Annotated in this window: 355 protein-coding genes, 7 tRNA genes, 3 pseudogenes, 3 riboswitches and 1 other annotated feature (2 of these 369 running past the window's edge); of the genes and pseudogenes, 256 read left to right on the top strand and 109 right to left on the bottom strand. The window is 48.0% G+C overall.

Annotated elements, in window-relative coordinates:
• The 7 genes from FN001_RS03115 to dnaA form a co-directional block, all read right to left on the bottom strand.
• Nucleotides 1-944, bottom strand: the 5' portion of a protein-coding gene (locus FN001_RS03115; RefSeq protein WP_142410758.1) for a M20 family metallopeptidase. The gene continues 517 nt to the left of window position 1, outside the view; the window shows 944 of its 1,461 coding nt (coding positions 1-944); the start codon lies at nt 942-944; its stop codon lies beyond the left edge, outside the window.
• 154 nt (nt 945-1,098) lie between these two features.
• Nucleotides 1,099-3,609 (bottom strand): DNA gyrase subunit A, encoded by a 2,511-nt coding sequence (gene gyrA / locus FN001_RS03110; RefSeq protein WP_142410757.1) that lies wholly within the window; start codon nt 3,607-3,609, stop codon nt 1,099-1,101.
• Nucleotides 3,610-3,713: 104 nt separating this feature from the next.
• Entirely contained in the window at nt 3,714-5,624 is a 1,911-nt protein-coding gene (gene gyrB / locus FN001_RS03105) for a DNA topoisomerase (ATP-hydrolyzing) subunit B (RefSeq protein WP_118322277.1), read from the bottom strand.
• Nucleotides 5,625-5,636: 12 nt separating this feature from the next.
• Nucleotides 5,637-6,722: a DNA replication/repair protein RecF gene (gene recF, locus FN001_RS03100; RefSeq protein WP_118651702.1), complete on the bottom strand. Its 1,086-nt coding sequence runs from the start codon at nt 6,720-6,722 to the stop codon at nt 5,637-5,639.
• Between the two features lie 10 nt (nt 6,723-6,732).
• The gene (locus FN001_RS03095) at nt 6,733-6,942 is read right to left on the bottom strand and encodes an RNA-binding S4 domain-containing protein (protein WP_118297697.1); all 210 of its coding nucleotides are present in this window, start codon (nt 6,940-6,942) and stop codon (nt 6,733-6,735) included.
• Between the two features lie 86 nt (nt 6,943-7,028).
• Nucleotides 7,029-8,147: a DNA polymerase III subunit beta gene (dnaN, locus tag FN001_RS03090; RefSeq protein ID WP_118297696.1), complete on the bottom strand. Its 1,119-nt coding sequence runs from the start codon at nt 8,145-8,147 to the stop codon at nt 7,029-7,031.
• A gap of 305 nt (nt 8,148-8,452) precedes the next feature.
• Nucleotides 8,453-9,817: a chromosomal replication initiator protein DnaA gene (gene dnaA, locus FN001_RS03085; protein WP_118297695.1), complete on the bottom strand. Its 1,365-nt coding sequence runs from the start codon at nt 9,815-9,817 to the stop codon at nt 8,453-8,455.
• 529 nt (nt 9,818-10,346) lie between these two features.
• Here dnaA and FN001_RS03080 point away from each other — a divergent pair.
• The 9 genes from FN001_RS03080 (at nt 10,347) to rsmG (ending at nt 18,495) form a co-directional block, all read left to right on the top strand.
• A complete protein-coding gene (locus FN001_RS03080) occupies nt 10,347-10,985 on the top strand; it encodes an ECF transporter S component (protein ID WP_142410756.1) in 639 nt (212 codons plus the stop codon).
• A 381-nt stretch (nt 10,986-11,366) separates the two neighbouring features.
• Nucleotides 11,367-11,501 carry a 50S ribosomal protein L34 gene (gene rpmH / locus FN001_RS03075; RefSeq protein WP_015552758.1) on the top strand — a complete coding sequence of 45 codons (135 nt, stop codon included), beginning with the start codon at nt 11,367-11,369 and terminating at the stop codon, nt 11,499-11,501.
• A 72-nt stretch (nt 11,502-11,573) separates the two neighbouring features.
• On the top strand, nt 11,574-11,918 hold the full coding sequence (gene rnpA / locus FN001_RS03070) for a ribonuclease P protein component (protein ID WP_118297693.1): 345 nt from the start codon (nt 11,574-11,576) through the stop codon (nt 11,916-11,918).
• Between the two features lie 7 nt (nt 11,919-11,925).
• The gene (yidD, locus tag FN001_RS03065) at nt 11,926-12,135 is read left to right on the top strand and encodes a membrane protein insertion efficiency factor YidD (protein WP_021904729.1); all 210 of its coding nucleotides are present in this window, start codon (nt 11,926-11,928) and stop codon (nt 12,133-12,135) included.
• A 19-nt stretch (nt 12,136-12,154) separates the two neighbouring features.
• On the top strand, nt 12,155-13,405 hold the full coding sequence (locus FN001_RS03060; protein ID WP_117471081.1) for a YidC/Oxa1 family membrane protein insertase: 1,251 nt from the start codon (nt 12,155-12,157) through the stop codon (nt 13,403-13,405).
• A 15-nt stretch (nt 13,406-13,420) separates the two neighbouring features.
• The gene (jag, locus tag FN001_RS03055) at nt 13,421-14,137 is read left to right on the top strand and encodes an RNA-binding cell elongation regulator Jag/EloR (protein WP_142410755.1); all 717 of its coding nucleotides are present in this window, start codon (nt 13,421-13,423) and stop codon (nt 14,135-14,137) included.
• A 259-nt stretch (nt 14,138-14,396) separates the two neighbouring features.
• Nucleotides 14,397-15,773 (top strand): tRNA uridine-5-carboxymethylaminomethyl(34) synthesis GTPase MnmE, encoded by a 1,377-nt coding sequence (gene mnmE / locus FN001_RS03050; RefSeq protein ID WP_142410754.1) that lies wholly within the window; start codon nt 14,397-14,399, stop codon nt 15,771-15,773.
• A 15-nt stretch (nt 15,774-15,788) separates the two neighbouring features.
• Complete coding sequence (mnmG, locus tag FN001_RS03045; RefSeq protein WP_142410753.1) at nt 15,789-17,744, top strand: tRNA uridine-5-carboxymethylaminomethyl(34) synthesis enzyme MnmG; 1,956 nt, start codon at nt 15,789-15,791, stop codon at nt 17,742-17,744.
• A gap of 4 nt (nt 17,745-17,748) precedes the next feature.
• Complete coding sequence (gene rsmG / locus FN001_RS03040) at nt 17,749-18,495, top strand: 16S rRNA (guanine(527)-N(7))-methyltransferase RsmG (protein WP_118322274.1); 747 nt, start codon at nt 17,749-17,751, stop codon at nt 18,493-18,495.
• 116 nt (nt 18,496-18,611) lie between these two features.
• On the opposite strand, the gene FN001_RS03035 is transcribed toward rsmG, so the two are convergent.
• Nucleotides 18,612-19,562 (bottom strand): alpha/beta fold hydrolase, encoded by a 951-nt coding sequence (locus FN001_RS03035; protein WP_118533359.1) that lies wholly within the window; start codon nt 19,560-19,562, stop codon nt 18,612-18,614.
• A gap of 1,109 nt (nt 19,563-20,671) precedes the next feature.
• On the opposite strand from FN001_RS03035, the gene FN001_RS03030 reads away from it, so the two are divergent.
• The 11 genes from FN001_RS03030 to FN001_RS02980 all read left to right on the top strand — a co-directional run bounded on the left by FN001_RS03030 (nt 20,672) and on the right by FN001_RS02980 (nt 32,333).
• A complete protein-coding gene (locus FN001_RS03030; RefSeq protein WP_142410752.1) occupies nt 20,672-21,442 on the top strand; it encodes a ParA family protein in 771 nt (256 codons plus the stop codon).
• Nucleotides 21,442-22,689 (top strand): ParB/RepB/Spo0J family partition protein, encoded by a 1,248-nt coding sequence (locus FN001_RS03025; RefSeq protein ID WP_486463468.1) that lies wholly within the window; start codon nt 21,442-21,444, stop codon nt 22,687-22,689. The genes FN001_RS03030 and FN001_RS03025 overlap by 1 nt, the downstream gene beginning before the upstream one ends.
• Before the next feature lie 36 nt (nt 22,690-22,725).
• Complete coding sequence (locus tag FN001_RS18665; protein ID WP_142410751.1) at nt 22,726-23,529, top strand: DUF4446 family protein; 804 nt, start codon at nt 22,726-22,728, stop codon at nt 23,527-23,529.
• Nucleotides 23,530-23,534: 5 nt separating this feature from the next.
• On the top strand, nt 23,535-24,440 hold the full coding sequence (locus FN001_RS03015; protein ID WP_118533355.1) for a DUF3881 family protein: 906 nt from the start codon (nt 23,535-23,537) through the stop codon (nt 24,438-24,440).
• Between the two features lie 648 nt (nt 24,441-25,088).
• Nucleotides 25,089-25,160 (top strand) — tRNA-Arg (locus FN001_RS03010).
• A 156-nt stretch (nt 25,161-25,316) separates the two neighbouring features.
• Nucleotides 25,317-26,294: a choloylglycine hydrolase gene (bsh, locus tag FN001_RS03005; RefSeq protein WP_142410750.1), complete on the top strand. Its 978-nt coding sequence runs from the start codon at nt 25,317-25,319 to the stop codon at nt 26,292-26,294.
• Nucleotides 26,295-26,339: 45 nt separating this feature from the next.
• A complete protein-coding gene (gene cls / locus FN001_RS03000) occupies nt 26,340-27,899 on the top strand; it encodes a cardiolipin synthase (protein WP_142410749.1) in 1,560 nt (519 codons plus the stop codon).
• A 172-nt stretch (nt 27,900-28,071) separates the two neighbouring features.
• A complete protein-coding gene (locus tag FN001_RS02995; protein ID WP_142410748.1) occupies nt 28,072-29,505 on the top strand; it encodes a phospholipase D family protein in 1,434 nt (477 codons plus the stop codon).
• On the top strand, nt 29,484-30,194 hold the full coding sequence (locus FN001_RS02990; protein WP_117485576.1) for a response regulator transcription factor: 711 nt from the start codon (nt 29,484-29,486) through the stop codon (nt 30,192-30,194). The genes FN001_RS02995 and FN001_RS02990 overlap by 22 nt, the downstream gene beginning before the upstream one ends.
• Nucleotides 30,194-31,237: a sensor histidine kinase gene (locus FN001_RS02985; protein WP_142410747.1), complete on the top strand. Its 1,044-nt coding sequence runs from the start codon at nt 30,194-30,196 to the stop codon at nt 31,235-31,237. The genes FN001_RS02990 and FN001_RS02985 overlap by 1 nt, the downstream gene beginning before the upstream one ends.
• A gap of 31 nt (nt 31,238-31,268) precedes the next feature.
• Nucleotides 31,269-32,333 carry an FUSC family protein gene (locus FN001_RS02980; protein ID WP_117471136.1) on the top strand — a complete coding sequence of 355 codons (1,065 nt, stop codon included), beginning with the start codon at nt 31,269-31,271 and terminating at the stop codon, nt 32,331-32,333.
• A gap of 519 nt (nt 32,334-32,852) precedes the next feature.
• Here the strand turns inward: FN001_RS02980 and rd are convergent.
• Nucleotides 32,853-33,017 (bottom strand): rubredoxin, encoded by a 165-nt coding sequence (rd, locus tag FN001_RS02975; RefSeq protein ID WP_005608410.1) that lies wholly within the window; start codon nt 33,015-33,017, stop codon nt 32,853-32,855.
• Nucleotides 33,018-33,243: 226 nt separating this feature from the next.
• On the opposite strand from rd, the gene FN001_RS02970 reads away from it, so the two are divergent.
• The 13 genes and pseudogenes from FN001_RS02970 to yaaA all read left to right on the top strand — a co-directional run bounded on the left by FN001_RS02970 (nt 33,244) and on the right by yaaA (nt 43,812).
• Nucleotides 33,244-33,513 (top strand): DUF3801 domain-containing protein, encoded by a 270-nt coding sequence (locus tag FN001_RS02970; RefSeq protein ID WP_279230949.1) that lies wholly within the window; start codon nt 33,244-33,246, stop codon nt 33,511-33,513.
• Nucleotides 33,510-34,043: pseudogene (locus FN001_RS02965) on the top strand (type IV secretory system conjugative DNA transfer family protein); the annotation flags it as partial. The gene FN001_RS02970 and the pseudogene FN001_RS02965, both read left to right, overlap by 4 nt.
• A gap of 93 nt (nt 34,044-34,136) precedes the next feature.
• Nucleotides 34,137-35,621 (top strand): recombinase family protein, encoded by a 1,485-nt coding sequence (locus FN001_RS02960; RefSeq protein WP_142410745.1) that lies wholly within the window; start codon nt 34,137-34,139, stop codon nt 35,619-35,621.
• Nucleotides 35,622-35,842: 221 nt separating this feature from the next.
• A complete protein-coding gene (locus FN001_RS02955; protein ID WP_142410744.1) occupies nt 35,843-36,592 on the top strand; it encodes a class I SAM-dependent methyltransferase in 750 nt (249 codons plus the stop codon).
• Nucleotides 36,593-36,611: 19 nt separating this feature from the next.
• Nucleotides 36,612-36,803 carry a DUF6440 family protein gene (locus FN001_RS02950; protein ID WP_142410866.1) on the top strand — a complete coding sequence of 64 codons (192 nt, stop codon included), beginning with the start codon at nt 36,612-36,614 and terminating at the stop codon, nt 36,801-36,803.
• A gap of 80 nt (nt 36,804-36,883) precedes the next feature.
• The gene (locus FN001_RS02945) at nt 36,884-37,294 is read left to right on the top strand and encodes a DUF2500 family protein (protein ID WP_142410743.1); all 411 of its coding nucleotides are present in this window, start codon (nt 36,884-36,886) and stop codon (nt 37,292-37,294) included.
• Nucleotides 37,295-37,385: 91 nt separating this feature from the next.
• On the top strand, nt 37,386-37,616 hold the full coding sequence (locus tag FN001_RS18660) for a hypothetical protein (protein ID WP_486463467.1): 231 nt from the start codon (nt 37,386-37,388) through the stop codon (nt 37,614-37,616).
• Nucleotides 37,617-37,775: 159 nt separating this feature from the next.
• On the top strand, nt 37,776-39,569 hold the full coding sequence (locus FN001_RS02935) for an ABC transporter ATP-binding protein (protein ID WP_142410742.1): 1,794 nt from the start codon (nt 37,776-37,778) through the stop codon (nt 39,567-39,569).
• Nucleotides 39,566-41,368 (top strand): ABC transporter ATP-binding protein, encoded by a 1,803-nt coding sequence (locus tag FN001_RS02930; RefSeq protein ID WP_117503895.1) that lies wholly within the window; start codon nt 39,566-39,568, stop codon nt 41,366-41,368. The genes FN001_RS02935 and FN001_RS02930 overlap by 4 nt, the downstream gene beginning before the upstream one ends.
• A gap of 186 nt (nt 41,369-41,554) precedes the next feature.
• Nucleotides 41,555-42,328: a DUF134 domain-containing protein gene (locus FN001_RS02925; protein WP_142410741.1), complete on the top strand. Its 774-nt coding sequence runs from the start codon at nt 41,555-41,557 to the stop codon at nt 42,326-42,328.
• Nucleotides 42,329-42,511: 183 nt separating this feature from the next.
• The gene (locus FN001_RS18330; protein ID WP_486463476.1) at nt 42,512-42,601 is read left to right on the top strand and encodes a DUF6219 family protein; all 90 of its coding nucleotides are present in this window, start codon (nt 42,512-42,514) and stop codon (nt 42,599-42,601) included.
• A gap of 3 nt (nt 42,602-42,604) precedes the next feature.
• Complete coding sequence (gene bcp / locus FN001_RS02920) at nt 42,605-43,060, top strand: thioredoxin-dependent thiol peroxidase (RefSeq protein WP_118531187.1); 456 nt, start codon at nt 42,605-42,607, stop codon at nt 43,058-43,060.
• Nucleotides 43,060-43,812 carry a peroxide stress protein YaaA gene (gene yaaA / locus FN001_RS02915; protein WP_142410740.1) on the top strand — a complete coding sequence of 251 codons (753 nt, stop codon included), beginning with the start codon at nt 43,060-43,062 and terminating at the stop codon, nt 43,810-43,812. The genes bcp and yaaA overlap by 1 nt, the downstream gene beginning before the upstream one ends.
• Nucleotides 43,813-43,975: 163 nt before the next feature.
• On the opposite strand, the gene FN001_RS02910 is transcribed toward yaaA, so the two are convergent.
• Nucleotides 43,976-44,899, bottom strand: a complete 924-nt coding sequence (locus FN001_RS02910) for a LysR family transcriptional regulator (RefSeq protein ID WP_142410739.1) — start codon at nt 44,897-44,899, stop codon at nt 43,976-43,978.
• 174 nt (nt 44,900-45,073) lie between these two features.
• On the opposite strand from FN001_RS02910, the gene FN001_RS02905 reads away from it, so the two are divergent.
• The 10 genes from FN001_RS02905 to FN001_RS02860 all read left to right on the top strand — a co-directional run bounded on the left by FN001_RS02905 (nt 45,074) and on the right by FN001_RS02860 (nt 54,339).
• Nucleotides 45,074-45,907 (top strand): ABC transporter permease, encoded by an 834-nt coding sequence (locus tag FN001_RS02905; RefSeq protein ID WP_118531193.1) that lies wholly within the window; start codon nt 45,074-45,076, stop codon nt 45,905-45,907.
• On the top strand, nt 45,900-46,682 hold the full coding sequence (locus FN001_RS02900; protein ID WP_021904003.1) for an ABC transporter permease: 783 nt from the start codon (nt 45,900-45,902) through the stop codon (nt 46,680-46,682). Before FN001_RS02905 ends, FN001_RS02900 begins: the two co-directional genes overlap by 8 nt.
• Nucleotides 46,683-46,695: 13 nt before the next feature.
• Complete coding sequence (locus tag FN001_RS02895) at nt 46,696-47,736, top strand: ABC transporter ATP-binding protein (RefSeq protein ID WP_142410738.1); 1,041 nt, start codon at nt 46,696-46,698, stop codon at nt 47,734-47,736.
• An 88-nt stretch (nt 47,737-47,824) separates the two neighbouring features.
• Nucleotides 47,825-48,937, top strand: coding sequence for an ABC transporter substrate-binding protein (locus tag FN001_RS02890; protein WP_142410737.1), 1,113 nt, complete (start codon nt 47,825-47,827; stop codon nt 48,935-48,937).
• A 16-nt stretch (nt 48,938-48,953) separates the two neighbouring features.
• Nucleotides 48,954-50,672 carry an adenine deaminase C-terminal domain-containing protein gene (locus tag FN001_RS02885; RefSeq protein WP_142410736.1) on the top strand — a complete coding sequence of 573 codons (1,719 nt, stop codon included), beginning with the start codon at nt 48,954-48,956 and terminating at the stop codon, nt 50,670-50,672.
• Nucleotides 50,673-50,754: 82 nt separating this feature from the next.
• The gene (locus FN001_RS02880) at nt 50,755-52,110 is read left to right on the top strand and encodes an amidohydrolase (protein ID WP_142410735.1); all 1,356 of its coding nucleotides are present in this window, start codon (nt 50,755-50,757) and stop codon (nt 52,108-52,110) included.
• 174 nt (nt 52,111-52,284) lie between these two features.
• Nucleotides 52,285-53,139 carry a DUF3990 domain-containing protein gene (locus FN001_RS02875; protein WP_142410734.1) on the top strand — a complete coding sequence of 285 codons (855 nt, stop codon included), beginning with the start codon at nt 52,285-52,287 and terminating at the stop codon, nt 53,137-53,139.
• Between the two features lie 14 nt (nt 53,140-53,153).
• Nucleotides 53,154-53,660 carry an antitoxin gene (locus FN001_RS02870; RefSeq protein ID WP_185911823.1) on the top strand — a complete coding sequence of 169 codons (507 nt, stop codon included), beginning with the start codon at nt 53,154-53,156 and terminating at the stop codon, nt 53,658-53,660.
• A 71-nt stretch (nt 53,661-53,731) separates the two neighbouring features.
• Complete coding sequence (locus tag FN001_RS18325; protein ID WP_142410733.1) at nt 53,732-53,890, top strand: acyl-CoA dehydrogenase family protein; 159 nt, start codon at nt 53,732-53,734, stop codon at nt 53,888-53,890.
• 86 nt (nt 53,891-53,976) lie between these two features.
• Nucleotides 53,977-54,339 (top strand): hypothetical protein, encoded by a 363-nt coding sequence (locus FN001_RS02860; protein ID WP_142410732.1) that lies wholly within the window; start codon nt 53,977-53,979, stop codon nt 54,337-54,339.
• 40 nt (nt 54,340-54,379) lie between these two features.
• On the opposite strand, the gene FN001_RS02855 is transcribed toward FN001_RS02860, so the two are convergent.
• Together FN001_RS02855 and FN001_RS02850 are read right to left on the bottom strand one after the other, a co-directional pair.
• A complete protein-coding gene (locus FN001_RS02855) occupies nt 54,380-55,711 on the bottom strand; it encodes an MATE family efflux transporter (RefSeq protein WP_142410731.1) in 1,332 nt (443 codons plus the stop codon).
• Between the two features lie 5 nt (nt 55,712-55,716).
• On the bottom strand, nt 55,717-56,148 hold the full coding sequence (locus FN001_RS02850; protein ID WP_142410730.1) for a MarR family winged helix-turn-helix transcriptional regulator: 432 nt from the start codon (nt 56,146-56,148) through the stop codon (nt 55,717-55,719).
• Nucleotides 56,149-56,423: 275 nt separating this feature from the next.
• Between FN001_RS02850 and FN001_RS02845 the strand changes: the two genes are divergently transcribed.
• Nucleotides 56,424-58,049: an IS1182 family transposase gene (locus tag FN001_RS02845; protein WP_142410637.1), complete on the top strand. Its 1,626-nt coding sequence runs from the start codon at nt 56,424-56,426 to the stop codon at nt 58,047-58,049.
• Nucleotides 58,050-58,245: 196 nt separating this feature from the next.
• Here the strand turns inward: FN001_RS02845 and FN001_RS02840 are convergent, their stop codons facing one another.
• The 3 genes from FN001_RS02840 to FN001_RS02830 form a co-directional block, all read right to left on the bottom strand.
• A complete protein-coding gene (locus FN001_RS02840; RefSeq protein WP_142410729.1) occupies nt 58,246-58,905 on the bottom strand; it encodes a helix-turn-helix domain-containing protein in 660 nt (219 codons plus the stop codon).
• Nucleotides 58,886-59,563: a DUF3990 domain-containing protein gene (locus FN001_RS02835; RefSeq protein WP_185911822.1), complete on the bottom strand. Its 678-nt coding sequence runs from the start codon at nt 59,561-59,563 to the stop codon at nt 58,886-58,888. The genes FN001_RS02840 and FN001_RS02835 overlap by 20 nt, the downstream gene beginning before the upstream one ends.
• 67 nt (nt 59,564-59,630) lie before the next feature.
• On the bottom strand, nt 59,631-60,620 hold the full coding sequence (locus FN001_RS02830) for a nucleotidyltransferase family protein (RefSeq protein ID WP_142410728.1): 990 nt from the start codon (nt 60,618-60,620) through the stop codon (nt 59,631-59,633).
• A gap of 245 nt (nt 60,621-60,865) precedes the next feature.
• Here FN001_RS02830 and FN001_RS02825 point away from each other — a divergent pair, with 245 nt between their 5' ends.
• From FN001_RS02825 to FN001_RS02795, 7 genes are all read left to right on the top strand, one after another.
• Nucleotides 60,866-61,774, top strand: a complete 909-nt coding sequence (locus FN001_RS02825; protein ID WP_185911821.1) for a LysR family transcriptional regulator — start codon at nt 60,866-60,868, stop codon at nt 61,772-61,774.
• Between the two features lie 379 nt (nt 61,775-62,153).
• The gene (gene nikA / locus FN001_RS02820) at nt 62,154-63,788 is read left to right on the top strand and encodes a nickel ABC transporter substrate-binding protein (protein ID WP_142410726.1); all 1,635 of its coding nucleotides are present in this window, start codon (nt 62,154-62,156) and stop codon (nt 63,786-63,788) included.
• Between the two features lie 216 nt (nt 63,789-64,004).
• The gene (gene opp1B / locus FN001_RS02815; protein ID WP_142410725.1) at nt 64,005-64,946 is read left to right on the top strand and encodes a nickel/cobalt ABC transporter permease; all 942 of its coding nucleotides are present in this window, start codon (nt 64,005-64,007) and stop codon (nt 64,944-64,946) included.
• On the top strand, nt 64,946-65,770 hold the full coding sequence (gene opp1C, locus FN001_RS02810; RefSeq protein ID WP_117471011.1) for a nickel/cobalt ABC transporter permease: 825 nt from the start codon (nt 64,946-64,948) through the stop codon (nt 65,768-65,770). The genes opp1B and opp1C overlap by 1 nt, the downstream gene beginning before the upstream one ends.
• Complete coding sequence (locus tag FN001_RS02805; RefSeq protein WP_142410724.1) at nt 65,767-66,600, top strand: ABC transporter ATP-binding protein; 834 nt, start codon at nt 65,767-65,769, stop codon at nt 66,598-66,600. Before opp1C ends, FN001_RS02805 begins: the two co-directional genes overlap by 4 nt.
• Entirely contained in the window at nt 66,597-67,424 is an 828-nt protein-coding gene (locus FN001_RS02800; RefSeq protein ID WP_142410723.1) for an ABC transporter ATP-binding protein, read from the top strand. Before FN001_RS02805 ends, FN001_RS02800 begins: the two co-directional genes overlap by 4 nt.
• Before the next feature lie 65 nt (nt 67,425-67,489).
• The gene (locus tag FN001_RS02795) at nt 67,490-68,440 is read left to right on the top strand and encodes a M14 family metallopeptidase (RefSeq protein WP_142410722.1); all 951 of its coding nucleotides are present in this window, start codon (nt 67,490-67,492) and stop codon (nt 68,438-68,440) included.
• 299 nt (nt 68,441-68,739) lie between these two features.
• Here the strand turns inward: FN001_RS02795 and FN001_RS02790 are convergent, their stop codons facing one another.
• Complete coding sequence (locus FN001_RS02790; protein ID WP_015552841.1) at nt 68,740-69,387, bottom strand: potassium channel family protein; 648 nt, start codon at nt 69,385-69,387, stop codon at nt 68,740-68,742.
• 26 nt (nt 69,388-69,413) lie between these two features.
• Nucleotides 69,414-70,751 carry a TrkH family potassium uptake protein gene (locus FN001_RS02785; protein WP_142410721.1) on the bottom strand — a complete coding sequence of 446 codons (1,338 nt, stop codon included), beginning with the start codon at nt 70,749-70,751 and terminating at the stop codon, nt 69,414-69,416.
• Between the two features lie 427 nt (nt 70,752-71,178).
• Here FN001_RS02785 and hcp point away from each other — a divergent pair, with 427 nt between their 5' ends.
• The gene (hcp, locus tag FN001_RS02780) at nt 71,179-72,816 is read left to right on the top strand and encodes a hydroxylamine reductase (protein ID WP_142410720.1); all 1,638 of its coding nucleotides are present in this window, start codon (nt 71,179-71,181) and stop codon (nt 72,814-72,816) included.
• Between the two features lie 126 nt (nt 72,817-72,942).
• Here hcp and FN001_RS02775 read toward each other — a convergent pair whose 3' ends face one another.
• Entirely contained in the window at nt 72,943-73,347 is a 405-nt protein-coding gene (locus FN001_RS02775) for a VOC family protein (protein WP_142410719.1), read from the bottom strand.
• 253 nt (nt 73,348-73,600) lie between these two features.
• On the opposite strand from FN001_RS02775, the gene FN001_RS02770 reads away from it, so the two are divergent.
• A complete protein-coding gene (locus tag FN001_RS02770; protein WP_021904014.1) occupies nt 73,601-74,575 on the top strand; it encodes a 3'-5' exonuclease in 975 nt (324 codons plus the stop codon).
• Between the two features lie 135 nt (nt 74,576-74,710).
• Here FN001_RS02770 and FN001_RS02765 read toward each other — a convergent pair whose 3' ends face one another.
• From FN001_RS02765 to FN001_RS02715, 11 genes are all read right to left on the bottom strand, one after another.
• Entirely contained in the window at nt 74,711-76,255 is a 1,545-nt protein-coding gene (locus tag FN001_RS02765) for a D-alanyl-D-alanine carboxypeptidase family protein (protein ID WP_142410718.1), read from the bottom strand.
• Nucleotides 76,256-76,458: 203 nt separating this feature from the next.
• Nucleotides 76,459-77,178: a TIGR01906 family membrane protein gene (locus tag FN001_RS02760; RefSeq protein WP_142410717.1), complete on the bottom strand. Its 720-nt coding sequence runs from the start codon at nt 77,176-77,178 to the stop codon at nt 76,459-76,461.
• Nucleotides 77,175-77,795 carry a V-type ATP synthase subunit D gene (locus FN001_RS02755; RefSeq protein WP_117471000.1) on the bottom strand — a complete coding sequence of 207 codons (621 nt, stop codon included), beginning with the start codon at nt 77,793-77,795 and terminating at the stop codon, nt 77,175-77,177. Before FN001_RS02755 ends, FN001_RS02760 begins: the two co-directional genes overlap by 4 nt.
• A gap of 12 nt (nt 77,796-77,807) precedes the next feature.
• On the bottom strand, nt 77,808-79,205 hold the full coding sequence (locus tag FN001_RS02750; protein WP_142410716.1) for a V-type ATP synthase subunit B: 1,398 nt from the start codon (nt 79,203-79,205) through the stop codon (nt 77,808-77,810).
• 14 nt (nt 79,206-79,219) lie between these two features.
• On the bottom strand, nt 79,220-80,986 hold the full coding sequence (locus FN001_RS02745; RefSeq protein WP_142410715.1) for a V-type ATP synthase subunit A: 1,767 nt from the start codon (nt 80,984-80,986) through the stop codon (nt 79,220-79,222).
• An 87-nt stretch (nt 80,987-81,073) separates the two neighbouring features.
• A complete protein-coding gene (locus FN001_RS02740; RefSeq protein WP_486463475.1) occupies nt 81,074-81,655 on the bottom strand; it encodes a V-type ATP synthase subunit E in 582 nt (193 codons plus the stop codon).
• A 73-nt stretch (nt 81,656-81,728) separates the two neighbouring features.
• Nucleotides 81,729-82,037, bottom strand: a complete 309-nt coding sequence (locus FN001_RS02735; RefSeq protein WP_117470998.1) for a V-type ATP synthase subunit F — start codon at nt 82,035-82,037, stop codon at nt 81,729-81,731.
• Nucleotides 82,038-82,082: 45 nt separating this feature from the next.
• A complete protein-coding gene (locus FN001_RS02730) occupies nt 82,083-82,514 on the bottom strand; it encodes an ATP synthase subunit C (protein ID WP_015552854.1) in 432 nt (143 codons plus the stop codon).
• A gap of 180 nt (nt 82,515-82,694) precedes the next feature.
• Entirely contained in the window at nt 82,695-84,623 is a 1,929-nt protein-coding gene (locus FN001_RS02725; protein WP_142410714.1) for a V-type ATP synthase subunit I, read from the bottom strand.
• A 17-nt stretch (nt 84,624-84,640) separates the two neighbouring features.
• Complete coding sequence (locus tag FN001_RS02720; protein ID WP_142410713.1) at nt 84,641-85,696, bottom strand: V0D/AC39 family V-type ATPase subunit; 1,056 nt, start codon at nt 85,694-85,696, stop codon at nt 84,641-84,643.
• A 3-nt stretch (nt 85,697-85,699) separates the two neighbouring features.
• Nucleotides 85,700-86,011 (bottom strand): ATPase, encoded by a 312-nt coding sequence (locus FN001_RS02715; protein ID WP_117483838.1) that lies wholly within the window; start codon nt 86,009-86,011, stop codon nt 85,700-85,702.
• Between the two features lie 274 nt (nt 86,012-86,285).
• Between FN001_RS02715 and FN001_RS02710 the strand changes: the two genes are divergently transcribed.
• Entirely contained in the window at nt 86,286-87,200 is a 915-nt protein-coding gene (locus FN001_RS02710; RefSeq protein ID WP_142410712.1) for a LysR family transcriptional regulator, read from the top strand.
• A 116-nt stretch (nt 87,201-87,316) separates the two neighbouring features.
• Here the strand turns inward: FN001_RS02710 and FN001_RS02705 are convergent, their stop codons facing one another.
• Entirely contained in the window at nt 87,317-88,126 is an 810-nt protein-coding gene (locus tag FN001_RS02705; RefSeq protein ID WP_015552858.1) for an SH3 domain-containing protein, read from the bottom strand.
• Nucleotides 88,127-88,446: 320 nt separating this feature from the next.
• Here FN001_RS02705 and trmB point away from each other — a divergent pair, with 320 nt between their 5' ends.
• The 5 genes from trmB to FN001_RS02685 all read left to right on the top strand — a co-directional run bounded on the left by trmB (nt 88,447) and on the right by FN001_RS02685 (nt 91,030).
• On the top strand, nt 88,447-89,112 hold the full coding sequence (gene trmB, locus FN001_RS02700; protein ID WP_021904025.1) for a tRNA (guanosine(46)-N7)-methyltransferase TrmB: 666 nt from the start codon (nt 88,447-88,449) through the stop codon (nt 89,110-89,112).
• Nucleotides 89,113-89,166: 54 nt separating this feature from the next.
• On the top strand, nt 89,167-89,304 hold the full coding sequence (locus FN001_RS17955) for a hypothetical protein (RefSeq protein WP_166462232.1): 138 nt from the start codon (nt 89,167-89,169) through the stop codon (nt 89,302-89,304).
• Between the two features lie 16 nt (nt 89,305-89,320).
• Complete coding sequence (gene trxA / locus FN001_RS02695; RefSeq protein ID WP_117513504.1) at nt 89,321-89,638, top strand: thioredoxin; 318 nt, start codon at nt 89,321-89,323, stop codon at nt 89,636-89,638.
• Nucleotides 89,639-89,831: 193 nt separating this feature from the next.
• Nucleotides 89,832-89,904 (top strand) — tRNA-Lys (locus tag FN001_RS02690).
• 157 nt (nt 89,905-90,061) lie between these two features.
• Nucleotides 90,062-91,030: a P1 family peptidase gene (locus FN001_RS02685; RefSeq protein ID WP_142410711.1), complete on the top strand. Its 969-nt coding sequence runs from the start codon at nt 90,062-90,064 to the stop codon at nt 91,028-91,030.
• 67 nt (nt 91,031-91,097) lie between these two features.
• Here FN001_RS02685 and FN001_RS02680 read toward each other — a convergent pair whose 3' ends face one another.
• The gene (locus FN001_RS02680; RefSeq protein WP_142410710.1) at nt 91,098-92,273 is read right to left on the bottom strand and encodes a M20 metallopeptidase family protein; all 1,176 of its coding nucleotides are present in this window, start codon (nt 92,271-92,273) and stop codon (nt 91,098-91,100) included.
• Between the two features lie 60 nt (nt 92,274-92,333).
• Nucleotides 92,334-93,548 carry a metallophosphoesterase gene (locus FN001_RS02675; protein ID WP_185911820.1) on the bottom strand — a complete coding sequence of 405 codons (1,215 nt, stop codon included), beginning with the start codon at nt 93,546-93,548 and terminating at the stop codon, nt 92,334-92,336.
• Between the two features lie 121 nt (nt 93,549-93,669).
• Between FN001_RS02675 and FN001_RS02670 the strand changes: the two genes are divergently transcribed.
• Nucleotides 93,670-93,924, top strand: coding sequence for a hypothetical protein (locus FN001_RS02670; protein WP_142410708.1), 255 nt, complete (start codon nt 93,670-93,672; stop codon nt 93,922-93,924).
• 171 nt (nt 93,925-94,095) lie between these two features.
• On the opposite strand, the gene larE is transcribed toward FN001_RS02670, so the two are convergent.
• The gene (gene larE, locus FN001_RS02665; RefSeq protein ID WP_142410707.1) at nt 94,096-94,926 is read right to left on the bottom strand and encodes an ATP-dependent sacrificial sulfur transferase LarE; all 831 of its coding nucleotides are present in this window, start codon (nt 94,924-94,926) and stop codon (nt 94,096-94,098) included.
• Between the two features lie 331 nt (nt 94,927-95,257).
• Here larE and FN001_RS02660 point away from each other — a divergent pair, with 331 nt between their 5' ends.
• The 3 genes from FN001_RS02660 to FN001_RS02650 are packed head-to-tail and all read left to right on the top strand — an operon-like array spanning nt 95,258 to nt 98,958.
• Complete coding sequence (locus tag FN001_RS02660) at nt 95,258-96,424, top strand: M20 family metallopeptidase (RefSeq protein WP_142410706.1); 1,167 nt, start codon at nt 95,258-95,260, stop codon at nt 96,422-96,424.
• A 32-nt stretch (nt 96,425-96,456) separates the two neighbouring features.
• Nucleotides 96,457-97,785 carry an MATE family efflux transporter gene (locus tag FN001_RS02655; protein ID WP_243121920.1) on the top strand — a complete coding sequence of 443 codons (1,329 nt, stop codon included), beginning with the start codon at nt 96,457-96,459 and terminating at the stop codon, nt 97,783-97,785.
• A gap of 48 nt (nt 97,786-97,833) precedes the next feature.
• A complete protein-coding gene (locus FN001_RS02650) occupies nt 97,834-98,958 on the top strand; it encodes a M20 family metallopeptidase (protein ID WP_142410704.1) in 1,125 nt (374 codons plus the stop codon).
• Nucleotides 98,959-99,037: 79 nt separating this feature from the next.
• Here FN001_RS02650 and FN001_RS02645 read toward each other — a convergent pair whose 3' ends face one another.
• Together FN001_RS02645 and FN001_RS02640 are read right to left on the bottom strand one after the other, a co-directional pair.
• Nucleotides 99,038-101,332 carry a HAMP domain-containing sensor histidine kinase gene (locus tag FN001_RS02645; protein ID WP_142410703.1) on the bottom strand — a complete coding sequence of 765 codons (2,295 nt, stop codon included), beginning with the start codon at nt 101,330-101,332 and terminating at the stop codon, nt 99,038-99,040.
• Nucleotides 101,333-101,343: 11 nt separating this feature from the next.
• Nucleotides 101,344-102,039, bottom strand: coding sequence for a response regulator transcription factor (locus tag FN001_RS02640; protein WP_015552872.1), 696 nt, complete (start codon nt 102,037-102,039; stop codon nt 101,344-101,346).
• Nucleotides 102,040-102,564: 525 nt separating this feature from the next.
• Here FN001_RS02640 and FN001_RS02635 point away from each other — a divergent pair.
• The 6 genes from FN001_RS02635 to FN001_RS02610 all read left to right on the top strand — a co-directional run bounded on the left by FN001_RS02635 (nt 102,565) and on the right by FN001_RS02610 (nt 108,921).
• Nucleotides 102,565-103,134: a glycerol-3-phosphate responsive antiterminator gene (locus FN001_RS02635; protein ID WP_142410702.1), complete on the top strand. Its 570-nt coding sequence runs from the start codon at nt 102,565-102,567 to the stop codon at nt 103,132-103,134.
• Nucleotides 103,135-103,222: 88 nt separating this feature from the next.
• Nucleotides 103,223-104,719, top strand: a complete 1,497-nt coding sequence (glpK, locus tag FN001_RS02630) for a glycerol kinase GlpK (RefSeq protein WP_142410701.1) — start codon at nt 103,223-103,225, stop codon at nt 104,717-104,719.
• Nucleotides 104,720-104,907: 188 nt separating this feature from the next.
• Nucleotides 104,908-105,621 (top strand): MIP/aquaporin family protein, encoded by a 714-nt coding sequence (locus FN001_RS02625; RefSeq protein ID WP_142410700.1) that lies wholly within the window; start codon nt 104,908-104,910, stop codon nt 105,619-105,621.
• A 214-nt stretch (nt 105,622-105,835) separates the two neighbouring features.
• A complete protein-coding gene (locus FN001_RS02620) occupies nt 105,836-107,272 on the top strand; it encodes an NAD(P)/FAD-dependent oxidoreductase (protein WP_142410699.1) in 1,437 nt (478 codons plus the stop codon).
• 17 nt (nt 107,273-107,289) lie between these two features.
• Nucleotides 107,290-108,558: an NAD(P)/FAD-dependent oxidoreductase gene (locus tag FN001_RS02615; RefSeq protein WP_142410698.1), complete on the top strand. Its 1,269-nt coding sequence runs from the start codon at nt 107,290-107,292 to the stop codon at nt 108,556-108,558.
• Nucleotides 108,559-108,561: 3 nt separating this feature from the next.
• The gene (locus FN001_RS02610) at nt 108,562-108,921 is read left to right on the top strand and encodes a DUF1667 domain-containing protein (RefSeq protein WP_118297605.1); all 360 of its coding nucleotides are present in this window, start codon (nt 108,562-108,564) and stop codon (nt 108,919-108,921) included.
• 186 nt (nt 108,922-109,107) lie between these two features.
• On the opposite strand, the gene glgB is transcribed toward FN001_RS02610, so the two are convergent.
• The 4 genes from glgB to FN001_RS02590 all read right to left on the bottom strand — a co-directional run bounded on the left by glgB (nt 109,108) and on the right by FN001_RS02590 (nt 113,132).
• Nucleotides 109,108-111,045: a 1,4-alpha-glucan branching protein GlgB gene (glgB, locus tag FN001_RS02605; RefSeq protein WP_142410697.1), complete on the bottom strand. Its 1,938-nt coding sequence runs from the start codon at nt 111,043-111,045 to the stop codon at nt 109,108-109,110.
• 3 nt (nt 111,046-111,048) lie between these two features.
• The gene (locus tag FN001_RS02600) at nt 111,049-112,386 is read right to left on the bottom strand and encodes an alpha-amylase family glycosyl hydrolase (protein WP_142410696.1); all 1,338 of its coding nucleotides are present in this window, start codon (nt 112,384-112,386) and stop codon (nt 111,049-111,051) included.
• A 5-nt stretch (nt 112,387-112,391) separates the two neighbouring features.
• Nucleotides 112,392-112,622 carry a YaaL family protein gene (locus FN001_RS02595; protein WP_118297602.1) on the bottom strand — a complete coding sequence of 77 codons (231 nt, stop codon included), beginning with the start codon at nt 112,620-112,622 and terminating at the stop codon, nt 112,392-112,394.
• A 174-nt stretch (nt 112,623-112,796) separates the two neighbouring features.
• Complete coding sequence (locus FN001_RS02590) at nt 112,797-113,132, bottom strand: ArsR/SmtB family transcription factor (protein WP_118531285.1); 336 nt, start codon at nt 113,130-113,132, stop codon at nt 112,797-112,799.
• A 671-nt stretch (nt 113,133-113,803) separates the two neighbouring features.
• Between FN001_RS02590 and FN001_RS02585 the strand changes: the two genes are divergently transcribed.
• The 7 genes from FN001_RS02585 to FN001_RS02555 all read left to right on the top strand — a co-directional run bounded on the left by FN001_RS02585 (nt 113,804) and on the right by FN001_RS02555 (nt 120,389).
• Nucleotides 113,804-114,070: a hypothetical protein gene (locus tag FN001_RS02585; RefSeq protein ID WP_142410695.1), complete on the top strand. Its 267-nt coding sequence runs from the start codon at nt 113,804-113,806 to the stop codon at nt 114,068-114,070.
• A gap of 86 nt (nt 114,071-114,156) precedes the next feature.
• Nucleotides 114,157-115,173 carry a P-loop NTPase family protein gene (locus FN001_RS02580; RefSeq protein ID WP_142410694.1) on the top strand — a complete coding sequence of 339 codons (1,017 nt, stop codon included), beginning with the start codon at nt 114,157-114,159 and terminating at the stop codon, nt 115,171-115,173.
• Nucleotides 115,161-116,399 (top strand): TadA family conjugal transfer-associated ATPase, encoded by a 1,239-nt coding sequence (locus tag FN001_RS02575; protein WP_142410693.1) that lies wholly within the window; start codon nt 115,161-115,163, stop codon nt 116,397-116,399. Before FN001_RS02580 ends, FN001_RS02575 begins: the two co-directional genes overlap by 13 nt.
• Before the next feature lie 10 nt (nt 116,400-116,409).
• Nucleotides 116,410-117,126, top strand: coding sequence for a type II secretion system F family protein (locus tag FN001_RS02570; protein ID WP_185911819.1), 717 nt, complete (start codon nt 116,410-116,412; stop codon nt 117,124-117,126).
• On the top strand, nt 117,123-118,349 hold the full coding sequence (locus FN001_RS02565; protein ID WP_142410691.1) for a hypothetical protein: 1,227 nt from the start codon (nt 117,123-117,125) through the stop codon (nt 118,347-118,349). Before FN001_RS02570 ends, FN001_RS02565 begins: the two co-directional genes overlap by 4 nt.
• 21 nt (nt 118,350-118,370) lie before the next feature.
• The gene (locus FN001_RS02560) at nt 118,371-118,538 is read left to right on the top strand and encodes a Flp1 family type IVb pilin (protein ID WP_118297595.1); all 168 of its coding nucleotides are present in this window, start codon (nt 118,371-118,373) and stop codon (nt 118,536-118,538) included.
• The gene (locus FN001_RS02555) at nt 118,539-120,389 is read left to right on the top strand and encodes a DUF5702 domain-containing protein (RefSeq protein ID WP_142410690.1); all 1,851 of its coding nucleotides are present in this window, start codon (nt 118,539-118,541) and stop codon (nt 120,387-120,389) included.
• On the opposite strand, the gene FN001_RS17950 is transcribed toward FN001_RS02555, so the two are convergent.
• Nucleotides 120,381-120,554 (bottom strand): hypothetical protein, encoded by a 174-nt coding sequence (locus FN001_RS17950; protein WP_185911818.1) that lies wholly within the window; start codon nt 120,552-120,554, stop codon nt 120,381-120,383. The two genes, FN001_RS02555 and FN001_RS17950, sit on opposite strands and share 9 nt — an antisense overlap.
• An 87-nt stretch (nt 120,555-120,641) precedes the next feature.
• On the opposite strand from FN001_RS17950, the gene FN001_RS02550 reads away from it, so the two are divergent.
• The 8 genes from FN001_RS02550 to FN001_RS02515 all read left to right on the top strand — a co-directional run bounded on the left by FN001_RS02550 (nt 120,642) and on the right by FN001_RS02515 (nt 126,661).
• Nucleotides 120,642-121,418, top strand: a complete 777-nt coding sequence (locus FN001_RS02550; protein ID WP_142410689.1) for a hypothetical protein — start codon at nt 120,642-120,644, stop codon at nt 121,416-121,418.
• Nucleotides 121,415-121,849 (top strand): prepilin peptidase, encoded by a 435-nt coding sequence (locus tag FN001_RS02545; protein WP_185911817.1) that lies wholly within the window; start codon nt 121,415-121,417, stop codon nt 121,847-121,849. Before FN001_RS02550 ends, FN001_RS02545 begins: the two co-directional genes overlap by 4 nt.
• Nucleotides 121,846-122,259 carry a hypothetical protein gene (locus tag FN001_RS02540; RefSeq protein ID WP_142410687.1) on the top strand — a complete coding sequence of 138 codons (414 nt, stop codon included), beginning with the start codon at nt 121,846-121,848 and terminating at the stop codon, nt 122,257-122,259. Before FN001_RS02545 ends, FN001_RS02540 begins: the two co-directional genes overlap by 4 nt.
• Complete coding sequence (locus FN001_RS02535) at nt 122,259-123,731, top strand: DUF6382 domain-containing protein (RefSeq protein ID WP_142410686.1); 1,473 nt, start codon at nt 122,259-122,261, stop codon at nt 123,729-123,731. Before FN001_RS02540 ends, FN001_RS02535 begins: the two co-directional genes overlap by 1 nt.
• Before the next feature lie 192 nt (nt 123,732-123,923).
• Nucleotides 123,924-125,027 (top strand): putative NPN-dependent ornithine cyclodeaminase, encoded by a 1,104-nt coding sequence (locus FN001_RS02530; RefSeq protein WP_142410685.1) that lies wholly within the window; start codon nt 123,924-123,926, stop codon nt 125,025-125,027.
• 22 nt (nt 125,028-125,049) lie between these two features.
• Entirely contained in the window at nt 125,050-125,667 is a 618-nt protein-coding gene (locus tag FN001_RS02525; protein ID WP_142410684.1) for a rhomboid family intramembrane serine protease, read from the top strand.
• Nucleotides 125,667-126,083: an HIT family protein gene (locus FN001_RS02520; protein WP_118321469.1), complete on the top strand. Its 417-nt coding sequence runs from the start codon at nt 125,667-125,669 to the stop codon at nt 126,081-126,083. The genes FN001_RS02525 and FN001_RS02520 overlap by 1 nt, the downstream gene beginning before the upstream one ends.
• Nucleotides 126,084-126,115: 32 nt before the next feature.
• Nucleotides 126,116-126,661: an RNA polymerase sigma factor gene (locus tag FN001_RS02515; RefSeq protein ID WP_118531421.1), complete on the top strand. Its 546-nt coding sequence runs from the start codon at nt 126,116-126,118 to the stop codon at nt 126,659-126,661.
• On the opposite strand, the gene FN001_RS02510 is transcribed toward FN001_RS02515, so the two are convergent.
• Nucleotides 126,652-127,722: an undecaprenyldiphospho-muramoylpentapeptide beta-N-acetylglucosaminyltransferase gene (locus FN001_RS02510; protein ID WP_142410683.1), complete on the bottom strand. Its 1,071-nt coding sequence runs from the start codon at nt 127,720-127,722 to the stop codon at nt 126,652-126,654. The genes FN001_RS02515 and FN001_RS02510 overlap by 10 nt on opposite strands.
• Before the next feature lie 179 nt (nt 127,723-127,901).
• Here FN001_RS02510 and FN001_RS02505 point away from each other — a divergent pair, with 179 nt between their 5' ends.
• Entirely contained in the window at nt 127,902-128,816 is a 915-nt protein-coding gene (locus tag FN001_RS02505; RefSeq protein WP_142410682.1) for a DUF4367 domain-containing protein, read from the top strand.
• Nucleotides 128,817-128,882: 66 nt separating this feature from the next.
• Nucleotides 128,883-129,419: a DUF6147 family protein gene (locus tag FN001_RS02500; RefSeq protein WP_118321466.1), complete on the top strand. Its 537-nt coding sequence runs from the start codon at nt 128,883-128,885 to the stop codon at nt 129,417-129,419.
• 315 nt (nt 129,420-129,734) lie between these two features.
• Here FN001_RS02500 and FN001_RS02495 read toward each other — a convergent pair whose 3' ends face one another.
• Nucleotides 129,735-129,983 (bottom strand): TIGR03905 family TSCPD domain-containing protein, encoded by a 249-nt coding sequence (locus tag FN001_RS02495; RefSeq protein ID WP_118297582.1) that lies wholly within the window; start codon nt 129,981-129,983, stop codon nt 129,735-129,737.
• A gap of 416 nt (nt 129,984-130,399) precedes the next feature.
• On the opposite strand from FN001_RS02495, the gene FN001_RS02490 reads away from it, so the two are divergent.
• The 3 genes from FN001_RS02490 (at nt 130,400) to FN001_RS02480 (ending at nt 133,786) form a co-directional block, all read left to right on the top strand.
• Nucleotides 130,400-131,092: a 5'-methylthioadenosine/adenosylhomocysteine nucleosidase gene (locus tag FN001_RS02490; protein WP_142410681.1), complete on the top strand. Its 693-nt coding sequence runs from the start codon at nt 130,400-130,402 to the stop codon at nt 131,090-131,092.
• A gap of 142 nt (nt 131,093-131,234) precedes the next feature.
• On the top strand, nt 131,235-132,350 hold the full coding sequence (locus FN001_RS02485; RefSeq protein ID WP_142410680.1) for a hypothetical protein: 1,116 nt from the start codon (nt 131,235-131,237) through the stop codon (nt 132,348-132,350).
• Nucleotides 132,351-132,436: 86 nt separating this feature from the next.
• Entirely contained in the window at nt 132,437-133,786 is a 1,350-nt protein-coding gene (locus FN001_RS02480) for a glucose-6-phosphate isomerase (RefSeq protein ID WP_142410679.1), read from the top strand.
• Between the two features lie 130 nt (nt 133,787-133,916).
• On the opposite strand, the gene FN001_RS02475 is transcribed toward FN001_RS02480, so the two are convergent.
• The gene (locus FN001_RS02475; protein WP_142410678.1) at nt 133,917-134,183 is read right to left on the bottom strand and encodes a hypothetical protein; all 267 of its coding nucleotides are present in this window, start codon (nt 134,181-134,183) and stop codon (nt 133,917-133,919) included.
• A 250-nt stretch (nt 134,184-134,433) separates the two neighbouring features.
• Here FN001_RS02475 and FN001_RS02470 point away from each other — a divergent pair, with 250 nt between their 5' ends.
• From FN001_RS02470 to FN001_RS02425, 10 genes are all read left to right on the top strand, one after another.
• Nucleotides 134,434-135,534: a hypothetical protein gene (locus FN001_RS02470; RefSeq protein ID WP_142410677.1), complete on the top strand. Its 1,101-nt coding sequence runs from the start codon at nt 134,434-134,436 to the stop codon at nt 135,532-135,534.
• An 87-nt stretch (nt 135,535-135,621) separates the two neighbouring features.
• The gene (locus FN001_RS02465) at nt 135,622-136,581 is read left to right on the top strand and encodes a M15 family metallopeptidase (RefSeq protein WP_207663278.1); all 960 of its coding nucleotides are present in this window, start codon (nt 135,622-135,624) and stop codon (nt 136,579-136,581) included.
• Nucleotides 136,582-136,707: 126 nt separating this feature from the next.
• Nucleotides 136,708-137,310 (top strand): spore protease YyaC, encoded by a 603-nt coding sequence (gene yyaC, locus FN001_RS02460; RefSeq protein ID WP_118297576.1) that lies wholly within the window; start codon nt 136,708-136,710, stop codon nt 137,308-137,310.
• A 135-nt stretch (nt 137,311-137,445) separates the two neighbouring features.
• Nucleotides 137,446-138,834 carry a LysM peptidoglycan-binding domain-containing protein gene (locus FN001_RS02455; RefSeq protein ID WP_142410676.1) on the top strand — a complete coding sequence of 463 codons (1,389 nt, stop codon included), beginning with the start codon at nt 137,446-137,448 and terminating at the stop codon, nt 138,832-138,834.
• Nucleotides 138,835-138,950: 116 nt separating this feature from the next.
• Nucleotides 138,951-140,375: a DUF5711 family protein gene (locus FN001_RS02450; protein WP_118513648.1), complete on the top strand. Its 1,425-nt coding sequence runs from the start codon at nt 138,951-138,953 to the stop codon at nt 140,373-140,375.
• Between the two features lie 60 nt (nt 140,376-140,435).
• Nucleotides 140,436-142,418: a transketolase gene (tkt, locus tag FN001_RS02445; protein WP_118297573.1), complete on the top strand. Its 1,983-nt coding sequence runs from the start codon at nt 140,436-140,438 to the stop codon at nt 142,416-142,418.
• A gap of 142 nt (nt 142,419-142,560) precedes the next feature.
• Nucleotides 142,561-143,502, top strand: a complete 942-nt coding sequence (locus tag FN001_RS02440) for an ROK family glucokinase (RefSeq protein ID WP_142410675.1) — start codon at nt 142,561-142,563, stop codon at nt 143,500-143,502.
• Between the two features lie 421 nt (nt 143,503-143,923).
• Nucleotides 143,924-145,600, top strand: a complete 1,677-nt coding sequence (locus tag FN001_RS02435; protein WP_142410674.1) for a putative manganese-dependent inorganic diphosphatase — start codon at nt 143,924-143,926, stop codon at nt 145,598-145,600.
• A gap of 26 nt (nt 145,601-145,626) precedes the next feature.
• Complete coding sequence (locus tag FN001_RS02430; protein ID WP_142410673.1) at nt 145,627-146,418, top strand: flavin reductase family protein; 792 nt, start codon at nt 145,627-145,629, stop codon at nt 146,416-146,418.
• A gap of 74 nt (nt 146,419-146,492) precedes the next feature.
• Nucleotides 146,493-147,005 (top strand): shikimate kinase, encoded by a 513-nt coding sequence (locus tag FN001_RS02425; protein ID WP_142410672.1) that lies wholly within the window; start codon nt 146,493-146,495, stop codon nt 147,003-147,005.
• 262 nt (nt 147,006-147,267) lie between these two features.
• Here the strand turns inward: FN001_RS02425 and hydF are convergent, their stop codons facing one another.
• The 9 genes from hydF to FN001_RS02380 all read right to left on the bottom strand — a co-directional run bounded on the left by hydF (nt 147,268) and on the right by FN001_RS02380 (nt 158,129).
• Nucleotides 147,268-148,551: a [FeFe] hydrogenase H-cluster maturation GTPase HydF gene (gene hydF, locus FN001_RS02420; protein ID WP_142410671.1), complete on the bottom strand. Its 1,284-nt coding sequence runs from the start codon at nt 148,549-148,551 to the stop codon at nt 147,268-147,270.
• Nucleotides 148,552-148,608: 57 nt separating this feature from the next.
• On the bottom strand, nt 148,609-149,757 hold the full coding sequence (hydE, locus tag FN001_RS02415) for a [FeFe] hydrogenase H-cluster radical SAM maturase HydE (RefSeq protein WP_243121919.1): 1,149 nt from the start codon (nt 149,755-149,757) through the stop codon (nt 148,609-148,611).
• Nucleotides 149,758-150,252: 495 nt separating this feature from the next.
• Nucleotides 150,253-150,921, bottom strand: coding sequence for a cytidylate kinase-like family protein (locus FN001_RS02410; RefSeq protein ID WP_118297570.1), 669 nt, complete (start codon nt 150,919-150,921; stop codon nt 150,253-150,255).
• A gap of 44 nt (nt 150,922-150,965) precedes the next feature.
• A complete protein-coding gene (locus FN001_RS02405; RefSeq protein WP_142410670.1) occupies nt 150,966-152,324 on the bottom strand; it encodes an amidohydrolase in 1,359 nt (452 codons plus the stop codon).
• A gap of 67 nt (nt 152,325-152,391) precedes the next feature.
• Nucleotides 152,392-153,366 carry an ABC transporter ATP-binding protein gene (locus tag FN001_RS02400; RefSeq protein ID WP_118297569.1) on the bottom strand — a complete coding sequence of 325 codons (975 nt, stop codon included), beginning with the start codon at nt 153,364-153,366 and terminating at the stop codon, nt 152,392-152,394.
• Nucleotides 153,351-154,379 (bottom strand): ABC transporter ATP-binding protein, encoded by a 1,029-nt coding sequence (locus FN001_RS02395; protein ID WP_142410669.1) that lies wholly within the window; start codon nt 154,377-154,379, stop codon nt 153,351-153,353. Before FN001_RS02395 ends, FN001_RS02400 begins: the two co-directional genes overlap by 16 nt.
• A 12-nt stretch (nt 154,380-154,391) precedes the next feature.
• Nucleotides 154,392-155,330, bottom strand: a complete 939-nt coding sequence (locus tag FN001_RS02390) for an ABC transporter permease (protein ID WP_243121918.1) — start codon at nt 155,328-155,330, stop codon at nt 154,392-154,394.
• Between the two features lie 6 nt (nt 155,331-155,336).
• The gene (locus FN001_RS02385) at nt 155,337-156,287 is read right to left on the bottom strand and encodes an ABC transporter permease (RefSeq protein ID WP_118297567.1); all 951 of its coding nucleotides are present in this window, start codon (nt 156,285-156,287) and stop codon (nt 155,337-155,339) included.
• 141 nt (nt 156,288-156,428) lie between these two features.
• Nucleotides 156,429-158,129 carry an ABC transporter substrate-binding protein gene (locus FN001_RS02380; RefSeq protein WP_142410668.1) on the bottom strand — a complete coding sequence of 567 codons (1,701 nt, stop codon included), beginning with the start codon at nt 158,127-158,129 and terminating at the stop codon, nt 156,429-156,431.
• Between the two features lie 336 nt (nt 158,130-158,465).
• Here FN001_RS02380 and FN001_RS02375 point away from each other — a divergent pair, with 336 nt between their 5' ends.
• From FN001_RS02375 to FN001_RS02360, 4 genes are all read left to right on the top strand, one after another.
• Nucleotides 158,466-158,801, top strand: a complete 336-nt coding sequence (locus FN001_RS02375) for an acetate and sugar kinases/Hsc70/actin family protein (RefSeq protein ID WP_185911816.1) — start codon at nt 158,466-158,468, stop codon at nt 158,799-158,801.
• Nucleotides 158,802-158,870: 69 nt separating this feature from the next.
• Complete coding sequence (gene trpB, locus FN001_RS02370; RefSeq protein WP_142410667.1) at nt 158,871-160,055, top strand: tryptophan synthase subunit beta; 1,185 nt, start codon at nt 158,871-158,873, stop codon at nt 160,053-160,055.
• Nucleotides 160,048-160,830 (top strand): tryptophan synthase subunit alpha, encoded by a 783-nt coding sequence (gene trpA / locus FN001_RS02365; RefSeq protein WP_142410666.1) that lies wholly within the window; start codon nt 160,048-160,050, stop codon nt 160,828-160,830. Before trpB ends, trpA begins: the two co-directional genes overlap by 8 nt.
• 260 nt (nt 160,831-161,090) lie before the next feature.
• On the top strand, nt 161,091-161,819 hold the full coding sequence (locus FN001_RS02360; RefSeq protein WP_142410665.1) for a DUF554 domain-containing protein: 729 nt from the start codon (nt 161,091-161,093) through the stop codon (nt 161,817-161,819).
• A 127-nt stretch (nt 161,820-161,946) separates the two neighbouring features.
• Here FN001_RS02360 and FN001_RS02355 read toward each other — a convergent pair whose 3' ends face one another.
• Nucleotides 161,947-162,927 (bottom strand): LacI family DNA-binding transcriptional regulator, encoded by a 981-nt coding sequence (locus FN001_RS02355; protein WP_185911815.1) that lies wholly within the window; start codon nt 162,925-162,927, stop codon nt 161,947-161,949.
• Between the two features lie 291 nt (nt 162,928-163,218).
• Between FN001_RS02355 and FN001_RS02350 the strand changes: the two genes are divergently transcribed.
• The 9 genes from FN001_RS02350 to FN001_RS02310 all read left to right on the top strand — a co-directional run bounded on the left by FN001_RS02350 (nt 163,219) and on the right by FN001_RS02310 (nt 174,153).
• Nucleotides 163,219-164,871 (top strand): ABC transporter substrate-binding protein, encoded by a 1,653-nt coding sequence (locus FN001_RS02350; RefSeq protein ID WP_185911814.1) that lies wholly within the window; start codon nt 163,219-163,221, stop codon nt 164,869-164,871.
• A gap of 137 nt (nt 164,872-165,008) precedes the next feature.
• Complete coding sequence (locus tag FN001_RS02345; RefSeq protein ID WP_117515180.1) at nt 165,009-165,977, top strand: ABC transporter permease; 969 nt, start codon at nt 165,009-165,011, stop codon at nt 165,975-165,977.
• On the top strand, nt 165,977-166,843 hold the full coding sequence (locus FN001_RS02340) for an ABC transporter permease (protein WP_117515182.1): 867 nt from the start codon (nt 165,977-165,979) through the stop codon (nt 166,841-166,843). The genes FN001_RS02345 and FN001_RS02340 overlap by 1 nt, the downstream gene beginning before the upstream one ends.
• Before the next feature lie 15 nt (nt 166,844-166,858).
• Complete coding sequence (locus tag FN001_RS02335) at nt 166,859-167,839, top strand: ABC transporter ATP-binding protein (RefSeq protein WP_117515185.1); 981 nt, start codon at nt 166,859-166,861, stop codon at nt 167,837-167,839.
• Nucleotide 167,840: 1 nt separating this feature from the next.
• The gene (locus FN001_RS02330) at nt 167,841-168,794 is read left to right on the top strand and encodes an ABC transporter ATP-binding protein (protein ID WP_117551933.1); all 954 of its coding nucleotides are present in this window, start codon (nt 167,841-167,843) and stop codon (nt 168,792-168,794) included.
• A gap of 33 nt (nt 168,795-168,827) precedes the next feature.
• The gene (locus tag FN001_RS02325) at nt 168,828-170,609 is read left to right on the top strand and encodes a CE1 family esterase (protein ID WP_142410661.1); all 1,782 of its coding nucleotides are present in this window, start codon (nt 168,828-168,830) and stop codon (nt 170,607-170,609) included.
• Between the two features lie 32 nt (nt 170,610-170,641).
• Complete coding sequence (locus FN001_RS02320) at nt 170,642-172,423, top strand: CE1 family esterase (RefSeq protein ID WP_185911813.1); 1,782 nt, start codon at nt 170,642-170,644, stop codon at nt 172,421-172,423.
• Nucleotides 172,424-172,615: 192 nt separating this feature from the next.
• Nucleotides 172,616-173,209, top strand: coding sequence for a VOC family protein (locus tag FN001_RS02315; RefSeq protein WP_185911812.1), 594 nt, complete (start codon nt 172,616-172,618; stop codon nt 173,207-173,209).
• On the top strand, nt 173,197-174,153 hold the full coding sequence (locus FN001_RS02310; protein WP_142410658.1) for a carbohydrate kinase family protein: 957 nt from the start codon (nt 173,197-173,199) through the stop codon (nt 174,151-174,153). Before FN001_RS02315 ends, FN001_RS02310 begins: the two co-directional genes overlap by 13 nt.
• Before the next feature lie 106 nt (nt 174,154-174,259).
• Here the strand turns inward: FN001_RS02310 and FN001_RS02305 are convergent, their stop codons facing one another.
• The 6 genes from FN001_RS02305 to FN001_RS02280 all read right to left on the bottom strand — a co-directional run bounded on the left by FN001_RS02305 (nt 174,260) and on the right by FN001_RS02280 (nt 179,845).
• Entirely contained in the window at nt 174,260-174,796 is a 537-nt protein-coding gene (locus FN001_RS02305) for a VanZ family protein (RefSeq protein ID WP_185911811.1), read from the bottom strand.
• 134 nt (nt 174,797-174,930) lie between these two features.
• Entirely contained in the window at nt 174,931-176,211 is a 1,281-nt protein-coding gene (locus FN001_RS02300) for a DUF1576 domain-containing protein (RefSeq protein WP_142410656.1), read from the bottom strand.
• Nucleotides 176,212-176,502: 291 nt separating this feature from the next.
• Nucleotides 176,503-177,522 (bottom strand): ABC transporter substrate-binding protein, encoded by a 1,020-nt coding sequence (locus FN001_RS02295; RefSeq protein WP_142410655.1) that lies wholly within the window; start codon nt 177,520-177,522, stop codon nt 176,503-176,505.
• A gap of 250 nt (nt 177,523-177,772) precedes the next feature.
• Nucleotides 177,773-178,489 (bottom strand): ABC transporter ATP-binding protein, encoded by a 717-nt coding sequence (locus FN001_RS02290; RefSeq protein ID WP_118597555.1) that lies wholly within the window; start codon nt 178,487-178,489, stop codon nt 177,773-177,775.
• Nucleotides 178,476-179,246: an ABC transporter permease gene (locus FN001_RS02285; RefSeq protein ID WP_118297552.1), complete on the bottom strand. Its 771-nt coding sequence runs from the start codon at nt 179,244-179,246 to the stop codon at nt 178,476-178,478. Before FN001_RS02285 ends, FN001_RS02290 begins: the two co-directional genes overlap by 14 nt.
• Nucleotides 179,243-179,845, bottom strand: coding sequence for a hypothetical protein (locus tag FN001_RS02280; protein WP_142410654.1), 603 nt, complete (start codon nt 179,843-179,845; stop codon nt 179,243-179,245). The genes FN001_RS02285 and FN001_RS02280 overlap by 4 nt, the downstream gene beginning before the upstream one ends.
• 185 nt (nt 179,846-180,030) lie before the next feature.
• On the opposite strand from FN001_RS02280, the gene FN001_RS02275 reads away from it, so the two are divergent.
• From FN001_RS02275 to FN001_RS02265, 3 genes are all read left to right on the top strand, one after another.
• Entirely contained in the window at nt 180,031-180,372 is a 342-nt protein-coding gene (locus FN001_RS02275) for a nucleotidyltransferase domain-containing protein (RefSeq protein ID WP_118297550.1), read from the top strand.
• A complete protein-coding gene (locus FN001_RS02270; RefSeq protein WP_118297549.1) occupies nt 180,359-180,781 on the top strand; it encodes a HEPN domain-containing protein in 423 nt (140 codons plus the stop codon). Before FN001_RS02275 ends, FN001_RS02270 begins: the two co-directional genes overlap by 14 nt.
• 266 nt (nt 180,782-181,047) lie before the next feature.
• A complete protein-coding gene (locus tag FN001_RS02265; RefSeq protein WP_142410653.1) occupies nt 181,048-181,551 on the top strand; it encodes a QueT transporter family protein in 504 nt (167 codons plus the stop codon).
• A gap of 462 nt (nt 181,552-182,013) precedes the next feature.
• Here FN001_RS02265 and FN001_RS02260 read toward each other — a convergent pair whose 3' ends face one another.
• A complete protein-coding gene (locus FN001_RS02260) occupies nt 182,014-182,943 on the bottom strand; it encodes a LysR family transcriptional regulator (protein WP_142410652.1) in 930 nt (309 codons plus the stop codon).
• 330 nt (nt 182,944-183,273) lie between these two features.
• Between FN001_RS02260 and FN001_RS02255 the strand changes: the two genes are divergently transcribed.
• From FN001_RS02255 to FN001_RS02210, 10 genes are all read left to right on the top strand, one after another.
• A complete protein-coding gene (locus FN001_RS02255) occupies nt 183,274-184,905 on the top strand; it encodes an ABC transporter substrate-binding protein (protein WP_142410651.1) in 1,632 nt (543 codons plus the stop codon).
• A 104-nt stretch (nt 184,906-185,009) separates the two neighbouring features.
• Nucleotides 185,010-185,936, top strand: a complete 927-nt coding sequence (locus FN001_RS02250; protein ID WP_142410650.1) for an ABC transporter permease — start codon at nt 185,010-185,012, stop codon at nt 185,934-185,936.
• Nucleotides 185,937-185,947: 11 nt separating this feature from the next.
• Nucleotides 185,948-186,841: an ABC transporter permease gene (locus FN001_RS02245; protein ID WP_142410649.1), complete on the top strand. Its 894-nt coding sequence runs from the start codon at nt 185,948-185,950 to the stop codon at nt 186,839-186,841.
• Between the two features lie 13 nt (nt 186,842-186,854).
• Complete coding sequence (locus tag FN001_RS02240) at nt 186,855-187,829, top strand: ABC transporter ATP-binding protein (protein WP_142410648.1); 975 nt, start codon at nt 186,855-186,857, stop codon at nt 187,827-187,829.
• A gap of 3 nt (nt 187,830-187,832) precedes the next feature.
• Nucleotides 187,833-188,789 (top strand): ABC transporter ATP-binding protein, encoded by a 957-nt coding sequence (locus tag FN001_RS02235; protein ID WP_142410647.1) that lies wholly within the window; start codon nt 187,833-187,835, stop codon nt 188,787-188,789.
• Nucleotides 188,790-188,816: 27 nt separating this feature from the next.
• Nucleotides 188,817-189,758 carry a serine hydrolase domain-containing protein gene (locus tag FN001_RS02230; RefSeq protein ID WP_142410646.1) on the top strand — a complete coding sequence of 314 codons (942 nt, stop codon included), beginning with the start codon at nt 188,817-188,819 and terminating at the stop codon, nt 189,756-189,758.
• Between the two features lie 351 nt (nt 189,759-190,109).
• Nucleotides 190,110-191,492, top strand: a complete 1,383-nt coding sequence (gene murC / locus FN001_RS02225) for a UDP-N-acetylmuramate--L-alanine ligase (RefSeq protein WP_142410645.1) — start codon at nt 190,110-190,112, stop codon at nt 191,490-191,492.
• A 427-nt stretch (nt 191,493-191,919) separates the two neighbouring features.
• The gene (locus tag FN001_RS02220; protein WP_142410644.1) at nt 191,920-193,050 is read left to right on the top strand and encodes a DnaD domain protein; all 1,131 of its coding nucleotides are present in this window, start codon (nt 191,920-191,922) and stop codon (nt 193,048-193,050) included.
• A gap of 105 nt (nt 193,051-193,155) precedes the next feature.
• A complete protein-coding gene (locus tag FN001_RS02215; RefSeq protein WP_142410643.1) occupies nt 193,156-194,154 on the top strand; it encodes an ATP-binding protein in 999 nt (332 codons plus the stop codon).
• A gap of 303 nt (nt 194,155-194,457) precedes the next feature.
• On the top strand, nt 194,458-195,636 hold the full coding sequence (locus FN001_RS02210) for a ribose-phosphate pyrophosphokinase (RefSeq protein WP_142410642.1): 1,179 nt from the start codon (nt 194,458-194,460) through the stop codon (nt 195,634-195,636).
• A gap of 298 nt (nt 195,637-195,934) precedes the next feature.
• Here FN001_RS02210 and FN001_RS02205 read toward each other — a convergent pair whose 3' ends face one another.
• Nucleotides 195,935-196,597 (bottom strand): AroM family protein, encoded by a 663-nt coding sequence (locus FN001_RS02205; protein ID WP_142410641.1) that lies wholly within the window; start codon nt 196,595-196,597, stop codon nt 195,935-195,937.
• A gap of 136 nt (nt 196,598-196,733) precedes the next feature.
• Entirely contained in the window at nt 196,734-196,883 is a 150-nt protein-coding gene (locus FN001_RS02200; protein ID WP_279230953.1) for a helix-turn-helix domain-containing protein, read from the bottom strand.
• A 75-nt stretch (nt 196,884-196,958) separates the two neighbouring features.
• Here FN001_RS02200 and FN001_RS18575 point away from each other — a divergent pair, with 75 nt between their 5' ends.
• The 6 genes from FN001_RS18575 to tnpA (FN001_RS02175) all read left to right on the top strand — a co-directional run bounded on the left by FN001_RS18575 (nt 196,959) and on the right by tnpA (FN001_RS02175) (nt 202,806).
• The gene (locus FN001_RS18575) at nt 196,959-197,081 is read left to right on the top strand and encodes a hypothetical protein (RefSeq protein ID WP_279230948.1); all 123 of its coding nucleotides are present in this window, start codon (nt 196,959-196,961) and stop codon (nt 197,079-197,081) included.
• A gap of 156 nt (nt 197,082-197,237) precedes the next feature.
• Nucleotides 197,238-197,876, top strand: a complete 639-nt coding sequence (locus tag FN001_RS02195; protein WP_142410639.1) for a hypothetical protein — start codon at nt 197,238-197,240, stop codon at nt 197,874-197,876.
• 176 nt (nt 197,877-198,052) lie between these two features.
• Nucleotides 198,053-198,547: a nitroreductase family protein gene (locus FN001_RS02190; RefSeq protein ID WP_142410638.1), complete on the top strand. Its 495-nt coding sequence runs from the start codon at nt 198,053-198,055 to the stop codon at nt 198,545-198,547.
• Between the two features lie 250 nt (nt 198,548-198,797).
• Complete coding sequence (locus tag FN001_RS02185; protein WP_142410637.1) at nt 198,798-200,423, top strand: IS1182 family transposase; 1,626 nt, start codon at nt 198,798-198,800, stop codon at nt 200,421-200,423.
• Nucleotides 200,424-200,742: 319 nt separating this feature from the next.
• Entirely contained in the window at nt 200,743-202,125 is a 1,383-nt protein-coding gene (locus tag FN001_RS02180; protein WP_185911810.1) for a M20/M25/M40 family metallo-hydrolase, read from the top strand.
• A gap of 225 nt (nt 202,126-202,350) precedes the next feature.
• Nucleotides 202,351-202,806: an IS200/IS605 family transposase gene (gene tnpA, locus FN001_RS02175; RefSeq protein ID WP_142410635.1), complete on the top strand. Its 456-nt coding sequence runs from the start codon at nt 202,351-202,353 to the stop codon at nt 202,804-202,806.
• 218 nt (nt 202,807-203,024) lie between these two features.
• Here the strand turns inward: tnpA (FN001_RS02175) and FN001_RS02170 are convergent, their stop codons facing one another.
• Nucleotides 203,025-203,690 carry a Crp/Fnr family transcriptional regulator gene (locus FN001_RS02170; RefSeq protein WP_181967959.1) on the bottom strand — a complete coding sequence of 222 codons (666 nt, stop codon included), beginning with the start codon at nt 203,688-203,690 and terminating at the stop codon, nt 203,025-203,027.
• Nucleotides 203,691-203,962: 272 nt separating this feature from the next.
• On the opposite strand from FN001_RS02170, the gene FN001_RS02165 reads away from it, so the two are divergent.
• From FN001_RS02165 to FN001_RS02155, 3 genes are all read left to right on the top strand, one after another.
• Nucleotides 203,963-205,363, top strand: coding sequence for a YfcC family protein (locus tag FN001_RS02165; RefSeq protein WP_142410634.1), 1,401 nt, complete (start codon nt 203,963-203,965; stop codon nt 205,361-205,363).
• Nucleotides 205,364-205,381: 18 nt separating this feature from the next.
• On the top strand, nt 205,382-207,064 hold the full coding sequence (locus FN001_RS02160) for a M28 family peptidase (RefSeq protein WP_142410633.1): 1,683 nt from the start codon (nt 205,382-205,384) through the stop codon (nt 207,062-207,064).
• A gap of 101 nt (nt 207,065-207,165) precedes the next feature.
• Nucleotides 207,166-208,254 carry a mandelate racemase/muconate lactonizing enzyme family protein gene (locus tag FN001_RS02155; RefSeq protein WP_142410632.1) on the top strand — a complete coding sequence of 363 codons (1,089 nt, stop codon included), beginning with the start codon at nt 207,166-207,168 and terminating at the stop codon, nt 208,252-208,254.
• A 662-nt stretch (nt 208,255-208,916) separates the two neighbouring features.
• Here the strand turns inward: FN001_RS02155 and FN001_RS02150 are convergent.
• Nucleotides 208,917-209,861 (bottom strand): dipeptidase, encoded by a 945-nt coding sequence (locus tag FN001_RS02150; RefSeq protein ID WP_142410631.1) that lies wholly within the window; start codon nt 209,859-209,861, stop codon nt 208,917-208,919.
• 62 nt (nt 209,862-209,923) lie between these two features.
• Nucleotides 209,924-210,898, bottom strand: a complete 975-nt coding sequence (gene bsh, locus FN001_RS02145; RefSeq protein ID WP_142410630.1) for a choloylglycine hydrolase — start codon at nt 210,896-210,898, stop codon at nt 209,924-209,926.
• A 348-nt stretch (nt 210,899-211,246) separates the two neighbouring features.
• Between bsh (FN001_RS02145) and FN001_RS02140 the strand changes: the two genes are divergently transcribed.
• The 10 genes from FN001_RS02140 (at nt 211,247) to FN001_RS02095 (ending at nt 223,214) form a co-directional block, all read left to right on the top strand.
• Nucleotides 211,247-212,110 (top strand): amino acid ABC transporter substrate-binding protein, encoded by an 864-nt coding sequence (locus tag FN001_RS02140; RefSeq protein ID WP_142410862.1) that lies wholly within the window; start codon nt 211,247-211,249, stop codon nt 212,108-212,110.
• Between the two features lie 256 nt (nt 212,111-212,366).
• Nucleotides 212,367-213,026: an amino acid ABC transporter permease gene (locus FN001_RS02135; RefSeq protein WP_118297336.1), complete on the top strand. Its 660-nt coding sequence runs from the start codon at nt 212,367-212,369 to the stop codon at nt 213,024-213,026.
• 18 nt (nt 213,027-213,044) lie between these two features.
• Entirely contained in the window at nt 213,045-213,809 is a 765-nt protein-coding gene (locus FN001_RS02130; RefSeq protein ID WP_118297335.1) for an amino acid ABC transporter ATP-binding protein, read from the top strand.
• 91 nt (nt 213,810-213,900) lie between these two features.
• Nucleotides 213,901-213,974, top strand: a riboswitch (Fluoride riboswitch).
• Between the two features lie 274 nt (nt 213,975-214,248).
• Nucleotides 214,249-215,448, top strand: a complete 1,200-nt coding sequence (locus FN001_RS02125) for a cation:proton antiporter (protein ID WP_142410629.1) — start codon at nt 214,249-214,251, stop codon at nt 215,446-215,448.
• Between the two features lie 112 nt (nt 215,449-215,560).
• Nucleotides 215,561-216,073: a nitroreductase family protein gene (locus tag FN001_RS02120; RefSeq protein ID WP_142410628.1), complete on the top strand. Its 513-nt coding sequence runs from the start codon at nt 215,561-215,563 to the stop codon at nt 216,071-216,073.
• 242 nt (nt 216,074-216,315) lie between these two features.
• A complete protein-coding gene (locus FN001_RS02115) occupies nt 216,316-217,566 on the top strand; it encodes a M20/M25/M40 family metallo-hydrolase (RefSeq protein WP_118297332.1) in 1,251 nt (416 codons plus the stop codon).
• 471 nt (nt 217,567-218,037) lie between these two features.
• Complete coding sequence (locus FN001_RS02110) at nt 218,038-219,420, top strand: L,D-transpeptidase family protein (protein WP_142410626.1); 1,383 nt, start codon at nt 218,038-218,040, stop codon at nt 219,418-219,420.
• Between the two features lie 136 nt (nt 219,421-219,556).
• A complete protein-coding gene (locus tag FN001_RS02105; protein ID WP_142410625.1) occupies nt 219,557-220,432 on the top strand; it encodes an SseB family protein in 876 nt (291 codons plus the stop codon).
• Nucleotides 220,433-220,545: 113 nt separating this feature from the next.
• Nucleotides 220,546-222,576 carry a M28 family peptidase gene (locus tag FN001_RS02100; protein ID WP_243121917.1) on the top strand — a complete coding sequence of 677 codons (2,031 nt, stop codon included), beginning with the start codon at nt 220,546-220,548 and terminating at the stop codon, nt 222,574-222,576.
• Between the two features lie 2 nt (nt 222,577-222,578).
• Nucleotides 222,579-223,214 carry a GNAT family N-acetyltransferase gene (locus FN001_RS02095; protein ID WP_117468983.1) on the top strand — a complete coding sequence of 212 codons (636 nt, stop codon included), beginning with the start codon at nt 222,579-222,581 and terminating at the stop codon, nt 223,212-223,214.
• Nucleotides 223,215-223,437: 223 nt separating this feature from the next.
• Here the strand turns inward: FN001_RS02095 and FN001_RS02090 are convergent, their stop codons facing one another.
• Nucleotides 223,438-224,463: a sugar kinase gene (locus FN001_RS02090; protein WP_021905128.1), complete on the bottom strand. Its 1,026-nt coding sequence runs from the start codon at nt 224,461-224,463 to the stop codon at nt 223,438-223,440.
• A gap of 120 nt (nt 224,464-224,583) precedes the next feature.
• Entirely contained in the window at nt 224,584-225,543 is a 960-nt protein-coding gene (locus FN001_RS02085; protein WP_118531547.1) for a bifunctional 4-hydroxy-2-oxoglutarate aldolase/2-dehydro-3-deoxy-phosphogluconate aldolase, read from the bottom strand.
• Nucleotides 225,544-225,897: 354 nt separating this feature from the next.
• On the opposite strand from FN001_RS02085, the gene FN001_RS02080 reads away from it, so the two are divergent.
• The 10 genes from FN001_RS02080 to FN001_RS02035 all read left to right on the top strand — a co-directional run bounded on the left by FN001_RS02080 (nt 225,898) and on the right by FN001_RS02035 (nt 233,966).
• Nucleotides 225,898-226,827: a DUF2156 domain-containing protein gene (locus FN001_RS02080; protein WP_118321860.1), complete on the top strand. Its 930-nt coding sequence runs from the start codon at nt 225,898-225,900 to the stop codon at nt 226,825-226,827.
• 3 nt (nt 226,828-226,830) lie between these two features.
• On the top strand, nt 226,831-227,856 hold the full coding sequence (locus FN001_RS02075; protein WP_118531551.1) for a GNAT family N-acetyltransferase: 1,026 nt from the start codon (nt 226,831-226,833) through the stop codon (nt 227,854-227,856).
• 104 nt (nt 227,857-227,960) lie between these two features.
• Nucleotides 227,961-228,683 carry an NAD-dependent protein deacylase gene (locus FN001_RS02070; RefSeq protein ID WP_118297326.1) on the top strand — a complete coding sequence of 241 codons (723 nt, stop codon included), beginning with the start codon at nt 227,961-227,963 and terminating at the stop codon, nt 228,681-228,683.
• A gap of 149 nt (nt 228,684-228,832) precedes the next feature.
• Nucleotides 228,833-229,822, top strand: coding sequence for an L-glyceraldehyde 3-phosphate reductase (gene mgrA / locus FN001_RS02065; RefSeq protein WP_142410861.1), 990 nt, complete (start codon nt 228,833-228,835; stop codon nt 229,820-229,822).
• A 100-nt stretch (nt 229,823-229,922) separates the two neighbouring features.
• The gene (locus tag FN001_RS02060; RefSeq protein WP_015552966.1) at nt 229,923-230,120 is read left to right on the top strand and encodes a DUF951 domain-containing protein; all 198 of its coding nucleotides are present in this window, start codon (nt 229,923-229,925) and stop codon (nt 230,118-230,120) included.
• On the top strand, nt 230,121-230,837 hold the full coding sequence (locus FN001_RS02055; protein ID WP_118297323.1) for a GntR family transcriptional regulator: 717 nt from the start codon (nt 230,121-230,123) through the stop codon (nt 230,835-230,837). It begins immediately after the preceding gene.
• A gap of 216 nt (nt 230,838-231,053) precedes the next feature.
• Nucleotides 231,054-231,398: a UxaA family hydrolase gene (locus FN001_RS02050; RefSeq protein WP_486463466.1), complete on the top strand. Its 345-nt coding sequence runs from the start codon at nt 231,054-231,056 to the stop codon at nt 231,396-231,398.
• Nucleotides 231,399-231,410: 12 nt separating this feature from the next.
• Nucleotides 231,411-232,634 carry a UxaA family hydrolase gene (locus tag FN001_RS02045; protein ID WP_142410623.1) on the top strand — a complete coding sequence of 408 codons (1,224 nt, stop codon included), beginning with the start codon at nt 231,411-231,413 and terminating at the stop codon, nt 232,632-232,634.
• 17 nt (nt 232,635-232,651) lie between these two features.
• Entirely contained in the window at nt 232,652-233,452 is an 801-nt protein-coding gene (locus FN001_RS02040) for an SDR family NAD(P)-dependent oxidoreductase (RefSeq protein ID WP_118297321.1), read from the top strand.
• A 265-nt stretch (nt 233,453-233,717) separates the two neighbouring features.
• The gene (locus FN001_RS02035; protein WP_142410859.1) at nt 233,718-233,966 is read left to right on the top strand and encodes an alcohol dehydrogenase catalytic domain-containing protein; all 249 of its coding nucleotides are present in this window, start codon (nt 233,718-233,720) and stop codon (nt 233,964-233,966) included.
• Here FN001_RS02035 and FN001_RS02030 read toward each other — a convergent pair.
• Together FN001_RS02030 and FN001_RS02025 are read right to left on the bottom strand one after the other, a co-directional pair.
• Nucleotides 233,882-234,388 (bottom strand): shikimate kinase, encoded by a 507-nt coding sequence (locus FN001_RS02030; RefSeq protein ID WP_142410622.1) that lies wholly within the window; start codon nt 234,386-234,388, stop codon nt 233,882-233,884. The genes FN001_RS02035 and FN001_RS02030 overlap by 85 nt on opposite strands.
• A 159-nt stretch (nt 234,389-234,547) precedes the next feature.
• Entirely contained in the window at nt 234,548-235,453 is a 906-nt protein-coding gene (locus FN001_RS02025; protein WP_118531563.1) for a LysR family transcriptional regulator, read from the bottom strand.
• A gap of 275 nt (nt 235,454-235,728) precedes the next feature.
• Between FN001_RS02025 and FN001_RS02020 the strand changes: the two genes are divergently transcribed.
• The 8 genes from FN001_RS02020 to FN001_RS01985 all read left to right on the top strand — a co-directional run bounded on the left by FN001_RS02020 (nt 235,729) and on the right by FN001_RS01985 (nt 243,751).
• Complete coding sequence (locus FN001_RS02020) at nt 235,729-237,087, top strand: sodium-dependent transporter (protein ID WP_142410621.1); 1,359 nt, start codon at nt 235,729-235,731, stop codon at nt 237,085-237,087.
• 243 nt (nt 237,088-237,330) lie between these two features.
• Nucleotides 237,331-238,467, top strand: a complete 1,137-nt coding sequence (locus tag FN001_RS02015) for a Bug family tripartite tricarboxylate transporter substrate binding protein (protein ID WP_142410620.1) — start codon at nt 237,331-237,333, stop codon at nt 238,465-238,467.
• A gap of 3 nt (nt 238,468-238,470) precedes the next feature.
• Nucleotides 238,471-238,998: a tripartite tricarboxylate transporter TctB family protein gene (locus FN001_RS02010; RefSeq protein WP_142410619.1), complete on the top strand. Its 528-nt coding sequence runs from the start codon at nt 238,471-238,473 to the stop codon at nt 238,996-238,998.
• 16 nt (nt 238,999-239,014) lie between these two features.
• On the top strand, nt 239,015-240,517 hold the full coding sequence (locus FN001_RS02005; protein WP_142410618.1) for a tripartite tricarboxylate transporter permease: 1,503 nt from the start codon (nt 239,015-239,017) through the stop codon (nt 240,515-240,517).
• A 240-nt stretch (nt 240,518-240,757) separates the two neighbouring features.
• Nucleotides 240,758-241,045 (top strand): 30S ribosomal protein S6, encoded by a 288-nt coding sequence (rpsF, locus tag FN001_RS02000; protein ID WP_117551872.1) that lies wholly within the window; start codon nt 240,758-240,760, stop codon nt 241,043-241,045.
• 18 nt (nt 241,046-241,063) lie between these two features.
• Nucleotides 241,064-241,558, top strand: a complete 495-nt coding sequence (locus FN001_RS01995) for a single-stranded DNA-binding protein (RefSeq protein WP_142410617.1) — start codon at nt 241,064-241,066, stop codon at nt 241,556-241,558.
• Nucleotides 241,559-241,679: 121 nt separating this feature from the next.
• On the top strand, nt 241,680-241,946 hold the full coding sequence (gene rpsR, locus FN001_RS01990) for a 30S ribosomal protein S18 (RefSeq protein WP_015552975.1): 267 nt from the start codon (nt 241,680-241,682) through the stop codon (nt 241,944-241,946).
• Nucleotides 241,947-242,575: 629 nt separating this feature from the next.
• Nucleotides 242,576-243,751: a DUF819 family protein gene (locus FN001_RS01985; RefSeq protein ID WP_142410616.1), complete on the top strand. Its 1,176-nt coding sequence runs from the start codon at nt 242,576-242,578 to the stop codon at nt 243,749-243,751.
• 61 nt (nt 243,752-243,812) lie between these two features.
• Here the strand turns inward: FN001_RS01985 and FN001_RS01980 are convergent, their stop codons facing one another.
• Nucleotides 243,813-244,625, bottom strand: a complete 813-nt coding sequence (locus FN001_RS01980) for an MBL fold metallo-hydrolase (protein ID WP_142410615.1) — start codon at nt 244,623-244,625, stop codon at nt 243,813-243,815.
• 422 nt (nt 244,626-245,047) lie between these two features.
• Between FN001_RS01980 and FN001_RS01975 the strand changes: the two genes are divergently transcribed.
• The 4 genes from FN001_RS01975 (at nt 245,048) to FN001_RS01960 (ending at nt 249,804) form a co-directional block, all read left to right on the top strand.
• Nucleotides 245,048-247,087: a DHH family phosphoesterase gene (locus FN001_RS01975; protein ID WP_142410614.1), complete on the top strand. Its 2,040-nt coding sequence runs from the start codon at nt 245,048-245,050 to the stop codon at nt 247,085-247,087.
• A gap of 1 nt (nt 247,088) precedes the next feature.
• Entirely contained in the window at nt 247,089-247,535 is a 447-nt protein-coding gene (rplI, locus tag FN001_RS01970; protein ID WP_118297309.1) for a 50S ribosomal protein L9, read from the top strand.
• Between the two features lie 6 nt (nt 247,536-247,541).
• Nucleotides 247,542-248,882 (top strand): replicative DNA helicase, encoded by a 1,341-nt coding sequence (gene dnaB / locus FN001_RS01965; RefSeq protein ID WP_142410613.1) that lies wholly within the window; start codon nt 247,542-247,544, stop codon nt 248,880-248,882.
• A gap of 256 nt (nt 248,883-249,138) precedes the next feature.
• Nucleotides 249,139-249,804 (top strand): helix-turn-helix domain-containing protein, encoded by a 666-nt coding sequence (locus tag FN001_RS01960; RefSeq protein WP_118297307.1) that lies wholly within the window; start codon nt 249,139-249,141, stop codon nt 249,802-249,804.
• 79 nt (nt 249,805-249,883) lie between these two features.
• Here FN001_RS01960 and FN001_RS01955 read toward each other — a convergent pair whose 3' ends face one another.
• Nucleotides 249,884-250,054: a DUF362 domain-containing protein gene (locus FN001_RS01955; RefSeq protein ID WP_021905155.1), complete on the bottom strand. Its 171-nt coding sequence runs from the start codon at nt 250,052-250,054 to the stop codon at nt 249,884-249,886.
• Nucleotides 250,055-250,336: 282 nt separating this feature from the next.
• Between FN001_RS01955 and FN001_RS01950 the strand changes: the two genes are divergently transcribed.
• Nucleotides 250,337-250,543: a DUF1858 domain-containing protein gene (locus FN001_RS01950; RefSeq protein ID WP_015552988.1), complete on the top strand. Its 207-nt coding sequence runs from the start codon at nt 250,337-250,339 to the stop codon at nt 250,541-250,543.
• Nucleotides 250,544-250,751: 208 nt separating this feature from the next.
• On the opposite strand, the gene FN001_RS01945 is transcribed toward FN001_RS01950, so the two are convergent.
• Nucleotides 250,752-251,516, bottom strand: a complete 765-nt coding sequence (locus tag FN001_RS01945; RefSeq protein ID WP_142410612.1) for an adaptor protein MecA — start codon at nt 251,514-251,516, stop codon at nt 250,752-250,754.
• 273 nt (nt 251,517-251,789) lie between these two features.
• Here FN001_RS01945 and FN001_RS01940 point away from each other — a divergent pair, with 273 nt between their 5' ends.
• The 4 genes from FN001_RS01940 (at nt 251,790) to FN001_RS01925 (ending at nt 256,334) form a co-directional block, all read left to right on the top strand.
• The gene (locus FN001_RS01940) at nt 251,790-253,142 is read left to right on the top strand and encodes a serine/threonine protein kinase (protein ID WP_486463465.1); all 1,353 of its coding nucleotides are present in this window, start codon (nt 251,790-251,792) and stop codon (nt 253,140-253,142) included.
• Entirely contained in the window at nt 253,139-253,693 is a 555-nt protein-coding gene (locus FN001_RS01935) for a hypothetical protein (protein WP_118297304.1), read from the top strand. The genes FN001_RS01940 and FN001_RS01935 overlap by 4 nt, the downstream gene beginning before the upstream one ends.
• 349 nt (nt 253,694-254,042) lie before the next feature.
• Nucleotides 254,043-254,354 carry a hypothetical protein gene (locus FN001_RS01930; protein ID WP_346011282.1) on the top strand — a complete coding sequence of 104 codons (312 nt, stop codon included), beginning with the start codon at nt 254,043-254,045 and terminating at the stop codon, nt 254,352-254,354.
• A 330-nt stretch (nt 254,355-254,684) separates the two neighbouring features.
• Nucleotides 254,685-256,334: a glycosyl hydrolase family 18 protein gene (locus FN001_RS01925; protein WP_142410609.1), complete on the top strand. Its 1,650-nt coding sequence runs from the start codon at nt 254,685-254,687 to the stop codon at nt 256,332-256,334.
• A 26-nt stretch (nt 256,335-256,360) separates the two neighbouring features.
• Here FN001_RS01925 and FN001_RS01920 read toward each other — a convergent pair whose 3' ends face one another.
• The 4 genes from FN001_RS01920 to FN001_RS01905 all read right to left on the bottom strand — a co-directional run bounded on the left by FN001_RS01920 (nt 256,361) and on the right by FN001_RS01905 (nt 261,037).
• Nucleotides 256,361-257,152: a tyrosine-type recombinase/integrase gene (locus FN001_RS01920; protein ID WP_486463464.1), complete on the bottom strand. Its 792-nt coding sequence runs from the start codon at nt 257,150-257,152 to the stop codon at nt 256,361-256,363.
• 97 nt (nt 257,153-257,249) lie between these two features.
• Nucleotides 257,250-258,104: a tyrosine-type recombinase/integrase gene (locus tag FN001_RS01915; protein WP_142410607.1), complete on the bottom strand. Its 855-nt coding sequence runs from the start codon at nt 258,102-258,104 to the stop codon at nt 257,250-257,252.
• Between the two features lie 345 nt (nt 258,105-258,449).
• Nucleotides 258,450-259,835 carry an amidohydrolase gene (locus tag FN001_RS01910; RefSeq protein WP_118606282.1) on the bottom strand — a complete coding sequence of 462 codons (1,386 nt, stop codon included), beginning with the start codon at nt 259,833-259,835 and terminating at the stop codon, nt 258,450-258,452.
• Nucleotides 259,836-259,984: 149 nt separating this feature from the next.
• Nucleotides 259,985-261,037 carry a threonine aldolase family protein gene (locus FN001_RS01905; protein WP_142410606.1) on the bottom strand — a complete coding sequence of 351 codons (1,053 nt, stop codon included), beginning with the start codon at nt 261,035-261,037 and terminating at the stop codon, nt 259,985-259,987.
• A gap of 143 nt (nt 261,038-261,180) precedes the next feature.
• Between FN001_RS01905 and FN001_RS01900 the strand changes: the two genes are divergently transcribed.
• Complete coding sequence (locus tag FN001_RS01900) at nt 261,181-261,909, top strand: N-acetylmuramoyl-L-alanine amidase (RefSeq protein WP_346011283.1); 729 nt, start codon at nt 261,181-261,183, stop codon at nt 261,907-261,909.
• 138 nt (nt 261,910-262,047) lie between these two features.
• On the opposite strand, the gene FN001_RS01895 is transcribed toward FN001_RS01900, so the two are convergent.
• Entirely contained in the window at nt 262,048-263,358 is a 1,311-nt protein-coding gene (locus FN001_RS01895; protein ID WP_118297297.1) for a M18 family aminopeptidase, read from the bottom strand.
• 332 nt (nt 263,359-263,690) lie between these two features.
• On the opposite strand from FN001_RS01895, the gene FN001_RS01890 reads away from it, so the two are divergent.
• The 13 genes from FN001_RS01890 (at nt 263,691) to FN001_RS01830 (ending at nt 277,998) form a co-directional block, all read left to right on the top strand.
• The gene (locus FN001_RS01890) at nt 263,691-264,854 is read left to right on the top strand and encodes a polysaccharide deacetylase family protein (RefSeq protein ID WP_142410605.1); all 1,164 of its coding nucleotides are present in this window, start codon (nt 263,691-263,693) and stop codon (nt 264,852-264,854) included.
• A gap of 74 nt (nt 264,855-264,928) precedes the next feature.
• Nucleotides 264,929-265,047, top strand: a riboswitch (FMN riboswitch).
• 186 nt (nt 265,048-265,233) lie between these two features.
• Entirely contained in the window at nt 265,234-265,869 is a 636-nt protein-coding gene (locus FN001_RS01885) for an ECF transporter S component (RefSeq protein ID WP_142410604.1), read from the top strand.
• A 67-nt stretch (nt 265,870-265,936) separates the two neighbouring features.
• The gene (locus FN001_RS01880) at nt 265,937-266,731 is read left to right on the top strand and encodes a creatininase family protein (protein WP_118514197.1); all 795 of its coding nucleotides are present in this window, start codon (nt 265,937-265,939) and stop codon (nt 266,729-266,731) included.
• Between the two features lie 234 nt (nt 266,732-266,965).
• On the top strand, nt 266,966-268,033 hold the full coding sequence (locus FN001_RS01875; protein ID WP_142410603.1) for an L-threonylcarbamoyladenylate synthase: 1,068 nt from the start codon (nt 266,966-266,968) through the stop codon (nt 268,031-268,033).
• Between the two features lie 63 nt (nt 268,034-268,096).
• Nucleotides 268,097-268,585 carry a deoxycytidylate deaminase gene (locus FN001_RS01870; protein WP_118297292.1) on the top strand — a complete coding sequence of 163 codons (489 nt, stop codon included), beginning with the start codon at nt 268,097-268,099 and terminating at the stop codon, nt 268,583-268,585.
• Between the two features lie 11 nt (nt 268,586-268,596).
• Nucleotides 268,597-270,510 carry a B12-binding domain-containing radical SAM protein gene (locus FN001_RS01865; protein WP_142410602.1) on the top strand — a complete coding sequence of 638 codons (1,914 nt, stop codon included), beginning with the start codon at nt 268,597-268,599 and terminating at the stop codon, nt 270,508-270,510.
• Entirely contained in the window at nt 270,495-271,238 is a 744-nt protein-coding gene (locus FN001_RS01860) for an exonuclease domain-containing protein (protein WP_346011284.1), read from the top strand. Before FN001_RS01865 ends, FN001_RS01860 begins: the two co-directional genes overlap by 16 nt.
• A 485-nt stretch (nt 271,239-271,723) precedes the next feature.
• Complete coding sequence (locus FN001_RS01855) at nt 271,724-273,244, top strand: VanW family protein (protein ID WP_142410601.1); 1,521 nt, start codon at nt 271,724-271,726, stop codon at nt 273,242-273,244.
• A gap of 25 nt (nt 273,245-273,269) precedes the next feature.
• Complete coding sequence (locus FN001_RS01850) at nt 273,270-273,851, top strand: AIR synthase-related protein (protein WP_142410600.1); 582 nt, start codon at nt 273,270-273,272, stop codon at nt 273,849-273,851.
• Nucleotides 273,852-274,020: 169 nt separating this feature from the next.
• Complete coding sequence (locus FN001_RS01845; protein ID WP_118533419.1) at nt 274,021-274,503, top strand: Lrp/AsnC family transcriptional regulator; 483 nt, start codon at nt 274,021-274,023, stop codon at nt 274,501-274,503.
• A complete protein-coding gene (locus FN001_RS01840; protein ID WP_118533421.1) occupies nt 274,500-275,672 on the top strand; it encodes an aminotransferase class I/II-fold pyridoxal phosphate-dependent enzyme in 1,173 nt (390 codons plus the stop codon). Before FN001_RS01845 ends, FN001_RS01840 begins: the two co-directional genes overlap by 4 nt.
• Nucleotides 275,673-275,878: 206 nt before the next feature.
• A complete protein-coding gene (trmL, locus tag FN001_RS01835) occupies nt 275,879-276,373 on the top strand; it encodes a tRNA (uridine(34)/cytosine(34)/5-carboxymethylaminomethyluridine(34)-2'-O)-methyltransferase TrmL (protein WP_118297287.1) in 495 nt (164 codons plus the stop codon).
• 86 nt (nt 276,374-276,459) lie between these two features.
• On the top strand, nt 276,460-277,998 hold the full coding sequence (locus tag FN001_RS01830; protein ID WP_142410599.1) for a nitrite/sulfite reductase: 1,539 nt from the start codon (nt 276,460-276,462) through the stop codon (nt 277,996-277,998).
• A gap of 149 nt (nt 277,999-278,147) precedes the next feature.
• On the opposite strand, the gene FN001_RS01825 is transcribed toward FN001_RS01830, so the two are convergent.
• The 5 genes from FN001_RS01825 to FN001_RS01805 form a co-directional block, all read right to left on the bottom strand.
• A complete protein-coding gene (locus tag FN001_RS01825) occupies nt 278,148-279,992 on the bottom strand; it encodes an ATP-binding protein (RefSeq protein ID WP_142410598.1) in 1,845 nt (614 codons plus the stop codon).
• Nucleotides 279,989-281,065, bottom strand: coding sequence for a metallophosphoesterase family protein (locus FN001_RS01820; RefSeq protein ID WP_118728441.1), 1,077 nt, complete (start codon nt 281,063-281,065; stop codon nt 279,989-279,991). Before FN001_RS01820 ends, FN001_RS01825 begins: the two co-directional genes overlap by 4 nt.
• A 215-nt stretch (nt 281,066-281,280) precedes the next feature.
• Nucleotides 281,281-282,672: an asparagine--tRNA ligase gene (gene asnS / locus FN001_RS01815; RefSeq protein WP_142410597.1), complete on the bottom strand. Its 1,392-nt coding sequence runs from the start codon at nt 282,670-282,672 to the stop codon at nt 281,281-281,283.
• Nucleotides 282,673-282,998: 326 nt separating this feature from the next.
• Nucleotides 282,999-283,838, bottom strand: a complete 840-nt coding sequence (locus tag FN001_RS01810) for an MBL fold metallo-hydrolase (RefSeq protein ID WP_142410596.1) — start codon at nt 283,836-283,838, stop codon at nt 282,999-283,001.
• 28 nt (nt 283,839-283,866) lie between these two features.
• Entirely contained in the window at nt 283,867-285,171 is a 1,305-nt protein-coding gene (locus tag FN001_RS01805) for an SLC13 family permease (protein WP_185911808.1), read from the bottom strand.
• Between the two features lie 241 nt (nt 285,172-285,412).
• Here FN001_RS01805 and FN001_RS01800 point away from each other — a divergent pair, with 241 nt between their 5' ends.
• Nucleotides 285,413-286,321: a LysR family transcriptional regulator gene (locus FN001_RS01800; protein ID WP_142410594.1), complete on the top strand. Its 909-nt coding sequence runs from the start codon at nt 285,413-285,415 to the stop codon at nt 286,319-286,321.
• A gap of 97 nt (nt 286,322-286,418) precedes the next feature.
• Nucleotides 286,419-287,729: an amidohydrolase gene (locus tag FN001_RS01795; RefSeq protein WP_142410593.1), complete on the top strand. Its 1,311-nt coding sequence runs from the start codon at nt 286,419-286,421 to the stop codon at nt 287,727-287,729.
• Nucleotides 287,730-287,820: 91 nt separating this feature from the next.
• Here the strand turns inward: FN001_RS01795 and fucO are convergent, their stop codons facing one another.
• The 3 genes from fucO to yfcC form a co-directional block, all read right to left on the bottom strand.
• The gene (gene fucO, locus FN001_RS01790; RefSeq protein ID WP_142410592.1) at nt 287,821-288,969 is read right to left on the bottom strand and encodes a lactaldehyde reductase; all 1,149 of its coding nucleotides are present in this window, start codon (nt 288,967-288,969) and stop codon (nt 287,821-287,823) included.
• A 178-nt stretch (nt 288,970-289,147) separates the two neighbouring features.
• Entirely contained in the window at nt 289,148-289,729 is a 582-nt protein-coding gene (locus FN001_RS01785) for a TetR/AcrR family transcriptional regulator C-terminal domain-containing protein (protein ID WP_142410591.1), read from the bottom strand.
• 234 nt (nt 289,730-289,963) lie between these two features.
• Nucleotides 289,964-291,475: a putative basic amino acid antiporter YfcC gene (yfcC, locus tag FN001_RS01780; RefSeq protein WP_117483516.1), complete on the bottom strand. Its 1,512-nt coding sequence runs from the start codon at nt 291,473-291,475 to the stop codon at nt 289,964-289,966.
• A gap of 348 nt (nt 291,476-291,823) precedes the next feature.
• On the opposite strand from yfcC, the gene FN001_RS01775 reads away from it, so the two are divergent.
• From FN001_RS01775 to spoVG, 3 genes are all read left to right on the top strand, one after another.
• Nucleotides 291,824-293,098, top strand: coding sequence for a glucose-1-phosphate adenylyltransferase (locus FN001_RS01775; RefSeq protein WP_015553021.1), 1,275 nt, complete (start codon nt 291,824-291,826; stop codon nt 293,096-293,098).
• Entirely contained in the window at nt 293,095-294,216 is a 1,122-nt protein-coding gene (gene glgD, locus FN001_RS01770; RefSeq protein WP_142410590.1) for a glucose-1-phosphate adenylyltransferase subunit GlgD, read from the top strand. The genes FN001_RS01775 and glgD overlap by 4 nt, the downstream gene beginning before the upstream one ends.
• A gap of 129 nt (nt 294,217-294,345) precedes the next feature.
• Nucleotides 294,346-294,621: a septation regulator SpoVG gene (spoVG, locus tag FN001_RS01765; RefSeq protein WP_015553023.1), complete on the top strand. Its 276-nt coding sequence runs from the start codon at nt 294,346-294,348 to the stop codon at nt 294,619-294,621.
• Nucleotides 294,622-294,886: 265 nt separating this feature from the next.
• On the opposite strand, the gene FN001_RS01760 is transcribed toward spoVG, so the two are convergent.
• From FN001_RS01760 to FN001_RS01750, 3 genes are all read right to left on the bottom strand, one after another.
• Entirely contained in the window at nt 294,887-296,146 is a 1,260-nt protein-coding gene (locus FN001_RS01760; protein WP_118599288.1) for a TRAP transporter large permease, read from the bottom strand.
• A 1-nt stretch (nt 296,147) separates the two neighbouring features.
• Nucleotides 296,148-296,636 (bottom strand): TRAP transporter small permease, encoded by a 489-nt coding sequence (locus FN001_RS01755; RefSeq protein ID WP_142410589.1) that lies wholly within the window; start codon nt 296,634-296,636, stop codon nt 296,148-296,150.
• 265 nt (nt 296,637-296,901) lie between these two features.
• A complete protein-coding gene (locus FN001_RS01750) occupies nt 296,902-297,981 on the bottom strand; it encodes a TRAP transporter substrate-binding protein (protein ID WP_142410588.1) in 1,080 nt (359 codons plus the stop codon).
• 102 nt (nt 297,982-298,083) lie between these two features.
• Nucleotides 298,084-298,344: a binding site (T-box leader), on the bottom strand.
• 163 nt (nt 298,345-298,507) lie between these two features.
• On the opposite strand from FN001_RS01750, the gene FN001_RS01745 reads away from it, so the two are divergent.
• Together FN001_RS01745 and FN001_RS01740 are read left to right on the top strand one after the other, a co-directional pair.
• Nucleotides 298,508-299,833, top strand: a complete 1,326-nt coding sequence (locus FN001_RS01745) for a glycosyltransferase (RefSeq protein ID WP_142410587.1) — start codon at nt 298,508-298,510, stop codon at nt 299,831-299,833.
• A gap of 94 nt (nt 299,834-299,927) precedes the next feature.
• Nucleotides 299,928-300,743 carry a Cof-type HAD-IIB family hydrolase gene (locus tag FN001_RS01740; protein ID WP_185911807.1) on the top strand — a complete coding sequence of 272 codons (816 nt, stop codon included), beginning with the start codon at nt 299,928-299,930 and terminating at the stop codon, nt 300,741-300,743.
• Between the two features lie 279 nt (nt 300,744-301,022).
• Here FN001_RS01740 and FN001_RS01735 read toward each other — a convergent pair whose 3' ends face one another.
• The 5 genes from FN001_RS01735 to FN001_RS01715 form a co-directional block, all read right to left on the bottom strand.
• The gene (locus FN001_RS01735; protein WP_142410585.1) at nt 301,023-302,423 is read right to left on the bottom strand and encodes an ADP-ribosylglycohydrolase family protein; all 1,401 of its coding nucleotides are present in this window, start codon (nt 302,421-302,423) and stop codon (nt 301,023-301,025) included.
• A 154-nt stretch (nt 302,424-302,577) separates the two neighbouring features.
• A complete protein-coding gene (locus FN001_RS01730; RefSeq protein WP_182429436.1) occupies nt 302,578-303,489 on the bottom strand; it encodes an ABC transporter permease in 912 nt (303 codons plus the stop codon).
• Nucleotides 303,486-304,574: an ABC transporter permease gene (locus FN001_RS01725; RefSeq protein WP_142410584.1), complete on the bottom strand. Its 1,089-nt coding sequence runs from the start codon at nt 304,572-304,574 to the stop codon at nt 303,486-303,488. The genes FN001_RS01730 and FN001_RS01725 overlap by 4 nt, the downstream gene beginning before the upstream one ends.
• Nucleotides 304,571-306,106, bottom strand: coding sequence for an ABC transporter ATP-binding protein (locus FN001_RS01720; protein WP_117551843.1), 1,536 nt, complete (start codon nt 306,104-306,106; stop codon nt 304,571-304,573). Before FN001_RS01720 ends, FN001_RS01725 begins: the two co-directional genes overlap by 4 nt.
• A gap of 153 nt (nt 306,107-306,259) precedes the next feature.
• A complete protein-coding gene (locus tag FN001_RS01715; protein ID WP_142410583.1) occupies nt 306,260-307,423 on the bottom strand; it encodes a BMP family ABC transporter substrate-binding protein in 1,164 nt (387 codons plus the stop codon).
• A 248-nt stretch (nt 307,424-307,671) separates the two neighbouring features.
• On the opposite strand from FN001_RS01715, the gene FN001_RS01710 reads away from it, so the two are divergent.
• The gene (locus FN001_RS01710) at nt 307,672-308,280 is read left to right on the top strand and encodes a sortase (protein ID WP_185911806.1); all 609 of its coding nucleotides are present in this window, start codon (nt 307,672-307,674) and stop codon (nt 308,278-308,280) included.
• 150 nt (nt 308,281-308,430) lie between these two features.
• On the opposite strand, the gene FN001_RS01705 is transcribed toward FN001_RS01710, so the two are convergent.
• Together FN001_RS01705 and FN001_RS01700 are read right to left on the bottom strand one after the other, a co-directional pair.
• Nucleotides 308,431-309,432 (bottom strand): SH3 domain-containing protein, encoded by a 1,002-nt coding sequence (locus FN001_RS01705; RefSeq protein ID WP_142410581.1) that lies wholly within the window; start codon nt 309,430-309,432, stop codon nt 308,431-308,433.
• Nucleotides 309,433-309,662: 230 nt separating this feature from the next.
• A complete protein-coding gene (locus tag FN001_RS01700; protein WP_118321902.1) occupies nt 309,663-310,580 on the bottom strand; it encodes a LysR family transcriptional regulator in 918 nt (305 codons plus the stop codon).
• Between the two features lie 157 nt (nt 310,581-310,737).
• Between FN001_RS01700 and FN001_RS01695 the strand changes: the two genes are divergently transcribed.
• Both FN001_RS01695 and FN001_RS01690 read left to right on the top strand, forming a co-directional pair.
• Nucleotides 310,738-311,688, top strand: a complete 951-nt coding sequence (locus FN001_RS01695) for a serine hydrolase domain-containing protein (protein WP_142410580.1) — start codon at nt 310,738-310,740, stop codon at nt 311,686-311,688.
• A gap of 55 nt (nt 311,689-311,743) precedes the next feature.
• A complete protein-coding gene (locus FN001_RS01690) occupies nt 311,744-313,138 on the top strand; it encodes a YfcC family protein (RefSeq protein ID WP_118321904.1) in 1,395 nt (464 codons plus the stop codon).
• 162 nt (nt 313,139-313,300) lie between these two features.
• On the opposite strand, the gene FN001_RS01685 is transcribed toward FN001_RS01690, so the two are convergent.
• The 4 genes from FN001_RS01685 to FN001_RS01670 all read right to left on the bottom strand — a co-directional run bounded on the left by FN001_RS01685 (nt 313,301) and on the right by FN001_RS01670 (nt 316,340).
• Nucleotides 313,301-313,615: an MGMT family protein gene (locus tag FN001_RS01685; protein ID WP_142410579.1), complete on the bottom strand. Its 315-nt coding sequence runs from the start codon at nt 313,613-313,615 to the stop codon at nt 313,301-313,303.
• A gap of 1 nt (nt 313,616) precedes the next feature.
• Nucleotides 313,617-314,762 (bottom strand): DUF4317 domain-containing protein, encoded by a 1,146-nt coding sequence (locus FN001_RS01680; RefSeq protein WP_142410578.1) that lies wholly within the window; start codon nt 314,760-314,762, stop codon nt 313,617-313,619.
• Between the two features lie 205 nt (nt 314,763-314,967).
• The gene (locus tag FN001_RS01675; protein ID WP_118531118.1) at nt 314,968-315,516 is read right to left on the bottom strand and encodes an NUDIX hydrolase; all 549 of its coding nucleotides are present in this window, start codon (nt 315,514-315,516) and stop codon (nt 314,968-314,970) included.
• A gap of 14 nt (nt 315,517-315,530) precedes the next feature.
• The gene (locus FN001_RS01670) at nt 315,531-316,340 is read right to left on the bottom strand and encodes an MBL fold metallo-hydrolase (RefSeq protein ID WP_118297270.1); all 810 of its coding nucleotides are present in this window, start codon (nt 316,338-316,340) and stop codon (nt 315,531-315,533) included.
• A 398-nt stretch (nt 316,341-316,738) separates the two neighbouring features.
• On the opposite strand from FN001_RS01670, the gene FN001_RS01665 reads away from it, so the two are divergent.
• The 3 genes from FN001_RS01665 to FN001_RS01655 all read left to right on the top strand — a co-directional run bounded on the left by FN001_RS01665 (nt 316,739) and on the right by FN001_RS01655 (nt 320,202).
• Entirely contained in the window at nt 316,739-318,676 is a 1,938-nt protein-coding gene (locus tag FN001_RS01665) for a fructose-1,6-bisphosphatase (RefSeq protein ID WP_142410577.1), read from the top strand.
• A 6-nt stretch (nt 318,677-318,682) separates the two neighbouring features.
• A complete protein-coding gene (locus FN001_RS01660; RefSeq protein WP_142410576.1) occupies nt 318,683-319,177 on the top strand; it encodes a DUF1700 domain-containing protein in 495 nt (164 codons plus the stop codon).
• A gap of 317 nt (nt 319,178-319,494) precedes the next feature.
• Nucleotides 319,495-320,202 carry a C40 family peptidase gene (locus tag FN001_RS01655; RefSeq protein ID WP_142410575.1) on the top strand — a complete coding sequence of 236 codons (708 nt, stop codon included), beginning with the start codon at nt 319,495-319,497 and terminating at the stop codon, nt 320,200-320,202.
• Nucleotides 320,203-320,305: 103 nt separating this feature from the next.
• Here the strand turns inward: FN001_RS01655 and FN001_RS01650 are convergent, their stop codons facing one another.
• On the bottom strand, nt 320,306-320,887 hold the full coding sequence (locus FN001_RS01650) for a folate family ECF transporter S component (RefSeq protein ID WP_142410574.1): 582 nt from the start codon (nt 320,885-320,887) through the stop codon (nt 320,306-320,308).
• A gap of 91 nt (nt 320,888-320,978) precedes the next feature.
• Nucleotides 320,979-321,076: riboswitch (THF riboswitch) on the bottom strand.
• 219 nt (nt 321,077-321,295) lie between these two features.
• Nucleotides 321,296-322,549 (bottom strand): enolase C-terminal domain-like protein, encoded by a 1,254-nt coding sequence (locus FN001_RS01645; RefSeq protein WP_142410573.1) that lies wholly within the window; start codon nt 322,547-322,549, stop codon nt 321,296-321,298.
• Nucleotides 322,550-322,831: 282 nt separating this feature from the next.
• Here FN001_RS01645 and FN001_RS01640 point away from each other — a divergent pair, with 282 nt between their 5' ends.
• The 20 genes and pseudogenes from FN001_RS01640 to FN001_RS01560 all read left to right on the top strand — a co-directional run bounded on the left by FN001_RS01640 (nt 322,832) and on the right by FN001_RS01560 (nt 338,516).
• Nucleotides 322,832-323,938, top strand: a complete 1,107-nt coding sequence (locus FN001_RS01640; RefSeq protein ID WP_185911805.1) for a TRAP transporter substrate-binding protein — start codon at nt 322,832-322,834, stop codon at nt 323,936-323,938.
• A 136-nt stretch (nt 323,939-324,074) separates the two neighbouring features.
• Nucleotides 324,075-324,539: a TRAP transporter small permease gene (locus tag FN001_RS01635; protein WP_142410571.1), complete on the top strand. Its 465-nt coding sequence runs from the start codon at nt 324,075-324,077 to the stop codon at nt 324,537-324,539.
• 2 nt (nt 324,540-324,541) lie between these two features.
• The gene (locus FN001_RS01630) at nt 324,542-325,822 is read left to right on the top strand and encodes a TRAP transporter large permease (protein ID WP_142410570.1); all 1,281 of its coding nucleotides are present in this window, start codon (nt 324,542-324,544) and stop codon (nt 325,820-325,822) included.
• 79 nt (nt 325,823-325,901) lie between these two features.
• Entirely contained in the window at nt 325,902-326,612 is a 711-nt protein-coding gene (locus tag FN001_RS01625) for a FadR/GntR family transcriptional regulator (protein ID WP_142410569.1), read from the top strand.
• A 382-nt stretch (nt 326,613-326,994) separates the two neighbouring features.
• Nucleotides 326,995-328,353 carry an MATE family efflux transporter gene (locus FN001_RS01620; RefSeq protein ID WP_142410568.1) on the top strand — a complete coding sequence of 453 codons (1,359 nt, stop codon included), beginning with the start codon at nt 326,995-326,997 and terminating at the stop codon, nt 328,351-328,353.
• A 161-nt stretch (nt 328,354-328,514) separates the two neighbouring features.
• Entirely contained in the window at nt 328,515-328,691 is a 177-nt protein-coding gene (locus tag FN001_RS17945; protein WP_182426430.1) for a hypothetical protein, read from the top strand.
• A gap of 312 nt (nt 328,692-329,003) precedes the next feature.
• Nucleotides 329,004-329,420 (top strand): annotated as a pseudogene (tnpA, locus tag FN001_RS01615) (IS200/IS605 family transposase); the annotation flags it as partial.
• Between the two features lie 38 nt (nt 329,421-329,458).
• Entirely contained in the window at nt 329,459-330,784 is a 1,326-nt protein-coding gene (locus FN001_RS01610; RefSeq protein WP_142410567.1) for an IS200/IS605 family accessory protein TnpB-related protein, read from the top strand.
• Nucleotides 330,785-331,231: 447 nt separating this feature from the next.
• Complete coding sequence (locus tag FN001_RS17940; protein WP_185911804.1) at nt 331,232-331,462, top strand: hypothetical protein; 231 nt, start codon at nt 331,232-331,234, stop codon at nt 331,460-331,462.
• On the top strand, nt 331,441-332,211 hold the full coding sequence (ltrA, locus tag FN001_RS18320) for a group II intron reverse transcriptase/maturase (protein ID WP_243121916.1): 771 nt from the start codon (nt 331,441-331,443) through the stop codon (nt 332,209-332,211). The genes FN001_RS17940 and ltrA overlap by 22 nt, the downstream gene beginning before the upstream one ends.
• Nucleotides 332,212-332,718 (top strand): group II intron maturase-specific domain-containing protein, encoded by a 507-nt coding sequence (locus tag FN001_RS18315; RefSeq protein WP_243121915.1) that lies wholly within the window; start codon nt 332,212-332,214, stop codon nt 332,716-332,718. It begins immediately after the preceding gene.
• Between the two features lie 161 nt (nt 332,719-332,879).
• Nucleotides 332,880-333,194: a rhodanese-like domain-containing protein gene (locus tag FN001_RS01600; protein ID WP_118531104.1), complete on the top strand. Its 315-nt coding sequence runs from the start codon at nt 332,880-332,882 to the stop codon at nt 333,192-333,194.
• 401 nt (nt 333,195-333,595) lie between these two features.
• Nucleotides 333,596-334,765: a THUMP domain-containing class I SAM-dependent RNA methyltransferase gene (locus tag FN001_RS01595; protein ID WP_118297262.1), complete on the top strand. Its 1,170-nt coding sequence runs from the start codon at nt 333,596-333,598 to the stop codon at nt 334,763-334,765.
• A gap of 151 nt (nt 334,766-334,916) precedes the next feature.
• Nucleotides 334,917-336,443: a lectin like domain-containing protein gene (locus FN001_RS01590; RefSeq protein ID WP_243121914.1), complete on the top strand. Its 1,527-nt coding sequence runs from the start codon at nt 334,917-334,919 to the stop codon at nt 336,441-336,443.
• Between the two features lie 7 nt (nt 336,444-336,450).
• Complete coding sequence (locus FN001_RS01585) at nt 336,451-337,053, top strand: XTP/dITP diphosphatase (RefSeq protein WP_118297378.1); 603 nt, start codon at nt 336,451-336,453, stop codon at nt 337,051-337,053.
• A 3-nt stretch (nt 337,054-337,056) separates the two neighbouring features.
• Complete coding sequence (locus FN001_RS01580) at nt 337,057-337,581, top strand: metallophosphoesterase family protein (protein WP_118297260.1); 525 nt, start codon at nt 337,057-337,059, stop codon at nt 337,579-337,581.
• A gap of 490 nt (nt 337,582-338,071) precedes the next feature.
• Nucleotides 338,072-338,146, top strand: a tRNA-Pro gene (locus FN001_RS01575).
• A 92-nt stretch (nt 338,147-338,238) separates the two neighbouring features.
• Nucleotides 338,239-338,309: transfer RNA gene (locus FN001_RS01570), tRNA-Gly, on the top strand.
• Nucleotides 338,310-338,332: 23 nt separating this feature from the next.
• Nucleotides 338,333-338,406 (top strand) — tRNA-Arg (locus tag FN001_RS01565).
• 36 nt (nt 338,407-338,442) lie between these two features.
• Nucleotides 338,443-338,516 (top strand) — tRNA-His (locus tag FN001_RS01560).
• A 255-nt stretch (nt 338,517-338,771) separates the two neighbouring features.
• On the opposite strand, the gene FN001_RS01555 is transcribed toward FN001_RS01560, so the two are convergent.
• Nucleotides 338,772-338,844: transfer RNA gene (locus FN001_RS01555), tRNA-Gln, on the bottom strand.
• A 280-nt stretch (nt 338,845-339,124) separates the two neighbouring features.
• On the opposite strand from FN001_RS01555, the gene FN001_RS01550 reads away from it, so the two are divergent.
• Nucleotides 339,125-339,649 (top strand): C-GCAxxG-C-C family protein, encoded by a 525-nt coding sequence (locus FN001_RS01550; protein ID WP_142410566.1) that lies wholly within the window; start codon nt 339,125-339,127, stop codon nt 339,647-339,649.
• Nucleotides 339,650-339,947: 298 nt separating this feature from the next.
• On the opposite strand, the gene FN001_RS01545 is transcribed toward FN001_RS01550, so the two are convergent.
• Entirely contained in the window at nt 339,948-341,486 is a 1,539-nt protein-coding gene (locus tag FN001_RS01545; RefSeq protein ID WP_142410565.1) for an AbgT family transporter, read from the bottom strand.
• A gap of 382 nt (nt 341,487-341,868) precedes the next feature.
• Between FN001_RS01545 and FN001_RS01540 the strand changes: the two genes are divergently transcribed.
• A complete protein-coding gene (locus tag FN001_RS01540) occupies nt 341,869-342,495 on the top strand; it encodes a nuclease-related domain-containing protein (protein ID WP_142410564.1) in 627 nt (208 codons plus the stop codon).
• A gap of 333 nt (nt 342,496-342,828) precedes the next feature.
• Here FN001_RS01540 and FN001_RS01535 read toward each other — a convergent pair whose 3' ends face one another.
• Nucleotides 342,829-344,373: an AbgT family transporter gene (locus FN001_RS01535; protein ID WP_142410563.1), complete on the bottom strand. Its 1,545-nt coding sequence runs from the start codon at nt 344,371-344,373 to the stop codon at nt 342,829-342,831.
• Between the two features lie 464 nt (nt 344,374-344,837).
• Between FN001_RS01535 and FN001_RS01530 the strand changes: the two genes are divergently transcribed.
• From FN001_RS01530 to atpC, 12 genes are all read left to right on the top strand, one after another.
• On the top strand, nt 344,838-345,944 hold the full coding sequence (locus FN001_RS01530) for a M20/M25/M40 family metallo-hydrolase (protein ID WP_142410562.1): 1,107 nt from the start codon (nt 344,838-344,840) through the stop codon (nt 345,942-345,944).
• A 763-nt stretch (nt 345,945-346,707) separates the two neighbouring features.
• Complete coding sequence (locus FN001_RS01525) at nt 346,708-347,328, top strand: hypothetical protein (RefSeq protein ID WP_142410561.1); 621 nt, start codon at nt 346,708-346,710, stop codon at nt 347,326-347,328.
• A gap of 308 nt (nt 347,329-347,636) precedes the next feature.
• Nucleotides 347,637-347,945: an AtpZ/AtpI family protein gene (locus tag FN001_RS01520; protein ID WP_142410560.1), complete on the top strand. Its 309-nt coding sequence runs from the start codon at nt 347,637-347,639 to the stop codon at nt 347,943-347,945.
• Nucleotides 347,946-348,061: 116 nt separating this feature from the next.
• Nucleotides 348,062-348,448, top strand: a complete 387-nt coding sequence (locus tag FN001_RS01515) for a hypothetical protein (protein WP_021904589.1) — start codon at nt 348,062-348,064, stop codon at nt 348,446-348,448.
• Between the two features lie 89 nt (nt 348,449-348,537).
• Entirely contained in the window at nt 348,538-349,230 is a 693-nt protein-coding gene (gene atpB / locus FN001_RS01510) for a F0F1 ATP synthase subunit A (protein WP_015553053.1), read from the top strand.
• Between the two features lie 113 nt (nt 349,231-349,343).
• Nucleotides 349,344-349,598, top strand: a complete 255-nt coding sequence (atpE, locus tag FN001_RS01505; RefSeq protein ID WP_015553054.1) for an ATP synthase F0 subunit C — start codon at nt 349,344-349,346, stop codon at nt 349,596-349,598.
• A gap of 69 nt (nt 349,599-349,667) precedes the next feature.
• The gene (gene atpF / locus FN001_RS01500; RefSeq protein WP_021904590.1) at nt 349,668-350,183 is read left to right on the top strand and encodes a F0F1 ATP synthase subunit B; all 516 of its coding nucleotides are present in this window, start codon (nt 349,668-349,670) and stop codon (nt 350,181-350,183) included.
• Complete coding sequence (gene atpH, locus FN001_RS01495; RefSeq protein WP_142410559.1) at nt 350,171-350,719, top strand: ATP synthase F1 subunit delta; 549 nt, start codon at nt 350,171-350,173, stop codon at nt 350,717-350,719. Before atpF ends, atpH begins: the two co-directional genes overlap by 13 nt.
• Nucleotides 350,720-350,817: 98 nt before the next feature.
• The gene (gene atpA, locus FN001_RS01490) at nt 350,818-352,320 is read left to right on the top strand and encodes a F0F1 ATP synthase subunit alpha (RefSeq protein ID WP_117469052.1); all 1,503 of its coding nucleotides are present in this window, start codon (nt 350,818-350,820) and stop codon (nt 352,318-352,320) included.
• A gap of 15 nt (nt 352,321-352,335) precedes the next feature.
• On the top strand, nt 352,336-353,211 hold the full coding sequence (gene atpG, locus FN001_RS01485) for an ATP synthase F1 subunit gamma (protein WP_117469053.1): 876 nt from the start codon (nt 352,336-352,338) through the stop codon (nt 353,209-353,211).
• A gap of 162 nt (nt 353,212-353,373) precedes the next feature.
• Nucleotides 353,374-354,765, top strand: coding sequence for a F0F1 ATP synthase subunit beta (gene atpD / locus FN001_RS01480; RefSeq protein ID WP_021904594.1), 1,392 nt, complete (start codon nt 353,374-353,376; stop codon nt 354,763-354,765).
• An 11-nt stretch (nt 354,766-354,776) separates the two neighbouring features.
• Nucleotides 354,777-355,181, top strand: coding sequence for an ATP synthase F1 subunit epsilon (atpC, locus tag FN001_RS01475; RefSeq protein WP_142410558.1), 405 nt, complete (start codon nt 354,777-354,779; stop codon nt 355,179-355,181).
• Between the two features lie 297 nt (nt 355,182-355,478).
• On the opposite strand, the gene FN001_RS01470 is transcribed toward atpC, so the two are convergent.
• Nucleotides 355,479-356,741, bottom strand: a complete 1,263-nt coding sequence (locus FN001_RS01470) for a M20/M25/M40 family metallo-hydrolase (protein WP_185911803.1) — start codon at nt 356,739-356,741, stop codon at nt 355,479-355,481.
• 325 nt (nt 356,742-357,066) lie between these two features.
• Nucleotides 357,067-358,320, bottom strand: a complete 1,254-nt coding sequence (uraA, locus tag FN001_RS01465; protein ID WP_142410556.1) for a uracil permease — start codon at nt 358,318-358,320, stop codon at nt 357,067-357,069.
• A gap of 576 nt (nt 358,321-358,896) precedes the next feature.
• On the opposite strand from uraA, the gene tyrS reads away from it, so the two are divergent.
• Nucleotides 358,897-360,120: a tyrosine--tRNA ligase gene (gene tyrS, locus FN001_RS01460; protein ID WP_142410555.1), complete on the top strand. Its 1,224-nt coding sequence runs from the start codon at nt 358,897-358,899 to the stop codon at nt 360,118-360,120.
• A gap of 387 nt (nt 360,121-360,507) precedes the next feature.
• Nucleotides 360,508-361,764 carry a M20 metallopeptidase family protein gene (locus tag FN001_RS01455; RefSeq protein WP_243121913.1) on the top strand — a complete coding sequence of 419 codons (1,257 nt, stop codon included), beginning with the start codon at nt 360,508-360,510 and terminating at the stop codon, nt 361,762-361,764.
• 159 nt (nt 361,765-361,923) lie between these two features.
• Here the strand turns inward: FN001_RS01455 and FN001_RS17935 are convergent, their stop codons facing one another.
• Both FN001_RS17935 and FN001_RS01445 read right to left on the bottom strand, forming a co-directional pair.
• Nucleotides 361,924-362,790, bottom strand: coding sequence for a sensor histidine kinase (locus FN001_RS17935; protein ID WP_185911802.1), 867 nt, complete (start codon nt 362,788-362,790; stop codon nt 361,924-361,926).
• A gap of 560 nt (nt 362,791-363,350) precedes the next feature.
• Nucleotides 363,351-364,076, bottom strand: a complete 726-nt coding sequence (locus FN001_RS01445) for a response regulator transcription factor (protein ID WP_142410552.1) — start codon at nt 364,074-364,076, stop codon at nt 363,351-363,353.
• 331 nt (nt 364,077-364,407) lie between these two features.
• Here FN001_RS01445 and FN001_RS01440 point away from each other — a divergent pair, with 331 nt between their 5' ends.
• The 17 genes and pseudogenes from FN001_RS01440 (at nt 364,408) to FN001_RS01350 (ending at nt 379,392) form a co-directional block, all read left to right on the top strand.
• Complete coding sequence (locus FN001_RS01440; protein ID WP_142410551.1) at nt 364,408-365,856, top strand: ParB/RepB/Spo0J family partition protein; 1,449 nt, start codon at nt 364,408-364,410, stop codon at nt 365,854-365,856.
• Between the two features lie 283 nt (nt 365,857-366,139).
• Nucleotides 366,140-366,481: a DUF7768 domain-containing protein gene (locus FN001_RS01435; protein WP_118533151.1), complete on the top strand. Its 342-nt coding sequence runs from the start codon at nt 366,140-366,142 to the stop codon at nt 366,479-366,481.
• A complete protein-coding gene (locus FN001_RS01430; protein WP_142410550.1) occupies nt 366,481-367,194 on the top strand; it encodes an antirestriction protein ArdA in 714 nt (237 codons plus the stop codon). The genes FN001_RS01435 and FN001_RS01430 overlap by 1 nt, the downstream gene beginning before the upstream one ends.
• 43 nt (nt 367,195-367,237) lie before the next feature.
• Nucleotides 367,238-367,717 (top strand): PcfB family protein, encoded by a 480-nt coding sequence (locus FN001_RS01425; RefSeq protein WP_486463474.1) that lies wholly within the window; start codon nt 367,238-367,240, stop codon nt 367,715-367,717.
• Nucleotides 367,704-369,539, top strand: coding sequence for a VirD4-like conjugal transfer protein, CD1115 family (locus tag FN001_RS01420; RefSeq protein ID WP_142410548.1), 1,836 nt, complete (start codon nt 367,704-367,706; stop codon nt 369,537-369,539). Before FN001_RS01425 ends, FN001_RS01420 begins: the two co-directional genes overlap by 14 nt.
• A gap of 95 nt (nt 369,540-369,634) precedes the next feature.
• A pseudogene (locus FN001_RS01415) lies at nt 369,635-369,763 on the top strand (Maff2 family mobile element protein); the annotation flags it as partial.
• Between the two features lie 595 nt (nt 369,764-370,358).
• Nucleotides 370,359-370,847, top strand: a complete 489-nt coding sequence (locus FN001_RS01405; RefSeq protein ID WP_002569239.1) for a hypothetical protein — start codon at nt 370,359-370,361, stop codon at nt 370,845-370,847.
• A 627-nt stretch (nt 370,848-371,474) separates the two neighbouring features.
• On the top strand, nt 371,475-371,870 hold the full coding sequence (locus FN001_RS01395) for a plasmid mobilization protein (RefSeq protein ID WP_002594236.1): 396 nt from the start codon (nt 371,475-371,477) through the stop codon (nt 371,868-371,870).
• Nucleotides 371,842-373,467, top strand: a complete 1,626-nt coding sequence (locus FN001_RS01390) for a relaxase/mobilization nuclease domain-containing protein (RefSeq protein WP_142410547.1) — start codon at nt 371,842-371,844, stop codon at nt 373,465-373,467. The genes FN001_RS01395 and FN001_RS01390 overlap by 29 nt, the downstream gene beginning before the upstream one ends.
• The gene (locus FN001_RS01385; protein ID WP_002594234.1) at nt 373,457-373,843 is read left to right on the top strand and encodes a cysteine-rich VLP domain-containing protein; all 387 of its coding nucleotides are present in this window, start codon (nt 373,457-373,459) and stop codon (nt 373,841-373,843) included. Before FN001_RS01390 ends, FN001_RS01385 begins: the two co-directional genes overlap by 11 nt.
• A gap of 109 nt (nt 373,844-373,952) precedes the next feature.
• A complete protein-coding gene (locus FN001_RS01380) occupies nt 373,953-374,714 on the top strand; it encodes a replication initiator protein A (RefSeq protein ID WP_425518624.1) in 762 nt (253 codons plus the stop codon).
• Nucleotides 374,711-375,565 carry an ATP-binding protein gene (locus FN001_RS01375; RefSeq protein WP_002594232.1) on the top strand — a complete coding sequence of 285 codons (855 nt, stop codon included), beginning with the start codon at nt 374,711-374,713 and terminating at the stop codon, nt 375,563-375,565. The genes FN001_RS01380 and FN001_RS01375 overlap by 4 nt, the downstream gene beginning before the upstream one ends.
• Nucleotides 375,562-375,756, top strand: coding sequence for a transposon-encoded TnpW family protein (locus FN001_RS01370; protein WP_002594231.1), 195 nt, complete (start codon nt 375,562-375,564; stop codon nt 375,754-375,756). Before FN001_RS01375 ends, FN001_RS01370 begins: the two co-directional genes overlap by 4 nt.
• 127 nt (nt 375,757-375,883) lie before the next feature.
• Nucleotides 375,884-377,509 (top strand): recombinase family protein, encoded by a 1,626-nt coding sequence (locus FN001_RS01365; RefSeq protein ID WP_002594230.1) that lies wholly within the window; start codon nt 375,884-375,886, stop codon nt 377,507-377,509.
• A gap of 281 nt (nt 377,510-377,790) precedes the next feature.
• Nucleotides 377,791-378,063 (top strand): helix-turn-helix domain-containing protein, encoded by a 273-nt coding sequence (locus FN001_RS01360; RefSeq protein WP_002593556.1) that lies wholly within the window; start codon nt 377,791-377,793, stop codon nt 378,061-378,063.
• Nucleotides 378,023-378,400, top strand: coding sequence for a TnpV protein (locus FN001_RS01355; protein ID WP_005927690.1), 378 nt, complete (start codon nt 378,023-378,025; stop codon nt 378,398-378,400). The genes FN001_RS01360 and FN001_RS01355 overlap by 41 nt, the downstream gene beginning before the upstream one ends.
• 29 nt (nt 378,401-378,429) lie before the next feature.
• Nucleotides 378,430-379,392 carry a DUF3658 domain-containing protein gene (locus FN001_RS01350; protein WP_005927687.1) on the top strand — a complete coding sequence of 321 codons (963 nt, stop codon included), beginning with the start codon at nt 378,430-378,432 and terminating at the stop codon, nt 379,390-379,392.
• A gap of 61 nt (nt 379,393-379,453) precedes the next feature.
• On the opposite strand, the gene FN001_RS01345 is transcribed toward FN001_RS01350, so the two are convergent.
• Nucleotides 379,454-380,260, bottom strand: coding sequence for a helix-turn-helix domain-containing protein (locus tag FN001_RS01345; RefSeq protein WP_005924756.1), 807 nt, complete (start codon nt 380,258-380,260; stop codon nt 379,454-379,456).
• A 483-nt stretch (nt 380,261-380,743) separates the two neighbouring features.
• Between FN001_RS01345 and FN001_RS01335 the strand changes: the two genes are divergently transcribed.
• The 5 genes from FN001_RS01335 to mobQ form a co-directional block, all read left to right on the top strand.
• Nucleotides 380,744-380,932: a hypothetical protein gene (locus tag FN001_RS01335; protein WP_005927683.1), complete on the top strand. Its 189-nt coding sequence runs from the start codon at nt 380,744-380,746 to the stop codon at nt 380,930-380,932.
• Complete coding sequence (locus FN001_RS01330; RefSeq protein ID WP_005927681.1) at nt 380,929-381,270, top strand: DeoR family transcriptional regulator; 342 nt, start codon at nt 380,929-380,931, stop codon at nt 381,268-381,270. Before FN001_RS01335 ends, FN001_RS01330 begins: the two co-directional genes overlap by 4 nt.
• Complete coding sequence (locus tag FN001_RS01325) at nt 381,263-381,559, top strand: DUF3847 domain-containing protein (RefSeq protein ID WP_005927679.1); 297 nt, start codon at nt 381,263-381,265, stop codon at nt 381,557-381,559. Before FN001_RS01330 ends, FN001_RS01325 begins: the two co-directional genes overlap by 8 nt.
• 525 nt (nt 381,560-382,084) lie before the next feature.
• Nucleotides 382,085-382,423, top strand: coding sequence for a helix-turn-helix domain-containing protein (locus FN001_RS01320; RefSeq protein WP_003509323.1), 339 nt, complete (start codon nt 382,085-382,087; stop codon nt 382,421-382,423).
• 186 nt (nt 382,424-382,609) lie between these two features.
• Nucleotides 382,610-384,144 carry the 5' portion of a MobQ family relaxase gene (gene mobQ / locus FN001_RS01315; RefSeq protein ID WP_008394607.1) on the top strand. The gene runs 40 nt beyond the window's last position, so only the first 1,535 of its 1,575 coding nucleotides appear in the window; its start codon is at nt 382,610-382,612; the stop codon falls past the right edge of the window.

The raw sequence follows: 384,144 nt of genomic DNA, 5'->3' as shown, positions 1-384,144 counted from the left end.
TCCAGGTTCTTCTGCATGATCTCCTCCATGACCGTGTTGTCCACGAGATTTGAGCATGCTTTTACGAACTGGAGCTCCATTTTTGTTCCCGTCATGAGAGCCGCACCTCTCGCGATATCGTTGACGCGCTCGTAGATCTCCTTCACCTGGCTGTTCTTCGGCGCACGGATCAGATAGAGGACCTCACTGTACGGCTGAACGACATTCGGAGAATATCCGCCTGTGTTGGTGATCGCATAGTGAATGCGTGCTTCCTGGATGATATGCTCTCTTAAATACTGTACACCTGTGTTCATAAGCTCCACAGCGTCAAGTGCACTTCTTCCAAGCTCCGGGCATGCCGCCGCATGGGATGCCTGTCCGTAGAAACGGTAGATGATCTGATAGTTCGCAAGGGAACTTCCGACAGAAACCACATTTTTATCGCCCGGATGCCATGTCACCGCAAAATCCAGGTTGTCAAACACGCCGTCTCTCGCCATAAAGCTCTTTCCGGATCCGCCTTCCTCGCCCGGACAGCCAAAGAAGATCACGGTTCCCTCTTTCCCGTTCTTCTCCATATACTCTTTTACCGCGATTGCAGCCGCTACAGAGCCCGTTCCGAGAAGATTGTGGCCGCAGCCATGTCCCGATGCGCCATCGACCAGTGCAGTCTTTTCCAGGCTATCAGACTCCTGGCTGAGGCCTGACAGAGCGTCAAACTCACCGAGAATGCCCACTACCGGCTTTCCTGATCCGTAGGTACCGGAAAACGCGGTCGCGATCCCCGCAAGATTTCTCTCCACCCTGAATCCTTCTTTTTCAAGAAGTTCACACAATACGTCCGTGGAATGGAATTCCTGGAACGCAGTCTCCGGCTGGTCCCAGATCCTGTCACTGGCTTCACACACCGGTCCGCGCTCTCTGTCAACTGCTTTTAATGCCTCTGCTTTTGTAATTCCCATCGCCGCATCCTCCTATGTTCATTGTTAAATAATGTTTAAAAAAATACAGGAACCCGGTATATCCAGATTCCTGTATCCAATCACTCCAGAGTCAGAAATCCTGCTTACGGCCGGAAAATGATCTCACAACCATTTTTTCTATTCATGAGCATGATCACTCTGTGATTTCTCCGTCCTCAGATTCCAGATCCTCCACATTTTCGTCCTCCTCATCCTGGCGGCTGCTTTCACGCACTTTCGCGATGGAAGCAACGCGGACATTGGAGTCGGCATCAATGCTCATCAGTTTTACGCCGGATGTGTTTCTGCCGATCACGGAGATATCGTCAACACCCATGCGAATCAGAATTCCTTCATTGGTGATCAGCATGATGTCTCTTCCATCGTCGAGCAGTTTCATTCCGACAAGATTTCCTGTCTTTTCTGTCACATTATAGCAGAGAAGTCCCTTACCGCCGCGCAGCTGCAGCTTAAATTCAGAGATTCCCGTTCTCTTTCCGTATCCCTTTTCCGATACAACGAGCATGTACTCGCCCTGGCTTGCCATCTGCATGCCGACAACTTCATCGCCCTCATCGAGCTTCATGCCGATCACGCCATAGGAAACACGGCCGGTAATTCTCGCATCCGTTTCCTTGAAGCGGATGGACATACCGAATTTTGTAGCGAGGAAGATATCCTCGGTATTATCTGTCACTTTTACCTCGATCAGCTCATCACCTTCACGGAGCAGGATCGCCTGGAGACCCGTCTTTCTCATGTTGCTGTACTCGCGCATCGGGGTCTTCTTTACCATACCGTTCTTTGTGGCCATGAAGAGGTACTTGTCATCATCGATCTCACGCATCGGGATCGCCGCTGTGACCTTTTCTCCTGACTGAAGCTGTAAAAGGTTTACGATCGCCGTTCCGCGGGCTGTTCTGCCTGCCTCGGGGATCTCGTACGCCTTGATCCGGTAGCAGCGTCCCATGTTCGTAAAGAACATGATGTAGTGATGGTTCGTGGTCATGAGAAGATCCTCGATGAAGTCCTCATCGATCGTCTGCATTCCCTTGATCCCCTTGCCGCCGCGGTTCTGGCTCTTGAAATTGTCCACGGACATTCTCTTGATGTAGCCGAGATTTGTCATGGCAATAACAGTGTCATCATCGGAGATCAGATCTTCCACGGACATATCATCGTCGAAGCCGATCTTTGTCCGTCTGTCATCCCCGTACTTCTCGGAGATCACAAGGATCTCTTTTTTGATCACACCTAATAATTTATTTTCATCAGCCAGGATTGCGCGCAATTCCGCGATCTTTGCCTCCAGTTCTTTATATTCATTCTCAAGCTTCTCGCGTTCCAGACCTGTGAGAGCACGCAGACGCATGTCAACGATCGCCTGTGCCTGCGGGTCCGTGAGCTCAAAGCGCTCCATGAGTTCCCGCTTCGCCTCAGCGACATTCGCAGAACCGCGGATGATCTTTATCACTTCGTCAATGTGGTCCAGAGCCTTTAATAAGCCCTCTAAGATATGGGCACGCTCTTCCGCCTTATTTAAGTCGTACTTCGTTCTTCTGGTCACAACGTCCTTCTGGTGGTCCAGATAGTACTCCAGCATCTGAAGGAGGTTCAGGACCTTCGGCTCATTGTTTACCAGCGCCAGCATGATCACGCCGAAGGAATCCTGCAGCTGTGTATGCTTTAAGAGCTGGTTTAAGAGGACATTCGCATTTACATCTCTCCGAAGCTCGATGTTGATGCGGATTCCCTCACGGTTGGATTCATCGGTGATGCCGGTGATACCGTCGATCTTCTTTGTCTTTACAAGCTCCGCCATCTTCTCGATCAGTCTTGCCTTATTGACAAGGTACGGAAGCTCTGTGACGATGATATGGCTCTTTCCGTTCGGTGCGGTCTCGATATTTGTCACGGCGCGGACTCTGATCTTTCCGCGTCCGGTCCGGTACGCCTCCTCGATTCCTCTTGTTCCGAGGATCTCAGCTCCTGTCGGAAAATCCGGTCCCTTGATGATCTGTAAGATCTCCTCCAGGGAGGTCTGTCTTCCTTCCTCCACCTGATTGTCGATGATCTTTACTACTGCCGCAATGACTTCCCGAAGGTTGTGCGGCGGGATATTTGTCGCCATTCCGACTGCGATACCGGTTCCGCCGTTTACAAGAAGGTTCGGGAATCTGGACGGCAATACGGTCGGCTCTTTCTCGGTCTCATCGAAGTTCGGGATAAAGTCAACGGTATCTTTATAGATGTCCGCCAGCATCTCAACGGAGATCTTGCTGAGTCTCGCCTCGGTGTATCGCATGGCAGCGGCACCGTCGCCATCGATCGAACCAAAGTTTCCGTGTCCGTCTACGAGCATGTAGCGCATGGACCATTTCTGAGCCATGTTTACCAATGCTCCGTAGATGGAGCTGTCTCCGTGCGGATGATATTTACCCATGGTATCGCCGACGATACGGGCGCTCTTTCTGTGGGGCTTATCCGGACCGTTGTTCAATTCCGCCATGGAGTAGAGGACACGTCTCTGTACCGGTTTTAAGCCGTCACGGACATCCGGGAGCGCTCGCGACGCGATAACGCTCATGGCATAGTCGATGTACGACTTTTCCATGGTCTTCTTTAAGTCTATTTCATGAATCTTGTCAAAAATATTCGGTTCCATTCTTTCCTCCAATGCAGCCTGCGCTGCGCCTTAAACCTGCGTAAACTGCGCCGCCTGACGTTCCGGAAGGATCTTATCTCTTTCCGGAGCGCCCTGCTGCCGCATTAAATGTCAAGAGTTCCGTACTTCGCGTTCTGTTCGATGAACTCACGGCGCGGCTCTACCTGATCTCCCATGAGTGTCGTGAAGGTGAGATCGATCTCCGATGTCATCTCCTCGTTCATGGTCACACGTAAAAGAATTCGGTGTTCCGGATCCATGGTCGTCTCCCAGAGCTGCTCCGCGTCCATCTCACCAAGTCCTTTGTAACGCTGGATCTTGTTGTTCTGGTCACGTCCGATCTCTTTTAAGATGTTGTTTAACTCCTCATCGCTGTACGCATACCATACCCGCTTGTTTTTCTCGATCTTATAGAGCGGCGGCTGTGCCAGATAAACGTAGCCCTGTTTGATGAGTTCCGGCATGAACCGGTAGATAAAGGTTAAAAGCAGGGTGCTGATATGGGCACCGTCCACATCGGCATCAGTCATGATGATGATCTTGTGGTAGCGGAGCTTCGAGATATCGAAATCCTCATGAATTCCGGTACCGAACGCCGTGATCATGGATTTGATCTCCGCATTTCCGTAGATCCTGTCGAGTCTCGCCTTCTCCACGTTTAAGATCTTTCCGCGGAGCGGCAGGATCGCCTGGGTGCTCTTATTTCTCGCGTCCTTCGCGGAACCGCCGGCGGAATCTCCCTCAACGATGTAGATCTCGCATTCCTCCGGGTGTTTGCTGGAGCAGTCTGCAAGTTTTCCCGGAAGTGATAAACCGTCAAGAACGGTCTTTCTTCTCGTTAAATCTCTCGCTTTTCTCGCCGCTGCGCGCGCACGCTGGGCAAGAACGGATTTCTCGATGATCGTCTTTGCGACGGACGGATTCTGCTCAAGGAAGTAGGTGAGCTGTTCCGATACCACGCTGTCCACAGCGCCTCTCGCCTCACTGTTTCCGAGTTTCTGCTTCGTCTGTCCCTCAAACTGCGGCTCCTCGATCTTGACACTGATGATGGCCGTCAGACCTTCACGGATATCCTCACCGGTAAGAGCCGGCTCGCTGTCCTTAAGAAGCTTGTTCTTTCTTCCGTAGTCGTTGAATGTCTTGGTCAGGGCATTTCTGAAACCGGTCAGGTGGGTTCCGCCCTCCGGTGTGTTGATGTTGTTTACAAAGCTGTAGATATTCTCCGTGTAGGAATCGTTGTGCTGCATGGCAACCTCCACCAGCACGTTGTCCTTCTTGCCCTCGCAGTAGATAACCGTGTCATACAGCGGCACATTGCTGCGGTTTAAATAGCTGACAAATTCCTTGATCCCGCCTTCATAGTGGAATACCTTTTCCTTCTTGTCCTCGCGGTCATCCCGTAAAATGATCTTTAAGTTCTTTGTCAGGAATGCCGTCTCGCGGAGACGGATCTTTAAGGTGTCATAGTCATAGACCGTCTCCTCAAAGATCTCCTTGTCCGGGAGGAAGGAAACCTTGGTACCGTGTTTGTCAGCCGGACAGTCGCCAACGATCTTTAACGGATACATCGTTTTTCCGCGCTCATAGCGCTGCTTGTAGATCTTTCCTCCGTGGTAGACTTCAACCTCAAGCCACTCCGACAGCGCGTTTACAACGGATGCACCTACGCCGTGCAGACCGCCGGATACCTTGTATCCCCCGCCGCCGAACTTACCGCCGGCATGAAGGATCGTAAATACGACTTCAACTGCAGGCAGTCCTGCTTTTTTCTGGATATCGACCGGGATTCCACGTCCGTCATCAATGACCGTGATCGAATTATCCGCGTTGATCTGCACATCAATGGTGTCGCAGTATCCTGCCAGGGCCTCATCCACTGCGTTATCTACGATCTCATATACCAGATGGTGAAGTCCCCTCGAAGACGTACTTCCAATGTACATTCCCGGTCTTTTTCTTACAGCCTCAAGTCCCTCCAGAATCTGGATTTGATCTGCATTATATTCTGCGCTCATGAAGTTCCTCCTTTAGTCTTCGCTCTCTACCGTTCCTTCAACAATCTTAAAAATCTTGTCCATCCGGAATTTGCTGTTTACAAACTCATCCAACCCTGTACAGGTGATCAGGGTCTGGATGTGGGTAATTTCTGAAAGTAAATGTTCCTGTCTCTTGCTGTCAAGTTCAGAAAGGACATCATCCAGTAAAAGCACCGGGTAATCCTTTACGATCTTTTTCACCAGCTCGATCTCCGCAAGTTTTAAAGAAAGAGCTGCCGTTCTCTGCTGTCCCTGGGAACCGAAACGTCTGATGTCTGTTCCGTTCACGATAAAATTCAGGTCATCGCGGTGCGGTCCTGTCAGGGTCTGCCTCTGTTTGATCTCCTGAAACTGGTTCTTTGCGAGCTGTTCCCTGAAATTCTCCGCCGTCACATTCGGCTCATAGGCGATGGAAAGTGTTTCCTTTCCGCCGGACAGTCCGGCATGGATCCCGGCGATCAGGGGATTCAGCTCTTTTATAAACTCGGAACGCATAATTATTAGTTCGGTACCATACTTTAAGAGCTGCTCGTCCCACATGGGGAGCGTGTCTTTTAAAGACGCATTGTAGTCCATGTCTTTTAATAGTTTATTTCGTTGTATAACCGTTTTGTTATACTGTACCAAATTGTAGACATAGAGCTTATTCAGCTGGCAAAGTTCCAGGTCGACGAAGCGTCTCCGCTCGGCAGGTCCGTTCTTGATGATATTCAGATCTTCCGGTGAAAAGAAAATCACATTGACGATCCCAAAAAGTTCGCTTGCCTTTTTGATCGGAACGCCATTGACTGCGACCCCTTTTGCCTTATTTTTTTTCAGATGCATATCGATCCGGTAGGGAATTCCATCCCGGCGGACCATCATTTTGATATGGGATTCATCTGCACCGAACCTGATGATCTCTTTATCTTTGCTGCCCCGATGCGATTTTGTTGTGCTGCACACATAGACTGCCTCCAGGATATTCGTCTTTCCCTGGGCATTATCTCCATAAAGAACGTTCGTTCCTTTATGAAAATCGATATGTAAATGACTGTAATTTCTGTAATCTGACAGCTCGATGGATTCTATGAACATGAAAAAATCCTTACTTTTCTACCTTAAATGTCTTTCCGTCATAGGAAACAGTATCTCCAGGGTAAAGTTTTTTGCCGCGCTGGGTCTCAACTTCCCCATTTACTTTTACAAGTCCGTCCTGGATCACAAACTTTGCGTCCACTCCGGAGCCAACAAGACCGGCAAGTTTTAATGCCTGTCCCAGCTTGATAAATTCATCTTTTAAGTGAATACTTTCCATTTTTCTCCTTTTTTATTCCGGTTTTCTGAAAAAACCAGCCCGAAACTCCGGATTTTTCCGGAATTTCGGGAAAATTTCATCTGTTTTTAGATCGCAGCCGCGTTAAAGTTTACCGGAAGGATCAGATAAATATAATTTTCTTCCTCATCTTTGATGAAACACGGAGATTTTGCGTTCATCATATAGAGAGTTACTTCCTCATCATCGATGATGCGGAGTGCATCACTTAAGAATTTCGGGTTGAATCCGATCATCAGATCCTGGCCTGTCTTATGGATCAGGATCTCCGCATTCATCGTACCGAAGCTGGAATTTAATTTCAGGCTCATTTTTGAATCTTCGATGTTCAAAATGATCGGTTTTTTATCATTTTCGCGGATCAGAATGATGGCTCTCTCGATGCTGTCGAGAAAATCTTTCTTATTCAGAGTCACTTTTGTGGCATAATCACTGGAAAGCATCTGATCTACTTTGAAATATTCGCCCTCGATCAGGCGGGAAACAACGATCGTATCATCAAATTCGAAGAGAATATGGTTTGCTCCGAAGAAGATCTGGACCTCTTTTTCGTTGTCTCCGGTCAGAATTTTACTGATTTCATTCAAAGTTTTTCCCGGAACGATGACTTTTGTGCTTTCATATTCATCTTTTAATACAATTTTGCGAATTGCCATACGATGACCATCGAGAGAAACAACTCTTAATGTATCGCCGTTTACCTCAAAAAGCTCACCTGTCATCATCTTGTTGCTGTCATTGACAGAGATGGAGAAGATGGTCTGGCGGATCACTTCTTTTAAGGAAAACTGGGAGAGTGTAATGTTTTTATTTCTCTCAATATACGGAAGATAGGAGAATTCCTCACCATCTTTTCCCTGAATTTTGAATACAGAGTTCTCACAGGCGATCACAGTATTGAATTTTTCGTCAGATTCGATCGTTACAAGGGAATCTGAATCAGATAATTTTCTTGCAATTTCAGAAAAAAGCTTTGCATCCAGTGCAATTTTACCTTTTTCAAGGATATCACCTTCAACTTTTGTCTCAATGCCGAGCTCCATATCGTTAGCTGTCAGTTTGATCTCATCTGTAGATGCATCAATCAGGATGCACTCTAAGATCGGCATCGTTGTTTTTGACGGAACTGCCTTGAGAACAATATTGATACCGTTTAAAAGAGCGGTCTTCTGGAATGTCAGTTTCATAGTTGTTGATAACTTCCTTTCTTGAGAAACGTTCATAAGATAAAGAAATATATAAAAGATATTCGTCTTAACAGTAGTAGGGGGTGTGAATTTGTTAATAAGGGGAAAAAGCCCTGTGAAACACTGAAAAAAACGCTGTTAAAACCATTGTGGGTAACTAAAAAAATCCGGAAGGACAACCGAAGAGTTTTCCACAGGCAAAAATGCGAAAAAATTATCCGATTTTTATCCACAAATTTTCAACGGGATTTCCACGAAAAAATCCACAAAGCTGTTTTACGCATTCAAAGTTACAGTTCACACGCCTACTGCGGGTTGATCTTTTTCTTTAAAATATCGATCGTATTCTTTAAATTCTCATCAGTCTTTAATTCACTGGCGATCTTTTTCGTTCCATGAATTATCGTCGTGTGATCACGACCGCCGAGAGCTTTTCCGATATTCTGGAGAGACTCATTTGTCATATCACCGCACAGATACATGACGATCTGGCGAGGAAATACGAGTTCCTTGCTTCGTTTCTGACCGATGAGATCGAGAGGAGTGATGCCGAAATGCTCAGAAACTACATTAATAATGAGCTGCGGCGTCACTTCACGGGCTGCATTCGGAGAGATCAGATCTTTCAATGCTTCCTCGGCAAGTTCAAGATTGATCTCCTTATTATTTAATTTGCTGGAAGCGACGATCTTTGTGAGCGCACCTTCCAGTTCACGGATGTTGGATTTTACATTGGTAGCGATATATTTGATGATCTCGTTGTCAATGTTGTATCCTTCCAGTTCTTCTTTTTTCCGAAGGATCGCCATCCGGGTCTCATAGTCCGGCGGCTGGATATCTACGGTAAGTCCCCATTCGAAACGGGAACGAAGACGGTCTTCGAGTGTTTCGATTTCTCTCGGAGGACGGTCGGAAGAAATAATGATCTGCTTTTTTGCCTCATAGAGGGCATTGAATGTATGGAAAAATTCTTCCTGGGTACTTTCTTTGCCGATGATGAACTGGATATCATCGATCAGAAGAACATCATTATTTCTGTATTTTTCACGGAATTCCGTGGTGGAAACATTGTTTTTGTTACGGATCGCGTCGATCAGTTCGTTCGTAAATTTTTCGGAAGTCACGTACAGGATCTTTGCGCTCGGGTTATTTTTTAAGATGAAATGGGCAACGGAATGCATTAAGTGTGTTTTTCCGAGTCCCACGCCTCCATAAATAAATAACGGGTTATAGATCTCGCCCGGAGATTCCGCAACAGCCAGGGATGCAGCATGGGCAAGATTGTTGTTTTTTCCGACTACGAAGGTATCAAATGTGTAGCGCGGATTTAAGTTTGCGTTCTGAAGAGCAAGCTGACTAACCGTATTATTGTTCACGTTGATCAGACGATTCTCTTTTTCCGGTTCCTTCACGTCAGATTTCAGCTTGAAATCCAGTTTACACTGAAAACCTGTGATCTCCTCGATCGTAATTGTCAACAGGAATTCATATTTCTTTTTCACATAGCTGATGAAGGCAGAATCCGGCACCAGGATCGTGAGGATATCTTTATCCACAGAATCCGGGATCAGCGGCAGCAGCCATGTGCGGTAGGACACCTCTGAAATATCGTGTTCTTCTTTGATATTTAAAAGGATTTCGTCCCATTTAGCTTTGATTTCTTCCAGCATATTCATACTCCTAAACATGTGTATAACGATGTGCATAGCTGTGGAAAAGGTGGGGGCCTGTCCACAAAAGCACATAAACCCAATCTAATCTTATTCTAACGTAAAAGAGGATAATTTTCAATGTCAAATGTGAAAATCCACAACTTTTCCAATAAGTTATCCACAACTTATCCACGATTTGGGGATAAGTTGATAATTGCGGGTGGAAAACATGTGAATACCCACATAACAAGATGTACGCCAGGAACGGACACGAAAAATACAACAGGTTGTGTCCGCGAAGGATGGACAGGTCGGGCAGAGAGGCAGAAATCAGGCGGGCAGCAGGAGAGATGCTGAGAAAAATTTCTTTTGTGTATAGGAAGAAAAAATGCAGGGCACGGAATACCGGGAGAAGAAATCTGTAAAATGGAAAAATTGGAAAATGCGGGAAAACAGTTTGACTCTGAGACGATGACACGGTATAATGCAAGTCGTGACTATATTGCATTGTATCTCGCAAGAGAACAGTAGCAGGAGGAATTGAAAAATGAAAATTGAAAAGAAAGTTCTGGACATGTCCCTCGCCGGGATCTTTACCGCGATCATCATCGCCATGTCGGTCGTACCGTTTCTCGGTTACATCCCGTTAGGCTTTATGAATGCGACGATCATTCACGTCCCGGTCATCATCGGAGCGATCATTCTCGGACCGAAGTACGGCGCTTACTTAGGACTGGTATTTGGTATGACCAGCCTCGTAAAAGCGACCATTACCCCTGGTGTGACCTCCTTCGTATTCAGTCCGTTCGTTACGATCGGCGGATACAGCGGAAACATGTGGAGCGCCGTGATCGCGATCGTGCCGCGTGTATGCATCGGCATCGTTGCTTATTATGTATATAAGCTGATCATGAAGGTCGCTCACGGGATCAAAGGCAGCCAGACCGTTGCCCTCTGGGTGGCTGGTATTGCAGGAGGTATGACAAACACACTGCTTGTCATGAATGGAATCTACATCTTCTTCGGACAGAGCTATGCCGCAGCGTCCAACAAAGCAGTCGAGCACATCTATGATGTGATCCTCGGGATCATCCTCGGATTTGGAGTTCCGGAGGCGATCGTTGCCGGTATTCTTACAACAGCGATCACGAAGGTCCTGTTTAAGATCATGAAAAACAACGGCTGATCGTGAGCCGGAAGAGTGTGCATCGCAGCAAATAGAGAGCTGCAGCTTCTATATAATAATGAAGAGATACTAAATATAGTGACATAAAATCGAAACATACATTTTATGGGGGATGGCGAAAAGCTGTCCCCCTTTTTGGATGACGGAGAGAGAAAGACGGACGTTTGTATGAGGACTCTCCGGAAAGCCGGAATGTGGATAACAGGCGGAAAAATTACAAAGATATGAGTCGGAAATCCCCATGATTTAAGGATTTTTTTGAAATTTGGTCTTGACGAAGGACGGCAATTTTTATATAATCGATACGATGCTTCAATATGTCTTAGTTTATATGTACATGAGAAGGTACTTGAATTTATAGTAAGAGGAGGTGCCGGGTTTATGAAGATGACATTTCAGCCGAAGAACACTCAGAGAAAAAGAGTTCATGGTTTCAGAGCGAGAATGGCAACAGCAGGTGGCAGAAAAGTTTTAGCTGCCAGAAGAGCAAAAGGTAGAGCTAGATTATCTGCTTAATGAACCAAGAGAGTATCCGGAAGTTTAGGAAAACTTTTGGATACTCTTTTTTGTTATTCAGAGAGGTATTGAATGAAAAGGTTCAATTCGTTAAAGAAAAATCAGGACTTCCAGACGGTTTACCGCGGTGGAAAGTCCTACGCAAACAAATATCTGGTCATGTACGTGATGGATTCGGGACGGGAGGACACGAGGATCGGCATTTCCGCCAGCAAAAAGGTTGGAAACAGCGTCGTGAGACATCGGTTCGCGAGACTTGTCCGTGAAAGTTTCCGGTTAAATAAGGACATATTAGAAGACGGCAAAGACATCATCGTTGTCGCGCGGGTCGCGGCAAAAGACAAAAATTTCGACAAGATTGAGAGTGCATTTCTGCACTTATGCGGGCTTCATAACATTTTAAAAGAATCGAAGTGAGTGGTTTATGAAATGGGTACTGATTGGTCTGATCAAGATTTACAGGAAGTTTATCTCTCCCTGTATCGGCCCTCACTGTATTTATACGCCTACCTGCTCCCAGTACGCCATGGAAGCAATCAGAAAATACGGCGCTATAAAAGGTACTTATCTTGCGTGCAGGCGGATTTTGAGATGTCACCCGTTTGCAAAAGGCGGTTATGATCCAGTCCCGTAAAAAACCCAGGAGGTAAGATATGGTTTTGACGAAGGCTGGTTCCATTCTGGGACCGATCGCGACTGTCCTTGGCTATGTCATGGACATCCTCTTCAGATTTACGAGCAGCTTCGGCGTGTTCAACGTAGGTCTGTGCATCATTCTGTTTACGATCGTAATGAAAACACTGATGATACCGCTCACGATCAAACAGCAGAAAACCACAAAACTCATGTCTGTCATGAATCCGGAGATCCAGGCGATCCAGAAGAAGTATAAAGGAAAGTCGGATCAGGAGTCCATGCAGCGTCAGAATGTGGAGATTCAGGCTGTTTACGAGAAGTACGGCACAAGCATGACGGGCGGATGCCTTCCACTGCTGATCCAGATGCCGATCCTTCTTGCACTGTACCGTGTCATCTACAATATCCCGGCATACGTTCCGTCTGTCCGCGTTTATTTCGACAACGTTGTCACTCCGTTGATGGGACAGGCTGACTATGCTCAGAAGTTACAGGAAATCACAAATATCGCAACCGCCTGCGGCGGAAAATTAGACAAGTTTGATTTCACAAATGCAAACCGTCTTGTAGACATGCTCTATAAATTCTCCACATCCCAGTGGGGAGAGCTTCAGGCACTGTTCCCGGCAATCTCTGATGTGATCGGCCAGAATGCTGCTGTTGTCGAGAGAATGAACACGTTCCTCGGTTTAAATATGGCAGAGGCACCGGGCTGGGTACCGTCCTTCGCATGGATCATCCCGGTTCTTGCGGCAGTGTCCCAGTGGTTCAGCACAAAGCTCATGAGCGGAAATCAGCCGTCCACATCCGCAGATGCAGAGAATCCGATGGCCCAGTCCATGAAGACTATGACAACGACAATGCCGTTATTCTCCGCGTTCATCTGTATCACGATGCCGGCAGGTCTTGGCATCTACTGGATCGCGACCAGCGTTGTTACAATTATCCAGCAGCTCATCGTTAACGCGTACATGGATAAGGTAAACATCGACGATATGATCGCAAAGAACCTGGAAAAGGTAAATAAGAAACGTGCAAAACAGGGACTTCCGCCGGCTAAGGTAACTCAGAACGCTACCGCATCCTTAAAGGCGATCAAGGCTGAGGAGGAGAAGGAAAAAGCTGCTGAGGAAGTTAAGAAGGAAAAGATCGCGAAACAGATCGAGGAGTCCAGCAAGTACTACAACACCAACGCGAAACCGGGAAGTCTCGCTTCCAAGGCAGCGATGGTCCAGAAGTACAATGAGGCACATGACAAGCGAAAATAATAAGGGGGTTCTGTTATGGAAATGATTACAGTGACTGCGAAAACTGTGGAAGATGCAATCACACAGGCATCCCTGCAGCTCGGTGTGAGCAGTGATCGGATTCAGTATGAGGTCGTTGAAAAGGGAAGTGCCGGAGTTCTCGGCGGACTTTTTGGTTCCAAGCCGGCAGTGATCCGCGCGAAGAAGATCGAGACCGTTGACGATAGGGCCGTAGATTTCCTGAATTCCGTTTTCGATGCAATGGGCCTTGCTGTTGACGTGGAAGTGAAAATGAATGAAGAGGAAAAGGAGATGGATGTCAACCTGACCGGCGAGGAGATGGGACTTCTCATCGGCAAGAGAGGACAGACACTCGATTCCCTTCAGTATCTTGTAAGCCTTGTTGTAAATAAGGAATCTGAGGACTACTTAAGAGTCAAGCTGGATACCGAAAATTACAGAGAGAGAAGAAAAGAAACACTGGAGACTCTCGCAAAGAATATCGCTTACAAGGTAAAGCGGACAAGACGTCCGGTTTCCTTAGAGCCGATGAATCCGTATGAGAGACGGATCATCCACTCCGCACTCCAGAACGATAAATACGTATTCACAAAGAGCGAAGGTGAGGAGCCGTTCCGCCATGTTGTGATCGCGTTAAAGAAGGAAGAGCGCAGAGAGAGAAGACCGAGATACGAGAGACGCGAAAGAACCGCTGGTTCTGAGAATAGCTATCGCAGCAGCAGTCAGGAATAATAATTCACAGATCAGCCATGCGCCGCACTGTGCGGGAACGCATGGCTGATTTTGTCTGGGAACAAAGGTAACCAGGAAGGTGCTGAATAGTTACAGATATCGTGATAGAGGGGGTTGCCTATGGCAACCCCTTTGTGCTATGATAGGGTGACTAATTGTGTGAATTTCTGTGAGTTTACAGGACTTGCGGAGCCAGAAAATAGAAGATCATTCAGCTTGATGTTTTAAGGCAGCAGGCGTGAGTGACAGGATGGAGATTATGGAATATACAGATACGATTGCAGCGATCGCCACGGCGATGGGAAATTCAGGAATCGGAATCGTGAGGATCAGCGGTGAGAACGCGGTTGAAGTCGCGGAAAAGGTCTTTCGGGAACCCGGAAAGAAAAAGCTTTCTGAGGCGGAGAGCCATACGATCCATTACGGATACGTTTATGACGGGGATGAGGCTGTGGATGAGGTCCTTTTGATGCTTATGCGAGGACCACGGAGCTACACAGCGGAAGATACCGTGGAGATCGATTGTCACGGCGGCATGCTGGTCACGAGACGGATCCTGGAGACAGTCTTAAAGGCCGGGGCGAGACTGGCAGAGCCGGGTGAATTTACGAAACGGGCGTTCTTAAACGGCAGGATCGACCTCTCCCAGGCGGAGGCGGTCATCGACGTGATCAACGCGAAAAATGAATATGCGCTGCAGTCCTCTGTGAGCCAGCTTCGGGGAAGTGTATCGAAGGAGATCCATGAGATCCGGGAACAGATTATCTACGAGATCGCCTTTATCGAGTCGGCGCTCGATGACCCGGAGCATATTTCCCTGGACGGATACGGGGAGAAGCTCCTCGGCGTGGTCCTTTCCGTGAAGAAAGAACTGGAAAAACTGATCCGTTCCTCCTCAAACGGACGCGTGGTCTCAGAGGGCGTGAAGACGGTTATCCTGGGGAAACCGAATGCCGGAAAATCGTCGCTGATGAACGTTTTAGTCGGTGAGGACCGTGCGATCGTGACGGATGTGGCAGGAACCACGAGAGATATCCTGGAGGAACATATCTACCTTCAGGGGATCAGCTTAAATGTTGTGGATACGGCCGGGATCCGGGACACGGAGGATGTGGTCGAAAAGATCGGTGTCTCCCGCGCGATGGAAGAGGCAAAGAAGGCAGATCTGATCATCTACGTCGTGGATGGATCGAGAGAGCTGGATGAGAATGATTATCAGATCATGGACTTCATAAATGACCGGAAAGCCGTTGTCCTCTTGAATAAGAGCGACCTGGAACCGGTCGTGTCCGCGAAAGAAGTGGAAGAGCGGTCGGGACATAAGGTGATCGGGATCTCCGCAAAGGAGGAGACCGGAATTGACCTCCTGGAAGAGGAGATAAAGGCTTTATTCTATGAAGGTGAGATCGACTTCAATGACCAGGTCATGATCACGAATGTGCGCCATGTGAGGGCTCTAAAGGATGCTTTTGAGAGCATGTCCATGGTTGAGAAAAGTATTGAGAACGGCATGCCGGAGGATTTCTATTCGATCGATCTGATGGATGCGTATGAGAAGCTGGGACTCATCGTCGGGGAATCCGTGGAGGATGATCTGGTGAACGAGATCTTCAGCAAATTCTGTATGGGAAAATAGAAAAGAGGAAATAAAATGCCGGTAGTAGAGGAGACATATGATATTGTAGTTGTCGGTGCGGGCCATGCGGGATGCGAGGCGGCACTTGCGGCAGCGAGACTTGGATTTGAGACGATCATGTTCACGGTCAGCGTGGACAGCATCGCTCTGATGCCGTGCAACCCGAACGTCGGAGGAAGCTCCAAGGGACATCTTGTCCGTGAGCTGGATGCCCTCGGCGGAGAGATGGGAAAAAATATCGATAAAACATTTATCCAGTCAAAGATGTTAAACGAGTCAAAGGGGCCGGCGGTCCATTCCCTGCGCGCCCAGGCGGATAAGCAGGAGTATACGAGATCCATGCGCCGCGTCCTTGAAAACACGGATCACCTGACGATCCGCCAGGCCGAGGTGGCTGAGATCCTGACGGAGGAGATCCCGGGAGAATACGGGACCTTTAAAGAGGAACACGGAGAAAACGGGCAGCAGGAGAGCAGCTATCCGGTGAAAAAGCGGATCATCGGCGTGAAAACGTATTCCGGTGCGAGCTATAAGTGCCGCGCGGTCGTTCTTGCAACCGGCGTATATCTCCGCGCGAGATGCATCTACGGGGATGTCAGCAATCCGACAGGACCGAACGGTCTGCAGGCGGCGAACCATCTGACAGACTCCTTAAAGGCAAACGGGATCGAGATGTACCGCTTTAAGACAGGAACTCCGGCGAGAGCAGATAAGAGAAGTATCGATTTTTCGAAGATGGAAGAGCAGTTCGGAGACAAGCGCGTCGTTCCGTTCTCCTTCTCCACGGATCCGGAGTCGGTGCAGAAAGACCAGATTTCCTGCTGGCTGACCTACACAAATGAGAAGACTCATGAGATCATCCGGAACAACCTGGACCGTTCGCCGTTATTCTCCGGTGCGATCGAAGGAACGGGACCGAGATACTGCCCGTCGATCGAGGATAAGGTTGTAAAATTCCCGGATAAGGAGCGCCATCAGGTGTTCGTAGAGCCGGAGGGACTCTACACGAACGAGATGTATCTCGGCGGAATGTCGAGTTCTCTTCCGGAGGATGTCCAGTATGCGATGTACCGGACTGTTCCGGGGCTTGAAAATGTCAAAATTGTTCGAAATGCATATGCAATTGAGTATGATTGCATCAACCCGAGACAGTTAAAATCGTCTCTCGAATTTAAAAATATCGATGGATTATTCTCCGGCGGCCAGTTTAACGGAAGCTCCGGATACGAGGAAGCTGCCGTTCAGGGCTTTATGGCCGGCGTCAACGCGGCGAGAAAGCTGCAGGAGAAGAGTGCAGTGGTCCTTGACCGTTCCCAGGCGTATATCGGGGTTCTGATCGATGATCTTGTCACGAAAGAGAATCATGAGCCGTACCGTATGATGACATCGAGAGCAGAATATCGTCTGCTCCTTCGCCAGGACAATGCGGACCTCAGACTTCGTGGGATCGGACATGAGATCGGCCTTGTGTCGGATGAGCAGTATGAATACGTGGTATGGAAAGAAAAAGCCATCGAGGAGGAGATTGCCCGTCTGGAAAAGGCGACGATCGGAGCGAACGAGAAAGTTCAGAAGTTCCTTGAGGCACATGGAAGTACAACATTAAAATCCGGAAGCACACTCGCAGAACTCATTAAGAGACCGGAACTGAATTATGAGATGCTGGCGGAACTCGACGAGAAGAGACCGGAACTTCCGGCTGATGTGCGGGAACAGGTTGACATAAATCTGAAATATGACGGATATATCCGCAGACAGAAGCAGCAGGTAGCTCAGTTCAAGAAGCTGGAAGGAAGAAAAATCCCGGCGGATCTCGACTATACGACGGTGAACAGCCTTCGAAGAGAGGCAGTCCAGAAACTGAATCTCTACAAACCTGAGAATATCGGCCAGGCGTCCAGAATTTCCGGTGTGTCTCCGGCTGATATTTCCGTGCTGATGGTACATCTGGAGCAGATGGGGAGAAAGTAATAACATGACAGATGAATTTGTAAAATTATTGGATCAGGGCTGCGCGGATCTCGGAGTGACGCTTTCGGATCAGCAGAAAGAGCAGTTTTTCAAGTATTATGAGATGCTGATCGAGAAGAATAAAGTGATGAATCTCACGGCGATCACGGAGCTTTCAGATGTGATCACAAAGCATTTCGTGGACAGTCTGCTCCTTGTTCTTGCTGCACCTGAGCTTGGATTAAAACTGGATGCGTCATCGAAATACAGCTGTATCGATGTGGGAACCGGAGCGGGATTTCCGGGAATTCCGTTAAAGATCGCATTTCCTGGCCTTAAGATCACACTCTTGGATTCCTTAAATAAGAGAGTCGGATTCTTAAATGAAGTGATCGAGGCACTGGGACTTACTGATATCACAGCAGTCCACGGCCGCGCCGAGGATTACGGCCGCGACCCGAAATACAGGGAACAGTTTGATCTCTGCGTATCCCGTGCGGTTGCGAATATGTCCACACTTTCCGAATACTGCATTCCGTTCGTGAAAAAAGGCGGCTATTTTATTCCGTATAAATCGGGGAAAGCTGACGAGGAGATCGAACAGGCGAAATCTGCGGTAAAAAAACTCGGCGGAGAACTGAAAGAAGTGATCGTAAAAGTTCTTCCGGAGACAGATGTGGAACGCACCTTTGTCCCGGTCAAGAAGATGGCAGTCACTGCAAAGAAATATCCGAGAAAGGCGGGACTTCCGGGGAAGGAACCGTTGAAGTAACGATTATTGATAAAAAACAAGCGCTGATCCTGATTTACACAGGACCGGCGCTTTGTTTTTATTTATGGGCAGGAATGTTTCACGTGAAACATTTGGGATATTTTTGATAAATGTCATCAGTTGAAAAACATCTGAATGATCGAGCTGACCTCCTCCGGCTTTTCAATCTGCGGAAGATGTTTTGTGTTGGCAATCGTGCTGGACTCGATCGCTGGGTTGCACTTCGTATATTCTTTTGTGATCAGATCGATATCCGGCTCCGCTTCACCGCCGAGAATATAGATGCTGTTGTCGATCTTTTCCAGAGTTTTTGTGATGTTACATTTCGTGTAATTACACTGGACGCTGGCGTAGACAGACTTCGGAGAGTCGCCAAGATGGGCGGACTCATAATATTTGTCGAGGTTGTGCGGATTTACATCGTACGGATTGTAGAAGTAGTTCTCGGAGAATGTTTTGGAGATGATACTTCTCGCAGATGCAAAATTGTAGAGCAGAGTTCCGACGATCGGGAGATCGAGGATCAACTTGTAACATTTTGCAGATTTTCCCGGTATATGGCAGCAGGAGAGGAGTGAGTCCGGATTGATGAACATCATCTGCTCAAAGAGATCCGGATTGTATCCGCAGGCCATTGTTGCGATCGGAGCGGAGGCACCGGTAGCGACAATATTTGTGCGGCGACCGATCTCAGACTTCACGAAATCGTTTAACAACTGCACATAGAGGAAGTTTGTATAAGTCAGGTTCGGTTTTTCGGAACGGCCGCAGCCTAAAAGGTCGATCGTGTAAATGGTGTAATGTTCTTTTAAAAGCGGGATCAAAGAATCCCATTCACAGCCGCTGGATGCATGAGTCAGATCATGAACGAGAAGAAGTGGTTTTCCTGTTCCGGTCTTTGTATAGTAAATATTGCCAAGTCTCCAGCGATAGCAGCGTGGCTCCGGCTGAGCCAGAAGATTTCTTGAAACCGCGGACATCTTGATGTATTTGTTGATCAGCGCTGTTCCGACAGCCGCACCGGCAGAGAGAAGAACAGCAGTGATGATTCTGTTTTTTGCTTTCATAGTTCACCTCGAAATTGGATGATGGAATATCGAATAGAAACAGGAACTTTTGCGAGAGAAGAGCAGTGAATTTATACCGCTTTCCCGGGCTGTTCCATGGATATATTATAATATAATTGGTGGGGAGATACAACAGGCGAAAGTATGAAATGTTTCTGAAGAAAATTGGCAGTTGTCTGAGAAAAAGATTTCAGATTAAAAGGCGGCAGTAGGAAGATTGGTGATATATTGGACTTAGGATAACAAGCGGGAATCCTCGGTTATTCAATTGCCGATGTAGTTCACAGAGGAATATCGAAATGAGGGAAAAAAGTTGTGCTTGATGGGAAATACATGGAAAGAAAATGGCGATGTTCCACGTGAAACATCAGAGCGAAAAAATCGGAAGAGCAGATTGTTTCACGTGAAACATTTTAATAAAAAACGAGTTGAGAGCGAAATATAATGTTCCACGTGAAACGTCTGAAAGAAAATGTACATGAACAAGAAAAACGGCTTATGTGAAAGACGGAAGATAGAAAGTGCTGGTAAGTATATTATAGAGCGGAAATGTTCCACGTGAAACATCTGAGAGAAAATGCACATGAAAAAGAAAATGGTTTACGGATAAGTACAAATAGAAAATATTGATGGGAAGAAAAAATGTTCCACGTGAAACATTTAAGAAAAGACACTGAAGTTTCGTAAAAGTATGAAAGAAGCTTAGAAAAGTACTATAAGAGAAAAATGAAAGAAAAACACTAAAAATAAATGGATAAGCCATGATACTTTATGTGAGACATGGAGCATCAAAAAGTAAACATAGAAATAAGATCTTGAAAAGAAAAAGGAAAGCGAGCTGTAAATTGCAGTATATGTTTCACGTGAAACATATACTGCGATGGATACGTTATAAACATTGTATAACAAAGCACTAATGCACGATCAGAAACTGTGCGGCTATGCCTTGTAGGAATTGCAAAAATGTTTCACGTGAAACATTTTTAATTTTATAGGGTAAATCAATAGGAAAATAGGGAAAATTGTGTTATACTAAGTTTCGCTAAAGTTTTGAATATAAATAGTAACGATAAAAATAGGTAGAGCTGACCTGCGGAAAGGATAGAGGTATGGGACGTATTATTGCAATCACAAATCAAAAGGGTGGTGTCGGAAAAACGACAACCGCGATCAATTTGTCGGCCTGCCTGGCTGAAGCAGGACAGAGAGTGCTGACTGTGGACTTTGATCCGCAGGGAAATACAACAAGCGGACTTGGATTGGAAAAAGGAAATATTGACAATACTGTATATGAACTCCTTATGGGAGAATGCACGGTGGAAGAGTGCATCAATCCGAGCGTTCAGGAACGTCTGGATGTAATGCCATCGGATGTGGATCTTGCAGGAGCGGAGATCGAACTCCTTGATATGGAGGAAAAGGAATGCATCCTGAAGAAAAATCTGGAGCTATTAAATAGTAAGTATGATTTTATCATTATCGACTGCCCGCCGTCTCTGAACCTTCTGACGATCAATGCGTTGACAGCAGCCAATACGGTACTTGTCCCGATCCAATGTGAATATTATGCACTGGAAGGATTAAGCCAGGTGTTGAAAACAGTAAATCTTGTTCAGAAAAAACTAAATCCGGCGCTGGAAGTAGAGGGCGTTGTATTTACGATGTATGACTCGAGAACAAATCTGTCTCTGGAAGTCGTAGAGAATGTAAAAGAACATCTGAATGAAAATATCTACAAGACGATCATTCCAAGAAACGTCAGACTGGCGGAGGCACCGAGCTATGGTATGCCGATCAATCTCTATGACAGCCGGTCATCAGGCGCGGAGAGCTACAGACTTTTAGCAGCGGAAGTCATCAGCAGAGGAGAAGAGATATAATGGCAAAGCGTGGATTAGGAAAGGGACTTGGCGCTTTTTTTGGAGAAGAGGTTGCAAATACGAAAGAAACTTCTGGAGAAAAAGTGAGCAGAAGTGAAAGAAAAGAACAGTTAATGGGAAAAACGGCTGAGAAAAAGCCGGAAAATACAGCTAAGAATACAGAAAAAACAGGGATAGCCGGGAACGGAGATGCGGGAAATAGTAGCGTGGTGAAGGGCCAGGAAAACCAGGGGAAGAATAAAAATGGTGTTTCCGGAAATGCGCCGTCAGCAAACGGACAGAAGGCAAATGAACCGATCATCATCGAAAAGATCGTAGAAAAACCGGTAGAAAAGATCGTTGAGAAGATCGTCGAGAAACCAGTCGAGAAGATCGTAGAAAAGATCGTCGAGAAGCCAGTTGAAAAAATCGTTGAGAAAGTGGTTGAAAAGCCGGTTGAGAAGATCGTAGAAAAACCTGTCGAGCAGACCTTAAAACTCAATCTGATCGAGCCGAACAGCGAGCAGCCGCGAAAGAATTTTGACGAAGAAAGTCTTCAGGAACTGGCTGATTCCATCAAACAGTATGGAATTCTACAGCCGCTGATCGTCCAGAAAAAGGGTAGTCACTACGAGATCATCGCCGGTGAGCGCCGCTGGCGCGCGGCAAAGCTTGCAGGGATCACGGATGTTCCGGTACTGATCCGCGAGTATGACAAACAGCAGACGATGGAGATCGCCCTGATCGAGAATGTCCAGCGTGCGGATTTAAACCCGATCGAGGAAGCACAGGCTTTCCAACAGCTGATCCAGGAGTTTCATCTGACTCAGGAGGAGATCGCGAATCGCGTTTCCAAGAACCGTGCGACGATCACAAACAGCATGCGTCTGTTGAAACTTGATTCCAGAGTGCAGGATATGCTGGCGGAAGGAAAAATTTCCAGCGGACATGCGAGAGCACTTTTAGGACTTGAGGACAGAGAACGTCAGTACCAGGTTGCAGTGAAGATCGTTGAAGAGAAATTAAGCGTCCGTGACGTGGAAAAACTTGTCAAGATGATGAACCGCCCGCCGAAGGAAAAGAAACCGGAAAAAGGACCGGATATTGATCTGATCTACCGTCAGGTTGAGGACAAATTAAAATCCATCATGGGAACCAAGGTTGTCATCAATCAGAAGGATAAAAATAAGGGAAGGATCGAGATCGAGTATTACTCCCAGGAAGAGCTAGAGAGACTGATCGAACTCATGGAATCTTTAAAATCATAAAAGCACAGACATAAACGGAAGGACAGAAAACAGAATATGGAAAACAGTATGTTATACAATCTTCCCATTGATCCAATGGCGCTGATCGTAGGATTTTCAATCCTGTCAGTGGCGTTGCTGATCGTGGTGATCATCTGTATTGTGAAGCTCAATAAACTGTACCGCAGATATGACATGTTCATGCGCGGAAAAGACGCGGAGACACTGGAAGATACGATCATGGACATCATGGACGAGATGGAAGAACTTCAGGAAAAAGACCGGGTGAGCCGGGATGCGATGAAGCAGCTTTCAAAGCAGATCAAGTCCTCGTTCCAGAAATTCGGATACGTCAAGTACAACGCATTTAAGGGTATGGGCGGAAATCTGAGCTTTGTCATCGCAATGCTGGATAACAACAACAGCGGTTTCGTACTGGACGTCGTTCACAGCCGTGAAGGCTGCTATATCTACTTAAAAGAGGTAGAGGAAGGAGCGACGGAAGTTCTCCTCGGCGGAGAGGAACAGGAGGCGCTGGAGCAGGCCCTGGGATATGTAAAACGTCCGACGATGGATGAACGGATCGCCCAGAAAGAGAAGGCTGCAGCTGGAAAGAAGAAAGAGAGAAAAGGTGGTTCCGGTGAGCAGGATATCGAGGTTCCGAGCAGCGAGCGGAAGAAGAGCGAGCGCATGAAAGAGCTGAGAAGACGTCAGGCAGAGCGCCGTGAAGATGAAGAAGAACGTGTAAAACGGTATGCGGACGCATACGATGTGGAAGAGGTCGAGATCCAGACAGATACCATCGAGGATTACGATGCACTGCCGGACGATCCCGATGGCGAGGATAAAGGAGATTATTGATCCATATGCATAAATTTTTACGTGCAGCTGGTTTCAGCATGTATACAAAGAAAAAAGATATTGAAAAGCTTCTGGATCTGCTGGAACGGCAGCCGTCGATGACGAAGTGTGTCCAGGTCGATGAGGACAGCAATGTCTGCGAAATGCGGACGGAAGTGGCCCCGGGACTTGGCATCTCGATCGTCGGGGAACTGAATGATGATGGAGACTTCGAGCGGGAATTTTACTTCCCGTATCTGGAGAGCAACATTGTCGGATCAACGGAAGAGTGTTCAGTCCAGCGGCATACGGAGAAAGAGACATACTCCGGAATGGTGGACGAGAATAAAGTCGGCATTACACTGATCTTTTATATCCAGAATTTCCTGGAATTCCGGGAAAAAATGCTGGATAAAGAGCATCACTCAAAGATCGGATCCGTCTGCTTTTCCGGTATGTCCATCGGAGGAAAGATCCTTCTTCCGATCAAAAAAAGTCAGAAACAGATCCAGAAGGCGAAGGTTGCAGCAAAAGACCGCAGCAGTCTGATCGAGGCCGCAAAGAACGGGGACGAGGAAGCGATGGAGACGCTGACGATCGAGGATATTGATCTCTACTCACAGATCTCCAGAAGAGCGATGAAAGAGGATCTCTACTCCATTATCGACTCCTGCTTTATGCCGTGTGGCGTGGAGTGTGATCAGTATTCTATTATTGGAGAAATTAAAGAAGTCGAGAAAATACGAAATATTTATACAAAAGAAGAAATTTATCGCATGAAGATCGAGAGCCATGACCTGGAGTTTGTGATCTGTATCAACAGTAAAGATCTCTTAGGAGAACCCCAGCCCGGACGCCGGTTCAAAGGGCAGATCTGGATGCAGGGAACCTTAAAGCTGGAACCGTATCGTGCGAAACAGAGTCAAAAATAGGAAAGTTTTCTAGGCAGCAGAAAGAGCTTTGTATGACCTTATTTTAACTAACAACAGCAAGAATTCTCCCACCTCTATAGGTGGTAAGATGAATTGCCAATGGAAAACTTAATGGCAGTGGTGGGCGGAGAGAAATCGGTATCCCCCACTGACACGAAGCAAATCACAGTCAGTCTCCGTTAAATTACCGGCTGTGGATTGAAACAATGAAATAAAACCTGAAGAAATACTTCTCTAAAAGTTGCGATTCCTTGACTTTCCGGCTTCTGTTTGGTAAGATATATATCGTAGTTTTTTAGACTGCATGTCTCTGTAGCTCAGTAGTATAGAGCGTTCGTCTCCTAAGGTTGCGTTACAACGGTCACCTCAAAAAAACTAAATAAGGGATTGCAGTTCGACTTTCATCGGGCTATAATCATATATTAGACACGTCCATATAGCTCAGCTGGATAGAGCACACGCCTCCTAAGAAGTAACCATGGTTAAAGCCGTGGAACTTAAAAAGGTGGTAACAATGAGTCCGATTAGAACAGTGGCATATAGAAATGTCGAAATAAGAAATCAGATGATTCATCACGAAAGTGATCGAGTTCATAAAGTTGGTCGCCGTGACCGAAAAGGCTGAAAAAGCCCGAAAATACGGCATTTGTTCCCATAGTTAAATGGATATAACAAGCGCCTCCTAAGCACTAGTTGAGGGTTCGATTCCCCCTGGGAACGTGCATTTTTTGCAGCAATGATCGTAAAAACTCATTGCTGCTTTTTCTTTTTTTCCGGTGCTCGTGAGCACCGAAAGAACACTTAAACGCAGATATCGAGCATCGAAATTTATTAACGGGCACCAATAGTTCATATTATTTAGGAGGATAAACAATCATGTGTACAGCAGCAACCTATAAGACAAAAGATTTTTACTTTGGACGAACCCTCGATTATGAATTCTCTTACGGTGATCAGATAGTAATTACACCACGTAACTATTCATTCCATTTCCGTCATGTTGGCGATATGAAAAATCATTATGCAATTATTGGAATGGCTCATGTTGCAGAGGATTATCCTTTATATTATGATGCGATGAATGAAAAAGGAGTGGCAATGGCAGGTCTGAATTTTGTCGGAAATGCTGTTTATTCCGAGGTTCAACCAGATGTGGAAAATATTGCACAGTTTGAATTTATTCCATGGATTTTAAGTCAGTGTGCTTCTTTAGCAGAAGTTCGTAAGCTTCTTAATCGAATTAATATTGTTAATACTCCTTTCAGCGAGCAATTGCCATTAGCACAATTGCATTGGATTATCGCTGATGAAAATGAATCAATTACTGTAGAGTCTATGTCAGATGGTCTACATATTTACGATAATCCTGTAGGAGTGCTTACGAATAATCCGCCATTTCCACAGCAGATGTTTCAATTAAATAATTATATGTATTTATCCCCAAAGCAACCCCAAAACACTTTTGGAGGAAATTTGGCTCTTAATGCATATAGTAGAGGTATGGGAGGTTTAGGTCTTCCGGGAGATCTTTCATCTTCTTCTCGTTTTGTGCGTGTGGCTTTTACAAAGGTAAATGCAATTTCAGGTGAATCTGAGGAAGAAAGTGTTAGTCAGTTCTTTCACATTCTTGGATCTGTGGATCGGCAACGTGGATGTTGCGAAGTGACTGATGGAAAATATGAAATCACATTGTATACATCTTGTTGTAATGTTATTAAAGGTATCTATTATTATAATACTTATGAAAATCATCAGATCAGTGCGGTAGATATGCATGCAGAGGATCTGGAAAGTAATAAATTGATTTGTTATCCAGTAATTCAAGGGGAACGAATCAATTATCAAAATAAATAGTATTTTGAATATAGAGCTGACGTAGAAAGAAGAGGTGGAATACATATGAAGCAAGATACCTTAGAAGGAAAAGCAAAAACAACAAATGGAATAAAACGATTGTGCTTTTCCATAATCTGTATTTTTCTTGAAGTGATTTTTATTATTACTATCGTAACGCGCTTGAATGAATATGCAGAAATCATAAATTTATTTACCAGAATTTTAAGTGGAATCTTAGTTTTGAGATTGTATGCGTCAGATAAGACATCTTCTATGAAAATGCCTTGGGTCATTTTAATTCTGATTTTCCCAATTATGGGTGTAGGCCTGTATTTATTGATTGGCTTGAATGGTGGCACGCATAAAATGCGTGAGCGATATGCAGAAATTGATAGCAAATTGTTACCAATGCTTCCAGACAATCAGGAGTGTTTAAGCAGAATAAAAGAAAAGATTCCGAAAGCAGGAAATATTGCAAGTTACATACAAAGAAATTCGTGGTATCCAATCTATCAGAATACGGATATCAAGTATTTTGATGAAGCAGTAAAGGGATTAGAGGCACAGCTTGAAGAACTTGCGAAAGCACAAAAGTTTATCTTCATGGAATATCATGCGATAGAAGATGCTGAAGCTTGGCATAAGATTCAAGATGTTCTGGAAGAGAGAGTAAAAGCCGGTGTGGAAGTCAGGGTATTCTATGATGATATGGGGTCTATAGGTTTTATTAACACAGATTTTGTAAAAAAGATGGAGAGTATAGGAATTCATTGTCGTGTATTCAATCCATTTGTGCCAGGCTTAAATCTATTTTTGAACAATCGTGATCACAGAAAAATAACAGTAATTGATGGAAAAGTTGGATTTACAGGTGGATATAATATTGCAAATGAATACTTTAATTATACGCATCCGTATGGGCAGTGGAAAGATACCGGTATTCGTTTAGAAGGAGATGCTGTTCAGTCGCTTACAGTGACATTTTTAGAAATGTGGAATGCTGTTAGTGAAAAAGCTACGAATGATACTGATTTTAGTAAATACATTATTCATTACGATTATAAAGCACAGCAAACAGGTTTTGTTCAGCCTTATGCAGACAGTCCTATGGATAATGAGCAGGTCGGAGAAGAAGTTTATATCAGTATGATAAATAAGGCCGAAAATTACTGTTGGTTTATGACACCATATCTAATTATAACAGACGAAATGACACATGCGTTATGTCTGGCTGCTAAGCGAGGAGTAGACGTAAGAATTATCACACCAGGAATTCCTGATAAAAAATTCATTTATAATATAACTCGCTCTTTTTATCATGGATTGGTTAAACATGGAGTGCGAGTTTATGAATGGACACCAGGATTTTGCCATGCGAAAATGAGTATAGTGGATGACTGTATGGCAACCTGTGGAACAATCAATCTGGATTATAGAAGCTTATATCATCATTTTGAAAACGGCTGTTTTATGGCAGATTGTCAGGCAGTTGTGGAAATTAAAAATGATCTGATAAGAACGATGGGAGAATGTCGTGATGTAACAGATCAATATTGTACTGGGCGCAGTGCATATTTGCGACTGGGACAATTATTTATGAGATTATTTGCTGGATTGTTATAAGAATTTAGTGAAACGACCTTTCAAAAAATAGTTGATTTTGAGAGGTCGTTTTTGTTATGTCTGATTGCCGGTACAGGAAATTTACATGGATAAAATTAATTCTGTTGAGGTAAAATTGAGGTTGACTTTGTATTGTATAGACATAAGATGAAAAAAAGTCAGGTGATGTGCGATGGGAAAACGTAAGATATGTAAAATTGTTTTTGTTATACTGTCAATTTTTTTATGTGTGGCTTTTTATGAATTATTTGGAATCTGTATTGCATATAAAAAACAGCCGGAAGTGTCTAATACCATCAAAAAAGAAACACAAAATGATTCGTGGAACGAACGCAGCGAGAATATGGAACGAGCAGTGATCATAGAAAAAAATCCAGAAGCACTTTTACAAAGAGTGCGTTTGATCCGAAATGCAAAAGAAGACATTATTCTTTCTACTTTTGCATTTCAATCAGATGAAAGTGGAAAATTGATCTTAGGAGCACTGCATGATGCGGCAGACAGAGGTGTGCATGTTCGTCTGTTAGTAGATGGAATGGAGAGCTGGATTGATATGGAAGGAAATCCGTATTTCTATGGATTATCTTCCCATGAGAATGTTGAAATTAAACTGTATAATAAGGCCAATCCGTTGAAACCGTGGAAAATGATGGGTAGAATGCATGATAAATATTTGATTGCAGATGGAAAGAGATATATTCTTGGGGGAAGAAATACATACAATTATTTCCTGGGTGATTTTCCGGGACATAAGAACTATGACAGAGACGTGTTAGTGGTTTGCGATGAACCTGAGAAAGAAAATTCAGTTAACCAGTTGTTAGAGTATTTTGAAACGATATGGGAACAAGAAGACAGTGGTTATTTTCATGACAATAAAAAACTGGCAAATAGAAAATCTGTAAAGAACGCAGTTTTAGAGCTGCAGAACGGCTATCAGAAATATTTTGAAGAGAATAAGGAAAGAATCTGCGATACCGATTACACGGACGAAACTTTTGAGACAGAAAAGATTGCATTAGTGTCAAATCCTATCCACACAGGTTCCAAGGAACCAGTAGTCTGGTATCAACTGGGAGAACTAATGAAAAATGCAAAAGAGCGCGTGAAAATTCATACACCATATATTATCTGCAATGATATGATGTATAATACATGGAAAGAGATTGCGGAGAGAGTTCCGGATTTTTCTATCATGACCAATTCGGTTGCCAACAATGGAAATCCGTTTGGTTCTGCTGATTATGCGAGAAACAGAAACAGAATTTTAAATACAGGAATTGATATCTGGGAGTATGAAGGCGGCTATTCTTACCACGGAAAAAGCATCCTGATTGATGATGATCTATCCGTAATCGGTTCCTTTAACATGGATATGAGAAGCACGTATCTGGATACGGAACTGATGCTTGTAATACGCAGCAAAGAGATTAATAAACAGTTGGAAGAAGGCATGATGGAATATGAAAGAGTGTCCCGACAGGTATTGGAAGATGGAACCTATCGTGATCCGTATCATGTAGAGCCAATTGAATTGACAAAGAAGCGTCAGAGAAACGTACTTTTGGTACAGCATCTGCTTGGATGGGCAAGGTATCTGTTCTAATAAGGAGGAAGGAAAACGTGTTTCAAATATTGATTGTAGAAGATGATAAAGAATTAAGCCAGCTATTCCAAAAAGTGCTTGAGAAGAATGGATATCAGGTCAAAAGTGCATCGGATGGAGCACTGGCATTAGAAATATTGGATAAAGAGTATATTGATCTGATCATTTCCGATATTATGATGCCGGTTATGGATGGTTATGAACTGGTGTCGGAACTCCGTTCAGCAGGATATCAGATACCGGTACTTATGATCACTGCGAAAGGTTCCTTTGATGATATGCGCCAGGGATTTCTTTCGGGAAGTGACGATTATATGGTAAAACCGGTAAATGTGAATGAAATGGTTTTAAGAGTCGGAGCACTGCTTCGCCGTGCACAGATACTGAATGAACACAAAATTGTGATCGGTTCAACAGAGTTTGATTATGATGCAATGACGGTTACAACTGATAAGGAAAGTCTTGTTTTGCCTAAAAAAGAATTCCTGCTTTTATATAAGCTTGCAGCATCGCCAGGCAGAACATTTACAAAACAACAGTTGATGGATGAAGTATGGGGATACGAGACGGAGGCAGACCCACATACGATAGAGGTACATATAGGAAGAATCAGGGAGCGTTTGAAAGATAACCCTGATTTTGAAATCGTAACAATGCGTGGAATTGGATACAAGGTGGTGAAAAAATAATGGAACAAAAGGAAGAAAAAGGATTGCGGATCCGATCCTGTCTGACTGGTGCAATCTGGCTGGCACTTGTATTTTCAACAGTCATATCTGCGTTATTATTTGCTTTTTTGAATCATTTTTTTAATCTGCCTGGTAGCATACCTGTGCTTGGCTGGCTTTTGATTTTTAATACATTGATTGCAGGGCTGATTACTTCCTTTATCAATGCAAGGTTGCTGGAACCAATTACCAGACTCAGTAAAGCAATGAAGGAAGTTTCGCAGGGAGATTTTGAACAGCACTTGGAAACGAACAGCCGTATCGCAGAAGTTGGAGAATCTTACCAGAGTTTTAATGTGATGACAAAAGAGCTTCGTGCAACAGAAGTACTGCAGATGGATTTTGTCTCTAATGTTTCTCATGAGTTTAAGACCCCGATCAATGCCATTGAAGGGTATACAATGCTTCTTCAGGGAGAAGAACTGTCTCAGGAGCAAGAGGAATATGTAGAAAAAATCCTGTTTAATACCCAAAGGCTTTCCGGATTGGTTGGAAATATTTTGCTGTTATCCAAGTTAGAGAATCAGAACATACCAATGAAAAAAACAGAATATCGTTTGGATGAACAGATCCGTCAGGCATTTCTTTCCCTGGAGACAAAATGGACAGAAAAAGAAATTGGTTTCCAGGTAGAGCTGGAGGAAGTTAAATATACTGGGAATGAAGGACTTTTTATGCATATATGGATGAATCTTTTAGATAATGCGATTAAGTTCAGTCCTGCAAAGGGGACAATTATGATGTTTCTGAAGCAGGAAAAGGATTCTGTAATGTTTATTCTGGAAGATGAAGGACCGGGAATAGAGGATGATGTGAAAACCAGAATATTTGATAAATTTTATCAGGCAGACGGTTCTCACAAAGCAGAAGGAAATGGTCTCGGCCTTGCACTTGTGAAACGGATCGTAGATAGTGCTGGCGGGACAATCAAGGCAGAAAACCGGGAATATGGTGGATGCAGATTTGTTGTAGAGCTTCCAATACAGAAAGATGAGGTCATATAAGTTTAAGAAAAACAGATAGAGGAGAAATTACATGACATTTTATCAGGAATTGCAGTTAAATCAGGCAGGTTCTAAAAATCTGTTGAAAAAGAGTGAAACAGTGAAAGAAAAATCATATCATATACTGGTATATTTGGTAAAGATAGCTGTTACAATGGCATTTTGTTTTTTATTTGTTACTATTTTCAGTATCTTATTTGGAAATGAGAATAGTATTGTGGGTGTAGTAGTTTTATTATGCCTTATGGTATTTCGGAATGCGGATCTGGGGATCCACACTGGACAATCTACGATGCTTTTGGCTTTGTTCTTTGTAATTATGACTGTATGTCCGCATTTAGCAAACCAGCTTTCACCGGTACTTGGAATGCTGTTAAACATTGCTGCACTGGCAGTGCTGATTCTGTTCGGATGTCATAACCCATTCATGTTTAACCAATCCACATTGGTTCTTGGTTATCTGTTATTGTATGGATATGATGTAACAGGAAAAAGTTATCAGATGCGATTAACCGGAATGGCATTAGGTGCAGCACTTACCTGCTTCGTATTTTATCGAAATCATAAAAACAGAACGTATAAAAGAAATTTGAATGATTTGGTACAGGAATTTGATATATCTTCTTCCAGAACAAAGTGGCAGTTATGTCAGATCATATGCGTACCGGCAGTACTCTGCATTGCGGAACTCTGCAATATGCCACGGGCAATGTGGGCTGGAATTGCGGCAATGTCAGCAATCTTACCATTTATGGAGGACATGCAATACAGAGTCCGCAAAAGGATTGTCGGAAATATTGCAGGTGTAATATGCTTTACAGTACTATATTTTCTGCTTCCGTCATCCATCTATACATACATAGGAATCCTTGGCGGAATTGGTGTAGGACTTTCTGCAAAATATGGCTGGCAGGCAGTATTTAACACATTTGGTGCTTTGGCCATTGCTACAGAGAGTTATGGACTAAAAGGAGCAGTTGGTCTTAGAGTGATTCAGAATGTTTTTGGCGTTGTATTTGCATTAATATTTTGTTCTATGTTTTATTGGCTTATGTCGAAAAAAAAGGAAACAGTGGTAACCGTGGCTGCAAAATAACGTGGGTTAGAAAGAAAAAAGGTTAATCCGGAGATGGCAGCTTTGCTGACGAGTCTGGCAAAGAGTATAAAGATGTAAGGGAAAATGTAAGATCTGTTGGCTTTGGGAAGAATCCTAAGGGTGACAGATCTTTTTTTATGTTTTATTCTGCTTTGGATATACTAACCATAGTGCTAAAATTACATTGCCAGATCGTGAAAACAGGATATAGAATATAATTAACAAAAATAACCATATAGGTTATAAATATTTAGGAGGAAGGAATGAGGTTTATGTTATATGAATTTTTGAAAGACAATTATAAGGAAGCAGAGCCTATATTCTTTTCTGATATAGTGATTGAATATTAAGTAAAAACATAATCTAAGACAGGCGGCCAGCCGCCTGCTCTTGACATGCCTAGCAGTAACTGTTATATATAAAACAAGGGTGAAAAGCCTGATTTGTAAGCTTCTCACCCTTCATTATCATAGAAGAATCCAATTTACAGAGATTTTCTCATCGTCTCGCATTTTCTGCTTAGTCTTCTACAGGAACAAAAACATCTTTTCCTAATCCACAGATCGGGCATACCCAGTCATCTGGAATATCCTCAAATGCAGTTCCTGGAGCGATACCTCCGTCTGGATCGCCTACTGCCGGATCATAAATATAGCCACATGGTTCACATTCATATTTTTTCATAGTTATTTTCTCCTTTTCATTGTTGATTCATTTTGTTAATAGATTCCTACTGAATTTTTCAGTATTTTGTTGCTTTTTTATGTATGTCTGTATTATACATGATACTTTCTGTTTTGTCAATAATAGTAATTATTATTATTTTTATTTTGCGTATTTTAAATTCAGTAATATCTGACTAAAATGTTACGAAAAAGACTGGTTCTACACTATTTCTGAAAATCTGGCAGTGCATTGCTCTTTCTCATTCGCAAAGAAATATGGAGTGGATTTTGCAGTTGTCAGAGACAGAGAGAAAAGTCCTCCGGTCTATACGGTTTTCTTTAAGGCAAAAGATACAGACGCGGTTACAAGAATTTTACAGGATTATTCAGCAAAGCAGATCAAGAAGCCATCTGTAGCAAAGACCAGTGTTCTGGAGAAGCTGAAGAAATTCAAGGAAATCGTAGCAGCAATTCCAAAGAAAGTTGCAGAAAAAAAGAAGGAGAGGTCGCTATGAATACAAAACAGTTGAAAAAGCTGCTGATCCTGAACATTCCCTACATTATTTTGGGATTGGCAGCAACAAATCTTGGTGAGGCATGGAGACTTGCTGCTGGGGCAAATGCATCGAAGAAAATTCAAAGCCTGGTACTTGATGGGGTGCTCCAAACGGCATTTTCAAATCCTTTGCCGAGCCTGAATCCTACAGATCTTTTGACAGGTATTATATGTGGAGCGGCACTGAGAATCGCAGTATATCTGAAAGGGAAAAATGCGAAGAAGTTCCGGCACAATGAGGAATATGGATCAGCCAGATGGGGTAGGAATGAAGATATCGAACCATTTGAAGATCCGGTATTTGCAAACAACGTGATTCTGTCTCAGTCAGAACGGATCACCATGAGCAGCAGACCGTAGATTCCAAAGTATGCCAGAAATAAGAATGTTCTGGTAGTTGGCGGATCTGGATCTGGTAAGACGAGATTCTTTATAAAACCAAACCTGTTACAGATGCATTCCTCCTATGTGGTGGCAGATCCCAAGGGGTAGATTTTAAGAATACAGAGAAAACAAGTCATTAAAAAATGAAGTGTTTTCTGTGTGTTCTTATTTTTTAGCATAACGAAGGGAGCTGAGAAAATGGTTAAAGATAACAGAATAACAGCACTTTACGAGCGTCTGTCTCGTGATGATGAGATGCAGGGTGAATCCAACTCCATAACAAACCAGAAGAAGTATCTGGAAGATTATGCAGTGCAACAGGGCTTTGGTAATATTCAGCATTTTAGTGATGATGGATATTCAGGAACGAACTTCAACAGACCGGCATTCAATTCTCTGCTGACAGAGATTGAAGCTGGCAGGGTGGGAACAGTGATCGTCAAAGATATGTCCCGATTTGGCAGAAACTATCTGCAAGTAGGTTTCTATACTGAAATGATGTTCCCTAAGAAAAATGTCCGTTTTATTGCAGTTAATAACGGAGTTGACAGTGCCAATCCGACAGATAATGATTTTACACCATTTCTGAATATCATGAATGAGTGGTATGCAAAAGATACCAGTAAAAAAATCAAGGCAGTGTTTAAGGCAAGAATGAGAGACGGAAACCGTGTTAGCGGTGCAGTGCCTTATGGATATTACAGAAAGCCTGAGGATAAGCAGACATTGTATGTTGATGAAGTTTCAGCTTCGGTTGTCAGACGCATTTTTCAGCTTGCCTGTGATGGAATGGGTGCAACCGCAATAGCAGATACATTGTCAGAGGATAAAATCCTTATTCCTTCGGTTTATGCGAGACAGAACCATCCTGAGGATTGCCAGTGTACGAATTACCATGACCCTTATACATGGAATGCTACAACAGTGGGCTATATTCTTGATAGACGTGAGTATTTGGGGCATACCGTTCTTGGGAAGACAACGAGGGACAATTTTAAGACAAAGCGGAAAAGGGTTGTAAATGAGGATGAATTGCTTGTCTTTTACAATACACATGAAGCTATCATTGATCAGGAAACATATGATAAAGCGCAGAGAATGAGAAAAAGGGTATCTCCAAGGCGAAACAGTGAAAAGACTGCGCACAGGCTGTCAGGACTGCTTTATTGCTCAGATTGTGGAAGCAGACTGGCATATATCAATTCAAAGCCAAAAGATGGGAAAATATATGACAGCAATCAGGCATTCCGTTGTAGCCGGTATCACAATAAATATCATTCATGTACTGGTCACTATATCAAGGCAAGCACAATAGAAATGCTGATTTATCAGGCAAGGGAGCGTTCAAGGAAATTAGCAGAAAAGCGTAAACAGAGAGCAGAAAATGACCCTGAATATGCGAAATATTTGGAAGAAAGAAATACAGAATATAACAGACGGCATACCGCAAGGAGAAAGGAGCAGATGGAAGCCTTGAGAGCCAGGGCAGAAGCCGGAGATCAGAAAGCACAGAGTCAGCTTGCAGAGCGTAAACAGTATCAGGTTAGAGCCACAGTGAAGAGCTACAGAAAAATGCGTGAAGATGCATTGAATGGAGACCCTATTGCAAAAGAGAGATATGAAAAAACACTGGCTATGAGACGTGAAGCGTATCATGCAAAGAAAAGAGAACAGACAGCCTGACAATATGCATATGATCAAGATACATTAGTTGCAGAATTGATGAGAATAAGCGGGAGCGATGCAATTATTGTATTAGCTAAAGAGCTATGGTATTGTATAGATAGTTTAACAAATCGGAATTGACCGAGCTGAAAGAGAAGGATGCTTGTTGCCCGAAAGACAAGAAGATGGAAGTAGAAGAAAACAAAAAATAATTTTTTATATGAAAGGCTGGTTGCAGAATGTCAAAACAAAATATTTATGATAATGATTTATTTTACGAAAACTTCGAGAAAATACGTAGCAAAGAAATCAATTTTAATGATATTATTGAGACACCAATAATATTAGGAATGATACCTGAACTATATAAAAAGAAAGTATTAGATATTGGATGTGGTATGGGGCAACATGCCCTTCAATATTCAAAGGAAGGGGCGTTATCCGTTCTTGGAATTGATATATCGGAAAAAATGTTAGCATATGCAAGAAAAAATAATGCTGCCTCTAATATTGAATACAGAAGACTGGCTTTTGAAGAATTGGATGATTTAGAGGAAAAGTTTGATGTTATTACAAGTTCATTGGCTTTTGATTATGTAGAAAATTTTGAAAGGCTTATGAAACAGATTTATAGTCACTTGAATGAAAATGGCAAATGTGTTTTTTCGATGTCACACCCAATAAGTACAGCATATGATGGGACTTTTGACAGATATACCAGAACAGAAACTGGAGAAAGATTATATGCTAATCTACGAAATTACGGAATAGAGGGTAAGCGTGTTATTCATTGGGTAGTAGATGAATATGAACTTTATCATAGAACGATTTCAACATTAATAAATGATATTGTTTCTGCTGGATTTATTATTGAGGAATGTCAGGAATCAAAAGTACCAGAATCAATTAGAGAAAAGCGAGCAGATATGTTTGGAGGAGTTATTCATCAGCCAGACTTTATTTTTTTTAGGTGTGGAAAGAAAAATTAATATTTTAACGCTTGAAAAAATGAGAAATAAACATGGCGAAGAAAGATTTGAAGTTATATTTAGAGACGGAAGTGGGCTTAAGGATGAAGGAGTTCGCCAAATTCTTGTAGATAAGGAGACGGGAGTTAATTACCTTTGTTGGAAGTCCGGATATGGAGCTGGTGTTACACCTCTCCTGGACTCTGAAGGAAAAGTTATAGTTACAAAGTAAAATCCAGTTTGCCACTGCATTTGCAAATGCTGGACGGAGATAAGAGAATAACAAAGACTCAAGTGAGTAGGAGAAAATCAATGAGAAAAGATATTTATAAATCCAAGAGAACAAAAAGAACAGAAATCACTTCGTGGGCACTTATAGTGGTGGTGGTGGTGGCATTGCTGTCGCCTTTTATTTATCGCAAGGTTTTGGTACGGGATTCCGTAACAGAATACAAAGAACTGCTGGTCATAACGAAAGGTAAGGCTAAAAAAGTTGACAGGGGGTACAATTGGAAGAAAAGACATTACAGTGGTGCGAGCAAAACTACAACAATGTACTATGTAAGAGTCAATGCTTCTGACCTGGATTGTGGTGAAGAAACTATGAATGTAGAAGTGTCATCAAGTATTTATGATAATGTCGTGGAAGGTGAGTACCATGAGTTTACAGTTGTTACGGACACACTGATCACGGGAAAGAAACGGGTGCGAATTTATTATTAAGTGCTTTTGAGATATTGATAAAATATGTGAAGAAAAATAAGCAGATAAATGGATTTAATATAAAAATTGAGATTTAAGGCGGCAAAAATAAATGGATAAAGAAAAGAAGAGAAAACGCAATTTGGTGTTAAATGGAATAGCTATTCCCATTGGGAATATGGTATTTCAGACATATTTAGTTGGTGCCGGAGCATCATCCTTGCGTGAAGCCATCAAACTATTCTGGACCTTCCGTGTTCCATGGGGATGGACATACACTGCAGGAACAGTAGCTGATTTAAAAAATCCAAAGATATTGAGGAACTCAATAAGTTATTTTTAGAGGAACGCAAAAGGGATATTATATATTCATTTTGTAAAATGTATGCTCTTGACAAAAAGGTGGATCAATTATTGCCGTTATCTGCTAAAAATGGATTGATGAATATTGTGTACGATTCTGGAACATTTATTCGTAATCAAAATATAAAGGGGTGTGATTATGATTAAACGGGGTAAGAGGTATTCGATTTTGAGTGCGGTCGGACTGTGCGTTCGATGCAGCGCTGGTGTCTCGGTAGCAGTGATGTTACTGTATTTGTTCCAAGGGCTTACGCCAGCTCTGCTCACACTGGCGACAGGGGCCTTCATTGATGCGGCGATAGGGCTTTTGCGGTCCGGGGAGTATGCCGACGTTGGGAGAGCGCTGACTGCGGTGTCTCTACTAGTGAGCTTCGATTGGATTTCCAACCAACTTCTCGATCTTCTGGTGGGGCGGCTACGGATCGATGTGCGAGAGAGGTTCGGAACGGAGATGGTGGAGAAGGTCGCTGATCTTCGATATCGATATGTGGAGAATCCGGAGAGTTGGGATCTGATCACGAAGATTTCCACTGATACGGATGAGAGTATCTTGAATGCGTTTCAGGCGTTGCTGGCGTTTTTGGCGCTGGTATGGAAAGCGCTGGGTTTATTTCTGGTGATGTTTCGATATGTGCCAGCAGCGGCTCTGGCTGTGACGGCCTGTGCGGTGCCTTTGGTAATGCTGTCTTTGGCCGGAGGGCGAGCCAGTTATGCCGGAATCAGCGAGACCCAGGGGCTAAAGCGGCGGTATGAGTATATTTCCAGGCTTTTGACCGGAAGGGATGCGGCGGAAGAGAGGACTTTGTTTGGCTGGGCCGGATATTTCAATGGTGAGTGGGAGAGTGCCTATAAGAAATGGCTCGGAGTAAACGCGAGGGTGAATCTGAAATCTTTTGCGAAGGCGAAACTTGGCAGCATCTCCTTGGTGTTGATCGCGATCGTGGTGATGACTGCGCTGCTTCCTGGCGTCGTGGCAGGAGAGATTACGATTGGTATATTTATGGCTTTGGTTTCGAATATATTCTCACTGGTCCAACTCATGTCCTGGAGTCTGCTCCACAGCGTCAGCGAGATCGCGAAATATAACGAGTTTTTTCATGATGTTGAAACCTTTACCAAAATGGATTTTAGGGAGGCGGAGAGCGTGAGCTGTGAATTGCCGGAGTTCTCTTCGCTGGAGTTTCGCGATGTTACTTTTGCCTATCCGGGGACTAAGCGAAAGGTGCTTGACCATCTCTCGTTTCAGATTTCAGCCGGGAAAAGCTATTCATTTGTCGGCGTAAACGGGTGTGGGAAGACTACGATTACGAAGCTGATCGCTGGGCTATATGATGATTATGAGGGACAAATTCTGATTAACGGAACGGATATTCGGGAGTGGGGCCCCGGACGGATCGCAGGTTTTTTCTCTATTGTCTATCAGGATTTTGCCAGATATGGACTTTCGCTCTATGAGAATATTGCCATCGGGGATGTGGAAAAACTGTGCGGAGACGAAATCAATCTGGTTCGTTTTCAAGATGTTGTCGATATGATGGAGTTAGGCGAGATCGTGTCTGACTTAAAGCATGGGATGGAGACGAAACTGGGGAAGATCGTGAGGGACTCGGAAGACCTGTCCGGCGGGCAGTGGCAACGGGTGGCAATCGCCCGGTGTCTTGTGAGCGACCGCCCTGTGAAGATTTTAGATGAACCGACGGCGGCGTTGGATCCTGCTGCAGAGAGTGCGCTGTACGAAAAATTCCGTATCATTAACCAGAAATATACCTCTGTTACGATCAGTCATCGGCTGGCAAGCGCGAGACAGACAGACGTTATCTTTGTGATCGAGAACGGGAGAGTTTCCGGTTCAGGAAGCCATGAGACGCTGTACAGAGAAAACAGGTTGTACAGGGAGATGTACGACAGTCAAAGGAGCTGGTATCAGGGATGAAGAGACAAAAAGAATGTTTTATCGGGGTCTCCGCAGTAGTTCACTTATTTCTAAAGATCGCCGGAGCCATGCCTGTTGTGTTTCTGCTGTTTCTTGTCGTGAATGTTCTACACGGTACGGCGTGGGCGTTAGAAACACTGGCAAGACAGGTGTTTTTTGACGGATTACAGAGCGCTGTGGAGAGAAACTCACTCCAGGCCGCTTATTCTGGAGCTCTGTGGGTAGGAGCGGCCGCGGTCTATGTGCAGGTACTGAATGGAGCTGGCAATTTTATTGGGCAGCATATTTTCAATCCTAGGGCAGTGAACACGCTGACAAGAGAGTTTCACACACAGACGGCGCAGTTGCCGCTGTATGAGTTCGAGAAGGAGACGACTCTGGAAACGATTGAGAAAGCCCGGCAAGGAATCAACGGGACCGTGCAGCTTCTCAGAGCCGTGATTTCGATTGCCATGTTCAATCTGCCGTATGTGGCGTTCATGGGGGTGTATTTGTACCGCCTGGATCCGATCCTGGTTCTTTCGTTGCTGTTTATCTTTAGTCCTATGGTGTGTGCCCAGGTGATAAAAAGAAAGGCGTATCGGCGGCTGACCGATGAGACGGCAGCTCTCGAGAGGGAGTACCGGCATTATTCGGACTGCATGATTGATAAGAGGTATTGGAAGGAGACTCGGACGCTGGGAGCTGTCGGCTTTTTCATGGAACGATTTCGGGCGGTGCTTGCAAAGTATGATAAGAAGCTATGGGAGACAGATTCCAGGTTGTATCGAACAGAGCTTTTGATGCGTGTTTTGACTCTTCTGGGATATCTCGGAGTGCTCTTTCTTCTGGTGCGGTCGTTGCTTTCCGGGAACATCTCGGCTGGGGCGTTTGCGGCGGTGTTCACTTCCATTGATTCCATTTTCCGGTTCATGGAGAACATCGTGGCGAGAAGCGCCGGAAATATTTCACGACACATGGCGTCGGTAGGGAATTATCTTGAGTTTTGCCGGCAGAATGGGTTTGCGGCCGACGATGGCCAGGTCAGAGGAGCTTCTGACGGCTGCTGTATTGCAGAGGAAAGTGAAAGCGGCAGGGAAAGCTGTGCCGTCATTGTGGAAGACGTTTCTTTTGCCTATCCCAATGCCGACCGACCGTCTCTCGATAGAATATCGGTTCGGATTCGGAAGGGGGAGACGGTTGCGGTCGTTGGTGAAAACGGAGCTGGAAAAACTACCTTCGTAAAGCTTGTTCTGGGACTGTATGAGCCTTCCTCTGGGTGGATTTTGCGGGAACGGGACAGTTTTGTCTCTCAGTCTGCAGTCTTCCAGAATTTCCAGAAATACCGGATGCGACTGGATGACAATATTTGTTTGAAGGAGCTAGAATGTCGGGATGCGGAGGAGATGGAACGGGCTGCGTCTCTTGCTGGAGTGGAGTACGGGAACTCCGATCTGTATCCGGAGAAATTCGGGACGCTTCTCGGCCGGGAGTTTGGTGGTGCCGAACTTTCGGGTGGCCAGTGGCAACGGATCGCCATTGCCAGGGGACTCTATAAGGAGCATGACATGATTGTGCTGGACGAGCCGACGGCCAGTATCGACCCGCTGGAGGAAACCCGTTTGTACCGCATGTTTGCAAGGATGGCGGAGGGGAAGACGGCGTTTATCGTAACCCACCGAATTGGCTCGGCCCAACTTGCCGATCGGATTCTTGTGTTTGACAAGGGAAAGATCGTCGAGCAGGGAACGCATGAAGAACTGATAAAGTCTGGTGGGAAGTATGCGTTTTTGTATCGTGAACAGGGAAAGTGGTATTAGATGAGGGCTGCGGATCGTTCTTTGCCAAAGTGGGACAACTGACTGGACATGTCAGTTGAAAACTTTATTTCATATGTAAAGATGATGGTTTTGAAAGCGATTTGAAAAAGGCATATGTCAAAAAGAGTTATTGACATATGCCTTTTATAGAACTAATATATAAGAAAAGCGAAAAAGGAGCAGTTTATGCCGAGACCAGTAAAATGCAGGAAAGTCTGCCATTTCCCGAATGTTTTAGAATTCTTTCCGGCAGATGATACTGAGAAAAAAGTACCCATTGTTCTGACGGTAGATGAATACGAGACAATTCGTCTTTTGGACAAGAAAGGTTATAGTCAGGAGCAGTGTGCAGCATCTATGCAAGTCGCAAGAACAACGGTTCAACGGATTTACGAGATTGCCAGGAAGAAAATAGCAGATGCACTCATAGATGGACATCCGCTCAGAATCGAGGGCGGGGATTTTAGGATCTGTGATGGTCAGAGCAGCAACTGTAGCCTTGGAGGCTGTTACAAGCAGGAGATTTACCAAAAATATGCAGTGAAAAAAGGAGAAGATATCATGAGAATAGCAGTAACATATGAAAATGGACAGATTTTTCAGCACTTTGGACACACAGAGACATTTAAGATCTACGATGTAGAGGAAGGAAAAGTGGTACATTCAGAAGTAGTAGATACGAATGGAAGCGGACATGGTGCATTGGCAGGAGTTCTTAATGCATTAAATGCAGATGTTTTGATCTGCGGCGGAATCGGAGGAGGTGCTCAGACCGCGTTAGCGGCAGCAGGCATTAAGCTTTTCGGAGGAGTTTCAGGAGATGCGGATAAAGCGGTAGAAGCTTTTATCAATGATACACTTGATTATAATCCGGATGTGAAGTGTTCTCATCATGAGCACAACCATGGGGAAGAACATGCATGTGGTGAGCATGGATGTGGAAGTCACAGCTGTCATTAGGAAGGATATAATTATGCTAGTACGAAAGGATGCGTCAAGGTAATGGAAGAATTATCGTGATACATTCTTTTGTATTATTTGATAAAATGGCAGATTACATTTTCAATATGGCAGTTAAAGCCCGTGAATGCTGTATCAATCGCTACAGTGATTAAGTATTTTGCATGCAGCTCTCTTATATGTATGATTATGTCTATGTATACGGGACATAAAATGATTTCAGGTAATAAAAAAACAAGAAAACAGGCGGAAAATACAGAAGCGGAGGAATAGTAAATGTTAGAGTCAGGAATCAAAGCACCGGATTTTGAACTGCCGGATCAGAATGGGAAAATGCATAAATTAAGTGATTATGCAGGAAAAAAAGTAATTTTATATTTTTACCCAAAGGATAACACGGCAGGCTGTACAAAGCAGGCATGTGGTTTTTCCGAGCGTTATCCTCAATTCACCGAGAAAGGAGCAGTTGTTCTTGGGGTAAGTAAGGATTCCGTAGCTTCTCATAAGAAATTTGAGGAAAAATATGGATTGGCATTTACACTTTTGGCAGATCCAGAGCGCAAGGTGATCGAAGCATATGATGTATGGAAAGAAAAGAAAAATTATGGCAAGGTTTCTATGGGTGTGGTAAGAACGACATATCTTATTGATGAACAAGGGATTATCATCAAAGCCAATGATAAAGTCAAAGCGGCAGATGATCCTGAAAATATGCTTAAGGAATTGGTATAATGAAGATTATATTGTCACCTGCAAAAAAGATGATTGTAGATACTGATAACATAGCACCGATTGAACTGCCTGTCTTTATTGATAAGACAGCAGAAGTATTGAGCTGGATGAAAAGCAAATCAAAAGAGGAACTGAAGACTATCTGGAAATGTAATGACAAGATTGCAGAGCAGAACTTTAACAGATTGGAAAAAATGGATCTTTACAGTAGACTTACTCCGGCTGTTTTAGCATATGAAGGGATTGCATTTCAATATATGGCACCATCTGTGTTTGAAATCCAGCAGTTTGAGTATTTACAAAATCATTTAAGAATCCTGTCTGCGTTTTATGGCATTTTAAAGCCGATGGATGGTGTGACTCCTTATCGTCTTGAAATGCAGGCAAAAGCTGAGATTGAAGAAAAAACAAATCTATATGATTACTGGGGGGACCGGTTATATCATTCAGTAATTGATGACAGCAGGACTATCATAAATCTGGCATCCAAAGAATATTCAAAATGCATAGAAAGGTATCTATCGGATAAAGATAACTACATCACGATTACATTCTGTGAATTGTCAGGTGATAAGCTGGTTACAAAAGGTACCTATGCGAAGATGGCCCGCGGTGAAATGGTTAGATTCATGGCAGAGAATAATATTGAAAATCCTGTAGATATACAAAAGTTTGATAGACTTGGATATACTTTCAGAGGAAATCTGTCATCGGAGACGGAGTATGTTTTTGAGCGAAAAATCATAAAGTAGAATCTGCGGACAAAATATAAAACGTCTGTTTGTTTACCAGAGCTAAAGGTGCCAGAAGATTCGCAGCAAGAAGCCGGATACTGAAAGATAGTGTCCGGCTTTTTTTACGAGGTGCGCCAGACGGCGCACTTCGCAGATAGATATAAGCTTCTGGGAGAACGTTTTATTTCTCACGGCAATATTCCCGGATCATTTCCAAAAAATCCCTCGCATGCTGCGGCAGATACCGGTTTTTCCGATAGGCGGCGATGGTAGTTGTGAGGGCCGGTTTATGGCCGACGGAAAAGCAGAGGGCGCGGTTTCCGGTGTACTGGTTTTCATGGTGGAAATAGCTCTCCGGGGCGAAGGCAGCGCCGACGCCGTCCATAGCCAGATGGATCGACATGGAGGAGTTTCTCGTGTGGAGAGAGACCGGTGGATTGATGTTGTACTCTTTAAAGAGATCCAGGGCGATGCCGCCGGTGTTCTGGTCCGGGTAGAGGAGAATGAAGTTTTCATCTCTTAATAGGGAAAGGTCCAGCCACGGGTAGCGGAAGCCGGGGCGGGTGATGGCTTTTGCGGCGAGAGGATGGTTTTCATGCAGGATCAGAACGATCTCCTCGGAGCGCAGGATCTGGTAATCCATGGTCTCGGGAAATTCATGGATATTGTAAAGGGTCAGGTCGATGGATGAGGTCTCCAGACTGTTCTCCGCAATGAAATTTACTGCTTCCATGATATTTAAGGTCACATAGGGGTATCGTTTATGAAACGGCGCCAACATCGGTTCGATCAGCGTGCTGCCCATCATGATCGGCACGGCGATGTTTAAACGGCCGCGCTGGCGGTGAGCGATATCGTCGTATTCCTGCATCCACTCATCGCCGCAGGCAACGATCTGTTCGGCGTAGTGGAGGTAGCGTTCACCCATGTAGGTTGGATAGTAGCGGTTTTCGTGGCGGCTGAACAGCGGAGCGCCGAGACGTTCTTCCAGGTTCTTTAAGTACTTGCTCAGGGACGGCTGGGAGATATAAAGGGATTCGGCGGCTTTGCCGATGCTCTGGTGGCGGGCGATCGCCAGGATATAGCGGGCTTCTTTTAATTCCATACAGGGCCTCCTCATAGCTTTACTGCATAAAAATTATAGATAATATGTATTTGACGTATAGTATATCACTTTTTATAATGAATGTAAAATATAAGTGTAATTGATGAAAAAACAAATATTTATAAGAAACGCTAATTAAAATTTATTACGCACAGTTAAGAAAGGGGCAAACCAATGAAAAAGAGCAGTGCATGGTGCATGCTGGTTCCGGGACTGGTGATCTTATTTCTGTTCCTGATGATCCCGCTGCTTCGCGTTCTGGTTCCAAGCGTGTTTACGGGAGATTACCCGTTCAGCGCGTACGTGGACTTTTTTAAGGACGAGTATTACAGAAAGATCTTTTTGCGAACCGTGAAGATCGCGGTCATCACCACCTTTGTCTGTATGGTGGGCGGTATCCCGACGGCGTATTTCATCAGCCGCTGTGATAAGAAGTGGAGAGGACTTCTCCTCTCTGCATCGATCTTCCCGATGATGACGAACTCCGTTATCCGAAGCTTTGCATGGATCAATATTCTCGGCAGCAACGGGATCATCAACAAGGCAATGATCGCTATGGGACTGATCGAGAAGCCGATGAAGCTTTTATACACCGACTTTTCTATCATCATTGGTTCTGTCTACCTGTTTCTTCCGCTGATGATCGTGACAGTTGCCGGTGTTATGGAAAATATCGATGATGACATGATGGAGGCGGCACAGAGCCTCGGAGCTTCAAGAAGCGAAGCATTCATGAAGGTCATTTTCCCGATGAGTCTTCCTGGAATCATCGTCGGCGGTATTCTGGTATTTACCGGAACCCTGACAGCTTACACGACGCCGCAGTTATTAGGAGGCAACAGCAACATGGTCATGGCGACCCTGATCTACCAGAGAGCGATGTCCGTCAGTGACTGGACCGGCGCGTCCGTGATCGCCCTCATCATGATCGTTGTAACCCTGGTTGTGATCAAAGGATTTAACGCTCTGGCCGCACGGCTGGACCGCAGAGGTGAAGATTATGCGTAAAAATAAAGTGCTGACCATCTGGGCAGCGATCGTATTTGCATTTTTGATGATCCCGTTACTGATCATCACCGTAACAGCATTCGGCGGCGGAAGCGCCATCACATTCCCGATCGAGTCCTTCTCGACGAAATGGTTCGCGAACGTGTTCGCGCTAAAGTCTTTCCGCAGATCATTCCTGACCAGCCTTGAGGTTGCGCTCCTCGCGACATGCATCTCTCTTCTGGTCGGAATCCCGGCGGCTTATGCGCTGGCGAGATCCGGTTTAAAAGGAAAGCAGTTATTAAAGTCCATCTTCCTTTCCCCGACCATCGTTCCGGGAATTGTAATCGGCTTTATTATGTACCAGTGCCTGATCCTGACACTCAGGATCCCGGTGTTCGCGGGACTTCTCGCAGGACACTTTATGGTGACACTTCCGTATGTGATCCGCGTAGTCGGTTCTTCGATGGAGCAGTTCGACTTTTCAATCGAGGAGGCGGCGTGGAGCCTCGGATGCCCGAAGGGAGCGGCGTTCTTCAAGGTCGTTCTTCCAAATGTGACCTCCGGAATTTCCTCAGCATTCATGCTGGCGTTCATCAATTCCTTCAACAACATTCCGGTGTCCATGTTCTTATCCGGACCGGGAGTTTCCACATTCCCGTCAACACTGATGAACTATATTGAATACAACTATGATCCGACCGTATCGGCGGTTTCCGTACTTTTAATGGCAGCTACCGTAGTCATCATGGTGATCGTAGACCGCACACTGGGTATCGCAGCCCTGGCGAAATAAGGAGAATATGACCATGGCTTTTATGAGTTTAAATGGAATCGACGTAAGTTACGATAAAAAGAAACAGATCTTAAAGGGGCTGAATCTGGAAGTCGAGGAGGGCGAGCTCGTATCCCTCTTAGGACCCAGCGGATGCGGTAAGTCCACGACACTCCGCGTCGTTGCAGGCTTTATCGACCCGCAGGGCGGAACCTTCACATTAGATGGTGAGGACATGACAAAGGTCCCGGTCCACAAGCGTCAGTTCGGTCTGGTATTCCAGAGCTACGCCCTGTTCCCGCACTTAAGCGTTTATGACAATGTAGCGTTCGGACTCAGAACAAGAAAGATGGACAAGGATGTGATCGACAAGAAGGTCAGGGAGATCCTTGAGGTCTGTGGTCTGACAGAGCTTGCCGACCGTTTTCCGAAGCAGATGTCCGGCGGACAGCGCCAGAGAGTTGCCCTCGCGCGAGCGCTTGTCATTGAGCCGAAGTTACTGCTCTTAGATGAGCCGTTATCCAACCTTGACGCGAAATTAAGACTTTCCATGCGTGTTGAGATCAAACGTCTTCAGAAACGCCTTGGAATCACCACATTATTTGTTACACATGATCAGGAAGAATGTTTCTCCATCTCCGACAAGGTAGCCGTTATGAACGGCGGTGTCATCGAGCAGTTCGACACACCGGAGAACATTTACAGGAGACCGGCGACAGAGTTCGTCGCAAGATTCATCGGTTTCGAGAACTTCCTGGAGCTTGCGAAAAAACAGGACGGCGTCTACACAGCGCCGGACGGAAGTGAGTTCTTAACTTCCATGGATCTTGATTGCGAGAAATTCGCGGGAACGATCCGCCCGGACGATATCTGTTTGGCAGATGATGTTCAGACAGAGAATGTCTTAAGCGGTAAGATCGGTGTCCGCACATTCCTTGGGAAGAGCTACCAGTACGAGGTTGAGACTTCCGCCGGTGTCCTGAAGGTAAATATGGGAACTGACCATGTTTATAAAGAGGGCGAGGAGATCCGGCTGTATCTGCCGAAGGATAAACTGATCCTGGTGAGAAAATAAAAATTTAACTTAGTGATCCATCGCGGGGGCAGAGATTCTGTCAACGCGAAGAAATATTATCTCAAAAGAGAGAAAGAGGAGAAAAACCATGAAAAAAACAGCAGCAGTTGTACTTTGCACAGCAATGATGCTTACCGCTTGCGGCGGCGCATCCACAACAGAGACCACAGCAGCAGGAAGCCAGGCAGCAAGTTCTGAGGCAGCTTCTTCCGCAGAAGAGACAAAGACAGCTTCCGGAGATGCACAGAAGCTCGTATTATCCACATACGGCCTCAGCGAAGATATCTCCGAAGAAGAGGTTTACACACCGTTTGAGAATGAGTTTAACTGTGAGATCGTAACTGAGACAGGTGGCACAAACGACCGTTATACAAAGTTAGCGGCAGACCCGAACTCCACCATCGATGTGATTGAGCTCTCCCAGGCTATGACAGCGAAGGGCACTGACGAGGGACTTTTCGATACGATCGACTTAAGCAAGATCCCGAATGCTGAGAAGCTGATCCCGGCTGCAAAGGAGATTGCAGAGGCAGGACAGGGTGTTCCGTACACTATTAACAGCATCGGTATCATCTACAACCCGGAGCTTACAGGATTTGAGCTCACAAGCTTTGATGACCTTTGGGACGAGCGCCTTGCAGGCATGGTTTCCATCCCGGAGATCACAACAACATTCGGACCGGCTATGGTTTACGTTGCAAGCGACCACGCAGGCGTTGACGTAACAACAGACAACGGCGAGGCTGCTTTCAAGGCACTTGCTGACTTAAAGCCGAACCTTGTTAAGACTTACACAAAGTCTTCCGACCTGATCAACATGTTCACATCCGGTGAGGTTGCAGCAGCAGTTGTCGGTGACTTCGGCGTTCCGACGATCGTAGCCGCTAACCCGACACTTGTTTACGTTACACCGGACGGAGCTTACGCTAACTTCAACACCATCAACGTAACAAAGAACTGTGCGAACAAGGAGCTTGCTTACGAGTACATCAACTACCGTATCAGCGAGGAGCTTCAGACAAAGACTGGTAAGGCATTAAACGAGGCACCGACAAACAAGGACGTTACATTCACTGAGGAAGAGTCCAAGGATATGACCTACGGCGACAAGGCTGCAAAAGTTAAGGTTGTTGACTATGCTTTTGTAAACCCGATCTTAAATAACTGGATCGACCAGTGGAACAGAACGATCAACAACTAATAACGAGGAATTTTATATGAGACCCGATTTCATTCTGAAAAATGTCATGGTCTATCAGACCTTCAGACAGTGTTTTGAAAAGCGGGATGTGGCAGTTGCAGGGGAAAAGTTTTATTGCGTTTCCCCTGCAATTTCATATCCGGGAGTGCGGGAGATCGACGGAAAAGGCAGATACATGCTGCCTGGTCTCGTGGATATCCATATGCACATCGAGAGCTCGATGACATATCCGGGCGAGTTTTCAAGGATCACGCTTCCATATGGAGTAACAACGGTGGTTGCCGATGCCCACGAGATGGCGAACGTGTTCGGCATGGACGGCATCCGGGCTTTTATGGCACAGAAGACGAAGCAGGATATCTTCTGGGCGATCCCGTCCAGTGTACCGGCGACAAATGAGAAGTTAGAGACAGCCGGGGCGTCACTTGGTGTAAAGGAAATTTCTGAGATGGCATCCTTAGATGGAGTTCTCTGCCTTGGAGAGATCATGAACTATAAGGATCTCTCAGCAGAAGGTGAGAGCCGGACGAGGGATCTCATCAATGTGTGCCGGAACGCGGGAAAGAATCTTAGGATCGAGGGGCACTGCCCGGGACTTACGGGGGCGGATCTTAACCGCTTTATCTATGAAGGTGTTGATGCGGACCACACCCAGCAGACTCCACAGTCAGTGATGGAGAAGACAGAGCTTGGGATGTTTCTGGAGCTGCAGTTCAAATCCCTGACGCCGGAGGTCGTGAAGACCGTCTGCGACAATGAACTCTATGAGAATGTGGCTCTGGTGACGGATGACACGATGGCAGATAAGCTCTTGACCGGACATCTCAATAAGATCATCGAGACAGCTGTGAAGGCGGGAATGCCGATGGAGAAGGCGATCTACTGCGCGACCTGGACACCGTCGAGACGGATGCATCTGGATGACAGAGGAATGGTCGCGCCGGGGAAGATCGCGGACTTTATGCTGCTGGACAGTCTGGACGGGATCGATCCGGTGGTGGTTTATAAGAAAGGTGAGTGCGTGTACTGCAGGGACGATGAGGCGTGCGGTGCGGCAGAAGCTGCGGCGTGCAGTTTCCCGGCTTCTTTCTACCACACGATCAACTGCCGTCCGGCGGAAATCTCCGACTTTGTTTTAAAGGCGGAAGATCCGGAGGCGAAATGGGCGGAAGTCAATGTCATGAAGATCGGCACCTTCGGAACGGCAACCACACCGGTGAAATGCAGAGTCGAGGTGAAGGACGGTGTGCTTGACTGGAAGTCAGCGGGACTTTCCCTTGCAGTCGTTTTCGAGCGGTACGGCAAGAATGGAAATATCGGATATGGTCTCGTGGAAGGAGCACTGACGAAACCGGGCGCTGTGGCCACCACGTGGTCCCACGACAGCCATAACCTGTTTGTCCTGGGAACAGATGAGAACGATATGAAACTGGCCCAGAGACGCGTCCTGGAGCTCCAGGGAGCATATGTGGTGTTCGCTGAAGGAAGATCCTTGGCGGAGGCGAGACTTACGATCGGCGGCATCGTTTCGGATCAGCCGATCGAGGTCCTCGGACAGGAACTGAAAGAAGTCCGGGCGGCGATGGAAGGTCTCGGATATGTGAACAACAACGTGATCATGTCCATGTCCACGCTTTGTCTGCCGGTTTCACCGAAGTTAAAGCTCACGGATCACGGGCTTTTGACGGTGCCGGGGCAGGAACATGTGCCGTTAGTTGAGAAGTACGGGAAGTAGTTTTACGGCCCGCCGCCGGTTTTCTCCCCGGATAGTGGAAGAGCCGGATCAGATCGAAATTATGAAGGATGAAATTAGAACGATGAAGAAGATTATCAAAAACGGCATTGTTGTGACGATGAACGCGGCAGGTGATGTCTGGGATCATGGTTATGTGATGTTTGAAGATACAAAGATTCTGGCAGCAGGACCGGAGGAAGAGCTTGAGAAAACGCTTCAGGGGCTTACTGCGCAGGGGATTTTAAAGGCTGGCGAGACCTTCGAGGAGATCGACGCAAAGCGCGCCATCGTGATCCCGGGTCTCGTAAACACCCATTGCCACCTCGGCATGATCCCGTTCCGCGGCCTCGGGGACGATTGTAAGGATCGCCTGCGGGTGTTCCTGCTTCCGATGGAGAATCAGGCCATGGACGCGGAGATGGCCAGGCTTTCCACGAGATATGCCATCGGTGAGCTGTTGCTTTCCGGCGTGACGACAGTGCTTGATATGTACTATTTCGAGGAAGTCGTGGCGAAAGTCATGGACGAGATGGGGATACGCGGAATCGCCGGTGAGACGGTGATGGAAAAGGATTCCTGCGACAGTAAGAACGCGGATGAGGCCATCGAGCGTGGAATCGCACTGATCGAGGCGTACAAAGATCACCCGCGCGTTTCCGGAGCGATCACGCCCCACGGAACGACGACCTGCAGCCCTGAGACCTTAAAGAGGGCCTATGAGGAGGATGTAAAGGCGGGAACCGTATTTACGCTCCATGTGGCGGAGATGGACTACGAGATGACCCAGTTGAGGGAACAGTATAACATGACGCCCATCGAGTTTATGGAGCATATCGGAGTCCTCGGACCGAATACGCTGGCGGCCCACAGCATCCGTACAACGGAACATGACGTGGAGATCCTCGCGAAGCACGGCGCGTCCGTGGCTCACTGCATTGCCTCCAACACGAAGGCCGCAAAGGGCGTGGCTCCGGTGTCCCTGATGCATAAGCACGGCATGTCCGTCGGCTTCGGTACCGACGGTCCGGCAAGCGGAAATACGTTAGACCTGTTCATCCAGATGCGGATGTGTGAGAACTTCCACAAAAATGAGCTCCACGACCGCAGCGCGTTCCCGGCAAAAGAGGTCGTCTCCATGGCGACCATCGAGGGAGCAAGAGCGTTAGGACTCGGTGACATCACCGGTTCCATCGAGCCCGGAAAACAGGCGGATCTCGTCCTCGTAGAGACCGACTCCCCGAATATGTTCCCGGTATACGACCCGTATTCGGCGCTTGTGTACAGCGCGATTGCATCGAATGTGAGAGATGTTTACGTTGCGGGTGAGTGCCTCGTAAAGGAAAAGAAGCTTGTCCGTGAGGACTTCGCGAAGATCAGGAATGATCTGAGGGAGAAGATGGAGTGGACGGCGTTTAGAGATATGAAGAATCTGGTGTAAAATATAGAAAAACGGCTGATTTTATGGTGAATGTAAAAGCAGTCGTTTTTTTATTACAATGAAAAGTCGGTTCCGGGTATTTTAAGAGCAAACTTATTTAAGTAATATGTAATAAACAAGTTTTGATTGAACTTATTTAAGTAATATGTTATAAATAAGTTTGAGGTGACAGGAATGAAATATAATTTTCAAGAAGATTTGAAGTCGATCCGTGAGATATTAGGTCTCTCTCAGCAAGAGTTTGCGGAGCAGATGGGAGTAGAACAGATAACAGTTTCAAGAAATGAATCGGGAAGAACAGATCCGTCCGCAAAGTTTTTAGAGAGCGTATATGCGTATGCATTTACGAAAAATATAAAGATAAACAAGTTGAAGGAGATGCTCTGGCGGGACGATCTGGTTCAAAATGAGAAGATACTTTTTCATGGAGCAAAAAGCGAAATAACTGGAAAGATCGATATTCACAGAGGCAGGTGGAATAATGATTTTGGTCAGGGCTTTTACACGGGTGAAAGCTATGAACAGGCAATCTCGTTTGTTTCTGGTTTTGAGCACTCATCAGTATATTATATTCGGTTTAATGACAGTAATTTGAAATGCCAGAGATACAAAGTAGATCAGGAATGGATGATGACGATCGCATACTATAGAGGTGCATTGGACGAGTACAGGGATCATCCAACGGTGAAGGCGCTTATAGAGAAGTCGCGGGATTGTGATTATATAATTGCTCCGATTGCAGACAATCGTATGTTTCAGATCATCAATTCATTTATTGATGGTGAACTTACGGATGAACAATGCAAACATTGCCTTGCGGCAACAAATCTCGGAATGCAGTATATTTTTATAAGCGAGAAGGCAGTATCCCAGGCAAAGCTCATAGAACGCTGTTATATTTCGGATAATGAAAGAGAATATTATAAGGATGTACGATTCGAAGCGGCAAGGCTGGGGGATAATAAAGTAAAGCTGGCAAGAAAGCAATATAGAGGAAAAGGTAGATATATTGATGAGATTTTGGTGTAAAGAGGCGAATGACAGTGAAAAAGATAAATAAAGATGGCTTACTTCTATGTGAACTTCAGGCAGCAGCATTTGAAAACTCAATTGATAAAATGGATTCAAGCTCGGAGATATTTATCAGACGGTTTATGAGAAGTAAGATTGCGAAAAATCTGGATAATGAGTCGGTTCTTGAATGCAATATTCAGGCGAATGATATTTTGCAGTTGGTGGATGAAGAATACGGTGTCACAGATTATGGGTCTGTAAAATATACTCATAATGAGATGTACTGGATCGGGTATCTCTACAGATATTTTGCATTTACTTATGAATTATCTTCTGTTCAGGTCTATAAAATTGTAAAACCAAAAGAATTAAGAGGATTGTTTTTACCGTATCATACGATGGATCCTGCCCAGGCAGTTGAGAGAATATTGGAAGCAAAGGGAATGATATTGAATGATGATAGGGAATTAGAACGGCAATATGAAATATTTAAAAAGATAAGGAGCCAGACTACAAAAAGAGGGGGAGCACACTGACTGATATGTTAATGTGTCTCCTCCATATTATGCTTGTTTCGAACGGAATTTTTAAACCCTACGCGTAATGCATGGAAGAACTCAGCAAGGTGTGCGTGTCCGCAGGCGTTATCGTTTCTGCACATACAAGATTATGTACATGGCCAATTTACAACTTCGGTACAGAAGATAAATATCTTGACGGAAACTGTAAAAGTACATATAATTCCGAATATAGGACAAGGGGATAGCTTGAGGAAGAGCTATCCTTTTTTTCGAAGGTAAAAATACCACAGACAGAGGTGCCTGTCAGGCAGCTGGGAGAAAAATAATGAGGATGTTCAGGATAAAAATGACGGCGGCGAGGACAAATCCGCAGCAGATCCGGGAGCTGGTGACTGAATTTTATAAGATCATGTGTCCGGAGCAAAATGCGGCAGAGCGGGTAGGAAGCTTCTGGAAACAGGCGATGCAGTGTGCACTCCGGCATAATATCAAAAAGATAGTGGGGATGGAAGTCTACTATGATTGTTTTGGATCGGGAGGAGATTTTGAAGATGCTGTAAGAGCATACTGCCGCCTCAGGGCGATAGGAATCGTACAGTCAGGAGAAAAGAAAGGTCACGTGGCTCCATTTGATCGGTGGGAGTCATGTGACCTTTGGTTTATTTACATAAGTTTTTACGGTAAATATGCTTAAGGCATGTGATATAAATAGGTTTTAGGTAGCTGGCATGGAATTACGCGTACAGATTATGCGACAGTTTTCTCCAGAAAACGATGGATAAAAGCACCGTAATGCAGTCAGTCAGAGCTTGACCGTAGATGACGCCGTTTAAGCCGAAGAGAGCGTTTAGGAGGTACAGCACCGGGATCAGGAGGACACCCTGGCGGAGGACAGAGATGATCGTTGCGGAAAGTGCTTTTCCGGCGGACTGCATGCAGTTCATGTTCGTGAATAGGATACCGATGAACGGACCGGAGATCATATAGGCGATGAGCATTTTTATACCGTACCGGATGACTTCCTCGTCGTTGATGAACATCCGGATGATCGGGCGGCGGAAGATAAAGTACAGGGCTGTCGCAAGAACGCCGACGATCAGGCAGCATTTTTTCGTGTAGGATTCGACACCGTGGAAGCGCTTTGTGTCACCGGAACCGAAATTGTAGCCTAAGAGGGGCTGTACGCCGTTTGCAAGGCCCATCTGCAGGAAGGTGATAAACATGTTGGCCTTAAATACGATGCCGATAGCGGCCACAGGGGCGTTCCCGTAGGCCACCAGAATCTGGTTTAAAATGATCGTGGACAGGCTCATCAGCATCGAGAAGATCGCTGTCGGAAATCCGCAGGAGCAGATTATGAAGGCGAGGTGGTTTTCCGGGCTGAAATATTTTGGCAGGATGGAGAAATTCGGACTCTTTTTCATGAAGTACCAGAGATAGTAGACGCTTGCCATGATGTTTCCGATTGTTGTCGCAATGGCGGCACCGGCGGCACCCATATGGAGAACGCTGATCATGAACGGATCCAGAATAATATTTACGATGGTTCCGATCATGCTGCCGATCATGGCCTCACGGCTGGAGCCTTCGGAGCGGACAACGAAGCTTGCGGCGGCGGACCAGATGATGAACGGGGCACCGTAGGAGATATGGAAAACATAGCCTTCCGCGAGATCATATGTCTCCGTGTTTGCGCCGAAGATGTTGAGGAGCGGCTGCATGAAGAGGACTAACAGGGCGCCGAAGAGGAGGCCGACACCGAGGGAGGCGTAGGTGATAAAGGCGGAGACCTGTTTCATGCGTTTTTTGTTGTTTTCTCCCATAGCGATGGACGCAGCAGTGCTTCCCCCCATGCCGAACATGTTGGCGAAGGCCATAAATAAGATAAAGATCGGATTTGTCAGGCTGACTGCTGCAACCTGTAAGGGATCACCGGTCTGACCGACGAAGAACGTGTCCGCCATGTTGTAGACGACGGTGACCAGACTGCTGATGATGCTGGGGATCGCCATTTTGGCGACGGCCCGGGGGATGGGCATGGATTTCATTAATTCGTTGTCGTTCATGATGTTTAACCTCGTTCGCTGCATTCCAGGTTCTGCAGCATTTTTTCTGTTATTCGTATAAATTCCTTCAATTCTTCTTCTGAGATTCCACGCAGAAGCAGTTCTTCCGTCTCGTGGATCTCTTTGTTCAGCGCGTCCTTCACGGCAGCAGCTTTCTCGGTAAAAACGATCCGCTTAAAGCGTCCGTCCTGCTCATCCGGGATCCGGAGGATGAGTTCTCTGGCTTCCAGGGACTTTAACATCTCCGTCACGGTCGGCGGACGGAGAGAAAATTCTTTTTCAATATCTTTCTGATAGACCGGATGAAGCGCCGATTCCACCAGAATAAAGTTTAAGATCTTTCCCTGTGCGCTTCCGATTCCGAGCGTTGTATGTACTTCCTGTGATCGGGAACGGAGACGGCTGGAGAGATGGTTGATGATTTTTCCGATATCCATGTAAGAAATCCTTTCCTGTAGTTGGATTTTAGCTATAAGATCCCCTGGATCATGCAGCAGAAGCAGCTCCTCTACGATAAAAAAGCAAATTCAAATGTTACTTCGGAACCTAAATATATGGCAGAACCGGAGGAATGTCAAGGATAGTTCAGAAAGTGAAATATCAGATATAAAAATTAAAGGGGCTGTTGCACTAACGTGCGGCAGCTCATTTCATATTCCCAACACAAAACGCCGAGCTTCGAAAAGCCCGGCGTTCGTGGTATAATCAGTTTATGCGACTAAACAAAATAATACAGAGAGATTATACCTCTTTTTCTCTGTATTATCAAATCAAACTTCCGCTGGATTTAGAGATTTCTATTCCATCTGATGATCCGGTTCGTCTGGTAAGTGCCTTTGTGGAGGAAATGGACCTTTCTGAACTGTATAAAACTTACAGCAGGATCAGAAAAAATCAGGCAACGCCGCGTCAGATGCTGAAACTCGTCATCTATGCAGTAATGAATCGAATCTACTCAAGCAGGGATATCCAAAAGGCATGCAAACGGGATATCAACTTTATGTACCTCCTGGAAGGAATGCCGGCTCCTGACCATGCAACGATCGCGCGTTTTATCTCCCTGCATTTTTCAGCTTGTGCAAAGGTACTGCTTGCCCAAATGTCAGATCTGCTCTATCTTCTTGGTGAGATCTCAGGAAAGACCATTTTTATTGATGGCACCAAGATCGAGTCTGCAGCCAATAAATATACCTTTGTATGGAAACGGGCTATTACGAAAAATCAGGCCCGGTTATACACAAAACTATCTTCTTTTGTGGCTGAATGTGAAGAACTCTATGGAATCAGGACCGTATACCAAGACCGGATATCCATCCACACATTAAAACGGTTAAAGAAGCAGTTGTGCCGCATAAAAGTGCAGGAGGGAATTGTGTTTGTACATGGAATCGGGCGTAGAAAAACACAATTACAGAAATCTCTGGAACAGCTGGATCAATATCTGGAGAAACTAAAGGAATATACAAAAAAGCTGTATACGCTTGGGGATAGAAACAGCTATTCCAAAACAGACCCTGACGCAACCTTCATGAGAATGAAAGAGGACGCGATGCTGAATGGACAGTTAAAGCCTGCTTATAACATTCAGCATGGAGTGGATTCCGAATACATCACATGGATCGATATCAGCCCGCACCCTACCGATACACGTACCCTGATCCCGTTTTTGAAAGACATGGAGAATCACCTGGGATTTAAGTATTCAGAAGTCGTTGCAGATGCCGGGTACGAAAGTGAAGAAAACTATCTTTTCATTGAGGAAAACGGACAGACCGCCTATATAAAGCCGCAGAACTATGAGATTTCGAAGACCCGAAAATACAAAAAAGACATCAGTAGAAGGGAAAACATGGAGTACCATGCAGACAGGGACAGCTACATCTGCCTCAACGGAAGGGAACTAACTGTCACAAATGAACGCAGAAGTAAAACAACTAGCGGATATGTCAGTGTAAAAACTTATTACAGAAGCCCAGACTGCACTGGTTGCCCTTATAAAACGGAATGTATCAAGGGAAACAACTGCAAAACACCAATGGAAAAGCGCAATAAAGTGCTGATGGTTTCAAAAACGATGAACCAGAAACGCGCAGAAGATCTGGAACGGATCACAAGTGAGTATGGAACGATGCTCCGTATGAATCGCAGTATTCAGGCAGAAGGTTCTTTTGCTGACGTAAAGGAAGACATGAATTTTCGAAGATATCTGTATCGTGGAAAGGCAAATGCACTGGCAGAGAGCATCCTTCTGGCAATGGGACGAAATATCAATAAGCTTCATTGCAAGATTCAGACCGGAAGAACGGGAAGTTATCTTTTTCCATTAAAAAGGGCATAGATTTTGATAGTTGAAAACAAAACAGCCTGAAATAAGGCATGCCGAAAGGGATGCCTGGGAATGAACTGCGTTTATAAAGAATGGCATCGAAAATGTGACCGATTTCGCCCCCATTTGGGCATAAAGCAGGGCTGCCGCCCAGCAAAAAATATTTGCTAATGCGACAGCCCCTTAGAAAATGCATAAATTTAAAATTTTAAACAGAATCTGTGATGGGAACTTTTTCCATCAAATCTTCCACACTGCAGTTTAATACCCGAGAAAGCCGAAGAAGAGTTTCAGCCTGAGCCTTATTAATATTTTTCTGGCGCTGCTCGTATTGTTGAATCGTTCGTAATGGAATATTTGTCTGTTCGGCCAGTTCAGCCTGAGTGAATCCCGAAAGAGTACGTAATGCTTTTAAGTTCGTATCAGGGCTGGAATCATGATAAAGTTCATTCATTTTATCTACAAACTGGCGGATATCCATTTCATGATAAGGTGTATACAAGAGACGAATATCGCTGATATGAACTGCGCGTTCGATTTCATCGAAATGCAGCCCTGTGTCCCATTGATAGTAGGCGATAGCCCAGCCCGTCCAGTATTCCGGGCTGCGGTCACAGGCGTAGGATGGACGAATATCAGGAATTGGCTGACCTGATTCCTGCAAAACCATGCGTGCAAGTTCCACGCCGGACATTCCGGACAGAACAGAGCAGTCGCCCCGTTCAAAGCGATGAGAGGTCCTGCTCATTAAAAACCACTGCCATACAGTTTCCAGAGAATGTTTAAGATCGTTGACCATATAATCCAGCATTCGGGCAAGATTTTTTTGTGCGGAAGAGAGATAACTTTTATCGTAAGCGTGGATCATCAGGTTTCATCTCCTCATCCAAAATAGTGGTGATATATAAATCCCCCCGTTGTCTGTGGTTTCGTTCGGTATCAAAATATTGACGGCGTGCGGATTGATCACGAAACGCTTTTTTCTTGTACCATTCTTTTGCGTCTGCAATTTCATAGCCAATAAATTCAAGATGATTAAAAGCTGCCTCGCTTTTGAGTACAAACTGTTGTCCAAGTTTTCCTAAACGCATAGCGTTACAAAGCTGGCGGTAGGAGATTGCGCCATTAATAAAGTCAGATGCAAAAGAGAAGTAGCTGTCATCAGCCCGGTAACCGACAATGATATCTGCAGCTTTATAATCTGTATGAAAGGTGTTGAGCAAATATTTTTTTGATTCAGCAGCAAGTGGTGTGGAAGTATCAAATTCCCGGTTTTCCAGCAGAATCGTAAGCCAGTGCAGCATGGTGTATTTAGATGTGTTTAAATCAAAAATTGAAAGACCATCACATGTTATTTTATATTGATTGGCATAATCGTTGTGATCAATGCCAACACCCCATTCTTTTGCCATATTTGGATTTTCAGTGCAGTAGAATCCTGTTCCATAGTCATTATATGTTTTGCCATATCCGAATTCAGGGTGTTCGATAATATGATCAGAACCATGATAGATCATTTTTTCCATGAGATCCACCTCCCGATCTGATTATACTCCCACAGGAGTATAAAAAGCAATTTAAATTGCGGCAACTCTAATCCATCAGCTCATTCTGATGTCTCGACAAATGCTCATAGGGCAGGATCAGGCGTCCGCGGTAGAGGCCGCAGCCATCATTTACGAGGTCATTATTGATGGCGGAGAACATGTTTACGTCGAGGTCGGCAAGGTTTAAGGTTACGAGGCGGCGGCAGCGCTCATAGGCTTCGTCAAAGTAGACGCATTCGCCCACAGGGATCTCGTCGCGGCGGGCGCGCTCGCCCTCCTGGCGCTTCTCGTAGCTTAAGTGGTTGGCGACGCCGATCTCCGCAATGTCGTCCATGTGTTTTGTGCGGAGCTGGACTTCCATGTAGCTGCGGGAGCTGTTGTCGTAGAAGGTAATGTGGAGTGACTGGTAGTCCTCAGAAGTATTTCCACAGATATAGTCACGGTAGTAAGGCTTCACATCATCGTTTAATAACGGCGAGGTGCTTTTCTTCACGCCGTAGGCCGGTTCCGCGGTAAATCCCCGCTCTTCGAGAAAGCCCGGAAGTTCGTTGGCAATCTGGTAGAGGTATCGGAGGTCAGCTTCTTCCTGAGATTCGTCAGGTTTCAGGTAACATTTCGGCAGGGAGGTCACGATCCGGTATGCGATCAGATCCCGAAAACAGCTGAGGCGCTGCTTGAGTTCGGAGATCGACGGATAGGCCTTATTTTCCATATAGTAATCGTAGATATATTCGACGATGTAACCGTTGAACTTTGCCTCCGAGCGGATCAGGGATTTGATGCGCCCTTTAAAGTTGAAGGCCAGGAGCGGATATTCCTTTGTCATATGGATATAGAATTCCCGGATCTTCTGGGACTGGGCAGTAAGGAAATCATTGTGCTCGAGCAGCTCCCGGATCTGGAGCAGAAAGTTCGCATGCATCAGGTCGATCTCATTGCCGGTGCATTTTGCCTCTTTCTTCAGGTCCTGGCTGTAGTTTTTTAAAATTTTGAACATGGTATCGCCGGAATAAAGATAATCATTTAATGTAACCATGGCTGTCACTCCTCTGTCGTAGATAATTATATTTTATCAAAATCAGCGGCATTATCAAGAAAAATGTAACGATGTTTTCCGATGGTCGAGACATGGATCGGCAAAACAGAAATGGAAAAAGAGCTTGCCGCATGAGTTAGCTTATGCTAACATATCACACAGACAACTGTGCTGCAGCATGTACTTGTGAATGGAAAGGAAAAGGTAACCGTGAAGGTACTGAATGGTTACAGGAAAATAATAAAATGGAGATCAAACAACTGGAATATTTTGCGGCGGCGGTGGAGTATGGGAGCCTGAACCGCGCGGCAGAGAAATTATATACAACACAGCCGAATGTAAGCCGCGTGTTAAACAGTCTGGAAAAAGAGCTGCATGTGACGCTTCTGGAGAGAAGCAACAAGGGAATCAAGATGACACCACAGGGGGAAGAGCTCTATGGTCATGCGATGAGCATTCTAAAACACTCCAATGTAATCCGCTCGATGTCGGAGCGGCCGAACGGGAGAAGATTTTCGGTGTCCGGTTACAGGAGCGGCCTGCTCACAAAACTGATGGTGCAGCTGTATCAGGGATGTGGAGAGCAGATAAAATATGAATATCGGGAAGGAACTGTGGAGGAGATCACAGATAACGTGGCGGCAAGGATCTCAGAGATCGGGATCGTCTATTTCGCAGAAGCGCAGATGCCGTGTTTCCAGCATATCATGTGGCATAAAAAACTGGAATTTTATAAGCTGGCGCTTAGGGGAATCTGTGTTTATGTGGGGGAAAACCATCCGTTATATGAACGGGAGTCTATCCGATTTTCCGAATTGAAGGGCATGAAGTTCGTGACAGAAACAGAAGATTTTTTTGCAATGGAACACCATATCGAGAGGATCAGTGTCGGCGCATTTGTTTCGGAACAGCATATGAATGACAGGTTTTATACAAACAGTGATTACATGATCAATAACCTGCTCCTGCATTCTGATGTGTGCTGTCTGGGGATCGATATCGTCCCGTCAGGCTATCAGAAATACGGGATCAAAGCACTTAAAATTGAGGACTGTGAACCGTTCCTGGCATTCGGATATGTGGCGGCGGAGAATGCCTCGCTGTCTGCGGAGGCAGAGCAGTATCTGGGGAAATTGAAGACTTATTTACAGTGATGATGTCAGTCAGTAACGGTTCAGCAGGCCTGCGTATTTGAACTCCAAAATCCTGTTGACGGAACCGATCTGGAATGGATATCCGCAAGGATGCGCAGTGATTCTGTGAAGAATAAATTAGTTTACGCTGACCAGAATCACGCGCCAGACCTCATGGACGTTCGACTTGAAATGAAAAGCGTATAGCAGATGGTATTTATATGAGTGATATCATATAAAAAATCCTCATTGCTATACGCTTTTGTTATAACTGATCCCCCATGAAATAGCATTGGTAAGTTTAAACTAACCGTGGTATAGTAATTCCTGCGAAAAACAGACACAAGCGGGGATTGTAAAAATGCAAAGATCCCCCACACATACTCAAGAGGAGGACAACATGAAAAAAAGAGTACTTAGCCTGTGCCTGGCAGGTCTTATGGCGGCATCCCTGGCCGGATGCGGCGGAGCAGGAAACACAGCGGAGACAACAACGGCAGCAGGAACGGAAACAAGTGCCGCAGCATCGGAAACCGGTTCTTCTGAAGCAAAAGAAGAACTTGTATTTGTAAACTATCGCGACATCCGCGACTTAAATCCGCATCTCTATGCAGGAGAAATGTATGCCCAGGAGATGCTTTATGAGACACTTGTAAACATTACGGCAGATGGATATGAGGGATGCCTGGCGGAGTCCTGGGACATCAGTGATGATGGAAAGACCTATACATTCCACATCCGTGACGGCGTGAAATTCTCCGACGGGGAAGTTTGCGACGCAAACGCGATCAAGGCAAACTTTGACGCGATTATTGAGAACAAGGACCGTCATACATGGCTGGAGATGATGAATCTTCTCGTGGGCGTATCGGCACCGGATGATAAGACCTTCGTGATCGAACTCTCAGAGCCGTACTACCCGCTTTTAACAGAGCTTGGTGTTACAAGACCGTTCGCCATGATCTCTCCGAAGGCGATGAAGGACGGAAGCACAAAGGACGGAGTCAACGCGTATATCGGAACAGGTCCGTATGTGCTGACTGACTTTGTGACAGACGAATATGCCGTTTTTGAGGCAAATGAAAATTACTGGGGTGAACAGCCGAAGATCAAAAAGATCACAGTTAAGGTGATCCCGGATAACCAGACGAGAATCCTTGCGCTGGAGAAAGGCGAGATCGACATGATTTTCGGTAAAAACATGATCGACGCGGACGCTATCAACCAGTATACAGGAAACGATAAATTCACAGTCTCCCTGTCTGACCCGACATCTACCCGTCAGATCGTATTAAACACGACGAGAGATGTCCTTGCGGATAAGGAAGTGCGTCAGGCACTCCAGCACGCGACAAATAAGCAGGCAATTTCCGACGGCATCTTCTATGGACTTGAGCAGCCGGCAGACACTCTGTTTGCGAAAACAGTTCCATACTGCGATATCGACCTTGAGCCGTACGTATACGATGTGGAGCTTGCCCAGAGTATGTTAGACGAAGCCGGATGGGTCGTTGGAGCGGACAAGATCCGTGAAAGAGACGGTCAGAAGTTAAACATCGATCTTCTTTACAACAGTGACAGCGTAACAGAGAAAGCAATCGCTGAGTATCTGCAGAGTGAATACCAGAAGATCGGAATTTCCTTAAATATCCACGGAGAGGAAGAACAGTCCTATCGCGACAATATGAAAGCCGGTAACTTCGACATGGTATTCAATATCTGCTGGGGTACGCCGTATGATCCGCAGTCTTCCCTGGCAGCGATGCGCGCACCGGTTTACGGTGACTATGCAGCGCAGCTCGGACTTGAAGATAAGGCGGATATCGACCAGGCGATCACGGATATTCTTGTATCCACCGATGAGACAAAACGCCAGGAACTTTACACATTTGTCCTGACAAGACTTCATGAGGATGCGGTATACATTCCGCTCACTTACGAGTGCAACAAGGCGATCTACCGCTCAGACCTTCAGGGATTCCATTTCACACAGACCCAGTACGAAGTTCCGTTTGCGGATTTCTATTTTGAGTAAAAATTCAAGTCGAACGTCCGTGAGACTTGGCGCGTGATTCCGGTCAGCGCAAGCTGACATATTCTTTACAGAATCACTGCGCATCCTCGCGGAGCGTTTATCTCAGTCGGAGACTGAGATAAAGCCCGATCTGACAGGCCGTCCATCCGGGCGGCTTGTTGTGCATATACCTGGAGTTTTTTTGATGTTCGAAAAAGGAAAGGAGATTTTCATTTCATGAAACAATACGTCATTAAGCGAGTCCTTTCAGCGATCCCGCTTCTGATCGTGATTTCATTTGTATGCTTTGTATTTATCAACCTGATCCCGTCAGATCCGGCGGAGGTAGCGCTGCGTGTCCGTCAGGTGCCGATCATAACAGAAGAGGCTATTGCGGAAGTCCGTGCGGAATTAGGACTTGATAAGCCATATCTTGTGCGGTACTTTTCCTGGCTTGCGGATTGCCTGCGGGGAGATTTTGGGATCAGTTATGTAAATCCGAAAAGAACTGTGGCGGGTGAACTGGCAAGATGCATGCCTGCGACACTCCAGCTGGCGGGAGTTTCCTTCGTGATGGTGATCCTTTTAAGTCTGCCGATCGGTTTCCTCTGCGCTGTCTATAAAGATGGATGGTTCGATAAGATCATGAGAGCCATCGTCTTTATGACAACGGCGATGCCGGCATACTGGGTGGGACTTCTTCTCATGTGGCTTGTATCGATCAGGCTGGATCTTCTTCCGACAAGCGGAAACGGAACATGGAAACATCTGATCCTCCCGGCATTTACGGTGTCACTCAGCTATATTTCTACATATATCCGTCTGATCCGCAACAACATGCTGGAAAATATGAAGCAGGATTATGTCCTTTACGCGAATGTCAGGGGACTGCCCCAGAAGCTGATCCTTGTAAAACATATCCTGAAAAACTCCATGCACACCTGTATCGTTGCAGTCGGAATGAGCATTCCGCAGCTGATCTCAGGAACGATCGTGGTGGAAAATGTGTTTGCATGGCCGGGACTTGGAACACTCTGTATCAGCTCGATCTTTAACCGGGATTATCCGGTGATCCAGACATACGTGCTTCTGATCGGAGTCCTGTTTGTCGTTTTCAATCTGTTATTCGATATTTTACAGACGGTATCAGACCCGCGTATGAGAAGGGAGGAACATTAATGCTTCAGCGCTTTTTACATAACAGGACTGCAATGTTCACCGTGGCGATCGTTCTCCTCACAGCGCTTGTGGGGATCTTCGCCCCGTTTATTGCGCCGAACGATCCGTATGAAACGGACATCCTCAACAAATTTGCCGGATTTTCGGCTGAATATCCGCTTGGAACGGACAATCTTGGCCGCTGCATTCTTTCGAGAATGATCTATGGGATCCGCCCGACACTGGGGCTGGCAGTCCTGACGATGCTTGGAACCATCGGTCTTGGGGCTCTTATGGGACTTTTGGCGGGATATTTCCGTGGAATCCCGGAGGAGATCATCATGCGGACGGTCGACGTCATGCTTTCCTTCCCAAGCCAGATCATGGTGTTTGCGGTGGTGGCGCTTCTCGGCATCAATGTCCAGAATGTGATCCTTGCAAATGTGTTCATCAAGTGGGCCTGGTATGCACGAATGATCCGGACCGGAGTCATGCAGCACAGAGACCGCAATTTCGTCCAGTTTTCCAGATGCGTGGGAACTCCGGAGAGATTCATCCTGTTCCGCCATCTGGTGCCGTCCATCGCGGCAGATCTTGCGGTTCTCGCGTCACTCGATGTGGGCTGGGCGATCATCAATATTTCCACGCTTTCATTCCTGGGACTCGGTGTACAGGCACCGACACCGGAGTGGGGGGCGATGTTAAATGAGGCAAAAAATGTCCTCACCAGCAATCCGACCCAGATGATCGTTCCTGGTGTCGCGATCGTGATCCTGGTATCTGCCTTCAACCTGATGGGAGACGCGCTGAGGGATGTTCTTGATCCGAAGGAGGTGAATGTATGAGCACAGTGATGCGGGCGGAAGACTTGTGCGTAACGTTGAAGATCCCGCGCAGACCGGAAAAAGAGCTTGTCCGCCATGTAAACTTTGAGGTTCAGCGAGGGGAATGCCTTGGAATCCTGGGAGAATCGGGAAGTGGAAAGAGCATGAGCATCAAGGCGATGCTGGGACTTCTCGATAAGAATTTCTCCGTCTCCGGTCATGCCTGGTTTGGGGAAAAGGATCTCTTAAAGGAAAGTGGGGAGTCCATGAGAAAGATCCGTGGAAGCGAGATCGCTGTCGTCCTACAGAACCCGATGACGTGTTTTGACCCACTCTACCGAATCGGAAGCCAGATCGGGGAGACATTTGCGACACACACGGACTGGAATGCGAACGAGATCCGAGAGAAGTCACTGGAGACACTGGAACGCATGCGGATCCGCAATCCGGAGGAGGCGCTTCAAAAATACCCGCATCAGCTCTCCGGCGGCATGCTGCAGAGGATCATGATCGGGATCGCGATGGCATTAAAACCGGCACTTCTGATCGCGGATGAACCGACAACGGCCATCGATTCGATCACCCAGTATGAGATCCTGGAAGAATTTGTCCGGATCAAGAAAGAGCATGATACGGCGATGATCTTTATCACCCACGATCTCGGTGCGATCTCTAAGGTTGCGGACGACCTTGTGGTCATGAACAGCGGAATGATCGCGGACCGGGGAAGCTTTTCCCATATCCTGCATCATGCGTCAGATCCATATACGAGACTTCTGGTGGAAAAACGGTCGGCGGTCATGAAAAAATACAGGGAAAGCATTGGACATGAGAATGGAGGTGCGGCATGATCCAGATGAGAGATATCTGCGTCAGCTTTCGCAGTGAGCGGCAGGAAAAGATCTTTGGTGTCAGCAGGACACAGGTACTGTTTGATGTGTCACTCTCGATCCCCAAAGGAAGCTGCCTTGGAATCTTAGGTGAATCTGGAAGTGGAAAATCGACGCTTGGACGGGTGATCTGCGGTCTGTTAAAGCCGGACAGCGGGGAATACCTGCTGGAAGGGAAAAATGTGTATGCGTCACGAGATGGAAAGAAGAATCTTCAGAACATGCTCAGCGTTGTATTCCAGGATTATACGACATCTGCAAATCCGCGGTTCAGGATCCGGGATATTCTGGCGGAAGGAATCCGGGTGAAGGAACGGAAGAACGGAAAAAAAACGGACCGGAGCGCGGAATACTGCAGACTTTTGGAGTTAGTCGGCCTGGATGAGACGTTTCTCGACCGTTTTCCGCATGAGCTTTCGGGGGGACAGCTTCAGCGTGTCTGCATCGCCCGTGCCGTGGCGTGTGAGCCGGAGTTTATCCTGTTTGATGAGGCGATCTCATCCCTCGACGCGCACACGCAGGTACAGGTGATGGATCTCTTAAAGGAGCTGAAGGAGAAACTGGGGCTGACGTATGTGTTTATCACCCACGACCTTACATCAGTCACATATCTCTGCGACGAAGTCATGTTCCTATATAAAGGACGGATCACGGAACATATCCCGGTATCCCGGATCGCGCAGACCACGGATGTGTATGCGCGAAAGCTGCTGGATTCCATTATTGAGTTTGATGAAGAGTACGATGGTGAAATGGACGTAAAAGAAAGTGAAGAAAGTGCATAGTAGCTGTGAGGGCATTGAACAGTTACAGTGCGCAGCAGAAAATATGCTCAGGAGGTGGCAGAAATATGCTGGAGATCGGAATGATCTGTGCAGAAGCAGGAGAAAAGAAGACTGGGTGGCTGGAAATAGAAGGCGGCGGACAGAAACTTCCGCTAACACTTATCTGCGGGGCAAAGGAAGGACCTACAATGATGATATCAGCGGGAGTCCATGGAGCGGAATATATCGGCGTGCAGGCGCTTTCCGAGCTTTCCAGAGAGCTTGATCCCAAGGATACTGCGGGGAATGTGATCTGCCTTCATGTGGCAAATCCTTCAGCATTCCGGGATTATGTGCGCTTTTTCGTGCCTGAAGATGGAAAAAATCTGAACCGGGTATTCCCGGGGAAAAAGGATGGGACATTGTCGGAGCGGATCGCGTGGACGATCACGGAAGAGTTGCAGGCGAAAGCTGATTTTTATATCGATCTTCATGCGGGTGATACCAGTGAAGAGGTTATGCCGTTTGTCTATTATAATGTTGCGGCAGGAGAAAAGATTGCCAGAGTCTCTGAGAACATGGCAATGGCAGCGGATATGGAAGTGCGTGCCAGCTCCACAGCGACCACCGGCGCGTATAGCAGCGCTTGCCAAAGAGGTCTTCCTGCGATCCTCATGGAGCGCGGAGGCGGCGGAAGATTTACGGACAGCGAAGTTCAGGCATATAAGCGGGATGTGAAGAATATTATGATCCGCATGGGACTTCTTTCCGGTGAAGAGGTTCATACTGTGCAGCAGAAAAATGTGACCAGAGCAGAGTATCTGGAGGCAGAGACAGATGGATTGTGGTATCCGGTATTTTCCGCAGGAGATACGTTCGCGGGAGGTGCGGTTCTGGGAACGGTGAGAGATATCTGGGGAAACCTTTTACGGGAGTATCGGGCAGACTATCCGGGAATCGTTCTGTATCAGACGGTAGGTCTTGGCGTGAAGACAGGGGATCCGCTGATCGCCTATGGGGAATATGTGGATAGATAAATAACAGATGTGAAATAAAAATGTCGTAACTATTCAGTACCTTCATAGTTACACGCAAAAATCCATTCCAGATCAGCTTCGCTGATGGGATTTTTGCCCTTCAGCCTATGTTTTCTTACGGTCAGCGCAGCAAGTGCGCAGACCTACTGAACAGTTACAAAATGTCAATAAAAAGCCATTTTATGGGAAAGTCCTGAAATTCAGGAGATATCCATAAAATGGCTTTTTATGCTGCCATGCATACGAAAGAAGCTGCCGGGCGGCAGGTTTCGCAGGCGCGCACTGGAGCAAACAGGATATTAAATCTTAAAGCATTTCTGCAGATCCCGATACTGTCCGAGAACCAGGATCGTATCGCCGTCTTCAAAGACGGTTTCCGGCTTGACGGAGAAATCCAGAGTGCCGTTTCGCCGGACGGCAATGATGTTGATGCCGTATTTTTTCCGGATATCGATCTCACCTACGCTCATACCGACCCAGCGTTCCGGAAGATCTACCTCATAGATATCGTAGTCGCCTTCCAGATTGACAAAATCAAGAATGTGGTTGGAGCTGAAGCGGATCGCAGTCCATTTCGCAAGCTGCTGTTCCGGGTAGACGACCTGATCGGCACCGTTCCGCAGAAGAAATTTCTGGTGAACATCACTGGAAGCGCGGGAGACAACGAGCTTTGCTCCGAGCTCCTTTAAGAGTGACGTTGTTTCAAGGGAACTCTGGAAGTTATCGCCGATCGCGACGATGCAGGCATCAAAATTGCGGATTCCCAGAGAGGAAAGGAAGGACTCATTTGTACTGTCACCGATCTGTGCTTCCGTCACATAGGGAAGGACTGCGTTGACGCGTTCCTCCGTACTGTCAACGGCCATGACCTGATGTCCGAGGTTGTGAAGATGCATGGCAACATGTTTTCCAAAACGGCCGAGGCCGATCAAAAGAATTGATTTCATAACTTTCTCCTTAAATATATTATCTATTATCCGACGGAAATTTTTTCCTGCGGGAATTTTCCGCACCGGATCCTGTAACCGGACATGGTCGCGTAGATGATCGTGAGCCCGCCAACACGGCCGATGAACATAAATGTGATCAGGATCAGCTTCGATGGAACGGAAAGTGTCGGGGTGATCCCGAAGCTCAAGCCTACCGTAGCAAGCGCAGAAATCGCCTCAAACAGACACGGTATAAGAGGCAGGCTTTCCAGAATGCTGAGCGTCATGGCACACAGGATACCGAGGCTTGTATACATGAAAAGGATCGCGATCGCTGTGGCGACAATATCGGGGATAATGCGCCGTTTAAACATTTCCGGGCTGTCCTTTCTGGCAAAGACAGCAGTCGCGCAGGAGATCAGAACGGCCAGAGTGGTCGTCTTGATTCCGCCGGCGGTGGATCCCGGACTTCCTCCGATCAGCATGAGAAGGATCATAAGGAACTGGCCGGATTCCCGCATGGAGGAAAGATCCGCTGTATTAAAACCGGCAGTTCGCGTTGTCACCGACTGGAATAAGGATACAAGGATCCGTTTTCCGGCCGGGATATCCTGAAATTCCAGAAAAAAGAAGAGGATAGCCGGGATAAAGATCAGTGCCAGCGAGTAGGAGAGGATGACCTTACTCTGCATCCGGTATCGGGAAATATGGTGCCGGTTTCTGTAAATATCATCCCAGGTCAGAAAACCGATTCCGCCGATCACGATAAGCAGGATGATCACGAGATTGATCAGCGGGTCATATGCGTAGGATGTCAGGGAGGAATATGCTCCCCGGACACCAAGCAGATCGATTCCAGCGTTGCAGAATGCGGATACGGAGTGGAATAAAGACATCCAGAGTCCCCGGAAAAGACCAAAATCGCGGCAGAATACAGGTGCCATCAGGAGAGCGCCGATCAGTTCGATACCGAGAGTGACTCTTACAATAAAACCGGTCAGGCGGACAACTCCTCTGAGCTGAGGGGCAGCGACCGATTCCGCCATGATACTCCGCTGGGAAAGACCGATCTTCTTTCCGGAGAGGATCGTAAAGGAAGCGGAGATCGTCACAACGCCGAGACCGCCGGTCTGGATCAGAAGCAGAATTACGGCATGTCCAAAGGAAGACCAGTAGGTTCCGGTGTCACAGACCACAAGACCGGTCACGCAGACGGAGGTGACGGAAGTAAACAGGGCGTTTACAAATGGAGTCCAGCTTCCGTCCGCGGAGGATACCGGCAGCATCAGGATGCCGGCGCCGAGCAAGATCACGAAGGCAAAGCCTAAAACAATGATCTGAAATGAATTTAACCGCCTGAAAGCGGAAAGAATACGAAACATAATCTGAATCCTTTCATAAAGCATTTGTTCCATTATAAACGTTTATGGATGTAAAGAAAAGCGAAATTTATGGATTTTAAAGTTCTGAAAATTCCTGATTTGCACAGGAAATTATAAAGAGCGGCTGGCTCCGTTCTGGTCTGCGAAAAGTGTGAGAGGTGGACGTATGGAAATTATTTCCAGGTGGTCTGTTTAAAAATGTTGTAATTACAACATACGAAAGCTGATTTCGCGGATATAATGCGTACATGGTTCGGCGGTGCCGGACAGGGAAACATGATGACTTATCGGTTATGGCTGCCGCAGGGACGGCAGGCGTGTCAGGATAATTTGAGATCGGCAAAACTGCGAAGACAATGTTGGCTGCTTGTATGGGCTGCCTGGAGTCACGCGGGAAGAGTCGGGGAAATATATGGAGGTATATGAAATGGATCAAAAAATGTTCTGTTATCAGTGTGAGCAGACCGCAGGCTGCGCGGGATGTACCGGGAGCACGGGTGTCTGCGGAAAGACGGCGGAGACAGCAAGGCTGCAGGACCAGCTTGTAGGTGCGATGATCGGGCTTGCGAAAGCGGCAGAAGGCGTGGAATGTCCGGGAGATCGAGTGTACCGCACGGTGATCGAGGGGCTTTTTACGACACTTACGAATGTAAGCTTTGATGATGACGCGATCCGGGCGCAGATTGAGAAGACGCACAGGGAGAAGGAGCGGCTGCTCGCAGCGCCGGTGAAGAAAAGTGCAGGACCGCGCGAAAAGGCAGCGGGAGAGTCAGGTGCGGCAGCAAGTGTGCAAGATACGGATGATTATAATCTCGGTCTGCTGTGGGACATGGACCCTGATATCCGCTCCCTGAAATCCCTGATCCTGTTCGGATTAAAGGGTATGGCGGCGTACGCGTACCATGCGCTGATGCTGGGGGCATCTGATGAGACGGTAAACCAGTTCTTCTTAACGGGACTCCGGGAGATCGCAAAAGACGGCACCGTCGAAAGCCTGCTCCCGACGGTCCTGAAGGTCGGCGAGGTGAACCTCACCTGCATGGCGATGCTGGACGCAGCAAACACGGGAACTTACGGGACTCCGATCCCGGTCAGCGTACCGCTTGTAGTAGAAAGAGGACCGTTTATCGTTGTGACGGGACATGACCTCAAGGACCTGGAGCTTCTCTTAAAGCAGACAGAGGGAAAAGGCGTTAACATCTACACCCACGGCGAGATGTTGCCGGCCCACGCTTACCCGGAGCTCAGAAAGTATCCGCAGTTAAAGGGCAATTTCGGAACTGCATGGCAGAATCAGCAGAAGGAATTTGCGGATATTCCGGCTCCGATCCTCTTTACCACAAACTGCCTGATGCCGCCGAAGAAATCCTACGCGGACCGCGTGTTCACGACGGAGGTCGTAGCATATCCGGGAATGGTTCATATCGATGATGAGAAAGACTTTACCCCGGTGATCGAGAAGGCGCTGGAACTCGGCGGATATCAGGAAGACCGCCAGTTTACGGGAATCAACGGCGGAACTCAGGTCATGACAGGATTCGGCCATGGAACGATCCTTTCCATGGCTGATCAGGTCATCGACGCGGTAAAATCCGGCGCGATCAGACATTTCTTCCTCGTTGCGGGCTGCGATGGCGCGAAGCCGGGAAGAAACTACTATACGGATTTTGTAAAGCAGACTCCGGCGGACAGCATTGTCCTGACACTGGCGTGCGGCAAGTTCCGCTTTAATGATCTGGACCTTGGAAATATCGGCGGTCTCCCGCGGATCATGGACATGGGCCAGTGCAACGATGCCTACGGTGCCATCAAGGTGGCTATGGCGCTGGCTGAGGCGTTTGGGTGCGAGGTGAACGAGCTTCCGCTGTCCTTCGTGCTCTCCTGGTATGAGCAGAAGGCAGTGTGTATTCTCCTGACACTCCTGCATCTTGGGATCAGGAATATCCGCCTCGGCCCGTCCTTACCGGCGTTCCTCTCCCCGAATATCTTGAATTTCCTTGTGGAAAATTATGGAATCGGGCCGGTGACAACGCCGGAGGAGGATTTGAAGGCGTTATTGGGATAAGATAAAAAGCCCCCGGATAGGGAATGTGCCATCGGCCAGTTGACCAGCTGCAGTAGTTCCTTATCCGGGGACTTTACTTATGTACTTAAATTACAGTGATCCGCATTATCTGCGGTCAACCGAATTTTACAGATGCTGTAAAAGCTCCAGCTGTTCTCCGTTCGGTCCGATAAAAAACGCGTTGCGGATGCCGCCGAAGATCGGGAGGTCAGCTGCCTTGTCGACACCGCCCCGGAAGCTTGTGATCCCGGCTGCCTTTAAGTCTGCGATGGCAGCGTCGATGTCATTGACTTCGATTGCGATGTGCGGGAAGAGACCGCCCTGGGCGGTCACATCAGTGCCGTCATGTGGCTCGATGATCTCGAGGTCAAAGCCCGGCATGCTGACGATCTTGATGTGGTTAGTTCCAAGCGGCTTCTGGACATCAGCCTGTCCAGTGACTTTTCCACCGAGACATTCGTAGAATTTTATGGATGTTTCAAGATCCTTTGTGAAAAGCGCGATATGCGCAAGTCCTGTGATGTGTTTCATGATAAGAATCCTTTCCGCGTTCCAGCGCAGCAAATCTCCAGATAAAAGCACCAGATCAGAAGCAGATGGTCTTACCTGAGTGATCCTACAGAGGCGGAAACGCTGTTGCTGTAGTTTTTCTATCTCAAACTATGCTTATTATAGGATTATTTGAAACAGAGTGCAAGAAAAAAGTAAGCGACTGATCCCTGCCCGTGTACAGCAACAATTTTCTCAGTGACGGGCAGAAAAAACTGTGCTATACTCTTGTATTATGAAAAATTTTATTGTATTTGATTTGGAATGGAACCAGAACCCGGGCGGTAAAGAAGCGTCTGTGGAGCGGCTTCCTTTTGAGATCTTTGAGATCGGAGCAGTAAAACTGAATGAAGAGCGTGAGAAGGTCGCGGAGTTTCACCGGATCATCCGTCCCTGCGTGTACCGCCAGATGCACCGGATCATCTCTGAGGTGACCCATGTTTCCATCGAAGAGTTAGAGCGGGATGGAGAGCCGTTTGCGGCGGTAATGGAGGATTTCCTTAAATGGTGCGGAGAGGACTGCATATTCTGCACCTGGGGAAGTATGGACCTTACGGAACTGCAGAGGAACATGGTCTATCATGGGATGACGATCCCGTTCCCGAAACCGTTCCTTTTTTATGATGTCCAGAAACTGTACAGCCTGTGCTATCAGGACGGAAAGGCGAGAATTTCGCTTGATGAAGCGGTGGAGTCCTTTGCGCTTGATGTGGACGCGCCATTCCACCGGGCACTGGGGGACGCGGAATATACGGGGCGCGTGCTGCAGGCGATGGATTTTGATTCCGTGAAAGATTATGTGTCCGTAGATTATTATCTGCCGCCGGAGAGCGAGGATGAGGAGTTCACGCTGCGGTTCCCGGAGTACACGAAGTTCGTGTCACAGATGTTTGACACGAAGGAGGAGGCGATGGAGGAAAAGCGGGTGACGGATATCATCTGCACGAAATGCCGTCGGATGCTGCGGAAGAAGATCCGCTGGTTTTCCTCAGGACAGCGCTATTATCTGTGTCTTGCAACATGTCCGGAACACGGTATGATGAAAGGAAAAATCCGGATGAAAAAGTCGGAGGACGGCAGAGTCTTTGCTGTAAAGACAGTAAAACCGGTGGATGAGGAAGGTGCAGAAGCTGTTTTCCTGAAAAAAGAGGAGGCCCGGATCCGCCGTGCGGAGAAAAGCAGGCAGAAGAAACTCCATGGAGTGGAATAAAGGCTGCAGCCCGGAAGATATGGCAGCAATGGAGCACTTTGCTCCTGAACAAACGGATGTGAAAAGATAGAAAAAGAGCAGAGGTATTGCTTCGAAAAGCATACATCTGCTCTTTTAGTTTACATAAAATAAAACTTATCGTCTCCGAAAACGATCTCTGAGCCGCTCCCGGAATCCCGGCTGCTTAATCCCAGACTTGGATCTTAAGTGCTTTTCCATGATCATATCAAATTCTGTGGAAGAATATCCCCATTCCTTTAAACGTTTTTCGCGCCGCTGATGACGGAGAAAACGCTCGTTCTGGGCCTTGTTTTCCTGATAGATCATGATTCCGAAGACGGCGCCGCCAATGACTCCGATGACAGCGGCAGCGATCAGGACTTTCTTAACAATGCCGAAAGCAGGAGAGGAGGTCCAGGATGTCTTATTGCTGCCCGTTTTTTTAGAGGAAGGTTCGGTTTCCTTGTCAGGTGCCTTAGAAGGAACGGTTTCAGCCACAGTCTCAGTCTCCGCGGTATCCGTGCTCTGATTCACTGCTCCGGGTACATATCCCTGTGTCACAGTCGCCTCCAGATAAGCCTGTCCCACAAGCTTATCCCCATAGCGGTAATCGATCCGTGCAATCGCCCCATCCGGTGCATCGTCAGTCAGGTCGTAGTCCAGTGTGGAAGTCACATCGGAGAAGCTCCCATCCGCAGGTAAAGTCACCGCGCTGTTTTTATTTACCGTGAGTCTTGTAGCACTCCCGGAAAAGATCCCGGAGATCGTCAGATCATCAGCCACCTTGCTGTAAGTGCTGTCCTGATCCGCAACCGGAACGGACTTGAAATTTTTAAATCCATAGTCAAACAGTGCTTTTGTGTCGGAATAATGGGTCTGGTGACCATTGAGAACGACAGCTATGAGCTTCATTCCATCGCGCTCCGCGCATGTCACCAATGTATTTCCCGCAAGCAAGGTGTAACCGGTCTTTCCGCCGATGGCACCGTCGTAATAAAGGGAATCATTCCGCCGCAGCATTCTGTGGTGGGCGTAGTAGCGCCAGCCATCCGGGTACTGCTTTAATTTCCCGGCAGGAACGTCATAGTACGTTGTGGAATCAACCTCTACAAATGTCGGATTATTAAACGCCGCCTTCGCGATCAGTGCCATGTCATAAGCGGACACATAGTGGTTCGGATCATTCAGACCGCTCGGGTTTGCGAAATGGGAGTCCGTACATCCAAGCTCCGCCGCCTTCTCATTCATCTTCTCCGCAAAAGCATCAATACTGCCTGCGCAGTGTTCGGCCAGAGCGTTTGCAACCTCATTCGCGGACTGTAAAAGCAGGGCATAAAGACAGTCCCGGACACTTAACGTATCTCCGGCGCGGGCCCCCAGAATGGAGGAGTTCGGCTCAAGAGAGTTCACCGCTGTGTTGGAGAACGTCACGGTCTCATCAAGCCCACAGTTTTCAATCACGATCAGTGCCGTCAGGATCTTTGTGATACTTGCCGGATAATACGGTTCATGGCTGTTCTTCTCAAACAAAACCGCTCCCGAATTGATGTCCATTAAGATCCCGCCGTCCGCCGAGATCGAGATCTCCGACGGCCACTCAGCCGCCGCATATGCCGTCTGTCCTGGACAAAAGCCGAGGATCAGCGTCAGACAGAGAAAAATACTTAAAATTCGTTTCATGGAACTCCTTGAAAAAATTGCCGCCATGTTTACCCGACGTGGCGGCTGTTTTGATGTCTCAAATCCCATCGGCACAGCCGATCAGGAATGGATTTTTGCCTGTAATTGTGAAGGATTGAATGATCACAGTACTCGTACTATGGATTATAGCAGTTTGAAGACCGGGCTGCAACCGATAAATGATATAAAAAGAGCCGACAGATCTATCTGCCGGCTCTTTTATATAATACCAGATTTCCAACAAAAAATACCATAACGATCCCTGCAAACACCATCGCGATCCGGGCGGCGGTATCGAAAAAGAAACCTTCCGGAACGATGTTGATGAGCATATCGGTGCGTGGATCGAGGACCCACAGATCATTGTTGAAAAAGATTTTGTGGAAAACAATAAAATATTTCGTAAAGTCTGTGGATATAATGCCGATCAAAACTAAAGACACGGCAAAGACTGCGCCGGTGCCGATGCAGAGGGACTTCGGGATCAGGCGTTTTAACGCCGCGGTCCGCTCCGCACTCTTATGTCCCCAGAAATAAGCCAGGGACGCGAAGCATAGGGTGATCAGGATCCCGATCCGGCGAAGCCACAGGCCGCCAATGAAGAGTCCCCGCACGTCCTCCATGTGGGCAATCTCCCGGTCATTAAAAAATTCCCGGTATTCCCCGCCCATGGTGGTGTATACGTGAAGGTTTTCACGCTTTCCGCGAAGAAATGCCATCATTTCATCGGTAACATCTAAAAGATCATCCATGTTCATCTCAGGAAGATCATTCAGAACCTGATATTTCGTGTATTCCTTCTCATAATATCCTGGTGTCCAGTAGGTGACTGCCTCAACGGACGTGATAAGGAACGCGATGATCAGCCAGAACGCAGTAAAAATTCCGGCGGCATAAGTAATAGCCGTTGCTTGTTTTGTCATTTCGTGGTACTCCGTTTGATTACTTTTAGTCTTGTGAACTCCTCGCGGTCCTTTTCCTCCAGGGCGTTGGTGATGTCCTTCACAAGTGCCTGGTATGACGGGATCGTGATGTTCTTTAGTGCATTAGCCCGCTTCTGGGTCTTCTTAATGCTCTCGGCAAGACGGTAGGCGGATGTCTCCACGGTTGCGAGGTCTGCGGTCAGTTCCTTCACGCGCTCGAAGGCGATCCGTGCCTCGTCCAGCGAATCGCTGGTGCTGTAAAACGAATAAGGCGGTTTTTCATCTTTTGACGGTGTATACTCGACAAGCGGGATCTCCGTTCCCATGATGCTGCGCGCCTTGATCCGGATATCATCCGTGACGGGAAGTGAACCTGCGATCTCCTCCACATAGTGGATTCCCATCTCGATATTGGCCTTTTGGAGTGCCTTGTAGGCGGCGGTAAAAGTGGAATCGATCTCGGACTGGATCGCTTTTGCCTGATCGATCAGGCCCATAAGTTCCCGCAGCAAGATGTTCCTCTTTTTATCCATCAGTCCGTACCCCTGAGTCGCAAGGGCGAGGGAGTTTTTCGCAAGGATCAGATTTCCCTTGGTGGGGAATGTGTTCGGATTCATGAGATCCCCTCCTTATGAAGCGTCTGAAGCGGCGTCTGCAGGTTTATAATACTTGTCTAAGATCTTCGTGTCAATACGGTCGAGCTCTTCTCTCGGAAGAAGTCCTAAAAGCTCCCAGCCGATGTTTAAGGTGTCGATGATGGTACGGTTGTCATGGATATCCTGTCCGATGAACCGTTTTTCAAATTCCCGGCCGAATTCCAGATACTTTTTATCGATCGGGGAGAGCTCATCTTCACCGATAACAGATGCGAGGGCTCTCGCGTCGCCCACCTTTGCGTAGCAGGAAAACAGCTGGTTTGCCACATCCTGATGATCTTCACGGGTAAATCCCTCACCGATGCCGTCCTTCATAAGACGGGACAGGGACGGAAGCACGCTGATCGGCGGGTAGATGGACTGACCGTTTAAGCTACGGTCCAGAACGATCTGACCTTCTGTGATGTAACCGGTAAGGTCTGGGATCGGGTGGGTGATATCATCGTTCGGCATGGTAAGGATCGGGATCTGTGTGACAGATCCGTTGACTCCGGCGACGATTCCGGCGCGCTCATAGAGAGATGCCAGATCACTGTATAAGTATCCCGGATATCCCTTACGGGACGGGATCTCGCCCTTTGAGGAGGAGACCTCACGCAGCGCCTCAGCGTAGGAGGTCATATCCGTCAGGATGACCAGGATATGCATGCCCTTTTCAAATGCCAGATATTCGGCGACTGTGAGGGCAACCTTCGGTGTGATCAGACGCTCGACGACCGGATCATTTGCCAGATTGATAAACATGGCAACATGGTCCAGAACGCCGCTCTCGCGGAAGGTACGTTCAAAGTATTCGGCAACATCGTACTTGACGCCCATAGCTGCGAATACGACGGCGAATTTTTCATCGGAATTGTTTCCCAGAGAGGACTGCATGACGATCTGCGCTGCCAGCTGGTCGTGGGGAAGTCCGTTTCCGGAGAAGATCGGGAGCTTCTGCCCGCGGATCAGGGTCATCAAACCGTCAATGGCGGAGATGCCGGTACGGATGTAGTTACGCGGATATTCACGGGCCACCGGGTTTAACGGCTTTCCGTTTACATCCAGTTTTTTATCAGCTAAGATCGGTCCCAGACCGTCGATGGGATTTCCAAGACCGTCAAAGGTACGGCCTAACATATCGGCGGAGACGCCGATCTCCATTGGATGTCCGGTGAGACGGGTATGAGTGTTTTTCAATGCCATGTTTCCGGTGCTCTCAAACACCTGGATCACGGCTTTATCCTCGTACGCCTCGATAATGCGTCCGAGCTTCTTTTCTTTTCCGTCGACGGTCATTTCCACGATTTCATCATAAGATGCCCCGGAAACGCCTTCGAGGACGGCAAGAGGGCCGTTTAAGGAACTAAGGCCAAGATATTCGACTGCCATTGTGATCTGCCTCCTTATGCGTTGCGTTCGATGACGGAATTGTAGAAGTCATCGATCTGCTTCTTATAGTCGTCAAACATGTCGAGACGGTCATTCGGGACGTCATATTTGATGGCAATGATCTTCTCAAAGATCTTTTCTTCTTTGAGGACGGATACCGGCATGCCCATGGCAACGAGGGCACGGGATTTTTTATAGAGATAAAGGATGATCTCCATCATCTTAAACTGCTTTTTCAGCGGAACGCAGGTATCTTCCTTATGGAAAGCGTTCTGCTGAAGGAAACCGAGACGGATAACCTTGGCGATCTCGAGGACGAGCTTCTGGTCATCAGGGAGAACATCGGATCCGATCAGTTTTACGATCTCCATCAGGCTGCTTTCCTGATTCAGGATCGTGACGAGCTGGTTACGGTAATTGACAAAGTTTTTATCCACATGCTCAGAGTACCAGGAAGAAAGATCCGTGAGGTATTCCGAGTAGCTGGTCAGCCACTGGATCGCCGGGAAGTGTCTCGCGTAGGCGAGGTTCTTATCAAGTCCCCAGAAGCAGCGGACGAAACGCTTGGTATTCTGTGTGACCGGCTCAGAGAAATCGCCGCCCTGCGGGGATACGGCTCCGATGATGGATACGGAACCTTCCGTTCCGTTTAAGTTCTGGACCATTCCGGCACGCTCATAGAACTGGGACAGCCGGGATGCCAGATAAGCCGGGAAACCTTCCTCGGCCGGCATTTCCTCCAGACGGCCGGAGAGCTCGCGGAGCGCCTCAGCCCAACGGGAGGTGGAGTCTGCCATGATCGCTACGTTGTATCCCATGTCGCGGTAGTATTCTGCAAGTGTCAGGCCGGAGTAAAGACTCGCCTCACGGGCGGCAACCGGCATGTTGGAGGTATTGGCGATCAACGTGGTCCGTTCCATCAGTGGGTTTCCGCTCTTCGGGTCGATCAGCTCGCTGAATTCCTCCAGAACCTGTGTCATTTCATTTCCACGCTCGCCGCAGCCGATGTAGATGATGATATCGGCATCGGACCACTTGGCGATCTGGTGCTGGGTCATGGTCTTTCCGGTACCGAATCCGCCCGGGATCGCCGCTGTGCCGCCTTTTGCGAGCGGGAACAGGGTATCAAGGATCCTCTGGCCGGTGATCAGCGGCTTGGATGCCGGATAACGCTTTACGGTCGGACGCGGGATACGGATCGGCCATTTCTGGGTCATGGTGATGGTTTTTTCTGTTCCGTCCTTTGTCATAAGAGTGATCAATGTATCATTGATCGTATATTCACCGTCGGAGACAACGGAGAGGACATCGCCCTCCAGATCCGGCGGGATCATGACTTTATGGGTGATGGCTCTCGTCTCCGAGACCTCCGCGATGATGGTGCCGCCGTAGACATGATCACCGCGCTTTACGGTCATGTGGGTCTGCCATTTCTTTTCTGTATCAAGGGATGTTACATGAACACCGCGGTCAATATAATAGCCGCTGGATTTTTTGATAGCGGCTAACGGACGTTCGATTCCATCAAAAATATTTGTGATAATGCCGGGGGCAAGTGTGACGGAGACAGGAGCTCCTGTTCCTGTAACCGGCTCTCCGGGCTTCAGACCTGTGGTCTCCTCATAGACCTCGATCGTTGTGCGTTCGGAGGTCAGTCCGATGACCTCGCCGACGAGGTTTGCCTCTCCGACGTAGACCATCTCATTCATCTGAAAACCGGAATCACCGGCAATATAGACGATCGGGCCGTTGATCCCGTAAATTGTGCCTTTTGCAGCCATGTTGATTTCCTCCAAAAATGTTATAAAAAGTAACTGTCCGGCAGGTCTGCGCGTGTACCGCGCTGCCCGCGGAAACGTATCGCACAGTTACAGTGAGAACTGGAAGTCCTGTTCAGCTTCTTTGAGCTTCGTCTCAAAGGAGTTATCGATCAGGATATTTTTCGAGGCGATGACGGCCCGCGTGCCGCCGAGAAACGGGTACTGGCTGACGCGGATGTCGCAGTCGGTCCTTAAGGATAAAAGATTCTGCTTTTCCTTGTCGGACGGGTCGATATAGATGTGGATCTCACTGGATCCTGCAAATGCTTTTTCTTTTTTGATCTGCGCCTCTAAGAGTGCGTCATATTTCGGGGTCTCCATGAACCGCGCCAGTTTGTCGCGAAGCTCGGAGAAGACTTTTCCGCGGAGTTCCTCATCTTTTCTGCTATAGGAACGGCGGATCTCGATCTGGCCTAAGGACAGGTTTTTGTTGGTCTCCCGTGCGATCCGCTCTTTTTCGGCAGCGATCTGCAATGCTGCCTGCTTTCTGGCGTTTTCTTTATGCTCATTCAGGATTTTTTCCTCATAAGCGGTATAATCAGAGACTGCCTGCTCGTATTTCTTTAATGCGTCGCCTGTGCAGATGTCTTCAAAATGCTGTAACTTTTCTTCGGTTGTCAAAGCAGCCACCTCCTTGATTCCAATATCGATCTGCAGCGGTTCCGGATCGCTGTTGCCTGCGGACGGAACCGCTGTGTGCATACTATAACTTTAGTCCGATCGCGTCATTTACATATGCCGTGATGAAATCGGGCCGCCGTCCTGTTCCGTGGCGGTCCGGGATTTCGATGAGAAGCGGCTTTTTATGTTCTGTGCGTACCGTCTTAACCAGCTCCGGATACTTCTTTCCGAGAGCTTCGGTGAGCAGGATGATCCCGATATTTTTGTCTTTTAACACTTCGTTCAACGCCTTTTCCAGCGTTCCTTTTTCATTTGCGATCACACCGTCCACGCCCGCCAGCCGCATGCCGGTCAGCGTGTCAGTGTTATCGCTGATCAAATACATTCTCATAGCCGGTCTCCATTCCTGGTAATAGTTCAGCCATGTTGTCAGGCATTAAAGTTTACCGATGATCATGAAGGAAATGATAAGTCCGTACAGGCAGACACCTTCGGCAAGACCTACGAAGATAAGAGATTTACCAAGAATGGAGGAATCCTCACTGATAGCGCCAAGTGCTGCGGATGCTGCCGCGGAAACGGCAACGCCGCCGCCGATACAGGAAAGTCCGGTGGAAAGAGCAGCTGCGATGTAGCCCATACCGGTGGAGATGCCGCCGGCTGCAGCTGTGGATTCGGCTGCGAATGCAGTGCCGCCAAAGAGTACGCAGACAGCGAAGAGCATGGTTCCGAAGAACATTACGGTGTTGGCAGCGAGGGCTGTTTTATAGCGTCCTTTTGTCTTTTCACCTGCGGCGAAAGCTCCGAAGGGGACTGCAATACTGAAGATAAGTGCAACGGTTAAAAGAAGTTTTACTGCGATTGTCATGACGATGACCTCCTAAAATCTGTATTTTACCATTTATTGTAACTATTCAGTGCCTTCATAGTTACACGCAAAAATCCATTCCAGATCAGCTTCGCTGATGGGATTTTTGCCTTCCAGCCTATGTTTTATTACGGTCAGCGCAGCAAGTGCGCAGACCTACTGAACAGTTACCATTTATTCTTATTTCTCGTAGAACGGTTTAAATTCCCGGCCGCTTCCTTTATAGAACCGGCTGAACAGCTCGTAGTACTCGAGACGGAGTACCTGGATCCCGACGATCAGGCCCTCCATGCCGCACACGAACAGGTTTCCGAGAACAATGACCGGTATGGACGGTGTTCCGGACTCTGCACCTGCGAGCATTAAAACAACCTGCATCATGGCTGCGTGGCTGACGGCGAAGGCGCCCACACGGACGAAGGAAAGCGTGTTGGAGAAGTAGCTTAAGAGTACTTCAAACAGCTCGAAAAATCCCTGTGTGATGAACATTCCCACGCCACCGGAGATCTTCTCAGATTTCTTTTCTAGAACTGCTGTGAGCGGTTCCTTAAAGAACATCACGAGAAGCGGCAGGACGAACATGATGATCAGGATCGCTGCCGCCGGAAGTGTATGTCCGCTCATGAACATTACGATGGTGGCTGCAAGACTGAAATAAAAGACGAAGCCTGCGAGACCGTTTGTATCGAACCAGGTCTTTTCAGTGTCATGGTTCTTAAAGCTCGTAATCATGTTTAAGATCATCGTAAAGAGGATGACTCCCATGCCGAGAGCAATGGCAACGACGAACACGGTGTTCAGACGACCCACAAACGGAAGATCCGTCATGGCTTCGGTCGGCTTTAACCACAGCGCCGGAATCACATCTTCAAATCCGAAGACGCTTCCGAAGAGGCATCCGAAGATCGTCGAGAAGAATCCGCAGCAGGAGATGATGGCTGCCAGATCGATTTTTTTGAACTTATAGAGCAGGAAACCGCCGATCAGAAGGACAAGTCCCTGTCCGGCATCTCCGAACATGAAGCCGAAGAAGATGGAGTAGGTGATGGCGATCAGAAGCGTCGGATCAAACTCGTCGTAGGACGGAAGTCCGTACATCTTTACGAACATCTCAAACGGCCGCAGCAGCGGAATGTTTTTTAACTTGGTGGGCGGAATGCTGGTCACATGCTCTTTGCTGTCCTCTAAGACGAAGAATGTATCCGCGTCCTTTGCGAGATCCCTGTGGAGAGCTTCCGCGTCCTCTTTTGTCATCCAGCCGCAGAGAATGTAGAACGGATGATCCTTATCATGGGTGCATGCCGCATACTTTCTCACATTGAAGTTTGCTTCATAGGATTTCAGCACCTGGCTGGCATCCCAGAGACTGGTCTGTCTCGTCAGCAGGTACTCGGAATCCTTTGCGTCCAGGGCCTGTTCCTTTGCTTTCAGATTTGCAAGCTCGTTTTCCAGACGTTCGACCTCGGTCTTCGGGGTTCCGGCGTACTCATCCGGGAGATAGATCCTCTCGAACTGCAGGGACGAGAAGACGGTGTCGATCCGGTCGGAGGTGATATCCGGTGTGAAGTAGAGCAAAGAAATATAGTGGTCTGATTCGTGGCATTTGAACAGGATCGTCTCATCCGAGCGGTCGGCGAATGCCTGAAGCTGCGGGAAGCTTTCCTTTCTGATACGTCCGAACCGGTATTTGATGTGCTTCAGCTTCAGAATTGCCGGAATATCGAAGTCCAGTTCCACATACAGGCGTACCTGCTCCAACAGGGAAGAGACTTCTTTTTCTTTTGCCTTTAAGGACTCCCGCTCCTCATCGGAGGCGGCGAGCTCCGTATCCATGTCATTTACAAGTGTGATGGCGTTCTCCACAGGCATTGTTCCGGTGGAAATCTCCTGCTGTTTTGCGCCGGGACAGGAAGCGAGAAGTTTCTGCGCTTTCTGAAGCGGTTCCCGGTATGGATTGGTTCCGGGATATGGTTCTAATTTTGATGCGGATCTTAATTCGGTCAGCGCGTTTTCCAGCTGGATCTCATAGTGGGAGAGATACTGGTTGACCATTCGGTCCAGATCGTTCTTTGGCCCGGAGATGCTGACGAATTTCATTTTTTCGATCACAAAGCATACCCCCTTTTCTAACTTTCTGCCAGGCAGGTGAGAATTTCTGAACTGCCAAGGCTGTAACGGATCCCCTCAACGGTGGTGATGATTTTTCTGATCTCTTCTTCCTTAAAATAGAAGTAGCTGTTTAACGCAGCCGCGGAATACGGATCATTCCGTCCGGATTTGCTGTACACAGCATCCAGAAGCGCCCGGAACAGGGAATGCAGTTCCGGATTCTCCTGCTGTTCGCCGGATGCCCGAAAGATCCGGTTTCCGTAGCGGGTCCCCTTTAGGATCCGGTCAAATTCCTCTATAGACGGCGCTTCGGCAAGCTCTCTTGCCTGAGATTTTTTTAAACGGTGCCATACGGGGATCAGAAGCTCCATAATGGCATCGGCAGATAATTTGTAGTGGCGTTTCGCTCTTGCGAGCCATTCAATATTTAAAAGATCGATCTTTTCACCGGCACAGTCGGCGATGGCCGCCCGGTCGTCTTTTGAGAGCTGGTCTTTTAAACTTTTCCAGAAACGGATGAAGTACAGGGTGTCCAGAGCAGATTCGAACTCAGACAGGGAAGTGATGCCCTGATCCTTTAAGTCCTTTAACGGGCCATAATAAGGGGTGTTCTGAATGCTGTCCAGATATTCGTCCAGATCTTTTGAATCAGTCAGGGCGGTGAAATCCAGGTGGGAGTGCTTTCGGAAGAAGGGCTCAAAGCTCTTAAAGTTCAGATCTGAGCGTTTTCCGGAAACCGCGTCCCTCAGACACCGTTTCATGACATCGATCTCGAAATGGAGAAAGTAGAGATCCAGAAATTTTCTCTGGGTTCCGTTTGCGAATCGGAACAGCCTTGAGAAATCACCGTAGAGGGAGTGCCACAAAAGCTCTTCAATCTTACTTCTGTGGAGTTCCTCATTTTCGACACCGGAAAAAACATCCCTGTAGGCGGGAGAACTTTTCAGGTATTCGACGGCAGCCGGTACATTCTCCATTCCCGCGAGGACCGAGAACTCATCATCCGTGAGGAAATGCCCGCGCATCGCGGCAAGCTTGGCAGCAATCGCACTGTAAGTGATGAGACTTCCCATAGATCACACCTCGGTCATAGAACGGAAGAGGGAGTCCACATACCAGGAATGCTTTTCTTCGTAATGCTGTTCCAGGCGGGCGATCTGGTCACCGGCGGCGGTTTTCTGCCTGTCAAGCTCCGCGGCGGCTTCTGCCTCCATTTTCTGGCGCATGGACTGGATCTCCAGTTCGGTTTCATGATTCAGCTCCTTGTCAAACTGTTTCGTCTTTGCCTCATATTCTGCTGCAAGAGTTTTTTTCTTGTCAGCAGCGCCGTCTAAGATCGCGACAGTCTTTTCTTCAATCTGGGAGAGCTGATTGATGATATTGTTCATTGATTTGTCTCCTTTCTGAGAAGGATTTTCCCTCATCCGGGGGGAGGGGGCCAGAAACCTCGGAGTTTTATGCGGTAAAATTCAAGTCAGGTTTTCCTGGGTGTCTGACCCCGGTAACATTATAATATAGCTTGAAAATCAGGAATTTCAAATATATAATAATTATGCTGTTATAACATGAATGTTATAATAATCGGAAAATGCTATAAATGAACAAAAAATTAGCACAAAATTAACATGATCGTTAAGGCGCGAAAGAAAAAGGGGGAATGATATGGAAATCCAGCAGTTTCGGTATTTTTTGGCGGCAGCGCGGTATGAAAATCTGACAAAAGCGGCAGAAGATCTGCATATCGCCCAGCCGGCATTGTCCCAGTCCATCAAACGTCTGGAGACAGAGCTCGGCGTAAGCCTTTTTGACCGGAAAAATCACCGGATCGAGCTCAACGAACAGGGGAAACTCCTGAAAAAACGCCTGATCCCGATTCTGGAATCCATCGATAATCTAAAGGATGAGCTCTGGGAGTCAGTTTATTCATCGGAGCGCACGATCTATTTAAATTTCCTGTCCGCGTCGAACCTCATTACGAACAGTATTATTTCCTATCGGGCCCTGAAACCGGATGTCCAGTTTCAGGTATCCCAGCTTGAGATGACGGAGAGCTGTGATATCCATATCGAATCAAGGATTGCTATATCTGTGACGCCTCCGCATCCGCAGGAACTTCCGGATGGTGTGGTAAGACGGGAATATCTGCGGGAGGAGATTTTTCTGGCAGTGCCGCCGGATTCAAAGTTTGCGAAGCATAAGACCGTTGATCTGCGGGAAGTGAAGGAAGAAAATTTCATCCGTCTCGGAAACGGCTGGCAGCTTCGCGGGATCTGCGATGATTTCTGCAGGAGAGCCGGGATCCGTCCTCAGGCGGTGTTCGAGAGCAACAGTCCGGAGTCGGTGCGCAACCTGATCGCGGCAGGGCTTGGAATCGGCTTCTGGCCGGAAAAAGCCTGGGGTGGAAAGCCGGGGCACGGTGTTGTCCTGATCCCGATCCGTTACCCGAACTGCAGGCGTGACCTGGTGGTCACGGTGTTTGAGCAGGCAGGAAATAAGTCGGTGGTGGATGAGTTTGTGAATTATTTCTGTAAGTATTTTGAGAAAGACCCGTCGGGGATGGGAGATGTGACGGTGTAAGAATGTAGTATAAATGAAAAAAGAACTCTGAAGCCAGCAATAGGGCGGGATCCATCGGAATCCCGCCCTAAATATTGGCTTTAGAGCTTTTTTGAATTTGATATTCCAATAAGTCATTACTCCGCTGTTAGAAATTCCTTCGCGACATAGGCTTCCTGTCCGTTGTACTTGATGACGGCCCAGGTATCGTCGTGGTCGCGGAGATATTCAACGGATGCGCCCGGGTCCAGTTTTCCGATGCGGTCCGCGTCGGTGGACGGTTCTTTGCGGACGTTCAAGGTCGTTGTTGTCTTGTAGGAGGAGCCGGAAGCTGTGCTCTCCGGTTCAGTCTCCGGGGCTGTGGTCTCTGCTGTTTCCGTTGTGATCACTGGTGCGGAGGTCTCCTCTGTAGCCGGTTTCTTCGGCGTGAGGACACGGATCAGGACGATCAGGATGATCACGAGGACGATCGGAACCACAAATTTTAAAAGATCAGCCGGCTGCATGCCGCTTCCGGACTGCCGGGAACCGGCGCTGCGGTTTCTGGACTGCTGGGGACGGCTACCGGCCGGGCGTCTTCCGCGGGGGGCTTTCCCGTTGTCTGCAAAGGAGTAGATCTCCTGGGACAGCACGTGGTAGGCCTGGTTTGCATTGTAGGCACCGTTATCGCCGTTTTTTGCGGCTTTTGTGCCGATGTCGTAGATCTGTAAGTAGTGCTCGGCGGTGGATTTTGAGATCCAGCCGTTGTTGTAGAGCTCGTGGATCATAGAGTCCATGGAGCCTTCCATGATCCCCGCCTGTTCACATTGGAGCTTAACCATGTATTCCACGGTCTGTTTTGCTTTGATCATGGACTGGTTGTATTGCTTTTGTCCCATGAGACGCTCGGTCTCCTGAACATTCTGACGGATCTTATCCCATCCGTTAGGAATGTCGTTTCTTGCCATATAAATCCCTCCGTTTTATGTATTTTAACGGTCTGTGAGGATGCCAGATCTCATAGGCCGCTTTTCTTTGTGTAATGCTGTGCATCTGCGGAAACCTCCGCGGACGCGAAAAGAGCGATTTTGTCAGCCATTATCTTTATTATACTGGAATAATAGGAAAATTGCACGAAATATTTTTGAACAAATTAAGAATTTTCTGTTTCCAAAATATATATTTAGGGTATATAGAGGGAAAACATAGTCTCCTTGCAAAATAAGGTTTTCAATGATAAAATGAGACACAAGCAAAAACAGGATCATTGTGCAGGAGGAAATATATTATGAGATTACGCCATATCAAAGGCGCGGAAGAAGAGATTGCTGAGAGCCCATATGTGGTCCAGGATCCGCAGTCACTGAAAGGAAAGTGGCATGAATTCTTCGGAAACGATAACCCGATCCGCATCGAAGTCGGAATGGGAAAGGGGAAATTCATCATGGAGCTTGCCCAGATGAACCCGGATATCAACTATGTGGGAATCGAGCGCTATTCCAGCGTCCTGCTCCGCGGACTCCAGAAACGCGCGGAGCTGGAGCTTTCCAATATTTATTTTATGAGAATCGATGCGTTAGAGCTTGCGGACGTGTTCGCGGAGGACGAGGTGGAGCGGATCTACTTAAACTTTTCTGATCCGTGGCCGAAGGACCGCCATGCGAAGCGCCGCCTGACATCAGACCGTTTCCTTGCGGTGTATGATAAGATCTTACAGCCGGACGGAATCATCGAGTTCAAGACGGACAATCAGGATCTGTTCCGCTACTCCTTAGAATCCATCCCGGAAGCCGGATGGCAGGTCACATCCCATACGTTTGATCTTCACCACAGTGACATGGCGGAGGGAAATGTCATGACAGAGTATGAGACAAAGTTTTCTGCGGAAGGGAAACCAATCTGCAAGCTGACGGCCTGTCGCGACAAGAAGGTTACCGCAAAACAGGCTGAATAAGCCGGGAATGTCTGCATATATTAAATGAGAAATGGCAAAAAGGCTGTGTGACGGATGAGTATGTGGACATGTCTGAAACGGTGGCTCGCGCAGACAACCTGCGACAAGACAGAACTGAACCGGAAGATTATCCGGGTCAAGAAGTGTTTTGACGAGGCGAACGCTGTGGTCTGCGGCAAAAAGAAAAAATAATAAAGGAGAAAATAACATGGAAACAGTATTTACAAGCGCAAATTTTGATGCTGATGTTCTGGGCTCAGAGATCCCGGTAGTTGTGGATTTCTTTGCGACATGGTGCGGCCCGTGCCGTATGATGGCTCCGGTGATCGAAGAGCTCGCTGAGGAGTACGACGGAAAAGTAAAGATCGGCAAACTCGATGTAGACGAGAACAGTGATATTGCTGCCCGCTACGGAGTTATGTCTATCCCGACGATCATCCTTTTTAAGAACGGCGAAGTTTTTTCCAAGAGCGTTGGACTTCAGGATAAAGAAGTTCTGGAAAATGCGATCAAAGAGATGTTGTAAGAAACAGGAACAAAAAAGCCGGCAAACCCGCATGTTTGCTGGCTTTTTTAATCGTTTCATTTGTACCTGTTTTTTGAAAAACAAAAAAATTAAAAAAATTTCAAAAAAGGTGTTGACTTTTTCCTTGGTTTATCCTATAATACAAAACGTGCCACGGATGAGGCAAACAAAACAAAGAAAAACAACAAACCAAGCACCTTTAGCTCAGCTGGTAGAGCAGTAGACTCTTAATCTATTTGTCCAGGGTTCGAATCCCTGAAGGTGCACGAAAAAAAGCACTGTTTTAGCGGATGATAAGCCGCCGGGACGGTGTTTTTTGTGTAATAGGAAAGCCCGGAGAAGTGTATGAAAATTTTACCAACAGGATCCTCATTTAGGGGATCCTGTTTCGGAATCACAGGTAATTAAAGGGAGATTAAAAGGATGAAAGAAATCAAGATCACAGAGATCGAAAACATCAGGATCGGCAGTGCAGAGAATAAAGAGGCGGGGACCGGGTGTACGGTTATTATCTGCGAGCGGGGCGCGGCAGCCGGGCTGGATGTGCGTGGGGGCGGCCCGGCATCCAGGGAATCGGAGCTCTTAAAGCCCATGGCGGCGGCTGACATGATCCAGGCAGTTTTACTCAGCGGCGGAAGTGCGTTCGGTCTGGACGCGGCTGGGGGCGTTATGGAGTATCTGGAAGAACGTGGGATCGGCTTTGATGTGGGAATCACGAAGGTACCGCTTGTATGCGAGTCCTGCCTGTTTGACCTGATGGTCGGGGATTTTAAGACGAGACCGGATAAGGCCATGGGATACGCGGCATGCGAGGGCGCGGAGAAGAATAATTATCAGGATGGAAACTTCGGCGCTGGAACAGGCGCGTCCGTCGGAAAGCTGGGTGACAAGTCTCTCTGCATGAAGGGCGGAATCGGAAGCTATGCGGTGCAGATTGGGGATCTGAAGGTCGGCGCAATCGTTGCGGTGAATGCGAGAGGCGATATCTATGACTGGAAGGACGGAAAGAAGGTCGCCGGTCTTTTAAATGCGGACAGGAAGACATTTGCGGACACAGAAGAAGCCGTTTATAAGAGCTATGAAGTGATCAAGAACAAGTTCACCGGCGCGACAGAGAATACGACCATCGGTGCGGTGATTACGAACGCGGCATTCCCGAAGAGCAGCCTCTGCAAGATCGCCGGAATGGCCCACGACGGCTATGCGCGGGCGATCCGTCCTGTTCATACCTCTTCCGACGGAGACAGCATCTACGCTCTGTCTGTGGGCGATGTGAAGGCAGATCAGGATATGGTCGGAACCCTCGGTGCCCAGGTTATGGCGGAGGCGATCCTGAGGGCTGTGAGGAGCGCGGAGTCGGCCTACGGACTTGTTGGAGCGAAGGATTTGTAAAAAAGAGTGAAAAAGAGCGGCTGCCCGGCAAAGCTTTGCCGATATGACAGCCGCTTTTTCTATACGGTTACATCTGTCCTGTCACGCGCAGGTACAGACCAAGCTCCATCTCAAGCGCCTCTGAAATTCCGCGCTCATCTAACTGGAAATGGCAGTTATGGTGCGGGGAAGAGGTAATCGGGCGTTCGGGATCAGCCATTCCGATCTGAAAGTAGGCACCCGGCTTCTCAAGAAGATAGTAGGCAAAATCCTCACCGCCAAGGGCATCCGGGCGCTCGTAGACGGTATATCCGAGGTCTCTTGTGACACTGCGGACCGTTTCGATCTCCTCCGGCACGTTGATGGCTGCCGGATAGCCCAGAGTCGTGGTCACATCGCAGGTGAGGCCGAATCCGGCGCAGATCCCCCTGCTGATGGAGTGGATGGAGTCAAAGACTTTGTCGATCAGGTCATTGTTTAAAGTGCGGACATTGCCGCCGAGAGTCACAGTGTCCGTGATGATATTCGGATACTGGCCGCCATTTATATAGGAAACCGTAAGAACACCGCCTTCCAGCGGATTCTTTTTCTCAGCCAGGATCTGGTTTAAAGCAGATCCGACCATGCAGGCCACGGGGACCGGGTTCAGGGCATTCTGCGGATAACCGCCATGACCGCCCTTTCCATGGATCTTCACTTCATAAATACCGATCGCTGCGGAATACGCCCGGGGAGTCACGGCGATGGTGCCGAGCGGAAACGCGGAAGCACAGTGGAAACCATAGATGAGATCGACATCCTTCATGGCACCTTCCTCGCAGAGCGCCTTGGCGCCTCCCGGGAGCTTTTCTTCGGCTGCCTGAAAGATTAGCTTCACAGTTCCACGGACAAGCTCCGGATGGGCTGTGAGGACCTTTGCGAAGGTTAAAAGGACTGCGGTATGGATATCGTGTCCACAGGCATGCATAACGCCGGGAACCTCGGACTTAAACGGGAGATCATTTTCTTCCTCCACCGGGAGCGCGTCGATGTCCGCGCGGAACGCGATGCATGGACCGGTTTTTTCGCCTTTTATGACAGCGACCGTGCTGGTTCCGGAGATCCCTTCCATCAGCGGGATGCCCAGGGCATTCAGGGTGCTGCGGATGTAAGCGGCAGTGTCTGTCTCCTGAAAGGAGAGCTCCGGGTGTCGGTGCAGGTAACGGCGTGTTTCGATCAGTTCTTTTTCATAAGGGCTTGTGATGGACTTGACAAATTCTTTCATATAAAACCTCCGTTTTTCTCGTTTATACTATTTGTAGGAACAACTTATAGGAACAACAGCTTATTGGTCTGTGGCTGGATCAAACGACACATTTGCGATCACGACTTCATTGTTAGTCCCGACCCGCATCGCCGGTCCCCAGACACCGGCACCGGAGGTGACAATAGACGTCATAGACCCCTTTTTCAGGACTCCGCAGGCATTTTCCCAGAGAAAATGGACCACAAGGTTTGCCGGAAACATCTGACCGTCATGGGTATGGCCGGAGAGGTCCAGATCGACACCGGCATCGGAGGCTTTTGACAATTCTCCCGGCTGGTGATCCATGACGATGATGGGAAGTGAGGGATCGAGAGGTTCGGTGATCTCAGCAAAGGTTTTCCGCGGGAGCTGTTCTTTTTTTGCCATATCCTTATCCCGGCGGCCGACAAGATAGAATGCATTATTGATGCAGACGGTCTCGTCCTCCAGCATCGTGATACCGGCGTGGTGCAGAAATTCCGTAAACCGCCCGTCCCGGACGATCGTTTCCTTCTGTGGAAATGTGAATCCGGCGAGGATCTTCTCGCTTACGTCATGGTTGCCCCAGCAGGCGTATGTGCCGTACCGGCTCTTGATACCGGATAGAATGTCAGCCACCTTATCCGGGTCCTTGATCGCATCGTAATCATTGTCGAAGAGATCTCCGGCAATGCAGACGAGATCGACATTTTGGGAGTTAATGGTGTCTACGATCTTTCTTACATGGGACTTCGTGGAGTTGTATCCAAGGTGAAGATCCGCGATCAGGGCGATCTTAAGTCCCGGAAGAGAAGAACTCTTTTCGATAACGACCGGATCCTGCCGCACATAGACCCGTCTTGCATGCAGGACACCGTAAATGCTGACCATAAGGATCAGGCCAATGGCAAAGCCGCCAAAGATCACGAGATTTTTCGGCATGGTATGCAGCATGGCCGGATACCGGTATTTCATAAAGAAGGAATGGCCGGTGACACGGCGGATCACGTCGAAGGTGATGATAAAAAGCAGGATATATTCCAGAGTGCCGAGCCAGTAGTTGCTGATCACCCGGAGAAAATGGTGAAGCGGTTCTTTTGTGATGAGAAATCCGGTCAGCGGGCTGACGGCAAAAAACAGGTAGAGGACTGTGACAGGGATCCTGAAAAACAGTGAATGAAACGCCGGGGAGCAGGAATCCGCCCAGGCGTAGAGCCATAAAAGAATGTATGCCTGAAATAACAGGTAGATCGGAGATAAAAATACAGCTAACATGAGATACTCCTGATGCTTCGTGGACAGGAATGGTGTATAATGATTCCTGTACGGTGGTTTATGGTGTAAGTATAGCGAACACTTTAACAATTTGCAATGGAAAAGAAGAAAAGAGGTTGTTATGATCGATCTGACAGGAATGATCTCCATTCCATACTTAAAGAAGACAACATTTACCGGAAGTGAAAAGGGAACGAATTTTATGATCCGGAAGATCAGCGGAGAGGAAGGCGAGCCGGATAAGATCCAGGCGGTCACCTGGCCGGGACCGTTTATTTTTTCTGTGACGGAAGATGAAAAAAAGACGTATCAGGAATTTAAATTCAGCGAGGACGGGATCAAAGCGGCAGTAGCCTGGCTGAATGAGGTGACATAGAGAGGAATCCTGTATACAAAAAGGCCCGGAAGTTTTCGGGGTGAAAAATATTTTAAGAACGAGTATGACCGGTGAAGTTAAGCCGGTTATACTCGTTCCCTGTTTTATAGACTTTAGCCGATCTGCGTATACAGAGCATTAGATCTGGTGTACAGATGTGGGAGACGTTCCCTACATCGACGGTGTTCTCGCCACAAGATCCAGTGTCACATCCGTAAATCTCTGCTTTAAGAGCGCGCAGATCTCCTTCCGCTGCTCCATAAGCTTCGGGATCATGTCCTCGGTGAGCTGGAGTTTTGCGCACCACGGCGCATTGGCCTTTGGGTCCGCGGCAGCGGGATCCGGGTACACGCGGACGCGGAAATCGCGGAATCCAAGGTCGGAGAGGGATTTCTCCGCCCATTCCACATCCTTTAACACAGAAGCTTCGATGGAAATTCCCGACGGAACTCTCGTCGCAAGACAGGCGTAGGCGGGCTTGTTCCATGTAAATAATCCGGCATTTCGGGAATATTCCCGGAGTGCCGTTTTTGTTATTCCGGAAAGGCGCAGCGGGGACAGTACCTTCATTTCTTTTAAAGCGCGCATGCCCGGGCGGTCACCGGCGTCATCGGAGGCATTCGTTCCGTCCATGATCTCGGTAAAGCCGTCCTCCTTTGCGGCTTTCAGGATTCCGCTGAATACCTGATTCTTGCAGTAGTAACAGCGGTCTTTCGGATTGCTCTTTACGACTTTATCCGTCAGCACATCAAAGGGCAGGACCGTCATGTCCGCGTGTAATGATTCAGCGAGAAGCTTCGCGTCATCTAACTCAAATTGCGGCTGGAACGGCGTGGAGACATAGTAGGCATGTACATTTGCTCCGCAGGCCTTTGCGGCATAGAGAAGATAAGAGGAATCCGTTCCGCCGGAAAAAGCCAGGGCGATGGTGGAATGCTCCGCAAAAAATTCCCGGAGTGCGGCCGGAACGCAGTCTATGGAAACGTTGATCGTGTTGTTCATAAGGAATTCTCCGTCCTTTCATATTCAAGTTGAACGTCTGTGAGACTTGCCGCGTGATTCTGGTCAGAGAAGCTGACATATTCCTATCAGAATCACTGCGCATCCTCGCGGAGCGTTTATCTTAGCAGCCTCGTACGGGCGGCCATACCTTCATAGTAAAATGGTAGGTTTAATTCACTCATTATAATTCGCAGAGACATAGAAGTCAAGCTTGTAACCGGGAAGGTGTTACCGTCAGGCGGAATTCCCGATTTTTATAGATTTTCAGTATTTTCATTTCAGTATGTTTGTTATATCATAGATGAATAAAATGACAAGGAGGATGCAGGCTATGGAAGACAGAGGACTAATCGTGAAGACATCCGCGTATATAGACCGTCACAGGGACGAGATGCTGTCGCTATGGGAAAAGATCGTTTCTATCGAAAGCGGAACCCCGGATAAAGAGGGCGTTGACCGGGTAGGTGCGGTCTTAAAGGATGAACTGGAAAGTGCCGGAGTGGAGACAGCTGTGATTCCGATGGAACGTTTCGGAAACCTCCTGACAGGTGTATGGAATAAAGAGGCAGCAGGCCAGCCCATCGTTCTGATCGGACACATGGACACGGTATTCGCGAAAGGCACACTGGAGAAAAATCCGTTCCGCATCGATGCGAACGGAAATGCCTACGGACCGGGAGTTCTGGATATGAAGGCGGGACTTGTGATCGTTGTCTACGTTTTAAAGGCGCTCCATGAGTACGGATATGGGAAACGCCCGATCCGCGTTGTCTTTGCGGGAGATGAGGAGAACGGACACCGTCAGACAAATGCGGAGTCAGAGATCCGGAAACTCTGCGCGGGATGCGCGGCGGCATTCAACTTTGAGACGGGATTTATCGATGACGGACTCGTTGTCGGAAGAAAAGGTTCCTGCCGCGTGACACTCACCGTTCACGGGGTCGCCGCTCACGCGGGAAATGATCCGGAGCGCGGAAGAAACGCGATTTTGGAGATGGCGCATAAGGTCATCGAGATCCAGAAGCTTCACGATTTTGAACATGGACTTTTTGTGAATGTAGGTGTGATCCGGGGCGGAACGGTTGCAAACGCAGTGGCTGCGTCCTGTGAGGTTGGAATCGACATCCGCTACGACAGCTTTGAGCGCCTTGAGGAAACACTTCAGGCGATCAAAAGGATCGCGGAGACGAGAACTGTCCCGGACACGACGGCAGATGTGACCTGGACGAAGCCGAGCACGGTAATGCCGGTATCGGAGAAAAATCTGGAACTTTTCCGCCATGTCCAGAAGGCGGCAGACATGATCGGTTACGGAAAGCTGCAGACAAAGAAAGTTGGCGGCTGGTCCGATTCCTGCCTGGCTGCGGCGGAAGGCGTTCCGGTAGTTTGCGCCATGGGCGTCAAGGGCGCGAACAATCATTCAATGGAGGAGTATGCGGTAGCTGAGACACTGTTTTCCAGAGCGAAACTGGCGTTGGCTTCCATCATTACGTTTTGACAGACATGAAAGAGACAAGAAAAAAATATGACATGCTGACGGACAATCCGGGAAAATCCCTGCTTTTCTTCGTGCTTCCGATGATACTCGGAAATCTATTTCAGCAGTTTTACAACATCACGGACTCAGTAGTGGTAGGAAAATTCGTCGGGGAACAGGCGTTAGCGGCGGTTGGCGCATCCTATGCGATCACGAACGTCTTTATTGCCATCGCCATCGGCGGCGGAATCGGAAGCTCCGTGGTGATCTCCCAGTTTCTGGGAGCGGGAAAACTCGCGAAGATGAAGACGGCAGTCTACACAACGATGTTCAATTTTCTTGGGATTGCGGCGTTTCTGGCAGCAGTGGGGCTCCTGTTCAACAACCGGATCCTGAATCTCGTCAACGTACCGGAGGATATTTTCTCGGATGCGGCGCTGTATCTGGCGATCTACTTTCTCGGACTGCCGTTTCTGTTCATGTATAACGTTCAGGCATCGATCTTCAACGCACTGGGAGATTCAAAGAAGCCGCTGTACCTTTTGATCTTTTCTTCCCTGTTAAACATCGTGCTGGACATGATCCTCGTGATCATTTTCAAGCAGGGCGTCCGTGGCGTTGCGCTGGCGACATTGATCGCACAGGGAATCTCGGCGGTGATCTCGTTCCTGCTTCTGATGCGGAAGCTAAAGGGGTATCCTGCCGAGGAACCGGTGCGTCTCTACAGCGGAGAGATGGCGGTCTCCATGGTGAAGATCGCCGTTCCGTCCACACTGCAGCAGTCCATCGTCCATATCGGAATCCTGCTGGTCCAGTCTGTGATCAACAGCTTCGGCTCCACGGCGATCGCCGGATACTCCGCGGGCATGCGGATCGAGTCCTTAAGCATCGTGCCAATGCTCGCCATGGGAAATGCCATGTCAACCTTCACAGCCCAGAATATGGGGGCCGGAAAGATCGACCGGGTGAAGGAAGGTTACCGGATGTGCTATGTGATCGTCCTGACGGCGGGTGCTGTGCTCTGCATAATGTACCAGCTGGCAGGAGGCGCATTTGTGTCCCTGTTCCTTGACAGCGGCAGCAGTGAGGCGTATTCGGTGGGACTCAGTTATGTGAAGTTCTTATCGTTTTTCTACTCATTTATCGGCCTCAAGGCATCCACGGACGGTCTGCTCCGCGGCGCGGGTGATGTGACGGCATTTACGGTGGCAAATCTCGTGAATCTCGCGATCCGTGTCAGCGTGACGAACCTGTTTGCTCCAGTCTACGGGATTCAGGTCGCATGGATGGCGGTTCCCCTTGGCTGGGCCGCGAATTATGTGATCTCGTTTGGATGGTATCTGACAGGGAAATGGAAGAAGATCCGCGTGATAAAGAAGTAAGATACAGATAGGTATACAGTATCAATTACAGGAGAAAGGACAGAAATCATGGAACAGAAAATACTTGCTTACTTAAAAGAACATGAGACGGAGATCTTTGAGGACTTAAAATCTCTGGTCCTGACAGAGGCCAGCACTTCAGATATTGAGGCTCTGGCAAAGGTGCGGGAAAAGCTGGTCATGCTGATCAAGGAGCGCACAGGAGAGGACTGCTTTGTCTACGAGGCGGAGAATGGACACTGTCCGGTGCGGTTCCAGTATGGAAAGGGTACGGAGAAGATCCTGTTTATCGGTCATTATGACACCGTACATCTCATCGGTGCGCTGAGGTATTATACAGAAGGAAATGAGCTCCACGGACCGGGTGTTTATGACATGAAAGGCGGGCTTATTTCCGCGATCTGGACCGTAAAGGCATATAAGGATCTTGGGATCGATCCGGGAAAGAGACTGGAATTCATCTTTAACGGTGACGAGGAGACCGGAAGTGCTGAGTCTACCGATATCATTTGTGAGCTTGCGAAGGACGCGAAGGCGGCGCTTGTCTGCGAGCCGTGTACAGCGAACGGAGATTTAAAGACAGGAAGAAAAGGCCTTGTCCGTTTTACCGTAAGGATTCACGGAAAGGCATCCCATGCGGGAAATGCCCATAAAGAGGGGATCAACGCCATCGAGGAGCTGGCACATGAGATCCTCGCAATCCAGAAACTGACAGATTACGAGGCTGGAACTACCGTCAATGTGGGCGTTTGCAGCGGCGGTACAAAACCGAACGTTGTTCCGGCAAAGGCAGAGATCGAGATCGACTGCCGCGTAAAGACAGCCGCCGAGGGCGATAGGATCCGCAAGGCGATCAACGAGATCAGGACGACGGTTCCGGGGACTACAAGGGAAGTCATCGAACGGGACAGCAAGATGCCGATGGAGGAGACGGAGGCGAACATGGCGCTCCTCGAGAAGGCGAAGATCTGCGGCGAGAAGGTCGGGCTTAAGTTTTCCCATCAGTTTGTAGGCGGCGGCAGCGATGGAAACGAGGTGTCTGCTCTGGGTATTCCGACCCTTGACGGTCTCGGCGCAGCCGGTGACGGGGCCCACTCCGCAAACGAGTACATCCTGATCGACCAGTATATTCCGAGGATCGCGATGCTGGCTTCGTTTGTAGTGACGATCTGAGAGATTTCAATACATAAGATATAAACAGAGAGCGTATTGCCTAAAAAAGGTGGTACGCTCTCTGTTTATAAGAAGCTATTTAGTTTTTGATCGGAAACGTGATCTGCGCCTTAAACAGGTCGCCATCGATGATCAGCTCGAACTTTCCTCCCTGAAGAGTTGTCAGGTCTTTCGCGATGGAAAGTCCAAGTCCGCTTCCCTCCGTGGTTCGGGAAACGTCACCGCGGACGAATCGCTCGGTGAGCTCATCCGGGCTGATGTTTAACGGGTTTGCGGACACATTCTTGATCGTGAACACAACGTCTGCGCCATGGTCCTCGATCGTGACGTAGACGCGGGTTCCCTCTAACGCGTACTTGAATGCGTTATTATAGAGGTTTTCAAGGACACGCCATAGCCTTCGTCCGTCTGCCTCGATCATGATGACCTCGTTCGGAAGTGTGTTGACGATCTCCAGATGGCGGATCGCGTATTTTTCCTCAAATTCTCCGGTCGTCTGCTGGACAAGTTCTACGAAATCGATATTTGTGATCTCCAGCTTGATATTTCCGGAGCTTGCGCGGGAAGCTTCCACAAGATCCTCGGTCAGAGTCTTTAACCTCTGGGATTTCTGATCCAGAACCTCCAGATATTTCTGAACCGTCGGGTCTTCAATGTGCTGGCGCTTGATGAGGTCCACATAGTTAATGATGGAGGTCAACGGTGTCTTGATATCGTGGGACACGTTCGTGATCAGGTCGGCCTTCAGGCGTTCGCTCTTTACCTGTTCGGCAAGAGCTGTCTCCAGACCGTCACTGATACGGTTCAGTCCTTCGGCGAGTTCCGCCTCCAGACTCGAGAAATCATTGACATCCACCTTGTAGCTCGTCTCCCCGGAGGCGAGTTTTTCGATGGCGGCATGGATCTTGTCCGTCTGGTCCGCATTCCGGTAGATAAAGTAGAATACCAGAAGGTTTCCGGCGATCCAGGCGATCATCACGAAGATGAACGGCATGAACTGGAAAACGGAATTTTCATGATGGAAGATCATGAATGCCCCCACGGTGATCATGAATACGTTGTATGCAAGATACAGCACAAAGCCTATTGTGATCCGGTAGCGGAACGTGCTCTCGGAGAGTGTTTCTGTAAGATCATGCAGAAAGCTGTTCTTCCAGAGTGTCTCCGCCTTGTATCTGCGGATCAGGCTGAAGAAGGTAAGGATGACGCAGAAATACAGGTATCCGAAGGCCACCAGCAGGTTCGCGCGGTCCCAGTAATCTGATGTCACTACCAGGTGCAGGAGCTTTGATGTCACCGGCGCCATGATGTGGATGCAGAGGTAGGACACGAATGCCATCAGGAGCAGCATGAAATCCGTTTTTGTCCGGTCAAACGGGTAAAGCGTGATGGTCCGGTCAGAGATCGACGCATGTCCGGACAGGAACAGCAGGAATGCGAAGGTCACGAGGGAACCGGCAAGTCCCGCGATCGTAATATAAAGTCCGTTGGAAAAATTCACGCGGGACTTATTATAGGCGGTATATGCCTGGGCATAGTCATCGTTCGCCTTATAGGATGTGTCGAGACCGATGACCACATAGTAGCTGTTGCCGTTGTACGGGTTATTTTTCGACATCAGCGCCGGGATACTCGGAAAGTTGGATTCGAAGTTCGTCCGGACCGCAAGGTCGTTGGAGTCTCCGGAATAGTAGATATATCTTCCCATGGCCATAATGTCATCGTTGGACATCTCCGGCGCGTTGGTATGGATCTCATAGATCGCATTATTTTTTGAGTAGTACGCCACGCGGAAATAGAGATTCGTAAAGTCGCTCATGAGTCTCGAGTAGATCGAGTAGTAGGAAGAGAAACGCCTTAAGATCTCATACGTCAGGTCCGGCATCGTCGAGAAAGACTGATCCGGGCTCGTTAAGTCTTCCTCAGACTGGTAGCAGCGGTAGCGGACATAGACCTGTTCCTGGTCTTCCTCGGACAGAGTCTCCGGACCACCCTTTAACGCGTAGTTGTCGGACTCGTCCATGTAGTAGCCCAGGGATTTTCCGTACTGGATAATATCGTCCAGAGTGTAGGATTTCTCACCGCCAGGTCCCGTGGTGACTTCCAGGACGACCTGGGAGTAGTCGACCTCACCGTTTACCTCGAAAATATCCTGATACTGGACATAATCGAAGATATTTGTGATATCTGCCTGGACTTTTTTGCTGAAATCCGGGGACTGTTCAAAGGTCTCCGTCTTGATCCAGTCGAGACCCCGGCCGTAGTTGCTGTTTAAATACATGAACCCGATTCCGACGAGTGTCACGCAGGCAAAGAGAAAGTGAAGGAAGCCGACGAGACGCTTGAAAAATGAGTTTGTCTTTTTTTCTGCCATCTGGACTCTCCTTACTGTTTCTCGATCTTATAGCCGACGCCCCAGACTACCTTTAAGTAGCGGGGTTCTTTCGGGTTGATCTCGATTTTCTCGCGGATGTGGCGGATGTGGACGGCAACTGTGTTATCTGCACCTATTGCATCTTCATTCCAGATTTTTTCGTAAATTTGGTCAATAGAGAAAACTTTTCCGGCATTCTTCACGAGAAGCAGCAGGATGTTGTACTCGATCGGTGTCAGCTTGATCGGCTCGCCGTCAACCGTCACTTCCTTGTTCTCATCGTTGATCATCAGTCCGCCGCACTTGTAGACCTGGGAGCTGCCCTGCTGGTTCAAATTGCCGAGCTGGGTGTAGCGGCGGAGCTGGGATTTCACGCGGGCTACGAGCTCTAATGGGTTAAACGGCTTTGTAATGTAGTCGTCAGCGCCGATATTTAACCCTAAGATCTTATCGGTATCCTCGGATTTCGCGGAGAGGATGATGATCGGGATACTGCTGGTCTCGCGGACCTTAAGTGTGGTGCGGATCCCGTCGAGACCCGGCATCATGACATCCACGATCATTAAGTTTACTTCATTCTTCTCCAGAAGCTCCAGCGCTTCGTAGCCGTCGTAGGCCTTAATTACATTGAAACCTTCGCCGGTCAGATAAATATTGATCGCTTCTACGATCTGTTTGTCGTCATCGCAGACGAGAATGGTTGGCATAATTGATTCCTCCTCATATCAGACATAATAAAAGATGAAAAATCGTAACTGACCATGTTTCCAGTTACGAAAAAATCAAATCAAAGAAAAAATATATCATAATTCAGTATAGCATAAAAATGATGCAAAAACATAAGGAACGTTCTTAAATTTTTATGTAGAGATGTAAAGGGGTTACTGTATTGTACAAAATTTTCAGCTCAGAAAAGCTTTTGATGCGACGCGGCGATTTAATACAGTGACATAGGTAAAAAAATACGAACGTAAAAATTTGTGTATAATGTTGTAAAATAAAAGAATAAATAATCGCGCAAGAGGTTAAAACAATAAAAAAATATAGAAAACTTTGTGAGAATTGTACAAAATACATATTTTGACGCGAAATGGTTGATAATAATTGTGCAATGTGCTATAATTGAGTTAACTTAAAAAAGAAGCCGTGATAGGAGAGCAAGACGTATCAGCTAATGAATAGCTGTTGCTTGGTGCGCTCCTTTTCTTTTTTGGAAACGAGGAAAAAGCTTAGTGAAACATACTTTTTATGAAGCATTGGAAGAAAATCCGATCATTGCGGCGATCAAAAATATGGACGACCTGGAATTATGCTGTTCCCTGGAGGAGATCCGTGTGGTATTTGTCCTGTTCGGCGATATCTGTACGATCCAGTCGATCGTAAAACGGTTAAAAGAAGCTGGGAAGATCGTGATCGTGCATGTGGACCTGATCGTGGGGCTGAGCAGCAAGGAGATCGCGGTGGACTTCATCAAAATGTCAACAGAGGCAGATGGGATCATCACGACAAAGGTCCCGCTGGTCAGACGTGGAAATGAACTGAACTTTATCACGATTCAGAGATGTTTCCTGCTGGATTCCATGGCGTATGAAAATTTAAGACAGCAGCAGCGGCAGGTAAAACCGGACTACATCGAAGTCCTTCCGGGGATCATGCCGCAGGTCATCAGCAAAATGTGTAAGGTATCAAAAGCGCCGATCATCGCGGGCGGGCTGATCTCTGAGAAAGATTCCGTCATGAGCGCGCTCTCAGCGGGAGCGATGGCTGTCTCATCTACGAATCATGAAGTCTGGAAACTGTGAATAGACTAATAACACAAGCTATTTTAATGCCGGAAAAGGCGATTGAAATAAAGCGTGGGGAAAATCAAAATTGAAGGAGGAAAATGGTATGGCAAAGTATGTAATGGCACTCGATGCGGGGACAACCAGCAACAGATGTATCCTGTTTAACGAAAAGGGTGAAATGTGCAGCGTAGCTCAGCGGGAGTTTACCCAGTACTTCCCGAAGCCGGGCTGGGTAGAGCACGATGCAGACGAGATCTGGGCAAGTATGCTGGGGGTTGCTGTAGAGGCAATGAATATGATCGGCGCCACCGCGGCGGACATCGCGGCCATCGGTATCACGAACCAGCGTGAGACAACGATCGTCTGGGATAAGAATACCGGAGAGCCGATCCATCACGCGATCGTCTGGCAGTGCCGCAGAACATCGGAATACTGCGACACCTTAAAGGAAAAAGGCCTGACTGACAAGTTCAGGGAGAAAACGGGTCTCGTGATCGATGCGTACTTCTCAGGAACAAAGGTAAAATGGCTGCTTGACAATGTGCCGGGCGCAAGGGAAAGAGCGGAGAAGGGCGAGCTGTTATTCGGTACAGTCGAGACATGGCTGATCTGGAAACTTACAAAGGGCGCGGTTCATGTTACAGACTATTCCAACGCATCCCGTACAATGCTCTTCAATATCAATACTTTGCAGTGGGATGATGAGATCTTAGCGGAACTCGATATCCCGAAGTGTATTCTCCCGGAGCCGAAGCCGTCAAGCTGCATTTACGGCGAGACAGATCCGTCTTACCTCGGCGGACCGATCCCGATCGGAGGAGCTGCTGGTGACCAGCAGTCCGCACTGTTCGGACAGACCTGCTTCAATCCTGGCGAGGCAAAGAATACATACGGAACAGGCTGCTTCATGCTGATGAACACCGGTGAGAAGCCGATCTTCTCGAAGAATGGCCTTGTCACAACGATCGCATGGGGATTAGACGGCAAAGTCAATTACGCTCTCGAAGGTTCCATCTTCGTTGCAGGCGCTGCGATCCAGTGGCTCCGAGATGAACTGAGGATCATCGACTCCGCACCGGATTCCGAGTACATGGCAAAGAAAGTAAAAGATACGAACGGCTGCTATGTTGTACCGGCATTTACAGGTCTCGGAGCTCCGCACTGGGATCAGTACGCGCGCGGAACGATTGTAGGGATCACCCGCGGCGTTAATAAGTACCACATTATCCGTGCAACACTGGAATCTCTCGCATACCAGGTAAATGACGTTCTGGAAGCGATGAAGGCAGATTCCGGTATCGAGCTTGCGGCTCTTAAGGTTGACGGCGGCGCAAGTGCCAACGACTTCTTAATGCAGACACAGGCCGATATCATCAACGCACCGGTGAACCGTCCGCAGTGTGTAGAGACAACCGCTATGGGTGCCGCTTATCTTGCAGGTCTCGCAGTTGGTTACTGGAGCAGTAAGGAAGACGTTATCAAGAACTGGGCGATCGATAAGACCTTTGAGCCGAAGATCGAGGCTGCTGAGAGAGAGAAAAGGATCAAGGGATGGAATAAGGCTGTGAAATACGCTTACGGCTGGGCAAAAGAAGATTAAACCAGATATTAAATGAGGAAAAGGTTTTGGGTAAGACGTGCGGCTTGTAAAAAATGGACTTGAATGGGAATCATTACCCGAAGTTGCGGGAACAAATCAGAAAGTTTTGAAAAAGCAGAAAACTGTCTCCGGCTTTTGAGGGGAACGAAAGCCGGAGATGCCTAAAACAACAAAAAGGGGGATTTTCTATGCTGCCTTATATTGCAGAGTTTCTTGGAACCATGATGCTTATCATCCTCGGTGATGGTGTTGTTGCAAACGTAAACCTTAACAAGTCCGGAATGAAAGGTGCAGGAGCTGTCCAGATCACACTGGCATGGGGCCTTGCGGTCCTGGTACCGGCATTTATCTTCGGAGAAGCTTCCGGCGCGTCCTTTAACCCTGCGCTCACGATCGCTCTTGCGGTTGACGGAAGTTTCGCATGGTCCATGGTGCCCGGATATGTGATCGCACAGATGGCAGGTGCATTTGTCGGCGCATCGATCGTTTACCTGCTCTTCAAGGGACAGTTTGACGCTACAGAAGATCCGGGAACAAAGCTTGGCGTATTCTGTACAGGTCCGTCGATCCCGAACACAGGATTAAACATTTTGAGCGAAGCAGTTGGTACATTTATCCTCGTTTTCGCGATCAAAGGTATCGGCAATGTAACAGGACTTTCCACAGGTGTTGATAAACTCTTCGTATTCGGAATCATCGTTTCCGTAGGTATGTCCCTCGGCGGACTTACCGGTTATGCGATCAACCCGGCAAGAGACTTAGGACCTCGTCTTGCACATGCAGTCCTTCCGATCAAGGACAAAGGCGATTCCAACTTCTCTTACGGTCTCGTAGTTCCGATCGTTGGACCGATCATCGGCGCAATCGTGGCGGTTCTCCTTTATGGAGCGATCCCGTGGTAGGATAAAAAACAGAGGGCTGTGCCCGGTGCAGTACAGCTTGACAATCAGATAATTATGGCATGAGATGAGAGAGCCTGACAGGATAACCGCATAAGGGTATGCGTTTACTTGGCGGGCTCTTTTTTCTCAAGGACGGACGCCGCCGACTCCTCAAGGTTGTGGGATATGGCGGAAAACTTCTAAAAGAGACAGGATGTAAAGGAGTGAACGGTAAATGTATGATGTGATCATAATCGGAGCAGGGGTAGCCGGGGCGGCATCTGCGAGAGAATTGTCGCGCTATCAGGCAAAAATCTGCGTGCTGGAGAAAGAGGAGGATGTCTGCTGCGGTACTTCCAAGGCAAACAGCGCCATTGTCCATGCGGGCTATGACGCGGCAGAAGGCTCCCTGATGGCAAAACTCAATGTACGCGGAAATGAAATGATGGAACAACTGTCGAAGGACCTGGATTTTCCGTTCAAGAGAAATGGTTCACTGGTGGTCTGCCTGCATGAAGACGAGATGCCGGGGCTGAAAGCTCTTTATAAAAGAGGAATCGCAAACGGAGTTCCGGATCTCAGAATCTTAAACCGGGAAGAACTCCGGGCGATGGAGCCGAATATTTCCGATGAGGCATGCGCAGCTCTCTACGCACCCACGGGCGGAATCGTATGTCCGTTTAACTTAAATATCGCCATGGCGGAGAATGCCAACGCGAACGGCGTGGAATTCCACTTTGATACGGAGGTCACCGACTTAAGACCGGTGGAAGACGGCTGGGAGATCCGGACAAGCAAGGGCACATATAAGACACGGTATGTCGTGAACGCGGCGGGGGTCTACGCGGATAAATTCCACAACATGGTGAGCAAAAAGAAGATCCACATCACCCCAAGACGTGGAGATTACTGTCTGCTCGATAAAACTGCCGGAAATCATGTGAGCCATACGGTATTTGCTCTTCCCGGAAAATACGGAAAAGGCGTTCTTGTGACTCCCACGGTCCACGGAAATCTTTTAGTGGGACCGACAGCAATCGATATTGAGAACAAAGAGGGAACGAACACGACGAGAGAGGGCTTAAATGAGGTTATTACAAAGGCAGAGATGAATGTGAAGAATATTCCGATGCGTCAGGTGATCACTTCTTTCGCCGGACTCCGTGCCCATGAGGACGGACATGAATTCCTGATCGGTGAGCTGGAGGACGCAAAAGGCTTTATCGACTGTGCGGGAATTGAATCTCCGGGTCTGACAAGCTCCCCGGCGATCGGCGAGATGGTGGCAGATATCCTGAAAGAGAAGATGGATCTCAGGGAAAAAGAGAACTTCATCGCGACGAGAAAAGGCGTTCTGAACCCGAATACTTTAAGTAAGGAAGAACGGATCCGGTTAATTAAGGAGAAACCGGAGTACGGAAATATCATTTGCCGATGCGAGATGATCACGGAAGGTGAGATCATTGATGCGATCCGAAGACCTTTAGGCGCAAAATCCTTAGATGGAGTGAAGCGCAGAACGAGAGCCGGAATGGGGCGCTGCCAGGCAGGCTTCTGTTCCCCGAGAACTATGGAGATCCTTGCGAGAGAATGCCATAAGAGCATGTTTGAGATTACAAAATCCGGCGGAAACTCGCAGATCGTCAAAGGCATCAATAAGGATTCGTTATAAGAGGGAGGTGTCAGAGCATGAAAACGTATGATATTGTGATCATTGGAGGCGGACCAGCGGGTCTTGCAGCAGCAGTCTCCGCAAAGAAGAACGGGATCGACAGTGTCCTGATCTTAGAGCGTGACCGGGAACTCGGCGGAATCTTAAACCAGTGTATTCATAACGGATTTGGACTCCACACCTTCAAAGAAGAGCTTACGGGTCCGGAATACGCGGGGCGTTTTATCAGACAGGCGGAAGAACTGAACATTGAATACAAGCTGAACACCATGGTCATGGACATCAGTGAGCAGAAGATCGTGACGGCCATGAACCGGGAGGAAGGTCTTTTTGAGATCCAGGCAAAGGCTGTGATCCTCGCAATGGGATGCAGAGAGCGGTCGAGAGGCGCTTTGAACATTCCGGGATACCGCCCGGCGGGAATCTTCTCAGCAGGTACGGCGCAGAGACTTGTCAACATCGAGGGATATATGCCGGGGCGCGAAGTCGTGATCCTGGGATCCGGAGATATCGGTCTCATCATGGCGAGACGTATGACGCTTGAGGGCGCGAAAGTCAAGGTTGTCGCGGAGCTGATGCCTTATTCCGGCGGTTTAAAGAGAAATATCGTCCAGTGTCTCGATGACTACGGAATTCCGCTGAAGTTAAGTCATACGGTTGTAGACATCAGAGGAAAAGAACGGCTGGAAGGAATTACGCTGGCGCAGGTAGACGGAAAAGGAAAGCCGATCCCGGGAACGGAGGAGGAATACAGTTGTGATACGCTGCTCCTCTCTGTCGGACTGATCCCGGAGAACGAGATCTCAAGAGGAATGGGCGTGGACATGAACCCGGTGACATCCGGTCCGAAGGTCAACGAGAGCCTGGAGACGAACATCGAAGGCGTTTTCGCCTGCGGAAATGTGCTTCATGTACATGATCTTGTGGACTTTGTATCGGAGGAGGCGGCGATTGCCGGAAAGAACGCGGCAGCTTATGTGAAACAGGGCGAAAACCGGACATCGGGAGCTCAGGAGATCGTTTTAAATCCGATCGAAGGTGTCCGCTATACAGTTCCGGGAACCATCGATCCGGCGAGAATGGATGAGGAACTTACGGTCCGTTTCCGTGTCGGCGGTGTGTATAAGAACTGCTATGTGAGCGCGTACTTTGGCGATGAGCGTGTGATCCACAGAAAACGCCCGGTCGTAGCGCCGGGTGAGATGGAAGAACTGAAACTTAAAAAAGCGGATCTTTTGAAGTATCCGGATCTGAAGACGATCACGATCAAGATCGAGGAGGCATAGGCGATGGAGGAAAGAAGATTAACATGTATCGGATGTCCGATGGGCTGTCCTCTTGTCGTGACGATGGACGGCGGTGAGGTCGTAAGCGTGACAGGGAATACCTGCAAGCGCGGCGAGATCTACGGGCGGAAAGAAGTGACAAATCCGACGAGGATCGTGACTTCCACTGTGCGGGTATCCGGCGGAAGCATCGATATGGTTTCGGTGAAGACGAAGGAAGATATTCCGAAAGGAAAAATCTTCGACTGTGTGAAAGCGTTAAAGACGGTTGAGGTCGCAGCTCCGGTCCACATCGGGGATGTGATATTGAAGGATGTTGCCGGAACGGGAGTGGACGTTGTGGCGACAAAGAATGTGGAATAGGGTTTATTGCGATCAGTAAATGCAGATGGTATGGGTTATGAACAAGGTGCTGTCCGGCTGGTTTTCATGGAAAATGGACAGTATTTTGGGAAAAGGACCTCGCGGATCCATGATTCAGGATTTTGCGAGGTCCTTTTTTGTCAGAAATTGTCTCACCATTGTGAAGGTGAGACAATTTCTGATATTTTAGTTAAATTTAAAGATCGCAGCCCCATACGCCGGCAGCGGATACGCAAAGGAGTATGGCTGGCCATCGCACTCGCTCTTCTTGGAGCGGGCGGAGAATGCATGCTCGCCGCGCTTGTAGAGCCCATGCTCGGAATCCAGGATCAGCGAGTAGGTTCCGGATTTCGGAACACCTACACGGTAATCGTCACGGGCAACCGGAGTGAAGTTGATGATGAATAAGAGATTCTTCTTTCCGGTCTCATCGCGGCGGATAAAACTGAAGATGCTGCGGTCGCCGTCATTTGCGTTGATCCACTGGAAGCCGTTCCAGTCGGAATCGAGCTGCCATAATGCCGGATATTTCTGGTATACATGCAGCAGATCGCTGTAATACTTCTGCAGATCTTTGTGGAGCGGCTCGTCGGCGAGATACCAGTCGAGGGCGACTTTCTCATCCCACTCGTGATACTGACCGAAATCCTGTCCCATAAAGAGCAGCTTCTTGCCCGGATGTCCCATCATAAACGTATATCCGGCCTTTAGGTTCGCAAACTTGTCACCGTTTAAGCCAGGCATCTTGTTGATCATTGAGCATTTCAGATGGACAACTTCATCGTGAGACAGGGTTAAAATATAATTCTCACTGGTGGCGTATGTGATACCGAAGGTCATCTTGTTGTGGTTGAATTTCCGGAAATACGGGTCGAGTTTCATATACTCCAGGAAATCGTGCATCCAGCCCATGTTCCACTTGAAGGTAAAGCCGAGGCCGCCTTCCTCCGGTGCCTTTGTGACGCCCGGCCACGCGGTGGACTCTTCGGCGATCATCATGGCGCCGGTGAGATGTCCGGTCAGGACGCTGTTTAAGTGGCGGAAGAACTCGATCGCTTCGAGGTTTTTGTTCTCGCCGTATTTATTCGGAACCCAGTTTCCATCGCTGCGGCCGTAATCCAGGTACAGCATCGATGCAACGGCATCCACGCGAAGCCCGTCGACGTGGAAGTTTTCCACCCAGTAGAGGGCATTCGCGATCAGGAAGTTTTTAACCTCATTTTTACTGTAGTCAAAGACCTTTGTGCCCCAGTCCGGATGTTCTCCCTTTCGCGGGTCCGCGTACTCGTAGAGCGGCTGTCCGTCAAAGTCGGCAAGTCCATGGGCGTCTTTCGGGAAGTGAGCCGGAACCCAGTCCAGGATCACGCCGATGCCCTTTTTATGAAGGTAGTTTACGAAGTACATGAACTCCTTCGGAGTGCCGTAACGGGAGGTCGGTGCGTAGTATCCGGTGACCTGGTAGCCCCAGGAACCGTCATAAGGATGTTCTGCAATTCCCATGAGCTCTACATGGGTGTAGCCCATCTTCTTCACATAGTCGGCCAGCTCGTGGGCTGCCTCCATATATGTATAATAACCTTCCTTCTGCGGGCGGTCTTTCTTTCTCCAGGAGCCGAGATGAACTTCGTAGATCGCCATCGGGGATTTTACAGGATCAGCTTTTTTTCTCGCGTCCATCCAGCCTGCATCCTCCCATTTAAAACCGCTGATGTCTTCCGTGATGGAAGCGGTTCCCGGACGGAATTCTGCGTGGACTGCATACGGGTCAGCTTTGAACAGGATCTTTCCATCCTGTGTGGTGATCGCAAATTTGTAGAGTTCTCCAAGGCCGACGCCCGGAATAAATGTCTCATAGATCCCCGAGTCGGCTAACGGTGACATTGGTGCGGCATCCGGATCCCAGCCGTTAAAATCGCCTACAACGCCGACCGCTTTTGCGTGCGGAGCCCAGACGGCAAAATACATGCCGCTTTTTCCTTTATATGTTTTCTGATGAGCACCGAGTTTTTCAAAGATTTTATAATGAGTCCCCTGACCGAAGAGGTAACGGTCCAGTTCGGTGATGAAACCGAGACCGATTTCTTTTGTTTTGGCAGGAGCCTTGGTTTTCTTTGTTCTTGTCATCACTTAAACCTCCTGAAGTTTAAAGATCGCGCCGCCGTTTGCCGGGAGCGTGACGGAAAGTCTGCCGTTTTCAAGGGAGAATGGGATTTCCCCGGGCAGCAGGGACACGGCATCTGAAGCCGCGCATGGCAGCGGGATCGAGATGGATGCCGGCTGCTCATCATTATTGACGGCGGAGATGAGAGTGCCGTGTTCTCCGGACCGGCTGAATGCATACTGCCGGTTGGTGAGGAGAAGTTCTTTATAAGAGCCACTGTGGAACGCGTCATGTTCCGCATGGATCTTTCCGAGCGCCGCGATGTGGGAAATAAGTTCCGGAGCTTTTCCGTCCATGCCGGATAAAGTGAGCGCCGGGCGCAGGATTTCATCGGATGTTCTGGAGCGCTTTCCCTCGATCCCCCACTCGCTTCCATAGTAGATGGAAGGGATTCCCGGAAGTGTAAAGAGAAGCTGGTACACCGGAAAGAGGTTCGCCGGATGAGTTAACTTGCTTGCGATCCGGTCCTCATCGTGGTTGTCCACGAAGGTGTAAAGCGATTTCCCGACTGCCTCCAGGCGCCTCACATTGTGGGCAATCTCAAAGTAGTTGTGGTCGTTGTGACCAGAGTAGAGAGCTTTGTGGAGCTCGTAATTTGTGACGGAATGCAGCATTTCCGGATTGACCCAGCGGCTGTATTCGCCGTGGATCACCTCGCCCATGAGCCAGAAGTCCGGTTTCATGGCGGAAGTTTTTTCACGAAGCTCTTTCATGAACCCGAAATCCAGGACATTCGCGCAGTCCAGACGGATCCCGTCGATATCAAAATTGTCGACCCAGAAGCGGATCGAGTCGAACAGATACTGGCGGACATCCGGATTCCATAAATTTAAACACGGAAGTTCGAAATGCCCCTGCCAGGCTTCGTAGCCGAACGGATCGCCAAGAGGACTTCCCCAACCGAAATTGACGCCGCGATACCAGTCTTTATAAGGGGAAGCTTCGCGTTTTTCCCGGATATCCTGAAAGGCGAAAAATTCGCGTCCGGTATGGTTGAAGACACCATCCACCACAACGCGGATCCCGTTTTCGTGGCAGAGCTGCACAAAATGGGCGAAATCCTCGTTTGTGCCCAGGCGCCTGTCGACAAGGCGGAAATCTCTTGTGTCGTAGCCGTGTGTGGATGACTCGAAGAGCGGACCGATATAGATCGCGGAGCCGTTTAAGGCGCGGATATGCGGGATCCAGGTCTCAAGATCACGGAGTCGGTGGGCGGTTTCTGTAAGTGTATTCGTTTTCTCAGCCCCCAGAAGTCCGAGGGGATAAATATGGTAAAAGACAGCCTGTTCGTACCAGGTATGCATGGTTATCAGACCTCCTGAAGCTCCCGTTTTTTCAGGCGTCGGAGAAGAAACTGATACCGGAGCTGCGCAGCGTTTAGCTCATAGATGTAACAGTCGACCAGAGTCGGGTCAACGACCTGTTCGAACTGGTTCTGGGCGGATAGGATCGCCGTTTTGCTGAGTTCGATCTGGCGCTTCAGTTCATTTGTCTCCCGGCTGAATGCCTGTTGGGAAGCTGATTTTTTAGAGAAAAACATCGTATCATACTCCAATTCCTTTATTTCCGGCGCGTATCGCTGCCAGATCCGGGCAGCTGCGCCCCTGTTTTGTCAGATCCTGTCTGAAGACCGGTTTGCCGCACGGCGTGCCTGTCCGCGGAAAGATCTGTGGTTCCTGTAATTGGTAGTATGAGGTCCATTCATCCGGAATATTCAGGATTCAGGATATTTTTCAAGCTCTTTCTTTAAGCGGCCGAGCTTATCGATGGCGCTTTTGTTTGTAAGATAGTAGTAATTGCAGACGCCTTTTTTTAAAACATCGATCAGGCCGGTATCTTTTAAGATCTTTAAATGATGAGAGACAGCCGGACGGGAGAGACTTGTCCGGTCTGTGATCTCATTGACGTTCAAACCGGGGATCCGGCTTTCGCCGGTGGTCTGCGTCTCAAAGAGACACTGCAGGATCGTGAGTCTTGTCCGGTCTCCGAGCGCGATGAATAAAGGAATGCACTCTTCGAAGATATCGCCCAGAAGATTGTCTGAGGTCATGAATTCTCTCCTTTCCTGAAGGTTTTGGTTTAAAAATTTAAACTTAATTGCATTTTACCATTTTTCATGAATCACGTCAATGAATTGTTCAACATTTCTGGAAAATGAAATATGACATAATAATTTTTGGTGAAAATTGACGAAAAACGGCACCTTGATTTTACGAAAACGAAATTGACTTTCGCTCAAAATTCAGAGATAATAGTGGCACATTCAGAGATGAGTTCTTCATTTCTAAATAGCAGATGTATGACCGGTAGCTTCGCCGGATGCCCGTTTTCAGGGCATGAAATCCTTTTTATGTTACGAAGACCAGTACCGCCAGTCTGGCATCAGTGAAGATATTTTCACAAAGGATCTATATGGAAAAAGTACTGGGAATTCTTCACCTTTTTGAGAAAGGAGATGATCCTGTCATGATATTATTTACGATTTTACTGTCTGCGGCCGTGACGGACTGAAGGTATGGAAAGATCTTTCACGTCCAGATCTTTTTGGGGATCGCAGCCGGGATCGTGTCGGTCTGCATGGGCAACAGAGTGGACGGACAGACACAGATAAACTCTGTGCTCATTCCCGCGGGAGTCTTCGTTCTGCGGTTTGCCGGGACATGCGCTGTGTTTTATCTCTTTTTTCTCTGCCGGATGATCGGCGCGGGAGATATCAAGCTTATGGGGCTGATTGTCGGATTTTCAGGACTCTGGGACGGGATCTTTATCTTAGGTCTTGGATTTGTGATCGCGGCTGTATCTGCAGCCTGCAGGATGACAAGACAGGGAACCGTCTGGCTGCGGTTAGAGAGGATCGCGCGGTTTGCGGTGGAGTCCGGGATCAATGGAAAGATCACGGAATATCCGGGATATTTTGAAAAGGAAAGTCTTATGCGGCTGGGGCCGTATCTGTTCGCAGGCTACTGTCTGTTTCTGCTGATCCGATAGCAGGCAGGACCGCGAGTCTTGAAGGCTGGGAAACCAGTCCTGTCGATCATATGCCGGGTCTGCTCCGGCAGGGGAAAGGAAAAAGTATGAAAAAAATGATGGCGGTTTATGACGCGGATACGAGATACGCGGAACGATTGTCGGATTATGTTAACAGAAAAGAGCGGGGAGTATTCACTGCACAGGCGTTTACCTCGAAAGAAAAGCTGGCGGAATATGCCGCGAAACATGAGATCGATGTCCTGCTTTCCGGGGAGCGGACGGATTCCGGGGATATCTCCGAAATTCCGTCCGGACAGAAGATCTATATGTCGGAGGAAACAGAACGGCAGATGGAATCAGGGAAAGAAATCTATAAGTTCCAGTCCGGGGACGATATTATCCGGGAGGTGATGGCGGTCTACAGTGAGATCCCGGGGATCCGCCCGAATACCGCAGGAAGCGTGGATCAGTCCAGACGGATCATAGGCGTCTATTCGCCGGTCGGAAGATGCGGAAAGACCTGTCTGGCGCTGGCGATCGGTCAGATCCTGGCAAAAGAGGAAAAGGTGCTGTTTGTGACGCTGGATACTTTTACCGGTTTTACCGGTCTGTTAAATGAGCGCTGGAAGCGGGATCTCTCGGACCTTATCTACTACTATAAGCAGGAACGGTTTCATATAGTACGGCTGAACTCACTTGTCTACTACCTGGGAGATATGGCATGGATCCCGCCGATCCGGATCCCCCAGGATTATGCACAGCTTACCGCGCAGGAAATGGCGGATCTCATGGAACGGATCCTTCGGGAAGGAAATTATACGACACTTGTCCTCGACATCGGGGATTACGGGCGGGACGCCCTGCCGCTGCTGGAAAAATGTCAGGTCGTTTACGCACCGATCAGAGAAGATCCGTTTTCTGCGGAAAAAATGCGTGAATTTGAGGAGTATCTGGAAACAACGGGAAATAACGCTGTCGCAGAAAAGATCCAGAAGATCCATGTGCCGATGGTGACCGGAGGGAGAAGGATGGAACATTTTCCACAGGAGCTTCTGTGGGGAGATATGGGAGATTTTGTCAGGAGCCTGCTGAAAGGACAGAGGAACTTATGGGACAATTAAAGAAGATCCTGCGGGAACAGATCCTGGCGGAGATGACATATGACCGGCAGATGTCGGATGAAGAGATCGCGGACCTCATCGACCGGAAGATGGATGCCTGTCTGGAGGAGCAGCTGGGAGAATTCCCGCTGACTCTGGGGGAACGGCTGAAACTCCACAGGGAGTTATTTGACTCTTTCCGGCGTCTTGATATCCTGCAGGAGCTGGTGGATGATCCGCGGGTGACAGAGATCATGGTAAATGGTCCGGACCAGGTATTCGTAGAGACAGGGGGAAAGATCGGGCGGTGGGAAAAGTCTTTCGAATCCAGGGAACAGCTGGAAGATCTGATCCAGCAGATCGTCAGCAGTGTGAACAGGATCGTCAATACATCAACGCCGCTTGCAAATGCCAGATTGTCAGACGGATCGAGAGTCCATGTGGTCCTCGAACCGATCGCATTAAACGGACCGATCTTGACGATCCGGAAATTTCCGGAGCCGGTGACGATGGAACGGCTCATGGAATACGGAAGCATCTCAAAAGAGGCAGCGGATCTCTTGAAGACGCTTGTTGCGGCGCGCTACAACATCTTTGTCAGCGGCGGCACCGGAGCGGGAAAAACGACACTCTTAAATGCACTCTCAGAGTTTATCCCATCCGGTGAGCGGGTGATCACGATCGAGGACGCGGCGGAACTGCAGTTAAGCCATATCGAGAACCTGGTAAGGTTAGAGACGAGGGACGCGAATGCGGAAGGAGCCGGGGCCATCGGGATCGGGGAGCTGATCCGGGCGGCGCTCCGCATGCGGCCGGACAGGATTATCGTTGGCGAGGTGCGTGGAAAAGAGGCGCTGGACCTTTTGCAGAGTCTCAACACGGGCCATGACGGTGGCTTTTCCAGCGGTCATGCGAACAGTGTAAAAGACATGCTCGCACGCCTGGAAACGATGGTGCTGATGGCGGCAGATCTGCCGCTTCCGGCGATCCGGAGTCAGATCGCGTCGGCGGTGGATGTCATGGTGCATGTGGCGAGAATGCGGGATAAGACGAGAAAGATAACAGCGATCGAGGAGGTGGACCGGTTTGAAAACGGCGAGATCATCCTCAATCCCCTTTTCGCTTTCAGGGAGACAAAGTGCCCGGAGAGCCGGATCGGGGACAGGAGGAAAGTGGAAGGAAGCCTTGAACGGGTCGGAGCACTCAAACACAGGGAAAAGCTCCGACTTGCAGGGTATGATGTATGAGACGTATGAGTTGAGCAGAAAAGAATGGGGGATCTACGGGGCGGAGGGGATTCTTGGCATTGCGGTACTGGATTATGTTTTTTACCGGAATGTGGGACTTTTTCTGGTATTGATGCCGGTTGGAATACTGTTTCCTCTTATGTTGAGAAAGCAGTTGAAGAAAAGGCGGCTGGAGACCCTGCGGGGGCAGTTTAAGGATGCGATCCTGGCGGTGGCCTCGGGACTGAATGCCGGATATTCGGTGGAAAATGCGTTTGCGGTGAGCTTAAAGGAGATGGAGGAGATCCATGGGAGTGATTCCATGATCGCGCAGGAAATCCGTCTGATCCTGCGGAAAGTGCGCCTGAATCTGACGTTCGAGGAGGCATTGGGGGATTTTGCGAAGCGGAGCGGCCTGGACGATGTGAAAAATTTTTCAGATGTTTTTCTTGCAGCGAGAAAAAGCGGCGGGGAACTGATGAAGATCATCGCCAGGACCGCGGAGATCATCGGAGAAAAAATCCGGATCCAGGAGGAGATCCTGACGGCAACCGCATCGAGGCGGATGGAGCAGAAGATCATGAGCGCGATCCCGATCCTGATCGTGGTGTACATTGAACTTACGTCACCGGGATTTTTTGAGATTTTGTATTCGACCATGGGAGGACGGATCCTGATGACGATCTGTCTCGGGATCTATCTGGTATCCTGTCAGCTGGCAAAAAGTTTCCTGGAGATCGAGATATGAGTGAGAAGGTGGAAAAAGGCAGGTTAAAAAAGTACGGGAAAGAGTATGGAAAGTATGCGGCATGTGTCGTGACCGGATTTGCGCTCTATGGAGCGGCGGAAGTGAACAGAAAGCTGGGGGATCCGGCGCGAAATGCGGTTCTGGAGCGAAAACGATACGGCGAAGGAGACCGTCAGTATGATCTTCTGGTGGATGGACTGGGAGAAAGGGAGGAGGAAATCTCAGTCACGATCCCGGAGCGAAAAATGTCGGCAGATGAAATGCAGGAAAAGTTTCCGGAGATCATGGAATGCCTGATCGGAGAGATATTGGGGGAGAATGAGTCTCTCTCCGAGGTGCGCCATGATCTGGAGCTGACAGGCAGGCTGGAACCGTATGGATTGTCGGTACAGTGGGAATCCGGAAAACCGGAGCTTTTGAGCGATATGGGGCTGATCGGCTCTGAAGTGCCGGAATCGGGGGAGGAGGTGGTCCTTGATGCCGGGATATCCAATGGAACCACAGTCCTGCGGGCAGAGATAAAGGCTACAGTTTTTCCTGAAGAAAAGACGGCGGGGGAGAAATTTGAAGCGTTTCTGGAGAAACTCGCGGGGGAGAACCTGGAGAAGACTACGGTCAGTCTTCCTGAAAGCTTTGAGGGACAGCCACTCCATTACCGTCTGGCATCCGGCGGCGGAAATGGAGGTCTGATCTTTCTTGGGATCGCGGCAGCTTTATGTTTATTCTTAAAGGAAAAAAGTGATGAAAAAGAAAAGCGGAAACAGTGGGAAGAGCACATGATCCTGGACTATCCGGAACTGCTGTCTGGTTTCCTTGTATTAACGGGAGCCGGATATCCGGTGAGACAGGCCTGGAAGAAACAGGTCATGGATGGAATGAAGAAAAAACAGCAGGAGCGTCATCCTGTGTACCGGGAAATGCAGACGACATTAAACCAGATGGAGACGGGAACACCGGAGATCCGGGCCTATGCGGAATTCGGGCGTCGGATCGGGATCGGCAGTTATATGAAATTTGCGTCTCTGCTCGGCAACAGTGTGAGCACAGGGGGAAAGGATCTGAGGAGGCTTCTTGAGGACGAGATGGAGGCGGCATTCCGCCAGAGACAAGATCTTGCGCTCAGAAAAGGCGAAGAAGCGTCCACAAAACTTCTGATCCCGATGTTTCTCATGCTGGGAGTTGTGATGGTCATGGTAGTCGCACCGGCGTTTTTGTCACTGTAAAAAATGTTTGGAGGTAAGTGTATGCAGTTGAAAAGATTTCTTATGGAAGAAGATGGCGTCGGAGTCATAGAAGTTGTGCTGATCCTTGTTGTGCTGATCGGTCTGGTCATTGTATTTAAGACCCAGATCAACAAACTTCTGACCGGAATTTTCACTGAGATCAATAAACAGGCGAAAGAGGTATATTAAATGCGGTACCGGGGAGAGATCACAGTGTTTCTGAGTCTGACGATCCTGTGTGTGATGTCGCTGATGCTGGGGCTTTTAGAATCAGCCAGGACGGCCGGAGCAAGACTGTATCTGAGGATGGCGTCTGACTCGGCAGTCTCATCGGTGATGAGCTATTATAACCGAAATTTATGGGATCGCTATCAGCTCCTGTTTCTGGAATATGACTCGGAGGCGGCGATCCAGGAGACATTCGGGCGTTATCTTGATTTTTATCTAGAACAGACCAATATGTATCCGGCAAGACGGGAAAAGGTTTCTCTCTCCGGGGTACTCCGCATGACTGATGAGGATGGACGGTGGCTGGAGGAAGAGATCGCGGATTACATGAAGTACCGGGTCCCGGAACTTTTTGCATCCGGCAGCGGGCTCTTAAAAGAGGCGGAACAGGTAAAGAAAGCGGGAGATTTCCGAAATCTGTATGATTCCTGCCGAAAGTCCGGACGGGCAGTACGGAGACTGGAGAAGGCGGCCCAGGAGGTTGAAAATTCTTTGCTGGAAATGGAAACTTGTAAGAACCGATTCAGCAATGCAGCATCTGATGAGAGTGCGTCTGCACTGAAAAGGAGTGCCAGGAAATTAAAGAAAGAATTCCAGGATTTCCCAAAGCTTGTGGAACAATTTGAACAGGAGATCAGACGGCTGGAGAAAGAGAATGAAGAATCAGGGTTCAAGACTGTGGAGGATGAAACAGCAGCGGAGACTCTCGGGCAGGAAATTTCCGCATGCGGAGAGGTCGTAAAAAGCGCGAAGGAGCATCTGCAAAGGTATCGGGAAGCAGAAACACAGGTGGAACGAAATCTGGAACTTTTAGAGGAAGCATGTGGGTATCTCGAGATGGAGCCGGACCCGGATGAAGAGGACGACGTGGACTGGGATGCGATCAGCCAGTGTGCTGATGAAATGGAGATCCCGGAGTCAGAGAACTCCGGACCGAAAGACGCGAAAAAAGCGGCTGCCCTGGAGAGACTGGAGGAGCTTTTTGACAAAGAGCTTTTTGAACAGCTGCTCCCGGCGGGAACGGAAGTTTCCGGGCGGGCAGTATCCTTAAACGGGATCCCATCTGCGGGAAAACATGAGGCAGGATCTGAAAATACCGGGGCAGGAGCGATGGGAATCCTGGAGACGGCAGAAAAGGAACTGCTTGTCAGCAAATACATTCCGCTTTATTTTGGATCATTTACGGACGGAACAGGGGAGGCGGATGCTGCTCTTGATTATGAGATGGAATATCTTCTCTCAGGGAAAAGATCAGACCGTGAAAACTTAAAAGAAGCGGTAAACAAGGTGCTTATGCTGCGCGGATCGATGAACCTTCTGTATCTGCTCAATTCTCCTGATAAAAAGGCGGAAGCAGAAGCGTTGGCAGCAGCAGTGACAGCGGGGATCATCCCGGCACAGATGGCAGTCTCATTCCTGATCCTGACGCTCTGGGCATTTGGGGAAGCAGTGCTGGATGTAAAGACACTTCTGGCCGGAGGCAGGGGCTCGTTCTGGAAAACGGATGCGACATGGAAAACAGGACTTTCCGGTCTGCTGGATCAGTCGTTTTTGGGAGAAACGGCAGAGAGCGGACAGGACGGGAGAAATTATACGGAATATCTGAGCTGCATGATGTTCCTTATGGACCGCGGGGTACGAAATTTCCGCATGATGGATCTCATCCAGTGGAATATCCGGATGGGACAGGCTGATTTTTCCGTAGCGAGCTGTGCGTATCAGATCGAGATCGAGGCGGAGGTCATGCAAAAGCATATGTTTTTTCAAAAAGAGGAATACAGAGGAACAGTACATGCGGCGGGATCATATTGACGGCTGGAACAGAATGCCGGGATCATGCTGCCGGAGCAGATCTGGAGTGAGGTTTGCGGGTTGCTGTAAAAATGCTGAGAAATTAAAGAAAGGAGGTGTGTGGACGTGCTCTTCTTTGCCGGCTTTTTTATGAAAATCAATATACGAAAACTCTTCTTTCATCAAAAAGTGTCTCTCCAGGTACACGAATATACGTTTTTAACCCCGCCGGCAAGGAGAGTACATCCATGCGCCTCCGGATTTCAGGCATCTATGACGGCAGAGGCAGCCATTGCGCTTCCGCTCGCGATATTTTTCTTCCTGGCACTTCTGCAGCCGGTATCCTGGCTTGACCGGCAGAGAAAAGTGCAGACCTGCACCGAGCGGATAGGGGAGGAGATCAGCCAGTATGGTCTTCTGATGGATACGGATCCTGAAGAAGAAAATAGCGGATTTCCCGCATTCTGTACAGACGCGGCAGCAGCACTCTGGATCAGGGGAAGAGTCGGGCAATATGCGGATCATGTACTGGTAAAACAGGCAGAGGTGTATGGAGAAAACGGGGATATCACATTCGAGGTGGAGTACCGGGAAGATGTGCCTTTTTATGGGAGAATTCTTGGAAAACAACAGAGAAATGCAGCTGTAAAAAGGCGGACATGGATCGGATTGAGGGGAAAACTGAGAGGAAATGGGACCGGATTGGAGACGGACCGAGATTCGGACGATGAGATCGTCTATGTGGGGGCCGGGATGGGGCGTTATCATCTTTTTCGTGACTGCCATTATATTTCCAATGAGTACCAGAGCGTGACGCAGATGGAAGCGGAAAAAGGCGGGAGCTATGGGAAAAAGCGAACGCCCTGCGCAGTGTGTGCGGGAAAGAAAAACGGATCCGGGATCGTCTATGTCACAGCAGCGGGGGAACATTACCATTTCGATAAAAACTGTGCATCTATGATCTCTTATGTCCGTGAAATGCCGCGCGGGGAAGCGGAACATATGGGACTATGTTCCTATTGTGCGAGAAAAAAGGGGGAATTGGAATGAGTCTGTTTTTTCTGCTTTTGGGGATCGCTGCGTGGCAGGATCTCAGAACAAGAAGTATCAGCCTGGAGGTATTGACTGCGGGTGCGGCAGCAGGGATGGCTGTTTGTGTGCTGGAAGGCCGTGGACTTGAAGAAATTGTTCCGGCGATGATCCCGGGGATTGCACTTTTGCTCATAAACCGGTTTGCGGATGGAATTATCGGGGAGGGAGATGGATTATTTTTTCTTGTGGCCGGTTTTTTCCTTGAATGGAAGGAGATAGTCTTGCTGTTGATCTCCGGACAGTTCTTTTGCGGTATTTTCGGACTTGCGATGGCGGTAAGTGTAATGACGATAGGAGGCGGAAACGGGAATCTGCGGAAAATGCGGCTTCCATTTTTGCCATTTCTGCTTCCGACTGCGTTGTGGATGGCGGTGATGAGAGTTTTATGAGAGAAAAAAGGCAAAAGAATCAAAAATACGATGGAAGTATGACTGTTGAGGCATCCATAGTCATGTCGGTGGTCATCCTGTCGCTGGCCTCATTGATCCGGTATGCCTATACCGTTCATGATACTGTGACAGGGGGTATGATCCTGGAAGAGACGATCGAGAGGGTGAGAAATAATGTTGATAAGAAAAAAACGCCAGATATGTTCGAAGCGGAAGGAACCCGGATGGGAAATCCGAGACTTTTTCTTGGAGAGTACACGATCGGCCTGAAAACGGGGATAACCGGGATTACAGGAGACGCATCGGCAGGAGACTGGCATCTGAGTATGGAGCGGACCGATTTTCAGCCGGCAACTTTCCTTAGAAAACAGGATGCCGCAAAGAAGATCATGGACAGGCTGGAGGACTGATGAGGACGGAATTTAAGAGAGAAATGAACCGGAATTATATGGTCCTGCATCCGGAAACGGAAATGAATGAAACATATTCGCTGCGCATGCTGTCAGAAAACCGGATCACAGGACTGCTTCCTTTCCGGGAAAAACGGGTCGATGGGGAAAGCTATCTTTATTTTAACATTACTTCAAAACAGGCACTTTCCAGGATGATGGAGTACCGCTTTTTTACAGCGAAAGAGATCCGGCAGATCATGGAAGATCTGCTCATGGCAATGGCAGCTTTAGAAAAGTTTTTGATGGATGGAGACCAGCTTGCCCTGGATCCCGATCTGATCTATGTGGATCCGGATGATCTCAAGGCAAATTTTTGTTTTATTCCGGGAACGGAAGGATCGTTTGAAATAAATTTCCGCAAACTCTCCAGATATATTCTGGACCATGTGGATCATACGGACGGTGATGCGGTGATCCTTGCGTTTGCGTTGTTCAAAGCAGGAGAAAAGGAGAACTTTGGGATCGCGGATCTGGAATCATGTCTGAGGGCGGGTGGAAAAAACGACAGGGAAGCAGGAAAAATGGAAACATATGAGAGAAAAATTCAGGGAGGATGTATAGATGATAAGAGAGAATTACGGGCAGATCAGGAAGAAAAGCAACCAGATCCGGGAGAATTTTATGTGGGAAAGCAGGAATGCAGAGAAGGAAAAAAAACGGGAAAATATATGGAACAGGTCCGGAAATCAGAGCAGGAAAAACAGGAGGACGCCGATGACACGGAAGAGCCGGACATAAAATGGAGAATTTTGCAGGTTTTGCTGGGAATATTGCTGCCTGCAGTTCCGGCGGCTGTATTTCTTGCCGGTGGAATGGAACTGGTGATCCGTTTAAAATGGGGCATCTTAGCTGCATGGGGAATTCTTCTTGCCGGGATCTTTGCTGTGGGAAAAGAAACGGGCGGGAAGAAAGGAGAAGATGAGGAGGAGAACGGAGAGGACTGGGAGATCATGTTCCGGGAGGAAGAGGAGCTGGAGCGGGGAGGAATCCCGGAAGCGGGATATTCAGGCGCAGCAAAACACTTTTTTCAGGAAGAACGGGATCAGAATGATCGCGGGTCACAAACCGAGGAAAAGACCGGGCGGAAAAAAGATGCGGATGAGATGCATACGGTCCTTCTTACCGGGCGGCAGATCTATCCGGTGACAAGGCGGCTCGTACCGGAGAACGGAGGCGAAGATGTTCAGGTTGGATATTTTCCCTTTTTGATCGGGAAGAACCGGGAAATCTCGGACCTCTGCCTGAATCTTCCCCAGATCAGCAGGATCCATGCGAAGATCGAGGAAAGCGGGGACGGATATATCATCACGGATCTCAACTCCACGAATGGAACGAGTGTGAACGGTCATTTTCTGGAAACAAATGAAAGCATGACGATCTCTCCGGGGGATCAGTTATCTTTTGCGGATCAGAGATATCGTTTCTTATAGAAAACGGACAAGCATATATTGAGCCATCGTGGATTTTGCCGGTTCGGAATGGGAAGCATCGGAAAAATCCTGTTATAGTGAGGAGATATGGAGTGCCCGTGTACTGTAACAGTGAAAAAATAAAAACAGGGGTGGTGTTTTTCTGACATTTGGTCTATGATAAATCCATCAATAATGAAAGGAGGGGGTATCATGGCATTTCAGATACCGGAATATCATCATCCCGATTTTTCACAGGAACAATTTTTGAAGGCTCCTGACGCAAGATGGGAAGTTGTGGAGATGGATGGGGTAGCTCCTGAATATTTTCACAGCACATCCATGTTCCCGGAATATTTTAAGATCCAGGGGAAATGGGTTTTGGCGGAAGAAAGCCGCATGGATTCCAGCGTAGTGATCTGTCCGGATGGACATCTGGAAGTGGTTGAAAACCGGAATCTCAAAAAAGGAGATAAGGTGATCCTGGGACGGAGTGAAGGCTGTGAAGAGGGCATCTATGTCCACAGCACCGGATTTCAGACAGAGGAAGAGGCAGCACTTGCGGATAAGTTTGTGTTTCGCCAGGGCCGGAGCAGAGAGACCTCCTATGCGAGAGACTATGACCGCCTGATGGATCTCTTGCGGTATGAGAAAGAACATGGAAAGATCGTCTGGGTCATGGGACCGGCGTTCTCCTTCGACTATGACGCGAGAAACGCGATGCAGTCGCTGATCGAGAATGGATACGCACATGGTCTGATGGCCGGAAATGCGCTTGCAACCCATGATCTGGAAGGTGCATTGTTACATACTGCGCTGGGACAGGATATTTATACACAGGTTTCCCAGCCAAACGGACATTATAACCATCTGGATGTGCTGAACAAGGTGCGGAGAAGCGGATCGATCCCAAAGTTCATCGAGGAAAATCATATTGACAATGGGCTCATCTACGGATGCGTAAAAAATCATATTCCATTTGTTCTGACCGGTTCGATCCGTGACGATGGTCCGATGCCGGAGGTGATCGGAGACGCGTACCAGGGGCAGAGTGCAATGCGGGATATGGTCAGGGACGCAACCTGCGTGATCTGCCTGGCAACTATGCTCCATACGATCGCGACGGGAAATATGACACCGTCATTCCGCGTGATGAAGAACGGAACGATCCGACCGGTCTATCTGTACACGGTCGATGCAGATGAATTTGTTGTGAACAAGCTCATGGACCGGGGAAGCCTTTCGGCGACGACCATCGTGACGAATGTACAGGACTTTATCACGATCATCGCAAAAGGACTTGGCGTCATGAAATAACAGCATGGAAAGGATGGAACCCATGGGAAGCCAATATGGAAAAAAGGCTTATGTAAATGGACTCCTGATCGCTCTGAATGTGCTGTTTTTCCTGTATCTTGAGATCACAGGTTCGTCGGAGGACGCGTATTTCATGTATACAAAAGGCGCAATGTACGCGCCGGCGGTCCTGGAGAACGGTGAGTATTACCGGCTTTTGACGGCAATGTTCATGCATTTCGGGATCCGGCACATCATGAATAATATGCTGGTCCTGTTTGTTCTTGGAGATAATCTGGAACGGGCACTTGGGCATGTGAAGTATCTGATCTTTTACCTGCTCTGTGGAATTGGCTCGAACTGGGTGTCGATGATGGCGCATACAGCTGATACAATGACAGTATCAGCAGGAGCGTCCGGTGCAATTTTTGGAGTGGTCGGTGGGCTGCTTTACGTGGTCACGATTAATAAAGGAAGATTGGAGGATCTGAATACAAGACAGCTTGTGGTCATGATCTTCTTTTCCTTGTATCTGGGCTATACAAGTACCGGTGTGGACAACAGTGCACACCTGTCTGGCCTTGTAATCGGCATTATTCTTGCTATAATTTTATATCATAGGCCTAAGGGAGACCGATGGCCGAACGGAGGTATCATATAATGAAAGACTGTAATTGCATTTTCTGTAAGATCGCAAATGGTGAGATCCCGTCTTCAACGGTATATGAGGATGAGGATTTTCGTGTAATCCTGGACCTTGGTCCGGCTTCAAAAGGTCATGCCCTGATCCTTCCGAAAGAACATTTTAAGGATGTTACCGAACTGGATCCGAAGATTGCCGCAAAAGTACTTCCTCTCGGGGCAAAGCTTGGAACAGCAATGAAGAAATCTCTCGGCTGTGCCGGTTTTAACCTGGTTCAGAATAACGGTGAGGCAGCCGGCCAGACGGTATTTCATTTCCATGTACATGTAATTCCGCGTTATGAGGGTGGTCCGGTCATTGCCGGTTGGACACCGGGAGAGGAAAAACCGGAAGTGCTCGCTGAAACTGCAGAAAAGATCAAGAGTGCACTGTAAACGGTAATCAGAAAAGAGTTGAAGGAGATCATATGCCGCAGGACAAAGATGAACTGCTGCAAGTACTGATTACGCAATATGCTCAAATGTATATGAAGCTGGCGTATGCGATCGGAGTGCCGTTTGACGATGTAGAAGATATCGTCATGGAAGCATTCTGGTCGTTCTACCGGGCGGATTATGGTGGGAAGCTGGAGAATGAAAAAGTCGTAAAGGCAATGTTGGCCCGTATTGTTGAAAATAAATGCATCGATTATTTCAGAAAAGAGAAACGAAGTATCAGGCCGAATGAGGATGAAGATCTGAGCGAGCTGGAGATCATCGCGGACTTTTCTGCACATGACCCGCTTCAGGCTGTGATCAGCAGAGAAAGCTGTGGTCAGATTTATGAGATCCTGGATGGATTACGAGAATCGTGGAAAGACGTTACGATCATGTATTTCATTCAGGGGCTGACGACTGAAGAAATTTGTGAGCGTCTTGAAATCACGAACGACATGTGTCGTTCGCGAATTTCAAGAGCGAGAAAATACTTAAGAGAAGAACTGCAAAGTCATATTGACAAAGGTCATCTGTGATCCGCACAGTCGTTGATCAGTTTCATGATCGTATCGATCGCGTTATTTAAATGACTCTTTTCCATATTTTCAATAAATGTCCGGCGATTTTCATAAGTATCATGGATCGCGTCAAAAAGAGTATCATCCGTTACTTTCTCTTCTTCCAGGACTGTGGAATACCCCTGTTTTGCAAAAGAATTTGCATTCAGGATCTGATCTCCACGGCTGGCAGCGGCGGAGAGCGGGATCAGGACGTTTGGCTTTCTGAGCGCAAGAATTTCACAGATGGAATTTGCGCCCGCCCTGGAGACGATCAGATCAGCTGCTGCGAATAAGTGCTTCAGCGGACTGTCAACATATTCATACTGAACATAACCGGAAGTCCCGATCAGGGATTCATCCAGGTTTCCCTTTCCGCAGATGTGGATAACCTGGAACTGCTCTAAGAGCTTTGGAAGAATGCTGCGGACTGCGCCATTTACCTTGACGGAGCCGAGACTTCCACCGATAACCAGGATGATCGGTTTTGCAGCGGAGAGGTTGGTGTATTGGAGACCGGCAAGTCTGTCTCCCTGAAGAAGTTCTGCACGGATCGGGGATCCTGTGAGGACTGCTTTTCCTTCCGGAAGATATTTTAAAGTTTCCGGGAAGTTGCAGCACACCCACTTAGCGGATGGGATACAGAGTTTGTTTGCCAGACCCGGGGTCATATCTGATTCATGAATGATCGTCGGGATATGGTAGTGCTTAGCGGCGAGAACAACCGGAACCGCTACAAAGCCGCCTTTTGAAAAGAGAACATCTGGTTTGTATTTTCTTAAGAGTTTTAACGCCTCCGCGTAACCTTTTAAGACGCGGAATGGGTCGGAAAAATTTTTAAGATCGAAATATCTGCGCAGTTTTCCAGAAGAAATTCCGTCATAAGGAATCCCTACGTTTTCAATCAGTTTGCGTTCCATACCATTGTAGGAACCAATGTATCGAATATCGTAACCGGCTGCCTTGAGGGACGGGATCAGGGCGAGGTTCGGTGTAACGTGGCCGGCTGTGCCGCCGCCGGTGAGAATAATTGTTTTCATAAATGCCTCCATGGAATTTCCGGATAATTGTCCGGAGTTTCGGCTCCGGCAGGTTATGCGGGAACCCATGTGCGGTGATCAAGATACACGAGATTACCGATATTTTAATAGTAACGGCTGAAAAAGAAATGTCAACCCCTAAAAGAAACGAAGGAAAAAAAGAAGTGAGGTGCTGAATCATGGCAGACATGGAAAATCAGGAAGATCAGAAAATAAGTGAATGCCTTCAGGAAGCATTTGGATACTCCGATGAGCAGCTGTTAAAACAGCTGGATCATGTGAATGAAAATTTTAAGGATGTTTCTTTTGCCGGAGCCGAGGAGCGCCTTATGAAGCGGTTCATGGAGCGGAAAGCCGAAATGGAGAAGAAAGCCGCTGAAGCAGCACCGGAAACGATAAAACCGGATGCACAGGCTGGAGCAATCCCGGAAATAACGGCAGAGGCTGAAGATTGTGCATCGGGAGAAGAAAGTAAAACGGAACCGCTGGAACTTGAGAAAAAGCAGGGTGAAAAGCAGAATAAAAAGAAGATTGTCCGTTTTGGGAAAAAGAAGGCTCTGGCTACGGCGGCGTTGGTTGCAGTGATCGCGGGGATGCTTGGGGGGACGGCGATTGGGAAGAAGAGTTATTTCTTTAGGAAATCAGATATAAGTGCGCCTAAAATACTCTTAAACAATGATAAAAACAAGCGTTCAGAGTCAAAAATGGAAGTTGTATATGAAGAAATAGAAAAAAAAATGTCTATTTCGATGTTAAAATTGGGATATTTGCCAGAGAAAATGGAGATAGACTCCTACAATGTTTTTAAGGGTGGGGCAGAGCTTAAGTTCTTATATCAGCAACATATATTAATGTATCATATATTTGAAAGCGATAGAAGTAGTTCATTAAATTGTGAGTCTGATTGTAAGGAAAAATGTTCTGTATATAATAAGTGGTTAAATGATAAAATAGAATATTATGTAAATCGTTATGATGCGGGAGAAGTTGAATGTGAAGTCAATATAATAAAAAATAATATAGTATACCGTATCTCTGGTGTTATTGATGAAGCGGAGTTTAAAAAAATATTAGAAAATCTCTTCTTTTTTTAAAATTATGGTCACATTACCCCCAAAATTACGTTTATATTGATAAATAAAAGTAAAGGAGAGATTGTAATGGTGAAAAGAATCAAGAGGTTGCTTAGTGTTTTATTAATGTTGGTAATAATGACATCTAATGTGTCATATGCCAGAGAAATTGATTGGGGGGATTTTGCAATACCAACAAGGACGAGCGTATGCTTACCGCAATCTATTCTTGAAGCGCAAGATATAGATAATACACAACGGAGAGGACGTATATTGTCTACAGCAATGTTGTCGATTACCAATGAGCAGGATGGAACACTTTACATTGCGGTTAACACTTCTGCGCATAAGAATGTTGACAAAATATATCAAACGGTTTTTTTAGATCAGTGGGATGAAGAAAAAGAGGATTGGGTTCAGATAGGCTATTGGGAATTTGTTAGAGACAAAGAAGAAGAAAGTGATGGACAATTATCCTCGTTCCCGTTAGGATTTACGGTTAAAGATTGCCAATTAAATAAGTATTATCGCGCACGAGCAATGCATCTTGTAGAAATTGGCGATAACATGGAAGGAAAAGCTACTCAGACTGATGGCGTTCTTCTCACCGACCACGAGGTATAACTCGTAAATTTCGTATATTATTTCGGCCGAATAATATAAATACAATTTTGATAAAGGGAGATGGTTGATGGAGGAGACTGAGGATAAGGCCGACCGAGGTCAGTAAGAACAACGCTTCAAAATTTATAAACTGAATGAAAAGAAGTAGCCCCGCTCAATACAACCTCTTGCGGGGCTATTTTTGGCTCTATATCAACCGATGGGGGAATTGCTTAGAATCCTGTTTCGTTGTTGACATAGAGCCTTTTGATATTTCTGTGTATAAAAGCGATCAGATAAATAGTATACGGTCTGATCAATATGTTCGAAGATGGATTACGCCTGCTGCTCTTTATACTGCTTTAAAGCTTTTGCAAGCTGGTCTGGACATGAAGTTGGGCGGCCGTTGCAGCTTACGCCTTCGACTCTTTTGATCACTTCGTCGATATCCATGCCCTCAACAAGAAGGCCGATACCCTTTAAGTTGCCGTTGCATCCGCCAACGAAGCTTACGTTTTTGAGTTTGTTGTTCTCTACGTCAAAATGGATTTCTCTGGAGCAGGTGCCCTGTGTCTTGTATACCATATAAAAACCTCCGTTTGTAAAAGTCTGGCCGTATGGCCGAATTGAAAGTATCCTTATTATACTCACAGCAGAGAATCATTGTCAAGAGAAGCACTGAAGTCCATTTTGTTGGAGATTCTGCCCGTACTATTCGCGGGACGGAAATTCGTTAAATGAACAATCCGCATCATACAGCTGCGGATGCGGATTTTGCCGATCCCTGATTCGGTGTATCGGAAAATTCCCGTTGCAGTGTGAAGGCAGGGTGTATCAGAGACTTATATTAGTTCGCCAAAGATAACGATGAAAAGGAACTTTATTTGACCTGCGCCCCATTATCCCGTATAATGAAAACGATAAAGATGGTGAGAATCTGTCTGAAACTCAGACAGGATCGATATTTTGGTAAAATAATGTTATAACACGGAGGAATTCAAATGCTTGGTATTATCGGAGCAATGGAAGTAGAAGTTGAGAAACTTCGCGCAAAAATGACAGAGACAGAAATGAAGACAGTGGCCGGAATGAACTTTTGCAAGGGAAAACTGGAAGGCAAGGACGTTGTCATCGTTCGTTCCGGTATCGGTAAGGTAAACGCTGGTATCTGCAGTCAGATCCTTGTAGATCTCTATCAGGTTGATGGGATCGTGAATACAGGAATCGCGGGATCCCTGAGAAATGAGATCAACATCGGGGATCTCGTTCTCTCCACAGTGGCAGTACAGCATGATGTGGACGCAGGCGGATTCGGATATCCGGCTGGAGAGATCCCACAGCTCGGTGTAAAGGAATTTCCGGCTGATGAGAGACTTTTAACTCTTGCGGAAGAGGCGTGCAAAGAGGCAAACCCGGACATCAGCACCTTCAAAGGACGCGTTGCCAGCGGTGACCAGTTTATTGACAGTAAGGAAAAGAAAAAATGGATCCGTGACACATTTGACGCGTACTGCGCAGAGATGGAAGGCGCAGCTGTTGCACAGGCGGCATACTTAAATAAGATTCCGTACCTGATCGTCCGCGCGATCTCTGATAAAGCAGATGACAGTGCCCATATGGATTACGGTGAGTTCGAGGCAAAGGCGGTTGAACATTCTGTAAATCTCATGCTTGCTTTAGTAAAAAGACTTTGATCTTGTCATTACCTTAAGAACTCGTTTCCTGTCCACATTTGACGAACGATTCTTCCGTTCTCAATCTTCTCAAAATCATTCTAGCCCGCTATAATTAGTGGCATCATCTGGAATGATCCGGACGGAGAAAGGGGAACTGATTATGCTGGAATTTTTACAGACAGGGAGAATGCTCTATGTTCTGGCGGCAATCTGTGCGCTCGGGACACTCAGCAAGCTCGCAACAGGAAGCCTCTACAAAAGATTGATCAAAGAAACCGGAAATATGGCGCTGACGAAAGATAAGAACTTAAAGACGCTGAAACAGCGCATGGAAAATGTGTTCCTTATCAACCACGGGATCCGAAATGTAAACGCATACATAGAAAAACAGCTCTACGGATTCCGATTCCTCCATGTAAGTCTCGATGGCTGGGACAAACTGTCCGTGCAGGCGATGATCCTCTGCTTTATGGTCGGAGGAGTAACGGCATTTGGCGCATACTGGTACCGATGTGACAATTCCTATATCGTATTATATGGTGCGGCAGGCGTCTTTAGCGGATTGTTTCTTGCATTTGTGGACAATTGGATCGGGACGGGAATGAAACGGAAACAGCTTGCGGATCATTTGGTGGATTATGTGGAAAACTCACCGCATTTCTATAAAAGTGTGGATAACATCGTTTATGCCGGACAGGAGCGGAAAAAGGCGGTGGGAGCTTCTCCGGCTGGAGATTTTTCCGGCAGTGGTACAGGCTATGGGAGAACTCAGGAAAGTGTGAGAAATGGCAGAGGAAATGGACGTTTTTCTGTTCTCAGAAGGAAAAAAGACGCACAGATTTCTGATGAAAGCGATGAAACAGAGAATCTGGAAAATGAAAACATTACAAGAACCGGGGATGCCGTGAAGCTGTCGCAGCTGGACGGAAAAACATCTGTGTCTGAAGGGAATGGAACCGGTCCGGCCGTAAATGGAAATAGTATCGGCAGTTTATCAAAAAAGCCAACAGGAAAAACCGACTATAATAGAAGTACGGGCCAGAATGCCCGGGATGCCGGCTCAAAAAGCATGGGGACGGGTGGAAAAGTATTGACGAGTGAGACGGAACTTGCCCAGAGCATCAACCACCTGAGCGAAAGCCTGAGACAGATCGCCGCAAGTCGGGAACAGCCGGGAGAAAGTCAGAAAATGCCGGATGATCTTGAGCTGATACGGAACTCGATCCCGGCGGAAGAAATGGCGCTGCTGAAAACATTATTTAACACACTGATTTAGTATGCGAAGCATTGTCAAAGGTTTCACGAAGTGGTATAATAACGGACAGAGATTGTGAATCTCACACAAGAAAAGGAGACAGGGTTATGGGTAAAGAAATCGTATTTGATTATTCCAAGACAGCCGGATTTATCAGTGAAGAGGAAATGAAAAACATGAAGAGCATCGTTATGGGTGCAAAAGATGTCCTGACAGCAAAATCCGGTGCAGGCAATGATTATCTTGGATGGATCGACCTCCCGGTTGATTATGATAAAGAGGAGTTTGCAAGGATCAAGAAAGCGGCAGAGAAGATTCAGAACGATTCAGATGTACTTCTTGTGATCGGTATCGGCGGATCTTATCTCGGTGCCCGCGCTGCGATCGAATTCTTATCCCACAGCTTCTACAATGTGCTGCCGAAGGGAAAGAGAAAAACTCCGGAGATCTATTTCGTAGGAAACAGCATCAGCAGCAAATACATTCATGATCTTCAGGATGTACTGGAAGGAAAAGATTTCTCCATTAATATTATATCCAAGTCCGGCACGACAACAGAACCGGCGATCGCATTCCGCGTATTCAAGGAAATGCTGATCAGCAAGTATGGTAAGGAAGAGGCCAACAAGAGGATCTATGCGACCACAGACAAGGCAAAGGGAGCTTTAAAGAATCTGGCAAACGAAGAGGGATACGAGAGCTTCGTTGTTCCGGATGACGTTGGAGGACGTTTCTCCGTGCTCACAGCCGTAGGTCTTTTACCGATCGCAGTCAGCGGCGCAGATATCGATGCCCTGATGACGGGGGCAGCAGATGCGAGAAAGGTTGCTCTTGAGACAGAATATGAGAAGAACCCGGCTCTTTTATATGCCGCAGTCCGCAATATCCTGTTAAGAAAAGGAAAACAGGTAGAGATCGTAGCAAACTACGAACCGAGCCTTCATTATGTATCTGAGTGGTGGAAACAGCTCTTCGGCGAGAGCGAAGGAAAAGACCAGAGAGGTATCTTCCCGGCAGCCGTAGATCTGACAACAGACCTTCACTCTATGGGGCAGTTCATCCAGGATGGTGCCCGCATCATGTTTGAGACAGTTCTGAACGTGGAAGAATCCCCGGCGGAGATTGTTCTCCAGAAAGAGGACGTCGATACAGACGGCATGAATTATCTGGCAGGAAAGACCGTTGATTTTGTAAATAAGAGTGCCATGAACGGAACACTCCTTGCGCATACAGACGGCAGTGTGCCGAACCTTATGGTAAAGATCCCGGCGCAGGATGCTTACAGCCTTGGTCAGCTGTTCTACTTCTTCGAGTTCGCATGCGGCGTCAGCGGCTACATTCTCGGAGTCAACCCGTTCAACCAGCCGGGTGTTGAGAGCTATAAGAAGAACATGTTCGCGCTGCTCGGAAAACCGGGTTATGAGGAGGCAAGAGAGGCGCTTCTCAAGAGATTATAATAAAGAAATATAATATTAGACGTATTCGGCAAAATGTTGCCGGATAGGATGAGAAACGATAAAATAAAAACGGCTGATCTCCATGTGTCAGGGCAGAAATGACACAACGGGCAGATCAGTCGTTTTTTGATCACTCCTCGATCACCTGAAACTCCAGATAATCAAAGTCGATGGATTCGATAAAACTGTCTTTCGTAAACCGCGTCTTATCATGCAGCTGAAAATCGCGGATATTGGAATCGAGCCAGATCGGCTGGCTTAAGTCGAATTCGTGACAGATCTCATCCAGAGCCTGAAATACCATGGCGGTTCTCGACATGGAATAGTCGTTGTTGCAGGACACCATATCTTTGATCAGATGATTATCTTTCCATATTTTTCCCCAGATTTGGAACATAAAACAGTCCTCCATTCTTTTTCGTTCACGGTCATGATTTGAAAAACAGTATAACGGATTTTTTTTAGAAAGTAAAGCCACGTGAACAGCGGTTGTGAATTTTTGAAATTGCAAAAGTCCATTTTTGCATCGCACAGGGCGGACATGCGAATTTTACTGAAAATGCCTTGTATCGCCTGAAAAATTGTAGTAATCTATACCTATATGGACATTTGATGACATACTTGAACCAAAGCCAGGAGGACAAAAGATGGGACAGCCAATTACAGATCATGCTGCCTTTTTTGCCAGTGCAGGACAGGCAGTTGAGGAACTGGAAGCTCTGAATACAGAGGTGGAGCAGCTCGAAGCGGATGAGAAGAAGTTAGAGAGTTCCCTCAAGGGAAAACAGCGTTCTGTTACAGAAACCATCAGCCAGACGGTGAAGCAGCGGAAAGAGGAGATCACAAAAAGCTACGATGCGGAGCTCGGGAAGGCGCAGGATCGCCTGAAAAAAGTAAGAGCGAAGCGTGAAAAAGCGAAAAACCAGGGTGTCAAAGAGCGGATCGAGGAAGATACCAGGGGGCTTGTGCGGGAGAATAAAGAACTTGCGGACCAGATGAAAACTTTGTTTAAAGCAAACCATGTTCCGGGATTCTGCCGTGGAAGTTACTATTACGCGCTCTATTTTACGAGAACATTTAAGGATTTTCTGGCACTTCTCATGACGATCATGATCTGCTTCCTCGCGATCCCGTGCGGAGCATATTTCCTGATCCCGGAGAGACGGACTATGTATCTCGTGGGAATCTATGTTGCGGCGATCCTGATCTTTGGCGGGATCTATGTAACGATCGGAAACATGACCAAGGTGCGCTATATGGAAGTGCTGAAAGAAGGACTTGGGATCCGGGCGAAGATCCGCACGAATAAAAAAGAGATGAAGGTCATCGCGAAAACGATCCGACGGGATAAGAACGAGACGGTCTACAATCTCCAGAAATTTGACGATGAGATCGCCCAGCTCGATCAGGACGCGGCGGAGATCAACCGGAAAAAGAAGGAAGCACTTACGACCTTCGATACTGTGACACGGACGATCATCTCTGATGAGATCACGGCAAACAACAAAGAGGAGATCAACCGGATGGAGGACGAGCTTTCTTCTCTGTCAGAAAAGCTCCGCGGTACGCGGACGGCTGCGAAGGAAAAAGCATTGTTCATTACGGATCACTACGAGGTTTATATAGGAAAAGAATATATGACGCCGGAGAAACTCGCGGCGCTTGCGGATATCGTGAGAAGCGGTGCGGCATCCAATATCAGTGATGCGATCTCGGTCTATAAGAGTCAGGGAGATACGGCGAAATAACAGCTGATGCACTGGCCGCAATAAAATATGGTCAGGAAATACTGAGCAGTTACAAAAAGGACAGAATTACAGGGAAATGGACAAAAGATGAAAAAGTATGGAATAAAACTTGCGCTTGCTGCCGCTGTATTTTGCATGGCGATGCCGTTCGCATCGTTTGCCGGGACATGGAAATCGGATGCAAACGGAATGTGGTATCAGTTTGACGATGGAACATATCCCAAGGGAAGATGGGCATGGATCGATACCGATAATGATGGAATGGCGGAGAGCTTTTACTTTGACTCCAACGGATATGTTCTTAGAAATACCACCACACCGGATGGTTACCAGGTAAACAGGATCGGTGCCTGGGTCGTTGGAGGCGAGGTAAAGCAGAAAGCCGGCGGCGAGACAAAGAACAGTACGTCAGGGAACGGCAGCAGTTCAGAAAATCAGAAGAATTCTAACAATAGCTACAGTAATGACCCGGAATGGTATTTGAAAGCAGATGGATTAAGCGAAATAGACATAGCGCAGTATCGTTATTACGAAAAATACTTTATTCTGGGCGCTCATAGTACAGATCTGGAGACAAAAGTAAAAGAACAGGTTGAACGGATCTCAACAAATCCCAATGATGCCACGGCATCCATGGAGATGGTCAGTGTAGAGATTCCTGTCTGGAGATTGAAGAATAATCAGAAAGTTGCCGGAACCGCCCATGTACAGGTTTTGAGTTCTATTGCAAACGACGTAAAAGAGATTTTTACAGAAATCTATAATGGACCGGAGAAGTTCCCGATTGAGAGTGTCGGTGGATATAACTGGAGAAGCAACGGTGTGAAAAGTAAACATAGCTTTGGGCTGGCCATTGATATCAATCCGGACGCGAATCCGCAGATCGATACAGACGGTACGACTGTACTTGTCGGAAAAAAGTGGGAGCCGGGCGTAAATCCGTATTCTATTGGTCGTGACAGTGATGTTGTGAAAGCATTTGGAAAACATGGATGGAGATGGGGGATCGGAGCCAGCAGAGCAGATATGATGCATTTTGAGTATTAAATTAAATATGGGATGTTATGAAGGATCGGGTATCTGAGATACCTGGTCCTTTTTTGACATGTATAAATTGCTTGAATCCCGCCTATAATGTCTCATAGAAACCAACCAGGAAACGGAGTGTTCACGATGAGATTCGGGAGGCGGAAGATCACTTATTATGATACGGAAGCGGGATTTGAGGCGGAGAAATTTGCAGCGAGACTTCTGCTTCTTCTGATGAATGAGATGCGGGCATCCGGGCGCCGCAGGATCGTATTTTTATGCATCGGGACAGACCGGTCCACGGGGGACAGTCTGGGACCGCTCATCGGCTCAAAGCTGGCGGCGGAGATGACCGGCGATGTGACGGTGATCGGGACACTGGAACATCCGGTCCATGCGGTGAACCTTGACCGGACGATCGAGGAGATGGAAGAACATTACCCGGATGCGATCATTGTAGCTGTGGATGCCGCCGTGGGCCGTTGGGATCATGTGGGGCTTGTGACGCTGGAAAAAGGGCCGCTGCGCCCGGGACTCGGCGTGCGAAAGGAACTTACCGCCGTTGGCGACATTTCCATCACCGGGATCGTCGGCGGGGCGGAGAGCGGAGACCCATTATTTTTACAGAGCATACGCCTGTCCCAGGTCATGCGGCTTGCGGACTGCATCAGCCGCAGCATCTGCCTTGGATTGCGGATCATCGGGAGACGTGTCGAAAACTTTTCCGGTCAGACTGTGCCGTTTTGACATGTTTTGCAGATCTCCCATGCTATACTTCGGAAAGAATTCGACGAAGCGCGTTTACGTGGTTCGCGTAAATAAAGAGGCGGCCGGCCTCTGTCTGGACATGCCGGCTGCCTGAAGATAGAACGAGGTGGCAGCATGGGAGAATTATACAATCCGTTTCCGAAACTTCCGAAAAATATCCGCCAGATCGGTGATACGGACCAGGTGGTCCGGCTGTATGTGGAGGACTATGTAAATACATATTTGAAACGCCTGTATCCGGCAGGAAATCAGACGCTGCGTGTGGGACTTTTGCTGGGAAATACGGAAAACTATGACGGGACTCCGTATATCTTTATCGATGGCGCCATCGAGATGGAGGACGTGGAAGTATCCGGGGAGAAGGTGGAATTTTCCGAAAATGCCTGGAAAAAGGCGTATCGTGGGATCGAGGAGTCGTTTCCGAAGCGGACCGTTCAGGGATGGTTTATCTGCGGCACTCCGTCGAGCCAGCTGAGTCCCCTGAATTACTGGAAACTGCACAACCAGTACTTTAACGGGAAAAACAAGCTGATGTATTTAAATCATGGCCTGGAAGGTGAGGAAGCAGTCTATATCACTTCGGAGGACGGCTTTTACCGGCTGAAAGGACATTGCATCTATTACGAGAGAAATCAGATGATGCAGGATTACATGGTGACCAGGAAAGACGTGCGCCGGGTGGAATCCGGCTCGCATGAGAAGGTCATCAAGGATTTCCGGCAGCGGATGACGGTCAGGAAAGAACAGGCGGATGCAGGGCGGCATATGTCCGGGATCCTGGGGACGGCGTGCGGAGTCCTCACGGTGGCGGTCCTGGCAGGAGGTGTTGTGCTCGTCAACAATTATCACAAGATGCGGCAGATGGAGACGGTGCTGACTTCCGTGGTGCCTGCCGGGACGGCAAACTGGAGCGATTATCTGGACAAGCTGAATCAGGAACCGGATTTTGTCATTGAAGAGCGGCCGGGAAATGTATTTCCGACGGATGAGAGCAGGGAGACCGGGGAAAGTTACGCGGCGGAGACGATGGAAGCGACGGAGGCAGGCACGAACAGCAAATCTTCAGAAGTATCAGAGAGTACAGGAAATCCGGAGACAACCGGCGTGTTGGGGCAATCCGCTGCTTCAAGCCAGCCAGACAATCCAGATACAGCTGCTTCAACAGGAAAGCCCGGCACTGACGGGACCGAGACTGCTGCAGCGTCCGGAGCCGTGGAGGAAGCAGTTCCACCCACCAGTGCTGAAGCTCCGACCTCGCCACGTGTCGGTATGGGAAAAGAGGAAGGACAGGGCGACGCATCCGGTCAGGGAAAAGAGCCGGTGGACTACGCCGCCGCGGTCGCGAACGGCTATCGGATCTATGAAATCGGTGACGGTGAGACGTTATATGGGATCTGCTGGAAAGAGTACGGAAATTTAAAGCGGTTGTCCGAAATCTGCGCGCTCAATCACCTGGACGATGTGAACCATATCGTAGCGGGGCAGAAGCTGGTCCTGCCATAGAAAACAGGTATTTCCGCCTGCCGGAATGAACTGGAATAAAAACAAAGAATTTAATGCGCATCTCCTGAAAATGGTGTATACTAATCTATATATGTCCATTTTTCAGGAGATTTTTTATGAGTGATATGCAATCTATGGACAGAGAGAACAAAAAAAGGCAGCTCAGACAAAATATCGTACAGATGCCGGACGCCGGATCGGATGAACCGATGGATGACGAACGGCTTGCCAGATATAAAAAGAAAAAGCGGATCATCGCAGTTGCAGCCGCATGTTTCCTTGCAGCATTGGGATTTACCGGATACAGATATATGAATGAGTATGAATATACCAGCTACAGTGTTCAGTGGGAGCGCTCCATGCGGTATACTGATACGTCCAACGCGGATAAGGAAACACAGGCGCCGGAAACAAGTGCGGCGGCCGATGAGGGAACAGATGGGACCGATGAGACCGCTGCGGCAGAAAGCGCTGCCGGTACGGACACCGGAAACTCCGACTCTGCGGCAACTTCCGCGGCCGAAGTCTCAAAGACAGTCAGTGACAGCAGTTTTATCCGATTTGCCGTGTTCGGTGACAATATGATCAAGTACACAAAAGACGGTGCTTCCTACATTGACGCCTCCGGCAAGACGATCTGGACACAGAGCTATGAGATGAAGACCCCGATCATCAATATCAACGGGGATTATGCCGTGATCGCGGATCAGCAGGGAAATGAGATGTACATCTGCAACAAAGAGGGATGTACCGGAACCGCGAAGACACAGCTCCCGATCACGAAAGCGGCGGTATCGGCCCGCGGCGTTGCGGCGGCCGTAGTCGAGGACAGCACGGCGAGCTACATATTCTACTTCAAGAAGGACGGCGAGTCGCTCGGGATCAACATCAAGATGCTCCTTTCCGGTGACGGTTATCCGGTGGACATTGCACTTTCCCCCGACGGAAAACAGATCGTCATGTCCATCATGTACATGAAAAACGGCGCGTTAAAGAACAAGGTAGCGTTCTACGATTTCTCTGAGATCGGAAAGAATGTCAACAACCGTTTTATCGCCGCGTTTGAGGAAGAATTTGATGATAAGATGGTGGGGCGCGTCCGATACTTAAATGACCAGACCGTCTGCGCCTTTTCCGATAAAGGACTGACCTTTATCTCTGTAAAAAATGTGATACCGGACACAAATGTGATCTATGTTCCGGTAGAAGAGGAGATCCGAAGTATCTGCTACTCGGATAAATACGCGGCTGTCATTGTTGACAGCACATCCGGAAGTCCGTACCGGCTTGATGTATACAACACGGATGGAAAGAAAGTTACAAGCATTGATTTCGACTACGCCTACACGGGCGCTCTCATTGACGGGGACAGGCTTATCCTGTATAATGAGGAATCATGCAGGGTCTACAACCTGGACGGGCACGAAAAGTTTAACGGACAGTTCGATTATTCCGTATCGCTCGTCAGGGCTGGAAAAAATCGTACCAATTCTCTGATCACCGCAGGCAGCGAGGTGATGAAAGAGATTAATTTAAGGTAAATGGAACTGTGAAACTTCAACAGTTCCCAACACTTATGGATTATCAGGAGGAATGAAACAATGAACACAATCGACAATCTGGCGATCAATTCCATCAGAATTTTATCCGCAGATGCGATCCAGAAGGCAAATTCCGGACATCCGGGACTTCCACTTGGCAGCGCACCGGCTGCTTATGAGCTCTGGGCACACCACATGAACCACAATCCGGCAAACCCGGAGTGGGCGAACCGTGACCGTTTTATCTTATCCGGCGGTCATGGCTCCATGCTGTTATATTCCCTGCTTCATCTGTTCGGCTATGGTCTGACAAAGGAAGATTTAATGAACTTCCGTCAGGTTGGTTCCCTGACTCCGGGACATCCGGAATACGGTCACACCGTAGGCGTTGAGGCGACAACAGGACCGCTCGGCGCAGGTATGGGAATGGCAGTTGGTATGGCGATGGCTGAGAAACATCTGGCAGCTGTATTCAACAAGGAAAACTATCCGGTTGTCGATCACTTCACATATGTACTCGGCGGAGACGGATGCATGATGGAGGGAATCTCCTCTGAAGCATTCTCCCTTGCAGGTACACTTGGACTTGGAAAACTCATCGTTCTCTACGACTCCAACCGTATTTCCATCGAAGGAAGCACGGACATCGCATTCCGCGAGAACGTAGAAGAGCGCATGAAAGCATTCGGATTCCAGACGATCACAGTCGAAGACGGAACAGATATCGATGCGATCGGCGCTGCGATCGAAGTTGCAAAGGCTGATACGGAGCATCCGTCCTTCATCACGATCAAGACAGAGATCGGCTTCGGCTGCCCGGCAAAACAGGGCAAAGCCAGCGCGCACGGCGAGCCGTTAGGCGTTGACAATATCAAGGCAATGAGAGAGAACCTCGGCTGGAAGTATGAGGAGCCGTTCTTCGTACCGGAAGAGGTTTATGAGCATTATTCCCGCCTTGCAGAGGAAAAAGCAGACACAGAGGCAGAGTGGAACGCAATGTTCGCTGCATACTGTGATGAGTACCCGGAGATGGAGAAGCTCTGGGAGCAGTACCATACAGCTCCGGATGCGAAGGCACTGATCGAGAACGAGGCACTCTGGCTCACAAAAGACAAGGCAGAGGCAACACGTTCCCTGTCCGGCAAGATGATCAACATCTTAAAGGACATCATGCCGAACATGATTGGCGGTTCTGCTGACCTTGCTCCGTCCAACAAGACAGCCATGAAGGATGCGGGCGACTTCTCCGCAGAGAATCCGGCAGGCAGAAACCTTCACTTCGGTGTAAGAGAGCTTGCGATGACAGCGATCGGAAACGGCATCATGCTTCACGGTGGTCTCCGCGCTTACGTTGCGACATTCTTCGTATTCAGTGATTATGTAAAACCGATGGCAAGACTTTCCGCTCTGATGGGAGTTCCGCTGACCTTCGTTCTGACTCACGACAGCATCGGAGTTGGTGAGGACGGACCGACCCACGAGCCGATCGAGCAGCTTGCAATGTTCCGCGCAATGCCGAACTTCCATGTATTCCGTCCGTGTGACGCGACAGAGACATCTGCAGCATGGCTCTCCGCAGCAACATCCAAAAAGACACCGACAGCGCTTGTTCTTTCCAGACAGAATCTCAATCCGATCCCGGGAAGCAGCAAGGAAGCGTTAAAGGGCGGCTATGTCATCGACGACTGCGAAGGAACACCGGATGCGATCCTCATCGCAAGCGGTTCTGAGGTTGATCTTGCGGTCAAGGCAAAAGCAGAGCTTGCAAACGAAGGAAAGAAGATCCGTGTCGTATCCATGCCGTGTATGGATATCTTTGAGGAGCAGAGTGCGGAGTATAAAGAGTCCGTACTTCCGAAAGAGGTCAGAAAGAGAGTTGTCGTTGAGGCACTTTCCGACTTCGGCTGGGGCAAGTATGTCGGTCTCGACGGCGCTTATGTGACAATGAAGTCCTTTGGCGCAAGCGGTCCGGCAGCGAAGCTGTTCGAGAAATTCGGATTTACAGTTGAGAACGTTGTAAATACAGTAAAGACACTGTTCTAAATAACCCGAACGTGACGGTTCAGTCATGCAGCGATCCACATCGGAAGACCGCATGGCTGAACTGACACGGTTTTAAGGGCACGCGGGATCTGAAAACGTGTTTGAAATGGATCCGGCAGATTCAGAAAAAAGGGGAACACACATGAGCTTAAAGTGTATTGGGATCGATATCGGCGGAACAAGCGTGAAGCTTGGTATCTTTGAGGAAGATGGGACTCTTGTAAAAAAATGGGAGGTCCCGACAAGAAAAGAAGAGGACGGAAAGTACATCCTGGGCGATATTGCGGCTTCGATCCGCAGAACAGTGAAGGAGAGCAGACTTGAACTCTCTGATTTTTCCGGCGCGGGAATGGGATTCCCGGGACCGGTTCTTCCGGACGGACACTGCGAAGTGTGTGTAAACCTTGGCTGGAAAGCCGGAAATCCGCAGCAGGAATTAAGCAGACTGCTGGACGGAATGCCTGTAAAGAGCGGTAACGACGCAAACGTGGCGGCTCTCGGTGAGATGTGGCAGGGCGGCGGAAAAGGATATAAGAACCTCGTCATGGTGACGCTCGGAACAGGTGTCGGCGGCGGCATTATCCTGAACGAAAAGATCTGGACCGGCGAGCAGGGCGTTGGCGGCGAGATCGGTCATATCCATGTGATGGAAGGCGAGAAAGAGGCCTGCAACTGCGGCGGCCATGGCTGCCTGGAGCAGGTTGCTTCCGCGACAGGGATCGGGAGAACTGCAAGAAGAATGCTGGCGGCGGACAGCCGTCCATCCAGCCTCAGAAGCTTAAAGAATATCAGCGCGAAGAATGTGCTGGATGCAGCAAAAGCAGGGGATGAGCTTGCGCTCGATTCCCTCAACAAGTCCTGCTATTATCTTGGCTGGGTCCTTGCAACACTGTCCATGGTCCTGGATCCGCAGGCTTATATTATTGGAGGCGGCGTTTCCAAAGCCGGGACATTTCTGACTGACATGATCAAGAAATATCACGATGAATTATCTCCGATGGCGACAAAGAAAGCGGACATCGTCCTTGCAAAGCTTGGAAACGATGCCGGGATCTACGGAGCTGCGAAGCTGATCCTCGGATAAAAGAAGAGAGAGTCCGGTAAAACGGGCTCCCTTTTTACTGCCGGAAAAGGATACGAAGCGTGCCTGATGTGCATAGGCCTTGACTGTATGGGAGATAAAGAAAAATGTCCGCCATAAACGGACATATAAGATCCCTAAACATGAGGAGACCCCGGTCGCGACAACCGGGGCAATTATGAAAAATCTATGTGCAATTTGTCTAGTTAGCGAAGTCGAATGACTTTTTGTTTATGCAATAAGTATAAAAAACAAATATGAATAAATTATGAACGCACTATGAAGTTATTGTAACACATTCTCATTTGTGCGTCTGAGAAAAACGCATAAAGCTCCAGAAAAGGATATAAAGGGAAAACTTGCAAAGGAATGCGACAGAGAAACTTTCTGGGGATATGCGCATGGAATGGAGAGGAGAAGATCAATGGCAGTTGAGGGACTGAAAAAAACACTTGTCCTTGGACACAGAAATCCAGATACGGATTCCATCTGCTCAGCCATCTGCTATGCAGGTTTCAAGCATCAGCTTACCGGCGAGAACTATGAGCCGTGCCGTGCCGGAAATGTAAACCCGGAGACACAGTATGTACTGGATTATTTTAAATTAAAGGCGCCGCGTCTTGTTGAGAACGTAAAGACGCAGGTCAAGGATATCGAGATCCGCAAGACAAAAGGCGTATCCCGAGGAATTTCCTTAAAGAACGCATGGGGACTCATGCAGGAGAACAACGTCGTAACACTTCCGTGTGTGACGGAGGAAGGTCTCCTGGAGGGCGTTATCACTATCGGCGATATCACCAAGTCCTACATGAACTTATATGACAGCAGCATCATTTCCAAAGCGTGCACAAAATATGCGAACATCCTGGATACGCTGGAAGGCAGCATGGTAGTCGGCGACTCCGAAACATATTTTAATCAGGGAAAAGTCCTGATCGCGGCTGCAAACCCGGATCTGATGGAAAACTACATCGAGAAACATGACCTTGTCATCCTCGGAAACCGTTATGAGTCCCAGCTCTGCGCGATCGAGATGGAGGCAGGCTGTATCATCGTTTGTGAGGGCGCGGGCGTTTCCTTAACGATCCGCAAACTGGCACAGGAGCGCGGCTGCGCGGTCATCACGACACCGTATGACACATACACGACCGCCCGTCTGATCAACCAGTCCATGCCGATCAGCTATTTCATGACGAAAGAGAATATCATCGAGTTCTCCGAGGAAGATTATCTCGACGATATCCGCGAGATCATGGCGAGCAAGAGACACCGTGATTTCCCGGTCCTGGATTCTGATGGAAAGTATATCGGTATGATTTCCAGACGTAACCTCTTAGGTGCAAAGGGAAAGAGCATCATCCTTGTGGACCACAATGAGAAGAGTCAGGCGGTAGAAGGTATGGAGAGCGCCGATATCCGTGAGATCATCGACCATCATCGTCTCGGAACAGTTGAGACCATGTCCCCGGTATTCTTCAGAAACCAGCCGTTAGGCTGTACCGCGACCATCATCTATCAGATGTATCAGGAAAATCATATGGAGATCGATAAGACAACTGCAGGACTGTTATGCAGTGCGATTATTTCCGATACATTGTTATTCCGTTCCCCGACCTGTACAGCAGTCGATAAGGCAGCCGGCCTTGCGCTTGCACAGATCGCCGGACTTGACATTGAAAAGTATGCGATCGATATGTTCTCTGCGGGAAGCAACCTGAAAGGAAAGTCTGACGGCGATATCTTCTATCAGGATTTCAAGCGCTTTACGGTAGGAAATTCCGTATTCGGAATTGGACAGATCACATCCTTAAACGCAGTGGAGCTGAAGGATCTGAGATCAAGAATGTCCGTATACACGGAAAAAGAACGAGAGCAGCATGAGATCGACATGATGTTCTTCATGCTCACCAACATCCTGACCGAGTCCACAGACCTGATCTGCACCGGACAGGGCGCGGAGCAGCTGATCACCACAGCGTTCCATGTGGCAGATGAGGATGTGGAAAATGTGAGTGCGCAGACCGGAATCGTGAAGCTGCCGGGCGTTGTTTCCAGAAAGAAACAGCTTGCACCGCAGATCATGATGGCATTGCAGCAGTAAAAGTTGAATAAAGGCGGGATCTGCAAATGGAAAAACGACAGTTTAAACCAGGAAATATGCTCTATCCGGTTCCGGCGGTCCTTGTGACAGCGGCCGACCGGGAAGGAAATTCGAATATTTTTACGGTGGCATGGGCGGGAACCATCTGCACAAACCCGCCGATGCTGTCGATCAGCGTTCGGCCGGAACGCCACTCTTACCATATGATCAGAGAGACCGGGGAGTTCGTGGTCAATCTGACGACGGAGTCCATGGCGTGGGCGACCGATTACTGCGGCGTGCGCTCCGGGCGCGATACAGATAAGTGGAAAGACACGGGACTGACGCCGGAGAAGGCAAATGTTGTCAATGTGCCGGTGATCAAAGAAAGCCCGGTAAACATTGAGTGCCGTGTTGTGAAAGTCGAGGAGCTCGGAAGCCATCACATGTTTATCGCTGATGTCGTGGCGGTGGATGTGGACGAAGAGTACATGGATGAGAAAGATACGTTCCATCTCTCTATGGCAAAGCCGCTTGCCTATTCCCATGGAAGATATTACGGGATGGGCGAGGAGCTGGGAAGCTTCGGCTACAGCGTGAGAAAGGCGGAGAAAAAGAAGATTCTGATCGGAAAGACCGCAGGAAAACAGGCTGGAGGAAAAGCGCCGGAAACCGGAAAGAAGACTGCGGAAAAAGAACTGCAGCCGCGCAGGAAAGCCGGAAATAAGGCCGGAGGAAAGACACCGGAAACCGGAAAAAAGACCTCGTCCGAAAGGAAAAACATCGGAAATCCAGGACGGAAGGCCGGATCAGGAGCCGGAAAACCGCGCAGACAGTAAAGATCCGGTGATCGGATCATGATGCGTGAACCGGAAAAATGACAGGATATGTGACAGCAGAAAGGACTTTAGTGATGAAGAAGAAAAATATTCTGATGATCGGAATGCCGGCATCCGGAAAGAGCACCATCGGCGTACTGCTTGCAAAGCGCCTTGGCTATTCCTTCGTGGATGTGGATCTTGTGATCCAGGAAAAGACCGGAAAACTTTTGAAGGAGATCATCGCGGAAGAAGGGGATGACGGTTTCCTTCGCGTTGAGGAGCAGGCGAACCTTGATCTGGATGTCGAAAAGTCTGTCATCGCGCCGGGCGGCAGTGTGATCTATGAGGCGAAAGCCATGGAGCACTATAAAGAGACCGCAACGATCGTGTATCTGAAATTAAATTACGAAGATCTGGAATCACGTCTCGGAAATCTTGTGGATCGCGGGGTTGTCTTAAAAGACGGAATGACACTCAGGGATCTCTACAATGAGCGCCTTCCGTACTATGAGAAATATGCGGATATCACGCTTGATGAGACCGGAAAAGAGTTCGGTGAGCTTGTAGACGAGCTGAGAGTCTATTTTGAAGGTCTGGAAAAATAAAAGGCGGATTTTTATGCACAGGCGGGGTCTGTATGATCCAATAGAAAAAGAGCCTGTATTGAGATTTGGCGAATAAATGGAGAAGCTCCGGTAAAAAGGCAGAAAGTGTTGATGCCTTTCTTTACCGGAGCTTTTACTTACGCGAACAACGAGCCAAAGTCCGCGCTTGCGCGAGACCTTGGCGACTGTCGCGATGTTTTGGCTCATTCGCACAGAAATCATGCAGAGCAGTCATAAAAACAGAAGAGCATGGAGACTGCGCTCAGAGTCCGAGACACTCGACACTTCTCTCCAAAATCCCTTTCATATATGCGATCGCGATTCCGTAATTTGTCATCGGGATCTCCTGGTCGGCGGCATTCCTTAAGCGGCTTCGCATTTCCCGTTCATTTAACATACAGCCGCCGCAGTGGATAATGAGCTTATAATCGGAGACATCTTCCGGAAATTCGGTGCCGGAGGTGAAATGAAATTCCGGCTGTTTTCCGGTGTATTCCCGGATCCAGTTTGGAAGTTTTTCGGTTCCGATGTCCCCGCACTGGCGATGGTGGGTGCAGCCCTCAGAGATCAGGATCTTATCACCATCCTGGATCGTATTCAGAGCCCGCGCGCCGTGGACGGCCTGGGTGAGATTTCCTTTATATCTCGCAAACAGGATCGAAAAAGAGGTCAGGCGGATCTCTTTCGGAGTCATGCGGTCCACGAGAGGAAAGACCTGGCTGTCCGTGATGACGAGAGACGGCTTTTTCTTTAAGGAATCAAGCGCTGCAGCAAGTTCCGACTCCCGACAGACGATCGGCATGGCGCAGGAGTCAAGGAGATCCCGGATCACCTGCTGCTGCGGCAGGATCAGGCGGCCTTTCGGGGCAGCTTTGTCGATCGGGACGACCAGGATAACAACGTCCAACGGATGTACGAGATCGGCGACAAGGCGTTTCCCGCTTCCATCCGGGGCAACGAGGCGTGCCATGCGCTCCTTTAAGTCGTGGATGCCAAAACCGGTTTTCGCACTGACATAGACCATATTGCTGTGACCGGATCCTGAAACTGCCGGATCTGATGCCGGAGAGTCCCCGGTCGCAATTCCGGTGGGAACGCCAGCCTGTGAAGCATTCCGGCTGGTTTTCCTGTCTGACGGGGCGGGATCCGGGAGCAGATCTGCCTTATTGTATACAACAAGATATGGAATCTCTTTTTTCTCAAACAACCGGATCATCTCAGTTTCCCAGCTGCCGGTTCCGGTCGTTGCATCCACGACCAGGATCGCGAGATCGGTCTTGTTCAGTACCTGGCGGCTTTTTCCGACACGTTTGATCCCAAGCTCCCCCTCATCATCGATTCCGGGCGTATCAATGATCACGACCGGCCCTAACGGAAGAAGTTCCATGGACTTTGAGACCGGGTCGGTGGTCGTTCCCCGGACTTCAGAGACGATGGAGAGGTCCTGACCGGTCACTGCGTTTACAAGACTTGACTTTCCGGCGTTTCTTCTGCCAAAGAATCCGATGTGGATCCTCTCGCCGGACGGCGTCTCATTCATTCCCATATATACACCTTCTGAATCTGTTGTCACAAACAAATCCATCCCTTTCTTTTTTCTGGATTATCCTATGTGATCCCCGCGGTCCACAACGACATGATATCCGACGCTTTCCATCCGCCGTTTCATGCAGTTCACACATTCTGCTGCCTCATCGCCAGTGCAGATCTTATTGTCATAGAGAAGATATTTTGCACGGACCTGTACCGGGGAAAGATTCGGCATGACAACGTTTCCGCCAGCAAGGATCCCGAGCTCGCGCCCGAACGGATGGATCGTGCCGAGCGCCGTCGTTGCGGGAAGCAGGACATTCGGATCCTGAAGACGGAGAAGTCCCATCATAAACAGGGTGAGTTCCATGGTCCCTGCAGTCTGGTCTCCAAACGGCGTGTCATGCTGCGGGATAAACGGCCCGATCCCAACCATTTCCGGTTTGAGATCGCGGATAAAGATCATGTCCCCGGCGAGACATTCCGATGTCTGGTATGGGGAGCCGACCATAAAACCGCAGCCGGTCTGGTAGCCGATCTCTTTTAATGTTCTCAGACAGTTCATACGGTGCTCAAAGGACATTTCCGTCGGATGAAGTTTCTGATAGTGTTCTGCGTTTGCCGTTTCATGGCGGAGCAGATACCGGTCTGCACCAGCGTCAAAGAATCGTTTGTAGCTCTCGTATTCCATCTCACCCAGGGAAAGCGTGATCGCACAGTCCGGGAATTCCCTCCGGATCATGGAGACGAGCTCCGTGATCTTATCTTCGGTCATGAATGGATCTTCTCCGCCCTGAAGGACGAAAGTGCGAAATCCCAGCGCGTAGCCGCTTTGGCAGCAGGATAAAATATCCTCGGTGGAAAGCCGGTAGCGGTTTGCGTTCTTATTTCCGGCCCGGATCCCGCAGTAAAGACAGTTGTTTTTACAGTAATTGCTGTACTCGATGAGTCCGCGGACATAGACGGCCGTGCCGTACACGCGCTCCCGGATGGCCCGCGCCTTTGGAAAGAGGTAGGCCGCAAGTTCTGGGGAACGGCCGTCGATGAGACGGACCCATTCGTCTTTCGTGAGCGCTTCGCCTGCTTCCAGACGGTCGATCAGCGCTTTTAATTCATTGAGACAGACCGGATCAGTCACGCCGTTCCGGACCGGCTCTTTCCACCAGCATTTCGGGTTTAACTTGTTTTCCAGCAATGCGGTGTTCATAAAATCAGTATCCATGAGGTCCTCCTGTGGGAAATATGACCGGAAGAAATGACAGAGAAAAGAAATAAGCCCGTACAAGTGTATGATACAGACCGAGTGTTAAATATGAAAGACTCCATGCAGTTCAAGAAGCTGCAGCGAGGGGATCAGACTTTCTTTTGCAGGGCATATATGTATGCCGGATAACAATTTCTTCCCTGTCAGAACATTCTTAAGGTCAGTAATAGCGAATTCGACTCTTTCCCGAAAGAATAGGAAACTTCTCGCAGGTCAGAGAACATAGAACTATCGTAACATATCAGAAAATAAAAATCAATTCCAGCCGAGCGAACAGGAAAAGATGTGGGAGTGATACTTTTTAAGGACAGAAATTTCCTGAATAAAAATCCCCGCCGCAAGAGAGAGGAAGTGCGGCGGGGCTGGTGCTGGTCCGGAGCAGGATTGGAGACCCGGATCCAGTATTACAAAATAAAGGGAAAATCATAACGATCAAGCAGGCGTGAACAGATATTAAATATCTTTGCCGATACTCTTCATATATTCCACGAAATCATCCCCGAATTTCAGCTTCATGCAGTCGAGTGTGAGCTTCACGCAGCGCTCATCCCCGAGTCTCGCATTGTTGAACGTCAGGTCGTAGTTGACCGGGTTAGTCCAGTAGTTGCCGCCGGTGTAATACTTGTAGTAATCCGCGCGGTACTTGTCTGTCTTCGTGATCAGGTGATGCGCCTCCTCGACCGTGATATCATCCATCCGTTCCATGACGCGCCGCAGTGTGTAGCTTCTCGGCGCCTCCACGTAGATGCTGACGACATTGTCATAATCCTTCAGGATATAATCGGCACATTTTCCGACGATGACGCAGGACTCGGAGGCGGCAAGTTTTTCGATGATGATCTTCTGATAGTCGAAAAGCCGGTCATCGGAAGTAAACTTTGAGAGCTCTCCGGTCGGTGCATGATGTTTCGGCAGTGCCTGAAGCTGTTTGGTGATCAGACTGCCGTTTAAAGTCTCGTCAGCTTCCCGGAAAAAGTGTTCCGGATAGCCGCTGTACTGGGACGCAAGTGTCAGGATCCGTTTATCATAGCTGTGGACGCCCAGCTCGTCAGCAAGCATAGCGGCGATGTTACGCCCGCCGGATCCAAATCCCCTGGCAACCGTGATAACAAAGTTTTTCATACAAGATCTCCCGTCCTTTCTGAATGGTGCATTAGTGAGACACATTATTTTGTGAATTTCAGAGTGATCGTTCCATCATCATTATATACAACAGCATCCTGATCCATCGTGATCGCGTCGATGGCAGCCAGATACTCTTCTTTTGACTTGAAGTACGGTTTTGCTTCCGCGATTACTTTCTTTCCGAGAGCAGCATCATCGGAGAGCAGCTTTGCAGCAGTCAGAACAAGGCATTCTGCCGGGTAGAGGCAGCCGAGCTTCTTATCCTGCACATAGTAATCCTTTCCATGACCGGTTCCGACAGACCCACCTGCGTGCGGGTGAACGACCGGCATGATCGCGGACACATCGCCCATATCGGTGCTGCCGGTTCCCCAGCCGCCCTCAACGACGCTGTCAGGGCCTGCAACGGTCTCCATCGCCTCTTTCATGACAGCGGCCATATTTTTATCGTTGTTTAACGGGAAATAGCCCGGATGGTCATCCAGCTCCACGTTGCAGCCGATCGCGGCAGCGGAAGCGGCAAGTGCCTGGTTGACCTTGATATTGTATTTGCGGATCGCGTCGAAGGAAGCGCCGCGCACATAGGACTCCACTTTTGCAGTCTCCGGGATCGCGTTGACGGCGAGACCGGCTTCCGTGATGATCGGATGGAAGCGGATGTGGTCATTGTCGGTAAAGGTCTCGCGGAGTGCATTGACGGCGTTTAAAGCGCAGGTTGCCGCATAGAGTGCATTCCGGCCATTTTCCGGAGATCCGCCCGCATGTGCGGAAACACCTTTGAATGTAATGTTCTTTGTGACGCAGCCATTGCAGCCGTCGCTGATAGAGAGCGCTTTTCCTTCCGCAAGCTTTCCGGAGTGGATCATCATCGCCATGTCCACACCGTCGAAATATCCGCGGTGAATGAACTCGACCTTGCCGCCGAAATATTTGATGATGCCCTGTTTCCTTAAACCTTCACGGAATCCGAGCTCGATCAGCTCCTCCGCCGGAACGGAGATAAAGCGGATCGATCCGCAGAGACCGTCGAGAGCGCCCGGCTCCTTCAAGGCAGCGGCTGTTCCGAGAAGAACCGCACACTGGGCATGATGGCCGCAGGCATGGACATAATGGGTTTCCGGATCGCAGCACGGGTGGTTTGCGACGATCAGGGAGTCGAGCTCTCCGAGGATCGCGATCTTCGGACCCGGCTTTCCGGTGTCGAGATCTGCGTAGAATCCCGGGATATTTCCGGCCTTTGTCAGGGTGTATCCGAGCTCTTCAAAGTGTTTTTCCATGTAAGCGGAAGTGTTCCACTCGCGGAATCCCGTCTCCGGGTGTGCCCAGATATAGTCTGCAGTGTCATAGATCAGTTTTTCATATTTTTCGACCATTGCGATCAGTTTTTTAGAATCGATCATCTTACATTACTCCTTTATGAAAGTATTCAGCCGTAAAGCTGTCCGCAGAAAACCCGCAGCAGGCAGGTTATTCGTATAAGAAACATGCCACCATATGTCCGTCTCCGGTGTCGACGAGTTTCGGGATCTCCTTTTTGCAGCGCTCCGTGCAGTGCGGGCAGCGGCCTGCGAGCGGGCAGCCGACCTGATCCCCGATCGGGCTCGGGATATCGCCGGTGAGCGGCAGGCGCTCTTTTTTCTCAAACGGGCTTTCTGGCGGGATCGCGGAGAGCAGAGCCTGCGTGTACGGGTGCTTCGGATCTGCGTAGATGCCTTCGGAGGTGTAGAACTCCATGACGCGCCCGAGGTACATAATCATAATCCGGTCACTGATATATTTGATGATGCCGAGGTCATGGGAGATGAACACATAGGTCAGGTTGAACTGCTTCTGCAGACGGCGGAAGAGGTTGATGACCTGCGCCTGGATCGAAACGTCCAGGGCGGATACCGGCTCGTCACAGACGATGATCTTTGGCTCCATCGAGAGGGCGCGCGCGATGTTCACACGCTGCCTCTGGCCGCCGGAGAACTCGTGCGGGTAGCGTTCCATGTGCTGGATGTCGAGTCCGACCTCCTGAAGATACTCTAACGCTTTCTGGCGGCGTTCCCTTGCAGTGTCACCGATGTGGTGGACCTTCATCGCCTCCTCGATCGAGTAGGAAGCCGTTTTTCTGGGATCCAGGGAGGAATACGGATCCTGGAAGATCATCTGGATATCCCTGCGGGCCGCTTCCCGGTCGTAGACAGGCATGTTCCAGAGATCCTTTCCGTTATAGGTGATCGTTCCGCCGGACGGCTTGTGGAGCTTTACAAGGCAGCGGCCCAGTGTGGACTTTCCGCATCCGGACTCACCGATGATTCCTAATGTTTCCCCTTCATAGATATCAAAAGACACATCGCTCAACGCGTGGAGAAGTTTATTCTTTTCCCCTAACTTTTTTCCGCGGATCACAAAATCCTTACTGAGATGATCGACGCTCATGATTACATTTTTCTGCATGTCTCATTCACTTCCCCTCGTGTTAATCTGTGCTCTCCGTCCTGTCTGTGGCATGCCACGAAATGTCCGGGAGCGACCTCCTTCAGCGGCGGTACCTGATTTTTACAGATCTCCGTGGCATAAGGACAGCGGTTATAAAAGTTGCAGCAGTAACCGGTAAGACGGAGATCCGGCGGTGTTCCGGGGATCGTCTTCAAATCCTCTTTCGCGGAGCTGCTGAGTTTCGGCATGGAGTCCAAAAGACCCCAGGTGTACGGGTGAAGCGGCTCTTGATAGAGAGTCTTTGTGTCCGCATATTCTACGGTATTTCCTGCATACATGACCATGACGGTGTCGCACATCTCCCAGACAACGCCGAGGTTGTGGGTGATGAGCAGGATCGCGGTATTGAGCTTCTTCTGGAGGTCCTTTAAGAGCTCAAGAACCTGTGCCTGTACGGTCACATCCAGAGCGGTCGTCGGCTCGTCGGCGATGATGAGCTTCGGATGTCCGCAGACGGCCATCGCGATGATGACACGCTGGCACATGCCGCCGGAGAGCTCATGCGGATACGCGTCCATTCGTTTCTCAGCCTCCGGGATGCCGACAAGCTTTAATGCCTCAACGGCTTTGTTCCAGGCGTCCTTTTTGCTGATCTTTTCGTGTTCTCGGATCATCTCGACCATCTGGTGGCCGATCTTGAATACCGGATCTAAGGAGGTCATCGGGTTCTGGAAGATCATGCAGCACTCATCGCCGCGGAACTTTTCCATCTGTGACTCGGAAAGATTCCGGATGTCCACACCGTCAAAGATTATGGAGCCGTCCACGATCTTTCCTGTTTTTGCCGGCATGAGCCGCATGACGGAGGCACTGGTGACGCTTTTTCCGGAACCGGATTCGCCGACGATCCCCATGGTCGTTCCTTCTTTCAGTGTAAAGCTGACGCCATCGACCGCTTTGGAAACGCCGCTCGCCTGGTAGAAATATGTTTTTAATCCATTTACTTTTAAGATTGCATCGTTTTCACTCATAGCCTGCACCTCCTACTGTTTCATTTTCGGATCCATGACATCGCGGATCCCGTCGCCCAACAGGTTGAAACCGATGACGGTCACAAGAATGAAGGCGCCTGCAGTTCCGGCTACATGGGGAGCTGTTGTCAGACAGTCACGGCCGACACGGAGAATGCTGCCCCAGGATGCGGTCGGAAGCGCGATGCCGAGTCCGAGGAAGCTTAAGGAAGCTTCGGAAATGATAGCACTTGCGATACGGAGTGTTGCGTACACGATGATTTGGGATACGCAGTTCGGTAAAATATGTAAGAATAAGAGTCTCACCGGGGAGACGCCGACAACGCGGCAGGCGTTGCAGTATTCCTCTTCCTTTACGATCAGGACCTGACCTCTCGTGACACGGGCAAATCCCGGAACACTCGCGATACCGATGGCCAGAATGACGTTCATGACGCCGTTTCCGAGAACGGTGATCAGGATCATGGCTAACAGGATAAATGGGAAAGAGAACATGCCGTCCATGACTCTCATGAGAACGGAATCGATCCATCCACCGAAATATCCGGCAGTGAGTCCGATGAGCACGCCGATGATGGCACCGACGATCGTGGCACCGACTGCGACGATCATGGATACGCGGGAGCCGTAGATGATACGGGATAAGATGTCACGCCCGAGATCGTCCGTTCCGAAGAGATGTCCCGGCGTTCCGATCCCCTTAAACGGCAGAACAGGATTGATCGCATTCGGGTCATACGGCGCGATGAGAGGAGCAAACACGGCGAGGATGACCATGAAGGCAACGATGAAGAAGCCCACGAGAGCGGTCTTGTTTCTGGCTAATTTATGCCATGCATTGTTGGCATTTCGTTCTTTTAAGAGCATTGCGATGTTGGCGTCTTTTCCAAGAGCATCGCCGGATGTGGAAGAAGCTGCGGCAGCAGCAGGTTTTTTCTTGAAGAATGTCATGGCATATCACCCCTTTTCCAGTTTTACTTTCGGATTCAGGATCGCGTAAGCGATATCGACTAACATGTTGCAGAAGACGAACATGATCGCGGAGAAGAGAACGGTTCCCTGGATCAGGGAATAATCGCGGTTGTTGATCGCGGTGTTGATCATGGTTCCCATGCCCGGCCAGGAGAAGATTCCCTCTGTGATGATCGCACCGGTAAAGGTTCCGGCGATCTGAAGTCCGAGAACGGTGATCAGCGGCGGGAGTGCGTTCTTTAATCCGTGGATCAGGATGACTTTCATTTTCCGGATGCCGCGGGCTCTGAGACATCGGATGTAGTCACTGCTCATGATGTCGATCATGCTGGAACGCATGGTTCTCGCGAAAGTCGCCATCGGGATCGTCGCGAGACAGAAGCCCGGCAGGATCATGTGGCTCACCACATCCCCGATGCCTTTGGAGATGTCGCCCATGCCCATGACAGGCAGGAGATTCATTTTAACGGAAAACTGGAGGACCAGCATAAGAGCCAGCCAGAAGATTGGCATGGACACTCCGACGAGCGTGATGACCATGACAATGTAATCGAAGATCGTATTCTGCTTTAAAGCAGCGATGATGCCGACGCTGGTTCCGATGATGAAAGCGAAGAAAAGTGCTGTCAGCGTCAGAGTCAGTGTATTCGGGATCCTGGAAGTGATGAGCGGAAGAACGTCCTGGCGGTAACTGTAGGAGTAACCGAAATCACCGTGGACGAGTCCGTTTAAATAGAGTGCGTACTGTTCCGGGAGCGGTTTATCGAGGTTCATCTCGGCTCTCATGGCTTCGATGTCCTCCGCATTTGCCTCAATGCCCAGGATCGCCACAGCCGGATCGCCGGGCAGCATTCTTGTCAGGCAGAAGGTCAGTGTAACGACGACCAGAAGTGTGGGGATCGTCTGCAATAATCGTTTGATGATGATCTTTCCCATAAAAATCCAATCCTTTCATGACTGTCCGGATCCATCACCGGGACTGTGAATGGGGGAACAGTCGGTTTTTTGCGAACATTTCTACAGAAAAAGGGAAACAAATCAGATTTGCTTCCCCTTTCTGCAGATTTTGTAATAGTTTTATTCTTCGATCCAGATATTGTTGAACGGTGTTGCGACTAACATCTGGTTATCAGCACGGAGAACCGCGTTATGTACTTTCGGGGATACTGCCCAGTTCCGGCACTCGTATGCGTAGTAGATACCGGTGTATTCGTTCATAACTTTCTCAATTGCTTCCTTGTAGTATTTGGCACGCTCAGCAGTGTCAGTGGAGCCAAAGCCTTTGTTGAGGAGGTCATCCATCTCCGGATCATTGTAGCCGCCTGCGTTGGAGGAAGCGTGGATGGTCTGGGAACTGAAGAACTTTCCAAGGAAACCGTAAGGATCCGGGTTGCTGTTCCAGCTTACGCCGTAGCTGTTTACGGTATCAGCCTGCCAGGAATCGACAACGGTTGCGGACCAGTCGGCCATCGTGGAGGACTTGATATCAAGTGTGACTCCGATCTGGCTCCAGTAGTACTGTAACATCTGCGCCATCTTCTCACGGTATGTAGTGGATCCGATGTAAAGGCTCATGGTGAAGCCATCCGGATAACCGGCCTCCGCGAGGAGTTTCTTTGCACCTTCCGGATCGTAGGAAGGTACGAGGTCATTGTAGGCAGTGTCATATGCGAAGGAGTATACCGGTAACGGCTGGTAAGCTCTTGTGCCCTCACCGTACTGATAAATGCCGGCTACCATGGAATCGATGTCGACTGCCATTGTGAGAGCTTTTCTGACATCTGCATTTGCAGTCGGACCATTCTGCATATTAAAGCGGACGTAGGTGACAGCGGAGCTTGCGGTCTGGAGTAAGAGACCTGCATCCTGGGCACGCTTGATCGCTTCGCCCTGGAGATACATCGCGATATCGACCTCACCGGTCTGTACTGCGTTGATCGCCTGATTGGAGTCGGAGATGATGCGGAATTCAATTCCATCGACGTTCGGCTCGGTCCCCCAGTAATTGTCATTCTTCTTTAAAACAACCTTTTCATCGGTTACCATCTCTTCGAGGGTGAATGGACCGGTACCAACGATATGGGAACCAAACTCATCTCCCCAGCCTTCGACTTCCTCTTTCGGAAGAATGACGTTTCCGATCTCAGCTAACTGGTTGATGAACGGTCCTGCAACGGACTTCATATGGATCACGACCTGAGTCGGACTTGTCACTTCGCAGTAATCGAAGAAGTCACGGCAGATACGGTCTGTGGTACTTTCATTTTTGCTTCGTTCGAGAGAGTACTTGACGTCCTCTGCAGTCATCTTTCTTCCGTCCTGGAACTTTCCTTTCTGGAAATAGACATCGTCTCTTAAGTTGATGGTGTAGGTGAGACCATCATCGCTGGCGGTGTAATCCGTCGCAAGACATGGAAGAAGTTCTTTGTAATCCTGATCCCAGATAAATAAAGTCTCCATGACGTTGTACATGATGTGGTTTTCATACATCGTGGAGTAGGATTTCGGATCGAGAGTCAGCGGGGAAGATGGCATGGACACTACCAGTGTTCCGCCCTTTACGGCTTCTCCGTCGGAAGAACCAACTGCGATACCGGAAGCAAGTGTCTGATCTGTGGATTTGGCATCCGGAGACACTGCGTTGGATGAGGCAGCAGCCGTCTCAGCGGTGGAACCGGCTGTTGTCTGGGAGGTCGTCTGGGAACCGCTGCATCCTGCCAGGGAAGATGCTGCCATAACGGCTGCGGCTGCAAGTGCGATCAATCGTCTTTTCTTCATAAGAATCTCTCCTCTCTCTTTTTTTACGAACGATCCGCCGGATCCTGGTACCGGTGAAATAAAACCGGCAGTCGCTTTGGAAGATCCGGGTAAAAAAGAAAGGCGCACTTCTGACAGAAGTTATCGCCTTTGATAAATGGGGGATCGTTAATAAAATTATGTGCTTAAGAATAAAACCAGAACTTAAAAAAGTCAAGTATTTTTTACTTTTACTTTACTTAATTCGGCGAAATGTTCAAAAAATAATAATTTTGTAACTTATGTATGTACATAATTGGAAAAGTCAGAATATTTTTTGGCATATAGTGCGATATGGTTACTTTTTACGGGTAGGGATTGGAGCTCTTTGACCAGCCCGCGAAAAAGATCACACTGATCGGCGGCGGAGCGAGAGAGCGGCGATGGTGCCAGATCCTGAGCAATGTCATGGGACAAAAGATTTTTGTATACAAAGATCCGGACCTTCTTCCGGCGCTGGCGATCGCTTCGGCGGTATTCCTTGCGGAAGGCGTGATCCCGGACTATCAGGCGTTTATCAGCACGCTGGAGAGCCGCGGACACTGCGATACCGTGGAACCGGATCCGGAGATCTCGGCGAGGTATCATGGGATCTACCAGAGATATAAGGGGATCTACCCGCTGGTGCGTGAGTTTTACTCGGAGAAATACTAATCAGAACGCAAAAAATGATCGACAAAGTCGATCTGAAACAATATCAGGTTACAAGAGGAGGAAACATCTATGTCAAAAGGCAGATTTGGCGCACATGGCGGTCAGTATATTCCTGAGACGCTCATGAATGCGGTACTGGAACTCGAAGAGGCGTACAACCATTACAAGAATAACCCGGAATTCCAGAAAGAACTCACAACACTTTTAAATGAATATGCGGGCAGACCGTCAAGACTCTATTATGCGGAGCACATGACAAAGGATCTCGGCGGAGCGAAGATCTACTTAAAGAGAGAAGATTTAAACCACACCGGCGCCCACAAGATCAACAACGTACTCGGCCAGGTCCTTCTCGCAAAGAAGATGGGAAAGACCCGTGTCATCGCAGAGACCGGAGCCGGTCAGCACGGCGTGGCGACAGCGACGGCGGCGGCGCTCTTTGGCATGGAATGCGAGATCTATATGGGCGAGGAGGACACAAAACGTCAGGCATTAAATGTTTACAAAATGCGCCTTCTCGGAGCAAAGGTGCATGCGGTGACAACCGGAACAGGAACCCTCAAAGATGCTGTTTCGGAGGCAATGAGAGAGTGGACGAACCGGATCGAGGACACCCACTATGTTCTCGGCTCCTGTATGGGACCACATCCGTTCCCGACTATCGTCCGTGACTTCCAGGCGGTTATCTCCAAGGAAATTAAGGAGCAGATGTTAGAGAAAGAGGGACGTCTTCCGGATGCAGTTCTTGCCTGTGTCGGCGGCGGATCCAATGCCATCGGCGCATTCTACAACTTTATTGAAGATAAAGACGTTCAGCTCATCGGGTGCGAGGCAGCAGGACGCGGTGTGAACACGGCAGAGACAGCGGCGATCATCGCCACAGGACGTCTCGGAATCTTCCACGGCATGAAATCTTACTTCTGCCAGGATGAGTACGGCCAGATCGCCCCGGTATATTCCATCTCTGCAGGCCTTGATTACCCGAGAATCGGACCGGAACATGCGAACCTTTACGATACCGGACGGGCCCAGTATGTGGCGATCACTGACGACGAGGCAGTCGATGCGTTTGAGTATCTCTCCAGAATCGAGGAAATCATCCCGGCGATCGAGAGCGCCCATGCCATCGCATACGCAATGAAGCTCGCACCGACGATGGGAAAGGATAAGATTATTGTCGTCAATGTTTCAGGAAGAGGAGACAAGGACTGTGCGGCAATCGCAAGATACAGAGGGGAAGATATTCATGAGTAAGATCACAAACGCCTTTAAAGGCGGAAATGGAAAGGTATTTATCCCGTTTATCACCTGCGGAGACCCGTCTTTGGAGGTCACAGAGCAGCTCGTATATGCAATGGAGGAGGCAGGAGCGAACCTCATCGAGCTTGGGATCCCGTTCTCCGATCCGACGGCAGAAGGTCCGGTCATCCAGGCGGCAAATATCCGCGCCCTGTCCGGCGGCGTGACCACCGACAAAATTTTTGCAATGGTTGAAAAAATTCGGAAAAATACACAAATTCCAATGGTATTCATGACATACGCGAACGTTGTGTTCTCCTACGGAACAGAGCGCTTTATTAAGAAGGCGTCTGAGCTCGGCATGGACGGAATCATCTTACCGGATGTTCCGTATGAGGAGAAAGAGGAGTTCGATGTTGTGTGCAAGAAGTATAACATGGACATGATCTCCCTCATTGCCCCGACCTCCCATGAGAGAATCAGCATGATCGCGAAAGAGGCATCCGGCTTTGTATACTGCGTATCTTCGCTCGGCGTCACCGGAACGAGAAGCGAGATCACAACCGACATCGGCGCGATGGTCGACCTCGTGAAGAAAGCGAAGGACATTCCGTGTGCCGTCGGCTTCGGGATCTCCACCCCGGAGCAGGCGAAAAAGATGGCCGGTCTCTCCGATGGTGCGATCGTTGGATCGGCGATCGTGAAATTCTGCGAAAAGTATGGAAAAGATGCGGTTCCGTATGTGAAGGAATACGTGAAGTCGATGTGTGATGCGGTGCATGGGATCTAAGAATCGTCCAGGAAACGCTCCGCGAGGATGCACAGTGATATAAGCCAGCTTCGCTGACCAGAATCACGCGCCAAGTCTCACGGCCGTTCGACTTAAATGCAGAAGAATGTTGTCGAAATGGTAATTGGGAACATGCACTTTTGCGAGGTAAAGTGTTTGCGCTATACCGTACTTTGTGCTAAAATTAAATAACGAACTGTCAATTCTGCGGTGCAGGGACTCCCTTGCACCGCAGTTACTTGTGCAAAGGAGAAGGATGTATGCCAGTAGGAATTATCATCAACGCCTTGTCCGTCGCCATCGGTGGTGTGATCGGGGCTTTATTTGGGCATAAGCTGCCCGCAAGAGTCAATTCAGAACTCACAAAGATCTTCGGCGTCTGCTCGATGGGAATGGGGATCAGTTCGATCGGACTGATGCAGAACATGCCGGCGGTCATCTTTGCCGTGATCATGGGAACCGCATTCGGTCTGGCGGTCAATCTCGGCGGGATCATCAACAAAGGCGCCGGATGTATGGAAAAACCGGTCGGAAAGATCTTCCCGAATAAGAACAAAGATATGTCGAGAGAAGAGTATATGACGATGCTTGTGACAATCATCGTGTTATTCTGTGCCAGCGGAACAGGAATCTACGGTTCCCTGGACTCCGGAATGAGCGGAGACCACACGATCCTGATCTCCAAGTCGATCCTGGACTTCTTTACAGCCATGATCTTTGGCGGAACGCTCGGAATGGTGGTTGCGGCCGTTGCGATCCCGCAGTGTGTGATCTTCCTCGCGATCTTCGCAGCTGCAAAATTCATCTTCCCGCTCACAACGCCGGATATGATCGCGGACTTCAAGGCCTGCGGTGGTTTTCTTCTTCTGGCCACAGGTTTCCGCATCGCAAAGATCCACAACTTCCCGGTCGCCGATATGATCCCCGCGATGGTGCTCGTCATGCCGGTGAGCTGGTTCTGGGGGAATGTGGTGGTGCCGATGCTGTAAATAAAAAAGCTTTTTCAGTATATGTTTTAGAGGAATAAAACTGATGCTGAAAAAGCTTTTTTGTTTGCGTGGAAGTTCAAATAGAACTTCCTATGTATGAGAAAATGATATAAAAAAATGGGAGGACTCAATCGACCGGAAGAAATTCTGCTGGGAGTATGATTCTTTGAATCGGCATATCAGGATGGGAAAGGCGTTCCAGAAGCTGCTTTCCTGTCGCGCGCCCCATTTCGGCAACTGGCTGCTTGATCAGGCTCATATGCTGAAGACCATACTGTGCCTGCTCACTGTCTTTATAACCGATCAGATCAATATCATGGTGGGGGCGGATTCCACGCTGATTTAAGATCATCATAGTCTCAATCGCCATAATGTTGTTGGAAACAACCAGAGCAGTACAGCCAAGCGCCAGAAGCGCATCCAGATTCTCAACTACCAGTGAAGTCATAGATGTTCCGGTACGGATCAGGGCTTCAGAAAAGATTCCATGTTTTTCCATCGTATCGCGATAGGCATCGAGACGTTCTTTTGTTGTGGAAATGCGGGGAATCCCGGTGATGAATCCGATTTTAGAATGTCCTTTCTTTATAAGGTATTCCACTCCATCGGACATGGCCTGATAGTTTGCGGAGATCACGGAATCATAGGGAGCGCCTAAAGGGGAGCGGTCAACTAAGACAACAGGAATACTGGGAGGAACGATTCCTGAAATATCAGAGTAGTTTTCAACCGTAGAGGCCAGAACAAAACCATCGACAATACCGCTGGATAAAATTCTCAGGTTGTCGATCTCGCGCTCTTTCGTTTCCTTTGTATTAATAACGAGAAGCTTGAAGCCTTCTTTGGAGATAACGTTTTCAACTTCCTCGATCATTGTCGCAAAGAAGGGATTTGAAATATCCGGTACAATAAATGCAATTAAATTTCTCTTTCCCGTCTTAAAACTTCGTGCAGTCGCATCAGGACTGTAGTGAAGTTCTTCGATACTTTTCAGAACGAGCCGTTTCGTTTCTTCTTTTACATAACGAGTATTATTGATGACATGGCTGACGGTGGCAGTAGATACGCCGGCAAGGGCAGCGACATCACGAATACTAACTTTTGACATATGCATTTATTCCCCCTTCGCAACACTGTAAAACGTTTAACATAAGTATATCACCCCAAAATATTGATGTCAATTAAATAAAACAAGACAAATTAACCATAACGTAAAACTGAGGAATATGTAAAAAGTACACAAAAAAGCGAAAAAGCATTTGTAAATTAGTAATAATTGACAATACATATATGGCGGGGGTATAATGAAACCACAGAACAAGTTAAACGTTTACGCAAACGTTTGACAGAACGAGTAATGGTCCATCTGGGACTAGATAACAAAAAAGGAGAGGACGATATGAAGAAGAGTGCGAAACGAATTTTTGCAGGCGCTATGGCAGCGGCAATGATGCTTTCGTTGACAGCATGCGGCGGAGGCAGTTCAACGGAAACAACGGCGGCGGCAACAACGGCAGCAGCTGGAACTGAGACAGCAGCACCGGCAGGTGATCAGGAGAAGGTTGTTAAAATTGCATATACTTCAGACCCGGGTTCCCTTGGAACATTCGATGAGGGATCTTCCAGCGGACGTTGGACAGTTCTGGCGTATACATATGAGAACCTGATCTATATGGGTGGTGATGGTGAGTACTACGGAATACTTGCGAAAAACTGGGCAAAGAACGAAGCGGAATCTACTCCGACAAACGTGGTATGGGATATCGAACTTTACGATTATATTAAAGATACAGCGGGAAACAATATTACCGCAGACGATGTAGTATTCAGCTTTAACGAGTGTCTTGAAAATGGTAAAGGAAACCAGCATACAGCATTGACCGGTTCCCTTGTATCAATTGAAAAGACCGGCGATTATACAGTAAAACTTGTGTGCAATAGTGAGGCAGCAGGAGAAGTTGAGAATATGCTGACTCAGGTTATGATCGTTTCAGAGAAAGCATACAAGGACAGCGGAGACTGCATGAGAACCATGCCGGTTGCAACCGGTCCATACAAGGTTGAGTCCTGGGTAACAGGTTCTTCCCTCACTCTTGTAAAGAATGAAGACTATTGGCAGAAGGAAGATCTTCGTGTTGAGTGTCAGGAGCAGAATGTCGATAAGATTGAATATTATTTCGTTACAGAGTCTTCTCAGATCGCAATCGGACTTGAGACCGGTATTTATGATGTTGCGACCTCTCTGAACTATTCAAATGCAAGCCGCTTTATGGAGGGCGGAGAGAGTGCTGCGAACTTTAATGTAGAAGAAGCCCGCGATAACTATATTCAGCAGATGTGGATCAACCGTTCTACAGAAAGTCCGTTAAACGATCTTAAAATTGCGCAGGCTGTTCTTTACGCGATTGACCAGCAGGGACTGATCAATGTGGTTATGGAAGGCCATGGTGAGCCGGTTTACTGCTATGGCAGTGATTTAAACATTGGATTCCAGGAAAAATGGAAAACAGAGGATTATTATAACTATAATCCGGAAAAAGCAAAAGAACTCTTAAAGGAAGCCGGAGTTGCTGATGGAAGTCTGAAACTTACAATTCTTTGCGATACAGATGAGGTTCGTGTAAAGACTGCACAGATCATTCAGGCATACTTAAAAGAAGTTGGAATTGACAGTGAGGTTACATCCTTTGAACAGGCTCTCTGGAATACATACCAGACAGACCCGGCTAAGTTCGATCTTAATATTTCCTATAACGGGGCAACCGGTTATATTACCCGTATCTGGAACCAGTTAAACAGCACACGTTACGCAGAGCATAACATGGCAATGGTAAGAGATGACAAACTGGACAATCTTCTGATGACAGCAGCCGTTTCTCAGGACGCTGCGGACATTGATGCCGCAAAGCAGTACATGGTCGAGGAAGCTTACCATTATGGTCTCTTCCATAAAGACAACTACTATATTACAAATAAGAATAAGATTACAGGTGCAAAATACAGCATCCGTTCCAACTTCCTTCCGGGCGCATCTACTTACGTTTGGAACTAAGCTTATGGAATAAAAATCAATGAAAATTGCAATGCAGTTTTTATAGTTACATGACAACAAGCATCGGCGTGCAGGAACCATATATTTGGATTCGGCACGCCGATTCCTAAAAACAGAGGTATTTGGGAGGAAGAAGAATGATCAGATTTATTGGCAAACGAATTCTGCAGATGATACCTGTAGTACTGCTCGTTGCGACATTGATCTTCGGTATTCTGTACCTGGTTCCCGGTGATCCGGCGCAGATCATGCTGGGGAGTACAGCGTCGGAATATGAACTTGCGGAGATGAGAGAACAGCTTGGCTTAAACAGACCATTTATCGTGCAGCTTGGAGAATTTTTATCGGATGTATTTCTTCATTTTGATTTGGGTGAATCTTATCTGACAGGTGCTCCGGTTGCGGGAGAAATTATGCAGAGACTTCCGAGAACATTGATTCTGGGAATTGCCTCAATGGTATTAGCGTTTGGTATCGGAATCCCGCTTGGCGTAACGGCAGCGGTTCACCAGAATGGCTGGGGAGACAGAATCAGCATGATCATTGCACTTCTCGGCGTTTCGATTCCGACATTCTGGCTTGCAATGCTGTTTGTACTCTTATTTTCATTAAAACTTGGCTGGTTCCCGGCAAGCGGAATCGGCGGTTGGGAGTATTATGTACTTCCGACAGTTTCACTTTGTTTCGGTGGTCTTGCCACTCAGGCACGACAGGCGAGATCAAGTATGCTTGAGGTCATCCGTGCGGATTATGTTGTCACAGCGCGTTCAAAGGGACTGACCCAGCGAGAAGTTATCTTAAAACATGCACTTCCGAATGCATTGAACCCGATCATTACACTGGCAGGAACAAACCTCGCGGTTATTTTTGGTGGTTCCATTGTTATCGAAAACGTATTCTCATTTCCGGGAATCGGCCAGTATATGATTACAGCGATCAATCAGCGTGACTATCCGATCGTTCGTGGCTGCGTTGTCATGCTTGCAGTAGTATTCGCGGTAATTATGCTGTTAGTTGATCTCTGTTACGCGTTTAATGATCCGCGAATTAAGGCGCGTTACGAGAATCAGGGCAAAAAGAAGAAACCGAGCAAGGAGGGAAAATGATGGCGAAGGACAATACATATAAAAAAGAAAATGCGTTTCTGGTCCTCGCAAAACGGATGTCCAGAAACAAAAACGCAATGTTTGGTCTGACATTATTTGTGATCCTGGTTCTGGCGATTATCATTGTCCCGATCGTTTCTCCGTATCAGTATGATAAGATGGACGTCATGGCAATCAAGCAGGGACCGTCATCTGCGCACCTGTTTGGCACAGATGATCTCGGAAGAGATATTTTTACCAGAGTCTTTTACGGTGGAAGATATTCCTTAAGTATCAGTATTGCGGCAGTATTATTTTCAACCGCTATCGGTACAGTCGTTGGAGCAATCGCAGGATATTTCGGTGGTGCAGCCGATACGGTCATTATGAGACTTCTGGATGTTATCCAGGCAATTCCGTCGATGCTTTTAACGATCATTATTTCCGCGGCTCTCGGTGTTGGAATTGATAAAACAATTATTGCGATTGCAGTCGGAACGATTCCTGGCAATGTCCGCCTCTTAAGAGGAACGGTTATGCAGACACGTGAAAACCAGTATCTGGAAGCTGCAGAAGCAATCGGCTGCAGTACCGCAAGAAGAATTATGAAGTATGTTATTCCCAACAGCTGGTCTCCGTTGATTGTCTCTGCGACAATGGGCGTTGCAAAAGCGATCCTGGAACTGGCAGCTTTGAGTTACATAGGTCTTGGCGTACAGCCGCCGACTCCTGAATGGGGAGCAATGCTGGCAGGCGCAAGAGGATTCCTTCGTGATTATCCGTACATGCTGATTTTCCCTGGATTATTTATCGCAATTTCAGTTCTCTGCCTGAACATGTTTGGTGATGGACTGCGCGATGCACTTGATCCGAAGTTAAAGGACTAAAGAGGGGGACATGTTATGAGCGAAAAATTTTTAAAAGTGGAGGATCTCGTTGTTGAGTATCGTACAGGTGGAAAAGTTGTACATGCGGTCAACAATGTTTCCTTCGAATTGGAAAGAGGAAAAACATTAGGACTTGTGGGCGAGACCGGCGCAGGAAAGACAACCATTGCGAAAACGATTCTTCGTGTTCTTCCGGATGCTCAGGCGAAGGTCAAGAGCGGAAAAGTCATTCTGGATGGTGCGGATCTTTTATCTCTCAGCGAGGCAGCAATGAGAAAGGTCCGCGGCGGGCAGGTTACGATGGTATTTCAGGATCCGATGACAGCGTTAAACCCGATCATGAAGGTTGGAGAGCAGATTGCGGAAGTAATTCGAAAACATCAGACAAGAGAAGATAAAACCGCAAGAGAGATGGCGGAAGATATGCTGGCAATGGTTGGTATTCCAAGAGAACGTTACGGAGAATACCCACATCAGTTTTCAGGTGGAATGAAGCAGCGAGTTGTTATCGCAATGGCACTGGCCTGCAATCCACATCTTCTTCTGGCTGATGAACCGACGACCGCGTTGGATGTAACGATTCAGGCTCAGGTTCTCGACATGATGGATGACCTGAAGAAGAAATACAATACAGCCATGATCCTGATCACTCATGATCTCGGTGTTGTTGGAAGAATGTGTGACAATGTGGCAGTGATCTATGCCGGTGAAGTTTTGGAATATGGTTCAAAAGAGGAGATATTCCTTCACCCGCAGCATCCATACACCATCGGTCTTTTCGGAGCCATTCCGGATCTTTCTGTAGATACGCGGAGACTTGCCAATATTGAAGGACTCCCACCGGATCCGACAGATCTTCCGACAGGATGCTGTTTTAATCCGAGATGTCCGCATGCGACGGATAAATGCAGAACGATAAAATTCCCGCTGACAGAAGTAAGACCGGGGCATTTCTGCAGCTGCCCATATTGTGAAGCAGCAGAAAAGGAGGATTAGTATGGCACTTGTAGAGGTAAAAAACTTAAAAAAATATTTCTATGGTCCCAAAGGTGCTGTTCATGCGGTAGACGACGTAACGATGAATATTGATGCCGGAGAGACAATGGGTGTTGTAGGAGAATCCGGCTGTGGAAAGTCAACTCTTGGAAGAACGATCATCCATCTTCAGAAGAGTACGGGGGGATCTGTTCATTTTAATGGAAAAGATATTACAAATCCGACACCGCAGGAACTGAAAAAATTGAGAAGTGATGTTCAGATCATTTTCCAAGATCCGTATTCATCCCTGAATCCTCGAATGACAGTCGAGGATACGATTAAGGAACCGCTCTTAATTAGTGGAAAATGCGACAAGCAGAATGTAGATGCAGAGACAGAACGTCTGATGGATATGGTGGGTATTGCGAGACGAATCAAGATGAGCTACCCACACGAACTGGATGGCGGAAGAAGACAGAGAGTAGGAATTGCGAGAGCGCTGGCTCTGGATCCAAAGTTCATCGTATGTGATGAGCCGGTATCTGCACTGGATGTTTCCATTCAGGCACAAATTTTGAATCTTTTGATGGATCTGCAGGAAGAACATGGACTTGCGTATATGTTTATTACGCATAATATGTCTGTAGTACGCCATATTTCACATAATATTTCTGTTATGTATCTGGGGCAGCTGGTAGAGACAAGTCCGACGAAAGAATTGTTTGCGGAGCCGCTTCACCCGTATACAAAAGCTCTTTTGTCCGCAATTCCGACAACAGATATTCTGCATCCAAAGGAAAGAATCGTATTAAAGGGAGAGATCACATCACCGATCGATCCGCCGCCGGGATGCCGGTTTGCAGATCGCTGCGTTTATGCGACAGAAAACTGCAGAAAGCCACAGAAACTTGAGGAGATCAAACCAGGACATTTTGTATCCTGCTGCAGAGTACGTGAGATCAATTCTCTTTAGGAGTTGTGAGTTGAGATAAACAGGGAGGTCATCATGGAAAAATATCAGAGCTTTCATTTCAGTCCGCTTAATAACCGTTCGATGCTGATGCCTAGAATTCCAAAAGGAACAGAGTATCATGTGGACAGCAGCAGGCTTGTAAACCCGTTTGAACCGATTCCGGAGGAAGTACTGAAGGGAAGAGATCCATATAGCCTGTTGAATTCCGGATTTTTCAAGAAGGAGATAGAACTGGAAGGCGCAAAACGGCCATATGGACTTTATGCACCGCAGAATCTTTGGTCAAAAGGTGCCTGTGCAGTGATTTTTGCGGAAAGTGGTGTTACAGCAGAAGAATTTATAAAGACAGGAAACTGGAAACAACTAGCAGATAAATATCTTGTCTCGCTGCTGATCCTGGAGAGCCCGAAGTGGGAAAAAGAACAGATTGAAAGAGAATTTGACTATGCATGGACGACTGTTTATCACGAATTCAGTAAGAGACCAACGGTCGATATCTGTGAGTCGTTTTTCTATCCGATCGGTTTGGGGGACGCCGCTGGCATAGCTGCCGCGTTTGCGCTTACATATAGTGCGACATTTCCGGCATTTGCGGTATGCGGAGACTGCAGCGTGGATCCAGAACTCCTTAATGTGTTGAGAAAATTACCGTCCGATGGAATTGATACATGGAAGAAAACAGAAATTGCAATGCCGGGATTTCTCATTGATAAGAAGGGAAATGCTGAAGCTGTATTCGAGTATATAAAAGAGATCAACCGCGTGAAAGAAGAAAATCTGATCAATCAGTATGGAAGCGTATATCTGGAGCAGCCGAGACGCGGAGCTTATTATGTAAATGAGCAGCCGATTTCGCAGGTATGGCTTGCGGATGAAAATAGTACAAAGAAATTTGACCAGAATGAAATAAATGAAGCAATGCTTCGGTTTGTCCTTCGTTTTTCCCTGTGGGGCGGATCTGGAAATAACCATCTGCGGCCGAAGAGAAGCTGGGAGGCAATCGGAGTAATAAGAGTAGAGAAAGAAATCGCAGGACTGCCAAGGTACTGGGATATCTATGTACCTTCCTGCTATAGGCCGGATGACAAAAAGGAATATCCGCTTGTTGTAGCAATTCATGGATTTTCCTGCAGCCCGGAATATTTTGAACAGACAAGTGACTGGCACCGGCTTGCCGAGGAACGTGGATTTTTTGTAGTTTATCCAGCTGCGTATCCGAGAAATGTAGGGAGAAGCAGATTTCCACTTCCAGGCTGGTGTGTTTGGCCGATGGATCAGGAAGGTGTGGACGAATCCGAATATTTCAAGGTAATGCTGGATGATATGGAAGAAAAGTATCCGATCGATAAGAAACGGATTTATGCAGTTGGACATTCTAATGGCGGCCGGATGACACAGAGGCTTTCAAGGACAATGCCGGAACGATTTGCGGCATTTGGGCCGACGGGTGCACTGGGCGGCAAGTCGGCGGACGCAATCGAACCGATCGATGATCATATGAAATGCCCAATTGCGTTTATGATGGGCGAGTATGATATGGCTTCTCCGTCAGTGGAGGAAGGAAGTATTGCCCGAGAGACTTTGAAAGCATACTGCCGTGCAAACCATATGACGCCGCAATTTGAAAACTGGTATGATAATGGAATTTATCATACGTTGGTGATGTATGATGAGGATCATGTTCCTATGATCCGATATACGATCATGAAAGGCTGCCCGCATACCTATACCGGAGAGATGGCACAGCTTACCTGGGATACATTCTTATGCCATTTTACAAGAGAGGCTGACGGAAGTATTCAATATCATGGATAATGACTGCTGCAATGCAGGAAGAGGTAAAGATTATGGGAAAATATGAGAGCTTTCATTTTAGCCCGGAAAATAACCGATCGATCTTAATGCCACGGGCACCAAGAGGAACAGAATATCACCCGCCGAAACGGAACAGACACAGAGAATTGTTTCCGCCGATCCCGGAAGATAAATTAAATCATAGCAGCCCGTATTATCAGTGCAATCTTGGAATTACAGAAAAAACGATCGTGATAAATGGCCAGGAGCGGAAATATGCAATCTATGTGCCGGATGGAATGATCTCAAAGGGAGCAGGGATTTTTGTATTCCCGGAAAATGGGACGAACGCGGAAGCATTTATTCATTCTGAAAACTGGATCGCACTGGCGGAAAAATATCATACAGCTTTGGTAGTATTTGAAAGCAGCCAATGGGACAGAGAACAGATTGATAAAGAATTTGATTATGCGTGGGAGATCATCACATTAGAGTTTGTGCAGCGGCTGACAGTCGATATCTGTGAATCCTATATGTATGTTATGGGATTCGGTGCCGGTGCGGAAATTGCCGCGGCATTTGCACTGACGTACAGTGCGACGTTTGCAGCTTTTGCGGCTGATGGAAACTGTGCGGTAGATCCTGAATTGCTGGAGATACTCGGAAAACTTCCATCGGATGGAGATTTGACATTAAAGAAAACAGATATTGCGATTCCCGGATTCCTGATTGACCGAAGTGGAAAAGCAAAGGAAACATTCGAATATATGAAGACGATTCTTCGGGCTAAAGAAGAAGGTCTGGCAAATGCATATGGAGAAGTTTATCTGGAGCAGCCGGAGCGCGGACAGTATTATGTTAATGCACAGCCTGTTGCACAGGCATGGCTTGGAAATTCCGAGAGTGTGAGTGAGGTATCACGGGAAACACTTAATGAAGAAATGATAAAATTTGTCCTGCGGTTTTCACGCTGGGGCAGTTTTGGAAATAACTGTTTAAGGCCTATGAGAACGCAGGAGGAGATTGGGGTTGTACGAGTAGAACAAATCGTAGAAGGTCTGCCAAGATATTGGGATATCTATGTTCCGTCCGGATATCGATCTGGAGATGGGAAAAAGTATCCTCTCGTTGTGGCGATTCACGGCATGTCCTGCAATGCAGAATATTTTGAACGTACCAGTGACTGGTATCGCCTTGCGGAAGAGAGAGATTTCTTTGTATGCTTTGCGTCGGCATATCCTTATAATGACGGACTGGCAAAATTTCCGGTTCCGCACTGGGCGTTGAAATCAATGGGAGTTCCGCTTCATGATGAGGTGCCTTATTTTGAGAAAATGCTGGATTACATGGAAAAGACATATTCGATTGATCCATCCAGGATCTATGTGACAGGACATTCTAACGGTTCACATATGACGCAGGAACTGGCGCGGAGGATCCCGGAACGGTTTGCAGCTTTTGCACCAACCGGAGCAATGGACGGTTGGGATCCACAGGTACGGCCATTGGAAGGCTGCGCACAGAGACCGGTATGGTTTATGCTTGGAGAATATGACATCGCTTCCGTATCGCTGGATCCGGGCACAATTGCGAGAGCAACACTTGAAAATTACTGCCACAGCAACGGAGTAGAACCGAGGTTTGAGAACTGGTACGATAATGGAAAATATCATACATTGGTAATGTATGATCAAAATCATGCTCCGATGGTGTGCTTTACAGTCATTCGAAGCTGCCCGCATACCTACACAGCAGAAATGGCGCAGCTTACGTGGGATCACTTTATGTGCCATTTCCGCAGAAATGAAGACGGAAGTATCCGCTATGACGGCTGAAACAGAAAAATAACAGAGAAGGCAGGCTGACAGAGAATATAGAGGTGAAAGTGGATGGGCGACAGGTACATTTGGGGAGTGCAGCTTCTGGTAGAAGATGTGCCCGGTGCGAAAAGATGGCTTTGTGAAAATTTGTTTTTTGTGGAAGAAGATCATAAAGGGATGATTTGTCTGCGTAATGGAAATTTCCGGTTGGTTTTAAGAGAAGACAAAGAACATCTTGCAGACAAATACGGGCCGGATGATATGTGTCTGGGATTCCGACATATTGCGTTGGAGACACATGACATCGAGGCGGCGATTGCATATTGCGAAAGCCGGGGATTAAATCTGCAGCTCGGAGAAAACGGAGGACCGCGGTATAGTGGAAAAGTATATGGAACAGGAATGAATTATTTCAACATTATATCGGGATATGGATTTACGATAGAGGTCAGCCAGAAGCTGCACAAAAAGATTCCGCCGAACAGGACACCGATCTGTGGTCTTGAACATGTGGGACTACAGGTTTCAGACCTGTCTGCTGCAATTCAATTTTATGAGAATCTGGGATTCACCGCGTGCTTTGATCCGGTTGTAAATCATGTGGACGGACATACGATTCTCTGCTGTATGGTTGCTGCCGGTGAGACGGTAATTGAGATTTATAAATTTCATGATTTACCGGAACTTTCTGTCCAGAGACATCCGGTAATTGAGAGGCTTATTCTCGGAGGAAATGACTACTTGTCCGGGACAGCTCTGGAGAAAGTAAAATTTATGGAGGAGAAGGCATGTACGATATAACAGCACTGGGTGAAATCCTGATTGATTTTACGTATCAGGGAATCAGCAGAAACGGACAAAAACTATTTGCACAGAATCCAGGTGGAGCGCCGGCGAATGCGTTGACATCAGCGGCTCGTTTTGGGGCAAAAACCGCATTTCTGGGAAAAGCCGGAACGGATATGCATGGACGGTTTTTAAAGGAGATTTTAGAGAAGGAACAGATCGATACGAGAGGCTTTATTCTGGATGAAAGATATTTTACAACGCTCGCGTTCGTGGATCTGTCACCGGAAGGAGAACGTACCTTCTCATTTGCGAGAAAGCCAGGGGCAGATACGCAGATCACAGAGAAAGAACTGGATATGGAAATTCTTGGGAACACGAAGATATTCCATGTTGGTTCTCTGTCTTTGACGTCGGAACCGGCACGCAGCACTACGTTTGCAGCAATAAAGGCAGCCAAGTCAGCAGGCGCAGTCATCTCTTATGATCCGAACTACAGAGCAACGTTGTGGGAGAATGTGGAAACAGCAAAGCGCGAGATGAAAAGTTTGATTCCATTTGTGGATGTAATGAAAATTTCGGATGAGGAAACAGAACTTCTAACAGATGAGAAGAAACCGGAGCAGGCTGCAAAAGTGCTGATGGAGAAGGGAGTAAAACTTGTAGCAGTTACCCTTGGAAAAGATGGCGCATATATAGCAAATGCAGAAGGCGGAAAGAGAGTTCCCGGATTTGAAAGCAATGTAGTAGATACGACCGGAGCCGGAGATGCATTTTGGGGAACATTTCTTTATAAACTCAGTCAGTCAAATGAATCCATCGAAAAAATTACATTAGATATGGCGGTAGAATATGCCGGATTTGCAAATGCAGCGGCATCACTATGTGTAGAAAATTTCGGTGGAATTCCATCGATGCCGTTGCTTGCAGATGTAGAGAAGCGAATGAAAATGAAATAAGAATGTTGGGTGCGGGAGTCTCTGAAATGTGGGACTCCCGCTTTTATGCGATGAGAAAATAATGAAATTAAAACAGATGACCATTTTGCTGACGTCAGCAAAATGGTCATCGCTGGGAAGAAGACTTTTTTATTGTACAAATAAGCGTTACGACTGCGCACCCAAAACAGTCGATCAGCACGTCTGTAAACCGCCCTGCGCGGCCAGGGACGAAGAGCTGGTGGAATTCGTCGGTGCAGGCATAGAGGAAGACGATGGCGAGAGCCGCGAGAAGACGGCGTTTCACGTTGGAGGTTCGGTACGTAAAGCGGAGTCCAAACCGGACGGTGCAGTAAAATACAAGATATTCGGTCATATGGGCGGTTTTCCGGACGGGGAAACTCATGAGTTCGATGAGTTCGGCATACTGTGCCGGATTCCCGCGGAAAAAGCCGAATTTCGTCCCGATCAGCAGGATCAGTCGGCTCACGGAATCGCTCATTTCCGTGGATTCGACGGCCGGCTTTGAGGAGAACCAGAAGATCGCGGCGGCGACAAAGAGTGCCGGAATCCAGGCGAGCAGGCGAAGATAGATTGATCGGTTGTTGTTGAAAGCATGTTCTGATGAAAATGCAGGAGTCGTTTTTGGTTGCTTGTTATTCATTATCATTTCTATATAAAATCTTATTTACAGTCTGTATCGTTCGCAGCAATGGCCTTGAGGGCAGGAAATTCGAAGCAATACAATGGTTACATTGTTTCATGGCAGATGCCAGCCGAGGTTTTTGCCCCAATTTCTTACAGGGAAACATCCTCCTTCGCCCGCGCCCGTCGATCCATGATCGAGTGGATCACTGGGACCATGAAAATTGCAACAATTCCACCTGCAAATCCATTATTATATAAATTCATGCCTCCATACACAATTCCGACATTTAAGGCGACGGAGGAGTGAAGGAATCCGGCGAGAAGTCCGACAAACACACCGAATTCTCCGGCGATGGGTGCCAATGTGGTCGAGAATAAAAGCGCCAGGATCGGTGACGGGGCATTGATGGTCCAGTGTTTCGTAAAACTTGCGAGGAGAACGCCGAACATGATCGGAGCGATGTTTCGGATATGTTTTCCGGTTGCGGAGAAGCCGATGATCGTGAAGATCCCGCCGATCGTCGGTCCGTTTAACTCGCCGCCGACTCCGAGAACAAAGATTGTTGCGAACAGCCCGTTGAGCGCCATGTTGAGGACGGTTGCAGCGCCGCCGTTGTCACGGAGATAGTCGGTTCCGCCGATCCCGGAACAGGATAAGATCTTCCAGTAAGAGTCTCCAACGTTCTTTCCGCCAAAGAGGAACGCGGCTGCGATCATGGCAATAAAGAGACCGCAGAGGATCGCAAACAGAAGCTGGTTGTTGCCCTCAGACCAGATCAGGCGGGATTCGGTGGTGATCCCGAAGGATTTCAGCACGGATACGATAACAGTGGCGATGATACCGGAGGAGAATCCGACGTTATAGAGCGAGTAGCCCTTATGCGCATAGTGGACATGGGTGGATAACGGCGGCAGCACGAAACCGATGATGAGCCCGATCGCGAGACTTGCAATGAGCCGGACTGCATAGGGCAGATCCGAGATATACATGATCTGCGTGATGATCGGGGACAGGCTGGTGCCGTAAAAACCGATGTAAATGTAGCTGGACATGTGTTTTTTGTGATAGTGGGAATAGAGGTATACGCCCAGAAGAATTGCCCAGATATTTAAAAGGTTCTTTCCAAAAAGGGAAAACCCGAACATCAGGCAGCTCGACGTGATCGTGTGTCCGTCCATCTCCATTCCGATAAAATAGATCGTCCAGATGCAAAGAAGAGTCAGCAGACCGGCGTTAATAAAGGAAGTCCCGATCCCGCCGATCAGAAAGTAGTCTGTGATTAGGAAATCCGGTTCTTTGATGATCGTGATGAGACCGGGGATGATCTCAGTGACAGGCTGCAAAAACAGGCCGACGATCATGAAATAAATAGGGATCAGAGACAGAAGCCGGAACTTCTGAAGTCTTGTGAGTGGGTGGGAAATTGTCATGTACGTGTCCTTTCGAGAAAATAATATATGTGGGAGTATGTGAATGCACCATGTGTATCTTGAGATCATGAAGAAAATCTGGAAAACAGTGAATGCACGTTTTTTAGTATACCGTAATAATGGGAAAATAGGAAGAGTTTCCGCAGGGGACGGATGGAAAATGTGGATATTTTGCTCCGGGTTTCAAAAAACAAAAATAACCGCCCCTGTCCTTAGAAAACAGGAGCGGTTATTTTCGATAAACGTGTGAAATAAAATAAGATGCCAACAGAACATCAAACAGAGAACATCTTACTGGATAAACAGCGTATTCACATCCAGCTCGTTCTCGATCATGCCGGACTCATACATGAAGTCAGCAGTCTTCTGGAAACCTTCTTTGTCGGCGTCGGTGATCTCTGTGGAGAAATCGTAGTAGCCGTACATCTCTTTTACAGCGTCCACGTCGAGGTCAAGAGCTGCGGCAACAGTCTCCATGGTCTTATCCTGACTGTCAGCCATGTAGGATGCGATCTCATCCTGTGCAGCGGCTAATTTCTCGATGACATCCGGATGCTCGTCGTAGAACTTCTGAGTTGTCGCAACCGCGATCAGGGCGCTGATCAGGCCCTCGCCGTCTGCAACAAGGTGGTAGCCCTGCTGTTCTGCGTTGTAAGCAGTTGCGCCTGCGAGCAGGGCAACATCAACGCTGCCGCCGTCAAGACCTGCCTTCGCGTCCGGGATGGTCATGTTTACATAATTTACATCGTCAAGAGTCATGTCTGCCTGAGCAAGGTAGGAGACAAGGAGCTCATGAAGGTTGGTACCGGTCGGTCCTGCGATCGTCTTGCCCTTTAAGCTCTCCGGAGTTGTCAGAGTCTCATCTTTGGAGTACATGCAGAATGCCTTCGGGGAACGGCTATACATGTTTAACACCTTGATGTCAGCGCCGTTTGCAGCAGAAAGGATCACGGAAGTTGCGCCTACTGCGTAAAGAACCTGAACATCGCCGGAAGCAAGAGCCTGTGTCTGGTCAGCACCGGAAGTAAGCTCTGCATACTCAACCGGAACGCCGAGCTCTTTCTCGAAGATTCCCTGGTCTTTTTCGATGATGGTCGGTACGTTTAACGGGGATGTCACATAAGTAACGGTGAGTTTGTCGATGGAAGTCGCTGTGTCAGATGCTGCAGCGGAAGTTTCCGCTTCTGTGGAAGCAGCTGCGGTTGTCTCTGCTGCAGAAGCAGCCTCTGTCTCTTTGCTTGTGGATCCGGAGCAGCCCGCAAGGGAAAATGTCATGCACGCCGCAAGTCCTAATGCGATCAGTTTTTTCATTTTGTGTTGTCCTCCTCATAATAAGTAGAAAATTAAATGTATGTGATATGCCTGGGTTGCAGGCGGATATCCATAAGAAGTCAAGAGATATTCGCAATCTGCTTTTGTTGCTTGTTCATAATCAAATAGCTGTTGCGCAACTTGTCAGAGATGGCTTGCTCCATCCCGATATAAGTAAGTCCCCGCCCATTGCTTATGCAATGCAGAGGTGTCCCTGACTTTGTTAAATTGAATTTTATATAAAATATATCTAATTAAGAAAATTCAACTGCTCTATAATCTCTCTCTTGAGCGCAATAAACTCCTCATCCAGCAGATTCCGCGCTCCGGCCGCTGCCTTCACCGGATAGACATGTTTCACGAGACCTTTTTCGATCACAACGATCTGGTCACCCAGGATCAGCGCCTCATCGATGCTGTGGGTTACGAACATGATGCTGGAATGTTCCTTCTGCTGGACGCGGAGAAGCTCTTTCTGCATCTGCTCTCTCGTAAAATAATCGAGAGCGGCGAACGGCTCGTCCATCAGGATGAAAGTCGGCTCATAGGCAAGCGCCCTGGCGATCGCCGCGCGCTGCTGCATGCCGCCGGAGAGCTGGGACGGGTATGCTTTCTCGAAGCCGGAAAGATTTACCGTCGTGATGATGTCCTGAATTTTGGCCCGATCGACCTGATTCTTTTTCAGCCCGAAAATAATGTTGTCCCAGACGTTTAACCATGGCATGAGCCGCGGTTCCTGGAACACAAAGGCGGTTTTGTGATCGCCGTCCCAGAGGATCTCGCCGTCGTCGGCGGATTCCAGACCGCCGGTGAGCCGCAGGAGTGTTGTTTTTCCGCAGCCGCTCTGACCGAGGATCACGGTGATCTTTCCAGCAGGGATTTCAAGATCGATGCCGTTCAGGACAGGAAATGCCCGGCCATCGACCTGATATGTCTTATGAATGTTTTTTAACTTAATTCCAGCCATTTTCACCGGCTCCTTTCAGAAAGATGCTGATGAGAAGACCGAAGAGCCGGTCTGTCACATAGCCTGCGATGCCGATCGCGAAGATGCCGACGATGACTTTGTCAGTCCGGGACATCTGCTGGGCGAACAGGATCATGTGTCCGAGTCCGGTGGATGCTGCGACCATCTCCGCACCGATGATGGCACGCCAACTGTAACCCAGACCGATGCGCATTCCCACGAGAATGTCCGCCATGGCGTAAGGCAGCATGATGCGAAAGAATTTCTGCCGGTCCGTGTAGCCGAACATGGTTCCGACTTCCAGAAGTTTCCGGTCACAGCCGGTAAAGCCTTTGACGATGTTTAAGTACATCGGGAAGAAGGACGCCAGAACGATGATGACTGTCTTTGTAGTCTCACCGATCCCGCACCATAAAATAAGAAGCGGGATCATGCTGAGCGGCGGCACGTTCCTGAAGAACTGCACCAGGTACTCATAGTAACCTGCGGAGGCAGGAATCATCGCCCGCAGCATGCCGAAGGCAAATGCCAGGATAAAGGCGATCACAAAGCCTTTTCCGACACGCAGGAAGCTGATCCTTAAGTCGCGGAAAAGCTCGCCGCTCTGCAGCATTTTGCAGAAGCTCTGGAAGACCCGCCCCGGGGACGGGAGCACATAGGAACTTAAGATGCCTGCGCGGCAGACGATATACCAGACGGCAAAGACCGCAAGGATGCCGATCAGCGGCGGGAAATATTTTTTAAATTTCTGATTCATCGCACTCCATCTCCTCTGTGGCAGCCCTGAACACAGCACAAAAGCTCGATCAGCTTTGCGTTTTTCCAGTCATTTCCGGTCACATAGGATTCAATAGCCGGACGACCGGATCGGCTGACAACGGAAAACGGCAGATTCTTAAAGAATCCCGGTGGGATCGGGCTTGCGTTCGGCGCGGGTTCCATCGGTTCGCCGATCGATGCGAGAAAGCGGTTCCATGGTACAAAATGAGTGTCTTTTAATTCCAACTTATTTCCCATGTCGGCTAAGATCCGGCATGGCGTTGTGATGATCTTTTCACCGTTCGCAAGATCCGGACGTTCTGCCAGTTCTCTCGCACAGTGGATCAGGATCGGCTCAATATCCGCGATCCGGATTTCAGGCTGCAGGGAATGTACCAGAGATACCGCTGCCGGACATCTCGCGTCCGCAAAAGTTCCATCTGCATGTTCCAAAAGCTCCCGGTACTTCCGGAGCACGATCTCGCCCCAGCTTTCCTGACAGACCACTCGCGTCAGGTCATGCTTCTTAAGCAGCTTTTCAAGTGCCGCCACCGAGATCATCCTCTCCGATACCGGATTGATCCATAGATATGTCAAAGTAAAATTCCTCCTAATTAGCCACAACTAACCAACATTGTTCAGCATAGCAGATTAGTGGGGAAATGTCAATTGGGAATATAGGGGAGATGAAATATAGAGGAATAGACATTACATTTTTATAGAAGAGATTGATTGTGAAAGTAAAAATGGGTACAATATATATAAGTAAAGGAGGGGCGGTCATGGCAATTGAGATGCAAAATCTGATTTCGGAATATGTCAGAGCTGTGAGAAAAATATATGGTCATCACTTAAAGCAGGTGATTTTGTATGGTTCATATGCGCGTGGGGATTATACAAAAGATTCCGATGTGGATCTTATGCTGTTGGTGGACCTGGATGAAATGGAATTAGAAAAATATTCTGACGAACTGTCAGAGTTGGGTTTTGATTATAATGTCGAATATAATATCTGGATGATGCCTATCGTAAAAAACAGGAAAAATTTCTTTAAATGGAGCGACGCCTATCCATTCTACAAGAATGTAAAAACAGAGGGGATTTCATTGTATGAAGCAGCCTGAAGAGTTTGATATGGGGGATCAGTGGGATTTGGTTTATCACCGTTTGCAGATTGCGGAAGAAGATTATGAGACCGCAGAGTTGTTAATGCAAGGTGAGCGATATCGTGGTGCAAATAACCGGGCATATTATTCGATTTACCACACGATAGATGCGGTCTTATCGATACATGGTGTTGCATTTAAACGTCATAAGGATACATTGGCATATTTTAATAAGAATTTCGTGGCAACAGAAATATTTCCACGATCAATGGGGAGACAGATCGTTCAGGCAGAAGAAATCAGGCATGCAAGTGACTATGATCCGTTTTATATTGTGTCAAAGACAGGAACACAGAAACAGATTGAAACGGCAAAGCTTATGCTGGAATATGCAAGACAATATATTGATGAACAGAGAAATAAATAATATTAACAATTGATTTCTAAAGAAAACAGTTGAAATATAAGGAATGCAGTGATATACTTTCAAACGTTGCAAAGCCCACAAAAACCAAGGTCCTAAAGGGCTTTTCGCCGATTCCCGGCGTAAGGTCATATACTTGCAGTATATGCCTTCCGCGGCATTCGTCAGATGTACATACTTGCATGTCCGCCTGACTCATTGCTGCGCGAAAATGAATCGAGTGTTCGTGACCTTCCACTCGTAAAACAAAACTAAAGGAGAAACTGAATATGAAAAACAACGCAACAAACAGCCCGGTACTGACACTTGTATACGGGGCGGCTATCGCGGCAATCTATGTGGTGCTGACGATGGTGTTCCTGCCGATCAGCTTTGGACCGATCCAGTTTCGGATCTCTGAGCTTCTCTGCGTACTTCCGTACTTTACCCCGGCGGCAATCCCGGGACTCTTTATCGGATGCCTGCTGGCCAACTTCCTTGGCGGCGCGGCGGCTCTCGATGTGATCTTTGGAAGTATTGCGACCCTGATCGGTGCGGTAGGTTCCTATCTGCTTCGGAAAAACCGCTATCTGGTATCCGTTCCGCCGATCCTCGCGAACATGATCATTGTTCCGTGGGTGCTCCGTTTCGCATACGGTTCTGAGGACATGATCTGGTTTTCCACGATCACAGTCGGAATCGGAGAGATTCTGGCTATCGGTATTCTTGGACAGATCCTGTTATCCGTTCTGATCCGGTATCAGAATGTGATCTTTAAAAAGGCTGCAGCGTAAAAGTTGATCCTGTATCTGCCGATTGTGTGGCAGGTACAGGATCTATTTGTATGTGAGAGAAGATATGCCTTAATAACGGGATAGATTTTTTATAAAGAGAAATCTATATTTATGCACTATATAACGGAGTGTTACGCATGCCCTCTGGAGAGGGCTAAACCGCCTATTATAATGGTGGCACTGATTAGTATTGGTACTATATTTTTTTAATGTCAAAAGCTCTTTTTTCTATTTTAATCTGTTTTCATAGAGAAGAACGAATCATTTATTCTGCCCATAGAGTGTTGTCTTCCAAAATTTTCTTATTTTCTTGTACAGAATCAGTAATCAGCATAGTAGGACATGCATTTGGAGTAATCCTTGTTGTCTGGTAGAGTGTTCTAAGCCTGAGCATACGAATACATTGACCTTAGCAGAGATGGCCTTATCCTATCGCCAGACTTTTTTATAAGTTCATAATATTCAAATAAATGGAAACTGTTCATTTACAGACATTTTTACCATATCGATTAAAGACAAGGCTGCTTTAGTTAGATGCTTTCCTTTTTTATATACCGCGTAAAATGTTGCTGTAACAGGAGGATTTACAACGGAAAAAATTCGTAGATTTTCGATGTGGGCACTTCTGTCGATGTAACCTGCCAGAGAAAAACCAACTCCGTATCCGATGTTTACCAGATTGATCATAATAAATATCTTTTTTAAGAGAAAAATATTTTTAGGAAAAACATTACATATTTTTAATACTTGGTCACTATATTTGCGAAGACTTTGCGATTCATTTAGCAACAAAAAACGTTCATTTTCAAAAAGTTTCAAATTAATATATGGAAATGTATGTCCTGAAGATATCTGTGCATTGTCGCAAAGAGGATGATCTTTGTGTACTATAAAAACCACCTCGTCATTTAACAGTGGAATATATTCAAAATCTTTACAAAGAGTATTACAGTTGCAGAAAAAGATATCTAATTCGTTGTTTAAAAGCATTTGCTCCAAGGGTGTATAATTACCTTCCATCCAGACCAGTTTCGTTCGTGGATACATTTTATCCATTTTGGGAAGTATTATCGGCGTAAGAAAATGGGAACGTATGTCTTGAATTCCTACTCTTAATCGTTCATCCTGTCCATTGACAATTTCGGAAAGATCATAATCAAAACTTTCTTTTAATTTCAACATTTGTGAGGCTTTCTCTACATATAATTCGCCTGCTTGTGTTAAAACAAAGGATTTGCCGATTCTCTCGAAAAGCCGGATTCCAAGAATATTTTCTAAATTACTTATATAAAGACTTAATGCAGGTTGGGAAATAAAAAGAAGTTTAGCAGCTTGCGTAATATTTCCAGTCTCTGCTAACGTGCATACATATAATTGTTCTTTTAAGTTCATTTGCACCTACCTTAACCAATCCTCAAATTATTTTTAATGCGTAATAGCTTTCTATGATAGCATAGAAGATTATATTTTGTGATAATATGCAACTATATTTATATTAACCATTGAACCGTATCCATCATTCTCGGAAATAAATTTGTTTGATTTTCAGTCGGTTATCAGTGTCTTTTATTTTACTACAAAAACATAAGAAAAACAAATGATTTTAATAATTTTAATAAAATTTACAAATAATCAATAAATGATTATAATACAAAATATAAAGTGATTCATTTAATTCAATGGCTTTTAAATGTCTGTGTTTTACAAAAAGGAGGAAGATTTATGAAAAAACGGTTTCTATGTTTAATGCTGACCCTGTGTATGGTTTTGATGGCCTGCGGAAAAGGCGGTGATGAAAAGCAAAATAATGCTGAACCTTCATTAAATTCTTCTGCGGCATCAAAAGAAGCTGCATCAGTTGGAGTGGAAAAGGGACCGATACAGGCGATAGCTGATGAAAAAGTCTCTTCTAAAGATATTCTGGTAGTCGCTTTTGACAGAGAGCCGGCAACTCTGGATCCTCTTGGAAATAATGTAACAGTAAAACGTATGATTGAGGGTGGCATTTTTGATACGTTATTGGAATTTGATGAAAATATGAAGCCATCTCCTTGTCTTGCTGAAAGTTGGGAGCAAATAGATGATTTAACTTGGAAGTTTAACCTTAGACAGGATGTAAAGTTCCATAATGGGGATTCTTTGACCTCTAAAGATGTAAAATTCAGCTTTTTAAGAGTTAACAATGGAACAATGGGAAATGATGCTGCTGCAAAATTTGATCCAGATGGATATGAAACTCCTGACGATTATACATTTATTTTGAAAACTATAGAGCCATGGGCATTTACGGAAGCGCAGGTTTGTTCTGAGGCTCTTGGAATCGTTCCGGAAAAGGTAGTAACAGAAGTAGGTGATGATGCATTTGGACGTGCTCCGATTGGAAGTGGTGCATATAAATTCGTTTCCTGGACTGCTGGGGATAATATTACGGTAGAAAGAAATGATGATTACTGGAGAGATAAATCTATTTTAAAAACAATTAAATTCCGCATTATTACCGAATCAGCCAGTCGTACTATTGATTTGGAAAGCGGAGGTGTTGACATTACCTTAGGACTTCCTACTACAGATGCTGATCGAATTGATGAGAATCCGGACACTCAGCTCATTGTCAGTACAGGCGCTACAGATCGTTATATTGCTTTTAACTGTCAGAAAGATGTTTTTAAAGATAAACGTGTTCGTCAGGCATTAAATTATGCAACAGATAAAGAATCTATTCGAGTAGTATGCTATGGGGAAAATACTTCAGAAACTATGGACAGTGTAGTTCCAAGTACACTTCCAGGACATATTTCTACTCTTAAACAATACGATTATAATATTGAAAAAGCGAAGGAACTTTTAAAGGAAGCTGGAGTAGAAAATGGTTTTGAAGTGGAGTTTATGTATCTCGCAAATTCTACTAATAATATGTTAGCAGAACTCTTACGGCAGATGTGGAGTCAGGTTGGTGTTACCCTTATATTAAAACCTACGGAGTCAGGCGCGCTAACTACATCTTTAAATAAAGGAGAGCAGGAATTGTGCTGTGCAGGAACAAGTTATGGCCTGTTTGAAGCAGGTGCTGGTTTGTATAATATGTTCCATACCGAAAGAATGTATTCTGGAAGTGCTCGTTCAAACCTTTCTAATCCTGAAGTGGATAAGGTTCTTGATGAAATTAACATCACTTCGGATGCGGAAAAACGAGCAGTGCTTGTAGGAACGGCGCAGGAACTGATTCATGAGGAGTCTCCATTTATTTATATTGCCTTTACCAAGAACATCATTGGTGCTGGAAGCAAAGTGCGCGGATTTGTTCCTACTCCTACGGCCATGTATGATTTCAGAACTGTATACTTCGTAGAATGATATTATTAATTTACTCAGCCTACTGATGCCGGGAGCCTTTTGGAATGAATGTTATTATTTCATACTGGAAGGTTCCCGGTTGTTATAAAGAAGGAGGTTTCGACATGCTGAAATATATTGGTCGACGATTGCTTATGATGATTCCAGTTATGCTAGGAGTTATTTTGATTGTATTTACTTTAATGTATATTACTCCTGGTGATCCCGTAGACACCCTTCTTGGAGATGATGCAACACCCGAAATGGCAGAACAATTAAGAGAAGAGCTAGGCCTCAATGGTACGTATATTGAACGCTTAGGTAAATATGTGGTGAATTTGGCACATGGTGATCTTGGGATTTGTTATTCTACAAAGCAACCGGTTATGGATCGGGTTCTTCAGACGTTTCCTAATTCTCTGAAGCTTGCAGGATGCTCTGTAATTCTTTCTGTTGCAATTGGACTGACATTAGGTATCATATCTGCTGTAAAACAATATTCTCTTTTTGATAATATTGCTATGACGTTGGCTATGATTGGAAATGCAATGCCGAATTTCTGGCAAGGGCTTCTTCTAATGTTACTGTTTGCATTACACTGGAAAATACTTCCCGCTTCAGGGTTTGACGGATGGACATATATGATACTTCCTGCGGTTACTATTGGTACTAGTTCTGCAGCGGCTGTTGCCAGAATGACTAGATCCAGCATGTTGGAAGTCATCCGGCAGGATTATATTACAACTGCTGAAGCAAAAGGTCAGACTGAATTAAAGATTATTATATTTCATGCTTTAAAAAATGCGTTAATTCCGGTTATTACCACTATTGGTATTCAATTCGGTCATCTTCTGGGTGGAGCAGTATTGACAGAGTCTATTTTTGCGGTTCCTGGTGTTGGGAAAATGATGGTTGATGCAATTAAGGCAAGGAATTATCCCGTCGTACAAGGCGGTGTACTTATGGTAGCTCTTACATTCAGCCTTGTAAACTTAGTTGTGGATATTCTATATGCTTTTGTTGATCCACGAATTCGCTCACAATATAAGTAAGGGGGGACAATATGGAAAAAACAAAAGAATTAACGCCATCCATTGATGGTGATTCTATAAAAAAACGCAGTCAGGTTAAAGAGGTATGGAGAAGATTTTGCCGCAATAAACAGGCGATGGTAGGGATGTGTATGCTTCTTTTACTAGTGTTTGCTGCAATTTTTGCTAACATCATAGCGCCCTATGATCCGGTAGAACAAGATATTGTTAATCGTTTAAAACCACCGTCTTCAACCCACTGGTTTGGTACGGACGAACTCGGACGTGATATTTTTAGCAGAATTCTTTATGGGAGTCGTATTTCTCTTACGGTTGGTCTAATCGCAGTTGGCCTTTCTAGTGTTGTTGGTTGTGCTCTTGGAGCAGTAGCTGGATATTACGGAGGCGTACTTGATAATATTATTATGCGATGTACGGATGTGCTTATGGCTATTCCCAGTATCCTTTTAAATATTTCCATCGTAGCGGCTCTTGGAACGGGACTTCAGAATGTAATGATCGCCATAGGAATTTCTAGTGTTCCTGCTTATTGTCGTATTATGCGGGCTTCTCTTTTATCGCTGAAAGAGCAGGAGTTTGTAGATGCATCTCGTGCTGCTGGGGCTAGTGATGTTCACATTATTATTCAACATATTCTTCCAAACAGCCTTGCACCGTTGATTGTTCAAGCAACTTTAAAAATTGGTGGTGCGATTCTTTCATGTGCTAGTATGAGTTTCATTGGACTCGGAATTGTACCTCCAACACCCGAGTGGGGTGCGATGCTCTCCACTGGAAGAGATTTTTTAAGAGATGCTCCGCATCTTACAGCATTTCCGGGAATGGCAATTATGTTTGCTGTTTTTGCAATGAACCTAATGGGGGATGGATTGCGTGATGCGCTAGATCCTAAGCTGAAGAATTAGGAGGTGAATTAGAATGAATGAGTGCTTAAATCTTTTAGAGATTAAAGATCTTACAGTACATTATGTTACAGTGGATGGTACAGTTCATGCTGTTGAAAATCTGAATCTTACGCTTCCTGAAGGAAAAACTCTTGGATTAGTAGGGGAAACAGGAGCGGGAAAAACTACAACTGTTAAAGCAATCATGCAAATTCTACCAGATCCACCAGCTAAGATTTTAAGTGGGGAAGTATTTTTCAATGGAGAAGATATACTGAAAAAAAATAAAAAAGCCATGCGTAAAATCCGCGGAAAACAGATTTCTATGATTTTTCAGGATCCGATGACTTCACTGAATCCTGTAATCACTGTCGGAGAGCAGATTATGGAGGTAATTAGGTTACATGATAAAAAATTGAGTAAAAAAGACGCATATACTAAAGCATGCGAAATGTTAGAACTTGTAGGTATTAAAGCAGATCGGGCAGGCGATTATCCACATCAGTTTTCTGGCGGTATGAAGCAGCGCGTGATTATCGCTATGGCTCTGGCGTGTAATCCAAAACTTCTTATTGCGGACGAGCCAACTACAGCCTTAGATGTGACAATTCAGGCACAGGTATTAGAATTAATGAGGAAACTCAAAGCACAGTATCAGACCTCTATGATTATGATTACTCATGATTTAGGAATTGTGGCAGAAATATGTGATTATGTGGCTGTTATGTATGCAGGAGAGATTGTAGAATATGGAAATAGGGAACAATTATTCCATCGCCCATCACATCCATATACAAAGGGCTTATTTGCATGCATTCCAAATTTAATGGAAGAGGAAACGGCATTGATTCCGATTGAAGGCATGACTCCAGATCCAACAAATCTTCCATCGGGTTGTCGTTTTCATCCTCGCTGCCCATATGCAATAGATGAATGCTCAAAAACTAACCCTGATAGCAGGGAAATTGAGAAGGGGCATTATGTTAAGTGCCTTATAAAGGAGGAATAAAGCATGAGTGAAAATATATTGGAAGTTCGTCATCTAAAAAAATATTTTCCAACTAAGCGCGGCTTGCTTCATGCTGTCGATGATGTAAATTTCTCCATCAAAAAAGGAACTACAATGGGATTGGTTGGGGAGTCTGGATGTGGAAAATCAACAGTTGGTCGTTTAATTCTAAGACTTACGGAAGCAACGGATGGCGAAATCCTTTTTTATGGTGATGATATAAGAAAGTTTGATCGTGAAAAAATGCGACACACGCGTAGGAAACTGCAGATAGTATTTCAGGATCCATATGCTTCATTAGACGGAAGAAAAAGTATTTTTGAAAGTATCGCAGAACCGCTTCAAGTCCAAAAAATCTATCGTAATAAAAAAGAATTGGAAGAAAAAGTTTTTGAACTTATGGCTACAGTTGGTCTTGCCAGACGTCTTGCTAATTCGTATCCTCATGAATTGGATGGTGGAAGAAGACAACGTGTGGGAATTGCACGGGCTTTAGTTTTAAATCCGGATTTTCTTGTTCTTGATGAGCCAGTTTCTGCATTGGATGTTTCTATTCAAGCACAGGTCCTGAATTTGATGGAGCAACTTCAAGAGCAGATGGGGCTTACATATTTGTTTATTTCCCATGATTTGAGCGTAGTAAAACATATTAGTGATGAAATTGCTGTTATGTATTTGGGACAAATTGTGGAGAAGGCTGAGAGTAAGGAACTATTTAAGCATCCATCGCATCCTTATACTCAGGCATTGTTAAGTGCAGTCCCGATACCATCAATTGATTATCATGTGGAACGAATTGTGCTGGAAGGAGATGTTCCAAGCCCTATCAATCCATCTCCAGGATGTCGTTTTGCTGGAAGATGTCGCTTTTGTCAAGAAAAATGCCATCTTGAAACACCTGAATTAAAGAATATTGGAAATGATCATATGGTTTCATGCCATTTTATAGGAGGATTTTAAATCGTAGGATTGAGAAAGGAAGAAAATATGGAATTGCGATTGGAATCATTTATTCAAGATACAATTAAAAGGAAATTAGATTTATATCATGTTGTTGTTCGGCAGCATGGGGACATTATTGGAAAGTTTGACTGGCGTGAGAATCGACGGGATGATATTCATTCCGTGAGTAAAAGCTTTCTCAGCATAGCGATTGGAATGGCTATTGATGAGGGAATTCTGCGTTTGGATGAAAAACCAGCAGAAATTTTTTTTGATAAACTTCCAGAAAAACCGTCAGAAAACTTACTGTCTATGACGATTCGTGACATGATTATGATGGCGACAGGACATGATCATTTTATTTTGCAAGGTTATTCTGCAGTAGATGACAAACCAGTTCGAGATGCTATTGAAAATGATGATTGGGTTCAATATGCATTGGAATTTGATGTACCTTATAGACCAGGTACATACTGGAAATATAACAATTTTGGTCCTTATTTGGCTTCAGTTATCATTCAAGAAAGAACAGGAGAACGTCTAGTGGATTGGTTAAAACCCCGCTTGTTTACTCCTCTTGGGATACGTAATCCTCAGTGGTTGGAATCTGTAAAAGGATATACATTAGGATGCGGAGGTCTTCATCTTTCTACAGAAGAATTATCCAGATTTGGGCAACTTTGTCTAAATAAAGGTCAATGGGAAGGAAAACGTTTGATTTCAGCATCTTGGATTGAAGAAGCTACATCTTGTCAGATTTCCAATAAGATAGAAGGAAAAAACCAGCACCCAGATGAATGTGCGGGATATGGATATTTTTTCTGGAGATGCTCTAGGAATAATGCATATTGCGGAAAAGGCTATGCTGGACAAAGAATTTTTGTTTTACCAGAACAGGATGCGTGTATTGCAATTACAGCCCATGAATTTAATTCTGGATCGATTTCAGACTGCGTATGGACCCACATAGTTCCTCAACTAAATTAAAATATTTCAAAATCATGAACATGTGGTGTATGAATTCAAAGATATTCGGTATTAAGTATGCGCTACATTCATAAATGTTATTGGAAATAGTTTTTATAACAGGTGTTGTTTCTGTGATAGCCGAGAAAACAACACCTGTTATCTTTTTTTATATCCAAATGCGATGAGAAAAGCATATTCTGCGTAAATTTCGCCGCATGTTAATTTTTCCACGAGGATAGATTTTCTTTTGCTTTTGTGATATCATGTGTAAAAGACCGTGCATATTTAAACACATATTTTTTATGTGCTTAAATGTATACAGTATAAAAATATCTAAAATAGAGATCAAATATCCGAAAGGAGACTGCGATGTATCAAATCGATTTTAATAAACCAGAACATATTCACTTTATCGGCATTGGCGGAATCAGCATGAGCGGACTGGCTGAGATCCTGCTGGAGAGAGGATTCACAGTAAGCGGCTCTGATGCCCATGAGTCCGAGCTCACCAACAAGCTCACCGCCCACGGCGCAAAGATCGTCTACGGGCAGCGGGCGGAGAACATTACCGACGATATCGACGCTGTTGTATACACAGCGGCGGTTCACCCGGACAACCCGGAGTACGCGGCGGCAGCGGCAAAGAATCTCCCGATCCTCTCCAGAGCGGAGCTTCTCGGACAGCTCATGAAAAACTATGAGAAATCCATCGCTGTGTCCGGAACTCACGGAAAGACAACGACAACTTCCATGCTGACTGAGATCCTGATGGATGAAAAGAAGAATCCGACGATCTCCGTCGGCGGAATGCTGGATTCCATCGGCGGAAATATCCGTGTCGGCGGACCGGAACTTTTCGTGACAGAGGCCTGCGAGTATACAAACAGCTTCCTGTCCTTTTTCCCGAACATGGAGATCATATTAAATATAGAAGCAGACCATCTCGATTTCTTTAAAGATATCGAAGATATCCGCCATTCATTCCGCAGATTTGCGGAACTTCTCCCGGAAAACGGAATCCTCATCATCAACAGCGATATCCGTGACTACAGAGAGATCTGCGACGGACTTCCGATCAAGGTGATCACCGTCGGAAGCGACCCGGAAAAGAGCCATTACAGCGCCGCAGACGTGACATTCAACGAGAATGCCTGCGCAACCTACACTCTTTTAGAGGACGGAAAAGCCATTGACACGATTACTCTCGGTGTACCGGGGATCCACAATGTATACAATTCCCTGGCGGCTATCGCGGCAGCCCATGAGCTCGGGATCCGCGGTGAGGGGATCCGGAACGGACTGTTAAGATTTACCGGCACTCACCGGAGATTTGAGAAAAAAGGCGTGCTCGGCGGTGTGACCGTGATCGACGATTACGCGCATCATCCGCAGGAGATCGCAGCGACTCTGGCGGCGGCAAAGAATTATCCGCACCGTGAGATCTGGTGTGTCTTCCAGCCGCATACCTACACGAGAACAAAGGCGCTGATGGACGATTTCGCAAAAGCGTTAGCCGCAGCGGATCATGTTGTCCTCGCAGATATTTACGCAGCGAGAGAGACGGACAACCTTGGGATCAGCTCCGGGACATTGGCGGAAAAGATCGCGGCACTCGGAACCGATACCCACTATTTCCCGAGTTTTGATGCGATCGAGACATTTCTTCTTGAAAATTGTGTCAACGGCGACCTGTTGATAACTATGGGGGCCGGAGATATTGTAAAAGTGGGCGAAAAGCTCCTTGGACAGTAAGTTATCCACATTATCCACAGAGTTTTCAACAGAAATCTGTTGAAGACCCTGTGGATTTTTTGATTTACATAACTGAAAATCGGGAAATGCCGGAAAGCCGGGAAAAATAAGGAATTATGGGGATTTTAAGAGCTTTTTTGACAGTTATGTAATGCGTTTATCCACGTTATCCACATTATCCACAATCAGAGTAGTGGATAATTCCGGCTATTTCATTTTTTTCAGGCGTATGGTATGATATTTGCAGATAGGACGTGAATATGTTACTTTGCACGGGTAGGAATTTTCTGAACTGAAAATTCCGTATGATACCGTTGTGGTCGCGGATTTTGCCGATTTGGAATGCGAAGCATCGGCAAAATCCTGTTACAGTGCGTGGGCACTGAAGTGCCTGTGTACTGTAACGTGAATATAAAGGGTGAAAAGAATGAGCTTGGGCTATAAAAACAACATCAATGCGGCGGTGACCGCCGTTTCCAATACTTTTATCGACGAATATATGGGGACAGCCAGCGGGGAATATGTAAAAGTGTATCTGTATCTTCTGCGCCATGAAGGTGAGAATGTGGAGATCCCGGATATCGCGGATGCGCTGAACCACACAGAGGCGGATGTCCGCCGCGCTCTGGCCTACTGGGAGCGTGCGGGTGTTCTCGCACCGGAAAGAGAATTCGTGGAAGAGCAGGAGACTGCGGCAACGCGGGAGATGACGGAAGAGACAGAGAATTCAGGTGTAAGGTTCGCGGGAAATCGGCAGACTGTGGGATCTGTGTCCGGGCAGGGAGAAATGAACGGACAGAAATCAGGGGCAGTAGTTCCGATGGACGGATGGTCATCCCAGGATGGGTCGACCATGAAAAAACCTGCGATCCCGGATGCGGGAGACACCTATGACCGGATGAAACGTCTCTCCTCCGATGAGGAATTTTCCGCACTTCTCTACGCGGTCCAGCAATATCTCGGAAAGACGTTCAGCGCGATCGAATGTGAAAAATTCGCGTATTTTTATGATGTGCTCCACATGTCCTGCGAGCTTCTCGAATATCTTGCGGAATACTGCGCCGAGGGCGGCCACACGAGTATCCGCTACATAGAGAAGGTTGCATTAAACTGGTATCAGGCCGGGATCCATACCCGGGACGAGGCGAGAGAACATTCGACAAGATACTCAAAAGACACTTCCGCCGTTATGAAATCATTCGGCATCATGGGAAGAAATGCAGGGACCGCGGAGCAGGAATTTATGCGCCGCTGGTTTAAGGAGTTCGGCTTCGATGCTGCGATCGTCACGGAGGCATGCAACAGGACGCTCACGGCCACAGGATCGGCGAGTTTCCCGTATGCGGATAAAATCCTCACGGGCTGGAAAGAAAACGGCGTGAGGACCTTACAGGACGTCGCAGCCCTGGATAAACGCCGTCAGGAAAAGCAGGCGAAGAAATCCACGGCAACACCGAAGCAGAACCGGAACACGTCCTCAAACCGCTTCAATAATTTTGAGCAGCGGTCCTATAATTATGATGATTATGTCTGGGCGGATATAAAAAGCAGAAAGTAACTTTCCGGCAGATGAGCGCACTTGCTGCGCGACACATGGAAAAGACAGGCAGGAAGGAAAAATCCCGGGGACGGGATCGACCCGGAAAAGAAGGAGGAAGTGCGGATGGCACTCAGTAATTCCCAGTATGATGCGATCATGCGGGTCTACAACCAGAGACAGTTTCAGGATAAACGGGACCAGGATCAGCGGGTTGCTGAAGTTTTTGAAAAGATTCCGCAGGTAGAGGCGCTGTCCGACGAGCTTGCGGCGACGATGGCCCAGGCGGCGAGAAAGCTCCTTGCCGGTGACCGGGCGGCAGCGGACCAGCTGAAAAAGGACGCGGAACTCTTAAAGGAGCAGAAAGCGCTCTATTTAAAACAGAACGGATATCCGGCAGATTACCTGGAACTCCAGTATGTCTGCCTGGACTGTAAAGACACCGGATATGCAAACGGAAAGAAATGCCACTGTTTCCGTCATATGGAGATTGAGCTCCTTTACGATCAGTCCAATATCCGCGAAGTCCTGGAGCGCGAGAATTTTGATACCCTGTCCATGGAATACTATGACAGGACCCATGTGGATGAGAAGACGGGAATGACCGTCTACGACTATATGTCCATGATGATCAGGGAATGCAAAGAGTATGTGGAAAACTTCAAAAATGAAAAGGGAAGTATCCTGTTTACCGGAAATACCGGCTGCGGTAAGACGTTTTTGAGCAACTGCATCGCGAGAGAACTGATCCGCAGGTACTATTCTGTTGTCTATCTGACAGCAACGGATATGTTCGATATTCTGGCGGGCAGCCGGTTTAATGGAAATGATGACGATGAGGCGAAGGACCGGGCCGCTTATATCCTGGACTGTGACCTTCTGATCATCGATGATCTGGGAACGGAGCTGATCAATACCTTTACGGCGTCGCAGATGTTCTACTGTGTGAATGAGCGCCTGAACCGGAACAAGGGAACGATTATCTCCACAAACCTGACACTGGGGGAACTCCAGGATGCATTCACGGAGCGCGTGACGTCGAGGATCATGAGCAAGTATAAGATCATACCGCTGATCGGTGACGATCTCCGCCTGGTGAGAAGAGGATTTGTGCGGAGAGGCTGATAAAGCTTCAGGAAAAGCGGAGCTGGCGCTGTGAGAAAACAGCATTGTGAGGTGCCGGATCCAGATGCCGGATAAAATTAATCGGAAAATGGGAAATCCTGTCAGAACGGGTCGGAAATCCGGTTGACGGTATGGATGGTTGGTGCTATAAATGAGATGTATCGCGAATGCCCGGTTGGATTCTGCAGAGAAAGCGGGCGGAAGTGATCCAGATGCCGCAAAAATGAAGGGGAAATCCGGAAACGCAGGATCCGGATGCGGCGGAAAATATCAAAAAATGAAAATTATCAGGGAGGAACAGGAATGCTGTACGAAGAAAAGCAGATTGAGACAATACCGGTTGGACCATTAGGTCTGATTCCGCTGAAAAGCTGTGAGGATCTGGGTAAGAAGGTAGATGCCTGGCTGGTCGAGTGGAGAAAAGAAAGAGAGAGCGAGCACAAGACCACGATCGCTTTTGCCGGATATCAGAGAGATTCCTACATTATCGGCGCGAAGACTCCGCGTTTCGGCTCCGGTGAAGCAAAAGGAGAGCTGACAGAGTCTGTCCGCGGTGATGACCTCTATTTAATGGTAGATGTCTGCAACTACAATATGACCTATACGATGAACGGCTTAAAGAACCACATGTCTCCGGATGATCATTATCAGGACTTAAAACGTGTGATCGCAGCAGTAGGCGGAAAGGGCAGAAGGATCAATGTGATCATGCCGTTCCTCTATGAGAGCCGTCAGCATAAGAGAACCGGTCGTGAGTCCTTAGACTGCGCGATGGCACTTCGCGAGCTTGTCGACATGGGTGTTGAGAACATCATTACGTTCGATGCGCATGACCCGCGTGTCCAGAATGCGATCCCGTTAAAAGGATTCGAGACCGTACAGCCGACTTACCAGTTCATCAAATATCTGTTAAAGAATGAGAAGGACCTTCAGATCGACAGCGACCACATGATGGTCATCAGCCCGGATGAAGGCGGTATGGGACGTGCAGTCTTCTTCGCAAACGTTCTTGGACTTGATCTCGGTATGTTCTACAAGAGACGTGACTACACAAAGATCATCAACGGACGCAACCCAATCGTTGCCCATGAGTTCCTCGGCGCAAGCGTAGAGGGCAAAGACGTGATCATCGTTGATGATATGATCTCTTCCGGTGAGAGCATGCTCGACACCGCCAAAGAGTTAAAGAGAATGAAGGCAAGAAAGGTCTTCATCTGCACGACATTCGGTCTCTTTACAGGCGGGTTAAAGAAATTTGATGAGTACTATGAGAATGGCATAATCGACCGCGTTCTGACGACAAACCTTGTCTACCAGACACCGGAGCTGCTCTCCAAACCGTACTACATCAATGTTGACATGAGTAAGTACATTGCTCTTATCATCGACAACTTAAACCACGACGCGTCCTTGAGCGATCTCTTAAACCCGACAGGAAGGATCAACCGCCTGTTGATGAAGTACCGCGCCGGGGAGAGATGAGAATATTGGCAGCGAATGAACTGCAGTGAATTAAAAATTATGTGACCATATAAGAATGCCTGTCCTTTATCGGAAAATTTTCCGGAGAAGGACAGGCATTTCTTTATTTCTAGGACTCTTGCGAAAGATTCAGCTTTCATCATAGTGAGATTGCGATGAGATATGGTACTCTTTGATCCTATACTGCAGGCAGCGCCTTGAGATGGCAGGATATTCGGCTGTTTTGGTCCGATAACCGGAACAGTATTGGAAACAGGAGATACTGAAAATCCCTTGGAAAATGAAGTGGGAAAAAACATTAAACTAATTCACGAATCACCCGGGCTACGAGAGTACGGGAAAGAAGGACTGGCTTTTGGGTCAGAGCCTGGATACGCTCCTTCATTTCGATGGTGTATCCGATGCAGTCTAAAAGGATCAGATCTGTATCAGCGGGGATCTCCTTTGCGGCTGCAAAAACAGCGAGAGGATCACCGTATGGGGATACCGAGGTCACGTGGAGAGAGTCACAGCAGTCTTTCCACTTTCCGGGCATCTGTTCCGCCTGCGCTTTTGTAGGAATGATGACAGACAGATTTTTCACGCCGATGGCCGGGATCAGTCCCTTTAAGATATGGTCAGGGAAGATAAGAGGGACATTGGAGTGAAATTCAGCCGGAAATTCTCCGGTGCAGAGGAAAAGGATAAGAGAAACACCCTGCTGTTCGAGATCGTCAATGCAAAGCTGCAGGCGGGGAAGAATGTAGGATTCTCCGAATGTTGCTGAGGTTCCGTCCGTGAGTCTGGACACAAGGACATTTTCACCGGGACGCGGAACAAACTTTGCGATCTCTTCCTTTGAAAGTCCGTCCAGTGCTCCTGCCTGAATGATCTCAACCGAGTCTCCGAGGATGGGCTGGATCTCAGGAATCAGGTCAACTCTGGGAGACTGGCCGACAGTGATCGCGCCGATTTTTTTCATAGTGATACCCCTTTCAGAATCATTGGTTTGAGGGCTGCCTGTGGCAGTCCGCAGGTACATGATACCTTTGCTCAGATATCATCAATATATCACATCTGCAGCCTCAAAGCCAGATAAACATTGGGCTTTCCATCTATCAATCCGCACCTTTCGTATATTTCTGTCTCTTCCGAACGAATGTGGACGGCGTCATTCCGAGGCTCTCTGCGGCCTCACGGACGTTTCCGTACTTTTCGTAGGCATGGTTGATATATTCCAGTTCCAGCTCTTCCATAGCGGTTTTCAGGTCCTTTACAGGGTCGAGGACTCTGGACTTTGTTTCCGGGGCGATCTTCTACTGTGAATAAGTGGAGAGCATCGAATGGACCGGGAGCTCTTAAGGACGCTGATCGGGACCTATGAGCCGGATTATCTGATCAGAATGCCGGAGGTTTTCTTAATGACTTGTCGCTTATCAGGTGGTGCATGTCAGGAGGTAAAATAAATTTAACAGAAATTTAGGATTTTCCGCTATCTGGATGTGGTATGATAATGGCACAGAAACGCTGATGTGCGTAACTAATGTGCGCGTCAGCAGTCTGATTGATAAGATATAAGAAATATGCTATAATGAAATGCGGCTTGCAGAGAGGAGACAGCTATGAGAAAGACGTATTTGTACATGACAGCAGTAGTAATGAGCGCAGCTTTGGCGGCCGGATGCCAGAAGGCAGAACCGGTGGAGACAACTGCGGCAGCAGAGACAGTGGCTGAGTCAACCGGGACAGGAACGGCAGAGAATGAGTCCTCTGAAACCAGTGGAACAGCGGCGCAGGACGATGAGAGGCTTGCGAATTATCACCTGCTTCAGGGGGTTGTGACGGGGAAAAATGACGAAAAAGGAACGTTTACGCTCAAAGCAGATGATGGTGGAGAATATGTGATCACGACCGAGAATATCGGTGACGTGGAGACCGAGATCGCAGATGACAGTCTTGTTGTGATCGGCTATATCGGCGTCGAGATCCATGACAATATGGATCTGGAGAAAGTCAATATGGTGATCGCGGCACCGGGAGATGATGACTGGACGATCGCATACGCAGAAGGAACGACGACGGCCAATGCGATGAGCACGTTTATGATGGTGACGGCGGATGGAACTGAGATGGGGTTCATGAAGGATGGCTGTCCGATGGATGAAGATGCTCTGGGCGGAGACAGCGGAGCGAAGATCAGCGTTGTATATATGGATTCCGAGGATGTAAGTTTCCCGTTGGAGATTAAAAAAATGCAGTAAAAAATTTAAATATGGGAATCTTTCCCGGAAAATAGCTGGTTATAACGGCCTTCAGTTTGGCTGGCCGGGAATAGGGAATGGCGGCAGGAACAAATTTTAGAATAGAATTGAAGAGCCGTGGAATAGCATGGCTTTTGAGAATCATAACATATCAAGAAGGGAAAAGAGGTCTAAAAATGGCAGATTTATTTCACCGTGTAAGTATTAGAAAATTTAAAGATGAGGCTGTATCAAACGAAGATATCGGCTATATCCTGGAGGCAGCGATGGCAGCGCCGTCCGCGAAGAACCAGCAGCCGTGGGAGTTTTATGTTGTAGAAAACCGTGAAGTTTTAAAACGGCTCGGAGAGTCCAGCCCGTTCTCCGCCCCGGCAGGAAAAGCGCCGGTGGCGATCGTGACCGCATACCGTGAGGAGTGCGATCTACCGGAATTTGCACAGATCGATATGAGCATCATGATGGAAAACCTGTGGCTTGCAGCGGATGAGATCGGGCTTGGCGGCGTATGGCTTGGCGTAGCTCCGAGAGAGGAACGGATGAAAGATGTAGAAAAGATCGTCGGGATCCCGGCGGGACAGCGTGCCTTCGGCGTATTTGCTCTCGGTTACCCGGATGAGGAGCGGACCCAGCAGGATCGGTTCGATCAGAGCAGGATCCATTATGTGAAATAAGGTAACTGTTCAGTAGGTCTGCGCATTTACTGCGCTGACCGTAAGAAAACTTAGAATAGAAGGCAAAAATCCTATCGGCACAGCCGATTTGGAATGGATTTTTGCGCGTAACTGTGAGGTACTGAACAGTTACGAAATAAGATAGAAGAAGGAAAGGGGGCTGTTGCACTAACGTGCGGCAGCTCATTTCATATTCCCAACACAAAACGCCGAGCTTCGAAAAGCCCGGCGTTCGTGGTATAATCAGTTTATGCGACTAAACAAAATAATACAGAGAGATTATACCTCTTTTTCTCTGTATTATCAAATCAAACTTCCGCTGGATTTAGAGATTTCTATTCCATCTGATGATCCGGTTCGTCTGGTAAGTGCCTTTGTGGAGGAAATGGACCTTTCTGAACTGTATAAAACTTACAGCAGGATCAGAAAAAATCAGGCAACGCCGCGTCAGATGCTGAAACTCGTCATCTATGCAGTAATGAATCGAATCTACTCAAGCAGGGATATCCAAAAGGCATGCAAACGGGATATCAACTTTATGTACCTCCTGGAAGGAATGCCGGCTCCTGACCATGCAACGATCGCGCGTTTTATCTCCCTGCATTTTTCAGCTTGTGCAAAGGTACTGCTTGCCCAAATGTCAGATCTGCTCTATCTTCTTGGTGAGATCTCAGGAAAGACCATTTTTATTGATGGCACCAAGATCGAGTCTGCAGCCAATAAATATACCTTTGTATGGAAACGGGCTATTACGAAAAATCAGGCCCGGTTATACACAAAACTATCTTCTTTTGTGGCTGAATGTGAAGAACTCTATGGAATCAGGACCGTATACCAAGACCGGATATCCATCCACACATTAAAACGGTTAAAGAAGCAGTTGTGCCGCATAAAAGTGCAGGAGGGAATTGTGTTTGTACATGGAATCGGGCGTAGAAAAACACAATTACAGAAATCCCTGGAACAGCTGGATCAATATCTGGAGAAACTAAAGGAATATACAAAAAAGCTGTATACGCTTGGGGATAGAAACAGCTATTCCAAAACAGACCCTGACGCAACCTTCATGAGAATGAAAGAGGACGCGATGCTGAATGGACAGTTAAAGCCTGCTTATAACATTCAGCATGGAGTGGATTCCGAATACATCACATGGATCGATATCAGCCCGCACCCTACCGATACACGTACCCTGATCCCGTTTTTGAAAGACATGGAGAATCACCTGGGATTTAAGTATTCAGAAGTCGTTGCAGATGCCGGGTACGAAAGTGAAGAAAACTATCTTTTCATTGAGGAAAACGGACAGACCGCCTATATAAAGCCGCAGAACTATGAGATTTCGAAGACCCGAAAATACAAAAAAGACATCAGTAGAAGGGAAAACATGGAGTACCATGCAGACAGGGACAGCTACATCTGCCTCAACGGAAGGGAACTAACTGTCACAAATGAACGCAGAAGTAAAACAACTAGCGGATATGTCAGTGTAAAAACTTATTACAGAAGCCCAGACTGCACTGGTTGCCCTTATAAAACGGAATGTATCAAGGGAAACAACTGCAAAACACCAATGGAAAAGCGCAATAAAGTGCTGATGGTTTCAAAAACGATGAACCAGAAACGCGCAGAAGATCTGGAACGGATCACAAGTGAGTATGGAACGATGCTCCGTATGAATCGCAGTATTCAGGCAGAAGGTTCTTTTGCTGACGTAAAGGAAGACATGAATTTTCGAAGATATCTGTATCGTGGAAAGGCAAATGCACTGGCAGAGAGCATCCTTCTGGCAATGGGACGAAATATCAATAAGCTTCATTGCAAGATTCAGACCGGAAGAACGGGAAGTTATCTTTTTCCATTAAAAAGGGCATAGATTTTGATAGTTGAAAACAAAACAGCCTGAAATAAGGCATGCCGAAAGGGATGCCTGGGAATGAACTGCGTTTATAAAGAATGGCATCGAAAATGTGACCGATTTCGCCCCCATTTGGGCATAAAGCAGGGCTGCCGCCCAGCAAAAAATATTTGCTAATGCGACAGCCCCCTTTTGCTTATGTCAGAAAGAAAATGCTGGCCAGATGCTCAGATGATAAGTGGAAATGTAACCCATGCTACACTGTAGCAATTCATATAGAAAATAAAACGGGATTCCGATATCATGAAGGCAAAGAAAGAGACCGGGAGGAATGATCATGAAGAAAATTTTTGATTATGTCGATCAGAATTTTGATCGCATGATGGAGGAAATGAAGGAATTTTGTTCCCATCGCAGCGTAGCAGGGGACAAGACCGGATTGGAAGAGACAAGAAACTGGATCGACAAGAAGTTAAGTGCAGTGGGAATTCCGCACGAGTTCCAGAAAGTGGAGAATGGAAATGCCTTAATCTCAGCTTCTGTTTCCGGAGAAGATGGAGATAAACATCCGTCTCTGTTATTCTATAATCACTACGATGTCGTGGAAGAGGGAAAACATGAGCTGTGGTCCAACGAGCCGTTCGAGCCGGTGATCCGTGACGGTGTTCTCTATGGGAGAGGCGTGTCGGATAATAAAGGTCCTCTTCTCTCAAGAATTCAGGCGGTGGAAGCGATTCTTGCAGTGGAGGGTAAGTTGCCGATCAATGTAAAATTCCTGTTTGAGGGCGATGAGGAGACGAGCAGCCCGTCTTTATCAAAGTTTTCCAGAGAACAATCAGAAAAGTTTAAAGAATTATCGAAAGCAGATGTCTGCCTGTGGGAAAATGGGCGCCGCGATGAAGAAGGAAGACCATGGGCGAGATTCGGCGTCAGGGGAAGTGTGAGCTTTGAACTGTCGGTAGAAACTGCGAAAAAAGATGTTCATGCCAGAATGGGGACATATGTTCCAAGTGCATCCTGGCGGCTTGTATGGGCGCTTGCAAGTCTGAAAAGTGCGGATGAGAGAATCACGATTGAAGGATTCTATGATGATGTCCTTCCGGTGACGAAAAAGGACGAAGAGATATTAAATGCATTCCCATATAATGAAAAGAGCCAGTTGGAAAAACTGGGAATTACCTCATTCCTGCGGGGAAGCAGTGGGTTGGAGCTGAAAAAGCAGATCTATATGGAGCCATCCATGTCAGTCTGCGGTTTGGAAGCCGGTGAACTTTACAATGGAGCCAGAGGAATCGTGCCGCACAAAGCATACGCGCGGATCGGATTTTATCTGGTTGCGAACCAGTCTCCGGATAAGGTGGAAGAACAGCTGCGGGAACACCTGAAAAAGCATGGTTTTGGAGATGTAAAAGTCGTACGCAGAGGCGGAAATACTCCGGTCCGTACCAGCGTGGATATTCCGTTAAAGGAATGGCTAGAACATTCCGCGGCGGAAGTTTATGACAAACCGATGGTGATCGAGCCGACAGCTCTTGGCGGTGGCCCGGCGATCTATTTTCACCGCGCATGGCCGGATATGCCGATCGTTGGCGTAGGACCAGGAAATACAAATGCAAACCATCATGCACCGAATGAAAATATGAAGCTGGATGACTACAAGGCATCCATAAAACATATGATCGCGCTGATGTATGAGATGGGGAAACAAGATAGAGAATAAGAAATAAAAGAACAGATCTGGTATTTACACATAATACCAGATCTGTTTTACTTATGGACTTTAGTCTGTTGAGCCCATTGGAGTTTTTCGCTGATCCGAAAAATGGAGATGGGCGAAACAATAAACCACCCGCTATGCGGGTGCGCGTCGATTGTTATACAAAAAATTACCTTTCCGTTTACAATAAAGTTGTTCAGGCTATATTGCAGAAAGGAAAGGTAATTTATGGCGAAGAAAGAAAATTCACTCGCACATACGAAATGGATGTGCAAATATCATATCGTCTTCACACCTAAGTATAGACGAAAAGTAATCTATTATCAATACAGAGAAGACATTAGAGACATTATAAAACAATTATGCAGTTATAAAGGCGTACAAATCATCGAAGGTCATGTGATGTCGGACCATGTCCATATACTAGTAAGTATTCCACCGAAAATGAGTGTATCTTCATTCATGGGATATTTAAAAGGGAAGAGTGCGTTAATGATGTTCGACAAGCACGCAAATTTAAAGTATAAATTTGGTAATCGTCATTTCTGGTCAGAAGGTTATTATGTTAGTACAGTAGGACTAAATGAAGCCACAATCAAGAAATATATTCAAGATCAGGAAAAGCATGATATTGCAATGGATAAATTAAGTGTAAAAGAATATGAAGACCCTTTCAAGGGTTGAGGCTAAGTAGTATCAACACCCCTTAAGGGGTAGCGACGAGTCAAGAGCAATATGGCTTGAACGGAGCTGTGGGAAGACTGCGTAAGCAGGATTCCCATAGCTGAAAGAGAAAGCCAGCGCCTTGAGACGCTGGCCTAGTAACGGTGGGCTTATAGCCCTAGTGCAAACCACCCTTTTGAAGGGTGGTGGTGACTTAGATATCAAAGGTGGGATCACGATCAATCCGTAATATGGATGCTGTTGAGTTCCACCCGTTTATTAATGACACGGAGAAAGTCTTCGCGTGCCAGTTCACTGATCAGGCGGCTCACCGTCACACGGTTTGTTCCTATAATAGAGGCAATCTCCTGATGTGTGTAATAATGGCTCAACGGATACCAGGTGCGGTCTTTGCTGGATGCCGGATCGGACAGGAGAACAAAGAAATTTTTCAAACGTTCTTTCACGCATTCGAGAGTTACACTTTCAAGTTCCCGCTGTAAGAATGCCCGCTTATTGCTCAGACTGCGGATGATGGCATCGCGAAACACCTTTTTTTCAATCAGAATATCATATGCATTGGCATCAATTTTATATAAAACAAGATCAGTCAGCGCAGAGGTATAACGCTCTGCGATCGAAAACATTTTTTTATTTGCAAACAGACTTTCCGTAAGAAACCATCCGGCACTGAGAATGTAGGAAATCTTTTCCTGCCCGGTCAGCCCAAACATGGAGTGGGAGGTCGAGCCACTTGCAATATAAGTGATTTCTGTAAGCTTTTGACCGGGTTTAATATAGTAGGTATTAGCAGGCACCTCAATGCGGTACCCATATGTTTTTACAAGCTCGGAAAGCTCGTCGTTGATATATGGTTCGAAATTTACACAGTATTCTCGTTCCAAAGCCAAACACCTCCTTAAAATGCGGGGAATGCCGGGACTCCAGCTTAAAAATATGAAAGTGAAATACATCATACAGTTATGAAAAAGTTTATCATTATGCCTAAAAATTGTCAAGAAGTATAGCTTTATAGAGTAAAACAAGAAAAAATGTAACATTTATTACAATGTGACATTGTTTATAGCGAAATAGTAAGAAATTTTGCTATAGTTAAGCCACAAAAGAAAACCTGATCAGGCCCCTCGAGAAGTCAAGAAGAAAAGGAGTTGTATGTATGAGTCAGAAGAAAAAATTTCAAATTCCTCACGTATTTGTTATTCTGGTAATGATTGTCATTTTTGCAACAGCTATGACATATATCATCCCGGCAGGAGAATTTGCCAGAGTGAAGAATGAGGCAACAGGAAAAATGATCGTTGACGCGACCTCTTTCACATGGGTTGAACAATGTCCGGTAAGTTTCTTTAAAATTCCGAACTACATAGTGAAAGCATTGGCGGGCTCAAGTCTGATCTGGATGACGATCTTCAGCGCGGCTTCCATCGAAGTAATTCTTGCGACAGGCGCGTTCGACGCAGCAATCAATATTATGATCCACAAGTATAAAAGCAGTGAGAAGCTGCTGCTGATCGGAACAATCATCGTATTTGGTATTTACGGTATGCGCCAAAACCCGGTCAGTATGATTGGATTTATTCCGGTACTTGTCCTGTTCTGTCGTATGTGTGGATATGATGCGCTGGCTGCGGTGGCTATTGTTGTTCTTGCGGCAGGTGGCAGCCAGAGTATTGGACCGGTAGCTCCGGCAACAACAGCGATCGCGCAGGGATTCGCAGATCTCCCGATTTTCTCCGGAATCGGCTATCGTTTAGTGCTCTGCGCAGTGTTCCTTGCGCTGAATGCATACTTTATCGTTACGTATGCGATGAAGGTAAAGAAAGATCCGAAAAACAGTCTTGTATATGACTTAGAAGAAAATGCAAGAAAACAAGGACTGGATACAAGCGTAGATAAAAAAGCAACGATCACAGTACGCCAGATCCTTGTACTGATCGTATTTTTTGTAAGTGTTCTTGTTCAGGTTTACGGCGGCATCAAACTTGGCTGGGGCAATACGGAGACAGCAGTTGCGTTTGTATGGCTTGCAGTTGCCGGTGGAATTGTCGGCGGTATGATGCCGAGTGAGATTGCAAGACACTTTAGCAAAGGCGCAGCAAAGATGATGACAGCAGCTATCATGATTGGTATTGCGACAGCAATTTCCAGTGTACTTTCTGATGGAAAGATCATCGATACAATTGTACGCGCGATCGCGAATGTTCTGATGGCATGCCCGGCATTTATCCAGGGACCGATGATGTTTATCGCGAACGTTCTGATCAACGTATTTATTCCGTCCGGTTCCGGACAGGCCGCTGCCGTTATGCCGCTTATGGTTCCGGTTGCAGACCTGATCGGAATGACAAGACAGACCGTTGTTCTTGCGTTCAACTTTGGTGACGGACTTGGAAACTATATCATTCCAATGTCCTCAGCGCTGATGGCAAACCTTATGGCAGCAGGTGTATCCTATGGCACATGGATGAAATTCATGAAGAAAGTATTTGCAAGCTGGGTCGTTCTTGCATGCATTGCAATGATCGTTGCACAGATGATTCATTATGGACCGTTCTAATAGGCATCGGAGGTTAAGATGGGACAATTAAGGGAAAATCTTCTTGAAGAATTAAACAGTAAAAATATGCTTGAGACGATTGGAACATTCAATCATCTATTCCGTTACAGCGGAACAAAAGAGGGAGAGGCAGCGGTTTCTTATCTGGAAGAAAAACTCTCGGAGTATGGGATTCCGTTTGAGCATTGTGAGTATGATGGCTTTTTCAGCATCCCGGTGCGAGCATTCGCAAAAGTTGACGGAGTGGAATATCCGTTAGTCGGAGATGTTTACAGTGCAGAAGCAGACAGCCTTCAGGGAACGTTGTATTATGACTCTCTCAGCGAGGAAAAAGGACTCACAAAGAATCAAGAAAAAGATCGTTTTGAGTCATTTCGCGACAAAATCGTTCTGACGTGGGAATCCAAGGGCGTTTTTGTGAGAAGGGCAATGGAGGCAGGAGCCAAAGCAGTACTGCATATCTGTGCAACAAAAGGCGACTATATTCATCACAGCAATATTGGGACGATCTGGGGAACACCGGATTTTGATGAGGCTGCGTATATGAAATTCCTTCCGTCAGCGGGAATCAGACGTGCGGACGGAGAAGCGCTGATCGAAAAGATGGCAGCAGGAGAAATGGATGCTGAAGTCACGATTGAAATGGAGACAAAGATCCGCAGAAGTTCCATGGTGGCTGTTGATATCAAGGGAAAGAGTGACAGTTTTGTGCTTGTTTCCGGTCACTACGACTCTTGGTACGAGGGAATTACAGATAACGCGGTCAGCGATGCGATCCTTTTAGAGTATGCGAGAGTGCTTTATGCACATCGGTCGGAATTAAAGCGTGGAGTACGGATCGCATGGTGGTCTGGTCATTCAGATGGAAGATTCTCCGGATCCACATGGTATTGTGACAGCCATTACGCAGATCTCAGAAAGAACTGTGTGGCGCATGTGAATCTGGATCTGACCGGGTGCAAAAACTCAGAGCAGATCGTAGCACGGACAGCAGGTTCTGAGGGCATTTCCTATACAGCAGACCTAATCGAAAAGTACACGGGAAAGAGACCCGATGTGTATATTCCGATGATCCGTGGAGCAGATCAGTCTTTCTGGGGGGCCTATGTGCCGATCACGATCATGTTAAAATATGAACCGCTTCCGGAAAAACGCCTGTCAGACTGCCCAAGCGGCGGACCATGGTGGCATACCCCGAAAGATACGATCGATAAACTCGACGAGAAGATCATGATGCGTGATGCGAAGATCAACATGGAAATGCTGGATGATATTCAGAGCGCAAAGATGATTCCTGTAAATATTCCAGTCTTTTTAGAAGATTTGGATGGCAGATTAAAGAAGACATTGTCCGGATTGGCACCAGAGTTTGACACGACGGAGATCTGCGCTGAATGGAACAGAACGAAAGAGGCGTTGAAAAAGGCGGCCGAGCGCGCGGAAAGTATGGAGGACAGTGATCTCTTTCTGAAGGAGACAGTGGGAAAGCTGCTCCATATCGTTTACTGCAGAAAAGCACCGTATCTGCATGATTATGGTGATGGATTTGGGATCTTTGGAGCGATTGGACGCTGCAAGGGAATCACAAAGGATAATACGCCGTTAGATGTTTATGTAATGGCGGGAAGCGAGTATCTGCGAATGAAGAACCGGCTTTGCATGGGACTTAGGGAGATTAAGGAACAGGCAGAGCGGATCTGACAGCAGGTATGATAAAAAGACACGGAATAACAACGGAAATAGCAGGGAAACCTGCTTTTTCCCGTATAAGGAGACAGAATTAGAGGAAGGAGATTTGACCTATGGGAAAAGTTGTATCAGCAGAGGTGTTTTTGCTGCACAGAAAAACAATCGTATTGGCAACGGCTTATGGACGTCCGGCACAGGTAAGAGGTCACGTGATCGTAAAGCTTACAGACGAGAATGGGCTCTGTGGCTGGGGCGAGGCGACTCCACTCCCGAAATTTACCGGCGAAACGCCGGAATTTGTACAGTATGTACTTGAGAAGGAACTTATATCGGAAATCATAGGAGTAGATGCGGCAGATCTGTGGGAAGCCAGAAATCGATGGAATCATAAGCTCCCGGAGCATGCAGCGGCCAAGATGGCGTTGGAGGCTGCTTTTTATGATCTTGCAGCGAAAGAGCGGAAGCTTCCTCTTTACCAGATGTTCGGTGGAAAGCTGCGGGAGAAGGTTATGATCAATCGTCATCTTGGAATCATGGGAATTGATGAGGCGGTGGAAAAGGCGGTCCAGTATCGGGAACAAGGGTATCACAGCATAAAAATGAAGATCGGTACGGATGTTGAAGAAGATATCCGCCGGGTCTGCGCAGTCAGGGATGCTGTTGGATATGAAATGAAACTTCGCGTGGATGCCAATGCGGGATACAGCTATTCGGATGCATATAAGTTTATTCGAAAGACCTGTGATCTGGATTTAGAAGTGTATGAACAGTTGCTTGATAAACATGATTTTAATGGGACAAAGCAGCTGAAACGGGATACCGGTGTTGTGATCGGAGTCGACGAAGCGATCAATACGGTCCAGGAGGCAGTCCGGTATGCATATGAGCGGGCGGCTGATGTGTTTATTCTGAAGCTTGTCAAAACCGGCGGGATCCAGAATGCTGTTACGATTTCAGAAATTGCGGCATCCGCAGGAATTCGCTGTGTAGTGACCAGTACATACGATACACAGATCAATGGAGCTGTCTGCCTTCATCTTGCATCGTCCCTTCCGGCATCTACGATGTCCAATGATATCACCTGCTATGCGACCCAGCCGGATATGGCAGATACATGTCATGTGCTGAAGGATGGCTATTTGACGGTTGGAGATGAAGCCGGAATCGGGGTGCGAAGCCTGAAAGAGATGAAGATCGTCTGAGGTTGATTTTTTGACAAATCCCCCAAGTTGTCAATTGAGTGCCAAAGAGAAAGAAGTTATACTATAATTAATCAGCATGTCCGCGCACTTGCTGCGCTGACCGTAATAGAGTCATAGATTTGAAGGCAGAAATCTCATCGGCGCAGCCGATTGGGAATGGATTTTTGCCCGCTTTTTGTATTACTGGGGGGAGGAAAAGCGATGAAGGATCGGACAAAGGTAGATATTTCGACGGCGTTGACGACGTTGTTAGCAAAGAAGGCGATCGACGATGTACCGTGCGGGAGATCGTAGAGCTCTGCGAGATCCGGAGACAGACATTTTATTATCATTTTGCGGATACTTATGCACTGATGGACTGGACGCTGGTATTATATGGAAAGCCGTGCCGGATCAGAATGTGGAAAAATGGTTGTCGGAATCCGACGAATAAACGGAAAAGAATATTCATTTGATGTAAATGGTGCGTGTCAGACCTTGTAAGGCACAGCCGGAGGATGAAAAACAAAGAGGAAAAGGATCAGAATAATAAAGAAGACGGCTCGATGCATAGGGATATGCGGAGCCGTCTTCTTGTGTAACAGGAAATTACGGGGAATTCCCTGTTACACAAAAGGTACTGACATGCCAATGATGCGTACTCGCGCGAAGACGGATGTAAACTATAGATTTTTCCTAAAAAATTCTTCTGCGTTCCGGAACATGATTCCTTCCGCCAGATCCTTTGACATTCCCTTTTCCAGAAAATATTCGTAAAGATCAGCAGCCTTTGCCGGGGTGTTCAGGTATGTAGGAAGTGTCGTACCGTCAAAGTCAGAGCCGAGAGCGATGTTTTCATAGGCACCGAGGCTGAAAAAGTGCTCGATGTGGCGGTAGAGGTCGTCGGGAGAATCGCCGATGCCTCCGTCGGTAATGAAACTCTTACAGTAGTTGAGGCCAATGAGGCAGTTCCGGCGGACCATCTCGCGGATCATGTCATCCGTCAGGTTCCGCTTGTGGGAACAGATGGCGCGCGCGTTGGAGTGGGTCGCAACGAACGGGCGGCGGGCGGTCTCAAAGAGGTCGGCGTAGCCGGTGTCGTTTAAATGGGAGACATCAACGAGGATCCCGCGGTCTTCCATTTCACGGACTGCCTGGCGTCCGAAGTCTGTCATTCCGTGAGTGGTGGTGTGTCCGGAACCGATCTCATTTTCGCCATTCCAGGTAAGTGTCATGCAGCGGACTCCGTCATCTGCCAGTTTTTTTACGCGGGTGATATCACCGGCGAGAGCTGCTCCGCCCTCGATGGTCAGAAAAGCAGCCGTTTTTCCTGTCGCCCAAGCAGCCTGCATATCGGAAGCGGAGCGGCAGGGGGAGATGCGGTCATGAAATTTTTCCATCTGGCGGTTAAAATTGTCACGGTTTGTTTCGTAGTAATCGATGGCGGCCTGTCCACGGTGCTGATCCGGGATGAAGATGGCATAAAACTGTGCCCAGTGAACATCGGACGGAAGTGAGGACAGGGAGAGGACACGGTCCGGATCATCAAGCGTGTCCGGGGTCAGCCCCTTATGGATACAGTCTGTGAGTGTGTCGCAGTGTAGATCGATCAGAGCATAGGGATTCATGGGAAATTCCTCCTGAAAATATATTTTGAATTTATTGTAACGGAACCTTCCAGACGTTTCCGTCAATTCTGTCTCCGGATCTCGCCTTTTAAGATCATCGGGTAGCGGATCAGGGCATCGGAATCAAGCGCTTCTTTTTTCATATCCACCGCGGTGATCTGGTGGTTTTCGTAGGTCGTATAGTAGTAGGTTCCGGTCTCGGCACTGCAGCAGGAGGTGTAGATCGTGATCTCATATTTTCCTTCTGCAACCTCACAGCAGCCGCGCTGCTGGTCCACAGAGCCTAAGATATGGAAGAACTGGCTGACGCTTTCTTCTTCGCTGTCACCGGAGATCGAGTTCGCGCGGGTGAATGCCACGCGGGCAAAGCGGGACTGGGAAGAGAGATCCCCCGGAAGACCGAGAGCGCCCATACCGCGGCTGTAGGTGGCAAGCGGAAGCTCCGGAGAAAAATGATTTTCCGGCTGGCGCGGGGAAAGCCCGAGATAGTTATTTAAATGGAACATCTGCAGATCGAAGGGCGGATTGTTTGTGAGAACACCGGCAGGATCATCATGGACATGGAGTCCATCGGTCATGGATTCCACGACGATCGCCTCGTTTTTATCCGCAATGATCCAGTGGAGGCTTGCGGCAGGCATCTGTGGACTAAAAGGTGTTCCGACAAGATTCATGCGGGCAAGCGCTTCGCGGACTTCCGGAATGGTTGCACACCGGCTTAAGATCCAGGGGATAAATTCAAACTGGGCAACATTCTGCATTCCATCCGTCGGCTCTGCATAGGCAGCATTTCCGACAAAGTTGAGTCCTGCCATGCCGAGTCCCTTTTCGTTCATGGCATCATAATACAGAGGATAATTGTCTGCAACGTGCGCCATGCCGATGATGGCATAGTGGGATGCAAGTGTACCCATATGGCGGAACGGGATCGGGTAATTGCGGGGAGTGATCGTGATCTCCTCTCCGTAGGAAAATTCGTAGTCTAAGGTCCTTCCAAAATAAAAGCCTTTTGTCTTGTAAGTTGCTGCTGTACACATAAGACAGGAACCTCCTTAAAAATAGTAAATTCGCAGCGCGTTTATCTCATTCGGAGACCTGACTCCCACGGAGACAAATTTGCTGTTACTCACCACCTGAAAGAGGCGGGAATCTTCTCGCCTGAGATAAATACGGATATAGTTTCTTCTGCATAAAAAAGATTATACCGCATTTTTTTGAAAAATTCATTAAAAAAGAGCTTTACAAAAACACTTTAGTATGGTAACATGATAACACGATGAAAACAGAGAGGTGAAACCGGACAGAAAAATGCGGCCGGTTTTCGGATATGACAAAAAGCTGGTCCGGGCAGCCGGATCACGGGCAGATAAGAGGAGGAAATTATGATGAAAAAGAGATTATTAAGCGCAGTTATGGCATCCGCCATGGTACTTTCCCTCGCAGCATGCGGCGGAGCAAAGACAGAGACAACCGCAGCAGAGACATCTGCTGAGTCCAAAGAGGAGACAACCGCAGCTGATACATCCGCAGCAGAGGAGACAAAGACAGCAGGCGGCACACTGATCGTTGGTTTCGACCAGGATTTCCCGCCGATGGGATTCGTTGGTGATGATGGAGAGTACACAGGATTCGACCTTGACCTTGCAAAGGAAGTTGCAAAACGTCTTGGCTTAGAGTACAAGGCACAGCCGATCGCCTGGGACTCCAAGGATATGGAGCTTGAGTCCGGAAATATCGACTGCATCTGGAACGGATTTACGATCACAGGCCGTGAGGATGATTACACATGGACTGAGCCGTATATGGCAAACAAGCAGGTATTCATTGTAGCAAACGATTCTGATATCAAGAGCCAGGCTGATCTCGCCGGAAAGAATGTGGAGGTACAGGCAGATTCTTCCGCTGAGGCAGCATTAAAGGAAAATCCGGACCTCACAAACACCTTCGGACAGCTTTTAACAACGGCTGATTACAACACAGCGTTCATGGATCTGGAACAGGGCGCCGTTGATGCCGTAGCGATGGACGTTATCGTTGCAGGATATCAGATCAAACAGAGAAACGCAGATTTCAAGATCCTTGACGATTCCCTTTCCGAGGAAGAGTACGGTGTTGGCTTCAAGAAAGGCAACACAGAGTTAAGAGACAAGGTTCAGGCAACTTTAGAGGAGATGGCAGCAGACGGAACACTTGCAAAGATCTCTGATGAGTGGTTCGGTGAGGACGTTACAACGATCGGAAACAAGTAAAAACACGCTTTGCGAGTTTCCCCTTGTTATCGCGACAGTCGCCAAGGTCCCGCGTAAGCGCGGACTTTGGCTCGTTGTTCGCATAAATAAATGATATTTGACACATATGTCAATATCATATAAAATGAATGCAGGACTCAGATTACGGGAACCGGTTGACAGTTCCCGTAATTTGTCTTGTTTAAAAAGAAACTTTACAAAAGCACGATCAGATGATATGGACCGTGAAACCATGAAGGAAAGCAGGTAAGATCGTATGGGTAAAATGACAATCGGGCAGATGATCGCTCAGCTCGGAAGCGGTATGCTGATCAGTACGCAGATCTTTGTGATCACGCTGCTGTTCTCCCTGCCGCTCGGACTTGTTGTAGCGTTCGGGCGCATGTCGAAAAACCGCGTGATCAGCATGATCGTAAAATTTTATATCTCGATCATGCGTGGAACTCCGTTAATGCTGCAGCTGATGGTCGTTTATTTCGGACCATACTATCTGTTCCATATCAAAGTCGGGAGCAGCTATCGTCTGACAGCGACATTCATCGGCTTTGTGATCAACTACGCCGCGTATTTTGCGGAAATCTACCGCAGCGGCATCCAGTCCATGCCGGTGGGACAGTATGAGGCAGCACAGATCCTGGGCTACAATAAAGCACAGACATTTTTCAAGATCATTCTGCCGCAGGTCATCAAGCGGATCCTGCCGTCGATCACGAATGAGGTTATCACACTTGTGAAGGATACTTCTCTGGCGTTCACGCTGAGCGTTGCCGAGATGTTCTCGATCGCGAAGGCGCTGGCGGCTTCCCAGACAAACATGATCCCGTTTGTGGCAGCCGGAATCTTCTATTATGTGTTCAACCTGATCGTGGCGGTCGTTATGGAGTGGATCGAGAAGAAACTGGATTATTACCGGTAGGATGGAGGTGTTCGGATCATGAATCTGTTAGAATTAAATCATGTGGAAAAATCATTTGAAAATTTATCCGTGCTGAAAGATATCTCCATCAGCATCGGTGAGGGCGAGATCGTATCCATCATCGGACCATCCGGATCCGGAAAATCAACGCTGCTTCGCTGTGCGACGATGTTAGAAAAAATGGATGGCGGCGAGATCGTCTATCTTGGGAAAAAGGCTGCATGGACAGACAAGGACGGACGTGTCGTTTATGCGGACAAAAAGGAAATGAAGGAGATCCGGAGCCAGTATGGCCTCGTATTCCAGAACTTTAACCTGTTCCCGCATTATTCGGTCTTAAAGAACATCACGGACGCACCGATCCATGTTCAGAAGCGCGATAAGGAGACTGTATATAAGGAAGCGAGAGAGCTTTTAAAGAAGATGGGTCTGTCGGACAAAGAAGATTATTATCCGTGCCAGCTGTCCGGCGGACAGTGCCAGCGTGTGGCGATCGCAAGAGCCCTGGCGCTGAACCCGAAGATCCTGTTCTTCGATGAGCCGACCTCTGCGCTCGATCCGGAGCTGACGGCGGAGGTGCTGAAGGTGATCCGTTCCCTGGCAGATTTAAATATCGCCATGGTGATCGTCACCCACGAGATGGCGTTTGCGAGAGATATCTCCCACCGCGTGATCTTCATGGAAGGCGGCGTGATCGTGGAAGAAGGAACGCCGGAGAAGGTATTCTCCTCTGACAATGAGAGAATGAAGAGTTTCCTCGGAAGATATGGGGAGATCCTGTAGGATTTGCGATCTGGAATGTGAAACATCGGGAAAACCCAGTTATAGGATAAACTGAAAAATATGATTTACAACCGGAGATAGGTATTGTATAATCTTCGACGGGAATGAAGTTCTCCCATGGGAAACCAGAACCGCTTATGATGAGCTGATGACTTCTGTGATGACGGGCTGTCCGGGACGGCGCTTTTTAGCGTGTGTTGCGGGGCTTAAATCACAGGAGAGTCAGCTCTTTTTTTGTGCAGCAGGAAATTCCGATGGAACTTCCTGCCGCGCAAAAAGGCACATTTTTTCGGGAAAATATTTTCTCGTTAATAAAATTGGGAGCAATCGTTTCGTATGGGATAGGAACTTTAAAAATGGAATTTTAAGCATGGAACAGTTCCCTAAATAAAGGCAGAATCGTGGAAGGCACATTTTTGCAGAAAAAAGGAGAAAAATTATGTTGACATCACTTGCACTGATCTTTCTGGTGGGACTTTCCGCGGCGGCGATCTGCGGATATCTTCACCTGCCGCGCATTATCGGAATGCTGTTTACCGGCATCATCCTGGGACCGCATGTCCTGGGACTTCTCGATGATAAGATCTTATCGATCTCCTCGGAACTTCGCCAGATCGCGCTGATCATCATCCTGTTAAAGGCAGGACTTTCCCTGAACCTTGCGGATCTGAAGAAAGTCGGGCGTCCGGCCGTCATGATGGCTTTTGTACCGGCGAGTTTTGAAATCTGTGGATATCTTCTCTGCGCTCCGATGATCCTGGGGATAACGAGAATTGAGTCTGCTGTCATGGGTGCGGTCCTCGCGGCTGTTTCCCCGGCGGTCGTTGTGCCGCGGATGGTACAGCTGATGGAAAATGGATATGGAACGGAAAAGAGTATCCCGCAGATGATCCTGGCCGGGGCATCGTGCGACGATATCTTCGTGATCGTCCTGTTTTCCACATTTGCCGGCATGGCACAGGGAGGAACGGCAGATTTTATGCAGTTTTTGAATATTCCGGTGTCCATTGTGCTCGGAATCCTGCTGGGCGCTGCTGTCGGGTATCTTCTCAGCCTTTTCTTTGAGACCGCTTATGCGAAGGAACATTATGTGAGAAACAGCATGAAAGTCATTGTGGTCCTCGGGCTTTCGTTTCTCCTGATGGCGGTGGAAACATGGGCAAAACCGTATGTCTCCGTCTCCGGACTTCTTGCGGTTGTCAGCATGGCATGCGTCCTCAAAATGAAATGTCCGAAATCGGTTTCCGGAAGACTCTCAGAGAAGTTTGGAAAACTCTGGATCGCAGCGGAGGTAGTCCTGTTTGTGATGGTCGGCGCTGCAGTGGATATCCGGTATACGGCGACTGCAGGAGGCGCGGCTGTGGTGATGATCCTGCTTGCACTTATTTTTCGGGCAGCCGGAGTCTGCGTGTGCATGGCGGGAACCGCGCTGAACAAGAAAGAGCGCCTGTTTACCGTGATCGCGTATCTGCCGAAGGCAACAGTCCAGGCGGCGATCGGTTCTGTTCCGATGGCGATGGGGCTTTCCTGCGGACAGATTGTTCTCTCAGTGGCGGTTCTCGCGATCCTGATCACGGCGCCGCTCGGGGCGATCGGGATGGATATGACGTATCGGAGCCTGTTAAAAAGACAGGAATAGTAAAAACATCCAGAGAACATTTCAGGGTTCACAAAACGGGAATGATGAGATATAATGAATGGCACAAAGATAGTAGGAAAATAGATGTTCAGAAACTGACAGGAGGAGAACAATGGATTTCGAAAAATTATGTGCAGAGAGATATTCGCTTAGAAAGTTCAGCGACCGTCCGGTCGAAGCAGAAAAGCTGGAGAAGGTTCTGGAGGCAGGCCACAATGCACCGACGGCTCATAACCTTCAGCCGCAGCGAATTCTCGTGATGCAGAGCAAAGAGGCACTGGAAAAAGCGGAAGAGTGCACCGCATGCAAGTTCCACGCACCGGTGATCCTGGTTGTTGCATATGATCCGACGAAGGCCTGGAACCGCGAGGGAGATATGAAGAACCACGGCGAGATCGACGCAACGATCGCAGCGACCCAGATGATGCTGCAGGCTGCGGATCTCGGTCTTGGAACCTGCTATGTCGGCATGTTCAGCCAGGAAAAGCTTCATGAGACATTCCCGGAGATGAAGGGACTCGTTGCGACAGCGATGCTCCCGCTCGGTTATCCGGCGGAGACGGCACATCCGTCAAGACTTCACGCAGATAGAATGCCGATCGATGAGATGGTGGTTCGCCTGTAGTTCTGATGTCCGGGATTCGCAGAATTGCAGAACGGTATTAGAATAAGAATACGAAGGAAAACAGGTCTGTCAGGGTGAAAAGTGACAGACCTGCCTTTTCACCTGCGTGTGCGCGCGAAGAAAACTTTTGTACGTATAAAAAATACGCAGGAGGAGCTTTTTGTGGTACACAGGCAGACAGCATAGAACGACTGCCCATGTGTGCACACGGCAGGACATTCAAAAAATGGAGGAACACAGATATGGAATACAAAGTTTCCGAAAAGGTTCAGAAGAAATTTGACACCCTGACAAAGGATGCAAAGATCCAGAAAGCGTTACAGTTCATGGAAGAGGACCAGGATACCGTGATCGACAAACAGATCGAGCTGACATTGATCCCGGCTCCGACGAACCATGAGCAGAAGAAAGCTGCGAGACTTCTTGAGATGTTTAAGGAAGAAGGACTCACCGACTGCCATATCGACGAGTACGGCAACTGCGTTGGTATCCGGAAAGGTACCGGCGGCGGAAAGACAGTCCTTGTGGAAGGTCACATGGATACGGTATTCCCGCTTGACACGAAGCTTGAGATCGTCCGTGAGGACGGTTTTATCAAGTGCCCGGGCATCGTGGATGACACAAGAGGATGTGCGACGGTCCTCTCAACAATCCGTGCGCTGAACGCAGCCGGAATCCAGACAAAGGGAGATATCCAGTTCGTCGGAACGGTCCAGGAAGAAGGAACCGGCGCTTTAAAGGGAATGCAATATTATGTAAACCATCATCCGGAGCTGGATGCCAGCATCTCCGTTGACGGACCGGGATTTGAGGAGATCACCTACGAGGCAACCGGAATCCAGACATATGAGATCAATTTCCATGGCGTCGGCGGACATGCATGCGGAGCTTTTGCAAAGGTTGCGAACCCGATCCATGCGGCAGGACGCGCGATTGCAAAGATCGCTGAGATCCAGGTTCCGAAGGAGCCGATGACCACGTTTGCGGTTACAACGATGCAGGCAGGCAGCTTTGAGGCTGTCCATGCGATCGTTCCGGTCGCACAGATCCGCTTCAACTTCCGCTCCAACTCCCAGGAAGAACTCGAGAAACTTCGCAAGAAGATCTTTGATGCAATCGATGAGGCATGCAAAGAGGAGACCGAGCGCTGGGGTATGGACACCATCACATATGACGTAAAACATATCTGTGATGTCAATGCCGGCCACCAGGATCCGCATGCACCGATCGTAGAGGGCGCGATGGCGGCAGCAGAGTACCTTGGATGTGCGGAGCCGAAGCTCGGAAACGGCGGTTCTACAAACTGCAACCGTGCACTGGAAGCAGGACTTCCGGCCGTCTGCCTCGGAATGGGCGCAGATTACGATATCCATGCGCATATGCTGTCTGAGCAGTTTAAAGTCGAGGGAGCTTATAAGGGCTGCCAGCAGACACTGCTCCTGGCACTTCTCTGCGCAGGAACGGATGTAGTGGAAAGTATCATCGAGAAATAAGATCGTAACTGTTCAGTACTCTCGCAGTTACATAAGAATGTCAGAAAAAGGTACGGAATTGTTATATTCTGATCGAAACAGCGCAGGTTTGTCCTATGTGGACGGACCTGCGTTTCGTTTTTACGGAACAGGAAATCTAGGGATTTGTTCTGCAATACGGAATGAACTTTAGAGCCACACTTTTGCCGTAGAAAAGCAAGGAAAAAGCAAGAAATAATCACCTTGACACCCTCTTATTGGTTAGCTACAATAGATGGTAACAGTTGGGATTGCGCAGATTTTTACCCGGAATTGTGTTGCAAGCTTGCTTGCATAAGCAATTCTGGGTGAAAAGCTGCATAAGGGCGACGCCCGGAGCTTCTTGAAGGCCGCAGGCATTCAAGAAGAGAGCAATCCACCACGTTGTGGGATGCCAAAGCAAGCTTGCTTGCATAAGCCCAATTGTAAAAATAATAAAGGCAGGACAGAAACATGAAAAAATTAAGAATGCTTCTTCCGACCGGCGCTGTGATCGGTATGCTGGCGGTGGGAACCGCGTTTCCTGCAATGGCGGCTGTTGTTGATACGGACACGGTCAAGTTTGTGCGCGGCACAACGATCAATGCGGTAGATGTGTCAAAGCAGACAGCGACACAGGCGAAAGGCTATCTTGAAGGCTACTTCAACGAGCATTACGAGATTAAAATACAGGACGCGGACGGAAATCTGGAGACCTTAAAGGGAACAGATGTTGGATATCATCTGGATGTCACCGGCAGCGTTGATGATATTTTAAAGGAGCAGAATGACGCAGGAAGAAAGACAGGACCGGGCTCTGACCAGAGTTATACCGTGACTGTGAAGGCGACGGTCGACGATGAGAAGCTTGCCGCCGCGCTTGCAAATCTGCACTGTGTAACGGCGGCAACACCGACCTCGAATGCGTATATCTCTGCTTATGAGGAAGGAAAACCGTTTACGATCGTTCCGGAAGTTCAGGGAAATGAGCTTGATATGGACAAGCTGAAAGCAGCTGTCAAGGATGCGCTTTTAAACCAGAAAAAGCAGATCAAACTGACAGATCATGACTGCTACAAAAAAGTAACGGTGAAGTCAGATGACGCAGCTCTGGTACAGCTCTGTGCGACCTTAAATGCGTATAAGGACATCAAGATCACTTATGATTTCGGTTCAAAGAAAGAGACTCTGGATGGTATGGAGCTGGCAAAATGGGTGACCGGGACAAATGGAAATGAGATTCAGGTGGACCGTGAGAAAGCCGCTGCATATGTGAAATCTTTAGCGGACAAGTATGACACTTACGGAAACCACAAATATAAGACGACATCCGGCCGCGATGTTGTCGTATATGGAAAATACGGCTGGAAGATCAATCAGGCTGCAGAGACGGATGCGCTGGTAGCGGCTGTGAAAGCATGCCAGACGACCGAGCGGGAACCGATCTACGAGAGCTGCGGTGCGACCCACGACGGATATGACTTCGGACAGACCTATATCGAGGTGGATCTTGCGACCCAGCATCTCTATTTCTATAAGGACGGAAAAGTGATCATCGACAGCCCGTTCGTATCCGGAAACATGTCAAAGAATTATACGACGCCTCCGGGACTGTTTGAGCTGTATTATAAGCAGACAGACCGCGTATTAAAGGGAGAAGATTACGCGACTCCTGTAAAATACTGGATGCCGTTCAACGGCGGGATCGGACTTCATGATGCGAACTGGAGAAGCAAGTTCGGCGGTACGATCTACCAGACAAATGGTTCTCATGGCTGCATCAATCTGCCGCCGAAAGTAGCAGCGCAGGTCTATGAGAATGCGTATAAGGGAATTCCGATCATCTGCTGTAACTAGGGAAATTTGCAGAGTATGAGAGAGTGAGTGGGGTTTGAACTGAGAAAGCGGATCCTGCGCATCTGGAATTCGAAAAAATAATAGAAAACTGTTGGGATAAACAGCAGGAATGAAAATACCGGAAGGGAAAACAAAAATGGATAAACAGCAGGTTTTAAATCAGTTAAGAAACGCGAAGGAGATCTATGTGATCATGTCTCTGTGCACAAGAATGCCGTATGTGGTATGCGACAAGGAGACATTTGATGATGAAGTCCTGATCTACTTCACGGAGGAAGATGTTAAGCGCGAAGGTAAGCGCCTGGTTGAAGAAAAGATCCCGGTACAGATCGCAAAAGTGGATGCGAACCAGATGCTCCACTTCTACGGAAACCTTTACACGATGGGCGTGAACTGCCTGATGGTGGACCAGTACATGGATAGCGAGTGCCGGATCCAGCTTCCGGAACTCGTAAGCCGTCCTGGCCAGAATAAGCCGGATGCTCCGGAAGACGAGAAGAAGACATGGATCGAGAATCCGAGCCTTCATCTGACAGCCCTGTACTTCATGCAGGAGCTCCGCAGACAGAAATTTGAGACGATGCCGGAAGAATTAAAGGAAATGCAGGAGGAGATCCTTGCGGACTTCACCAAGGGAACCTACATTACCGCATTCCAGGAAGGCAGCGGCGTTCCGTTATTAAAACAGAAAAACGGCAATGCGTACCAGCCGATCTTTACAGATATCATCGAGTTCGGCAAATTCAATGCGAAAAACCAGTTTAAGGCGATCGCGGTTACAGCGAACAAGATCCCGAGCATCCTCGTAAAAGAGGCAAAGGGCGTTGTTGTAAACCCGTTCGGCGTAAACCTTCAGATGCCGATCACAAAGCGTACCGTGCCGAATCCGGAAGCGGCTGCACAGGCAGGCACACCGGAAGAGGTCCAGGCAACTCAGGTGGAAGTGAAGGCGGACAGCGAGAGAGCCGGAGCACAGGAAGAAGCCGAAGCTGAGAACAAGACTGAAAACTAAATAAAAGTAACGGTTCTGTTACGGGATCAGACTCCGGCGTGTTCGCGTCACTGGGAATAGTGCGCAGGATGCGGCGGAGTTTGTGATTGCGCGGGATGAGGAGGATGACAGCTGTGGAGAGCGACAGAAGGAAGATCGAAGAAGCATATTTAAAAGCGGTGGATATCGGTTATTCCTACCATCTGGCGAAAAAGATGGAGGAGTTTAAGAGCAATCCGGTCCTTGGTTACCGTACAGCGGGATCGAAAGCGGAATTTGATACCGGGGAATTTCTGAAAGAGGAAATGGAGCGGATCGGGCTTGCAGATATCCATAAAGATGAACTCTGCCTGGATTCCTGGGAGTTCGAGAAGGCAGTCCTGCGTTTTGCGGACCGGGATGGAAAGGAACATGAATTCCAGCTCGGCGCCTATCAGACGGAGTTTGTGACGGACGGATGGAAGGAATATCCACTGGTCTACGCAGGCCGCGGAAAGGAAGCGGACTACGACGGCGTGGATGTGACGGGATGTCTTGTGATGGTGGACATCAACCAGAGAGATGAGTGGTGGATCAACTATCCGGTCTATCAGGCTCATTTAAAGGGTGCAGCGGCGGTGATCGCAGTTCAGGATAACGGTTATGCGGAGATCGACAGCGAGGCGCTCAATGCCCAGGATATCGCGGGCCCAAAGGATGCCCCGGCATTTTCCATGTCAAAGAAAGATGCGGAGATCCTGAAGACTGCGTTAAAAGAGACTCCGCGGATTACAGTGCAGTTTGATGCAAAGTCTGTCGTGAAGGAAGATATGCCTGCCTACAATGTATGGGGAACGATCCCGGGAAAGTCGGACGATATGATCCTGCTCAGCGGCCACTATGATTCCTATTTTGACGGATTCCAGGATGACAACTGTGCGATCGCGCTGATGTTCGGGATCGCAAGGACGCTGTTAAGGATCGGCTATCAGCCGGAAAAGACCATCGTATTCTGCTGTATGGCGGCGGAAGAGTGGGGAATTGAAAACTCCAAGTACGACTGGTCGACGGGGGCATGGCAGCAGGTCTTTAAGATCCGGCCGGAATGGCAGGGAAAGGTGATCGCGGACCTGAATTTTGAGCTTCCGGCCTATGCGCATAATCCGTGGGATGCGATCCGGTCTACCTATGAATATGAGGATTTTCTGAAGGAATTTGTAAAAGAGTTTCCGGTGGACGCAAAAAAGGTCTACCCGGAAGGTCTCGGCGTCCAGTGCCCGATCGAGACCTGGTCGGATGATTTTTCCGTCGCGATCTCAGGAATCCCGTCGATGGTGAATGAATTCAGCAGTGCGGAGTTCATGGAGACACATTACCACTCCCAGTTTGACAATGACGAGTATTATAATGCGGATGTATTTCAGTTTCACCATGAGCTCTACGGACTTCTCGTCATGGCGTTTGACCGGGTAAAAGTAGCTCCGGTGAATGTCGGACGGACGCTTCAGGCGCTCCAGGAGAGCGTCAGACCGGTTACTGGCCGGGAAGATGAAAAGGGCATCAGGATCCTGCTGGAGCGGACGGCAGAGGCGAAGAAGATCGCGGATGCGGTATATAAAAGAGTGAAAGAGATTAATGAGATCTCCCGGGACGATGAATGCAATTTGCGGAACAAATATGCTGCGCTTCAGAGGCAGCTCCTGTATTTGTTCCGCAAATGCCAGGACTATTTTGTCCGTCTCAACTGGCACGATGAGGTCCTGTTCCCCCACGAGGCCGCCCAGAGCAATCTGCGCCATATCGGCGATGCAGTGCGCAGTCTGGAAAATAAGGACGTCAGAGGGGCTCTTGACGCCTTGTACCTGGTGGACAACAATCAGTATGCGTTCCAGTTTGACGATGAAGTATATCACTATTTTACGGAATATGTCCTGAACCAGGAAAAAGACCGGCTGCAGTGGGGAGCTGGACGGATCGTCCATCATGTGGATCTCTCGAAAGAGGTCAAGAGTCTCAAAAAGAAGATCGCCGAGGGCGGACATGACGTGTCGGAAGAGCTTTATGCACTGAAAAAAATGGAGGAAGAGCAGCTTGCCTGCTTTGACGATGACATAAGATATATGACCCAGGCCGTGGATACCCTGACGGGCGGGTTAAAAAAAGCGAAAGAGGTGTTGGATTTTTAGTTATGGACAGCCAGATATTGTACCGGGTACAGAGAGAAGATCTGCCCCGGCTCCAGAAAATGCTGGTAGAATGTTTTGCCAGAGACCCGCTTTATGAGACTCTGATCCCGGATGCCGAGACGAGAAAGCGGCTGATGCCGGAACTTTTTGAGTGTGATCTGAACGAGTTTTATGAGACATGTGAAATTTTTGCGGACAGCCCGGAGTTAAATGGACTCCTGGTCGTCTCCGATGAGGCGGAGGAATATGATCCGGTCCGCTTTTACCTTACAGAAGCGTGGGCGTCCTTAAAGACAGATGAGTATCTGATCAAGGAGGACAAGAGCTTAAAGACGCTCTGGAACTTTATCAAGGGCCGCGACTACTTAAACTCCCATTGGACGGCCCAGCTTCACCAGGAAAACCGCTTACATATCATCTATCTTGCGGTGAGTCCGAGTGTACAGCATCACGGGGTTGCGGAAAAACTGATGGATGATGCGATCCGGTATGCCGGAGAGCACCGGATGATGATCTCGTTGGAGACGCACAATGAGAAGAATGTGGCGTTCTACGCACATTTCGGATTTAAGGTGTTCGGGATCGTGGAGAAAGGCATGGGACTGAAGCAGTATTGCCTGGTGAGAGAAATTCAGTAACCTAAAGAGGACTTATCCGGCCATGGCGGCTCTGCGGTGCACCGGAAACGGTCAGGAAATTTCATAACAGATAAAAAACAAGGACCTCAGCGATTGGCAGCCGCTGAGGTCCTTATTTTTATGGTATATATTGAGGAATAAACTTGCCCTTATTGGCAAATTGGGCAACTATTTCATGATCGCATCACCCGATATACAGGTGATGCAGGATCAAAGATTTTGATTATCTCTGTACACGTCCGGATCCGTCGCCGCCAGCTAATTTCTTAACTTCGTCTACGGAAACCATGTTCATGTCGCCTTCGATGGAGTGCTTTAAGCAGGATGCAGCTACTGCGAACTCGATGATGCTCTGAGCATCCATGTCGCTTAAGCAAGCGTAGATCAGTCCGCCGCCGAAGCTGTCGCCGCCGCCTACACGGTCAACGATGTGCATAGCGTACTTCTTGCTGAAGTAGTAGTCCTTGCCATCGTATAACATAGCGGACCAGTTGTTGTCGTTAGCGGAGATGGACTCACGAAGCGTAATAGCAACCTTCTGGAAACCGAAACGGTCAGCAAGCTGTTTTGCAACGTCCTTGTAGCCCTCGTGGTTTACAGCGCCCTTTGTAACGTCTGTGTTGGAAGCTTTGATACCGAATACATCGGAAGCATCCTCTTCGTTTGCGATGCAGACATCAACATATTTGCAGAGCTCGCCCATAACTTCGCCTGCTTTTGCCTTTGTCCAGAGTTTGTTTCTGTAGTTTAAGTCGCAGGAAACAGTGATGCCGAGTTCTTTTGCTTTCTTACATGCTTCAAGGCAGATAGCAGCAACAGTGTCGTTTAATGCCGGTGTGATACCTGTGAAGTGGAACCAGTCAGCGCCCTCGAAGATCTTAGCCCAGTCGAAATCTTCCGGAGTTGCCTCGGAGATTGCGGAATGTGCACGGTCGTAGATAACCTTGGACGGTCTCTGGGAAGCACCTTTCTCAAGGAAGTAGATACCTACACGGTCGCCGCCGCGGGTGATAGTGGAAGTATCAACGCCGTATCTTCTTAACTCGTTTACAGCTGCCTGGCCGATCTCGTGCTTCGGAAGCTTTGTAACGAATGCTGCGTCAAAACCGTAGTTTGCAAGGGAAACAGCTACGTTAGCCTCGCCGCCGCCGTATGTTGCGCCGAAGTTGTTAGCCTGAACGAAACGATAGTATCCCTCCGGAGCGAGACGGAGCATGATTTCACCAAATGTAATAACTCTCTTGGACATGAGGATTCTCCTTAAAATTAATATGATTTATAGTCATGGACCGCGCGGAGCAGGGAAAGCGGTTAGCAGAGTCCCTGGTTACGCGGTATAAATTACGATTTTTATAACGGAAGATGAAGCTTATTTCTGTACCAGATGTACTGCGAAGCCGCCGATCTCGTCTGCGAGATAGATTGCTGTCATCTTGTCGCCTTTGAACTTAGCGGACTCTTCGTTGAACTTGTAGCCCATCATCTCAAGGTAGTTCTTTGCTCTTACTACAGAGTTTGTAGCAACAGCGATGTGACCCTTTGCGCCAAGTCCTTTGGACTTCATAGCCTCAACAGCTTTTCCTGCGAATACGGAGCTGTTGCCAACTTTCTTTGTGAATCCGAACAGACCGTCAAATGCATCAGCAGTCTTTTCAGCTTCAGCTTCGTTGTCGCAGTTGATTCCGATGTGAGCAAGCTCAAAGCCGAGCATTGTCTGAACAGCTTCCTTTGTGAGGTCGCGGATCTTATCGAACTCACCGGCAGCTACGAGGTCTTTCTTAACCATCCAGCTTCCGCCGCAAGCAAGGATCTTGTCAAATGCAAGGTAGGAGTTGATGTTCTTAGCGTTGATTCCGCCTGTCGGCATGAATTTCATCTGTGTGTACGGAGCAGCCATAGCTTTGATCATGTTGATTCCGCCAGCAGCCTCAGCCGGGAAGAATTTAACAACATCAAGACCAAGGGAGATAGCCATCTCAACGTCGCTCGGGTTGGAAGTACCCGGAGTTACCGGAATTCCTTTATTTACACAGTATTTAACAACTTCCGGATTTAAGCCCGGGCTTACGATGAATTTTGCGCCGGCGTTTACTGCACGGTCAACCTGCTCTGTTGTAAGAACAGTACCAGCTCCGACTAACATCTCCGGGAACTCTTTTGCCATAATACGGATGGACTCTTCTGCTGCAGCTGTACGGAATGTAACCTCAGCGCACGGAAGACCGCCCTCGCAAAGTGCCTTTGCAAGCGGTGCTGCGTCCTTTGCATCGTCCAGAACTACAACCGGAACGATACCAATTTTCTGGATCTTCTCTAAAACTTCGTTCATGATTCCTGTCTCCTTTTGTTTTTATAAATTTAGGAAATTCAGTTTTAGTCAATAATCAAGTCATATTGAGTTTTAATACCGAGTTTCATAATGCGGAACTATGTTTCGCATTGCGGTATCATCTAAATTAGATTATACTCACGCGATTCAAATTGTCAATAGCGAAAAAGCCTAATTTTACTGGATTTTCTGAGTAAAACTGCCGAAAAACAAATCGCTTCATTTTATAATGGAAGTGTGGTAAACTATAAAAAGTAAAAAAGGCAGCTGCCTGATGGGTTTGTGTATTTAACACGCCGGCCAAAACAGCTGCGAGAGATGATGAGCAGGTTAGAAAGGAAAAAATAATAATATATGGATATACAGTTTCATAAGCTGAGCGCTGAGAATTTTGAGAAGCTCAGCAAGTATTACGGAAGACGCCACGACAATACATGCGACAGCGTGATGCTCGACAACTTCCTCTGGGCGGACTATTATCATGTCCACTTCTGCGAGAGAGACGACAGAGCAGTTCTCTGGACGATGAAGATCATGGGTAAGATGTATGCGTCTCTTCCGGTATGCGCGATCGAGGATATGCCCCACTATTTCAATGAGATCGAACGGTATTTCAATGAAAATCTTCATCTGCCGCTGGAGATCTATCTTGCGGATCAGGAAGCTGTGGACTATTTAAATCTCCCGGCTGAGCGATATTCCGTGACGGAACTCCCGGACGCGAAGGACTATCTTTACAGCGCTGAGGCATTAAAGACACTGTCCGGAAAGGCGCTCCACAAGAAGAAAAATAACCTGAACGCCTTTAAGAAGGCATATGACGGACGGTATGAATACAGGACTCTCTGCTGTTCCGACGGCTGTGAGGTATGGAAATTTCTGGACAAATGGAGAGAAGGAAAAGGACAGGAAGTCGAGGGACATCTGGATTATGAAGTGGAAGGGATCCATGAGATCCTGAGAAACTGTTCGATGTTATCGGTCCGCATGGGCGGGATCTATGTGGATGACCAGTTAGAGGCGTTCTCGATCGGAAGCTATAACAGTAAGGAAAAGATGGCGATCATTCATATTGAAAAGGCAAATCCGGAGATGCGGGGTCTTTACCAGATGATCAACCAGCAGTTCCTGATCCATGAATTCCCGGACGCGGAGATCGTAAACCGTGAGGACGATATGGGTCTTCCGGGGCTCAGACAGGCAAAGATGTCCTATGCGCCGATGGGATTTGCGAGAAAGTATCGGATTAAGCAGCTCGATTATCAGGCAGGAAGCGCGGAGTAAACTATGATACGGTATTTGGAGACAGAAGAAAAGGGAAGATGTCTGGATCTCTGGAGAGAGGCATTCCCGGAAGATTCCACGGAATTTTGTGATTATTATTTTAAGGAAAAGATGAAGGACAACCGGGTCCTTGTACGGGAGGAAAACGGTGAGATCGTGTCTATGATCCACCGGAATCCGTACCGGATCTATATGCGGGGAAATGAGGCGGTCTGTGATTACATTGTCGGTGTCTCAACGCTGGTTTCTGAGCGCCATAAGGGGTATATGAGAAGTCTCATGCTGGCGATGCTGCGGGATATGCAGGAAGAGCGCATGCCGTTTACGTTTCTGATGCCTGCAAGGGAATCCCTGTACCGCCCGTATGATTTCCGGTATATTTATGATCAGCCGCGCTGGGTCCTCAAATATAATCCCCATATCCACAGGGAGCCATGTGATCTGAAGACACTTGGAGCAGATCTTGCGGAATGGCAGACAGCGTGGTTAAAGAGACAATATGAGGTCTTTGCGATCCGTGATGAGGCATATTTACAGCGGATGGAGAAAGAACTTGCCAGCGAGAACGGAACCTGCACACTGCTCTACGACGACGACTGGTTTATCGGAATGCAGAGTGAGTGGGGCTTAAAGGAGCGGGAGATGCGTTATCTCTATACCGGAGAGCACTACCGGAGTGAGGCGGGGCAGAAACCGGCGATCATGGCGAGGATCGTCTGCATGCCGGAGTTTGTGACAAATATCCACCTCTCAGAAGACTGCCCTCAGGACGAGGTGACAGTGGAGATCGGGATCAACGACCTTTTCGTTCCTCAGAATCAGGGGGCGTGGCTATGGCATCTGACGAAGTATGGTTCCAGGATGACGCAGGAATCCAGGTTTATCGCGAAAGGCAAGATGGAGGTCCTGACGATCTCGGAACTCACGGAGTGGTTATTCGGATACCGGACGCCGGCTCAGGTAAAGAAGATCCCATATGGGGAATTTATCGAGCCGTTCCATGGAGTGTTCCTGGACGAAGTCGTGTGATACCGGACTCACGGGGGACAGGTGCGGAGTGATATCGGGCGGATATGTGAAATTGTGAACGGTTGATTGAGAATACTTTTATAATAGGAAGGAGAAGATCTGTCATGACAGAGCGGGAAACATTAAAAAAGTGGCTGGATGAGAGCAGCAACATTGTATTTTTCGGTGGGGCAGGTGTGTCCACGGAGAGCCATATTCCGGATTTCAGGAGTACAGACGGACTGTACAACCAGGAATACGATTATCCGCCGGAGACGATCCTCAGCCATTCCTTCTATATGAGAAAGCCGGAAGAATTTTACCGGTTCTACCGGAATAAGATGCTGTTCCCGAATGCGGAGCCGAACCGGGCGCACAAAGCGTTGGCAAAGCTCGAGAAGATGGGAAAGCTGAAGGCAGTCGTAACGCAGAATATCGACGGACTCCATCAGAAGGCGGGAAGCAAAGAAGTTCTGGAACTTCACGGTTCTGTCCTCAGAAATCACTGTACCCGCTGCGGAAAATTTTACGGTCTGGATGCGATCTTAAATTCCACAGGTGTGCCGAAATGTACCTGCGGAGGAACGATCAAGCCGGATGTTGTGCTCTATGAAGAGGGACTGGATTCGGAGACGATCGAAAAGTCTGTAAATTATATCGCAAATGCGGATGTTCTGATCATCGGAGGAACTTCCCTGACTGTATATCCGGCGGCAGGACTGATCGATTATTACAGAGGACATAAGCTGATCCTGATCAACAAGTCGGTGACGCCGATGGACAGCCGCGCCGACCTTGTGATCAGCGGACCGATCGGGGAAGTGCTCGGGGATGCAGTCGGAGTCTGAGTACGGAAATCGGGGATACAAAAAATAAAGGACCTGAAAACAGGGACTGCAGGTGTTTATGATGGAATAGAAAAAGCCGGAAACATACATAAGGGATTCATACGATGAAAGGAAAAGATATGGTCCGTCAGGAGACGGGAGGAGACAGAATGTACCAGGCAGCAGAAGATCGTTATGATTTGATGGAATATAAGCGCTGTGGAAGAAGTGGGTTAAAACTCCCGCGGATCGCGCTGGGACTGTGGCAGAATTTTGGACTGGAGAAGACAATCGCAGACCAGGAGGAGATTCTGTGTCATGCGTTCGACTGCGGGATCACACACTTTGACCTCGCGAATAACTATGGTCATCCGGCAAATGGACTTGCGGAGAAAAACTTTGGCCAGGCGTTGAAGGACTGCCTCGGTACATACCGCGATGAGCTTGTGATCTCCACAAAAGCCGGCTATGATATGTGGCCGGGCCCGTATGGCAACTGGGGGTCCAGAAAGTATCTGATGGCGAGTCTTGACCAGAGCCTGAAACGTATGGGACTCGATTATGTGGATGTTTTTTACCACCACAGACCGGACCCGGAGACGCCTCTTGAGGAGACAATGGGTGCGCTCAGTGATATCGTCCGCAGCGGAAAAGCACTTTATGTCGGACTTTCCAACTATAAAGAGGAAGAGACGAGAAGAGCGGTGAAGATCCTAAAGGAGAACGGAACTCCGTGTCTGATCCACCAACCGCGCTACAACCTGTTGGAGCGCTGGGTGGAGGACGGACTGCTCTCCGCGCTTGATGAGAACGGCGTCGGCTGTATCTGCTTTTCCCCACTGGCGCAGGGTGCGCTGACGGATAAATATCTGAAGGGGATCCCGGCGGACTCCCGTGCTTCGCGTGCAGGAACGACCGTCGCACAGAGATACCTTTCGGATGAACAATTAGAAAAAATCAAACAATTAAATCAATTTGCTGCAGAGCGTGGTCAGACACTGGCGCAGATGGCGATCTCATGGATCTTACGCCGGCCGGAGGTGACGACGGTCCTGGTCGGAGCGAGCCGGGTTTCCCAGCTGGACAATAGTCTTGCGGCGTTAAAAAATACAGCTTTTTCCGAGGATGAGCTGAAGAGGATTGACGAAATTCTGGCATAGGCTGCTGGTCGTTACTTTTTCCAGTTACAGTGCGCGGACATGGAGTGCCCATGTACTGTAACTGCTGGTCTGGGACGGAAAAAAGACAGGAGACAGAACGATGGTATATGAAGTAGGAGATATTGTAAAATTAAAGAAACCGCATCCGTGCGGCAGTCAGGAGTGGGAGATCCTGCGCGTTGGCGCGGACTTTCGCCTGAAATGCATGGGCTGCGGCCACATGGTGATGGTTACGAGACGATTGGTGGAGAAAAACACCAGAGGACTCCGGAAACCGGACGGAACGGAAGTGAAGTAAATGGAGACTGGAAGAGAAACACTAAAACAGCAGGCATACCGGATCATAAAAAATAAGATCTTATATTGCGAATATGCCCCAAATGAGGTCCTGAATGAAGAATTACTGCTTCAGGATACGGGATATAGCCGGGCGCCGATTCGAGACGCTCTGGGCCGGCTGGAACAGGAACATCTTCTGGTGATCATGCCTAAAAAGGGAATTCGCATCTCGGATGTGAATATGAATGATATCAGTTCTGTGTTTGAAATGCGATGCATGGTAGAACCATATGTGATCCGGATGTATGGAAACCGTCTGGATAAGGAAAAACTGAGGGAATATAAGAAAAAGTTCGAAACTGATATTACGCCGGAGAAAGTTATGGATGCGGCGAAAGAAAAACGATTGATCGAAATGTTTACTCTGGATGATGAATTCCATCAATATATTGTTCGGAACAGTCCTAATCCATATATGTGGATGTCGATGGAGCTGATCTATAATCAGAATACCCGTCTTCGCGTTCTTACAAGTCTTGACCTGAATCGATTGATGCAGTCAAAACCGGAACATGCGGAGATTATTGATGCTCTTCTTGAAGATCGATATGAAGATGCTGCAGATAAGATGAAAAATCATTTAAGAAAAGCAAAACAAGGATCTCTTGACACGTTTGCGTCATATGGAGACTGGCTCCGGAAGAAAGAGCAGGATCCTATCGGATTCAGACCATAAGAAATATTTTTTGGGACAAATCAGAAATGAAAGCGACTGCTGATCGGAATATACGATCGTGGTCGCTTTTTGCTTGACTGCATTTGTTTTGTGCATATCGCCAAACATGTAGACAAAAAATATGTAAATATGTCAAATTGACAAATACAAAATGTGAGAGTATGATGAAATTATCTGATACATGTAACAGAAAGACGACCTGAAGGAGTTCTGACGATGAGCAAAATGGAAGATGAAATGACAGCGTTTCAGATTGATGAGCGGGATAATGTGGCAACGGCTCTGAAAGTGCTGGAACCGGGGACCGTAAGACTTCTTGGCGACAGCCGGGAAAAAAAGCTTTCAGTCAGAGAAGAGATCCCTGCGGGACATAAGGTGGCATTGACAGATATTGCGGCTGGAGAAAATATCGTAAAATATGGGGTTGTGATCGGTCGTGCAACGAAAGATATCCGTCAGGGGACGTGGGTTCATCTGCATGTCATGTGCAGCGTTTATGACCAGCGGTCCAGCCACCTTGACGTGCATACAGGAGCGCCGAAAGATACACGCTATGAATAATGGAGAACGGACATGAATCACACAGAAAATTCCTGGATGGGCTATAAGAGAAAAGACGGCAGAAAAGGGATCAGAAATCGTGTACTTGTGATCTATACAGTAAAATGTGCAGAGCATGTTGCAAGGAAAATCGTGGATGAAGTCCATCATCCGGAAGTGGAACTTTTAGGATTTGATGGTTGCACGGATAATCAGTATGCTGTAAATATGCTGATCAGTCTGATCCGTCATCCAAATGTAGGTGCGGTGCTTACGGTTGGACTCGGATGCGAATATGTTCAGCCGGAATGGCTGGAAAAGATCGCACTTCAGGAAGAGAAAATTTCATCCTGGATCCGGATCCAGGATGAAGGAGGAACGGTTCCGTCGATCAAAAAAGGAGTCGCCTGGGTTCGTGAGGCGCTGAAAGAGCTGGAGCATACTCCGAGAGTGCAGATGACGCTGCAGGATCTGGTAATCGGAGCAGAATGCGGCGGAAGTGATTATACGAGCGGACTTGCCGGAAATGTTGTAGTCGGCCGCCTTTTTGATCAACTTGTAAAAGCCGGAGGTACCGCGATCTTTGAGGAGATCGTTGAGGCAGTCGGCCTTGACTGGCTGCTGACATCCCGTGCGGCATCTGAGACCGCGAAAGAGGAGATCCAGTATACATACGACAAGGCACTGGAGTATTGTAAATCCGTGCGCCAGTATTCGGTGAGCCCCGGAAACTTTGCCGGCGGTCTTTCGACGATCGAAGAAAAGAGTATGGGAGCGGTGATCAAAAGCGGTTCCAGTCCGATCGAGGGAGTGATCAAAGTCTCGTACCCGCCGAAAAGACATGGCCTTTGGCTTTTGGATTCGACACCAGATCCCTATTGGATGCAGTTCGGGATCACAAATCCGAATGACTCGGAAGGTCTGATGGATCTGATCAGCTGCGGCGCTCACATTGTCTTTTTAGTTACAGGAAGAGGAAATGTTGTCGGAAGCGCAGTAAGCCCATGCATCAAGATCACGGGAAACCGGGAGACATTCCGACGAATGAATGGGGATATGGACTTTGACGCCAGTCCTGTTCTGTACGGAGAATGTACACAGGATGAACAGGCGGACCGGCTGATGGATTATGTGGTACAGGTAGCAAAGGGAAATCTATCTAAAGGTGAAGAATTGGGACATCGGGAATACTTTGTGCCATATAAGTATCAGGAAAAAGAAGTTGCATTTCGAAAATGTGAAATGACAGAAATATAGGGGATCTGGAGGAAATCATGGCAGCTTTTACAGAACAGCAGAAAACAGAATTTTCTATGCAGAAATGGTATGATCTTTCCGGAAAAACAGCAGTTGTGACGGGAGGAATCACCGGTCTGGGACTTGCGATCACAAGATGTCTGGTCAGTGCCGGCGCAAAAGTGATCGCATTGAGCCGGACAGATGAGAAGAAGGGAAATGAGATCCTGAAGGAATTTGGCGGAAAAGCAGTTTTCTACCAGTTTGATATCACAGATACGGATCATGCACAGGAAATCGCAGACAGAATTCAGAAAGAACAGGGACCGGTTGATATTCTGGTGAATAATGCCGGAAATCACTGCAAGAAATATATTTGGGATATGAGTGTGGAGGACTACAAAAATGTCCTGGATGTTCATCTTGTCGGTGCATTTGCATTGACAAAGGCCTTTATCCCGCAGATGAAGGAACGGGGCTGGGGAAGAATTATTTTCCAGGCCAGCATGACAAGCTATATTGGACAGCCGCAGGTATGTGGCTATTCTACCGCAAAAGCAGGATATCTTGGTCTGATCCATACCTTGACAGCGGAGGTGGCGGAATACGGGATCACAGTGAATGCGATCGCACCTGGCTGGATCGATACTCCGATGTTCCACAAAGCCGTGGACAATGATCCGCCGCGTCTCGCGAAGATCCTGGGGCGTATTCCTGCAAAAAGTGTTGGAGATCCGATGGATGTCGGTATGTGCGCAGCATTCCTTTGCAGTGATGCGGCGAGATATATATCAGGTACATGTATTCCGGTTGACGGCGGGGCACTGATCGGATTCTAAGATGGAGGAAAAAGTACGATGAAGACAGTAAAAATGCTTGAACCCAGAAAGGTTGAGGTGCTTCAGAAGGATATTCCGGTACGTGAAAAAGGCACAGCATTACTTGAACGCAGATAAGCATTCCCCCGCTTCAAGTGCGCGGAGCACTAAGCGGTGGGTGAGTGGGATGCTTCTGTCAGTGGGAGTTGAAAGCTCCCACTGACAGATCGCGAAGCGACTGCGTTCATGAGCAAGTAGCGAAGCGGATTGCGAATGTCCGCTTTACATTTTATATGGTGGAATATGTGGAAGTGATCTTGGTACCTACCGTGGAAATCTTCCGTATGTTTCCTATCCCAGAATTCCTGGACATGAATTTTCAGCCCGCGTTGTTGAGGCGGATGAAAATGAATATGGAATCAAATCGGGAATGATCGTAACAGCAAATCCTTATTTTAACAAATCGCAGATTTTTTCAGCCGCTTCGCCTGCCGTACCCGTGTTTTTAATATCAAACTTCGCATATTTGCGGTAAAGATCACGGCGAATGAGGTACATATCCTGAACTTCTTTTTTTGTATGATTCTTAAACAACGGCCGCTCCGGATGCTGTGCAAGATTGGCATAGCAGTCCTCAAATGGGCGGTCAATGTAGAAGATCATTCCGTTTTTGGCGAGAATCTCGCCATTCCGGTCAAAGGTCAGCATGCCGCCGCCGGTGGAGACGACGGATGGACCAAGTGTGCATACCCGGCGGGCGATCTCGTGTTCATAATCGCGGAAAAGTGTTTCGCCGCCTTTGGCAAAGATTTCCGGGATCGTCATCTGATAATGTTCGATCAGCATCTGGTCAGTATCGTAAAATGGAAGTCCAAGACGTTCGGAGAGCAGCTTTCCGATGGTGGTCTTTCCGCTGCTTGTAAAGCCACATAAAATAATAGGACAGTTTCTTGCCATATCGAATCCTTTCTATAATAAGAGCATATCACTTCAGCAGATCTCATAATTTCCAAACCGCTCATGTGAAAATGCAGATTGACCGTAAAATCAGTAAAAACACATATAAAATACCATAAAAACAGAGGAAACGCAACTTATGAGTCAGCACTGCAGCAGCTATTCCGCCTTCAGAAGTGGATGATGTCCCAGAAACTGCTGAAGAGCCAGATTCCCGGACGCTTTCTTCCAGGCGGCGATGATCTCGACGACTTCCTCCTCGCCGATCAACGGAATAAAGACAAGGTTATCGGCGTTCGTCAGTTTCTGAGTGACGTAAGCCGGGATGATCGAGATCCCCTCTTCGGCGGACACCATCATGAGGATACTCTCGACGTCGTTGGACCGGAAAAAGATATCCGGGTGGTAGCCGGCTCGCTCGTACATCTCGTAAAAACGCAGATCACTGACGGAATCGCCGGTGCTGGATGGGGTCATAAACAGGAGACGTTCCCCGTGAAGCTCCGTGCGGCGCAGAGATGACCGCCCGGCAAACGGATGGCTGCCGTAGACCGCAACCATGAGCGGACTCCGCTCGATCAGCCGGTATTCGATGGAATCATTCTTTACAAGCTCGGTACTGTCCCATGTAAAAATAATATCGTATTCATCCTTCAGGAGCCCTGCGGCGAGAAGATCTGTGTTCCGCCGGTAGCAGGAGACGAGGATATTCGGATATTTATTATGGAAGAAACGCAGCGAGCTGGAAAAATTGCTCCGCTCAAACCCTTTCGTGTATCCGATGCGGAGTGTACCGACCATACCGGTAGAAACCTCCTGGATCCTGTTTACCGCCTGGTCGATCCGGTCGAGGATGGATCTGGCATCGTTCAAAAAGGCGCTTCCTGCGGGAGTCAGTGTGATCGGACGGCTTGTCCTGTCGAAGAGCGGGACGCCGAGACTGTCCTCCAGGGCATGGATCTGCTGGGTGATCGCGGTCTGCGTAATATAAAACTGATCGGCTGCTTTCGTGAAGCTGCGGCACTCGGCGGCAGCCACGAAATATCGGAGCTGGTTTGTATTCATAACGGAAACTTCCTCTCAAAAAATTCTGTATCGCCTGAAGAATATACATAAATTCCACATGTTTGATGAAAATGATCGATGATTCCTGCATAACATAAGTTTTCCTTATGATACCATACAAAAAGCGCGGTTGCAAATCCTTTTATCGGGCAGTATCATAAGGTTACTGACGTCGGGGCTGCGGATTTTGCCGATCTGGGCTGCGAAGCATCATCGGCGTCAAGAACCCCTGACGGCATAAAAGCCGACAGGAGATGGAAAAGGGGAGTTATATCATGAAACGAGAAAATTTTGGTTCGCGCCTGGGATTTTTACTGGTGAGCGCGGGCTGCGCGATCGGAATCGGAAACGTATGGCGGTTCCCGTATGTGGCGGGACAGAACGGCGGCGGAGTATTCGTCCTGTTCTATCTGCTGTTTTTGCTCTGTATGGGCGTTCCGGTCCTTACAATGGAACTTGCGGTCGGTCGTGCGGGACGAAAGAGTGCTGTCGGTGCTTACAAGGCACTTGAAAAGCCGGGAAGCCGGTGGCATGTACACGGATGGTTCTGTATGATCGGCTGTTATCTTCTGATGATGTATTACACGACGGTTTCCGGCTGGATGCTCAGCTACTTTGTAAAGTTTGCGACAGGAACTTTCACCGGAATGGATGCAGACCAGGTGGCAGGAGTATTTGGGGAAATGCTCGGCAATCCCGGCGAGATGGGTCTCTGGATGGCAGTAACGGTCATTGCCGGATTCTTTATCTGCAGCAGGGGACTTCAGAACGGACTTGAAAAGATCACAAAATGGATGATGGCAGCTCTGCTCGCCCTGATCCTTGTGCTGGCCGGACACAGCCTGATCCTTCCGGGAGCGAAAGAGGGACTCAGCTTCTACCTTCTTCCGGATATTAAGCGTGCGGCGGACGTCGGACTCGGCTCCGTGATCATGGGCGCCATGAACCAGTCATTCTTTACATTGAGTCTTGGCATCGCGGCGATGGAGATCTTTGGAAGTTATATGTCCGAGGACCACACACTTGCGGGCGAAGCGGTCCGGATCTGCGGTCTCGACACGCTGGTAGCGCTTTCCGCCGGACTCATTATCTTCCCGGCCTGCTTTTCCTTCGGGGTACAGCCGGATGCCGGTCCGCAGCTGATCTTCATCACTCTGCCGAATGTATTTGCCAACATGGCAGGCGGACGGATATGGGGAATGCTGTTCTTCTTATTCATGTCGGCGGCGAGCTTTTCCACAGTCATTGCTGTGTTTGAGAACCTGCTCTCCAGCTGCATGGACAACTTTGGATGGAGCAGAAAGAAAGCTTCTATATTAAATTGTATTTTTGTATTGATCGCAAGCCTGCCTTGCGTACTCGGATATAATGTGTGGAGCAGTCTGCACATTATCGGTGCGAGAGATGTCCTGGACTCTGAGGATTTCCTGGTCAGCAACCTGCTCCTTCCGCTGGGATCTCTGGTCTATCTTCTGTTCTGCGTGAGCAAGTGGGGCTGGGGATACGATAAGTATCTTGCGGAAGCGAACCATGGAACGGGACTTAAGATGCCGGAAGCGAAGTGGGTAAAGATCTATTTCCGCTATATTCTCCCGGTCCTGATCCTTGTGATCCTGATCCAGGGACTGGCGTAAGACTTAACAATTTAATGCGATATACGCATAAAAACTTTAAAGTGGAAAAGTTTTTATATTGAATCTGAAATAACAGTGTGTTATAATGAGCGCAAAAGAAAAATAAGCAGCTGCTTGGCAGAGCTTCATTTTTCTTTTGCCATTAACAAACAAAAAGCCTGTAAATTCAGGCAGTGAGTGCGTCAGCACGGGGTTATGAATTTGATGGCGGAAGCAAAAACTAAAAAAGAGGAGAGTACCACAATGAAAAAAATGATCGCACTGGGCATGGCAGCAGCTATGATGTGCATGTCCCTGACTGCATGCAGCGTCTCAACATCTTCCAAGACTGAGACAACCGCAGCAGCAGAAACAACAGCAGCAGACACAACCGCAGAGGCAGCGAAAGACGCAGAGAGCACCGCAGAGGCAGCCGGCGATCTCGTTGCAACTGCTGATTATCCGACAAAGCCGATCACAATGATCATCCCTTACGGCGCAGGCGGAACAACCGATACATGGGGCAGAAAACTGGCAGTTCTGCTTGAGAAATATTTAGGACAGCCGATCACGGTTACCAACCAGGGCGGTGCATCCGGATCCATCGGCAGCCAGTTCGTAAAAGAGCAGCCGTCCGACGGTTACACACTTCTTGTTTGTGCAGAGACAATGGGAACCTACAGAACTATGAACATCTGCGACCTTGGATATGATGACTTCACCGTTATCTCCCCGTTAGTCGGCGATCCGAAGGTTCTCGTAGTTGGCAAAGATTCCAAGTACAACACACTGGAAGAGCTTCTTGACGATATCAAGGCAAAACCGGGCAAGATCACAATGTCCCACTCCGGTCCTGGAGGAAGCGGACACAACCAGGGTCTCGTATTAAAGGAGCTCGGCTATGAAGTAGCAATGACAAGCTTTGATTCCGGTAATGACGCACTTCTCGGAGTTATCGGCGGACAGGTTGACTTTACAAACCCGAACATCTCCACACTCGGCGGCTATATCGAGAGCGGCGACGTAAAACCGTTAGCAGTATTCTCTGACAAGAGAATGGACGCTTACCCGGATATCCCGGCATTCACAGAGACAGTTCCGGAAGCTGAGAAGTACTTAAATATCCCGTACACACTTCTTTCCTTCGTTGTAAACAACGATACTCCGCAGGAGGTTGTCGACGTATTAAAGGCAGCATCCCAGAAAGTATTTGCTGATCCGGAGTGGACAGAGTTCGTAGAGCAGAATGCAGCTGATCCGGTATACAAAGAGTATACAGATGAAGCTTCCATCCAGGCCTTCTACGACAACTGGAAATCTGTTATCTGCTGGTTACAGTATGACAACGGTGTTGCTGAAAAGAGTCCGGAAGAGTTCGGCATCAAGAGAATTGGAGAATAATCAATGAAGAATAAAATTCATTCGCTGATCGTCGAAGGAATTGTATTTTGCGGGAGCGGCCTTGTGCTGCTCTCGTATTCTCTTTCATCCTACGCAAAGGGATTTAACAAGAGCTGGGCGCAGTCCCCGTATCTGTTTCCGCTCATCGTGGCGCTTGCCATGATCGGTCTGTCCTTATGGATCGTCGGAGAGGGAGTTACGGCAATGAAAAAAGAAGCCGCGGTTCCGAATGACAGGAAGGTGTCAAAAGCAGAAAAAACAGAAAAGCGGCGCTGGGTCGTGATCGCGCTGATCCTCTGTGTGCTCTACTATGCAGCACTTGCTTTTGTAAATGTTCCGTATGTGACCATCGGAATTTTATCTTTTGCGTACACATTTTCAACATTTGAAGTTGTGACCATCGTGTTCCTGATCGCCATGATGATCTTCATGGGCGTCAGAAAGATCCCGGTCCTCGTATTTGTACCGATCGGAACTACATTATTTTTAAGCCTTGCATTCCGCACATTCTTACATGTGCTTCTGCCATAGAAAGGAGAAAGGGAAAATGTTACAGATGTTATCCGTGGTCGATCCGCGGTTTATCCTCATGGTTCTCCTTGGTTCTGTGGCTGGTCTGTTCGTAGGTGCGATCCCGGGACTTTCCGTGTCCATGGCGACAGCGCTTCTTGTATCCATTACTTATACCTGGGAACATTCAGACGCCCTTGCGATGATCATGGGCGTATATGTAGTCGGAGTATTCTCCGGCGCGGTATCGGCGATCCTGATCAACATTCCGGGCGCTCCGTCCTCCGTTGTAACAACGCTTGACGGATATCCGATGTCGAAAAAAGGGCAGTCCTACAAAGCACTGTTTACCGCAACGATCTATTCCTTCATCGGAAGCTTATTTGGACTTCTGGCGCTCGGACTTCTCGCAGAGCCGGTCTCCAGAGTTGCGATCAAATTTACAAAAATGGATTATTTCCTGTTAGCTCTGTTCGGACTTGCGACGGTCGGATCCGTCAGCACGAAGAACTATGCGAAGGGCCTGATCAGTGTTATGATCGGTCTCGTGATCAGCATGATCGGACTTGACCCGTTAATGGGAACAAAACGTCTGACCTTCGGGATCCAGAACCTTACCGGCGGCGTCAGCACGGTACCGGCACTCGTCGGCTTCTTTGGATTCGCGGAAGTTCTCTCTGTTGTATACAACATGAAGCAGGAGCAGAACGTCCTTGCAATGGAAAAGACGAAAGTCAGCTTGAAAGAGATCTTAAAGAGCTGGAAACTTTCCTTATATACATCGACGATCGGTCTTTTAGTCGGAGCTCTTCCGGGAGCCGGCGGACCGGTGGCATCCTTTATCGCGTACAATGAGGCGAAGCGTCTCGTAAAGAAGCCGGAGGTTCCCTTCGGTGAGGGCGCGGTGGAAGGAATCGTGGCCAGTGAGTCCTCCAACAACGCATGTATCGGCGGTGCGCTGATTCCGATGCTGACGTTAGCGGTTCCGGGCGACGCAGTTACCGCGATCATCCTTTCCGTATTCTATGTCCATGGCTTACAGCCGGGTCCGTTATTTATCACCCAGAACAAAGAATCCTTCTACTCGATCGTAGTAGCGGGGATCATCGCGTGCTTTGCACTTTTACTGTTAGGACTGATTGTTGCCCCGAGGATTTGTAAGGTCATTACGATCCCGAAGAATATCATGATCCCGGTGGTAACGAGCCTCTGCGTGATCGGTTCCTTTGCGTGCAACAACCGTCTGTTTGATGTGGGACTCATGTTCTTCTTCGGACTGATGGGATTCATGATGCGCCGGTTCGATTATCCGGTTGCCCCGCTGATCCTTGCGATGGTACTCGGAAAGATGATGGATTCCAACTTCCGCCAGGCCGTGTCTCTGGCATCGTCCTCCGACAACCCGTTTATGGCGATGTTCGGACATCCGATCACGATCGTTCTTTCCATCTGTACATTATTCGTCCTTCTTGGAAATATTCCGTGGACGAAGCCGTATATCGATAAAGTAAAAGGCATCTTTTCAAGAAAAACGGCGTAATTTCAGATAATATTTCTGAAAAAAAGACCGGATCACCCAATTTCGACCGGCGTAGAATTTCCCGCCGGTGTGAAAGACGGTAAGAAATGAAAAAAGTATAAAAAGAGCAGGAAATCAGGCAAAAAGTGCTTGCATTTCCTGCTCTTTTTTGCTAAGATTATTACCTGTGACATGTAAAAAATCCTTGCTCCTGATACTGAAAATCGGGGGCCGGAAGACCAGAAGGAGGTTTAAGAAACTATGAACAAATACGAGTTAGCAGTTGTTCTTAGCGCAAAACTTGAGGATGACGAAAGAGCAGCCGCACTTGAAAAGGTGAAAGGCTATATCACACGTTTCGGCGGCAATGTCGTTGATGTGGACGAATGGGGCAAGAAGAGACTTGCATATGAGATCCAGAAGAGCAAAGAGGGATTCTACTACTTCATCCACTTCGAGGGCGAGGCAAACTGCCCGAACGAGGTAGAGGCTCATATCCGTATTATGGAGCCGGTTGTCCGTTATCTTTGCGTAAGACAGGACGCTTAATAAAGAAAGAGTGAGAATATGAACAGAGTTATCCTTATGGGTAGATTAACCAGAGACCCGGAAGTACGCTATTCCCAGGGCGAGCGCTCTATGGCGATCGCAAGATATACGCTTGCAGTTGACAGAAGAGGCAGAAGAAGCCAGGACGGCGATCAGGGCCAGACGGCCGATTTTATCAACATCGTAGCTTTTGATCGTGCCGGTGAATTTGCGGAGAAATATTTCCGTCAGGGCATGCGTGTACTGGTTTCCGGAAGAATCCAGACCGGAAGCTATGTAAATAAGGATGGCCAGAAGGTCTATACAACAGATATTATTGTAGATGACCAGGAATTCGCTGACAGCAAGGGTCAGGGCGGCGATAACAGCGGCTTTGGCGGCGGAAACAGCTACGGCGGCGGTAATCGCGGCGGCTACCAGCAGGCAACAAGACCTGCTCCGTCCAGTGCGATCGGCGATGGATTTATGAATATTCCGGATGGAGTCGAGGACGAAGGACTTCCATTCAACTAAATACCAGTCTGAGACAATACAGTGCGTTACTCCTAATTCGCTGTGAGTAGACTGAGTTTGCACGTGGCCGGACAAGCGTTGGACGGTTACAGACAACGAAACTAACAGGAGGTAATTTAAAATGGCATTCAATAAAGGTGACAAGTCCGATTCTTCCAGAGTAAGAAGAGGCGGCATGCATAGAAGAAAAAAAGTTTGCGTATTCTGCGGCGATAAGAACGGCGAGATCGATTACAAGGACGTAAACAAGTTAAAGAGATACGTATCCGAGAGAGGAAAAATCCTCCCGAGAAGAATCACAGGCAACTGCGCAAAGCACCAGAGAGCTTTAACAGTAGCTATCAAGAGAGCACGTCATATTGCTCTTATGCCGTACACATGTGAATAATTCCTTATAATAAGGATTTTCACGGATAAAGTAAGGTTTTATCTAATTAATTTGAAGCATCATTCGAGGATTCCATATGAGAGATCATGTGGGATCCTTTTTTTGCGCAGCAGGGAATTTCCTGTTACACAAAAAGGCGCTAAATGCCGATGATGTGCACCCGCGCGAAGATCGCGCTGAACAGATGGAGTTATGACAGGTATTGACATTAAATCGAAATAAGAAAAAGAAATTTGTTTTTCCTGAAAGCTGGAAAAATATAAGGAGCTGAATCAAAAGGGCTTTTAAGGATATTTATGTCTGAAAATTGACTTTTTTGCTGACACCCTTTATACTACATAGAGGAAAAGTCAAAAAAAGAAACAGCAATGTGGAAGGGCAGTAAAACTATTCAAGATGTAATTCAAAGATCCAGAACGTTATTCTGGACCTTTTTTTACAAGCTTCTGCATCAATGTTGTGAAGAGGCAACAAGTTGCTGTGCTGTTTCCACATTGGTTTGCGGTTCGTGAAAAGGTATCGAAAAGGAGAAGGAAGGGGGAGCTAAAAATTTCAACCGCCCGTTTTGACATGTTCTGAATAAGAAAATAAAGCCCACCGATATCCGGTGGCGGAATGGAGCATTTCAAATGATTCATGATGGATTTATCTATCTGGCCACTTTAATGCTGTTAGCAGCAATTCTGGTCAATCTTCCCGTGTACCTGCGGGGAAAAGGCGCACAGACCTTTTTTAAATTTGCGCCGCCGATCGTTCTGATCTATTTAGGCATGATGTTTTTATGTACTATGAAAGTATGGGATCTGCAGGATACGTCAGCCATTTACGTATCGATCAAAAATCCGTTACTCTACGCAATGCTGTTTTTAATGCTGCTGCGTTGTGATCTGAAAAAGATCATTAAATTAGGACCGAAAATGCTGATCGGTTTCTTCTCAGCGAGTATTTCAATCGGTGTTGGTTTTGTAGTAAGCTATGGTATTTTCCATAAATTACTGGGTCCGGAAAGCTGGAAAGCACTTGCAGCACTGTGCGGAAGCTGGTTAGGCGGCGGCAGTAATATGCTGGCGATTCAGGCAATTCTGGATGTAAGTGAAGAAAGTCTGGCATATTCTCTGGTAATGGATTCGGTTTGTGCAGTAATCTATGTTATGTTCCTTCTGTGGGTGATCAACTTCTCTAAGGAATTCAACTCCTGGACAAAGGCAGATGTACGTCTGATCGATGAAGTAGGAGCATCTCTGGAAAAAGAGGCAAGGGAGGACAAGAGACCTCTTAGCTGGAAAAACATGCTTCTTTTAATCGGCGTATCCTTCTTTATATCCTCTCTGTCCAAGGATGCCGGTGTTATGGTTGCGTCTGTTCTGCCTGTTTTTGATAAGGCAACCTGGACAGTTCTTCTTGTAACAGCTGTAGGTCTGATCGTAGCAATGACTCCTTTTGGAAAGATTAAGGGAACGGAAGAAGTTTCCAATATCATGCTTTACATTGTCGTCGCGATGATCGCTTCCAGAGCAGATATTTCTGCTATGGGAAATGCACCGGTATGGCTGGCTGCCGGATTCCTGATCCTGCTGATCCATATAGCGGTTATGGTAATCCTTGCAAAGCTGATCCGACTGGATATCTTTACCTGTGCGGTTGCATCTCTGGCGAATGTCGGAGGAACTGCGACAGCACCGGTACTTGCAGGTGCATACAGCAGCGCACTGGTTCCGATCGGTATCCTGATGGCTCTTCTCGGCAATATTATTGGAACACCGGGCGGCGCATTTGTAGGATACTTAATGAGCCTGATCGGGTAGAGAACAACAATTGAAACGGGTAATACAAGAACTCCGCACGGGAAGCTGTGCGGAGTTTCTTTTAAAACTCCATCACAAGCCCCGCATGCAGCTTGTGAACGGATTCTCCTAACGTCTCTCGCAGGAGATCAAAGGCATGATCTCCGGTACAGTGGCCGGTGTAGATTTCAGAAATACCGGTGGAGCGGATCCCTTCGGCGAGGGCAAGGATCTCTGCGTCGGTCTTATTATAGAGATGGAAGCCGCCGATCAGGGCTTTTACTTTTTTATTCGGGAAAGTCGCGGTGATCTCGCGGATAATGGTATCGGCGCCGCCGTGGGAACAGCTGTTGAAGATCACAAGACCGTCCGGGGTGTCGAAGACGAGACTCTGTTCGTGGGAGAAGGAATCCGGCTTCCAGTGCCGTTTTTCCTTCAGGTACATGTGCTCCCGGATTCCTTTTTTCTCCAGGCCCGGAGTCTTATGTGGAATCAGATAAACCCCGTCACACGGTGAAAAGTCCCCGGAGACGAGCTTGATCCGGTCCGGATACTTTTTTAACATGCCCTTTGGAATACCGATGTATTTCTTATAATTCCAGACACCTTTGCAGCAGTTTTCTCCGGTGGTTTCCCTAAAATAGAACGGTGCAAACGAATTTACCCTGAAAAATTCCGGGATTCCATCCGCATGGTCGTAGTGTGCGTGGGAAAGAACTCCGAAATCCACGTCTTTCATGTTCAGTCCAAGCACATCAGCATTCTTCAGAAAAAGCCTGGATGCCCCGGCATCGAGAAGAATATGTTTTCCATGATATTCAATGAAAATGGATAATCCCCATTCACAGCCGAGATTTTCGGCGGGGATGTTGTCTGAGAGTACGGTTGCTTTCATAAACATATGTCCTTTCATACACAAAATTTTGGAATTGGTGATTTGTGCTCATACGATCTATCGGTATCTAAGCCATTATATCATACTTTTTAATTTCTCAGTAAACAAAAGCGAAAAGACACAGGATATTTTGTATACAGTATAAATATGATAAACACTCAGCAGCCAGCCATGTCCGCCCCAAGCGGATCATGGACAAATGCCTGTATCTATGGTATACTATCCCCAAAGTCGGTTCTGATACATGGAGAGATTCTGCCCGAATTTCTCCATGCATAAAAAGGCACTAACGTGTCAAATGCACACTCGCGCAAGAGGAGTCTATCGCAAGCGACTGCGCTCGGCGCGAGAATGTGTCAAGGCACATTCTTTTTATGGTCTTGCTATGCCCATTTTTAAAGGGCGGCGGATAGGAGATAAGAATGAAAGATGATAAAAAGGTCAGCCATATTCTGCAGCTTTACCTTCAGTGGCCGGTATTTTTAACGGCACTGGTAATTCTTGCGGGAGCTGCGGTCAACCTGATCTCACGCAAGGCGGGACTCGTGATGCTTGCATTTACGGTGATCTACGCGGCGTGTGCCGGAACCCTGTATATGTACGGAAAGAAGCGGGCTCTCGGCAGTCTGGTGTCCTTTGCGTCGGCATACAGCTGGAGCCAGAAACAGCTTCTGGCGTCTCTGGAGCTGCCCTACGCGATCGCGGACACGGATGGTAAGATCCTTTGGATGAACCGCGCCTTTGAGGCGGTGACCAAAGAAGAGAAGAGCGCAGGGAAAAGCCTGACAATGCTCTTCAAGGAGATCACAGTGGAATCCCTCGAGAAGATGGAAAATGCGATGGAAGTCCATGTGATCTATGGGGAATCGAAATACCGCGTGAGTATGAAACGCGTGACGATCCGCCCGGATGAACTTGCCTCCGGAATCCCGGAGAAGCAGACAGAGCAGCAGATCCTTGCGGTGTATCTCTATGATGAGACAGAGCTCTACAACTACAAGCAGGCGATCACAGACCAGAAGATGGTCGCAGGCCTGATCTATCTGGACAACTATGATGAGGCGTTGGAGAGCGTCGAGGAAGTCCGCAGATCGCTCTTAACGGCCCTGATCGACCGAAAGATCAACAAGTACATTTCGGCGGTCAACGGTATCGTAAAGAAACTGGAGAAGGATAAGTATTTCTTCGCGATCAAGCAGTGCTATATGCCGCGTCTGGAAAAAGAGCGGTTTGGACTGCTTGAGGAGGTAAAGACCGTCAATATCGGAAACGAGATGGCGGTGACCCTAAGTATCGGTATCGGAATGAATGGCGATACCTACAGCCAGAACTATGATTATGCCCGTACAGCGATCGATATGGCCCTCGGCCGTGGCGGTGACCAGGCGGTAGTAAAATGCGGCCAGAAGATCCAGTATTACGGCGGAAAGGCCCAGCAGTTAGAGAAGACGACCCGTGTCAAGGCCCGCGTCAAAGCCCATGCGCTCAGGGAACTTCTTGAGACGAAGGACTGCCTGCTGATCATGGGACATAAGATCGGCGATATCGACTGTTTCGGTGCGGCGATCGGTATGTACCGGATCGCATCGGCGCTGAATAAAAAAGCCCACATCGTGATCAATGAGGTGACCTCCTCGGTGCGTCCGATGATGGAACGCTTTGAGACCGGCGATTATCCGAAGGACCTGTTCCTCACAGGAAGTGAGGCCGCGGATATCGTGGATAACAATACGGCGCTTGTCGTTGTGGACGTCAACCGCCCGAGTATCACAGAAGAACCGGACCTTTTAAAGCTTGTGAAGACGATCGTTGTCATCGATCACCACCGTCAGTCCAGCGAGATCATCACAAACGCGACGCTGTCCTACGTTGAGCCTTACGCGTCATCTGCCTGCGAGCTGGTGGCGGAGATTTTACAGTATGTTGCCGACAGTATCCGGATCAAATCTCCGGAGGCGGACGCTATGTACGCGGGAATCGTGATCGATACGAACAACTTTACAAATCAGGCGGGCGTCCGCACTTTTGAGGCGGCGGCGTTCCTTAGAAGAAACGGAGCGGACGTGACGAGAGTCCGGAAGCTGTTCCGTGACAGTATGGAGGACTACAAGGCGAGAGCCGAGGCAGTCCGTCAGGCAGAGGTCTATAAGAAATACTTTGCCATCAGCGTGTGCCCGGCAGAGGGCGTAGAAAGCCCGACAGTAGTAGGCGCACAGGCTGCAAACGAGCTTCTTGACATTGTGGGAATGAAGGCATCTGTCGTTCTTACCCCATATGAAGGCAAGATCTATATCAGCGCGAGATCGATCGACGAAGTCAATGTCCAGGTCATGATGGAAAAGCTGGGCGGAGGCGGACACAGAACGATTGCAGGCGCACAGCTCCCGGGCGCTACCGTTGAGGAGGCCAAGGAGAAGGTAAAAGGCGTCATCGATATGATGCTGGAGAAAGGAGAAATTTAAGATGGAAGTTGTATTATTAGAGGATGTGAAGGCACTTGGCAAAAAAGGCCAGGTTGTAAAGGTAAATGACGGATATGCGAGAAACTTTATCCTTCCGAAAAAACTTGGTGTTGAGGCGACATCCAAGAATTTAAATGACTTAAAGCTCCAGAAAGCAAATGCAGAGAAGATCGCGGCAGAGCAGCTTGCAGAAGCAAAGAAACTTGCGGAGGAGATCGACAAGATGTCCGTTACCGTATCGATCAAAGCCGGTGAAGGCGGACGTGCGTTTGGCTCTGTTTCCACGAAAGAAATCGCTAAAGCGGCGAAAGATCAGTTAAAGCTCGATATCGACAAGAAGAAGATGGTACTTCCGGAGCCGATCAAGAGCATCGGAAGCTTTGAGGTCCCGATCAAACTTCACAAAGAAGTAACAGCGAGACTCAGCGTGAAAGTCGTTGAAGCGTAAAAAAAGATGGAAGAAGCGTTAGTAAAGAGAGTCCTGCCGCACAGTATTGAGGCGGAACAGTCGGTGATCGGTTCAATGTTAATGGACCGGGATGCGATCATCGCGGCGTCGGAGATCGTGGTTGCGGATGATTTTTATCAGAAACAGTATGGGATCATGTTCGATACCATGGTGGAGCTGTTCAATGAAGGAAAACCGGTAGATCTGGTCACACTTCAGGACAGACTGAAGGAGAAGGATGTTCCGCCGGAGGTATGCAGCCTGGACTTTGTCCGCGATATTCTTGCGACTGTTCCGACCTCGGTAAATGTCCGGTCCTATGCGACGATCGTTCATGAAAAAGCAGTTCTCCGCCGTCTGATCAGGATCAACGAGGAGATTGCGAACAACTGCTATGCAGGAAAGGACAGTCTGGAGACGATCCTGGCCGACACGGAAAAACAGATCTTTAATCTTCTGGAGAGCCGTGCGTCCGGAGATTTTGTGCCGATCCGCCAGGTTGCGTTAAATGTTCTCGACAAGATCGAGCAGGCAACCCGGTCAAAATCCACGGTAACGGGTCTTCCGACCGGATTTATCGATCTGGATTACCGGATGTCCGGACTTCAGCCGTCGGACCTGATCCTGATCGCGGCCCGACCGTCTATGGGTAAGACTGCATTCGTGTTAAATATTACGGATTATATCGCGGTCCGCAGACAGAAGACCTGCCTGATCTTCAGCCTGGAGATGTCGAAGGAACAGCTGGTAAACCGTATGCTTTCCATGGAGTCCAATGTGGATTCCCAGAAACTCCGTACCGGTACTCTGACGGATGCTGACTGGGATGCTGTCGTGGAAGGAATCGGGACGATCGGAAGTTCCAAACTTGTCATTGATGATACACCTGGTATCTCCATCATGGAACTGCGTTCCAAATGCCGGAAGGTCAAACTGGAACATGGTCTCGATCTTGTCATGATCGACTATCTGCAGTTAATGTCGGGAAGCGGAAAGAACGGCGACAACCGACAACAGGAGATCTCCGAGATTTCAAGATCCCTGAAGGCGATCGCCAGGGAGCTGAGTGTTCCGGTCATCGCCCTGTCCCAGCTGTCGCGTGCCTGTGAGACGAGAACAGACCATCGTCCGATGCTTTCGGACCTTCGAGAGTCCGGAGCTATTGAGCAGGATGCCGATGTAGTCATGTTCCTGTACCGTGATGATTACTATAATAAAGATACGAATAATCCGAATACGGCGGAAGTCATTATCGCTAAACAGCGTAACGGCCCGATCGGAACGGTATATCTTGGATGGAAACCGGAGCTGACCCGGTTTGTGAATATTGCAAAAGAGCAGCAGTAACAGATTGCTGTTTGAGCGCCCGTTTTCAACTGATCTTCAGATGAAAACGGGCGCTTTTGTCATATTGGGACATGCCTTCACATATATTATTAACGATCTGGTAACTGGTTTGCGTGCAGAGGGCGGTCTGAAATATGCTGCAGAATCAGAAGGAACAGAGTTGAGAAATCGTTACAGTTTGCGGACAGAAATCTGATCAGCAGAAAATTCTGTATGATGCTGTAATGGGAAATCATGTGAAAGGAAGAGAACAGCCATGTCAGAAACACATTATCTGATCTCTGATGCCTCGAAAAAGGTTGACGTGGAATCTCATGTACTTCGCTACTGGGAGGAAGAACTGGAGATGAATATCCCGCGCAACGAGATGGGACATCGGTATTATACGGATTTTCATATTCGTCTTTTTAAGCAGATCAAGGAATTGAAGGAAAAAGGGTATCAGCTCAAGGCGATCAAGGCGGCACTTGCGAAAACCCTGGATGCGGAGGGAGAATCGGTGGCACCTACAGATATTTTAGAGGAGGATGTTGCGTCGGCATTGAGAGAATGCGCGGAACAGGAGAAGAAGAATCTGGAGAAGATGGATCCCGGGGAGATCACGGAGCTCATGAACCGGGAGAAGGCGGAACAGTTTAAGGATTTCCTCACCCAGATGATTGGACAGGCCATCGAAGAGAACAATGAAAAGCTGAGTCAGGATATCAGCAGGATGGTGAATGATAAGGTGCTGAAGGAGATCGATTATCTGATGAGGGTAGCGGATGAGCGGGACGAAGAGCGGTTTCGCCAGCTGGACGAGACGATAAGACTCTACCAGAAGGAGAGCAGGGGGCGGGCGGAAGCTGCGGCGGCAAAGGCGCCGTTTCTGCCATCACTCTTCAGAAAGAAAAAGTTTGGACGCAATGCAAATAAATTGTGATGAGGAAGATCTGCATAGATCAAAAAAGCCGCTGCTCCTTTGGGAACAACGGCTTTTATGTATTGGTTTGCGTTTGTGATCAACCCTCGTTGATTGCGCCTGTCGGACAGACACCAGCACAAGTACCGCAGCTGATGCAAGTATCAGCGTCGATTACGTACTGTCCATCTCCCTGAGAAATAGCGTTTACCGGACATTCACCAGCACAAGTACCGCAGCTAACGCAGCTATCGCTAATTACATATGCCATGACAAAATACCTCCTTTGTTTATTTCTTTCATTCTATAATAAACGGTCAAATTATTCAAGGGGTAAATCATGAAAAAATGTACCTAATGAGGAACAAAAAACCAGTAAATATGCGGTTAGACAGAGATAACTGCGGTTAGTTTTGCAAAACCTCCTTGCCAAGAAACGAAAAAAGTATTATACTCTCGATATGCTGGCATATATGGCGGTACGCTTGTTATGCCGGAAACAATCGTAGAAAATTGCCCTCGGCAGATTTCGAAGGTGAAAGGAGGATTTATCATGCAGATTTCAAAAGAAATGCTCATCGGTGAGCTTCTTCAGGTTGATGAAAATATGGCTCAGATCTTAATGGGCGCTGGAATGCACTGCATCGGATGCCCGTCTTCTCAGATGGAGTCTCTGGAAGAGGCTTGCATGGTTCACGGAATTCCGGTAGAGAAACTTGTAAGTGTGATCAACGAATATCTGGCTCAGAAGCAGCAGTAATGTTTAACTGATCGAAAACGATCGGTCTGCTGACTTTGGAAAATATCAGAGAAATGAAAAAAGGCTGTGACACCGGGGAGATCTTCCTGGATCACAGCCTTTTTTTGATCAACAGGAAATTTCGATGGAACTTCCTGTTAATCAAAAAGGCACTGAGTGCCTAAGATGCGCACTCGCGCGGAGATATACATAAAATATTTCACGGAGATCATAAGTTCTGAAGTACCTTCAGGGCATCTTTTTTTACGATCACATCGTAATGCTCCGCATAGTAGGCGCCGGATGCTGCCGCATCGCCTTTTAATCTTGTTCCGTATTCGGAGAGGGTATTGCAGACCCGGCTGAAGGACAGCTCATCGTCATCTTCCTTCCTGAGGATCAGATAAAAAACGCCATTTTCCGGATTCTTGTAGAGAACACTGCTTCCGTTAAAAACAGCGCCGGTCTGTCTTGCTGCCTCGCAGACTAGGTCAAGGGAAGAGAACTGGTAGATCCTCGTAAACTGTGCCGGATTTGCCGGTTCCGGGTTTTTCTGCGGATCAGTTGCAGATGCAGAGGATGGTGCCGGAGTGTTCGCGCCTTCCGGTTTCAGGATCCCGCTCTGGGTCAGGATATTGATCAGCCCGTCAGCGCCTTCCAGTACCTCCGCAGTGAGATTTCCCCATCCATTCTCATCCTCATCGTCTGCCGGTGAGAACTTGGAAAAACGGGTGTCGAGTTCTTCGGGATCTTCCATTTTCGTGATGATCAGCATAACACTTTCGTTCGCCATAGGGATCGCTTCGACCATAAGCGGGATATCTTCCGCTTCAAAGCCGACCTCGTTTGCTGCGCGCTGGACCATTTCGCGGAAAAGGCTGCGCGCCTTTTCGCTTCCATAAGCCAGTTCGCCGAGGTTCATATTGCGGACGCTCAGATCAAAGTTGCTGAGTGTGCAGCGGATCTGGTTTTCATTGATACGTTCTATTTTCATAGGATCACTTCCTGTCTTATTACTAATCAAAGATCATTGCGGTCGATCGGTCTCTGGTAAAAGGGCAAAAGACCGCATTTTCACATCTATAATATACTATATCCTATTCGGCTTTTGCAATCATATGAGGAGAATTTATTAAAATTTAATCAGTTTTGACATCTACAAGATGATTTAAAATGGGAGTATCTATATTAGAATAGTCACAAGAGGTTGTATTGCCGAAAGGAGGTGTGAAGATTTATCGAACGCGTTCTGTTTGGCAAATATCGGTTGTGCGGAGAATTGGGAAATGGACGGTCCGGTACCGTGTATCTGGCGTACCACGTAGAGCTGGAAGAGTATCGGGCAGTAAAAGTCGTTCCCAAGTCCATAGCGGATTATGATACTTTTAGAAAAGAAGCACTTTTTCTGAAAACATTGAGACATCCGGGAATCCCAATCGTCTATGATGTGGAAGAAGATACCGGATACAGTTATCTGATCGAAGAATATCTGGAAGGCGAATCTTTATATGCTCTGGTGAAACGCCTGGGCAGCTTGTCGGTTAAGACGGCAGTGAATCTTGGAATACAGATCTGCCGTATCATTCAGTTCATGAATTCAGCAGAAAACCCTATTTTATATTTAGACTTGCAGCCAAAAAATCTGCTGGTATGCAACGGAATCCTTCGGCTAACGGATTTTGATCACGCACAATACGCGTCAGATGCCGCCGCATTTGGAGAACGGTATGGGACAATTGGTTTTGCTGCACCGGAACAGTATAAAGGAGAACCTTTAGACTGCAGAACGGATGTATACGCGATCGGTGCGCTGCTTTACTTTATGAGCCATGGAGACGTTCCCGGGAGTACTTTGGAAGTTATAAACGAACCGGAATACAGAAAACTTGACCGGATCATCCGCGGGTGCATGAAAGCGGAGAAAGAGGAGCGGTACCAGAGCGCGGAAGAACTGCAGAGGACGCTGCAGGAACTGCAAAACCAGATAAAAGAGCAGGCAATAGAATCTCGAATCGTTGTTTTTACCGGAGCTGGGGCGGGGATCGGAACGACCCATGCAGCTCTCGGAATGTCTTACTTTCTGACCCGAAACGGGTGTCCGGCTTTATATCAGGAAGAATACGATACGGATACGGTCCGCACCCTTGCGAAAAATATGGGGGTCAAGGCGGACCGGAACGGCGTATATCAAATCGGATGCGGAAACATCCGGCCTTATTATGGCGAAGCTGTGAAGCTGCCATATCTTTATTTTCCAGTAATCATAAAGGACGCGGGAGTGATCCGGTCAGGACGGGAACTTCCGGGAGCGGATTTTTATGTTCTTGTATGCGGGGGAAAATGGTGGGAGATCGACAGGGCTGTAAATGCGGCAAAAATGCTGAAAAGCCGTGGAAAGGTGATCCTGCTCTTCAACCATATGGAGAAAAAAGCACGTCTGAAACTTCCAAAAGTTTTATCTGATATTCATTATTTCTTTCTTCCGTTCTTTTCGAATCCATTTAAAGAAGATAAAGCTGCCAACACCTGTTACCGGGAATTGTGGAATGATGGTACAGGGGGGACCAGATGGAAAAGAAAAAAATTATTGGCGGGATACAGGAGAAACGATGCAGGATGATTGGGATCGCGGGCAGCAATGTCGGAGTGGGATGCACACATTTTTCAATCATGCTGGCAAACTATCTCACGGGTTATCTCAGGAGAAAAGCAATATTGCTGGAATTTAATGAGTCAGGAGACTTTGAAAGACTCGAGCAGGTCTGTACGGGACAGACGGGACGGAAAAATCCATACAGGATCCTGGATGCGGATTATTATAAGCATGCAGGGCCGGAGAATATAAAGGAGGTGCTGTTGGAAGGATATGACGATATCCTGATCGATTTTGGATCGGTCAAAGACGGTGAACATGAATCATACTGGAGATGTGATAAGAAATTTCTGGTGGGTTCCTTTACAGAGTGGCAGCAGGAAAGTTTCCGGGAATTCGAGATGGAGAAAAGAGCGAAGCAGAAAAAGAGCTGGCAGAGTCTCGCGGTATTTGGGAGCGAGGAGACCAGAAGAGAATTCTCAAGAAGATATCGGATCAATGCAGAACGGATTCCGTTTTCAGCGGATGCTTTCTCGGTCACGGAGGAATGCGGAGAATTTTTTAAACGGATCCTGTGATGGGAAGATGGAAATAAACAGGCTTGCTGAATGCTTACAAAGCAACATGATAAATGAGATCTGATCAGTCAATGACGCAGCATTGGGGAGAAACATGTCACAGAAAATACCTTCTTCTGCCGGGCGCAGATCTGACCTGAATTCAGATGCATTTAACGTAATTATTTAGTAGGTCTGCGCATCTACTGCGCTGACCGTAAGAAAACATTGGCTTGAAAGCAAAAATGGCAGAAATTTACTGACAGTGGATTGAACAGACGAAGAGCGACAACAGGGGGAAGATCGATGCGGGATGACGGAAAGACCATGCGCAGGATCAATGCGCGATATGAAAAAGGGAAAGGTATATATGAGTATGGAAACAGTAAATGGAACGTATGGATCAGAAGAGCAGAAGACCGAGGAGATGACTCGCTACCTGAACGGACTTAAGAGGTACACGGAAAAAGGGATCCCGATCTACATGGATGGAAAGCTTTCCGGTCAGAGAGAGTGGGAAAAGCTGTTTGAAGTGCGTGAGGACGGAATGTTCTACATGGGGGATTATGTGCAGGCAGAAGGAGGTGGATTAAAGGAGATCCGGTTTGATAAAGTATATCTGAGCGAAGCAGATATTTCAGAGACGAGAAATTCCGGACGGAGAAGAAGAACGAGAAGATAGAAAAAGTGTTGCCGCTCGCAGATGGAAAAACTGCCGGTTCCGGGTGAGGATCCTGGACAGACGCGAATAACGGAATACAGATTCAAAAAACAGGGGATCGTTCTGCCGGATGGTCCGTAAGATTGCTGACGGTAATTCGTTACAAAAAGTTAACAGACAGACATTTCGCGTTGTGGTATACTAAAACTATCCTTAAGATCCGGCAAAGTATACGTCCGTGTGTATTTTGCCGGATCATCCGCAATAAAATAACGATTCAGCATGTATACGGAGAGAGGCAGAAACAGATGCGGATCTTTGAAGAATAGCATGCGGAAAGAGTGATGACAAATGAAAAAAATAGTTCCTGTATTGACCGCTGTCAGTCTGATCATCCTGATCGCAGCCGGCTTTGTCGGATTCCGGGTACTGGAGCGGTATATGCCGACGAAAGAGAGGGCAGATCTTGCGGAAGTTTATCATGTATCAGGGGATGAGACGGCGATCATTTATAATTATGAACAGCAGGAGCAGACAGGAATCTATGAAAACGGTCAGACTTACCTACCTATCTCGTGGGTAAATGACCATATCAATGAGCGTTTTTACTGGGACAGTATAGAAGATCTTCTTGTATATGCATTGCCGGATCAGATCGTCTATGCCGATGCGGAGACAAAGGGCTCCAATGGTGCGCCGCTGCTTCTTGTGAAGGATGAAGAAGTCTACCTGACTCTCGGTCTGATCGCGAACTACACGGATGTGCAGATCCAGGCTTTTGATTCCGGCGATGGGAAACGAGTCCTGATCAATGACTGGGGGGCGAGAAACGTAGCCCGCGTGAAGAAAAATACCAGTCTGAGGATAAAAGGTGGGGTCAAGAGCAAGATCGTAACGGATCTTGGCAGGGATGATACGGTGACGGTCATCGATACAATGGAAAAATGGTCGCGGGTCGCATCCCCGGACGGAAATGTCGGGTATGTAGAGAATAAGAGACTGTCTGATGTGGAAAGTCAGAAATTTTCCGGGAATTTTGAAGCACCTGTATACAAGAGTACCAGTATGAGTGGGAAGATCGTTCTCGGATGGCATCAGGTGACGACCCAGGATGGAAATAATAGCTTTGACAGCGTTGTGACAAAGACAAAAGGAATGAACGTGATCTCCCCGACATGGTTTTCCCTGACGGATAATAATGGAAATTACAAGTCGCTTGCGAGCAAAGATTATGTGGCGAAAGCCCATGCAAAAGGACTTCAGGTGTGGGCACTGATTGATAATTTCAGCGCAGATGTTCAGACAGAGACGCTGCTGGCATCGACTTCCACACGGCGAAAACTGATCGACAGCCTGATCACGGATGTAGAAAAATATGATCTGGACGGTCTGAATCTCGACTTCGAAAGCCTGAAAAAAGAAGCAGGTGTCCATTATATTGAATTTATCCGTGAATTGTCGATCCCGTGCAGACAGAAAGGGATCATCCTGTCGGTGGATAACTATGTTCCGGCCGGATATAACAGTTTTTATGATCTGAAAGAACAGGGGATCGTGGCAGATTATGTGATCATGATGGGATATGATGAGCACTTTGCAGGAGGTGAGGCGGGTTCTGTATCTTCTATCAATTATGTGAAGAACGGGATTGCCGGAATGCTGGAGAATGTTCCGAGAGAAAAACTGATAGGCGGAGTTCCGTTTTATACGAGACTTTGGACGGAAGCCGGAGATGGAACGATCACGTCCAAAGCGATGGGGATCGCAGAGGAAAAAAGATGGGTGGATAATAATCAGGTGGAGCTCACCTGGCAGGCAGATACTGCCCAGTATTATGGCGAGGTGCAGACAAGTGATGGCGCTCAGTTCCTCTGGATGGAAGAGGAGCGGTCTCTGAAAGAGAAGATGAACGTGATCCGACAGAATGATCTGGCAGGAGTCGCATGCTGGAAACTTGGATTTGAAGATTCCGCTGCATGGGATTCAATCCAGTGGAACTGAGAAACTTTCGGAGGATCACACGGATCCTACCAGGTTACCATCTCATCCAGTAGAAGTTTTTGTTCTTTACTGGAACGTGTGAGGTAGATACGGGTGGTCTCAATGCTTTCATGTCCGAGAAGATCTGCCAGCAGAGAAATATCGTCGCTTCTGGATAAAAAGTTTTTCGCGAAGCGATGGCGGAAAGAATGTGGGTACATGGTAGTGGGATCGATCCCGTACCGGATTGCATAATGTTTTAACTGGGAATGGATGCCTCTGGTCGTCACGGGGCGTCCATTTTTTCCAACAAAAAGAAAGCCGGAGGCAATGCCGCGGCGTTCGCACCATGTTTTTGCTTCCTGGCAGAGCAAATCTGGAATGTAGATGCGGCGGATTTTTCCGCCCTTGGAATAAAGATCAAGATACCCGCAGGCCAGATGCTCCACTTTGATCTGTACCAGTTCACTGACTCGGGCGCCGGTGGTTACCAGAAAACGGACAACAAAGTACCAGAAGTCATGATGCTCTGCCTTCAGCTTCGTCTGGAGAGCTTCACAGTCCTCGTTTGTGATGATAGAGTCCTGAAAGGTATCTCTGGGGGCTTTCACTGAATGAAGACGAAATCCGGCAAGTGCCGGATCAAGTGCAGGACACTCCTTTTCCAGAAACAGAAGAAACTGATTGATGGCAAAGATCCTTTGATTGATCGTGGCGAGACTATAATTGGAAATTAAAAAACTCCGGTATTTCCGGAGCTGGTCTTCGGATATGTACGATTCGATAGAGAAAAACTGACGGATCGCCCGCCCATACGCATTTTCGGTATTTTCTGACATGTTCTTTTTTCTTAAATATGATCTGAACGATTCTGCCAGGGTTTCCTGGTCTTTAGAAAGTTTTTTCATGCTTTTATCCTTTGAATTTGATGGTGGATTACCAGGTTACGATCTGATTGAAGAGATTTTGCTGTTCAATGCTGCTTTTGTGAAGATAGATGCGGGTGGTCTCGATACTTTCGTGACCCAGAATATCGGAGAGAAGTGCAATATCATTGCATCGTTCCACAAAATTTTTTGCGAACAGATGGCGGAAGGAATGCGGGTGAACAACGGATGGATCAAGATGATAGCGCAGAGCGAAAACTTTCAGCTGATCACGGATCCCGTTAGTACTGATAGGACGGCCAAAGCGGTTCAGGAACAGACTGCCTTTGGACCTGTTTTCGTTTTGCAGCCACATCAGACAGGTCTCCCGTACACTGTGGGGGAAATAAATACGTCGGATCTTGTTGCCTTTTGAATAAAGGTCGAGCTGACCACGCCGGATATCCTCTATCTGGATCTGAACAAGTTCACTGATCCGGACCCCGGTGGCAGCCATGATCCGCACTGCAAAGTAATAATTGGTCTTTCCGTCGCGGATCAGGCATTTTTTCAGATATTCATAATCAGCCTGACTGATCACATTCTCGAGAAATGGTCGCTGTTGGAGCCGTACCATGAGGAGTTTTGAAGCGGGGATCCCGAGAAATTCCATAAAACAGTTGATCGCCCGGATCCTCAGATTTACGGTGCGCGGTTTGTAACGCTCGATCAGATAACACTTATAGAGAAGCAGATTATCGTGGGTAACATCAGGATACAAAGAGAGAAACTGGCTAGCAGCATAGAGATAGGATCGGATCGTCTGATAAGCTTTTCCGCTTCGAAGAAGCCAGGGCTCAAAATCGGAGATTTTCTGACGGGATCCTTCTGAAAGAAGATTTACGGGAAGTGCGATCGTTCTCATAATATTACCATGCCTTTCTGTGAAAAATGATTTAGTTGTTATATAGTGTGCTGGCGGGAAAAGTTGTGTATTGCGGAGAAAAAAGGATAAGAGAGAAAATGAGCAGGGAGTGGAAAGTGTTAATGAAAAAATCCGCCGGAGTCATCGAAAAATGCCTCCGACGGATTTTTATTTACGCGAACAACGAACCAAAGTCTGCGCTTGTGCGAGACCCTGGCGACTGCCGCGATAACAAGGGAAAACCCGCGAAGTGTGTTTTCTCTTGTTTCATTTGCGGAAAGAAGATTATCGCAAGTGATCGTACACGGTGCAGGAATGTGCACTGGCACTGAGGTCAGGAATGATCTAATTCTGGAAATCTATGGTCACGTTCCCTTTTTCATCATATTTGACTGCGTCCTTATCAAGAGTCAGTGCGTCGATCGCATCGAGGTATGCCTTGATGGATGGATACTGCGGTTTATAGTTTGCGATGATTTCCTTTGCTGCCTTTGCGTCATCGGAGAGCAGGGCATCTGCGAGGAAGAGTTCAACTTTTGCGGCATTCACGCACATCCGGTTCGGATCTGCGATCTGGAAATCGATGCCGTGAAGAGTACCGGTTCCTCCGCCTGCGGAAATCTGAACACCCGGCATTACACATGTGATATCGCCGAAATCGGAGGAGCCTGTGCTCCAGCCGTCATAGTCGAAGACAACCTTTTTTCTTCCGCAGAGTGCCACGCAGCAGTCTTCAGCCAGTTTCATAAATGCCGGATCATGATACTCCGGTGCATATCCCGGGCGGTCACTCAGCTCGACGCCTGCGCCCATAGCTAATGCGGCACCTGTCAGTGCACGGTTCATCTTGATATTTTCACGTTTGATCGCTTCCAGGGATTTTCCGCGAACATAGCTTTCGATCTTCATCTCATCCGGGATGATGTTTACAGCACAGTTTGCACCCATTAAGATCGGATGAAAACGGATGGTATCTTTTTCCTGGAAGGTTTCGCGCAGGTCATTGCAGGCCTGCAGACCGAGCATAGCGGCATATTCTGCATTGACTCCCATATGAGGAGCTCCGCCGGCGTGAGCGGATTTTCCCTTGTAACGGATATTTTTCGCCATGCAGCCGTTCATTCCGAGCTGTGCGTGGAAGTCGAGATCCGTGTCTCCGTCCTCATTGACACCGGTTCCCTTTGTCATTCCGTGGACCATCATTGCCATATCGACACCGTCCAGGAGACCGCGGTACATGAACTCGGTCTTGCCGCCGTTGTATTTTATGATCCCTTTCTGGCGGAGCTCCTCGCGGAAGGCCAGCTGGATCATTTCCTCGGCCGGTACAGCGACGAGACGGATCGATCCGCATAAACCGTCCAGCGCGTGCGGCTGCTTTAATGCGGCAGCGATACCTAAAAGGGCAGCAGACTGTGCATTGTGTCCGCAGCAGTGTGTCATGCCGTTTACGGACTCCGGATGATTGGCGATGTCGAGTGCATCAAGTTCGCCAAAAATCGCAACCTTCGGACCAGGTTTCCCGGTCTCCACATCGGTGTAGAATCCCGGAATATTCCCGGCTTTTACAAGTGTGTATCCAAGTGCCTCATATTTTTCTACGAGATAGTCATGGGCCTGCCATTCGGTGTAACCGGTCTGCGGATGTGCCCAGATCCAGCGCTCTGCGTCGAGAATGAGCTGTCTTACAGTGTCTACGTTGTTTACGATCAGTTGTTGTCTGTCTGTCATGGGAAATACCTCCTGAGTATGTAATATTGAAGGAAAACGGTCACAGATCGGGATGCGAAACCGTTTCTGAATGTAAAATATCGGAAAAACCCGGTCATAGTGCGCGGTGGGAAATATCCGGGTATTGGAATGCCGGAAGATGCCTCCTGCTAAGCACGTATCTGTTTTAAAAGTGTGATCAGTGCATCGGTGTGTTCCTTTGTGGTTGCCCAGCTTGTGGCGATCCGGATCACTGTGTGCGTATCATCGTATTTTTCCCAGAAACTGAATTCTGCGGATCCTTCAAGGTCGTGGAGAATTTCGTCCTCCAGAATGATAAAGATCTGGTTTGTCGGAGTCTCAAGGAAAAACTGATAACCATTTTCTTTTAATACGTTTTTTATCGAGTCTGCATAGTTGAGAGCAGATTCACCGATATGAAGATAGAGATCATCGGTAAACAGGACATCAAACTGGATCCCCAGGATACGGCCTTTTGCGAACAGGGCACCGTGCTGTTTAACGATCGTAAAAAAATGCGGGATCAGTGCCGGATCGGGGATCACGACAGCTTCGCCAAAGAAAGCACCGCATTTTGTCCCACCGATGTAGAAGACATCGCAGAGTCTTGCGAGATCTTTTAATGAAACGGTATTTTCCGGAGCAGCCAGTGCATATGCCAGTCTTGCACCGTCCACATAAAGCGGAAGATGGTATCTGCGGCAGGCCTCGCTGAGAGCAGTCAGTTCTTCCAGGGAATACAGCGTCCCGTATTCAGTCGGCTGTGAGATATAGACCATGCCGGGCATGACCATGTGCTCATGGTTTTCATCGGATAAGAAGGTATCCATATAAGAGGAGATCTGTGTGGCTGAGATCTTTCCATATGTATGGGGCAGCGGGAGAACCTTATGTCCGCCAAACTCGATAGCGCCGGCCTCATGGACCGCAATATGTCCGGTCTCCGCACAGAGGACTCCCTGATAGGAACGTAGAAGTGCATCGATTACCGTGGCATTTGTCTGGGTGCCACCGACGAGAAAGTAGACACCTGCATCCGGCGCCTCGCAGGCTTTTCGGATCTTATCTCTCGCGGAGGCGGAAAACTCATCGAGACCGTATCCGGAAGTCTGCATCATATTTGTGGAGAGAAGTGCATCCATGATCAAAGGATGAGCCCCCTCCATGTAGTCACAGGTAAATTTCAGTTTTTCATTTGCCATGTCATAAACCTGACCTTTCGTGTTGTCTGACTCTATTATACAGATGACATATTGATGTGTCAATGCAGGAAAGTAAGGGAAAGAATCTGAAAACAGGGACCTCTGGATCACACATAATTCGATGAGGGAGAAAATAGAGTGTTATGAAAAACAAAACTTTGGGAGAACAGTGCATGAAGCGGAATCTGATAGAGCCGGTTCTTGGTTTCTGCCTGCTTGGAATAGTGATCCTGGCAGTAAAATATGGGAGCATTCATGTGACAGGGAGCACCGATGCCTACATAAAAGAGATGCCGGTGGTAGTGATCGATGCCGGACATGGAGGAACAGATCCGGGGAAAGTCGGTGTTGACGGAAGTCTGGAGAAAGACATCAACCTGGCTGTTGCAAAACGGTTAAAAACATATCTGGAGCAGGATGATATCAGGGTTATCATGACAAGGGAAACGGATACAGGGCTTTATTCAGATACGGACAGCCGGAAAAAAATGGCAGATATGAAAAAAAGGTGCGAGATCATTGAAGAGAGCGGCGCGGATCTTGTGGTCAGCATCCATCAGAACAGTTATCATGAAGAATCTGTGTCCGGCGGCCAGGTATTTTATTACCGGGATTCAGCAAAAGGCAAAGCGCTGGCGGAAATCCTGCAGAAAAGGTTCAGCTATGTCCTTGGAGAACAGAACCGGAGACTTCCGAAGGCAAATGGCAATTATTATCTTCTTCTGCATGTGAAATGTCCGATCGTGATCGTGGAGTGCGGGTTTCTGAGCAACCGAAAGGAAGCAGGACTTTTGAACAGCGGGGAATATCAGGATAAGCTGGCATATACGATCCATATGGGAGTGGCGGAGTATCTGAATGGCAGAAAATGATCATGGGAAACTGCACAAATAGTGAAATACTGATCAGGACGAAAATATGAAAAGGAACATTTCCGGCGTGCCTCTGCATTGGAAGGATAAAAAACCGCCGGAAATGCGAGAATTTCCGGCGGAGCATTTTTATAAAAATTATTCGAGTACGAGTGTACCGTCACCTTCGGCGCGGATCGCAGATTTGAAGAACTCTTCAAATGCCTTTTCCATGTAAGCCATATCCTTGGAACCGGCAGTCTCATACGGAGAGTGCATCGCTAACTGCGGAAGTCCGATATCCACTGTGTTTAAGGAAACCTGTGCATTGGAGATGTTTCCGAGAGTGGAACCGCCGAGAATATCGGAACGATTTAAGAACTCCTGATACGGAACACCTGCACGCTCGCAGAGGCAGCGCATAACTGCAGCGGAAACAGCGTCTGTTGTGTATTTCTGGTTTGCACTGTGTTTGATCACAAGACCGCCGTTTAAGTATGTGCGGTTTGTCGGGTCTGTCTTATCCGCGTAGTTCGGATGTACAGCATGTCCGTTATCCGCAGATACCATGAAGCTGGAAGCAAGGGAAGTGAGATACTCTTCTTCTGTTCTTCCAAGGCTGCGGTTAATGCGGCGAAGGATGTCATAAAGGAATGTGGAGCCGGCGCCCTGTTTTGTACCGCTTCCAACTTCCTCATTATCAAATACGGCAACGACCGGAATGCAGCGGTCGCTCTCACTGTTTAACAGAGCCATCGTGGATGTGAATGCACACTGAAGGTCGTCAAGACGCGGAGCGGAGATGAACTCGCCGTCGCAGCCCCAGATCGTACCTTCCATGCGGTTGTAGAGGAAAAGATCCATTCCCTTGATCTGATCAACGGAAACACCGGCTTCCTCGGCGATCATTTCTTTAAATGCCTTGCCGGAATTGCTCATACGGTATAACGGGAGCATGTCCTTCTGGATGTTGTATTTATAACCGTCGTTTACTTCCCTGTTCATGTGGATCGCGAGGTTCGGGATCATGAGAAGATCGCGGTCAACATTGATCAGCTTTGTTGTGAGACGATTACCATCTTTTACGATGATACGGCCTGCAACGGAGAGTGGTCTGTCAAACCACGGAGCGCAGAGCATTCCGCCGTATTTTTCAACATTTAATTTTACATACTGGTTTTCAACATTCATCTCGGAGGACTCTTTGATTTTTAAAGTCGGGGAGTCACTGTGGCTTGCCGCGATATGGAAGCCTGAATAATCTTTGCGGGATACCTTGAATGCGATGATCGCGGACTGGTTGCGGGTTACAAAATATTTGCCGCCCTCAGCAAGGTTCCAGGTATTTCCCTCAGCGAGGCACTCAAAGCCTGCTTCAGTCAGGTAGTTTGCCAGCTCATGAACAGCATGGAAACCAGTTGGACTCTTTTTGATAAAAGAAAATAATTCTTCATTCAGATTCTGAATCATGTTTTTGTTACTCCTTTCGATAATAATCCCTGTAAGTCATACTATCTTATTATACAGGAAAAATACGGGATAGGCAAGTTTGCGCTATGCTGTGCGCAAGTGATGAAACAGGCGAGTAGCGTTTTACAGCAGCTGACAGCCGTGTTCGCTATATCGAAAAACCAATTCGAAATAGCCCCGTTTCTGTAACTGTGATGGTGTGAATAGTTAAATTCTGACGATTTTATGAAGATTGAGAAAAAACGCGGAAAAGATACCTTTATTTGTATTTTCATGTTAGAATATGGAAATAGGAAATATGGTGAAAAGCACCAGAGAGAAGAGGGGAACAAATGGATTGGAAAAAAATCAGACGGGCAATCTGTGGGGCAGCTGCGGTCGTCGCTGTATGCTTTACAGCAGCAGGTATGAACACAAAACCGGTATATGCGGCAGATATGGGAGCTGTGTACGGAATATTTGAGCATGGAGTCGGCTGGAGCGCATACCACGGAGACCAGACGGCGGAACGTGCCGGAAACGGGACTTATGTGACGGCGATCCGGGCGAGTCTTTCCGGACAGCCGGAGGGAATGAGCGGAACACTTTCTTATCAGGTAAATTTAAGCGGTTCCGGCTGGCTTTCCTGGCAGGAAAATATGGCGGAGACCGGAACGATCGAGACAGGGATGCCGCTCGAGGCGATCCGGATGGAGCTCACAGGGCAGTTAAAAGATCATTATGATGTTTATTACTCAGTATTCCAGAATGGGTCATGGACAGCTCCGGTAAAAAATGGTGAGACTGCCGGAACAGAAGGACAGGGACTTCGCGTGGACGGAATCTGGGTTACTGTGACAGAAAAAGATGCAGCAGCTCCGGAGGGACCGAAGAATGGAGGAATTGATCCAACAAGACCGATGGTGGCGCTGACTTTCGATGACGGACCATCCAAATATACAGAGCGTATTCTGAATTCGCTGGAGGCGAACGGCGGAAGAGCAACGTTCTTTATGGTTGGAAATCGTGTGGCTTCTTATGCATCCACGGTAAAGCGCATGGCGGATCTCGGATGTGAGACGAACAGCCATACCTGGGCGCATACATATCTCACAAATATGTCCGAAGGTCAGATCTTGCAGAGCTTAAACCAGACCCGTGATGCGATCGTTGCAGCAGGCGGAAATGCACCGAAAGGAGTTCGCCCGCCGGGAGGAAAGATCAATGATGCGAGCAAAGCAGTTCTTGCGAAGGCAGGAATGCCGTCGATCGTATGGTCGGTGGATACTCTGGACTGGAAGACGAGAAATGCCCAGAAGACGATTGATACCGTTTTAAGCCAGGTTAAAGATGGAGATATCGTTTTGATGCATGATCTCTATGAGCAGAGCGCGATCGCAGCGGAGACGCTGATCCCGGAGCTTACAAAGAGAGGTTACCAGCTCGTGACTGTCAGCGAGATGGCGGAGCTTCGCGGCGGAATGGCAGCAGGACATTCCTATGGACATTTCCGCTAAGGGGGAACTTGCACGGATAAAAAATGATTGCACAGCAAATAAAAATGTGATATTCTGTTATCGAACAAATAAATATCGTTCTTCGGGGCGGGGTGAAATTCCCCACCGGCGGTATAGTCCGCGACCTGCGCTGAGCAGCTGATTTGGTGAAATTCCAAAACCGACAGTATAGTCTGGATGAGAGAAGAAATTGTATGACAGGAATAGTAGATACAGGTCCCGGACTTTTTTTAATTGTCCGGGATCTTTTTTGTATAACAACGAGAACGTGCCGGGGCACATTCCGATGAATTTTTTCCTGCACAGCAATTCCTTGTTGCGATACCGTGTCCCTATCCGGTATTTCTGCAGAAGAACAACACGTACAAGGAGGATCATTATGAACCAGAATAAAGTATTAAGTGTCAGAAACATCGTGCTGATCGCCATGTTCAGCGCACTCGCAGCCGTATTGGAGACGATCCAGGTGGCAGTTCCGTTTGCACCGCCGTTTTATAAACTGGATTTCGCAGAGCTCCCGGTACTGATCGGCGGTTTCGCCATGGGACCGGCACAGGCGGCGCTCATTGCGATCGTGAAGAACCTTTTAAAACTGCTCTTAAACGGAACAAGCACTTACTATGTCGGTGAGCTTGGAAACATCATCGGAAGCTGTATGTTCTCCGTGCCGGCAGCTCTGATCTACCGCAGACATAAGACGAAAAAGACAGCGATGATCGCTCTTGTTGTCGGTGTATTCTGTGCAGTTATCGGTGCAGTATTTGTAAACTGTGCGATCACTCTTCCGTTCTACGCAAAAGTTGCTTTCGGCGGAATCGAGAATATCATTGCGATGGGAACAAAGATCAATCCGGCGATCACAAACCTTTACACATTCGCTCTTTTCGCGATCATCCCGTTTAACCTTGTAAAATGCGGACTGAATGCGATCGTGACGGCGCTTGTATACAAGCATGTCAGTGTGATCATTCATTCCGGGATCCACAGAGAGAAGAAAACTGAAACGATTCAGTAGGTCTGCGCATTTACTGCGCTGACTGTAAGAAAACATTGGTTTGAAGGCACTGAATGGAGAAAAAACAATGGTAAGGTACTATAATGAACTGACAAGACTGGAAATGGAACAGGTCGATAAAGATGAGACGGTAGTCATGATCCCGGTAGGGGCATTGGAGCAGCATGGAAACCAGTGTCCGCTTGGCACGGACGAGATCATTGCAGAGGGAACAGCGAGACGGATCAAGGAAGCGCTGGACCGGGAGATCCCGGACTACCCGATGCTCATTTTCCCGCTGATCCCGGTGGGACTCAGCACGGAACACATCAATTTCTGCGGCTCTGTGACATTGAAACCGGACACGTTCTACCACGTTTTGTATGACATCTGCAAAGGGCTGGCTCATCATGGTTTTAAGAAGATCGCGATCTTAAACTGCCACGGCGGAAATTCTCCGATCATCCAGGTGCTGAGCAGAGAACTTCGAAGTGAGCTTGGAATTGCCGTATTTATCATCAACTGCGGTGCATTTTTTGGCAATCAGGCGGTGAAAGACACTGTGACACCTGGAAATGTCTGGGATTTCCATGGAGGAGAGATGGAGACATCGATGGTCCTCGCGGAACGGCCGGAGACAGTAAAACTGGAGACCTCTGAGGCGGGGATCCCGAAGAAATTCATGGGAAACAAGACGTTCACTGTTTACGGACCGATCACACTCGGCTGGGTATCGGAAGAGTGGGAAACCGAGGATGGAAAGCCGATCGGGATCGGCGGAGACCCGAGCGGGGCAACGGCAGAGAAAGGCAACCAGATCTACGACAGTTTTGTGGAGTCGATCCTTTCCGGACTGAAAGAGATAAGAAGATGGAAGGATTGACGGAGAGCCAGTAAATCCGCCGGAAATCTGTTGCAACCATAACATCCATGTGCTAAACTGAATACGCAATTAAACAAAGTAAGGTGCTGCGTTTTGTGCAGCACCTTTATCATTAGAAAAAAATGGGATCATGCAGAAATACTGCGGATTTCAAGGCGCAGGGCAGTTCTGAGAGCGTGGGGAAAGAGACTCCGGCTCCAAACATTATTGATAAGAGAATCGAGAGTGCATAATATGAATACAAAAGTAGTTCGCATCAGAGAAGAAAAGACAAGAGAAGCACTGGAAAAAAATCCGGGGCTTCTGGAGGCGGCAGAGATCTTAAGAAACGGCGGTCTTGTGGCATTTCCGACCGAGACTGTTTACGGTCTCGGCGCGAATGCGTTAAATGAGGAAGCGGCAAAGAAAATCTATGCGGCAAAAGGACGTCCATCCGACAATCCGCTGATCGCCCATATTTCCTGTATGGAGGAACTCCCGGCGATCGTAAAGGAAATTCCGGAAGCCGGGCGGAAACTGGCGGAAAAATACTGGCCGGGTCCGCTGACCATGATCTTTCCGAAAAAAGACATTGTGCCTTACGGAACGACCGGCGGTCTTGACACCGTTGCGGTCCGCATGCCGTCTGACCCAGTGGCAAACTGTCTGATCCATCTGGCGGGAGTTCCGGTCGCGGCGCCGAGTGCCAATACATCTGGAAGACCGAGCCCGACAAAGGCGGAACATGTCATCGAAGATATGGACGGAAAGATCGAGATGGTGATCGACGGCGGTGCCGTTGGGATCGGCGTGGAGTCCACGATCGTGGATGTGTCGAGTGAGGTTCCGACACTTTTAAGACCGGGGGCGATCACGATCGAGATGCTCCGTGAAACACTGGGGCAGGTCGATATTGATCCGGTGATCCTGGGACCGGTGAGCGGAGATATCAAGCCGAAAGCGCCGGGAATGAAGTATCGCCATTATGCCCCGAAGGCGGACATGACGCTGGTTGAGGGCGATATGGACAAGGTCGTGGCTTATATCAATGAGCAGACAAAGAAGGCGGAGGCCGAGGGAAAGAAAGTCGGCATCATCTGCACCGAGGAGAGCCGGGATCTGTATCCGGATGGAAATCTTGAGGTGATCGGAAGCAGAGAACATGAGGAGACAGTTGCCCACAACCTGTTTGCGGTGCTGCGTGACTTTGATGCGCGCAAGGTAGACTGCATCTTCTCAGAGAGCTTTTCCAAGGACCAGCTTGGCCAGGCGATCATGAACCGCCTGTGCAAGGCAGCGGGATATCATATTATAAATGTGTAAAAATCTATGGAACAGTTACATCGTGATACAATAACAGATCATCACAGAGATGGAGGAGAAACCATGTCAGAGAAGAGAGACGGATATATTACCTGGGACGAATATTTCATGGGAGTTGCGAAGCTTTCCGCAATGCGATCCAAAGATCCGAATACGCAGGTAGGTGCCTGCATCGTGAGTCAGGACAATAAGATCCTGTCCATGGGCTACAACGGATTTCCGAAAGGCTGTTCCGATGATGAATTCCCGTGGGATAAGATGGATGAGGACCCGTACAACAGAAAGTATTTCTATGTGACGCACAGTGAGCTGAACGCGATCTTAAATTACCGCGGCGGCAGTCTGGAAGGAAGCAAACTCTATGTGACCCTGTTCCCGTGCAATGAGTGTGCGAAAGCGATCATCCAGGCCGGTATCCAGACGATCGTTTACGAGAGCGACAAGTACGCGAACGATGCGTCCACACGGGCGTCCAAGAGAATGTTAAACGCGGCTGGTGTGCGGTATTATCAGTATAACCCGACAGGACGCAAGATCGAGTACCGGGTATAACGGAGGAATCAATGAAATTTTTGCTGGCGGCGATCAACGCCAAATATATCCACTCAAATCCTGGTGTATACAGTCTGCGCGCGTTTGCGCGGACAAAGATCCCGGGAGCGGATATCGAGATCGGAGAATATACCATCAACCATCAGATGGATTTAATTTTACAGGATATCTACAGGAGAAAGCCGGATTTTATCGGCTTTTCCTGCTATATATGGAACATTTCCTATATCATGGAGATCGTCCGGGACGTAAAGAAAGTGCTGCCGGAGGCGGAGATCTGGCTTGGCGGTCCAGAGGTGTCCTATGATGCGAAAAAAGTGCTGACGCGTGAGCCGGATGTTCGCGGTATCATGCGCGGGGAAGGCGAGCTGACGTTCACAGAGCTTGTGCGTGCTTATCTTCAGAGAGAAAAAACATCCGTACCGGACAGATATACAGGTGAAAGCTTTAGGGGACAGGCAAAGGAGAAAACTTCCGGCTGTGCGGAAAATACCCGGATGCCGGAGGCTGGCGAAGGAGAAAATGCGCATTCAGATCGTCTGGAGTTGAGCCATATTCCGGGGATCACGTACCGCACGGAAAGCGGCGAGATCGAGGAACATGGTCCGCAGCGTCTTCTCAGTCTCGATGAGATCCCATTTTACTATGATGATATGGCAGGATTCGAGAACAGGATCGTCTACTATGAGAGCAGCCGCGGATGTCCGTTTTCCTGCAGTTACTGTCTTTCTTCCATCGATAAGACGGTGCGCTTCCGGAGTCTCGATCTGGTACTTCCGGAACTGCAGTTTTTCCTGGACCATAAGGTCCCTCAGGTCAAGTTTGTGGACCGCACCTTCAACTGCAAAAGAGAACACACGCTGGGGATCTGGCGGTACCTTGTGGAGCATGATAATGGGATCACGAACTTCCACTTCGAGGTTTCCGCGGATATCTTTGACGAGGAGGAGCTGGAACTGATCGGAAAGATGCGCCCGGGTCTGATCCAGCTGGAGATCGGTGTCCAGTCTACAAATCCGGACACGATCCGGGAGATCCACAGGCACATGGATCTGGTAAAACTGAAACGGGCGGTGGACCGTGTTTACGATTACCGGAATACCCACCAGCACCTTGATCTGATCGCGGGACTTCCCTATGAGAACTATGAATCGTTTATGCGCTCATTTGACGACGTTTACCGGATGCGTCCGGATCAGCTCCAGATGGGGTTCTTAAAGGTGTTAAAAGGATCCTACATGGAGGAGCAGGTTGCGGCATATGATCTGAAATACCGGGGAATCCCGCCATATGAAGTGCTTTCCACAAAGTGGCTTCCTTACAGCGATGTGATCCGTCTGAAAGGCGTGGAGGACATGGTCGAGGTCTACTATAACAGCGGCCAGTTCCCGGCGACGATGAAGCTGCTGGAGAAAAGATTCCAGAGACCATCGGAGATTTTTGTGAATCTGGCGGAATACTATGAGAAGAACGGCCTTACCGGGATCAGCCACAGCAGACTGGCCAGGTATGAGATCCTGTACCGGTTCCTGGAAGAGGATATGAGGGAAGAAGAGCGGGATCATGTTACGGCTGCAAAGGTCCCGGAAACCGGACAGCCGTCCTTAGCGGACTTCCGTGACAGTTTAATGTATGACCTCTATGTCCGCGAAAACATCAAGAGCCGTCCGTCCTTTGCCAGCGACCAGTCTCCGTACAAAAAGGAAGTCCGCGAATTCTTCATGGCGGAGGAAGAAAATCCAAAATGGCTCACGGATTATGCTGGCTTTGATTCGAGGCAGATGGCGAAAAGGGCTCATCTGGAACATATGGAAGATGGGACGTTTGTACTGTTTGATTATAAAAAGCGGGATCCGCTGTCTGGGAATGCGGGAGCGGTGCGCTTTGTATACAAGGATGGAGAAGAGACATGGCAGATGAAATGATAAATTCTTATGTCGCACTGGATCTTGAGACGACAGGGATCGGTGCACGCCATGAAAAGATCACGGAGATCGGTATGGTGAAGGTGATCGATGGCGAGGCAGTGGACACCTATCATACGATGGTAAACCCGCACCGGGAGATCCCGGAGAGGATCGTGGAGCTGACGGGGATCACGGATGATATGGTGAAGGATGCACCGGGGATCGATGAGATCCTGGATGAGGTCTTAAACTTCACGGAAGATCTCCCGCTCCTTGGACATCAAATCATTTTCGACTACGGTTTCCTTGTTCAGGCTGCGGTAAACCAGAAGCGGAAATTCGAGAAATATGGGGTTGATACGCTGAAGCTCTGCCGCTATCTGATGCCGGGAGCGGAAAAGAAAAATCTGGGTGCTGCCTGCGCATATTTTGGCGTTCATCAGGACACGGCACACCGCGCGCTTTCCGACGCTTATGCCGCCCATGATCTCTACCAGGAATTAAAAAGAAGGTTCGGAAAAGAGCGCCCGGAACTCTTCACCGCAAAAATGCTGCAATATAAGGCAAAAAAGGAACGGACGGCGTCTAAAAGGCAAAAAGAACACTTGCAGGATTTACTAAAATATCATAGAATAGACATAACTGTCGAGATCGATCACATGTCCGGAAATGAAATCTCCCGGATGATCGACAAGATCATTTTCCAGTATGGAAGAATACCGGAAAATGCGAAAAAACAGGGATAGATTTCGGGAACGCTGGAAGAATGACTATTAAACGGCATGACAGCTGATGAGAGCTGTGAGATGCGGACCGGAATGGAAAGCAAGAAGAGGTGAATGGTTTGTTTAACATGAATAATAAAAAAACAAGAAAGATTTTCTCTACCATCGTGATCGTGCTGGTCGTACTTGCAATGGTAGTGCCGATGATTCTCGGTTCCCTTCTTTCTATTTTTTAATATGATGATACCAGGGTCAAAAGGTCAGAAATCCGATGCAAGCTTGCTTGCAAGAGGATTTTTGATCTTGGGACCCGCCAAAACATGAATAAGCAGCCATTTTTCGAAGAAAAATGAGCGGATTATGAATGTTTTTGAGTATTGTGGGAGCACGAAGTGCGGAACAATACGGTATCACAAGGGGTCAAAACCTTTTGACCCCAACATCATATGATGAGAAAAAACCTGGGATATATCAGGCAGCAGAAAGATATCAGCGAGGAAAAAAGAATGAAAAAAAATGTGTGGATCGCAGGTGTGACGGCGTTACTGAGCGCCGGACTTGTCTGGATCGCCCCGGTTTCCACACTGGCAGATGAGCGGATCCCGGATGGGGTCTCCGTTGGAGCCGTCAGCCTTTCCGGACTTACGGAAGCGGAAGCCGAAAAGCAGATCGAAAGTTATGTAAATGAAAAACTAAATCAGGATATCACACTTGTGGTAAATGGCGCGGAGGCGAAATCCGATGCGAAGACGCTTGGCGTTGCCTGGGATAATCAGGATGAGGTGGCGAAAGCGGTCCAGGGGACAGAGCTGAAGGGAAATCTTGTAAAAAGGTATATGAAAAAGAAAGATCTTGAGGTAAATCCGCTGAAGATCGAGCTGGATCTCTCTGTGGATCAGGATAAGATCTCTTCTTTCGTATCCGCGAACTGTGATTCTGCGGTGGCGGATGCTGTCGACGCAACGATCACGAGAAAGAACGGAAAGTTTGAGATCACACCTTCAAAAGAAGGTGTGACAGTAGATATGGACGCAACGAGAGCGGCCCTTAATGAGGCGCTGAACAGTGAGGACACAGGCGCGATCCGTGTGGAGGCATCTGTTACTGTGGATAAGCCGAAGGTGACGGAGGAAGATCTTGCAACGATCAAGGATGTTCTCGGAACTTTTTCCACGAGCTTTGCGACCAGCGGTGCTTCCCGATCCACAAACCTTGCAGTAGGTTCGGGAAAGATCAACGGACATGTGCTGATGCCGGGAGAGGTTCTTTCCGGGTATGAGTGTATGCATCCGTTCACACTGGAAAACGGATATAAGACGGCGACTGCTTATGAGAATGGCCGGTCTGTCGACAGTATCGGCGGCGGTGTCTGCCAGATCTCTACAACTCTCTACAACGCGGCTTTATACGCAGAGCTGGAGATCGTTCAGCGCCAGAATCATTCCATGTCGGTCAGCTATGTAAAACCGTCTATGGATGCGGCGATTGCCGGAACTTACAAAGACCTGAAGGTGAAGAATCCTTATGATACCCCGATCTATATCGAGGGATACACACAGGGAAAGACACTGACGTTCACGATCTACGGAAAAGAGACGAGACCGTCGAACCGCACTCTGGCATTTGAGTCAGAGACACTTCAGACCGTGCCGTCACCAACCCAGGAGATCCAGGATCCGAGCCTTCCGGCCGGAAAGCGCGTGAAAGTGGAATCCGGGCATACAGGATTAAAGTCGAAATTATATAAGTGCGTATATGTGGATGGACAGCTGCAGGAACGCACCCTGTTAAACTCTGACACATACAATGCGTCAAAAACAGTTTACCGTGTAGGAACGGGAGCTGCTGAGACAGCAGCACCGGCACCGACCGAGACGGCAGCGCCAACTGAGACGGCAGCGCCGACCGAGACAGAGGCGCCGGCACCGGTTGAGACACAGGCGCCGGAAACACAGGCACCTGCTGAAACTGCCGGACCGCGGCCGGGCGAAAATTATGGCCCTGGAATGGGTGAGAACGCGGCTTAGGCCGCATAGAAGAGAGACCGGAATCATGAGAAAAATTGAGCGCGAACCCAACGGAGCGGGGATCTTCAGACCGGGACAGGATCTGGTAGTCGCAGGGACGATCGGAAAAAACGGTGTGAAGGCGGCTCTGTCGGCAAAAGAAAAAGAGATATCGGCCCGATTCCCGGAATGGTTTGTCAAGCGGATCCGGGAGCAGGCAGATAAAAAGTTAGAACTGACTCCGGAGATGTTCGATGCCTGCGGCGCAGGAGAATGGGAAGAAATTTCGGAGGGCGGCATACTGGCCGCCCTTTGGACTATCTCAGGAGCGTATGAGCAGGGAATTTCCTTTGAACTGAGGAAAATCCCGGTCGCACAGGAAACAATCGAGATCTGTGAACTTTTTGACCTGAATCCATACCGGCTCGCATCGAGAGAATGCCTTCTGATGGCGGTGGAAAACGGTGGGGATGCCGTGAGGATCTTAAGCGAGGCGGGGATCCCGTCCGCAGTGATCGGAAAAGTGGAAAAAGGTATTGCGAGAAAGATGACCGGGATCGGAACAACAGGATTTCTGGAACGCCCGGCACAGGATGAAATCTATAAGATCACAGGAGAATGTGTATGACTGTGATCTGACGGGGAGAAAGACTTCCTGCCGGGACAGCCGGTCGGAATATGGATTTACCTGTAATCGCTGCTATGACTTTGTAAGAAACTGCTGCCCATAAGAGAATGCAGGCGGCAGATTTCTCAGGTGAAAGCACTGAACAGATATGTGACAAGGAGGATTTATCATGCGTGAAAAAATTTTGGCGATCATTGAAAAGAACAGCCGAATTGATCTGAAAGATCTGGCCGCCCTTTTGGGCGAGAGTGAAGCAGCCGTCGCGAATGAGATCGCGGACATGGAAAAAGAAAACATTATCTGTGGATATCACACCATGATCAACTGGGATAACACCGGAAACGAGAAAGTGATCGCACTGATCGAAGTGAAAGTAACTCCGCAGAGAGGAATGGGATTTGACAAGATCGCGGAGCGCATTTACCAGTACAGCGAAGTGAATTCCGTATATCTGATGTCCGGTGCGTTTGATTTCACCGTGATCATCGAAGGAAAGACTATGCGTGAGGTCGCTCAGTTTGTATCTGAAAAACTTTCCCCGATGGATTCCGTCCTCAGCACAGCGACCCATTTTGTACTCAAGAAATATAAGGACCACGGCACGATCATGTATGAGAAGCCGGGGGATGAAAGGATGATGATTACACCGTGAGAAACCCGTTATCTGATAAAATCGTAACGATCCCGCCGTCCGGGATCCGTAAATTCTTTGATATTGTAAGTGAGATGAAAGATGCAATCTCCTTAGGCGTCGGAGAGCCGGATTTTGATACTCCGTGGCATATCCGTGAAGAGGGCATTTATTCTCTGGAAAAAGGACGTACCTTCTATACATCCAACGCAGGCTTAAAAGATCTGAAGATCGAGATCTGCAACTATTTAAAGAGACGTTTTGACGTGGAATATGACTATAACAAAGAGGTCATGGTAACCGTCGGCGGAAGTGAAGCGATCGATATCGCGCTTCGCGCGATGTTAAATCCGGGAGACGAAGTTCTGATCCCGCAGCCGAGCTATGTGTCCTACACTCCGTGTACGATCCTGGCGGACGGTGTTCCGGTTACGATCCAGCTTGAGGAGAAGGACAAGTTCCGTCTGACAAAGGAAAAACTTCTGGAAAAGATCACACCGAAGACGAAAGTCCTGGTGCTTCCGTTCCCGAACAACCCGACCGGTTCCATTATGGAGGCGGAAGATCTGGCGGAGATCGCGAAGGTCTGCGTGGAGAAAGACCTGTTTGTTATCTCCGATGAGATCTACTCCGAGCTTACCTACAAGGGACAGCACTGCACGATCGCCGCATTCCCGGGAATGAAGGAGCGTACCGTTCTGATCAACGGTTTCTCGAAATCCTTCGCGATGACCGGATGGCGTCTCGGCTATGCATGTGCGCCGGAGATCATCCTGAAACAGATGTTAAAGATCCACCAGTTTGCGATCATGTGTGCGCCGACAACAAGCCAGTATGCTGCGGTTGAGGCGCTGAGAAACGGTGACCATGATGTGATCGAGATGCGTGAGGCATATGACCAGAGAAGACGTTACCTTGTAAAGGCACTTCGCGATATGGGATTTGACTGCTATGAGCCGCAGGGCGCGTTCTATGTATTCCCGAGCATCAAGAAATTCGGTATGACTTCCGATGAGTTTGCTTTAAAGCTTCTTGAGGAGGAGAAGGTTGCCGTTGTTCCGGGTACTGCGTTCGGCGACTGCGGAGAGGGATATCTGAGAATCTCCTATGCGTACTCCTTAAATGATCTGAAACGTGCGCTTGAGAGAATGGAGCGTTTCGTGAAGAGACACCTGAACGAAGAGAAATAAAAAGAATTGTGACTGTGCGGATACCGGACAGTCATGGAAAACGGAGCTTCCCCGGCTTGATCATGAAGGTGGTCGGGCCGGGAAATTTCTTGTTTAACAGGAAATTCCGATGGAACTTCCTATTAAACAAAAAGGCACATTCCTTCTTATTTATGCGAATAACGAGCCGAAGCACATTCTTTTTATATGACAGGAGAGACCACAACATGAACATCGTATTATACGAGCCGGAAATGCCGGCCAACACAGGAAATATCGGGCGAACCTGCGTGGCAACGAACACGAAGCTGCACCTGATCGAGCCGCTGGGATTTAAGCTCAGCGAGAAACACCTGGTCCGTGCGGGGCTGGACTACTGGGACAAGCTGGATGTGACGGTGTACAGTGATTATCAGGATTTCTTAAAGAAGAATCCGGGAGCGAAGATCTACATGGCGACCACCAAAGGCGAACATGTATACACGGATGTTCCGTATGATCCGGACGCCTATATCATGTTCGGACCGGAGAGCCGCGGGATCCCGGAGGAGATCCTTGTGGAGAACCGTGAAAACTGTATCCGGATCCCGATGTGGGGAGATATCAGGTCCTTAAATCTTTCAAATTCCGTGGCGATCGTGCTCTATGAGGCGCTCAGACAGAACGGGTTTGAGAAGATGACGATGGAAGGACATCTGCATCATCTGCACTGGAAAGAGTAGAAATTCTGCGGATTTCGCCGGAAGGTGAGACACCGGAAGGATCCGTAGAGCCAGGAAAAGGAAAAAGGGGAAAGAGGAAAACAATCATGATGAATGAAAAATGGGAAGAACAGTTCCGCGAACAGATCCATGATTTCGTGGAGACAATTGAAAAATTTGACAAAGGCGAGATCGACCGGAAGGCATACAAGGGAATCTCCGGAGGATTCGGAAGCTATGCGCAGCGGGATCCTTCCAAACATATGCTGCGTCTCAGAATGGCAGGCGGAAACCTGACGGAAAAGCGCCTGGAATTCCTCACAGAGGCGGTAAAGGATTACGGTGTGGAGCTCATGAAGCTTACGACTTGTGAGACTGTCCAGCTTCACAATTTAAAGGCGGAGCAGGTTCCGGTCCTCATGGAAAAAGCAATCGATGCCGAGATCTACAGCCGGGGCGGCGGCGGAGACAATCCGAGAAATATCATGATGAGCCCGCTCTCTGGAGTACAGAAAGGGGAAGCATTCGATGTAAAGCCGTATGCGGAGGCAGCGGCAGAGTATCTGCTCTCCATCGCTGGTGAAATCCATATGCCGAGAAAGCTGAAAGTGGCGTTCTGCAACGGAGCTGACGATTCTGTACACAGTGCATTCCGTGATATGGGATTCATGGCAAATCCGGACGGAACATTCACACTCCGGATCGCCGGCGGACTCGGCGGCGGCTATAAGATGGGAGTCCTCGTAGATGAACATGTCCAGGCGACAGAGATCCTTTACGATATCCGCGCCATGATCGAGACATTCTGCCAGCACGGCAATTATGAGAACCGCGCGAAAGCCCGCACCCGTTTCATGCAGGAGACACTGGGAGTTGACGGATTAAAGACGGCGTTTCTTGAGAACGTGCAGAAAATGAAAGAAAAAGGCGGTCTGGACCTCCATGTGGAGGAAAAAACGGTTACGAAAAAAGGCTCCGGAGAAATCTCTGATAAGCGTGTCATTGCCCAGAAACAGCCGGGACTCTACGCAGTCGCTTATCATCCGATCGGAGGATGTCTCCCGGCTGGAAAACCGGCAGAGCTTCTCGCACTTTTAAAGGAGATCCCGGATGTGGAGTGCCGGATCGCACCGCATGAGACGATCTATATCATCAACCTGACTGCAGACGAGGCAAAGAAGGTTCTCGCAGCAACGGCTGACGGAGCCCAGACAGCTTTTGAGAACAGTGTTGCATGTATCGGCGCATCGATCTGCCAGCAGGGCGTCAGAGACAGCCAGGCGGCGCTCAGAGCGGCTGTAGCGGCCGTCAGAGAGGCAGGAATCCCGGACGGCGCTCTTCCGAAGATCTGTATTTCCGGATGTCCGTCCAGCTGTTCCGCGCATCAGGCGGCGGCGCTCGGTTTCCAGGGCGCAGCAAAGACCGTAGACGGAAAGCCGGAGTCTGCGTTTAAGATGTTCGTCGGTGGAAGTGATAAACTCGGTGCGGCAAAATTCGGCGAGGCCGGAGCCGTGATCCTGGAGCGTGATCTTCCGAAGCTTCTCGTGGAGCTTGGAAAAGCAGCGGCAGCATCTAACATGAACTGGGAGACCTGGATCGCTGGTCATGGGGATGAATTCCGGGCGATTGTGGAAAAGTACGCGTAAAAGACTGCGTGCTGTGGAAAGACGGAATCCTTATAAATATAAAAATGTCGGCAGTTTTAATCTACTGCCGACATTTTTTGCAGAAAACGTGGATTTTTGTTCGCAGCCGGGAAGGCGCTGAACAATTATGGATCGGTCAGGACAGGATCTTACATCTCGATCAACTGAAACGGCACCTGTCTTGCGCGCAGCATCTGCGCTTCGCGGCGATGGCAGGTGAAGATGATGATCTGACCGCCGTAGGCGGAGGCAAGCCATTCGAGAGCTGTTTTCAGGCGATCATCATCGTACTGGGTAAAGCTGTCGTCGAAGATCAGCGGAAAACCTCCGGATTCGGAGCCGGACCCCGTGAGAAGCTTTGCGGCGGCAAGGCGCAGGGCGAGATAGACCTGGTCCATGGTTCCGCTGCTGACGTTTTCGAGCGGGACGAGCTTTGTCTTCGTGTTCAGGAAGACGTTCAGATTCTCGTCGATGCTCATGCTGTCGTAGATCCCGCCGGTGATGCCGGTGATATACTGGGAGGCCTCTTTGTTCAGATAGAGTCCGAAAGAATCACGGATCGTGGAAGAGAGATCTGCCATAGTCTCCTGGGCGAGGTCGATGGCGACGATCTCATCGTGGATCCGGTCATTCTCTGCAAGTGTCCGTTTTAATGCTTTTGCTTTATTCTTGCAGTTGCTTAAATGCTCCAGCTTCTTTTCCAGTTCCCACTGGGTCCGCTGCTGCTTTTCGATCATCTCGCTGCAGCCGGCCTGTCTTGTCTGGAGATTACTCAGATCTTCCAGAAATTTCCGGATCGCCGTCTCGGACTGGGAGACCATATCACAGAGCTTCGAAAATTCGCCCATCCGCGCGAGGAATGCGTTCATGGCATCTTCGGACACTGCGGAATCTCCGAGATGTCTCGCAAGAAGAGCGCCAAGTTCCGCCGAGGTGCTGTCGCACATTTTGTGATATTCTTTATCTTTCTGACGGAAGATCAGGGAGATGATAAAAAAGATCACAGCAGCCGCCACAGAAGCTCCGCAGACAGGGAGATATGCGGTGAGATTGAAATATCCAAGAGCCGCCGCTGCCCCGAGTCCTGCGATCCCGAGAACGGCCGTAAGCGCGGACAGGACTTTTCTGGACTTCTTGCTGCACTCCATATTCAGCATATTGTATTCACTGTATAATTTTTCTGCATTGGAGGACATCGCATCCACGGAAGCCTGGTCTGTAAAACCATTGTCTGCCAGGACTTTCTTTCCGTTTGCGAGTTTCTCGTCCAGATCCTTTTTCTGTGTCTGGGTATTTTCGATCAGTCCATTGACCTGGGTCCGCATATTCTGGTAGGAGGCGAGCTGGTTCTCGTATTCCGGGCCGGCGATCTCAGATTCAATATTCCGGATCTCAGCGAGAAGAGAGGTGAATTCCCGGCTTGCCTCCGGGATCAGCCCGGCTTCGAGCGAACGTTTCTGGTTGCGCAGGAATGCGGTGGCTTTTGTGATATTTAAGGAAATATTGCCGGTGGTGTTCATGTTGGCAATGTAATTCTTAAGTTCCGTCACCATTCCGTCCTCGGTGGCGCTCTTCAGCTGGCCGATGCTGATCGTGTTATTGTACATGGTCTCAGTGAGCCCGTTTAAGAGCCTGGAGATAAACTCCGGACTTGCGTTCTCCTCAAGACCTTTTGTCTCATTGATGATCTTTAAAGACTTATTTTCTTCCCGGAACCGCCGCTCGATGCGGTAGATGGTCCCATCTTTTTCCAGTCTCAGCCAGCCTTCGTAGGTCCCGCTGTTTTCCCACGGTTCGTACTTTGTATACAGGTCATTTTTTGCCGCCCGTCCCCGCCCGCGCTCGATCCCGAAGAGCATGCCGCGGATAAAGGTGTGGAGCGTGGATTTTCCGGCTTCGTTCTTTCCGTAGATAATGTTGATCCCGTCGTTGAAGGAGATGGTCCGGTCATGAAATTTTCCGAACCCGTCGATATGTAATTCGAGTAATCTCATGGCTGACTCCTTTCATCTTTTGTCATAAGCAGGGCGTGGATCCCGTAATAAAGCGCTTTTTTCTCCACAGGACTCATATCGTCCTTCATGAGCGCCTGGATATAAAAGCCGATCATGTCGCTCGGATGTTCCGCGAACAATGCGTGGAAATCATACTGCGGTTCCGATTCATCCAGGATCTCGATGATATTCCACTGACCGGAGAGAAGATCCAGGTCAAAACTGATATCAGGATCCCGCATGCCGCGGATGCGGAAACGATAGATATTGCCTGCGCCGCGCTTGCGGATCTCGTCGGCAATGATCTGGGAGAGCTCGGTGTTGGTCGTCTGAGGAGTCACATTGACCACTAACGGGATATACTGGGCCTGGCAGACTTCCTTAAACTGCAGGGAGGTCACATGACCGCTCGCGGTGTCGATTTCCCCGACAAAATATCCGTGCGGTCCGGTCTCCGTCATGTCGAGCGGTTCCGGGGAACCTGCGTAGGCCATGCGGTTTTCCAGGAGAACCTCCGGCTTGTGGATATGCCCAAGGGCGATATAGGAGAACGGGGATGCAGCCAGTGCATTCCGGTCAAAAGGAACATGCTTTGCATCACCGCCATGGAGCATGAGGATCCGGGTACGTCGGGATGCCGGAAGAGAGATGTTGTCGGCCTTTGCCTCGGTAATCTCGGCAGTGTGATAGCTGAATCCGTAAACTTCTGTGTTCAGCTCCTCAAAATAGACGGAAGAGAGGTCCTCGTCCATCAGAAATGTCACGTTCGGCGCCCAGGTAAAGCTGAGGAGTGCGGAACTCTTCCGGATCCGGTCATGGTTTCCGGCAATGATGACAACTCTGGTCCCGGGGATCGTAGAGAACAGATAGTTGACTTCCTTTAAGTCGCGGGCCAGCGGCTGGCGGTGGAACAGATCGCCGGAGATCAGAAGGAGATCGGCGCGGGAGTCTCTCGCGTCCTCAATGATCCCCTGGAATGTCAGTCGGATCGCCTGTTCCCGCTTTTTGCCCCAGGGCTTATCACTGTCCGGGATCATGCCCCAGTGGATATCGGCGGTGTGGATAAATTTCATACATTCCTCCATGGTGTATGGATTGCAGATACACTGCGCTCCAGTATCAAGGTAGTGGACTATGAAAGTCCGCAAAACGTGTTTTTCAAGTTACCGCGGCAGTTCGGTCATCAGGGGATCGCCGTCGCGTAAATGTGAAAAGGAGCGCAACAGATCTCTGTGCGCTCCCTGCGGCTGCCATGCATCGAAAGGACGCGGCGGGCTGCTGTTTTTCCTTATAACTCGCAGTTATTAACGGTACGCGGGAACGGGATCACGTCACGGATATTGCCCATTCCTGTGAGGTACATCACGCAGCGCTCGAAGCCGAGACCGAAACCGGAGTGGCGGACACTGCCGTATTTTCTGAGGTCGAGATAGAAGCCGTAGTCTTCCGGTTTTAATCCGAGCTCATTCATGCGGGCGAGAAGCTTGTCGTAATCGTCCTCACGCTGGCTTCCGCCGATGATCTCGCCGATACCCGGAACGAGGCAGTCCACAGCGGCAACTGTCTTTCCGTCCGGATTTAACTTCATGTAGAACGCCTTGATCTCCTTCGGGTAGTCGGTAACGAATACCGGTTTCTTGAAGATCTTCTCAGTCAGATAGCGCTCATGCTCTGTCTGGAGATCGCAGCCCCAGAATACCTTGTAATCGAACTCGTCGTTGTGCTCTTCGAGGAGCTTGACAGCCTCTGTGTAGGTAACACGGCCGAATTCGGAATTTAATACGTTGTTTAAACGGTCGAGAAGTCCCTTGTCGACGAACTGGTTGAAGAAGTTCATCTCAGACGGAGCGTTCTCAAGAACGTAGCGGATGACATATTTTAACATGCCCTCTGCGACAGTCATATTGTCGTCAAGATCAGCAAATGCCATCTCCGGCTCGATCATCCAGAACTCAGCTGCATGACGGGTCGTGTTGGAGTTCTCGGCACGGAAAGTCGGTCCGAATGTGTAGATGTTGCGGAACGCCATCGCGTAAGTTTCGCCGTTTAACTGGCCGCTTACAGTCAGGCTTGTGTGTTTGCCGAAGAAATCCTTGCTGTAGTCGACTGCGCCGTCTGCTGTCTTCGGAACATCGTTGAGGTCCATGGTCGTTACCTGGAACATCTCGCCTGCGCCTTCACAGTCACTGGATGTGATCAACGGTGTGTGAACATAGACGAAGCCCTGCTCCTGGAAGTACTGATGGATCGCGTAAGCGATCAGGGAACGCACACGGAATACAGCCTGGAAGGTGTTGGTACGTGCGCGGAGGTGCGGGATCGTACGAAGGTATTCGAAGGTGTGACGTTTTTTCTGGAGCGGGTAATCCGCGCTGGAAGCGCCCTCAACAACAACCTCTGTCGCCTGGATCTCGAACGGCTGCTTTGCCTCCGGTGTTGCAACGAGAGTACCTTTTACGATAATGGAAGCGCCGACGTTTAACTTGGAAACTTCAGCGAAGTTTGCCATTGTATCATGGTAAACGATCTGTAAGGTATCGAAGCTTGTACCATCGTTTAATACGATAAAGCCGAATGCCTTGGAGTCACGGATGCTGCGGATCCAGCCACCGACGGTGATCTCCTTGTCTAAATATTTCTCACGCTCTTTAAAGAGCTCTTTGACTGTTGTCAACTGCATGATTGTTTCTCCTTCTAAATACATCTCCTGTAACAGTGTGTTACATAGTCTTTTCGTAACTGCTCAGTATCTTCACAGTTACGTCTCTTCTTAAAATGTGCAATCTGCTACTAGTATAGCGTATTTTGTGTGTGGATTCAAGGAAAAATGGGCATAAGACGAAGGATTTTCCTGAGCGGAAAACGATGATCATCCATCATCAGGCTTACTGATCCTGACGGAATGTGATAGGGCAAAACAAAAAGATACTGCCTGACAGAAAAATGATGGTCATGCAGTATCTTTTTATATCCAATGAGATCTTTATGTAAGAAAATTATGACTATTTAAGCAAACTGCTCAGGAATTATATTTTTCGCTTTTTCTAACATTTCTTGCAGCATTTTTTGCCATCCTTCCGGATCCAGATAAATGTTACCGGTGCCGTCATCAGCTTTATATCGGGATAACAGATCGTAGTTATGGTTGTGAGACGGGATAACGATATCGACATGCAGCTTCATCATTTCACGAAGTTGATTTACGTAATCAGCCTGGAGATGAGCAGGAAGCCGGTTTTCCTCCAGCTCTTCATAAGTGAGTCCATTTAATCCGAGACCGCCGTGCATTGCGGCAATCACTGGTTTTCCATGGTGGGAGGTATGGATCACAAAAGTCGTTGTTCCAGGGGTGTGGCCTGCACAAAGCTTAAACTCGATCTTTACATTTCCAATTTCAAACGGTTTGGAATAATCATAATATTCGTTGATCGTAAACGGCGGGATCTCTCCACAGATGAGATCGGGACGTTCGGTAAAGAAGAATGCATCGTTTTCGCCGATCCACACCGTTGCTTTCGTGTATTCCTGAAGAAATCTGGTAGCAGCCACATGATCAAAATGGCCATGGGAAAGAAAGATATGTTTGATATCTTCCGGATGAAATCCCAGTTTTCGAATTCCGTCAAAAACAAGATAGACACTTTCTTTGAAGGCCGGGTCGATCAGGATCAGACCATCTCCGGTGTCGATCAGATAGGTGGAGACATAGGTATTTCCGACAAAATAAATATTGTCAGTAACCTGAAATGGCTCATGGTAGAGGATCCATGGATTGCTTGTAAAATAGGCAGCTTTTTCAGCGAGCGCTTTCATGCGGGCAGCGCGTTCAGCAGCAGATTCACTCATAGTTTAAATTCCTTTCAAACAAATATTTTTAGTAGATAAGATTGAGGACAAATGGTGCCCATACGGCAAATGCGATTGTCATAATGACACAAGGGATCCAGCCGATCTTGATAAAATCTTTCATGTTAAAATCACAGACGCCGTATACATATCCCTCTGCAGTGCCGGCCATCGGTGTTCCAAAACAGATGATAGAACCACATGCAACGCCCGCAACGATCAGACGTGGATCAATTCCGAGATTGATCGCCATCGTTGCAGCAATCGGACAGAAAATAGCCATAACAGCAGCATTGCTCATAAACTGTGTAATGAACATGGATACGAAACAGAAGATTGTCGCGAGAATGATCGGGTTTGTGAGGTTCGGGAATGCATTGCTGAAAAGATTCGAGATCCATTCACCAGTTCCGGATGCCGTAATCGCATTGGAAAGCGGAAGTGTTCCGGCAACCAGGAAGATAACGCTCCAGCTTACGGAATTGAATGCATCTTTCTGGGAGATCAGCTTTAATCCGACAGCAAGTGCAGCAAAAGTTGTGGATACAAGATATACCGGAACAATCTTAGTTGCAGTGGCAACGACCATCAGAATCACATTTGCAAGGAAAATAAATGCAGCCAGTTTCTCCTGAAGAGGAGTGTAAGGGGTTTTTGTCGAGTAATCAATGTCTTCAGTGAGGGCTTCCTGAGCACGAGCAGAGGCCTCTTTATCAACGACAAACTTCTTACAGATGACGATATAGTAAACAAGCAGGAAGAAGAACATTGGAAGCTTGATCCATGTAAAATCCATAAGACCGTACTGGACTTCAGAACCTGCGTCTGTAATGTACTGATTAAAAAGAAGCAGGTAGGTAATGGAACTTCCGATCGGAAAACATTGTACACAGACCCAGGTGCAGAGATCAGCAGCGGATTTGAATACACGTTTTTCGCTGAGTCCGGAATCTTTGCAGAGTTCCATGATGATCGGAGTTAATGCTGCAATCGTAGCAGTAGCGGTTGTTGCAAGTCCCATAACGGTGATTCCTGCAATGATCATAAGAAAGACCTTTAACGGACTTCCTTTTGTGTTTTTCTGAATAAATACGCGGATGCGGTAGGTGAAACTTGTTTTTGCAAAAACAGCGCCGATAATGAAAAGACCAATCCATGTGATAACTGTTGTGTTGGACATGCCGGACCATGCAGTCTTCGCGTCGAGGATGCCGGTTCCCTGAAGAAGAACAGGTACCATTAAAGCTGTGAAGCCAAGTGGCAGCAATTCAAAAAAGAATGAAATACTCATAAGGGCAATGATCCCCAATACAATAGCAATTTGCGTTGTCATACAATTCCCTCCTGTATGAAAAGTAGAAACATTTGTTTTTCGCCTTGCTCCTGTCTGCAGCCAGAGATAAGGTCTTTGGTTCGTCATTGTGCACAGAATGATCATGGAAATATCGTAGCATCAAAATAAAATAAATAAAAGAATATATTTTCTTATACTATAAGAAAAAACTTATGGTACAATAAAAAGAGAAATACAAACTGAAAATTTGAAAACAAAAAATCAGGAGAGAATAAAAACAATGACGATGACACAACTTGTATATTTTGTTGCAGTTGCGGAAGAACTGAATATTACGAGAATCGCAGAGCAGTTTCATGTGTCCCAACCGGCAGTTTCATCGGCAATCCGGGATCTGGAAAAAGAATTCCGCGTTTCGCTCTTTGAAAGACATCACAATGATCTGTTCCTGACATCGACAGGAAATATTGCTTATCAACAGGCGAAACGTCTGGTGGAGCATTATGAAGAGTTTCGGACAAGTATTGAGAAGCTGCAGATGGACAAGGCTGTTTCCCTTGCAATCGCTCCGAATGTTGCAGCCATTCATTTGTCGAAATTGTTTCCCTATATGCAGGAGCAGCTTCCGGGTGTGACGATCAATATGCAGGAAAATTTTATCGTAAATATGACACAGCTTCTGAAAAATAATCTGTTGGATGCGGCCTGTTTTTCTTGCCGGGAGGAGATGAGGGATCCGGCTCTCACATATATTCCTGTTGGAAAACTTTCATTGGCGTTATGTGCATCATCGACATTTTTCAAACTGGATAGTCAAATTATATCACCGAAGAAACTGGAAGGGATTCCGATGGTCTTTCAATTTAAATCCTCTCAGCTGAATACTTTTATCCTGGAATACTTCGCTGGATATCATGTAATCCCAAATGTGATTTTTTATGCGAATCAGCTTACAACAATAACTTCTTTTGTGCGAGAGGGGCTTGCAGTCGGATTTTTGCCTCCGGAAATTATTGAGAAGGATCCAGACATTGTACAGTATCATCTTCCGGAAGCAGAAAATCTGGAGAATGTGGAAATAAATTTTGTTTACAAGAAAAAAACTCTGATGGTGGAAGAGCTTCTTCGCATCTTCCGCACATACTTTAATATGGTTCAAAAGAACAGAAAAATGGAGAAAGATAAATAAAAAGTACATCAATCGCCCATAAAATAAAATGTTTTTGTGGAATTTTGGCTGCGAGCCCATTATAATAGAGAAAAACATCACACGGGAGGGCAAACGAATGAATATTTACGATCGGATCAAGACCATGAGCGATGAGATGGCGGGTGACCTTACAGCGCAGAGACGTGACTTTCATAAGTACGCGGAGCCGGGCTGGTTTGAGATGAGGACATCGTCCATTATTGCACGGAAACTGACAGAGCTCGGATATGAAGTGCTTGTCGGAGATCAGGTCTGCAAAAAGGATTCCAGAATGGGCGTTCCGTCTGAGGAAAAGTTAGAGGAACAGTATGAGCGTGCCGTTGCCCAGGGAGCGGATCCGGAGTTTGTTAAGTACACAAAGGGGGGAATGACTGGCGTGATCGGAATCCTGCGTTGCGGCGAGGGCCCGACGGTTGCCATGCGGTTTGATATCGATGCCCTCGGCGTATTCGAGGAACATGATCCGGGCCACAGACCGGCGAAAGAGGGATTTAACTCCGTAAATGAAGGCTTCATGCATGCCTGCGGACATGATGGACATGCCACCATCGGTCTCGGTGTGGCGAAGGTCCTGATGTCCATTAAGGATCAGCTCCACGGAACGGTAAAGCTGATCTTCCAGCCGGCAGAAGAGGGTGTCCGCGGTGCGAAATCCATCGTTGATAACGGACATCTTGACGGTGTGGATTACCTGATCGGCTCTCATGTGACAAATAAGAAAGAGGACGATCCGGCAGTGGTAATTCCGGGAAGCCATGGCTCTCTCGCGACAACAAAATATGATGTGATCTTCCACGGAAAATCTGCCCATGCAGGTGGATCACCGGAGGTTGGACGGAATGTCATGCTGGCAGTCGGAACGGCGATCTTGAACCTTTATGCGATCCCGCGTCACTCCGGCGGCGTGTCCAGAGTAAATGTGGGAACCGTTGTTGCCGGAAGCGGACGGAATGTTATCGCGGACGAGGCGAAGATGGAGATCGAGGTCCGCGGTGAGACCACCGAGATCAACGAGTACATGAAAGACTACGCGGTGAATATTATCGAGAGTGCGGCGAAGATGCACGGATGTACCTGTGAGATGAAGCTTATGGGTGCAGCAAACTCCCTGACGAGCAGTGAAGCGCTGATGGAGCGGGTGAAGAGAGTCTGCGAGGAAGATCTTCATCTGCCGGTTGCGAAGGAAATGAGCAGCAAAAACGGCGGCAGCGAGGACGTCTCTTATATGATGAACCGCGTCCAGGAACAGGGCGGACAGGCGACCTTTATGCGTGTACTCACCCACGAAGCCGGCCCGGGTCACAGCCGGATCTTCGATATCGACGAACAGGTTCTTCCGAATGCGGTGAAGATCTTCTGCGGTGTGGTTTATGACATTATACATTAATGGGTGAGAAGTGCATGCGATAAAAAGCGACAGATAAAAAGAGCTCCGGCCAATTTGCCGGAGCTCTTTTCATGAATGCGAGAAGGCATTTTTATGCCATGATCTTACGGAACAGGTCTTTCAGGTCCTCTACGCTGGCATCCTTCGGGTTGCCCGGCGCGCAGGCATCTGCATGTGCGGACTCTGCAAGGAACGGAAGGTCTTCTTCTTTGATTGCCTCAAGGACAGACGGAATTCCGACATCCGCGGAAAGCTTCTTGACAGCGTCAACAGCAGCTTTTCGATATTCGTCCTGAGACATGGAATCAACATTTGCAACGCCCATTGCGCGCGCGATCTCACGATATTTCTCGCCGGTACATTCCTGATTATATTCCATGACGATCGGAAGCATCATTGCGCAGGCAACGCCGTGCGGGGTATCATAGACAGCACCGAGTGTGTGTGCCATGGAGTGGGCGATACCAAGACCAACGTTGGAGAAGCCCATACCGGCGATATACTCACCGAGAGCCATTCCTTCGCGTCCCTCTTTTGTGTTAGCCACTGCTCCGCGCAGGGATCTTGAGATGATCTCGATGGCTTTCAGATGGAACATATCGGTCATTTCCCAGGCAGCCTTTGTTGTATAGCCTTCGATGGCATGGGTCAGGGCATCCATACCGGTGGAAGCGGTAAGTCCCTTCGGCATTGAGGACATCATATCCGGGTCAACGATCGCAATGATCGGCATGTCATGCGGGTCAACGCATACAAATTTACGTTTTCTTTCGATATCGGTGATAACATAGTTGATCGTAACCTCGGCAGCAGTACCGGCTGTTGTCGGAACGGCGATGATCGGAACACACGGTTTTTTTGTCGGTGCAACACCCTCAAGACTTCTTACATCCTCAAATTCCGGGTTTGCGATGATGACGCCGATCGCTTTGGAGGTATCCATGGAGGAGCCGCCGCCGATGGCGATCAAATAGTCAGCGCCGGATGCCTTAAAGGCCTCAACACCGTGCTGGACGTTCTGGATCGTTGGGTTTGCTTTAATATCGGAGTAGAGCTCGTAGTCAAGACCGTTTGTGGTCAGAATGTCGGTTACTTTGGCAGTAACCTTGAATTTTACGAGATCCGGGTCGGAACATACGAATGCCTTTTTAAAGCCGTGGGCTTTCGCCTCGTTCGCGATCTCCTGAATCGCACCTGCTCCGTGATAAGATGTCTGATTTAACATAATACGATTTGCCATGATAAAAAACTCCTTCCATGAATACTTGCTCTCAAAAGCTTTCTGTGCCTTTGTTATTATATTAACAAATTTGAAGGGTAAAAAGAAAGTTACAGAAAAGGTCAAGTGTAACACTTCAAGGAAAAATCGACATATTGCAAAAGAAAGACATAGAAAAATTGTGCAAAATAACAATAGATCAGGATAGCAGATGAAGCTCAAGAAACAGATCCCGCAGCGCTGCCGGCATCGCGCGGACGAGAAGCCCGGCAAACTGGGACGGGGTCAGGTCCATGCCGCCGAGAACCCACTTTACGGTCATGGTGATCGAGCCCTGACAGTACATTTCGAGAAGAAAATGGATTTCAGGGGTGGCCGGTCTGCCGCTTTTTTCCCGGATCAGATTTTCATAAAAGGCGAGGATCAGCTTAAAATCATGCTCCCGCAGGGAATTCTGCCTGTCATAGCGGAATGCAGCGGCAAAAAACGTCTTTTCCTCCTGAATATATGTAAATTTTTTCTCCAGACTGTCAAGGACCGTGGTCCCGCGTCCCATATGTTCAAAGGAGCGGGCGAGGAGCTTGTCGAAATACCAGTTGATCAGGTCATATTTATCAAGAAAATTCCGGTAAAAGGTCTGGCGGGTGACGCCGCAGCGCTCTGTGATCTGGCGGACAGTGATCGCATCGACCGGAGTTGTCTTCATGCATTCCTTCATGGCTGCGGCGAGACGGTATTTTGTTTTTTCCCCCTTCATGGCAGGCGTGCTGGATTCGATCATTAAAAGCTCCTTTCTCCGGTATTGCGACCGGTTCTTATATTTTATTCAGTAAATTCTATCATATTTTTCCCAATGAAGAAAGGCTTTTTGAGGCGGTTAGGTCCTTCATCTGATCTCATCGGGAAGTGTTCAAAAAAACTCCGTATTATCCGCGATCGAGTCACGCGGATGATACGGAGTTTGTGTTACGTCTGAATGAGCTTTAGATGGCTGATACCGAAGGCAGACCGATTTTTATGAGAGACCGATCACAACGGCAAGGATCACAGCGATGGATCCAAATGCAAACAGGACAGCCTGGAATTTGATCTGGAACTTTGCCCATTTGCCCCAGTCGAGTTTTGCCGCAGCCAGCGCGCCTAAGAGGCAGCCGGAGGTTGGAACGATGAAGTTTGTGAAGGCGTCACCAAGCTGGTACGCAACAACAGCAACCTGTCTCTCGACACCGACAAGATCGGCGAGAGGAGCCATGATCGGCATGGTAAGTGCAGCCTGTCCGGAACCGGATACAACGAAGAAGTTGAATACGGACTGGAAGATATACATAAACCATGCGGAGATCACCGGCGGGAAATTCTGCATTCCGTCGCTGATGCTGTGAAGGATCGTATTTAAGACCGTACCGTCGGTTGCACTTGTGCCGCCGAGGATAATGATAATACCCTGCGCCATTCCGACACACATTGCAGCGCCTAAAAGATCAGCGGCACCGTGGTCGAAGGATTTTGCGATATCATTTACTTTCATATCATTCAGCTTGAATACAACACCGATGATACCGGAAACAAGACCCATTACGAAGAACTGGGAAGCAATTTCCGGGATATAGTAGCCTTCGCTTATAACGCCCCAGATCGTCCATACCATGCAGGCAGCGACCGTGAGGAGAACAAGCTTGTGGCCGAGTGTGAACGGCGGCATCTCTTTGCCGTTCTTTGCGAATTCTTTTCTATATTCTTCATCAGACTCATACGCAACGGAGAGCTTCGGATCTTTCTTGATCTTTACCGCGTAGCGCATCGTGAAGACGATCGTAAGTCCTGTGAAGAAGATCCATAACGGGATACGGAACCATGCGCCGGACATGACCGGAATACCGGCAACACCCTGGGCAACAGCCAGTCCGAACGGATTCTGCCAGGAAGAACCGAAGCCGATCTGTGTAGATACGTAGGAGCACATAATTCCGACAACTGCATCATATCCCATTGCGATAAACATCGGTACGAGGATCATAACGAACGGAATTGCCTCCTCACCCATACCGAAGACCGCGCCTCCGAGGGAGAACAGGACTACAAGAATCGGGATCAAAAGGATCTCGCGTCCGTTTGTCAAAGCGATGACCCGCATAATGCCGCTTTCTATTGCGCCTGTCCGGAGAACGATACCGAAGGCACCGCCTACGACCAGAATGAAAGCGATGATTCCGACAGCGGTACCATTCTTATCGCCGACGGTCATACCCTCGAATACATAGTTTAAAATTCCCTGACCGCCAAAGTCCTCGGTTCCGAAGATCGGAGCTGCTTTGGTCACCTTGTTTCCGTTTTCATCCAGAATATACTGGAAGCTTTCCGGATCCAGAACGGTTCTTGTTTTTTCCACGCCGTTCTGCATATACGTGATTTCTTTTGTGTCGTATTTACCCAACGGGATAAATACGGTGAGCAGAGCCGCGAACAGAATGACACCAAAAATGATGATGTAAGTGTGCGGCATCTGGAAGCCCTTTTTTTTCTCCATGGCTTATCCCCCCATAATTGTATTCTCTGCCTGTGAAATCCCCCGCACAGGTAGTGTATCTACTATATTAACATAAATTCTGTGATACGTCATTACTCTTTTCCTTTAATTCTGCATATTAATAGGTTTATACAATTTCGAATCAGAATTTTTGGTACTTATGTAACCAAGCAGGAACATAGGTATTGTATTGCGTATCATACAAAAAGAAAAAAATGTCAGAATATACACAAAATTGGGATTGAAAGGATGAAAAGTTTGTTCACATCTTCTAAAAAGTATGTTATAATGGAGTCACCATCTAAGAAACTAATGTATGGGACAAAAAGAGCAGCAAGAGGTGATATCATGGTAAAAAAAGAGATGATAGCGATGCTGTTGGCAGGAGGACAGGGAAGCCGTCTCGGTGTGTTAACACAGAAAGTGGCAAAACCGGCCGTCTCCTTCGGCGGAAAGTACAGAATTATTGATTTCCCGCTCAGCAACTGCATCAACTCTGGTGTTGATACTGTGGGAGTATTGACCCAGTACCAGCCCTTACGTTTAAACGCGCACATTGGAATCGGTATTCCGTGGGACTTAGACCGCAACGTCGGCGGCGTTACGATCCTGCCCCCTTACGAGAGAAGTAAAGGCAGCGACTGGTATACAGGAACCGCGAACGCAATTTACCAGAATCTGGAGTACATGGAGTCCTACAATCCGGAATACGTTCTGATCCTTTCCGGCGACCACATCTACAAAATGGATTATGAGGTCATGCTGGAATATCACAAAGCGAATAATGCGGATGTCACGATTGCCGCTATGCCGGTGCCGATCGAGGAAGCAAGCCGTTTCGGAATCCTGATCACGGATGACAACAATAAGATCACGGAATTTGAGGAAAAACCGGCGAACCCGAGAAGCAACCTCGCTTCCATGGGTATCTACATCTTCAGCTGGAAGGCACTGAAGGAAGCGCTCATCAAGCTTTCCGAGGAGCCGGGCTGTGATTTCGGAAAACATGTGATCCCGTATTGCTTCGAGCAGGGCAAACGGATCTTTGCATATGAGTACAACGGTTACTGGAAAGATGTCGGAACTCTCGGCTCCTACTGGGAAGCAAATATGGAGCTCATCGACATTATCCCGGAATTCAACCTGTATGAGGAATACTGGAAGATCTATACAAAGAGTGACCGGATCCCGCCGCAGTATATTTCCGCGGACGCGAAGATCACAAAGTGTATCATCGGCGAAGGTTCTGAGATCTACGGAGAGGTAACGAACTCTGTGATCGGATCTGGCGTAACGATCGAGAAAGGCGCTGTAGTCAAAGACTCCATCATCATGCAGGACAGCGTGATCGGTGAAGGCGCGGTGGTAGAAAAAGCGATCGTGGCCGAGGACGTAAAGGTCGGCGCCGGGGCGCACCTTGGTGTCGGTGAATATGCGCCGAGCAAATATGACCAGAAAGTATACCAGTTTGATCTTGTGACGATCGGCGAACACTCCGTGATCCCGGAGAACGTAAAGATCGGCAAGAATACAGCAATTTCAGGTGTGACGACCGCGGAGGATTATCCGGACGGAGCGCTTGAGAGCGGCGGCTACATTGTAAAGGCAGGTGGAATCGTATGAGAGCAATCGGTATTGTTTTAGCAGGCGGAAACAGCAAACGGATGCGCGAACTTTCCAGAAAGAGAGCGATCGCGGCAATGCCGATCGCTGGCAGCTTCCGAAGTGTGGATTTTGCGTTAAGCAATATGAGCAACTCTCATATCCAGAGTGTTGCCGTACTGACCCAGTATAATTCCCGCTCCTTAAATGAACATTTAAGTTCTTCCAAATGGTGGGATTTCGGAAGAAAACAGGGCGGAATGTATGTATTTACCCCGACGATCACGGCGGAGCACAGTGACTGGTACCGCGGTACCGCAGATGCGTTGTACCAGAATCTGGACTTTTTAAAGAAGAGCCATGAGCCTTACGTTGTGATCGCTTCCGGAGACGGTGTTTATAAGCTGGACTATAACAAAGTCCTGGAATATCATATCGAAAAGAAAGCAGACATCACAGTTGTCTGCAAGGACATGCCGGGTGATGTGGATGTGACACGTTTCGGTATGGTGAAGACGAATGCCGACGGACGGATCGTTGAGTTTGAGGAAAAGCCGATGGTGGCTGATTCCCATACGATCTCCTGTGGTATCTATGTTGTCCGCCGCCGTCAGCTCATCGAGCTCATCGAGCGCTGCGCGAACGAGGACAGATATGACTTTGTACAGGACATCCTGGTGCGCTACAAAGGTCTCAAGCGGATCTACGCATACAAGTTAAATACATACTGGAGCAACATCGCTTCTGTCGATGCTTACTACCAGACAAATATGGACTTCTTAAAACCGGAAGTGCGCAACTACTTCTTCAAAGAGTATCCGGATATCTATTCCAAGGTGGATGATCTTCCGCCGGCAAAATATAATCCGGGCGCATCGGTGAAGAACAGTCTCGTATCCAGCGGCTGTATCTTAAACGGAACTGTGGAGAACTCCGTTCTGTTCAAGAAAGTCTATATCGGAAACAACTGTATCATCAAGAACTCGGTGATCTTAAATGACGTGTATATTGGGGATAATACCGTTATTGAGAACTGCATCGTTGAGAGCCGCGACACGATCCGTGCCAACACAACGTATATCGGCAAACCGGACGATGTGAAGATCGTCATCGAGAAGAACGAGAGATACACCCTGTAAAAAGGGAGCCGCAGGCCGGAAGCGGGATATTCCGGATGGCGCGGCAAAAGGCAGAAAAACAGGCATTCAAATATTGACTGGCCGGTGATTACATAAAATCTGCGGAGAGCGCAGATGGGGGAGGTTATTATGCAGGTAACAGATGTACGTGTGAGAAGAATTGAGAAAGAGGGAAAGATGAAGGCAATTGTGTCCATCACACTGGACAATGAGTTCGTGATCCACGATATTAAGGTCATTGAAGGGGAGAAAGGCCTGTTTATCGCGATGCCGAGCAGAAAAGCTGCTGATGGCGAATACCGCGATATCGCCCATCCGATCAATTCCGGAACACGGGACATGATCCAGAGAGTGATCCTCGACAAGTACGAGACGACCACACTGGAGGAAGCGCAGGCAGTTTAGTTCTCCGGGAAACTTGTCCGGAGTGATTTCCTGACGCTGGTCCTGCAAAAAGATATAGCCGCAGAGAGCGGCTTGTGAATGGGGAAATAGAAAGTCCGCCGAATCGAAAGGTTTGGCGGACTTTTTTGCGAATTAGAATCGACGAAGTGTATGCAGGAACCGGTGTCGCGCTGCATTTGAGTTGAGCAGAATGATAAAAAAGACCTCCAGAAACCGGTATGATTCCGGAACTGGAGGTCGTAGATTTTTATGATTTCTTATATGATTACATAAGTCCCGGGATCAGAAGCGGAACATATACGATCATGAAGAATACGATGATCAGTCCGATCAGGTACGGGATAACAGATTTGGAGATCCGCTCGATCGGAAGTCCCGTGATACCGGAAGCAACGAACAGGTTGATGGCAACCGGCGGTGTGATCATACCGATGGCGATACCAACTACGAACAGGATTCCAAAATGTACGGTGCTGATTCCCATGGCCTTGACAAGCGGCAGGAACACCGGGGAAAGAATAATGATCGCGGAGGAGGTCTCCATGAAGACTCCGGCGAGCAGGATGATCAGGGAGATCAGGAACATGATCACATACTTGTTTGTGGAGATTCCCAATACTCCGCTTGCAATCGCCTCCGGGATCTTGTAGTTTGCGAGAACCCAGCCAAACGGACCGCTGCATGCGATGATGATCATGATGACAGCGGATGTCTTCGCACTTCCCTTCATGATCTCAATGAGACCCTTGAAGTCAAGGTCGCGGTAGATAAAGAAGGAAACGAAGATCGCGTAGATAACCGCTACGGCAGCAGCCTCAGACGGTGTGAAGTAACCGGAGAAGATTCCGCCGAGGATGATCAGCGGCATTAAGATTCCCCAGATCGCTTCCTTGAAGGTGTGGAGCACGTTTCCTACAGAGAACGCTTTTCCCTTCGGGTAGTTGAACTTGCGTGCCTGATAGAGGGAGATCGCAACGAGGATCACGCCCATTAAAATTCCCGGGACAAATCCATTTTTGAAAAGTGTGTTTACGCTGTCCTCAGAGATAACGGCGTATAATACCATCGGAACGGACGGCGGGATAACGACACCAATCGTTCCGGCAGCTGCGATCAGGGCAGCCGCGGAGTCTTCACGATAACCACGTTTCTTTAACTCCGGGATCAGAGTCGCGCCGACAGCTGCTGTTGTAGCAGCACCAGAACCGGAGATCGCTGCGAAGAACATACCTGCAAGGACGGATACGATGGAAAGACCGCCCTTTAACATACCGAGCAGAGACTCAGCGAACTCAACGAGCACCTTGGAAACCTTACCTTTTGCGAGAAGATCACCGGCAAAGATGAAAAACGGGACCGCGATCAGGGAGAAGGAATCGGTGCTGGCGAACATACGCTGCACGAGGATCAGGAGCTTTACATCGCCTTTTAAGAGAACGAGGAGAGCTGCGGCTGCGATCGCGAATGCGACCGGAACACCGATCAGAAGCAGAACGATAAAGGAAATAAATAATAATGCTGCCATGTTATGCCTCCTCCTTTCCAAATAAAAGTCCAAGAACCGCGTCAACCGCGTGTACGAGCATGAATCCGCATCCTACCGGAATGCAGAGGTAAATATATTTCATGGGAAGACGCATTGCTGCAGACAGCTGGTTTCCCTGTTTTCCGAAGTATTTCATACCATAGATGATCACGACAACAAAAAGAATTGTGCAGACCACATGGACGAGAAGTTTTAAGACTTTGCTTAATGCGGCCGGAACCATATCCTGAACGAAGGTGATGGAGATATGGCCGCTGTGCTTGTATACACAGCTTGCGCCTAAAAATGATGACCAGACTAAAAGGTAACGGGTCGCTTCTTCACTCCAGGAGAGTGCGGTGAATGCCATACGGCAGACGATCTGTGCGCCGGTGATAACGACCATGGCGCCGAGCATGACAACGATGATGTAGGAACATAAGGTGTCCAGGACATCGCTGAGTTTATGAAAACCTTTAACGAAAGCCAACGGTGTTTCCTCCTTTTTAAATCCTGAGCGGTTACTGCTCACGACAGGCGTTTTCCGCAGCCATGCATCTGTAAGGGGACGCCGGCGGCAGGTCCTGCAGGTGTGGAAAATGCTTATCGTGAACAGTAACCATGAAATGTGTTTAAGATGGGACCGGCTGCACAGGAGATCCTGGGCAGCCGGGTCAGATCACATGCTGAAATTCCGACTGCGAAAGCAGTGCCAGCGGATATCAGCACAAAAAGTTACGATCCAGAAACCGGGATTACTTTAAAGCATCCTGGATTCTTGTGATGTAGTCAGCGTAATCCGGATATGCATCGTATACGCTCTGAACAGCAGCACGGAAGCTGTCAACATCCGGGTTTTCTACGACTTCCATACCATGATCCTTGATCTCCTGGAGCTGGTCAGCTTCCTGATCAGCAACCCACTGACGCTCGTACTCAGCAGCTTCCTGAGCGGACTCCTCGAAGATCGTCTGAACATCTTCCGGTAAGGATTTGAAGAGGTCATTGCTCATTGTGATGATCGCTGTGGAGTAGGAATGACGGTCAAGTGTTACATATTTCTGGGACTCCCAGAGTTTGTAGGAGTAGATAACGTTGATCGGGTTCTCCTCGCCGTCGATGGTGCCCTGCTGAAGAGCTGTTAAAGCGTCGGACCATGCCATCGGAACTGCGTTTACACCAAGAGCTTTGAATGTTGCTGTGTAAACATCGTTCTCCATGACACGGAGCTTTAAGCCTGCAACGTCTGCTGCGTTTGTGATCGGTTTCTTGCTGTTTGTGATGTTACGGAAACCACGCTCTGCGTAAGCAAGTCCCTTTAAGTCTGCATCTTCAAGAGTTGCAAGGAGCTCTTTACCGATCTCGCCGTCGAGGATCTTGTAAGCTTCTTCGTTGTTTGCGAACAGGAACGGCATATCAAGAACGCCCATAGCGCTGGAGAAGTTTACGAACGGACCGCTTGTGATGATACCCATATCAAGAGTACCCATCTGCATGCTCTCAAGCATGGTACGCTCGTCGCCGAGAGCTCCGTTCGGATGGATCTCGATCTCGTAAGCGCCGTTTGTGCGCTCTTTTACGAGTTCAGCGAATTTCTCTGCACACACCTGGAAGCTGTCCTGCTCGTTTACGGTCGTACCAAGCTTTATTACGGTTGCGTCTGTGTTTGAAGTCGCTTCCTTGCTCTCAGCAGCGGAAGAATCAGCGGCAGCGGCTGTTGTCTCAGCGGCAGCAGCAGTTGTCTCTGTAGAATTGCTGGAAGAGCCGCAGCCTGCCATGGAAAGTACCATAGCGCCTGCCATTACAGCGGATAATAATTTTGCACTTTTTTTCATAATGACCTCCTAAAGTCTTTTAAGAATAGATTGATTATAAGTATATATCTTAACTGCCCCTCGCAGTAAGAATCTGAAGAATAAAAAAGCTCCTGTCTCTGTTAAAGAGACAGAAGCGAAACTTCTGCGGTACCACTCTTTTTGCTGTAAAAACAGCCTCTCGATCCCGTCGTTTTCCGGCTCATTTAGTGCGGAAAAGTAAACAGGCAACACGTTAACGGGTGTAAACCGAACCAGCCTACTTGGAACACTTTCAGTGGTTAGCTCCGGGAGGATTGTCTGTAACGCGGTGTCTGCAGCTTTTCACCAGCCAGCTGCTCTCTGAAAGACCTTCGTTAAGAGCGTTCCCATCATCGCAGGAAATATTTGAAACTGAACTTTATTATAGTCACAGATTTTCAAAAGTCAAGAGAATTAATTAAAATAAATCGCGTATTGTGAGAAAAATATGATATGATAGATCGTATAGTAAATTTATTTCATAGGAGATATTCCAACAGGTTATTATAGAGAATGGAGGAGGAGAATGAAACCGACCGTCAGTATAATTGTTCCTGTCTACAATGCGGAAAAATTTCTGAACCGCTGTGTGGACAGTATTCTCGGACAGGAATATAGAGATTTTGAACTGATCCTCGTAGATGATGGGAGCAGAGATATGTCAGGATCGATCTGTGATGCGTATGCGAAGACGGATGAGCGTGTGGTGGTGATCCACAAAGAAAATTCCGGGGTTTCGGATACGAGAAATCAGGGAGTAGAAAGGGCAAAGGGAACATATCTCCAGTTTGTGGACAGTGATGACTGGCTGACGCCGGATGCGACAAAGCTTATGGTCCGGGCGGCAGAGGAACATGGCTGTGATATGGTGATTTCCGATTTTTACCGCGTCGTTGGGGATATGGTATCCAGAAAAGGGGACATCGAGTCAGACTGCGTGATCGACCGGGAGGAATTCGCGTCGTTTATGATGGAGAATCCGGCGGATTATTACTATGGAGTGCTGTGGAATAAGCTGTATCGGCGCGATCTCGTAAACGGCTTCGGGATCCGGATGGATGCGGAGATCAGCTGGTGTGAGGATTTCATGTTCAATCTGGAGTATGTCCGCTATGCAGAGACATTCTATGCGCTGAGGACACCGGTGTATTATTATGTAAAGACAAAAGGTTCGCTGGTGAACCAGAAGATCAGCATCACGAAGACTGTGAAGATGAAGCTTATGATGTTTGAGTACTACAACAACTTTTATAAGCATGTGCTGGACGAAGAGGATTATGAGAAAAACCGGCTTCAGGTGTACCATTTTCTGGTGGATGCAGCGAAGGACGGCTTTGTTTTCCCAGCATCGATCCCCGGAAACCGGAAGCTCGGAGAGGAGCGGAGCAGTGCGCTACAGGAGGTGATTTCCGATGATGGGATCATTGTGGATAAATACCGGGACCGGAAACTTCTGGAGAGATATCTGGAGTCGGCGGCATTGAAGCATGATATGACAATGGAGGAACTTTCCCTGCTTTTATATCTGAAGGATGCAAGCCATGAACTGAGCAGAAAGAATCTTGCGGATCTTATGGATCTTAGCCGCGGAGACCTTGCGGTGGCGGTCCAGCGGTTGTCCGCGAAAAAGATGGTGGAGATAACGGAGCTCCCGAGAAGGCGGGGAACAGAACGAAAGATCCGACTGGAACTTCTTCCGGCATCAGAAGTTGTGATCCCGGATCTTGAGGCGGCGGAGAACGATTACTATCAGGCGAAGTTTGGAAATTTTACAGAGGAAGAGATCAGACAGTATACGCTGCTGGCACGGAAAGTGCGGGAGAACGAGAGGAGTATTTTGCAGCGGGGATAGGAGAAGGCGCATTCGCGAGAAGCTGCGGACTGCGTCAGGCGGTCGTACTGGTGTGGAAATACAACGGATAAACATCAAAAATATGGAGATAAAGATGGAAAAAGAAAAAACTTGCAAAATCGTATTCAGTGACATCGACGGCACGCTGCTGACGTCGGACGGACAGATCACGGAGGGGACGAAGGAGATGATCCTGAATCTTGAGAAGAAGGGAATCCCGTTTATCCTGACTTCCGCGCGGTCACCGGAAGGCGTGCGGGTCATTAAGAGAATGCTGGGGAACCATGCACCGATCATTGCGTTCTGCGGTGGACTGATCCTCGGTAACGACGGACATGAGATCTACAGTAAGATGATTCCGTTAAAACGGGCACTGGAACTGAAGGCGATGCTGGATAAGGACTTTCCGGCTGTTGCCTGCAATACCTTCGGCGGCGAGAAGTGGATCGTGGATGACCGGGACGATTGGAGAGAGCAGCGGGAAGAGAAAATCGTGGGATTTCCGGCTGAAATTGGATCTATTAAAGATACATTTGAAACAGAAGGCGGAATTCATAAATTTCTCCTCATGGGAGATCCGGACGTGATGACAAAGCTGGCGGCGGTTCTGGCAAGAGATTTCTCTGATCTTCAGTCCGCGGCATCCAACCCGGAATATCTGGAGATCACGGCAGCGGGCGTGGAAAAGTCGGAAGGTTTGAAGACGCTCTGTGGAAAACTCGGAATCTCCCCGGAAGAGGCAGCGGCCTTCGGTGACGGCGAGAGCGATCTTTCCATGATGCGTGCGGCAGGATTTGGCGCGGCGATGGGAAATGCGCCGGAGAATGTGCGGAGACGGGCACCGATGGTGATCGGGAAGAATGATGAGGAAGGGCTGCTGAAGAGGCTGAAGGAGATATTTAAGGACTGAGAAAAATTGAAGAAATAATTAAAAAAACAGACCCATTTGATACAAATCCAGAAATCAAATGAGCCTGTTTTTTAACCGAATCAAGTAAGTCCCCTGCTTCAATTGCGAAAAGCAATAAGCAGTGGGTGGGGACTTGCTTGTATCAGGAGGAGTGCAAGCTCCTTCTGATAAACTGCGGAGCAGTTATTCGGTTATGAGCAAGTAGCGAAGCGGATTGCGAATATCCGCTTGACTTACCAATATCCGAGCGACAGAAGATGTTTCAAAAACTCAACCGTATTACTTCTGTTTCTTCACCGCATTTCTCACCGCATCCGTTGTCCACTGACAAAGCTCAGCGATCTTGAAATCCTGATACCGTCTCATAGTCGTGAGGATCCTATCCCCGATGGGCTTGATATAGCTGTCGTCAATGACATCCAGACCGATCATGATCGCCAGTGCGTTCAGTACCGGGGCTGCGGTACAGTCCGCATCCTGACCTTCCATGGCGATGATGTGGCAGGTCTCCTTAAAGTCCATATTTCCGAACCAGAGGGCAATGACTTCTGCCGCCGCGTTCGGGTAGGCGTGGATCCAGTTGTACTCTTTGTAGCGCTCCTCGCAGGCCGTCCATACCGGCTCCCAGGAAGAATTTTCCTTGCAGAGATCCAGCGCATGTTTTACGACTGCGTAGTATTCGCTCTTATGCGGGATCATGTCCACCGCTTTCTCAACAACGGTCCGGATATGGTCCTCCGTGAAAGCGAGGGAGGTGAGCAGGGCGTTGAAGATCCCGCCCAGCATGCCATTGTTGGAGTGGGAGACGATGGAATCGTCCGCGGCGAGTCTCGCTGCGAGTTTCGGGTTTCCGGGTGCTAACATTCCGTGAAGCGGGGTGCGCATCTGCGCTCCGATCCAGTCGTAAAAGTAGTTGTTTGTTGTGCCGCTCTCCGGCGGAAGAAGCCCGCGGCGGAGATTTTCGATGGCTGTCTTCTCGGCGGAATATCCGTCGGAGATCAGCTCCAGCCACTTGTAGGCAACGTCGGCAGGCGTGATATCATAGCCTTTTTCGATGAATCCGTCAAGATAGGCGATCTCGTAGGTGATATCATCGTTGTATGTCTCCGGGCGGCGGAGATATCCGTAGACCTCGCCGAAGCGTTTACGGATCTGTTCTGTCGTATAACCTTCGATCTGGGTTCCAAGGCAGCCGCCGATGAGCTGTCCCATCCATCCTGCGGTGACTTTCTTTGCAAAGTCATCGGAAAAGACGTCATAGGGCGCTGCAGGGCCGAAATCAGCCTCTTTTTCTACATCCGCGAAGGTGCGGTAGGTGTTGTAGCTCCAGTAAGGGGAGGCGGGATCCTTTGGCGCTTCATTCAGTGCGTGGAAGATCTTCGCGGTAGCCACCTGGATCGCGGCTCCGTCCTTTTCCTCGGACGCCTTCAGGCCTTCCTCCATGAATTTCTCAGCTTCCGTCACATCATACCCCCGGTTGTGCATGCTCTGCACCGCGGCGATCACCACGTCGCAGGGCGCTTTGGATCCCGGAACCTTATTGTCCCAGTCGTGGAAAAGCTGTTTGTCGGAGGCGCGGCCGGCTTCCGTGTAGGCCATCCAGTCCGCCTCATTGTCGTCGTGAAGCTCCGGCGGAACGGCGTCCGCCGTCAGCTTATGTTCAAATTCCCATGCTTTCATAAAGAATCTCCCTCATTTCAGCTGTAAATACCACTTCCTGTCTCTGCTCAGGATAAGAAACAGGGCAGAGATCGGAAGAAAACACATTGTCAAAATGGATCATACAGAAGCTTTGCCTATATTTATAATAGCTCGGAATTTCGAAATAATTCCATCAATTCTTCTTTCCCGACATACTTCTCTTCGAATAAATTCCAATCGCAATCATCGTAACCACGTAAGGAATCGTCTGAATAAGCTGGGACGGCAGATTTAACATCTGAAGCCGCACTGCCAGTGAATCTGCCATACCGAAGATCAGTACCGAGCAGGCGATCTTCCATGGAATACCGAGACCCATGGATTCCGCCGCCATTCCGATCCATCCGCGTCCGGCGATCATGTCTCTTGAGAAGAAGGAAACATAACCCATGGACATGTACGCGCCGCCGATCCCGGCGAGACAGCCGGCGATGAGAAGGGCGATGTACTTATATTTCATGACGTTTAAGCCTACGGATTTTGCGGCACTCTCATTCTCGCCGACAGCGCGGATCCGCAGGCCGACGGTAGTCTTCCAGAAAAAGACCGTGAGGACGATCACCAGAATCAGCCCGAGATAAGTCAGAACATTATGTCCGGAGATAATGGCACCGAGAACCGGGATATCTTTGATAAGCGGAATCTTGATCTCCGGCATCACCGGACTCTTTAAACTCTGGGTGGAACCTTTATTTCCGGTCAGATAATAGGTCGTAAAGACTGTGAGACCGCCGGACAAAGTATTTAACGCAATTCCGGCGAGCACCGGGTTTGTATTCAGGATCAGCGTAAAGTAACCAAACACGAAAGCCAGCACCACGCCGACTGCCATTGCGAATATCACGCCGCCCAGAGCGCTGTGGGTAAAGTAACCGCCGACAGGTCCCGCAAGGGCACAGCTTAACATGATTCCCTCAGTTCCGATGGGATCGATGCCGCCTTTCACGAAGACCATGCAGGCCATGGCCGCGAACAGGATCGGAGTCATCACACGGATCGAGGTAAAGAGGAAGTCAGGGGAAAGAATCACACTCCAGATATTCATGCCTGTACCTCCTTTTTCGCTGCAGCTTCGAATTCTTTTGTCTCTTTGATGATGAGTTTCTTCTTATATCCGCTGAGGATCGCGGTGGCGGAGATCAGAAGGACCATAACTGCCTGAATGATGTTTACGATCTCAAACGGGATATCGGAATTTCTGGACATGATATCCGCGCCGATCCGCAGATAAGATAAAAACAGTGCTGCGAACGGGACATACTGTACCTTCCGTCTGGCGACGATGGCGATCAGAACACCGTCCCAGCCATAGCCCGGGAGTGCGGAATACTGGAAGCGCTGGTACATGCCGAAAAGCTCCGCAGCGCCGCCGAGTCCCGCCAGCATACCACCCAGAATCTGGGTCAGGATGATCATGAGGCCGGAGTTGATGCCCGCGTAGTTTGCCATATTGAAGTTTTCGCCCACAAGGTTTGCCTTAAAGCCGAAGGGTGTCCGGTTTACGATGACCCAGATCGCAAGGACAGTCACAAGGGCGATGATCGTACCGGAGTTGATACGCGTGCCGGTGATGATCTTGCTTAAAGCGCATCCTTCCGGAAATTTGTAGGAATAGTTGGAGTTCTGGGTCGGATCATAGAAGAAGGTGGTGATGATCCAGAGCCCGACGTACAGGCAGGTGTAATTGAGCATCAGGGAAGTTACAAGCTCATTGGAGCCGGTCTTTACTTTCATGATGCCCGGGATAAAGCAGATAAATCCGCCTGCGACCGCCGCAGCCGCCATGGCCACGATCAGTGCCGTTTTTCCGGAAAGTCCAAGTCCCAGGGAAGCCGCACAGGCAGCAACGGCGCCGATAAAGAACGCGCCTTCCATGGACAGATTGAAAAGCCCCGGTTTGAAGAGGATGATGACCGCAAGTCCTGTAAACATTAACGGTGTCATACCTTCGATGACGTTTCCGAAACGGCGGACGGAGGTCAGCGGTCCGAAAATAAAGTCTCCGAGAGCGGAGAGGGGCTGACTGCTGATCAGGAGAATGATCGCGAAGACGATGATCAGGGAGATCAGGATGGCGATCATGGTCCGCAGCATTTCTACATAAGATGATAGAGGTTTTTTCTGTTTCATGATTCCGATACCTCCTGATGTTTCAGCCCGAGCATGTAGTTTCCGAGCTCGAACTCATCTACTTTTTTCGCGTCCTCGAAGTAGGCGGCAGCCTGTCCGCCGCACATGACGAGAATGCTGTCGGAGAGTTCCATGATCTCGTTTAAGTCCGCGGAGATCAGGATAACGCCCTTTCCGGCATCGCGCTGTTCAATGATCTTTTTCCAGATAAACTCGTTGGCACCCACATCGATGCCCCGGGTCGGCTGGTTGGCGATCAGAAGCTTCGGGTCAGAGGAAAATTCCCTTGCGACTACGACCTTCTGCATATTTCCGCCGGACAGCATACCGATCGGCTGATCGTCATTCTGGCAGAGGACGCCGAAGTCGCTGATAAGTTTATCTGCCCGTTCATGGATATTTTTATAATTGAGAAGTCCGTGTTTTTTTAACAGCGGGCTGTCGATGATGTCTGCGATCATGTTGCCCCAGAGGCTGATGTTTCCGGCCGCTCCGGTTTTGATACGGTCCTCGGGGATATAGGAAATTCCGTCATCGCGGATCGCGCGGATGGATTTTCCAAGGATTTCTTTCCCGTCAAAGAGGATACTGCCTTTGACACCGGAGTAGAAACCGAAGATCGCCTCGGCGAGTTCATTCTGTCCGTTTCCCTCAACTCCTGCGATACCTAAGATCTGGCCCTTTTTCAGTGAAAAGGAGACATGGTCCAGGAGCTTTCGTCCTTCTTTATTTTCATAGGTCAGATCAGTGACTTTTAAGAGCGTGTCACCGAATTCTGCCGGCTTTTTATTCATTTTCAGGATGACATCGCGGCCCACCATGAAGCGGGAGATGTCTTCTTCTGTCGCGTTGGCGACCGGGATTGATCCCACTGTCCGTCCGGCGCGGAGGACTGTGATATTGTCGCAGATCTGCATGACTTCGCGGATCTTGTGGGAGATGAAGATGATCGTGTGATCATTTTTCTTTAGTAAAAGAAGCTGTTCAAAGAGTTCGTCTGTCTCCTGTGGCGTCAAAACTGCGGTCGGCTCATCTAAGATCAGGAGCTTCGCCCCGCGGAGCAGGACTTTTAAGATCTCGACCTTCTGTTTCTGGCTGACGGAGAGCTCTCCGACGACAGCCATCGGATCGATCTTTAAGTTGTACTTTTTGGCGGTTTCCTCCACCGCCCGGATCGCTTTTTCCTTGTCGATCATGATCCCGTTTTTCGGTTCCATGCCGAGGATCACGTTCTCATATACCCGTAGAGAATCCACGAGCATGAAGTGCTGATGAACCATTCCGATTCCGAGACGGATCGTGTCAGCGGCACTTTTTGGCTGGATCTTGTTTCCCTCGAAGATGATATCGCCCTCAGTGGCATCCTCGTCACCGAACAGGATCTTCATCAGGGTACTTTTTCCGGCACCGTTCTCACCCATCAGGGCATGGATCTCACCTTCCCGGACAGAAAAGCTGACATCCCTGTTGGCCATGACACCGTTGGGGTAGATCTTTGTGATATGTTCCATTTTCAGGATCTCTTTGCCCATACGGATCCTCCTTTCTTATAAAAGCCAAGGGGACTTGTTGACAAGTCCCCTGATGTACTCGATATTCTGGGAAAATCAATGGTCTTGGAAAGATTCTCCAGATGGTTTACATAAAATATCGCAGCAGGTTTCGAGTGGATCTGCCGGATAAAATTACGGAGCTACAGAGTCGATGAGAGCTTGAACTTCGTTCTGGTCAGCATCGCCGAGCGCTGTCGGGATCTCGATCTTTCCGTCGAGAACTTCCTGTTTCTTCTCCTCGATCGTTTTTTTGATCTCGTCCGGAACGTTCTTCTGGAAGTACTCGTTGTCAGCAAGACCTGCACCGTTTTCCTTTAAGCCAAGGAATTCACATTTGCCGTAAGGAACCGTTCCCTCTTCTTCCATCTCAGCCATTCTCACGAGGGAATCGCCGACATTCTTTAATACGGAAGAAAGGATCACGTTTGCCTTTGCCTCATCGGAACCGGAGAACAGCATTGCCTGATCAGAGTCAACGCCGATGATGTATTTGCCCATCTCAGCGGCAGCCTCTACGCAGCCAAGTCCGGCCTGCTCAGCAGCCGGGAAGATAATATCAACGCCCTGATTGTACTGGGCGATAGCTGTCTCTTTACCCTTTGCGGTATCATCCCAGGAACCGATGTAGGATACGTATACCTTGATATCCGGGTCAACAGATTTTGCGCCTGCGATGTATCCAACAAGGAAGTCAGTGATGATCGGGTGCTCGGAACCGCCGACGAAACCGATCTTCTTGTCTTCATTTGCGTTTGGCATGTCTTTGGATTCTGTTACAAGTGCTGCGAGAACGCCGGCAAGGTAGCTGCCCTCGTTCTGTTTGTAGCTGATCGCGTAAAGGTTCGGCCACTTGCCCTCTTCCATATCAGAGTCGAACATAACGAATTTCTGATCCGGGAATTCTTCCGCAACCTGCTCGATGACCTCAGCGGAGGAAGATCCGTTGGAAATGATAACATCGTATTTTCCTTCCTCAGCGAGATCCTGGAATGTCGGCTCCCACTTTGTCTGGTCACGGCCGATCTCGATAACCTTTATCTCGCAGCCAAGATCAGAAGCGATCTTTTCCATACCTGCGTTTGCAGAATCGTTGAAGGATTTATCACCTAACTGTCCTGTACATACGAATACAAAGGACGGCTTCTTTGTGTCTGTCTCAGCAGCAGATGTCTCAGCACCAGCTTTTGCGCTTTCAGCGGCAGCGCTTGTAGAAGCAGTATCAGTTTTTCCTCCGCACGCAGTGAGTAGCAGTCCGGCTGCTAAGAATAATGCGGTAGCTTTCATGGTCTTTTTCATGGTTTCCTCCTGTTTTTCGGCTTGTCCTCCGGAGAATATGACCTCCGGAGAACAGATTTGATTTTTTTCATGGGTATACTATACCAAATTTGTGCAAATTAGACAATGAATATAGTGAAAAAAGCGAAAAATCGTTAAGAAAATAACAATGACGACAGTTGTGCCTCACAATGGCCGATGATATAATGAAAATGTGTGAAAAGGAACACAGACAGCATATGCAATATGGAAGACAGGATGGTAAGGCTATGAAAGGGAAGATTTTAACAGGCGCGGGGCTGCTGCTGATCGCGGCGGCTCTTCTTCTTACTGTTTATAATATAAGAGAATCAGACCGGGCCGGAGCAGAGTCAGAGGAGATGGTGGTCCGGATGGAGTCACTGACAGCAGCTCTGCCGGAGCGGCTGGAGACGGAGAAAAAGGAACTGGTGCCGGAATATAAGAAGAATCCGGAGATGGAAATGCCGACAGTGGAGGTAAATGGACAGGAATGTGTGGGGATGATCGAGATTCCGGCGCTGGGGCTCAAGCTTCCGGTCATCAGCGAGTGGAGCGACGTAAAGCTCAAGAAAGCGCCGTGCCGCTACAGTGGTTCCGCGTACTTAAAGAATATGATCATCGCCGGACATAATTACCGCACTCATTTTTCCGGCATCAAGCGCCTGAATCCGGGCGATTCCGTAGTATTCACAGATGCGGACGGAAATATATTTTCCTATGAAGTGGCGGAGATCGAGACGGTTGGCGGCTATGACATCGAAAAGATGGAAGCCGGGGACTGGGATCTGACACTGTTCACCTGCACGAATAAGGGGAAGGCGCGGGCTGCGGTGAGATGCAGGGAGATTGAGGAATAGAGAGGAGCATTTTTACTTGAAATGCTCTCAGGGAAACAAAGGGTCTGTGTACGGAAACGGGGAAAGTACCTTCGGAGAAGGTGTACTTTCCCTGTTTTTTGCTGTTACATCTGGAAAAGATGACCGGCGGCAGATTGCGCAGATCAAATATTATTTTTTGTAGAAACAGTTTCCGCCAATAATTTTATAGGAAGAATAACTGCCGGTTGAGGCGCGTTTGGCGGCTTTGAAGAAGAGGTAGTCACCGATATTGTTGGAGCCGGCCAGAGCATCTTTGGTGGCCTTTATGCAGGACTTGGACGGACCTTTTGCGAGGTATTTGTCCAACAGGCCGGAGGTCGCGCCGGGGAACTGGCCGTCGGCGTAGATCACGTCGGAGATCGTTTTGCCCCATTTTTTGGATTTTACACGGTTTACGATGCAGCTTGCCACGGCGAGCTGGTCCTCATAGCGGTCATCGCCAGTCTCCATCGCGACGCAGGCTGCCATCAGGTAGATCTCGTCCTCAGTGGTGGAGATCACATAGGACGGTGCCGCGGAGGTTCCGTTTCCGGATGCGCTCAGCGCCGCGGACTCTTCCTTTGCGTCGACAGCGGCAGCAGGAACCGGGCCGATGGAGGCATATTGACTGGAAATATAGCCGTTTGTGTCGGCGGAGAGCTGAACCTTTGCCCAGCCGTCAGATTTACTTAAGACAGGGAAGGAATCGCCTTCAACCGCCTGTTTTAAGATTGCGGAATCTGTGGACGGGGTCTCGCGGACATTTAAGGTAGTTGCGGTGATCTTTGCGGATAAGAGACCGAGCTCTTTTGCTAACGGCTCGATATCTGTGCCGAAGAGCAGGTATTTATCGCTCATCCAGCCCTCAATTTTTCCGGAACGGACCTTCGTCCAGCCATCTTTCTTCTCTAATACGGTTCCGCCCGCTCCACGGTAGCACTTTCCGACGATCTCTCCGTCCGTGGACGGTTTCGTCCGCATATTTAACGGTTCACTTGTCACATTTGCCACGGCAAGATTGTCATAGGCGGATGCGGCGAGAGATGGAAGAGCCGGGAATGCGGTGGAAAGGAACAGGACAGATGCGGCGGCAGCCGCTTTTAAAAGAAGCTTCTTTGAAAAGTCAGGAATCAGATTCTGTAATTTTCTCATGCAAAATTTCCTCATATAGGTTGAATATCCCGCTTGTATTACGAGAGCTGTTTCAAATATTACAAAATTATTACAAAAATAATATACCAAAAATGGAGAAAATTGTCAAGTTAGTGTAGCAAACAGAGAACGGAAGCTGATTGTTGTTTAAAGCGGGCTGGAGTTTGAATAATCTAACCAAAACTTTTAACACCAATAAGGTGTGAATCGCATTTTAGGTATGGGAAGTCTTAGCAGTCTGAAAATACAGATTTACAAAGAGAGACAAATTCATTCATAGCGCTTGTAAGATACATTCCTTTTCGAAATGAGATGTATAAAGGGCAAATAACTCTATGCAAAGGCCTCAGGTACGTTATATTGAAAGAAGAACTTAAAGCTGCGATATTGGTGGATGTAAGTACGGAGCATCCCATTTCAGCTTGAATTAATTGAAGTATAGTATAATAGTCAAATACCTCAAAATATTTGCTTGGAAAAAAATTTTCACTTTGAAAAACAAGCTCACTAAGCTTTCTGCCGCCTTGAGAAGCATAATGGAGAATAAAGGTATCATTAGAAAAAGCGTGAAGTGAAACAGCAGGTGCTTCTCGCCAACTTTTCCCGGCAAATTTTTTTGCATAAGGATGAGAAGGAGGAAGTGCAAGTAATTCTTCGCCGGTACATAACTTGATTTGCTGAAGAGAAGGATAAAAGACACTGTTGATCATAAAATCAGCGGAACCATCAAGTACAAGTTGATACAGCTCTTCCCGATTGCTGCCATGAACCAGTTTAAAATCAACATTAGGAAGACGCTGCTTCATTTGAAGCATTAAAGGGACTAAAAATAGCTGGGTGCGCATGGGTGACATTGCAAGAGTAATACGTCCGGTATTATTTTGCTTAAGTTCATATAGTTGATTTTTGAAATCTTTATCCATCAGAACAAATTTTTTCAGTTTGTCATAGTATAATTCTCCCTCAAAAGTCATTTTTAAAGGGGTGACATCACGATTGAATACAGGACAACCTATATTGGCCTCTATAGATGATAGCCGTTGACTGAGTGCAGGCTGCGATATAAATAAGGTTTTACAAGCAGCAGTAATATTACCTGCTTTTTTGATTGCGGATAGAGTTATATATTCCATGTGATAATCATTCATACTCGGTCCTCATTTCTATATAAGCATTTTCTTATCGGATATATAATATATATTTGATTTGTATTATACACTGTATTGCCGTATAATTCAATCATACAAATATATTTGTAAAAAAATAAACAGATAACTATCCAATAGAAAGAGATGGTGAAAAATAATGGCATTAAATCTGCAAAAATACGTGGAAAGTATTATAAAAAAGAAAATTGAAACATATCATATTGTAGTGCGTCAACATAATCAGGAAATAGGGAGATTTGATTGGAGAGATAATCGTAGAGATAATATACATTCAGTCAGTAAAAGTTTTTTAAGCGTTGCAATCGGCATGGCTGTAGAAGAGGGAATTTTGTCTCTGGATGAAAAACCTGCTGTTATTTTTAAAGATAAACTTCCAGATCATCCATCAGACAATCTAATGAATATTACAATTAGAGATATGATAATGATGGCAACAGGGCATGATTATTTTGTACTTCAGGGATATTCAGGAGATCCTAAATATCCAGGACGTGATGAGCTTAGAGGAGAAGACTGGGTAAAATACGCATTGTCATTTGATGTGCCATATGCTCCAGGAACACATTGGAAGTATAATAATTTTGGACCATATCTTTGCTCGGTTATCATCCAGGATCGAACAGGTCAAAATTTGAGAGATTATCTTGTGCCTCGATTATTTGATCCGTTGGATATTATTAATCCGCAATGGTTTCAGTCTACCGCAGGATATACTCTTGGTTGTGGAGGACTTCATTTAAATACATATGAGCTTTCAAAATTTGGTCAGTTGCTTTTAAACAAGGGTAATTGGAATGGTAAACAACTTGTATCAGAAGCGTGGATCAATACAGCAACTTCTAATTTGATATCAAATGATATTCCGGGAGAAAAGCTTGGCGTGGATGAAAAAGCCGGATATGGATATTTTTTCTGGAGATGTGCTCGTGATAATGCATTTCGTGGCTATGGATGGGGAGGACAATACCTCATAGTAATTCCTGATCTTGACGCCTGCATTGCAATCATGTCTCATGATTTTAATAATCAGGCACTTTTAGACAGTGTATGGGATCATGTCATTCCTCTTTTGAAAGAGAGTATTTAATATTTGAACACAATTGATAACAAGTTTTATATACAGTTTGTTTGGGGGAAAATATATGAATAGTGAATCAAGAAAAAAAATTCAATTTCCGCATTCGTACGTTATTATCATCTGTGTATTGTTATTTGCATGTATTATGACTTATGTGATTCCCGCAGGAGAATATGCCCGCTATGAGAACTCTGCTGGCTTGACGGTAGTGGATCCAGATACATTTAAGTTTGTACCCAATACTCCGGTAGCTTTATGGCGTGTACCCGAACAGATTATGAACTCTGCGGCTAAAAATGCTACGGTTGTTTTTTCAATCTTTATAATCGGAGGGGCATTTGGCGTAATCTTGGCGACAGGAGCGTTTGAGGCTTTAACAGCCAAAATGGCAAAACGCTTTGCAGGCAAAGAAACCTGGCTGATTCCTGCATTTAGTTTGATTTTTGCATTGGCGACAACAACTATGGCTAATAACCAATTTATTGGTTTTGCACCGATAGGAGTAATGGTTGCACTTGCGTTTGGGTTTGATGCAGTTGTTGGATGCGGGATGATCTGCTTGGGAGGAGCAATTGGATTTTCTACGGGTACTTTTAATGTAAATACTACTGGAATCGCGCAGGAAATAGCGGAGCTTCCACTGTTCTCAGGTCTTTGGCTTCGCTGTATAAGCTTTGTGATCTTTCTGGTCGTTACAGACATTTATCTTATTTCCTATGCAAAAAAAATTAAGGCAGATCCCAGAAAAAGTGTTATGTATGGTTTACAGACAAACAATACAGATGAGGCAAAAACAATAGATGATTTTCAAAAAATGAATAAGAAACATGTAATTGTGTTGTTGACGATCCTTGCATTCTTTATTGTATTGATTTATGGCTGTGCGAACTATAAATGGGGGCTTGCAAAAGTTTCGGTTGTATTTATGTATATGTCAGTGGCTTCTGGGCTGTTGTATGGTTTTGGACCAAGCCGCATTGCTAAAGAGTACATAAAAGGAATGAAGGACATGACAGAGCCTGCAATTATTATTGCAATGGGATGTGCGACAACTTTGATTCTGTCAGAAGGTCATGTTCTGGATACCGTTGTACGTTCATTGGCACAGGGAATTGGATATCTTCCATATATTCTGCGTGCTCCGGGAATGTATATTCTTCAGACTGTCACCAATTTTTTTATTGTCGCGGGAAATGCACAGGCAGCCGTTGCCATGCCGATTATGGTTCCGGTTGCGGATATGGTAGGAGTCAGCAGACAGACAGCTGTTCTTGCATTTAACTTTGGAGATGGATTGAGCAACTATATTCTACCGCATTCATCAGCACTTATGGGATTTATTGGAATGGCCAATATACCATATGATCGTTGGATGAGATTTATGCTTAAACTATTTGCTATTTGGGCAGTAGTAGCAATGATAATTGTAGCTTTTGCGTCTGTGATTCAATATAGTTAGAAGCAGAATGGATCATGAACTATTAGCAGTAGGATCTTGTGAAGTCTATAACACATTCATTACATATAAACTTAGCAAGAACGTTGCCGATAAAGTTTTAAGCTTGCTGGTATTGCTGCTCGAAATACTAGAAACGAAAAATGGGAATGCTGACAGCAAAAATCAGCATTCCCATTGATATTTCCTGAGGTCCACATGCATCGCGTCCTTCAGTTCTACGCCTTCCTGTCGCAGCAGAAATGCGTGTTCCGGCCAGCCGGGGACGAGGCGGCCGGCGTGGTTTACGACGCGGTGGCAGGGAAAATCTCCGTAGTTTGAGGCGTGGGAGAGGACCCGGGCCACGAGGCGGGAGTTTTTGTCCCTGCCGATGAGACGGGCGATCTGGCCGTAGGTGGCGACGGTTCCCTCGGGAATCTCCGCGACTACGGACAGGACTTCGTATGCGAAATCTTCAGTGAAACGGGCAGATGCTGCCATATTACTGCGTCTCCTTCTGCTCTTCCCACATTTTCACCGGCATGCCGTTGACTTCCACGTTGTCCTCGACCGCTATCACAAGGCAGCGGCGGCCGCCGATGAACTTCGTTTCTACAAGATCTAACCGATCCGGATTGACCTTGATGTCTACGTCCGGTGTCTTCACGGCAAACTTTCCGGTTCCTGTGATGGCCGGTACAAGGATCGCGGTATTTTCTCCGGCAGCTTCCTCGTAGACTTTATCAAAGTGCTCCAGACGTTCCGGCTCCACACCACTCTTTTCGAGAAGATCTTTTACTTCCGGCTTTGTGAGAGTCAGCGGAACTTCGTCTTCCTTATGTTCCTCCGCAAGCTCCGTAAGGTTTTCGTGGATCTGGCGGACAGTCTCATAGTTGCATTCCTCTCCCAGCGTATCGGTCAGGATCTCCTGAAACGCTTCTTTCTGGGACTTAAAGGAGATCGGCGTAGGCGCACCGAGGCAGGCATCAATAAATTCAGAGTGGAGCTCCTCTGGGTTTTTTGAGAAATACAGGACGTTGTGAATATCGCTGCTGCGGTCATTAAATGCAGGGAACAGGAATCCGGTCATCGGAGCCTGGACCCACCAGTCACGCGGGCGCTCCTCGATCGCATTTGTCGCCTCATTGTAGGAAAGTCCCGGTTCTGAGAGCTTTACCGGGCAGATGCAGCAGAGAATGTGGTTGTAGACTTCCTCGGATGCATCGAACATTTCCTCATTGTCGGAAGCTTTTCCCGGAACATCGTAGGCACTGTGGATCAGGATGATGTAATAATTCTCTCCGTACTCGTAATTCTCGATCACTTTGTTATAGAAAACATCTACAGTCTCATCATCAGCGATCTTTTCGTCGCGAAGCTTCATGAGAAGTGCGTGGGCGCTGTCCGGGCCTTCATCGTGGATCGAGTATTCCAGGTTGTGGAGATTCTTGCCGATCCCGCCGGAGAGTGCCTTCTTGAAGATCTCATAATATTTGAAGATCTCTTCCTCGGAGAGTGCAAAGAATGCCTCTTTCAAGGTTGTCTTGATCTGTTTTTCAGCATCAACATAGCATCCGCAGATGCGGGTGATTGCGTTGTTATCTTTTTTAAATTGTTTTTTAATTTCTGAAATTTCACGTTTATTCATAATGTATACCCTTTTTAATTCAAATTGAATTTGTGCAGAAACTGCTCCGAACTGAGAAAAATACCGGATGCTCATCGCTCTCAATCAGTGGAAATTGTATCCGACATAAATCCCCGGTTAAAGTGTAAACCGGGGAGAAATATGACACAAAAGGGCAGTATCCCTTTTGGTATTAAAATTTTCTGTTCTGTGGCAATCCCTGCGTTTATTTATTCAGGAGCTTCTCCGCATAATACATCGCCGCCACATGCACCGCCTGCACGAGTCCGCCTTCCGCCATCAGCTTTTTCGTTTCCTCAGCGGACATGACAACGATCTCGAGATCTTCGGTGGCGTCCAGATGCTGGCTGCTGACTTTCTTGCAGTCCGTGATCAGATAGCAGTGGGCGAAATTGCTGATGCATGCCGCATTTGGTGCGACCTTGCATAGAAATACCGGTTTGCTCCCGGCATAACCTGTCTCCTCGAAGAGTTCTCTCACGGCTCCGGCGCCCGGATCGGCGTCCGTCGGCTCCATACAGCCTGCCGGAAGTTCCAGAAGGATCTGTCTTGTTCCATGGCGGTACTGGCGCACGAAAACGAAATCTCCGTCCACAGTGACAGCGACCACAACGACAAAATCCGGCACAGTATTTACATAAAACGGAGAGATCTTTGTACCGTCCGGCAGTGCACAGTCATCGGCATGAAGATCGATCCAGCGGTCTTTTACGATCGTCCGTGATCCGTTGCAGATCCATGGTTTGATAGACATAGCTTTTTCCTCCATTATAATGCGATCAGGCTCTCATCATCCGGGACATAGATATTTCCGCTGTAATAGCGTTTTCCCTCACTCTTATAAAGACGTTCCCTTCCGGCAACATTGCTGTCCTCCGTGTGCCAGAGAACGAGGTTCGGGATCCCGAGAGACTCCGCAAGTTCACAGGCGTCCTTCACGGTGCTGTGATGCTTTTCATACGGCTTCCAGATATCGCGCTCCGCATAGAGGCAGAACGCCTCGTGGAGCAGCCAGTCACTGCCGCGCACATACTGTTCACAGTCCGGATTGTACGGCTCATCTCCGACGCAGGTGAGTTTTCTTCCATTATTTAATGTCAGCGTAAAGCCGAACTGTTTTAATTTCGTGGAGTGGATATCGAAGAACGTCACATCATAGCTTAAAATATGGCGCGTCTCCCCGTCCTTCACTTCCTCCAGATGGATCCGGTCACCGATCATGTTGTAAAACTTATCCTGGATCGTCAGGCGGCAGAGTGTTTTGATCGTCTCGATCAACTCTGCGTGGCAGTAAATGTGGGCGTCCCCGATATACTGGTCCTTTTTCATCTTTGTTGCGATCATGCGGATCATCCAGACGATGCCGAGTACATGGTCTGTGTGGGCGTGGGTCACGAAAATGTGGTGGATCCGCTCTAAGGGAACCTGCATGTTGTCCAGGATCTTTAAGATCCCGTTTCCGCCGCCGGCATCCACCATAAAATATTCGTCCCCGTCGCGGAGCGCAAAGCATGTATTATAAAGGTTGGTAACCGTGGCATTTCCGGTACCAAAAACGTAGAGAAGCTCGCTGTCCATGAAAATCTCCTTTTCTTCCTGCTCATAAGTGCCGTGCCGTCCAGATCAGCGATCATCACTGTCTGCATCGGCCGGACACCAGATTCTTTGGTTGAGTTTTGAATATGAATATGTTACTATAAAATAAATGGAAAAGCAATTCCCGGGCGGTTAAATTTTTAACCTGTAAGGTGGAAGAAGAGCATGAAAAGCTCCGCAAAAACCAGAAAAAAGCTGTTGTTTTTCATGGCCGAAAGTTTCTAAAATGAAAATTCTCTACCATACAGTAATTAGTGCAGAGTTGGCCGATTTGGAATGCGAATCATCGGCAAAATTCCGCTGCGGAGCACAGACGGAGGTGCTGTGTACTGTAACAGGATTTAAATATCCGGGAAATCGCAGGGAGGAAAACAGAGACAATGAGAGATTTGGACTATCTGAAGCTGCTTGCAAAAGAGTATCCGACCGTGAAAGCGGCCTCCAGCGAGATCATCAACCTGATGGCGATCCGCGGACTTCCGAAAGGAACCGAGTATTTCTTCAGCGACCTGCACGGGGAATACGAAGCGTTTATTCACCTGCTCCGCAGTGCGTCCGGTATTATCCGCGAGAAGATCTCGGAGACCTTCGGGTATGTGATCTCGGACGAAGAGGAGATCGCTCTTGCAAACCTGATCTACTATCCGGAGCGGAATATCCGGAAGATCCAGAAAGCGGGAAAATTTACAGAAGACTGGCAGAGAATTACGATCTACCGTCTGGTGCGCATCTGTAAAGAGGTTTCCTCGAAATTTACGAGATCGAAAGTTCGTAAAAAAATGCCGCCGGCATTCGCTTATATCATCGATGAGCTCCTTCATGTGGACTACAATGATGATAATAAGAAAGTTTACTATGACGAGATCATCCACTCCATCATCGACATCGAGATGGGTGACCAGTTCATCATGGCACTCTGCAACCTGATCCAGAACCTGACAGTGGACAGCCTTCACATTATCGGTGATATCTTTGACCGTGGACCGCGCGCGGACATTATCATGAATGAGCTCATGCACTTCCACGACGTGGATATCCAGTGGGGCAACCATGATATCTCCTGGATGGGCGCGGCGACCGGCAACCTGGCGTGCATCTGCAACGTGCTCCGGATTGCGATCCGTTACAATGGATTCGATGTCCTGGAGGATGGATATGGGATCAACCTTCGCCCCTTATCCATGTTTGCGGCGAAAGTTTATAAGGATGATCCGTGTGAGCGGTTCATGCCGAAGATCCTGGATGAAAATATCTACGACGCAGTAGATCCGGGTCTTGCTGCGAAGATGCACAAAGCGATCACAGTGATCCAGTTCAAGGTGGAAGGCCAGATCACGAAACGCCATCCGGACTATCAGATCAATGACCGGATCCATCTGGAACATATCAACTTTGAAAAAGGAACAGTAAATATCCACGGAAAAGATTACAAGATGCTGGATATGAACTTCCCGACGATCGATCCGAAGGATCCGTTAAAACTCACAAAGGAAGAGCAGGAGCTGATCCACAATCTGGCGCTCTCGTTCCACCACAGTGAGACACTTCACCGTCATATCCGTTTCGTATATTCCCACGGCGCAATGTACAAGAGGTGCAACGGAAACCTGCTGTACCATGGCTGCATCCCGATGAAAGAGGACGGTACCTTCGAGGAGCTGAAGCTGAAAGGGATCATCTATTCCGGAAAACGTCTGCTCGACTATATCGAGGACGCGGTGAAGATGGCATATTTCCTGCCGGAGGATGACCCGACGAAAGACTGGTACCGTGACTTTATGTGGTATTTATGGTGCGGTCCGAAGTCCCCGGTATACGGAAAGGACAATATGGCAACCTTTGAGAACTACTTTGTCGCTGACAAGGCAGCTGCGAAGGAAAATATGAACCCGTATTATAAACTGAGTGAAAAAGAGGAATTCTGTAATAAGATTCTCAAGGAGTTCGGACTTCCGGTGGAAGGTTCCCACATTATCAATGGACATGTACCGGTAAAATTAAAGGATGGTGAGAGCCCGATCAAGGGAAACGGAAAACTCTTCGTCATCGACGGCGGACTTTCCAAGTCCTACCAGCCAAAGACGGGGATCGCAGGTTATACCCTGATCTTCAATTCCCATCATCTGGCGCTTGCGGAGCACAAACCGTTTGACAGGGATCATGAAAATACACCGAAGGTCACGATCGTAGAGAAAATGAAAAAACGTGTGATGGTCGCGGATACCGATACCGGAAAAGAACTTGCGGCAAAGATCACGGACCTGAAGGAACTTGTGGCAGCATACAGAGGCGGCATCATTAAAGAAAAACTGGAGTAGAATTGCATGAACAAGGACGAATTTTTAAGACGCTTAGAGGACGCGCTTTCGGGTGAAGTCCCGGCGTCCGTGATCCGCGAGAACCTAAATTATTACGCGGATTATCTTTCCCAGGAACTCGGGAAAGGACGTACCATGGACGAGATCATAGAGGAGATCGGCGAGCCGAATATCGTGGCGCGCACGATCATCAATTCCGCGGAGGCTGCGGGAGAGACCGGAGATGGTCATGGAAGCTTTGAGGATGCGTCCCCGCGGGACGATGACAGAAGAAGCACTTACAGCCAGGGAAGTTATCAGAACGGCTCCGCGCCGAATATCCATTATTTCGATCTGAATAAGTGGTACTGGAAATTGGCCCTTGTTGTGATCCTGTTTCTTGTGATCTCCGTGATCTTCAGCATTATGGGCGGCGTGTTCTATCTCCTGATCCGGTTCTCAGGACCGATCCTGATGTGCCTGATCATTTACTGGATCGTTAAGAATTTCCGGGGAAGATGATAAAGCAAATCAGCACGTCGGTTCACGGCTCAAGGGACAGAAATGTCTGAAAAACCTTGATTTTATAAAAAAGACCAACAGATTACAGGATGTTAAATTTGAAATAAGTTATGTAAACATGTGCGGCGTTTTCTACGGGGAGCGCCGCATTTTTGCCACAAAACTGGTGATTTTCGCCTAAATTATTAAGAGTTTATGAATTCCTTTGTTTTTATTGACAAAAGAGGTCACAGGAAATATAATTTGTTTGTAACAAAACGTAACATATTTGTAACAAACCTTACAAACCATGAAAGCTTTAAAATAAGAGGATTTCAATGACAAATAAACTTTTCAGAACTTTAAAGATCACCTGTTTATGTATGGCTTTAACCGCAGCGCTTCCGATCGTTTCCTTCGCGGATGAGCAGACTGCAGCTGTAAAAGAGGATAAGATGGTAGTAAAGATCATCCACCTCGATGAAAACGGAAATCCGCTGGAAGCGGACAAGCAGACAGAAACAGAGATAGCAAAAGAGGAGACAGAGAGTTCCGAAAAGACAACAGATACAGAGGAAGCTGATGCTGATACAGAGGAGGCAGAAGCTGATCCTGACGAGGATGAAGCAGAAGAGGAAGAAGCTGTTGAGGAGATCGAGGCAGCGATCGAAGTTGAGAATGATCTCCGTTCCGAAATCGTTACATATGCGCTCCAGTTCGTTGGAAACCGTTATAAATATGGCGGAACAAACCCGAATACCGGTGTTGACTGTTCCGGATTTACATCCTACGTAATGCGTCACGCAGCAGGCGTAGAGCTCCCGCATTCTTCCGGCGGACAGTCCCGCATGGGTCGTGTGGTAAGCAGCTCCGAGATGCGCCCGGGTGATATTATCAGCTATGGTTCCGGAAAGAGGATCAACCACGTTGCCCTCTATATCGGAAATGGACAGATCGTACATGCCTCCACAGAGAAGACCGGAATTAAGGTTTCCAGATGGAACTACCGTACACCAGTGAGGATCGTGAATGTACTTGGTGACTAACCTGAAAATTGGATAAAGGATAAAAGGATAAAAAAACCTCCCTGACGAATAGAAAACGTCAGGGAGGTTTTTGCATCTATGGCGGTAAAACGGTGCAAGAAAGCTATTTTTTTCGGTACCCCGCGTGCAGGATCAGACGAAATACTCCGGCCTGTTCCAGCGTTTTCGCCACAAGGAAGAAGATCAGGGAATCCACCGGCCATTGGATCAGATTTTTGATCGCGCGGGCAGGCAGAAGTGCGAGAAAACCTTTTCCATTTAGAAGTGTCAGCCAGTAGGTCGCGAGGATGATGTTGCAGATGATGATCACAACGAGTTTGGCTGTGAGGATCCTCGGAAGCGAGAGCTTCTTTTTATAGAAGAACAATCCGTAGAGGAATGCGGCCAGCATGGCATCAAAGGTAAAACCGGGCATGAAGCCGCCGTCCGGTTTCAGCATGAATTTGATCACGTCCATCGCGCCTCCGAAGAGACAGCCGACGACCGGGCCGAAGAGGTAGTCTACGAGCATGTTCGGGATCGCACTGAACCCGATCTTTAAGTTCGGGGTGATCTTAAAGGAGTAGTAGCCAAGAACGATGGCCAGAGCGCCGAACATGGCGCAGGTAGTGATGGTGGTGACCTTCTTAAATTCACGGGATGATTCAAAGATCCTGGAAAAGAGGTCGCTTGAGCTTTTTTTCATAAAAAAATACCTCCTTTGCAGATTTTCGGACCACAACAGGAGATAATCGAACGGTCACAGACACAAAAGGTATCTGCAAACTATCTTCTGATGCAGCGGGATGCGATATGTGCACCGCGGGAAATTCCCTTCGTCCTGCCAGCAACTCCCTGTCTGGCGGGCACTTGACGCGCACACGTCTACTCTGCATGTTTGTTTGATATTTGAGGAACATTCCTCATTACAATTACAGTAACATAAGAACAGGCGGATGTAAAGAACGAATTGCAGATAAGTGGATTTTGTCAATCTTCGGTATAGAAGATCCCGCTGCAGCATGCACTTAAGGGGAAAAAGTATACTGCAGCAGGATAGGGAATTTCTATAAGGAAAAAACGGATTGAAACCTTGCCTGGATCGCTCGATCAGTTACGGCGTTTGGAGAGAACCATCATAATTACGGGTTTGTGTCCAGGTTGTAACAGGATGTGCCGGTGGGTATTTGAGAGCGGCTTTTTCATCAATATCAACCCCAAGTCCTGGAAGCTCGTTTCCATATACGAAACCATCATTTCCATATTCAGGAATGTTTTTAAATACTTCATGCATTGCCTCGTCAGCATTGCGCCCTGCATTTTGCTGAAGAAAATCATAGGTTTTAATTCCGCTCCATTCCTGAAGTCCAAAATTCGGAATTGCGAGATCGATGTTGATCAACGCAGATGCAGCAACCGGTGACATATCCGGCGGACAATGCCAGCAGGTACGGACATCAAACTGTGCGGCAAATGCGGCCATCCGAAGAGCAGGTGTGATGCCTCCGATATCTGAAATATGAGCGCGGAGATAATCAACACTTCGCTCAATAACGGCAGTCTGCCATTCGTTGTTGTTTACGTATAGTTCTCCGTGGCTCAGGGGCGTTGTGCAGAAGTTGTGGATCTCACGTAGCCAGCCGACATTTTCCGGAGAAACAACGTCTTCGAGGAAAAAAAGATGGAAAGGATCCATCTCCTGGCAGAACCGTCTGGCTTCAATCGGATTGATACGTTCATGAACATCATGAATCAGCTCGAGGGAATATCCGAAGTGATCACGAATCTTTCCAAACATTTTAATAGTATTTCGCATGTACTCCGGCGAATCAATATAAGTACCGATCTGCGCACCTTTTGCTGCCTGCTTTGGCGGGGCACCAAAAAGTGTGCCGCCGTAGATTCCGTTCTGGCAGCGTACATAGCGTAGACCGACCTCTTTATATTTTTCAATATTTTCAATTAATTCTTCGGTGGTTGATCCGTCTGCATGCTGATAGACCGGAATGCCGTCACGCAATTTTCCACCTAAAAGTTGGTAGAGAGGCATGTTTGCCATTTTACCTTTGATATCCCAGAGGGCCATATCAACACCGGAAATGGCATTGTTCTCAATTGGACCGGACCGCCAGTACGCATTTTGGTGGATGAGCTGCCAGATATCAGAGATACGATCAACATCCCGCCCGACCAATAGCGGTTCAATGTATTGCTCGACCAGATGCCGGATTGTGGCAGAACGATATGCAAAAGTTGCGCAGCCGAGACCGTATAGTCCAGGTTCTGTGGTTTCTATTTTAACAACGAGAAGATTAATTCCGCCGGGAGCGGTTTCGATAGTGCGGACAGATCGGATTTTTGGAATCATAAGAGTGCCTCCTGAATTTGAAATGTGGATATGTAATACAAGATACCGTGATCCTACTATAATACATTTTGAAATGAAATACAAGTAAAATACAGGATAAAACTGCAATAAAATTTAAAATGGAATAAACGCACAAAAAATACAGCTAAAAATATACAAAACACACAAAATAATAAGAAATATATGGCACTTTATTGACATGTGGGAGAATACATGATAACATCATCCTGTAATACAAGTACGGAAGCAAAAACGTGCAACACATGTAATGGAGGGAATGTTATGAAGAGAAAATTAGCAGTCGTTTTAGCAGCAGCAATTGCAGCAATGTCCATGACGGGATGCCTGGGCAATACTGCGACAACGCAGACTACAGCAGCAGAAACACAGTCAGCAGCATCAGAAGCCCAGACCACAGAAGGAGATGAAAGGAAAACAGAGAATTCAGAGAATCTGACATATCAGTTTGATACAGCAAATGTGGAAAGTCATACATTTTCCTTATCAACAACGGCTTCCAGTGGAAGTGCACTGGCAGATGTCACCCATCATTTTGCGGATCGCGTGGAAGAACTTTCTGATGGAAAAATGAAAGTGGATGTGTTTGAAGGATCTTCCCTGGGAACGGAGGCACAGAACCTTGAGGCGCTGACCGCAGGTACGCTGGATATGGCAGTCATCGCAGTTGAATTCTACGTAAACTCAATTCCTCAGCTCGGAGCTCTGATTCTTCCGTATATGTATGATGATTATGATCAGGTTCAGAAGGTTCTTGAGAGTGAAGCTGGAGAATATGCGTCAGAACAGCTCCGTGAGGTTGCAAAGGTCCAGAATCTTGGATATTATGTTATGGCATTCCGCAACATGTATTCAAAGAAACCGATCAATAGTGTTGATGATCTGAAGGGATTCAAGATGAGAGTACCGGAGTCGTCCCTCTATGTTGATACATTCCGAATGTTTGGCGCAGCACCGACTCCACTGGCTTCAGGAGAGGTTTATACAGCACTGGATACAGGTGTTGTAGATGGTGTGGAGAATACATCCGACAGTTGCTTACATCTTTCCTGGTTTGAGGTTGCACCATACTTTAACAAGACAAATCATTTAAATGCACCGACAACGTTTTCCATGTCTGCAGCAGTATTTGACCGTTTAAATGATGACGAGAAGAACATTCTCCTTCAGGCAGGTCTTGATGCATCTCATTATGGACTGGAGAGCACGAAAGCTTCTGACGAAGCAAATCGTAAAGAACTCGAAAGCAAGATGACATTCGTAGATACCGATGTTGAATCCATGAGAGCAAAAATTGATTACACCGCATATGATTTTATGCAGTCTGATGAAGCAAAGAAACTGTTTGAACTGGTACAGGAAAATAAGTAAAATTACTTGTCTGGTCAGGATCAACATGTGTACAGGCGGACAGGGACGGGCCTGTCCCTGTCCGCCTCCTTTTGCATCAATGGAGGAATTACATGCTTGAAACATTAAAAAAGTTGAGAAAGCCATAGACAGGCTATTGGTTTTTATTATTATTGTATTGTTCTTGATGATGTTTGGAATTACAAATCTGAATGTTATTATGCGTTACTTCTTTAATAGTCCTATTGTGTTTTCAGTGGAAATGGGACGATACTGCTTTGTATCAATCATCTTTTTGGGCGCGATTTTCACGACAAAGGAAGATCGTCATATTCATGTAGACTTTTTTACTGGATTGTTTCCGGAAAAAGTCCAGAGAGTGATCGAACAGATCGGCCGTGTGCTGATGGCAGTATTTTTTACAATTGTGACAGCTTATTCCTGCCGGATGGCTGCAGCTAATATAGCGGTCTCCTCATCCGCAATGAAGATTCCTATGGCAGTACCATATGGGATCATGGCATTCGGATGTGCAGGTATTGTTGCGGAGTCAATTGTGAATGTTATCCAATATCATCTGGGAGTTAAGGAAAAAAAGCCGAGTGATAAGGAGGAGATGTGACAATGACGATTTTACTGAGTTCCTTTTTTATTCTCCTTCTGATTGGAGTTCCGGTTGCTGCGGTTATGGGAATTTCTTCGACGCTGTATCTGCTTGCCAGAGGTGCAGATCTTCTTACAATTCCGCAGCGTATGTTTGCGGGGGCGGATTCCTTTACATTGATGGCGATTCCGCTGTATATTTTTGCTGGTGAGATTATGAACCGTTGTGGAATCACAAGAAGAATTTTCCGCTTTGCATCGGAAATCGTGGGATTCCTTCCGGGCGGACTTGCACTGGTAAATGTTCTTGCTTCAACAATGTTCGCCGGAATTTCAGGATCTACGTCTGCAGATGTTGCATCCCTTGGCGTAATGGAAATCGGCGGCATGACAGAAGCAGGATATAGCAAATCCTACTCGACAGCTGTCACATGTGCCTCTGCGACGATCGGATCAATCATTCCGCCGTCGATCTTAATGGTGCTTTATTCTTCGATTACAGGAATTTCCTGCGGAAAACTTTTTGTGGCTGGTATGATCCCAGGTATCATGGTATGCGGATCTCAGATGCTTTACTGCTTCTATAAGGCGAAAAGGGACCCGGAGAACTGCGATGGAAATTATCATCCGAAATTCAATCTGCATAATTTCCTGATGGCTGCAAAAGACGCGATCCCAGCAATGATCATGCCGGCAATCATTATTGGGGGAACGCTGTCAGGCATATTCACCGCAACAGAAGCAGGTGCTGTTGCCGGTTTATATGGCGTTCTGATTGGAGTATTTTATTATAGAGAATTCCATTTCCAGGATATGATCGATACGGTAAAATCTACTGCGTTCACTGTAGGGCAGAGTTCCTTGATTTTCGCAGCAACAAGTGCGTTCAGCTACTGCATCGCGATTTTACAGCTCCCGAATAAGATGAGCCTCTGGATTTCCGGAATTACGACAAATCCGTATCTGATCATGTTCCTCATGATTCTTGCGATGATGATCATTGGTTGCTTTATGGATACAACACCGGCAGCAATCATTATGGTACCGATTTTCCAGCCGTTAGCTGCAAGCTTTGGTTTTGACCCGATTCATTTCGGAATGGTTATGGTACTGACATTTATTTTCGGAGGCATTACACCTCCTGTGGGAGCGACACTCTTTATTGCAAGTTCAGTAGGTCAGATTTCCCTTGCAAAACTTGTGAAAGACATGTGGCCGTTGATTCTGCTGTTCTTTATTGTTATGATGCTGGTTGCATATATTCCGCAGATATCGACATTTCTTCCGGCTTTGGTAGCATAGTTCTTTTCCTGCACTTGAACTTTGCACCGGATGCGGGTAAAATACAAAGTGAGAAAATGTTCCAAAGGAGCTACGGATAATGAGTAAGACAGAAAATGTAACAGAGTATATTATGCAGTACATGAAAGAGCAGATCACGAATGGAACGTGGAAGGTTGGAGAAAAAATTCCGTCGGAAAACGATCTGTGTGAGAAATTGGGTTACAGTCGTACCAGTGTCCGCAGTGCGCTCCAGAAATACAATGTTCTTGGAATCCTCAGAAGTGAGAAAGGGCGCGGAACATTTGTGTGTTCAGACCAGGTATATATTCCGGATGGACTGAAAATGAAGGGAATTATATCGGAAGATAAAAACGGAATGCAAAGTTATATGGAATGGAGACAGGCCAGAAATTTGATCGAACCGGAAATTGTGTACAGAGTAGCGCAGACGGCAAGTGATGAATTGATTGAAAAACTTCGCAGGATCAATCAGGAACAGCATAATGCAATTGGCAACTCACTTTTGTATAACCAGAAAGATATTGAATTTCACATGGCGATTGTGGAGGCGTATGGGAATCCGATCATTACCAATATCATGCATCAGCTCCTGGAAAATCATAATATGATGACGTATGGCAATGACCAGTTTGGATTCCTGGGGGGAATTTATTATCATGTACTGATCACGGATGCAATCATACGGCATGATGCAAAAGAGGCGAGGGATCTTATGCTTGATCATGGACTTCAGACGAAAAAAACGGATTCTGGAGAAAAACGAGAATGGGCGCCTATCAGACTATGAAAAATATTTGAAAAAGTACCGGTTTCCTGTGCGAAACCGGTACTTTTTGTCCAACGGAAAATTCAAGGAGGTCTTCTGTTAAACAAATAGACGCTGCATGTGAAGATGAGAATGCTCTCAGATGTAGAATGATGTTAGAATGTCCCAAGGCATATGTCGACATAGGATGTTTTTGATGGAGTTATAAGCAGAAACAAACACTTTTTCGGTAATTTGACGTATATACTTTTATGCGGGACTGATTTATAATACAACGCAGTCGGTCTGAATGGCAGGGTTGCGTTATAATTCCAAGCATTACGGAGCGGATGCAGCGGACCTGAAAATGCAGAGGATGACATGTATAAAAATATGAAAACAGCAGTTGGCAGGAGAGTTACATATGCAAAAGAGTGAAGTAAAGGATCTGACGACCGGATCGCCAATGAAGCTGATCTTAAGCTTTGCGGTTCCGATGCTGCTGGGATTTCTTTTTCAGCAGTTTTATAACATGGTAGACACGATCATCGTCGGAAAATGTCTGGGAGTATCGTCTCTGGCGGCGGTTGGATCGACGGGATCGATCAACTTTATGATCATCGGTTTCTGTACCGGTGCCTGCAGCGGATTTGCGATCCCGGTGGCGCAGAAGTTCGGCGCGGGAGACTACAAGGGAATGAGAAAGTTCGTGGCGAATGCGGGCTGGCTTTCAGCGGTGTTTGCGGTGGTCATGACGACCGTTGTTGGATTGCTCTGCATGAATATTTTACAGTGGATGAATACGCCGGAGGATATTATTCAGGGCGCATATGATTATATTTTTGTGATCTTCCTTGGAATTCCGGTCACCTACCTTTATAACATGCTGGCGGGAATTATCCGCAGCCTCGGCGACAGCAAGACCCCGGTCTACTTTCTGCTGTTATCGTCCCTCCTGAACATCGGTCTTGATTTCTTTACGATTCTGGGACTCGGTATGGGTGTGGGCGGACCGGCTCTGGCTACGGTCATCTCGCAGGGAATTTCGGCAGTGCTCTGTCTGATCTACATGATCCGGCACTATCCGATCCTTCATATGAAAGACGGAGAGTGGAGGCCAGACGGACGCATGCTCGGCACACTCTGCGGCATGGGGATTCCTATGGGACTTCAGTATTCCATCACGGCGATCGGAAGCGTGGTCCTTCAGACAGCGGTGAATTCGCTGGGGTCCATGGCGGTTGCGGCCGTCTCCACGGGAAGCAAGGTCAGCATGTTCTTCTGTTGCCCGTTTGACGCGCTCGGCGGCACGATGGCGACGTATGCCGGACAGAATGTGGGTGCGAAAAAGCTGGACCGTGTCACACGGGGATTAAAGGCGGCGAGTCTGATCGGGATCATTTATTCGCTGATCGCATTTGTGATCCTGTTTTTCGGCGGAAAGTATATCGCGCTTCTCTTTATGGACGCGGATCAGACGGAGATCATCGGGCGCGTTACGATGTTCCTCATTGGAAACAGCATGTTCTATATTCCGCTTACCTTTGTAAATGTGGTGCGTTTTACGATCCAGGGAATGGGATTTTCTACATTTGCGATCCTTGCGGGTGTCTGCGAGATGGCGGCGAGATCTCTCGTGGGATTTTGCCTCGTTCCGGTCTTCGGATTCCTTCCGGCATGCTTTGCGAGCCCGTTAGCATGGATCTTCGCAGATGCCTTCCTGATTCCGGCGTTCTTTCATTGTATGAAAAAATTGAAAGTGCTTTTTGGGGAAGCTGTATAAAAGATGTTGTTTGAAAAGATTATGGACAGCGGTGCATAAAAGTTCGGGTTCGTACCATAATAGAGAATGCAGGTGCGGTAGAAATGCTGCGGCAAAAAATATTCCGGTCTGCATGCCTTGCGGGAAGCAGCGGAAAACCAAACTCCAGGAGGTACGAAAAAATGGCAAGAAACAGCTATGATATGGACGACAACATGAAAAACAGTGGGTCTGAGACTTACGACAAGACAAAGAACCAGAGCAGAAACAGCCAGAACCGTTCGGAGAATAACAGTCAGAACCGTTCGAAGAACAGTTCTAAGGACTCCACGGACAATGGGAGAAACTGCAAAAGATAAAAAAGATGCGGCGGTCTGACTGTGCAGGAAGCTGTGTGGAAAGATTGCGTGGTCGAACAGTCAGATCTGATAAGAATGGCGGTGGGGTGATCCTGCCGCCATTCTTGCGGTTATTGCAGACGAAAGGTATATGATTTCAGACGTTATGCGGACACAGAACGGTTCACGGCAGCTGCATAAAGCATTGAAAAATGCGCACCGCATTCTCGTTACTTCAGTGATGAGTTAGGTGCGCTATTTATTTATAATAATAATCGAACATATGTTTACATGCTGAATGACATATGGTATAATATCCATATGGAAAAAGATATGTTTACTATTAAAGAAAATTCTCTTTCGTATGGTAGAGGATATGTGTATTCGCTTCAATATCATCTGGTCTGGTGTACGAAATACCGGAAGAAAGTTCTGGTCAATGGTGTAGATCAGGAGTGCAAAGAAATGTTGCAGGAGATCGCACAAGAATATCAATTTCGGATCCTTGCGATGGAAGTAATGCCGGACCATATTCATCTGTTACTGGATTGTAAACCGCAGTTCTTTATTTCGGACATGATCAAGATCATGAAGGGAAATCTTGCAAGACAGCTGTTTCTTGCACATCCGGAACTGAAAAGGGAATTATGGGGCGGACATCTCTGGAACCCATCTTACTGTGCTGTGACCGTCAGTGACCGGAGTCGGGAACAGATCATGGCTTATATCGAAGGACAGAAAGAAAAAAAGAACAGAAAGAAAAAGAGAACAGAAAGTAGAGGAAACTTATGCAGGTCGTATCCAGCTATGGCGCGGAAATTAAAAATAAGAATATCCCGATCCGCCATACGCTGGCACTTTACCGGGAGGCGGTCCGCTGTCTGACGGAGATATATGAGACCGTATGGACAGAGTTATCCATGATCGATAAGATAAAACGGAGATTTAACGAGGCGGAACATCTGGTACATGAAACAAAGAAGAATCATGCAAGATTTGACTTTGATGCCCACTTCCCGAAAATGCCGTCATATTTGAGAAGAGCGGCGATCCAGCATGCGCTCGGGAGTGTTTCCTCATACCATACAAGGTTGGAACAGTGGAAAAATGGAGCGATTTCCGGAAAACCAAAGCTTGTATGTGAAAACCATGCAATGCCGGTATTTTACCGGGATGTCATGTACAAACCATGTGAAGAGAGTGAGGACGCGGCCTGCCTGAAACTTTATGATGGTCATGACTGGAAATGGTTCCGCGCAGGTCTGGTGCATACGGATATGGAATACCTGCGCAGACACTGGTCCGGAAAAAAGTCTTCTGCTCCGGTTTTGGAAAAACGACATCAGAAATATTTCCTCCGTTTCTCTTATACGGAAGAAGTTACCTTATCAAAAACACCTGTAAAGGATCAGATCATCTGCAGTGTGGATCTCGGGATCAATACGGATGCAGTCTGCAGTATCATGCGGTCAGACGGAACTGTCCTGGACCGGAAATTCATCAATTTCCCCAGTGAAAAAGACCGGCTGTCCCATGTACTCGGAAGGATCCGGAGATTCCAGAAGGAACACGGTTCAAAACAGATCGGAAGCCGATGGGCATATGCGAAACGTCTGAATACGGAACTTGCCAGAAAGACTGCCCGGTTGATCGCAGAATATGCCCATGAGAATCATGCGGATGTGATCGTGTTTGAGTACCTGGAAATGAAGGGAAAGATTTCAGGAAAGAAACGACAGAAACTGCATCTTTGGAAGAAAAGGGAGATCCAGACCATGTGTGAACACAAAGCACACCGATATGGGATCCGTGTGTCCCGTGTCTGCGCATGGAATACCAGCCGTCTGGCATATGATGGAAGCGGACCGGTCAGCCGTGATCCGAAGAACCACAGTCTGTGTGTTTTCCAATCTGGAAAACAGTATAACTGTGATCTGTCGGCATCCTACAATATAGGAGCGAGATACTGGATCCGGGAGATTATAAAAACCTTACCGGAAACGGAAAGGTCTTCACTGGAGGCAAAAGTACCTGCGGTGAAGCGCAGAACCTCATGTGTTTATGCCGACCTGCTCATCCTTCAGAATGAGTATGGATGTTCGAAAGCTGCATAAACACAGGCAGATATCCGGAGGACTACCTGTTATGTGGAACCCAGCCGTATCCGGCATGGAAGATGCGCATATCTGCGCAGTTCTAAGTTTCAGGCGTATCCGCCGGTATCCGGTCTTGCCGTTTAAAACGGCTGAGAAGCACGTGACTTTAGTCATGTGAGGCTCAGTTCGCCCGGCGCGAACGTTATTCTTAAAGGTGAAAGTCCTAAGTGCGCCTGTTAGCGGGAAGCACATAGCCAACATGGCAAGGGTGTCCACTGTAAGGTGGAATCTGAAGGAAGCCTGCGGCAAACCATTGGTCCGACGGACAGAAATCATGTATAAGGCTTACAGTTCGGATGAGACTGCTGAATAAGTTGAAGTCCAATAGCTAACGTGGAACTGGTAGTAGACATGGCGGATAGATGATGGGAAAGATGGCGTATTTTAACCGGGGAGATCCTATGAGTGGTTCCATTAGCCATAGTAACAACGAATCATAGGAAGTCAGCAGATGTCATAGTAGCGAAGAAGTCCGGGAAACCGGATGGAGCAAAGGACAGAACAGTTAATCAGCTGGAGTACGTCCTGATTGAGAGTTTAGACGAAACACATGCCGAGAGGAGTACCACAAGTACTAAGTGGTCGAAACTCACGAAAAGGAAGGGAAACAGTGCATGGAAAAACAAAGTACAATAATCGAAGACATACTGTCCAAAGATAACCTAAACCGTGCGTATCAGCAGGTAATAAAGAATAAAGGCGCGGCAGGGGTGGATGGAATGGAATGCGAAGATTTACTCTCTCATTTGAGAGCCAATGGAGCGCAACTCAGAGAAAGTGTAAGGAATCAATCATACAGGCCTATGCCGGTAAAACGGGTTGAAATTCCAAAGGAAGATGGAAGCAAACGGAAATTGGGAATTCCGACAGTGACAGACCGAATGATTCAACAGGCAATATCGCAGGTTTTAGGACCAATATATGAGGAAAAATTTCATGCAAACAGCTATGGTTTTAGACCCGGAAAGAGTGCACAACAAGCGGTATTAAAAGCAGTCGAATATATGAATGAGGGATATAACTGGGTCGTTGACCTTGACTTGGAGAAATTCTTCGATACGGTAAATCATGATAAGCTCATTTCCATTGTAAATAGAGAAATCAAAGATGGGAAAACCCTGTCGCTAATCCGAAAATTTCTGGTGAGTGGTGTTATGCTCGGTGAGCAAGTGGAGAAAACGGAGATAGGAACTCCACAAGGAGGAAATCTCTCGCCACTTCTTGCAAATATTATACTGAACGAACTCGATTGGGAACTTGAAACGCGAAAACTAAGATTTGTGAGGTATGCAGATGACTGTATCATTTTAGTGAGAAGTCAGAAAGCAGCTATCCGGGTAATGGAATCAGTTACAAGATACATTGAATCTAAACTTCTATCATAAGTGAACCGGAAGAAAAGCAAAATAGTACGCCCCACAGAAATAAAATATCTGGGCTTTACTTTCTACAATCAGTTCCAGGCAAAGAAATATAAGGCAAAGTCACCTGAGAAGTCAATCCAAAAAGTAGTAAAGAAGCTGAAACTGCTTACATGCCGTAAATGGGGTGTAAGCAACTCGTATAAAGCACAGAAAATATCAGAGGTCCTGAGAGGGTGGATTAACTACTTTAAAATTGGATCAATCCTTACAGTAACCCGAAAATTGGACACAATGCTCCGATACAGATTTCGAATGTGTATATGGAAACACTGGAAAACTCCGCAAAACAAATTTAAAAATCTGATGAAGCTTGGAGTGGGAGAAAGAAATGCAGCGAAAGCAGCATGGTCTCATGGATATGCCCGAATCTGCCGTTCAGAGGCAGTATGCTACGCAATGTCCAATGCACGCCTTGCAAAATTCGGACTATTATCTGCGGAAACGTACTTTGTAAAAGTGTCAAGTTAACTGAACCGCCGGATGCGGAACCGCATGTCCGGTGGTGTGAGAGGTCGGCGGCGAAAGCCGCCTCCTACTCGATCATGTGCTGGAATTGACTGTGCAGAAAGGAACCATGTCCGGGCCGCCCGGCATATTTTAAATTAAGGATATGTTTCAGGAGAAGGAATATGTTTCGGACGATCTCGATGCAGCAGCTGGAACAACTTCTGGACGGGGAGCGGACATTCACGTTGCTGGATGTGCGGGAACAGAAGGAATATGAGGCAGGGCATCTCCTGGGGGCTGTGAACCTGCCTTATGAACAGCTGGATGAAGTGGAGGCAGAGATCACAAAAGACCGTCCTGTGGTCATCTACTGCGCCTACGGAGGTCAGAGCCTGCTCGCGGCGAGAGAACTCGCGGGACGCGGGTATGATGCGGTGAATGCACTGGGAGGACTGCATTATTACAGGGGAAAATATTATGTGGGATGCCGGGAGTAAAAGTTCCGGAAGAAAAGAAAGTGATGATTTGGCAGGGTAGGACTGTCGATTATCGAAAAAAATTCCGGATGGAATGCTTGGCATGATATGGTCACGGTCACGGGTGCTTTGCATGGTCAGAAAACTCCTGTACCGTGGACAGGAAGCTTGGATTGTAGTTTTACAGGGATTGACAGGGTGACTGCGAACCCTTAAAATTAAATGGAATACAGCCATCCGGCGAACGATACGGATGGAATGAAACTATGAAAATAAAGTGGCTGCGAATTTAAAATGGATTTTTGCTCGTAAGTTGCCATGCATCCGAAGGGAAGCTCCGGGGGAGGTTGTTCCTGTAGGTGTGAGGGTACTGAACAGTTACGTGAGCAGCTGCGCGATACATCAGAACGGAGAAAATCAGATTGAATACATTTGAATTGATCGTCCCATGCCATTTCGGTCTGGAGGCAGTGATGAAAAAAGAAATCCTGGACCTTGGATATGAGGTCAGCCAGGTGGAAGACGGGCGTGTGACATTTATCGGCGACGCGGAGGCGATCTGCCGTGCCAATATTTTCCTCAGAACAACGGAGCGCGTACTTTTAAAGGTCGGCAGTTTCCATGCAGAGACTTTCGAGGAACTGTTCCAGGGGACCCGCGCGATCCCATGGGAGGAATATCTCCCGAAGGATGCGAAATTCTGGGTCGCGAAAGCTTCCTCCATTAAGAGCAAGCTCTTCAGCCCATCCGATATCCAGTCCATCATGAAAAAAGCCATGGTCGAGAGGATGAAAAAGGCATATGGGATCGAATGGTTCCCGGAGAGCGGTGCAAGCTTCCCGCTGCGCGTATTCCTTCACAAGGACACGGTGACGGTAGCGCTTGACACGACCGGAGAATCCCTGCATAAGCGCGGTTACAGGACCCTGACAAGTAAGGCGCCGATCACGGAGACGCTGGCGGCGGCGCTCATCATGCTGACTCCGTGGAAGAGCGACCGGATCCTCGTGGATCCGTTCTGCGGAAGCGGAACCTTCCCGATCGAGGCGGCGATGATCGCAGCGAATATGGCGCCGGGCATGAACCGGGAATTCCTCTCCGAGGACTGGAAACATCTGATCCCGAGAAAATGCTGGTATGATGCGATGGACGAGGCGAACGATCTTGTGGATCTTTCTGTCCAGACGGATATCCAGGGCTACGACATTGACGGGGACATCATCCGTGCAGCGAGAGCGAACGCGAAGGCAGCAGGCGTGGACGAACTGATCCATTTCCAGCAGCGTCCGGTGAGTGGGCTCAGCCATCCGAAAAAATACGGATTCCTGATCACAAACCCGCCGTATGGGGAGCGAATCGAGGAGAAGAAGAACCTGCCGGAGTTATATAAGACGATCGGAGAGCGTTTCGCGGCGCTTGATTCCTGGTCAGCTTATATCATCACGGCGTATGAAGATACCGAGCGCTATTTCGGACGCAAGGCGGATAAGAACCGGAAGATCTATAATGGTATGATGAAGACGTATTTCTACCAGTTCCTGGGACCGAAGCCACCGGCAAGGAAACGTGAGGAGAGAAAAGAAGAGCAGTGATAACTGCTCAGCAGGTCTGCGCACTTGTTGCGCTGACCGTAATAAAGCACAGGCTTGAAGGTGAAAATCCCATCGGCGCAGCCGACCAGGAATGGATTTTTGATCGTAACCTGCCATGCAGGACAGGGAAAATGCCGATTGCAGGCGGAATGTGGGTAAGACGGAGAAGATGAGAAGCCGAAGAAGGAAAAGACGTGGGAGCGGTCTGTGGCCCGGAGCGGTCGCAGTGCTGGCAGCAGGCATGGTTTTTGCTGCGAGGACAGAAATCCTGGATCTGGCAAAGACAGGGATCGACCTCGTAGTGGACGATGACCATCAGGAAAACAGCGCAGAGAAGCCTGATCTGAGCGTCACGGAGAATTCTGACGCTGCAGCTGATGGGGAAGAAACACTGACGGATGCCGGAGCGAACAGTACAGATGAAACGGGAGCTGACCGGAAATACATGGATGCGGACAGTGAAATTTCCGCAGATGGATCCGGGGAGCAGGAGTTTATAGAACTCCCGTCATCCTACGATCTGAGGGAACACCGGGCGATCCGTGTTTCCGACCAGGGAGATCTCGGTACGTGCTGGGCATTCGCGGCATTAAAGGCGGTGGAGACGTCCTTGCCGGAATCCATGGCAGTGCCGCTCTCGGCGGACCATATGTCGATCCACAACAGCTTCGGAATCAGTCAGAATTCCGGCGGGGATTACAGTATGGCGATGGCCTACCTTCTCGCCTGGCAGGGACCTGTCTCGGAGGCGGACGATCCATATGGGGACAGCACCTCACCGGACGGTCTTGCACCGGTCTGTCATGTCCAGGAGATCAGGATCCTGCAAGCGAAGGATTATGGCGCGGTAAAACGGGCGGTATTTTTATGCGGAGGCGTCCAGACATCGCTCTATCTTCCGGCGGAAAACCGTGGGGGCGACGGAAATGTCTGTTATAAAGGCAGCGAGGAGCCGAACCATGACACCGTGATCATCGGCTGGGATGACGATTATCCGAAGGAAAAGTTCGCATCAGCTCCGGAGTCGGACGGGGCGTTTCTCTGCATCAACAGCTGGGGAGAAACCTTTGGGGATGGTGGATTTTTTCATGTCTCCTACGAGGACAGCCGGATCGCGGAGAGCAGTATCTCCTATCGCGGGATCGAGCCGTCGGATAATTATGACAGGAATTATCAGAGTGATCTCTGCGGATGGACCGGTCAGATGGGCTATGGAGAGCCGGACGCATGGATGGCGAACGTGTATACAGCAGAGTCGGAGGAGACGCTGGAGGCAGTGGGATTTTATGCCACGGCGCCGGGCACGGAATACGAAGTGTATGTGTTTGACGGGGACAGTTTCCGTGAACATGTGGAAAACGGTGTGAAATTTCAGGTGGACAGTGGAAAAGTCCTGGCATTCGGCATGGTCACGGATGCAGGATTTTATACGGTCCGCCTGGCAAAACCGCAGACGGTGAATGCAGAAGAGCCGTTCGCTGTGGCAGTTAAGATCCACACGCCGGGGACAACGCAGCCGGTGGCGGTGGAGTATGCAGGCAGCGGGCGGACAGGAAATGTTGACATAAGTGACGGTGAGGGGTATATTAGTTTTGATGGCGGCACATGGGAGCGGACCGAAGAGTCAAAGGGATGCAACGTGTGCCTGAAAGCCTACAGCAGGATCATTGGAAAGTGAGAAGAACATGGAACATAAGATTGTTTTTGCAACATCAAATGCCGGAAAGATGCGGGAGATCCGTGAGATCTTAAAGGACCTCGGAGCGGAGATCCTGTCGATGAAGGAGGCAGGCGTGGATGTTGATATTGTGGAAGATGGAGATACATTCGCGGCAAATGCGTTAATTAAGGCAAAAGCTGTTTGGGAGAAGACCGGTGGGATCGTTCTCGCGGATGATTCCGGGCTTGTGATCGATGCCTTAAACGGGGAGCCGGGCGTCTACTCCGCGCGGTATATGGGGGAGAAGACTTCCTATGAGATCAAGAACTGGAATCTGATCCATCGTCTGGACGGTGTCCCGGAGGAGAAGCGAACGGCGCGCTTCGTCTGTGTGATCGCAGCGGTCCTTCCGGATGGAAGAACCTTGACAGCGGAGGGAACGATGGAAGGCGTGATTGCGCATGAACCGGCCGGTGCCGGCGGATTCGGCTATGATCCGATCCTGATGCTTCCGGAATACGGGAAGACATCGGCGGAGATCACTATGGATGAGAAGAATGCCATCAGCCACCGCGGTAAAGCGCTTCGGGCGATGAAAAAATGTCTTGCAGAAGAAATCGGAGAGTAAGGTATGAAAATTCTGATCGTGAGCGATACCCACAGAAGAGATGGAAATCTCAGGGCAATTATTGAAAAACAGTCCCCGTTCGATATGCTGATCCATCTGGGGGATACCGAGGGCAGCGAGATCTATTTTAAGGAATGGGTGAATAATGATAACTGCGTGATCCATGTTGTGCGCGGAAATAATGATTTCTTTTCCCAGACAGACAAGGAGAAGGAGATCTCCATCGGGAAATACCGGGCATTTCTGACTCACGGTCACATGTACGGCGTATCGTTTGAGCTGGAGACGATCAAGGAAGAGGCGAGAGCCAGAAAGGTGGATATCGTCATGTTTGGCCATACCCACAAGCCGCATCTGGAGTACTGTGAGGACGGGCTTGTGGTGCTGAATCCGGGAAGTCTTTCTTATCCGAGACAGGACGGGAGAAAACCATCGTATATGCTGATGGAGATCGACCGGAATGGGGAGGCGCATTATACGGTCTGTTATGTGGATCAGGATCGGGATATTCCGTCGGGGTTGTATTAAGTAGATTCATATTGGCGAGGGGGACGCGGTGAGCTTCCGCCCAGGAGCGCTCAGGGATGCGGGGATGGTTCCGCTAAGCTCCCGGGAGACTGCTAAGGGCGGGACACAGATACCGCAAACTCGCTTCGCTCAGACAGTGCGGTCTCTGCGTCCCAACGCAGTCACCCGCGAGCTAAGAGGAACCAGATCCCCCGGATCAAGGCACTCCTGGGCGGAAGCTCACCGCTGGTAGTGTCGAGAATACAGTCACCCTTTGCTGAAACAGTTATATCTGCGAGTTAAGAAAAAGTAGATGCCTGGATCGAGGTCCTTGGTCGGAAGCTCCCAGCCGGCTGCAGTGGAGACCGCAGGTTTTACTGACTTGGAGGGTAACGTGGACTGCAATTTTATTGGAAGATTTCAAAAAAATGGTTGACAATCTATCGCGTTCACGGTATAATTTTAAACGCATTTAGTGAACTTTTGCTTTTCAAATGCTTCGCAGAAATTCCGGGGTGTGGCTCAGCTTGGCTAGAGCACCTGGTTTGGGACCAGGGGGTCGCAGGTTCGAATCCTGTCACCCCGATTTTTATCGAAAAAAAGATAAAAAAATTGTTGACAGATGAACGGATATGAGATATAATGTTCAAGTCAGCGAAAATAAAACAAAGTTTTCCTGCGGGTGTAGTTCAATGGTAGAACACCAGCCTTCCAAGCTGGATACGTGGGTTCGATTCCCATCACCCGCTTTGCTTTTGCGAAAAAGCATAATGAGTCTGTAGCTCAGCTGGATAGAGCAACGGCCTTCTAAGCCGTGGGTCGGGGGTTCGAATCCCTTCAGGCTCATTTGAAATCAAGTGCGATTTCGAATTTTATATTATGGTGGGTATAGCGCAGCTGGTTAGCGCGCCAGATTGTGGCTCTGGAGGCCCAGGGTTCGAATCCCTGTATCCACCCGTATTTCCCTGGGAAGCAGTTCCCGGGGCTTTTTTGTTTTGTTGGGGAAGTTGCTGTGCTAATAGGTCCTATGTCAATGGATGGGGCGGAGTTCATAAGAACTCTGCCCCATCGTTGGTTCTGGAATGGTTTGTGATAGCTATTAAAAACTTCCGGGAGCTTTAACCGCGTTCAGAGGTTAGATTTCCTGTTGAAAACGGATAAAAAAAGTGCTTATAATAAAAATTACAAGCACTGGATTTGCGAATCATTTCCTGGGCCAACGGGATTCGAACCCGTGGAATGCAGGAGTCAAAGTCCTGTGCCTTACCGCTTGGCGATGGCCCAGGAAATGATTCGCTGTCATATGAATGTGGCTGAATCTTTGATACAACCATAACGATATTATTCTACCATAAGACATGGAAAAATACAAGCAAAGGTTCTTCGGAACAGTAACAAAGAGAAAAGCGAGTTATTTTTCGCGAGTAGGGATTTTACGAACTGAAAATTCCGTATGATACCGCTGCGATCAAGGATTTTGCCGATTCGGAATGCGAAGCATTGGAAAATTTTGTTACACAGTATATGCTATGGTAACGGGAAAGATACGAAAGGGGTAGAAGGAATGGCAGAGAATAAGTCGATGGATATTGTGGAAAAATCAACAAAAAATGTAACAGTCTGTGAAAAAAGCCGCGGGGACCGCGCGCGGGAACTGTTCCGGGAAGGTTACAATTGCTCCCAGGCGGTGACACTGGCGTTTGCTGAGGAGCTGGAAGCACGGGGGATCAGCAGAGAGATGGCGGCAGGCCTGGCGTCCTCGTTTGGCGGCGGCCTCGGAAGACTTCGGGAGGTATGTGGCTGTGTCAGCGGAATGGCACTGGTCTGTGGGGCTCTGGAAGGCTATACAGACCCGAAAGCGGCAGCGGAGAAGCAGGATCACTATAAAAGAATTCAGGAGCTTGTATCGGCGTTCAAGAACGAGAATGGAAGCTACATCTGCCGGGAGCTGTTGGCCGGGATCAATACGGATACGAATCCGGTGCCGGAGGCGAGAACGGAGAGCTACTATAAAAAGCGCCCGTGTGCAGAGCTTGCGGCCTGTGCAGCGGATATTTTGGAGAGGCATCTGAAAGAGATACAGAAATAATAAAATCAACTTTGGCATGCTGCGGTGAATTGTTTACGGCGGCAGTTCGGGCGAAAAATTGAATTTCCGATTTTGAGAAGAAAAGAACTCATCTCTGAGGTATCAAGATGCCATGGAGGTGAGTTTTTTATGTTGGAAAAAAGTATTATTAGGGTTGTGAAAAAGCCGAAGAAGAAAGTTCTTGTGACGTGGAATCTGTTTCATCCGTTTTAAGCGAAAAACGACCCGCCGCAAAAGCGACGGGTCGTCCTGCCTTTATGTTTTACACAGTAAGCTTTGCAAGCTGCTATACTCTGAATTAGAGGATTCCAGCCGGAAGAGCAACGCCTACGCCCGGTCCGAACGGAAGTCCGATGGACATCCAGATAACAACTACGATGATCCATGCGATCTGAAGAACGATGGACATCGGGATCATGTTGGAGATCAGAGTACCAATTTTGAGATCCGGAACGTACTTTGTCTGAGCAACACTTAAGATCATCCAGATATATGCAGACATCGGTGTCCAGCAGTTGAACGGGGAATCGCCAATTCTGTAAAGTAACTGTGTGAAGCCCGGATGATAACCGAGGAGCATGAACATCGGAACGAAGATCGGAGCGAAAATAGCCCACTTCGCGGAACCGGAGGATACGAAGATGTTAACGAAGGAGCAGAGGACGATGAAAGCTACACAGAGCGGAATGCCTGTGAAACCTGCAGCCTCGAGACCATCAGCACCTGCGATCGCAAGGAGAGTACCAAGCTTTGTCCAGTTGAATAAGCCCTGGAACTGTCCGCAGAAGAAGCAGAACAGAACGTAGGAGCCCATACCAGCCATCTGCTTGGACATTGCTTTGTTGACATCAACAGCGTTCTTAAATGTACCTGCAGTGAAGCCGTATGCAAGACCGCAGAGACAGAACAGAACGAAGAGGATCGGGATCAGGCCCTTTAAGAGCGGGGATCCGATAAACGCACCGTTTTCGCCGGAAAGAAGACCGGTGAAGAATCCGATTGCAATGATGATGATGTAGATGATCGCGGTAAGACCTGCAGCATTAAGACCTTTCTTCTGCTGCGGAGTAACTTCTTCAAGTTTTGCTTCTCCGGCACCCTCGTATTTTCCGAAACGCGGCTCGATCATATGTACGGAACAGAATCCGATAACTGCTGCGCAGAGGAAGGTGGAGAAGATCATGAAGAACCAGTTACAGGTCGGGTCAACCTGGAAAGTTGTATCCGGGATGAATGCCTTGATCGCATCGTTTGTAAGACCCTGTAACAGAGTATCGGTACCAGCTACCATCAGGTTCGCTGTGAAACCGGCCTGAGCACCTGCGTAACCAACCATCATACCAACTACCGGGTGTTTGCCAACGCCCATGTAAACGATGGCAGCCATCGGCGGGATAACGACCATAGCTGTATCGGAAGCGATGTTTCCGACTGTACCGACGAATGCGATTACATACGGGATCATAGCTGCCGGAACGTTCTTTAAGGAACTGTTCAGCATGGAGATCAGCATTCCGGACTCCTCACAGAGACCGATACCGAGTGTCATTGTGATAACCAGACCTAACGGAGCGAAACCGGTAAAGTTCTTTACCATGTTGCCTAAGATCCAGTCAACGCCGTCTTTGGAGAACAGGTTCGCAGATGTTACGACCTCTCCGGAAGCTGGATTTGTAAGGGCAACGCCCATTACACTGAAGATACAGCCGATGATAGCTGTGATAAGGAAGAGCCAGCAGAACAGAATCGCTGGCGGCGGCAATTTGTTACAAACTTTTTCGATACCATCAATCAGTTTGTCCACGCCGGTTTTCTTAGCGGTAGTGTTTTCACTCATTTGAAAAACCTCCTGTAAACTTAATTTACGGGACCTAAACCCCCGAGATCCCGCTTGCATGGATATTATACTATAAATAGTTCAGAAAAGCTATATGTTTTTTATAAAGTGTTTATATTTTTTATTTTTACATTAGAAAACTGAAAAAATAGCCGGAGATTTCACCAAATGGAATGATAAATATTTAGTAAAAATGCATAAAACAGGAAATGGCGATCATGAGAAGATTATTGCGTTTATAGTGGTTTCGTGTTAAGATAAAGTATCGTGCATGAAACGTGATGACAGATAATAAAGGAATCCTGCCTGACGGATTCAAAAAAGACTGTCAGTGGCAGCAAGTGCCAATGTGCGGTTAATTGAATACCTGGGAGGATAAAATATGTTTGGTGGAAACTTTCAGACATGGAAACTTCATTCGGCGCAGGACTACTTTATGTTCTTTGCCTACATACTTGCCGGTGTGCTGGTGTTCTGGCTGATCGCGAAACACATGAACAAACAGCGGAATCACGAAAAGGCTGTAGAAAAGGTCTCCGCGCGGCTGAAAAAGATCTGTGGAAAGCCCGGTGAGGTTTTAAAGAACGCGACTTTAAATCTGCCGGAAGGAAAAATGACGTTTGACGCGGTCCTTATGGATAAGAGAGGCGTTTACCTTGTAAGAACTTACGGTTGGGGAATTAAGATATACGGAACTCCGGACGGAGCAATGTGGCGGCGAGAGGACGCAAAAAGAAAAGAAGAATTTGAAAATCCGCTTCTTAATTTAAAGAAAGGTGCGGAGGAGATCGGAAAGATCATGGAAGAAAACGGAGTCCATAATTTAAAGGTTATGCCGATGGTCGTTTTTGCAGATAACTACCAGACTCCGGAACTGTATCTCGGATATGGTTCTTATTCCACGACTTATCAGGAACTGAAAAGCTGGTATAAAAAACAGTCCGGCGTGAAAGAAGTCCAGTATGACTATGATAAGGTTTCTTCTATTATAAGAGGACTTGTAAAGTAGGAGAGGACCGGAAAACAGAATAAAGGGTATGAGACAGGCGGTCTGGTAAGCGGATCGCCTGTTTTTTATTTAACAGGAAACTCCGATGGAACTTCCTGTTAAATAAAAAGGCACTGCGTGCCTAAGATGCGCACTCGCGCGAAGATGAAGGTTGTCGCAAGCGACCGCGCGAGATGCCGAATGTGCCGAGGCACATTCTTTTTATGCATAGGGACATTCAGTGTTCCGGGGTGGCCGGAGACCGACATAGATGAGACAAAAAACGCCAGGGCACTTCACATGCCCTGGCGAAATAAACGTATTCAGTTATGTAATTCTGCAGGATCGGATAATTTACATGATTCCTGCCGGAAGAACGGAACCGACACCCGGACCGATCGGAAGACCGATGAGGTACCAGATGATAAAGAAGACAACCCAGATCACTTCGAGGATCACTGCGATCGGAAGAAGGTTGGAGATCAGGGTACCGATCTTTAAGTCCTTCATGTACTTGGTCTGAGCAGTTGCGAGAACCATCCAGATATACGGGGACATCGGAGTAACCGCGTTTGTCGGGGAATCACCGAGTCTGTAAAGTAACTGTGTAAAGCCCGGATGATAACCGAGGAGCATGAACATCGGAACGAAGATCGGAGCGAAGATCGCCCATTTTGCGGAACCGGATGACATGAAGATGTTTACACATGTTACAACGAGGATGAAGCATACAAATAACGGGATACCTGTGAATCCTGCGGACTGAAGAATGTCAGCGCCGCCGATTGCGAGGAGTGTACCGAGTTTTGTCCAGTTGAATAAGCCCTGGAACTGTCCGCAGAAGAAACAGAAGGAAATATAGGAGCCCATTGCTGCCATCTGTTTGTTCATAGCTTTACTGATGTCGCCGGATTTCTTAAAGGAACCGGAACCAAAACCAAATGCGATCGCACAGATCGAGAAGAATACGAACAGGATCGGGATCAGGCCTTTTAAGAGCGGAGAACCAACGAAGGCACCATTCTCACCTGCTAACGGACCGGTAAAGAATCCAACAACGAGGATGATAATGTAGATGATCGCTGTAATTCCTGCACAGCGGAGACCTTTACTCTCAGAAGCACTCAGTTTTTCGATCTTTTCATCGGAGGAACCTTCGTATTTTCCGAAACGCGGCTCTACAACCTTTGTACAAACAGCACCGATCACGATAGAACAGAGGATTGTGGAGGCGATCATGAAGAACCAGTTACAGGTAACATCTACCTGGAAGGTAGTCTCCGGAAGGAAACCTTTGATTGCGTCATTTGTGAGACCCTGAAGCAGGGAGTCTGTACCTGCAACCATCAGGTTTGCAGTGAAGCCTGCATTTGCACCTGCATATCCGCAGATCATACCTGCAACCGGATGCTTTCCAGCACCGATATAGAGAAGAGCGGCGATCGGAGGAACGATGATGTTCGCAGTATCAGAAGCGATATTTCCGATCGTGCCGACAAATGCGATAAGGTACGGAACGAGTGCCGGAGGAACATCGCTTAAGCAGCTCTTTAAGAGGGACATTACGAGACCGGACTCCTCGCAGAGACCGATGCCGAGGGTCATGGAGATTACCAGACCGAGCGGTGCGAAACCGGTAAAGTTCTTTACCATATTGTCAAGGAACCAGTGGAGTCCGTCTACCGAGAAGAAGTTCTGGGAAACAACGGCTTCATTTGTTGCCGGGTTGATCAGGCTCACGCCAGCTACCGTTGCGATCGTACCGATGATCGCCGTGAAAAGGAAGAGCCAGCAGAACAGGATTACCGGGTCGGGAAGTTTGTTACATACGTTTTCAACGACTGTTAACGCCTTGTCGAGCCAAGTTTGCTTAGTGGTACTAGTGGTGTTTTCGCTCATACAGAAACCTCCTGCAATAGTAAAAGTACGAAATAACTGAAAAAACAGGGAGATTTCCAGCAATTCCGCCGATTGAGAAAAAGTTAATTCTTTGTTAAGAATAAAGAATATAAACTTTTTATGAATTGATTATATATCTTTTGTAAACATCTGTCCACACCTTTTTTTATTTAGTGAAAAAGTTATTATAATTTATATTGTTAATAAAGAATAAATAATTCAGATAATTCAGACAATAATAAAGAGGTGAGTTCCGGCGCGCTGAAGGAGCGGATGAGGAAAAATCATGGATCTTCGGGGAATCGCGGAGAAAATATGAAGCGTGCCGGCATGGAAAAGCACTGCATCAGGGCAGTGTGGATTCTTGCGGAGACAGCAGATCCATGTTAGAATAAAAACACAAAATTGTGATGCAAAAGAACGAAATGCCGGTATTTTGCATGTAAAACAGGAGGGGTAATGCCATGATAAATGAGAAGAGACTGCTCGACACATTCTTTGATTATGTTATGATCAACAGTGAGACAAAGAATGAAAAAGCGATGGGGGAAAAGCTGGTTGAGGATCTTAAAGTACTTGGACTGGAAGTAAAGACCGACAAAGCCGGGGAAGGTTTTGGCTCCAATGGATTTAATGTATGCGCATATCTTCCGGGAACGATCCCGGGTGATCCGACGATCATGTGTGCACATATGGATACGGTGACTCCGGGCAATGGCATCAGACCGCTTGTCGATGACGGGATCATCCATACAGACGGCTCCACGATCCTTGCGGGCGATGACAAATCCGGAATCGCAGCGATCATGGAAGCAATCAAGGTGATCAAAGAACAGAATATTCCGTGCCGCAATACAGAGATCTTATTTACGATCGGCGAAGAAGGTGGTATGAACGGTGTCAAGAATATGGAGCTGTCCATGATTAAAGGAAAAGAAGCGATGGTATTTGACGCCAGCGGTGATATCGGAAAGATCTTAACCTGTGGACCGGGGCAGATCAAGATCTTCGCGACGATCATTGGAAAATCTTCCCATGCGGGTCTTGCACCGGAAGAGGGAATCAGTGCGATCCAGGTCGCAGCGAAGGGAATCGCAAAGATGAACCTGCTCAGAATCGATGAGGAGACTACCTGCAATATCGGAACCCTGAAGGCGGAATATGCGACCAATATCGTTCCGGAGAAGGCAGAATTTGTGGCAGAAGTCAGAAGCCGCAACCTCGATAAATTAAATGCCCAGGCTGCGCATATGCAGAAGTGCCTGCAGGATGCCTGCGACGAGATGGGAGCAAAGCTTGAGATCGAGCTGAAGACAAATTATGTAAGCTTTAACGTGGAAAATGATGATCCGATCGTGCAGAGAGTCTTTGAGTCCTGCAAACGTCTTGGATATCAGGCAGTGACCGCAAAAGGCGGCGGCGGAAGCGACGCGAATGTGATGGCACTTCACGGGATCAAGCCGATCGTACTCTCCACAGGTATGACAAAGGTACATACGACCGGAGAAACATTGAAGATCGATGATCTGAACAAGTGCGCAGAGCTGGTACTGGATCTTTTAACACACTAAATTTAAAAAGAAATGATAAAAACGGGGCGGCCGGATTCAAAGGCTGTCCCGTTTTTTCACTTGTTACTCAGGAGAAAATCTCAATGAACTTTCTGCTGCACAACAGGCACGAAATACTGAATGATATACGTATGTGTGAAGATACAGAATGCTGCAAGTGAACGTGCGGAATGAGCGAACGGGTCAAGAGACATTTAATTGCAGACATGAAAAAACTCCGGTTCTGGCATACCGGAGTTTTTTCACACAAATACTAAAAAAGGGGGATGTATGAGTATCGAATATATGTCAATCCTGGATCACAGGGATCCGAGAATTATGTTTAGTCGAGTCCGGCATAAATGTGCGCGCATTTCATTTGCCTGCCGGCCCCATTTTTTATGTATACCTGATCAGGCGCTACACGCCTCGTCTTCCGTATTAAAAACGGTTCGTGATGTCTTTAACTGATCGATATCTTTTATGATACAAAGTATACAGGAAGAATGTGACGGAAGTATGGAGAAACTCTAAAAGGAAAATAAAATTAGTGGAGATTTTCTAACGAAAAAATAACCATTTCTTTAGAATTTGTTTATTGTCATGAAAAAAGAGCCGTGGTATAGTTCTGATGCAGTGTAACAGGTGGCTGTACGCCGGAAAATCCCCTGAATACTCAGGGAGATGTCTGCGGGGCAGATACCGGAAAAGCAGAAGATTCCTGGAGTACATATAAAAGAAGAATCCGGGAGCACATATAAGATCAGAGGAGGAACTTTTAATCATGAAGAAACACGTTTTACTGGCGGCGGCGCTCTGCATGACAGTAGTGATGGCGACCGCATGCGGATCAAAACATACACAGACACAGGAAACCGCAGCAGAGACAACGACAGAAGCTTCCGATGCGGAAACGAAAGCGGCGGACGCGACAAAACCGGATCTTTCCAATGTGGATCCAAAGATGGCGGAAGGTCCGGGAGCGTTCGAGACAGATGAGAGCTCTGAGGGTGTACAGGTGGAGGAGATCTCCGATGAGGAGATGGCGAAGCTCCAGAGCGAGGCGGTTGCAAAGCTTGAAAAAACGGATTACAGGTCTTATGCAAAGGAGCTTGCCGAAATCGTGAAGAATAAGGATATGGAAGGGCTCGCGGACCATATTGATTTCCCGGCGTTTATTTCCTGTGTGAAGACGAACGGCGGAATGGTGGATACGAAAGAAGATTTCATGAAGCTGGACCCGGCTGAGATCTTTTCCGATGAGATGGAGGCAGCGATCGAAAAGGTGGATGTTGATACCCTTGAGCCGGTTATGGCAGGAATCGTTTTGGGTGACGGTGTTCCGAATATCATCCTCGGCATTACCGCAGACGGAGAACTTGCGGTCACAGGAATGAATTACTAAAAGTCACAGGCGGACCGGTGAATCCGCTGCATAAGAAAATAAAGTCTGAAGAAATAATGAAGAGACATGGAAGTATCTGTGTCTCTTTTTTCTATATATAAGCATAGAAGAAATATGAATCAGATCTGGATTTGCCCGGAAAGTCATTTGACGATTTCTGGACAATTACCCAACTGTGTCCAAATATAGTAAATTATTGACAAAAGAATTCATGAAATATCTGTAAAGTCGATGCGTAGAAATGGACAAATCCGCAAATATTTAGTATAATGGCGGTATGCGTTACGCGGTAAGTGAGGTGGGAGAAAATGCGTCAGAAAAAAAACGGACTCGAAAACCTGGTGCTGATCACCCAGCTCGGACTCAATGTTGTGACACCGGTTCTTATCTGTGTGCTTCTCGGAAGCTGGATCGATAAAAAGACCGGACTTCATACCGTTCTGATCTTTCTGATCCTGGGGGTTCTCTCGGGCGGCCTGAGTGCATATAAGATGGCGAAGCATATCGTAGACAGAGAGAAAGAAGACGAAGACAGGGAAAAGAAAGAGCAGGTAAAGCAGTGGGAGAACCGTTTTGGAACCGGAGACGGTGCTGACCGTCCCAAAAGATGGCGGTGACAGCCGAAGGGACGGCAAAGAAGACGGTAGCCGTAAACGAAAGCGGAATATGAAGCAGTAGGGAACTGTCTGACAGAAGACAGCCCCGGCAGGGTAATTGAAAGGGTGGAACAATCGTGAGTGATAAGACAAAGAGACAGGTAGTGGGAATGAGCATCGGGATTCTGATCCATAATATGATCTTGCTTCTCATCTGCCTTATTTTTTTCCGAACCGTTCCGGTGATCGCCGGAGTGCTGATCGGAGCCGCGGCGGCGGAGGTACTGCTGATCAGTATCGCGAGATCCACGGAACTCTGTGTGGAATCGGCTGATGGGGCGTACAGCAGCAAAAAGATGGTGATCCATTCGCTGATCCGTAGCCTGTGCGCGGTAATACTGGTGTGCCTTTTATGGAAATTTACGACGATCAACCTTCTGGCAGTCGTTCTCGGCGCACTGGGCTTGAAGACCGGAGCTTATGTGTATCCGGTACTTCAGAAACGAACCGACCGTATGGCCTGAGCTTCAGGCTTGACGGATAGAGTCTTATACGCTGCTGTTGTGGAACAGACAGCAGTCTTTCAGGAGTCTTAAGGAAAGGAGGAAAAAGAATGAGTGGTGGCAGTGGTGCTGATTTCATGATCCACGGGATCGTGAAATACCATCTCTTCGGTCATGAACTCTGGCTGACGACGACGACGGTCGGAATGACGATCGTTACGATCGTTCTGCTGATTCTGGTGATAGCCGCGAACCGTGCATTAAAACATGCGACGGATGTACCTGGAACATTCCAGAATATCATCGAATTCGGTATGGAAATGCTGGAAAATATGACCACAGGGATTCTTGGCAGTTCAGCGAACCGGTTTGCGAACTATATCGGAACGATTTTTCTGTTTATTTTGTTCTGCAACCTAAGTGGTCTGTTCGGCCTGAGAACGGTTACTGCCGACTTTGGTGTTACGTTCCTTCTTGGTCTGGTCACGTTTGCGATCGTACAGTATCAGGGAATCAAAAATCATGGTGTCGGACACTTTACGGGATTGTTTCAACCTCTCCCGGTGCTGTTCCCGATCAATCTGATCGGTGAATTTGCGAATCCGATCTCGATCTCACTTCGTCTGTTCGCGAACATGCTGTCCGGAGTTATTATCATGGGTCTCTGGTACGGAATGATGCCGGTCTTATTAAAAATCGGTATTCCGGCCGCACTTCATGTGTACTGCGACCTGTTTTCCGGGTGCATCCAGACATACGTATTCTGCATGCTGACTATGGTCTATGTAAATGATAAACTGTAGGAACGCAGGGCGGAACAGGGAAGGCAGGACCCCATCGACGCAGTCGATCGGAAAGGATTTTGCCTGTAGCTGTGAATGACAGCTATAAAATTTTTTTACAGGAGGTTTTATCTATGAATATTACAGGACAGGATTTGATCCATGCTTGCTCAGCAATCGGCGCCGGTATCGCGATGATCGCCGGTATCGGACCTGGTGTTGGACAGGGTATCGCCGCTGGTTTCGGCGCATCTGCAGTCGGCCGCAACCCGGGTGCGAAATCTGATATCACATCGACCATGCTTCTTGGACAGGCCGTTGCCGAGACGACCGGTCTTTATGGTCTTGTTGTTGCCATTATTCTTATGTTCGTTAAGCCGTTCGGTTGATCCGGATATGGGAACAGGAAAAAACTTCCGGGTATGCGCGGAAGTTTGTAAAGGAGGCGAGATGAGACCTTGGAACGGTTAATAAATTTTGACCCTCAATGGATCAACGACATTGTGATCACGGGAATCAATATTTTTATCCTGTTCTTTGTAATGTCGTATTTCCTCTTTAATCCGGCGCGTGAAGTACTGGAAAAAAGAAGAAAGCGGATCGCGGGCGATCTGGAAACGGCAAAGACGAGCCGCGAAGACGCGCTCGCGCTGAAAGCAGAGTATGAGGATAAAATAAAATCCATCGACAAAGAGGCGCAGGAAATTCTCGACGCAGCGAGGAAAAAAGCGAAAAAGCAGGAAGCTGATATCTTAGCGGAAGCGAGAGAGGAAGCAAACCGCATCGTTGACCGCGCAAACCGGGAGATCGAGCTGGAGAAGAAGAAAGCGCTTGAGGACATGAAGACGGAGATCGTTTCCATTGCGTCCCTGATGGCAGAGAAGGCGGTTGCCGCTTCCATGGATGTAAAGATCCAGGATTCCCTGATCGAGGAGACTTTAAAGGAAATGGGTGAGAGCACATGGCAAAGTTAGTGTCAAAGGTCTACGGCGACGCGCTGTTTGAAGCGGCCATGGAGCGGGATATGCTGTCGCCCGTATATGAGGAAGCACAGTCACTGCAGACGGTCCTCATGGAGAATGCAGACCTTGTACAATTTTTGAACCATCCGCAGATCATAAAAGAAGAGAAGTTAAAGGTCGTGGAAAATATCTTTAAAGGAAGAGTTTCCGATGACCTGATGGGATTTCTTGAGACCGTGATCGAAAAGGGACGGCAGAAGGAGCTCCCGAAGATCCTCGACTATTTTGTGAATCGTGTAAAGGAATATAAAAAGATCGGTATCGTAACTGTCACAAGCGCGGTAGAACTCTCCGCGGAGCAGAAGGCCCATACGGAGGCGAAGCTTTTGGAGACAACAGCTTTTGTGAGTCTGGAAGTTACCTATAGCGTCGATCCTGCGATCCTCGGCGGACTCGTGATCAGGATCGGTGACCGCGTGGTGGACAGCAGCATCAGGACAAGACTCGGGGAGATCCGGAGAGACTTAATGAAGCTGCAGCTGGCGTGATCCCGGCGGATCCGGGACCGGAAACAGCAGTCCGGCAGCAGAAATAATACTGAACAGTTACGTGATGAAATGGAAAAGAAAGAAGGTGCAGACCTCAAATGAATTTAAAACCAGAAGAGATCAGCTCGGTCATCAAGGAGCAGATCGAAAGATATTCGACGAAGCTGGAAGTCTCTGACGTGGGTACTGTCATCCAGGTAGCGGACGGCATTACACGAATCCACGGTCTTGAGAATGCCATGCAGGGAGAACTTCTGGAATTTCCGGGAGAGGTTTACGGCATGGTGTTAAACCTTGAGGAGGACAACGTCGGAGCGGTTCTGCTCGGCGATTCCTCAAGCATCAGTGAGGGAGACACCGTAAAGACGACAGGACGTGTCGTTGAGGTTCCTGTGGGCGATGCCCTGACAGGACGTGTCGTGAATGCCTTAGGACAGCCTATCGATGGAAAAGGTCCGATCCTTACGGATAAATTCAGAAAGATCGAGCGTGTTGCCCACGGTGTTATCGAGAGAAAATCCGTAGATACCCCGCTTCAGACAGGTATCAAGGCGATCGATGCCATGGTTCCGATCGGACGCGGACAGCGTGAGCTTATTATCGGCGACCGTCAGACTGGTAAGACGGCGATCGCGATCGATACGATTATTAACCAGAAGGGACAGGGAGTTCACTGTATTTATGTTGCAATTGGACAGAAAGCATCAACAGTTGCGACAATCGTGAAAACTCTTGAGGAGTTCGGCGCGATGGATTACACGACACTTGTCGTATCCACAGCTTCTGACCTTGCCCCGTTACAGTATATTGCCCCGTATTCCGGCTGCGCAATCGGTGAAGAGTGGATGGAGAACGGCGAGGATGTTCTTGTCGTTTACGATGACTTAAGTAAGCATGCGGCGGCGTACCGTACCCTGTCCCTGCTTCTTAAGAGACCGCCGGGACGTGAGGCATATCCGGGCGATGTTTTCTATCTGCATTCCAGACTGTTAGAGCGTGCGTCCAGACTTTCCGATGACCTTGGCGGCGGTTCTCTTACCGCACTTCCGATCATCGAGACGCAGGCGGGTGACGTATCGGCCTACATTCCGACAAACGTCATCTCCATCACAGACGGACAGATCTACTTAGAGACCGAGATGTTCAACTCCGGTTTCCGCCCGGCGATCAATGCGGGTCTTTCTGTATCCCGAGTTGGCGGCGCGGCACAGATCAAGGCGATGAAGAAGATCGCTGCCCCGATCCGTGTGGAGCTTGCCCAGTACCGCGAGCTCGCTTCCTTCGCCCAGTTCGGTTCCGAGCTTGACGCCAGCACAAAGGAACAGCTTGCCCAGGGCGAACGCATCCGTGAAGTTTTAAAGCAGCCGCAGTATCAGCCGATGCCGGTCGAGTATCAGGTCATCATTATCTACGCGGCGACGAAGAAATATCTCCTCGATATTCCGACGAATCAGGTTCTTGATTTTGAGAAAGAACTGTTTAAGTTTATCGATACAAAGTATCCGGAGATCCCGGCAAGCATCCGCGAGGCGAAGCAGATGACGCCGGAGACTGAAGAATTGCTGAAAAAAGCTATTGAAGAGTGCAAGGCAGCAAGATAAGGCAGGTGATGTATCATGGCAACCATGAGAGATATTAAACGAAGGAAATCCAGTATTGAGAGTACCGAGCAGATTACCAAAGCCATGAAACTTGTTGCCACTGTAAAACTCCAGAAATCCAGAACGAAGGCGGAAAATTCGAGATTGTACTTCAATCTGATGTACCAGACGATCCAGGAGATGCTGAAGAAATCCACCGGGATCCGGCACCGCTATTTAAAGAGTGGGGATTCGAAGAAAAAGGCAGTTATCGTCGTTTCTTCCAATCGCGGACTTGCCGGCGGATATAACTCCAACATCATCCGTCTCGTGACGGAGAGCGGGATCCCGAAAGAGGATGCTCTCATCTTCGCGATCGGACGGAAAGGACGCGACGGACTCGCAAGGAAAGGCTATGAGATCAAAGCGGATTACTCCGATGTGATCGACGAGCCGCTCTACTCCGACGCGCAGCAGATCTCAAAAGAGCTTTTAGCCATGTTTGAGAAGAATGAGATCGGAGAGATCTATCTGGCGTACACGGCGTTCAAAAATACCGTAAGCCAGATCCCGACGTTCTTAAAGCTTCTGCCGGTGGATCTTGCGGCAGCAGGGCCAAAGGGCGAAGTAAAAGAAGAAAAATCGGATCTTCTCATTATGAACTATGAGCCGGACGAGGACGAAGTTCTGGATGCAATTATTCCGAAGTATGTGAGCAGCCTGATCTACGGGGCATTCCTAGAGGCCGTTGCCAGTGAGAACGGTGCGCGAATGACTGCAATGGATTCGGCTACGAACAACGCGGAAGAGATGATCGGAAAACTGTCGCTGCAGTACAACCGCGCGCGTCAGGGATCTATCACTCAGGAGTTGACAGAGATCATCGCGGGCGCGAATGCCATCGATGGTTAAAAAGAAATATGAGTAATTATTTGGCAGACTTGTGTACTTGCGGTGCTGGAGGTAAAAGACAGCATACAGGAGACAGAAATCAGTCGGCATGATGTGCTGGAATGGATTTTTACCGCTGGCCTGAGTGGCTGAATAGTTATGATAGAGACAAGGAGAAGTGAGATGGCAGAGAAAAACATTGGTAAAATTACTCAGGTCATCAGTGCCGTTCTGGATATCAAATTTCCCCAGGGCGGGCTGCCTGAGATCAATGACGCCATTGAGATCACCACAAAGGATGGCGGGGTCCTCACGGTTGAGGTTGCCCAGCATCTCGGTGATGATACGGTAAGATGCATCGCTCTCGGTCCCACCGACGGTCTTGTCCGCGGCATGGATGCCGTAGCGACCGGTGGACCGATCATGGTGCCGGTCGGTGAGCAGACACTTGGAAGAATTTTCAATGTTCTGGGACAGCCGATCGACAATAAAGAAGCTCCGAAGACGGAGAAAAAGCTCCCGATCCACCGCAAAGCCCCGAGCTTTGAGGAACAGTCCACAGAGACAGAGATCCTTGAGACAGGTATCAAGGTCGTTGACCTCCTCTGCCCGTACCAGAAAGGTGGAAAGATCGGTCTGTTCGGCGGTGCCGGTGTAGGTAAGACAGTCCTGATTCAGGAGCTGATCCGAAATATTGCGACAGAGCACGGCGGATATTCCGTATTTACAGGCGTTGGTGAGCGTACCCGTGAGGGAAATGACCTTTACTATGAGATGTCCGATTCGGGCGTTATCAATAAGACGACCATGGTGTTCGGCCAGATGAACGAACCGCCGGGATCCCGTATGCGTGTGGGACTTACCGGTCTTACCATGGCAGAGTATTTCCGTGACGAAGGCGGAAAAGATGTGCTGTTATTCATCGACAATATCTTCCGTTTCAGTCAGGCTGGTTCCGAGGTATCAGCGCTGCTCGGACGTATGCCGTCAGCCGTAGGTTACCAGCCGACCTTACAGACAGAGATGGGTGCCCTCCAGGAGCGGATCACCTCCACAAAGAACGGTTCCATCACATCTGTACAGGCAGTTTACGTTCCGGCCGATGACTTAACAGACCCGGCTCCGGCAAATACCTTTACCCATCTGGACGCGACGACCGTACTCAGCCGTTCTATCGTAGAGCTTGGTATTTACCCGGCTGTAGATCCGCTTGAGTCTACGTCCCGTATCCTTGATCCGCGTATTGTTGGTGAGGAGCATTATAAGGTTGCCCGCGGCGTACAGGAAGTGCTGCAGAGATATAAGGAGCTTCAGGATATTATCGCAATGCTCGGTATGGATGAGCTTTCCGAGGAAGATAAGCTTACCGTATCCCGTGCGAGAAAGATCCAGAGATTCTTATCCCAGCCGTTCTTCGTTGCCGGACAGTTTACCGGTCTGGAAGGCCGCTATGTTCCGCTTTCCGAGACGATCCAGGGCTTCAAGGAGATCCTCGAAGGCAAACATGACGATATTCCGGAGAATCTGTTCCTCAACGCAGGAAATATTGATGATGTTCTCGCCCGCGTGAAATAGGGGGTGTGGACATGGCGGAAATGATGAGACTTCAGATCGTTACGCCGGATGAGGCGTTTTTCGACGGAGAGGTTTCGATGGTGGAGCTCAACACGGCAGACGGGGAAGCCGGAATTTATCCGAAGCATATCCCGATGGTCGTCGCGGTTGCGCCGGGCGTTCTTAAGATCCACGGGGCAGATGGCGTGAAAAAAGCGGCGCTGCTTTCCGGATTTTTACAGATCCTGCCGGAGAAGGTAACGATCCTCGCGGAAGCCTGCGAATGGCCGGAAAACATCGATGGCAAGAGAGCCAATGAAGCCAGGATCCGCGCAGAGAGACGTCTGGCGGAAAAAAATCCACAGACCGATATTGACCGCGCTGAAGCCGCTTTGAAGCGGGCGCTGGTGAGATTGTCGCTGGTGGATGTAAAATAAAACAGAACTGTATTTTATTACAGCGATAAAACAGCATGTTTTGAATTCTTTTGTAAGCAGAGCTTAAAGGTGATTCTTTAAACATGCTGTTTTATTTTAGTCAGATAAGGCTCCCGCTTCTTTCCAGAGATAAGTGATGGAAAGAAGCGGGAGCCTGGTTTTTGCCCGAGAGGAACACTCCACAAGAATACACCGTGATCCTGTAAGGAATATGTCAGCTTTGCTGACCGGAATCATGCACCAAGTCTCACAGATGTTCGGCTCGAAGTGATATGTAGTTAAGAAATTTCGTAGAGTTTACTTCTTTCTTATGGAAAGCAGAGGCTCACTTACCCCATCAAGTCCCACAAGCGCGAAGATCGCCGCAAGGACTCTCTGAGATCCCTTATAGGCGTCTTTGCTGTCATACCACTCGTCAACGGAATGGCAGGCACCGCCTTTTCCGCCTCCGCCGACACAGATTGCAGGGATTCCAAGGCTGATCGGGATATTTGCATCCGTACTTCCTGCGCTTTCATATTCTACAGTCTCATTGCATGCCTCAAAAGCTGCTGCCGCCGCGCTCACGATCTCACAGTTCTTCGGCTGGCTTCCCGCCGGACGGTTTCCGATCTGTTTTACTTCCACAGTGATACGTCCGTTGTGATCAAAGCTGTCCTTAGATTCTTCGTAGGAACGCTCGGTTTCCCAACGGTTATTTTCGTCCTCGACCGCACGTTTGATACACTCCTGAAGCTTTGCATCAAGCTCTTCAAGCTCCTTTAGACCATTGGAACGGATATCGACAAGCATGGAACACTCATACGCGATGGCATTGATGGAGGTTCCGCCGTTTACGACACCGACGGAGAAGGTAGTCTTCGGTTCTCTCGGGGTGCGGAGCTCGGAGATATAGGAGATAGCGCGTCCCATGGCAAAGATCGGGTTTACAAGACCGAAGGCGCCGAAGGAATGTCCACCAGGTCCGCGGAAGGTTACCTCGTAGCGGTGGCTTCCGGTGCCGCCGTGGCAGATCAGACAGCCTGCTCCATCAACGGAGATAAAACCGTCAACATTGTCGGCATTTTGTGAGAAGAAGTGGCGCATGCCGCGGAGGTCTCCGAGACCTTCTTCGCCGACGTTGCCGCCGATGATGATATCACCGACCGGTTTTAAGCCGGATTCTTTGATGGCTCTTGCCAGAGTAAGGATCTCAGCCAGTCCGCGGGTATCATCACCGATTCCGGGCGCGTAGATCTTTGTTCCTTCACGTTTTACCGGGAGCGGAGTTTCCGGTGGGAATACGGTGTCCAGATGAGCGGAGACATAGAGAGTCGGACCGTTTCCGGTTCCATGGATATGGGCGTAAACGTTATGGACCTCGTCCATCACCGGATCAAGACCTGCCTCGGTCAGAAGCTCCTTGAAGCGGGCTGCACGTTTTTCCTCAAAGGGGCTGAAGGAGGAAATCTGAACAAGCTCGATCTGCTGGTCGATGGTGTGCGCTTCATCCTGTTTCAGGTATTCGAAGGCATGAGTCATCTTGTCGGACGTTAAAAGTGTCTGAATCGCTTCTTTCATGTTGGGAACCATCCTTTCGATTTGTATATGATGATATCAGGGACAAAATACCTTTTGATTCCAATATCATATGCTAGAAATATCATAGCGCGAAAAAGAAAGTTTGTAAATAAAACAAAGAAAAACTAATAATTCTGTAAGTATAGTTTATATGAGAAATATCGTCAGAGAACAATAGAAGGGGAGAAGCGTCCGCGTGAAAAGAGTCAGTTAAAATGAGGCAGGGACTGAGGATGGCGAGATAGTAAAAAGCAGGTTCTGCGGCGATGTAAAGATGAATCGCCGCAGAACCTGCAAGTTTATGTTTTATTTCATATGATTATTTTTACTGATCATTCGTAAGCTTCATCTTATCAAAGAGATAGAAGATCAGGCTTAAGATCATGCCGACAACACATGCAAGGACCATACCGGTGAGCTGCACATTGCCGAAGTTTACCTTGATCCCAGAGAGACCGGTTACAAAGATCACGGCAGTCAGGGCCTGGTTTCTGTTTTTGCCGTAGTCGACCTTGGAGTCGACCAGAATACGGAGACCAGAGGTTCCGATCATGCCGTAGAGCAGGAAGGAGATTCCGCCGATGACCGGACCCGGGATCGTCTGGATCAGGGTCGATAATTTACCGATGAAGGAACAGATGATGGAGATCACGGCTGCTCCGGCGATGACCTGAACGCTGTAAACCTTTGTGACAGCCATAACGCCGATGTTTTCACCGTAAGTGGTCGTCGGAACGGAACCGATGAGACCAGATACCATGGTGGAGAAGTTGTCACCGAAGATGCTGCGGTGAAGTCCCGGCTCCTTTAAAAGGTCCCTGCCGACGATCTTGCTGGTAACGACCTGATGTCCGATATGTTCGGAGGTGATGACAAGGATGACCGGCATGATGATCATAATCGCTTCCATATTAAATTTTGGAGCGGTGAAGTTCGGGATCGCAAAGATCGGGGCAGCGGCAACCGCAGAGAAATCAACGATCCCACATGCAACGGCAGCGACATATCCGGCGATCACGGCGATCAGGATCGGGATAACAGATAAAAATCCCCGGAACAGGACAGAACCGAAAACGGCAAAGCCAAGTGTTACGAGGAACACGATCAGATTCTTCGGATCAATGGTCTCGTCCAAGAGTCCCGCATTGCTTGCCGCGCTGGAAGAGAGCTCCAACCCGATCAGGGCTACGACCGGCCCCATGGCAGCAGGCGGGAGAACGACGTCGATCCATTTATATCCGATCTTATAAATGATGAATGCGAGGATACATCCGACGAAACCGACGGCAACGAATCCGCCGAGGGCATATTCATATCCGAATTTTGCGATCACGATACCGGCAGGAGCGAGAAACGCGAAGCTGGAACCGAGATAGGCGGGAGCTTTTCCCTTTGTGATAAAGATAAACATGAGGGTGCCGACACCGTTCATGAAAAGAACGATCGCGGGATTGATTCCGAATAAAAACGGAACAAGCACCGATGCGCCGAACATGGCGAACATGTGCTGGATGCTCAGGGGGATCAAAAGGTTAAAGGGAACCTTTTCGTCCACCTGGATGATTTTATGGCTTTCCATACGGGACCTCCTTAGGTGATGAGTAGTTTTTAGTATTTGCGCCTGCCTATGGATTTCTGGGTTCAGGCATTTTTTCTATTCTATCACATTCTTGTTATTTGTCCAGAAAAATCAGGGGGAAATCGCAGGAAAGGATATGAAGTTAACGAATTTCAGGGCTTCCGCTCTTGACAAAGCTTTGGAATCTCCATATAATGACCCATATAGCCGCGTTAAAGCATGCGGTATATAATGGAAAAGCGATGAAGGGAACAAGTAGGGAAATGACCTGCTCCGCACAGAAAGCTGCCGGTGGATGAGAGGCGCGCGGACTTCTTTTTCTGAATACATCCCGGAGCTGCACACCGAAAGCGTGAACGGAGATATCCGGAAAATGTGAGTAGGCTGTGACGGAACTGGCACCCGTTAGAAATGCCGGGGTCTTTTATGATGAGGACTCCATGAGCCGGAGCGTGTGAGCGTTTCGGGAACATCAGGTGGTAACACGAGCGTATGCCTCGTCCTTTTGGAAACAAGGGACGGGGCTTTTTTTGGCTTCGTCCGGATATAAAAGAGAGAAAGAAGGAGAAAACAAAAATGGGAGTTTACGAAGAGTTACAGGCCCGCGGCTTGATCGCGCAGGTCACAAACGAAGAAGAGATCCGCAAAATGGTAAATGAAGGAAAAGCCGTATTCTATATCGGATTTGACCCGACTGCGGACAGCCTTCATGTTGGACATTTCATGGCACTCTGCTTAATGAAACGTTTGCAGATGGCTGGAAACAAGCCGATCGCGCTGATCGGCGGCGGTACCGGAATGGTCGGAGATCCGTCCGGACGTACCGATATGAGAACTATGATGACGGTTGAGACAATTCAGCACAACTGTGATTGCTTTAAGAAGCAGATGAGCCGTTTCATCGACTTCTCCGAAGGAAAAGCCATGATGGTAAACAACGCTGAGTGGCTTATGAACTTAAATTACATCGATTTCTTAAGAGAGATCGGACCGCACTTTTCCGTCAACAACATGCTCCGCGCGGAGTGCTACAAGCAGAGAATGGAGAAGGGCTTAAGCTTCTTAGAGTTCAACTACATGTTAATGCAAAGCTACGATTTCTACGAGCTGTTCCAGAGATACGGCTGCAATATGCAGTTCGGCGGCGATGACCAGTGGAGCAACATGCTCGGCGGTACAGAACTCATCAGAAGAAAACTCGGCAAGGATGCGCATGCAATGACGATCACACTGCTCTTAAACTCTGAGGGCAAGAAGATGGGCAAGACCCAGTCCGGCGCTGTATGGCTTGATCCGAATAAGACAACTCCGTTTGAGTTCTACCAGTACTGGAGAAACGTCGGCGACGCAGACGTATTAAAGTGCCTGCGCATGCTCACATTCCTTCCGCTTGAGCAGATCGATGAGATGGACAAATGGGAAGGCAGCCAGTTAAATCAGGCGAAGGAGATCCTTGCATACGAGCTTACAAGCCTTGTTCACGGCGAGGAGGAAGCAAAGAAAGCACAGGAGAGCGCACGTGCATTATTCGCAGGCGGCGCTGCGGCAGAAATGCCGACAGCAGAGCTTTCCGACGCAGATCTTTCTGATGGTTCGATCGACCTCCTTTCCATCGTACAGAAATCCGGCCTCTGCGCATCCCGTTCTGAGGCGAGAAGAAACGTAGAGCAGGGCGGCGTTTCCGTAGACGGTGAGATCGTGAAGGATATTAAGGCTGTATACACGAAAGAACAGCTTTCCGGTGAAGGAATCGTTGTAAAGCGCGGTAAGAAGAACTTCAGACGCGTTGTAGTTAAATAGTTACTTTTCATGAGTAGGAATTTTCTGAACTGAAAATTCGTTACAGTTCAGCCATTACATCTTCTTGTTTTCATATTCATGAAAACAAGAAGCTTGGTGGTTCCACCATATGCTGATTTGGATGAAAAGTGCTTATGCAAGCAAGCTTGCAACACACTTTCTCATTCAAACCAGCGCATGGCTGAACTGTAACGTTAAATAAAAAATAAGCTGCGCAGGGGACTGGATTTAGTTCCCTGCGCATGTTAATATAGAGATGTCTGGAAACAGACATTTTCAGATCATGACTGTGAAGATATGAGCAGCTATTGAAAATCCAAAACTGAAGAGACGGACAAACTGCGCTGTCGGTAAATGACGAAGCGGTTCCGCCGGAATGGAGAAAACATGGATATTTTAAACGAAGCTAAGAAAAATTTCGACTACATGGTAAGAATCAGAAGACATATGCACGAGTATCCGGAAAACAGCGGTGTGGAGTATGAGACAGTAAAATATATTGCCTCTGAGCTCGATGCGCTGGGAATCGAGTATGTAGTCGTTCCGGAAGGTGGTATTATCGGACAGATCCACGGCGGAAAACCTGGAAAAACCGTTCTTCTTCGTGCCGATATGGACGCACTTCCGATCAAGGAGAGCAAAACAAACCTCACAAAGGAAAAGGTCTGCATCTCCAAGAACGATGGAATCTCCCACGCCTGCGGACATGACGCCCACACAGCGATGCTTCTCGCTGAGGCAAAGATCTTAAACGAGAATAAGGAAGACTTAAACGGCAATATCGTTCTCCTCTTTGAGCGCGGCGAGGAAGCCGGTGGAAATATCAGAAATCTACTTCCGTATGCTGTTGAGACGATGAAATTAAAGATCGATACCTGTATGGCAACACATGTAAAATGGGATGTTCCGACAGGAACGATCTCCGCGGAGCCGGGCGCTGTATTCTCCGGTGCATACGGATTTATCATCAAGCTTCACGGCCAGGCTGGTCACGGATCCCGTCCGGATCTTGCCCACAGTGTTTTAGACTGCTTCAACAATATCTATAACCATATTAATATGATCCGCATGAAATATGTGGCTCCGACGGATATCCTGACCTGCTCCGTTGGTTTCGTAAACTGCGGAACCGTCCGCAACATTATTCCGGACGAGCTGACCTTCGGCGGTACGATCCGTACCTTCAATGTTGACGGCGCAGGCGCACCGTTTGTAAAACAGATGATGGACGTAGTCGAGAAAGAGTGCGAGCTCTGTCAGTGTACATATGAAATCCTTCATATGCCGGATCCGCTGTTCGAGTGCCAGAACAACGCAGTCTGCAGCGAGATCGCGAAGAACGCAGTAAGAAAGTACATCGGTGAGGATGCTGTTACGGTTGCACAGCCGTGGATGGCATCTGAGAGCATGCAGGCATGCTTAAAGCTCTGGCCGGGTATTATCACCTTCACAGGTATCCAGAGCGAGGAGGCCGGCACCGGCGCAAACCATCACACACCGGAATTCGATGTGGATGAGCGCGGCATGATCTACGGTGTTGCAGCAGCACTTGGATATGTGAAAGATTTCTTAAATTACGATAAGGGGATCCCGTTCAAACCGTTCGCGGGAACCTTAAAGAATCTGGTTGAGAGAAACCTGTAAGAGCAGCAGAAATGGTAAAAAATTATCCATTAATGGATAAAAAGACCGAATCGCAATAAAAAGACCGGTGTATCAAGAAGAAATTTGATATACCGGTCTTTTTGCGCATCTGCGTGGGTACCGAGTTAAAGTCTGTGTTTGAACGAGAGATTGGCAGTTTTAAATAGACAGGGGCAATAAAAGCTGATAATAAGCCCCGTGTTCCGGCACAGCGCGGTTTCCGGCGGTAATGGATCCGCCAAGATAGTGGATGCCGGTCCATACAATCGAAAGACCAATTCCATTTTTTCCACCATCACCCTTATAGAAACGTTCAAAAATATGAGGGAGATCTTTCTCCGTGAATCCCGGACCATCATCCTGTATCAGAAGGATCAGCGAGTTACCATCTGTACTCATACGGATCAGAATCTCGTGATCGGCATATCGCAGACAGTTTGAAAGAATATTTTGTATCACCCGTTTCAACAGTTCCGGATCCGTGTGGATCGTTAGTGGGTGTGCAGCTTCAAGATGTATCACGCAGTCCCTGCGGATCGTACTCATGATATCCACACATTCATCAAGAAACTCCATTACTTCCAGATCTGTCGGATGCAGGTCAAATGTGTGACTGTCCATTTTTGAGAGAGAAAGAATGCTTTCTACAAGGTCAGTCATGCGCAGACTTTCAGAAAGAATGATTCGGGCAGCTTTCTGATGATCCTTTATGACATTGGAAACGATCCCCTGGGAATACCCGGTTATAGACGCAAGCGGCGTTTTCAGATCATGGGAAGCGTTTTGAAAAAACTGTCTTTTTTCTTTCTCGGATCTCCGGATCGTTTCTTCCATCTGATTATAGGATCGTTTTAAAGATTCCAGTTCATTTAAAGAATAGGAATCCTGGATCTGTGCGTCTGTTTCTCCATTGATCTTCTGGATCTGAAGACAAAGACGCCGGATCGGGACAGAGATGGTTTTTGCGATTCCCCATACCAAAAAAGATGATAAAAGCACAGAAGCGATTAAAATCGCAATATACAATTTCCATGTATAATTCCAGAAAACAGATGAATCCGGAATTTGGACAACCGAAACAAAATACTTTGCCCGTACAGGTGTACTGGACGGAAACACATACATACTGATGAACCAGAAGTCTTCAGAAAGTAAAACCCGGGACGGTTTTCCCGAAATCAGTTCACCGGACTGGATCATCTGGCGGCACTGTTCCTCCAAAGCAGATATCGGATAAATATTCTGGTCATTACTGGATTGCGGGAAGACAAGCTTTTGTTTGGAATTAAAAACCAGAAATATACCATTATAAGGCTGATCTCTGAGCTGCAGCCGGACAGAACGAAGCAAAGCTTTTGAAGATTTACGCGTATTTTCCTTAGAATCTGAAGAAGTGTAAGCCGGGTCAGTGCTCAAACGATCTGACTCTGATTGAACCATCCTAATCAGATGCTCTGTTTCTTTCCTGGCAGTGTACTGTACATACCAACGGGAAGAAAGGAAAAAGGTGATTCCGACTCCGAAAGTCATCATAAAAATTACGAGAAAAACTGCAGAAAATAAACGTGTCTGGACACTCTTTCCAATCATATTGATTCGATCCCTTCTGGCTTTCGTTCACTCATACGATAACCAAAGCCCCATACCGTCTCGATCAGGGCAGTAGATCCGAAAGAAAGTAGTTTTTTTCGAAGCCGTTTAATAAAATCCTCCGGCATATCTGCTTCAGGATCAGGACCTTGAAAATGCCAGATCTGTTCGGCTAATTCTTTCTTAGAAACAGCGTTATCTGCCCGTTGTATCATATACAGCAGAAAATCAAATTCTGTCGGCGTTACATTGAGATCATGTTCCTGAATTGTGACTCTGTGGCTGACAGAAAAAAGGACCAGATTTCCACATACAAACCGAGTGACGGGATCAGCCATGCCGGTATCGTAAAAGTGTGGATCAGACCGGCGGAATAATGCCTTTACCCGTGCAACGAACTCTAATGGAAGAAAGGGCTTTGTAATATAGTCATCGCTTCCGAGAGTGATTCCCATAACACGGTCGAGCGGCGTATCTTTGACAGATACAAAAATAATGGGAACGTGGCTTTGACGACGGAAATAGGTACATAGACTGAGACCGTCGATTCCGGGCATCATGATGTCGAGGATAAGCATATCGGGTTCTTTTGCGGAAAAGGCCTGACAGGCTTCCTGACCATTTTTAAACGTCTCTACTGTAAAGCCTTCATTTTCAAGAAATAGCTGCATCATTGTACGGATATTTGACTCATCATCTACTACATAGATCAGTTTTGGCATGATAAATTACCTCGTTTGTATTTATGTTTTCATATTAACATGAAAGTTTAAAACCGTAAATGATTGCCGCATTCTTGCCACACAGATGAACTGGTAATGCACACAGGGATAACGGTATGATTACTTCCTATTAGGAACACTGTAAATACAAGGCTTTTCGGAGCCTACAAACCAGAAAAAATAATATTTGATCTATCACATTACGCAAAAAGCCGTCCGGCATGAAAAACGGGCGGCTTTTTTGCGTGGATAGACGGAAAGGAGGCACAAAAATAACTACAAAATTTTAGCGTTCAAATTTGTGCAACTTTAACGAAAAGGAGGATCGTAAATGGCCGATGAAAAATTGAATACTGGCCCTGCGGAGAATATTTCTCCGGAGGCCGCCGAGCCTATCGCCACACCCGAACAGTCCGCAGCATCTGAACCCCAGCAGGAACAGACCGGGCCTGCCATACCTGAGCCCGGCGATGTGGTTGTGTCCTTTGACAAAATCAATGAGCTTATGGCAGAAAAGAGACAGAACGCCCGCGCCGAAGTCGAAAAGGCGGAAACCCCCGAAGCGCCGGAGGCGGCAGCCCCCGGAGAAACACCGCAGCCCGCCAATACGGAGGAACCGAAAAAGCCGCGCCGTGGCCGTCCGCCGAAAGCAGAAAAGGCCGCGACTGAAAATCAAAAATCGGAGAAATCGGCTGGGCCCCGCAAGGGCCGCCCACCCAAGGCGGATAAGACGGCCCCTGACAAGCCCAAGCCGTCCAAACGAGACAAAGTGTCCCGAAGTGACGGAAAGGCCCCGGATGCCAAGGAGCCCATTAAGCCCGCACAGGATACGGCACCGAAGGAAACTGCTACTGCGGAACAGACGGCTCCCGAGCCGACCACACCGCCCCGCCCGGTTGAGGAAGGCAAGCTGGTTTATCTGAAACTTTCCGAGGTTCATCCGTTTCACACATTCCGTCCGCACCCCTTTAAGGTACGGGACGATGCGAAGATGCAGGAAATCGTTGCTTCTATCCGCGTAAACGGTGTAATGGTTCCCGGTCTTGCCCGCCCGGAGAAAGACGGAAACGGCTATGAAATTGTAGCGGGCCATCGCCGTACCCACGGCAGTGAACTGGCGGGGCTGGAGGAAATGCCCTTTATTGTCCGTGAAATGACCGACCACGAAGCGGTGCAGGCCATGAAGGACAGCAACAAGCAGCGTGACGGGATGCTCCCCAGTGAATTGGCCGCGCTGCTGGAACTTGAGGTTGAGGACATTAAGCATCAGGGCGGGCGGCTGAAAGGCGTTGCGGAAGGCGATGTTGGAAAACGCTCGGTTGAGATTGTGGGCGAGGCGCATGAGATGAACTATAAAAAGGTCATGCGCTACTTGCGGCTCAACTCTCTTGTGCCGGAGCTTCTGGATAAGGTAGACGATAAAAAGATGGGCTTTATGCCTGCCGTGGAACTGTCCTACATCAAACCGAAAAATCAGAGGCTTATTGCTGTTTCCATTGACGGGGAGCAGGCTTCGCCCTCGCTGGCCCAAGCTAAACGGCTCCGGGAGCTGGATAAGGAAGGCAAGCTCAACGGCGATGTCATTGACGGTATCTTATCAGAACAGAAAAAGGAGGATCGAGGCGTGATTATTTCTACTGCGGAACTGGAAAAGTATTTTGGCAAGGAGGTCACTCCCGCCAAAATGAAAGAACAGATTATGTCCCTGCTGGATGACTGGAAAGAAAAACAGCCGCCGGAGCTGGCAAAAGCCCCGAAAAAGCAGGAACTTGACAAGTAACAACTTCGAGACACTTTGTCCCGAAGGCCCCGCCCTCGCGCAGAGGCTCTGGTGGTATATATCCCCCGTCGCCGCCTGCTTTTTAGTACAGCCGGGAGTGGACCGTCAAGGGTGCAGCGCACCGCCGTTTTCGGCGGCTCGCCCTTGACGGTCTGCCCCGGCTGTGCTATTTCCCCGGCAAGCGGCGGGGGTATATCCTCCAGAGCCGCCCCCTTTCCCAAGACTGGGAAAGGGCGTGGGGTTTGGGTTGAACTTTCTTATTAAAATATCGGAGGTATGAACGATGAAACGACCCCTTGCTTATATCACCGCTGCATGGCTCGGCGGCGATAGTGAAAACGCAGAACTGGCGGCGCAGTATTGCCGCACCGTGTATGAGGCAGGCTTTTCTCCTATTTGCCCGCCTTTGTACTTGCCCCTGTTTCTCAACGATGCTGTTCCCGAGGAGCATAAAAGCGGCATCGACATGAGCCGTGACCTGCTCCGCCGTTCTCATGTGCTGGTTGTCTGCGGGCACAGTATGACCGAATCCATGAAAAATGATATTGCCGTGGCCCAGCGGCTGGGAATTACGGCAACAACCCTTGAGGGTATCCTGACCGTCAAGGGGCAGGGTCGTCGCTGATGGCGACCCTGTTTGAAGCCTACGTTACCAACGCCGGAAAGTACAGCGAGGGCCAGCTTGTGGGTGAAACACTGAAATTTCCCACAACCGCCCAGGAGGTGGAGGCTCTCTTGAAACGGATCGGCGTGGATGGCGTCCGCTATCAGGAAATTTTTATTACCTCTTTCGATGGGGATGTGCTGGGGCTCTATGACCATTTGAGCGAGTATGAAAATCTGGACGAGCTTAATCATCTGGCCTGCCTGCTTTCCGAGCTTACCTCATCGGAGCTGGAAACACTGGAGGCCGTCCTCGACAGTGGCGATCACTGTTCTTCGGTGCGGGACATCATCAATCTGACACAAAATCTGGACTGTTACGGCTTTTACCCCGGCGTATCCGATGAGGAAACGCTGGGGCGTATTTATGTGGACGATCTGGAAATGTTGGATGTGCCGGATCAGGTAAAACCGTATTTCGATTATGAGGCGTATGGCCGGGATGCCTGCATCCACGAAAACGGCCATTTTGCCCCGGGCGGCTATGTTGTCAAAGAAAGCGATCATTTCGTGAAAGTGTATCACGGCTTGCAGGATATTCCCAAGGAACATAAAGTGTTCTCTTTCCCGAAGCTCTCGATCCGGGAGCAGATGGCGGCTTATCAGGAAATCATAGACGGTTCTTCTTTGGAGGGCTACCGTCAAATGCAGAAAAAAGACCGTGGGGATCGGTGATGGCACTTCGAGACAAATTGTCCCAAGGAAGGAGGCGGTGTAACTGATTGATGAAGATATTTCCCGGCGCACGATAGCCATATCTGTAAAAACGACCAAGCTGACGGCGCGGGGACTGGTGTATGTGCTGGGCATGGTGGGTCGGAAGATCCGCAAGGCATACCGTGGGCGGCAAGTACCGCATGGCAAACAAAGTGTGCGAAAGCTCATGGCCCACGGCACAGCCACAAACAGCATTGAGCTATCCGGGGATGCCAAGTCCTTTGACCGCGTGGCCCGGAAATGGAATGTGGACTATGCGTTCTATAAAACCGGGCCGGACAAATACCTGTTGTTTTTCAAGGCTGGACAGGCAGACGCAATGACCGCCTGCTTTTCTGAGTATTCCCGGAAGGTGTTAAGCAAAGCAAAATCGAACCGTGTTCCCATCCGGGAACAAATGAAACAGGCGGCGGATCATCTTTCCAAAGAAAAGCCGAAACAAAAAGAACGTGCAAAGGAGGTGGCCCATGAGGACAGATAAGATCAGAAAATATCTCATTCCGAACATTCCCTATCTGTTCATCCTGTGGGCGTTCCTCAAGCTGGGAACGGCCTACCGGCTGGCGGCGGGTAACGATTTTGCACATAAGCTCATCGGGCTGGGCCAGACGATTGGCCCGGCCTTTGCTGACTTTGCACCCGGTCTTGCCCCGCTGGATTGGCTTGTCGGCATTGTGGGCGCAATCGTTTTCCGGCTGCTGATCTATTTCAAAAGCAAGAACGCTAAGAAGTTTCGGCGGGATGCAGAATACGGCAGCGCCCGGTGGGGAACGGAAAAAGACATCAAACCGTTTGTTGATCCTAAGTTTGAAAACAACATGATTTTGACCGGGACGGAGTTTCTCACGATGAACACCCGCCCTAAAATCCCCGCAAATGCCCGAAACCTGAATTGCTGCATTATCGGCTCATCCGGCTCCGGCAAAACCCGCTTCTGGCTTACGCCCCAGCTTTTACAGGCCCATTCCTCTTATGTGGTGGTCGATCCCAAAGGTGGTGTGCTGGGACAGGTCGGGGCTTTCCTGCAAAAACGCGGGTACAAAATCAAGGTATTCAACAGCATAGATTTTTCAAAATCCATGCACTATAACCCGCTGGCGTATATCCGCAACGAGGCCGATATTCTGAAATTCGTGGATGCCCTGATTTCCAACACCAAGGGCGAGGGCAAGGAAGGCGATCCATTCTGGACGAAATCGGAAACGCTTTTGTACTGTGCTCTGATCGCCTACATCATTTTCGAGGGGCCTGCCGAGGATCGGAACATGAATACCCTTGTGGATATGATTTCCGGCATGGAGGTCAAGGAGGATGACGAGGACTTTATGAACGCGGTGGATTATATGTTTGCCGGGCTCGAAAAGCGCAAGCCGGATTGTTTCGCAGTCAAACAGTATAAAAAGTACAAATTGGCCAGCGGCAAGACGGCAAAAAGCATTTTAATTTCCTGCGGTGCGCGGCTGGCTCCCTTTGACATCCCGCAGCTTCGTGAAGTCATGGCCTATGACGAATTGGAGCTTGACCGCATCGGAGATCGGAAAACAGCGGTATTCTTCATCATTTCCGATACCACGCAGACCTACAACTTTTTAGTGGCGCTTGCTTTTTCGCAGATGTTCAACCTCCTGTGTGAACGGGCGGACAATGTTCACGGTGGCCGCCTGCCGCACCATGTACGGGTGCTGTGGGACGAGGCAGCCAACACGGGACAGGTGCCCCAGCTCGAAAAGCTGGTCGCGGTTATCCGCTCCCGCGAGGTGAGTCTTTGCCTGTTGTATCAGCAGTTGGCACAATGCAAGGCCATTTACGATAAGCACGCCGAGACAATCCTCGGCAACATGGACAGCGTGGTGTTCCTTGGTGGCCGCGAAGCCAGCACCATCAAGGAAATATCCGAGAACTGGCTGGGAAAAGCCACAATCAGTATGCAGACCGACAGCCGCTCCCGTGGTCAGTCGGAAAGCTACAGTCAAAATACCCAGCGGCTGGGCCGGGAACTGATGACCCCAGCCGAACTTGCAACCATGCCGGGAGATAAATGTATTTTGCAGCTTCGGGGCCTGCCCCCGTTCTTTTCTCCCAAGTATGATCTGAAACGGCATCCGAACTACCGCTATACGGCGGAGGCCGATAAACAGAAAAACGCTTTTGACCTCGACAGGCTCATTAACCGCCGCAGGCGGCCCGGGCTGAACGAAGCGTGTACGATGTATGAGGTAGCTGTGCCGGACGATGCACTCACGGAAGAGGACGAGGACATCCTCAACTATGATGACATCGACGATCCAGACGCCTTTGCATAAACGCTTCGAGACAAAGTGTCCCGAAGTTTGTAACCTGCCGCCTGTATGGGCGGCTTTTTTGTTACCGGGAAAATCCCGGAGAAATGGAGGCTTATATGGCATTTTTCTCATCTGCAATCGACACTTTACAGACCCTCGTTATTGCTCTCGGTGCTGGCCTTGGCGTGTGGGGCGTGGTTAATCTGCTGGAGGGCTACGGCTCGGATAACCCGGGCTCCAATGCTCATGTGCGGTAAAGTAATAAAAAGATTTAGGTAGCCGCCTTAACTATTCCTAAATAAGATAATATGCACAGTATTTTCTCGTAAATAGAAAATAAATTATTGCATTTTACCAATTATTATGTTAAAATGACAATGTAACAAAGAGCTATGTATTTTTAAGGAAAGGGAGGAACTTATAAATTTAAGAAAATCTATTTTAGCACTTTCAGTAGTAGCTGGAATTGTAGCTGCTCCAATGACTGTATTTGCCGCTCATACTCATAGTTGGGGTTCTCCCCAGTACTATGGATATGAAGATGAAATGCCTGGTATATATGATGACTGGGATAAATGTGCGACACGTCATGTATATAATTACAAACAATGTTTAATTTGTGGAGAAGTAAGCATTTATGAAGTTGAGACGATTGAAATGTCTCACAAATGGGTGAATGGTGCATGTGTATATTGCAACAAAGGTTACGCGAAAGAGATAAATTAACATAGTATCATTACCGGCAAGTTTATAATCAAAAAATAGAAAGCATTTAGAATATTTCAAAATTTCTTGAAAGTACTCTCAGTGCTTTCTTTGATAATATGAAAGGAGAAATAAATGCAAAAAAAACAACTTTCTGTATTAGTACTAATTATTTTATGCTTTTTATTAGGATGTAACAGAGAAACACCAAAAGATGAATCTCAACAAAATTATGAAGATGAATCTAATATTTCTAAAACAAATGGAGAAGAACTTGTAAATATAAACAGTGAATTGTTAGGTTCGACTCCTTTTGATATCCAAATCGATAAAACAGCATTGCAGACTAGAAAAGAAACAGAAACAGAAGTTACAATAAAGACAAATTTAACAGACTGGGGTTATACTGTTTCTTCTGAAAAAGGGAAAATATCTGATATAAATAAAAATTCATTCATATATATAGCACCTAAAGATGAGAGGGATGATACTATAAAAATACAATTATCGGACTATGAAAATGGCATATCATATGAATATACAATTCCACTTATTTTTGCGGGAAACAATGAACATTCTTTAGATAAATTCAAGGAAAATCTTTCAAGATTACCTAATAGTTAGTAAAGAGTCGATAGACTAAAGTACCACCATCCTCTTTTATTTCAACTGAATATCCATCCCGCCGCACCGCAGCGGCACATGAAGCAGTAAATCCGAAAAAGATTTGCTGCTTTTTTTGCGTCCATTTTTGGCAAATTTCCAAAAGTTCCGTATTAGACAGTGAAACCAAAAAAGGCTGCCATTTTTTTCAGACAGCGGGCAAAACGCAGCTTCCGAAACGCCTTATTGTCGGGAAAGACCGAGCCGCCGGAAAAGTTCTTGCCGGAAAGTCCGTCCATTCTGCTCTTTTGTGGTTTGTAGGGAGTAAGGGAAAAACGCCAGCCCGCAGCCTTTTATAAAAAAAGCTGGTTATAGATTTTCTGAAAAAGTGGCAGTAGCAAGTGAACGGCAGGCCGGCAGTTTCTTAGAGCAAGATTCTACCGAGGTGCCAAAATTCGCTTATCGCTCATTTTGCCCCTGCGGGAATCTTGTTGGGGAGTGCCTTCCCCAAACCCTGCTTATGCGGCTTGCGCCGCTGAAAAACCCCTCAAAATATTTTTCGGATTTTTCAAAAACAGTTCCGCTTCACACCCTGTTTTTCTCCTATTAGTGAGAGGACACCACGCACAGAAAGGAGGTCAACCACCTATGAAACGATACAACACGCCGCACCGCAGCCGGGTAGTCAAAACACGCATGACCGAGGAAGAATACGCCGAGTTTGCCCAGCGGCTTTCTGCTTACCACATGAGCCAAGCCGAGTTTATCCGGCAAGCCATAACCGGGGCAGCCATACGCCCCATCATAACCGTTTCCCCCATCAATGACGAGCTGCTTGCCGCTGTCGGGAAGCTGACCGCCGAATACGGGAGGATCGGCGGCAACTTAAACCAGATAGCCCGGACGCTGAACGAGTGGCACAGTCCCTATCCGCAGCTTGCCGGGGAGGTACGGGCGGCGGTTTCCGACCTTGCTGCCCTAAAGTTTGAAGTCTTGCAGAAAGTGGGTGACGCTGTTGGCAACATTCAAACATATCAGCTCTAAAAACGCCGACTATGGCGCAGCGGAAGCCTATCTCACATTTGAGCATGACGAGTTTACCATGAAAGCCACCCTTGATGAAAACGGGCGGCTGATACCGAGGGAGGATTACCGCATTTCTTCCCTCAACTGCGGGGGCGAGGATTTCGCTGTTGCCTGTATGCGAGCCAATCTCCGCTATGAGAAAAACCAAAAACGGGAAGATGTGAAAAGCCACCACTATATCATCAGCTTTGACCCACGGGACGGGACAGACAACGGCTTGACCGTAGACCGGGCGCAGGAGCTGGGCGAGCAGTTCTGCAAGGAGCATTTCCCCGGACACCAAGCCCTAATCTGCACCCACCCGGACGGGCATAACCACAGCGGGAATATCCATGTGCATATCGTCATCAACTCCCTGCGGATTTACGAAGTCCCGCTTCTGCCCTACATGGACAGACCAGCCGACACGCTGGAGGGCTGCAAGCACCGCTGCACCAACGCCGCTATGGAATATTTCAAGAGCGAAGTCATGGAAATGTGCCACCGGGAGGGGCTTTACCAAATCGACCTCTTGAACGGCAGCAAGGAACGGATAACCGAACGGGAATACTGGGCGGCAAAGAAAGGGCAGCTTGCCCTTGACAAAGAGAACGCCGCCAGAGAAGCCGCCGGACAGCCGACCAAGCCCACCAAGTTTGAAACGGACAAGGCGAAGCTGCGCCAGACGATACGGCAGGCACTTTCCCAAGCTGGCAGCTTTGACGAGTTTTCTTCCCTTTTGCTGCGGGAGGGTGTGACCGTCAAGGAGAGCCGGGGGCGGCTTTCCTACCTCACGCCGGACAGGACAAAGCCTATCACAGCCCGAAAGCTGGGGGACGATTTTGACAAGGCTGCTGTCCTTGCCCTGCTCACGCAGAACGCCCACAGAGCTGCCGAACAGACCAAAGCCATACCCGAATACCCTGCCGCAGTTAAAAAGCCGTTACAAGGGGAAAAAGCTGCAAAAACCACCCCGGCAGACAACACCTTGCAGCGCATGGTTGACCGGGAAGCCAAGCGAGCCGAGGGCAAGGGCGTGGGCTATGACCGCTGGGCGGCAAAGCACAACCTAAAGCAAATGGCAGCTACCGTTACCGCCTATCAGCAGTACGGCTTTTCCTCCCCGGAGGAACTGGACGAAGCCTGTTCTGCCGCCTATGCCGCCATGCAGGAAAGCCTTGCGTGGTTGAAGCAGGTGGAAAAGACGCTGAACGGGAAAAAGGAGCTGCAACGGCAGGTGCTTGCCTATTCCAAGACCCGCCCTGTCCGGGACGGGCTGAAACAGCAGAAAAACGCCAAAGCAAAAGCAGCCTACCGTCAGAAGCATGAAAGTGACTTTATCATAGCAGACGCAGCCGCCCGCTATTTCAGGGAGAACGGCATTTCCAAGCTGCCGAGCTATAAATCCCTGCAAGCAGAGATTGAAAGCCTTATCAAAGAGAAAAACAGCGGCTACAACGATTACCGGGCAAAACGGGAGGAGTACCGCCGCTTGCAGACTGTCAAGGGCAATATCGACCAGATTTTACGCCGGAGCGAGCCGCAGCGCAGAAAGGAGCAGAGCCATGAACGGTAATATCCCCCGCATGGACTACCGCCAGTACCGGGCAGCCCGCCGCCTTGTGCATGAGTGCTGCAACTATGACAGCGGGAACTGCCTGCTGTTGGAGGACGGCGAGCCTTGCGTGTGTGTACAGAGTATCAGCTATTCGCTGCTCTGCCGCTGGTTTACCGCCGCTGTCCTGCCCCTTGATGAAGCACTGGAAGCCGCCCTCTTGCGCCGGGGAAGCCGGAAACGCTGCGCTGTCTGCGGGGCGTTCTTCTTCCCAAAATCCAACCGGGGGAAATACTGCCCGGACTGCGCCGGACGCATGAAGCGGATAAACGCCGCCAAACGGAAGCGGAAACAAAGGGAGAAATGTCACGCTTTAGGGCATTTCAAACCCGCATAAATCAAGGCTTTTTTGGAGGGTGTCAAAGGGTGCGTGATACATTTATCCTTTTCCCTTAAAAACGCCCCCTAAAAGCGTAACAGAACCCACAGACAGACACCACAAGGAGGTGAACCCTATCGCTGATTATATGACCGCAGGAACGGAGCTGCCCGCTTACCTGCCTTACCCCCGTTTCCTGCTGGAAACAGACCTATCCCACACCGCAAGAGAGTTATATGCGCTGCTGTTAGACCGTTCCACCCTTTCGCAGAAGAACGGCTGGCAGGACAGCGAGGGACGGACATACATTGTCTACCCCATAGCAGAGATAGCGGAAATGCTGGATAAAGGCTGCACCACCATAAAGGGCGCACTGAACGAACTGGACGCTGCCGGGCTGCTGGAACGCAGACGGACGGGCTTTTCTGCCGCCAACCGTCTGTATGTGAAAGTGCCGCCTATCCCAGTGGTACAGTTTTCCGACCAACTGACGGACGGAAAACCGCCCCTCATAAGGGCGGGAAACCGACCAACTGACAGCCGGAAAACTGACCTTATGACGGTCGGAAAACCGTCCCCTAACCAAACTAATATAAACAACCTAATAGAGAGCCAAACAAAAGGAGCGAGTGAGGGGCAGCCCCCCGCCGCTTATGGCAGATATAAAAATGTATTTCTTTCTGACACAGAACTTTTGGAGCTGGAACAGGACTTCCCCGGCAAGTGGGAGTATTACCTTGACCGCCTTTCCTGCCACATCGCTTCCACCGGGAAGCAGTACCAGAGCCATGCAGCCACCATTTACAAGTGGGCGCAGGAGGACGCTGCCAAAGAGAAGCCAAAGAAAGGCATACCGGACTATTCATTCAAGGAGGGAGAAAGCCTATGACCGATACAATCCACAACACCATACTGCCTATGACCGACACCACAGCCGAGCCGGAGGATTACACCGGGGAGGACGGGCTTTTATACTGCGGCAAATGCCGGAAACCCAAAGAAGCCTATTTCCCGGAGGGCAAGACCTTTTTCGGGCGTGACCGCCACCCGTCAGAGTGCGACTGCCAGCGGGCAGCCCGTAAGGAACGGGAAGCCGCCGAGAAGCGGCGCAGCCACCTTGAAACGGTGGAACGGCTGAAACGGCAGGGCTTTACAGACAAGACCATGCAGGACTGGACATTTGCCAACGATAACGGCAGCTGCCCGCAGATGAAGAACGCCGCCGGATATGTGGCACGCTGGGAACAGATAAAGGACGGGAACTACGGGCTGCTCTTGTGGGGCAGGGTAGGCACTGGGAAAAGCTATTTTGCCGGGTGTATTGCAAACGCCCTCATGGAGCAGGAAGTCCCGGTGTGCATGACAAACTTTGCAGCAATATTAAACGACCTTGCCGCCAGCTTTGCGGGCAGGAACGAATATATTTCCCGCCTTTGCAGCTTCCCCCTGCTCATCATTGACGATTTTGGAATGGAGCGTGGCACAGAATACGGTCTGGAACAGGTCTACAATGTGATTGACAGCCGCTACCGGAGCAGGAAGCCGCTGATTGTGACGACCAACCTCACGCTGGAGGAATTGCAGCACCCGGAGGACACCGCCCACGCCCGGATTTATGACCGCCTGCTTGAAATGTGTTCCCCTCTCTGCTTTACCGGGGAGAATTTGAGGAAAGCCGCCGCACAGGGAAAAATGGAACAGCTGAAACGGCTGCTTGCCGGAAAGGAGATTTGCCTATGACCGACACCCAGAGAAACAAACGCCCTGCCCGCCGCCCGGACTGCGTGACCGAAACGAGGATAGGCAACACAATCCTTGTGGTGTCTGGCTTTTTCAAGGAGGGGGCGACCGACACCGCCGCTGACAAGATGATGAAAGTGCTGGAAGCAGAAGCCGCCGCCGGATATTTGACCTGTGATAAGCCTGATTGAAAAACCGTCATTTTTACCGACCGTAAAGAAGCAGATTTGACGCTTTTGCCGCTATACAGACAGCCGCCCCATGTGGTACAATCAAGGTACGGAATAGTGGGGCTGGCTGTCGGAAACGGAGGAATTTATGTTAAGACAGACCACCCAGCAACTCATTACCGCCCTTTACCCAAGACTGTCCCATGAGGACGAGCTGCAAGGCGAGAGCAATTCCATTTCCAACCAAAAGAGGATTTTGGAAACCTATGCCAAACAGAATGGATTTTCTAATCTGCGCTGGTACACCGACGACGGTTATTCCGGTGCGAACTTTCAAAGACCCGGATTTCAAGCCATGCTTGCAGACATTGAAGCAGGGAAAGTCGGGACAGTTATCGTCAAGGATATGTCGAGGTTAGGGCGAAACTACTTACAGGTGGGAATGTACACAGAAATGATTTTCCCACAGAAAGGTGTCCGCTTCATCGCTATCAATGACGGAGTGGACAGCGCACAGGGGGAAAATGATTTTGCCCCGCTGCGGAACATTTTTAACGAATGGCTGGTGAGAGATACGAGCAAGAAAATCAAGGCAGTAAAACGCTCTAAGGGCATGAGCGGAAAGCCCATCACAAGCAAGCCCGTCTATGGCTACCTCATGGACGAGGACGAAAACTTTATCATTGACGAGGAAGCCGCCCCGGTGGTACGGCAGATTTACAGCCTTTGCCTTGCCGGGAACGGTCCGACCAAGATAGCCCGTATGCTGACCGAGCAGCAAATCCCCACGCCGGGGACGCTGGAATACCGCAGGACGGGCAGCACCCGCCGCTACCACCCCGGCTATGAGTGCAAGTGGGCGACCAATACCGTGGTTCATCTGCTGGAAAACCGGGAATATACGGGCTGTCTGGTAAACTTTAAGACCGAGAAGCCGTCCTACAAGCTGAAACACAGCATAGAAAATCCCCCGGAAAAGCAGGCGGTTTTTGAGAACCACCATGAGCCTATCATTGACCGGGAAACGTGGGAACGGGTGCAGGAGTTACGCAAGCAGCGCAAACGCCCCAACCGTTATGACGAAGTGGGCTTGTTCTCCGGCATACTCTTTTGTGCCGACTGCGGCAGCGTCATGTACCAGCAGCGATACCAGACGGACAAGCGCAAGCAGGACTGTTATATCTGCGGAAGCTACAAGAAACGCACCGCCGACTGCACAGCGCACTTTATCCGCACTGACCTCTTGACCGCTGGCGTACTCTCCAATCTGCGGAAAGTTACCAGCTATGCGGCAAAGCATGAAGCCCGGTTTATGAAGCTTTTAATCGAGCAGAATGAGGACGGGGACAGACGCAGGAACGCCGCCAAGAAAAAGGAGCTGGAAGCCGCCGAGAAACGCATAGCCGAGTTATCTGCTATCTTCAAGCGGCTGTATGAGGACAGCGTAACCGGGCGCATATCGGACGAGCGTTTCACAGAGCTGTCGGCAGACTATGAAGCCGAGCAGAAAGAACTGAAAGAACGTGCCGCCAGACTGCGGGAAGAACTTTCCAAAGCGCAGGAAGCCACCGCAAACGCTGAAAAGTTTATGAATGTGGTACGCAGGCACACTACCATTGAAGAACTTACCCCTACTCTGCTGCGGGAGTTTGTGGAGAAAATCGTTGTCCATGAAAGCGTTGCCCTTGACGGGAAACGCCGGGGCAAGTTACGCAGACAGGAAATCGAAATCTATTATTCTTTTGTCGGCAAGGTAGAACTGCCCGACACCTAACCGCCCGACCTATCCGACATACCTCATGTGCCGGATAGGAACGGCAAAATTTTTTACACTTCTATTACTTCTTTATCACACATAAGCAAAGTCCCAGGGCATGAAGCAGCTCATGGCTAATTAGTTGGAACAAAAAACGAAAGGAAAAGCACAATCCAGACGGTATCAGCGGCAGGCTACAAGAATAAATTGTGATTTCACAAGATTGGTGCTATAATAAGAGAAAAGTTCCTGCCGGGGCAGCCGCCCCGGTGGTATAGATAGAAAGGCAGGAAAACAATATGCACATCAGCTATAAGCCACTCTGGCACACACTGTTAGAGCGTGATATGAGAAAAGAGGATTTAAGGCTTGCCGCTGGTATGACAACAAATATGATTGCCAACATGAGCAAAGAGGGAAAGCACATCAGCATGGATACATTAGCCCGTATCTGCGAAACGCTGAATTGTGAGATTACCGATGTGATTGAGTTAGTACCAGACGAGCCTGCTTCCACAGGAGGTAAGGAACATGAGCGAATTGAAACCAAGAATAACGGAAAACGGAATTGATTATATCCTTGTCGGAGATTATTACATCCCGGACTTGAAACTGCCGGAGGAACACCGCCCTATCGGAAAGTACGGACGGATGCACCGGGAATATTTAAGGGAAGTCCACCCAGCCAGATTGAATACATTGATACTGACCGGGGAATTGTGGACATATCTTGCAGACCTGAACGAACAGGCACAGGAACGGTTAGACACCATCATGGAGCAGATGAAAACTGCCGAGGGCGTAACCGAGGAATTGAAGCGTACCCACCAAATGGAATGGGTGCAGCGTTGCAATAACATTCATAACCGGGCAGAAGAAATTGTTTTGCATGAGATGATTTATTCATAACGGGAGCAATTAAATCGGAGGTATATAAGATGATTGAAATTGTATTTGGTGAAAGTGCCTGTGGAAGTTTGAAAATTGCCCAAACTTACGGCAAGGGAAAGTATAGAGGAAGTGCTGTTTCAATATTTATGAGGCATGAAGACGGGAGTGTTCCATCTTCAGATGAAATGAAAAAAGCACAGCTTCAAGCACAGGAACAAGAACGCATTGCTTGGGAGAATGCTATTCCATTGGGAGGCAAGAGCTGTGATGTTTATTGTTTTGATATGGCTCTTAGTGTGGGAGATATTTCTGATAATGGAATTGGCGAACAGCGGAAAAATGTTTTCAAGAAAATGCTGTCTGTCTGCTTTGTAGAGGATTTAGATTATCAGGTTGAAGAAAAAATACAGAAAATTAAAACTACATTGACCTCAGTGATTGAACGATATGTAGCTGGGGAAGAAATTCGCATTTGGTATAGCTATAATCCAGATGAGCTTTGTGGTATGTATTGGCTTATGAAACAACTTCAACCCTTAAACTGCCAGACAACAATTTATTTGGTTAAGTTACCTACATGGGAATATGGAAAAGAAAATACTATGACATCCAAAATAGCATGGGGCGAGGTCTCTCCTGGCGAATGGGGAAACTATATAACTCTACAAGAGAAAGCTAATCCTGTATTTCTTTCAGCTTGTGCTATGAAATGGAATCAACTTCAAAATGAAAATGCACCTTTGCGTGCAATGTTAAATGGTAAATTGCAAAGCGTTTCAGAAGATATATATGATAGTTTCATTCTTCGTGAAATTGCGGAACAGCCAGAGCAATTCAAAATGGCTATTGTCATAGGTAATGTTTTAGGAAAATATCAACTTGGAATTAGTGATGTATGGATTTCCAATCGCATTGATAAAATGCTTGAAGATGGTGTGTTGGAAATTATACAGGACGCACCAAAGGGAGAAACAAATTATCGCCGAATATTAAGAAAACGAATGAAGTAATAACCACAGCACAAACCGCTGCTACATGGAATCCAACAAACCATGCAACAGCGGTTTTCCTTTACCGTTTTTTTCTCTGGTTGATAGGCGTTCCCGTTTTCTTTGATTTTTGGAGAATCCGAATAAGCCAGCGAAATTCTTCATCTGACAGATTTTTATAGTTGATACCGAGCTGCTTGCAGTAAAGCACTGCCAGTTTTTCCAAACGGCTGCCCTTGAAATTTTCGACCGCTTCCAGATTTTCTTTCAGTTCATTGGCAACAGTGGTCTGGGGCGCACTCTCACTATCCTTTTTATGGGTTTCCCGAATATCCCGGATAATCAGGTTTAGGTCATCCAGAACCATGTGGCTGAAATATTCATCATCACTGATATGGGCGGCTTGCAGCACTTTCAAATGTGGGTCATCTTCGCCAGGGCGATACCGTTCTATGATTTCATGTCGGACAGTATCGACAAGGGTGTTGAGGTTTTGAATCTGCATGGTGGCAATCCCATCCACATAAATCTCAATGTCCGCAAGAAACTTGATAAAGTCCTTATGGGTGGCAAGTTCGCAGAGCAGACGGTTGTTGATCCGACCGCTTTTCAGAAGTGCAACCATTTCATCGTTCAAATGCAGCTCCGTCAGTGGCGTGTTGATCTGCTCCCTGTTCTCTGTCCGGCACAGCAGATAATCGACGGAAACCCCATAGAAGTCTGCCAGCGTGATAAGGTTGCCATGATTGATTTCCTTAAAATCTTCTTTTTCATAACTGCCAAGGGCTGATTTAGAAATACCCGTTAGTTTTGATAGTTCTTCCAGATTTAAGCCTTTGTCCTTGCGGAGTTCCCAAAGGCGTTCCTGTATGCTTGTTGCTCCTTTCATGGGCACACGCTCCTTTCCAACGGTTTCATTGCTGCCGCTTATCTGGATTATATCACACTTTCCGTAATCGTGGAAATTTCTGATTTTTACCCTTAATTCCTACTTTGTGGACATACGGCACAGGGCACAAAAATGTTCTATGATACAGGTAGTTCATCGATGGATTATTCCAATCGAATGACCAGCCTGTGTGGGATATGCTTCCCCGGCGATGTAGCGCCATGAATTTTGGCAGGGATATGGAGGAACCCTGACCAAAACGAGCGTACCAAAGGGAGCGATACGCCGCTGTGAGATTCAGGGGAGGAACGACACCGGGGAGAACTGGCGAACTGACACCGAAATGATACCGAAACACAACAATCTGATAGGGGGACAGTCTACCCTATCGCTGATACTTCGGGAGATTTTAAGCGGCTCTATGGCTGTAATTTTACCGAAAATCGCCCCGAAACCATACACTAAAACGGGAGGAAGCGCAATATGCCGAGAATGAGCAAAAAGAGGAAGTATGAGCTTTCCTTTTACCTCAATGACCGGGGGCGTGTCACTTACAACGAATTATGCCGGAAATGCCAGCATGGGTGCAAGCAGAGCTTCCGGGCGGTTGTGATTGACTGCCCCTGTTATTTATCCAAACGAGCAAAGAAAAAGGAGGAACACACAGAATGAATTTTGAATTTATGACGATAGACACACCATTGCCGCCCTGTATGCCTTTTCCCAGAGCGTTGACAGGATTTCCAGTCAGCAGCACCGCAAAGGTCATGTACTGCCGGATGCTGGACGCTATGCTCTCCAAAGGGCAGGAGGACGAGAACGGAATCCTCTTTGTCTGCTTCCCTGTCACAGCCATTGCCGCAGTCCTGTCCCGCAGCTCCATGACGGTCAAGCGTTCTCTGAATGAACTGGAAACTGCCGGACTTATCATGCGGGTGCGTCAGGGCATTGGAGAACCAAACCGGATTTATGTGCTGATACCGGGAAAGGAGGACGCTGCCCTTGCCTGATACCTCAAAGCTGGAAAAACTCAATCGGGAGTTGGAAAAAAGCGAAAAGAAACTGCGGAAAGCCATCAATGATGAAAAGGCATTGCAGCACCAGTTGAAACAGCTTACCCGAAAGGAACGGACGCACCGGCTCTGTACCCGTGGCGGTATGCTGGAAAGTTTTCTGCAAGAGCCGGAACGCCTGACAGATGATGATGTCATGCTGTTGTTGAAACTCATTTTTCACAGACAGGACACGCAGGAACTATTGAAAAAACTGCTGGAACGGGAGATGCCGGAACCCCCTTAGTTTACTAAGGGCGCAATTATACACCACCCAAAGGTTGGTGCATTGCGTTCTCCGAAGGCTCCTCGCCGGAGGGCTGTGATTTTCCGCAGTCATGGTCTGCTCCAAATCATACAGGGGACGCTACGCTTCCCCTGCGCTGGCTGTCGCCAGCTACCCTTTTGTGGACTTGCCGCCCGGAAACACCTTGCGCTGCAAGCTGTTCCCGTCCAGCAAGTTTTATCAGTCGAGCTATCCTTATCTACGGTAATTTAGTATAATAAGGTCAAAAAACAGAACGCTATCATTGTGCAACCGATATGCAACTGATAATTGCTTGATAGTTGGTGGTAGCAACACGGTAATTCAGATAGAATAAAGCCAACAAAGAAAGGAGGTCATCCAAATGTTAGTAAACATCATTATGATTGTAGTCGGAATAGTTTTCTCATGTATCTTTGTCGGCTTGCTTATCCTTGTTATTCGTGCATTGCTTAAATATATCCGTACAGAGAAATGAAGCCAACAGCAACATTAGGAGGTGGTCAAATGAAAGTAACCGTATTTATGATAATCGTTGGAATAATTTTCTTATGTATCTTTGTTGGTTTGCTTACCCTTATTGTTCGTGCATTACTCAAATATATCCATTCAAAAGATGTACGGCAGGAAAAATCCGTAGTGAGGAAATCGTTGGGTGAAGCACTCAAAGTACACAGAACACAGTGCAAAATGACGCAGGAATTTGTTGCTGAAACGATTGGTGTTAGCAGGCAGGCTGTTTCAAAATGGGAAAATGGAACATCCGACCCTTCCACATCAAATCTTTTTGCACTTGCAAAACTTTACGGTATTTCTGTTGAAGAATTACTAAAAGAAGTTGAATAATCTTCATGCAGATATTTTATTTCATCATCGGGCCACCCTGACCCGAACTTTCAAAACTGAATACCAGCCGCCCACCGGCGGCACCACCGAGCAGGAAATCTGAAAAGGTCTCCTGCTTTTTTTCTGCCCCAAATGAGGTGGTAAAACGCCACCCCATCCACCAATTACCGAAAGGAGGGACACGAAATGCCCTGTCCACACAACGAAATCTCGATTGTGCAGCGAAGCCAACAGCAGTCTGCGGTTGCCGCCGCTGCCTACCAGAGCGGCGAAAAGCTGTTCTGTGGATACGATCAGGAAGTGAAGCACTACCCGGAAAAGCGTGGTATCGTCCACAATGAAATCTTGCTTCCGGCAAATGCCCCACGGTCGTATGCAGACCGCAATACTTTATGGAACGCCGCCGAAGCGGTGGAGAAGCAATGGAATTCCCAGCTTGCAAGGCGGTGGGTGCTTACCATCCCCAGAGAGATACCGCCCGACCAGTACGCCGCCCTTGTCCGGGATTTCTGCAATCAGCAGTTTGTTTCCAAAGGAATGTGCGTGGATTTTGCCATCCATGACAAAGGGGACGGAAACCCTCACGCTCATGTCATGCTGACTATGCGGGCAATGGATGAACATGGGAAATGGCTTCCCAAGAGCCGCAAGGTTTATGACCTTGACGAGAACGGGGAACGGATAAAACTTCCGTCCGGCAGATGGAAAAGTCACAAGGAAGATACGGTTGACTGGAACGACCGCAAGTATTGTGAAATCTGGCGGCATGAATGGGAGATCATCCAGAACCGCTATCTGGAAGCCAACAACCGCCCGGAGCGGGTGGATCTCCGTTCTTATGAAAGACAGGGGCTTGATATTATCCCTACCGTCCATGAGGGTGCTGCTGTCCGGCAGATGGAAAAGCGAGGGATTCAGACCAACATCGGAAATCTGAACCGGGAAATCAAAGCCGCCAACAGCCTGATGAAGTCTATCCGGCAGCTTATTAAAAATCTCAAAGGCTGGATTATCGAGCTTAGTGAAAAACGAAAAGAACTGCTTGCGGAAAAAGCTGCGGAGGAAGCGGTATTTCTTCCCAATCTGTTGATGAAGTACATGGAGGTACGAAAGGCAGAACGGAGCGACTGGACACGGGCGGGACAAAACCGTGGAACTTCCAAAGACTTAAAGGCAGTCAGCGAAGCCCTGTCCTATCTTCAGAGAAAGGGACTTTCCACCGTGGAGGATTTGGAAAACTTTATAGAAACGTCCGGGAAATCTGCCGCCGACTACCGAAAGCAGATGAAGCCAAAGGAAACCCGCAGCAACGTGATTGACGCTATCCTTGCCGCCCGGACGGACTGTAAGGAATGTAAGCCCGTTTATGAGAAATACCAGAAGATATTTTTCAAGAAAACTAAGGAAAAATTCAAGCTGGAACACCCGGAGGTTGCCCGGTTTGAGAAAGCCAGTGCCTACCTTGCCAAGCACCCGGATGATAAGGACAGCACGAAAAAGGAGCTTTTGCAGGAACAGGCGAAGCTTGTGGGCGAAATCGCAGACTTGAAAGTACCGTTGACCGAGGTGCAGGAAGATTTGAAGAAGCTGCGGGACATCCGCTACTGGGTACGGAAAGCCACACCCGGCACAGAGGAAAGCAAAGAGCCGCCCAAGAAGCAGCCCCTCAAAGAAGTCTTGCAGGATAAGGCTGACGAGAAGAAAGCACAGAAAAACGCCCC

Origin of the sequence: Clostridium sp. Marseille-P7770 (assembly GCF_902143525.1) — a bacterium.
GTDB lineage: Bacteria > Bacillota > Clostridia > Lachnospirales > Lachnospiraceae > Pilosibacter.
Note: the sequence above shows the minus strand (reverse complement) of the source record. Positions and strands in the feature narration are given on the sequence as shown.

What these genes read in the sequence shown, in the direction of transcription:
- gyrA (WP_142410757.1), bottom strand. Translation starts at nt 3,609, where the DNA reads ATGGAACCGAATATTTTTGACAAGATTCATGAAATAGACTTAAAGAAG.
- gyrB (WP_118322277.1), bottom strand. Translation starts at nt 5,624, where the DNA reads ATGAGCGCAGAATATAATGCAGATCAAATCCAGATTCTGGAGGGACTT.
- recF (WP_118651702.1), bottom strand. Translation starts at nt 6,722, where the DNA reads ATGTTCATAGAATCCATCGAGCTGTCAGATTACAGAAATTACAGTCAT.
- FN001_RS03095 (WP_118297697.1), bottom strand. Translation starts at nt 6,942, where the DNA reads ATGGAAAGTATTCACTTAAAAGATGAATTTATCAAGCTGGGACAGGCA.
- dnaN (WP_118297696.1), bottom strand. Translation starts at nt 8,147, where the DNA reads ATGAAACTGACATTCCAGAAGACCGCTCTTTTAAACGGTATCAATATT.
- dnaA (WP_118297695.1), bottom strand. Translation starts at nt 9,817, where the DNA reads ATGCTGGAAGAAATCAAAGCTAAATGGGACGAAATCCTTTTAAATATC.
- FN001_RS03080 (WP_142410756.1), top strand. Translation starts at nt 10,347, where the DNA reads ATGAAAATTGAAAAGAAAGTTCTGGACATGTCCCTCGCCGGGATCTTT.
- rpmH (WP_015552758.1), top strand. Translation starts at nt 11,367, where the DNA reads ATGAAGATGACATTTCAGCCGAAGAACACTCAGAGAAAAAGAGTTCAT.
- rnpA (WP_118297693.1), top strand. Translation starts at nt 11,574, where the DNA reads ATGAAAAGGTTCAATTCGTTAAAGAAAAATCAGGACTTCCAGACGGTT.
- yidD (WP_021904729.1), top strand. Translation starts at nt 11,926, where the DNA reads ATGAAATGGGTACTGATTGGTCTGATCAAGATTTACAGGAAGTTTATC.
- FN001_RS03060 (WP_117471081.1), top strand. Translation starts at nt 12,155, where the DNA reads ATGGTTTTGACGAAGGCTGGTTCCATTCTGGGACCGATCGCGACTGTC.
- jag (WP_142410755.1), top strand. Translation starts at nt 13,421, where the DNA reads ATGGAAATGATTACAGTGACTGCGAAAACTGTGGAAGATGCAATCACA.
- mnmE (WP_142410754.1), top strand. Translation starts at nt 14,397, where the DNA reads ATGGAATATACAGATACGATTGCAGCGATCGCCACGGCGATGGGAAAT.
- mnmG (WP_142410753.1), top strand. Translation starts at nt 15,789, where the DNA reads ATGCCGGTAGTAGAGGAGACATATGATATTGTAGTTGTCGGTGCGGGC.
- rsmG (WP_118322274.1), top strand. Translation starts at nt 17,749, where the DNA reads ATGACAGATGAATTTGTAAAATTATTGGATCAGGGCTGCGCGGATCTC.
- FN001_RS03035 (WP_118533359.1), bottom strand. Translation starts at nt 19,562, where the DNA reads ATGAAAGCAAAAAACAGAATCATCACTGCTGTTCTTCTCTCTGCCGGT.
- FN001_RS03030 (WP_142410752.1), top strand. Translation starts at nt 20,672, where the DNA reads ATGGGACGTATTATTGCAATCACAAATCAAAAGGGTGGTGTCGGAAAA.
- FN001_RS03025 (WP_486463468.1), top strand. Translation starts at nt 21,442, where the DNA reads ATGGCAAAGCGTGGATTAGGAAAGGGACTTGGCGCTTTTTTTGGAGAA.
- FN001_RS18665 (WP_142410751.1), top strand. Translation starts at nt 22,726, where the DNA reads ATGGAAAACAGTATGTTATACAATCTTCCCATTGATCCAATGGCGCTG.
- FN001_RS03015 (WP_118533355.1), top strand. Translation starts at nt 23,535, where the DNA reads ATGCATAAATTTTTACGTGCAGCTGGTTTCAGCATGTATACAAAGAAA.
- bsh (WP_142410750.1), top strand. Translation starts at nt 25,317, where the DNA reads ATGTGTACAGCAGCAACCTATAAGACAAAAGATTTTTACTTTGGACGA.
- cls (WP_142410749.1), top strand. Translation starts at nt 26,340, where the DNA reads ATGAAGCAAGATACCTTAGAAGGAAAAGCAAAAACAACAAATGGAATA.
- FN001_RS02995 (WP_142410748.1), top strand. Translation starts at nt 28,072, where the DNA reads ATGGGAAAACGTAAGATATGTAAAATTGTTTTTGTTATACTGTCAATT.
- FN001_RS02990 (WP_117485576.1), top strand. Translation starts at nt 29,484, where the DNA reads ATGGGCAAGGTATCTGTTCTAATAAGGAGGAAGGAAAACGTGTTTCAA.
- FN001_RS02985 (WP_142410747.1), top strand. Translation starts at nt 30,194, where the DNA reads ATGGAACAAAAGGAAGAAAAAGGATTGCGGATCCGATCCTGTCTGACT.
- FN001_RS02980 (WP_117471136.1), top strand. Translation starts at nt 31,269, where the DNA reads ATGACATTTTATCAGGAATTGCAGTTAAATCAGGCAGGTTCTAAAAAT.
- rd (WP_005608410.1), bottom strand. Translation starts at nt 33,017, where the DNA reads ATGAAAAAATATGAATGTGAACCATGTGGCTATATTTATGATCCGGCA.
- FN001_RS02960 (WP_142410745.1), top strand. Translation starts at nt 34,137, where the DNA reads ATGGTTAAAGATAACAGAATAACAGCACTTTACGAGCGTCTGTCTCGT.
- FN001_RS02955 (WP_142410744.1), top strand. Translation starts at nt 35,843, where the DNA reads ATGTCAAAACAAAATATTTATGATAATGATTTATTTTACGAAAACTTC.
- FN001_RS02950 (WP_142410866.1), top strand. Translation starts at nt 36,612, where the DNA reads ATGAGAAATAAACATGGCGAAGAAAGATTTGAAGTTATATTTAGAGAC.
- FN001_RS02945 (WP_142410743.1), top strand. Translation starts at nt 36,884, where the DNA reads ATGAGAAAAGATATTTATAAATCCAAGAGAACAAAAAGAACAGAAATC.
- FN001_RS18660 (WP_486463467.1), top strand. Translation starts at nt 37,386, where the DNA reads ATGGATAAAGAAAAGAAGAGAAAACGCAATTTGGTGTTAAATGGAATA.
- FN001_RS02935 (WP_142410742.1), top strand. Translation starts at nt 37,776, where the DNA reads ATGATTAAACGGGGTAAGAGGTATTCGATTTTGAGTGCGGTCGGACTG.
- FN001_RS02930 (WP_117503895.1), top strand. Translation starts at nt 39,566, where the DNA reads ATGAAGAGACAAAAAGAATGTTTTATCGGGGTCTCCGCAGTAGTTCAC.
- FN001_RS02925 (WP_142410741.1), top strand. Translation starts at nt 41,555, where the DNA reads ATGCCGAGACCAGTAAAATGCAGGAAAGTCTGCCATTTCCCGAATGTT.
- FN001_RS18330 (WP_486463476.1), top strand. Translation starts at nt 42,512, where the DNA reads ATGATTATGTCTATGTATACGGGACATAAAATGATTTCAGGTAATAAA.
- bcp (WP_118531187.1), top strand. Translation starts at nt 42,605, where the DNA reads ATGTTAGAGTCAGGAATCAAAGCACCGGATTTTGAACTGCCGGATCAG.
- yaaA (WP_142410740.1), top strand. Translation starts at nt 43,060, where the DNA reads ATGAAGATTATATTGTCACCTGCAAAAAAGATGATTGTAGATACTGAT.
- FN001_RS02910 (WP_142410739.1), bottom strand. Translation starts at nt 44,899, where the DNA reads ATGGAATTAAAAGAAGCCCGCTATATCCTGGCGATCGCCCGCCACCAG.
- FN001_RS02905 (WP_118531193.1), top strand. Translation starts at nt 45,074, where the DNA reads ATGAAAAAGAGCAGTGCATGGTGCATGCTGGTTCCGGGACTGGTGATC.
- FN001_RS02900 (WP_021904003.1), top strand. Translation starts at nt 45,900, where the DNA reads ATGCGTAAAAATAAAGTGCTGACCATCTGGGCAGCGATCGTATTTGCA.
- FN001_RS02895 (WP_142410738.1), top strand. Translation starts at nt 46,696, where the DNA reads ATGGCTTTTATGAGTTTAAATGGAATCGACGTAAGTTACGATAAAAAG.
- FN001_RS02890 (WP_142410737.1), top strand. Translation starts at nt 47,825, where the DNA reads ATGAAAAAAACAGCAGCAGTTGTACTTTGCACAGCAATGATGCTTACC.
- FN001_RS02885 (WP_142410736.1), top strand. Translation starts at nt 48,954, where the DNA reads ATGAGACCCGATTTCATTCTGAAAAATGTCATGGTCTATCAGACCTTC.
- FN001_RS02880 (WP_142410735.1), top strand. Translation starts at nt 50,755, where the DNA reads ATGAAGAAGATTATCAAAAACGGCATTGTTGTGACGATGAACGCGGCA.
- FN001_RS02875 (WP_142410734.1), top strand. Translation starts at nt 52,285, where the DNA reads ATGAAATATAATTTTCAAGAAGATTTGAAGTCGATCCGTGAGATATTA.
- FN001_RS18325 (WP_142410733.1), top strand. Translation starts at nt 53,732, where the DNA reads ATGGAAGAACTCAGCAAGGTGTGCGTGTCCGCAGGCGTTATCGTTTCT.
- FN001_RS02860 (WP_142410732.1), top strand. Translation starts at nt 53,977, where the DNA reads ATGTTCAGGATAAAAATGACGGCGGCGAGGACAAATCCGCAGCAGATC.
- FN001_RS02855 (WP_142410731.1), bottom strand. Translation starts at nt 55,711, where the DNA reads ATGAACGACAACGAATTAATGAAATCCATGCCCATCCCCCGGGCCGTC.
- FN001_RS02850 (WP_142410730.1), bottom strand. Translation starts at nt 56,148, where the DNA reads ATGGATATCGGAAAAATCATCAACCATCTCTCCAGCCGTCTCCGTTCC.
- FN001_RS02845 (WP_142410637.1), top strand. Translation starts at nt 56,424, where the DNA reads ATGCGACTAAACAAAATAATACAGAGAGATTATACCTCTTTTTCTCTG.
- FN001_RS02840 (WP_142410729.1), bottom strand. Translation starts at nt 58,905, where the DNA reads ATGATCCACGCTTACGATAAAAGTTATCTCTCTTCCGCACAAAAAAAT.
- FN001_RS02835 (WP_185911822.1), bottom strand. Translation starts at nt 59,563, where the DNA reads ATGGAAAAAATGATCTATCATGGTTCTGATCATATTATCGAACACCCT.
- FN001_RS02830 (WP_142410728.1), bottom strand. Translation starts at nt 60,620, where the DNA reads ATGGTTACATTAAATGATTATCTTTATTCCGGCGATACCATGTTCAAA.
- FN001_RS02825 (WP_185911821.1), top strand. Translation starts at nt 60,866, where the DNA reads ATGGAGATCAAACAACTGGAATATTTTGCGGCGGCGGTGGAGTATGGG.
- nikA (WP_142410726.1), top strand. Translation starts at nt 62,154, where the DNA reads ATGAAAAAAAGAGTACTTAGCCTGTGCCTGGCAGGTCTTATGGCGGCA.
- opp1B (WP_142410725.1), top strand. Translation starts at nt 64,005, where the DNA reads ATGAAACAATACGTCATTAAGCGAGTCCTTTCAGCGATCCCGCTTCTG.
- opp1C (WP_117471011.1), top strand. Translation starts at nt 64,946, where the DNA reads ATGCTTCAGCGCTTTTTACATAACAGGACTGCAATGTTCACCGTGGCG.
- FN001_RS02805 (WP_142410724.1), top strand. Translation starts at nt 65,767, where the DNA reads ATGAGCACAGTGATGCGGGCGGAAGACTTGTGCGTAACGTTGAAGATC.
- FN001_RS02800 (WP_142410723.1), top strand. Translation starts at nt 66,597, where the DNA reads ATGATCCAGATGAGAGATATCTGCGTCAGCTTTCGCAGTGAGCGGCAG.
- FN001_RS02795 (WP_142410722.1), top strand. Translation starts at nt 67,490, where the DNA reads ATGCTGGAGATCGGAATGATCTGTGCAGAAGCAGGAGAAAAGAAGACT.
- FN001_RS02790 (WP_015552841.1), bottom strand. Translation starts at nt 69,387, where the DNA reads ATGAAATCAATTCTTTTGATCGGCCTCGGCCGTTTTGGAAAACATGTT.
- FN001_RS02785 (WP_142410721.1), bottom strand. Translation starts at nt 70,751, where the DNA reads ATGTTTCGTATTCTTTCCGCTTTCAGGCGGTTAAATTCATTTCAGATC.
- hcp (WP_142410720.1), top strand. Translation starts at nt 71,179, where the DNA reads ATGGATCAAAAAATGTTCTGTTATCAGTGTGAGCAGACCGCAGGCTGC.
- FN001_RS02775 (WP_142410719.1), bottom strand. Translation starts at nt 73,347, where the DNA reads ATGAAACACATCACAGGACTTGCGCATATCGCGCTTTTCACAAAGGAT.
- FN001_RS02770 (WP_021904014.1), top strand. Translation starts at nt 73,601, where the DNA reads ATGAAAAATTTTATTGTATTTGATTTGGAATGGAACCAGAACCCGGGC.
- FN001_RS02765 (WP_142410718.1), bottom strand. Translation starts at nt 76,255, where the DNA reads ATGAAACGAATTTTAAGTATTTTTCTCTGTCTGACGCTGATCCTCGGC.
- FN001_RS02760 (WP_142410717.1), bottom strand. Translation starts at nt 77,178, where the DNA reads ATGACAAAACAAGCAACGGCTATTACTTATGCCGCCGGAATTTTTACT.
- FN001_RS02755 (WP_117471000.1), bottom strand. Translation starts at nt 77,795, where the DNA reads ATGAATCCGAACACATTCCCCACCAAGGGAAATCTGATCCTTGCGAAA.
- FN001_RS02750 (WP_142410716.1), bottom strand. Translation starts at nt 79,205, where the DNA reads ATGGCAGTCGAATATCTTGGCCTTAGTTCCTTAAACGGCCCTCTTGCC.
- FN001_RS02745 (WP_142410715.1), bottom strand. Translation starts at nt 80,986, where the DNA reads ATGGCTGCAAAAGGCACAATTTACGGGATCAACGGCCCGATCGTCTAT.
- FN001_RS02735 (WP_117470998.1), bottom strand. Translation starts at nt 82,037, where the DNA reads ATGAGAATGTATTTGATCAGCGATAACACTGACACGCTGACCGGCATG.
- FN001_RS02730 (WP_015552854.1), bottom strand. Translation starts at nt 82,514, where the DNA reads ATGACAATCGCAGTAAAACTTCTTTTAACCGTTGCACTTATCTTCAGT.
- FN001_RS02720 (WP_142410713.1), bottom strand. Translation starts at nt 85,696, where the DNA reads ATGGGAAGTCTCATCACTTACAGTGCGATTGCTGCCAAGCTTGCCGCG.
- FN001_RS02715 (WP_117483838.1), bottom strand. Translation starts at nt 86,011, where the DNA reads ATGAACAATATCATCAATCAGCTCTCCCAGATTGAAGAAAAGACTGTC.
- FN001_RS02710 (WP_142410712.1), top strand. Translation starts at nt 86,286, where the DNA reads ATGGAAATCCAGCAGTTTCGGTATTTTTTGGCGGCAGCGCGGTATGAA.
- FN001_RS02705 (WP_015552858.1), bottom strand. Translation starts at nt 88,126, where the DNA reads ATGGCAAGAAACGACATTCCTAACGGATGGGATAAGATCCGTCAGAAT.
- trmB (WP_021904025.1), top strand. Translation starts at nt 88,447, where the DNA reads ATGAGATTACGCCATATCAAAGGCGCGGAAGAAGAGATTGCTGAGAGC.
- FN001_RS17955 (WP_166462232.1), top strand. Translation starts at nt 89,167, where the DNA reads ATGAGTATGTGGACATGTCTGAAACGGTGGCTCGCGCAGACAACCTGC.
- trxA (WP_117513504.1), top strand. Translation starts at nt 89,321, where the DNA reads ATGGAAACAGTATTTACAAGCGCAAATTTTGATGCTGATGTTCTGGGC.
- FN001_RS02685 (WP_142410711.1), top strand. Translation starts at nt 90,062, where the DNA reads ATGAAAGAAATCAAGATCACAGAGATCGAAAACATCAGGATCGGCAGT.
- FN001_RS02680 (WP_142410710.1), bottom strand. Translation starts at nt 92,273, where the DNA reads ATGAAAGAATTTGTCAAGTCCATCACAAGCCCTTATGAAAAAGAACTG.
- FN001_RS02675 (WP_185911820.1), bottom strand. Translation starts at nt 93,548, where the DNA reads ATGTTAGCTGTATTTTTATCTCCGATCTACCTGTTATTTCAGGCATAC.
- FN001_RS02670 (WP_142410708.1), top strand. Translation starts at nt 93,670, where the DNA reads ATGATCGATCTGACAGGAATGATCTCCATTCCATACTTAAAGAAGACA.
- larE (WP_142410707.1), bottom strand. Translation starts at nt 94,926, where the DNA reads ATGAACAACACGATCAACGTTTCCATAGACTGCGTTCCGGCCGCACTC.
- FN001_RS02660 (WP_142410706.1), top strand. Translation starts at nt 95,258, where the DNA reads ATGGAAGACAGAGGACTAATCGTGAAGACATCCGCGTATATAGACCGT.
- FN001_RS02655 (WP_243121920.1), top strand. Translation starts at nt 96,457, where the DNA reads ATGCTGACGGACAATCCGGGAAAATCCCTGCTTTTCTTCGTGCTTCCG.
- FN001_RS02650 (WP_142410704.1), top strand. Translation starts at nt 97,834, where the DNA reads ATGGAACAGAAAATACTTGCTTACTTAAAAGAACATGAGACGGAGATC.
- FN001_RS02645 (WP_142410703.1), bottom strand. Translation starts at nt 101,332, where the DNA reads ATGGCAGAAAAAAAGACAAACTCATTTTTCAAGCGTCTCGTCGGCTTC.
- FN001_RS02640 (WP_015552872.1), bottom strand. Translation starts at nt 102,039, where the DNA reads ATGCCAACCATTCTCGTCTGCGATGACGACAAACAGATCGTAGAAGCG.
- glpK (WP_142410701.1), top strand. Translation starts at nt 103,223, where the DNA reads ATGGCAAAGTATGTAATGGCACTCGATGCGGGGACAACCAGCAACAGA.
- FN001_RS02625 (WP_142410700.1), top strand. Translation starts at nt 104,908, where the DNA reads ATGCTGCCTTATATTGCAGAGTTTCTTGGAACCATGATGCTTATCATC.
- FN001_RS02620 (WP_142410699.1), top strand. Translation starts at nt 105,836, where the DNA reads ATGTATGATGTGATCATAATCGGAGCAGGGGTAGCCGGGGCGGCATCT.
- FN001_RS02615 (WP_142410698.1), top strand. Translation starts at nt 107,290, where the DNA reads ATGAAAACGTATGATATTGTGATCATTGGAGGCGGACCAGCGGGTCTT.
- FN001_RS02610 (WP_118297605.1), top strand. Translation starts at nt 108,562, where the DNA reads ATGGAGGAAAGAAGATTAACATGTATCGGATGTCCGATGGGCTGTCCT.
- glgB (WP_142410697.1), bottom strand. Translation starts at nt 111,045, where the DNA reads ATGACAAGAACAAAGAAAACCAAGGCTCCTGCCAAAACAAAAGAAATC.
- FN001_RS02600 (WP_142410696.1), bottom strand. Translation starts at nt 112,386, where the DNA reads ATGCATACCTGGTACGAACAGGCTGTCTTTTACCATATTTATCCCCTC.
- FN001_RS02595 (WP_118297602.1), bottom strand. Translation starts at nt 112,622, where the DNA reads ATGTTTTTCTCTAAAAAATCAGCTTCCCAACAGGCATTCAGCCGGGAG.
- FN001_RS02590 (WP_118531285.1), bottom strand. Translation starts at nt 113,132, where the DNA reads ATGACCTCAGACAATCTTCTGGGCGATATCTTCGAAGAGTGCATTCCT.
- FN001_RS02585 (WP_142410695.1), top strand. Translation starts at nt 113,804, where the DNA reads ATGGGGCTGATTGTCGGATTTTCAGGACTCTGGGACGGGATCTTTATC.
- FN001_RS02580 (WP_142410694.1), top strand. Translation starts at nt 114,157, where the DNA reads ATGAAAAAAATGATGGCGGTTTATGACGCGGATACGAGATACGCGGAA.
- FN001_RS02575 (WP_142410693.1), top strand. Translation starts at nt 115,161, where the DNA reads ATGGGACAATTAAAGAAGATCCTGCGGGAACAGATCCTGGCGGAGATG.
- FN001_RS02565 (WP_142410691.1), top strand. Translation starts at nt 117,123, where the DNA reads ATGAGTGAGAAGGTGGAAAAAGGCAGGTTAAAAAAGTACGGGAAAGAG.
- FN001_RS02560 (WP_118297595.1), top strand. Translation starts at nt 118,371, where the DNA reads ATGCAGTTGAAAAGATTTCTTATGGAAGAAGATGGCGTCGGAGTCATA.
- FN001_RS02555 (WP_142410690.1), top strand. Translation starts at nt 118,539, where the DNA reads ATGCGGTACCGGGGAGAGATCACAGTGTTTCTGAGTCTGACGATCCTG.
- FN001_RS02550 (WP_142410689.1), top strand. Translation starts at nt 120,642, where the DNA reads ATGACGGCAGAGGCAGCCATTGCGCTTCCGCTCGCGATATTTTTCTTC.
- FN001_RS02545 (WP_185911817.1), top strand. Translation starts at nt 121,415, where the DNA reads ATGAGTCTGTTTTTTCTGCTTTTGGGGATCGCTGCGTGGCAGGATCTC.
- FN001_RS02540 (WP_142410687.1), top strand. Translation starts at nt 121,846, where the DNA reads ATGAGAGAAAAAAGGCAAAAGAATCAAAAATACGATGGAAGTATGACT.
- FN001_RS02535 (WP_142410686.1), top strand. Translation starts at nt 122,259, where the DNA reads ATGAGGACGGAATTTAAGAGAGAAATGAACCGGAATTATATGGTCCTG.
- FN001_RS02530 (WP_142410685.1), top strand. Translation starts at nt 123,924, where the DNA reads ATGGCATTTCAGATACCGGAATATCATCATCCCGATTTTTCACAGGAA.
- FN001_RS02525 (WP_142410684.1), top strand. Translation starts at nt 125,050, where the DNA reads ATGGGAAGCCAATATGGAAAAAAGGCTTATGTAAATGGACTCCTGATC.
- FN001_RS02520 (WP_118321469.1), top strand. Translation starts at nt 125,667, where the DNA reads ATGAAAGACTGTAATTGCATTTTCTGTAAGATCGCAAATGGTGAGATC.
- FN001_RS02515 (WP_118531421.1), top strand. Translation starts at nt 126,116, where the DNA reads ATGCCGCAGGACAAAGATGAACTGCTGCAAGTACTGATTACGCAATAT.
- FN001_RS02510 (WP_142410683.1), bottom strand. Translation starts at nt 127,722, where the DNA reads ATGAAAACAATTATTCTCACCGGCGGCGGCACAGCCGGCCACGTTACA.
- FN001_RS02505 (WP_142410682.1), top strand. Translation starts at nt 127,902, where the DNA reads ATGGCAGACATGGAAAATCAGGAAGATCAGAAAATAAGTGAATGCCTT.
- FN001_RS02500 (WP_118321466.1), top strand. Translation starts at nt 128,883, where the DNA reads ATGGTGAAAAGAATCAAGAGGTTGCTTAGTGTTTTATTAATGTTGGTA.
- FN001_RS02495 (WP_118297582.1), bottom strand. Translation starts at nt 129,983, where the DNA reads ATGGTATACAAGACACAGGGCACCTGCTCCAGAGAAATCCATTTTGAC.
- FN001_RS02490 (WP_142410681.1), top strand. Translation starts at nt 130,400, where the DNA reads ATGCTTGGTATTATCGGAGCAATGGAAGTAGAAGTTGAGAAACTTCGC.
- FN001_RS02485 (WP_142410680.1), top strand. Translation starts at nt 131,235, where the DNA reads ATGCTGGAATTTTTACAGACAGGGAGAATGCTCTATGTTCTGGCGGCA.
- FN001_RS02480 (WP_142410679.1), top strand. Translation starts at nt 132,437, where the DNA reads ATGGGTAAAGAAATCGTATTTGATTATTCCAAGACAGCCGGATTTATC.
- FN001_RS02475 (WP_142410678.1), bottom strand. Translation starts at nt 134,183, where the DNA reads ATGTTCCAAATCTGGGGAAAAATATGGAAAGATAATCATCTGATCAAA.
- FN001_RS02470 (WP_142410677.1), top strand. Translation starts at nt 134,434, where the DNA reads ATGGGACAGCCAATTACAGATCATGCTGCCTTTTTTGCCAGTGCAGGA.
- FN001_RS02465 (WP_207663278.1), top strand. Translation starts at nt 135,622, where the DNA reads ATGAAAAAGTATGGAATAAAACTTGCGCTTGCTGCCGCTGTATTTTGC.
- yyaC (WP_118297576.1), top strand. Translation starts at nt 136,708, where the DNA reads ATGAGATTCGGGAGGCGGAAGATCACTTATTATGATACGGAAGCGGGA.
- FN001_RS02455 (WP_142410676.1), top strand. Translation starts at nt 137,446, where the DNA reads ATGGGAGAATTATACAATCCGTTTCCGAAACTTCCGAAAAATATCCGC.
- FN001_RS02450 (WP_118513648.1), top strand. Translation starts at nt 138,951, where the DNA reads ATGAGTGATATGCAATCTATGGACAGAGAGAACAAAAAAAGGCAGCTC.
- tkt (WP_118297573.1), top strand. Translation starts at nt 140,436, where the DNA reads ATGAACACAATCGACAATCTGGCGATCAATTCCATCAGAATTTTATCC.
- FN001_RS02440 (WP_142410675.1), top strand. Translation starts at nt 142,561, where the DNA reads ATGAGCTTAAAGTGTATTGGGATCGATATCGGCGGAACAAGCGTGAAG.
- FN001_RS02435 (WP_142410674.1), top strand. Translation starts at nt 143,924, where the DNA reads ATGGCAGTTGAGGGACTGAAAAAAACACTTGTCCTTGGACACAGAAAT.
- FN001_RS02430 (WP_142410673.1), top strand. Translation starts at nt 145,627, where the DNA reads ATGGAAAAACGACAGTTTAAACCAGGAAATATGCTCTATCCGGTTCCG.
- FN001_RS02425 (WP_142410672.1), top strand. Translation starts at nt 146,493, where the DNA reads ATGAAGAAGAAAAATATTCTGATGATCGGAATGCCGGCATCCGGAAAG.
- hydF (WP_142410671.1), bottom strand. Translation starts at nt 148,551, where the DNA reads ATGGGAATGAATGAGACGCCGTCCGGCGAGAGGATCCACATCGGATTC.
- hydE (WP_243121919.1), bottom strand. Translation starts at nt 149,757, where the DNA reads ATGGATACTGATTTTATGAACACCGCATTGCTGGAAAACAAGTTAAAC.
- FN001_RS02410 (WP_118297570.1), bottom strand. Translation starts at nt 150,921, where the DNA reads ATGAAAAACTTTGTTATCACGGTTGCCAGGGGATTTGGATCCGGCGGG.
- FN001_RS02405 (WP_142410670.1), bottom strand. Translation starts at nt 152,324, where the DNA reads ATGATCGATTCTAAAAAACTGATCGCAATGGTCGAAAAATATGAAAAA.
- FN001_RS02400 (WP_118297569.1), bottom strand. Translation starts at nt 153,366, where the DNA reads ATGCAGAAAAATGTAATCATGAGCGTCGATCATCTCAGTAAGGATTTT.
- FN001_RS02395 (WP_142410669.1), bottom strand. Translation starts at nt 154,379, where the DNA reads ATGAGTGAAAACGATGCAATCTTAAAAGTAAATGGATTAAAAACATAT.
- FN001_RS02390 (WP_243121918.1), bottom strand. Translation starts at nt 155,330, where the DNA reads ATGACATTCTTCAAGAAAAAACCTGCTGCTGCCGCAGCTTCTTCCACA.
- FN001_RS02385 (WP_118297567.1), bottom strand. Translation starts at nt 156,287, where the DNA reads ATGGGAAAGATCATCATCAAACGATTATTGCAGACGATCCCCACACTT.
- FN001_RS02380 (WP_142410668.1), bottom strand. Translation starts at nt 158,129, where the DNA reads ATGAAGAAAAGACGATTGATCGCACTTGCAGCCGCAGCCGTTATGGCA.
- trpB (WP_142410667.1), top strand. Translation starts at nt 158,871, where the DNA reads ATGTCAAAAGGCAGATTTGGCGCACATGGCGGTCAGTATATTCCTGAG.
- trpA (WP_142410666.1), top strand. Translation starts at nt 160,048, where the DNA reads ATGAGTAAGATCACAAACGCCTTTAAAGGCGGAAATGGAAAGGTATTT.
- FN001_RS02360 (WP_142410665.1), top strand. Translation starts at nt 161,091, where the DNA reads ATGCCAGTAGGAATTATCATCAACGCCTTGTCCGTCGCCATCGGTGGT.
- FN001_RS02355 (WP_185911815.1), bottom strand. Translation starts at nt 162,927, where the DNA reads ATGTCAAAAGTTAGTATTCGTGATGTCGCTGCCCTTGCCGGCGTATCT.
- FN001_RS02350 (WP_185911814.1), top strand. Translation starts at nt 163,219, where the DNA reads ATGAAGAAGAGTGCGAAACGAATTTTTGCAGGCGCTATGGCAGCGGCA.
- FN001_RS02345 (WP_117515180.1), top strand. Translation starts at nt 165,009, where the DNA reads ATGATCAGATTTATTGGCAAACGAATTCTGCAGATGATACCTGTAGTA.
- FN001_RS02340 (WP_117515182.1), top strand. Translation starts at nt 165,977, where the DNA reads ATGGCGAAGGACAATACATATAAAAAAGAAAATGCGTTTCTGGTCCTC.
- FN001_RS02335 (WP_117515185.1), top strand. Translation starts at nt 166,859, where the DNA reads ATGAGCGAAAAATTTTTAAAAGTGGAGGATCTCGTTGTTGAGTATCGT.
- FN001_RS02330 (WP_117551933.1), top strand. Translation starts at nt 167,841, where the DNA reads ATGGCACTTGTAGAGGTAAAAAACTTAAAAAAATATTTCTATGGTCCC.
- FN001_RS02325 (WP_142410661.1), top strand. Translation starts at nt 168,828, where the DNA reads ATGGAAAAATATCAGAGCTTTCATTTCAGTCCGCTTAATAACCGTTCG.
- FN001_RS02320 (WP_185911813.1), top strand. Translation starts at nt 170,642, where the DNA reads ATGGGAAAATATGAGAGCTTTCATTTTAGCCCGGAAAATAACCGATCG.
- FN001_RS02310 (WP_142410658.1), top strand. Translation starts at nt 173,197, where the DNA reads ATGTACGATATAACAGCACTGGGTGAAATCCTGATTGATTTTACGTAT.
- FN001_RS02305 (WP_185911811.1), bottom strand. Translation starts at nt 174,796, where the DNA reads ATGAATAACAAGCAACCAAAAACGACTCCTGCATTTTCATCAGAACAT.
- FN001_RS02300 (WP_142410656.1), bottom strand. Translation starts at nt 176,211, where the DNA reads ATGACAATTTCCCACCCACTCACAAGACTTCAGAAGTTCCGGCTTCTG.
- FN001_RS02295 (WP_142410655.1), bottom strand. Translation starts at nt 177,522, where the DNA reads ATGAAAAAACTGATCGCATTAGGACTTGCGGCGTGCATGACATTTTCC.
- FN001_RS02290 (WP_118597555.1), bottom strand. Translation starts at nt 178,489, where the DNA reads ATGGCTGGAATTAAGTTAAAAAACATTCATAAGACATATCAGGTCGAT.
- FN001_RS02285 (WP_118297552.1), bottom strand. Translation starts at nt 179,246, where the DNA reads ATGAATCAGAAATTTAAAAAATATTTCCCGCCGCTGATCGGCATCCTT.
- FN001_RS02275 (WP_118297550.1), top strand. Translation starts at nt 180,031, where the DNA reads ATGGCAATTGAGATGCAAAATCTGATTTCGGAATATGTCAGAGCTGTG.
- FN001_RS02270 (WP_118297549.1), top strand. Translation starts at nt 180,359, where the DNA reads ATGAAGCAGCCTGAAGAGTTTGATATGGGGGATCAGTGGGATTTGGTT.
- FN001_RS02265 (WP_142410653.1), top strand. Translation starts at nt 181,048, where the DNA reads ATGAAAAACAACGCAACAAACAGCCCGGTACTGACACTTGTATACGGG.
- FN001_RS02260 (WP_142410652.1), bottom strand. Translation starts at nt 182,943, where the DNA reads ATGAACTTAAAAGAACAATTATATGTATGCACGTTAGCAGAGACTGGA.
- FN001_RS02255 (WP_142410651.1), top strand. Translation starts at nt 183,274, where the DNA reads ATGAAAAAACGGTTTCTATGTTTAATGCTGACCCTGTGTATGGTTTTG.
- FN001_RS02250 (WP_142410650.1), top strand. Translation starts at nt 185,010, where the DNA reads ATGCTGAAATATATTGGTCGACGATTGCTTATGATGATTCCAGTTATG.
- FN001_RS02245 (WP_142410649.1), top strand. Translation starts at nt 185,948, where the DNA reads ATGGAAAAAACAAAAGAATTAACGCCATCCATTGATGGTGATTCTATA.
- FN001_RS02240 (WP_142410648.1), top strand. Translation starts at nt 186,855, where the DNA reads ATGAATGAGTGCTTAAATCTTTTAGAGATTAAAGATCTTACAGTACAT.
- FN001_RS02235 (WP_142410647.1), top strand. Translation starts at nt 187,833, where the DNA reads ATGAGTGAAAATATATTGGAAGTTCGTCATCTAAAAAAATATTTTCCA.
- FN001_RS02230 (WP_142410646.1), top strand. Translation starts at nt 188,817, where the DNA reads ATGGAATTGCGATTGGAATCATTTATTCAAGATACAATTAAAAGGAAA.
- murC (WP_142410645.1), top strand. Translation starts at nt 190,110, where the DNA reads ATGTATCAAATCGATTTTAATAAACCAGAACATATTCACTTTATCGGC.
- FN001_RS02220 (WP_142410644.1), top strand. Translation starts at nt 191,920, where the DNA reads ATGAGCTTGGGCTATAAAAACAACATCAATGCGGCGGTGACCGCCGTT.
- FN001_RS02215 (WP_142410643.1), top strand. Translation starts at nt 193,156, where the DNA reads ATGGCACTCAGTAATTCCCAGTATGATGCGATCATGCGGGTCTACAAC.
- FN001_RS02210 (WP_142410642.1), top strand. Translation starts at nt 194,458, where the DNA reads ATGCTGTACGAAGAAAAGCAGATTGAGACAATACCGGTTGGACCATTA.
- FN001_RS02205 (WP_142410641.1), bottom strand. Translation starts at nt 196,597, where the DNA reads ATGAAAAAAATCGGCGCGATCACTGTCGGCCAGTCTCCCAGAGTTGAC.
- FN001_RS18575 (WP_279230948.1), top strand. Translation starts at nt 196,959, where the DNA reads ATGGACCGGGAGCTCTTAAGGACGCTGATCGGGACCTATGAGCCGGAT.
- FN001_RS02195 (WP_142410639.1), top strand. Translation starts at nt 197,238, where the DNA reads ATGAGAAAGACGTATTTGTACATGACAGCAGTAGTAATGAGCGCAGCT.
- FN001_RS02190 (WP_142410638.1), top strand. Translation starts at nt 198,053, where the DNA reads ATGGCAGATTTATTTCACCGTGTAAGTATTAGAAAATTTAAAGATGAG.
- FN001_RS02185 (WP_142410637.1), top strand. Translation starts at nt 198,798, where the DNA reads ATGCGACTAAACAAAATAATACAGAGAGATTATACCTCTTTTTCTCTG.
- FN001_RS02180 (WP_185911810.1), top strand. Translation starts at nt 200,743, where the DNA reads ATGAAGAAAATTTTTGATTATGTCGATCAGAATTTTGATCGCATGATG.
- tnpA (WP_142410635.1), top strand. Translation starts at nt 202,351, where the DNA reads ATGGCGAAGAAAGAAAATTCACTCGCACATACGAAATGGATGTGCAAA.
- FN001_RS02165 (WP_142410634.1), top strand. Translation starts at nt 203,963, where the DNA reads ATGAGTCAGAAGAAAAAATTTCAAATTCCTCACGTATTTGTTATTCTG.
- FN001_RS02160 (WP_142410633.1), top strand. Translation starts at nt 205,382, where the DNA reads ATGGGACAATTAAGGGAAAATCTTCTTGAAGAATTAAACAGTAAAAAT.
- FN001_RS02155 (WP_142410632.1), top strand. Translation starts at nt 207,166, where the DNA reads ATGGGAAAAGTTGTATCAGCAGAGGTGTTTTTGCTGCACAGAAAAACA.
- FN001_RS02150 (WP_142410631.1), bottom strand. Translation starts at nt 209,861, where the DNA reads ATGAATCCCTATGCTCTGATCGATCTACACTGCGACACACTCACAGAC.
- bsh (WP_142410630.1), bottom strand. Translation starts at nt 210,898, where the DNA reads ATGTGTACAGCAGCAACTTACAAGACAAAAGGCTTTTATTTTGGAAGG.
- FN001_RS02140 (WP_142410862.1), top strand. Translation starts at nt 211,247, where the DNA reads ATGAAAAAGAGATTATTAAGCGCAGTTATGGCATCCGCCATGGTACTT.
- FN001_RS02135 (WP_118297336.1), top strand. Translation starts at nt 212,367, where the DNA reads ATGGGTAAAATGACAATCGGGCAGATGATCGCTCAGCTCGGAAGCGGT.
- FN001_RS02130 (WP_118297335.1), top strand. Translation starts at nt 213,045, where the DNA reads ATGAATCTGTTAGAATTAAATCATGTGGAAAAATCATTTGAAAATTTA.
- FN001_RS02125 (WP_142410629.1), top strand. Translation starts at nt 214,249, where the DNA reads ATGTTGACATCACTTGCACTGATCTTTCTGGTGGGACTTTCCGCGGCG.
- FN001_RS02120 (WP_142410628.1), top strand. Translation starts at nt 215,561, where the DNA reads ATGGATTTCGAAAAATTATGTGCAGAGAGATATTCGCTTAGAAAGTTC.
- FN001_RS02115 (WP_118297332.1), top strand. Translation starts at nt 216,316, where the DNA reads ATGGAATACAAAGTTTCCGAAAAGGTTCAGAAGAAATTTGACACCCTG.
- FN001_RS02110 (WP_142410626.1), top strand. Translation starts at nt 218,038, where the DNA reads ATGAAAAAATTAAGAATGCTTCTTCCGACCGGCGCTGTGATCGGTATG.
- FN001_RS02105 (WP_142410625.1), top strand. Translation starts at nt 219,557, where the DNA reads ATGGATAAACAGCAGGTTTTAAATCAGTTAAGAAACGCGAAGGAGATC.
- FN001_RS02095 (WP_117468983.1), top strand. Translation starts at nt 222,579, where the DNA reads ATGGACAGCCAGATATTGTACCGGGTACAGAGAGAAGATCTGCCCCGG.
- FN001_RS02090 (WP_021905128.1), bottom strand. Translation starts at nt 224,463, where the DNA reads ATGTCCAAGAGAGTTATTACATTTGGTGAAATCATGCTCCGTCTCGCT.
- FN001_RS02085 (WP_118531547.1), bottom strand. Translation starts at nt 225,543, where the DNA reads ATGAACGAAGTTTTAGAGAAGATCCAGAAAATTGGTATCGTTCCGGTT.
- FN001_RS02080 (WP_118321860.1), top strand. Translation starts at nt 225,898, where the DNA reads ATGGATATACAGTTTCATAAGCTGAGCGCTGAGAATTTTGAGAAGCTC.
- FN001_RS02075 (WP_118531551.1), top strand. Translation starts at nt 226,831, where the DNA reads ATGATACGGTATTTGGAGACAGAAGAAAAGGGAAGATGTCTGGATCTC.
- FN001_RS02070 (WP_118297326.1), top strand. Translation starts at nt 227,961, where the DNA reads ATGACAGAGCGGGAAACATTAAAAAAGTGGCTGGATGAGAGCAGCAAC.
- mgrA (WP_142410861.1), top strand. Translation starts at nt 228,833, where the DNA reads ATGTACCAGGCAGCAGAAGATCGTTATGATTTGATGGAATATAAGCGC.
- FN001_RS02060 (WP_015552966.1), top strand. Translation starts at nt 229,923, where the DNA reads ATGGTATATGAAGTAGGAGATATTGTAAAATTAAAGAAACCGCATCCG.
- FN001_RS02055 (WP_118297323.1), top strand. Translation starts at nt 230,121, where the DNA reads ATGGAGACTGGAAGAGAAACACTAAAACAGCAGGCATACCGGATCATA.
- FN001_RS02050 (WP_486463466.1), top strand. Translation starts at nt 231,054, where the DNA reads ATGAGCAAAATGGAAGATGAAATGACAGCGTTTCAGATTGATGAGCGG.
- FN001_RS02045 (WP_142410623.1), top strand. Translation starts at nt 231,411, where the DNA reads ATGAATCACACAGAAAATTCCTGGATGGGCTATAAGAGAAAAGACGGC.
- FN001_RS02040 (WP_118297321.1), top strand. Translation starts at nt 232,652, where the DNA reads ATGGCAGCTTTTACAGAACAGCAGAAAACAGAATTTTCTATGCAGAAA.
- FN001_RS02030 (WP_142410622.1), bottom strand. Translation starts at nt 234,388, where the DNA reads ATGGCAAGAAACTGTCCTATTATTTTATGTGGCTTTACAAGCAGCGGA.
- FN001_RS02025 (WP_118531563.1), bottom strand. Translation starts at nt 235,453, where the DNA reads ATGAATACAAACCAGCTCCGATATTTCGTGGCTGCCGCCGAGTGCCGC.
- FN001_RS02020 (WP_142410621.1), top strand. Translation starts at nt 235,729, where the DNA reads ATGAAACGAGAAAATTTTGGTTCGCGCCTGGGATTTTTACTGGTGAGC.
- FN001_RS02015 (WP_142410620.1), top strand. Translation starts at nt 237,331, where the DNA reads ATGAAAAAAATGATCGCACTGGGCATGGCAGCAGCTATGATGTGCATG.
- FN001_RS02010 (WP_142410619.1), top strand. Translation starts at nt 238,471, where the DNA reads ATGAAGAATAAAATTCATTCGCTGATCGTCGAAGGAATTGTATTTTGC.
- FN001_RS02005 (WP_142410618.1), top strand. Translation starts at nt 239,015, where the DNA reads ATGTTACAGATGTTATCCGTGGTCGATCCGCGGTTTATCCTCATGGTT.
- rpsF (WP_117551872.1), top strand. Translation starts at nt 240,758, where the DNA reads ATGAACAAATACGAGTTAGCAGTTGTTCTTAGCGCAAAACTTGAGGAT.
- FN001_RS01995 (WP_142410617.1), top strand. Translation starts at nt 241,064, where the DNA reads ATGAACAGAGTTATCCTTATGGGTAGATTAACCAGAGACCCGGAAGTA.
- rpsR (WP_015552975.1), top strand. Translation starts at nt 241,680, where the DNA reads ATGGCATTCAATAAAGGTGACAAGTCCGATTCTTCCAGAGTAAGAAGA.
- FN001_RS01985 (WP_142410616.1), top strand. Translation starts at nt 242,576, where the DNA reads ATGATTCATGATGGATTTATCTATCTGGCCACTTTAATGCTGTTAGCA.
- FN001_RS01980 (WP_142410615.1), bottom strand. Translation starts at nt 244,625, where the DNA reads ATGAAAGCAACCGTACTCTCAGACAACATCCCCGCCGAAAATCTCGGC.
- FN001_RS01975 (WP_142410614.1), top strand. Translation starts at nt 245,048, where the DNA reads ATGAAAGATGATAAAAAGGTCAGCCATATTCTGCAGCTTTACCTTCAG.
- rplI (WP_118297309.1), top strand. Translation starts at nt 247,089, where the DNA reads ATGGAAGTTGTATTATTAGAGGATGTGAAGGCACTTGGCAAAAAAGGC.
- dnaB (WP_142410613.1), top strand. Translation starts at nt 247,542, where the DNA reads ATGGAAGAAGCGTTAGTAAAGAGAGTCCTGCCGCACAGTATTGAGGCG.
- FN001_RS01960 (WP_118297307.1), top strand. Translation starts at nt 249,139, where the DNA reads ATGTCAGAAACACATTATCTGATCTCTGATGCCTCGAAAAAGGTTGAC.
- FN001_RS01955 (WP_021905155.1), bottom strand. Translation starts at nt 250,054, where the DNA reads ATGGCATATGTAATTAGCGATAGCTGCGTTAGCTGCGGTACTTGTGCT.
- FN001_RS01950 (WP_015552988.1), top strand. Translation starts at nt 250,337, where the DNA reads ATGCAGATTTCAAAAGAAATGCTCATCGGTGAGCTTCTTCAGGTTGAT.
- FN001_RS01945 (WP_142410612.1), bottom strand. Translation starts at nt 251,516, where the DNA reads ATGAAAATAGAACGTATCAATGAAAACCAGATCCGCTGCACACTCAGC.
- FN001_RS01935 (WP_118297304.1), top strand. Translation starts at nt 253,139, where the DNA reads ATGATTGGGATCGCGGGCAGCAATGTCGGAGTGGGATGCACACATTTT.
- FN001_RS01930 (WP_346011282.1), top strand. Translation starts at nt 254,043, where the DNA reads ATGAGTATGGAAACAGTAAATGGAACGTATGGATCAGAAGAGCAGAAG.
- FN001_RS01925 (WP_142410609.1), top strand. Translation starts at nt 254,685, where the DNA reads ATGAAAAAAATAGTTCCTGTATTGACCGCTGTCAGTCTGATCATCCTG.
- FN001_RS01920 (WP_486463464.1), bottom strand. Translation starts at nt 257,152, where the DNA reads ATGTCAGAAAATACCGAAAATGCGTATGGGCGGGCGATCCGTCAGTTT.
- FN001_RS01915 (WP_142410607.1), bottom strand. Translation starts at nt 258,104, where the DNA reads ATGAGAACGATCGCACTTCCCGTAAATCTTCTTTCAGAAGGATCCCGT.
- FN001_RS01910 (WP_118606282.1), bottom strand. Translation starts at nt 259,835, where the DNA reads ATGACAGACAGACAACAACTGATCGTAAACAACGTAGACACTGTAAGA.
- FN001_RS01905 (WP_142410606.1), bottom strand. Translation starts at nt 261,037, where the DNA reads ATGGCAAATGAAAAACTGAAATTTACCTGTGACTACATGGAGGGGGCT.
- FN001_RS01900 (WP_346011283.1), top strand. Translation starts at nt 261,181, where the DNA reads ATGAAAAACAAAACTTTGGGAGAACAGTGCATGAAGCGGAATCTGATA.
- FN001_RS01895 (WP_118297297.1), bottom strand. Translation starts at nt 263,358, where the DNA reads ATGATTCAGAATCTGAATGAAGAATTATTTTCTTTTATCAAAAAGAGT.
- FN001_RS01890 (WP_142410605.1), top strand. Translation starts at nt 263,691, where the DNA reads ATGGATTGGAAAAAAATCAGACGGGCAATCTGTGGGGCAGCTGCGGTC.
- FN001_RS01885 (WP_142410604.1), top strand. Translation starts at nt 265,234, where the DNA reads ATGAACCAGAATAAAGTATTAAGTGTCAGAAACATCGTGCTGATCGCC.
- FN001_RS01880 (WP_118514197.1), top strand. Translation starts at nt 265,937, where the DNA reads ATGGTAAGGTACTATAATGAACTGACAAGACTGGAAATGGAACAGGTC.
- FN001_RS01875 (WP_142410603.1), top strand. Translation starts at nt 266,966, where the DNA reads ATGAATACAAAAGTAGTTCGCATCAGAGAAGAAAAGACAAGAGAAGCA.
- FN001_RS01870 (WP_118297292.1), top strand. Translation starts at nt 268,097, where the DNA reads ATGTCAGAGAAGAGAGACGGATATATTACCTGGGACGAATATTTCATG.
- FN001_RS01865 (WP_142410602.1), top strand. Translation starts at nt 268,597, where the DNA reads ATGAAATTTTTGCTGGCGGCGATCAACGCCAAATATATCCACTCAAAT.
- FN001_RS01860 (WP_346011284.1), top strand. Translation starts at nt 270,495, where the DNA reads ATGGCAGATGAAATGATAAATTCTTATGTCGCACTGGATCTTGAGACG.
- FN001_RS01855 (WP_142410601.1), top strand. Translation starts at nt 271,724, where the DNA reads ATGAAAAAAAATGTGTGGATCGCAGGTGTGACGGCGTTACTGAGCGCC.
- FN001_RS01850 (WP_142410600.1), top strand. Translation starts at nt 273,270, where the DNA reads ATGAGAAAAATTGAGCGCGAACCCAACGGAGCGGGGATCTTCAGACCG.
- FN001_RS01845 (WP_118533419.1), top strand. Translation starts at nt 274,021, where the DNA reads ATGCGTGAAAAAATTTTGGCGATCATTGAAAAGAACAGCCGAATTGAT.
- trmL (WP_118297287.1), top strand. Translation starts at nt 275,879, where the DNA reads ATGAACATCGTATTATACGAGCCGGAAATGCCGGCCAACACAGGAAAT.
- FN001_RS01830 (WP_142410599.1), top strand. Translation starts at nt 276,460, where the DNA reads ATGATGAATGAAAAATGGGAAGAACAGTTCCGCGAACAGATCCATGAT.
- FN001_RS01825 (WP_142410598.1), bottom strand. Translation starts at nt 279,992, where the DNA reads ATGAGATTACTCGAATTACATATCGACGGGTTCGGAAAATTTCATGAC.
- FN001_RS01820 (WP_118728441.1), bottom strand. Translation starts at nt 281,065, where the DNA reads ATGAAATTTATCCACACCGCCGATATCCACTGGGGCATGATCCCGGAC.
- asnS (WP_142410597.1), bottom strand. Translation starts at nt 282,672, where the DNA reads ATGCAGTTGACAACAGTCAAAGAGCTCTTTAAAGAGCGTGAGAAATAT.
- FN001_RS01810 (WP_142410596.1), bottom strand. Translation starts at nt 283,838, where the DNA reads ATGAGTGAATCTGCTGCTGAACGCGCTGCCCGCATGAAAGCGCTCGCT.
- FN001_RS01805 (WP_185911808.1), bottom strand. Translation starts at nt 285,171, where the DNA reads ATGACAACGCAAATTGCTATTGTATTGGGGATCATTGCCCTTATGAGT.
- FN001_RS01800 (WP_142410594.1), top strand. Translation starts at nt 285,413, where the DNA reads ATGACGATGACACAACTTGTATATTTTGTTGCAGTTGCGGAAGAACTG.
- FN001_RS01795 (WP_142410593.1), top strand. Translation starts at nt 286,419, where the DNA reads ATGAATATTTACGATCGGATCAAGACCATGAGCGATGAGATGGCGGGT.
- fucO (WP_142410592.1), bottom strand. Translation starts at nt 288,969, where the DNA reads ATGGCAAATCGTATTATGTTAAATCAGACATCTTATCACGGAGCAGGT.
- FN001_RS01785 (WP_142410591.1), bottom strand. Translation starts at nt 289,729, where the DNA reads ATGATCGAATCCAGCACGCCTGCCATGAAGGGGGAAAAAACAAAATAC.
- yfcC (WP_117483516.1), bottom strand. Translation starts at nt 291,475, where the DNA reads ATGGAGAAAAAAAAGGGCTTCCAGATGCCGCACACTTACATCATCATT.
- FN001_RS01775 (WP_015553021.1), top strand. Translation starts at nt 291,824, where the DNA reads ATGGTAAAAAAAGAGATGATAGCGATGCTGTTGGCAGGAGGACAGGGA.
- glgD (WP_142410590.1), top strand. Translation starts at nt 293,095, where the DNA reads ATGAGAGCAATCGGTATTGTTTTAGCAGGCGGAAACAGCAAACGGATG.
- spoVG (WP_015553023.1), top strand. Translation starts at nt 294,346, where the DNA reads ATGCAGGTAACAGATGTACGTGTGAGAAGAATTGAGAAAGAGGGAAAG.
- FN001_RS01760 (WP_118599288.1), bottom strand. Translation starts at nt 296,146, where the DNA reads ATGGCAGCATTATTATTTATTTCCTTTATCGTTCTGCTTCTGATCGGT.
- FN001_RS01750 (WP_142410588.1), bottom strand. Translation starts at nt 297,981, where the DNA reads ATGAAAAAAAGTGCAAAATTATTATCCGCTGTAATGGCAGGCGCTATG.
- FN001_RS01745 (WP_142410587.1), top strand. Translation starts at nt 298,508, where the DNA reads ATGAAACCGACCGTCAGTATAATTGTTCCTGTCTACAATGCGGAAAAA.
- FN001_RS01740 (WP_185911807.1), top strand. Translation starts at nt 299,928, where the DNA reads ATGGAAAAAGAAAAAACTTGCAAAATCGTATTCAGTGACATCGACGGC.
- FN001_RS01735 (WP_142410585.1), bottom strand. Translation starts at nt 302,423, where the DNA reads ATGAAAGCATGGGAATTTGAACATAAGCTGACGGCGGACGCCGTTCCG.
- FN001_RS01730 (WP_182429436.1), bottom strand. Translation starts at nt 303,489, where the DNA reads ATGAATATCTGGAGTGTGATTCTTTCCCCTGACTTCCTCTTTACCTCG.
- FN001_RS01725 (WP_142410584.1), bottom strand. Translation starts at nt 304,574, where the DNA reads ATGAAACAGAAAAAACCTCTATCATCTTATGTAGAAATGCTGCGGACC.
- FN001_RS01720 (WP_117551843.1), bottom strand. Translation starts at nt 306,106, where the DNA reads ATGGGCAAAGAGATCCTGAAAATGGAACATATCACAAAGATCTACCCC.
- FN001_RS01715 (WP_142410583.1), bottom strand. Translation starts at nt 307,423, where the DNA reads ATGAAAAAGACCATGAAAGCTACCGCATTATTCTTAGCAGCCGGACTG.
- FN001_RS01710 (WP_185911806.1), top strand. Translation starts at nt 307,672, where the DNA reads ATGAAAGGGAAGATTTTAACAGGCGCGGGGCTGCTGCTGATCGCGGCG.
- FN001_RS01705 (WP_142410581.1), bottom strand. Translation starts at nt 309,432, where the DNA reads ATGAGAAAATTACAGAATCTGATTCCTGACTTTTCAAAGAAGCTTCTT.
- FN001_RS01700 (WP_118321902.1), bottom strand. Translation starts at nt 310,580, where the DNA reads ATGAATGATTATCACATGGAATATATAACTCTATCCGCAATCAAAAAA.
- FN001_RS01695 (WP_142410580.1), top strand. Translation starts at nt 310,738, where the DNA reads ATGGCATTAAATCTGCAAAAATACGTGGAAAGTATTATAAAAAAGAAA.
- FN001_RS01690 (WP_118321904.1), top strand. Translation starts at nt 311,744, where the DNA reads ATGAATAGTGAATCAAGAAAAAAAATTCAATTTCCGCATTCGTACGTT.
- FN001_RS01685 (WP_142410579.1), bottom strand. Translation starts at nt 313,615, where the DNA reads ATGGCAGCATCTGCCCGTTTCACTGAAGATTTCGCATACGAAGTCCTG.
- FN001_RS01680 (WP_142410578.1), bottom strand. Translation starts at nt 314,762, where the DNA reads ATGAATAAACGTGAAATTTCAGAAATTAAAAAACAATTTAAAAAAGAT.
- FN001_RS01675 (WP_118531118.1), bottom strand. Translation starts at nt 315,516, where the DNA reads ATGTCTATCAAACCATGGATCTGCAACGGATCACGGACGATCGTAAAA.
- FN001_RS01670 (WP_118297270.1), bottom strand. Translation starts at nt 316,340, where the DNA reads ATGGACAGCGAGCTTCTCTACGTTTTTGGTACCGGAAATGCCACGGTT.
- FN001_RS01665 (WP_142410577.1), top strand. Translation starts at nt 316,739, where the DNA reads ATGAGAGATTTGGACTATCTGAAGCTGCTTGCAAAAGAGTATCCGACC.
- FN001_RS01660 (WP_142410576.1), top strand. Translation starts at nt 318,683, where the DNA reads ATGAACAAGGACGAATTTTTAAGACGCTTAGAGGACGCGCTTTCGGGT.
- FN001_RS01655 (WP_142410575.1), top strand. Translation starts at nt 319,495, where the DNA reads ATGACAAATAAACTTTTCAGAACTTTAAAGATCACCTGTTTATGTATG.
- FN001_RS01650 (WP_142410574.1), bottom strand. Translation starts at nt 320,887, where the DNA reads ATGAAAAAAAGCTCAAGCGACCTCTTTTCCAGGATCTTTGAATCATCC.
- FN001_RS01645 (WP_142410573.1), bottom strand. Translation starts at nt 322,549, where the DNA reads ATGATTCCAAAAATCCGATCTGTCCGCACTATCGAAACCGCTCCCGGC.
- FN001_RS01640 (WP_185911805.1), top strand. Translation starts at nt 322,832, where the DNA reads ATGAAGAGAAAATTAGCAGTCGTTTTAGCAGCAGCAATTGCAGCAATG.
- FN001_RS01630 (WP_142410570.1), top strand. Translation starts at nt 324,542, where the DNA reads ATGACGATTTTACTGAGTTCCTTTTTTATTCTCCTTCTGATTGGAGTT.
- FN001_RS01625 (WP_142410569.1), top strand. Translation starts at nt 325,902, where the DNA reads ATGAGTAAGACAGAAAATGTAACAGAGTATATTATGCAGTACATGAAA.
- FN001_RS01620 (WP_142410568.1), top strand. Translation starts at nt 326,995, where the DNA reads ATGCAAAAGAGTGAAGTAAAGGATCTGACGACCGGATCGCCAATGAAG.
- FN001_RS17945 (WP_182426430.1), top strand. Translation starts at nt 328,515, where the DNA reads ATGGCAAGAAACAGCTATGATATGGACGACAACATGAAAAACAGTGGG.
- FN001_RS01610 (WP_142410567.1), top strand. Translation starts at nt 329,459, where the DNA reads ATGCAGGTCGTATCCAGCTATGGCGCGGAAATTAAAAATAAGAATATC.
- ltrA (WP_243121916.1), top strand. Translation starts at nt 331,441, where the DNA reads ATGGAAAAACAAAGTACAATAATCGAAGACATACTGTCCAAAGATAAC.
- FN001_RS01600 (WP_118531104.1), top strand. Translation starts at nt 332,880, where the DNA reads ATGTTTCGGACGATCTCGATGCAGCAGCTGGAACAACTTCTGGACGGG.
- FN001_RS01585 (WP_118297378.1), top strand. Translation starts at nt 336,451, where the DNA reads ATGGAACATAAGATTGTTTTTGCAACATCAAATGCCGGAAAGATGCGG.
- FN001_RS01580 (WP_118297260.1), top strand. Translation starts at nt 337,057, where the DNA reads ATGAAAATTCTGATCGTGAGCGATACCCACAGAAGAGATGGAAATCTC.
- FN001_RS01550 (WP_142410566.1), top strand. Translation starts at nt 339,125, where the DNA reads ATGGCAGAGAATAAGTCGATGGATATTGTGGAAAAATCAACAAAAAAT.
- FN001_RS01545 (WP_142410565.1), bottom strand. Translation starts at nt 341,486, where the DNA reads ATGAGTGAAAACACTACCGCTAAGAAAACCGGCGTGGACAAACTGATT.
- FN001_RS01540 (WP_142410564.1), top strand. Translation starts at nt 341,869, where the DNA reads ATGTTTGGTGGAAACTTTCAGACATGGAAACTTCATTCGGCGCAGGAC.
- FN001_RS01535 (WP_142410563.1), bottom strand. Translation starts at nt 344,373, where the DNA reads ATGAGCGAAAACACCACTAGTACCACTAAGCAAACTTGGCTCGACAAG.
- FN001_RS01530 (WP_142410562.1), top strand. Translation starts at nt 344,838, where the DNA reads ATGATAAATGAGAAGAGACTGCTCGACACATTCTTTGATTATGTTATG.
- FN001_RS01525 (WP_142410561.1), top strand. Translation starts at nt 346,708, where the DNA reads ATGAAGAAACACGTTTTACTGGCGGCGGCGCTCTGCATGACAGTAGTG.
- FN001_RS01520 (WP_142410560.1), top strand. Translation starts at nt 347,637, where the DNA reads ATGCGTCAGAAAAAAAACGGACTCGAAAACCTGGTGCTGATCACCCAG.
- atpB (WP_015553053.1), top strand. Translation starts at nt 348,538, where the DNA reads ATGAGTGGTGGCAGTGGTGCTGATTTCATGATCCACGGGATCGTGAAA.
- atpE (WP_015553054.1), top strand. Translation starts at nt 349,344, where the DNA reads ATGAATATTACAGGACAGGATTTGATCCATGCTTGCTCAGCAATCGGC.
- atpH (WP_142410559.1), top strand. Translation starts at nt 350,171, where the DNA reads ATGGCAAAGTTAGTGTCAAAGGTCTACGGCGACGCGCTGTTTGAAGCG.
- atpA (WP_117469052.1), top strand. Translation starts at nt 350,818, where the DNA reads ATGAATTTAAAACCAGAAGAGATCAGCTCGGTCATCAAGGAGCAGATC.
- atpG (WP_117469053.1), top strand. Translation starts at nt 352,336, where the DNA reads ATGGCAACCATGAGAGATATTAAACGAAGGAAATCCAGTATTGAGAGT.
- atpD (WP_021904594.1), top strand. Translation starts at nt 353,374, where the DNA reads ATGGCAGAGAAAAACATTGGTAAAATTACTCAGGTCATCAGTGCCGTT.
- atpC (WP_142410558.1), top strand. Translation starts at nt 354,777, where the DNA reads ATGGCGGAAATGATGAGACTTCAGATCGTTACGCCGGATGAGGCGTTT.
- FN001_RS01470 (WP_185911803.1), bottom strand. Translation starts at nt 356,741, where the DNA reads ATGAAAGAAGCGATTCAGACACTTTTAACGTCCGACAAGATGACTCAT.
- uraA (WP_142410556.1), bottom strand. Translation starts at nt 358,320, where the DNA reads ATGGAAAGCCATAAAATCATCCAGGTGGACGAAAAGGTTCCCTTTAAC.
- tyrS (WP_142410555.1), top strand. Translation starts at nt 358,897, where the DNA reads ATGGGAGTTTACGAAGAGTTACAGGCCCGCGGCTTGATCGCGCAGGTC.
- FN001_RS01455 (WP_243121913.1), top strand. Translation starts at nt 360,508, where the DNA reads ATGGATATTTTAAACGAAGCTAAGAAAAATTTCGACTACATGGTAAGA.
- FN001_RS01445 (WP_142410552.1), bottom strand. Translation starts at nt 364,076, where the DNA reads ATGCCAAAACTGATCTATGTAGTAGATGATGAGTCAAATATCCGTACA.
- FN001_RS01440 (WP_142410551.1), top strand. Translation starts at nt 364,408, where the DNA reads ATGGCCGATGAAAAATTGAATACTGGCCCTGCGGAGAATATTTCTCCG.
- FN001_RS01435 (WP_118533151.1), top strand. Translation starts at nt 366,140, where the DNA reads ATGAAACGACCCCTTGCTTATATCACCGCTGCATGGCTCGGCGGCGAT.
- FN001_RS01430 (WP_142410550.1), top strand. Translation starts at nt 366,481, where the DNA reads ATGGCGACCCTGTTTGAAGCCTACGTTACCAACGCCGGAAAGTACAGC.
- FN001_RS01420 (WP_142410548.1), top strand. Translation starts at nt 367,704, where the DNA reads ATGAGGACAGATAAGATCAGAAAATATCTCATTCCGAACATTCCCTAT.
- FN001_RS01405 (WP_002569239.1), top strand. Translation starts at nt 370,359, where the DNA reads ATGCAAAAAAAACAACTTTCTGTATTAGTACTAATTATTTTATGCTTT.
- FN001_RS01395 (WP_002594236.1), top strand. Translation starts at nt 371,475, where the DNA reads ATGAAACGATACAACACGCCGCACCGCAGCCGGGTAGTCAAAACACGC.
- FN001_RS01385 (WP_002594234.1), top strand. Translation starts at nt 373,457, where the DNA reads ATGAACGGTAATATCCCCCGCATGGACTACCGCCAGTACCGGGCAGCC.
- FN001_RS01375 (WP_002594232.1), top strand. Translation starts at nt 374,711, where the DNA reads ATGACCGATACAATCCACAACACCATACTGCCTATGACCGACACCACA.
- FN001_RS01370 (WP_002594231.1), top strand. Translation starts at nt 375,562, where the DNA reads ATGACCGACACCCAGAGAAACAAACGCCCTGCCCGCCGCCCGGACTGC.
- FN001_RS01365 (WP_002594230.1), top strand. Translation starts at nt 375,884, where the DNA reads ATGTTAAGACAGACCACCCAGCAACTCATTACCGCCCTTTACCCAAGA.
- FN001_RS01360 (WP_002593556.1), top strand. Translation starts at nt 377,791, where the DNA reads ATGCACATCAGCTATAAGCCACTCTGGCACACACTGTTAGAGCGTGAT.
- FN001_RS01355 (WP_005927690.1), top strand. Translation starts at nt 378,023, where the DNA reads ATGAGCGAATTGAAACCAAGAATAACGGAAAACGGAATTGATTATATC.
- FN001_RS01350 (WP_005927687.1), top strand. Translation starts at nt 378,430, where the DNA reads ATGATTGAAATTGTATTTGGTGAAAGTGCCTGTGGAAGTTTGAAAATT.
- FN001_RS01345 (WP_005924756.1), bottom strand. Translation starts at nt 380,260, where the DNA reads ATGAAAGGAGCAACAAGCATACAGGAACGCCTTTGGGAACTCCGCAAG.
- FN001_RS01335 (WP_005927683.1), top strand. Translation starts at nt 380,744, where the DNA reads ATGCCGAGAATGAGCAAAAAGAGGAAGTATGAGCTTTCCTTTTACCTC.
- FN001_RS01330 (WP_005927681.1), top strand. Translation starts at nt 380,929, where the DNA reads ATGAATTTTGAATTTATGACGATAGACACACCATTGCCGCCCTGTATG.
- FN001_RS01320 (WP_003509323.1), top strand. Translation starts at nt 382,085, where the DNA reads ATGAAAGTAACCGTATTTATGATAATCGTTGGAATAATTTTCTTATGT.